Raw genomic sequence first — 461,373 nt, 5'->3', positions numbered from 1 at the left:
TGGTAGCGATCGTATAAGGATCACGCGCAATCTCTGTGTGGTAATCAAAATAAACCTTATACTGATAGGCTAGTCCACTGAGGTTTCCCATGACATCCGCATACCAGACACCACAGTTATTGCGAACATGGTCGCTAGATTCTCTCTGACCACGAACCATTGGGACAATCTTCCAGACCTTGCTGTCATTGGCTACAGAATCATAGATGAGAAGGTCTACTTTATTGGCAGTAGGCGCCCAAAGTTTAAAGCGGTAATCATCATCTTGCTGGCGATATCCCAACCAACCCTGATAGCCCCATTTGGCATCAAATTCTTGATAGTGCGTCGCCATATCAAAAGCGCGTGGCTTCCGACGGCTGTATTCATGACTGGTCATTGCAGCCTGCAAGGAATAATAAACGGTGTCATCTCCTTGAATCAACCAGACTTCCCGCACTTTCCCTTCTGGTAAAAGCTCAATATGGTATTCATCCGACTGACTAAGCCAGTTTCCTTCCTTGATGATGACATGGCCAATGTGTTGAGGTGTCTCACAGTTATAAACTAGGAGCCCCTCAACTCCAAAATAATCGAGCTTGGAGAAAGAGACTTCCTCTCCCCATACTCCTTCATGCCACTTCCACATATCACGGGCAAAATAATCACCTACGGGATGATGGTAGTGGATTTTCACTTGATACTGATGCATCGTATTGTATTTCCTATTTCCTAATTAACTATGTATGAAGAAACTGGCATTACCCACTCTCAGCAATGATTCTCCATTATTCTTCTGATTTATATTCTGAACGGACCAGAGCATCGTCATTAATTTCATCGATGTTGGCAAAAAATTCTAAGTGATTGTGGAAAACTTCCAGTTCTACCGGTGTATCTCCGCCGTATTCGCCGTCTAAATTAATCTTGAACTCTTCTTTCTGATCCAAAACTTCAATTTTTAATTTAGAGGTTTTGAGGTATTCAATATTTGAATCATTAACGTGTTTCCCACCATTTACAGCTTGCATAATGAGAGACAGCATTTCAAATAATTTAGCTGTTTTGACTAAGATCAAGGTAAAGTTCCCATCATCAAGTTTAGCATCTGGTGCCACACTTTCAAAGCCACCGATTGAATTGGTCAAAGCCACGAAGACAAGAGAAACTGGTCCAACATAGACCCCATTGTCGTGTTCAATCCGTACCTTGCGGGTTTTATTTTTAGGAAATTTTTTCACAGCTTCGGCCACATAAGCAAAGTAGCCATAGCGTGATTTCACTTCACTTGGAACGCTAAAGGTTAATTCGGACAAGGTTCCTGCGGCAGCAATATTGATAAAATATTTACTTCCGTAAGCACGGCCAATATCCATTTGAATAGTTTGGTTCTTCTCAATGATCCGTGCAGCTGCGACTGGGTCTCCCATTGGAATCTTCAGTGCACGAGCATAATCGTTGGTTGTTCCAGTTGGAATAAAAGCCATCTTTGGACGGTGTTCCAAGCTAGCAACCCCATTAACAACCTCATTAATGGTCCCATCTCCTCCTGCAGCAACGATCAAATCAAAACCGGCTTTTGCAGCCCGTTCTGCTTCTAACTGGGCTGATAAGGGTTCAGGAGTGGTCTGATAGGCACTTGTTTCGTAGCCTACATCCTCTAACACATCCAAGACTTCTGCGATGTTCTTTTTAATGATTTCCTGACCAGAAGTCGGATTATATATCACTCGTGCTTTTTTAATCTTATTTTCCATACATGCCTCTATAAACTTTCAAGCCAGGCTTCATCCTGTATTTCAATCGATAATTCCTGCGCTTTGCTTAATTTACTTCCCGCATCGCTACCTGCAACTAATAGGTCTGTTTTCTTGGACACGGAGCCTGTGACTTTAGCCCCTAAGGCTTCTAATTTAGCCTTAGCTTCCGAACGTGTCAGACGTTCCAGTTTACCGGTTAAGACAACTGTTTTACCAGACAATGGTGCATCTGCCGCAACCTTTTGACCTAGGTAATCTAAGTTTACCCCAGCTTCCTTAAGCTCTTCTAAAAGTAGTTGAGAACCTTCTAAAGCAAAGTAACGCTTGAGACTTTCAGCAACCACCATTCCTAAACTGTCTATCGCCGCAATCTTTTCAACCTCTGCATCTGCTATAGCTGGAATGGAATGGAATTCCTGTAGCAAGAGCTGGCTAACCTTACTTCCCACATGACGAATTCCCAGACCAAACAATAGTTTTTCAGCAGAATTCCCCTTTGATGTCTGGATAGCGTCTACTAATTTCTGGGCAGATTTTTCTTTAAATCCATCCAATTGTAAGAGATCATCCACGGTCAGGCGATAAATACCTGCTACATCTTGAACCAGTTCTTTAGCAAACAGTTTTTCAACCACTGCTGGCCCCAAGCCTGTAATGTTCATGGCATCTCGGCTAGCAAAGTGGGCGAGTCCTTCTTTTATTTGAGCCGGACAGCGGGGATTGATACAACGCAAGGCCACTTCATCTTCAAAATGAAGGAGCTCGCTCTGACAACTCGGACAGTGACTTGGAATCTCCAATCGCTCTTCCGATACTCGTTTATCCATGACAACACGCAAGACAGCTGGGATAATGTCCCCGGCCTTATAAACAATGACCGTATCATCCTTGCGAATATCTTTCTCAGCAATGTAATCCACATTATGGAGAGTAGCTCGACTAACCGTCGTCCCTGCCAACTGAACTGGCGTCAAATTAGCCGTTGGTGTCACCACTCCAGTCCGACCGACTGTCCAATCAACTGACAAGAGTTTTGCTTCCTTCTCCTCAGCTGGGAATTTGTATGCCACTGCCCATTTGGGAGCCTTGACGGTAAAACCAAGTTCTTCTTGAACAGCTAGATCATTTACTTTTATCACGACCCCGTCAATATCATAAGGAAGCTGGTCTCGCATGGCTGCCACTTCTTGAATATTGGTCCAAACTTGCTCGATACTAGTCGCTGTCTTGTGATGAGGATTGACGACAAAACCGAGGCGGTTTAATTTGGCTAATACCTTCTCTTGGGTCGCTTGATCAGTAGGACTAGCTTCCTGGTAGAGGAAGGTCGCGAGCTTACGCTCCGCAACAATCTTCGTATCCAACTGTCTAAGAGTACCGGCTGCCGCATTTCGAGGATTCGCAAACTCTGCCTCTCCATTTTCTTGGCGGGACAAATTTACGGCATCAAAAGACGCACGGGGCATATAACATTCTCCGCGAACAGTTAATGTAAGAGGTTCCGGTAAGACTAGAGGAATATCGCGAACTCGCTTAAGGTTTTCGGTGATATTTTCTCCAATGCTCCCATCCCCCCGTGTAGCACCAGTTTCGAGGACACCATCGACATAAGAAAGTGAAATAGATAGGCCATCTATTTTTAACTCACATACATAGGTGACAGATGGAAATTCCTTGCGAACCCGTTGGTCAAAGGTCACCAATTCTTCATAAGAAAAGGCATCCTGCAAGCTATAAAGTGGGTAAGTATGCTGGTATTTTTCAAACCCTTTGAGAATGGTTCCTCCGACTCGATGAGTTGGACTATTGGGTTGAACCAATTCTGGATGGGCTTCTTCTAATTCTACAAGTTCTCGGTATAGACGATCATATTCTTGATCAGATACCGAGGGAGCATCTTTGGTATAATATTCTTCCGCATATTGGTTGAGTAGATTTACTAACTCTTTTATTCTGGTTTCCATACTTCTATTTTACCATAAAAACGCTTTACTGTGGCCTGTTTGACTACTTCCCACTAGAAAAAAAGCATTTTTTTACTACCCGGCCGAAATCCTATTTCAATGAGCAAAAAAAGCCTGAAGCAAGGCTTCAGACTCTTAATTTATTGAGTTAAATCAATATGATTTGAAATTCGTTTGATCAGAATCGCTCCGACAATCAGAGAAGCGAATTCACCCAAACCAGTAGTCAACCAATTCAAGAAGAATGGTGTTTCGTTTATAATATGCAATTCTAAGGCAATCGTGAACATAGAGAGGGCAAAGAAAATTGAAAATAAGAAATGATCCTTGCGAATCCATCCATTAAAGAGCTCTTCCTTTTCAAATCGTTTAAATAGGTAAACCCCAAGTGTTACGAAGACCAAGGTAGATCCACCACCAACGATCAAATCGATAATTCCATAACTCATGAAGTTAGAAATCATACACCCAATGGTAACAGACCAAATGTATTTTCGGTTGTAGAAAGCCATGAAGTTGAGCATTTCAGAAACACGGAATTGGATCTCGTTGCTTCCGATGGCATTCAACGGGGGCGTAATGGTCAAGGCCACATAGAGAGCTGCAACTAGGGCAATCTGTGCCAAGTCACGAACAGTATAGTTTTTCATCGTTTTCTCCTTTAGCGGTTTTCCCGCGTATAATATGCTTGGTGAAAGAAGCTAAGCACCAAGGGTTGATCTTTGCCGATGACCCAAACTAATAGATTTCAAAGCAGCAAATCAACTTTATAAGTATAGCATAAATAAGGAAATTATGATAGACTAATTGTATGAAAAAACTACTTAATCGAATCTTTGATAATGAAATCTTAGCCTACCTGATTTTTGGTGTTGCTACAACGATTGTTTCTGTTGCTACTCGGCTGATTGTTTTCCAACTGACAGACCAGGAACAATTAGCTACCTTGATTGGAAATATTGCAGGAATTCTTTTTGCCTTTGCTACCAATGATACGATTGTCTTTAAACAAGAAAGAAAAGGCTGGTTGAAACGGTTGATTGTTTTCTCTTTTGCTAGAATGGGAACTCTCGTGCTGGACCTCCTGATGACCACCATCTTTGTAACCCAGTATCCGCAAATCATTGGTCAGTTCGTCAATATGAATCGGACGGCAATTAATACCATCGAAACCTTTGCCGCCCAATTTATGATTGTCATTTTGAACTATGTCTTTAGCAAACTGTTTGTCTTCCGAAATAAGAAATAAGCTCCAAATAACCAAGAAAAACCGTCAGAACCTTTATGGTCTCTGACGGTATTTTTTATACTTCCAGACTAGCTTCTTGGGCACTCAAATAAGAGATTTTTCCTTCCACACCAAAATAGTCCTTGACCAAGCCTTTTAATTCGTCCATCGCTTCTTTGGCCCGTTCTGCTTGTTCTTCAGTCACTGCCTCCATCACAAGAATAGCCTGACGCGTTTCTTCTGTCAACATGGTTCTTTGGGCTTCCCGCCAGTTTAAACAACGACAAACAGCACCTTCTTGATCATAATAAATGATCTCTTCCGGCAAAGCCGGAGCGTCTTCCTCAGCTCCTAGCGGGAAGAATGGCTCTCCCCCCTTAGCTTTTCCTAAGGATAAGCCTCCAGCTAACTTTTCCATATCCTCACCACCACAGGGGATAGCATAGGCTAGCGAAACACTATTGTAGAGATCAACCAAAGGATTAATGGGATAAAACTCCCGTCCTTGCGACACACGTTTCAATAAGGCTTCGATTGACGAACGTGCACCTTTTTTGGTCTTAAATTTGGTAAAAGCCTGTCGCCATTCCTGAACGACTGGACTAGCAGTGAACTGATCTTCATCAATATATTCTTTTGATCGTGCGACTCCCTTGTCGAGCAGATCCTTAAAATAAGGATCCTTGCTCTCGTCAACATGATTGTCGATACCTTCTACTGTCATCACCACTACTTTTGCTTGGGGAAACAAATCCCAAAATGCTTGATCTACTGTAAATTTCATTTCTTTACCTCACTATAGTTTCTTTTTTGACCTTTTTTCACTTGCTCCCAATCCGCTGCTACGTTTTCTCTCATTTTAGCAAGCCATTCTTCTAATTGAAGGATTTCTGCCTTTGAAAAACCTTTTAAGGCAGTGTTCTCAGAATAAGCATGCTCAGCAAGGATAAAAGGATAAAGTGCTTGACCCTTTTCCGTCAGGATCCATTTTTTTATCTTTTGATTGGAAGGATCATTTAATTCTCGGATAAATCCTTTATCAGCTAATTTTTTAACAGAGCGGGCTACTGTTGAGCGGTCCACTTTTAATAAATCGGATAACTCCTCTTGAATAATTCCTGGTTGCTCCCCAATCCGTACTAAATATAGGTATTGGCCTCTTGCCAGTTCCAAGTCTCGGAACTCAATATTGGCAATCGAATCTAAGGCTCGGGCTATGATGCCAATCTCTCTTAGAACCTTCATCTGCTCCTCCTTTCCTTTATAAGGAGTCTATCACATTTTTGTTGCAAATGCAACTAAATATACCTAAAACAAAAAGCCGGCTGAAAACCGGCTTGTTCCTATTTTATTCTTTAACATCACTCCTGATTTTTTCTCAAGTTTTTAAGATGGAAACGACGCTTGAATGACGCCTCTTTTTGGTGAAAAGCTACCTTAGAAGACTTGTACTTGGCTACCACATCCCCATCTTTTGTTTCAAATCTCGCTTCAATCGCATATTGAATACTAGCATTTAAGATACAGCCAATAATCAACACCTTAGCTACCAGGATAAACCAGAACATAATGACCGCTAAAAGGACTGACCCGAAGAAACGAGCATCTAGGAAACTCGTGATGTAGTGGTCGACATATTTCCAGAAAATATTCAAGGTCAAATAAAGGACTGCCGTCACAAAGATGGCTCCCGGAAAGACATAGCGAAACTTAGGAATTTTGATATTGGGTAGGGTGTAATAGAGCAAGAGCAAGGTTAAAAAGAGCAGGAAGTAAACCGAAGGTCCTGAAATATTTAAGAGGCGAAGGTAGATACTTTCGTCAAACTTGAAAATTTCATAGACGGAACGAATAATCATACGGCCAAACATGGTCAAAACCAGAGATAGACCGAACAGACCTTGCAGAGCAAAACTAATCAAAATACTGAAGATTCTCGCCCAGATAATCCCCCTCTCCTTCTCCACTCCATAACTTTTATTGAAGGCTCTCTGCAGGTAAGCGATACACTGTGAGGAGACCCATAAAGCCGAAATGATGGAGAAACTCAGCAAACCAGTAGACGGCTTGGTAAGCACTGATGAAATCACTTGCAAGACAATGCGGTACATGGAAGCAGGTAATACTTCACGCAAGGTTAGCAAAATCTGAGTCGGACGAATCTGGAAGTAAGGAAGGATATTGGCTGCAATCAACAATAAAGGGAGAATGGAAATCAATAAATAATAGGCCACTGCTATACTTGTGATGTCCGATTCAGAGGCCATATAAAAGCGCAAGAACCCCTTAATAAACGGTCGTTGGCCTAGCCATTTTAGAAACTTTTTCATATCTATCCTCCCCTAAACAAAGTCATAAAAAGAGAAAAGAGCGAAACCGTTATTTATCTTCAGCTCCATTCTTTCCTCTCTACTTGTTTTAATAGGTTCCTTCTTCGCCTTGACTGGTCAAAATAACCGGTCCATCTTTAGTAATAACAAACTGATGTTCGTACTGACAAGAAAGTCCACCGTCAAGGGTTTTGTGGGCCCAACCTGTCTTCATATCGGTATCGATTTCCCAAGTTCCGGTATTAATCATTGGTTCAATGGTGAGTACCATCCCTTCACGTAAGCGCAAGCCACGTCCTGCACGTCCGTAATGAGGCACCATTGGTTCTTCATGCATAGTTGGTCCTACACCGTGACCGACCAAATCGCGTACTACACCATAGCCTTTGCTTTCAGCATATTCTTGAATCGCTGCTCCAATATCACCCAGACGATTTCCGACAACCGCTTGTTCAATCCCCTTATAGAGACATTCCTTGGTGACATCCATGAGATCTTTGACCTCTTGGGAAACATTACCAACTGCATAGGCCCAACAAGAATCAGCCAAACCACCAGAGTAGTTTTCTGTATACTTTTTCACCTGTGCAACATTATCAAAGTCTAATTTTGAGACATCAACAACAGACTTGTCTAAGGGTTCAGACAAGACCATATCCACCTTTAAGAGGTCACCGTCTTTTAAGACATAGTGACGAGGAAAGGCGTGAGCCACTTCATCATTGATCCCACAACAAGTCGCATAGGGATAGTCCATCAAGCTTCCTTCTACACCGATCTGAAGGGGCAAGACGTTGGCTTCTTTACAGCGACGTCGAACATACTCTTCGACTTCCCACAGATCGAGACCTGGTTTGATCAAATCCCGAAGGCCAATATGGATACTAGCAAGAAAGTCTCCTGCACGGTCCATGGCTTCGATTTCACGCTGTGATTTCAATGTAATCATCTATTTCCTACTTCCATTCTAATTAATTTTCAAAGTGACGGTGGCCTTCGTAACTAACTGCAGATTCAAGTACAAATCAAAATCTATAATAGCCGATCGTCTAGTCTGGCGAACAATACGCGTTTCAATCCGCAAGGTATCGTCCACTTGAACAGCTTGGAGGTAATAGACCAAGAGCTGTTCGATAATTAAATTTTTTCCAGAATTCATCATGAGCTGGCGAGTGACTGTTGTTAGAACTTCAGTGAGAACGCCATTCGAGAGAACACCACTCTTTTCTAACATACTCGGTTCAACCGTCAATTCAAAATGATTGGCTTGAAGAACTACTTTTTGACTGATTTGTTCACTAAAGGTTGGCAAGCCCGACAATTGCTCCTTGCTCATCCGGTCCATGACCGCACGACGAGTAATAACCCCTAATAGGGTCTGATTGCTGCGAATAACAGGGATCATCTCAAAATCTTCTGCAATCATGCGTTGACTGACATTGGCGATACTAGAGGATAGGTTTGTCGTAAAAACGCTACGGGACATGACCTTGTCCAGAGTTGTCTGGGGTGTCTTGTCTCCGGCATCTCGCATGGTCACCACTCCAACAACCATCTGGTGCTGATTGACGACAGGAAAACGACTAAACCGGCTTTTTCTTACCAAGTCCAAATAATCTCGTACGGTATCTGTTTCCCGTAAAAAACCATATTCATGCATAGGCGAATAGACTTGTTCGACCGTTAGAATATCTGTTTTAATTTGCATGTTGGCGAGAGCACGGTTGATCATGGTCGCCACGGTATAGGTATCATGCTTGGTACGTAAGATAGGAGTTTGACCACTGCGACCCAGTTCCAAAATAGAAGGATCGACGTCAAAGCCACCGGTTACAAGAACAGCATTGTCGTGTTGGAGGGCCAGACGCTGGATATTGGTCCGGTCTCCCACAATGAGGAGTCCACCTTCAGAGACATAATCTAAAATATGCTCTTCTGTCATGGCCCCGATATAAAACTTGTTGAACTCTCGTTCTAGCCCTTCTTTTCCTGCCAAGACTTCCGAACCGGTAATTTCTACAATCTCTCGGAAAGTCAGATGTTCTAGGACTGCCTTTTTGGACTTGACACGAACTGTCCCACTACGAGGTCTCGTTTCAACAATTCCACGATTTTCAGCTTCTTTAATGGCCCGATAGGCGGTCCCATCACTCACCTGCAAATAATTCGAGATACTTCTCACACTGACACGTTTGCCAATGGGTAGTTTCTCCAAATAATCTAAAATCGCTTGGTGTTTACTCATTGAGATCTCCTCTATCTATGCAGAACTCGTAATAATCCCGCATCTTTCGGGTATAGCGGTCACTTCCCTTGAATTGCCGTTTCAAACTATAACCGGCATGTAAAGCCACCTGTTGACTGGCTATATTTTCAACATGGGTAATGATTCGGACTTGTTTGAGATGAAATTCCTGGAAGGACAAGAAGGTAATCTCTTTGACAACCTCTGTCATGAAGCCTTGACCCCAATAGTCCTTGTGTAAGAAATAACCAAGTTCAGCTTCTTTCTTAATTTCATCCAACTTTTCAAACTTAATCGATCCAATCACACGGTCTGTTCCCTTGTCACAAATCGCCCATATTCCCAAAGGATTCTTTAGAAAATAATTGGCCAAGACATACTGGCATTCCTCTAGGGACGTTTGTGCTGGGAAAATAAAAGGCAAATTCTCTGGATTGGAGGATATGGCATAAAAGTCAGCCGCATCACTATATAGAAAGGGCCTCAAGAAGAGGCGCTCTGTTTCAAAACATGAAAATGCTGCTAGTTGCGTCCAAATGTTCATAAAAATCGTTCGTTATGCTTCATCAATCAGCTCGATGTCAGCTCCCAATTGTTGCAATTTTTCAATAATATGCGAATAGCCGCGAAGGATAAACTCAATATTGGTAATCTCCGTTCTACCCTGAGCCATCAAACCGGCAATCACCAAGGCAGCCCCTGCACGCAAGTCTGTCGCCTTAACTGGAGCTCCTGTTAATTGGTTTGGTCCTTGGTAAACAATGTGATCACCAACTGTTTCAATGGTCGCTCCCATGCGCATCAGTTCAGCCACATGGTTGACCCGCTTTTGATAAATAGTATCTACGATGCTTCCCTTTCCATTAGCTGTCAAGAGCAATGGAGTCAAGGGTTGTTGCAAATCAGTTGCAAATCCAGGGTAAGGAGAGGTTTTAATGTGAACAGCTTTCAGATTTTCTTGCTTTTCAACAAACACACTATCCTCAGAAATGGTCATCCGAACACCCATTTCTTCCAGCTTAGCGATAAAGCTTTCCAAGTGTTCATAAAGGACATTGTTGATTTGAATCCCTTCTCCAACAGCTGCAGCAAGGGCGATATAGGTCCCTGCTTCGATGCGATCTGGAATCACTTGGTGACGTGTCCCGTGGAGAAAGTCTACTCCTTCAATCGTAATGATATCTGTACCTGCGCCACGAATGTGAGCCCCCATATTATTGAGGAGGGTCACGACGTCAATAATCTCAGGTTCACGAGCAGCGTTTTCAATAACAGTACGACCTTCCGCTTTAACAGCCGCTAGAATGGTATTAATAGTTGCTCCAACGCTAACCGTATCCATATAGATAGCTGCGCCATGGAGACGCTCCCCATTTGTGGAAAGGTTCATACTCGAACCATCCATGGTCATCTTAGCGCCCATCGCCTCAAAGGCTTTCAAATGCAGATCAATGGGACGTGGACCTAAATCACATCCCCCTGGTAAACCTACAGTTGCCTGGCCATAACGTCCCAAAAGACTTCCGTAGAAATAGTAAGAAGCGCGAAGACTGTTGATCTTTCCAAATGGCATTGGCATATCTTGTACACCACGCGGATCGATAATAAGAGTCTCCCCATCTCGCTCCACCTTTGCCCCCATGAGGTTCATAATGTCAATCAAGCTAGCCACATCTGAAATATCTGGAACACCATCAAGGGTCACAATTTCGTCTGCTAAAATAGTTGCTGGAATGAGGGCCACCACACTATTTTTTGCACCACTAATGGTCACCTCACCTTTTAATGAGCGACCACCATTAATTATAATTTTTTTCATGTAAATTTGTATAAGCTCTTTCAATCATTCGGTAAAAAATTACCGCATCTATTATATCATAAAAACGCTTCATTTTCCACTACTTCTTATCTTTTGATCGGTCTATCCAATCCTTAGAAAACATCAACTATATGTTTTACTATTTTTTTATAATTTTGCTTGCAAGCCTAATTTATTTATGTGTTCTCTTGTTGTTTTTTTAAAAAGGCAGCCCTTTTCGGACCGCCTTTTCTGACTTTATTTCACTTCATTTCCTAGTTCGTATTTACTGCCTTTTAGAGCTCGGCTCAAGGACCATTTCCAAGGTTTCCCCTCAATGGTTACTTGATGCTTTTCTATATCGACACTTACTTCTTCCACACCTTTTACTGCGGATAATTTTTCAGTGACAGCATTGGCACAACCTTGGCATTTCATTCCACTAATTTCGTATGTTTTTGACATAATTATTTTCCTTTCTTTTACTCGAGGAGGTAACTTTTCTCCTAGTTCTTACAATTTTTTTCTCTTTAATCTTAGAGCATTCAGTACAACCGATACTGAACTAAAACTCATGGCTAGACCTGCTAACATCGGGTTTAAGAGCGGGCCACCAAAGAGATAGAGAAGGCCCATCGCCACCGGAATGGCTAAAACATTGTAGATAAAGGCCCAGAACAAGTTTTCCTTGATGGTCTTAATCGTGTAACGACTAATTTCCAAAGCCCGGACGACATCCATCAATTGCGGTTTCATGACGACGATATCGGCACTTTCCATGGCGATATCTGTCCCAGATCCCATGGCAATCCCGATATCCGCAGTTGCAAGAGCTGGTGCATCGTTGATTCCATCTCCCACCATGATCACAGACTTGCCTTCTGCTTGCAAATCTTGGATCACCCGTGATTTTTCTTGAGGAAGCACTTGACTGATGATCTGCTGGATTCCAGCCTTCTTGGCAATCGCTCGAGCAGTCCGTTCATTATCCCCAGTCAGCATGATGACCTCCTTGCCCATTTTTTCTAGGCTAGCAACCATTTCTAAACTATCTTCCTTAATCCGGTCTGCTACCCCAAATAGGGCCAAGAGTTGTCCATCTTCAGCTAAGAAAATCGGGGTTTGTCCATCCTGAGTTAAGTCCTCCAAGTCAGCCTTGGCAAGATGAATATCGATTCCTTCCTCATCCATGAGCGTTTGATTCCCAGCCAGATAAACCTTCCCACCATAGTTAGCAGTGAGGCCCCTTCCTGTTAGACTAGAGAAGTTTTTCATCTCTAATAAGTCTATATGCTCTTCTTTCGCAGCATCCAAAATAGCTTGTCCCAATGGATGCTCGGACTTGGCTTCCAGAGAAGCTAGGAGTTGTAAGGCATGGTTCTTCTGACCATAGGTATAAGAAGAAGACAGCTGAGGTTTACCTTGAGTGATGGTCCCCGTTTTATCGAAGACCAAGACTTGCGCTTGGTGAGCTAACTCAAGGACATCCCCTCTCTTATAGAGGATCCCATGCTCTGCCCCTAATCCTGTCCCCACCATGATGGCTGTCGGAGTCGCCAAGCCTAGAGCACATGGACAGGCAATGACCAAGACACTAATTGTTACCGTCATAGCAAAGGTGAAGGTCTCACCCATGATGAAGTACCAAAAGAGACCTGATAAGAGGGCAATCCCCATGACTACTGGGACAAAGACCCCTGCCACTTGATCCGCAATCTTGGCAATCGGTGCTTTGGTTTGTTGGGCATCTTCCACCAGCTGAATGATTTGTGCTAGTAAGGTATCCCGACCAACTTTCTCAGCCCGATAAACCAAACTACCTTGTCCATTAATGGAACCTGCGTAAACTGGACTGCCTTCAGTTTTTTGGATGGGGATAGATTCACCCGTCAGCATGCTTTCATCAATGGCTGATTGTCCGGAAACCACTTGACCATCAACGGCTATTTTTTCACCTGGTTTGACCAGGATCTGATCTCCAATGACCAAGTCTTCTACAGGTAGTTTCACTTCCTTTCCATCACGTAGGACCGTTGCCTCTTTAGCCGCCAGATGCATGAGCTTTTTAATGGCTTGAGAAGTACGCCCTTTTGATAGCATTTCAAAATATTTACCCAGAGTAATTAGGGTCAGGATCACGGCTACAGATTCAAAATAAAGCTGGTGCACGTGATGGTGGTGACCAAGCAATATGTGATAAGTCCCATAAAGGCTATAAAGAAAGGCTGCACTAGTCGCTAGAGCTACCAAAGCATCCATATTGGGATGGCCTTTTAGAAGGGTTCGGAAGCCATTTCGATAAAAGGCTCGTCCAAAGATCATCACGGGAATGGTCAAGAACAAAAGAACAAGAGTATAAGCCACAGGTGCTCGACCAGGTGAAACAAATGCAGGTGCTGGTAGGCCAATCATGGGGCCCATTGCTAGATAAAAGAGAGGCAGGGTGAAGATGGAAGACCAAAAGAGGCGTTTTCGGATCAATTGTAGCTTGTCACCTTCTCGCTCTTCTTGGCTCTTAGCTGTATCTGGATTGTATACTACTGCCTCATAACCGGCGTCCGCTACTGCTTTTGAAATAGCCTCTGGACTCAAAGGTTCCCCCTGATATTCAACCGTCATTTTTTCAGTGGTTAGGTTCACTGTCGCTTTTTCAACACCCTCAAGATGGTTAACAGCTTTCTCCACATTAATCACACAGGATGCACAGGTCATCCCATTGATGACAAAAGTTTCTTCTTTCATTTATCTTCCTCCACATGACTGGCACAGTGACACTGGCCAGGTTGGCAATCACATTGAACCCGCTCCACGCTCACTTTCGAAGCCAGGAGGTCTTGCAACCCCTTCATTTGCTCCTCGGTCATAGGGGTTTGCTGGATTAATCGCTCCAATATGTGACCATGCTTGGTCAAGCAGATCTTACTAAAAACTTCATTGACAGCTGTAAAATTTGCCTCTTCTTCATTGAGGATGGCCTGATACAAATAGGTTCGACCTTCTCTTCGACTTGTCAAATAGCCTTTATCAGCCAATCGTCCTAAGAGGGTTTTCACCGTCGAAGCTGACCAGTCCTGCTTGGTGGAGAGAATCTTGGTTATTTCTGTAGAAGTCGCTTCCCCCTTAGTCCAGAGAACTCTCATGACTTCCCATTCCGCACTTGAAATCTTTGCCATTCTTTTACCTTTCTAGCTCTCATCAAGAACAATTAATTTACATTTGTAGTTACATTATACACCTTCCATTTTGTTTGTCAATCATTTTGTTTACATTTGTAGATTAATTTCATAAAAAGAGAGTGGGACAGAAATCGGTAATTCGTTAGAATTCGATTTCGCCGTCCCACCTCCGCACAGTTGAGTAGGGTTGTAAAAGCTGATGAAATCAGCGTAGTAGAGCCCACTTAACCACTGCGTCTTGCTCGACAATCCAAAGATAATTGAGAGGCTAGGACTTTTGTCCCAGCCTCCTTTCTATATCCTTAGTTAACTGCTTCTTTCAAGGCTTCTACCTTGTCCAAACGTTCCCATGGTAGATCGATATCCGTCCGTCCCATATGTCCATAAGCCGCTGTTTGACGGTAGATTGGACGTTTGAGATCCAACATTTGAATAATCCCTGCAGGACGAAGGTCAAAGATTTGACGCGCTGCTGCTTCTAATTTGCTTTCAGCAACTGTTCCTGTACCGAAAGTATCGATACGAACAGACACAGGGTGAGCCACCCCAATCGCATAAGCCAATTGCACTTCTGCTTTCTTAGCAAGACCTGCAGCAACAATGTTTTTAGCGATATAGCGAGCTGCATAAGAAGCTGAACGGTCCACCTTAGTTGCGTCCTTACCAGAGAAGGCACCACCACCGTGACGTGAGTACCCACCATAGGTATCCACGATGATCTTCCGACCCGTCAAACCTGAGTCTCCTTGAGGTCCTCCGATAACGAAACGACCAGTTGGATTGATGAAGAATTTTGTTTCATCATCCAGATAAGAAGCTGGAATCACTTCCTTGATGACCTTGTTAATCACATCTTGGTGGATTTGTTCATTGCTCACTTCTGGATCGTGTTGAGTTGAAATAACGACTGTATCCACGCGCACTGGTCGGTCATTTTCATCATATTCAACAGTAACTTGAGATTTAGCATCTGGACGAAGATAGCTAATCTCACCAGACTTACGAAGCTCTGCCAAACGACGAACCAACTTGTGGCTGAGTGAGATAGGTAATGGCATGAGTTCTTCTGTTTCATCCACTGCAAAACCAAACATGAGACCTTGGTCTCCTGCTCCGATCAAATCAAGTGGATCTTGATCTGCATTCCCACGAACTTCCAAGGCTTCATTAACCCCTTGGGCAATATCAGGAGATTGTTCCACCAAAGATGGGTGTACTCCTACCGTCTCAGCAGAGAATCCATATTCTGTATTGGTGTACCCAATCTCTGCAATCGTATCACGAACCACACGGTTAATATCCACATAAGCAGTCGTTGAAATCTCACCGAAGACATGCACTGAACCAGTATAAACAGCTGTTTCAGCAGCAACGTGTGCTTCTGGATCTTGCTCTAAAATAGCATCTAAAATAGCATCTGAAATTTGGTCTGCAATCTTATCTGGATGCCCCTCAGATACCGATTCAGACGTGAATAATTTACGTTCTGACATAAAAATGTCCCCCCTTAAAAAATAATCGTTATAGAGTTACAAAGAACTGGTAGATGCTTTCTACCACCTTATCGGGACCATATAACTAAACTATTATATCACGATTTTGCACCAATATTCCTATTTTTATAAAAAGAAAAAGATATAGTTTGAAACTATATCTCTTGTAGTTAAACCGCTATCCATCCCTAGTCCTTACAGTAGCAAGGTCCCTATTAAGACAAGGATAGTGGAAATGATAGATGGAATTCGAAATAGAAACCAATCCGGATCACCAGCTAAAAACATAGAGATGAAAAAGAAAGCTACAGAGACAAATAGAATCTCCTTACTGGCGAATATCCTTCCAATGCCAAGCAGGACTGTGGCAATAATATAAGAAATCAGATGTAATCCCAAAAAGAATAGGAAGGCAATTGCCCATCCTCCTACCATCAGAGCACTGCCTATAAACAGTCCAAGATAGCCGATGTTTAGGAGAAATACAAAAGTTAGAAGCCCTGTATTAGGAGCAGGTTTTTCTACACCTGGTGCCATCATAGGTGGCTGAACTGGTTTTTCTGGACCTTGTTCCATCGTTGGTGACTGAACAACCCCCTCAGGTATATTATTATGCTCTTGGTTTGATTGATACTTTGGATCTTGATCTGTCATCTTTATCCATCCTCTTTTACAAGCTTAAGTTATTTGGCGTTTCTTACTCCTATTATACCGCATTTGATGATTCATTTCATCGGCTATGATGAGTGATAAATTTTATCTATCAGCTTGATAAATTATCCATATTATTCAAATGATTTTTTTCGTGTTACAATGACTGTATTATTTTCTAATCAGTAAGGTAGCATTTCTTTTTTCCTTGCTCATTAGAGAGGAGGAAATCATTTTTGGATTGGTCAATTGTTGAACAATATTTTCCACTCTACCAGCAGGCCTTTTTCTTGACCTTTCACATTGCTGTATGGGGGATTTTAGGTTCATTTCTTTTAGGACTGATTGTCAGTATCATCCGACATTATCGTCTACCGATTTTAAGTCAACTAGCTGGTTGTTACATCGAACTTTCTCGAAATACACCGCTCTTGATTCAGCTCTTCTTCCTCTACTTTGGCTTACCAAGGATAGGTATCGTCCTTTCTTCAGAAGTCTGTGCAACCATTGGTCTCATCTTTTTAGGGGGTTCCTATATGGCTGAGTCCTTCCGAAGCGGTCTAGAAGCTGTCAGTCAAACTCAGCATGAAATCGGTCTCTCCATTGGGCTAACACCTAGACAGGTCTTTCGCTATGTGATCCTACCACAAGCGACCGCAGTGGCTCTGCCTTCCTTTAGTGCCAATGTCATTTTCCTGATTAAAGAGACCTCTGTATTCTCTGTTGTCGCTTTAGCTGACCTCATGTATGTCGCAAAAGATTTGATCGGACTCTATTACGAGACAGATATCGCCCTGACCATGTTGGTCATTGCCTATCTGCTTCTCTTACTACCGATTTCACTTCTCTTTAGTTGGATAGAAAGGAGATTACGCCATGCAGGATTCGGGAATCCAAGTACTCTTTCAGGGAAATAATCTCCTTCGGATACTCCAAGGCTTGGGCGTGACCATTGGGATTTCCATTATCTCTGTCTTCCTATCCATGATCCTTGGAACCCTACTTGGAATCGTCATGACTTCTCATTCAAAAGTCATTCGTCTGCTCACTCGCTTTTATCTGGAATTCATTCGGATCATGCCCCAGTTGGTCTTGCTCTTTATCGTATATTTCGGTTTGGCCCGCAATTTCAACATAAACATTTCTGGTGAAAGTTCAGCCATTATCGTCTTTACCCTTTGGGGAACGGCTGAGATGGGGGATTTGGTTCGAGGGGCCATCACTTCTCTTCCAAAACACCAGTTTGAAAGTGGACAAGCCTTAGGATTAAGCAAGGTTCAACTATACCGCTACATTATCATCCCACAGGTTCTCAGACGATTGCTTCCACAAGCTATTAACCTGATTACCCGTATGATTAAGACAACCTCCTTAGTGGTCCTCATCGGGGTTGTAGAAGTTACCAAGGTCGGCCAACAAATCATCGATAGCAACCGCCTGACCATCCCAACCGCTTCTTTTTGGATTTATGGAACCATTTTAGTCTTGTACTTTATTGTCTGCTTCCCTATTTCCAAATTAGCAGGACAGTTAGAAAACCACTGGAGGAATTAATATGTCTGAAACCATTTTAGAAATCAAGGACCTAAAAAAATCCTTTGGAGACACTCCTATCCTCCAAGGGCTTTCCCTCAAGGTTCAAAAAGGGGAGGTCGTGGTGGTCTTGGGGCCTTCTGGTTGTGGTAAAAGTACCCTCCTTCGTTGTATCAATGGCTTAGAAACTATCCAAGCTGGCGATATCCTCTTGGATGGTCAATCCATAACCAAAAACCAAAAAGACTTCCATCTGGTCCGCCAAAAGATTGGGATGGTCTTCCAAAGTTATGAACTCTTCCCCCATTTAGACGTTCTCCAAAACTTGATTCTTGGTCCTACAAAAGCTCAAGGACGAGCTAAAGAGGAAGTCATCAAGGAAGCAGAAGAGTTACTGGAACGGGTCGGTCTCTTGGAGAAGAAACATAGCTACGCAAGGCAATTGTCTGGTGGACAGAAGCAACGGGTAGCCATCGTCCGCTCCCTCCTCATGCATCCAGAAATTATCCTCTTCGATGAAGTGACAGCCTCTCTAGACCCTGAGATGGTCCGGGAAGTCCTAGAACTCATCAACGACCTGGCCCAAGAAGGACGGACCATGATTCTGGTGACCCACGAGTTACAGTTCGCACAAGCCATTGCCGATCGGATCATTTTCTTGGATCAGGGCAAAATTGCCGAAGAAGGAAGTGCTCACTCCTTCTTTACCAACCCACAAACCCAACGAGCACAAGAATTTTTAAATGTATTTGACTTTAGCCAATTTGGCTCATATCTATAAAGGAGATTTTTATGAAATTCATTAAACCAATTTTAGTTCTTTTTACCTTCGCTCTCGCTTTGATCTTTATCACTGCTTGCGGCTCTAGCAAGTCATCAACTTCTTCTACCGGCTCTAAAGCACGTACCATTGAAGAAATCAAGAAAAGTGGCGAGCTTCGTATCGCAGTCTTTGGAGACAAAAAACCTTTTGGTTATGTTGATAATGATGGATCCTACCAAGGTTACGATATCGAACTAGGAAACCAATTAGCTAAAGACCTTGGTGTCAAACCGAAATATGTATCAGTGGATGCGGCTAACCGTGCGGAATACTTGATCTCCAATAAAGTGGATATCACATTAGCTAACTTTACCGTTACTGATGAGCGGAAGAAACAAGTAGACTTCGCCCTTCCTTACATGAAGGTTTCACTCGGTGTGGTATCTCCTAAGGATAAAGTCATCACTGATGTGAAACAATTGGAAGGAAAGACCTTGATCGTAACCAAGGGAACTACTGCTGAAACTTACTTCGAAAAGAACCATCCAGAAGTGAAACTTCAAAAATATGACCAATACAGCGATGCCTATCAAGCTCTCCTAGATGGACGTGGCGATGCCTTCTCAACAGACAACACAGAAGTCCTTGCTTGGGCTCTTGAAAACAAAGGATACGAAGTTGGAATTACATCACTTGGTGATCCAGATACGATCGCACCAGCGGTTCAAAAAGGAAACAAAGAACTCCTCGATTTCATTAACGATGACATTCAAAAGCTTGGAAAAGAAAACTTCTTCCACAAAGCTTATGAAAAAACTCTTCACCCAACCTACGGCGATGCTGCAAAAGCAGATGACCTCGTTGTTGAAGGTGGCGAAGTGAAATAACAAATAAAGACTCTATCGCAATGATAGAGCCTTTTTTTCTTGTCAAAAACTATTTTCCCTAGTATCCTTTGGTCGTTTCACCCAAAAGAAAGTACCTAGTAGGACATCGATGGCTAAACAGACAGAGAGGAGCTGTAGTGGCCACAGCAAGCCATAAACAGCTGATAGACCGTAGAAAATACATGCTGATGCCCAAAGTAGTCGAGAATCTATCGCCAAAGCGAACTGGGTTGAGACAAAGCCGATGGTGAATAGGATCAAATGGATACTCGTTGCATAAAAAATCATGAAGGCAAAAGGGCCGGTCAAGATGAGTCCGACGAAGCCCAAGCCATAATAAGTAAGACCGAGCCATTTTGGAAGAGCAAAGAGATAGGAATTAGGAGACGATGCATTTTCTTCCTTGCTTAATTCACCGTTAACAGGCTCTCTGGATGTCTCAAGTGACTGCTTGCTATTGTTGTCTTGCTCAACTGTCACATCCACTGTAGGCCTTTCTTGCCCAGCCACTAAGCCCTTTGTTACTACTCTTTCACTTCTATCACTCGATTGGTTCCCAAATAACATAACAAGAGGAGCGATGACTAATTTTTCTTTCATCAAGACGAATACATTAGGATAGCCATATCGTTTTGGGTAAGAAAGTAAATCGGATAATAAGGAAGAAGATTCCTTATTTCCGGAGCTCACTTCATCCGAACCTCTTTGACTTTCTAACCGCTCAGCTACCTCTTCTTCATCTCCACTTGCAACACCTTCTTGGTCCGAAAGGGCGCTTGACCGAGCCCCAAAGAGCTTCTGCAAACTTTCCTTCTGTTTATAAATCAGGTAAACGGAAATGACAGAATGGTAAAAAGGAATGGGTGCAGTCGTCTTTAAAACGAGCAGGTCTAGCATGACAGAAGGGAGATAGTAACAACCATAAAGGCAACTGAGCACAAATAGGACCTTCTGATTCTTAATGATGAGGAAACTAGACAACAAGATGATAAGCAGGACTTCTTGATCCACACCTTCAAATAATCTCCAGTAAAAGTCAGATTTTGAATGATCCAATATATTCCACAAGCGTAGGACAACAGGAATCCGATCTACCAATTGTAAGACACTGATCCCCAAGGAAACCAATGGAACGATTGGATACCAGGTTCCTTCCTGACCAACCAAAGAATGAAGACGAGGCCACTCCACCTTATTAATCATGATCAAGACAATCGCTAAGGTTGGAAGTTGAGAAAGTCTCATCACCACCTCAGTACCAAACAAAGCAATAGGAACCTCTTGTGGCCAAAAGATGCTGAGAACTAGGAAGAGAGCATATATAAGAAGCCCTTCCTGCTTCCCCTGGTCTTTCCAGATTTTTACTGTGAGAAAGACTTGAATAAGTAGCCATAAAAGAATCTGAAGGATTGACAACCAGATGATAGAGGGATTCTCTCCATTTCCAGGCTCTCCGGATAAGATCATAAATACTTGAAAAAGAGCTCCAAGAACCTGGACTAGTAAGAGAATGAGGTAGCAAATTTTACGGTTCATCAAAATCTCCTTCCTCTAGACGAATCAGTGAAGCGTGAACTCAAAAACGAGCTTTCTTTTTAATTGTAGCTAGTGAGACAACAAGCCATTCTTAAATAAAGTCTGCCTCTGCAATAGCTTCTTTGACCACTTCCAATGGAAGATGGACTAGCTCTACTTCTTTTTCACGGTAGAGATACTCGGCATACTCATCGATGCGGTATTGATGGATATAAACAACCCGCTTGCAACCAACTTGAAGTAGCTGCTTGGTACAATTGAGGCAAGGGAAATGGGTCACATAGGCTGTGAAACCTTTGGGAATCCCTCGTTCCGCTCCCTGTAAAATCGCATTGACCTCTGCATGGAGGGTCCGAACACAGTGTCCCTCCACCATGAGGCAGTCATGATCCAAGCAATGCTCCGTACCAGAGACAGAGCCATTGTAACCCGTCGCAACCACCTTATGATCCTTGACCAATACAGCACCCACCTTGGCCCGCTTACAAGTTGCTCGATTTGATATTAACAAAGCCTGTGCTGCAAAATACTCATCCCAGGCTAATCGTTTATGTCCCACAGTCTTGTCCTCCTTCATGAACATTCTAAATTTTTTTCATTATAGCACGAAATCAGCAAGAAAAAAAGGGAGTGGGAAAGAACTCTGAAAATTTATAAGAGGTCGTTTTCCCACCCCCGCACAGTTGATTAGGCTATCTTTGGAGCTTATTAGGCGAACAAAGAAGCCAATCAACCACTGCGACATACAGTCATTTCTCTCAAACATTAAAAAGCTGGACAGTTTTTGCCCAGCCTCTTATAAAAAATTATTTACCAAGTTTTGCTTTAGCTGCATCTGCAAGAGCTGTGAAAGCCGCTGCATCGTTAACAGCCAAGTCAGCAAGCATTTTACGGTTAACTTCGATCTCAGCCAATTTCAAACCATGCATCAATTGTGAGTATGAAAGTCCGTTCATACGAGCTGCCGCATTGATACGTGTGATCCACAATTTGCGGAAGTCACGTTTCTTTTGACGACGGTCACGGTATGCATAGTAGTAAGAGTTCATTACTTGTTCTTTTGCAGTACGGAACAAGATGTGTTTAGCTCCATAGTAACCTTTAGCTAATTTAAGAATACGTTTACGACGTTTGCGTGATACAACGCCACCTTTAACACGTGCCATTTATATTTCCTCCAATATTTCCTAGAATTCTTTACTTACAAATACGCGATTATTTCAAGCGAGTAAGCATTGCTTTGATACGTTTGAAATCTCCTGCATGCACCATAGATGCTTTACGAAGATGACGACGTTGTTTCTTAGTTTTTCCGTGGAAACGGTGAGAAGTGTAAGCACGGAAACGTTTAAGTCCACCAGAACCTGTACGTTTGAAACGTTTAGCTGATGCGCGGTGTGTTTTTTGTTTTGGCATGATATTTTCTCCTTTTTTTAACTTTCTGACAGATTATTTCTTGTCAGTTGCTGGTGCCAACTGCATGAACATTTGACGACCATCCATTTTAGCACGTTGTTCGATGATAGCAATATCTTGAGTTGCTTCAGCGAAGTCGGCTAAAACTTTTGCCCCAATCTCTTTATGGGTGATCATACGACCCTTAAAGCGAATGGAAACCTTCACTTTGTTCCCTTTTTCAAGGAACTTGCGAGCATTGCGAAGTTTTGTATCGAAATCACCCTTGTCAATAACTGGGCTCAAACGAACTTCTTTCACGGTCACAACGCTTTGTTTTTTGCGTTGTTCTTTTTGTTTCTTCTGGTACTCAAATTTGAACTTACCGTAGTCCATAATTTTCGCAACAGGAGGTTTAGCTTGAGGTTGAATGAGAACCAAGTCCACATTAGCGTCGTCCGCAAGTGCTTGCGCTTCACCAAGTGGTTTGATACCCAATTGTTCGCCCTCAAGACCGATTAAGCGAACTTCACGTACACGAATTTCATCATTGATGAATAAGTCTTGCTTTGCTATGGTTTTCACCTCTTTTTTTATTTTAGAGAAAAACAAGAGCGGACTTGCTAACGCAAACCCGCACTACATGATTATATTTCATTTCTGAAACTTGATCCGTAGGGGCCAGACAACGTTAGTTGCAAGGCGAGAAGTTCTCACTTCTGCTTTTCTCAACTTTTATATGATATCAAGTTTATGATGGATTGTCAAGGATTTTTTTTGCTTTTTCTTCAATAAATGCAACCACTTGATCAATCCCGACACCAGTCGTATCAAAATGAATGGCATCTGCTGCTGGTTTTAATGGCGAAACCTCTCGGTGACTGTCTTTATAGTCCCGCTCAGCAATTTCTTTTTTCAATACTTCTAAATCTGTTTCAATGCCCTTGCTCAAATTTTCCTTATAGCGGCGTTCTGCACGTTCTTCTACAGAAGCCACTAGGAAAATCTTCAATTCTGCATTTGGTAAGACAACCGTCCCAATATCGCGACCGTCCATGACGATTCCCCCTTGAGCAGCAATCTGTTGTTGCTGGGCAACCAAGCGCTCACGCACAGGAGCCAAGGCAGATACCCAAGAGACATTGTTGGTCACTTCATTGTCACGAATTGGATGAGTCACATCGACATCAGCTACGAAGACTAATTGTTGCCCGTCTTCAGAGCGCCCAAAGCTCACAGGATATTGGTTCAGCAAATCAACCAACTGGTCAACATCTGCTTCAGTCAGATCATGACGAAGAGCTAAATAGGTCGCTGCACGATACATGGCACCTGTATCGAGATAAGTGTAGCCTAAATTTTTAGCAATAATCTTAGCAACAGTTGATTTCCCACTGGATGCAGGACCATCAATTGCGATTTGAATTTGTTTCATAGTCTATCCTTTATCGAATTTTGACCACATCACCTGGATTCGCATACCAGGAACCAGTAGACATGTGAGATGGATTCAATTGCTCCAATTGGGCGATCGAAATTCCAGCACGTGCCGCAATCGCTGCCTCTCCTTCACCAGCAAGAACTGTGATAGTCTCTTCTCCTGACTCGTCATCACTTGAAGCTTCTGAACTTTTGGCTACAGGAGCTGCACTACTAGATGAAACGACTGTTGTTTCACCATTGTAGAAACCGCTCATTTGTTTCTTCTTATCGCTTCCACCTGTAGAAAGGTAAACTAAGAAGCAGACCATCGCTACAATAATAATAAAGAAAATAATCGCCAAGATGGTCAACAAGCGATCAGCTTTTATCCCATTTAATTTGTTTGTTCGTTTCAATGTTTCTTCTCCATCATCATAAATCTCTTCTTCCCATGGTTCTTTTGCCATGACTTCCTCCTTGTATTTTCCACTAAAAATCATTACAATATAGATATGAAAATAACCTTAATACCTGAACGTTGTATCGCATGTGGCCTTTGCCAAACATATTCGGACATTTTCGACTATCACGATAATGGTATCGTTAAGTTCGCCTCTGAGGATAAACGATTGGAAAAGGAATTTCCTACCGATGCTGCTATCCAAGAAGCGGTTAAAAATTGTCCAACCCGAGCTCTTATCAAAGATTAAGAGCTTTTTTCATTATCTGCATAGTAGAGTTGATAATAGTCCACATGGATAAAGTTATCTGTCAACTCAATCTCACCTTTGAAATAATCATTCAAGGCTAAGGCATTGATAAAGTATTTTTTGGGCCACTTACGCATACAGAAGGTCCGACTTCTTGATCCATCGTTGAAAATCAACTTGATGGAATTCTTTGTGACTTCCACTTTTTCAATCGATGAAATCGGAACTTTTATAGGAGTCAATGGATTCGCCGTGATAATCCGTAAAATCCCATCATCGTAGATCGTAAAATAGCGATGAACTCCTACAGCCAGCAAGGCCATAAAGAGGAAGAATGAAAAGAGTACCACCGTCGGGATACTGGAACTCTCATACATCAGAGCTAGTCCAATAAAGACAGGTATAACCGATAAAGACCAATAGGTAATTAGCATGGATAAATCAGGCTGCCAATGGTATCGGATTTTCCCAAAAATCTTAATCATATGCGGAACCCCCTTCTACTAGTTTAGCATAAAATCAACAAAAATAGAACAGGAAAGCCTGTTCTATTTTTAATAATTTTAGCAATCAAATCACTGAATGACAGATTGATGAAAGCTGGTCTCTTTCCATTAATTTTTCGCCGATGGTACCTCGAAGAAATCTTGGGAAAGGTAGCCTTTACCACTTATCAGATCATACTCAACCATTTTGAGATCCTCAGCGATTTCCAACGCTTCTCCTTCTAAGGCTTTTTTGTCAACACTTGCTTTCTTCAATACTTCCGTCAAGAGAGCATAGTATGGAGAGACCTTAGAGTTGGTCTGTTCAAAGACCATAGCAGAGAAATCACTCGAGTTGACTAAAGGATAGTCTAATTTAGGAGCATCGAAATTACTCCAAATAAAGTAGTCTGTTTGGTATTGCCCTTCTGGATAGTTCTTAAAGGCAGATTCTGGATACAAACCAGGCAAATGATCCCCATAGAAGACAACTGTAATCTTTTTATCGATTTTGGATAGCTTTTCTAGGAAATCTTGGGTGGCATTGTCAGTATGATATAACATTCTGATGTATGCAGATAATTGCTTATTTGCATTATCAGAAAATCCTGGATAAGATGCATTCATATCAATTGGATTAGGTTCATTCCATGGTGTATGATTTTGCATCGTCATTACTGAAAAGAATTGACTATCTTTATTCATATTTTTTAGTACTAATTGGTAAGTGGACTCATCACTATAATTCCCACCAATATTGTAACCCTCTTTTCCTTTATTACCATAATGAATAAATTTAGCAAAGTCAAGGTTTCCATAAATAATATTACGCGAATAATTACTAGGACTAGCTATATGTATGACAATCCGATTATTAGAATTGAAAGAATTACTTATTGAAGGAAAGTAATTCATGACTGGAGCAACTTGTGTATATAATATAGAAATGGAAGGAGATAAGTTATACATAGGTAAACCAGTTAAGGTTTGAAACTCCATATTAGCAGTTCCACCTCCATAGCCATCCGATTTCATTAAACCACTTGTCGTACGTTTTTTTATTTCTTGGATTTTAGGAATTGGATTAGATGATACTTTCACATCCTCAATACGCGAAGGATCAGAAAAACTTTCACTTAATACATAAATGACTGTTTGTTCGTTTATATTCTCTTTTCTGGTTAGATTTATATCACCCGCAACTTTTTTATATTTTTCTTCAATTTTTTGAATAGAACTTTTACTATAGTCTTTTGGTTTTATCATAACTTCTGATGTTAAATGAGAAAACCAAACATATGATAATGATTTAATTTGAGCATTCGTTGTATTTCCAAACCAAGAAATATCATGTTGATTGTTTAAAATACCAATTACAGGTATACTGTCATCAACCTTACCATCTCTTCTCTGTTTAAAAACACTATAAATACCAATGAAGAAGGAAAAGATAGAAATTATTACAATTCCTCTTAGATAATAATTTTCCAATACTCTCCCATAAAGTAATATTTTTCTACAAGACAAGTACAAACCCAAAAATACTGCAACTATTAAAAACACATAAAAATACGATTGAGGCCCAAGCGAATCGAACATAATACCTGGATGCATCAACCAACTTAAATCACTTGGCAAAATAGGCTCTTGCCTATATTGAAACTTAAAATAGCTAGCTATTGATATACCAATGATTAAAAATACACTTAATAGAGTACTTAATAAAAACTCATTAAATAAACAATAAATAAGTAAAAATAATGCAAAAAATACAAGTACTTGAAAGGCGGTTGCACCAGGAAATAAATTTCTACCTAAAATAGTAACATCTGTTCTAATACTATTTTGAATCGTATAATTAAAGGTGATAGCAAAAAAAGAACTACAGACTAAGGCAGCACCGAATTTAGGTCTATTTCTGTATAATTCATCAATACCAATAATACTACAAAAAACAAAAGGAAAAAGTATGATAATTAAAAGAATAATAAATTTATCTAATTCCATTAAATATGAAAACTGGTTTTTAATCAGACCGTCTGTAAATAAATCTCTTAAATAACCAGTTTCCGGTAATATTTTATAAATTTTTGAATCAGTTAGACAAAAACCTATTAACATGAAGCTGTGGAATAATATTGAGTAATATTCCTTGTACTCAGAAATTTTAATAAGCCTATTCTCAAAAATAGGGCAATAAATTGAGATTACATAATGATAAATAAATGCAATTAAAAATATAGAGAAAAGAAATAGGAGAAAATTAACTTGAAAAAAGTCATTCGCTTTAAAAGAAAAAATATTATATTTTAAAACATTTACATTTCTACTACATTCAATAATATACGACCCTAATAAGTATAATAAGTATATAATAGCACTCTTAATAAAAAAGTATCTTGACCAAATTTTCGAAAGGACAACGGATATAAAACTAATACTTATAAAAAAGAGTAAGGGAGCATAATGAGAATACGAAAAATATAAAATTGAATGAGTGGAATTGAAAGGTAGAAAATAATTAAAATTGACAATTAACAATAAAATAAAGCTCACTAAGAATAAGCATAATTTAATGTATTGGTTTTTAATAAAGTTAAGCATCTTATTTTCTAAATATTCTCCTAACTAACTTTTTTATTCTGGAAATAAAATCTTTATTTTCTACCGTCGCATCAGTTATACAATATACATTTGAAATCAAATGTTCATTTAAAACCGACATAGGAAAATCAGTTAAATTATTGATTTGACTCTTTATGTAATTAGTCTGTTCAGAATTAACTTGAAATACCTTAACTTTTATAAATGGTACTTGTTGATTAAGAATTTCTTCGGGTCTATAATAAGAAAAATCAGGGTGAATTAGATTACCTGCATCTTCATTTATAGTATTAAAAACCACACCGTATTTAAATCCAGATTTAGTTAGAATACCAGTAAATCTTGTCTCGTAACGATCAATCACACTTCTTATATTTTCATAATCCCTAATACTTGTCCAAAACTTTTGAAAAACTTTTGACGACACAACTTGACGGGAATAAGAAACAAAATAACTCTGAAGATGTTCCTTAAAATACTTTGTTTTTCTAAAATTAGTCATTCCCCAAAAATCAATATCTACTTGTTTTTCAAATTTTTCAAAATACTCTTTTAAATCCCACAAGGGACCAATACATGTATCGTTCATCAAGGTAACCGAATCATAATCTACCAAGGAATTAAATCCTATATAATTCATACCATCTCGCCAGGCAGCAAAATCATACCCAATATTCTCTCGTTGAACAACTTCATTAATGCCAATTTTTCGTAGGGATTTTAAATGTTCAGTTGATAAGCAACTATTCGATATCAATAGAATACGCGAAAAAAGTGGGGAAAGTTTTTCCAATTGATATAAAACATGACTACTTAAATCATCAGACTTATTGTAGTGAACATAAAGTAGAATTCTATTCATCTACATCGTCTCCCATTTCCCATTCCTTTGCAATAATCCGGTAGCAGAATCTTTCGCTGACAAATCATCATCTAAAATATCTGTTCGATTTAATAAAATTATAGGTGAATTATCTCCCTTTGCAAATGCAAGCATTGTATTCGAACTATCTCTTACTGAAACTTGAAGTTTTAATTTGATATCATTCAAGCTTGATAAACTACAAGAATAGCGGAAACTCTTCCTCCCTTTTCCATCAGTTAATAAATCTAAAGAATTATCATTATATACCCAAAGACCGCGATCAATTTCAGTTAGCGAGAAAGCTATGTAAGTTTTTATGTCCTGATTAACATCATATGACACCTCAAACTCAATGGGATCTTCAGGACTTGACATTTTATTCGAAAGCAATTTTATATTTAAATTGCTTACAGCTACATCCTCAATTGTAACATCATCATTTGAAACTTTTTGATTTGCTGCATTATCATAACTATATTGATTTGCAACATCATCAGGATTTCCAACTACTTTAACTAACCCATTTTCAATTAAAACAGCCTTATTACAATATTTTTTTACAGCATTCATATCATGGGTAACAAGAATTGTCGTCTTACCTGATTTTTTGCGTTCCATAAAGTAATCATTACACTTACGTTGAAAAGCCTCGTCTCCAACCGCTAGAACCTCATCCAAAATCAAGATATCCCCTTGAGCCTTAATGGCAACCGAAAAGGCTAAACGAACCTGCATCCCTGATGAGTAGTTCTTGAGTTTCTGGTTCATGAATTCATGCAACTCGGCAAAGTCTACAATGTCATCATACATGGCATCAATCTCAGTTGTTGAGAAGCCCAGCATGGCTCCATTCATATAGACATTTTCCCGACCTGTCAGTTCTGGATTAAAGCCCACTCCAAGCTCAATAAAGGACACCAGTTTCCCATCGATAGTGACTGTGCCTTTTTCTGGCACATAAATTTCAGAAATAATTTTTAATAGAGTAGATTTTCCAGAACCATTTCGTCCTACAATACCATAGAAATCTCCTTTTTCAACTTCAAAAGAAATGTCACGTAAAACTTCTTGTTTTTTGTAACCCTTAATCCCCCTAAATCGGTTTACTAAAGTTGTTCGTAAACTTTGAGTTGATTCAGTTGGTAACTTAAAGTATTTGCTGACATGGTCAACTTTAACTGCAATATTACTTGACATTATAAAATCTCCGCAAATCGTTTAGAATTTCTGTTAAATACAATAACTCCAATAATAAATACAACTATTGGAATACAATATGGAATACATGCAATTAACTTATTATCAAATAACTCCCAACCTCGAGGGTTGACTGGATCAATAATATAGTGACGCATATCTTGCAAAATTTGTGCAATTGGGTTCATCATCAATAGTTTTGCAACATCAGTATGATTTCGTTGTAATAAATATGTAATTGAATAAATAATTGGACTCGCATACATTCCAGCCTGTAGCACTACTTCCCAAACTGGACCTATATCACGGTATTTAACAAATAGAGCCGATAGGATAAAAGCAAAGCCTAAGGAAAGAAACAAAATCTCAATAAATAAAGGAATGATAACAAGAGTATGAATCCCAAATGAGACATTATTAATCAAGGCGAAAGTGAACACAACTAATAAATTAATCGAGAAGTTGATAGCTGCTCCTAGTACCGATGAAACAACAATAGTCTGTTTTGGAAAATTCAACTTTCTCAACAAATCGCCTCTTGAAACAATAGACAACATCCCCATATTTGTCGCTTCTGTAAAAAAGCTCCAAAAAATCATCGACAAAAGCAATCCAACTGCGTAGTGCGGAGTTCCATCATCAAATCTTAAGAATCGAACAAATACCACATACATGATACTAAACATCATCAAGGGTTTCAGAATTGACCAAAGGTAGCCAATAGCTGAGCCTTGATAGCGTAATTTAAAGTCTGTTTTGATTAATTCTCGTAATAAAATTCGATTTTTCTGACTAAAAACATCAAACATTATTTTCCACCTCTAAATGCAAACTTTGTTAAAATCAAGGTCGTGAACACACACGTGTGAAAAGCCCTGTTCTTGCGATAACCATACTGACGAATCCGTCTCAGACGTTCTTTCAGTGGAACGTCCATAATGGTCACAAAGTTTTCAATAATTTCTTTATTTTGGGGGCTGACTGGCAGTTCCAATAAATTTTTTGCTTGTTCTTGACTGGATTCAATGAGCTTCCAATACTTAGCAAACAGAATATGAGGGCGAACCCAATTTTTAAACCGTTTCCTAAGGGTTCGAGCACCCAGAACATTGCTACTGTGCTGCCGGTACAATTCTGTCGGCTGATCGATATAGATGAGCTTTCCAAAAGCAGTTGCCAGCAAGGCTAAATACCAATCATGCATGAGAAGCGCATGTTTTTCTTGGCCTGTCCATAAGTCAGCCAACGCGTGGTTAATCATGGCTACACCACCAGTTACCGTATTTTCCGTCAGCTCTTGAATCAGTTCTGTATTGGCATGATCAGACTGGGTGCGAATCATACTCTCATGTTGCACGTTCAAGTTTTCATAGACCACTTTTAAATCTGTGTAGACCAGCAAAGGGACTTCTTGAGGGTGCTTGGACGCTTCTGCTACTTGAAGAGCAATTTTTTCAGGAAGCCAGACATCATCTTGATCACTGAAGCAATAAAGATCAGCTTTTTCATATTTCAAGAGGGCATGGAAGCTCTTGATGACACCCAGATTTACGATGGCTCCTTGATTGACAAAGCAGATACGCTCATCCTGGGCCACCAATTCTTGAATAATCTTTACCGTATCGTCAGTTGACCCATCATCTCGGATCAAGAGTTGCCAGTCTTGATAAGTCTGGTCTTGAATACTTTTGACCTGCTCTTTTAGATACTGTTCACCATTATAGGTGGACAACAAGATATTTACTTTCATGATAAGAATAATTCCTCGTACTCACCTACAATTTTTTCCCAGGTAAAGTTTTGCTTCATATTGGTTTTAGCTAATTGACCCCATTCAGATACATCTTCTAAAGAATCAACCTGGTTGATTAAATGCGCCAAATTCCCAGCTTCTTTGGTCCAATATTGAGCTGTGTCCTTGGCAACTGTTTGGTTAAAGGAGACTCCTAAAACTAAATTCAGATCCGTGTGAGCAAGAGCCTCTAAGAGACCCGGATTGGTTCCGCCCACTTCATGACCATGGATATAAGCAAAGGCTTCTTTACGGATATACTTCAAGAGGTCTTGGTCATAAACCGTTCCTACAAACTTAACGCGAGGATCCTGATCGAATCCTGTTCGAGCACGGAGTTCTTCATAATAGGGATTGCCTTCATGATTACAAATGATCACCAAATCCCGCTTGCTGGAAGAGGTCATAAATTCACGAATGGCAGTCTCATAATTATTTTCTGGCACAAAGCGGCCCAAGATCAAGTAATAGTTCTTCTCCTGTGTCTGCCATTTCTGATAGAATTCTCGGACCTTATTATCCTGACTGGTCAGGCTGGTCGGAGACAAGTCCGTCCCATAGGCAATATAGGTCGTCTTGGACCAAGGATAGGCTTCCTTGATATAGGACTCAATACCTGGGTTGTCTGAAATTACCAAGTCAGCGTGGCGTGTCATGATTTTTTCAGAATACTTGAGATAGGCTTGAATCGGTTTAGCCCACTTGGCCCGCTTCCACTCCAGTCCATCTGGATTGATATAGAATCGTCCACCCATCTTATGGATCTTACGCGCAAAAGGCGCCACAAAAGCTCCAATTGTATTGCCTAAAACATAAAAAATCGGCTGTTCAATTCCTTGTTTCTTAACGACCTTCAAGGCATAGTTGATGGCCATCATATCGTAGGCGATGACACGCGCAGGCCCAATTTTCGGGGCTTTAATCGTAAAACAATCGATACCCTTGTAGTCAAAATGATGATAGGCTTGATCATTAGAAAGGCAAGCAACATGGTACTGGATTTCCGAAGACACTTGATGGGAGACCAATTGGTCCACAAAAGTCTCAAAACCGCCATATTGAGCCGGAAGACCACGACTTCCGATAATAAAAACGTGTTGCATAATATTCCCTTTCTAATAATTTACAGTCTGTTCAATTATACCATTTTAAGGAAAGCTTGTATAACCATTTGTAGTGACGGTATTTGTCTGCAATCATTCTATAACTTTTTTAATACAAATAATTTTTTAATAAAATTTTTAAATACATCAATTTTAGATGATTTTACACCCTTAATATTTAAAAATTTATCTTTTTCCTTTACATTAATCTCTACATCCTCATTTACATGTTTCAATATACACTTATAAGCAGTTTCTAAATTATATATTGCTGTTATTTTTTCTTTATTTTGTACCATTTCATTTTTCTTCATAGAAAAATTTGTCAATAAATTTAAGATATGTCTTGATAAATCAGGTATATCACCCAAGCAGTACATTTCTCCTTGTATAAAGAGGTCTTTAACAGATCTATATCCCTTGTTATTCGATACAATTGTTGGAATGCTATTTATTAGTGCTTCAATATATACCATTCCAAACGTTTCTATTTTTGATGTAAATACACATATATCTTTATCTGTTAAAAATTCCCAAGGTTTTTCAAGAAAACCTATGAAATGAACATTTTGAATGCCATTATTTTTTACATAATCTTTACATCTTTTTGCATATTCTTCATCTTCTGCACCAATAAATATCAATGGAATATTTGAAATATTTAAATTGTGATAAGCTTTGATTAATTCCAACTGATTTTTATTCTCAGTTATTCTTCCAATCTGAATAATCCTATGAGAATTAGAGGTTTTTAAATTTGTACCACTTATTTCAGAGTATGGTATAAAACTTAAAATATTCTTATCAGTTAATAATTGTGATAATTCCTTTTGCAAAGAACCAGACACAGCAAAAATTTGATCAGAATAATATTCAATAAATTCAAGTTTTTCTTTATAATAACCAAATTCTCCCTCAGGGAATTCATGAATTAACCAAAAATGACGAATATTTTCTTCAGCTGCAGCTAAAGCTCCTTGGAAGACATTAGCTGTGTTACTAATAACTAAATCAACTTTATTCTGATTCAAAATCTCTCGAATTCTTTTAATATTATCCTCGTAACTTTTTACTCGCTGATAATGTGTCCCAGGTAATCCACCTGGAGATTCTTCCCACCACCACTTAACTGCTGGAATACCAATAGCTTGAATTCCAGCTTTCTTCATCTGCTCCAAATATTTTTTTTGAACTGGTACACGATAATCAGGGAAAACGTTTAAGACTCGAAAGCCTTTACTAACTAAAAACTTCATTAAATTAAAAATTGAAATTTCGGCGCCATTATCCATTGTTCCAGTAGGTGAAATAAATAAAATTGTTTTAGTCATCGCAACTCCTAAAATACCCAATAAAATGGAATTAATAAGTAAAGAGAAATCAGATAATTGCATAATAAGGTAACTACAGTAATAGTTAGCAACTTATGCTGTTTCATTTTAAGGTTACCTAAATTTGCAATTATGGGCAAAAATAAGATGAGAAATGGAGTGAAATATCTCCCCTGGCTTCCAACAGAAATATTCGCCCCTTTTCCTAACACTATAGGTGTCCATTGTAGATACATGACCGTTACAGTGGCAAGCACTTGTATTGGAAACAATAATGAAGAGACCGTTGCAAAATCGTTAGTGAAGAAGTATTCTTCGCTTGATAAAAATATAAGAAATAATATGCAAATATTTACAAAAATAAGCCATAATGGAAGCTGAATAGTGAAATTCCCAAAATAACCAAACATACCTATTGTCAAAATAGTATTTAGGTCACCGTTCATATGTTGTTTTAATAATGTATTCGACAACACTCGAATGTAGTGGATTACTCCACCGTTATCTCTCATTAAATAATATAGAACAGCGAAGATTGCAAGTAATAGAACTAAATAAAACACATACTTAAATTTTGAAATAGTCTGTTTAATCACTCTTAAGGGCGTATTTAAAAAACTAAAGACACCTTCAAAATTTAATGGTATAAACGGAATAAGACATAGTAATAAAAAGTTATTTGGTTTAGTAGCTAAAAGCAATGACGATATAGGTACTAATAAAAATCCATCTTTATTTGAAAAAGTCTTTTTGTATGCTAGATTCGTTATAAAACCGATTGCTAGCATGATTTCTAAATAATTCATTACATCATAAGATAAAGAAGATGCTTGTTGAACCATTATTGGTTGTAACGAAATAAAGAATAGAGCTAGTTTACCATATTTAAAATATTTAATTAAACAAAAAACACCTATAATATAAGCTAAGGCATTAAAAATTCTGCCCATATAGATTATCATGCCTACTGTTGGCTTTATCAAACTTCCCAATGTCATACCAACCAACTGAGGAAGGAAGGAAAGAGATTTAAGGTTTAGAGTGACTTGATACGGTTCTTTTTCCATATCAAGTTTGTTATTAAGAACCTTTTCATAGTCAGTAGGGTTTACATGAGCATCACTCGAAATCTCGTTCATCCATTTAAAGGACTGTAGAGTTGGTTTGTGGACAGTTTCCCAAGTCATACGCGCGTGGTTTGTTTCGTCTGGCACACGATTAATTGGAAATACTAACATAAATGAAAAAATAAAAATCGTTGCTAAGATGAAAAATAAATTTTCAACTTTTATTTGTTTATTTTTGTTCAAAATAAGTCACCATATCATCTTTCTTGCTTAAGGTACAGTTTTCAAGAACAGCCCGATAAGCAGCATCTGCAATTTTCTGTCTTAATTCTGGAGATAAAACCAAGTCTTCAAGCTTGTCGAACCACTGTTCATCAGTAGCCAACAATCCTGTTTCACCATCAACAACCGTATCTGAGAAAGCTCCTATCTTGCTTGCTACTGTTGGTACCTTCACCAAGGAAGCTTCAATCCACTTAATCTCTGACTTCGCACGGTTAAAGATAGAATCTACAAGCGGTGCTAGGTTAATATCAACCTCACTAATCAAGGCAGGCAATTTATCCCAGTCCACATAATCGTGAGTTACAATTTGATTTTCAAAGGGCTTCATATCCTGAGGGATATCGAGAATCCCGACAATATGTAATTGGACATTGCTATATTTTGTAAGCAGTTGCTTAATAGCTGGTTTAATCAATTCAAAATTCTCATTATGACTAATTGAACCAGAGAAATAACCAATCTTAACAATATTAGATGTTTGAGAGTAATCTTTGATATATTGACTACTAATAGCGATTAATTCATCAGAAGCCAAGTTACGATTAAGTAAAACCTTACTTTGGTACTTATACAACTCCTCCTGCAACTGGTTAGTTGAAGTAATGGCACCATCACAGTTTTCTAGCATATAGCCATAATTTCGAACACCTGCATCATAGTTTCCTTTTTCAACCGAATTCAACCCTTGCGTATAACTCAATTGATCTGTATAAACCGTATCAAAGACTAAATCATCAATATCAAAGAAGACAGGTTTTCCATATTCCTTAGCCAAATGACAGAGACGCAAAAGTTCAGGTGATATTGGGGAACGGTAGATAATGATGTGACTAGCATTTTGAGCCACCGATAATTGGAAATCAGATAGGTTAACAACTTTGACTGCAAAGCCATGTTTGCGTAATTGTTCTGCCTTGTTCAAGACACGATAACGGGTACATTGCGGAATAATATTTTCAACCCCATCAATCAATAGAATATATTGATCACGTGGAACAATCTTAAATTTATTTACAATATCTTCCAAGATTGCCACAGGGTAATCCGTTTTTTCTGCAACAAAGTCCAACAAGTCAGGGACTTCTGAATCACGATCCAGACCTTGCCACAAGAACTGGTCTTCATCATAATTTTTCAGAGCTGTGTATTTCACCAAAGGGCTACCTGCTTTGAGCATCTTAAGTGGGTGAATATACATGGCAGAATCTTCGTATTCTTGCACGACCGCATCGAAACGATAACCCAAATCAGCAAAATGCTTGGTAAAACGTGTCTCATGTCGACCAATCGCCTTATCACGAGAATCTGTATCCGTCAAATGCGTCCAGTACTCATAAAAGGCATCATCATTTAGCATAAGCTTTTCAATAACTAAGAAATAAGATTGAAGATGTTTAGGAATATAACCATAAGGATTCTCCTTAGTAACATCTTCTTGTTCTTCGCCAAAGGAAATCCCCCAGAAATCTAGTTGCTTATCAGCCATTTCCTTGAATACTTGAGACAAATCTCTCATCGGACCAATATTGGTATCATTCACCAAGAGGAGTTGGTCGTAATCCTTAAGCTTGTCCTTACCAAAGGCAAAAATTCCTTCTCTAAAGGCTGCAGTGTCGTATCCTTTATTGTCACGAGTTAAAACTCGACCATAAGTATCGAGAGTATTGATGTCATCTTCATGAAGGTGGCCATTCACAACAATAATAACATCATCTACTAATGGAGACAGGGCTTGCAAGAAACGTAATTTATATTCTTGAAGACGAGCTTCAGACTCAAAAATAACATAAACCAGCACTTTTTTACCATTATATGATAAGGCAGAGCGTTGACTATTTCTAAGACGGCGTAACTGACGAACCTTAAGTGGTGTCATACGACGACGTAGCTGCACAACTTTGACTTTTAAAGCTCTCAAATAACCTTTAATAGCTTTGGGATTCTTAGCAATTACTCCTACTGTCTTGATTGGAGTAATAAGGGCGTTCCCCAAACGATATGACAGCGAACTTCGGATAAGCTCAATTTCTTCTTGAGCGTCTTTCAGTTGTTTAGACTGCGTATATTTTCTTCGTTCAAGTTGATCACGTTCTTTTTTCAAGCGGTTAACATAGTCTGTTACTTCATCGTGATGTTTAATCAAGCTATCCAACCGCTCTTCCAAAACCATGAGGTTATCACAAACTGCTTTGTATATTTCATGAGGAATCTTATCAAGATATTTCTCTAGAATGTCAAGATAGATTTCATAATGGTAGCGAACGGAGTCACGTCCAGAAATTGATCCTGTTTCAAAGACACGATAATTAAGCTTAGTATTTGGCTTATAAATTGCTTTAGCACCGTTATTAATAATCAAGTTCAATAAGAAGTCATAATCTTCAAGCTTTTTTCGATTTAACTTCTCATCATAACAAGCTTTTCCAATAATACTTCTACGAATCAAAGAACAGTTATCAATAAAACTAGCATTTAGAAATGCAATTAGGTCAAATTCACGGCTTTTGAGGTAGAACTCTTCTTTTTCTGGGTTAAAAAGATCACAGTAAACGATGTCAGCATTTGTTTCCACCAACTTACTGTACAACTGTTCCACATAATCTTCATCAAGGTAATTATCACTATCTACAAATAGCAAGTAATCACTTCGAATAAGCTCGAGTCCTAAATTTCGATTCTTTACTACCCCAAGATTTTCATGAGTTTCAAATCTTGTCTCAAAAGGTGATTCCTTCAAAACCTCTTGGATAATTTGGTTAGAACTGTCTGTCGAACCATCATCAAGAACAATTAATTCAATGTTTCGATAGGTTTGGTTAAAAATGCTTCGCAAACATTGTTCAATATAATTTTCATGGTTGTAACATGTTACAACTACTGATATTAAATCATTCATTTTTCCATCCAGTTTGTTTAATAAAATTTCAATTAGTATCTGATAATTACTAATATTACTAAGCTTCAAAGATTATTAGTTAGATTAATCTTTGAAAGTGCATACTACTTTAATTATACTATAGTTTATTCAAAAAAGAAAAAGTCCTCTTAATATTGAGTAAAAAAAGCAGATCGATTCTGCTTTATATTGATTTTCTGTGTCATTCATTTATAAAATAGTTATTCTTTGTTTTAGTTCTTATATAAATTAACAAAAATATAAAAGTCGACAATAGTGAAATAATAAATGAAAGTTTAGCTAACAAAGTATAGGAATAAGTCACTCTTAAGATATGAGTTCCCGGTGGGACTTCTACAGCAGTCGAAGACCATTCACTTAACGAACTCAATACTTTTTGACCATCTAAATATACTTTTTGACCTTTATAATAATAAACTGGAAGGTAAGCTATTTCTGTTTTGTTTTGACTATTAGTAAACTGGAAGGTAGCAGTACTAGCTGAATAAATACTCTGTTCACTATTAACCAACTGTTTACCTAGATAGATTTCGTGTTGAACAACTCTCCACCTTGGATCCTCTGGCATAATATTTGTTTTAGTTCCTTCACTTATTTCATTTGTATAATCCGGAACAAACACAGAATGTGTTAATTTATAATAATCATTCCTCTTTGATAATTCTCTAAAAGCAACTTTAACTGGCTCTTCAGCAAGAAAGTTACATGTCTTCATCACACTAAAAGTATTCATAAATATGGCTAGAATAATAAACGAAACACAAATATATTTCTTTAATTTTAAAAGAACAACAGCTAATAAATAAGATAAAAATACTGTTGTAAAGCCATTTAAACGCCACGGAAATTGTATTACTTTGAGCAAGGCTAAAGGGAATTTCTCCCAATTCACTAAACAAGTAGTAACTAAAAGTAAACATAAGCTAATTACAAAAAGTATACGCCACATTTTTTCTATATATCGAAATCTAATACAGATAACCACTACAGAAATAAAAAGAACAAGCCCAACTTGCTTATCTAATTGATTGGCTAAGTTAACCATAATCAACTGTTTAAAATTAAACAGTTGATTATTTAATGGAAAAGTAACTGGGGAAGACAACTTCGTAAATAGAATTTGTTCAATCAGAGGAACTATTTGAAATAATGACATCAAAGTACAAGATAATACTGAATTTATAAGAGCAATTATTCGCTTTTTTCTCTCATCAGCACAAATCAAAAAAATGAAAAGGAAAATTGTAAGTAAAAAGGTAGCTATAAAAACAGATAATAAATGAGAGTAAACAAGCAAAGTCATACCAATAGATAGCATCGGCCATTTTTTATAATCACCTTTAAAAACTTGGTATGCTCCTGCAAATATCAGGGGTAAAAACGCCATAGCTAAAATTTCACCTGTGGCAAACCTAATTAGAATATTATAACTACGATATGTACTAAATGTATATATAATTGCAAATAAGTAACCGACAATTTTTGAATTTGAAACACTAGTTGCTGAGTAAAAAGAAATAGATAATGTTATAAATGTTATGATAAACAGATAAATGTACCACGAAAACCATATACTATGAACAAAACTAAAAATTATATAAAAAGGATAGTAGATTAAAAATGGGTAAAAGAAATTAATCCCCTGACCACTATTGTAGAATGTTTTAAAATTAATTGGACTATCAAAAATATTTGACAAGCCTAGCATTCTATCCAAGTGAAAATGTAAATCATCACCATATAAACTTCCTTTTGAAAACAAAAAAGGAAAAATAAAAACAAGTGAAAACACTATCATGATCAAATAAGGTTTGACTCTATTAACGATATTATTTTTCATCTATTTTTATTTCTCCATCAATTATTCGTCTTTTGACTCTTCACATATTGTCTCATTAGCAACTTGGCGATCCAATTAGGCCAGAAGAGTTGGTACATGTATAGGTCTTCTTTACTACGAGTATTGTCAGCGATGGTTTTTGATGTTTCAGACTCTTCATGGATACGGTGGCACATAAGTTTGTCAGATACATAAGCAAAACGACCATTATACTCACTAATCTTATACCATGCGTACCAATCTAAACTCACCCTCATTGCTTCATCAAAATAAAAATTCTTCAAATTTTCTCGATTATAAGTAACTGCTGGACAACAAATCGGATTTCCAAAGGCCATCACACGGTTACGCCAGAAATGACTTGCTGGAAAAAGATTCATGGTTTTTAACATTAATGACTTAATCTTCAGATTTGTATTTGCAGGAATTCTATGGCCATCTTTTTCTTCAAAATAATCAGAATACCCAATTAGTACATCCGTATGCTTTTCCATCTTAGCCAAAACTTTCTCAGCATACTCTGGCTCATAATAATCGTCTTGATGGGCAATGGTAGCAAACTTTGTCTCTACAAAAGACATAGCATTGTTCCAATCCTTGCCAATTCCTCCACCTTGCTTCGTATAAAAAGGAATATCATAACGCTGACAAAGTTCCTGTATCGAATTCAGTGGTGTTGAACTGTAACAGATAATCTGTGATTGGAGGGTTTGTTTCTTCAAGGATTGAATACAGGCTTCTAAGTATTCGCTTTCTCCATATGCACAAATCACCCAGGTGTGATTATCTTTCATTCTTCTCCTCTTTCATTTCTATATGGCTTTTTAAAATAGACAACTCTTGAACCAAATGTTTCATCTTCTCTTTCTGTTTCGATAAGGTCATAGTTTGTAAAAAAGAAATAACTAAAAGGAAAAATATAGCTAGCGATAGTAAAAAATTCGATGTCAATTCAAACCCAAGTAATCTAGCAAAATAATCAGGAATGACATCGAAAATGGAAATAATAATCATGAAAAAACTGATTACAATCCACATGAATGCCTGTTCAAATAGGATATTATTTTTGTTGATATTTCTGATGACTAGATAAAGGAAAAAGATTGAAGCTACCAACATAACAATAGATAATACTGACATTATTCACTCTCCCTCATAAAGGCTGCGATTAAAATGGATGAACATACTTCAAGCATGTAACGAATAGACTTGATAGGGGTGATCGAGGATACGCCACCTGTCCGTTCAAACATATTAGCAGGTTTTTCCACAACTTTATATTTACGTTTCAAAATATGAACAATTGTTTCAGGTTCTGGATACTTGATTGGGTAACGTCTAGCAAATTGTTTGATCACAACTTTGTCAGCTAATCGATATCCCGAAGTTGTATCTAAGACCCTTTGACCTGTTGTCCACTTAATCAAGTTAGAAATAACTCCTATACCAAAGCGTCTCATAAAAGTTGTCTGAAATTCTGATTTAACATCACCAACAAAACGAGATCCAATAACTAAGTCTGCTTCGTTTTTTCTAATTGGTTCTAGCAAATCTGACAGGGATTCGATATCATGCTGACCATCACCATCAAACTGAACAGCAACATCGTAATCATGCGCCAGTGCATATTTATATCCTGTTTGAACCGCACCACCGATTCCAAGATTCATCACGAGATGAACAGCATTAAAATGGTTCTCTTCAAGAATTTGTTTTGTCATATCTGTTGATCCATCATTGATAACCACATAGTCCAAATCAAAATCAACCTTCTTGCGGTAATTCAAGATGCTCGTTACCGTATCGAAAATACTTTCCTCCTCATTGTAGGCAGGAATTATCATTAATACTTTCATGTATTCTAATTCTTTCTGTTTTTAACGTCTATCTTTTTTTTTTTTTGAGCTGTTTTTTTCGGTATTTCATAAATGCCGGTATCAACGAGTTAATAATCTTATATCTCAACATTGGAAAAGGTTTCATAATTATATTAAATGTCCTAAAACAAATAAAGTATAATTCCCAACCTGTTTCCATAGGAGTTTCAGACCAAGGTGTCTTTTCAAAATAATAAAGATATTGCTTTCTTAGTTTATGGGTATTTCCCTTTCTCCAAGGACGTTCTTCTCCCAGATAATGAACAATAACTGGCTCTTTAATAGATTCTTTCAACTCTTTTTTACTAATAAACTCAGCAGGTAAAGAAAGTTTTTTTAACACCTTATAAGGGTAAAAGAAGTAAATATTGAAGAAATTATATTTTGGAGAAAAAACATAAATGTCATCCTTTAAAGATCCATTAATTGCATCTTGATCGTTAGCAAAAAGATTACCATCATGTTTTTTATAATATTCTAGAACTTTTTCTCCGAGTTTACGCTCTCTCCACTTCTCCAAATTAATAAGTAGGACCCCAGCGTTACAATACATTTGTTTTTCCAAACCTAAAAATTCTCTTCGTCCTGCGTCAACTGTAGATTCAGGCCCCATTCCGATTGAACGGTTACCCATATCTAATTTCCAAAGAGATTCCAAACTCTCCAATACCAAAGTATCACCATCTAAATACAAAATTCTATCGATATCTTCTGGTAAAAGCTTGTCTACTAAAAGGCGTGCTAACACAATTGGGGACCAACCATTTGTATCAAAATCAAAATCTATCAGACTCCTCAGATTAGGTAGAGTAATAAAATGAACTGAACGACCATAAAGATTAGTGAATTCTTGTAGTTTTGATTTATTAGCCTCAGATATATCGATATTTAGTAAATAAATATTAATCTCATCCATTGATTTATTATTCTCAAAAATTGAACACATACATGTTGCAACTTGAGGAACAAAAGCGTTATTTAACGTAAATAGAATATTCATTAACTTCTCTTTCTTTTATCGTTATTGTTTACCCAAATATAAATTATTATGCTAGTGCTAAAAAAGATAATCATTGAAATAAAAAATGACAATGATGCACCCAAAATACCTTCTCCCTTTACAAATGGTATTGTGATAAATTTGGCCACAATAAAGGTAGCAATGTATGCAATGACAAGATAGGCCTGCTTTCTAAAAATTGTCATAACGATATCAATAACAAGTGCCAACACATTAAGAATACCTCCCGCCAGAAGAATTGCAAAAGGCACTTTATATTCTACCAGGGATGTTCCGTAGACTATACCTAGTATCTCTGTACCTATTAGATAACCTAGACCAATAATGATTACCCCTAAAGCTGTCATAACAACAAACAAGAGACGAATTTGCTTAAAAAACAACTCATATTTCTGTTCATACCAATAAATCGATAATTGCGTCGTCAAAGGTCTTAAAATAAAAAATAAAAGGGATAAAACAAAGACAGGCATAAACAACACATTAAAGTCTCGCTGAATACCATTGGAAAAATGTCCCTGGGTTAAAAGCAAATCAATATCAATCTTAGCTTCATTATAGACGTAGGTAATTAAAAAACCATTTAGAAATAAAGGAAATGCTTCTCTTAAAATAGAAAATATACTACTCAAATCTTTTGCTAATGAAGGGGAAAAACTTGTATTGAAATTCCTAATTGAAATTCTATAATCTAAGATAACTGTAAGTAATAAATTTATCAAACAGATAACGATACTAGAAATCATTAATGATTTCGTCAGTAACAAACTAAATCCAAAGACTATTATACAAATCCAACTTCGATAAAATTGGACTTTCCCTGCAAGATCAGAACGATTTTTTTGCTGAAAGTATCCTTGGAAAACGTCAGAATAAGCATCTATTGCACGATATAATACCAACAGTAATATTATTGCAGATTTATAAAAATCATACCCCTGAATAAATACATATCCAACAGAAGCTATTATCATCATTATTATTGTTACAATCCGCGTATTATGATAAGACCTAAATGAATATTTTTCCTGAATATCAGTAGATTGCATATTACGTATCTGGAAATATCCTAAAACAAAAAATTGTTGCCCCAAAGCATATGCAATACTAAAAATATCTGAATTATGTGAATCAAGTAATCTTGAAGCAAAAAGTAACAGTATAACTGAAATTAACGACGAAGAAGCTGTTCCAAATAAGTTCCAAACATAATTTTGTTTTGTAGAAACATTTAATGAGTCTTGATTTGAAATATTAATTTTTTTAAGTCTACTACTTTTAACCGAAACTTTATCCTTTGAAATCATAATTTCTCCTACAAATTACTTTCTCTTCATTATATAATACTATTTTTAAAGAGAGAAGGCTTATAGTTATATCGAAAAAAATACTTTGATACTACATTGTTAATAAAGAATATACATAGATTTTTTTCAATTAGCATTTTATTTACTACTTTTAATTGTTAGATTGTTAAATAAAGTTTGTATATATTTTAGAACATTTAATAATAAGTATGTTATTAATATGGATTGACATAACAAAAAGAAAACAATCAAAGGAAATTTTGGTAAGATGCTTGCAAAATCTCCCCATTTCTCAACTATTTTAGGATACCAATATAAATCTCCTATCACAGATAGTAAATAAATAGGAAGAGTGTTCTTAGAGATAAATAAAACAACTTTTTGTAGCCACTCATTTTTAATATCAACTCGTAGTTGAATAACTGAATAAAAGATTAATGAAGACAATAGAAATACTGGAAGAACACCGTATTCTATTCCAAAACTAGATTCTGATATTACTGATAATCCCAAAACACTTAATACATCGAGAATTAAAATGACTAAAAAAAGTTCTTTTATGGTCGACCTCTTCTTAAAAGAAGCAATAAAAGCACCAACAAGATAATATGTAATAGGCCAGAGTCCTTTCCAATAATCAGGAATTAGGTGCGATACAATCATAAAAATTTGCTTATTGTTATTAAACAATGAAAGAGTAGCTGGGATAATAGTTAATAATACTAGAACACCTAATGCAATAGCTTGATTTCTACGATTATTAAATGATTTAAAACCTGCATTTAAAAATGGAATCATTATATATAACCCAATATACATATTTACATACCATGCATAGTGGCTAAAGGAAAATATATTTACTAGTAACTTACCAAGATAATCTATATTAAAAACTCTAACGTCGAAAAAAGTATAGATAGAAGCGGCAAGACAGTAAATTCCAATTACTGGTAGTAATTTTATAAAGTAAGTTTTACTATAAGTCTTATCTTTCATTAAATAACCTGTAGTCATAATAAATATGGGAACACAGGTCATAAAAATCATCCAAATAAAAGATGATAAAAATATACTTTTATAAGTATAGGAACGACCATAATAATTGGTATGAAGAAAAAAATGCACAGATACTACAAATACTATTGCAATACATTTTAGTATATCTATATTTAGTTTTCGCTCTTTCATAAATCCCCTTATTGTATTACCGAATGAAAAGATGGTTTCGCACCATCTTTCCATTTTAATTATTTCACTTCTTGTTTATAAAATTCTTTTAAGGCATCTTGCCAAGTTGGAATGACAAATCCTGTTGCTTTCGCTTTTGCCAAGCTCATCGTTGAGTTAAGTGGGCGTTTCGCCTTAGCTGGGAATTGGCTGGAATCCACTGGCTTCACTTCTACATCCGTATCTTTGAGGATTTCAACTGCAAAGTCATACCAAGTTGTATCTTCTGCTGCATCGTTTGACAAGTGATAGTAACCATATTCCTTACGATTTTCAGCCAAGTAGGTCATGAACTCTGCAAGGGTCCGTGTCCAGGTTGGACGACCATGTTGGTCATTAACGACTGTAAGTGTTTTGTGAGTCTTGGCAAGGTTTTGCATAGTGAAGACAAAGTTTTTACCGTAGTTCCCGAAAACCCAAGCTGTACGGATGATATAGAAGTTAGACACATACTTTTCAACCAACTCTTCTCCCATACGCTTGGTACGACCGTACTCTGTCTGTGGATCCGGTTGATCGTCTACTTCCCATTCTTGTCCAACTGGCTTATTTCCATCAAAAACGTAGTCCGTTGAGATATAGACCAAGGTTGCCCCGTGCTTTTCAGACGCTTTTGCTACATTCTCTGTACCAGTCACGTTGATGGCATAGTCCAACTCTTTTCCTTCATCTTCAGCAGCATCGACAGCTGTATAGGCAGCACAGTGGTAGACTAGGGTTGGCTTCACTTCTGCGAATACCTCGTCTACTTTTTCTGCATTTGTGATATCCATTTCAGCCACATCAACGGCTACATATTCTTCATTTCGTTCATCCAACAAATGGCGAAGCTCTGTACCAAGTTGCCCATTTGCTCCTGTAATTAAAATCATGGTAAATTCCTTTCAATTGCTTTATCCCTATCATTATAGCAAAAAAAGCAGAAGTTTTCTGCTTTTTACTTGCTTTTCTCTTTGATGACATAGACTGGTCGATTCTTAGTTTCTAAAAAGATTTTACCAATATATTTACCCAAAATTCCAATGGTTAGCAATTGGAATCCTCCAAGAAAGAGAATCACAGTCATGAGGGATGGCCATCCAGAAGTTGGATCTCCAAATACTAGAGTTCGAATTACGATCAAGACCATCATTATAAAAGCTAAAATCCATGACAAAAGTCCACCGATAAAGGCAATATTTAAAGGTGCGTCTGAAAAATTAACAATCCCCTCAATAGAATATTTGAAGAGAGACCAAAAATTCCAAGAGGTTTCTCCGGCCACTCGCTCGACATTTTTATACTCTAAATACTCAGTCTCAAATCCAACCCAAGCAAAAATCCCCTTAGAAAATCGATTATACTCAGATAATTCGAGAATCGCATCGACCATCGGACGACGCATCAAACGAAAATCACGCGCTCCGTCAACCATTTCCACTTGGCTGATCTTATTGATCAATTTATAAAACATCCGTGCAAAGAAAGAACGAATCGGTGGTTCCCCATCACGGGTCACCCGACGGGTTCCGACACAGTCCAGATTTGACTGCTGATCCAATTTCTGCTTCATTTCAATCAATAACTCTGGCGGATCTTGTAGGTCCACATCCATAACGGTCACATAATCTCCTGTAGCATATTGAAGGCCAGCATATAAAGCAGCTTCCTTTCCAAAGTTACGTGAAAAAGATAGATAATGGGCACAAGGATTCAAGAGATTGAGTTCACGTAAAACATCTAAGGTTTTATCAGAAGACCCATCATTAATAAAAATATATTCAAATTCTTCTCCCATGGAGATCCGAACTCGTTCCATCTCTTCATAAAATAATGGAATCGATTCTTCTTCGTTAAAACATGGGACTACAACTGATATGGTCATTTAACTCTCTCCTTGATTTCTTCACCTTCTATTGTAACAAAAAACTAGAATAAACCCTAGTTTTTTATTATTTCAATCCTATTATGATTATGTTCTCAATTGATAAAACATGATTAAAACATAGTAGATAGAAGGGAGCAATGATAAATATAGAATTTGTCTTGCAGATTTTTCATCTAATTGACTCTTACCATTTGAAAAAGGAATCAGTAAAATTAGAAAAGAAATACCGTCCTTGAACACAATTAATTGCATCAGCCCCCACTTCTGTGACCTGCAAATAAAAATTAATAATAAAATTCCTAAAAATACCAATTTAGAGAAAAGATTATAAATCATGCGATATGATTTTTCAATCACAATACTATCTTTTTCTTGAATTCTAAAACTAGTAAACATACAAAATATGGAAAAGAATGAAATTGTAATTGGAACATGCATCATTTTTAAAAGATCGGAATAACCTAACTGAAATTCAAAATATGGAAAATTTATAATGCTTTCAAAAAAAGTTTTCATCGCTTTTAACGGATGAGCAAATATAAAACTCAACTGTCTGCCTTGATCAATATTCTTTGCCCCATAGTAAATTATATTCCCGTTTATATTTTTGATATTCAAATACCATAAAACTGTCAATAAGGCACAGTAAATTAAACTTCCACTTAACAAATAAATCTGGGATTTTGATAACCTAACCCTTTTAACACTAATGTAAATTAACGGTAAGTAAAGCGCTAGGATAGCTAATGCCGGCATTTTAGACATGACAACTAGAATGGAGCACAAGATTAAAGAAACAAATTCGCTCTTTTTAATTTCACTGTTAAGAGCTAATTTTTGATATAAGCTTATAATTTATGAAACAAATAGGAATATAAGGCCATAAGTAAGCGTACCAGCAGATATAGCTGTAAAGGATAAAATTACAGTTGGGATGGACCAGATGATTAAAAGAGTCGCCTTCCCAAATGGTATTTTTCGAATCGCTAATAAGAATAACCAAAAAACTGATAAAAATCCAACTAACCTTAAGAGTAAAAATGTATTGATAGTACTTAGGTTAAGTAACTTCGAAGTCCAAGCAGTTATAATATACGGGAAATATACTAAATGAGAATACACTGCTGCCGTAGATCCACCCTTAGTGAGTACTTTTTCTTTGCTATCTGTTAGATTATTAAATTCACTCTTCCAATCTATACTTATTATCTTTTGACTCTCCTGCGCTAATGACTTAGAAATGATTGTCATTGATAAATGAATAAAGTCTTGTTCGCTTTGAGTAATATATCCCTCACTTTTGGAACTCAAATTATTCGAATAGGTAAGAACTCGAGCATAATGAACTTGTTCGTCATACCATGACATTGGATAACGTACAAATATAGATAGCAAACCAATCAAGATGATGAGGTATAGTTGAATCAAGTATATTGACTTGTACCTACTCTTTTCAATCTTTATAAATCCTATTATTCATACTTTTCCTTCCCTACTAGAACCATGTCTCCATACAAAATACAATCAGAATAATTGTGACTAACAATATCCATTTGGATGCTTACTCTGCCATCTCCAAGCATCTTGGCACATCCGATGAATATCAAATTGGGCACTCCATCCTAGTTCTTTGCGTGCTTTGGATGGATTTGCATAACAGGTTGCGATATCCCCTGGTCGTCGATCAATAATCTTGAATGGAATTGTTTTTCCTACAACCTTCTCCATATTTTGAATAATTTCTAATACAGAGTAGCCCCGACCCGTACCCAGATTATAAATATTTAACCCAGAGTCGTTGGAAAGTTTTTTCAAAGCAGCAACGTGGCCTTTTGCCAGGTCAACTACGTGAATATAATCGCGTACACCAGTTCCATCAGGTGTTGGATAATCGTTCCCAAATACATTAACAGACTCTAACTTTCCTACTGCTACTTGTGTTACATATGGTAATAGGTTATTAGGAATACCATTTGGATTTTCACCAATATTCCCGCTTTCATGAGCCCCAATTGGATTAAAATAACGTAACAATACAATATTCCATGTAGAATCCGCTTTGTAAATATCCTGAAGGATTTCTTCAGTCATAAGTTTTGTTCTACCATATGGATTTGTAACAGATAATGGAAAATCTTCCAAGATAGGAACTGTATGTGGATCTCCATAAACAGTTGCTGATGAACTAAAGATGATATTTTTACATTGAACTTCTTTCATGACCTGAAGTAAAGTCAATGTTCCACTAATATTATTTTCATAATAAGTGAGTGGGATTTGTACTGATTCTCCAACCGCTTTTAATGCAGCAAAATGGATCACACCAGTCGGTTTTTCTTTTAGAAAAATTTCTAGAAGTTTTGATTTATTTCGAATATCTTCATGATAAAAAGTTATCGATTTTCCAATGATTTTTTCTACTTCTTGTATACTTTTCTCATTACTATTTACTAAATTGTCTATAATCACAACTTCATGACCTGCATTGACCAATTCAATAATAGTGTGGGAACCAATAAAACCCGCTCCACCAGTTACTAATATTTTATGCTGCATGTAATCTATCTCCCGACTGAATCAACTTTTTTTCATTATCCCACAATTAAAAAAAAATTTCAAAATTTTTCCTATAATAATTTTCTTCTTTTCACACAAAAAAGCAAGTTTTAATCCGGTTTTTACCGGTAAAAACTTGCTTTAGCTTTTGTAGAATTTTATCCTACTTCCGATACATCTTCACTTGTAGGTAGAGGTCGTTATAGACACCCAACCACTTCTTCCCAAGTTGTTCATAGACTTCTAAGTTCTTTAGCGTGTCATCACTTGGGTAGAAGGCCTGGTCCTCTTGGACCTCTTTTGGTAGCATCTTCTTAGCTTCTTTGTTCGGTGTGGAATAACTGACATAGAGAGCATTCTTATATGCATTCTCTGGGCGAAGCATGAAGTTGATAAAGGCATAAGCTGCTTCTTTATTCTTCACGGTCTTTGGAATGACAATATTATCAAACCAAAGGTTGCTGGCTTCTGATGGGACGACGTAACGAAGGGCCTCATTGGCATCCAGCATTTGACGAGCTTCACCGGAGAAGGTCACCCCAATAGCCGCATTGTTCTGGATCATGTAGCCTTTCATTTCATCAGCTACAAGGGCCTTGATATTAGGCATCAAGGTATAAAGCTTATCGACAGACTCTTGCAATTGCTGAGGATCCTTGGAGTTGAGGCTGTAGCCTAAGCTATTGAGTCCAATCCCCATGACCTCACGCGCCCCATCGTACATCATAATGTCATTCTTGTACTCTGGTCTCCATAGATCAGCCCAGTGTTCTGGAGCCTTGTCGACCATCTTGGTGTTGTATATGATACCAAGGGTCCCCCAGAAGTAAGGAACTGAGTACTGATTGTCCGGATCAAAATCCAGGTTCAAGAAGCGTGGGTCGATATTGTCTAAGCCTTTCAGTTTAGACTTATCTAATTTTTCAAGCAAGTTTTCGTCCATCATCTTGGCGATCATGTATTCACTTGGAATCGCTATATCGTAAGCCGTCCCCCCTTGCTTGATCTTGGTGTACATGGCTTCATTGGAATCAAAGGTATTGTATTGGACTTGAATGCCTGTCTCCTTGGTAAATTCCTTGAGCAATTCTGGATCGATATAGTCTCCCCAGTTGTAGATGACCAGCTTGTCACTGTCTTTTGGATTGGTCTTGGCTTCAAGACGGGCACTTAGTCCCGCTAACACGAGGATGACCACGACAATCCCTAGCAAGAATGAATAGAGTTTTTTCATACTGTCTCCTCCTTCTCTCTAGTGATGAAGTAATAGCCGACCACCAGTAAGATACTGAAGAGGAAGACCAAGGCAGAAAGGGCATTGATATTCAACGAAATCCCTTGACGAGCCCGTGAGTAGATCTCAACAGACAAGGTTGTAAACCCATTTCCTGTAACAAAGAAGGTCACCGCAAAGTCATCCAAGGAATAGGTAAAGGCCATAAAGTAACCAGCGATGATGGCAGGTGTCAAATAAGGAAGCATGATTTCCTTCAACATCTGCACCTGAGTAGCTCCTAGGTCATAGGCCGCATTGACCATATCACGGTTCATTTCCTTTAAGCGCGGCAAGACCATCAAGACCACGATTGGAATAGAAAAGGCCACGTGACTCATCAAGACAGAAGCAAAGCCCAGCTGGAATTTGATGGTCGTAAAGAGGATCAGGAAGCTAGCCCCGATCATCACGTCAGGTGCCACCATAAGGATGTTATTGATGGACAAAAATGGTCCCTCAAACTTCTTCTTAGACTGATAAATGTAGATCGCTCCAAAGGTCCCAATTATAGTCGCAATCAAGGCTGACAAGAAGGCTAAGAGGAAGGTCTGTGAGAGGATCAACATGAGACGCGTATCCTCAAAGAGACTCTGGAAATGCTCCAAGGTAAAGCCTGTAAAAGCATTCATATCCCCGCCAGCATTAAAGGCATAGGCAATCAAGTAGAAGATTGGCAGATAAAGGAGAAGGAAAATCAATCCTAAATAGATACGTGAAATCTTTTTCATCGTTCACTCCTTTCTCTCGTTACCCACATGACTAAGAGCATAGCAAGGATCAAGACTACCCCAATGGTGGATCCCATTCCCCAGTTTTGCGTCGTAAGGAAGTGCTGCTCGATGGCAGTCCCCAGGGTAATAACTCGGTTTCCACCAATCAAACGCGTCAACATGAAGAGACTCAAACTTGGAATAAAGACTGACTGGACACCGGAGCGAACCCCGTTCATAGACAGTGGAAAGACAACCCGACGGAAGGTATCCCACTTGTTAGCTCCTAGGTCATAGCTGGCATTGATGAGGTTTGGATCCAAATCATCCAAGACATTGAAGATAGGAAGGATCATAAAAGGCAACTCAATGTAACTAGCAACAAAGATGAAAGAAAAGTCCGTAAAAAGGATCTGTTGCGGACCGATTCCGATGAAGCTCAAGAATTGGTTAATAGATCCCCCTTGACCAAAGATCCCGATAAAGGCATAAGCCTTGAGCAAGAGGTTGACCCAGGTCGGAAGGACAATCAGCATGAGCCAGAGTTGGCGGTGCTTAAGCTGGGTCAAAAAATAAGCTGTCGGGTAAGAAATCAAGAGCGTCACAAAGGTGACGATTCCAGCATAGAGAATGGAGTTAAAACTCATCTTGAGGTAGGTCCAATTCTGCGCTGTAAAAAAGGTTTGGTAGTTCTCTAAGGAACCCTGTCCCTGGACATTGACAAAGGATTGCCAAATAATCAAAACTACAGGAGCCAAGACAAAGAGGAGGATCCAGAGAAAGTAGGGAACCACAAAGAGGTTAGAGGTTGTTTTCTTCATATCTTTCCTCCTCGATGGCATTGATCAATCCAGCTTCTTGCTCTTCCACTTCGACGTACTCTTCGATCCGAGCATCAAACTCTTCTTCCGTTTCATTGAGACGCATGACGTGGATATCTTCTGGCTCAAAGTCCAGACCGATTTCCTCTCCTACAATAGCCTTACGGGTTGAGTGAATCATCCACTCATTACCCAATTCATCATAGGCGATGATCTCATAGTGAACCCCACGGAACAGTTGGGTATCTACTTTCACCTGGAGCTTGCCTTCTTCAGGCAGTGTAATCTGCAAGTCTTCGGGACGAATCACGACTTCGACCGATTCGTTTGGTCTCATCCCTCCATCGACTGACTCAAAACGTTTACCATTAAACTCTACTAAGTAGTCTTCAATCATGATCCCTGGAAGGATGTTGGACTCACCGATAAAGGTCGCAACAAAATGGTTAATGGGCTCATCGTAGATATCGACTGGCGTCCCTGACTGGACAATTTCTCCTTCGTTCATGACAAAGATCCAGTCACTCATCGCTAGCGCTTCTTCCTGGTCGTGGGTTACAAAAACAAAGGTAATACCCAAGCGTTGTTGCAATTCACGGAGCTCATACTGCATGTCAGTCCGTAACTTCAAGTCAAGGGCAGACAAGGGCTCATCCAAGAGGACTACTCGCGGTTCATTGATAATAGCCCGTGCAATGGCTACCCGCTGGCGTTGACCACCAGAAAGTTTCTGGATGGACCGTTTCTCAAAGCCTCCCAATTGCACCATCTTGAGGACTTCTGTTACTCGTCTCTCGATTTCAGACTTGTCAACTTTCTTCAAACGGAGAGGGAAAGCAACATTCTCAAACACATTCATATGTGGGAAAAGGGCGTAGGATTGGAAGACGGTATGGACGTCCCGTTTGTTGGTTGGTACATCATTGATCCGAACTCCATCCAAGAGGACATCCCCTGTCGAAGCATCTAGCAAACCGGCAATGATGTTCAAAATCGTCGATTTACCAGAACCTGAAGCACCGAGGAGGGTATAGAATTTCCCTTCTTCCAACTCAAAGTTGATGTCTTTGAGAACCACTGTATCACTGTCTTCAAATACTTTTGAGACATTTCTAAACTCAATAATTGGTTTTTTCAATTCACATAAATTCCTTCTTTTTCATGCGTTTCCTTCTGAGACCAACCAACTAGTCTCATAGGCTGACGAGCGAACCCGTCAGACCACCAACACCTCTCGGGGACTTATAAGACTGCCCCACCTATTTTCGGTATCGATAGGCACTCACCCCCCTTCTAAAGTAGGACGGGTCTACCCTAGAGTAGCCCCTATTCCATCTCGAACCGTTAATCTTTCCCAATAATACGGACTTCGCGCTCCAAGGTCACCCCAGCTGATTTTTCAACTGTCGCAATGACATGGGCAATCAAGTCTTCATAATCTTTGGCAGTACCATGATCGACATTGATCATAAAGCCGGCATGCTTTTCAGAAACCTCCACACCACCAATTCGATGCCCTTTCAATCCTGCTTCACTGATCAATTGACCCGCAAAGTGCCCGACTGGTCGTTTAAAGACCGAACCACAAGACGGATACTCAAGTGGTTGCTTAAGCTCACGCAAATGAGTCAGGCGAGCCATTTCTTGATCGATCTGATCATAATTGCCAGGTGCTAAGGCAAACTTAGCCGAAATCACCACGTCACCAGTCTCTTGGATCTTGGAATGGCGATAGCCAAAAGCTAATTCTTCTACTGTTAAGGTTTTAATTTCTCCTTCTGGCGTCAAGACCTTACACGATTGGAGAATATGGGCAATCTCACCACCATAGGCGCCAGCATTCATATAGACTGCTCCACCGATGCTACCTGGAATCCCACAAGCAAATTCAAAGCCTGTTAAGCTATGGTATCGGGCTACATGAGTCACATCGATGAGCTTAGCTCCTGCCTCTGCTTCAATCACATAGCCATTGACACGGATGTCATGGAAATGATCAAACATGATCACAAAACCTTCAATCCCACCGTCACGGACGATAATATTGGAAGAATTCCCCAAGACCATCCAAGGAATTTCCTGAGCATTAGCAAAGGTGACAATTCGTTTTAATTCATATTGATTGCGAGGGAAGGCTAAATAATCTGCCGCTCCTCCAACCTTGGTATAGGTATATTGTTTAAGTGGCTCATTGAACAAAATTTCAATACCAGCCAACTCCTCTTTGATTTGCTTTAGGATTTCCATCTCACAACTCTCTTCTATACGTTATCTTATCCATTATAACAAAAACCAGCTCACTTTTCGACTCAGAAGTAAAAAAACAGAAGCAGTCAAAGGACCGATTCTGTTTTAATTTTTTTAAACAATTGTTAATTTATTAGCCAATCTTACGTGCAATGCCACGTGATTTTTGAGTAGACAAGGCTGAGCTAATCGCTCCCCATGCTCCAATACCCGTAAATACAGCCAGCAAGAGGAAGTTAATGAAATATTCTTGTGGAGCATCCCCATTTAAGACTGTCGCGTTAACCGCATCAAAAGAATCAGCGAAGCTCAATTCATATTCACTCATAAGATGTAGAGTATAGTCAAATTGGTGAACTAATACAATGGTCAACAACATCAGAACTGTTGAGATCACAGCACCTTTTTTGCTAAATTTCTTTCCTAAGATCTCATAACCTTTGACAACGCAGACACCCAGAACCAGGCCAGCGATATAGGATACATAGCCCATACGAGCGATAAATAGTGCTACTGCCCCTCCAATAATGGCCCCAATAAAAGCTCCTACTGTTCCAATAAGAACATTTTCTTTCTGACTATTATACGAATCGGTTTCGATCTTTAGTTGAGTACTTAACTCTTTAAAGCATTCTTCGTTCATCAAGAAGAGGGAGTCATCGATTTGGTAGAGACCAACCGGTCCTTTTTCACCAGAGTAGCCACAAACAGTGTAGAATCCATTGGTTTGTAGGAATTGCAATATTTCTGTTAAGGCTTGACGAATGTTTTCAATTGTTTTTGCTTTAGTCATTCCAGCTTTAGCAGTGAAAGTTGTGACATATTGGTTGAGGCTAATGCTCTTCAAAACAGAAGAGTCTTTCACCATTTGATGCAATTGAGCAGCTGCTTCTTCTGCATCATCACGCGACACAGAAAGCGCAATGGTAAAAACATTTTTTGTGTCTGTTTCTCTCAGTAAGAAGAAATAGCCAGAGTTTTCCCCATAAATAGATGATGTTTCAGGATCATACTGGAATCCAAGTTCCGTAGCAAGTTGATGACGTTCAAAGTCTTTCATTAGAATTACAATCTCCTTTACAATTCTATCTATCTTTCGAATAATTGTTTATTATCCTAAAATAATTTGATAGACAAATGATTTATAGAACTATTTTATCATAGATAAATAAAATTAGATAGACTAATTTAGCCTATCTAATCATTTTTTTATTAAATCAAGATTCGCTGTTCTCTACCTTCACACCAGTTGTGTCAATATTTAAAGAAAAGACCTGACCATTTAAGCCCTTAGATTTTAAGTCTTTGGCAAAGGCTTCTGCATGTTCAACAGGGAGCAAGGTCATAATAGTTGGACCTGCACCAGAAAGGTAAGTGGCATAAGCATCGTGTTGATGTGCAACTTCTTTCACCTGAGGGAACTCTGCAACCAACTGTTGGCGGTAGCGTTCATGGAAGCGATCTGCTTCAATAGCTTTTCCTGCGACTCTCAAGTCTCCCTTAGCAAGGGCAGCAATGGCCACGTTTGCGATTGAACTAGCTGCAACAGCCTCCTTATAAGTCCACTCACTTGGAAGGACATTTCGGCTATCACTGGTCTTGAGTTCGTAATTCGGAACAAAGGCTACCAAAGCACATTCAGGGAAGGGAAGGACCAAATGATTGGTCTGCTGATCCACATAGCTCGCTACGACCAGATTTCCAAAAATGGCTGGCGCTACGTTATCTGGATGGCCTTCGATTTTTGTCGCAATTTCTAGTTTATCTTCATCACTTAGGGATAATTTGCCCAGTTGATTGGCCAACTCAATCCCCGCTACGATAACAGAGCTGGATGACCCCAAACCACGCGCCAAAGGCACTTCACTGGTCATCTTGAGACGATGAGGAGGCATATCTGGCGCAACTTGGAGAGCAGTTTGAAGCAAGAGATTCTCTTCATTGCTTGGTATCTCCTCCCCCAAGTCATGTTCAATCCACCAGTTTTCTTGCGCTTCTAGCACATCAATGGTCAAATAGCGAGTCACGGCAATCCCAACAGAATCAAATCCTGGACCGACATTGGCACTGGTCGCTGGTACTGTAATTCTCATCTTATTCTCCCAATACTTTAAAGGTATTCAACAAGGTGAAGTCAGCTTCGGCATCAATTTTCTCAATGATATGGTGCAATTGTGTTTGATTCAATTGGTGAGTGATAATCACAACACGAGCCACAGAATCTTTGGCACCTGCTTGGAGAACCTGCTTAAAGGAAACATCTTCTTGGTTGAAAATTTGTGCCAACTTGAGCAATTGTCCCTTCATATCTGGAGTTTGAATAGAGAAGTAATAATCACTCTTCACATCTTCTGGTTTAGCCAACTGCACAGGACGGCTGTATTCGTTAAAGGCTTTTCCAATTGTTCCCTCATTGAGGCGACGAACAATGCGAATAATGTCAGCGACTACACTAGTGGCTGTTGGTTTTTGACCTGCTCCAGGACCATAGTACATGGATTCCCCGATTCCAATAGACTCCACATAAACGGCATTCATGACACCATTCACGCCAGCTAGTGGGTGTGCTTTTGGTAAGAAGGTTGGAGTTACTTCTGCTGAGAGACCTGAAGGAGTTTCTTCGATAGATCCCACCAATTTGATTACATAGCCTAAACTTTGAGCCACAGCAACATCCTCAGGAGTAATGTTGCGGATCCCCTTATGACCTACTTGGTCAAATTGGACGTTCATCCCAAAAGCAAATTGGCTCAAAATCACCATTTTGTAGGCTGCATCAATCCCATCTACGTCATTGGTTGGGTCACTTTCCGCATAGCCCAACTCTTGAGCCTTAGCTAAAGCATCTTCATAAGACCAGCCCTCTTCGACCATCTTGGTCATCATAAAGTTGGAGGTTCCATTGACCACACCGAGGACACGAGTCACCTTATCTGCAGCGAGAGAGTTAACCAAGGTCCGAAGAATTGGAATTCCACCAGCTACTGCTGCTTCATAATAGAGGGCAATGCCATGCTCCTTGGCAATCGCAATCAACTCAGCTCCATGAACTGCAAGCAAATCTTTATTAGCTGTTACGACATGTTTTCCAGCTTGAAGAGCACGTGTAATAAAGGTCTTAGCTGGCTCAATTCGACCCATCAATTCAACAACGATGGCAATGTCTTTGTCTTCAATGATCTCATCAACATTGGTCACAAAGTTATAGTCATGACCAGCAGCTAATAAGCGGGCTTTCTCTTCTTCATCTTTGACAAGAACTTTAGCTACTTCAATTTCAGACTGAGCAGCTTGGAAGATCTTATCACCATTTTCTTTTAATAGAAACGGCACACCACTTGCTACCGTCCCAAATCCTAGTAAGGCAATTTTTACAGACATGTTGGTCTCCTTAAAATCTAATATAGTCTATTATATCAAAAACTAGCCCCTTCTGACTAGTTCTATGGTTCTCTTCCACTAGAAGAATACTTCATTTTCAGATTTAAACCTCCACATCAACTCACTAGCAAACCATGCCTTCAAAAGTCAAGGAGATTTCCCAAAATTTTACTCTATTTGTTACTTTGTCTTGAAGAGATTTCCTGCCCCTATGATATAATGATAATGAATTAGAAAGGGGTCTCTATGAATCACCGAAAAAGACGTGTCCCAAAGAAAATACGATTGCTACTAATTTTAAATGCTTTTCTGCTATCCTGCATCTTTATTTTAGGCTTTCTCCTATTAAAACGAGCTACTAGTACTCCCGTTGCTGACAAGCAAGAAACAAATACAAGTCAGACTGTGAATCAGCAAGGCTCCACCACTAAATGGGTAAAACAAGATCAACCTGTAAAAATTCCAATTCTCATGTACCACGCTGTTCACACGATGGCTCCCTCTGAAGAAGCCAATGCCAATCTCATCGTGGCACCAGAAACTTTTGAGAGTCATCTCAAAGCTCTTAAAGAAGCCGGTTACTATACCTTGACGCCTGAAGAAGCTTATCGGGCACTTACTAAAAATGAACTGCCTGAAGGGAGAAAAGTCGTTTGGTTAACCTTTGATGATGGAATTGCAGACTTCTATACCATTGTCTATCCTCTCCTAAAAAAATACCAAATGACCGCAACCAACAATATCATTACTTCCTTTTCTGACGAAGAAAGACCCAGTGTTTTAACCTTCGATCAGATCAAAGAAATGAAAGCGCAAGGTATGACCTTTGAAAGTCATACGGTATCTCACCCAGACTTGGCTCAATCAGATATCTCTCGTCAGGAATCTGAACTCGCAAATTCCAAACAAGTACTAGATAAGAAACTCCATCAAACCACTACCACCATTGTCTACCCTGCTGGTCGCTACTCTGATGTCACCATGGAACTAGCAAAAAACAATGGCTACAAAATGGGCTTAACGACCAATAATGGACTAGCCAGTCTAGACGATGGCCTCTACTCACTAAAACGCCTGCGGATCTTACCGACTACGACAGCAGAAAACCTACTTGCCGAAATGCAACCTTATCCATAAACATACAAAAAGCACGAGTCCGAATGACTCGTGCTTTCTTTCTCCATAATAGAGGCTTTTATTTCGATTTGATGTAGTTCACACCATCTGCTTTTGGTGCAACCGACTTACCAAAGAAGGCTGCTAGTACGATGATGGTCAACACATACGGAGCAATACGGAGGTATACTCCAGGAATATGGGCAAGGAAAGGAATCTGCGTAGATACAACCGCCAAGGCTTGTGAAAGTCCAAAGAATAGACTGGATAGCATGGCACCGATTGGGCTCCATTTACCAAAGATCATAGCAGCTAGGGCGATAAATCCAGGTCCCACAATGGTAGTGGCAGAGAAATTGACAGAAGCAGATTGTGCATACAAGGCACCCCCAACTCCTCCTAAAAATCCAGAGATGAGCACACCATAGTAACGCATGAGGTAAACATTGATACCGAGAGTATCCGCAGCTTGTGGGTGTTCACCAACTGAGCGAAGGCGAAGACCGAATTTTGTTTTAAACATGATAAACCATGCTACAAATGAAAATCCAATCGCTACATATCCCATTAAGCTTGTATTCTTGAAAAAGATATCACCAATGACAGGAATATCAGACAAGAAAGGAAAATCAAATTTACCAAATGACAAATCGATATTGTTGGTTTGACCTTTTCCATAGATGGCTTTTACCAAGAAGACGGCTAAGGCAGGAGCCAACAAGTTCAATACTGTACCACTCACCACGTGGTCAGCACGGAAGTTAATAGTCGCTACCGCATGGATGGCAGAGAAAATAAGGCCAACCAAACCACCTGCAAGGAGAGATAACCAGATTGTCATGCCACCAAGAGAGCTAGCAAAAGTCAAGTTAAACACAACCCCTGTGAAAGCTCCCATAACCATGATACCTTCCAAACCGACATTAACGACACCAGCATGTTCGGAGTAGGCTCCTCCGATACTAGTGAAAATGAGGGGAGCAGCATAGACCAGCATATTCGATACAAGAATCGTTAGTATAGCAACAATATTCATCCTTACTCTACTCCTTTCATTTGTTTTTTAGGCTTGATGTATTTTTCGATAATATAGTGAGCACTTACAAAGAAGATGATCGAAGCTGTCACAATATTGACAAGTTCTGGTGGAATTGTCGCTGTAGTCATACCTGGCGCACCTGTTTGCAAGGTTCCAAGCAAGAACGCTGCAAAGATAATCCCAACAGGAGAATTGCTAGCAAGTAGAGCAACTGCCATCCCATTAAATCCAACAGCCAAGGAACCAGCTTGAACATAAACGTTCTGGAAGGTACCAATCCCTTCTACAGCTCCTCCAATCCCACAAAGGGCACCTGAAATCACCATGGAAAGGATGATGGTACGTTTAGCTGACATCCCTGCATAGTCTGAAGCATTGGGATTGAGACCAACGGAACGGATTTCAAAGCCAAGTGTTGTTTTCTTGATAATGAACCAAATCACTGCAACAGCAATCAAGGCAATGAAGATCCCGATATTCATCCGTGACTTAGTCAATTCTGTCAAGAACCCTAGGCGGTAACTTGCATTTGCTCCTACTGTAATACTGGATTCAGAATCGACCATGAACTTTTTAGGGAAGTTCCGGATGATTTCATTTCCAGCAAACAGTACGATGTAGTTCATCATAATGGTAACGATCACTTCACTCGTTCCCAAAAATGCTCGCAGAAGTCCTGGAATTAAACCAATGAGACCACCGGCAATTGCAGCCACAAGGACCGTCAAAGGAATCATTAGGATACGCGGAATATCTGGGAAGGACAAAGCAAACCATACTGCCGCGATCCAACCAGCCAAGGCTTGTCCTGGTAAGCCGACATTGAAAAATCCAGCTCGACTGGCTACCGCAAATCCGAGAGCAATCAAAATCAGCGGCCCCATAGTACGGAATATTTCACCCACATTTTTAATGGAACCAAAAGCTGTCTTGAAGAGTTCTTCATAACCCCAAAGAGCATCATAACCAAAGATCCACATGATAATGGCTCCGAGGACGATTCCTAGGATTACAGAAATAAAAGGAATAGCAATTTGTCTTGTATTTTTATTCATTTGAAGCCTCCTTGATTTCTCCACCAGCCATAAGAATACCAAGCTCTTGTTTGTTGGTCTCAGATGGCTTCACAATACCTTGGATTTTTCCATCATGAATAACAGCAATCCGGTCAGATAGATTTAGAATTTCATCTAATTCGAAGCTGACAACGAGGACGGCTTTCCCTTTATCACGTTCACCAATCAAACGTTTATGGATGTACTCAATCGCACCAACGTCCAAACCACGTGTCGGTTGGCTAACGATCAACAAATCTGGATTCCGATCAACTTCACGAGCAATAATGGCCTTTTGTTGATTTCCTCCTGATAGAGCACTTGCTGGCACAATCTCGTTGGCTGCACGAACGTCAAACTCTTCCATCAACTTGCGGGCATAGGAATTAATTTGATTGTAATTCAAGACTCCATTCTTGCTAAGTGGTTCTTTGTAGTAAGTTTGAAGTGCGATGTTTTCAGAAAGCATCATTTCAAGCACAAGACCATCACGATGACGATCTTCAGGCACGTGGCTGACATTCATTTCAGTAATCTTACGTGGGGAAAGGCCAACAACTTCTTGTCCCTTAATTTTGATACTACCTGATTTGACTTTACGGAGTCCGGTAATAGCCTGGATCAATTCACTCTGACCATTGCCATCAATCCCTGCAATCCCGACAATTTCGCCTGCGCGAACATCAAGAGATAGCTCTTTGACCGCAGGAACACCACGGTTTTCATTCACGACTAAGTCAGAAATTGCAAGAACCACTTCTTTAGGCTGTGCTTCTTCTTTTTCTGTTACGAAAGAAACTGAGCGCCCAACCATCATTTCTGCCAAATCTTTATTGGTAGCACCTTCGATACCAACGGTTTGAATGGATTTCCCACGACGAATAACTGTGACACGGTCTGCAACGGCACGAATTTCATCTAGTTTGTGAGTGATAAGGATGATAGATTTCCCTTCTTTAACAAGGGTTTTCATAATTTCCATCAACTCCAAAATTTCAGCAGGAGTTAACACTGCAGTAGGCTCGTCGAAAATCAGAATATCAGCTCCGCGATAGAGTGTCTTCAAGATTTCTACACGTTGTTGAGCCCCAACAGAAATATCTTCAACCTTTGCTGTAGGGTCCACAGCCAAGCCGTAGCGTTCTGACAATTCAAGGATATCTGCATTAGCTTTTTTCAAATCTAATACGCCTTTATTAGTGACTTCGCTACCAAGAATGATATTTTCTGCAACAGTGAAAGCTTCCACCAACATGAAGTGCTGGTGAACCATCCCGATCCCTAGAGAAGCAGCCTTTGAAGGAGAATCTAGTTTTTCAGACTTCCCATTGACCACAATTTCTCCGCTCGTTGGTTCCAAAAGACCAGCCAACATATTCATCAGGGTTGATTTCCCAGCTCCATTTTCACCAAGAAGTGCATGAATTTCACCTTTACGCAATTCGAGGTTGATTTTGTCGTTTGCGACAAATTCACCAAAGATTTTGGTAATTTCACGCATCTCAATGACGTTTTCGTGTGCCATTCGAATATTCCTTTCTAGAAAACTATATTTTATTTCAGTAGGACCTGCTAAACGAGTTAGTAAGTTCTATTGAGACAAAATGTCTCAACACCTCATAAAAAAGCGACCCAAGAAGGATGGATCGCTTCTGGAAGGTTTTATTTCTCAGGTGCTTTTACACTACCATCGATAATTTGTTTTTTAGAATCTTCTACTGCTTTTTTAGCATCTTCAGAAAGATTAGAAGTTGTCAAATCAACACCACCATCTTTCAAACCAAATGTGATCACTTTTCCACCTGGGAATTTGCCATCAGCAGTTTGAGTTGCGATTTCTTGAACAGTTTTACCAACTTGTTTCAAAGTTGAAGCCAATACGAAGTTAGATTCTTTACCATCTTTTGAAGTGTATTTACCTTCGTCAACTTGGTCACGGTCTACACCAATAACCCAAACTTTTTCGTCATCATTTTTCTTCTCGTTCAAGTCTTTTGCTTCCTTGAAGACACCAGCTCCTGTACCACCAGCAGCTTGGTAAATGACGTCAGCTCCTGCAGCGTATTGGGTCGCTGCAATAGTTCTACCTTTTTCAGGGTTGTTGAAGTCTTCAGCATATTGGACATCTACTGAAATGTCTTTGTTTACAGACTTCACGCCTGCTTCAAATCCTTTTTCAAAACGAGTGATAACTTCACCACGTGCTCCACCGATGAAACCAACTTTGTTAGTCTTGGTAGTTTTGGCAGCAGCAACCCCTGCAAGGTATGCAGCTTCATTATCCGCAAAAACAGCAGATGCCACGTTCTTCTTATCACCAACAACAGAGTCAATGATAACGTAGTTGATATCAGCATTTTCATCTGCAGCAGCTGTAACAGCTGGAGCAAGTTTGTAACCAACACCGTAAACTAATTTGTAGCCGTTTGTAGCAGCTTGGCTAAAGTTATTCGCAAAATCTGCTTCACTTGTAGATTGGAAATAAGTGAATCCGTTATCTTTAGAAAGACCGTTTTCTTTACCCCAAGCTTGTAGACCTTCCCATGCAGATTGGTTGAATGATTTATCATCAACACCACCTGTGTCAGTAACGATAGCAGCTTTTAAATCAGTTTTTGCATCTGAAGAATCTTTGCGAGACGCACGATTTCCACATGCAGCAAGTCCGATTGCAGCGACAGTTACTAGACCTAGGCCTAACCATTGTTTCTTGTTCATTTCTGAACCTCCTAAATAAGATATGCAACTAAGTTGCGGATTAATGAAAGGGTCAATAGACCGCCTTTACAGATGTTACTAGGTAAGATCTGTAAAGGAATATGGAAGCAATTCCTTGACCGTCATCACGACCGTCGATTTATCTTTGGCTACCAGAGTAACCGGTAGGTCTGGCTCGAAAAATTCAGCCATCACCTGGCGACAAGCACCACAGGGTGAAACTGGTTTTTCCGTCTGACCATAAATAATTAATTCCTTAAATGAACGCTCTCCTTCTGAAACAGCCTTAAAGATGGCTGTCCGCTCGCCACAATTGGTCAAGCCGAAGCTCGCATTTTCAATATTGACGCCTGTATAAATCTTCCCCTCATCTGTCACAAGAACAGCTCCAATTGGAAAATGAGAATAAGGTACATAAGCATTCTCACTTGTTTTTACAGCTAGGTCAATCAACTCAGTAGTCGCCATGGGCTATTTCTCCCTTCATGATGGCTACTCCAGAGGAAGTGCCGATTCGGTTAGCACCCGCTTGGATCATGGCTTGTGCATCCTCATAGCTACGAGTACCTCCAGATGCTTTCACTCCCATATCCGGTCCAACAACCTGGCGCATGAGGGCAACATCCTCAACAGTTGCTCCTCCAGTAGAGAAACCAGTTGAAGTTTTGACAAAGTCTGCTCCTGCCAATTTGGCAATCTGGCAAGCCACTACTTTTTCAGTTTCAGTTAACAAGCAGGTTTCGATTATCACTTTTACCAAGCGATCACCACTTGCATCTACAACAGCCTGAATGTCCTCTTCTACTAATGTCAGATTTTTTGATTTCAAGGCACCGATATTGATGACCATATCGATCTCATCGGCTCCATTTTGGATGGCATTTTGAGTTTCAAATGCTTTAACAGCTGGTGTATTTGCGCCAAGAGGGAAACCAATCACTGTACACACTTTTACATCTGAATCCCGAAGTCCTTCTGCAGCGAAGTTGACCCAGGTCGGTTGGACACAAACACTTGCAAAATCATATTCTTTCGCTTCTTCGATCAAAGCCTCGATTTGTTCTTGTTGTGCATCAGGTTTTAATAATGTGTGGTCAATATATTTGTTTAATTTCATTAATAAATCTCCCCCAAATGAATTACGAAACAATTTCAATAATTTCTGAAACGCTTACAACCTTGTCTAGTATTTTAACATTTTTTTGGAATTCTGCAATGGTTTTTTGACTAATTTCTAAATTTGTATAAATAGTTGCAACAAGGTCGCCTTTTTGAACAGGATCCCCAACTTTCTTAGCAAAAACAATCCCTGTTTCATAATCTAAATCATCTGATTTGACTGCTCTGCCAGCCCCAAGACGCATAGCGAAGAGTCCGTGTTCCATCGCAGGCAAGGCTGCAATATAGCCATCCTCTTCTGCATAGACAGGCACTTGTTCTTTTACCTGAACTGGACGATAGAGATCGTCTAAATCTCCACCTTGAGCAAGGACCATTTCTTCAAACTTCTTCAGAGCTTTGCCGGCTGTCAGATGCTGCTTGATTTCTTCCAAGCTGGCCGTCACCCCACCAAGTTCCAGCATAATTTGAGCCAATTCACAAATGAAGTGAGTCACATCTTCTCTGCCTTTGCCTTGAAGAATATCTAAGGCTTCAAGAATTTCGAGACGGTTCCCGATGCTGGTTCCTAAAGGCTGGCTCATATCTGTCAAGACAGCAATGGTCTTACGACCAACAGCATTACCAAGATCTACCATGGTACGAGCCAGTTCACGCGCCTCTTCAATGGTCTTCATAAAGGCCCCTTCTCCAACGGTGACATCGAGAAGGATGGCATCCGCTCCAGCCGCAATCTTCTTACTCATGACAGAGCTAGCAATCAATGGAATTGTATCAACCGTCGCTGTTACATCCCGAAGTGCATAGAGAAGCTTATCCGCCATGACCAATTGGTCCGACTGTCCAATGACAGAAAGGCCAATCTCTTGTACTTGTTTAATGAACTCTTCCTGGGTCCGCTCAATTTGGAATCCTTTAATGGATTCTAGCTTATCGATGGTCCCCCCTGTATGTCCAAGACCACGACCGCTCATCTTGGCAACTGGGACGCCAAAACTAGCCACTAGAGGTGCCAGTACAATTGTTACTTTGTCCCCTACACCACCTGTTGAGTGTTTGTCCACCTTGATGCCTTTAATAGCGGAAAGGTCGAATTGCTCCCCTGTCTCCACCATCTTCATGGTCAAATCTGAAATTTCTCGGGTCGTCATCCCCTTGAAATAAACCGCCATAGCAAAGGCAGCCATTTGATAATCAGGTACTGTTCCAGCCACATAGCCTTCGATCAACCAATGAATCTCATCTTTACTCAACTCAATGCCATCACGTTTTTTCTGAATGATATCTACAGCTCTCATGTGACTTTTTCACTCCTTAAAATATAATAACCTTTGTCTTTTTTGAGGATTTCACAATTCCCAAAGACTTCCTCCATTTTGGCCTTCGCACTTGGAGCTCCCTGTTTTTTCTGGATGACAATGGTTAAGTCTCCACCAGGATTCAAATGGTCAAAACTCCCAGAAAGCACTTCATGAACTACCTTTTTCCCAGCTCGAATGGGAGGGTTACTGATAATATGATCAAAACTTCCCTCAACCTGATCATAAACATTGGATTGGAAGATCTTTGCTTCAACTTGATTTAAATCTGCGTTTTTCTGAGCTAGATCTAAAGCCCGTGTATTGACGTCTACCATAGTCGCATGGACCCCTTGGGCCTTGACCAAAGAAAGCCCAAGTGGCCCATAGCCACAACCGACGTCTAAAATCGACTCCCCTTGCTGAAAAGACAGACAAGACAAGAGGACCTGGCTCCCAAAGTCGATCATTTTCTTACTGAAAACGCCCGCATCCGTCAAAAATTTCATCTGCTCTCCTAGAAGGACCACATCTAACTCGTGGATATCATGTTGAGCATCTGGATGTTCATCATAGTACATTTTACTCATATTAGCATTATAGCATAATTTAACCTATTTTTAAATCGTTTACAGAAGATCTTAAAACTGATATACTAAAGGTCACTATGGAGGAAAGGCTTGTAATGGAAAAAGAATTTCTACACTTCGAAAAAATCAATCGACAAACTTGGCAAAATCTCCACCGGAAATCAACCCCTCCTCTGTCTGAAGAGGAATTGAATTCGATCAAGAGTTTTAATGACCTCATTAGTTTACAAGATGTGACAGACATTTATTTACCGCTGACACACTTAATTCAAATCTACAAAAAAGCGAAAGAAGATTTAGCATTTTCTAAAGGTATCTTCCTCCAACAGGAAAGTAAAAAACAGCCCTTCATTATCGGGATTTCAGGGTCAGTAGCTGTCGGCAAATCAACGACGAGTCGTCTCCTTCAAATCCTTCTTTCTCGGACCTTTTCTGGTTCCACTGTTGAATTGGTCACTACAGATGGCTTCTTGTATCCCAACGCTACCTTGATTGAACAAAACATCCTCAATCGCAAGGGTTTCCCTGAAAGTTATGATATGGAGCTCCTTTTGGATTTCCTCAACCAACTCAAAAATGGTCAAAGCTATCAAATCCCTGTCTATTCTCACGAGATTTATGATATCGTCCCTGACCAGAAGCAAACCATCCAAGCTGCGGACTTTATTATCATTGAAGGGATCAACGTCTTTCAGAATCCTCAAAATGATCGGCTTTATATGACTGACTTCTTTGACTTTTCCATCTATGTGGATGCTGAGGTTGCCAATATTGAGTCCTGGTATATCGATCGCTTTAAAAAGTTGTTAGACCGTGCGAAAGATGACCCAAGCAACTACTACCACCGCTTTACCAAGCAGCCTGAAGAAGAAGTCCTCGCCTTCGCTCATCAGGTATGGGAGTCGATCAATCTCTTAAATCTAAAAGACTATATCGAGCCCACCCGGAACCGAGCTGAACTGATCCTACACAAATCTGCCAACCATGAGATCGACGAAATCTATCTCAAGAGATAAGAGTTTTAAGACAAAATGATCTTTCAAAAATAGCGATTCGAAGAAAAATTAGTTTGGGCTTGTCAAAAGAAAAGTTTTCAGATATAATAAGAGAGTTAGATTATCATTGGAGGTGAAAAAATTGGCAAACATTAAATCAGCTATCAAACGCGCTGAATTGAACGTTAAACAAAACGAAAAAAACTCAGCTCAAAAATCAGCTATGCGTACTGCAATCAAAGCTTTTGAAGCAAACCCATCTGAAGAACTTTACCGCGCTGCTAGCTCAGCTATCGATAAAGCAGAAACTAAAGGTTTGATCCACAAAAACAAAGCTAGCCGTGATAAAGCACGTCTTGCAGCAAAACTTGGCTAATCAAGCATTGCATACAAAATGAGCTCCTCGGAGCTTTTTTTGTTGCTTCCAAATGAGGAGAAGATATGAAAATTATGATTATCGGCTATTCAGGGTCTGGTAAGTCAACTTTGGCGGAAAACCTAGCTCACTACTACTCCATTACTAAACTCCACATGGACACTCTTCAATTTCAACCGGGTTGGATAGACAGTGACCGGGATTGGATGGAGCAAGAAATGAAACAGTTTCTCAGCGAGCATAAAGACTGGGTCATTGACGGCAATTACTCTTGGTGTTGCTATGAGGAGAGAATGGAGCAAGCAGACCAGATTATCTTTCTCAACTTCTCTCGTTGGAACTGCCTCTATAGAGGGTGGAAACGATACCGCCGTTATAAAGGTCGGGTCCGTGAGAGTATGGCAGCAGGCTGCCCTGAACGCTTTGACTGGGAATTCATCCGTTGGATTCTCTGGGATGGACGAACAAAAACTGCCAGAGAGAGGTATCAAAACATCCACTCCACCTACCCCGAAAAATTCATCTCTCTCAAGAATCAAAAGGAACTGGACCGTTTTCTAGATAACGTAAAAAATGATCTACTGGAATCGAAGTAAACACTCGATCTAGTAGATCATTTTTCTTATTTTCTTTTCTTTTGAGGAAACAAGGGAAGACCTAAGGAAGCCATCTTCTCCGCCGGCACCTTCATGCCATCCTTAATCCACTTGGCTAGGACAGAGACAATAGCTGAGCTGAGGAAGGAATTCAGATAACTAGCTGGGCCTTGTGAGGATTTTTGACTTTTACTCCTCTTTTCCAGAAATTCATAAACGGCCTTGGTGAGCAGTTTCTCAAAATTATAATCGACGGCCAAGCTGATAATGCGGGCTTCCTTCTTGGCCTCTTTAAAGAGATAGATCCAAATCTGGTACAAATCGGTCTTAAAATTATAGCCTTCTAAAGACTTGGTAATCTTCGAAACAGTTGATTGGAAGATGGATTCGAGCAATTCTTCTTTTGACTCATAATTTCGGTAAAAAGCTGCGCGAGAAACTCCTGCTCTCTCCACCAATTCTGAAATGGTAATCTTTTTCAAGTCCTTTTTATCCAACAACTGAAGCAAGGAAATCTCCAAGGATTCGCGTGTGATGGCATTGCTTTCTTGGTTAGACCGTTTTAAATTTTCTAAGGATTTTTCGGATATCTTTCTTTCTGCCATAACACTTACTTTCTATCTGTATCATCTGAATGTATCTGCTTTCAGAGAATGCAACTTCATGATATAATTGTAAAAAAAGACTAACTACTTGTCAATGTACAATTTTTTACATTTTGAGGTAATAAAAATGAAATGGAAAATTATTGCAGATTCTGGCTGTGATTATCGTACTTATGAAAGTGCTGCACCAGATACTAGCTTTGTTTCAGTTCCCCTTACCATCCAGATTGGTGAGACCATCTATACAGACGACGCCAAGCTTGATACAGATAAAATGATGGAAGATATGTATGCGACTACTACTGCTTCCAAATCAGCTTGTCCTAGTCCTGATGACTATATGAAGGCCTTCGAGGGTGCTGATAATATCATCGTTGTTACCATCACTGGTACTTTGTCTGGAAGCTACAATAGTGCTCAGGTCGCAAAAAAACTTTATCTAGAAGACCATCCTGCAAGCAATATCCATGTGATCGATAGTTTATCAGCTGGTGGTGAAGTGGACCTCCTCGTCCGCAAACTCCATCAACTCATCGCTCAAGACCTTGACTTTGATCAAGTGGTCGAAGTCATCACTAAATACCAAGAAAAAACCAAACTGATTTTTGTACTGGCTAAGGTCGATAATTTGGTTAAAAATGGTCGACTTAATAAAATTATCGGAACGGTTGTCGGCCTCTTAAACATCCGTATGGTCGGCCAAGCCAGCGATACCGGAACCCTTGAACTCCTTCATAAAGCCCGTGGCCAAAAGAAAGCTATTTCCACTACTTTTGAAGAAATGCTCAAAGCCGGCTATAAAGGTGGACACATCACCATCGCTCACCGCCGCAACGATAAATTCGTAGAACAACTCTCTGCCTTGGTCCATGAAAAATTCGCCAATGCGGATATCGAAGTTCTTCCGACCTCTGGCCTCTGTAGCTTCTATGCTGAAGAAGGTGGCCTCTTAATCGGCTATGAAATTTAACAACAAACTATAAAAGAGGCTGGGACAAAAGTCCTAGCCTCTCAATTATCTTTAGATTATCGAGCAAGACGCAGTGGTTGAGTGGGCTCTACTACGCTGATTTCATCAGCTTTTACAGCCCTACTCAACTGTGCGGAGGTGGGACGACGAAATCGAATTCTAACGAATTACCGATTTCTGTCCCACTCTCTTTTACCATAGAGATTCCCTCCGGTCAGGACCAGAGGGATTTTTTTTTATTCACCAATCTCTTGGTTAAATTTATAAAAAGTACGTTTATAGATAGAAACAGTTGCAAGAGCTCCTATAGCTGCAATGAGAAAATAAATCACACTAGCAATCAAGGTGGTGAAGGCCACAGCGGATAAATAGAAAGCAAAACCTATCAGAATCAGCATAACGATAATAAAGATAAAGATCAATAATCCTCTCAGGGCAGCATTTCCTCTATTACGGTTCATCAGATCCGTTACAGTCGACCAGTTGGTCGTTAAGAGCTTGTAGTCACGTCTAAAAGCGATCACACTCAAACTCAAACTGGTCAAAAACCAAATCAAAAGCATGGCTAGAAGGGAGAAGGGATGGACCCCAAAGTAGCAAGATACCCCTACTAAGAGCACGATCGGCAAAGCAGACTGGACCGAAAAGAGGATCCAAAATTTCTTCAAACAATAGCGTTTAAAGTCAATCGGAAGGGCACGAAGATATGCGAAATTTTCCCGCTCCAATGAGATCCCAATACTGGTCAAGCTTTCCACAGAGTTGAAGATTCCAATCATAAAAGCAATCAGCGATAAAGGAAGCAGGTATTGGGGCGTGAGGTAGTTTTCAATTTGGAGGGAAGCTCGCGATGCTCCTAAAAACAAGCCAAATGTGAACAGATAAGGGAAAATTGCCATCATGAAGATAACCTGCGTCAGCAAGGTACCATCACTCAGAAGCCGTTTATGGTAGGAAACGGTAAAGCGATGAAAGGCCTTCTGATCTCCTAGCTTCATCTGACTGACCCGCTCCTTGACCGCATGGCTAGAAGAAACCTCAAGGGCAGCATCATAGAAATGAGGCAAGACCTGACTTTTTACCAGCCAAAGGAGGACTGCTAGAACCAATACCCAAGCCAACATCCCAAGTAGAGCTCCTGAATCCAAAGGATTCAAGATAAAGGTATGGAAGACCTCTATCGGAGGAAAAATGCTGGGTTGAGTGACCAGATCACCAGCTACCGAGTGCTCTGACTGGAGCTTATTGATATAGAGATAGGCTCCAATGGAAATGAGACTACTCAATCCAATGATGAGGTTAGACACCAAACTCGTGTGTTTCTTAAAGACAGCTGATTTGGTAATCAGATGGGATAAGAATAAGGTGCCTAAAAAGAGGATGGAGAGGAGAATCATGGCGCAAAGAAGGCCAAGAAGGAGCCCCACCAAAACATTTCCCCCTGCTTGAATAGGAAGAATGATGAAATAACTCAGCATTGGAAGCAGGGCCATCAGGAGCACTAAGATGACCGAAATACTCTTTCCTGCAATTACTTCTGCATCCGAAAAGGCATAGGGACGGTAAAATTGTAAATCCTTGCTTTCGTAAAAGACATTGTAAAAACTCATCAAGCCTTGGGATATAGCCAAGAGCGAAAAGAGCGTAATCATGTTGACAAAGGGACCAGGGCTAGAGACAAAATCATTGGCACTAGAAAGTATCCCGAAAAGGAAGAGATAAAGGAGACCGATAAATATATAGGTACGAATAGACTGGGCGGAAACATTGACCTTCCTAGTCGGATCCTTTTCCTGCTTCTTACGAAATTTCGCTAATTGGGCAGGCTGAGTCGCATAGATAATGTTGACATCGACTAGGCGACGAACCATTTTAAGACGCATCTGGACTCACCTCTTCTCTTCGACCAGCCAGTCCAAGATAAATGGACTCTAGGCTTTGTTCTGGGTGTTGTCCCTTTAATTCCTCGATAGTTCCATAAAAGATGAGGTTCCCCTTCTTCAGGATGGCAATCTTATCACAGAGCTGTTCTGCTACTTCGAGGACATGGGTAGAGAAGATGACAGTGTTGCCCTTGTCAGCATGCTCCCGCATCATCTGCTTCAGATCGTAAGAGGCTTGGGGATCCAAACCAGTCATGGGCTCATCTAGAACCCAGATGTCTGGATCAGATAGAAGAGCCCCGATGACAAAGACCTTCTGGCGCATCCCATGAGAGAAAGACTCAATGACCTCATAACGATGACTAGCAAAGTCAAACAGATGTAGCAAATGCTCCAAGCGGTCATCACATTCCTGCTGGCTCATATCATAAGAAGTAGCGACCAACTCCCAAAATTCATTGGCCGTCAATCGAAGGAAGAGATCTGGCGAATCGGCTACGTAGCCAATTTTCTTCTTTATTTCTAAGCGATTGCTATAGAGCTCCTTCCCATCTACTAGGATTCTACCAGTCGTCGGGGTGATGACACTGACCAGGCTCTTAATGGTCGTTGATTTTCCGGCTCCATTATGGCCGATCAAACCGACAATTTGCCCATCTTCAATGGTTAAGTTCAAATGGTTCAATGCCAGTTGACCATCGTAATCCTTGGTGACTCCTTGAAATTCAATCATAGATTCTCCTTCTCCTATTCCATTTCCCTAATGAAAGAAAGTGGTTACTTATTTTGCCTATATTTTAGTCCTCTTTTCCTCATTTGTCAATGGAAAACTTAAGTATTAAAGCAATTCCTCAAAACGGTAGAGAAGGCCAAATAGATAGTTAGGGATGGTCTCCAGGAGATCCTCCCTATAGACCCGCTCCCCTCGTTGATGGAGCTCCTTGCCCCAAGGTCCTAAATTGACCGCCGGCACTTGGATCTGGGCAATTTTTTCCAGATCCAACTCGTAGACTTGAGAAGGGGTCGCCAAACTATCCAAGACGACCTGATAGCTTGCTAGGTCTCTCTCCAAGGCACAATAACTGGTGTCACAAATGCCCATGAAGTATTCCTCCACCTTTAGGCTCAGGCCGCGTTTTCCTAAATAGTGGCGGTAATCATCCACCAGGGTGCCAATTTTGAGACTGGTGTTTGGTAAAGAACGACAGTTCATGGATGGGTAATAGGGTGGTGCAAAGCCAATGACAACCAATGGAGTCTTCTCCGCTAGGAAGTCTAAGTAAGCTTGGATCTGCTGGATGGCAATGGCCTGATAGCTGACTCCAGCTAAGAAAGCTTGGTAGGCCCTTTGCTCACATTGCTCTTGGAAGCTTGAAAAGCCTTCCTTCTTTTGGCAACGATCCAGCAATTCTTGATAGCTGATCACCCATGGCTGAGCTATCACATGTTCTTGTCCTGCTTGGTCCTGGAGGGACAGGTATTTGACATAAAACTCATCAACCGCTTCCTGGCTCAACTCCTTGATGCGTTGCAGCAATTCTTGTGGAGTCTTTTTCAGATGCAGCACACTGAAATAGCCAGCAGCATAGAGGACCGTCGATACATCATACTGGTCCTTCAAATCTCGCAGATAAGACCAAGAAGGAAGAGGAGACTGCTCTCCCAGCGCTTGGTCGGATAGGTCCGGATGGAGATCCAATTTCGAAGCGACTGCTATTAGGAGAGAGAGGGCGTTGATTCCTTTAAGAGGCTCCTTCATATGGGATAAGACCCCCTGGGCCACGACGACTGGCATGAGCTTGCCGACCGTACCGATGTGAAGGACCTTCTCCTGGTCACTAGTGGCTTCAAAGGGTTCTGAATCCACTGCTAAAACATAGTCCAAGTCAAACTCATCTTTTAACTGACAGAGCAAACCTAATGCTCCTCTCATCCCACGTGAATAGGACTCCTCATCTCCCACAGATAGGTAGAGGAGGTTGACCTGACCCCCTTCTGGATCGGAGGCGTAGGCTTCTAAGACACACAGTTGGAGCGCTAAAGCCGCCTTCATGTCACAAGAACCTCGTCCAAATTGCCATTGGCCAGAATCTAGGTCCTCCTGCATTTCTGATCGAAAATCAATGCCCTTCAAGGCTTGAACCAGTGCCTCGGAATCCAAAGCTATAGGGGCTAGGGGACCGTAATCTTCTAGATCTACCGTATCGTGGTGGTGAAAAAGGATCACTGTCTTTTTCTTGCCCTTATCGACCAAGGCCCAATTGACACTGCGATGAAGATGGTCATTGGGAAGAGGGTAGCGACCAAAGTGCTGGGGGTGACTCTTGAAATATGGAATAGACCCAATTCGTTGGTCTAGATAGTCTTCTATCTCCCTTTCTGTCTCGGTATTAGTAAAGCTCGGTATGGACATTGCCTCTTGAAAAATGGTGGCAATTTGTTCTTGGAAATGTTCTATGGATCTCAATGAAAGCCTCCTTTTAGTAATAATAGATATCTCTCCTAGAATGAGTCTATAAGACCTGAATTCTGGGACTTTCAACCAGCATTCAAACAGGATAACAACTAAACTGACAGCAGAGAACATCCTACAGACATTCCCTCCTGTCAATCAAATGATGGAGACACTTTTTCGACTGATAACCCCTTCTTAGACAGATTGAGCCAACTTGAACAAAATCGAAAAAATAGTTCCTATTCATGAGGGCAAATTCCCCATTTTTCTCATGCTAGAGCTCGTTTCCAGCCCATTTATCCTTAATACAATAAAGAGAGCGTTTTCGAGAGTGCAAACCTTTGCCCTATCCTGTCATTTTTGGTAAAATAAGGCATTATTCACGAAAGATGAGAACAAAATGGAAAATCAAACTTTAATGCAATATTTTGAATGGTACTTACCCTCAGATGGCCAACACTGGTACCGCTTAGCTGCAGATGCTCCTCACCTGGCAGATTTGGGCATTCGTAAAATCTGGATGCCACCTGCTTTTAAAGCGACATCTGCCAATGATGTCGGCTATGGTGTCTATGACCTCTTTGACCTTGGAGAGTTTGACCAAAAAGGGACTGTCCGCACCAAATATGGTTTCAAAGACGACTACTTGCAAGCCATCCAGGCCTTAAAAGAAGCTGGAATCCAGCCGATGGCTGATGTGGTGCTCAACCATAAGGCAGCAGCCGATGGCCTTGAAAAGTTTGAAGTGGTCGAAGTGGACCCTAACGATCGGACCATCGTCTTGACAGAGCCTTTTACTATCAAGGGCTGGACTAAATTTACCTTTGATGGTCGAAATGGAGCCTACAATGACTTCCACTGGCACTGGTACCACTTCACCGGTACCGACTACGATGCTTCCCGCAATAAGAGTGGGATTTACCAGATCCAAGGGGACAACAAAGGCTGGGCTCAGGATGATCTGGTCGACAGCGAAAACGGCAACTACGATTACCTCATGTATGCCGATATCGACTTCAAACACCCAGAAGTGGTCGAAAACCTCAACCAATGGGCTGAATGGTTTATTGAAACAACTGGGGTAGAAGGCTTCCGTCTCGATGCAGTTAAACACATCGACTCCTTCTTTATGAAGAACTTCATCCAGCAAATCACGAACAAATATGGAGACGATTTCTACGTATTTGGTGAGTTTTGGAACGGGGATGAACAAAGCAACAATGACTACCTAGCTAGCATTGACTATCAGTTCGACCTAGTCGACGTTGCCCTCCACCAAAATCTCTTTAGAGCTAGCCAAGAAGGGGAAAATTTTGATTTAACCACTATTTTCAATGGTACGCTCGCAAGCAATCATCCAGAAAGTGCTGTAACCTTTGTCGATAATCACGATACCCAGAGAGGACAAGCCTTAGAGTCCACTGTTGGTGAATGGTTCAAGCCTGCTGCTTACGCCCTCATTCTCCTCCGCGAGGCCGGACTTCCATGTGTCTTTTATGGAGACTATTACGGCATTTCAGGTGAGTTTGCCCAGCAGGATTTCAAAGCGGAGCTGGATCAACTCCTTCGTATCCGCAAAGACTTAGCCTACGGTGAACAAAGAGACTACTTTGACGATCCTAACTGCATTGGTTGGACTCGCTCTGGAACGGAAGAGTCTGCTCCTATCGCCTGCGTCATTTCAAATGCGGCTGCATCTGCCAAACGCATGGAAATCGGCCAAGCATATGCAGGACAGACCTACTACGATGCCCTAGGAAATTACCAAGAACCCGTTCAAATCCAAGAAGACGGCTGGGCTGATTTCCCAGTCTCAGAACGCTCCGTCAGCGTATGGATTTTAGCAGACTAACTAGAAAATTTAATTGACTGAAGAGGCTAGGACAAAAGTTCTAGCCTTTCAATTGTCTTTGGATTGTCGAGCAAGACGCAGTGGTTGAGTGGGCTCTACTACGCTGATTTCATCAGCTTTTACAGCCCTACTCAACTGTGCGGAGGTGGGACGACGAAATTGAATTCTAACGAATTACCGATTTCTGTCCCACTCTCTTTCTTATATTTTATGGTAAACCACAGGTTCATTCTAACACCTTAGGAAAGCGCTGTCAATTCCTTATCTTATTCTGTTAACAAATTCATAAAAAGAAAAAACTCGCCCACTTCCATCACCGGAAATGAACGAGTTTGATTCGCTAAGAAGCCAAGGGCTCCTTTTATCTTAGCTTAATTCCGCAACAATCGCTTTGAGTTGTTCTTTGGTGTGAACACCAGCGACTTGTTTCACCACTTGGCCATCTTTTTTGAACAAGAGTGTTGGGATAGACATGATGCCAAAGTTACGAGCAGTGTTTGGATTTTCATCCACATCTATCTTAAAGATTTTCAAGTCATCTTCATGGATCTCTTCTGCCAACTGTTCCAAGATTGGTGCCTGCATCCGGCAAGGACCACACCAAGTTGCCCAAAAGTCCACCAAGACCAAGCCTTGGCTAGTTTCTTGTTCAAATGTTGCATCTGTTAGTACGTGTACCATAGTTCCTCCTTTGATCAGTGCTTTCCACTAATCTCTCATTGATAGTTCTATTCTACACCAAAATTCTAGTTTTTAGAAATATTTGCTACGTTCTCAGCCTTGGACATCTTCTTTCTTTTTCTTCCAGAAAAGAAGGCTAGACAAGAGGAGGGTACCTAACCCATAGTATCCTATCCATTCCTCTTCAGTGCCTGTTTGAGGAAGCTGACCTGCTTTTTCTTGCGCTGGAACTACTGCTTTACCCGTCTCATAGACAAATGTTTGTCCATAAGCAACAGATAGAGATTCTGGTTTTACAGTTTCTTTCTCAGCCGTTTTGACGAGAGGACGAAGATTTGTACTAGCAGGACGCTCTGATCTACCATAACTTTCAGGCTTTGGAAGGACTGGCAGATGGTATTCTTCGATGGAATGAACTGCTGGTTCTACCAATTTAGCTCCTTGAATCTCAGGAAGGGCAGCATAAGCTGTATCAGCTGCATTAGGAAGATAAGTAGCTACTTGCGAACGCGTTCCTTCTACAATCGGAATGGTCGCACGGATCGAATCTGTCTTGAAGGTGACTTCATAAGGATTTTCAACAGTTAAGTCTGATGGATCATAGGTATTGAAGACTAGGGCTAGCTTATGGCCCTTTTTAACTGTATAGAGGTTTGGTTGGAGATGGACCGTATAGTCGTGGAATTCTCCAACTTTTGGCTCGATACTATTTCTTGAGCTGGCTGAATCATAGCCAGACTCAGGGTTGGCCAGGTTGATCCATCCTTTGGCAATGACCTTGTATTTGGTCTTAATGGTCTCAAACTCTGCTACAGAGAGATTAGAAAGGTTACTTCCCATCCAGAAGCCATCTGCTTTTTTATCCGCCTTGACGCCACCATTGCCGACCACATCAAATTCCTCATCAGAGACGTCGACTAAAAGGGCATTGATCTGAAAGTTTTTGCCTTTCCCCTTAGCCAGGGCTGCCTTGAAGTGCACAGGGATATGCCCTTTGATGGTAGTATCTTCTGTCACTTCTGACACGAAGGTCATGTTGGCTTTTGAAGAACCTTGGCTCACAGTTTCGTTGCGTTTAGCAATCTCTATGCCAGCTCCTGCGTAATCGCTTGAAATCGTCTCTTCCAAGCGTTTCGACTGGGCATTGAGGAAGAGGCGTTGCGAAGTCTTCCAGTTATCATAAGTGGTCCACTTGCTTGGGTCATAGTTGTTTTGAGCTAGAACCGCTGGCAAGTTTTCGACCTGGTTGTCCACGCCATAGAGGTAATGGGTCAACCAGGTATTGAGCAGGTCATAGAAATCTTGGCCATTGGCCTGGATACCATAACCACGAGACATGGCTGCTGGATAGACATGGTCTCCCTGGTGGAGATAGAGCTTGACATCTTGGCCTGCCTTCTTGAGGGCATCGTACATGAGTTCAAAATGCTTGGTTTTAACGTTGTCATCATTCAAGCCATGAACCAAGAGGGCACTGGTCTTGAATTTTTCAGGATGAAGGGTATAATCCCGCTCCTTCCAGACATCGCTGTAATTGCGTTCATGCGCATTTTGATCCTTGTTGAGCTGGTTGATATAGTTGGCATAATTTTGCCAAATACCAGCCCAATCGTTTTGATCCAGCATCCGCGTGCTAACGTAGAGGGAGAGCCATGAAAGGTCACTATAAGGTGCATTGCCAAACTGGGTTCCTTGACTATTGAAATAATCATACCAAGAGGCGATTCCTGCTGCCGGAACGATAGTCTTTAGGCCTTCTACGCCTGTCGCTGCCACACCAAAGGTCGTGGTTCCAGCCCAGGATAGACCGGTCATAGCAACATTTCCTGTAGCCCAGTCTGCCTTGATTTCGACATTGCTGGTCTTATCGGTGTAGGCCTTGCGTTTGCCATTGACCCACTCGATAATATTCTTAAAGGCATTGATTTCGAGATCAGATCCTGTAGTGTTAAATCCTTCTGATCCCTTGGTACCAAGTCCTGCACTGGAGATAAAAGCATAGCCTCTGACCAAGAAATAGTCGTACCAGTTGAGATTTTCGTAGTCATAGATATACTCGTAGGGACTGTAGTAATACCAATCCGAAGCCTTGGCCTTCTTAGCCGCTTCTACTGTTGACGAGTTTCCAACTGCCTGACGTTTAGCCGGTTGCTTCCGCAATTTCTTCATATCATAGGAGCCATCTGTCGGTAAGCCCAAACTTTCAAGGGTCACATAGTTCTCATCCAAGGTTCCTGCTACATAAGGACGTGCTTCCAGAATGGTCGCCGCCTTAAAGTCTCCCCTGGCAACTGCCTTAGGCAACTGGACAATGGCCTTGACTAGGTCAGGCTTGCCATCCGCATCTGTATCGTAATCGGTCTCCACATAGACTGGGAAGCGGACGATTTCGCTATCCTCATAGTGATAGTCTTCATCTGATTTTTCCCCAGTTGTATAAGGGAAGATGGGTTGAGCCCGCCCATTTAAAAAGAGAGGAGCTTTCTTCTCAGAGCGATAGGCATCATAGAGTTTCTTAGCAATGCTATACATATTGGTCAGCTCTTCTTGACTGACCTTGCGGTTCAAGTCCTCTTGAGTACTGATCATTCCTAGACTCTTAGCAAAGCGTTCCCGATCCGCAGCCGATTGACCGACCTGTTTGGAATCCGTCGCAGCCCACTGAAGCAATTCATCAACAGCATTTTGAACCGTTAATTCCTTATCCTTGAGCTCACTATTTGCCAGGCTACCTGTATAAGAAGTTAAGGCTTGTCCTGTAGCTGGTGTTGATGTTCCCGTCGAAGCCGCTGGACTAGCTGGGACACCTGCCCCCTGAGGTGCCTGTGGGTGGTTTGTTTTCTCAGTTACCGTCACGGTCTTTTCTTGTTCGACTGGCTTGTCAGCCTTCTCCGTCTCTGCCGGAGCAATTGGACTCGGTCCTGCAGGTTCAGAAGTCTCTACTTCCTTCTTAGGATCCACACTTGGAGCGGATGCAGACTGGTCTGCTTGAGATTGGGAAGCCGCTCCTTCAGAAGCTACAGGCTCCGGAGCCACCTGAGTCACCACTTCTTTCGTTGGAGCAAGCTCTGCTAGGTTCTCATCTGCTGCTACCACTTGATTTAAGACAAATGGAGCTAGCAGAAGGCTTGAAGCCACCATGGACACCACTGTTTTCTTTTTCATAAAAGAGACCTCACTATTTTGTAATCAATACAACTATTATACTATGTAAGCGCTTTTATAGCAAATTCTAAACAAGAAAAAAATCGAGGCAAATTTGCCTCGATCAAAAGATGTTTATTTCACATGATCTTTTAATTCTTCTTGAGCTTTTTGGTTAGACTCTGCTTGCTCTTTCTTCCATTTTTCAAGAGCTTTGTTGTAGTCTTCGGTTGTTACAGCCTTGTCTTGAAGTTCCATACCTTTATAGACAACGTTGTCTTTTCCTTTACCACCAGTCCAGCCAAATGGTGCTGAGAATGGTACAACACGAGTCAAGAATGGACGACCAGTCTTAGAAGTGGTTGGGATGACCAAAGCACTATCTGTCAACCAAGCTTGAGCTGCCGCATATTTCTCATAACGTTTGTTAAGGTCTTGTGTTTCAGCTCCTGCTTCTGTTACCATCTTCTCAAAGTCGTACAAGCCAACTTTCTTAGCTGCCTCATTGTTTTCGCTTGGGTCAAATCCAAGGAAGGTACGAGTATTTTCACCAGAAGATGCTTTCAAGATATCAAGGTAAGTTGATGGGTCTTGATAGTCAGGGCTCCATCCAACGTTATCTGAGATATCCCAGTCTTCGTCTTCTGCTTTAGCAGCAAAGAGGGTTACGTTCAAGAGATCTTCTTTTGATACCATATGGATATCGACAACAACGTTTTCTTTTCCAAGCGTACTTTCAACTGATTGTTTGAAAGATTGAGCACGTTGAACCTTAGATTGAGTCGTTTGGTCTACTGGCATATCCAAGTGGATTGGGAATTTCACGCCATCTGCTTCAAGTGCAGATTTCGCTTTCGCAAACTCTTCTTTGGCTTGTTTTTCGTTGTAAAGACCATTCTGACCATCGTCAAGATTTGCATCTTTCCACTCGTCTCCATAAGTCACCAACTCAGATTTAACCATCTCACCGAAGGTCTTGCCATCTGCTTGAACGAATGTAGGTGGGATGTACAAGTTACGGATCAGTTTGCTTGCTCCATCTTTACCATTCGCTTGGGCAGCATAGGCTTCACGGTCAAAGGCAAAGCTGATTGATTGACGGAAGTCTTTGTTCAAAAGAGCTTTCTTAGTAGATGATTTTTCTTCATCTGTTGTTTTTGCAGTGTACTTGTAAGACTGACGGTCGATATTCACACCGATAACGAAGGTGCTGGCATCTTGAGGTGTGTAGATGATTTCATCTTTAAACTTCTTAGCTTGGTCTGTAAATCCAGGTCCAGTTGGGAACAATTTAGCAAGGCTAAGAGCATTGTCCTCAAATGAGTTTGCCAATTTACTTTGGTCTTGACCATCATAGTACTCGAGCTTAACATCTGTGATGTGAACATTGTCCTTATCCCAGTAGTTTTCATTCTTGCTCATCTCAATAGATGATTTAGAAGTGAAGCTCTTCAAGATGTATGGACCATTGTAAAGAAGTGAGCTAGTGTCACTTGCTTGGGCAAATTTATCCCCTTTTGATTCTACGAATTTCTCGTTGATTGGGAAAGTGATCCCAAGAGTCAACTTAGAATTCCAGAAAGGCTCTGCCTGGTTCAAAGTGATTTGAAGGGTATGATCATCAACTGCTTTAATGCCTACATTTTTGAAGTCTGAAGTCTTACCTTCAACATATTCATTCAAACCCTTGATAGAGTTTTGAATGATGTAGAGCATTTCAGACTTGTGGTCAGCGGCATACTTGATCCCTGCAACGAAGTCATCTGCTGTCACGTCCGCATACTCTTCCCCTTCTGAATCATACCATTTAGCATCATCACGAAGTTTGTAAGTATAAGTCAAGCCATCTTCTGAAACTGTCCAATCTTTAGCAAGTGAAGGAATCAAATTTCCATACTTGTCGTTTTCAAACAAACCATCGATCAAGTTTCCTGTGATTTCGTGGGTTGCAGCTTTACCAGATGTGATGTAGTTCAAGTTTTCAGGTTCTGTCTCATAGACGTAAGAGAATTTTTGACCTGACTCACTTGATTTTGAGCTTGAGCTTGATGATTTAGAACCACCAGAACATGCTGCAAGAATACCTGCTGAAAGAAGAGCTACTCCTGCAAGAGCAATGACATTTCTTTTTTTCATAGTTTACTCCTAATAAATTTTTAAGGTTGTCTTAAGATTATACCACAAAGATTTTCAGAAGAGAAGTAATTTTCTGAAAATTTATTAAATTTTGTAATTTTTCTTATTCCTTAGCATTTATTAAAGTGTGAACCATAGTCTACAAAGTCCTTAACATCGCTGGTTTTGCCCTCATGAAGGTCCCGAACAATTTTTGACCCTACGATGACACCATCCGATACCTGATTAAAGCGTTGGATGTCTTCTTGGGTGGAGACCCCAAATCCTGTCAGAACTGGAATAGTGGCCAAGTCTCTCAAGGTTGCCAAGTGCTGATCCAAGTCATCCCGGTAGTTGCCCATCTTCCCAGTAACTCCATTGATGGCTACCGCATAGATAAAGCCTTCTGCTTCTTGGATCAAGGCCTTTTGGCGTTCGATACCAGTAGTCAAGCTGACCAGGGGTACAAGGGCAATATCACTTCCTTGCAAGTAAGGTGCTATCATATCCGCATGCTCATTTGGCAGATCTGGAATGATCAAGCCTTTGACGGAGGTAGAAGCCAATTCTTTTATAAAGGCTTCAATCCCATATTGGTAGACTGGATTGATATAGGTCATGATGACCAGAGAAATCTTAGTCTCTTGTTCTTGGAGTTTTTTTACAATAGCGGTTAAGGTGACTCCCTTGGCCAAACTACGTTGCCCAGCCATCTCGATGACTGGCCCATCCGCTACAGGGTCCGACCAGGGAATTCCCACTTCAATAGCCGATGCTCCACTTTCTTCTAAGAGCTGGATAGTGTCAAAGAGCCCATCAAGTCCCTTCTCATGATCGCCTGCCATAATGTAAGGGACGAAAATTCCACGCTTGCTGTCTTTAATAGCTTGTAAATGCTGAGTTAGTGTTTTGGTCATCTCTACTTCCCTTCTGCTTCAAACCGTTCTTTCACCTGCATGACATCCTTGTCTCCACGACCAGATAGGCAGATGATGAGATTTTGGTCCGGAGTCATTTTTGCTGCGACTTTTTGCGCTAGAGCGATAGCATGACTGGACTCCAATGCTGGAATGATCCCCTCCAAACGAGAGAGTAACTTAAATCCTTCGAGGGCTTCTTCATCCGTGATGGAATCATAGCTTGCCCGGCCAATTTCATTGAAATAGCAATGCTCTGGCCCCACACCAGGATAATCCAATCCAGCAGAGATAGAGAAAGCCTCCATGATCTGTCCATGGGCATCTTGAAGCACTTCCATCAAGGCTCCGTGAAGGATTCCTGGACAACCTTTGGCAAAGGTCGCTGCGTGTTTGTCCGTATCCAAACCAAGACCAGAGGCTTCTGCTCCGTACATGGCTACAGATTCGTCTTCTACGAAGGGGTAGAACATGCCAATAGCATTGGAGCCCCCACCGATACAGGCTAGGACCGCATCAGGAAGTTTTCCACCTGAGACTTCAGCAAACTGACGTTTGGCTTCCTTACCAATCACGGATTGAAAATCTCGGACAATCTCTGGGAAGGGAGCTGGTCCAAGGGCAGATCCCATGATGTAGTGAGTATCATCAATCCCAGCTACCCATGCACGAAGGGCTGCATTGACCGCATCTTTCAGCACGCGCGATCCGTCTGTCACACTATGGACTTTTGCTCCCAAGAGCTCCATTCGAAAGACATTGAGAGCTTGGCGTTTGACATCTTCTTCCCCCATGTAGATGGTACACTCCATCTCAAAGAGTGCCGCTGCCGTCGCTGTCGCAACCCCGTGTTGACCAGCCCCTGTCTCCGCGATGATCTTCTTCTTGCCCATCCGTTTAGCCAGCAAGACCTGACCAAGGGCATTGTTAATCTTGTGGGCCCCTGTATGGTTGAGGTCTTCCCGTTTCAGGTAGATTTGTGCCCCACCGATGTGCTTGGAGAGGCTTTTGGCGTGGTATAGTGGAGTCTCCCGTCCTACATAATTCTTGAGCAAGTCAACCAATTCCGCCTGAAAGCTTGGATCTGCTTTGGCTTCTCTGTACGCCTTATCCAGTTCGATCACGGCTGTCATCAGGGTTTCTGGGACAAACTGGCCCCCAAATTTTCCATAAAACCCTTTTTCATCCGGTAGTTGATAGTTCATGCTTTCGCTCCTTCTATAAATGCTTTTATCTTTTCTATATCTTTGCGTCCGTCTGTTTCGACTCCTGAAGAGACATCCAGGGCATAGGGCTGAAAGGTCTCTCGAGCTTGGCGGACATTGTCCACTGTCAAGCCCCCTGCAATAAAGAAGTCCTGCCGGATCTTCTGATCTTTCAGCAAGTCCCAATCAAAGGTTTGCCCACTCCCAGCTACTGGAGCATCAAAGAGCAGATAATCTGCCTGGCTTGACACTTGGGCTTCCTCATCTCTGATCTGGATCGCGCGAATGACGGGAACTGAAATCTTTGGTATCAGAGCTTCATCAAACATTCCATGAATCTGAACGATATCTAAGGGAACCTGAGCAATGGCTTGCTCCAAGTCCTCTAGACTTGGTGAGACAAAGACTCCGACAATTTTGGTCGGACCAGTCACCAGTCTCGCCAATTCATGGGCTTGCTCCAGACTGACTTGTCGCTTGCTCTTAGCGAATACAAAGCCGATATAGTCTGCTCCTGCTAGAACAGCCGTCTCCACGGCTTCCGCTGTAGACAGGCCGCATATTTTAACCTTTGTCAATTTGTAACTCCTTGACCTTTTCTGCAACATCCCCTGCTGTCATGAGGGCAGTCCCCACCAAGATCCCATTAAAGTAGGGAGCGACTAGAGCCGCATCTGCCCCATTAAAAATAGCGGACTCCGATATATAAACTGGCTGGTCTTTGAAATGCGTGGACAATTCAAGACTGGTATTCAGATCCGTTTCAAAAGTGACCAGGTTCCGGTTGTTGACCCCGATGATGTCCGCTCCGATTCGATGGGCGATTTCGAGCTCAGCTAAGTTATGGGTCTCTACAAGCACTTCCAAACCAAGCCCCGTCGCAAAGTCATAGAGTTCCTTGAGCCGGGCTTCGGGCAGGGCTGCGACAATCAAGAGAATAACCGTCGCTCCGGCATTGCGAGAGCGGACAATTTGCTTCTCATCAATGATAAAATCCTTGGCCAAGGTTGGAATCGTCACCTGGGAAGAAATCTCACGAAGGTAGTCTAGATCCCCCTTGAAGAAGACTTGGTCCGTCAGGACTGAGATCATAGCTGCCCCATTTTCTTCATAGGTCTTGGCTTGGGCGACAATATCCACATCCAAGTTAATATCCCCCATACTAGGGCTGGCTTTCTTCACCTCAGCTATGATCTGCAAGTGCTCTTGATGGCTCTTGAGAAAATCGTAGAGACGGTAGGTCTGACGAAGAGGCTGGAGGTCATCCATGACCATTTGCGCCACTTCTTTTTCTTTTTGTTCTAGGATCGTTGGTAGAAAGGCTTTACTCATACTTGAACCTCTTGTAAGTGTTGCAATTTAGCAAGGGCAGAACCATCCGCTATCAATTGACGCGCAAGCTCCACACCTTCTTTGATGCTTGCGACTTTTCCATTGGCATAGAAACCAAGACCAGCATTGAGAACTGTCGTTTCCAGATAAGGGCTGACTTCATTCTTCAAGACACTGAGGAGAATTTCTGCATTTTCCTTGGCATCACCACCAGTTATTTCAGACAGCTCTACCTTGTCCATCCCCAGATCTTCATAGGTAAAGGTATGCTGGCTGATCTTGCCATCTTCTAAGAGAGTATAGGTATTGGTTCCATACAGAGCTGCTTCATCCATATTGTCAGGACCTGTGATGACGACGGCACGTTTGCGTCCCAGTTGCTGGATGGCACGCGCGACAATCTCTTGCAATTCGACACGGTAGAGCCCCATGAGTTGGGTTTCAAGATCCAGTGGATTAGCTAGCGGACCAACCAAGTTCATAATGGTTGGAATCCCCATAGCCTGACGAGCAGGACCAATAAAGCGCATAGCCGGATGCATAGTCTGCGCAAAGATAAAGGCCAAGCCAACCTCGTCCAAGGCTTTAGAGAGGGTCTCTGGCGAGGCAGCCACGTTGATGCCCAGCGCTTCAAGGACATCTGCAGAGCCTGACTTAGAAGAAACAGAGCGATTGCCGGCCTTGGCCATGCGGATCCCTCCCGCAGCCAAAACGAAGCAAACAGTCGTCGAAATGTTAAAGCTATAGGATTGGTCACCACCAGTCCCACAGTTACACATGGCATCTGAGAAGGTCTCTGGCAATACCGTCGCATGGGCCTTTAAGGCGCGTACAATTCCAGTAATTTCGTCTGCTGTTTCTCCCTTGGTTTTGAGTCCCATCAAAAAGGCAGCGATTTGACTTTCTGATAGTTGGTTCTGCAAGATTTGATCAAAGACTTCTTGGACTTGCTCTTGCGTCAAGTCTTGGCGATTAGAGATTTGTAAGAATAGTTCTTTCATAAGGGTTTCCTCTTGTCTTTTCTACACGTTTCAATAGAAATTTTAGCTGCTTGGAACTGCTGGTCTAGTCTAGGACCAGCTTCACAAAATTTTCAATCATTTTTAGACCATCTGGACTGCCGATACTCTCAGGATGATACTGAAGTCCGTAGATGGGCAGGCTCTTGTGTTGGATGGCCATGATTTCTTGGTCGTCCGTGGTAATGGCCGTTACCTCAAATTCTTCTGGCATTTGGTCAACGACGATAGAATGGTAACGCATGATGGGCACATCATTCTCAATGTCCTGGAAAATGGGAGATGGCGTTTCAAAGGTAATCTGGCTTTGTTTGCCATGCATGACATCCTTAGCCAGGCGCAACTTGCCGCCAAAGGTCTCCGCCAGGGCTTGATGACCTAGGCAAATCCCCAACATCGGCTTCTTACCTGCAAAGTCCTTGATCATGGCTTCCATTTTCCCAGCATCTGCTGGCCAGCCTGGCCCCGGGGAGAAGACGAGGGCATCTGCCACTTCCGCCTGCTCATACAAACGCTCATCATCATTTCGTAAGACCTCAACCTCTGTAAAAGTTCCCAGGTATTGGGCCAAATTATAGGTAAAGGAATCGTAATTATCCACTAATAAAATCATTGAACATCTCCTATTCTTGTCATCGATTTTGCCTTGTTAATCGTTTCGTAAAATTCATTCTCCGGAACACTGTCGTAGACAATCCCTGCTCCTGCTTGGACGTAGGCCTTTTGATTCTTGAGGATCATGGTCCGGATGGCAATGGCAAAATCCATATCTCCTGTCGCAGAGAGGTAACCAATAGCTCCCGCATAGACCCCACGTTTTTCCTGTTCCAACTCATAGATCCGACGCATGGCCCGAATCTTAGGAGCCCCAGAGACTGTCCCAGCTGGTAGTGTCGCTTTCAAGGCATCGAGAGCTGTTAGGTGTGGCAGGAGTTGCCCCTTGACCACACTGGTCAGGTGCATAACATATCGGAAATACTCCACTTCCATATACTTGGTCACTTCGACCGTCCCGTTTTGGGCGATTTTCCCGATATCATTGCGGCCCAGATCCACCAGCATGCGGTGCTCGGCTGTTTCCTTGATATCGTGAAGGAGTTCATGAGCCAGGGCTTGGTCCTCTTCCTCTGTCGCTCCACGAGGTCGGGTTCCAGCGATTGGATTGGTGGTCACTTCTCCCTTCTTCACCGATACCAGGCTTTCAGGACTGGCCCCAATAATCTGGTAGTCGCCAAAGTCATAGAAATAGAGATAGTTGGATGGGTTGGTCACGCGCAAATTCCGGTAATAATCCAAGGGATCACCCTCAAAGTCTGCTGAGAAGCGTTGACTGAGGACACATTGGAACATATCGCCTTCACGGATCAGTTTCTTGGCCTTATCCACCATTTCCATAAAGACTTCCTTCTCGATATGATTGGTGAAGTGCAGGGCCTGCAAGGCCTGAGGGGTAAACTCGTTGGGTGCTTGGGTTTGCAGATCGGTCACCACTTGCCCCAGTGATTGGCGGACCGCGTCATTGCTCCGACCAGAGTAGATATTGTCTTCCACCACATAGACTTTTTCCTTCTTGTGGTCAAAAATCAAATAGGACTCGTAGATGAAGAAATGCATATCTGGCGTCCCGATCGTATCCTGAGGAATGGATCCAATCTCCTCATAGACTCCGATCATATCGTAGCCTGCAAAACCGATGGCCCCACCAGCGAAAGGAAGATCAGACGTCAGCCCCTTGACCGTTACCTGGTGGAGGTAGTCAAAGGGATCTTGCTCCAGCACCTTGCCATTCTCATACAGGATGCCATCCTGATAGGTCACCTCAAACACTGGATTGTAGGCCACGATAGAAAAGCGGGCATTCTCCTTTTCACGCGGGATCGACTCAAGGATGACCTTATGGTCACCTTGGACACGCATGTATGCTAGAATGGGGGTTAAGGTATCAGCTGGTAAAATTTTTTTCATAGGAATTCCTTTCTTTTCCTAGGGACGAAGCGATGCAAGTCCTGATCCAAGCACATCCAATACTCCTCGAAGTTAGCAAGCTGACCAACTTCAACAGAATACAAAAAACCTCACAGAGTAACACTCTGTGAGGGCATTAAATCGAGTTTAACACGGTACCACCTCAGTTAATGGTCAAAAGGGTAGAAAGCGACCATTATCTCTATCTCCTCTAACAAGGAGCTGCACGATAAGGGGTGCCTACCGAGAAGAATATGTGTTATCTTCTCCTACTCTAAACAATCAGCCCAATGTTCACTAATCCCGACTACCTGCTCACAATACCCGCAGGCTCCCTGAAAATCTTAGACTAGTTACTTTCTGATTTATTACATATTTTACTACATTTTTTTGGCTTGTCAAGAATTTTTTGACAGTTTATCCTAAAAAATCTACCCAGTCAACTTGACCAGGCAGATTTAATCTTTTTTTAACCTTGAAAACGAAGCTTATTTGACCAAGTCGCTCTTGAGATAGGCATCGACCATACGCTCTGTCGCTACCACAGAATCCACGTGGGTCCGCTCATAGGAGTGGCTAGACTCGATCCCTGCTCCGAGAAGACCATGCTTGACTTCTGCACCTGCGCTCATAGCTGCAGAGGCATCCGAGCCATAGAAAGGATAGATGTCCAGTTTGTAAGGGATGTTTTGCTCCTTGGCCAAGGCCACCAAGTGCTGGCGGAAACCATAGTGGTAAGGACCAGAAGCATCTTTGACACAGATAGAAACCGTATACTCGTCTGTCTGCTGGTCATCTCCCATAGCCCCCATATCGACTGCCAAATATTCGACCGCTTGAGCTGGAATGCTGGAGTTAGCCCCATGTCCCACTTCTTCAAAGACAGAAAAGGCAAAGTGAGTCGTCACTGGAAGGGTCACGCCTTCTTCCTTGTAGACGCGTAGGAGATTGAGCAAGATGGCAGCGCTGACCTTGTCATCCAAGTGACGAGACTTGATAAAGCCCGTATCTGTGACGATAGTCCGAGCATCAAAGCTGATAAAGTCTCCCACCTCAATCCCTAAGTCACGCGTTTCTTTTTCAGAGGTCACTTTTTCATCCAAGCGCACTTCCATATTGTCCTGGGTCCGCTCTACAGTTCCCGCATCCTTGTAGACGTGGCAAGAGGTTTGGTGGACAAGGATAGTACCCGAATGTGTCTTTCCTGTATTGGCAACATGGACCGTACAGTTTTCCCCTTCGATCATGTTCCAAGGGAAGCCCCCGATGCGATCCAGTTTGAGACGGCCATCTGGTTTCACTGCACGGACAATCGCTCCCAAAGTATCCACGTGGGCCGTGATGTAGCGGTGTTGCTCGTCATTCTCACCCTTGAGGACGACTGTTACGCCTCCTTTAGCTGTCCGAACAGGGCTGTAACCTAGGTCTGTTAAAGTCTTGACTAGGTAGGTCGCCACTTCTTCGGTAAAGCCTGTCGGTGATGCGATGGCTGTAAGTTCTTTTAGATATTCAACTGTTTGATTCATGAATTTCTCCTTCAATAATCTGCTAGTACGATTATAGCACGACTGCCCCTAAAAGACTAGTTCAGATAGAAAGCAAAAAAAGCTGGGACAAAAGTCCTAGCCTCTCAATTGTCTTTGGATTATCGAGCAAGACGCAGTGGTTGAGTGGGCTCTACTACGCTGATTTCATCAGCTTTTACAGCCCTACTCAACTGTGCGGAGGTGGGACGACGAAATCGAACTCTAACGAATTACCGATTTCTGTCCCACTCTCTCTTTCTTTATTTCTTTTCAGATCCAATCTACAGCTGAGGAAACTGAGTCCCCACAGAGAAGACAGGGGCCTTAGCTACTCAAACCTCCAACAAACTTATAAGCAGTTACCAAAGCATTTGTCATGGTATCACGGGTTGCTTTGAAGGCCTCAATAAAGGCTGCACGGTGCTCTTCTGGGAAAAGCGTTGTATCATCTCCAAATTGAGTAAGAGTTTCATTCACAGAAGCCAACTCTTCATCCATCTTCTTGATACCAGGTTCCAAGGTCTTGAAGTAAGATTCTTGTTCAGATTTTGGCAACTTTTCACCCAATTCATTGGCATGCTTCTTGTAATTTTCAGCTAGTTTTGCATAAAGTCCCTTGATATCCCCGATTGTTTTCGCATTTTCAATTTCCTGATCTGTTACCAAAACAACTTCTGGAGCTGTTGCTTGAGCGCCAGAGCCTGAAGTAGACTGACTAGAAGAGCTGCTTGTATCATCTGTCAATTCAAATTTCTTTGATGAAGATGATTTCTTCTTAGATGAGGAAGACTTCTTAGAAGAAGATTTCTCCACCTTGCTTGAAGACTTCTCTGAAGAAGCCTTTGGTTTTGCAGTTTGATTTCCCGAACATGCGACCAAGGTCAAGACCGAGAGAAGGGTAATACCGCTTGCGACTAATTTTTTCATGGTTGACTCCTATTCATAATTCATTTATAGAATTATATCTAAAATTATTTCGATTGTCAAAGCATTATAATATCTTAGCTCCTTCTGCTGACGGTACATTTTTAAGATGAGATAGACCTTCTACCCATTATAGACCTTTCTTAAATTGTCGAACTTTTATCATTTAGGACAAAAGTCTTGCAATATTACTTAACTTTAATTATAATCATTCTAAATAAGGAATCAGGAGACAAGTATGAGTGAAACTAAACATGGCGTTGATGCTTCATTTAACGACCGCTTAAATATCTTACGGGCTGGAGTGCTCGGTGCCAATGATGGCATTATCTCAATCGCTGGAGTTGTTATCGGGGTTGCCAGCGCGACCAGCAATCTCTGGATTATCTTCCTATCTGGCCTCTCTGCCATTCTGGCCGGTGCCTTCTCTATGGCGGGTGGTGAATACGTGTCTGTATCGACCCAAAAGGATACAGAAGAAGCCGCTGTGAGTCGGGAGCAAGCCCTTCTGGACCGCGATCCAAAAGCTGCACGCGACTCCCTCTATGCAGCCTATATTCAAAATGGGGAATGCGAAACAGCTGCTCAAATCATGACCGAGAGGGCCTTTCTCAAACACCCTCTCAAAGCCTTGGTGGAAGAAAAGTATGGACTGGAGTTTGAAGAGTTTACTAATCCTTGGCATGCGGCCATCTCAAGCTTTGTTGCCTTTGTCCTTGGATCCCTTCCTCCTATGCTGTCGATCATCCTCTTGCCAAAAGAAATCCGGATCCCAGCAACGGTGATTATCGTCGCCCTTTCCCTTCTCTTTACTGGCTACACCAGTGCCAAGCTAGGAAAAGCACCAACCAAGCAAGCCATGATCCGTAACTTGGTCATCGGACTACTGACTATGGGTGTTACCTATCTCTTTGGACAATTGTTTAGTATTTAAAAAAGCTGAGACTTCTGTCTCAGTTTTTTTTACGCTTCCAATAGGGCTTGGGCTTGTTTTTCCAATCCTGTGATTGCTTCGTCTGTCAAGAACAATTCACCTGTTTCCCAGGCTTCTGGGTTAACGGTTGTTCCTGTGAAATCTCCCACTACTTGGGTACGAACGAATGGTAGGAGGGCTTGGTAAGCCGCAAACATTGGCTCGTGTCCTGCATTAGCGACTGAAGAGACTGTTACAATCTTGTCTTGGAGGGCAGATGGACCACGAGTTTCTGACAGGTCAAGGGCACGGCTGAGCCAGTCAATCAAGTTTTTCACTACACCTGGAATGGCAAAGTTATAGACTGGTGAGAAGATCCAGATAGCATCCGCAGCAAGGACTGCATCACGTGCTGCTTGCACTGCTGGTAAGGTTGGCGTTTCCAAATCTTGATTCATCATTGGGATGTCTTTGTAGTCCAAGTAAGTCACTGTTGCTTTTCCTTCTAGGATGCTTTCTGCTTTCTTAGCCATTTGGTGGTTAAAAGATCCTTGACGAAGAGATCCGACGATAAATAGAATGTTTTTCATAGTTGTTTCCTCTTTCTGTTGTAAGTTTATTTATTACAAAAACTATTATACACGGCCTAGATGTAATGTCAAGAATTACATCTTGAAATATCACTAATTTTTACTATTTTTGTTTTTCCTTTCAAAAACCCTAATTTATCAAGCTTTCTAACCTTTTCTGACTCGGGTTACAATCCCATCCGGGTCTGTAAACTCGAGCTCGCCTGAGGTCAGCCAGGTGACTGGTGCCTCCTGCTCTTTTGCTCGCTCTGCGATGGCAACCAAGTCTTCTTTCTGTTTTACGTGGACGACGTAATAGGCAAGGCCAGGAAGCTGAGCTTCACGTTTGGCTAAGTGCTTTCCACCCCACTCATTGACAGCCAGGTGATGGTGGTAGTCCCCAGAAGCGATCCAGCTGGCTGATGGGACGGTGAACTTATCTGACAGGTCTAGCACTTTCTGATAAAAGGCTGACGCTGCTCGGCTATCTCTCACGGAGAGATGAACATGCCCCATGCGGGTATCAGACGCTATCTGGAAAGGCTCCACCTTGCGGCCCATCTCATAGATCTCTTGGGCAGACAGTTCCTCTGTCACCCCAATGATACGCCCATCTTCACGGATATCCCACTCCGCCACTGGCTTATCCCGGTAGAGCTCAATACCGTTGCCCTCTGGATCTTCAAGATAGAGGGCTTCGCTGTAGCCATGGTCGGCAGCCCCGACAAAGGGAACCTTCAGCTCAGCCATATGCTTGAAGACATCCGCTAGGTCCTCCCGACTAGGTAGGAGAATGGCCATGTGGTAGAGACCGTAGCTAGCCTTAACAGACTCAGTCCGATCCGTTTGGATCAGGTGGACCAAGGGCTTGCCTCCAGCCCCAAGAAGGACTTCCTCCTCAGTCTGAGACAAAATCTCCAAACCCAGAATTTGGGTATAAAAAGCGGTCTGGCGAGCCAGATCCTTCACATTGAGCACTGCTTCTGCCAGGCAAATCTTGCTATTGTATGCGTAAGTCATAGTTCTCTCCTTTTCGGTTATGCTTTGTTGTAACACTTTACATTACATCATTATACACTCTTTTATAAAAGAATCAAGAAAAATAACTCGACGAAAACCCTCCTTAGAAAACTAAGGAGGGGTGTGAGTTTAATAGTTGGACAAAATAATTATCTTACTTTAGAACATTTCCGCTACCCTTATCAAAATTCAGGAAACTATTTTTGAAATCTTACTTTCTATTACCAATTGCTTTCTTAAGAGCATTTTGAAGTTCTTCATCAACCGCATAGACATATAGCCCGTTAACTCCACGGGTCAGCAAAACATTTAACTCATTTCGCAATAATGTTTCTCCGTAATTAATCATTTTACCTGATTCAAGTTTTCTGTTTTGCACAGCACTTTTATTTTTACTTTCACTTATATCAAAAATGATTTTCCCGTCTCTATATTTGACAGATGGGCCAATGATAACTCCCACATAATTTAGATCAAATCCCTGAACGGTAAACGTTGAGCCAATTTCATGAATCGTTTGAGACTGCTCTATCCAGGATAAATGTTTAGATTCTTTTTCTTTTGCAAGTTGTCTGTTCCACGGACAAGACCAGTCTCCGATACGAACACACCAATAGTCCGAATCCTTTGGTTTTGATTGACTACTATATTCCCAATCATAGGTTGCTGTTAAGCGTGAAATCCCTAAACTTTGATTATCATTTTTTTCCATGATTGCACTTTGAAGTTCCTCAGGAGAGTCAAAAACTCTAATATCATAATCATTATCTCTTGGAACCTCATTCACAACTCCAACATCAATCAGATTTCTTATCCACTCAACTGTTTCCTTTGTAGCATGGATACGCATTTGGTTATGTAGCGTAATGAGATTTCCTTTTAAATTGGCTTCGTGTTCCAATTTCAAGAAAGAATCATCTGTCCATATTTGGGATTTGTTCATGATCTGATTTTCATCATAAACAAGTACTACTACTTTTGATTTAGAAAGTAAATCATTTAGATGATTTCCACCTAGATAAGCTTGATTTTTTGCAGTCAATAATAAATGACCTTCATCAACCACTACAATTCCAGCATCAGTTTTTTCTTTCTTCAGAGCATTCAAAAATTGAGTCGGTTTCATCACAACATTAATATTTGATCCACTCTTCCATTCCAATTTTTTCTCAATTTCTTGGTAAACACTGAGTTGATCATCATGATTCACAACCAAATTGATATCATTGTTTTCACGGATCATCTGAATATCTTCAGAATTCAACAAATCATCGATGAGAGAACTCATCAATACCGTTTTCCCTGCACCAGCATCACCCTTTACTAAAATTAGAACTCCTGTTTCATTTTTACTGATGACGGATGTAATTTTGAGCAATATTTCATTTTTGGCCTTTACTTGTTCATCCGTTAACTTGTGAAATGGAGAGGATTTAAATATCGCTGAATTTCTAATAAAGCTTTCAGCTGGGAATAAATAGTGGTTTTTTCTATTTAGGCTTCTCCAAATCTTTGAAAAAATCTCGTCCAATTCCTCAGAAGTATAGTATTGATTTTGAGGATTCCCTCTTCTATTCTGAACACGTTCAACCTGTTCAACACTTGAAAGATAGAGCATTAATCTATTCTCAATATCCAATGTCAATGATTTATTAAAATGGTTATGCCCAATGACAAACATTTTAGAAGTTTTAGATTGTTCAAATTGTCGCCAATCTTCTCGGTTCTTCTTTATATCATCTGATAAGTGTTGATTTGTTCTTCGAATAATATCTGTTGTTTCTCCAACATACACACTATACTTATTTTTATTCTCATCATTTACGATATATACAGTTGGGTAATCAAAAATGAGCTTAGAATATTTGGGTTCAACAGAATCTTTTATCTGATTAAATGTTCGACTTGAATAGTCTATTTCCAATACTACGGGCGGTTGAATTTTACTCATTTTTTCTCCAAGTCCGTATATTTTTTATTGCTACCTTTACTTAATTCTACAGGATATTTTTTTGAATTTATGTCAATTTTCTCTTTTATAATTTCTTCTACATCTAGATTCAAATTATCTGCCAACATTAAAGAATACATAAAAACATCCGCAAGTTCTTCTTTAATTTCTTGTAACGACTTTTCAACTACTTCCTCTGATTGTTTCCATTGAAAAAGTTCTAATAATTCGCTTGCTTCTAATGAAATCGAAATGGCCAGATCTTTTTCATTATGAAACTTTCTCCAGTCGCGTTCATCTCTAAATTGATTAATTAAATCGATTAATTCTTTCATCCGTCTATCCTTTTCCTGTACATAATCTCCTATTATTATAGCATGTTTGGGAAAGAAATTAACGCTTTCAAAGCATTTTGTTGGTTTTTCGCGCAATAAAACGAACCTGGTCTGGTTCGTTTTTTCTTAATCTAGTTGAATCCCTTTTTCTGCTAGATTGTCCAGGCATTCTTTAAGGTAAGTAGCCTGGTGTTCGGGATAGATTGGGCTGCTCAAGCCTTCTTCTTCCAGCTCTGGGTAGGCTGGGCAGGTCTTGCCTCGGTAGGTCGGCTCCCACCACTCTGGGCTCACCTTGTAGCCACGGGCCGTCATCTCCTCCATGATCAGGCGGTGATAGACATAGAGGCGATAGGGCGAGTAGTCAAAGACATAGTTGACCGTCGCGTGCTTCTTGCCCCAGCCATTGCCTCGAAGGGCGCAGCATTCCCGGTGTTGGCCTAGGAGCTGGGGACGAGGGAGTTTGCTAATCAAGTCTTGGTGCCACAGTCTCATCTATTGACCTCCTAATAGCGTCGAGTCTTGCAAGTAGCGATTTGGGTAGCGCTTAAGGAGCCTTTGGCTCCCCTTGATGAGATCCTCTTGGCTAGCTTGCCCATGTTGGTACTTCTCAAGTAGCAGCATAAAGTCCGCCTTTTCCTCAGGAGTCGCCTGCTTTTTGAAATAGCCCCAGATATGCTGGAAGGCATTGGAGACCTGGCCACGATTTTCCGGCAAGGCTAGCGCTTGTTGGATCAGGTCCTCGACATGGCTGACCTCCACCTGGTCTTGCTTGAGGTATTCCCGGATCTCCTTGTAAATGTTGCTGGAATGACTCAGCACCAGGTATTTATTTTTTGCCCATAGGACTTGGCAGTGATGTTTTTGATCCACTCGTGTCTCCTTTTGATCTTCTCTATGAATAGTCCTCCCATTATACCATGGAAATGAGTTAAGTCATAAAAAAAGCGGACCTACAAGGCCCGTTTTTTCTCTCCGTTATATCTATCAAAGGGAGGCTTTTAACTGTTCTATCTGCTCTTCACTTAAATCGGTGTACTGTTGGATTTCCTCAGTGCTAAAGCCATTGGCCAAGAGCCCTTGGGCGATACGAAGAGCAGCCTCTTCTCTTCCTTGTTCTAACCCCTGAATTCTTCCTTGTTCTAAACCTTGTTCTAATGCAATCTTGCCAGCTTCTTCCTTGGTTTCTTTGAGCAAGGTTTCCATACACATATTCCAGTTTTCTCTGAGGCGGATGCGTTCATCTATCATGTCTTTTTCCTCCTTGGTCCAATTGGATGGGATTAAGAGTGACTCTGCTTGTTCGATCACCTGATCAGGTTGATGGCTAAAAGGATGATTCCCGAAGAATTCTAGCCACTGTTGCAATGGATCACTCACTTGCGTTCCTCTACTTTCATTATACTTGTCCAATTCTAAAAAGGCAAGTCGCAATAGATTATGACGTTCATTCCCCTTGCTATTAGCGAGAAGGGGACCCCCATGGATGGCATGACGCACTTCATAAACATTGACAGGAGAAGCCTCATCAGGGAAAATACTCTTCTCCAAAATCGCAATCCCATAGACTGGAACCAGATCCTCGTACATCTGATGAGTTTGGCCTTTCTTCCGTTTTTTTCGGACATTTTCAATCAACTGGTTGGCCAGATAATAATAAAAACGATTGACAAAGTACTCCTGCTTCATGACTTGAATCTCAATAATGACTTCTAGGCCCGAATCTAATTTTGCTCGCACATCTACAGAAGTTTCAAATGGGTAATCTCCTAAAAAGCCTTGTTCATGAATTTGATTGCCTTCTAAGATTTCTACCGAGCGGATGGGTAAATCCAAGACCTCTTGGATAAATTTTGCAGTGACATCTGGAATACTAAAAATTTTCTTTGCAATCAGATCCAGAGTGGGTGAAATATGGGGATGACGTTTACGCATTTTTTCCTCCTTTAACATTCTTAATAAGGGAGAACCAACTCCTCCCTCACTTATATCATTCGTAAAAAGATTCACTCCCACGAAAAAAAGTCTGAGACCAGCTCAGACATTAAATATAGACAGACCATTTTTCATAAAACAATCATCGATTTTACAAAAAATGTATTAGTTTAAAAGTGATTCAAATAGAGACTGAAACTTTCTGCCGTGAGAAAAGTGAGAGTGGGACAGAAATCGGTAATTCGTTAGAATTCGATTTCGTCGTCCCACCTCCGCACAGTTGAGTAGGGCTGTAAAAGCTGATGAAATCAGCGTGGTAGAGCCCACTCAACCACTGCGTCTTGCTCGATAATCCAAAGACAATTGAGAGGCTAGGACTTTTGTCCCAGCATCACACGGGAGTTTTGAAACTTTAGGTTCAAAACTAAGGCATGGAACTTCTTCGAAGTTCGCTGACGTCCGATCTCACCTAAGGAAAGTTTCAAAGACAACATTATCCATAAGTAAAAAGTCTGAGACCAGCTCAGACTTTTTTGTGTTAATCAATTTCAAGGCCACCGGTGTAGAGGCGGTAATAAGTTCCGCGTTCTGCCATCAAGGAAGCGTGGTTGCCTCGCTCGATGATGCGTCCCTTGTCCATGACCATGATCACATCCGAGTTGACGATGGTTGAAAGACGGTGGGCGATGACAAAGACGGTCCGTCCTGCCATCAGGCGATCCATCCCCTCTTGGACCATCTTCTCTGTCCGTGAGTCGATTGAGGAAGTTGCTTCATCAAGGATCAAGACTGGCGCATTAGCCAAGGCTGCACGCGCAATAGCGATCAGCTGACGTTGACCGTTAGAGAGACCAGCTCCATCATCATTCAAGACAGTATCGTAGCCTTGGTCCAAATGTTTGACGAAGGAATCCACATTGGCAATGCAGGCTGCTTCCAGGATTTCCTCCCGGGTCGCATCTGATCGACCATAGGCGATATTTTCTGCGATAGTTCCAGTAAAAAGGTGGGTATCCTGCAAGACAATCCCTAGCGAACGACGGAGCGAATCTTTCTCGATCAGCTTCACATCGATCCCATCATAGGTGATAGATCCTGATTGGATATCGTAGAAACGATTGATCAAGTTGGTAATGGTAGTCTTCCCTGCTCCTGTAGCGCCGACAAAGGCAACCTTTTGCCCCTTGTCCGCGTAGAGGTTGATATCGTAAAGGATTTGGTTCTTCTCATTGTAGGAGAAGTCTACATTTGTAAAGACGACATTTCCGACCAGTTTGACCAGTTCGTAGTCGCCGTTTTCCCGAGGGTGTTTCCAAGCCCAGAGATTGGTCTTCTTATCAGTGATGACCATGCGACCATCGACCTCTTCATAGTTGACCAAGGTGACTTTCCCTTCATCCACTTCGACTTCTTCATCCAAGAGATCAAAGATCCGATCTCCCCCAGCAAGAGCCATGAGGACAAAGTTCAACTGTTGCGATACTTGGGTGATTGGTCCGTTGAAGGAACGGTTGAGCTGGAGGAAGGCCATGAGCCCACCAATGGTGAGGCCACTGATACCATTCAAGGCAAAGATCCCTCCGACCAGTGAGGTCAAGACGAAGGAGACATTTCCCAGGTTCCCCAAGATAGGCATCAAGACATTGGCATAGCGGTTAGCCTGGTAGGAAGATTCAAAGAGTTGGTCATTGATCCGCTCAAAGGCTTCAATACTTTCTTTTTCATGAACGAAGGCCTTGACCACCTTTTGACCAGACATCATCTCTTCGATAAAGCCGTTTTCAATCCCTAAGTTCTTTTGCTGATCGGCGAAATAGCGACCAGATTTGCCAGAGATATCTTTGATGACATAGGCCATGACTCCGACCATCAAAAGAACGAGAAGGAAAAGAAGAGGGCTGATCATGATCATGCTGACTGCTACCCCGACAATGGTGATGGCAGACTGCAAAAGCTGCGGGATAGACTGCTCGATCGCTTGACGAAGAGCATCGATGTCATTGGTATAGATCGACATGATGTCCCCGTGCTGGTGGGTATCGAAGTACTTGACAGGTAGCTTCTGCATACGAGCAAAAAGCTGGTTCCGTAGCGAGCGAAGCGTATCCTGAGAGACTGTCGCCATAATGAGGGAGAAACCATAGTTGGCTAGAACCCCCAAGATGCCGACTACTGCCAGCATCATCAAGAAGCTGAGGAGAGGACCAAAGTCCCTGCTTCCACTATCCAACATGGGTTGGATGTATTGGTCCACCAAGGCCCGGATAGAGGAGGTAATATAGACCGTAGAAAGGGAGGCTGCCACAATAAGGACAGCTGCTAAAATGAGAACGAACTTATATTGTTTCCACATATAGTCTAGCAAGCGTACGAGAGAGCCCCAGCTGGCTTTTTTCTTATTCTTCATCTGCTTGTCCTCCTTTCCCTTGGGTTTGCATGTCATAGACTTCACGGTAGATGGCATTGGTCTCGAGCAGTTCTTGATGAGTACCGATGGCATCAATCTTCCCATCATTCATGACCACGATCCGGTCTGCATCTTGGATAGAAGAGATCCGTTGACCAATGATGATCTTGGTCGTGTCCTTGAGACTAGACGCTAGACCTTGACGGATCAGGCTATCCATCTTGGTATCGACAGCTGAAGTCGAATCATCCAAGATCAAGATTTTTGGATTCATCAAGAGCGCGCGGGCGATACAGAGACGTTGGCGCTGACCACCTGAGACATTGGCTCCACCACGTTCGATCATGGTATCATAGCCATCCTTAAAGATCTGGATAAATTCATCTGCTTGAGCGATCTTACAAGCTTCCACGATTTCTTCGTCCGTCGCGTCCTTATTTCCCCAGCGCATGTTTTCCTTGATGGTACCAGAGAAGAGGACATTGGTCTGAAGCACCATAGCAACTTGCTTGCGCAAATGGTCTAGATCATAGTTTCGCACATCCTGACCAGCTACCTTGACACTACCAGACTCTACATCATAGAGACGAGGAATGAGCTGGACCAGACTAGACTTACCAGAACCAGTCCCCCCAAGGATTCCGATCACTTCACCAGAGCGAATGCTGAGGTTGATATCGGACAAGACATGGGCCTTGTCGCCATTTTCGTCTGTGTAGGCGAAGTTCACATGGTCGAAGGTAATAGATCCATCTGCTACTTCTGTCAGACCATTTTCAGGAGAGACGATGGTTGACTCTGTCCCAAGCACTTCATTGATCCGCTCCACTGATGCCATAGAGATTGAGAGCATGACGAAGATCATCATAAACATCATGAGAGACATAAGGATGGTCATGACGTAGGCAAACATAGAGGTCAGCTCACCTGTCGTAAAGCTGCCAGCAACGATGAGTTGTGCCCCGATCCAAGAGATTAAGATAAAGGATGCATACAAGGATAACATCATGGCTGGACTACTCAAGATCACGATGCGAATGGCCTTCATGAACATGTTGTAGATCAAGCGAGAAGCCTTCTTAAACTTAACCGTCTCTTCTTCTTCCTTAACATAGGACTTGACCACGCGCATGTTGGTAATATTTTCCTGGATGCTGTTGTTCAAGTTATCATAGGCGTCAAAGACCTTGGTAAAGAGTGGATAGACAATCTTAGTGATCACACCCAAGACCAAACCCAAGAAAAGGGTAATCCCTACAAAGATCATGGCCATCTGCGGATTGATCAAATAGCTAGCAACAATGGCAAAGATCAAGTTGAGCGGAGCACGGACACAGATCCGGATGACCATCTGATAGGAGTTCTGCACATTGGTCACATCCGTCATCATGCGGGTTACTAGACCACCTGAGGAGAAGCTATCGATGTTTTCAAAGGAGAAGGTTTGGATCTTTTTAAAGATCGCCTTCCGTAGATTCTTAGCAAATCCGGCTGATGCAAAAGCCCCGTAGCGAGCCGACTGCATCCCACAGAAAAGAGAGAGAAAGGCGAAGACCAACATGAGGAGACCATAGGTCAGAACCGTGGTCATATCCCCCTTTTGGACCCCCTTGTCCAGAAGCGTCGCCATGATAAAGGGAATAGAAATCTCAAACATGACCTCAAACACCATATAGAGTGAGGCCAGAATAGAGGGTTTCTTATATTCCTTGATTTCAGCAATCAATGACTGAAGCATAGATACCTCCTAAAATACTAGTTAGTACAGTTTTCGTCAGCAAGACGTCCATTCCCAAACAAAGAGAAAATCATTTGAAGAGATCGGCCATCTCTGCATGCGAAAGCTATAGAAAGAGAAAGCGCCCTGACAGCGTTACTGTAGGGACGACTTTCATTATTCATAACAGTTATTATAGCTTAACAATGGATAAAAATCAAACTTTTAGTCAGTCCTTACCAAATAGACTGACATTCTTCTGGATACAAGTTTCTACTCTTCACTGGTACTGAGAGACACCAAGCTTAAGAAGCGATCAAAGTAGGTCTTGTTCTTCTTCAAGTTTTTCTTCAGGCTTTGCGCTTCTGCTACTTCATCCGTGATGATCCCATCAATCGGCCGTTGAAGGTAGGCCGTTAACTTTTGCTCATCATTGATGGTCCAGACATAGAGCTCTTTTTTCATCTCATGGGCCTGGGTTACTAAATCCTCCTGATAAGAAAAGTCTTCGATCGCAAAGAAATCGACTGAGGCATTTTCAAATTGACCAAACTGAATCGGAATGACATAGCCGGTCTTAATCTCCGGGGCTTTCTTCTCCACCTTTTCCATCACCGACAGATCCAAGGACATGGTTGGATAGTCCTTTTCAACTCCCAACTCCTTCATCTTTTGGACGAAGAGGTCCACGTAATTCTCTGGTTCTGCACCGTGAGGCTTGAGCTCGACCAAGAGGGGCATTTTCAGCTCCTTGGCCCGGGTGACAAACTCCTCAAAGGAGGGGATATGACTGGTATGACCATCCTGTTGGATCTTCAATCCCTGTACCTCAGCCAGGGTCATATCTTTGACATCCTTGTCCACTCCAGCCAAGCGTTTGAGATTGTAATCATGCATGACGACGAATTGATGATCCTTGGTCAAGAGGATATCCATCTCTACATAGGAAGCCTTCTCCTTGGCAGCTGCCTCGAGTGCTTCGAGGGAATTTTCTACACCCTTGGCCACATAGCCACGATGGGCTACGATTTTTACTTGGTCATTGACCTCTAAGGTCGCTAAGTCATATGCGGCCATCCCTGATTGAGTCAAGAGGAAAAGAAAGGTCAGAACAAAGAGTCCCTTCATCTTCCGAGAGCCTCGAGTCTTGATGACCGAACGACTTGGAGCTTCCCAACCATTGTCCAGGATGATTCCCAAGGTTCCCAGTTTAGACATGACAGAAAAGAGGAAAATATAGAGGCGGATCAAGACCAAAAAGATAGTCTGCACCCAGATATGCTGACCCGTTTTGTCCAGCTGACTAGACGCAAAGACCAGGCCAAGGATCAAGAGAATACCCGTAACAGAAAGGATAAACTCAAAGGAGAAGATCCGCAGGATAAGGCGGATCCCACCCTTCTTGGTCACCTCCCAACTCTTGCGCATGGCAGCCCCAAAAGGCAACTCTTCAATCACGATATTGGGTACCGTATAGATGAGACGCAGATTGAGATAGATCAGAAGAACTTGAACTATGAAGAGGCCGATGGTCCCAGCGGTCGTCTTGCTAAACTCCCCTGTGATAAAGTTCGGAATATAGAGACCGTCCGTCAGTATTGAGCCAATGAAGAGACCCGCAACAGGCAGAGTCAGAACCATATAAAAGAGAAAATGCAACAGCTTCCAACCGCTAAAATCCTTTAAGCGACCAAAAGACTGGCGAAAGACCTTTTTAAAAGACAGGTGCTGATCCGTACGAGACAGATAGATCAGGGCGATCATGGTCCGCATCTCCAGCATAAAGAGAAAGGCGAAGACGATGGCAAAGAGAATCAAAGCCACTAGACTCAATGGATTGGTCAAGGTCGTGAGGATATTGTTCTTGTCAATGTTGGACTCACCCGATAAGAGGAGGGCCAGTTGAAAGACCCAACTCAAGGCCGCAGCTCCTATACCAACCACAAACTGCAAAAGTATCCCCACAGAGATAAAGGACCATTTATTGCGCCAGATTAAGTAAAAGGCCCCCTTCAGGTCCTGCCAATAACTCCGTTTCATGCTGTCTCTCTTTCCTTTCTTTTATTCCCCTAGAATAGCGGAAAAGCCTCTCCCTGTCAATGATTCTACAAGAAAAAGGCTGGGACAAAAGTCCTGGCCTCTCAATTGTCTTTAGATTGTCGAGCAAGACGCAGTGGTTGAGTGGGCTCTACTACGCTGATTTCATCAGCTTTTACAGCCCTACTCAACTATGAGGAGGTGGGACGACGAAATCAAATTCTAACGAATTACCAATTTCTGTCCCACTCTCTTTTCTATTTATTCAGCTAAGAGCACTTCTTTGATGGTTTGTTTTTGGAGTTTTCTGTTGGATAGATAAAAGAGGCTTTCGTAAACCACAACAAAACCGATCAAAGTCCAGAAGCACACATTCCCATCAAAGTGATGCTCAATCTTTCCAGGAACCGTATCTTTGATCACACCGATCAAGATTTCCATGATGCCATATTGATAAGCCGTCCCAAGAACAAATCCTAAATAAGCCCAAAAACGATAGGGAGCGAGAATATGACCTTGGCATTCACGATTGGTGTAGCCAAAAGCCTTCATAAGAGCCAAGGTTTCGCGGCTTTCTGAGACCACAATCCCCAATGACAAAAAGAGAATCGAGAAAGAAAGGATCAAGCCAATCATAATCATCATGGTTTGGATGATGTCATCTGTATAATCTCTTAAGCCAAAGGACAATTGAACCATGGCCGCAAAACACATAGATCCAAAGACTACAAAAAACAGGATAGATTTTCTCCCCCAAATCAGTGATGAGGACAGCTCTTTTAGGAAGGCCTTCTCTTTCTTAGGAGCCCTCTTTCTCCTTTTGACCTTGATAGGACTTGGAGATTTTTTCAATAAGCGAAGAGCAGGTGTTTGTAGTTGTCTTCTAGCATAAGCAATCGCGAGAAGCATAAAGAAGGTCGTTGGCAGGATCACCAAAGCAAGCAAGAGCTGCCAGTGAAAGTGAATGGTAATTTCTGGCAAAATCCCCTTCTCATTACGGAAGTCGTAAAAATGTCCCATCATGAGAAATGAAGTGAAATAGCCAAGAAGCGCTCCAGCTCCAAAACTGAGTCCAAAGGCCCAAAATCGTTTCGCCAACTGACCATTGCTATAGCCCAAAGCCTTTAAAATCCCTAATTGTTCCTTGTGGTCATCGACAAATTGTTTGATATAAAAACACATGAGAAGGACCGACGTCAAGGACAAGACGACTCCACTGACCATTGCTACCATCCAAGAAAGCGAAACTTGGGCATCATAGTAGGTCTGAATCATTGGATTGGTTTTAGAAATCTCCAACTGCTCGATATCCAGATAAAAATTCAAGAAGAGATTGGCCACAAAGACCGCACAAGCCCCAATGATACTGACGACAACTAATTTTCGAATATCTTTTACTGAAAACACGGCTTACCATCCAATCTCATAGGCAGTCTGAGGTTGATCATTGGTCACAACTTCTGTAATCTTGCCACTATTGACACGAATGATAGTTCTAGCCATATCCGCAATATTTTGGTTGTGTGTCACCATAATCAAGGTAAAGCCCAGCTTTTCCTTCAATTTCCAGATATAGTCGAGAATCTTGCGCCCTGTTTCTTCATCGAGGGCTCCCGTCGGCTCATCTAAGAAAAGAATCTCGGGCTTTTTGACCAAGGCTCGGGCAATGGAGACTCTCTGCTGTTCCCCACCCGACAATTCACTCGGATACTTGTCTAGCTTATCGCCAAGTCCCAAATCTTCTATGATCTGCAAAAAGTCATGATTGTTTGCCAGGTCTGCCCCCATCTTTACATTCTGTTTGACCGTTAGATTCGGTAATAAATAATACTGCTGGAAAATAAAGGCAATCTTCTCACGTCTAAAAGTTGTCAATTGAGCATCCGTGAGTTGAGATAAATCTTGTCCTTGAATGAGGATATGCCCTTCGTCTACCTTTTCTAATCCTGATAACACATTTAAGAGAGTTGACTTGCCCGATCCAGAAGGACCAAGGATAACCACATCATCCTGGTCTTGAATCCGCAAATCAATCCCCTTTAAAACCTTGGTTTGGCCGTAACTTTTGTGCACATTTTCTAGTTGAATCATTTCTTTCCTACCATTTCTTTGATGAGAGATTGACAAACCTCTGTCAGTAATCCAATCACTTCTTCCATGCTGAACTGATAAATGCCAGAAGCAACCATCGAGGCCATCCCGTGTGAGTAGATAAATAGATGCTGGTACAAGCGACTAGCCTCCTCTACAGTCAAAGGATAGCCTGCAACAATCGAATCCAGAACCAATTGGTAACTATGATCCTTCATGGGAAGAAAATCTTGAAAGCGACGAATCGGATCTTTGCTAGGATTTTGGAAAAGCAAATGAAAGAGTTGGGGCTCTTTTGAGGCGAAAAGGATATAAGCAACCCCGACAGATCGGAAAGGCTTTTCATCTTCTAAGGCCTTGCGAATATACTCCACCACGACCATCTCCGCAGCACCAATAACCTCTGCTTGTAACTCGGACATATTAGCAAATTGCCCAAAAATGACTCTCGGTGTGGCTCCCAGTTTCTCCGCTAATGCTCGAGCTGTCAAACTAGCCATACCCTCTTCTCTCACCAATTGTAAAGCTGTCCCAATGATAGCCTCTTTACTAAATTTAACCTTTGGTGGCATAAGACTCCTTTCACGCAACATTTGTTGCGCAACACTTGTTGCATAAAGAATACCATAAAAAAGAAAGACTTGTCAAGAAAAATCTGAAAACTACAAAACAAAAAACCAGTCCACCGATAAGAGTGGAATCTGGTTTACTAACAAGATTCTAAGGCAAATCATTTCCCGTCGCCAAGTAGATTTGGTACCATTCCTTGCGGGTCAAATTCACCTCTGCTGCTTTCCCTGCTTCAAGGACATGCTGGGGCTTGGTCGTTCCGATGACAGCCTGCATCTTACCCGGATAGCGAAGGACCCAAGCAAGGGCGATAGCTGTCGGTGTAACTTGATATTTCTTCGCCAAGTCAGTAAGGACATGATTGAGATCCGCAAATTCTTCTTTGCCGACAAAATTCCCCTTGAAATAGCCATGCTGGAGGACAGACCAAGCTTGAATCACCGTATCAGTTAAGCGACAATACTCAAAGACACTGCCATCTCGCACGGCTGCTTTTGGGCCTTCCATGTTGACATGAAAACCAGCTTCAAAGCTCGGTGTAAAGGCTGCACTCAACTGGAGCTGGTTGACCTTGAGAGGTTGTTTGACAGCCGTCTTAAGCAATTCCATCATCATGGGATTTTGATTGGACACCCCAAAATGACGGACCTTGCCCGCTTGCTCCAACTGATCAAAAGCTTCCGCCACCTCTTCAGGCTCCATGAGGGCATCCGGTTGGTGAAGGAGGAGGCTATCCAAGCGCTCGATCTGCAGACGCTCGAGGATGCCATCAACGGAATCCAAAATATAATCTTTGGAAAAATCAAAATAGGTAAAGCCGTCTTTGCGAATCCCACACTTGGACTGGATCCACATCTGGTCCCGAAGATCTGGACGACGCTTGAGGACCTTTCCAAGCAAGACCTCACACTGACCATCGCCATAGATATCCGCCAGATCAAAAGTGTTGATCCCGATCGACAAGGCCGCCTCCACCAAGGCCTCCACCTCATCTTCACTCATCTGACTGATCCGCATCATCCCAAGGACAATCGTGGACAGACGCTCATTTTCAGCAAACTCAATATAGTTCATGTCCGCCTCCTTTTCATTCTTCTTTCATTATAATGTAAAGAAGATCAAACAGCAATGATTTCACAAAGAAAACACCTTCAGCATTTACTGAAGGTGTCTTTTTTAACGATAGCTCAAAGCTTTTTTGACTGTTTTGACCAAGCCTAAGTCATCGGTTTGTAAGATCAGGCTAGAATAGATTTTTCCAATAATCATAGTGCCGAGGAGCGTGAAGGCCAAGGCGATTCCGAATGAACCCCATGATTCAAGTCCACTTGCATAGCCATTGATCGTACGGAATGGCATGAAGAAGGTTGAAATGAATGGAACGTAAGATCCAATCTTCAATAGTGGGACATCTCCTGCGCTACCCAAGGTAGTCACTCCAAAGAATCCAACCATCACCAACATCATCAGAGGAGAGAGGGCCTTCCCTGTATCTTCAGGACGAGCAACTGTTGAGCCTAAGAAAGCTGAGAGAACCACGTACATGAAGATTCCGAGAATGATAAAGAAGAAGGTATTCAAGGAAATGGATTGTCCAATATGTTGAGTAATAGGAGAGTCTGGTGATAAAATATCTTTCACAAGCGGAATGGAATCTCTAAAGATCCAAACGCCTCCCAAACCTACTGCATAGATACCAATATGGGTAAAAATCACCCCGAATAGACCAATCATACGAGCATAGAAATAGTGAGTTGCGCGAATGCTTGAGAAGACCACTTCCATAATCTTGGTCCCTTTTTCACTGGCTACCTCTTGAGCAGTGATACTTGAATAAAAGATCAGAATCATGTAGAGAAGAAAACCGATTCCTCCAGCTACCATGGTCTGCACCATTTTCAGGCCTTCTTTCTTCTCATCAATTTTTTCAGTCAATGAGACCTGTTGAGAAAGGGCTGTTAACTGCTCTTGGCTTAAGTCTGCCTTAGAAACATTGAGCATTTGTTGGACCTGACTCAATTTTGCCATGACGATTGATTTGAACTCTGGCTTCATGGCATCCTCGCTCTGGTAGCGAGCCTCTAGCTGGCCATTCTTTTCTTCAACTGTGAGGATACCTTTGATCTCTTCCTCTTTCATAGCCTTTTTAGCTGCTGCTTCATCCTTATAGTCAAAGGTCAAGCCATCGGTGTCTTTCAATCCTTCCTTGACAGGAGCTTGATCTGTAATCAAGGCGACGTTGCTTTTAGCAGAGGTAGAAGAGCCAACGAAATAGTTTATTCCGATCGTCAATCCAATGAAGAGAAAGGGAGAAAGGACCATCAGGAAAAAGCTCCATGATTTCACTTGGCGTAAATAAGTTTCTTTGATAACAATCAGCATCTGTTTCATACTTCTACTCCTGATTCTAATTTAAAGATTTCATCAATGGTTGGGGCTTGTTGGTCAAAGGTTGCTAGATAGCGACCCTTGGTCAACTGGTCAAAGAGGTCTGGACCTGCTGTCTCATCATCCAATACCAACTTCCATAGACCTTGCTTGGTCATAGTCACTTTAGTCACATGAGGCAAGTCTTCCAACTCCTCTTTACTGAAGTCATTGGATACGAAGAGACGAGTCTTGCCAAAGCTATTACGAACTTCTTGTACGGGACCTGAAAGAATCACAGATCCATCACGGATCATGACCAACTCATCACAGAGTTCTTCCACATTGGTCATGACATGGTCAGAGAAGATAATGGTCGCACCGCGTTCTTTTTCTTCAAAGATGACCTGCTTGAGGACTTCTGTATTGACAGGATCCAGTCCACTAAAAGGCTCATCTAGGATGATCAATTTTGGCTCATGAATCATGGTAATGATCAATTGCACCTTTTGCTGATTCCCTTTTGAGAGGCTCTTGATCTTATCGGTTAATTTCCCTTTTACTTGGAGTTTTTCCATCCAGATTGGAAGTTTCTCCTTTACCTCAGCTGTTGACATGCCTTTGAGATTGGCAAGGTAACGGACTTGCTCATAGATGGTCAACTTAGGCATGAGGCTCCGCTCTTCTGGCAGGTAACCAATTTCCTTATAGGTTTCTTGACTGATTGCTTTGCCATCCAATTGGATATCGCCACTGTATTCTAGGAAGCGGAGGATACTATGGAAGATGGTGGTCTTCCCTGCTCCGTTCTTCCCGATCAAACCTAAGATGGATCCTTTTTTCGCAGTCAAGTCAATGCCGAACAAGACTTGCTTTTTGCCAAAACTCTTTTCTAAATTTCTGATTTCTAACATAGAAAACTCCTCTACTCTTTATAGTAACGTTTGGTAATCTTGTACTGAGAGACCAAGATATAGATATAAATCAGTGATACAACTACTAATGCTAACAAGATATCTGCCTGGAATGTAATGCCCACTAAGAATATCGCCATTAAGGAAATCGGTAAGACATAATTGCTTAACTTAAAGACAATGTCGAAGTTCTCCTCATAGCAAATTTGTTTCTCTGCCTCATCCATCATGCTCATCATTAATTCACGGACTTCTGCCCCACTAGCATTGCGTGGGATTGCTTTTCCATAAATCTGTTTGAAGGTTTTTCTAAACTGATGTTCCAGTCCAAAAGTAAGAAGGAGCAAAGCAAGGAAAATAAGCGGGATGGTGTATTTCCCAAAAACACCTGTTAGTTTTTCTTCATAGACTAGTTTTTGGCAAGAAAAGAAAATCACTAATAGATAGGGAACAATCATGATGCCTTTGAAAATCGCGGCCAAGTCATAAAGCCTTCTCGTTTGACTTTCATAATGGTAGGCTTCGTCCTCATCTTCTGTCTCCTCCATCATTTGATAAGACTGGCGGGACGACAAGAGATAAGTAGACGCAATTCCGAAGCTCACCAGATATAAAATGATTGACCCTATATAGAGCATATCTCGATCAAATAGCTTTTGGATTTCAATAGGATGATCTGAACCAAAATAACCTGTCAAAAAGCCAATGATTATTCCTAAAAGGATCAAGGCCATGTTTCTCCAAAAACGAAAACGGGCTGACCTTTCTTTATACTTCTTTTTCACTTTTATTCTTCTCCCTCTACTAGACTAAAAACATTCTCCACCGGTTCCTTGAAAATTTGGGCGATGGTGATGGCAATGATAACCGAAGGGGTGTATTCCCCCCGCTCCAAGAGACTGATGGACTGGCGCGAGACCCCTGCTAGCTTGGCTAGCTCGGATTGGTTGAGTCCATCACGCGCCCTCAGCTCTTTCAGTCGATTTTTTAAGATCATGGCTTTCGCCCCCTTATAGTTGAATACCTTGAATATCTTCGATGCGAACTAATTTTGTCTCTCTTTGTTGTTTATTATTCACACGAGTCAGTTTGACCCAATCTTCGTCGATATCCAAAATTTCATACTCGAATCCAACACCACTCACTGTAACAGTGGCCGTTTGGCCTTTTAATTCTTCTAAAATTCTAGACATGTCTTGATTTCCTTTCACTTGTTTTTCTAATCGTCTAATGCGTTTGTTCAACCTTTTAATCTTCTTTTCTGAGCTCGCATAAACCATAATCAGAAAAGGGATAAAAAGAATCCATATGGCTCCCATAAGAAACCTCCCCTTCTTTCAACTAAAATCATTGTAACACTTCTTTTTCTTTTTGACAAGTATATTTGTCAAAAAAATAAAAATATTTGTCAAAAATAGAAGAATGCTTGACATAGATATTTTGAGTACTTAAAGGAATTTCTCTATTTTAATAGGGTTTCAAGGCCTATAACTTGCAAATCCTGTAAGAAAAAAACAGTTGAGAAATTCTCAACTGTTTCATCTTTTTACGATTTAACGCACTTCTGCGTCTACTTTTTCTTCAAGTGATGCTTGGATTTTTTCCATGTAGCGTGCGACTTCTTCGTCGGTCAAGCTATCTTCTGGATATTGGAAGGTCAAGCTATAAGCCATGGACTTCATTCCGATACCCAGTTTTTCACCTGAGAAGACGTCAAAGAGTTTGATATCTGTCAAACGTTTCACGCCTGCAGCTTGGATGGCATCGACCACTTCTTGGTGAGTCACTTCTTCTTTAAGGAGAAGGGCGATATCACGGCTGACTGCTGGGAACTTCGTAATTTCCACAAATGGAGCGGCTGGTTGAAGAGCTGCTTCGATAGCTGAAAGGTTAAGCTCAGCTACATAAGTCTCAGGAATGTCGTAAGCCTTTGCCGTCACAGGGTGTACTTGACCGAGGAAACCAAGAACTTGGTCACCGAGAGAGATCAAGGCTGTACGTCCTGGATGGAGGCTAGCGATTTCAGAGGTTGCTGTATAAGTCACTTCAAGACCCAAGCGAGCAAAAAGAGCTTCCAAGATTCCCTTAGCGTAGAAGAAATCAACTGGTGTTGCTGCAGTTTGGAAGTCTTTTTCAGCGACTAAACCTGTCAAAGCAAAGGCAAAGCTGTTGATTTCATTTGGCAAGTCTTCTTTTGGATTACCCGTTTGCTCGAAGACTTTTCCGATCTCGTAAAGAGCCAAGTCTTTATTCTTACGCGCTACGTTGTAGGCAACTGTATCCAAAATACCTGAAACCATATTTTGACGGAGGACAGAACGATCCACAGTCATTGGCCACATGAGCTCCGTTAAGTTGCTTGGTGCAGTCGTAAATTCAACGGCTTTTTCAGGAGTTGTCAGAGCGTAGGTGATGATTTCTGTCAATCCCGCTCCTTCAGCAATAGTCCGAACTCGACGACGGAGTTTTTGTGTCGCAGTCAATTCACCTGCTGTCCCATCGTCTTTTGGAAGACTAGTTGGCAAGCGGTCATAGCCATAGATACGAGCGATTTCTTCAAAGAGGTCAGCTTCAATGGTGATATCCCAACGACGACGTGGAACGCTAACTGTGAAGGCTTCTGCATTCCCAGAAAGGCCAAATCCTAGACGACGGAAGACATCCTCTACATCCGCGTAGGAAAGCTCAGTACCAAGGACACGGTTAACGTCTGCAAGAGTAGAAGAAACTTCTACATCAGAAGTGTCCAACTGTCCTGCTGAAACAATGCCCTTCCGCACTGTCGCACCAGCCAATTCAGCAATCATGCTTGCTGCCGCATCAAGGGCTTCATTGACTGTTGCCACGTTGATTCCTTTTTCAAAGCGAGAAGATGATTCAGAACGAAGGTTGAGGCGACCACTTGTCTTACGGATAGATTTGCCATTGAAGACAGCAGCTTCAAGGACGACACGAGTAGACTTTTCAGAGATTTCTGTAGCCTCTCCACCCATGACACCTGCAAGGGCAACTGGTTTGTCAGCAACAGTGATTACGAGGTCATTTGTTTCCAACTCACGCTCTTCGCCATCCAAGGTCACCAATTTTTCACCCGCACGCGCTTCACGCACACGGATATCAGTCCCTTCAAAGGTATCCAAGTCAAAGGCATGCATAGGCTGACCAAAATAAAGAAGGATATAGTTGGTCACGTCAACGACATTGTTGATCGGACGAATACCTTCGTTCATGAGGAGGTTTTGCAACCATTGTGGACTTGGTGCGATGGTTACATTGTCCAAGATACGAGCCGCATAATAAGGAGCCTTGTCTGTGTCAATGCTGACAGAAAGAGCATCTGCTGCAACTTGGTCTGTTTCTGTTAAACTGAATTCCTTAAAGTTGACTGCCTTGTCATAGATAGCAGCTACTTCGTGTGCTACCCCACGCATAGAGAGGGCATCTGCACGGTTAGGCGTGATGGAAAGTTCGATGATCTCATCATCCAAGTCTAGGTAAGAGAAGACTTCGTCTCCAGGAACAGCATCTTGAGGCAAGATTTGGATCCCATCTGCAAATTCTTTTGGTACAACAGAGTCAGAAATTCCTAATTCACCAAGTGAACAGATCATTCCGAGAGATTCCAAACCACGGATTTTCCCTTTTTTAATTTTGTAGTTGTCCGCGATACGAGCACCTGGAAGAGCCACCATGACCTTGATGCCTGCACGCACATTTGGTGCCCCACAGACGATCTGACGGGCTTCTTCTTCACCCACATTGACTTGGCAGACATGCAAGTGTGTTTCTGGCACATCTTCACAAGACAGGACTTCTCCGACGACAATTTTTGAGAGACCAGCAGCAGGTGATTCCACACCTTCTACTTCGATCCCTGTGGTTGACATTTTTTCAGCCAACTCTTGTGATGCCACATCAATGTCCACCAATTCTTTTAACCATTTATAACTAACTAACATATGTAAGATACCAAGGGCCAAGCAGAAATCTAGTTATCTTTCCTAGATCTCCATCCACCCTCGTTTTGATCCTTTCATTTTGTGTTTTCCAGCTCGAGGCTAGCTTAGGAAGGTCTAATAACCTCCCCTTCTCTAGAATAGAAGTTTCTTGTTCCTTCTAGGTCAATTTCTTTCTCAACAACCAGTCTGTATCCACGGTATCTCCGGTAACATACTGGTGTTCACTAAATCGTTCAAATCCAAAGCGATAGTAAAAATCTTGCGCCTTAAAGTTGCGTTCCCAGACACCTAGCCAGGCCCACTCAAAGCCCCGGCTCTTGGCTTGATCCAGCGCAAAGATAAACATTTCCTTGCCAAAACCAGCCCCATGCCATTCCTTTTTGACATAGATCCGTTGGATCTCAAAGGACTTGTCCATCTCTACTGGCTCGGTCTGCGCCTGACCCCAGTTGATCTTGAGAAAACCACAGATTTCTTGATCTTCATTGAGGACAAAATAGGTTTCAGATTCTGGATCTCGCAGATCCTTCTCAATTTGCTCCAAAGAGAGCACTGTAGAGAAGTAATCTTCCAAATCTTTCTCAACAATATAGGGACCAAAGGTCTCCCGGTAGGTTTCCACCTCTAGGTCACGTAAGGTCTGTACCTGGTCGATTTTTACTCTAACTAACATGATTATTTAAACTGTTCTGAGAAGCGAACATCTCCTTGATAGAAGCCACGGATATCATTGATTCCATAACGAAGCATGGCTACACGCTCCTGACCAAGTCCGAAGGCGAATCCTGAATAGACTGTTGAATCAATGCCACTCATCTCAAGCACGCGTGGGTGAACCATACCGGCCCCCATGATTTCGATCCAACCGGTCTTCTTACATACATTACATCCCGCTCCACCACATTTGAAGCAAGAGACATCGACCTCAACAGAAGGCTCAGTAAATGGGAAGTAAGAAGGACGCAGACGGATTTGGCGTTCTGCACCAAACATCTTTTGCACGATCAACTGAAGCGTTCCTTGAAGGTCTGCCATAGAAATGTTCTTCCCAACAACCAAGCCTTCGATCTGATGGAACTGGTGACTGTGGGTCGCATCATCTGTATCCCGACGGAAAACACGCCCTGGAGAGATCATCTTCAAAGGCCCCTTGCTAAAGTCATGCGCATCCATGGCACGCGCTTGAACTGGCGAAGTATGGGTCCGAAGCAAGATTTCTTCTGTGATGTAGAAGGTGTCCTGCATATCACGAGCTGGGTGATCCTTTGGCAAGTTCATGCGTTCAAAGTTGTAGTAGTCTTTTTCGACTTCAAAGCCATCTACGACTTGGTAGCCCATCCCGATAAAGATATCTTCGATTTCTTCACTGGTTTGGGTCAAGACATGACGGTGACCACTTGCAACTGGACGTCCAGGAAGGGTCACGTCGATACTTTCACTAGCTAATTTAGCTTGGACTTTCTTTTCTTCCAAAAGCTTGGCTGTTTCTTCAAAGGCAGCCGTCAAGACATCACGCGCTTCATTGACGTGTTTACCGATAACCGGACGCATTTCAGCAGAGACATCTTTCATCCCTTTAAGGATTTCAGTAAGGGAACCTTTTTTCCCAAGGACAGAGACCCGTAGTTCTTGCAATTCTTTTTCATTTTCAGCAGAGATCTGCTTCAAAGCTGCCAGCGTTTCTTCCCGAAGCGCTTTTAATTGTTCTTCAATCGTTGACATATTTCCTCCATCATGGTCTTCACTCAGACATAGAAAAAACCACGCGCCACACCCATATTCGGAGCGTTGACACGCGGTACCATCCGTTTTTTATCTGAAACTCAGACCTTAATTTCTAAATCCTTGCGCAAGTGAATTCACTCAGCTTTCATGCAAAGAGCTTTCAGTCACGGCTCTTCTCCCTGTTGCACTTCCCTTGAGGTACTAGTCTTGCAGATTTCTATTCAATTACATTCTAGTTTATCAGATTTTTAGTTAAAAAACAAGTTAGATGAGACTAATTTCAATAGACAAAGGAATAAGACGCAAGGCATTATCTATTGGCCTTGTCTGTTTCATCTGCTTTCCTTTTTAGTAGAAGAGTTGCTGCTTGGTTAAAACCATCACACCAGTTATACCATTTTGCTTCATACTCATCTTGAGGTAAGATACGATGTTTTAAATCCAAAACAGAGGATATCTTTCTTTCCTCACAAGCTTGTGCATAGAGATGATAAATTTCATCACCACCATCTTTATCAAACTCAGCAGAAATCGTATCCCGACCTGCCAATAAAGCCTGATAAGCCCTGTGATGCCCGTCTGTAATCAAGAAGCAATTTCCAAACGCAAGAATACTAATTGGATCAACATTGATGATTTCCGCCGATTGATCAAGCATCTGGATATCATGTAACTTCTTTTCTGATAAATATAGTTGGGTCGGATGAAGATCTGTTATTTTGATTTTCAATTCTTTCTCCTCTACCAAGAGTAAAATAAGCTGGTCCTGGGCACTGGTGAACATTTTTAAAGGTCAGGATTTAAAGACCTGCCAAAGCCAAATTCCTCTGCCATTCTTCTCATTCAAATTGTTTTTATTCGATGACTTGTCCAGCTTCTTTCAAGACAGATTCTGGAATGGTAATGCCTAACTCTTCTGCCACTTTTTTGTTGATGACAGATTTACCATCTGTAAAGATTTCGACTGGTGTATCCGCTGGTTTTTGACCTTTCAAGATTTTCGCAGCCATTTTACCAGTTGCCACTCCAAGATCATGTTGGTCGACAACGACTGAACCTAAACCACCAGCTTCGACCATGGCTGTCGCACTTGGGAAGATTGGTTTTTTAGCTGTTTTGTTTGCTTCGACTACCGTTGAGAAGGCTGAAGCGATGGTGTTGTCAATTGGAACCCAGATGGCATCTACTTTACCAGTCATGACAGAAACCGTTGAAGCAATTTCATTTGTAGAAGGGACTGAATAAGGAACTACTTTGTAGCCTGCTTTTTCAGCCAATTTTGTAAATTCTTCTACTTGAGTTTTAGAATTATCTTCACTGGTTGAGTAAAGGACACCGATTGTTTTCACATTTGGAGTCAACTCTTTGATTAACTTCAACTGTTGTTCCGTTGGGTTGTGGTCAGATACTCCTGTGATATTGCCACCTGGTTTTTTCAAATCTTTGACCAAGTTAGCGCCGACTGGGTCTGTGATAGCACCCATGATGATTGGTTTGTCCTTGGTTGCACTAGCCAAACCTTGGGCAGATGGAGTTGCGATTCCGATCAAGACGTCGTTGTTGTTTTGGACCAATTGTTTGCTCATGGTTGCAACCTTGTTTTGGTCTCCTTCTGCATTGAGGAATTCGATCTCAATCTTGTCCTTGTCATAGCCTTCTTCAGCCAAGCCATCTTGAATCCCCTTGTAGATTTCGTCTAGCGATGGGTGGCTGACCAACTGTAAGACACCGACTTTTACCTTTTTAGTTCCATCTGCTTTATTGGCATCATTTTTATTGTTTAACATTGGATAGACTACTGCTACCAAAATAATAGCTAGCAAAGCACCGATCATTCCCAATATACGTTTGTTTTTCATATTTTTTACCTCAATTATTTATTTTTTTCGTTTTTTCGCTTCTTTGTTAAAGACTGAGTCGCCATCGTTTCTTCATCTTCTTTTCTCCCTTCTTTTTGAAACAAAAAACACGCCCACACATAGCTATAGCTATGTGAGGACGTGTCATCGCGGTGCCACCTCACTTATGGGAAAATGGATAAACTCCTCCCATATCTCTGTCTTGTCTAGCAACAAGTTGCACGATAAGGTGTGCCGACCGAATTTTTATTGTTTCAAATTCATCTCATCATTAGTCCAATTTCATAAATGTCCACTACCCACTTCCACCAACCGTGAGCTCTCTAATAAATTTTCATTTATTACTTTTCTAATTGAATCCATTGTAAATGTTTCCGTAAGCCTTGTCAATACTTTTTTATGTTTTTTTTGAAAACGTTCGGCATTTCCTGAAATTCTTTTCCTAGTGAGGTTGTTTTTGCAAAATGTTTGTCCTTCTTCTTCCTAGGTTTTCAGGCACTTTTTTGATATAATTTACTAGAACTAGTCTAGAATGTTGAGGAAACCCATGTCTTTTGATGGATTTTTTTTACACCATATGGTGAATGAATTACAAAGCGAACTCTTAAATGGTCGCATCCAAAAAATTAACCAACCCTTTGAACAAGAGTTGGTTTTACAAATTCGTAGCAACCGCAAGAATCAAAAACTCTTGCTTTCTTCTCACTCTGTTTTTGGACGGATCCAACGGACCCAGACCAACTTCGAGAATCCTGCCTTCCCCAATACCTTTATCATGGTCATGCGCAAGTATCTCCAAGGGGCAGTCATTGAGCAGATCCAGCAACTGGAGAATGACCGCATTTTAGAAATCGCCGTCTCTAATAAAAATGAAATTGGAGATGATATCTCTGTGACTTTGATTATTGAAATCATGGGCAAGCACAGCAATATCATTCTTCTGGACAAGGCGACAGGAAAAATTATCGAAGCAATCAAACATGTGGGCTTCTCTCAAAATAGCTACCGGACTATTTTGCCAGGCTCGACCTATCTAGCTCCTCCAAAAACCGATGCGGTCAACCCTTTTACAATCAAGGACGAAGCATTATTCGCCTTTCTCCACCGGGAAGAGTTGACACCTAAAAACCTTCAAACTCATTTCCAGGGTCTTGGTCGAGATACTGCTCAAGAATTGGCCAGTCGATTAGAAACTGGAGAAAAACTAAAAACCTTCCGAGCATTCTTTGAAGCTCCAACAGATCCTCGTCTAACGACAAAATCCTTCGCTGCTCTCGCTTTTGCTGATAGCCAGGAGGAAACCTTTGAGACCTTATCGGATCTCCTCGACCACTATTACTTAGACAAGGCCGAGCGCGACCGGGTCCAACAACAAGCTGGAGAACTCATCCGCAAGGTGGACAATGACCTAGAAAAGAACCGGAAAAAATTGGCCAAACAAGAAGCCGAACTGGCAGCGACAGAAAATGCCGAAGAGTTCCGTCAAAAAGGCGAACTGCTTACTACTTTTCTCCATCAAGTCCCAAATGATCAAGACCAAGTCACCTTAGACAACTACTATACCAACCAGCCCATTACCATTGCCTTGGATAAGGCCTTAACCCCCAGTCAAAATGCGCAACGCTACTTCAAGCGCTACCAGAAGCTAAAAGAAGCCGTCAAACATTTGACCTCTCTTATCCAAGAAACCAAGGAAACCATCTCCTACCTGGAAACAGTCGAAACTGCTCTGGCCCAAGCCAGCCTCTCTGAAGTAGCCGAGATTCGCGAAGAGCTGATCCAAACAGGCTTTATCAAACGACGCAACCGAGAAAAGATCCACAAACGGAAAAAACCTGAGAAGTACTTAGCATCAGACGGCAAGACCATTATTCTGGTCGGCCGGAATAATCTTCAAAACGAAGAATTGACCTTCAAAATGGCTAAAAAGGACGAACTCTGGTTCCACGCTAAGGATATTCCAGGTAGTCACGTGGTCATTACAGGTAACCTCAACCCTTCAGATGAGGTCAAAACCGATGCAGCTGAGCTGGCAGCCTATTTCTCTAAGGGACGCCTGTCCAATCTGGTCCAAGTCGACATGATTGAAACCAAGAAACTCAACAAACCAACCGGAGGAAAACCTGGCTTTGTAACCTATACCGGTCAGAAAACCCTACGGGTCACCCCTGAAGAAGAAAAAATCAAATCCATGCGTATCAGCGAGTAGACAACGTAAAAGGACTGAGAATCATCTCAGCCCTTTTGTTTTATTCTGATTTGTGAATATCCTCTTTGACCTGGTCAACATTGAACTTGGCAAAGAGATACTGGCGGTCCTGGACGGGGAAGCGTTGGTCCAATTGATCAATGGCTCCAACTTCGACGATGCCCTCTTTGATGACAAAATCCATGACATGCCCCCCGAAGGTATGGTCATCTGAGATAAAGTGAAGGTGATAGCCTGCTACACTGACCCCATGAAACATCTCTGGCGTCCAAAAACCAACAATGGTTCCTGTAACATTTTCTCGTGTAAATTCTGGCTGATGGGTCGCCACATCTGCAAATTTGGTTTCCGAGGTCGATTTGGGAATCATGCGCACATGCATTTTTGCAAAATCACCATGAATCTTAATCGAACGAAACAGATTTTCGCCATCGTAATAAGATTCAATGCGAGCCTCTAATTCCTCATCTGTCATTTCAAAGCGTTGCCGAAAAATCACTTCGGCCTGATGGGGAACAATGGCCGCATAAGGGACGGTCGCATCTGGAGATACTTCCACAATCTCTGGTTCCTCTCCTGAACCCTTAGCTTGATAAGCCTTACCATCTAAGACGATCAATTCGCCATCGATTGAGTCCAAGGTCCCAATTCCTAAATCTCCGTGCTCTAGTAATTCTTTAATGGTAAAGGATCCCCCATAGAGACCTGCCATCAAAGCCCCCAAGGTATTGTATTGAAACAATTTCACCGGTTCCATTTTTTCTCCCTCATTCATCTTGTCTTCTTTTTAGCCCTTCCAGTATACCATATTCTTAAGGACAATAACAGAAAGACTGATTAAAAAAGAGCGGGCCAGAACAATGATACACACTTGTTCGGATTCCCGCTCCCTCAAGAGCCAAACTCTTATTCTTCTAGCAGACTCTCATAGAAAGCTTGCATTTGCCCATCATCTGGCACTAACTGCAAATAGCCTTCTGCCACTTCCCGGGCTTTTGCAATATCACCCAACTCTCTCAAGAGATAGCTATAGCTTTCTAAGAACTCTGGATTTTCTTTCAAATCTGGGTAGAGCTCTTCATAGATTGCATCTGCTTTTTCAACCTCTTCGAGTGCTACCAAGGCACGAGCGATATTCCAGCGGGTGACCACATTCTCCACTTCCACTTCCTGCCATTCAAGGACGTCTTCATAGCGTTCCTGTTCCAAATAAAGGGTTGTTAGGCGAAGGGCGATATCTTCGAGGTCCTCAGCCACTTCTTTTGCTTCTAACAGATAGTTTTCTGCCTTTTCTGGCTGATGTAACTCGTAGGCCAACTGGGAAGCTAGAAGGAGGAGGTAGGCATCAAAAGGATTCTTTTGAATCCCTTGCTCTGCTATCGCTAGCGCTGTTTCTCGGTCATTCTCAGCTTGTAGAGCCAAGGCATAGCCGTATTCATACCCTTCAAAGTCTGGTGACAATGTATCGATCTGCTTGAAGTAGATCAGAGCCCGTTGATACTCTTCTCGGTCATAGAGAAGGGTTGCCAATTCATAGGCAATCTGGTCATCAAACTCGATTTCCAAGGCCTTTTCTAAAAACTCAATGGCAGCCTCAAACCGACCTAGATTCGCATAGGCATAGCCGATCCGCTGATAAGTGGAAATGCCTGTTTCTTCTAAAATGAGACGGTTGTCTAACTGAGCATACTCTTGAATGGCTTCTTGGTAATTTTCGAGTTCCAGATCAATCTCTGCCAAGCCAAGCTGAATGATCGGATCATCTGAAAGAGTCGCTGCTTCCATCAGCTTTTCCCGAGCCACATCTGCAAGCCCCTCACTTTGGTAGAGGTCCGCCTTGACTAGGAGACTGGCTAAATACCATTCCGAACTTTCAGGGATTTCTTCCAAATAAGCAAAGGCTTCTTCCATTAGACCATCCTCGGCTACAATGGTCGCTAGACTCAGATAGACCTCTGGATAATCATCTCTTAGATGCAAGTAGGTTTGCTTGGCTTCAGGATAAAAACCAATACTTTCAAAATACTGGCCCAATTCTAACAAGGTTGCTGGATCGTCTTCTAGCAAAGCCTTTTCCAAATAAGCCGGCAAGCGATCTAACTCTTGTTTCTCAATTGCTTCTAGAATTTTTTGACTATTCTCCACGTTGAATTTCCTCAATTTCGTCCTTTTCGTACAAGCCACTGACATCTTTGTACCACTCAAATAGAGCACTGATGACTACTTTAGCTGAAGCGTAAACTGGGATTCCCAAGAAGACTCCCCAGATTCCAAACATAGAGCCAGAAGTAATCAATACAAACAGAATCGTAATTGGGTGGATATTGAGCTGACTACCCAAGACAAGTGGGGAAACGAAACGTCCCTCGATGGTTTGCTCAACAATAAAGACAATGACGACTTTAACAAACATCTCTGGTCCTGCCACCAAGCCCAAGACTAAGGCTGGGAGCATAGCCAAGAAACTACCCAAGTATGGAATCAAGTTCAGAAAACCAGCGGTTACACCAAGTGTCACTCCGTAACGAAGTCCAATGATCTTAAACAATAGAATGAACATCAAAGCTACGATGATGGCAACAGTGATCTGACCTCTGACATAATTGGCCAATTGTGTATTGACATCAGACAGCACCTTGCCTGCTGATTCACGAATCTTGGTTGGTAAGAAGCGAATGATCTGCCCTTTCAGGTTCTTTCCATCTCTCAAGAGATAGAAGACGATGAACGGCATGATAATTAAAGCGATAATGACCTGAGAGGCAACAGCAATCAGATTGCTGACCCAGTTGACTGCACGGGCAGAAAAGGAACTCGCCCAGCTAGTAATATTCTCTGACAACTGGCTGGTCCATTCATCCAGTTGAGGCTTGATTTCTGGCGACACTTTGTTGTCTAAGAAATCATCAATGGTCATATTGGCCTTTTCCAAGTAATCTGGCAGATTCTTCATAAAACTGAGAACCTGACGCTGAATGGCTGGAATAGCGACGGCCAAGCCCCATAAAATGAGAAGGGCAATCAAGATGAAGACGATGGAAATCGCAATAATCCGCTTAACCCGGTGCCTTTCCAAAAAGTCAACAATTGGATTTAACAAATAATAGAGGAGCCCAGAAATAATGACGGGTAGCATGACCGCTGCTCCAAACTCTAACAGCGGTGTAAAAATAAAACTAATCTTGCTCAGAACTAAAATATTTAATCCCATTAGCAAGGCTACTAGGAAAACAGTAATGGCCTTATTATCAACAAACCATTTAAAAAACCAGGATAAACTAAAATCTTTTTCTTTATGTTCCACAGGAATCTCCTTCGTTTTCAATCTGTTTTTATTTTAGCATTTTTAGTTCATAATTTCACGGTATAGCCAAAGGTGAGGTACATTTTGTTCCTGAACTCCTCAATCCTTCACCTAATCGTTTTCCATCCCCTTCTTTTCTGATATAATGGAGCTATCAACTAAGTCGAGGTGCATGTGATGCAAGATATTTATTTCGGAACCTATACCAAACGCGACTCCAAAGGAATTTACAAAGCTTCCTTCGATGAAAGAACTGGTCAGCTTAGCGACTTGCAACTAGTTGCGCAAGAGCCAAATCCAACCTATCTCGCTTTTTCAAAAGCTGGTTTCTTATACAGTGTGGGAGCCGAAGAGGGTCTTGGTGGTATTGCGAGCTTTAGCCCTGACCACCAGTTGATTAATCACGTCGTCGATGAAGGAGCCCCCCTCTGTTATGTCTCTGTTGATGAAGCGCGTGGGTTGGTCTATGGAGCTAACTATCACAAGGGACAAGTCCTCTCTTATCGCATCCATGAGGACGGGCATTTGACCTTGGTCGATCAAGCAACTCATCAGGGTTCTGGACCTCACGAAAACCAAGCCAGTCCCCATGTTCACTATGCAGATCTTACTCCAGATAAGTTGCTCATCACTTGTGATTTGGGAACTGATCAAGTCGTGGTCTACCAAGTCGATGATTTTGGAAAACTGACAGAAGCTCAAACCTACCAAACTGCTCCAGGTGCTGGTCCGCGTCACATCATTTTCCATTCTCATTACAAGACGGCTTACCTGATTAATGAATTAAACGCCACCATCGATGTCCTTTTCTATGATGGACTTGGCTACTTTGAACATTTCCAAACCATCTCCACCCTACCAGAAGATTATGAAGGTCAAAAATGGGCTGCTGCTATTCGCCTCTCCGAGGATGGGAAATTCCTCTATGCCTCTAATCGGGCCCATAACTCCATTGCAGTCTATGAAATATTGGCAGATGGTAGCCTAGTGCTTCTTGAAATCGTTCCAACCAATGGACTCAATCCACGCGATTTCATTCTTAGTCCTGATCAAGAATACCTCATTGCAGTCCATCAAGATTCAGACAATGCCACTGTTTTTAAACGCGACAAGGCGAGTGGTAGATTGACTGAATTGAGCCATGATTTCTACGTACCAGAGGCAGTTTGCGCCCTCTTCAACTAAGAATCAAAACGCTTGCTAGTTTGGTTGAAAAATGATTAAATAGTGATAATAATAAATAGTTTATAGGAGAAACCTCATGAACCCAATGGATTTGTTTAACCAAGTCAAAGAAATGATCGAAAAGAAAGATTTCGATGCTGCTAAAAAATTCATCGATGACAACAAGGATAACCTTGGTGACTACTTAGAACAAGCGAAAGCACTTGTTGCTGGAAACGATCTCGTCAGCGGTGCTGTAGATAAAATCAAAGGCTTGTTCTAATAAAACGATTCCTCAACTAGATAGTTGAGGATTTTTTTTTGGCTCGATAACAAAAAAATCCTTGAGAAAACTCAAGGATCTTTTGTATCTAGTTAACTAGATTATTTCTTAAGGTTGTAGAATGATTTCAATCCACGGTATTCAGCTACTTCACCAAGTTGGTCTTCGATACGAAGCAATTGGTTGTATTTAGCGATACGGTCAGTACGTGAAAGTGAACCAGTCTTGATTTGTCCTGCGTTTGTTGCAACTGCGATGTCAGCGATTGTTGAATCTTCAGTTTCACCTGAACGGTGTGATACAACAGCAGTGTAACCAGCTTCTTTAGCCATTTCGATAGCTTCGAAAGTTTCAGTAAGAGTACCGATTTGGTTAACTTTGATAAGGATTGAGTTAGCAGCACCTTCTTGAATACCACGTGCAAGGTAGTCAGTGTTAGTTACGAAGAAGTCGTCACCAACCAATTGTACTTTCTTACCAAGACGTTCAGTAAGAGCTTTCCAACCTTCCCAGTCGTTTTCATCCATACCATCTTCGATAGTGATGATTGGGTATTTGTTAACCAATTCTTCAAGGTAGTCGATTTGTTCTGCAGATGTACGAACAGCAGCGCCTTCACCTTCGAATTTAGTGTAGTCGTAGACTTTACGTTCTTTATCGTAGAATTCTGATGATGCACAGTCAAATCCGATGAATACGTCTTTACCTGGTACATATCCAGCAGCTTCGATCGCAGCAAGGATAGTTTCAACACCATCTTCAGTTCCTTCGAAACGAGGAGCGAATCCACCTTCGTCACCTACGGCAGTTTCAAGACCACGAGATTTAAGGATTTTCTTAAGAGCGTGGAAGATTTCAGCACCGTAACGAAGAGCTTCTTTAAATGTAGGTGCACCAACTGGCAAGATCATAAACTCTTGGAAAGCGATTGGAGCATCTGAGTGAGAACCACCGTTGATGATGTTCATCATTGGAGTTGGAAGAACTTTAGTGTTGAATCCACCAAGGTAGCTGTAAAGTGGGATTTCAAGGTAGTCAGCAGCAGCACGAGCTACAGCGATAGACACACCAAGGATTGCGTTTGCTCCCAATTTACCTTTGTTAGGAGTACCGTCAAGAGCGATCATTGCACGGTCAATAGCTTGTTGATCACGTACATCGTAACCGATGATAGCTTCAGCAATGATGTTGTTTACATTGTCAACAGCTTTTTGAGTTCCAAGACCACCGTAACGAGATTTGTCACCATCGCGAAGTTCAACTGCTTCGTGTTCACCAGTAGAAGCTCCAGATGGAACCATACCACGTCCGAAAGCACCTGATTCAGTATAAACTTCTACTTCAAGTGTTGGGTTACCGCGTGAGTCTAGGACTTCGCGAGCGTAAACATCAGTAATAATTGACATTTCTTACTCTCCTTTGAGTTTAAATTTTTTACACCTCTATGATACCTTAAAAATACGCGTTTTTCAAGAAAAAATGTTATCTTTGTGCAGATTTTCCTTAACTTTATCAAGAAATCGCTTTCTTTTTGTTTGGATCAGCCTTTATTCGTTTGGCATTTTCAACCTAAAGTATGATATACTATTCTTATGACTGATCTATCTAAAGAAATTATGGAAAAGGCTAACGGTGGCCTAAAATTAAATCCTGATGAACAGCGTCGCTTTCTAGGTACGTTTGAAGAGCGAGTTCTAGGATATGCCGATTTAAAAACAAGCAATAGTCCTCAGCTTCAGAAGGGCTTTTTGAAGGTGCTGAAAATCTTGAATGAACAAGCTAACCCACTCTTTGTAAAGATTTCTCCAAATGTTGATTCTAGCGTCCAGTTGAGCTATCTAAAACAAGCAAAAGAGTTTGGTTGCCAGGCTACTATTGTTTCGGAGGAACACGACTCCTCTCCTTTTGGGCTCGTGATTCATACAGATGCACCAGTTACCACTACTGACAAGGACCTCCGTTCTTCTTTTGCGGATCTCTGGGAGGAAGAAAAGAAACCGTCCAAACCTTCTCTTTGGAAGAAATGGTTTGGTTGATCAGAGCTGTCCCTTAGACATTTTATTAGTATTTAACATTAGATAGAATAAAGCGGTTTAACCGCTTTTTTCTATGCTTAATAGATTACCGATATTTCTAGCTGTAAAGAGAAGATTTTCCCTCGCATCCTTCAGAAGTTGCTCTAAACTATCGGGATATTTCGTAATAGAAAAGGCACCGACTATATTTTCAAATGGGAGACTTGGTAAATCATCTGAAAGACTACCACAAATGGCTATTACTGGGATTCCTTTTGGAGTTCGTCTCGCAACCCCTATCGGAGCTTTTCCGGATAGACTCTGATGATCCAGTCGCCCTTCACCGACAATGACCAAGTCTGCATTAGCTACTTTGGAATCAAAGTCAATCAAATCTAAACAGCTATCAATCCCTGATACCAGTCTTGCTTGCGCGAAGGCACAAAGACCCGCAGCAAGACCTCCACCAGCTCCCATCCCTGCTTGAGTCAAAATACTCGGATAATGCTTTTCGTAAAAGCTGTTAATAGCTTGATCCACTTGTTCAAACATATTGGGACTGAGCCCCTTTTGTTTTCCAAAAATATAGGTCGCACCATCTAGTCCACATAAGGGATTGGATACATCTGCTAAGATCTGTATCTGGACATCATCTGGGATCTTGAACGCTTTCTCTTTACAGATGGAATCCCAATCTAAAAGACTTTGTCCACAGGCCTTTAATTCTCTTCCTTCTCGATCATAGAATTGGTAGCCTAGTCCTATTGCAAGTCCCAGGCCACCATCATTGGTCGCTGTTCCTCCAACCCCGATATAAATCTCCTTTTTTCCCTGTTTGATTAAATAACAAATCAGTTCACCAATTCCTCGGGTTTCTAGGTCAAGTGGACGGCGTTGATCAACTGGAATCTTTCCTAAACCGATCAAGTCGGCTACTTCAAAGAGAGCCAGAGAATCCTTCTCCATATACCGCATTTCTACCGGCTCTCCAAATGGACCTGTGACAAGGGTAAAAGTTTCCTTCAATCCCAATGAGTAGCTGATGGCATCCACTGTCCCTTCCCCACCATCTCCAACAGGACAGGTGAGCGGTTCTACATCGAGGAGAGACTGACGCAAGCCTTCTGCAATAATTTCCGCTACATCTTTCACAGGTAAGCTTTCTTTGAATGAATCTGGAGCAATTAAAACTTTCATGGACTCATCTCCTTTTTCTATCCTTCCATTCCCATCACAGCTTCATTTCCATAAAAAAACATCCAGGAATATTCTCCTGGATGTTTTAGATTAGAATCGGATGGATTCTCTTGTTTTTTCAAATGAGGTAACAAATCTCTCTGTTACTCCTGGTTCAACTGTTTCCAATGCTTCTGAAATGACTTTGAATGAAGCAGGATAGTCATACTCTTTTTCAAAGATGTACAAGGCTTCATCAAACGCTGCTTGGACATGATCGTCGAATGAACGATAGCGATTTGAGTATTGAAGCAACTGCTCTGTTAGAGTAGCATATTGTACTAATTTGTAAGTTTCTTCCTCTAACTCTGTCATATCGTTGGTCAAAATATCCAGGAGACGGTTGGCGTTTTCGATATTGACACGACGACCTTCTAACTCAGCCAAGAGAGCTTCTGTGTTATCACTTGCAGTGAAGAAGATAGTTAGGAAGGATTGAGGAATTCCAGGTAAGTTACGCTTATCCATGTAACGCTTAATGGCATGTAAACGGTTGGCGTAGATATTTACCTTTTGACGAGCATTGGTGTCGTCTTTCTCAATCTTAGACAAGGTTTCGCTCAAAGCAATTTGATCATCTTCAATCTCTTTCAGACGTTCTTCAATCGCTTCTAACTCTTCTTGAAGGATAGAGTAGGCTTTTTGAGTTTCAGATGTATCCTTCAAGGCATCTTCTACAACGAGCTCTTGAGCTGTTAATTCAGCTTCTAACTCCTTCAAATGATTTTCCTTAAGTTCTTTACTTTCAAATGTTTTGCTGAGACGTTCAACTTCTTCTGCTAAACGCTTGTTATTTTCCTTCGCATGGGCAAGGTAACCTGGTAAGGCTTTGACCAATTTTTCAACAACTTTGTGCGATTCAATTTCACGAGTGAAAATATCATACAAGGCGTTGATTTCTTCTTGAATCTGCTCATTTTCATAGAGCGCATTATCTAATTCAAGAGCAGCAACATTTTGTAGGTTGGCTTTCAAAGCTGCATGCAACTGTTGGAAACGTGCTTCCAAATCGGTCTCTGTAAAATGATAACCAGATTCCAAAAGTTTGCGATGACCAGCTTCCAAATCTTCCAATTGATCAGGAAGAGTTGTTTGGACATCCTTCACAATTGCAGGAACTTTTTCAACAATATGCGTCAAGGCAACAATATGGTTTTCAGCTGTATCCAAAATTTCTGCAGCTTCAACAGGGTCACCTGATGAATTCAAGGTTACAAATTTTGAAAACTCAACTTGAATATTTTCAGCTTGCTTCTCGATTTCGGGAAGTGCTGGGCCGTATGCGTCTGGATCAGAAGCTACTTGTTTTTGCAAGTTTTCAAACATATCCAAGGCATGAACAACCCGACCGCTATTCTTTTCTTCTTTTTCTTTTAATTCAGATAAAGCTTGACGGATGGCCTTGATATCTTCATCAATCAATTGAACCTGACTCTCAATATTTCCAATTGCTTGCTTGGCTTTTAAAAAGCGGAAAGAATTGTTGTAGCCTTCTGCTTCAAAGAGGTTGTTCTCGATATCAGCAAAAGAATTGAGGGATAGGTCCACCCATTTTTGATTCCATTCACGAAATGCAACTTGACTTTGACCAATCAAATGCATACTCTTCACTTCTTCTACTTCATCATTTACCGGAAGGTTATACAACTGTTCTTTTCGTTCTTCCAGAGATGCCAGTAAGGCTTCGTTACGCTTTCTCAATAAGACTGCCACTACATATCCTAAAACCAAGAGGACCCCAATGACAATAATGAGAATAATTAGTCCACTAGACATATAAAAACTCCTTCATTAAATTACTTGAAAGTAATCGTAGTTATTATATCATAAATATTCGAATAATTGGCAAATATCGCAGAATTTTATACATCAAGTGTACTATATTCGGCATTTTCTTCGATAAATTCACGACGAGGTTCTACTCGATCCCCCATAAGCATATCAAAGATTTTATCTGCTTCTGCTGCATCATCAACTGTCACACGCGCCATGAGGCGGTGTTCTGGGTTCATCGTTGTTTCCCAGAGCTGATGATCATCCATCTCACCCAAACCTTTGTATCGTTGAATCGTTGGTTTGGAACGACCTTCAGAATAACGTTCAAGAGCCTCAGCCAATTCAGCTTCTTGGTTGGCTCCTGGCTGGATGTATTCTTTGATCTCACTACCAACTTTTACACCATAGATTGGTGGTTGGGCGATGTAAACATAGCCTGCCTCCAAAACTGGTTTCATATAGCGATAGATCAAGGTTAAGAGGAGGGTTCGAATATGAGCTCCATCGACATCGGCATCTGTCATGATGACTAATTTTTGATAACGGGCTTTCGATACGTCAAATTCTGCACCAAAACCGGTTCCCATAGCTGTGAAAAGACTACGAATTTCTTCATTGGCTAAAATCTTATCCATGCTGGCTTTTTCCACGTTGAGGATTTTCCCACGAATAGGGAGAATCGCTTGGAACTCGCGGTTTCGACCTGATTTAGCAGATCCTCCGGCAGAGTCCCCTTCGACGATGAAAAGTTCTGTCTCAGCTGGATTGTTAGATGAACAGTCTGCTAATTTACCAGGAAGGTTTGAGATTTCTAAACCAGATTTCTTACGGGTGACTTCACGGGCGCGCTTAGCAGCAACACGTGCTTTTGCAGCCAAAATTCCCTTTTCAACAATTTTCTTAGCAATCTGTGGATTTTCCAACAAGAAATCAGAGAAGGCATCGCTGAACAAGCGGTTGGTGATCTTGACCACTTCAGAGTTTCCAAGTTTGGTCTTAGTTTGTCCCTCAAACTGTGGATTTGGGTGTTTAACAGAAATCACTGCTGTCAACCCTTCCCGGACATCTTCCCCTGTTAGATTTTCTTCATTGTCCTTGAGAAGTTTATTCTTACGCGCATAGTCGTTGATAACACGGGTCAAAGCTGTACGGAAACCTTGTTCATGAGTCCCCCCTTCATGGGTATGGATGTTATTGGCAAAACTCATGACGGTTTCGTGATAACCAGTCGTGTACTGCATGGCTACTTCAACCGTGATATCATCCAATTCTCCATCGGTATAAATCGGAGTTTCAAATATGACATCCTTGTTTTCGTTGATGTATTCTACATAACTAGCAATCCCACCCTCATAGTGGTAATCTTTCGTTTGCTCCTGCCCTTCACGCTTGTCCGTGATCGAGATCCGTAAGCCACGGTTCAAGAAGGCTAATTCTTGAATCCGTTTGTTCAACTTGTCAAAGTCAAATTCAGTGGTTTCTGTGAAAATCTCTGGGTCTGGAGTAAAATGAACGGTTGTACCAGTTCGATCAGTTTTACCGATCACTTCAAGATCTGCAACGACTTGCCCACGTTTGTATTCTTGGTAATGAATTTGGCCATTCTTATGGACATGAACATCCAACTGAGTCGACAAGGCATTTACGACGGATGATCCAACTCCATGGAGTCCACCTGAAACCTTGTACCCACCACCGCCAAATTTTCCTCCCGCATGGAGAACGGTAAAGACAGTTTCAACCGCTGGACGACCCGTTTTTTCTTGAATGTCAACCGGAATCCCCCGTCCATCATCGACGACTGTAATCGAATTGTCCGCTTCGATAAAGACTTCGATATGGCTAGCAAATCCTGCAAGGGCCTCATCGATTGAGTTATCGACGATTTCCCAAACCAAATGGTGAAGACCTTCTTTAGAAGTGGATCCGATATACATCCCCGGACGCATCCGAACTGCTTCTAAACCTTCTAAAACCTGAATCTGACTGGCATCATATTCTTGACCAGTCGTTTCTTGCTTCAATTCTTCTGTCATTCTTTCCCTTTTCTAATTAAAAATATAGGCACTTAATTGATCCATTGAGTCGAACAAATAGGTCGCCATGCCAGCTCTCTGACCAGCTTCGATATCGATTGGGCGATCTCCAATCACCAAGCCAGACTCAATCGCATACTTGTCTTTTAGATACAACATGGACGTAGGATCTGGTTTACGTGGAAAACCATCATCAGCTGTCACAACTTCTGTAAAGTAATGACGAATCCCTGTTTTTTCTAAGATGGTCTCTACATGATGGTCACGGTGAGAAACCAAAAAATGACGGGCTCCGACTGCTGTCAGACGATGCAATAACTCCTCAGTCCCCTCGAATAAGCAGGGGATTTCAAGAGCTTCTTTCTCTCGCTGTTTATACTCTCCCAAAAAGTCTGGAAGGTCTGAGGCAAACTGCTGAACAGCATAATCCGTGGAAACCTTTAAAGCTGCATAAACGGAATCATGATCAGCCTCCCTTTGGAAATACTGTAAGGTCGCTACAAAAGCTTTTGTAGAGGTCTCATAATTGTCCAATAAAGTCCCACCAAGATCCCATATAAAATCATGATAATCCATAGCTTCAATTATACCATATTTTTCAAAAAATTGCTTGTAAAGTCAATGTTTTAAAGGTTTTTTTACAGTCATCTCCCACCTGTTTTACTTTCATTCAAAAAGCATTTATATTTTGATAAAACTAGCCTATAAAAAAATGAAGACAGGAATTTTCCTACCTTCATTTTTCTTCTCAACAACTATGGGGCCGATGTTCCAAAAACATCTTGATAGAGCATCCCTTCTCTCAATGCCGTGGCATCTCCACCAAAATGGTTGACCAGGGCATAGGAAAAAGCAAGTGCTGTTGCAGGACCCCGACTGGTCAAGATGTGACCATCCTGAACCACTGCTTCCTTCACATAATGCTCTGTTCCAATTTCTTTTTCGAAGCCATCATAGCAGGTATAGCGTTTTTCATCAAGTAGTCCAGCTCGATCCAACACAATCGGAGCTGCACAAATAGCTGCTAGACTTTTTCCTTGTTCATGGGCTTCTTTTAAAGACAGGATCAAGCCTTCATGGTCGCGTAGATTTGCTGCTCCCGGCATCCCTCCTGGAAGGACAATGCCATCAAAATGATCCAACGAACCGGACCAGACCTCATCTACCTTCACTGTGATACCATGGGACCCTGTAACTACTTGATCAAATCCAACCATCTGACACTCGATTGCTGCTCTTCGCAAGACATCGACAACGGTCAAAGCTTCGATTTCCTCGAAACCACTTGCTAACATCACTGCTACTTTTGTCATATCAAATTATTCCTTTCTCATGTAGTCGACTCAATTGTTTCTGTCTCAAGAGTCGACTTTCTTTTTTCCGTTCTTCACTCACCCTATTTTGATGGCTCATGGATAACAATAAGCCAATCCCAATAAGGTTACTCACAATAGCTGATCCTCCTTGTGAGATAAAAGGCAAGGGAATTCCAGTGAGAGGCAAGATCCCAGTTACAGCCCCAATATTCTCAAATATGTGGAAGACCAACATCATGATGAAACCAGTTGAGATATAGGTGTAAAATTGATTATTGGATTTCAGGGTAATTCGCAACATCTTATAAACTAGAAACATGTATAAGAGAAGGAGGCACAGTCCTCCTACAAATCCAAAATCTTCCGCGATGACCGTAAAAATCATATCACTCTCCCTGACCGGGATTAACAGATTGGATACATTAAAACCTTGCCCCAATAGACCACCGCTTGCAATGGCCAGCTGTCCCTGAGCCTGTTGGAAGGTCATGGTTTGTGCATAATCAAAAGGATTCAACCAGGCTAAAATGCGGTTCATCTGATAGGTGGGCATCCCCAGAGTTTGATGGAGAAAGGCCCGCCCACCGTCGGATAGAAAGACGGCCAAAAAGAGAGCAATTCCACCTGCGAGGGTCAAAAAGACTGGTAATATGATTTTCCAAGAGACCCCTGAAATAAGGACTACTCCTGAGAAGATAGCCATAAATACCAAGGAGGTTCCAAAATCATGTTGAAAGGCTAGAAGCCCTAGGACCGGTATGGTATAGGCAGCAATTTGGAGAATGAGAAAAAAGTCTTTTTTTAGCGTCCGATTTTCTTCCCTATTGTTTCGTAAAAAATGAACAATCGCACGAGAGACCATCAAAATATAAGAAATTTTCATAAATTCTGATGGCTGAAAGAGGCTGATCCCCTTGTAGGCCACCCAGTTTTTAGAACCGGTCGAAGCAACCAGGTTTGGGTTGTAAAAATAAAGGGGCAAGACCATTAAGACCAAGCCAAAGACATACAAATAGGGCGTTACTTTCCATAAAAATTCTGTATTAAAGAGCATAACGACAAAACTAATCATACATCCTAAAACAATCCAGGCAACCTGTTGGCCTAAAATAGACCAAACCAAGTCAGGATAATCATTCGAAACTGCAATGTAGACTGCCACCACACCAAATGCTAATAATAACAAAACAGTGGTGATCAAGGAGAAATCTCCTCTAAGTTTGAAAGACTGACGTCTCTTCATTTCATCTCCCTTTCATTTAAATTTCTAAAACATGTTGAAGTAGCAAACTAGAAATGGATACAGCTAGCCAGGCCACAAGGCCGATGAGGAGAGGAGCCACCCCCTGCTTACGGAAGGCCTGAATAGATACTTGACTTCCAATGCCAACCAAGGCCATGGCCATCAAATATTGTGACAACCATTTACAGAAGGGAATCCAAGAACTTGGAAACCAGCCAAAGGACGTCACTAAAGAAGCCAAAAGGAAGTAAAAAATAAACCAAGGAACAATTTTACTCAATTTCACTTGCTTCCCTTCTCGATCCTGTTTCGACCGTCCTAGAAGTTTTAGTCCCAACATCCCAAAACAGATTGGAATTATCATCAAAGCTCGGGTCAACTTCACAACCGTAGCCACTTCACCCGCTGCTTTACTATAGGAAAATGCGGCCGCTACAACAGATGAGGTATCATTAATGGCCGTTCCTGCCCAAAAACCAAATTGCCGATCCGTCATAGCAAGGAGGTGACCAAAGAAAGGAAAAAGGAAAACCGCTAGGATATTAAAGAAAAAGATGGTCGACATGGACAGAGCAATGTCATTTTCATCAGCTTCTAGAACAGGAGAGGCTGCCGCGATTGCAGAACCTCCACAAATAGCTGTCCCCATTCCAACCAAGGCTGTTAAGATCTTCGGAGCTTTTAAGAGGTAGCCCATTGCAAAAGCAGAGAAAAAGGCAATACTGATGGTCGGTAGACTAATGACCAAAGAAGATAGTCCCAATTGGGTCACCTTTTGAAAAGACATGGTAAAGCCCATCAAGATAATGGAATATTGCAAGAGTTTTTTCCCTGAATAGGCTAGTCCCGGCCTGCTATTTTGAGGCAAGAGTTGACTAGCATTCAAGAGAATCCCACATAGGATAGCAAAGAGACTAGAGCCAAGGATAGGTACTGCTTTTCCTAACACCATAGATAGTCCTGCTGTGAGAGCGGCTAGCAAGACACCGGGAACATACTGAGTTCCATTGGGTTTTTGATTCATGTTAACTCCTAAATTGTTCAACAACTTCTTTTACTTCTCCTGTCTTAGCAATGACAAGAGGAGCTATTTTCTCTAAACTAGCTTGAATCTGCGAACCATATTGACGATTTAATAAGCGTTGATCTAATAAAATGACCAGAGATTCTTGCTCGCTCGAACGACTCGAGCGTCCAAGAGCCTGCTTCAAGCGTAAGATAGCTAGTGGCAAACTATAATCATAGAAAGGATTTTTCCCTTCTAGACGCAAGGTTTCGTGCAGTTTTTGCACGAAGAAATCACTTGGATTATCAAAAGGAATGCGAGGAATGACTTGAATGATTTTTGCTTGCTGGGCAAAATCGACCCCTTCCCAAAAACTACCGGATCCTAAAAGGACGGAAGCTTCCCCTCTATCAAATCGGCGTTTAATAGTTGCTGCTTCACCATTCTTATACTGAGCCAGATGACCCACTGTCATCAGCTGAGAAGTTGCTAAAAGCAAGTCCTTGGAAGTGAACAAGGCAAAGAGAGGCAAGCCAGTACCTGCTAGATCATCCAAATAACTTGCTAAAGAGCCAGCTAATTCCTCTTGCGTCAAATTGGTCAAATCAGGAAATTCTCGATCGATGAAGATGGTTTGCCCTTGATGATAGGACAGTTCTTTCCCAATGAATTGGTAATTCTCAATTCCTAAAATCGAGGCTAGATTGACCTTTTTACTAATGGATAAGGTAGCTGAGACCAAGAGAAGTCTGGTAGTTGTTGGAATAAAGTCTTGAAGGGAAACCAAGCCCTCTCTTCCAGACTGCAAGCGAATTATCGGATGCTGATTCTCTTGTGTACGATCAATCCAAAAAATTTGAAAACGAGGATCAAAGACCGTTTTTAATGCAGCCAAGACTGGACTATCTAGTTCAGATAAATCCTGGCGAATTTTTTTCACCTGTTCCGGTGTTAGTTCGACCTTTCTGCTACCCGATTCAAGATGTTTGAGTAGAGCATTCAATTCAAATTGGAGACTTTCAAGGATCCGTCGTTTCAACAAGGATTTTTCTATTTCAATCTCCCGTTGCAGATCTAGCATGAAATCCGATAAGGATAAGGAAGCCCTTGAAAACTGCTCCAATGAAAAATAAAGTTTTTGTGCTTCATCCACCACTAGAGTCCGATTTTCTACTAGAGAAGGATCATCCTCTAATCGAGTCAATAAATAGGCATGATTGGTGAGCAAGACTCGACTCATTTTGGCTTTTTCTTGACCGAGACGCCAAAAATCTTCTGTGTAAAATAAAGATTTTTTTGATAGCTTCCCATCATGACGGATTCGTTGAACAAAATTCCCGTAACGATGGAGCTGCCCTACTTCGTTTAGATCACCCGTCCTTGTTTGGGTCAGCCAGACTAGCAATTGCATTTTGAACCGATTCCAGAGGCGATTTTCCTCTGGTTCATGCAAGATTCGAAAGAACTCATCCAGTTTTAGATAATTTTGAGGACTCTTTAGGCTATGAAAAGATGTCTGAAAAACGTCCTCAATCGTCTTAGCTTCCTGTTGCATGATTTGGTCTTGTAAGACCTTGGTTGGAACACTGACAACAATCTGGTCCCTTGTATGCGCTAGTAAGGGAAGGAGGTAGCCATAGGTTTTTCCAATCCCAGTAGGTCCCTCGATAAAGGTTGCTACTTCTCTTGAAGACTGAAGACTTTCTTCAATTGACTGGGCAAACTCTTGCTGCAAGGGACGGGGTTCCATGCCCATTAACTGGATATTAATATCAAACTGATCAGAAAAATTCTTGGCATCTCTTTTGATCAGAGGCTTACGAAGAAAAATCCCATGGTGAGATGTCAAGTCCTCTTTATGAAAAGCTCCCGCATCCTCGAATGCATCCTCTATCAAGAGTCTCGACTCGTAAATCAGATTATCAGAAAATGATAGCAAGGTTTCCACCAATTCCCTCGGTAAGGAAGCAATCGTTTCACGAAGCTTAAGAAATAGCTGGGCGGTTGCTTGCGCATCAGAAATAGCTGAGTGAGCATGGTCTAGAGGAATCGCAAATTCTTCACACAGGCTACTTAAATTATATCTTTCTAGGGTTGGGAAAAAGACTTGGGCCAATTCAACCGTATCGATCCGGGGGGTTATGAGCTCAAAGCCTTCCCAAAACAATGATTCTGCCAAGAGATTGGCATCAAATTTGACATTATGAGCCACAAAGACAGCATCTTCAATCAGTTCGTATGCTTGTCTGGCCACCTGTGAAAAGTCAGGGGCCTTCCTGAGTTGCTGATTGGTAATCCCAGTCAGTTGGCGAATATGTTCGTCTAGTTCCTCATGGGGGTTGACATAAGTCTCATAGGTCTCTACAATCTGCCCATCTTGAATGATGACAATCCCGATTTGAATAATTTTTGCATTGCTGCTTGCACTGGTCGCTTCCAGGTCCACGACAGCATATTTTCTTTTAACATTCGTTGTCATAGCACTTAAAATTATATCATTTTCCGACTCGCTTTGCTTGGTATTTTATGACATTGAAAGGGCCAAATCCAGCCAAGGGACGATTCTTCGGTTTCTAGAGGCGTTTTAGTCAGCTATTTTACAATATTTTTGATAGACTAATAGAGAAAGGAGCTCTTATGAAAATCCACCGCATTGTCAATCCCATCGCTTATGAAAACACCTACTTGCTTGAAAACGAGGACTATCTTCTGGTCGTTGATCCCGGGAGTGCTTGGGATCAAATTCGCAGCCGCATCGATCAACTCGCAAAACCAATTGCTGCTATTCTCCTCACCCATACCCACTACGACCATATCATGAGTTTAGAGAAGGTGCGGGAAACTTATGGCCATCCACCTGTTTATGTAGATGCTCATGAAGCAGCTTGGCTTCAAAGTCCTGTGGACAATCTTTCTGGTTTAGACCGCCATTCTGATTTAATGGATGTAGTCTGCCAGCCAGCCGAAGAGCATTTTGACTACCGAACAGATTATCAATTAAAAAACTTCCATTTTTATGTCCTTCACACACCTGGACATTCCATCGGAGGGGTCTCCTTGGTCTTTCCTGATGACCACCTTGTCTTGACAGGAGATGCCCTTTTCCGAGAAACTATTGGACGGACTGATTTGCCGACAGGAAGTGGACCCCAACTCCTTGAAAGTATTGAGACACAATTGCTCACTCTTCCATCCTCTTATGCAGTATACCCAGGACATGGGAATGATACCACTATAGGTCATGAAAAAATGTTTAATCCCTTCTTTCGAAATCGATAAAAAAGGAAGTTCAGATGAACTTCCTTTTTTGTATATTCTTAAATCTTCAAGAAACGTCTCATTGAAATAGAAGAGCCAATCGCTCCAATTAAAATACCGAGACCAAACAGTCCTCCGACCATAATCGGAACAAGAAGGTTTGGACTATATAAGAACAATTTCTGATCTTGTAGAGTATTGTACATAGACTTGTAGACAATATTATAGACATAATAAAGCAAGAGAGCTGGTGGAATTGCACCAATCAAGCCAATCCAGGCACCTTCCAAAAGGAATGGCGCACGAATATAGCCACTCTTAGCACCAACCAGACGCATAATCTTGATTTCTCGACTTCGTGAAATAATGGTAATCCGAATCGTATTAGAAATCAAGAAGACCGCGATAAAGATTAGTAAACCAGCACCAATCAAGCCCCAAATACGGATGAAGTTTCCGAGAGCAAAGAGGCGTTGAGTATCAACTCCCCCATCTTTTACTTCAGATACCCCTTCGATCTTCTTAGCGGCTTTAGAAACTTCTTTTACGTACTTAGGAGCAGTTGTCTCTACAAAATAGGCATCATAGAGTGGATTGGCATCCCCGTCAAAAATTTTCCAGTTGTTACCAGCAGTCTTGATCAAGTTTTCATATTGTTCTTCCTTGCTAGAGAACTCAACTTTATCAACATTCTTCATGGCTGTCAACGCATTATAGACTTTCTTGTAGTCCTCATTATCAACCATCTGGCCTTCTTTTTCGATCTGCTGGCTTTGATCTTGGATATCCTTGCGCATATAGACAACAATCCGTACACTATTTTGAATATCATCTGATAGCTTGATCGTATTCGCAATAACTGAGGCAAAAATCGCTACAAGTCCAAGTGTAATCATCACCGAACTAACCGCAGCAATGGTCATCCAGCCATTCCGTTTTAAACTTTTAAATGATTCAATGAGATGGCGGAAAAATCTTCTAATCATCGTATCCGTACTCTCCTTCCGCTTCATCCCGTACAACACGGCCATTTTCAATGGCGATAACACGGTGACGAAGTGTATTTACAATTTGGCTATTATGAGTCGCCATCAAAACAGTGGTACCTTGCAAATTAATTCGCTCTAAGAGGTTCATAATTTCCCAAGAGTTATCTGGGTCCAAGTTCCCTGTTGGTTCGTCCGCAATCAATACTTTAGGATTGTTGACGATGGCACGCGCGATAGCGATCCGTTGTTGCTCACCACCTGAAAGCTCATTTGGGAATGAACGAACCTTGTGTTTCAAACCAACAAGGTCTAAAACTTCCATTACGCGTTTTTTAATGTTGCGACGACGCTCTCCGATTACTTCCATTGCGTAGGCAATATTTTCATAAACGGTCTTTTTAGGAAGCAGTTTGTAGTCTTGGAAGACTACCCCAACGTTCCGACGCAACATCGGAATATCGCGTTTTTTGATTTTATCTAAATCAAAACCAGCAACTTTCAAGCTACCTTTATCATGCTTCACCTCACGGTAAAGCAAGCGAATAAAGGTTGATTTACCTGCACCAGAAGGCCCTACAATATAGGCAAATTCTCCTGGTTCAATATGAACGGTTACTCCTCGAAGAGCTGTCGTTCCGTTGTCATACTTTTTGACAACATCTTTCATTTCAATCATTGACATGTATTGAAAATTCCTTTCCACATTTTATATAGAAGGAGGACTTTAATTGAGACGCCATTTTAAATAGGCATCAATAAAGCCATCAATATCTCCGTCCATTACTTTATCAACTTGGGCTACTTCATAGCTTGTACGGTGATCCTTCACCATGGTATATGGTGTAAAGACGTAGGAGCGAATCTGACTTCCCCAGGTGATTTCTTTTTTATCACCTTTTAAGGAATCCACTTCAGCTGCCTTCTTTTCTTGCTCCAATTGATAAAGTTTCGCCTGCAACATTTTCATTGCACGATCACGGTTTCCGTACTGAGTCCGGTCAACCGTCGAAGCAACTACAATCCCTGTTGGGATGTGAGTCAAACGAACACCTGTAGAAACCTTGTTGACGTTTTGTCCACCAGCTCCACCCGAACGGAAGGTATCCATCTTGATATCATCATCTCGGACTTCCACTTCAATGGTATCATCCAATTCTGGCATCACTTCAACTGACGTGAAGGATGTATGGCGACGTTTAGCTGAGTCGAATGGCGAGATCCGTACCAAACGGTGAACGCCCATTTCAGATTTCAACAAGCCATAGGCATGTGGTCCTTCGAAAGACAAGGTAACGGATTTAATCCCAGCCTCGTCTCCTGCCTGGTAGTCCAAGACTTCCACCTTGAAGCCATGAGCATTTCCGAAGCGGGTATACATCCGAAGAAGCATATCTCCCCAGTCCTGAGCCTCAGTACCACCAGATCCCGGATGGATTTCCAAGATTGCATTATTATTATCATAGGGTTCTGATAAGAGAAGCGTCATTTCATAACTGGTCATCATCTTATCCAACTCTGTCAACTTATCTTCTAGCTCTTCGTGAACGGATTCATCTTCTGAGAGAAACTCAAGAAGGATTTCGGATTCATCAAACAAGTCTGTCATTTGATGGAAATTCTCATAGGTTTGTTTCAACTCATTTAATTCCTGGGATGTTTTTTGCGCCGCAATATTATCATCCCAAAAATCAGGTTCTGTCATTTTGTTTTCCAAAATGGCAATTTCTTCTTCCAGACCCTCTAAGTCAAAGAGACCCCCTGAAAGAAGCTAATTTTTCACGATTCGCGTCAATTTTCTGACGGATTTCTGAAATATCCATAAGTACCTCTTTCTAAGTATCAGTCTATTATACCACAAACCCCGTCATTTGCACATAGTAAGAGATAGTAAGAATGGTTTACCTTACAAAAATCGCATAGAACCAGACCGTTGTCACCTCCCTTGTTACATAATTGTTAGATTTGTTACATGTTGGTTACCTTTCTCTTTCTCATCAACTTATGATACACTAGTGATATGACACGTATTGGTTTTATGAGTGACCTGCACCTGGATTCCAATCAGTTTGGCGAGGCCGAACGCATGCAACTCCTGCAGGTCCTACAAGAAGAACAGATTGATCACCTTCATCTAGCTGGAGACATCTCTAATGACTTTAAACAGATAAGCCTTCCCTTCATTCAGGACCTCCAAAGACAGCTTCCTGTCTCCTTTAACCTGGGCAATCACGATATGCTATTTCTTTCAGAAGAAGAAATCAAACAGTACGATTTTCAGGTCCAGACCTTTGGGGATAACCATTTAGTATCTCTTGCTGGATGGTACGATTATAGCTTTGTTCCTGAAAAGAGCAAGGAGGCCCATCTACGTACCAAGAATACTTTCTGGTTTGATCGAAGATTGGAACGTCCTTTAGATGACCCAAGGATCACGCAAGAAGTCCTCTTCCGATTGGATCAGGTCCTCGCTTCTTTAGATGGTAGAATCATCGTCGCTCTTCACTTTGTCCCCCACAAGGACTTCCTCGTTAGCCACCCCTACTTTCAGAAATTTAACGCCTTCTTAGGTAGTCAAGCTTTTCACGATCTCTTTGTAAAGCACGAGATAGCGGATGTCGTCTTCGGACACTCGCATCATCGCCATCCTTCCAGAGCCATCGATAACATCCATTATCACATGCGGCCTCTTGGCTATATTCGAGAATGGCAACTGACAGAAGACTTTTTCAAGGCCTATCCACAGTACAAGATCCCTCACATGTATCGTCTTCATAAACGCTACAACGCTGTGAAAGACTTACCTGAATTTCATCAATACAAAAGACAGCAGTTAGCAAGCGAATTTCGTCAGGCTTTAACCATCCTTGACTGCTAAAAAGAAAAAGATTTCGACCCCATAGGGAATCGAAATCTTTTTTTCGTTAAAATGGCTTAAGCTTCAGTTTCAAGGAGATTCTTTGCAACAAGCGCTGCCAAGACACCACCAACGATTGGGGCAAGGATAAAGATCCAAATTTGTTGGAGGGCTGCACCACCTACAAAGAGTGCAGGAGCCAAGCTACGAGCTGGGTTTACAGAAAGACCTGTAATGTTCAAACCAACAAGAATGATCAAGGTCAAGCTCAAACCGATGACAAGACCAGCGATTTTCCCGTTTCCTTTAGAAGCTGATGTCACTGTCATGATGACCAAGATAAAGATAAAGGATGCAATCACTTCAAACAAGAAACCGCCAAATGGAGTTACTCCTTTAGCCAAGGCATTTTCACCAAGACTAGCTGTTGACATACCGGAATTGGACAAAAGGAAAAAGACAGAAGCAGTCGCAAGGAAAGCTCCCACTACTTGCGCTACAATGTAGTTAACCAAGTCTTTAGATGACAAGCGTTTGTTGACAAACATAGCAATCGAAACAGCAGGATTCAAGTGAGCACCAGAAACAGTCCCGATAGAGTATGCAGCTGCAACAATGGACAAACCAAATGCCAAGGCAATTCCTAAATGCCCAAGACCTTCAGTCCCATTTCCAAAAACAACGGCGCCAGTCCCGATAAAAACAAGCATAAATGTGCCGATTACTTCAGCAAAAAACTTTTTCATAATATAAGTTTCCTTTCTTCAAACTGTTGTCTAGTTTATCAAAAATCTAGTCTTGCCTCAAGAAATATGCCCAGACATTTCTGTACACAAAAAAGCCATCCGAAGATGACTTTTGATACGCGTTTAAATAGCGTTTTTATCTTTTTCAAGTGCTCGTTGGATTGCTTTGACAATCTCAACAAGGACTACAATCATAAGCGCTCCTACAGCGACCACCATCCATTGAGTCAAACTCAAATGTGACACGTGGAAGAGATTATTAAATCCAGGAACCAAAATTGTCACCACAAAGAGAACAAAGGCAACTGGGATAGACCAGTTAAAGGTCTTGTTGGTAAAGAGTCCCACTTTAAAGATCGATTGGTAAACCGACTTAACGTTAAAGGCATGGAGCAATTGGATCAAACCGAGAGTTGCAAAAGCCATGGTAAGGGCATCCGCATGGATTTCAGTATGACTTTGGTGCTCTGGGAAGAGAAGAGCCCAACCATAAACACCTAAAACTAGCATCGTTTGGAAGATCCCTTGATAAATGATAGCTCCGAAGACACCGCCATCAAAGAAGTTAGACTTACGGCCACGAGGCTTGTGGGTCATGACACCTGGTTCAGCTGGTTCCACACCAAGGGCGATGGCTGGTAGCGTATCTGTTACCAGGTTAATCCATAGCAAATGCACTGGTTGAAGCACATCCCAACCTAACAATGTTGCAAAGAAGATGGTGAAAACTTCAGCCATATTGGCAGACAAGAGGTATTGGATTGATTTTTGGATATTTGAGAAGACCTTACGTCCTTCTTCTACCGCTACGATAATGGTTGCAAAGTTATCATCAGCAAGGACCATATCAGAAGCTCCCTTAGAAACTTCTGTACCTGTAATCCCCATACCGATACCGATGTCAGCTGTCTTAAGTGAAGGCGCATCGTTAACCCCGTCACCTGTCATAGCAACAACCTTACCTTCTTTTTGCCATGCTTTCACGATACGAACCTTGTGCTCAGGTGATACACGAGCGTAAACAGAGTATTGCTTGAAGACCTTTTGGAATTCTTCATCAGAGAGTTCATTCAACTCAGCTCCTGTAAAGACGTGGTCTTCTGTATCATTTGGATCGATGATTCCAAGACGTTTGGCAATGGCTTCAGCTGTATCTTGGTGGTCACCAGTGATCATAATCGGACGGATACCTGCTTCTTTAGCGACACGTACAGCTTCTGCAGCTTCTGGACGCTCAGGGTCAATCATGCCGACCAAACCAGAGAAGATGAGGTCAGACTCAACAATTTCAGATTCCAAGGTTGGGATTTCGTTGCTTGTCTTATAAGCCATCATCAAGACACGAAGGGCTTGTTTGGCCAAGTCTTTGTTGGTTGCAAGAATAGCTTTCTTGTCTTCTTCTGTGATGGAACGAACTTCCCCATTAACTTCAATACGCGTCACACGTTTGAGCAATTGGTCAGGCGCACCCTTAACAGCGATAAAGTAAGAACCGTCCGCTTCCTTATGGATGGTTGACATAAGCTTACGGTCTGAATCAAATGGCAATTCAGCCACACGTGGCTCATCCTTCAAGGCTTCACGGACATCAAAGTTGTGGTCCAAACCAAACTGAACAAGAGCTGTCTCAGTTGGGTCCCCAATCAATTTACCAGATGGGTCCACCTTGGTATCGTTGGCAAAGTTCATGATGCGAAGAGTATTGTTGTTTGCAGCAATCTCAGCTGCAGAGCTTTGCAATTGACCATTGGTATAAACTTTTTCAACCGTCATTTGGTTCATGGTCAAAGTACCTGTTTTATCAGATGCGATGATTTCTGTTGAACCAAGCGTTTCAACCGCTGGCAATTTGCGGACAATCGAATTACGTTTGGCAAGGGTTGTTGTTCCCAAAGAGAGAACGATGGTTACAATGGCAGGAAGACCTTCTGGAATCGCCGCAACCGCAAGGGCTACCGCAACCATCAAGCCTTCCAACGGATGTTCACCACGAACGAATACACCAACCAAGAAAGTGATAATCGCAATCACAACGATTAAGTAAGTCAAGGCTTTAGATAATTGTTCCAAGCTTTGCTTCAATGGTGTTTCTGTCTCATCGGCATTAGCCAACATATCCGCAATCTTACCAACTTCAGTATACATACCAGTGTTAGTCACGACGCCAATACCACGACCGTAAGTTACGTTTGAGTTTTGGTAACCCATATTGACACGATCACCGATACCAGCATCTGCTTCAACAAGTCCTGTCACATCTTTTTCAACTGGGACAGATTCCCCTGTAAGGGCTGCTTCTTCGATTTTAAGAGAAGCTGCTTCAAACAAGCGCATATCAGCTGGAACGACATCTCCTGCTTCAAGTAAGACGATGTCCCCAGGTACTAGTTCTTTCGAGTCAATCTCAATGACATGACCATCACGACGAACACGGGCCATGGGGCTAGACATATTTTTCAGAGCTTCAATGGCTGCTTCTGCTTGCCCTTCTTGGTAAACCCCAAAGGCAGCATTCAAGACAACAACGGCCAAGATGATAATAGCATCCGTTAGACCGTCCATTCCTTCTGTAATCACAGAAAGTGCTGCTGCCGCAAGCAAGATGATAATCATCAAATCCTTAAATTGATCAAGGAATTTAGCTAGTAGGCTACGTTTCTCACCCTCTTCCAACTCATTACGACCATAAGTCGCTAAGCGTTCTTGAGCTTGAGCAGTTGACAAACCTTCGATCGATGAGTCCAAGTTCTTTAGGACTTCTTCTGAGGTTTGTGTGTAAAACAAGTCTTTATTTTGTTCTTTTGACAAAACAGTCTCCTCCTTTTTGGCCTCTTTTTACAAAAAAAGAGACCTGTTTTTTAAAAAAACAAGTCTCGCTGTTTAATATAGTGCCGGAAATAATTCGTAATGACGACACTATCGCGGTTAACCGCCAGCTACTCCCTTGAGTGGTTTCATTATACCACAACTCATGAAAAAATCAAGAAAAACTACTGATAAACTAGTCTTCCCATGTTAATTCTAAGCGATAGGTCGCAAACTGTTGACTTTCATCCGCCGTCAATAACTGATAGGACAAACCAAGCTTATTTTGCTCCAATGTATATTCCTTGGTATCAATCACAAATTGCTGCATACCTAGGGGAGTCGGAATGAGCGCATGGCCTTTCTCTGAAGCCATAAATTTCATGATAGATTTTGGTGTTGAGAAGCGAGTCATGGTCAATTCTTGATCATGAAATTTCAAAGCTATTTTTTCTCCTTCTTCGTTGACGTAAAGCAGATAGTGATAGCCACCCTTTTCCTTCCATTCCCCTTCGTAATATTGATCCATCACTTCGAGTTGATCATCAAATTGAATCTGATTTTGTATTCTAATTTTCAAAAGTTCCCATCCTTTCCCTCTTTCCTTTATTTTACCAAAAACTTCTTTCTTTTTCCTATTGCAACCATCTCTCGATACCAATTTAGGCCGTTTTCTGCTATAATAGAGGCATGAATGAAAAAGTATTTCGGGATCCCGTGCACAACTATATCCACGTGGATCACCCAGTCATTTACAAGCTCATTAATACAAAAGAATTTCAACGACTACGTCGCATCAAACAGTTGGGAACCTCTGGGTTTACCTTTCATGGGGGCGAGCATAGTCGTTTTTCGCACTGTCTAGGAGCCTACGAAATTGCTCGTCGTATCTTATCTATCTTTGATGAGAAATACACCGACCAATGGGACTCGAGTGAATCCCTCCTTACCATGGTTGCCGCCTTGCTCCATGACATTGGACATGGGGCCTATTCACATACCTTTGAAGGACTATTTGATACAGATCATGAAAAAATGACCCAGGAAATCATTACCTGTCCTGAAACGGAAATCTACCAGATTTTAATTCAAGTAGCTCCAGATTTCCCTCAAAAGGTAGCCAGTGTTATCGACCACACCTACCCTAATAAACAAGTGGTGCAGTTAATTTCTAGTCAGATTGATGTCGATCGCATGGATTACCTTCTTCGAGACGCCTACTTTACTGGAGCTTCCTACGGAAACTTTGATTTAACTCGTATATTGCGTGTTATTCGTCCAGTAGAAAATGGGATTGCCTTTCAGGTCAATGGGATGCATGCGGTTGAAGATTATGTTGTTTCTCGTTACCAAATGTATATGCAGGTCTACTTTCACCCAGCCACTAGAGCAATGGAAGTCCTATTGCAAAACCTACTCAAGCGAGCACGTCATCTCTATGCTACGCACAAGGAGTTCTTTCACGCGACTTCACCTCGCTTGATTCCATTCTTTGAACACCAAGTGAACCTTGCCGATTACTTGGCTTTGGACGACGGCGTCATGAATACCTATTTTCAATCTTGGATGGAGAGTCCTGATTCTGTTCTCTCTGATTTGGCCCAGCGTTTTATCAATCGCAAGGTTTTCAAATCCATTCTCTTTCAAGATAAGGATGAAAAACAATTAGCTGCTCTCAAACAACTGATTCAAGAGGTTGGTTTTGATCCGATCTATTATACAGCTATCCATCGAAACTTTGACCTTCCTTACGACGTTTACCGACCAGATTCAGAAAAACCTCGTACTCAAATTGAGATCATCCAAAAGGATGGTAAATTAGCTGAGCTATCCTTACTCTCTCCTATCGTTGCTTCCTTAGCTGGTAGTAGACAAGGGGATAACCGCTTCTATTTCCCGAAAGAAATGTTGCTTGAAAATAGCTTGTTTACACCTCAACTACAATTATTCCAGTCCTATATTATTAACGATACCTTCACAGGAGAGAAACATGAACATTAAACTTGTTGCCTTGGATATCGATGGAACCCTTTTAACGTCTGACAGCCAAGTAACCCCCGAAGTTTTCCAGGCTATCCAAGATGCCAAAGCTCAAGGGGTTCATGTTGTCTTAGCAACTGGTCGTCCTCGTTCTGGTGTCCTTCGATTGTTGGAGGAACTTCATTTGGATCAAGCAGGTGACCTCGTCATCACCTTCAATGGGGGACTGATTCAAGACGCCCACACTGGTGAAACTCTCTATGAAGAACACCTCTCCTACAACGATTATTTGGATATTGAAGCGCTAGCTCGTAAGTTGGCTGTTCCTATGCACGCTAGTACCAAGTCTGGCATTTATACAGCTAATCGTAACATTGGTACCTATACCGTCCATGAAGCCAAATTGGTCCACTCGGATCTTTTCTATCGGACTCCTGAAGAAATGGAGCACCATACGGTTCTCAAGTGTATGTATGTCGATGAACCAGACATCTTAGAAACGGTCCTCTCCGCTATTCCGGATAATTTTTACGATCGATTTACGATTGTGTGTTCCGCACCTTTTTACCTTGAGATATTGCCCAAGACAGTAAATAAAGGTCAAGCCCTCTTACAATTAGCGTCCAAGTTAAACCTAAGTCCAGACCAAGTAATGGCAGTCGGAGATCAAGAAAACGACCAGGCTATGCTAGAGGTTGCTGGTCTCCCTGTAGCAATGGACAATGCCAGTCCTGAATTAAAAAAGATCGCTAAAGTCGTCACGCGCTCCAACGATGAGTCGGGTGTCGCTTACGCCCTTAGAAAGTGGGTACTCCATTAATGTATAGTTATAAAATCGGTATTACAGCCGAAGAACATGATGAATTCGTTAAAAATAGCCCCCAGACCAATTTGCTTCAAAGCTCAGATTGGGCAAATATCAAAGATAACTGGGGCAATGAACGCCTTGGGATTTACCAAGATCAAAAACTAGTTGCAGTTGCAAGTATTTTAATCCAACCACTCCCACTTGGTTTTACTATGCTCTATATCCCACGTGGACCTATAATGGATTACCAAAATAGCCAATTAGTGTCCTTTATGCTCCAATCCATCAAAACATATGCTAAAAGTAAGCGAGCTGTTTTCGCCAAATTTGATCCCTCTCTTTTCCTTAGAAAAGGGTTAATTGGCCAAGAGGCAAAGGATCAAGAGGCTACTTTAGCGATTATCCAATCTTTAAAAGAATGTGGAGTGGAATGGATTGGTCGGACGGAAGACATGGGAGAAACCATTCAACCACGTTTCCAGGCCAATATCTACAAGGAATACTTCACAGAGGACCAACTGTCTAAATCCACCAAGCAAGCCATTCGAACCGCCCGAAATAAAGGAGTCGAAGTTATCTTTGGAGGCACAGAACTCTTAGATGAATTTGCAGCTCTGATGAAAAAAACAGAGGCTCGTAAAGGTATCCATCTTCGTGGAAAGGACTATTATGAGAAACTGCTAACAACCTATGCAGGACAATCTTACATCACTCTATCAAGAATTAACTTGGCTCAACGCCTTGCTTCACTCAAAGAGCAACTTGAAAAAAATCAAGCAGAAGCTAGTCGTTTTAACGAAAAAACAAAACCAGGCAAGATTGACAACAACCGTCAAGAAAAAGAACGTTTGGAAGAAGAAATCCAATTTCTCCATCAAGAGCTAAAAGGCGGCCAAGAAATCGTTTCTCTTTCTGGAACCTTGACTCTTGAATTTGGAGGCACTTCAGAGAATGTCTATGCAGGGATGGATGAGAACTTCCGCCGTTATCAACCAGCCATTTTGACCTGGTATGAAACAGCCCAGCATGCCTTTGACCGTGGAGCTGATTGGCAAAATATGGGAGGAGTTGAGAACCATTTAGATGGAGGACTCTACCACTTCAAGTCAAAATTTAATCCAATGATCGAAGAATTTGTTGGCGAATTCAACCTCCCAACAAGTATTCTTTATCCCCTTGTTAACAAGGCCTATCAATTACGAAAAAAACTAAGAAATAAACAGTAAGGTGACCTATGACATTCAATATTATTAGTAGGGAAGAATTTTACCAACACTCTCTCACTACTTCCAATCACTCTTTTTTACAGAGTATTGAAATGGCTGATTTGCTTCAAAAAAGAGGCGCAACTATTCAATATATTGGATGGGAAGAGCAAGGAACATTAGCTATCTCTGCCATTTTATATAGTCTACCCATGACGGGAGGCTTGCATTACGAAATCAATAGTGGACCAATCGTGACGGATGCTCGCTACCTACCAGATTTTTATAAAGCATTACAGGATTATGTAAAAGAAAATGGTGGTATCGAATTTCTTTTAAAACCCTATGACCACTATCAAGTTTTCGATAGCAATGGAAACCCGACCGAAGAAGAGCAAAAACAACTTCTCCATTCATTACTGGATCTTGGCTATCAATTTGATGGCTTACAAGTAGGCTATCCGGGAGGAGAACCTGTTTGGCATTATCTGAAGGACCTAACTGATTATGATGCGAAATCTCTCCTAAAATCCTTCAATAAGAACTGTAGCCGGAATATCACGACTGCCCTCAACTATGATATTTCCATTCGAAATATTAGGAGAGAGGAAATCCCTCAGTTTAAACAAATTATTGAGGAAACTGGAAAACGTCAAGGCTTTGAAGACAAGAGTTTGAACTACTACTACGATCTCTATGATACCTTTGGAGATAAGGCAGAATTTCTCATTGCTGAAATCAATACAGCTGATGCACTCGCTTATTTAGACCAGAAGATTTCCTTGCTCAATCCTTCATCCAAACAATATGAGCAACAGCTGCAAAAATTAGAGAAACAAAAGACAATTGTCCGGGAAACCTTGGCTGACGAAACAGTTGAAACAGTGCCCTTGGCCTGTGCCCTGATCATCTATAATCCATCAGAAGTGACCTATTTGTTTGGCGGTTCGTATACCAAATACCAGAAATTCTCTGCAGCCTTCTTGATTCAATACCATGCCATGAAGCGTGCCCTAGAAAAAGGAATCACCTTATACAATTTCCTAGGTATTCAAGGGGTCTTCGACGGCTCAGACGGCGTTCTTCGTTTCAAACAGAACTTTAATGGTTACGTAGTCCGTAAGATGGGAACCTTCCGTTATTACCCAAATCCTCTGAAATTCAAAGCCTTGTCCTTGATCAAACGAATCTTAGGACGCTCATAAAAAAACAAAGAGGTTGGGACAAAAGTCCTAGCCTCTCAATTGTCTTTGGATTGTCGAGCAAGACGCAGTGGTTGAGTGGGTTATATACGCTGATTTCATCAGCTTTTACAGCCCTACTCAACTGTGAGGAAGTGGGACAACGAAATCGAATTCTAACGAATTACCGATTTCTGTCCCACTCTCTTTTAATACAAGAAAAAGACGAGAAATCTCTCGTCTTATTCTTGTTCGATTAGTTTACGAAGTTCAACAATGCCAAGAAGCTTTCTGGATCAAGTGATGCACCACCAACAAGAGCTCCATCAACGTCTGGACAAGCCATGTATTCAGCAACGTTTTCAGGTTTCACTGAACCACCGTATTGAACACGTACTTTGTCAGCTACTTCTTGACCGAAGTCAGCAGCTACAACGTCACGAACAACTTTACACATTTTTTGTGCGTCGTCTTGTGAAGCTGATTTACCAGTACCGATCGCCCAGATTGGCTCGTAAGCGATAACTGATGCAGCAACTTGCTCAGGAGTCAATCCAGCAAGAGCAGCAGATACTTGAGCACCTACGAATTCAGCCGCTTTACCTGCTTCGTAAGTTTCAAGACTTTCACCACAACAGATGATTGGAAGCAAACCATTAGCAAAGATAGCTTTTGCTTTTTTGTTGATGTCTTCGTCTGTTTCGTGGAAGTAGTCACGACGTTCTGAGTGACCGATTACCACGTAGTCCGTACCGATTTCTTTCAAAACTTGTGGGCTAGTTTCACCAGTGAAGGCACCAGCGTTTTCAAAGTAACAGTTTTGAGCAGCAACTTTAAGGTTTGAACCTTTAGCAGCAGCAAGAACAGTTGTCAAGTCAAGTGCAGGAGCTGCAATCCCAGCTTCAACAAGATCAGATGAAGGAAGTTTTGATGCTACTGCTTCAACAAATGCTTTTGCTTCTTCTGGGTTTTTATTCATTTTCCAGTTACCAGCAATAAATGGTTTACGTGACATTTCACATACCTCGTTTTTCTAATTTTATACTAACTATTTTACCATAATTTTCGTGATAATGAAAGGTTGCACAAACTCTTTTACTTCTTAAAACAATAAAAACCCCGTCTTCACGGGGTTTTCTGTCTGTCTATATAATTGTTAATCTGGGAACTAGATCGAATTAAGCTTCGATTTCAGTAACCATACCTGAACCAACAGTACGTCCACCTTCACGGATAGAGAATGTAGTACCTTGTTCAACGGCGATTGGGTGGATCAACTCAACGTCGATAGTCACGTTATCACCAGGCATTACCATTTCAGTACCTGCTGGAAGTTCGATAGATCCAGTTACGTCAGTTGTACGGAAGTAGAACTGTGGACGGTAGTTGTTGAAGAATGGAGTATGACGTCCACCTTCTTCTTTAGAAAGGATGTAAACTTCACCTTTAAATTTAGTGTGTGGGTTGATTGAACCTGGTTTAGCGATAACTTGTCCACGTTCGATTTCATCACGTTGGATACCACGAAGAAGCACACCAACGTTGTCCCCTGCAAGACCTTCGTCAAGTTGTTTACGGAACATTTCAACACCAGTAACAACCGCTTTTTGGATTTCTTCTTTAATACCAACGATTTCGATTTCGTCGTTGACTTTAACGATACCACGGTCGATACGTCCTGATGCTACAGTACCACGTCCAGTGATTGAGAATACGTCTTCGACTGGAAGAAGCAATGGCTTGTCAGTATCGCGTTCTGGTTCTGGGATGTACTCATCAACAGTGTTCATCAAGTCCATGATGATGTCTTCGTATTTAGAATCACCTTCAAGAGCTTTAAGAGCTGAACCTTGGATAACTGGAAGGTCATCACCTGGGAAATCGTATTCTGAAAGAAGGTCACGGATTTCCATTTCAACCAATTCAAGCAATTCTTCATCGTCAACCAAGTCAACTTTGTTCATGAAGACGATCAAGTGTTTAACACCAACCTGACGTGAAAGAAGGATGTGCTCACGAGTTTGTGGCATTGGTCCGTCAGTTGAAGCTACTACAAGGATAGCTCCGTCCATTTGAGCGGCACCAGTGATCATGTTTTTAACGTAGTCCGCGTGTCCTGGAGCGTCGATGTGAGCGTAGTGACGTTTTTCAGTTTCGTACTCAACGTGCGCAGTGTTGATAGTGATACCGCGTTCGCGTTCTTCTGGAGCAGCATCGATAGACGCATAGTCTTTAGGTTGGTTAACTGATGAAGGCAAGCGACGTGCCAAAACAGTTGTGATAGCTGCAGTTAGGGTAGTTTTACCGTGGTCAACGTGTCCGATAGTACCAATGTTAACGTGTGGTTTACTACGATCGTATTTTTCTTTTGCCATTTGAGTAAAAGCCTCCAATAAAATATATTTTATAGATAGACAGTAGGCAATACAGTCTAACTTTCCTTACTATTTTATCAAATTTCGTCTAAATTGCAAGTGTTTTACTAGCTTTTTTTCTTATTTCTTTTTTCTTAAAGGAATTTATCCAAATGAAAGTTTGTGAAATCTCCTTTCCACTTCTTTTTTGAAATAAACAGCTAGATATTTCATTTTTTGTGACCTATTTTACGTGTTTTTTCACAATCATTTTCACTATATTCCAGTAAAAAACCAATCCCTTTAATCGAGATTGGTTTTAAGGGTTCACGATTAACCAGAATTACGCAATCCTGTCGCGACACCATTGATCGTGATATGAATCAACTTGTCCTGATCAGTAGGCAATTCGCCACGTCTCTGGCGTTTAATTAATTCTAATTGAATATAGTTCAGAACATTAAAGTATGGCATACGATAATCTAAACTATCTTTTAGATAAGGGTTCTCAGCTAAGAGTTCATCATGACCTTCAATCTGTAAAATAACATCCTTAGTCAATTGCCACTCGTCCAGGATAATATTGAAGATGTCACGAACCTCCTCTTCCTCACACAGCTTGGCGTATTCAAAAGCAATGTTCATATTGGCTTTTGAGAGCACCATGTCTACGTTTGAAAGAAGAGACTTGAAAAATGGCCATTTTTGGTACATATAACGCAAGGTTTCAATGTTTTCAGGGTCTGCATCAATAAATTCTTTAAAGCTAGACCCTACACCGTACCAACCAGGGAACATCACCCGGCTCTGTGACCATGAAAAGACCCAAGGAATGGCACGCAAGCCACCGATTTCTTTGATAGTCTTTCGGGCTGCTGGACGGGAACCAATATTGAAACTAGAAATAGCCTTAATCGGACTGGATTCGAAGAAGTAATCATAGAAATGCTCATTGCCAAACACCAGTTCACGATAAATATCGTAGCTACGATTGACAATCTGGTCCATTATCTCATTGTACTGATCGGACATGCTCTTTTCACTCTTCTGCTTAGCAATCATCCGGTTAATCGTTGCAGATACCAACATTTCCAAGTTGTAATAAGCTGCATCCTTGTTCCCATATTTATTGCCAATGACCTCACCTTGCTCCGTCAAACGAATGCGGTCATTAATGGATCTCAATGGTTGCGAGGTGATGGCTTCATAGGTTGGACCGCCCCCACGACCAACTGTTCCACCACGGCCATGGAAGAAGGTAATCTTCACACCAAACTCGTCACCAATCGCTGTTAATTGTTGCTGGGCCTTATAAAGAGTCCAACAAGAAGATAGATAACCACCATCTTTGTTACTATCTGAATAACCAAGCATAATTTCTTGGTAGTTATTCTTAGAAGCAATCCAGCGTTTAGCAATTGGCAGTGATAGATACTTTCTCATTGTATCTTCAGATTGATCCAAGTCTTCGATGGTCTCAAAGAGGGGAACAATTTGCACACGTGCGCTTTCCTTGTCAATTAGTCCCACTTCTTTCAACATGATAGCCAACTCAAGCATATCCGATACACTGGTTGCGTGAGAAATAATGGTTTGGCGAATGACATCTTCTCCTAAGCGGTCTTTTAATTCACGCGCTGTTTGGAAAATAGCTAATTCTTTTTCAAGCAATTCTGATTTTTCTGCATGGGTAGCAGATAAAATCCGAGGATCTTCTAACAACTCTTGTAAAAGCAACTCGCACTTTTCGTCTTCTGACAAATCACTATAATGGTCATTGATTCCAGCTTCTTTGAGAAGTTCCGCAACACAGGCTTCATGGACACTCGAATCTTGACGCATATCGATCGAAGCCAAGAAGAATCCAAAGACTTCTACTGCTTCTAATAACTCTGCAAACTCACCTGAGATTAAAGCCTCTGCCTTATTTTCAATCAATGATTCTTGAATAAGGGTCAAATCCTGTTTAAATTCTTCAACTGTCTCGTAATAAGGAGGACGATCTTCTGCCAACTCTTGGATAGCACCACTGATTCGGGTACCGATATAATCAGAAACCACTCCTTGTTGATGGGTGTGAGCACCAAGAAGACGTTCGACCGGATGACGGTCATCTACTGTTGAGCCAACGATAGACCATTCCTTAATATTCAATAAGGTTTGGACCAACTTGGATTGAATATAATGGAAGGCCCGACGGTAAGGCTCCTTCTCTCTAAAGACAGATGTATCACTGGAACGGGCAGCCATCTCTTCAACCGCTTGACTGGTTTTTGAAAGATTGGTAGAGAGGGAGAAGTTCCGATAAAGACTAGAGATTTTCTGAATATAATAGTTGAGAATGACTTCACTTTGAATCGTTGCTGATCGCTTCAAGGTCTCTGCGGTTACAAAAGGATTCCCATCCCGGTCTCCACCGATCCACATTCCCATCGTAATCGGTTTGGGCTGTTGCAACTCAATCCCTTGCTCCTTGGCAAGACGTTTGTATTCCAACATTAAGTTGGGAACAGCCTGAAGGAAGGAACTATTATAGTATTCCATGACGTTGGTAATCTCATTAGTTACCTTGAGTTTCTTTTCACGGATCATATCGGTTTGCATCATAATTTCGATATTACGCCGCAAATTATTGTACCATTTGGTCTCGTTCATCAAGCCAGCTTTTACGTCCCGGTGTTGGCGCAAAAGACTGTGAATGTGAGTGGTTAAATCCAACATGGTTTTCCGTTGCACTTGGGTCGGATGAGCGGTCAATACCGGTACCACATTGAGGTGTTCCAAGATTTCCTGTGCATTTTCAGTCTCAGCTACCTGGAGAATGGTGGACGACAGCTTTCCAAGATAGTCTTGTCCCACATTATTTTGATGATTGATTTCAAAAGCCAAATCGACGTCTTCAGAGATATTAATCAACAAGGGAAGAATGGCAAAGTAGCGAGAAATCACAGTCATCTCTTCATTTGATAGCTCTTTGACAATTTGATCCAATTTTAAATAATCTTTTGAAACAGATAGTTTTTTCAATTCAAGAATCTTATCAAAGGTTTCTGGACTCACCAAATTTTTAGCAATATCTTCTAAAATAGTGGTTAAAATCTCAGCTTCTTCTTTGATAATCTCTTTGTTGGTATAGCTCTCTAGTTTTTGTAAAGTCATGATAATTCCTTTCTTTACTCACTCCGATTTAGTAATAGCTCTGAATTTTCTGAGGCTTCTCGTAAGAAGGGGCCTCTTGAGTAGCTAGGGCGCGCTTTTCACTCGCATCAATATTTAAGACAAGGGCAATCGCAATGGATAAGACCCACAAACTATTTCCCCCTTGTGAAAGGAAGGGGAAGGTCACCCCTGTCGAAGGAATCAGCCCAGAAATCCCACCAATGTTGATGAAGGTTTGGGTCAGGAGCATCCCGCCTATACCAATCGCCATCATCGAATTAAAAGGATCTCTTGCCCGAATCCCGACAAGAATAATACGCAAAATTAAGAAGAACAACAAGGCTAGGATGAGACTAGCTCCCACAAAACCAAGTTCTTCAATAACGATTGAAAAGACAAAGTCTGTATGAGCTTCTGGCAAGTACCCTTGCTTTTCAATCGAATTTCCAAGGCCAAGGCCAAACCAGCCCCCATTACTCATGGCATAATAAGAATTGGCTAGTTGGTGTCCCGAATCTGATAAATCATTAAAGGGGTTGTAAAAAGCACTGAAACGTTTCGCTACATAGCCAAAGACAGGAATTTTAGAGAAACGCTCTACCCCAATTAGCTGAATGGAATAAAGAAGAACGGTTGAGCCTCCCACTAGGATGGCTAATAGGCTTGAAAACCAGCGGTAAGCTATCCCACTTGCACTAATCATAATTAAGGTTGTCAGTGCAAGAATGGTCGCATTTCCTAAGTCTGGCATGATGACCACAATAGCAATCAGGAAGAGCACCATCCAACGCCAATCCGACAAATCTCGAGGAAGCCATTGATTGTGGGTTAACGCTTGGTAATCATATCGTTGAATTTCTTCTTGCTTTTTAGAGAAGACCAAGGCCAAGTACCAGACGATGATAATCTTCAAATACTCAGCTGGCTGAATAGAGAAACCTCCAAAACTCAACCATCCATGCGCACCATTCACCGTATCTGTGATGAAACGCGATAGCAAAAGAAGGATCGTCTCAGCTATAATGAAAATTCCGATGAAGCCCTTTTTCTTAAGGACATTTAATTTCACCTTATAGGTAATCAGAATAGTGATCAAACTTAGAACAAAAAAGATCCCCTGGCTTCTGATCATCCCGAAAGGACTAAGCCCTTTTTGGATGGCTAAGGCACTCGTTGTCGAGTAGACTACTATCAATCCCAATACTGACAAAAGGAGGTAAGGGATCAGGATCGAATAGTTTAAAAAATGACGTTTTTCTAATTTCATGTAACACCCATACTTCTAATTTTCAAATTTCATTATATCACCTTTCAATAGTAAAAAAAAGGAAAGACCAAATAAGATTCGGTTTTCACTTTCAAAAGATGATCAAACAAACCAGTCTGACTCTTATTTCTACTCCAACTATTGTGAGGAAGCAAAGAAAATCGATCCTCTGATTCACTATCATATCATCTTGTTTTTCCTGTTTCCAGGCCCTTTGTTTTGCCTTTTTCCGTCTTTTACGGTAAAATGATTCTGTATGAGAAAAAGGATTAAACCAATTGTCCTCTTTGTCTTTTTCGCAAGTATCTTTTCCTTTTTGGTAATTTCTAAAACAGTAGCAGATATCCAAAGAAATCAACTTGCTAAAAACAAGACCCTACAAGAGGCAAAGAACACCAATCAAACAAAAATCCCATCTTCCTCTTCTTCTGACTTAGTTGAAGAATTAGATCAAGAATTTTTGAATCGACCAATTATCGATATCTCTGGTTGGCAATTGCCAAGCGAGATTGATTATGATCTCTTAGCACAAAATGTTTCCGGAGTCATTGTTCGAGTTCATAGTGGAGCTCAAGCTAAAAAAGAAAATGCCGCGACTTATTTAAATGGAATAGACAAATCATACGAAACTCATATTAAAGAGTTTCAAAAACGAAATATTCCAGTTGCGGTATATGCTTACGTAGCTGCCAAGGACAAAAAAGAAATGGAAAAGGAAGCAGAAGAGTTCTATCAGGCATCCAAAAAATACAAACCAACCTATTATTGGCTGGATGTAGAAGAAAAAACGATGGGTGATATGAACGCTGGCGTGGAGGCCTTCCGTGCCAAGCTAGAATCATTGGGAGCCAAAAATATCGGAATCTATATCGGGACCTATTTCATGGAAGAACATAGTATCTCCACTGATAAATTTACCGCCCTCTGGATTCCAACTTATGGTCATGATGACGGCTACTACAATGCAGCACCATCTACTGATGACGAGTATGATCTTCATCAGTACACCTCTCAGGGACAATTGAATGGTTTCACCCACTACTTGGACTTGAACCAGATTGCTCCTACACAAAATCGAGAAAAAATCTACCGAAAACTATTTACTGTAGAAAAGAATTAAAAGAGGCAACTGCCTCTTTTTCTCTTGAACGGAAACTCAAATAGTATGATATAATGTTAGGAAATTAAGAGAAAGAGAAGAGTGAGATGGCAAAAAAACAAAAAGTAAAAAAAACATTGGTTGAACAAATACTGCAGAAAGCAAAAATCGACCATACAGGATTGCAAATCAATGCTCTTGAGGGAATCATCCCAGAAGGGATTACGACTGATCAAATCTATAAGACACTGGCTCTAACAGGTGATAAAACTGGTCCCGTCATTGGGATTGTTCCCATCTCTGCCCACTTATCCGAAAAAAAATTGGCTAAACTATCTGGCAATAAAAAAGTTAGTATGATTCCACAAAAAGACTTAGAAAAGACGACGGGCTATGTTCATGGGGCCAATAATCCTGTTGGTATCCGACAAAAACACAACTACCCTATTTTTATTGACCAGTCTGCCCTGGAACTCGATCAGATGATTGTCTCTGCAGGTGAAGTTGGTCATAGCATTCAAATCAAGGCGCAAGATTTAGCTGATTTTGTCAAGGCTAGTTTCGAAGACTTAGTCGAGTAAAGGATAAAACCAATATGAAATTATATTTTGTCCGTCACGGACGTACTGAGTGGAATGAAGAGGGACGTATCCAAGGGGCAAATGGTGACTCTCCGCTTTTAGAATCTTCCATCCAACAGTTAAAAGCCTTGGGCCAGCATTTATCTCAAACATACTTTGAAGCAGCTTATTCAAGTGACTTGCCTAGAGCTGTCCATACTGCTCAAATCATTCTCGAGCAAAATCAACATCCTATCTCCCTCCAAGAGACTCCTGCTCTACGGGAATGGCGGCTTGGTAGGTTAGAAGGTAGAAAAATTGTGGAGTTGAAGGCTCTCTATCCGGAGGAAATGAAGGCCTTTCGTCATAATTTAGCTGAGTTTCACCACGATATTTTCGGAGCAGAATCCGTTGAAGAAACCACCCAACGGACCGAAAATTTTATCAAAAGTTTAAAAGACAAGTCTGGCGAGGCCATTCTAATCGTTGGCCATGGCGCTAATTTAACAGCTTCTATTCGGACTCTTCTAGGCTATAAACCAGAGGAACTCCGTAAAAATGGCGGACTCAATAATGCTAGTGTGACGATTCTAACAACAGATGATTTTGAGCACTATCACTTAGATACTTGGAATGATACTTCTTATTTAAAAGACTAAAAAACACTGATCTTGTGATCAGTGTTTTCTTTTAGCTTATTTCATAGTTGGGAAGAGCAATACGTCACGGATAGTAGTCGTATCAGTAAGGAGCATGCAGAGACGGTCGATACCGATTCCCAATCCTCCTGTTGGTGGCATACCATATTCAAGAGCTTCTACATAATCGTAGTCAATTCCAGTTGCTTCGTCGTCTCCCAATTCTTTGGCGCGTGCCTGCGCTTCGAAACGTTCCAATTGGTCGATTGGATCGTTCAATTCTGTAAAGGCATTAGCATATTCCTTTGTCATGATGAAGAGCTCGAAACGATCTGTGAAACGAGGATCTTCGTCATTCTTCTTAGCCAATGGTGATACAGCTACAGGGTGTCCATAGACAAAGGTTGGTTGTGTCAAGGTTTCTTCCACATATTCTTCGAAGAAGGCATTGATAATATGCCCCACTTCAGTGTAGTGTTTTTCAACTGGCACATGTTTTTCTTTAGCAAGGGCTACTGCTTCTTCAAAGCTCATTTCCTGCCAGAAGTCAACACCAGCAATTTCCTTGATCGCATCCACCATGTGGACACGTTTGAATGGTTCATTGATCTTGATTTCAGTTCCCTGATAGTCAACTGGACCATCCCCATGAATGGCTTTCGCAGCATGTTGGATAATCCCTTCCGTCAAGTCCATAATATCTTGGTAGTCAGCGTAAGCTTGGTAGACTTCGATGGAAGTAAATTCTGGGTTGTGGGTAGCATCCATTCCTTCATTACGGAAGATACGTCCGATTTCATAGACGCGTTCCATCCCACCAACGATCAAGCGTTTCAAGTGAAGCTCGGTCGCAATCCGAAGTACCATGTCAATGTTTTGAGCATTATGGTGAGTGATAAACGGACGCGCAGATGCTCCACCAGCTTCATTGTGAAGAACAGGGGTTTCTACTTCAAGGAAGCCTTGACCATCCAAGTAACGACGGATTTCTGAAATGATTTTCGAACGGGTTACAAAGCGGTTAAAGCTTTCACGGTTCGAAATCAAATCCAAGTAGCGTTTGCGGTAGATGGTTTCCACATCAGACAAGCCATGGAATTTTTCAGGCAAGGGACGAAGGGCTTTAGACAAGTGTGTGATGTGAGTAGCTTTGATGGAAAGCTCACCCATATCGGTCCGCATTACTTCTCCTTCTACCCCAAGGAAATCTCCAAGGTCAGCCTTTTTGAAAATTTCATAATTTTCTTCACCGACCGCATCTTTACGAACGTAAATTTGGATTTGACCTTCACGGTCTTGAAGGTGGGCAAAGCCAACCTTCCCTTTCCCACGTTTGGTCACGAGACGGCCTGCAATAATGGCCGTTTCGTTCAAGTCATGAAGTTGTTCTTTATCTAATTCTGAATATTTTTCTTTCAATTGACCAGAATCTGCAGTTCGTTCGAATCGCTTTCCAAATGGGTCGATTCCTTGTTCACGAAGGGCCGCCATCTTTTCGCGACGGACAATCTGCTGGTCATTTAATTCTTCCATATGTTCAGTAGTCATTTGGAACCTCCTAAGTTATTCTCCCCTATTTTATCATATTTGACGGGGAAATACACTATTCTTGAGCAGGAAAAATGAAAAAAGGAATGGAAGGAAAGGGTTCCTTCTCCCTTTTCCATCACATTCCATTCATTCATAATCAAATTTTACTTCATCCGAGTCAACTATATAGGTCATTCATCCTTATTCATAGCGAAGAGCTTCAATCGGATCGAGTTTTGATGCCTTGCTTGCTGGTAAGATACCGAAGACAATTCCAACGCAAGCTGAAAAGATGATACTTCCGATAGCCACTGACATGGAGACGACTGGTGGTCCTTCTAGAGCACCTGCGGCAGCTGTGGCGATGAGGGCATTGACACCATAAGCCAATCCCAGACCGAGAATTCCTCCCATCATGGTCAAGACCATGGATTCGATGAGGAATTGAATCAAGATTTTTCCACGAGTAGCTCCAAGAGCTTTTCTCAGACCGATTTCACGTGTCCGCTCGGTCACAGAAACCAACATGATATTCATGACCCCAATCCCACCAACGAGAAGGGAAATTCCTGCAATCGCACCAATGACTGTTGTCATAATACTGAGCATTTGATTGGTCTGCTCCAAGATACTATCCATGTTAAAGATTTGGAACTCTCCTTGGCGAACTCCCGACAACTCGGTTAACTTTTTCGCCGCTTCGATCCCAGTTGGTTTAATTTGTTTGACATCCGGGATATGCACCACAATAGTAGAAATTTCTTCTGTTCCAAATTCTGAAGCTACTTGGGTATTGGCCATCAAGGCACTTCCTCCAGAAGAAACCCCGTATAATGCAGATCCAGCATTTGGATCCTTGAAGATCCCTACCACCCGATAGTTGTTGTCTCCGACAGCAACCACTTGGTTGAGGGCACTTTCCGTTCCAAACAAGGTCGAAGCTAAGCCTTCATCCAACATGATGACCCGTGAGAAACTCTGATAATCTGAAGGATTTAGTTTTCTTCCTGAAACCAATTCAAATTTTCTTACTGAGAAATAAGTATCATTGACTCCCATGATATTGACCCCTTCAGATTTTTTCTTCTGATAGGAGATAGTGGCATTGGCTGTATTACCAACATAGTAGCCATCAATACCAGGAATTTTGGTCAATTCCTTGACCCATTCTTCTTTAACAACGGGTGGTGTTTCAAGGATTGGATTGTCAACGTCCTCGCTACTTTCCTCTCCATAGCCAGCTGGCGGTGACATTCCTTGGTCTCCTTCACTAGCAACACCGCCTTCGCCACCACCTTCTGCGCCTCCTTCTTCTGAGACAGGTTCTGGCCCAAGATTAAAACCAGTCATGTAGCCACTCTTTCGGGCGGAATAGGAAATCTGAACATATTGTTGATCCTTGGTAAAGGTCTTAGTCACTCCCGCTTTCATCCCATCTCCGAGAGCCATGATGACAACGACTGAGGCAACCCCGATGATAATCCCTACCATGGTTAAGAACGATCTCATTTTATGTCCCATAATGGAACTAATAGCGAATTTCCAGTTCTGCATCAGGCCCTCCTTTCGTTGCGGCTATCCGAAGAAATCACTCCATCTCGAATGACAATCTGACGTTTGGCATAGGCAGCAATCTCCGTTTCGTGGGTCACCATGATGATAGTTTTCCCTTCTTGATTGAGGGCTGTCAAAAGCTCCATAATCTGATCGCCGGTCTTGGAGTCGAGAGCTCCTGTTGGTTCATCCGCTAAGATAATAGAAGGATGATTGACCAAAGCACGCGCGATGGCCACCCGTTGTTTTTGCCCTCCGGACAGTTCCGAAGGAAGGTGGTGCATCCGCGTATCTAGCTCAACTTTCTTTAAAAATTGTTCAGCTAATTCCTTTCGTTTAGAAGGATTCACTCCTGCATAAATCAAGGGAAGCTCGACATTTTGAAAAGCATTGAGTTTCGATAGAAGAAAGAATTGTTGGAAGACAAAGCCTATTTGCTCATTGCGAACCTGGGCTAATTTCTTCTCACTAAGATTTCCTACTTCTTCCCCCTCTAGCCTATACTCACCGCTGGTCGGACGATCCAGAAGACCAATGATGTTCATTAGGGTAGATTTCCCAGACCCGGAAGGTCCCATGATAGCTAGAAATTCCCCTTCTTCCACATCTAAATGGATATCCTTTAATACCTGTAGGGTTTGATCGCCATTTTGATAACTTTTATTGATGTTTTTCAGCTCAATCAATTTTGTCATATTTTCCGACCTCTTTCCCATCTTCCAAATCGCCAGAAGGGTTGGTGATGACTTGAGCATCCTTGTTCAAACCAGATAAGATTTCTTGATTTTCTGCATCTGCATTTCCTAAGGTAACATTGACTTTTTTAGCCTTGCCAGCTTCAATCGTCCAAACATAGCTTTGATCGCCGTCTGATAAGACACTTGTCACAGGAACCAAAGGATGGATGGTTGAACTTTTTACTTCAATATTGACAGAGAAACCTTGTTTCAAATCACCAATCTCACTGGTAATCTCTACCGTAAACGGATATTTAGCTCCCCCTGTTCCTTGTCCAGAACCTGCGGCATTTGCACCAGCCTGACCAGCTTCTGTCGGATAATTGGCAACGTAGCTAATCTTTCCAGTCCATTTTTTCCCAGGATAGACCTTAGAGGTTAAGGTCACTTCCTGACCAACTGAAATGTTGGCTAGATTGTACTCAGACAACTCACCTTTTACTTGAAGGTTACCGTTGCTGACAATATGAACAAGGGTTTGGTTGGTTCCGGTTGTTGATTTGGAGACATCTTTATTGACTTCTACAACCGTTCCATCTGTACTACTTTTTACGGTTGTAGCATCCAACAAAGCTTTAGCTTTTTCCATATTGGCTACAGCATCCGCACGGGCATCGCGCAAATCACCCACTTGTGTGTCCAAAGAACGTTGGGCTTGAGAGGCTGATTTGCTATCTGCTTCCTCATCCCCTGTTGTATCAATGGTCACTCCATTGGTCATGAGATCGTTCAATTGACGATCTGCCTTATTGACCGCACGTACTGCCGCGTCATAGGCAGTTTGCGCTTCTGTACTACTATATTGAACAATAGCTTGGCCGGCGGTTACTTGATCCCCGACATTCACTAGGATGGATTGCAAATCTCCTTTGGTTCCGTCAAAATAAATATATTGTTCTTGATTGGCTGTGACCTTACCTGTCAATAAAACAGAGGAAGCAATCGAACCTTCTTTCACGGTTTGTACCATAGGTGTCATATTGACCATTTCTTCAGGGCCACTACCTGATTTTCCAAAAGCAAGCCAGCTCCCCATTCCTACAACTGCTATAGCAGCACCAGTCGCTGTAATAATTTGCCATTTTTTAAATTTCTTCATTTCTTTCCTCCAATATTCGAAAGCGTTTCAAAGTATAAGTTTAGTATATCATATTTCCTCATTTTTCAATTCAGAATCATCTGTTTTGCACGTTTTTTTTGCTATCTTGTTTTCTCCTCCTATTCAACGATGGCAATTTCTTGATTTTTGTAACCTTTGTTGTTACAATGAAAGTGTAAATCAACAAAGGAGTACTAACCATGAAAGAATTTGATATTATCTCCATTGGTGGAGGTAGCGGAGGGATTGCTACCATGAACCGAGCTGGAGAACATGGAGCCCGAGCTGCTGTTATTGAAGAAAAGCAACTAGGTGGGACCTGTGTCAACAAAGGATGTGTCCCTAAAAAAATTATGTGGTATGGCGCCCAAATTGCTGAAGCCATTCGTGATTACGGTCCAGATTATGGGTTTACTTCTGAACAGACCAATTTTGATTTTGCGACCTTAAGAAAAAATCGCGAAGCTTATATTGATCGGGCTCGTTCTTCTTATGATGGCAGTTTTAAACGAAATGGTGTGGAGTATATCCAAGGTCGCGCTCGCTTTGTCGACGCCCATACAGTCGAAGTCAACGGGGAAACCATCAAGGCTAAACACATTGTGATCGCTACAGGGGCTCATGCTTACATCCCAGATCTACCTGGAGCAGACCTAGGAGAAACCTCTGACGATGTCTTTGCTTGGGAAGAACTACCAAAATCAGTTGCCATTATTGGCGCTGGCTACATTGCGGTAGAACTAGCCGGTGTGCTACATGCCCTTGGTGTTAAGACAGACCTCTTCGTTCGAGGTGATCGTCCTTTAAGAAAGTTTGATTCTTACATTGTCGATGGCTTAATGGAGGAGATGGATAAACAAGGATTGCCTCTCCATCCTCACAAGGTTCCTGTCCGACTCACAAAGGAAGAAAATGGTCAAATCCGAGTCTATTTCGAAGACCAAACATCTTTTGTTGCTGATCATGTCATCTGGGCGACTGGGCGCAAACCAAACATCCAAGACCTTAATCTAGAAGCTGCGGGTGTCACCTTAAATGAAAAAGGATTCATTGCAGTGGATGAATACCAGAATACAGTTGTTCCTGGCATCTATGCTCTTGGAGATGTCACGGGCGAAAAAGAATTAACTCCTGTCGCTATCAAGGCAGGGCGTACCCTATCCGAACGTCTCTTTAATGGAAAAACCGATGCTAAAATGGACTACGCAACCATTCCGACCGTTATCTTTTCCCATCCCGCTATTGGTACAGTCGGTCTCACTCAAGAAGAAGCCGAAAAACAATATGGAAAAGACGTCATCAAGGTCTATACTTCAAGTTTCGCCTCTATGTATTCAGCTGTGACCCAGCATCGTCAGTTGGCTAAATTTAAACTCATCACTGCAGGACCGGAAGAAACCGTTGTCGGTCTCCATGGACTTGGGTATGGGGTAGATGAAATGATCCAAGGATTTGCTGTTGCTATCAAGATGGGAGCCACAAAAGCTGATTTCGATGCGACAGTCGCTATTCATCCAACTGGATCCGAAGAATTCGTTACCATGCGCTAATATCAGAAAAGGTTTGTTCGACAAACCTTTTTCTTCTGTTTTTATTTTAATGGATCATCATTGGAGCTACCATAGTCTAATCTTTCATTTTAACTTTCTTTCCTTACATTTTTGTAAGATAACAAGGTTTGACAAGATATCTTTCAGATTCACTAATAGATTTCAACATCCATATAAAAGAGCCTGAAGATACGCTTCAGGCTCTGTTTTTTTAAGGCAAGATAGCAATGGCACGAACAGGTGAACCAGTTGCCTTGTCCCAGTGAGGGAAGGCAATTGAAATCAAGGCACCTACTGCTGGCACTTGATCCAAGTGGTTCAAGACTTCTACTTGGTAGATATTTTGTTCCAAAAGGTAGTATTCATTGACCAAGCCATGCTCTGCTGCTGGAATACCAGCATCTGTGTCAAAGGTTTCATGACCCACAGCCTTGACATGACGTTCATGAATCAAGAATTCCAAAGCTTCACGGCTCCATCCTGGACTTTGTTGAACCCCATTTTCATCGAGGTTACGCATAGCATCTTGATCTGGCCAACGTTTTGACCAATCACTACGGAAGGCAACAAAAGCACCCTCAGCAATTTGTCCATGCTCTGCCTCAAAGTCTAAGATATCTTGTTTGCTCAAGATAAAGTTTGGATTCGCGGCAACTTCTTTAGACCTGTCGATAACATAGAGTGGCAAGAGGAGATCTTTGAGGTCAATCTCATCCAACCAACGACCACCTTCTACAAAGTGAATCGGTGCATCAATATGTGTTCCGTATTGACCAACCACTGTAAATTTTTGAACATGGAAACCATCTTTTAATGTGAAAAGGTCTTCTTGTTGCAAAGCAGGAAGGGCTGGGAAGTGTGGACTTTCTGCATTGATTTGGTGACTCAAGTCCACCCATTTTTTAGCTTGCAATTCTTTATAAATACTTAGTAAATCTGACATATGGATTCCTTTCCTATAAGTGCTACATGAGATAAACGAATAAGGTTATTATAACAGTCTATCCCATCATCCACAATGATTTACGTTAATCTTGTTTTCTTGAATGGGATATAGTTTCAAGCTATAATTATTGAAAACAGCAAAAAAGAGGCTGGGACAAAAGTCCTAGCCTCTCAAATGTCTTTGGATTATCGAGCAAGACGCAGTGGTTGAGTGGGCTCTACCACGCTGATTTCATCAGCTTTTACAGCCCTACTCAACTATGCGGAGGTGGGACGACGAAATCGAATTCTAATGAATTACTGATTTCTGTCCCACTCTCTTTCTTACTCAGCCTATTACTGTTTAAATGCATCTAGCAGAACTTGGAATTCTTCATTGGTGAGCGTGATCCCCTTGCCCATCTTCGTATGGTCTGGGCTCCAAGTTCGGATATCATACTTGGCAGGTGCTCCATTAAAGCTAACCCGGTTTAACTCCTTGGTCCATCCTTTTTCATTTTCAGATAAGACCAAGAGTTGTTCTTCAATTTCAAAACTAAAATCTGCCATTTCATACTCCTTTCAATGTCTTTCACCTTAATAATTCGTAAAAAATTTTACAAAATGAATGAAATTTTCTATAATATATTGTATCAACTTATGGAGAATTATGCTATGAAAAGATTTCTTGAGCTTCTCAAGGACCGAGCCAATGAATTTTTCAACGATAAAACCTCTCAACCAGCTCCTTTAGAGGATGGTAAAACGATTCAAATTATTGAACTGGCCCTTCGAAAAAAACAAGGAGTCCATGTCATCTTCCAAAATAAGAGTTTTACAGGCGATATCGTGAAATATGATCAGGAACGAAAACAACTCATTGTCAAGAATTTTAAAAAGAGTATGTCAACTATCATTCGAATTTCAGACATTCAAAAGATTAGTCTCGTTCCACATACGATTCGAATCGCACAACAAAAAACACCGTAAACTTCCAAGCTTGGGAAGCATGCGGTGTTTTTTTACGTTTTAGGCACGAACTGTTTGGCTAGTTCCATCTTCTTTATAGAGGTTGATCAAGCCCTCTTTGAGTGCACGGATCATATCACCTGGTTCAACTGGTGTTGGCATATGAATGGTCAATAACTCCATCGGATTTGGAGCCCGATCAATTTTATTGCCCTTGGCATCATGCAAATCTTCAATGACTGTTTCAAAATGACGGAACCCAGGTCCGTAAAACTCTACTTGGTCTCCTTCATTGATGACATTCCGTTGTCGAATGGTCGCAATTTGCTTGTCCGCATCATAGGCTACCACTTCTCCGACAAACTTGTACTCTGGAATCTTCCGACGAGCCCCAAACAGTTGCTCGTTTTCAGACGGTGTTCCGTAATAGAATCCTGTAGCCAACTCACGTTGGGCAACCTTCCACATTTCATCAATCAAGTCTTGCTTAATCGCTTCAAACTTTTCAGGACTTTCCAAATAAGCATCAACAGCTGCCTTGTAGCAGTTCGTTACAGTAGAGACATAGTGAATGGACTTCATCCGACCTTCAATCTTGAGGCTGTCCACTCCATTTTCAATCATATCAGGGATATGGTCAATCATCGACATATCCACAGCTGACATCGAGAATTCTTCAGGGATTTCCCCTTTGAGACTCTTACGTTCTTGGCCAAATGGCATATCGTAGAGATCGTACTTCCAACGACAAGATTGGGAACATCCTCCACGGTTGGCATCACGCATACTCATATGATTGGACAAGGTACAACGGCCAGAGTAGGAGATACACATTGCTCCGTGAACAAAGGCTTCAATTTCAACATCCGTCCGCTTACGAATTTTCGCTAGTTCTTCCATCGAAACTTCGCGAGCCAAAACGACCCGTGTCAAGCCCAAGTCTTTCCAAAACTCTAGAGTTTCATAGTTGGTGGCACTAGCTTGGGTAGAGAGGTGAATTTCCAAGCCAGGAGCTTCTGTCGCTGCGATGGTAATCAAGGCAGGGTCTGAAACAATGACCGCTGCGATTCCGATATCCCGTAAGCGACGGAACCATTCACCAGCTCCAACTTCATTTCCTTCATGCATGACCATATTGGCTGCAACATAGACCTTGGCACCATACTTAGCCGCAAATTGGACACCTTCTTCCATTTGCTCAAAGGTGAAGTTTCCTGCACGGCTACGAAGACCATAGGCCTGACCACCGATGAAGACTGCATCCGCACCATAGCGCACAGCAACCTTTAGTTTCTCAAGTGTTCCCGCAGGTGATAGAACCTCAGGACGTTTCAATTGTTTTGTCATCATATCTCCTAGTATATTACAAGTATATTAGTTAGATTATCAATCTTGTCTATTTTATAGCAAATCCAGTCGAAAGGCAATGGTTTGGGAATTGTTTTGACAATTCTCATTCTTTACCATCACCAAAAAGGAAGGCCCGCACTCTTGGCAGGCTTTTCTCCTTTATTTAACCATGTCTGGATCGTAATCATAAAATCCAGTGTCAAGGAAACGATTCTTAGGATGCAATTGGTGAATCTGCTCATCCAATAAGAAGGCTTGATCAGATGTGAAAGTCCCAGCTTCTAGAAGCTCACGTGCTTTCACAAAACACTTGGCAATTTCCACAAAGTTTTGACCAGGTGTATAAATCCCCTCTAACTTCCAGTGAGTAAAACCATGCTCGACTAACTCAGAGAGTTTGGTCATCAAATCCAGGTCATTATTGGCAAAAATATGAGTTCCATGCTTGTCCTCAAAGATAGAATAGTGGCTTTCTGGATCTCCTGGTTCTGCCAAAAAGAGATCACGCTCTCTCGTCTTTTCATCATCGATATGAGTAAAATTATAATAATTTTGTAGAAGAGGACGTTTAGAATGGTGAATCACACTGGCCCCATAAACCAATACTTCAGCAGGAATCTCTAAAATTTCTGGCATCTTGAAAAGCTCTGCAGATGGGATTTCTCGAGCAAGAACAGCTTCAGAAACACCAGCCTTCTGTCCCCAAAAATTGATCTGACGGCTACTTGTCACCATGGTAGAAGCATCATAAATGGTTTTAAAGTTATAGCCATCCCGCTTCAATACATAAAAGACGCCTGCATCTCCCACCGTGATATAATCGACGTTAATCGAAGCAAGGAAATCTAAAAATGGTTTGATACGATCCATCATGTCTTGGTGCATCAAGGCATTGACAGCCACTGTCATTTCCTTACCTGCGGCATGGACCAGTTCAGAAATTCGACTTAATTCGTCATACGAGAAAGTATGAGGAAGTCGTAATCCAAATTCCTTTTCTCCGACATAAATACGGTCCACACCTACTTCCAGAAGGGCTTGAACCTGTTCAATACTTTCAGCTGTAGCTGTAATAATTATCTTTTTCATGAAAACTATTATACCAAAAAAGTCATTTTGCTCTCTAAATTTCTTAATTTTGTAAAAATTGTAACAGTTTTGTAACATTTCTATGCATGAAAACGTGTTAAAATAATAGAGTACTGTTAGGAGAGAGAAATATGCTCGCAAGAAAACTTAGAGTTGTTGAAGAATACGACTATGTCGAAGTCCCTCTTCAACAAGAGAATACAACAACTAATTATGATTTTAACCTTGATACTGAACCAGCTCCGCAATTAAGTGAGCTACTATTTTTCCTTAATATTGCTGTGTTTTGTGTCTTAACTGTTTTATTTAGTTTCGTCTTTTTATCAATGAAGATGAATACCTTCTTTGCTTTTGCCTCAGCAATTGCTTGTAGTTTGGGAAGTATCCAAGCTTTCCGCATTTTCCAGTTAAAACGGAAACAGGACTAAGATTACATTTTTAGCCTCCTTCGGGAGGCTTTTTGGCATTTCCCATCCTCGTTTTTCATTGTATAAGAGAAATCCCTCACCAATGGTGAGAGATTTTTGAATGTGGACTAACCATTGTGTCACATAAAACAGCTAGACGATTTTCAAAAAATGACTTTTACTTTTTTAGCCATTTGAGAAGATTAATAACTTTCCGCTGTGAGAAAAGTGCCTGAAACTAAGTTGTTTCAGGCACTCGGGAGTTTTGAGACCTTAGGCTCAAAACTAAGTCATGGAACTTCTTCGAAGTTCGCTGACGTCCGTACTCACCTAAGAAAAGTTTTTCAGAAGACTTTATCTTCAATCTGAATCCCTCACCATTGGTGAGGGATTATTTTATTCTTCTTCTACAGCTGTTTCTTTGATCTCTTCTTCCACTTCTGGAAGAGCTGTTTCTTCTTCTAATTCAAGGACAATCTCTTCACTTTCTTTTTCCTGTTTAGGCTGGAAAGGACTTGCTTGATTGCCGGTCTTTTGCTGGATTTTTTCCTTAATCGTTTGGATAGCATCTTGTGAAAATTCTACCACATCCTGCGTCTTATCTTTCACTGTCTCGATAACAGTGTCTTTGTTGATCTCGCCACTTTCAACTTTTTCTTTGGTTTGCTGAATAGCGTCTGACGCTTGCTTGGATAACTCCATTGCAGATTGTTTCACAGAATCATGAACTTCTTGTGGATTCTCTTGGTATTCTTTTACAAAACCTTTGACTTTCCCAGTCAACTCTTTCCCTTTTTCTGTTGTTAGGAAGTAGGCAACAGATGCGCCAGTGATCGTTCCAATTAACAATGATGATAAACGTCCCATAAGGTACCTCTTTTCTTATTTAAATAATTTCATAGCCATGCGAGCTGCTTTTAATCCGACAGATGTTTTAACGGTCTTTCCACCAACTACGACAGCTTTTTTGCTAATCTGACGCGCTTGATCATTCAGATCTGATACAGATACAGACAAATCTGCCACTGCAGTGAAGAGTGGATCAATGGTTGCAACTTTTTGATTCAAATCTTCTGTCAAAACATTCACTTTTGCTAACAACTCATTGGTTTGGTGTAGAGTTACATTCACATCTGATGTCAAGGTCTTAATCGTTACCTGAGTCTCATCTACAACTTTTCCAATCTTTGAAAACAAGATAATCAAGTAGATGACCAAAACTACTAAAGCTAACCCTAAAAGCCCATAGGCAATTTCAATAAACATTTCTTTTCTCCTTAATCTATTTCCGTTCTATAAAATGGTGCATTCTTTTTTCGTTGATAGATCATGATGCTGATTCCAAGTAGGATGAGGATGAGGGAAAGCCATTGTGAAACTCGAATTCCCAAAAACATCAAGCTATCTGTCCGCATTCCTTCAATAATCATTCGACCAAAGCCATACCAGATCAGATAGAAAGCAGTAATTTCGCCCTTTCTCAAAAGTTTCGGACGACGACGCAAGTAGAGAATCAGCACAAAACCAAGCAAGTTCCAACAAGATTCATATAAGAAGGTCGGTTGACGGTAATGTCCATCAATAAACATCTGATTCCGAATGAAAGAAGGTAAATAATCTAAATTCTTAACAATGGCTCCGTAGGCTTCTTGGTTAACAAAATTACCCCAACGGCCAATACTTTGAGCTATCATGACACTCGGTGCAGCGATATCTAAAAAATCAACCGGATCAATCAAACGACTGCGTGAAAATAGGTAGAGGACTAGAGCCCCTGCCAGGAGTCCACCATAGATAGCGATCCCACCGTTCCATACGGCAAAAATCTCTCCTGGGTGTTCCCTGTAATAAGACCATTGAAAGATAACATAGTAAAGACGGGCCCCTATGATCGCTACTGGAAAAGCAATCAGAATGAAATCAATAATATCGTCTGACTCTATCCCTTTACGAGGGGCTTCTTTCATGGACAGGATGACTGCCAAAAGGAGACCGAGGACGATACAAATCGCATACCAGCGAATGCTAAAGGGACCAAGTTGAATGGCTACTGGATTCATACTTTCACCTCATTCTGATCAATCAACTGGGTCAATCGATCTTCAAAGGTTTTAGTAGCATCATATCCCATTTCTTTGGCGCGGTAGTTCATCGCGGCTGCTTCAATGACAACGGAAATATTGCGACCTGTCTTAACAGGGATGCGAATTCTTGGAATAGTCACTCCACAGAACTCAATTTCTTCTGCATTATTGCCAAGACGATCGTAGGTTTGTTCCTTAGTGTAGTTTTCCAAGTAGACAGCGATTTGAACCTGTGAAGAATCCTTCACAGCACTGGCACCATAGAGACTCATAACATCAATGATCCCTACTCCCCGAATCTCTAGCAGATGGCGTAGAATTTCAGCAGGCTCACCCCACAAGGTCATCTCATCACGGGCGAAGACATCTACCCGGTCGTCTGCTACCAAACGATGGCCTCGTTTGACTAGCTCTAACCCAGTCTCACTCTTCCCGATTCCGCTATCTCCTTGGATCAGAACCCCCATACCATAGATATCCATCAAGACACCATGGACACTGGTTCTTTCCGCAAGGAGAGAATCTAGGTAGCTTGATAGTTCACCAGACAATCGACTAGTGGGAACGCGACTGCTGAGAATAGCGATTTGCTTTTCCTCAGCGGCGAGAAGCATTTCTTCGGGAACCTCTAGATCCCGCGCGATGATGAGTACCGGTGTTTCCGGCTGGAACATCTTTCTCAAAACTTGGTGACGATTGTGGGAGGTCATTTTGATGAGGTAAGACCACTCTTTCATCCCAACCAATTGAATTCGTTCTGGAGTATAGTAATCAAAATATCCTGTCATTTCAAGTCCAGGACGTGAAATATCTGCCGTTGTGATTTCTTTTTCAAATAGGCTTTCATTGCCGTACACAACCTTCAAACGAAGCTTATCAATTAAATCTCGGACTGTTATTGCCATAGGCTTCTCCCTTTTTGTTTTCTCTTACTATTATAGCAAATTATCCCAGGTAAGACTTGCTCAAGCATCTTTTTTTGGTATCGAAACTGATGCTATTATTCTCACACTTATTCCAGTACTCTTTGATGTTTCTCTTTATCCTTGTTATCCCATTTTTCCATCGTCCTCTTTTTTAGTTAAAAAAACAAAGATGGAGAAAGGCCAAGCCCTTCTCCACATTCTTATTCGATTCATGAAAATTCTTTAAAAGAATGGATCATCGTCTTTGATTACTTGTGCATCCTTCCGTTTACGAGGTCCGAGGCCATACTTTTCTCTTTCAAGGTCTTCTTTATACGGCAAGGAGAAGGCACACAGGCAATAAATAGCCAAGCCTACAAGCCCATAAGCATGAAAGATACTAAAGAGCACAAAGAGAAAACGCAATAGGTTTGCATCGAGCCCAAATCGATCCGCTAGTCCAGCAAATACTCCGAAAACGATTCTGCCTCGACGTAATTTATAAAAAGTTGGATTCAAGGGCCTACCTCCTATTATTTTAGAACAGTATATCCCGAAATCAAGTCACTGTCATCCGACTCAAGGCCGATTTCCTGGATCAATTGTCCCTTGATACTTAAGTAGTCCTCGACACCGCCCACAGCGGTACTTTTGCAGATCAATCTGCCGCTTTCTCCTGAATTCTTGCCCACAGCTCGTACAAATATAAATCTTATAGTTTCCCTTATCAACTGAAGGGGCATACCGCAAGCCGTCTACCTTTTTGAGCAAGGCCTTGAAATCTTGATCCTGATGGCGATAGCCCTTTTTCATATAGTAGAGATGGTAGTGACACAACTCATGGCGGACAATCTTTCGAAAAATTTCCCAGCCAAATCTTTCTAGGATTCTGGGATTGAAATCCAGATGGCCATCTTTTGGAAAAAAACGACCGCCAGTCGAACGCAAGCGAGGATTCCAGATGGCTTGGTGAAGAAATGGGCGACCAAAATCTTCCAGCGACACTTCTTGAACGTATTTAGTCAGATTCATGTGGTGCCAAGAGGGAAAGATTTACCTTTTCCCGTTCTAAATCAATCTTGTAGACCCAAACGGTCACTAGATCACCAACTGAAACAACTTGACTTGGATGCTTGATAAATTGCTGACTCATCTGTGAAATGTGGATCAAACCATCTTCATGAATCCCAATATCGACAAAGGCTCCAAAGTCAACAACATTGCGGACAACTCCTTCTAGTTTTTGACCAATCTTCAAGTCTTTCAAATCAAGAACATCCTGACGAAGGACAGGAGCATCAAAAGAATCACGTAAATCGCGACCTGGTTTGAGAAGATCTGCGACAATATCTTTCAAGGTTTCAGGGCCAATTTCAAGTTCCTGGGCCATAGAAACCGTGTCAATTTGTTTCAATTTAGCTTGGGCCTCTTCATCCATTTCCCGAATCCCTAGTAAGGTAAAGAGCTTCTTCACTGCAGGGTAACTTTCTGGATGGACCCCTGTCCGATCGAGGAAATTCTCACTTTCTGGAATCCGTAAGAAACCAGCTGCTTGTTCAAAAGCCTTGGCTCCCAGACGAGGAACCTTTTTAATCTGTGCCCGAGAAGTGATCAACCCTTCTTCTTCCCTGTACTTCACGATGTTCTCAGAAATGGTTTTATTGAGACCAGCCACGTGGGACAAGAGGGCTGGACTAGCAGTGTTAATATTAACTCCGACTTGGTTTACCACGGTATCAACTACAAAATCAAGGCTTTCAGATAATTTCTTCTGGCTGACATCATGCTGGTACTGGCCGACTCCGATAGATTTTGGATCAATCTTAACCAACTCAGCCAGTGGATCCTGCAAACGACGGGCAATGGAGATGGCTGAACGCTTTTCAACTGTCAGTTCTGGAAACTCATGGCGAGCCAATTCACTAGCTGAATAGACAGATGCCCCGCTCTCGTTCACAATGACATAGCTGACATTTGGAACTTCCTTGAGAACTTCCGCAACAAAGGCTTCGCTCTCTCGACTAGCCGTCCCGTTCCCGATCGCAATGATTTCCACGCCGTATTGACGAATCAGCCGTTTCAGTTCTTCTTTGGCTGCTTCAATTTGTGCTGGTTTAGCCGGCGCAACAGGGTAAATCACCTGGGTGGTCAACATCTTTCCTGTCTGATCGACAACAGCTAATTTAGCTCCTGTCCGAAAAGCTGGGTCAAATCCCAAAACCACGCGCCCCTTGAGGGGAGCAATCAGCAAGAGGTGTCGAAGATTTTCAGAGAAAAGCTGAATGGCTCCATCTTCTGCCACTTCTGTCAGTTCTGTCCGAATTCGACGCTCCATAGCTGGTAGCATTTTCTTTTTCAGGGCTTGGTTAATGACTTCTTCAATATAGCTATTCTTCGATTTAAATCGGGCTTCAAAGTGACGAATCAAACGGTCTACAGGATGCTCAAATCCAACTTTTAATACCCCTAATTTCTCTCCACGGTTTAAGGCCAGGGTTCGGTAGCCCTGCATGTTTGCAATCTTCTCAGAAAAATCATAATAGATTTGGAAGACTTGCTTCTCGTCTTTGCTTTCATCCTTGAGACTAGAGGTGATCAAGGAGTGTTTGCGAATCTCCTGGTAGGTAAGGTTGCGCAATTGTGGATCTTCTGCAATGGCTTCGACCAAGATATCGATAGCACCAGAGATTGCATCCTTTACAGTTGGAAATCCTTCAGATAGGAATTCTTCTGCTACTGTTTCCAAGTTCTTTTGATCTTGCAGAATCATCCGAGCAAGTGGGAAAAGTCCTGCCTCACGCGCAATGGTTGCCTTGGTCCGGCGTTTTTCCTTATAGGGAAGATACAATTCTTCCACATCCGCCAATTTTTCAGCTTGCTCAATCGCTTCTTTTAAGGCTGGGGTCAGTTTCCCAAGCTCTTCAATCTTAGCGAGAATAGTTTCTTTCCGATCGGCTAAGGCTGTTAAAGACTTGTCCATGTCGATAATAGCTTTGATGGCTACTTCATCTAAATTACCCGTAGCATCTTTCCGATACCGAGCGATAAAGGGGATGGTGGATCCCTCTGCTGTTAAGGTCAAAACAGTATCAATTTGTTTGAGACTGACACCCAATTCTTGGGCTATTTTTTCATATTTTTCCATAGCTTCTATTATACCATAGAAGGCCTTCTATACTGCTTTTTCATCTTACTTTTGGACTTGATTTTCCCCTCTTTTTTGAGAATTTGATATAATGAGAAAAAAAGAAAAGGAGACCTATCATGGCGATTAAATTTTCAAAAACAGACGATTTAGACAAACTCTTTGAGGAATTTGCTGTCTTCCCAGATCCCCCTCAAGTCACTTTACCAGATGACAAGAAGAATGAAACTGCAGGGGAAAACGTGCAGAAGGATTCTAACAAATGAGTTTCTTCCAACAGTTGCCAACCAGTGTCCTTCAGGCTGGAGCGATTTTTCTTTCGATTATGATTGAAGCCCTTCCCTTTGTTTTAATTGGAAGTATCATTTCAGGGGCGATTGATGTCTACATCACCCCTGAAAAAGTCTACCGAGCCCTTCCCAAAAATAAATGGGGGAGAATTCTGTTTGGGACCTTGATTGGCTTTATTTTCCCTTCCTGTGAGTGTGGTATCGTCCCCATCATCAATCGCTTTTTAGAGAAGAAGGTGCCTAGCTATACAGCTGTGCCCTTTCTAGTGACAGCCCCGGTTATTAACCCCATTGTCCTCTTTGCCACTTATTCTGCCTTTGGCAATTCTATTCAAATGGCTCTCTTACGAGCGATCGGCTCTATCCTGGTAGCGACTGTTCTGGGGATTTTCCTAGGATTTTTCCAAACAGCTTCTATTCAACGGGCCAACCGCAAGGAAGTCCATCTTCATGACTTTTCAAAACTATCTGCCGGCCAACGCTTCTTCCAAGTATTTGTGCAGGCCATTGACGAGTTTTTCGATACTGGACGCTATCTGGTCTTCGGTTGTTTATTTGCCAGTGTGGTTCAGGTTTATGTGCCAACTCGCGTGCTTACTTCTATTTCAGCGACGCCACTCCTAGCCATTCTCCTCCTTATGCTTCTCTCCTTCCTCCTCTCCTTGTGTAGTGAGGCGGACGCCTTTATCGGATCCTCCCTTCTCTCGAGTTTTGGCTTAGCTCCCGTTTTAGCCTTTCTGGTTATCGGACCTATGTTAGACGTCAAGAACCTCTTGATGATGAAGAATTATCTGACCAATCGCTTTATTGTCCAATTCATTAGCATCGTCAGTCTCGTTGTCTTGGTTTATGCTTGGTTTGTGGGGGTGGTTCTATGATTCGATTTCTCATTTTAGCAGGCTATTTCGAAATTACTATGTATTTGCAGCTTTCTGGTAAGCTCAACCAATACATTAATATGCATTATTCCTATTTAGCCTATATCTCTATGATTCTTTCCTTCCTCTTGGCTGTCGTCCAGCTCTATATTTGGATGAAGAATCTGCCCGTTCATAGTCACCTTGCCAGTAAAAAAGCCAAGGTCATGAGTATTCTTCTGCTCCTGATTCCCTTGATTGTAGGGATCGGCTTCCCGACTGTGACCTTGGATTCCCAAACGGTTTCAGCCAAGGGCTATCATTTTCCCATCGCGGCTGGCTCTTCCAAAGATATTCAAAATGATGAGGGGACAACCAACCAATACCTCAAGCCAGATACTAGCAGTTATTTTACCAAATCTGCTTATGAATCCGAGATGAGGGCTGCATCCAAGAAGTACCTCAAGCAAGATCATATCCAGATCACGACAGAAAACTATATGGAAGTCATGGAAGTGATCTACGACTATCCAGATGAATTTGCTGGAAAAACCTTTACCTTAACCGGCTTCATTTATACGGATCCCCAGGATCCGGGCAGTCAGTTCCTTTTCCGTTTTGGAATTATCCACTGTATCGCCGACTCAGGAGTCTATGGTTTGTTAACCAAAGGAGCCTCCCAAACCTATGACGATAATACCTGGGTCCAGGCTACTGGAACTCTCAAGATCCAATACCATAAACAACTTGGCCAAACCCTTCCTATCCTAGAAATAAAAGAAGCCCACTCAGTAGAAAAACCTACGAATCCTTATGTCTATCGGGTCTTTTAAAGGCTGTTAAACATCTCTCGGTTGTGACCTTTCGGTCCAACCTTTTTTTATAGCGTCATACATTTAACCTGCAAAATGAAAGTCCGAATACTTTTACTTTCAAAGGGAAATTATCTGAATTTTATGGTAAAATATGGTTTATCAAGTTAGAAAATAGGTATGATCATGTCATCTAAAGTTATTGTAACAATTTTCGGTGCTAGTGGAGATTTGGCTAAACGCAAGCTCTACCCTTCACTTTTTAGACTTTACAAATCAGGTAATCTATCTGATCATTTTGCTGTTATTGGAACTGCTCGTAGACCATGGAGTAAAGAGTACTTCGAATCTGTTGTTGTCGAATCTATTTTGGACTTGGCTGATAGCGCAGAAGAAGCTCAAACATTTGCCAGTCATTTTTACTATCAAAGCCACGATGTTAATGACACTGAGCACTATATCGAATTACGCAAGCTTCAGGCTGAGTTAAATGAAAAATATCAAGCTGAACACAACAAGCTTTTCTTCCTCTCAATGGCACCTCAGTTCTTTGGTACCATCGCCAAACATCTCAAGTCAGAGCAAATTGTTGACGGTAAAGGCTTTGAACGTTTGATTGTTGAGAAGCCTTTTGGTACAGATTATGAGACTGCAAGCAAACTAAACGAAGAACTCCTTGCTACTTTTAACGAAGACCAAATCTATCGTATTGACCACTATCTCGGTAAGGAAATGATTCAGAGCATTTTTGCCATTCGCTTTGCCAACATGATTTTTGAAAATGTTTGGAATCGTGAGCACATCGATAACGTACAGATTACCTTTGCAGAGCGTCTAGGTGTTGAAGAACGTGGTGGCTACTATGATGAATCTGGTGCCCTTCGTGATATGGTTCAAAACCATACCCTCCAACTTCTGTCACTCCTTGCTATGGATAAGCCTGCAAGCTTTACCAAGGATGACATTCGTGCGGAGAAAATCAAGGTATTTAAGAACCTCTACCACCCTACAGATGAGGAACTCAAAGAACAATTCATCCGTGGCCAATATCGTTCTGGTAAAGTTGATGGCATGAAATATATTTCATACCGTAGCGAACCAAATGTCAACCCAGAATCAATGACAGAAACCTTTGCTTCAGGTGCATTCTTTGTAGATACTGATCGCTTCCGTGGTGTACCATTCTTCTTCCGTACAGGTAAACGCCTAACTGAAAAAGGAACACACGTGAACATTGTCTTCAAACAAATGGATTCCATTTTCGGTGAACCACTAGCACCGAATGTGCTTACCATCTATATCCAGCCAACTGAAGGATTCTCTCTCAGTCTTAACGGTAAAAAGGTAGGGGAAGAGTTTAGCCTTGCGCCAAATTCGCTTGACTATCGAACAGATGCGACTGCTACAGGTGCTTCACCAGACCCATATGAAAAACTCATCTATGATGTTTTGAACAATAATTCAACCAACTTTAGCCACTGGGATGAAGTGAGTGCATCATGGAAATTGATTGACCGTATTGAGAAGCTTTGGGCTGAAAACGGTGCTCCACTTTATGACTACAAGGCTGGTACTATGGGACCTCAAGCTAGCTTTGATTTACTTAAAAAATACGGAGCTGAGTGGACCTGGCAACCAGATACAAAGCTCTAACCAAAGAAGCGACGTCCTCCATTACGTCTACGACAAAATCGGACAGATTGAAAAAACGTTTGAGTAAGCCCATATCTGTTGGAGGATGTTCATCTGTCAACTCACCAAAACGATTATCTTAAGAGGGTATTATGAAAAAGTTATTAGTATGGGGATATGCTCTGCAAAGTATGGATAAAGCAGGAAAAATGGGGTTGCCACGAGTAAGTAGTGGAGTCCTAGGGATATCAGAGGAATTCAACCCTAAAAAAACGCATCCTGATTTTGACTTTCCATGGAGTTGGTTCGTAAAGGGGCAAGAAATTCCTCCGATGCCTGAAAAGGTTTATGTCTGCTTAAAGAAAGCAAGAGGTGTTACTTTTGATTTTCTTCCATATAATGATTTCTTTATCATGTCAGCGCGCTTTTTGGAATTTATAAAAAAATATGGGTTTGATCATGATTTTGGTATGAGCAAGGCAATTATTGTCAATACAAAAGGTGGGCTATTGACAAATGAAGTCTATTATTTGGTAAGAATAGTTGATTGGGAAATTGAGGATGAAATTGTTTACCCAGATTTAGCATTAGATGAAGATGATTTTTCACTGGAGGCATATACTAATTCAGATAAGGATATTTTGCTGTCTACCAATTATAATTATTCAGGAACGCTTTTGGTCTCAGAAAATTTAAAAGAAAAAATATTGGAAATGTTCTCCTTACCTTTTCTTTATACTTTGAAGGAATGGAAGGAGCAAAATGATTATGAATTTATTGGATTTGATGAATTATAGCAAAAAGGAAATTTAAATGTCAAAATTACTTTTTACTTCTTCTAAAACACCACATAGTATTGGTTATATTGGAGGAGGAGCTGAACATATTCCGTTAGAATTATGGCCTAAAGTTCCAAATTCTGATGCCTATCAAACGCATCTATTTACTCTTTATTCTGACTTTTTACCTGAAAATGTATTCCCTCGTAGAAATTATTATATCTCTGTTTTTATTTCTATAGAGGAACATGTACTGGGAGGAGTAAAAGACTCTATTTCATCTAAATATACTGTTAATAGTCAGGATGATTTGATTTTACTAAATGATGGTTTTAGTTGCGCTATCCTTTATGAAAGGGAACAAGCTATCAACAAGCAAGATTTAGGAAATATTTCTTTGGAAAGAAAATTTTTTGAAAGGCTTGATGAAGTAGATAAAGAAGCTGATACAAAATACAATGAAGATGAACATTTATTCTTTGAAGACAATGGGATGGGCTTGGATGTATCCAAGATTTTTGGTAATCCTTATTTTGAACAAGATATAATATATCCTTCTCCTATGTTTAGTTTTTGCTTGCAATTATTAGAAGAAGATATAGATAAAAAGTTACATATTTTTCAGAATGGTATTGGTTATTTTTATTATGACCAAAATATTAAGAAAAAACTTCTATCTGGAAGTCAAGCAGGTATTTTCTTTATTCAAAACACTTAATAATTAACATAAAACCTTCAGTTTCAACTTAGCAAGCCGTAGCCTGCAAAACCTCCAATCCCGACGTGGGGTGTGAGCGGTACGCACGCACGCGGCTTTTTTTGGTTTATTAGACGGCCTCTGTAATGAAATAAATTTTAAATTAAATTTTCAATAACTGAGAAAGGACGATTAAAATGCTTGATTCAGATACAAAAAATATGATTTCTGTATGGATAGGAACATCAAATAAGACGTTAGATGAATTTAATAAATACACTGAAGGAATGGAAGATTCAGATTCTCAATGTCCAGCATTTGCAGATTTTGGGGTTTCATTTATTGATTCAGACTTTTTTGTAGCTTTTCGTACCAAAAACGGAGAGATTGTTCCAATTGAAATTTTAGCTGAAGAAATTGGTACGCATTCGAAAAAAGCCACAGAAGAAATTATAAGAGCATCTAAAGAAAAAGGTGTGAATGAAGGGAATTCTTTGTATTATTATGCAAACGCTACTTTTAAACCCGATGTTCCAGAAAAACTTTATAATGACTTAAAATTTATAGGAACGTTTAAAGATCCTAGAATAAAATATCGCTAGTGATTGTGAAACATTAGTCAGGATAAAGGCCGTCTGAAAAAGAACGAGCGCGTTTACAAGAATGCCCATCAGACGTTCAGATTGCAAAACTAATACTTTGATGAAGAGACCGGACTGCATTACAACTTCTTCAGGTACTATGAGCCTGATGCGGGTCGGTTTGTGGATCAGGATCCGATTGGGTTGTTGGGTGGGGAAAATCTTTATTCGTTTGCTCCGAATATGCAGGCTTGGGTGGATTGGTTAGGTTTGCGATTTGCCAAACCTCACATCATTAAAATTAATGGTCGAAATCCTATTAATTCCAGTTATGCTGGTACTACGTATCATTTAAGTGGGAAACTAGGAGGAAAATATCCTCATGGTGTGCCATTTAATATGTTTGGATTACCTGATTTTAGTCGTTACTATGTGAAAAACTTTAATATTGGTAAACCCGTTAGTGATTATAAAGATTTTAAGAAAGCAAATATATTGGCTTTTGGAAAAAATAATCCTTTTGGTGCAGAAGCTCCTCCAGGTTTTATTTGGCATCATGATACAGGAGGGGTGATGAGACTGCTTCCTGAAGACATACATAACTCTGTGAAACATACAGGCAGTGCGGCCCAACATCAAACACGGAAGAGAAAAAGAAAAGGGAAGTGTTAAATAACTTAACCAAGTTAGTAATAAGCAATAGGAGTGATTTAAAAGTGAATATTAAATTTAAAAAATTTGGTTTGAGCCCAGATGACATACAGCAGATGAAAAATTATGGAATTTTGCCAGATAAGAGGACTTTACAAAGTCTAAGTAAAGCATATAATTCAATCAACCCTAGCATCGAAGATATTATTGAATTTCAAGATAAATTAGGTTTTAAAGTTGATACAGATTATGTTGATTTTTTACTTAGAAATAATGGAGGGGTTCCATCAAAGGTTAGAATAAAAGGTAATAAGATAGTTATTGATCATTTTTTGTCTTTTAAGTCTGATTATAAACTTAATTCGATTATTGATATATATTCCGATTTTCAGCAATATGGATTACCAATTGCAAACACTCCTTCTGGAGATAGTATTATTTTGTCCTCAGATGGGAAAGTTCGTTTTTTTAATCATAATATTGATTCTATTGATGAAGAAGTCGGTATGATTGCAAATAATTTTTTAGAATTGCTTGAGAAATTATATTAGTAAACTGTGGCTAGCTGAAACCTTACCTTCAATCATTGCATAGAGTATGAACAGTATGCACGCGGTTTCTGTTTTTCAGACGACCTCTACCTAAAAGAACTGGTGCGCTACGACTACGACGACTACGGCCGCACTACCGTAGAACGTGATTCCCTCGAACGCGAAAGCCGCCAGTAAACCCACTACTTCCACTGCGACCAAATCGGCATCCCGAGAGAGAAGACCGATAAAGACGGCAACCTGGTTTGGTTCGGCAACTACACCGGCTGGGGTCGTCTGAAAGAGGAAACCAAGGTAACGGATAGCGCATACCAACCCTTCCGCCTGCAAAACCAATATGCCGACCATGAAACGGGACTGCATTACAACTTCTTCAGGTATTATGATCCTGATGCTGGTCGGTTTGTGAATCAGGATCCAATTGTGTTGTGGAGTGGGGATAACCTTTATCGGTTTGCACTGAATACACAAAAGTGGATTGATTCATTGGGATTATCAAAATGTGATCCTTGCGGTAAAGATCAAGATAAGCTTCCAGGTGGCACAACGGTTAAAGATTTTGAAGCTTCTCTTGTTAAATTACCTCCAGGAGAAAGGGTTGCAAAAATAAAAAGCATGGCGGAGCAAGTAGCTAGTTCTCGTAGTTGGACAAGAGCAAAAAATATTGAAAGATTAAATCCAAAGAGGACAATATATACTGATGGTACAAACTTTTATTCTTTAGATACACAACATGGAAGGTTTGAAAAACTAAATAAGAAAGGTAAAAACATGGGTGAAGTTGATATGTGTTTAAATGAAAAAGGTAAACAAGATTCTAGTGGTGGACACGATATAAGGATTAAATGATGCAGAAATTAGTAAATTATCATAGTAATTTGGCGCATGGTACCGTTTTTAGATTTCCAGGTTCATATCCACATGAAAAATATGTTGATCTGATGTTAGTTGAATTTCCAGATAGTAATAGAAAATTCGGTCTTGTTGTATCTACTGGTCATAAAGCAGGATTGATTTTGATTAAACTTCCAAAGGAAGCTGAATCAAATCACTTTGCTGGAATAGATAGACAATGGGTAATAGATAACTGGAATAAATGGATATATGAGACTTGTAATATTGATGATGTCTATGTAATTCAAAACTACCCAATTCCTGTTATTGATTACAGCAAGCCGTAGCCTACATGAAACCTCCAATTCCAACATAGCATGGGTGCGGTAATCATGCTGTTTCTGCTTTTCAGACGACCTCAATCCTTTTTCGAAGTCGTCTGGAATATTGGTTCTTTAACAATCTCATTAACAGTTAACATAGAGGCCGTCTGAAAACCCACTACTTCCACTGCGATCAAATCGGCATCCCGAGAGAGATGACCGACAAGGACGGTAATTTTGCTGTGGTTCGGCGATTATTACGGTTGGAGCAAACTAAAGAGCGAAACCAAGGTAACTGATGGCGCATACAAGCACTTCCGCCTGCAAAACCAGTATGCCGACCGTGATACGGGGCTACATTACAACTTCTTCAGGTATTACGAGCCTGATGTGGGTTGGTTTGTGAATCAGGAAAAGATTATGCTATGGATAAAGCAACAGGACGGTGTAAAGGACAGGATGATCCACAAGGAACAGGACATGGAAAGTACCCTTATATAAATCTTAGACGGCCAGATGGAAAACAAGTGCGTATTGATATTATAGGAAAATAGATATGTTAAATTTAACTAATTTACAAACAAAAGGATATGATGAACTTATTGAAATTGATGGAGAGGTTGTTTATCAAGTATTTGCTATTAAGAAAAATAATGGAACTTATAGCACATATTACTATACAGTACCAAAAAATAAATTGGATCAGGCTGAAGATTATGAGATAGAAGAATTTAATGAATTTAATGAACTTGAATTAGCTATAAAACATATTCAATCAAAAGGAGCTAATCTATCAAGATTTAATATATTTAAAGGTAACAAGCCTCTTTAAGACCTTTTTTAGACCATAGGTTAGATCGAGCCCCAACAAAATATCAAGGTCGTCTAAAATCAATTCTCAGACGGCCTCAATCCTTTTTCGAGGTCGTCTGAATAATCTCATTATCGTTCACTCTCACTCTATATCTTACCTACGAATACGGCCTGATATAGTCGCAATGAAAGATGGAAAAATTTATTTTATTGAGGTAAAAAATAATATAGACGATTAACGAAAGGTCAAAAGAGATCAGAGCTATTCAATTTGAAAAAACCGCACAATGCTGGGGAGATGTCCGAAGGCTGCATATATGGTTTCAACAAAAAATTAGGATAAGCAAACGGATGTGGGTTCCTCCAAAGGTGTTGCTCGCTTTATGACTTTAGTATTCAAAGATTGATTTTAAGAAGGATAATTATGAAAAGTAAAGAATTTATTCAAGGTCTTATTGAATATTTAAAAAATAATTTAAATATTCCTGATGCTAATTTTCTAAAAGATAGGATTAAATTTAAAAAAGGAAAATATGTCTATGGTGAAATATCCTTTAGCAATTCTCGTACTTTTGAGGGGGTCATACTTCACCTATATGCATACAATTCTGAAATGGGAAATTTTTTCTCCCAAAATGTTCCTCCTTATGATAAATCGTCAAATCCATATGATTCAGTATTTGTACAACCATCTATCTCTCAGGCGCATTTTTTTAAAGCTCCCCCTATTACCTCATTTCCTTATGGAGATGCCATTAAATTACCTGAATCTGAGAATGATGCAAAAAACATCTATCCAGATGTATTAATGCATTTGCAGCAAAATCATATTCCAATCATTATGGCCTTCCATTCCGGTAGCAAAGAAGTTTTAAAATATTTATCACTTTATCCAGAGGCTTTTCGTTTTAAAGCGTTAACCGCTATTTATATTATAAATAAGAATGAATTACCACTAAATGATCCTTTAATACAGAATATTTTATTGTTTGATAAAAAAGTATTAGAAAATGATAATGGATTGTATAGCAAGGATGATTTGATCTTCCTGGAAAATTCTTTTGACCAAAAATTAAAACAACAAATTATGCAATAATTAGTCCTGGTAACAAGTCGTAGCCCACACAAAACCTATAGTCCTGACGTAGTGTGTGTGCAGTACGCACGCGGTTTCTGTTTTTCAGACGGTCTTCATCTTATTTTGTTAAAAATGTGCACACGAAAGGGTTTTTATATCATACTGCTGCCTTTGAAATAGAATATAAGGCGTATATAAAACCATGTGGGAGAATGATTTAAGAAACTAAACGGCAGCAATTTATCTCTAGGAAACAGGTAACAATATTTCGTAGAATTATTGGTAAATGTTCCTAATTTTATTAATGTAAATATATTGGAAAGGGTTAATATGAACTACTTGATTAAGCCATATGAATCAATTGGTGATTTTGTATTTGGTACTTCTCTTAAGGAAGTACAAGAAAAATATGGAAAACCAGCAAGAATGGTTGAAGATAATATTATGAATAATAAGGTGGAATATAGGAATGCTTGTGAGTTAGTTTATGAAAACGATAAACTGGTTTATGGATATTGCTTAAAAGATTCTAATCCCATATTAGGAGATATTGATATATTTAAAAATTCAATTGAAGACCTTAAAGCCATCGATTCAGAATTTATTGAAGGAAAAAAATATATTCTTTTTAAGAACCTCGGAATTTGCATAGGAGGTATGACAGGGAAAAAAATTCCTGAAGGCAAGTTATTAATTGCATTCGATAAAAATCACTTTGATTTTTTTGAATGTTTTATCGAGGTGTAATCGAACTGTAGCCAATGAAACTTCCAATTACGATGTAAAGTAAGTCGTAGCCTGCACAAAACCTTCAGTCCTGACGTAGGATGTGTGCGGTACCCACAAATACTGTTTTGTATTTCAGACAACCTTATATATTGCGCTCCATGAAATAATCTGATTTTGCATCATTATAGTAATAATACGGCGCAAATAATACCGAGAGATTTACATAGTGGCATTAGGCATACTGGTCCTGCAAGTGTGATACGCGATAAACGACCTAATAAGAAATGTTGATTATTTGACAAATTATAACTGAAAGGAATAATGAAAATGAAAATTAAGAGTTTAGTTGAGAAAATGGGTGGAGTTCAAAGGTTTACATTTGAACCACTGATTCCTACATCTAGAAAATCAATGTCAAAATTTTTAGATATTACTAAAGAAGAATTTTCAGATTATTTGGATTATCTTGAATTATTTGGTGGAGAGACAGGATTTATAAAAGAGTTTAAGTTAACCCCATATAGTGATTTGCCTGAATATTGTTATCCTGATGACGATATTCCTGTAGGTGGTAATATCGAATGGAGTGGTGGGGATTTAGGTTTTTTTTATGGTGAAAATATAAACTACCAAAAAAACTCCCAAATTAGTGAAAGGCTTGAAAAATACAAAAATAGAATACCAGATAATTTTCTACCAATATCAAGTAATGAATTTGGTGATTTGATTTGTCTATGTACTCAAGGAGACAGAATTGGGCAAATTTTCTATTGGGATCATGAAAATGAATGGGATGAAGAAGATTATTTTGATGATTTTGGAGAAACTATGCCTGAAGAAGTAAAGATGCAAAATATGTATTTAGTCGGAGAAGACTTGTATGACTGTTTTAATCGTATGGTCTTAGAAGAAGAATAATTGTTTGAAATATTATGTGCCTAAATATATATGTAATATGTAAACTGAATTATATATTTCTAACTTTGATTAGCAAATCGTAGCCCGTACGAAACCTCCAATCCCGATGTAGAGTATTGACGTAGAGCATTGTGGTACGCACGAAAGAGATTTCTCCTATCTAAACCACATCAGCGAAGACGGCGAAAGCCGACAACAAACCCACTACTTCCACTGCGACCAAATCGGCATCCCTAGGGAGATGACCGATAAAGGCGGCAACCTCCTGTGGTTCGGCAGATACACCGGCTGGGGTCGTCTGAAAGAGGAAACCAAGGTAACGGATAGCGCATACCAGCCCTTCCGCCTGCAAAACCAGTACGCCGACCGTGAGACAGGGCTGCATTACAACTTCTTCAGGTACTACGACAGTAGAATCGGACGTTTTAACAATCAAGATCCCATAAGATTAGTAGGCGGGGAGAATTTTTATGCTTTTGCGCCTAATGCTCAGGTGTGGGTTGATCCTCTAGGTTTGAATAAATGCTGTGAAAATAGCAAAGTTAAAACAGAACCAAACACAGCATTTTTTTGGTCAGGTAGAACAGATAGTATTGGTGGACAACATATTGCTGCCGATATTGCCAAATCTAAAGGAGGAACAACATTAGAAATGTTAATTGAAGCTAGAAAAATTATCATGCCTACGTGGGATCAAAATAACCAAACAAGCATTAAAGCATGGGAAGATATTTCATCAGAGTATGCAACATGCGCTTCTGGTACTGTAACAGGCGTTATTGGCAAAGATCTGCGACCAGGAAATATATGGAAAAAAGGTAATTACTATGGATGATTTCGTAATTGAAAAAATTTCAAGAGGTATGTTAATTGTTTCTTTAAATGGACATGAAATTTCATTTGAAGGAGAAATGTTCTTTCCAAATAATGAGTTTCACTTTTCCCTATATGCGAAAACAGCAAAATTTACTAAGACCAACCAAATTTTAAGCAAGGAAGAGTTAGATAATATTTTAGAACATTTAAAGAAAGAATTTAATTTAAAAAATAGAGTATTAGACATAATTTTCTAAATTTAATTATCAACTGTAAAGTAGCCCAAGCAAGCCGTAGACCACATGAAACTTCCAATTACGATGTAAAGTAAGTCGTAGCCTGCACAAAACCTTCAGTCCTGATGTAGGGGGTGTGTAGTACGCATGCGGTTTTTGTTTCCAGCCGATCTTAATATCTTTTTTGAGGTCGTCTTAACTATTTGTTCATTAAAATCTCATTACCATTAGTAATGGCATTCTATCTAGAGGTCGTTTTCCTGATAGCTGAGAAACTAATTGACATAGACAAATACAGGAAAGAATATATATTATGTTGAAAATATCAAATAATTCGTTAAATGGGATTGTATTGGGTCAAAAAAATGTGGTGGAAAATCTGAGCAAAAAATCAAAGATTCACGAAAGTAGAAAGGATTTAAATAATGGGCTTGCCAAAACAAGCAATTGATTCAATTGTTAAATTATCAGCTAAAGAAAGATTGGATTATTCTATTAAAACTATATCTGGTATTGAAACTTTATACCTACTAAATGGAAAGGATGACTGGATATGTTTGCAAGATGATGAAGGAAAAGAATATCTAATGATTTTTCCAGAATCTGAGTTTGCGGAGTTAGCTCTCCAATGGAATCCTCAAGCATTGAGAATAGATGAAATGGAACTAGAGAACTTCTTAGAAGATACCGTTCCTTTATTGTCTGAAAGTAATATTAAATTAGCTATTTTTCCTATAGATGAAAAAACAGAAACTATTATTTTGGATCCAATTGAATTTGCTAAGATGATCAATGATTATTTTTATGAGTGGTATGGGGAAGAATTTGATTTACCTTATTTGTCGATGGTTTTACAACAAAAAGCAATAAATGCAATTCTTAATTTGTCCAGTCAAGAACGTTGTGAGCATACTTTAAAAAGAATAGCTGACTCTGGAGTTCTATATGTTTTAGCAGACGAAGAAGGAGATTGGATATTATGGGGAGATGAGAAAAATTCATCTTTAGCCATATGGCCTGAATTAGAATTCGCAAGAATTATGGCAAATTCTGAAGATAAGAATTCTGATATTTATGAAATTGAGATAGAAGAATTTTTAGAGGATGGAATACCATGGTTGATAGAAAATAATATAGGTGTAGCTATCTTTCCGATTCCTGACAATCCTGAAACTATTGATATGAAGGCTATTCAGTTTGCTGCCTCAGTCAATAAAATCTTAGATGAAAGTTATGATGAGGCCTTAGATTTGCCTTATCTTTAAACGAACAGTCAGTTCAAGATCTAACCAAACCGTAAGGTCGCCTGAAAAAGGACGAGCTGGTTTACAAGCATGTGCATCAACCCTTCCGCCTGCAAAACCAGTATTGCGACCGTGAAACGGGGCTGCACTACAACTTCTTTAGATACTACGAGCCTGATGCGGGACGGTTTGTGAATCAGGATCCGATTCGGCTGGTGGAGGGGGGATAATCTGTATGCATTTGCACCAAATGCTCAAGATTGGCTTTATCTATTAGGTCTTTGCTCTAATTCGAAATTACCTAATGCAGATAAGGCTATCATTGACCCCAAAAAATCACGGGATATGCCTTAAATACAGAACACACTATAGGTGGAAAAAGCAAAGGTTTTTCAATCTGCATTAGGATTTAATCAATCAAATGTAGGTGAGTTGATTAAAAAAAATCAACAAGGTGTTTGTGAAAACCCAGCAACTCCAGGTAAATGTGATGAACATGGGCAATGCTATACTGTTGATATTCCAATGACTGGTCCAATTAGACAGACCGCCACAGTTAGAACTGGTTGGATAATCGATAGCGGACAATCAATTCCACGATTGGCAACTACATATGTTTTATAGTTAATTATTAAGGAGTTTATAGTGAAATATTCACTTTTAGAAGTAGTCAAATTGCAACAAGATCTTCCTGGTTTTAATTTACAAAAGGGAGACATCGGTGCTATTGTAGAAGTTTATTCAAATCCTTATGAAGCATATGAGGTTGAATTCTGCGATACTAAAGGAAAAACAATCGCACTACTAACTTTAAAGCCAGAACAATTAATGCCATTTCTTGATACATAATATTATTCTTATGAATCTTATAAGCAAGCCGTAGCCTACATGAAACCTTCAATTCCGCCGTAGCATGGGAGCGGTAATCATGCTGTTTCTGCCTTTCAGACAACCTCAATTCTTTTTCGAGGTCGTCTGAAATATTTGTTCTTTAACAATCTCATTACCATTAGCAATGGCATTCTATCTAGAGGTCATTTTTCCTGATGGCTGAGAAGCTAATTGACATAGACAAATACAGGAAAGGATATGTATTATGTTGAAAATATTAAATAATTCGTTAAATGGGATTGTATTGGGTCAAAAAAAGGCTGATTTTGATGATGTTACTTTAAATGACCCTAATTATTCATTAGAGTTTGATAGAAAGCATAAGATACAATCTGATTCTCAATTAATTACTGTATCATCCTCTGGGAAATGCAATGAATTCAGTTTAGATGGAAAAATTATTAACTTCTTCAATTTAGAAAAATTTTTAGAAGAAGAGGATCCTCTAATAGAAATTTCTGATGAAGAAAATTATTTTTATATTTTTCCACAATATAATTTACTTTTGTATGTTGACCCTAAGGATAAATTATTTTTGCAGGTATTAATTTACGATGAAATCATAAGAAACTTTTATGAAAATACAGGTCAAAAGTACTCAGACTTTCAAAAAAGTAAACTTAAGAACCCAACTTTAAATCATGATAAATTAATATTTATTCCTTATAAGATCGTAGGCGATTTTGAATTAAATTGTTCTCTATCAGATGTTATAAAAAAATATGACATATCAAACTATGTTATCCCGAAGGTAAAAAATATTATAGAGATAAACAATTTTGTACTAAGGTTTGATAATGAAAAGTTAACTGAGGTTACAATTTTCAATGATAAGAAAGTAGAGCTTTCAATATACTATAATGAAATAGATATATCATCAAAAAAAGGGCTTACTGAGTTATTAAGTCGATATGATGTTATCGAGAGAACGAAATCTAAATATCTTTTCAAAGAATTAGGTCTAGTTGTAGAAAAAGATCTGTCCGAATTTCGTTTTTTTGAACAATCATTATTAAAATTTTGGGTAAATTTGCATAGACCTATTACTAGCTGGTAATCACAAGCCATAAGCTAATTGTAGCTCTAATGGTACTTCCAACTCCGATGTAAGCGCACGTACGCGGTTTCCCCTATCGAAACCACATCAACGAAGACGAAGAATGTGCCCCCCCTACTTTCACTGTGACTAAATCTGCACCCCAAGAGAAATGACAGATAAGGATGGCAATTTGCTGTGGTTCGGCGATTATTACGGTTGGGGCAAACTAAAGAGCGAAACTAACACATCCGGAACTGCTCACCAACCCTTCCGATTGCAAAACCAGTATTGCAACCGTGAAACGGTGTTGCACTACAACTTCTTCAGGTATTATAAGCCTGAGGCAGGGCGGTTTGTGAATCAGGATCCGATTGGGTTGATAGGTGGGGAGAATTTATATGCTTTTGAACTGAATACGAAGGCGTAGGTGGACCCATTAGGCCTTGATTCAAAAGCAACTTCAAAAATGTAACCATATAGATTTTCGGATGTTAGTGTTAAAGGACCTCATGCTGATATTTTTGTAGGAAATAAAAAGTAACAGAAGCCCTTTTAACCTTAGATGATAACGGAGAAATTGTATGGAAATGTTTTTGTGATATGAAAAGTGCTACTTCCAAAAAATTGAAAATTGCTGATGACATAATTTCTGAACTGAAAGACAACTCACAAAATATGTAATCAGCAAAAGATCAGCTTAAAAAGGCTCTGACTGATTTTGAAGGTGATTTAAATGACCCAAAAAGTAGCACTAGAAGAAAGGATATAGCTAAAAGAGGAATTAAAAAATTTAGGAAAATGTTAATGAGGTTATTATGGATATCACATCTTTCTTAAAAACAGGCAGATTTGAAGATTTGTCTGTGGGTATGTCATATAGTAGTTTTCAAAAGCGGAAACAATTCAAACATTCGTCTAAATGGTTATACGATGACGATAATATAGAAAGTGGTTTTTCTATTTTTTGGAAGGGATTAGAAATTGGTTTTAGGGATGAAGTTATTTATTTGCTATCAATAGATCCTTATTTCAAAGGTGTAACTATTGCTAAAAAATATAAAATTAATAGGAAATTAACTATTGAAAAATTTGTACAATATTTGTTTTTTGCCGATATTAAATGGAAATTTGTATCAAGGGAGGAGTGGGAACATGAGTGTGAGATAAAAACAGAAGGAGGAGTTTCTATTATTTTCACATTTGAATTAGATGGTTTAAGAATCTCTAAATTTTCAGTCTCATAAAAATAAACGTAATTAGGTCGAGCCTTCCCCACAAGGTCCCCTTTTTTCAAATACAGAAAACTCTAAAATCTAAATCTTTCAAATATTTAGACGTTTTATATTGCTCATTAATTTATGCAAAACTAACAACAGGCGTAGGTTGGGTCTAGCAAGCAGTAGCCTGCACAAAACCTTCAGTCCTTACGTAAGGTGTGTGCGGTACGCACGCACACGGTTTCGCCTATCAAAACCACATCAACGAAGGCGGAGAAAACCGACAACAAACCCACTACTTCCACTGCGACCAAATCGGCATACCGAGGGATATGACAGATAAGGATGGCAATTTGCTGTGGTTCGGCGATTATTACGGTTGGGGCAAACTAAAGAGCGAAACTAACACATCCGGAACTGCTCACCAACCCTTCCGATTGCAAAACCAGTATTGCAACCGTGAAACGGTGTTGCACTACAACTTCTTCAGGTATTATGAGCCTGTTGCGGGTCGGTTTGTGAATCAGGATCCGATTGGGTTAATGGGCGGGGAGAATTTGTATCAGTTTGCTGTAAATGCTCAAAGTTGGATTGATCCGTTGGGACTTTCTCGTAACAGGTTAGCTACAGTAGGTAAAACGCCATCAAAAGTGAGTACCACTGGTAGGGCTGTAATGCAGCGCATGTTAAGTGCTAAGGAGCTACGTGGTATGTCGGCTGAGCAGATTAGTAATTTAAGACGTGTAAGCGATATTCCTAGCTCTGCCCAATTTTGGGATACTCCAACTAAATCATGGCAGCCTGTTAGGTCTGCTCATATGGAGCATGCAGGCGAAGATGCTGTGGATTATTGGAATAGAAGAGGAAAATTTTTTGGTAAAAAATCGCCTGAAGTCAGATCGTGGATGAGAGATCCAAATAAGTATCGGCTTGAAAAAGGTGCCGGTAAAGGGGGAAATTGCTCCCGCGGCGCAAAAAACCGAAGTAGATATGATATGGATAAACCAATCGGGTCTAGGCAGAAATCTGATTATGGCCATTGATATTATAGAATCTACACTTAACATTGTTTAATTTAATTGAGGAGTTGTATGCTATGAATTTAGATGCAGTTAATCCAGAATTGGAATCAAAAATTAATGATTTAGTTTGCGAAGCTTATAGTAAATCTTTTTCGGAACAAGAAAAATTATTAAAAGAAGCATTTGAGCTAATACCTAAGCCAGTAACTCAATGGGCGCATCCAACTACAATGGTTACGATTGCCTTATTTGAGTTATATTATAAACATCAAAAATATGAACAGGCTGAGGAATGGCTGACTATTGCTTTGAGTGTTGCCGATTTAGGAACAACTAATGCAGGAACATATCTATTAGGCGGTATTTTTTATTATGATATTGAAAAATATGATGATGCTTATAAATATTTCGATATAGCTTATAACGATGCTGGATATAATCCATTCAGTATCGAGGACAAAAAATATTGGAAGTTTTATAAGCAGCGTAAAGAAGAACTAAATCCTAAGAAAAAAAACAAAAATTAAGATTCGATATTTTCAGACGACCTCTACCAAATCGCCTCCCCCGACTTCGGCACACGGTTGCTGTTTGCCGAAGTCGCTTCCGGTTGCGGCATTTACCAACTGGTCGCCCAACTAGACCGCAACAGTCGCCATATCCGCCTCTGCTACGACGACAACGGCAAAGTGCTCAAGAGCAGCAACAACCTCGGCGAAGAATGGACGTTCGACTACCGCAAAGACCATACCGTCGTTACCGACGTATTGGGGCGGACGGAAGTATACGGTTTCGACGAAAACTGCGAACTCGTATACCACAGCGACAGCGAACGCGACCCCCTCGGACGCGAAAGACGCCAACAAACCCACTACTTCCACTGCGACCAAATCGGCATCCCGCGTGAGATGACCGATAAGGACGGCAATCTCTTGTGGTTCGACAACTACACCGGCTGGGGTCGTATGAAAGAGGAAACCAAGGTAACGGATAGTGCATACCAGCCCTTCCGATTGCAAAACCAGTATTGCGACCGTGAAACGGTGTTGCACTACAACTTCTTCAGGTACTATGAGCCGGATACGGGTCGGTTTGTGAATCAGGATCCGATTGGGCTTTTAGGCGGAGACAATCTGTATCTCCAGTAGGAACACTATACCCTATGAGAGCCTTACCTCCTGGTTCTAATCGAAAGCCTTATACCATATATAGGTTACTGAAACCAATTGATAATGTAGCTGCAAGTAAAATTATGTCGTTGTTCGGAGAAATTGGATTAGGGACACAGTATGAATTACCAAAATCTGTTAAATCATATATAGAATCTGGCATCTGGAAGAGGTAAAAATAGGAAAATGTTAAAAATTAATGAATTGAATTCATATCTTAAAAGTAAAGGAGTACCAGAAGATAGTTACTCAATCAATGAAGTAAATGATGAATCATTATGTATTGTTGAAGAAAATAAAAAATGGCATATATTCTATTCTGAAAGAGGATTGAGAACCGAAGAATATTGTTACCAAGATGAACATTTGGCAATTCTATATTTTATAAATCGGTTATCAAAAATGTTAAATTTTTCTTTCGAATGAAAAAAAGCAAACCGTAGCCTGTATGAAACTTTTAATTATGGTATGGGGTATGTGCGTAACATACACGCGGCTTCTACTTTTTAAGCGACATCTAAATCTTCTTTGAAGACGTCTGATCTATCGATTTTTTAACAATTTCATTACCGGTTGATGTAGAGTTCGTCTGAAAACATACTTTCAGGCGAACTCTACCAAATTTCTCTCTTGTTGGTTACACCACAAGCTACAGCTACAACGCCCAATGGCTGCCCGAAACCATTACCGACACTTTCAATAGAATAGCTACGAACCCTTGGCGCAGGTCCGCAACTGGAACAACGAAGACAGCGAAAGCGAACAGGACGTTTTGTAAGTCAAGACGTGATAGGTTTGGTAGGAGGAGAAAATTTCTATCAATTTTCCCCAATACACAAAGTTGGATTGATCCTTTAGGGTTAAATGCAAAACTAAGTGAAATGGCGCAATCTGTCCATAACAAAGTGTTGACGGTGTTGGTGGTGTATATGATTAACGAAAGGATGAGTTATGAATATAGAATTACATATTGAAAAAGTACAATCTCTTTTAGATCAAATGGATCCACAAAAGAGATGTAAGTTTGCGGCTTGGTGCTGTAATGCACTGATCATTGAGAAAAAAATAATTGAAAATATGACTAAAATAACTAATTCAAATGTGAACTACCAACTCTGTGATGCTATCATAAAAGCTAGTTGGTATGATTTCTCCCAAATAAATATTGGAATCTCTCAAAAAGCTATAGAAGAAATAAATTGGGATGATGATGATCCATTAAATGATATGGTAGAAACACAAGGAACTATAGAATTATTAGCTTCGATTCGAAATATGTTACTAGGTATACAACAAAAATCATCTGATAGTTATTACTTTGCTGCAAGTGCTGAAAACGTAATTAACTGGAAAGATGCTTTAGCGAATTTCCCGTACTCCGAAGATGGCAAAATAGAGGACGAAAATTTAAAACGTGAATATGAAATTCAATTGTTATTTTTAGATGATTTAAGAAATAGTATAATTACCTTACAGGATATTAAGAAATATAGATAAATGGATGCAAGCCTGAGTAGACTATTTAGAACGATAGGAGTTGAGTTGATGGAGTCTGAGGAATTAACTTCTAAAATTTTGCTGGAAAGTGTTTTAGAATGTACAAATTTTGTAGTAAATGAGGTGCCAAACTTATACAGTGCATTAATAGAGAGATTAAAGCAAGACGATGAAGTATTCTTTATGAATTTTGTTGAAGATGAGGATGGTCAGGATGATTATTATGGATATGTCTATAATAAAACAAATGGAAAAATCTACGAATATGCGTTCCATGATGACAAATTAGTGAAAAATAGGAAGTTGTCTTTTATTGAAAAGAAAATTGGAGAGTTAACAACGAAAGATATTCTTGAATTACCTATAATAGATCTACTGTAATCTAGATATACCTATGATTGGTCTCGTATTTTTATGTAAGCAAGTAGTAGAAAGCCTTAGCCTGTATGAGACTTCCATCCTTGACGTAGATTTGTGTGTAGAATTTGCGCGCGGTTTCCGCTATTTAGATGACCTCATAACCTTCTTTGAGATCGTCTAAAAGAGGAAACCAAGGTAACGGATAGCGCTCACTAATCCTTCCGCCTGCAAAACCAGTATGCCGACCGCGAGACAGGGCTGCATTACAACTTCTTCAGGTATTACGAGCCTAATGCGGGTAGATTTGTGAATCAGGATCCGATTGGGTTAGAAGGTGGAGATAATATTTATTCTCCCCTAACATACAAAGCTGGATAGATCCATTAGGACTATTATCATGGAATACTGCTAGAAAACAATTTTGGAAAGCAGAAGCAAAAAAAGAAAGGGACCGTATAGCTAAAGAAAAAGCTAAAAATCCTGGTTCAAGTCCAAAATGTAAATATTCTGAACGTAATTTAAAAAGGATGGAGAAAGGTAAAGCACCACGAATAAAAGTTAGAATTCGAACAAGAAGAGGAATTGAAGAACGCAATGTGTCATTAGAACTACATCACACTTACTTACCACAAAGATTAGGTTCAAATAAAGCTCATGAAGCTTGGAACTTATCTATTGCAACACCATGGGCTCATGCCGCAATGGACCCATTCCGACACACAGGTAGTGTATTATTAAAAATTTTGAAAGGAACCCGCACATGGTAACAGGATTAGAAATCAAAAATTTAATTCAATCTCATGAATACAAAAGGTTATTAGATAAGGCTGAACATGAATATGGAATTAAAATTTATGACAATGACGAAAGTATTTCACAAGAATGTAATTCTATTGCTAATGAAATTAATAAATCAGGATTAACACCTGAGTTAATATTAGATTTTATTATTGAAAACGATAAATTAGTTTTTAATTTCTCAAAATTAAAAATATCAAAATTGTCAGAAGATTACTGTGACTTTGAGGAAGATGAAGAAGATAGTGATGATATTATGTTAATTGGTCAGGCTAAGACTTTCCTCATTGTAAACTCTATAGAAATTTTACTATTGAGAAAATCAGAAAAAGATTTAATAAATTTTTTGAAAGCAATTAAGATTCCTTCTTATAAAAAATATGCAAAAGAGTTATTTGAATTTTACTAAGAGAGCCTAAAGATATATTAAAACTTTTACTACTCTATCTGTATTTTGATATCTTTTTATATCTCTGACAAGCATAAACGGTGTTAAGCCCCAACAGTCTAGTTAAGGTCGTCTGAAAACCCATACCGATGCCGAAGGCCATATCACTTCCTACGAATACGGCCAAGACGGTCTGCCGACCCAACGCACCAACGCCTTGGGCCATACTTTCGGCTACCACTACGACAAAGCCCGCCGCTTAGTCGGTCTCACCAATGAAAACGGTGCGCGCTACTGCTTTGCCTTTGAATATATAAAAGAACCAAACGGCAGCATTAATCACCGTTTATTTAGACCTAATAAATAACTACTGGAAGTAAATTTATGAACAAATTAATTAGTATTTATATTAATAATGGAGTCAGCCTATTTGAACAAGGAGAAAATACTGTAATTATACCCATAGAATTATCTAATGATATTATAGATATTTTAGATAATTTAAATTATTTTATTTTAGGAGGAGATATATATATAAAAAATATTAATAAATTTGAACATACTTATGATAATTGGTATTACGAAGGAAATATTCAAAGTGATAGCATTATAGAAACAAGAAAATATTTAGATAATTTTAAAAACAATCAAAATCTATATGTATCATTCGTTTTCAAATAAAACAATCAGCAAGCATGGATAGATTGAAATTAAAATGTAAATGGGGAGTCCTTCTCGACGGCACCATCCTGCATTTCAACTATGATGACTGCTACCCGTCTAATCCGTAAAAGCAATGCCGAAAGTCGTTACCACAGCTATTACTACGACTGCTTCGGCAACCTGATCCACCCAGAACTGGCCGACGGTGAAATGCAGAACTACTTCTACGACCTGCACGACCAACTGGTTAAGGCGGAAATCTTCAAAAAAGACGGCACGAAAGAGACTTGGGCCTACACCTACGACGCCTTGGGTAGAAGGATAGGCAAAGGCCGTCTGAAAAACGAAGAAGCTTCAGACGACCTCGAATGCAACAACTGTCTTGCCTAGAAAAAATAGTAGTGCCTCCTTTGGTTCAAGTGGTAGATCTTCAGATTCTTCATCATTAAATTCATCAGGAGGTTCATTATGAAAATTAAACTAATTATCCCATTTCTTATGAGTATAATATCATCTGGTTGTTCGTTAACCAATAATGAAATTGATATTAATGACATTTGGAATTTTAAAATTACTATTACTGGAGCTCAAGAAAATAGACAGGCTCATTTGACAGGTTTACTTGGCAATAGTGCAATGGGAATATCAAGTATGGAAACTACTATTTACAATGATATGAATTAAATGTTGTTTTATTTCAGAAACTAGCAGGATCAAAATATTCTGGGAAATTAGACAAAAGAATTATTATTGGCAAAAATATTAGCAAAGTTACTTTTGGCTCTGCAAGGGAAATCATATGGCATGACTAACTAGCCTAGATGGAATCAAACTCCAATACTACCTGTAAAATATAAAAGGGTTATTTGAAATACATTTTTAGATAACCCCATCCCCCCAACAGGAGCACCCCATAGTCGTCAATATAATTGCCCGTAAAAGTAGCGACTTCAAGGTCGGGATAATTCAAATTCTATCAATAAAAATGAGAAAAGACTCGCACAAAAACATTTAGGACTAAAATCAAAAAATCAATTTGAAACTTCAGTTTGTAAATGATCTGGTGTAAAACAAGGTAGAATTATGCCAAGTAAATGCCAAATAGATGTTTGGTAAGGAGCTATAAGAATAACTGGGCATGGTCCATCAAGAGCTAGAAAACTAAGAAAACAAGCTCAGCGATATTTGAGATCTTTAGGATATAACATTTTAGGAGGTACTAAAATGTTAGGTGAATTAAAAATTATAGATGAATTTGCGGATAAATTTGATTTTCGAATATTTGGCCCAGCTCTTTTAGAGAAAGAAGTTAGTTGGCCTGTAGATTATAATGGAAACCCTATGCTGTTCTTTATAGGTCTTCCTGCAAATTTATTAAATAAAAAACTAGATATTAACTTGTATTGCAATATTTTTATCACTTACAATCATGAAGATGACCAACATATATATGATTTGAGCGATAAAAATCCAGAGCCAAATAAAAGTTCTTGTGTAATTTTAAGTGATATTCGTTCTTCAAAAGTAAAAAAAATAAGCTGTATCGAACCTAGTAAAAAACTTTTAATCAGTGAGTCTAATGATGAGGTACCATACTGGCTACAAGATCCTATTCAGAAATCAAATATGTCATTTCAATTTCAAATATATGCAGGAGAGATAGATAATATGTTCCAGCAAGATTTTGGAGATGAGTTTTATTATTTTTTCTGTAATGAAAATTGTTCAGAAGGTAATGTCTTTGTTCAAATTACCTAATGAAATATTTAGAGAAAGCAGCACCTAAGTCTATAAAAGCAGCATTATAGCATTTGTTTGATGGTGTTCAAGTAAAATTCAAGATAATCTAACCAATATATGGAGGCCTTAAAACTATGAATATAGACTTTAATAAAATTGCTGAATTTTGTGTTACAAAAAATCAGAAAAAGAAGATTGCTATTCTTCAAAAGAAATTTTCTTTTAATAATTCCAAGAGTAGAGAAGCGCTTACCGACTTAATTAGTAGTTTATTTGTCAATAAGATATATGAACCTTTCAAAATCATTATTCCTGCTATTTTGCAAGTGAAATTTGAAGAGGATTTTGAAATATGGGGAGATGTAGAATATATACTTGGTCTTTTGAATGAGTCTCCTATTATTTCTAGTAATCAGAAAAAGCAATCTTTTGAATTACTAAAGTCTGTAACCGAGTATAAAAGCCAAAAAGGTGCTCAAGAAGGATTAAATAATTATTTTGCACGACACCTATCACTATATTTTGTTGAAGAAGGAATAGAAAATGTGAAGGAATCAATTGAAGATGATGACCTTGAACTTGAATACTTTATGAGGTTAGGACTATTATCTGCTGCTTCTGTTGTTAAAATCATCTGCAACTCTACTAATGATTTATTAGCAAAACAAATGAACGAGATTATTTTGAAACAAATTCAAGCATTACATGAAGAAAAATTGTTGAAATATAGTTAAAAACCAGCAAGCCGTAGCCCGCACAAAATCTTCAGTCTTGACGTAGGGTACGTGAGGTACGCACGTACGCGGCTCGCCTATCGAACCCCCACCAACTAAGACGGTGAAAGTAGACAATAGACCCCCCGCTACTTCCACTGCGACCAAATCGGTATCCCAAGAGAGATGACTGATAAGGACAGCAACCTCTTGTGGTTCGGCGAATACACCTCATGGAAAAATCAATATTAATATAAAAGTTATCTAAGACAATGGAGGTAAATATGCCCTTCCTAAAAATTACCTATAGAGATTACCCTAAAGAAGGATTGTTCAAAAATCTTTATCGAGAAAACATCTATAAAATAGAGGAATTTAAAGAGGAATTTAAGTATTACGAATATACCCCAATAGAGAAAATTATTATTGATGAACATAATTTAGTACCATTCATCTTTTTTTCATCAGAAGGAATAAATTATTTAATGCCTAAAATTATTGATAGCATCAGTAATGGCATTAGAAATGATGATATTCCAGTAAATATAGAAGAATTTATTATAAATATACCTATCGCAGAAAACATCACTCATGCTTTAAATCTCTTAAAAAAAGATGAGCTTATAATTCTAAAAAAGTATTTAGAAAAAATATTATTTGGGGACTCATCAAATTTGATACAGCAAATAGGTGAACATTATTTATTCAGAAGTATTGATTATCTCGAACAGTTAATAAATAATTCCTAAATCTACTTATTATTTTGTTAATCGAATACATAAGCTTAGGTTTCTAAAATCGGCAATGGATAACATTGAGTTAAATACAAATTTAACTAGATATGGAATCTATATAGGCTTGTCAAGAAGAGGATGGGAAAAATCATCTGCTCGTGCTTATGCAACCAAACTTGCTTCAAATTTAAGAGCTTCAGCAATAAATTTTGCTAGAAAAAACAACTTATAAGTTTAATACAAGAAAGGAATTAAAAATGACTAAAGCTATTCAAGAAAAAGTTATTTTGAACGAGATTAAGGAGATTAGCCTTAATCGAATAGGAGGAAATATTCCTAAATATTTTGATGATAAACAAGATTGTATTTCAGAAATGATGTTTTATGGATGTTTTGAACATCCATTAAAAACTAATTTTATATTATCTATTTTCTTGCCTAAAAATCATGATATTATGCTTGATAATAATATCTATCCTAATTGTTCAATAAAAGTTTTTACTCATCCAAAATCTGAGGAAAGTAAAATTACTTCATTTACAAATATGGACTTAAATAGGATTTATTTTGAACCGTATAGGAAAGTAAATAGTGATGATTTATCAGGTTTAGTAACAGTAGGAGGAGAATTGCAACTAATTCAAGAAGAAGATTATTTTTATAAAAATCTAGAAGAAGATGGATATTTGTACTTGATGAGTATAGACGAAGATTATTACCCAGATAATCTTCTTAATGGTAATTACCCGTTTGATTATGGAAAATTATATATATATATTATAAAGAAAAAGATAAGAAAGGTAATATTGATGTAATAGCTGGATTTTGGCAATATTCTTAATTGATCAATAATATAGTTTTTATCAGTAACAAGCAGTAGTCATTATATAACTTTCAATCCTGACGTAGGGCATGTGTGGTACGCACGAAGGCGGTTTCGCCTGTCTAAACCACATCAGCGAAGACTACGAAAACCGCCAACAAACCCACTACTTCCACTGCGACCAAATCGGCATCCCGAGAGAGATGACCGATAAAGACGGCAATTTGTTGTAGTTCGGCAACTACACCGGCTGCGAAAATCACTATAAATGTAAAAGTTATCTAACATATTGGTAATCAAAAAGGTAAAGGTGTAGGAAATGACAGTGTCAGACATGATTTTTGAAATTGCCGTATAGAATATTGGAAATATAGAGCCAGAAAAGAGTTAAGACGTAGAGACCTAAAAGCAGGTAAGTCTTATTAGTTTAATAAGGAGTATTTATGTTAAACAAATTTGTTTTAGAGCAGTTAATTGCTTTCTTTCAAAAAAATCCAGTCGCTCAAGGAAAGCCAACAACTGATGATGAGGTCCTCAATGTAGAGAAATCACTTAATGTTAAGTTAGATGAGGATTTTAAAGAATTTACAATGAGATTTGGTGGGTGTGTCGTTAGGGATGCTCAAATATATGGAATACATAATTCCGAATTTCTTGGGGAAGATACAATTATTGATTTAAATAAAGAATTTTCCGATTATCTAAAAGATGGCAAAAGTAATTTAATAATTGGCACTGATGGCTGGGGAAATCCTATTTATATTTCCCCATCTAAAACGGTAATGATTTACAATCAAGACACTGATGAATTGCTAACTTTAGCAGCTAATTTTTCAGATTATTTAGAGAAAATTCTTAAAAAGCAAATTTAGCAAACAGTTTAAACTCGAACCATTTTAGACGGCCTCGAAGAGGAAACTCACTTCGTTTGGGACGGCAGTCATTTACTACAAGAAGTCCAATTGGACGGCAGATATACTATATCTACATCTATCCCGACAGCTACGACCCCTTGGCGCAGGTACGCAATTGGACCAACGAAGACGGCGAAAGCCGCCAACAAACCCACTACTTCCACTGCGACCAAATCGGCATCCCAAGAGAGATGACCCATAAAGACGGTAACCTCTTATGGTTCGGTAGCTACACCGGCTGGGGTCGTCTAAAAGAGGAAACCAAGGTAACGGATAGCGCATACCAATCCTTCCGCCTGCAAAACCAGTATTGCGACCTTGAAACTGGGCTGCACTACAGCTTCTTCAGGTATTACGAGCCTGATGCGGGTCGGTTTGTTACTCATGATCCGATTGGATTGTTGGGTGGAGAGAATTTGTATGCTTTTGCGCCTAATGTACGAATTTGGGTAGACTTTCTAGGATTAGCAAAAGGAGCTGCGAATCCCGTTGTTAAACAGCAATTGAAGTTTGGAAAAGAGCTCATAAAAATTATTCGCTTACATTAGGTGGTGGATATGACTTTGAAAGTAGTTTTAGAGGAAGATGTAAGGGAAATAAACAATTAAATAACTATGTGAGAGTTCTTAATAGTGAAGGCCCTGATTCTCGCAAAGGAAAATGGGAAGGTATACTTGATTTTTATAAACCATAAACCTAGAATTTCCTAAAATCTAAAGTGTAATAAGGAGAAATTCAACATGAATGCTGATTTTGAGAAAAAATTTTTTAAAGAGTTAAGAGCTATTTTAAAAAAAAATGATTTTTTAAAATTGAATACCTCGAATTATTTCTATAATAATAGTCATATTCAATGTATGTTTAATATTCAAAAAAGTAAATACTCTAAGCAATATTACTTTAATCTTTATGCAAAAAAAACTTCTCCTAATATTTCGCCAAAAGAAATTTCTTGGGGAGCGGATCTTATTTTAAGATTAGAGAATCTGTTTCCTAAGCACTCATTTTTAATTAAAGGTATAAATTTTGATGAAAATAAAGAAAAACAAAATTATTTTGATTTTCTTGATTTATTAGATACCTATTTTTTAATCGAAATAAAAAAACTAACAAATATAGAAATATTCGAAAACTACATAAAAATGCAACAGCAAGCGTAGGTTGGGTCTAGACCCAACAAAACGGCCAACTCATCGCCCAGCACCAATGGAAGGTGCCATCCAAAGAAGAGAACGCCCGAAACGGATTGGCGCGATGCGCAGTACGACATGCTGCACCTCAAAGTTTAGGTTTTCTTGGCGGATAAACACAAATATATTAATGACTTAGAAAGGTTAATCAGACAATGAATCAGGAGCAATTTATAAAAAAGATTAATATAGTTTTAGTCGAAATTGATAAAATGATTAATAATTGCGATGAATATAGTTATACAAATAAACAGCAGTTGATTTCTATAAAAAATGAACTATACGACATGATGAATTATCTAAATTCAGAAAGTATTTTTCAACAAAAAAAAGGAAAAGAATTTTTATTGTCTCGGATAGTAATTGATTCTTGGCCATTTAATAATGAAGTTGGTAAACTCCTTGTAGAATTAGAAGAAGATTTCAATTCTTTGACAAGAAAAAATATAAAAATGTCTAAGTTAAAAATTTTTAATGAAACTCCTTTAGACTTTCAAGAAAAATTTTTGTTTGACAATTGGGAAGTCAGTTACCTTGATTTGATGGAAGTAAATCAAGGTTCTCCCTTAGTTGGAAGTCTATCCATTAACGGTCAAGTTATTATTAAAGAACAGGGGTTTGGAGGGCCTTTGTTGTATTTCAATAGAAAAATATATATTCCAGTTTTCATTAGACGATTTTGCGTTGTTGGATTTAGGCTTGCAATATTAAATTTAGATGATTTATCAATTGAGTATATTGGAGGTATCGAAGACTTGGTTTATCTGAAAGAGATAAAAGATAATAGAATTTATTTCTATACAGATATATATAAAAGCACAGAAAAGAATTTAACTTTATATGAACAAATATAACTCAAGGCTATGCTGTAAACATCATAGCCAAAGAACTTCCATATTAATTAAATTTAAAGAATTTATTCAAAAGTATTGGATAAGTATTTTAATTTCTTGGTTTTTCATTTGGTTATGGATGGCCTATTATGGGGATAACACGATAGTTAAGTTGGTCGTGTTTCCAACTACAAAACCAGTATTTCGACCGTGAAACAGGAGATAAATGCGGCATTGACAATAGAGATGAATTTAATCAATGGAAGCGTGAGTTCTGGTACGACCAAGCTTTAAAAGAATTATCAAGAAGAGGTATTAAATGATTAGCCAAGAAACAATGAATTTACTTGTTAAATATTTTCAAGATTACCCTGAGCTTAAAGGGATACCCGCTAGTAGTGAGGAAATTAAACATGCTGAAAATATTTTAGGAATAAAATTTCACGATGATTACATTGAATTTATTAAAAAATTCGGCGGCGCAAGCGCTGGTTTGGATATCCATGCTTTCCATAATTCAACATTAATTGGAAAAGAAACAGTTATCGAATTAACTCAGGGATTTCAAAAACTTTTAGAATTACATGAACAACCAATAAGTAAACTTTATGCAATATCAGATGATGGTTCAGGCAATCCCATTTTAATGGATCAACAGGGTCATATTTTTATTTATTATCATGATTCATCGGAAATGGAGATTTTATATGAATCACTTGATAGCTTATTTAAAGAAACATTATTGGGTGAATAGCAAGCCGTAGCCCGTATGAAAGTTCCAATACGGATCACGTAGTAATTGTGCATAGAAACTGATTGATAACAAAAATTTATAAAAGGAAAATTAAAATGAGTATTTTAAGTAATTATATAATTCAAGATTTAATCCAGAATGTATCTAAAGGAGTTACAGAGACATTTAAATTTGTATTAGAAAGATATAATTCTAATGAAGTTTTTGCCTATACATTATATATTGATGACTATTGTTCATATCTGGGTTGGGCTGCTAACACTATTTCTCACTACAAAATAGAAAAAGTAAACTACCCAAAAGAAGATCAGCCTTTTATTAAATGGTATTACCCTCAATTTGCAATAGGACTTGGAGAGGTTCCTGAGAAAATAGATAGTGTATTCAATAATGAGATTCAAAATATTCTTAATGATGCAAATACATTAATATCAGAAGGTAATTTTGAGCAATATCAGGCGGAAGTATATGATTCAATTATAGAAGGATTTAAAAAAGCGATAGAAAATATAGATAAGAAAAAAACAAAGAATGTCATATTTTTTGTTTCTATTGTAGATAGTGATAATGCCGAAATTATGGAAAATTATTCTGCTGAACAACTAAATTCATATGATAAATTCCTTACGTTCAAAAATAGATTTCAAAGCAAGCCGTAGCCCGTATGAAAGCTCCAATACCGACGTAAAGTCTTCGCGGTACACACGCAGTTTCTGTTCTCCAGACGACCTCGAAGAGGAAATCGGATTCGTTTGGGACGGCAGCCACCTCTTGCAGGAATTTCAACCGGACGGCAGGTATACTTATATCTACACCGATCCCGACAGCTACGAACCCTTGGCACAAGTACACAACCACACCAATGCCGAAGGCAAAAACCACCAACAAACCCACTACTTCTACTGCGACCAAATCGGCATCCTACGTGAGATGACCGATAAGGACGGCAATCTGTTGTGGTACGGCGAATACACCGCCTGGGAGCGTCTGAAAGAGGAAACCAAGGTAACGGATAGTGCTTACCAACCCTTCCGCTTGCAAAACCAGTATGCCGTCCGTGAGACGGGGCTGCATTACAACTTCTTCAGGTATTACGATCCTGATGCGGGTCGGTTTGTGAATCAGGATCCGATCAAATTAAAGGGTGGGAATAATCTTTATCAATTTGCGCTGAACGTGCAGGGATGGGTTGATATTTTTGGTTTATATAATGCTCAGAAATGTTCATCAATTGCAGCTAGAATAGAAAATCTTAAATACGAAATATACTTAAAACGTATTCCCGCACTTGAGAGTAATCCAAATTATTTACCGTGGCGAATTGGTCCAGGAGAAGCTCTTAGAGATACTGTCCGAGGTCATATAAATCTACTGAATGCTGCGTATAGTAAACTAGCTAAAGCCGAAAAAGAGTGAGTAGATAATGGTTGCGACAAACCACCTCCTCCTTCTTCTCCCGTAACAAAATACACTAATTGCTCCACTGAAGACAAAACATCTACTAATAATGATACTTTAACAGCAATCGCCCTTGTTGGCACTGTTGTGCTAGTTAGTGTTTGTATATATTCAACGGCGGGAGTATGTGGTGCTTTTGTGGTAGGAGGAAGTCTTGTAGGAGCAATGTGAAGTTTAATATTGATATAGGAGCATGATAATTATGCGCAATAGTGATTTTTATATACAAAATATGATTGAATCTTCTTTAGAACAAGAAGATTTCAGTCAAATAATTATACTACTAGATTCGCTACCATCTAAAAGAATACGTAGAACATTGTATTTATTATCAGAAATATTCCCAAATAAAATAGAAATTACTGAGAATGAATTTAAATTTATTAAATATATATTATCCAATAATAAATTTATAGTAGTTCAAAGCATCTCTGATTTTCTGAGAGCGATATCTATACTTAACTTTAATGACCTACAAAAACAGGAAATTGCTGATTTGATTTTTCAAAATCTAAATATTTTAAGCAAAAATTGTGATTTTGAGTTAAATGTACTAATAACAAAATTAATAGAACCCAATAAATTTTTTATGCTAATTGAGAAAATTAAAAATAATTTAGATGATTATTCAAGAAAATATTTATTAGATTTTATTTTTTATGAGAAAGAATATCTTGAAAATAGCTTTAATGAAGATGAAATAAATGATTTCATAGAATTTTTGAGCTACCCTAAATAAAATAGCAAGCCGTAGCCTGCATGAATTTTCAAAAACACAGGTATGGTACGGCGAATACACCGCCTGGAGGCGTCTGAAAAAAGATGAGTGGGTTTATAAGAACGCACATTCCAAGAGGTCCTTATAAAAAATTCATCTCAGGGATAACTATAACATCCATCTAATACAGAAAATCGCCTTATATTCTCCTTGTTATTGAGGATATTGATACCTTTAAAACTGGAGTTATTAACCTCTTTAATGACTTACTTGATCCTGATAAAAAGTACCTGATTTATCGTGATTTTATCAAAACATATCGCAATATGACTCCGATTGAAAAAATTGAATTTTTCAAAAAGAAGACCGTCGAGGAAATCGGAGCTAAAAAATAAGTTGTGGTATATATTTAGTGATGAGGTAACGCTATGTGAAAAACACTTTTTAGTTGGATGCTTCCATTTTCTGTATTACGCTTTCTTGACCTCTCAGTACGTCAGTCAACTAAAGCACTACGACCTCTATTGAAACAACTTAGTTCTGTCATCAAACAGAACTTTTTTTCTTGATTAGAATATATATCTAGTATATAATCAATCTATAACGTATAGATCGGAGATATATCATGGCTATAACTTTATCGAAACAATACAATTTTAAACTGAATGAAGCCACTATGGAACAAGCTCGAAAAATTATCAAGGAAAAGGGCATGACAATGACAGATGCTATTTCCTTATTTGTGGAGCAAATAGTCCTGGAGCAAGATTTGCCTATTAAGACGGCCGAAGATCTACATAGAGAACAGTTAATTGAAGAATTACAAGCCCAATCTGAGCGTGCTTTGAGAGAATACGAGGCAGGCGAAGGAACTTCCCTAGACGATATGAGGGTACGTTATGGCTTATAAAGTGATTGCTTCAAAAGAGGTCGAGGAAGCTATCGACAATATACACGACTATATAGCTACGGTACTTCTATCCCCTCAATCCGCCAAAAATACTGTGGCTAAAATCTTAGACAGCTTAAAAAGTTTAGAGATTTTTCCTGAAGCAGGCTTTGACGCTGATGAGAAAATTGGAGTAAAGATTAACAGCAAGTATCCCTCACGAGGAAAAATTATAGACCAATATGTTTTGCTTTACTTCATTGACCAAAACCGAAACACTGTTTTTTTATCTCACCTATTCCACACTAAAAGTGACTACGTCACTTTGTTACAAAAAGACAATAAAAAAAGGCCAAATACTTGAGACAACTTTCTTAAGTTTATAAGCTCCGAAACCTTAATTTTTGGTACCTTTTTGCTACCGTCTTGGTTTAACAATACGGTAAATATATAATATTTTACAGCTATATCCCCTTTAGAAACGTTGATTTAATAAAGATTTAAACACTATAGACTATATCTTTGTAAAATAATATAGTACCTAAGGTTCAGAGAACTTGGGCCGAGTCTAAAGGTATTACTGTTATAAATATGAAAGATGCTCACGCAGAAGAATCTTTAATCAAGTCAGGAAAAGGAATTACAGAAATTGAGGACTCACGTCCTATATGTCTTGATTGTAAAGATTTGATGAATGAAAAAGGTGTTAAAAGTTAAACTCCTAGTTCTAGTAAGAAAAGTAGAAAAAGACGTAACATAGGAAGGTGCTAATATGGAAAAATATGAAGAAAATGTAAAAAAGGAATTGGAAAATTTAACAAATACACAAAGATTACTTTTTGGAGCATGTTGCATCGATAGAATTTTACATTTCATAGCAGGTTTTGATTATTTTTTAGAAGAGAATCATATTAAAAGAATAACTAAGGAGCCATATCTTTCTTTATGTACTGATTGGCTAGATAGTATCTTTTTATATGTTAATATAAATAAAGATATTTCTTCTGATGAAATTGAAAAAACTCTGAATACATTAAATAAAATCATCCCCGATACAGAGGAGTTTCCAGATAACGTAGTTATCTTTACACAAAATTCTATGATAGGGTTATCATATCTATACGAGTTTATAAATAAAAATGAACTAATTTTTATTACGAATTGTAGTGATAAGGTAATTGAAACCATTGATGTTATGTATTACGAAACAGATTATGAACGGCTTGATATACATTATGAAGAAGATTACAAAATACAATTTAATTGTATTGAAATGATTAAAGCAGGGAAAGACATAACTGAATTACGTAAATATAATCAATTAACTAGAGTGAATAACAAGCCATAGCTCGCATGAAGCCTTCAATCTCGAAGTAGGATGTGTGCAGTACGCACATTTTCAGACGACTTCAAACCTTCATCAAGATCGTTTGAGAGATTTGTTTTTTGACAATCTCATTAATAATAAAAACACAGAAACTTCTGGATATAATTTACGAAATCGGCAGTCTGCAAGTTTTGCATATGGGGCAAGTCAAGCTGCTGATATTAAAGAAATGAAAATGTCTGGTTGGGTTACTCCTGCTTCGTTAGCTAAGAAAATTAATAAATTAAATGGTAAATATATTATGAAATCTATTTTAAGTTCAATTTTATCTCTAATAGGATCCTCCTCTTCTAAATTACCTTATGTTTCACATTACTCGTATGATTTTCAACATGGCTGGTTAAATATAATTGTATCAGAATATGATAGTCAAAAAACTTGTGGAAACATAGGTATAAGTAATAATGAGTTACAATATAAGCTTTTTTGTGGGAAAGAAAATGGAAAAGGAATGATTCCGTTAAGTAAAATAAAATTCAAATATGAGAAAGATATTTTTTCTGCTCAAAGTATTATAAGTGGAAAAATATTTTTTTCAGTTAAATGTACACAAGATCAATACAGATATATAGAAAAGTATCTTAAGAAATAAAACGGCAAAAAGACAATTAAATTCTGTACAAATATAGAATTTGTAATAATCTGAAGCAATCCGTAGTCAGTATGAAACCTCCAAGACATAAAGTGTGTGCGTTACGCGCGAACCCTTGGCACAGGTACACAACTGGGCCAACATGGTAATAAATACTCTTTAAAGAATACACATAAGAAGGATAAATTATGTATTTAGATCAAGTAAATTATGAATTAAACAAAAAAATCAATGATTTTGTATGTAACTCAAATGATGCAACTACGCCGGAGGAACGCATTGATATTCTGAATCAAGCATGGGAACTTTTACCCAAACCAGTAACTCAATTTGTTGAACCTACTTCTGCAATCGCCTGTGGTATTTCAGAAAATTATAAAAAATTAGGTGATTATCAAAGAGCCCTTGAGTGGATGTTAATTGCACTTGAGGCACGAAAAGATGAACCTGCAGCAGGTGTGTTTATATGGACAGGAATCGTTTATTACGAATTGGGTGATATGGAAAATGCCTATAAATATTTTGACCTAACTTATAATGAGCTACGTTACACACCTTTCTCTATGGAAGACAAAAAATATTGGCAATTTTATAAGCAACTTAAAGAAGAATTAAATCCTAAGAAAAAAACCAAAAAGTAAGATTCGATATTTTCAGACGAACTTTTTTGTACCGTACTTTACCGCTGCTACGCCTACGACCCGGATGTAGTATAACTAGAGGGAAATATACTATGAAATATCATATTGAAGATTTAAGAGACCAATTACATAACCATAACTGGATTGTTTTGAAAGAATCAGAAGGAAATGATTTAGATATATCAGAATATTGGACTATTCGTCATAGATACCAACCAAACAAAACTTGTACTCTAGCTTTTGAAGGAATGGATGACTTGGAAGTTTTACCAATCGAAAAAAGTTATGCATGTTTTTTATTTGAAGAGCCAGCTATATTATTATACTTTTCTAAGAGCATTAAGTTATGGAAGAGAGATTTAAATACATTCATTTTAAATCTGAATTCTTTTATAATTTGCTAATTTTAAATCCTTCAAACTATATAAAGCTAATCAAAATCCAAATAACTGTAAATGTTTCTAGCAAGCGTAGGTTGGTTCAAGACCCAACAAAATATCAAGGTCGTCTGAAAAAGATGAGCGAGTTTACAAGAATGCGCACCAGCCGTTTAGATTGCAAAACATCCTTGTCCGCACTGGCAGGTAGCAACTGCCAAAATGGATGGAAATCTGAGTCAAAAAAGAAATAATGGGAATGGTACATTTTCTTGGGAGTACTACAAAGATAATGTGCCCGAACAACATAGGAAATAGTATCATGACAACTTTAGAAAATAAGATCTTTACTTTAAAACAGAATCATTTAATGAAAAAAATGAAAGAAATTCATTTTTTAAATAATTTAATTTCAGATTCTGAAAAAATTATTCCATATCCACTCTCATGTGAAATATTAAATCGTACTTTTGCCCCCTATAGAAATATAGAATTATCAAAAGAGAATTTTAGTTTATCGATAAAAAATGAAATATTATATTTTTTTGCACCAGAGGAAAATGACATTGCTTATGTATACTTTTATGGAGGAATAAATGATTCGGCTAAAATACCAATAGAAGTATTCCCCTTGTTTATTATCAAAATAAAAAATATTAGCAATTGGCTAGAATTAATAAACAAACCTAATTTTTATTGTTTAAAATTCTTTAGTCATAAAATAGACAAAGTAATCGATATATCTCTACTCGACAATGAGGAAGATGTGTTATCTATTTCTATTGGAGTGAACGCTTAACTATTTTAAAAATAAATAAACTATTCCAGCAGAAGCAATCCTTTGCTTTGTATAACTTAAAGGAGTTTACCATGAAAGAATTATTAGAAAAACTTGAAAATAATAGTTTTATTTATAAGGTCAGAATGGATCTTGAATTCGATGTAAAGGACTATCAAGAATTATTAAAAATTTTAAATGAAATAAAGCATTATACTCATAATCATAATCTAATTGAAAAAAGACTAGCATCTATTTTATATGAAATACCGAAATTAACACATATTTGGTATCTTAATTTAAAAGACGATCCTAATAAAAATGAATCTTCTATTGTTAATCAACTTGAAGATGCATGGATAGAGTTAGATTCAATAATTGGAGAGGAAATTCTTGGTCAAGGACAATAAACTCCTGTTAACAACCATAGAAACTCTAAATTTAGCAAAAGATAACCGTTTTGGGAAACCAAAGCATGCATGTGCAACATCTAACCCTTTGCTAGCTATATTAAGAATTACTGCAACAAGTGGATAAATAAGAGAAATCAGATGGAAAAATATTTCTTAGAAATTATCAATTTATTAATTGATAATAATACTGAACAAATTTATAGAAAAATTATGCTTTCTATATTAGATATTATTATAGAGAATCCAATTTTATGTATAAGTATCTATAAACCTTATGTTGATAGAGCAGAAAATTATTGGAGATATTATGATGAAACTGTTGATAACTTAGAAAAATACCGAAAGGAAGTTATTGAGATTGCACTATTAAAAAAATGGTCAACTTTAAATAAAAAAGATAAAAAAAATATAGAATTAAATTATATTTATCGTTTGATTCTTACTCCATTTAAATCAGAAGAATTAGATAGAAATTGTGATAATCTATATTGGTTTATTGAGTGTATAAACCATTATGGTATAAGCTCTTATAAGGCAATAAATTATTTCAAAAGATACTTTTAATACTCCTATCTTTGCTAGAAGGCAGTAAAAATAACGAGGAGATGGTTTTATTAGTTTAGTAAGAATCCTGATAATGTCTGAAGAGGCCTTCGTCTATGATATTACTGGCCTCCTAAAAGGGCTGGGAGCCTTTAGATAGCCCACCGGATTGGTCCACCTCTTGCAGGAAATCCAACCGGACGGCAGATATACCTATATCTACACCAATCTGTATTCCTACAATCCTTTAGCACAGGTTCGCGATTGGACAACCGAAGACGGAGAAGGCGTACAACAAGCCTACTACTTTCACTGCGACCAAATCGGCATCCCGAGAGAAATGACTGACAAGGACGGTAATTTGCTGTGGTTCGGCAACTACACCGGCTAGGGTCGTCTGAAAGAGGAAACCAAGGTAACGGATAGCGCATACCAGCCCTTCCGCCTGCAAACCCAATATGCCGACCGTGAGACGGGGTTGCATTACAACTTCTTCAGGCATTATGAGCCAGAATGTGGCAGATTCATCAATCAGGATCCAATTGGACTAGGCGGAGGAGATAATTTATATGGATCAACACCCAATGCACAGGGATGGATTGATCCTTATGGATTATTTTGGGGATTAGTGATTCGCATTGGTGGAGCTATTATTTTAGGAATAGGTAAACTGATTGCAAAAGGGAGAAAGGCTATTAAGCAGTGCATTGGAAAATGCGGTGAAAAAGCCAAAAAAACACTAAAAAAGGTAAGGGACCAATTAAAAATATTGATGAGGTAATGGAAAATCCTAATATTTTAAAAGTGCATACTCCAGAAACATTTTTAAAAGAAATTGGAGGCACTCCAAAAGGATGGAATACATAATGGAATACTTAAAACTATTAACAAAGTTAGCAAAAACTGAAAAATCATATCAGTATGATGAAATAATTAAATTACTTAAACATCCTGTTGAATTTGAAGAAATTCCTTTGATTACTAGAACTGGAAGAGAAAAACCATTTTTGAAAATACTATCCCCAAAACAGTTGAATTTGTTCTTTTTAAATACTGCAATATTTTACATTAATAATATAAATTTAATGGCAAAAGATATTCTGAAAGATAACGATTTATCAATATGTGTAACATACCCAGACATAAGTTCTGAATTACATAATCTATATAGTTTTTATATACCTAACATATGCATTTATAAGTCGAAATATGAAAATACATTTAAAAATTATCCAGATTTAAATTTAGAAAATTTCCCATGGTTACAGGAATATTCATCTGATTTTAATTATAAAGAAATTTTTAACATTGTTTACTCTAAATTTGATGACGGTTTTGGCCATGAAATTTTTAGGATATTTTTATTAAAAAAGAAGGATATTTAAAACAAGCGTAAATAGAATTAGCCTTCTCCTAACGCATACATTAAGGTCGTCTGAAATATTTATTCCGTAACAATCTAAGCCAAAACCGCCTATGAATACGGCCAGGACGGTCATGCTCAAAAAATACAAGAACGTAAAAATAGATTAAACAATCTAAAAAAAGAGTATAAAGAATATTGTGTCACGAGTAATAAATAAAATCTAGATATTAAATTTATCAACTTACAGCTATAGGTATTGTTAATGAAAAAAGAATTGTTATGTATTTTAAAAAAATATGAAACGCATCCTGATTTTTTGGGTGACACTATTGAAGATATAAATCAAGTAGGAGGTATGGATGATACAGTTTTACATATTGCAGCTAGAAATAATTCTTTAAATGATGCTCTTGTATTTCTTCAAAATGGGGCATTGATCGATCTTAAAGGGGACTTAGGATATACTCCCCTACATTATGCAGGCATGTTTGGAAATATAGAAATGGTGAAATTACTCCTTGATTATGGATCTGATAAAAATATACAAAATGAATTTGGAGAAAATGCCGTTAGAATTGCAATCAACTCATCCAGCGAAAATAAAGAGAAGATAGTAAAACTATTAAATGATTTTTAAAAACGTAAATAAAAAATAGATAATAAATCAATCAAATGGTGCCATACCTTAAAATGTAGAAAGTAAGACATGATAAAAAACAATCTAATTTTATTAATTAAAAATCAAATGTCAGATAAACAAAAAATGAAAATGCCTTACATTTAAATAGAGTTTTACTAAGCTCAATAGAACACCCTAGTATAGATAATGATTGTTTCATAGAATTATTTAGCTATTATTCTAATATATCCCAAGGTGAAGTAAGTGAACTATTTAATTTACTGCAATCTTTAACCAAAGATGAAATCAATATCATTTATGATTTTTTAGAATATATTTCAAAGTTTGTCAAAGACTTAGGAGTATATTGTGAATTTGAAAAATTTCTTACGGAGGTAAAATATATACAAGAACGAAATTATCTAGAGGAAAAAATTAGGACTACTTTTCCAGTTTTCAAAGTTGATAAAAACAATATCATAAGTTTTGATGATAGTGATAACTTTTATATATTTTCTATAATGCAACTATCTACTAAAACTTGGATTGAGATAACATACGATGATTTTCTCTCAATACTTGAATCACTAGAGTGGCAAGCTTATACTAATAAGGCTATATTATATTTTACTCCTTGCTGTTTAAAATATATTATTTCTAATTTATCTAAATTTTATTTATATGGTTACGTTGTTGAATTTTTATATATTGCCCTAAGAAACCAAAGTACGATATTTAACACTACTCAAATCAACTTAATCATTGATTTTTTAAAATTAATCCAAAATTTTAACCAGGAAATTAGTGTTGAAACACAAAAAAAAATAACAAGTACTATTCAACTTTATATATAATTTCCCGGTCGTAAAGGGGGCGGTGGGTGGCGACCGGCCGGTCAATCCGATACATGGTTTGAAATTTTTGGAGGGTGAAACCGACTTTGCTTTTGAAGGCATTTTGCCATTAAATTCAAAAGCAGTGAAAAGAATGAAAAAATATTAACGATATGGTATTGAAGGAAATATCTTTCTATCAAGCAAAAAATTTATGGAGTATACTTTTATGTTCAAATTAAAATTATTGACCGAGGATTTTTTTAATATATGTATTAAGCGTAAAGTAGAAATTAAAAAGTTAGATAAACTTCCTAAGCTGGATAATAACTATTTGTTATTTATTGCTAAGTATCAGGAAGTAGAAATAATACCTGATTTTTCTCTTTTTAATTATGAAGAGGCTTTAAATGAAAATAGATACTTAGAGTGTCATTATCCCGAAATATCAAGGTGTTTTTGGAGTATTGGACAAGCAGGACAGGGAGATGGATGGTTTCTAAATAAAATAGATAATACCATTTTTCATTATAATCATGATACTGGAGAATATACCAAATCTGGATTTACAAATTTAGGGATAGGTTTCTCACAATTTATCCAGTTGGCTTTCTTATACCGAGATTTAGAACACCTATTAGATGAAGGAGAGACACTAACGGATAACATAAAAACTGAGTTTATAAATTCAGTAAATAGTATAAGTAATAATTTATTTAATGTTTATCCATTTAAGTATTTTTAATTGAAATATTCAATAAATTTATTAAACAAACCGTAGCCTGCACAAAGCCTTCAGTTCTGACGTAGGGTGTGTGCGGTATGCACGCACACGGGTTCTGCTTTTCAGACGACCCTATCCCCACAGTTCAGAAAAAGATACAGATAACGTAGAAATGAATCAGCCAATCGGCTATGACAGAGATACAGGAGCAATTCTTACAAAAGTCAAAATTATTGTAATGAACGGCACCAATAAAATTATTGCAGGAGACCCATCATGATAAGTACTGATTATTTTTGGTTTAGAGAGTGCCCCATATGCGATAGGCAGGGGAGATTAATTATAAAAAAAAATATTGACTCTAATAAATTATTTCTCTGTTGCGATGAATGTATGAGTTGCTGGGAAAATGAGGATGACTTAATTCAACAAAGAAAGAAATTTATGGAATATTCTATTAAGTCAAAGATAGCGAATGCTTCAGAAGACGATATTAGTAATTTTCATTGGGAAAAATATAAACTACACAAGTGTTCTGATACATTCATTTAATTTTATTAACTGTAGTTGGATCGAGGTCCAAAAAAACCGCAAGGTCTTCTGAAAGAGGAAACCAAGGTAACCGATAGCGCATACCAATCCTTCCGCTTACAGAACCTGTATTATGATAGAGAAACAGGACTCCACTATAACTATTACCGCTATTACGATTCAGACACAGGACGTTTTGTAAGCCAAGACGTGATAGGTTTGGTAGGAGGAGAAAATTTCTATCAATTTTCCCCCAATACACAAAGTTGGATTGATTCTTTAGGACTTAAAGAACTTTATTATCTTGTTGCAAGAAAAGATGGTTTTTACCCTGTAATGGAATGGGGTGAACGTAAGCCTGTGGGTAAGGTATGGTTGAAAAAAGGAGATATTTGGAAAATTGGGAAACAAAAAATATTGTAAAAGGTGTTCAGCGTCGGTATTCTCAAAAATGGTTAGATAGAAATAATTTAAAATATATAAGAGTTATGAAGGGACCTATGAAAGCTATGCAACGTTGGGAAAGGTTGAAAATTATTAAATATATTAAGAAAAGGGGTAAATTACCAGTGGAAAATAAATGTAGGCATTAGTTTTATTTTTTTAAGATAAGGAGATGGATATGCAAATACGAACTACGAGTGACTCTCCAAAATGGAGTAAAGTTAGTATATTGGATAGTGAAATAGAGAATGGCTTACAGCCTATTCTGAAAAAATATACTGAATTTCCTTTTGATTTAGTATTATGTTTCAGGTGTTTAGAAAAAGATAGTGGCTGGAAATCTAAGTCTCGATATTCAAAAGAAGATAATTATAATGCCCTTGTATTTGACATTGTTGTTTATGAAGAAGATTTTATACCCATTAAAAAAGATATAGATGCACAAAGAAAGATATTAGGTAAGGAGTTTTATCGATATTTTTTTGAAACCATGAAGAAAAAAGAAAGGCAATTTGCTATACTTAAAAAAATTAACCCTAATTTCTTATATGATGTTGAGAAATGGTTATTGGAAAATAAATGGATAGATACTATTAGTGAATCATAGTATTGAGATCTTTGATAAAGTATTTTAGGCGACTAAGATATTTAAGGTCGTCTGAAACATTTTTTTATAACTTGATAAATTCTCCGCGACACAGAAAATATATTGCATAGGTTGGATGAGCGGATTTACAAGAATGCGAATCAGCCGTTCAGACTTCAAAACCAGTACTTTGATGAAGAGACCGGCTTGCATTACAACTTCTTCAGGTATTATGAGACTGATGCGGCTCGGTTTATCAACCAAGACCCGATTGGGTTGTGGAGCGGGGCTAATTTTTATTGGTTTGCACCTAATGTTCAAGGATCGGTTGACCCTTTGGGGTTAGCAAAAAAATAGATGGGCTTACTATTCACTACATGGCAATATTTGATAAAGCTGGAAAAAGGAAGAATGTAACTGACTTCAAATTCAAATAAGAGGATTATATGAATAAATTTATTTATAAAAAAGATCAAAATTATACTGACCACTGGGAATTTTGCAATCAAAATAAATATCCATTTATTACAATTAATAATATTGATAATGGTTTTAGTGAGCTATTTTTTGACATAACTAATATAAGTAATAAATTAGAAGATATTTCTAATTCTATAAAAGAAATATCTTCTTGCTATAATAAATTTTTTTTAATTCCCAGCTACATATTAGAAAGATATGAATCTCAATATTATTACTTTGAATTCCCCGTTATAAATACCCATGCAGAACTTATTGCGAACCAGTTATTTGATTATTTACTTGAAAACATAAGTTAAAGCTTACTGTTACGAAAGAAGATCAACCATTTTACTAAGCCAAAGCGAGCGAATTAGATTAAGATCTAATAAACAAGTCATAGCTCGTATAGAGAGATTCTCCTAAAGCACACAGTTAGCTTCATAAAACAAATCGCCGCACTTAACGACCTGACGCAGACCTAGATAGGTAAGAACTCAGTAGCATCAGCTTAGGCCGTCAACCGCAGCTATGCCTACGAAGAAGCCGCTAACCAGATATCGCCTATCGTAAAGATGGTCGTTTAGAATAATCAAAAACAATCCTGCAAGAACTCTTGCAGGATTTTCTTTTATATCAAACCTTCTAACAAGCCGCGCATAAAGTTTTCAGAATTGAATTCACCGATGTCATCGATTTTTTCACCAAAACCGATTAATTTCACTGGAATATCCAATTCTTCTCGAATGGCAAGAACCACTCCTCCTCGAGCTGTTCCATCAATCTTAGTAAGGACGATTCCAGTAATCGGCGTGATCTTAGAGAATTCCTTGGCTTGGACCAGGGCATTTTGTCCTGTAGACGCATCCAAGGCCAAGAAGGTTTCATGAGGGGCTGTAGGATCCACGCGCTTGATAATGCGACCGATTTTTTCTAATTCAGCCATCAGATTGTCTTTATTCTGAAGGCGACCAGCCGTATCAATCATCAAAACATCGACTTGCTCTGCCACTGCTCGTTCCATCCCATCAAAGACCACACTTGCAGGATCTGATTTTTCAGGACCTGTGACAACGGGCACATCCACACGGCGTCCCCATTCAGCCAATTGAGCAACAGCTCCTGCCCGGAAGGTATCTGCTGCGACTAGCATCACTTTTTTCCCTTCCTTCTTGTACTTATGAGCTAGTTTTCCGATAGAAGTGGTTTTCCCAACGCCATTCACTCCGACGAAGAGCATGACGGTCAAGCCGTCCTTAAAGTTGATTTGCTCATTGTATTGGCCATCTTTTTCATAGAGATCCACCAATTTTTCAATGATCACGCGACGCAAGGCATCCGGTTTTTTGGCATTTTCCAAGCGTGCTTCATAGCGGAGCTCTTCGGTCAGATTCGAAGCGACTTGGACTCCGACGTCACTCATGATCAAGAGTTCTTCTAAGTCTTCAAAGAATTCTTCATCGACAGAACGGAAGTTAGCAAAGAATGCATTTAGGGCAGCACCAAAGCCAGTCCGAGTTTTCTTCAAGCTTCGATTGTATTTTTCTTGAACCGTTTCTGTTGGTTGAGCAAGCTCTGGCTCACTTGTCGTTTCTTCTACTAGAGGCTCTTCTTCAATCTCTTCTGAAATTTCAGGTTCGCTAGTTGTTTCTTCTACTGGAGCATCTTCTTCAAACTCTCCTGTTTCTTCCTCTGAACTTTCAGTAGTTGCTTCTTCAATTACTTCCTCGGGTTCTTTGGAAAGATTTGAAGTCTCATCTTCTGTTTCATTCTTTGCAAGAACTTCTTCTTCAAGGACTTCTTGGACAAGATCTGATGAAGAATTCAGAGGCTCTTCTTCAAGATTCTCTTCTTGTAACGTTTCTACTTCTAAAGTCTGTTCTTCAGGAACAGGAGTAGGTTCGGTTACTTCCTCAGGAGGGGTATCCTGCTCTAGTGGAGAAGACACCTCTTCCTCGATAGCTGTTTCCTGATTTACAGGCTCTTCTGTGGGAACTTCTTCTTCAAAAGATTCTGTCAACTCTTGCGATGATCGCGCTGATTCGGTAGCCATTCGCTCTTTTAATTCAGCATAGTAGGCTTCCATTGCCGAGATCTTAGCTTCATCACTTTGTGAAGCCTTTTGTGATACCGGCTCAGCTGGCGAACTTGCTTCTTTCTCGCTTCCCCCAATCTCTTCTGTAAGTTCTTGGGCTTTTGGTTTTGTTTCTTCTTTTCTTCCAAATAGTCGGTCAAATAATCCCATTATTGACCCTCCTTCAATACATATTCTTCAATCGCTCTTCCGACTGCATCTTCATCATTGGTGTAGTCTGAGACTAGTGTGGCAATCTCTTTCACCTTATCCACCGCATTAGCCATGGCGATTCCTAGTCCTGCCCATCTTAACATGCTGGCATCGTTGGCTTCATCTCCACACGCCATGACTTGGCTAGCATCGATTCCTAAATACTCCACCAAAGCTTCCAAGCCTCGATCCTTTTGAACGCCTTTGGGGCACCATTCCAAGAGCATGTCTCTGGATTTAAAAATCTCAAAACGCTCCCTTAATTCAGGAGAAATCTTTGGAATAGCGCCATCCAAATAGTCCTGTTGAAAGGCCGTTACACACTTATTGTAGGAAATCTGACTGGACAAATCTTCAATAGAAACGGGAATAAAGTTCAAGTAAGGATTATAGAGAGGGTAAAGAGATTCTTGATCAGATACAAGTGTATAAACAACCCCTTCGCTGATGGCATCTAGTGGCAAACCAAGGGCCTCTGTCTCCTCATAAATGCGGACGACATCATCACGAGAGAAAAGTGTCTTCGCAATGATCTCCCCTGTATTCTTTTGTACCAAGCCTCCATTAAACGTAATGGTGTATTCATCTGACAAGCCGGCAGTCCCAATCTCTTGAAGCAGAAAATCCATAGCCTTGAGGGGACGACCCGTCGTCAAAACTACCTTGACCCCTTTTTCTTGAGCTGCACGAATGGCAGCTAAGTTCCGAGGGGAGATTTTCTTCTCTGAGTTTAAGAGAGTACCGTCCAAGTCTAGTGCGATAACCTTAATCTGACTCATAATTCTTCCTCCATGAAGCGAAGGATAGATCCTGTCGAATGGTGAGCTAATACTTTTTCAGCCAATTCCAAAATCTCTGGACGGGCATTTTCTGGCGCAATTGGATGGCCAACAACCTGCATCATATGAAGATCATTGAGGTTATCCCCAAAAGCTAGGACTTGATCTCGACTAATGCCTAGCTGATCCATTAGTGCTTGGATGGCGACTCCCTTGTCCACATAATCCAAGACAATATCAATGCACTCATAACCAGTGGTCATAGCCTTAACACCCTCAACATTTTGGGTAACCCAGGCTTCCCCTTCCGCTAATACTTCTTGGTCAAAATTGGTGGTCATCTTAAAGACAAGATCATCAATTTCTGAAAAATCTGACACCATTTGAATATTTTCATTGTAGTTTTGCGAAGCAGCTAGATAGTCTGGATCAACGGTCTTTAAAACATAGCTCCCGAGTTTTCCCGTTAACAAGCACTTATTTTTATCGAAATAAGGACTTTCTTGTAACTTGGCAAACAGAGCTTGGTAAAAATCAGGACTCATGGTCGCTTCATAGACATCTTCACCATGAAACTCAACAACACTGCCGTTTTCAGCTATAAAAATAATCTGATCCTGAATCTCTTTAAAGATTGTCTTCAAAGAGAGGAGAGCCCGACCACTTGCTGCCGCAAAGTAGATCCCTTTTTCTTGAAACTTCTTTAATACCTTTAGGAATAAAGCTTGATCAAATTCATGATTTTCATCCAAAAAAGTCCCATCCATGTCTGTTGCGACTAATTTAATTTCCATTATCCATTCCTTCTATATCTTTCAGCTTCACAGATACAATCTTAGAGACTCCAGATTCTTGCATGGTCACTCCATAGATGGAATCTGCTGCCGCCATGGTTCCCTTACGGTGGGTGACCACAATAAACTGACTTTCCTTATCAAAACGATTGAGGTAATCCCCAAAACGTTTAACATTGGCCTCGTCTAGAGCCGCTTCTACCTCATCCAAGATGACAAATGGAATAGTCTTGACACGAATGATTGAGAAGAGCAGTGCCAATGCTGACAAAGCTTTCTCCCCACCACTCATCAAATTCAAGGATTGAATTTTCTTACCTGGCGGTTGAACAGAAATCTCGACCCCAGCTGACAAGAGATCCCCATCCGTCAAGATGAGATCTGCTGATCCTCCCCCAAACATCTGTTTAAAGGTTATTCGGAAGGATTCACGAATCGCTTCAAACGTAGACTTAAAGCGTTCTTTCACCTCATCATTCATGTCATTAATGGTTTCAAGAAGAAGATTCTTCGCTGCCAAGACATCTTCTCGTTGACCGGAAAGGAAATCAAACCGAGTCTTGACCTCATCGTATTGTTCGATAGCATCAATATTGACAGGTCCTAAGGCTTTAATCGCTTTCTCCAAGTCTTTTAAGACTTGCTCAGACTGGGCTAGATTTTCTAGTTCGTTGGCCTGATTAGATGCCTCTTCAAAACTCATCTTGAATTCATCGGTCAGTGCCAACATGAGTTTATTCAATTTGTCTGCCAATCGATCGCGATTGGATTCTGCTTTGGCCTGTAGGCGAATCCACTCCTCATTTTGACGACGGGCTTGTTCCATATGACCCGCTACATCTTCAGACTGGCCTTCCAAATCCTCTAATTCAAATTGCTTACGAATCACAGCTTGCTCCAGAGCGGTTTTCTCTTGAAGGGTTGCTTGCAGTTGTTTTTCAAGGACAGAAACATCGATTTGCTCATGTCGATCTTCTCCCTGCTCAATCGCATATTGGAGAGCTTGGATTTCCCGTTCAGTAGAAGCCAACTCTTGCTTCAAGCGTTCGGCATCTGTTTGGTCATAAGTCAATCGACTCTTCAACTCTGTTTTCTGTAATTGGAGCTTGGCAATAGCTGCCCGTAAGCTTTCTACCTTCTCAACAATGACATCTTTATTGAGCTTGACTTCTTCAATCTCAGCAGTGACTTGCTCTTTTTCCGCCTCAATTTCTTTCAGTAGCGCTTGCAAGTGATCCCGTTTTTGGAGGAGCTCCTGGTCGCTACCTTCATCCAGCTCTGTACGGATAAGTTCTAACAGTTCTTGGGCATCCAAGAGTTGCTGGTGAGCTTGCTCAAAAGCCAATTGAAGGCGTTGCTCTTCTAGTCGCGCCCCTTCTCCTTGGCTTTTCAAAGATTCTAGTGTTGCTTGTGATTGGGTCACTTGGTCCTGTTGCTCTTGAACCTGCCCTTCTACTTCTCGCAAGTTCTTCTGAAGAGAGGCCAATTCTTGGTGCAAGCGATCCAGTTCTGGCTTAATGAAAATCGAATTATTGCTTCGATTTGCACCACCTGCATAGGAACCACCTGTGCGCAGTTCAGTTCCATCCAGCGTCACGATACGAACTTGGTAGGCAACCTTGCGAGCAGCAGACTTGGCGTGCTCAATCGTATCAAAAATAGCTGTGACACCCAAAAGGTTTTGAAAAATCGACTTGAGGGAAGGATCATAGTCCACCAAACTGCTAGCCATCCCTAGGAACCCTGGACAGGCTTCAATCAGTTCTTGATTCTTTCCTGCAAGGTAGCGTGGTTTAATGGTTGTCAAAGGAAGGAAGGTTGCCCGACCCGAGCGATTCTTCTTCAGATGTTCGATTGCCCGTGTTGCTGCTCCTTCGTCTTCTACGATAATATGCTGACTGCTGGCTCCCAGAGCAATCTCTAAGGCAGTCTGATACTCTGGTGAGAAGGAAAGTTTTTCACTGACAGCTCCCACAATCCCGCCTAAGCGAGTCGCTTCTTGCAAGACACTCTTCACGCCCGCATAAAAATTACTATGATTTTTTTGAATCGCCTCTAAACTGTTAATGCGAGCCTGTTTTTCCTTGCTTTGATCCAGTAAATCAAACATCTTGGCTTGCGCTTCTTGATAAGCCTGGCGAGCTTCCTCAAATCGTTTCGCTTCTGACTGATAGGTCTCAAGCAAGTGTTTCAGATGCTCTTGAGCGAGTTGATAAGACTCTTTAGCAACTTGCTCTTTTTCCTGCAATTCTGTCACCATTTGGATTTGATTTTGGTAATCTTCCTTTTTACTTTGTGACAATTGAGCTGAAACTTCCAACTGATTTTCAATGGTTGTTAATTCATTTGACCGCTCTGCTTCATCCTGCATCAAGGCCACGTATTTTTCACGTAGATACTCGATCACCTGATCTGGATCTTCTGAGAAACTTGCCAACTCTTTCTCCAGACTTTCGATAGCTTCTTGGCTCTTTTGGAGTTCTTCTTGAATACTCTTTGTATGGGCTTGTTTTTCTTCCAATTGATTCCGAAGAACTTGTAGGCGTTCTTCCAGACCATTGACCCGCTCTTGATTTTCCTGACGGCTCCGAGCGACCTGTTGTGACTCCAAGCGTGCCAACTCGATTTGTTTCTCCAAATCACTTAAGAGGCGAGTCAATTCTAAGAGGCTAGCTTGATCATCCGATAATTGATGTTGAAGAGCCTGACGACTCTGTTTCAATCGGAGGCTTTCCGCTTCATATTCTTCTCTTTTCTGGTAATAAGCCTTTAATTGTTCCTGAATGGAGGCTTCTTCTTGGACTGCTCGATCATATTCTTTTTTATTGACTTCAATTTGTGCGATTAAAACATCCAAATAAAGGACTTGGCGTTGTTGATCCAATTCTAAGAAACGTTTTGCAACGAGAGCTTGCTTTTCAAGAGGTTTGATTTGCCCCTCTAACTCAAAAATAATGTCTTCCAAACGGTCCAGATTATCCTGGGTTTGGACCAACTTAGATTCCGTTTCCTTGCGACGCGTCTTAAATTTAAGAACTCCCGCGGCTTCTTCAAAAATAGCTCGTCTCTCTTCTGGTTTGGAGTTGAAGATTTCCTCGACCTTCCCTTGGGAAATAATGGAGAAAGAATCTCGCCCAAGCCCAGTATCCATAAAGAGGTCATGGACATCTCTCAAACGGACTTTCTTGCCATCAATCTTGTACTCACTGTCACCCGAGCGGTAGATATGTCGTTCTACTCGAATTTCCTTAGCAGCATGTTTGATAAAGCCATCCCGGTTATCCAGCACTACCGTTACACAGGCGTAATTTAAAGGTTTACGAGTTTCAGTCCCTGCAAAAATCACGTCCGGCATCTTGCCTCCACGTAGGCTCTTGACACTCGATTCCCCTAAAGCCCACCGTAGACTTTCTGTAATGTTTGATTTTCCAGATCCATTAGGGCCAACAACTGCGGTAACCCCTTGGTCGAAGATAACCCGGGTCTTATCTGCAAAAGACTTAAATCCTTGAATCTCAATTTCCTTTAAATACATGAGGGATCCACCTTATTTTCCACTGCTATTTTTGCTGCTTCTTGCTCTGCAGCCTTTTTAGACCGGCCACGTCCTTGGCCGATGAGTTTCCCATTGACAGACACTTGAACTTCAAATTCTTTAGCGTGAGCCGGACCTGACTCACTCGTCACCTCATAGGTAATCAGTACATCACCGTGGATCTGAAGGATTTCTTGCAAGCGTGTCTTATAGTCAATCACTTGTTCAAATTGACCTGCCTCGACTTTAGGAATCATGACTTGCTGAATAAAATTCCGAACAGTCTCCACTCCCTTATCCAAGAGCAAGGCCCCTAAAAAAGCTTCAAACAAATCTCCTAAGATGGTATCTCGGTTACGTCCTCCAGATTTTTCCTCTCCCTTGCCAAGTTTGATGAATTGATCGAAACCACAATCACGAGAAAAACCTGCCAGGCTTTCCTCACGAACAATCATGGAACGCATTTTTGACAAATCACCCTCTGGCTTGTTTGGGTAGAGGGCAAATAAATATTCGGAAATCACCAACTGGAGAACAGCGTCTCCTAAAAATTCCAAACGTTCATTATGTGAAATTTTTAAGAGGCGATGCTCATTCGCATATGAGGTATGTGTAAAAGCTGTTTCCAACAATTCTGTGTCGTCAAAAGTCAGCCGAAATTTCTCAGCAAGAAGGTTATATAAGGCTTGCATCACGTTACTACTTTCTTTCTTCATTTATGCATCTGGATCGAATCTTATGACTCATTTCGTCTAAAAGATACACCCCTCTATTATACCAAAAACATTTTACGCTTACCATTAAATGCTGATTGTTTGCTATCAGTTGTAAAAACAATGTTTTAAAGAAATTATAGTTCCTATCAATTTCTATCAATTAAAAAAAGACGTATTCATTGCCCGCATAATTGAGAGAACGAGCCTTCAAGGGCTTTTTTTCGTTATAATAGACATTCTTAATAAATTGCCGTTATAACAGAAAATAAAAAAGGTTGTATAAAGAACCTTTTTATTTTTTTATCTATCCAAGTTTGAACTTTACTTACTGTTTCTATACTTAAATCTTCAAAAAGTATATTTTATAACTTGTTTAAAAAATTATTTTATTTTTAACTTTTCCGCAAAATCATATAATTTTTCAGCTGTAAGTAGGGCCATTTTATCCATACTAGTTTTTCCTTTTCTAAGGTCAGCTACTGTAGACCAAGGAAGGTCTGCACCTTTAGCGATTGCGGTTGTACTTATTTCGCTGTTTAATAACTTTTCTATTTGTTCTCTCATTTAACCACTCTCTTTACTTCCTTTTGCCATTTAAAATCATAAGAAATACAAAAAATACGATTGTGAAAATTGGTAAATATTTCATTTTTTTTCTCGATATGATATAATCATGGTAGGTCTAAGGGGCTTTCGCCCCAACCTACCTGAGCCTTACTTGAACCGCTTTGTTTTACTTGTCTTGCGTTCTTTTGGCTCTTTTTTTATTGCCATGATAACACTTGCGATCCCTGTTAATAAGGTTCCGGTTGCTACCATTAGTTCAGCAATCTCCGATATTTTCATATCTTCCTCCTTTCTGATTATATTATATCACGGTTTGCCGTGATTGTCGATCTTTATTTGTAATTTTTTTATTTTTTTATAATTAAAAAGAGTGCGTATCGCACTCCTTTCTCTTGTTTTCACGATAGGATTTATGGCCTATCCTTTCCTTGTATTATTCTTCTTTATCCGGAATCACTTTGAACAAATAATAGCTTATAAAAATAGTTAATCCCACTAGACCTAATTTCACAAACCAGAGTGGAGCCAGGTAAATGGAAATCCCCATCAAAAGATAAATTTGTAGAATAATTCTTTTTTTCCGCTTCTTAGAGATCGCCTTTGTTTCCCGATAATCTGCTACATAAGTTTGGTACAACTTGGTCCCATGTAACCATTTTTCAAATCGTTGAGAACTTTTGGCAAAACAAGCCATGGCTAATAAAAGAAACGGGGTTGTAGGTAAAATAGGTAAAGGAATCCCAATAATCCCTAATCCTAAGGAAATAAACCCCACCGTCATATACACATATTTCAAACTAATTGCTCCTATCCTTCCATTCATTTCCAGCCTATAATACTGAACTGAAAGAGAGTGGGACAAAAATCGGTAATTGGTTAGAACTCGATTTCGTCGTCCCACCTCCGCACAGTTGAGTAGGGCTGTAAAAGCTGATGAAATCAGCGTAGTAGAGCCCACTCAACCACTGCGTCTTACTCGACAATCCAAAGACAATTGAGAAGCTGGGACTTTTGTCCCAGCCTCTTTTAATCATCTAGATATCTACTAATGGAGTCGCTGTATCTGGAGATGTATCCAACACTTCAAAATCATGACCCACTGCCAAATCTGCTCGAGCCAATTGATTGACCATGGTCATATGGGCCAATTCCTTGATATTGTTTTCCTTGGATAAGTGGCCCAGATAAATTTTCTTAGTCTTATTGCCTAGGGTCCGAATCATGGCATCCGCACCATCTTCATTAGAGAGGTGACCCAAATCGGATAAGATCCGCTGCTTTAATCGCCAAGCATAAGAGCCAGCTCGTAGGATTTCCACATCGTGGTTGGACTCGATCAAATAGCCATCTGCATTTTCAACAATCCCTGCCATCCGATCACTGACATAACCTGTATCCGTCAGCATGACAAAACTCTTCCCATCCTTCATGAAACGATAGAACTGGGGAGCCGCAGCATCATGACTGACACCAAAACTTTCCACATCCAAATCCCCGAAGGTTACGGTCTTGCCCATTTCAAAAAGATGTTTCTGGGAGTCATCGACCTTCCCAAGGTACTTGCTTCCCTCCATGGCCTTCCATGTAGCTTCATTGGCGTATAGGTCCATCCCGTATTTACGAGCTAGTACACCAACACCATGAATGTGATCCGAATGTTCATGTGTAATCAAAATAGCATCAAGATCTTCGGGTTTGCGATCAATTTCTGCAAGCAAACCTGTAATCTTCTTCCCGGACAAGCCTGCATCTACTAGAATTTTTTTCTTAGGTGTCTCTAGGTAAAATGAATTACCACTCGAGCCCGAAGCTAAAATACTATACTTAAACCCTTTTTCATCCATTTGTCTTCTTATTCACCTTCATTATCCCATCCATCATCCAGGATAGCATCTTTATCATATGGTAGAACAATCGTGAAAGTAGAACCTTTTCCATATTCACTCTTGGCCCAAATAAATCCTTTGTGCTGCTTGATAATTTCCTTCGCAATGGCAAGTCCTAAACCAGTCCCACCCTGGGCGCGACTACGTGCCTTATCCACGCGATAAAAGCGATCAAAAATTCGTGGCAGGTCCTTTTTAGGAATCCCTAAGCCCTCATCCGAAATCGAAATAATCAACTGGGCATCTGTTGTTTTCATCCCCACACGAATTTCCCCACCATCTGGGGAATATTTGATAGCATTATTTAAGATATTGTCTAAGACCTGTGTCATCTTGTCTGTATCAATTTCAACCCAGACAGGAGAAATAGGATAATCACGAACAATATCATATTTCTTCTCGCCAGCCTGGTTCTTCATCTTATCAAAGCGATTCAAAATGAAAGTGATAAAGGCTGTAAAGTTGGTCAATTCAACATCCAATTGACTGGTTTCATTATCGATCCGCGAAAGACTTAATAGATCCGTCACCATCCGCATCATCCGGTTGGTCTCTGTCAAAGATACTTTGACAAATTCCGGTGCAACTGGCTCCGTAATGGCTCCGTCATCCAAGGCTTCCAAGTAAGATTTAACACTGGTCAGTGGTGTTCGGAGTTCATGACTAACGTTGGATACGAATAAACGACGTTCCCGCTCTTCCTTGTCCTGTTCGGTTGTGTCATGCAAGACGGCAACCAGACCAGAAATAAAACCAGACTCTCTCCGGATCAAAGCGAAGCGAACCCGTAAAGAGATGTACTCCCCATTTTCATCCTGCGAATCGATAGTCAATTCTGGAACATTGGTAATCAAGTCACGCAGTTCATACTCTTCACTAATGCCAAGCAGATCTAGAATACTGATGTTCATGACCTCTTCGACCACGACATTAAGCTGTTTGGCAGCCATTTCATTAACCAAAATAATCTGCCCCCGACGATTGGTTGCTAAGACCCCATCTGTCATATAGGAAAGAATACTGGTCAAGCGCTTGGTTTCTTGTTCCAGATTTTCATGCGTCAAACGAATCACTTCAGACAAATCATTGATACTGTTGGAAATCTCTGTTAATTCAGGACCCCCTTGTAAATCAATGATATCGGAATATTCTCCAGCAATCAAACTCTTAATCTTATCATTCAACAAGCGTAGCTTCATGTTATCCCGACGATTTTCCAGGATCAACAAGGCGACAACAATAATAAATCCAAGAGTAATTAGGACAAAGATAAAATTATAAGAGGTTATGACTTCTTTGATGTAATTAATCATTGTTTCTCATATAGTAACCGACACCACGGCGCGTTAAAATATACTCCGGACGGCCTGGAATATCTTCGATTTTTTCACGCAAACGTCGAATCGTTACGTCCACTGTCCGAACATCACCAAAATAATCGTAGCCCCAGACTGTTTCCAGCAAATGCTCACGGGTCATGACTTGGCCTACATGGGTCGCCAAGTGATAGAGCAACTCAAATTCGCGATGGGTCAACTCGAGCTCTTTGCCTTTTTTCTGAGCAAGGAAGGCATCCGGAATGATTTTCAAATCACCAATCACAATCTCTGAATCTGATGTAGACTCTGTCTGTGATTCTACCGTTAGTTCTGTCCGACGCAACAAAGCTTTTACGCGAGCTTGAAGCTCACGATTTGAGAATGGCTTAGTCACATAGTCATCCGCACCAATTTCAAGACCGATGACCTTATCAAATTCTGTATCTTTTGCAGATAAGACAATAATCGGTACATTACTGGTCTTTCGAATGGTACGCGCTACTTCCAAACCATCAATTTCAGGAAGCATGAGGTCCAAAATCAAAATATCTGGGCTCTCAGCTTCGAAAACAGCCAGTGCTTCTTTTCCATCGAAGGCAGTCAAGACTTCATAGCCTTCTTTGGCCATATTGAATTTTATAATATCCGAAATCGGCTTTTCATCATCTACAACAAGAATTTTCTTCATACATGTACCTACTTCTATTTTTTCTTTGCTTCTTCAAATCTCTGTCCTTTCATTATAGCAAATTTCTTTGAAAAATGGGAGTTATACTTTGATTTGTAAAGAAAGAGAAAGAAAAAGGTTGTGCAATAGAAAAAATGATAATCACAATATAGAAGTCACTATAATAGCGCTTGAATAATTATTTTCAATCCACAAAAAATTCTTCAACACGTGATTTGTTGGCGATATCAGCAAAAATTGCTGTTACAAACACACTCATCATGTTTAAATATTAAAACGGTATCTTCTTTCAGAGGAGATACCGTTCTTCCTTTTTTGAATAAGGAATCTAAAATTTCTGACTTTCTCTATATGTTCAATTGATAGATTTCTTCAGAAAAAGGCTGTAAAATTTTTGATATAATATGTAGGATGGACTGATGGATATTTAAAAGATAATGTTCAAAAGAATTACAAATGAGAATTAAAAATATGTCAAATTGGACATAAGTCTCTCTACCATCATCCATGCAGAAACAAGATTATATGAAATAAAAGGAGTAACCAATGACCAGAAACTATTCAACACGTGAATTCCGCGAGAAACTATATGATGACCTTCATGTTCGATTAAGAGATACAGTGATTTTGATGTGTTCGATTTTTATTGCCTCTATAGGTCTAAATATGAATTCAACAGCTGTCATTATTGGAGCCATGCTGATTTCCCCTCTTATGACACCGATTATTGGACTGGGGTTTGGTTTAGCTATTTTTGATACGCGTTTAATCAAGCAATCTCTAGGGGTTTTATTTACTCAAGTATTGGTCAGTTTGCTTGTCTCGACTCTATATTTCTGGATTTCTCCCTTATCTTATGCAAGTAGCGAATTGATTGCACGAACCTCTCCAACCATTTGGGATGTTCTCATTGCTATTGCTGGTGGGATAGCAGGCTTTATTGGTTCAAGAAAAAAAGAAGCAAACAATATCGTGCCAGGAGTAGCCATTGCAACTGCTCTAATGCCACCTATCTGTACTGCAGGTTATGGTTTAGCTAATGGAAATGTACGGTTCTTATTTGGAGCTCTCTATCTTTTCTTGATCAACTGTGTCTTTATCATGCTAATCAACATTGTTGGAACAAGAATTTTGATGAGAAAATCTCCCTTAAGTTCATTTAATGAGCTAAACATTAAAATGAAAATTGGGTTGATATCCTTGATTGTATTATTGGTCCTTCCAGCCTGCTATTCAGCAGTCACTCTGACGATGGATCAAGCGCGAAAAGAAGGGATCAAACAGTTTGTAGGAAAAGAGTTCGCTAATCATACGGTCATTAATCAAGTCTACAAGTCAAGGAATAATGAATTGGTCTTGACAGTTGTTGGAGATCCGATTTCAGAAGAAGAATTAGAAACCATTCGCCAAAAACAAGCCTCTTACGGTATTGAATCTGTTCAATTGAAAGTCAATCAAGTCCATAATTCGACAAAATTAGATAGTGAGGCGACCAAGGAATTTTACGAAAACATTGACAAGTATATCGATCAAAAACTCTCTGAAAAAGATTCACAAAACGATCTCGTAAAAGAAAATGAGGCAGACAAGGATTGAGGATAATCAACTCATCTAACTCATGGAAGCAAATCTTGGGAGGATATCCTATATCCAAAAGTTAATGGATAGAAAGGATTATTGATGAGGATACTATTTGTGGTGGTTTGACCAATCACTACTAGCTCAGGTTAAACAAAATATAAAAATGCGGTGGGACAGAAATCGATAGACAAAGTCTCGATTTCGTAGTCCCAGCCCCGCGAGGATGATTAGGAGCTTTTTGGAGTCTAAAAGACGAACAAAAAGTTCAATCAGCTACCTCGTCAAACTTTGATTGCTAATAAAAAGTGAGGTCGGGATCTTTTGTCCCAACCTCTTTTTTAGGTAGCTGGAATTTTTATCCCAGGTTTTATCGTTTTATTTCTCAACACGAGATTTGTTGGCGATATCAGCTAGGATAGTTGCTACAAACTCATCTACTGACACAGTGTTTGTTTCTTTTTGTCCATAGCGACGAACGTTGACAGTTCCATCTTCCATTTCCTTGTCACCAACGATCAATTGGTAAGGAATCTTGCTAGTTTGTGATGCACGGATCTTGAATTGCATTTTTTCATTACGTTCATCCACATCAGCACGGACACCACGGTCACGGAGTTTCTTAGCTACTTCCCAAGCGTAGTCCACGTGTTTTTCGTTAGATACTGGGATGAGGGTTACTTGATGTGGTGCAAGCCATGTTGGGAAGGCACCCTTGTAGTTTTCAATCAAGATAGCTGTGAAGCGTTCCATTGTTGAGATAACCCCACGGTGGATCATAACTGGGCGATGTTCTTCACCATCAGCTCCGATGTATTTAAGGTCGAAGCGTTCTGGAAGCAAGAAGTCAAGCTGGATAGTGGAGAGGGTTTCTTCTTTTCCAAGGGCAGTCTTCACCTGGATATCCAATTTTGGTCCGTAGAAGGCAGCTTCACCTTCAGCTTCAAAGTAGTCAACGCCCATTTCATCAAGGGCAGCACGAAGCATGGTTTGGGCATTTTCCCACATTTCATCGTTATCAAAGTACTTGTGAGTATCTTGAGGGTCACGAAGAGAGAGGCGGAAACGGTATTCATTCAAGTTGAAGTCTTCATAAACATCGATAATCAACTGAAGAGCACGTTGGAATTCTTCTTGGATTTGTTCTGGAGTCACAAAGAGGTGACCGTCGTTGAGAGACATTTCACGCACCCGTTGAAGACCAGTCAAAGCACCTGATTTCTCATAGCGGTGCATCATTCCGATTTCAGCGATACGGATTGGCAATTCACGGTATGAGTGAACATGGTGTTTGAAGACTTGAATGTGGTGTGGGCAGTTCATTGGACGAAGGACAAATTCTTCACCGTCTCCCATATCCATAGTTGGGAACATATCTTCTTGGTAATGATCCCAGTGACCAGAAGTCTTGTAAAGTTCTACAGAAGCAAGTGGTGGAGTGTAAACGTGTTGGTAGCCAGAAGCCAACTCCTTGTCGACGATGTAGCGTTCCAATTCACGACGGATAGTAGCACCGTTTGGCAACCAGAATGGCAAACCTTGTCCAACCTCTTGAGAAATCATGAAGAGGTCAAGCTCTTTACCAAGTTTACGGTGGTCACGTTCTTTAGCTTCTTCACGCATTTGAAGGTAGTTCTTCAAGTCTTTCTTGTCAAACCAAGCTGTACCGTAGATCCGTTGCATCATAGCATTGTCGCTATTTCCACGCCAGTAAGCACCTGCTACATTGAGAAGGTGGAAGATTTGGATACGGCCTGTTGATGGGACGTGTGGGCCACGGCAAAGGTCTACGTATTCACCTTGACGGTAGATGGTCAACCCACCTTCGTCTTCTGAGTGCTCTTCAATCAATTCCAATTTGTATGGGTCGTTCTTGAAGATTTCACGCGCCTCGTCTTTAGTCACTTCTTCACGGATAGATGGGAAGTTTTCCTTAACGATTTTTTGCATTTCTTCTTCGATGCGAGGAAGGTCTTCGTTAGAGATTTGACCAGCTTCATTGTCAGTATCGTAGTAGAAACCATCTTCGATAGCTGGACCGACACCCAAGTGGATATCTGGGAAGAGGCGACGAGCTGCTTGGGCAAACAAGTGAGCCGCTGAGTGACGCAAGATTGGAAGGGCGTCTTCGTGATCAGGTGTCACAATTTCGATGCTCCCGTCTTCGGTGATAGCACGAGTGGTATCAATCAATTTGCCGTTGAATTTACCAGCAAGAGCTTTTTTAGCTAGGGAATTGCTGATGGATTGGGCAATGTCAAAAGTAGTCACGCCAGATTCGAATTCACGAACAGCGCCATCTGGGAAAGTAATCTTAATCATAATCTTCTCCTTATAAATTTTTAAATATCTTATGTTATAGTGAAACTCTTTTTTATTTCTTCATCAAAAAAACAAAAAAGCGACCTCCTCGAAAGGACGTCGCAACGTGGTTCCACCTTCATTTATGTTCCTCAAAAAAGAGGAACACCTCTGATTGGCTCTAACGTGGCCACCGTTTTATGTTTGCATAAAAAGTTCACCGAGTAGTCCCAAACCTATCCTCTACGCGATTTCCAGCCCCACGCGCTCTCTATCAGATTTCCTAGATTTGATATGTCTCTGACTAGTATTATAGCACGATTGAAATATTTTGCAAGAGGAAAAAGCCTCTCATCCGTAAGAGGTCCTTCTTTTGATCCTCTTACTGATTTGATTTACTCTAATCCAATAACTTGGTGATATTACGAATCTTTTTCACCTGTTTAAAGGAACCCTTCATGATTCTCACAGACCCATTCACAGGCATAGCGATGACCTTTTGTGGAATTTTCACAATGGACTTGGTCACCCGTTTGGTACGGCTTTCCTCAGGATGACGTTCATTGTAAAAATCTTTCGAAATAATGGCATCCAGATAGAACTCATAGACCCTGCGACCAAAGTTTGTAGAAGAAATTTCATACAGCTTCTCCTCCCACTTAGCCTCATCCTTTTCTGGTGTGGCTAAGGTCGCTTCTAAAATAGCTGCTGCCAAATCTTCTTCCTGGTCATACAAGATTCCGAACATCCGATCATTGATCACATTATCTAAATAAGGATTACTCTGAGCAATTAGGGGTGTCCCACTAGCGATACTCTCTAAATAGGTCAAACCTTGCGTCTCACTAGTCGAAGCCGAAATAAAGAAATCCGCTGCTTTATAGTAAAGAGCTGTTTCATTTGGTGGAATCATCCCTGTGAAGACCACCGCATCTGATACACCAAGTTTGGCCGCTTGTTTTTTTAAATCATCCAGATAAGGCCCATCTCCAGCCACAATCAATTTAATATGCGCATTTTCTTCTAACACTTTAGGCAAGGCCGCAATAACGGCTTGGATATTTTTCTCGTAAGAAACCCGTGACAAGCTCAAGAGCATGATTTCACCCTCTTGAATGCCTAATTTTTCACGAAGGGCTTGCGTCTCCACTTGTGTGATTTCAGGTCGTTCAAACTTCGCCAGCTCAATTCCTGTCGGAATAATCCGTTTTTCAGCCTTGACCTTATATTTCAGCAAGAGGTCATAGACAATCTCACTCGGGCAGATGACCCCATCCAAGTCATTCATATAACCACGAACAATGTACTTAACCATACTTGGTCGGATAACCATCCCCTTGGCAATATAACGCACATAATCTTCATACTGGGTATGATAGGTATGAATTACTGGAATCCGAAGCTCCTTAGCAATCCAAACCCCGAGTAGCCCTAAAGAAAACTCCGTCTGTGTATGGATCATATCCAGTTTGTATTGTTTGGCAATGGCCAAAGCCTTGGTAAAGCCGCGATAAGCAATCCGCCGATCCTTAAAGGCAAAGAAGGGAATACTTGGAATACGGATAATTTGCCAGTCCTCATAGCGGTTGACATCCTTATCCGTCGTCGTAAAGATAAAAACAGTATGTCCCAACTTCTCCAATTCTGTTTTAAGGGTTCGAATACTGGTCGCAACCCCCGATACCTGCGGAAAATAAGTATCTGTAAATAATCCAATACGCATATTACATCTCCAATACTTGCTGATAGGCTTTCACTAGTTGATCCGCTACCAAATCAATTGAGCGACTTTGAGCTACTCGATCCCCTGCATCGCGCTTGTCCACTTGACCAGACAAGACTTTTTCAAGAGAGTCCACAAACTCATCCACTGAATGACACAATTCTGCCGACTCTTGGTCCACCCAACCATGATAAACTGGAATATCCCGGAGAACGACATGCTGGTGACCCGCTAAGGCCTCTAGGACAACAATTCCTTCCGTTTCCTCGTAAGACGGGAAGAAGAAGGCATCCGCACCTGTCATAGCACCTTGGAACACAGCTCCCTTAAAATAGCCAGGGAATTCAACATTGCTCGGATGATCTTTCTCGACCAGACGACGAATAGCCCGAGGGATTAACCATTTATTAATCGATCCCAACCAAATAAAGCGGACATCTGGCATCCGACGAGCCACTTCTACAAAGTCTTCAATCCCTTTTCGTCTAAAGTAGAGACCCGCACATAAAACGACCTTCTCTCCTTCTTGGATATTAAAGTGCTTCCGAAAAACCTCTTCTTTTTTGGGATCTTTTTTATATTTAGACAAATCAATCCCATTAGAAACAGCGACAATTGGAGTTTTGACCCCGTAGGACTGAATCAGTTGTTTCGAATACTCTGAAGGGGTGATAATAAAATCGGCTTTTTTATACATATGAGCCAAATATTTGCCAAATAAGGGAGCAAACAAATTGGACCCAATAAATGAATTTTGGAAATCTTCCCGTGTGGAATGTCCATGCATAATGACCTTTTTCCCTCGACGTTTGGCAGCATGCAATAGCAACAAACTCCGAGGACCATAGGTATTAATATGAACGACATCGTAGTCTCCTAAAACATCTGTGGTGTAGGGGATTCCAGCCAAATCCAAGGCATGCATCTGGTGTTGGAGAGCTCGACCGATCCCCGATTTTTGTAAAACGGATTTTCCTTCTAGATACAGTAAAACTTTCATACCCTCTATTATACCTAATTTAGCAGACCCCTTCAAGTTTTACCGGAGATTCATGCAGAGACAAGAAAAAAGGAAGCCTTGGCTTCCTTTTGTTTTTACTTCTTCGTAGTCCCACGATGATTGATGGTATGGGCAAGAAGAACTTCTCTTTCTTCCAATTCTTCCTTATGCATAATTTTTGTCAGCATCCGCATACTGATAGCCCCCAAATCATAAAGTGGTTGGCCAACAGTTGAAAGATTTGGACGAGTGTAGCGTGTAATTTGTGAATCATCACTGGTAATCAACTCAAAATCTTCCGGTACGTTCACACCTTGATCAGCTAGACCATTAAGCAAACCTGCTGCCAATTCATCCCCAGTTACAAAGGCTGCTGTTGCTTTAGATGCAATGATGCGTTCAGCCAAGTTATAGCCTTCTTCATAGCGGTACTTAGACTCAAAGACCAAGCCTTCACTGTAAGACAATTTTTTTGCTTTCAAAGCATCTTTGTAGCCAGCCAAGCGAATCTTACCGTTGATATCATCTACTAATGGTCCACTTACAAAAGCAATCTTTTTATTTCGTTTAGCCAATAGTGTAACCGCGTCTACTGTCGCTTGCTTGTAATCGATATTGACACTTGGCAATTGATGTTCGACATCAACTGTCCCAGCAAGGACCACCGGTGTCCGAGAACGAGAGAATTCTGAACGAATCTTTTCTGTCAAGTGATAACCCATGAAGATAATCCCATCGACCTGTTTTGAGAAAAGAGTATTGACAACAGAAACTTCTTTATCATCGTCTTCATCGCTGTTGGCAAGGACGATGTTGTACTTGTACATTTCAGCAATGTCATCGATCCCCTTTGCCAGAGTAGAGAAATAACTATTGGTAATATTTGGAATCACAACACCTACCGTTGTGGTTTTCTTACTCGCAAGTCCACGAGCTACTGCATTCGGACGATAGTCCAAACGTTCAATGACTTCCAATACTTTTTTACGAGTATTTTCCTTAACGTTCTTATTTCCGTTCACGACACGGCTAACAGTCGCCATTGAGACACCCGCCTCTCGGGCAACGTCGTAAATGGTTACAGTATCGTCTGTATTCATATTACTTCCTTTCTTTATTGAAAATTTCGTTTTCAGTCTTCTATAACAACTATTTTATCACTTATTGTAAACACTTTCAAGCATTTTAACATCTTTTTGCAAACTCTTGATTTTTTAGGGAAAATCTGACAAAATATTATCAATAGAAAGAAGGTAGCTTATGTCTAAATTAGATCAAATTGTAGCATTTCTTGAAACCGAAAAAACAGATGTGGCTGTTGTATCCGATCCTGTCACCATCAATTACCTAACTGGATTTTACAGTGATCCTCACGAGCGTCAGCTCTTCTTGTTCGTTTATCCAGACCATGAACCACTTCTTTTTGTCCCTGCTCTTGAGGTAGAACGGGCGACTGCAGTTGTGGATTTCCAAGTGGTAGGGTACGTGGATTCTGAAAATCCTTGGGAAAAAATCAAAGGGGCTAGCGCTAATCCAGAAGCCAAAAAGGTCGCTTTGGAATTTGATAATTTGATTTTGACCAAGTATCATGGGCTTCGTTCAGTCTTTGAACAAGCAACATTTACCAATCTCAGCCCTCGGATTAACCGCATGCGCTTGATTAAATCTGCTGATGAGATCCAAAAGATGTTAGTTGCTGGTCAATATGCGGATAAGGCTGTCAATATGGGATTCGACGCCATCTCACTGGATAAAACAGAAACTGATATCGTCGCAGAAATCGACTTTGGCATCAAACGCTTGGGCTATGAAATGAGCTTTGAAACTATGGTCTTGACTGGTAATAATGCAGCCAACCCACACGGCATTCCTGGAAGCAACAAAATTGAAAAGGATGCTCTTCTTCTCTTCGACTTGGGCTGTATGGTGAATGGCTATGCTTCAGATATGACGCGAACAGTCGCTGTTGGAAAACCAGATGATTTCAAAAAAGAAATCTACCACTTGACTTTAGAAGCTCAACAGGCTGCCCTAGATATGATCAAACCAGGTGTAACAGCACATGACGTAGACCGTGCTGCCCGGAGCGTCATTGAAAAAGCAGGATACGGCGAATACTTCAACCACCGCCTCGGACACGGTATCGGAATGGATGTGCATGAATTCCCTTCTATCATGGAAGGAAATGACATGGTCATCGAAGAAGGAATGTGCTTCTCTGTCGAACCAGGCATCTACATCCCTGGAAAAGTCGGAGTTCGGATTGAAGACTGTGGCTATGTCACAAAAGATGGCTTTGGCCTCTTTACCGAAACCAGCAAAGACTTGCTTTATTTTGATTAAGATAGGAAATAAGGAAATTATTTAATTATTGTTTGGCGTGGTAAAGGCTTGCTCGTTCCCCATGCTCTTATGATTGGAGGAGTTTTGGCGAATATGATTTATTCCTTCCTGCATCTTAATGTAAATAAGAGTACAGATAGTATCATCTTAGGATGTATGTTGGGAATTCTTACTGCAGCAGTCAATTATTTGCTAACAAAAAAAAATTGTTTCCGATCAGGTTCGGTATATGATTGATGAGGAAACAGGGCGACGCATTGCTTTGCGCGATCGTTCTTCCTTTATGTTCATTCCTAATCGTTACTGGACATGGATTTATGTAATTGGATTTATTCTAGTTAGTGTCTTATTTATTAAAAAATAAAAATTAGATAAACTTTAAATCATTTCATTCAACAAAAAAAAAGCCTTTCAGTATATACTGAAAGGCTTTTTTACATCAAGTTTCTTACAGACTCAAATCAAGAAACGGTTGCTAGTTCCATTTGTTTCTTGGTTTGCTCCACCACTTCTTTGAGGCTGGTCTGAGACATTTCCTTTTCCATAGCTAACTGAATCTCTTCCAGCTTCCCATCTAGGACACCATGGATGCTATTTCCAATCGGACAAGCTGGATTTGGGTGCTCGTGGAAACCAAATAATTGACCAGTCTTCCCAAGGCACTCAACCGCCTGGTAGATATCTAACAAACTAATGGCTTCCAATTCTTTGGCCATCTCGGCCCCACCTGTTCCACGCGCTACATGGATCAAGCCTGCCTTTTTTAATTGAGACAAGGTTTTCCGAATAATGACCGGGTTCACCCCAACACTGCCAGCAATCATATCACTGGTCACCTTGGTGCAATCTCCTTTTAAAGCAATCATGACTAATACATGGGTTCCAATGGTGAAACGACTTGAAATTTGCATGGATACTCCTCTCTTCCATCTAGATAGGGATGTCTTAAACTGGATCTAAGGCCATCAGTAACTAGATACATTTACTCTTCCGACGTTAAAGTTCTTTCTTTTAGTCTATTATACCCTTATTTGTTGTAATGTCAACTGTTACACTAGTTGAAAAAATCTCTCAACCATGCGTCTACTTCTACATTGTGTCCCTCTCGCTGGGCTATTTCATGTAGAAGCTCATGATTATGGGTATGGTGGATCCCATTGACTAAACTTTCATAGTAAACTTGGAAGTAAGGGAGTTTCAGATCCTTAGCGAGTTGGAGTTCTTTCTCAATGTCATAGGACACCCGCCGAAAGGCAACATCTTTCAAACCCGATTCATCAAACTCTAGAATAGCATACATGGCCCGGAGATCCTTTCGAAGATTGGCTTGCAAAAAGAAGGGTTGACCGATGGAACCCGGGTTCAAGATGAGCTCTCCACCACTTCCATATCGGAAAAATTGTTGGTGGATATGACCATAGACTGCTAGATCACAAGGGGGATTGGTTACGAGGCGATCAAAATCTTTCTGGTCTCCTATATGGATCAATTCGCGTCCCCAGTTTTTGTCTGGCAGATGATGGGTGATGCCCACTCTTAAGCCGGAAATTTCCCGATGCACTTGCATGGGCAGACTTTGCATGGCCTCTATTTCTTCTGGACGAATTTCTTCTAAGATATACTGACAATGGCGCATCAAATAACGGTGACTAGCCCTTGATGGATCCAGCATCCCCTTCATCGCTCGCCACAAGCTATCTTCCCAATTTCCTAAAATCTGTACGGTGATAGGCAATTCTTCAAGTAGGTTCAAAAGATGTCGTCTACCAGTCCCCGGCATAAGGACATCCCCTAATAACCAGTATTCTTCTACACCTGCCCGCTTGGCATCTTCAAGCACAGCCTCTAAAGCAGTTGTATTCCCATGTATATCCGAAAGCAAAGCAATTTTTGTCATGTCTCTTCTCCTTCTCTCATTATACCAAAGCTCTAAAAAACTTCCACCCTAGGGTAGAAGTTTCTTTTTTTATTCAACAGATTTCAAAGCCTCCAGCATGTCTACCTTACGAAGATGATGATTAACCAAGATTCCTAAGCTAGCTAGGATCAGAATGACGCCAGCGATAGGATAAAGATAGACACCAAGGGCTACCCGCGGATAGAAGAGAATGGCATCTGGGGCGATCATGGCAATCAAGAAGCGATGGAGATAAAAACCTCCTAGCAAACCCAATCCTATCCCTACAAGAGACAAGAGGATGGTTTCTCGATAAATATAAAGGGTGACTTCTTGATGATGAAAACCTAATACCTTAATGGTGGATAACTCACGGATTCGTTCTGCCACATTGATATTGGTCAAATTATACAAAATAACCATCGCTAGCAAAATAGATACCAGAACTAAAATCATCATGGTCTTATTCAATGATTGTGCCACAGAACTGAAGAGAGAAATCAAGGAAGTATTTTGCGTAACAGCAAGCACCGCCCCTTCTTCCATCATGTCCCGACTGACCTTCTGGACGAACTGCTGAGAAGAAGACTGTAATCGGACCAAATAGGCATTCATATTAGCGCTTTTTCCATAGGTTTTCTGATAGGTCGCTTGATTCATATAGACAAAATGGCCTACATAATTTTCGGTAATCGCAGCCACTCTAATCTTATGGCCATCTATCCACAAATCATCCCCAACTCCCACCTTGGCCAGCTGCGCTAATTTACTGGTAATCACCGCCCCATTGGATAGGTCGATTCTTCCCTCTTCTGAGCGAAGACTGATAAAGGGTTCCAAGCTGTCTTTAGAGGACACCATCAAGGTCATGCTTTGTTTTCCACGTCCTGATGGATAAGAAGCCTCCACTTGTTTTGTAAAAATGGCTTCTGTCTCTTTAATATCTGCTTGCTTCAAGCGCTTCTTCAAGGATTCTTCCTCTTCGTCTGTCAGACTGGATTTGGTCGAGAGAATCATATCATACTTGAGGATTTCCCCAAACTGACGTTGGGGCACACCACCGACTGAGGATTGAATACCAAGACCCGCAAAGAGAAGAGCAACCGAACCAGCAACACCAAATATGGTCATCACCATCCGCTGTTTGTAGCGAAAAATATTTCTAGCAGTCACCTTTTGGGTGAAACTCAAACGTTTCCACAAAAACGGAAGGCGTTCGAGCAAAATACTGGATCCGGAAACTGGCGGTTTTGGAAGAAGGAGGTGACTGGCTTCTTCCTTCAACTCTCTCTTAGCGACTAGATAAGCTGGAAAGACGCTAGAAAGAAGGGAGAGCCCCAAGGCTAATAAGCTATAGGACCCATAAAAATACTGTTGACTAGTACCCACGACCATCCCCTGAGTGATAATTTGTGAAATGGTTCCTGATAAAACATAATGACCGAGAAGAGTTCCGATGCCTGTCCCAACAGTTCCAGCAACCAAGCCATACAAGAGAAACTTTGCTAAGATATCTTTCGTTCGATAGCCCAAGGCTTTGAACAAGCCCGCATGGCTCCGTTCTTCATCAACAAAACGAGTCATGGTCGTGAACGTGACCATGGCAGCGACTGCGTAGAGTACCACAGGAAATAGATTGCCTACGGCGGAGATACTGGCACTGGCATTACTATACATGAGGTAACCCTGGCCACCTGGAATGGTTTTTCGATCATAGACATGATAGTTTGGTTGCTCTAGATTTTTCAGATCTTCCTTGGCCTTTTCCAGGTCCTTCTGTTTAGTTGCTAGTTCCGATTCACCTGTCTGAATGTTGACCAATTGATAATCTAGTTGCTTTTGAGCTTCTGCCAACTCGAGTCGTCTTGCTTCTAATTCTTCCTTGGGCAAGAGTGTAGATAGTTGATTCAGATTATTGGATTGCTCCGTCAATTGTGTCTGTGCTTGACCTGCCTTTTCGCGTGCGTCTGCTAACTGTTTATTTGCAGCATCAAGTTCTTCTCGCCCTTTTTGGATCTTTTGTTTCCCATCAGCCTGTAGCTTTCGATAGCGCTCCTGACCATTTCCAGCTAAGAGTTTTTTCAGGTCCTTTTGATGGGAGGCCAGACGATCTTGATAGCTGGTTGAGAATGGATTGAACCCCCTCAAATCATCAAACCGAATCCGAGCAAGGCTATAAACAGGACTAGTAAAGGCTTCTTTTGAGAGGACGCCATAGGCATCCAAGGAACCACTCCCACTCCTAGCTTGTCCCAAGTCTTTTTCGGACCACATCTCAGCAGACTTTACAAAGCCAACAATTCGATAGTTTTTTGTCTTTAAAACAGATGGACTTCCAGCTTTTTCATGTATCCTTAGCTGATCCCCAATCTGGTAACGATCTTTCCAAAACGCTGCTAGAGCGACCTCATCTTCCTTCTGCGGAAGCCGTCCTGAAGCCAGCTGAAAGCGTGAGATGGTTTCTGGAATGGAAAACAGTCGAACAGCTTCGTCCTTTCCGTCAAGCGTCACATCTGTCAGGTAGGAAAACTCCAAGCTGGCCCCCGTCAATCCTTGTAGCTCTTCTTGGTCAGTCTTATCCAAACCAAGATCTCCCATGACAGCTAGGTCCAACATTTCTTGTTTGTCTATAAAGCGCTGGGCAGTCCGATGCATATTTGGAGTCGTTACTTTTAAACCGACCAGGGCTAAGCTACCCAGCATCATCAGCGTTAAAATGGACAAAAAGCGCCCTTTGGAACTGGTAAAGGAATGACATAGATCTTTCCAATATACTTTTCGCTTCATGAACAACCTCCCTAATACTCTAGGCTATCAATATCTAGTGGAGTGTTATGGATGGTCACCGATTTTACTTGGGCATCATGCATCTGAATGACACGATCGGCTATTGGCGCTAAAGAAGCATTATGGGTGACGATAATCACTGTTGCCCCTTTTTTACGAGACATGTCCTGAAGAATCTTTAAAACCTGTTTACCGGTTTGGTAGTCTAAAGCCCCTGTTGGTTCATCACAAAGGAGAATCTTAGGGTTCTTCGCCACTGCGCGCGCAATGGCTACCCGTTGTTGTTCCCCACCAGATAGCTGGGCTGGGAAGTTGTTCAAACGCTCACCCAATCCAACCTCTCTCAAGACTTGTTCAGGGTCTAAGGCATCAGAAACAATTTCAGAAGCCAGCTCAACATTTTCCTTGGCTGTCAAATTAGGGATGAGATTATAAAACTGGAAGACAAAGCCAACATCATTTCTGCGATAATCCGTTCGTTGGTGCGAGGAGAAGCTTGAGATGGCTTTCCCATCCACTAGTACCTCCCCTTCATCATTGCTATCCATACCTCCCAAAATATTGAGGACTGTTGATTTTCCTGCGCCTGATGCCCCCAAAATGATGACCAATTCGCCTTTCTCAATTTCAAAAGTAACATCTTTATTGGCAATGATGTCAGTTTCTCCTGACGGATAGCGCTTGTAACTATGTTTCATCTCAATATAAGCCATATCTTATCTCCCACTTAAACACAAGTTCCTATCTTTATTATAGTCCTTTTTTACCGGAAGACCAAGTACAATCAATCCCTTAAAACGACTAAAAAACAAGAAATTTGTGAGGGATGCATTTCCTCTATTTTATGAATAAAGCCATCCAACAAACTAATACTTTTCTATGCAAAAATAGACAAGGAAAAAGCTTGATCTTATCTAGTTCCTGATATAGAAATCTCCAAGCATCATCTGCCCTCCTCTCCTTAGTTTGTGATATAATAACAAATAAGTATGAATTGTAATGATCGTTTAAATAACTGATATTTCAAGTTTTTCTTTCATTTTTATATAATAGCCCCTTTGAAAGTAGATCTGGGAAAAAATTTTATAATCCTTCCAAAATGGCTTTTATAGTATAAGAATAAGACCTGATTTCAAGCCATTTAGACTTATAGAATGATACTAAAATTTTATTCTGTTGATGAATAAATTTGATTTCTGTATAATATGATGATTAGTGAACAATCATTTATACCAAATACATGATAAAGGAGGAACTATGACCCGAAAAAAGAGAAAAACGAATTCTAAAAATGCTATCCGAAGCGCCCTATCACGCCTGCTTCTTGAACAATCACTTGAAAGCCTTACAATTAGCCAACTAACAAAGGAAGCCGGCATTAATCGAGGTACCTTTTACCTTCATTATGTAGACAAACAAGATATGTTCAACCAGCTTAAATCTGAACTCTTAGGCGAGTTGGGAGAACTTTTCGCTACAAGCACCGTCAATCGAGCAAATTTTCTTGCCTCACTTCAATATATTCAAGATAATTATGACTTTATCTATGCCTTGATGCAGATGGATTACCAAGAATTTCATTTTCTAATGAAAAATTTCACCCTGCAACTTCTTGACGATACTCCACACGCCAAAGACCACTTGGTTAATAAATTCCAAGTTCCTTATAAGTATGCTGTTGAGATTTTTGCAGCTACGATTGAAGCCGTAATCACAAAATGGTTGTCAACTGGTGCAAAAGAAGAGCCGATCGAAATCGCGACAGTCGTGTTAAGTGTGACTGACTTTACCACTTGGAACCAACCCATAACAGAATAAGAAAATGAGAAAACGAAAGTTTTCTTTTTTTATGGATAAGAGCAACTAGCTGGAACCTCAACGCACTCACAAGATTATTTGCCCAACTATCAGAAAACGTTTTCCTTTTCTTTCCTTTTTAGCTATAATATTTAGTATGCAATAAAATAGAAATGAGGACCGTTTATGAAAAAGAAGAAACTTCTTTTGCCGATCTTATTGCTTGCTCCTGCCTTCCTAGCTTCTCAGGTAGTTGCAGATGAGCAAACAGCTCCAGAAACTAACCTTGAAGTAGCTGCTGCTTCCACAAATGCTACAGATGCTGCTAGTCCTGCTTCAACAGAAGCTAATACAGCTACTTCAGAAGGCGCTACAGAGAGCTCAGCTGACTTGCCTGAAGCAAATATCCTTCATACCAACGATGTCCATGGTCGGATCGTCGAAGAAAAGGGTGTGATTGGTGATGCTAAATTAGCCGCAGTCATCGATGAAGAACGTGCGAAAAATCCATCTACTTTGGTCGTAGATGCTGGAGATGCCTTCCAAGGACTACCGATTTCAAATAGTTCAAAAGGGGAAGAACGAGCTAAAATTTTGAACGAAATTGGCTACGATGCTATGGCAGTCGGAAACCATGAGTTCGATTTTGGTTTGGATGAGGCTAAGAAATACAAAGAAATCTTGAACTTCCCACTTCTCAGCTCCAACACCTACATCAACGGTGCTCGCTTATTTGAGGCTTCCACCATCGTCGATAAAGATAAGAATGTCGTTGGGGATGAGTTTGTCGTCATCGGGGTGACAACGCCTGAAACAGCCACTAAAACTCACCCTAAGAATGTCCAAGGTGTAACCTTTACAGATCCTATTTCAGAAGTAAACAAGGTCATCGATGAAATTGAGGCACGCGCGACTGCTGAAGGCAAGACTTATAAAAACTATGTTGTCCTTGCTCACTTGGGAGTAGATACTACTACACCAATCGAATGGCGAGGATCTACCTTAGCTGAAGAACTTTCTAAAAACTCAAAACTGAAAGGAAAACGCGTCACCGTTATTGATGGGCATTCCCATACTGTTCAATCAACCACTTACGGAGACAATGTCACCTATAACCAAACCGGTAGCTACCTGAACAATATCGGTAAAATCACCTACCAAGCCAACCAATTGCTTGGTAACCCTCAACAAATTTCAGCTGCTTCAACAAAAAATGTCGTGCCAAATGCCAAAGTAGCTGCCATGGTCCAAAAAATCAAGGAACAGTACGATGCTGAGAATGCAAAAATCGTTCGTGACAATAGTCCGGTAGAACTAAACGGTCAACGGGAAAATGTCCGTGTCCGTGAAACTAACCTAGGAAATGTCGTGGCAGATGCCCTCTATGAATATGGACAAACTGGTTTTAGCCATAAGACAGACCTTGCTGTAACCAACGGTGGCGGCTTACGCGAAACCATCGCCAAAGACAAGCCAATCACCAAAGGAAGCGTCATTGCTGTTCTTCCATTTGGGAATACCATCTCTCAAATTAAAGTAACTGGTCAGAATATTGCTGATATGTTTGCTAAATCTCTTGGATCCATTTTACAAGAAAAAGATGGCAAAACGGTTCTTGACGAAAACGGTCAACCCCTTCTTGAACCAAGCGGTGGCTTCCTCCAAGTCTCTGGAGCAAAAGTTTATTACGATACAACCCTACCAGCTGAAAAACGCGTCCTCTATATCGAAATTAAAAACCCAGAAACTGGTCAATATGAACCGCTCAACCTTGCTAAAGATTATTACTTGACTACTAATGACTTCTTAGCAGCAGGTGGGGATGGCTACACCATGTTAGGTGGAGCTCGTGAGGAAGGTCCTTCCATGGACGTTGCCTTTGCAGATTACCTTGCTAAGTCAGATCTCACAGCCTATGCAACCATCAATCCAAATTCTCGTACCATTTCTATTTCTGCTAGCAAAGATACAGATGGAGATGGTGTGGCAGATATTGAGGAAATCAAACAAGGAACAGATCCTGCTAATCCAAAGTCCTACCCAGGAAGCAATAACCAACCAGTTATCCCATCTACCGGTAAAATGGATCAAACATATATTCCAGCTCTAGTTGGTACGAATTCTCCTAATCAACTAGCTAGCCAAACAAAGAATACTTTTACATCTGCTAAGGACGATACACAGATCAAAGCCAACAACCATCACCTGTCCTTCACCTCAGCAAAAACATTTAAACCAGCAGCTACAAGCCTACCAGAAACAGGAACAGCCGACTCTCCTGCTATCTATATGCTCGCTCTGTTGACATCCATCCTAGCCTTCTTTGGTCTTAAGAAAAAAGAAGAAAACGAATAGTCACTGTAAAAAATAGTCTGGAACAACATTGTTCTCAGCCACAAAAAAGCTAGAGATTTCCAATTATGGACCTCTAGCTTTTTAATTTTGAGTAGTTTTCTTATTGTATTTGAGGAGATTATTGGCCATGAGTACTAATCCCATGTCATTTTTTACCTGACGCTTGGATTTCTTTTACTTTTAAGAGCTGATACCTCTCATTCACATAGAGCCCCTTTTATAGAGCCAAGTCAGCTTGTTCTGCCTTATAAACCATATTTTCCTGTCTAAAACCTGTTGTGCTATGCCTATGTTTGAGGTGATCAAACTGGTATACCCAACTCTCTGGATGGGTGTAGGTATCAGTTGTTTCATCGTAAGTCCAATTATCCAAATTCCTATCAGATTCTTTGTATTTTTCTTCTGTTCCTTGTCAAAAAGACTATATTTAATCAAATGCTCAATACCCATCCTATCCAAGGTAAGAAGAATCTCCACGCTACCGTATCCCGCATCGGCGACAGCTCTTTTTAACTCATGTGGATAGGTTTCTAAAAAAGGCAACAGCGTTCTGGTATCTGTTGGATTTTGATAGATGTCATCGTGAAGGACGAACTGATTTTCAGTAGCGATTTGTAGGTTGTAAGCAGGTTTGAGTCCTACGCTTAAATAAGCTTCAATTTCCCTCGTTCAGCTTCAGATAAGTGCTTGTAGGATTGATTTGTAGTAGGATAATTAGCAGACATGTTCATCTTCCTTTATACTGTTTTTCGCAACTCTAGTATATCAGATGAACATGTCTTTTGTGTTGCACTTCATTTTACAACAGGGCATGTGGTCTGTTTTCAGAAAAGGTAATTTTCTAGACAAGTAGTTGTTGAATAAATAAGACAGGTTCTATTCATTAACCTATCAACCAACTCTTTAGTTTGTAAGTTGGCATCTTGTATACTGAAAAAGAAACAATACTAATCAATTCAACTTACTTGACAAAAGCGTTGCTTAGTGGTTTAATATACCCCGTAAGGGTATATCGGAGGTGCCTATGTTTCACTTATTTACAAAAATTGATAGTATTTCTACCAGCGAATTAGAAGCTAAACTCAAGGAACCAATTCAGCTACTGGATGTGCGGACGCCTACGGAATTCCGTAGAGGCCATATCAAAAACGCCAAGAATGTTCCTCTAACCGAAATCGGAGCTTACACACCTGCGACAAATGAAACACTTTATGTCATTTGTCATTCCGGTGTTCGAAGCAAGATCGCTGCTAAAAAGCTCAAGAAAAAAGGCTATGATGTTATCAACGTCCGAGGTGGTATGAGCGCTTGGCCTGGTGATGTTGAATAAATAAAAATCAAAAAGAGCAATTGGTCTTATTTCAAGAAAACCAACTGCTCTTTTAATCATTTGTTCACTATTTAAGAGAAACGTATGTTTTTTATTACTTGCGTTTAATCAAGTATTTAACCGCCTTTTCCAATCTTTCCTTCTGTGCTTGAGGATCCTCTAAAGGGTCGTTAATACAAGTTGTTAAATTCTCCGTTATCATCAGTTCAATAATACGATCAACACTGGACCGCACTGCTGTTAATTGAGTAATGATATCAATACAATCACGCTCTTCCTCCATCATTTTTTGAATACCTCGCAATTGACCTTCTGAGCGTTTGAGGCGTGTAATGTACTTTGATCTTGTCATATCTTTATCCTAAAACGATTTTTCTACATTATATCTCTAATACAGTCCTTTGTCAAAAGGAGCACTTATCTTAAAGACAAAGACTTCTAGTTCTCCACTCTGACTCTCGTAACAATACCGTCTTTATCTGTAACGGAGAATTCAGAAGAGGAAATCCATTGAAGTTGCCCTTGCCTATCCTGAGCTTGCGTAAGCAAATTGACCAAAAACTCTTTATTCTCAACTTCAACCAAATAGTAGGCAAGACCTACCATTCCATTCTCACGAGGAGCTAAGTTTTTACCACCCCATTCATTTACTGCTAGATGATGGTGATAATTCCCTGATGCTATCCAACTGACATGTGGAATCGTGAATTTATCCTCAAGACCTAGAGACTCTTGATAAAATGCACATGCCTCTCTGCTATTTTTAACAGATAGGTAAACATGGCCCATGCGAGTGCCTTCTGCGATCACAAAAGGATCAAGTTCTTTGCCTAATTCATAGATATCTTGCGCAGACAGCTCTTCTGTGATCCCAGTAATTCGACCATCCTCACGAATATCCCACTCGTTCACAGGCTTGTCTCTGTTGAGTTCAATGCCATTGCCCTCTAAATCTTCTAGATAGACAGCTTCACTATAGCCATGATCAGCTCCGCCAACTAGTGGAACCTTTAGGTCTAACAAGCATTTAAAAATATTTGCCAGATCTTATCAACTTGGATAGGATGGGTATTGAGCATTTGATTAAATATAATCTTTTTGACAAGGAACAGAAGAAAAAATACAAAGAATCTGATAGGAATTTGAATAATTAGACTTACGATGAAACAACAGATACCTACACCCATCCAGAGAGTTGGGTATAGCAGTTTGATCCCCTCAAACACTACCATACCTCAACAGATTTTAGACAGGAAATTAGGGTTTATAAGGCAGAACAAGCTGACTTGGCTTCACAAAAGGGGCTCTATGTGAATGAGAGGTATCAGCTCCTAAAAGTAAAAGAAAGCCAAGCGCTTTTATCTGTCGAAGGCAGTCACATCTTTGCCCAACGCAAGGTTGATGTGGAACCTGTCTTTGGGCAGACAAAGGCTTGTTTGGGTTACAAGAGATGTAATCTAAGAGGCAAATGACAGGTTAAAATTGACATGGGATTGGTTCTCATGGCCAATAACCTCCTCAAATACAATAAGAGAATGGCTCAAAATTAAAAAGCTAGAGTTCCACAATTGGAAATCTCTAGCTTTTTTGTGACTGAGAACAATGTTGTCCCAGACTATTTTTTATTTCCTGACTACCAAATCCATCTCTTACTGTTTCTTTAAAAGGTTTAGATTCGGATTTTTATGAGCAAAGAGCACGACCTCAATAAAGGTTCCCACTTGGAAGGCAAAGAGCAAGCCTACCAAAATATTGACCCGATGGTCTGTTTCATAGAATGGGGAATTCCATAAGAAGTGATTGGTCACCGTGGAAACTACACACCAGAGACCAAAGAGCTTTTCCTTTTGCTTGGTGCACTGAGACAGGATGAGAAAGGCTCCAACAGATACAACAGCTGTGTAGACTGCATGAGATGCTAAACCACCAGAAATGCGGTTCACTGCCTCTGTTACTGCTGAGAGGTCTCCAGTTCGCGTTTGACGCGCCACATAACCTAGATCTTCAATGATTTGGAAACCAAGACCAGATCCAAAGCCGGCAATTAAAATCGATTTCAAATCCTTACGACCCAAAATCAAGAGGATCCAGAAGGCCACCAGAGCTTTGAAAAATTCTTCAGAAAAAGGTGCTGTCAAAGCATCTGTCCATTTATTAAAGGTACTAACATCCTGAATGAGATGACTATTGAAATGGTCAATGAGGCTGTTCCCTGAAAAACTGAGCCAGCCAGCAACAAAAGCACCTCCAAACATGGTTGCCCACAAAACAAGAAGAGGAACCTCAAATCTTCTTGCAAGTCGCTTAATAAAGAGATAAAGAGGGACGACAATCACCGCTAAAACGAGCAGATTTAATACCAAATCTCTTCCTGCTACTTGGCTAAACTCTTGTTGGGAGAGAGAGCCTAGCTCAAACTCCATCCCAATCCCTGCTAAGACCAGAAATAGGAAGAGCAATATTCGTTGAAACTTATTCATCCTTCTTACCTCCCTTTGCTTTCTTTGATTTGATGAAGAAAATTCCTACTCCTATCACTGTCACAAGGGCTAAGCCAATCGTAATGACGAAGTCATAATCAAATGGTACCAAATTGATTTCTTCTTCTTGGTTTGCATCTTCTTCATCTGTTAAATCGTCAATAGCACCTTGTCCATATTGAGCAATCACCTTTTCTTCTGCTTCTTGACGAATTTCTTGCAGACGATCGAAGGTCTTTTGAGCTCGAGTCATGCTCGTTTCTGTCGCTTTTAGGCTCGCCTGCTCTGGCTGTGAAGCGAGGGCGATTTGTTCTTGATCACTGATTTCTTGCTCAGCCATCCATTGAGATTCTAGGCGTTCCATTTCAGTACGGATGGCCCCATCTCCGAACAAATCAGGATATTTGGCAACTAAGTCATTAATGCGAGACATGGTCCAATACCAAGATTGGGGATTATAGGCTGTTCCTAATTCTTGATAGGCTTGGTAGGTATTGGTGATATTGCCATAATAAGGCAGGTAAGGAGCATTTCGTGGGCTTCCCATCGCTAACCACATGGTTCCCCCACCTGCACTATCAGGAACATTATCCTTTAATTGGAAAATATGGGCTTCCATAACATTCGGGTTCGAAATCGGGTATTTATAGACTTCATCAAACTTCCCTTTTTCTGGAATCCCTTTTCCATCTAACTCCATTTGATCTTGTGGTTTGAAGTCTGTTCCTTCCAACCGATTGCGTTGGAGATTCATCGCATCTCGTAGCGTCAATTTCCGATCCGTTGTATGCATCAAGTCAAAATACTCGTCATCGTAGTTCACATCTGCATCTGGATCCAGTGACTTAATACCAGACCAAACACGAGAACGATCTGCCTCATGCAAAGGAGGATTATAGGATTGGGAAACATGGAATTGGCCATCGATTTCTTTATAGGTTCCTGCATCACGGGCGACTTTTTCAACATCCTTAGAGGCAATAGTCCGTTCCTTATCTGAAAAATCGACATGTCCTAAGAAGAAGGTATTTGGAAAGACTGCATAGCGATCTTCTGGGAAGAGAATGGCTACATATTGGTGACCAGAAAGGATCTCCATGTACCAGATACCTTCCTTGTCCGCGATCGTCACAATATTTCCTTCTGCTGCCCCTTTTTCTTCCACAATTTTAGCAATGAGCTCAACTCCTTCACGAGCCGTTTTGACACTTGGAAGAACGACAGTGGTGAGGGCAGATTCAGCCAAGCCGTCCTCTACATAAGGATCGACCTTTTTAATATTGTCATTTGCTGAAGCTGAGACGGTCGCCGAGATGGACACACCATGCTCATTAAAACCAGCTTCATCAAATACACCCTGTTCTGGTGTAACATCTGGGACAGCTGTATATTTATAACTTACTTCTGGGAGCTCATACTTAAAGCCATTGGTGGCATCTTCAAAGACCTCCCCTTTCTTGTTATAAGTTCGTTCTCTGACCACAAAGTTCTTATTGTGGTTTGGTTCTAAGTCCTCCGTACGTCCGTACAAAGCATTCCCATCTGCTGTTAACTTTTTACCGATGATAAAACCTGTACAGGCCTCTACCGGTTGGGCAAAGAGGAAGAGAGCAGTGATCAAACCCAAGGCTGATCGAGCATAACGTTTCTTCATATTGAACTCCTTTAACTAGATATTAACCGTATAACCTCTTTTAGTATACCTTTTGAACCAAACTTTAGCAAGCGCTTACAACGACTGTAATCAAATAGTAATCTATCTGAAAATTATTTGATCTTCAAATTATCAAACAACCTTCTCTATCTAAGTGTACACTAAAAAGCTCGGAACTTCTTCCAAGCTTTTTCTGAATACTATCTACCTTTTTAGGAAAGAATCAGGCTCGCGACAAGGGGACTTATAAAGACGTAGAAAACGCCAGTTATCCCAATTGCTAAGCCTCCCATAGCTCCGGCTACTTGACCATACTGAAAGGCTGTACCAGTCCCTACCGCATGACCTGTACCCCCAAGAGCCAAACCAATGGCAACAGGATCCTCTACTTTTAGGCATTTAAGAATCGTTGGTCCTAGCACACTGGTTAGGATACCTGTCGCTACAACGACAACTAGGGTAATGGTAGTAATTCCCTGCATTTTTTCAGCAATCCCCACTGCCATGGCTGTTGTCACAGACTTAGGAAAGAGGGAAATAGCTAGAAAGTACTTCATCCCAAAAAGCTTAGCCAAGACAGCTGTAAAAAGCGTGTTGACTACTACTGCTAGAAAACTACTAAGAAGAATACTCTTGGCATGGTGTTTCATCAGATGGAAACTCTTATACAAGGGGATTCCCAGGACAACCGTTGAAGGCACAATCAAATTACTGAGGTAGGTCCCGCCAATATTATAGGCCTTATAGGAAATCCCTGTCAGCTTTAGAAATCCAATGATTAAGACCGTAGCAACTAAGAGGGGGGTCGTGATCGGATGGGGAAAGCGACGAAAAATCATCATCCCAATCAGATAGGCAAAGACTGATAAAGAAATCCCAAAGAGAGGATTTGACCACAAACTTTCCATTATTTCTTCCCTCCTTCATAATCCCCCTCATACCTTGTCTTGATTAAGCCAACAACAAGCGCAATGAGGGTTACATTGATGATGATAGCCCCTAAAATAATCAATACGATGGGCAATAAATAGGGCTGGATGACATCAAACTTATCCATAATCCCAACCGCTGGAGGTAAAAATAAAATCGTCATATTGGCTAAGAGAAAAGATCCGACCAGATTCACATGGCGGATACGAAGCCATTTCAACTGCAAGCAAAGAAATAGAATCAGTAGACCAATAATACTACCTGGAATTGGCAAATGAAAGAGGGTCGATATCCCTTCCCCAATCAAAGAGATGGTAAAGATAATCATCAGTTGAACATAGAGTTTCACGCGCTTCTCCTCAAAATTCTTGAAAGATACACTAACAGTCTACTCCTTTTCTGTAAAAAATCAAGTATTTTCAGAATGTTTTCAGATATAAAAGACAAGGACGACTGCAAGGGTGTCCTTGTCTAGAGAGCTATTTATATTTTCTTGGCTAGCATGGTCGCAAAGCGTAAGGCAATTCGATTGCCATTTTCATCACGTCGGTGCAGATGCCCTGGATTTTCATTGTATTTAACGAGTTCCCAATCCTTGTAGTAGTCTGCTAGCTCGCCTTCCTTAAAGGTAAAGGAAAAAGGAACCTGGCAAGGATAGTCCTCTGTATCCATGGCACAAACGATCAAGTTATAGCCTCCCGGATTGGTCTGGTCTTGCATATTTCGAATAATCGCTGGAATGCGATCCGCTTGCAAGAACATGAGGACAACCGTTGAGACAATCAAATCATAACTTTGTTTTAGGTTCGCTGAGTTGATATCATAGAGTCCCACAGTCATTTCCAAATCTTCTTGTTCTACAATACTTTGGAGGATCTCTAGGGCTAATTCATTTTGATCGACTGCTGTCACTTCAAAGCCATGCTGGGCCAAAAAGAGAGCATTTCGTCCTTGTCCACACCCCAAATCCAAGGCCTTGCCTGGAGAAAGGGACTCCATGGCTTCTAGCACTTCCGAATGGACGGGATTGCTATTATATTTTTTGGGGAAATAATCTTTGGGCTCACAGTAGAATTCCAAAAACCATTCCACATCATCTGTAAGGGCCTCTACACGATGCCAAGCTTGCGGCTGTGCCATCGGGTTATCCGCACCTGCCTCAAAAACATGGCTAGCTACTTCTTCCCCATCTTCCGTCAGCTCAACAAACTTGAGTTTTCCTTTTAGGACTGTAATCTTTCCCCAAGTACCTACTTTGGTATTGTGTTTTCTTTGGACTGCTTCAGGCATGGTATCCTTGGTCCACAAAGGCATCCGTTTATAGGCAATTAATTTTTCAGGCATCCGTTTCTTCTCCTTCTTTCTATCTATCCCTATCATACAAAAATTGCATGCAAATAACAATAAAAAGAGTGGAATTACAAGCTCCTTTTCTGAAGACTTCTATTCCACTCTCTTAGAATCCAGTTGAGGCAGGATGCTGATTTAACAGTCTCTGTCTACTTATTCTTCATTTTCATTCTTTTTTGATTTTTTAAAGTAGAAACCTGCCAAGCCAAATCCTGCAATAGCCAAAACTCCTAAGACGGCAGATAAACTGCTGTTTGAATCACTTGCCTTGCTAGATGATTGACTAGAAGCTGTTTCTTCCTTCTTATCAGTTTCTTTCGATGCATCTTTTTCAGCTTGAGCTGCTGCTACCAGATTGGCCTTGTTATAGCCGTCATATACAAAGTCTGCTTCCAAACCTTTTTCTGTACGAATCTTATCTTCCATCTCGCTTTCAACTTGCTTGATTTGTTTGAAGATGGTTTCCGCACGTTTAAGTGAGTCACTTGTTACTTCGTCTGCAGTAGCTTTCGCTTGGTCATCAGTAAGTCCACTGTATTTTTGATCCAAAGCTGCTTGTTCTTTGATCCATCCTTTTTCCAATTCTTTCCACTTCTCTTGGATGCTGTTGCCAAAGAGGTCTGGGTATTTCATGACCATTTGGTCAATATGCCAAACAGCCCAATACCAAGAAGTTGGATCGTATTTGGCAGAACGAACTTTGAATGGTGCATAGGTATCGTTGACAATACCATAGAATGGCACATAAGGCGTGTTCCGGCTTTGAGCGAGACCTAACCAAACGACACCACCAAATGGAGTTGGCAAGTCCTTCTTAATTTGGTATACGTGGGCGTTAATGACGTTTTCATTTCCCAAAGCATATTTGTATTTATTGGTATCGACTTCTTTACCTGGTTCCACCAAGTCATCTGGTGTGTATTGTTTGAGGTGTTCGAACCGGTTCCGTTGTTCAGCGAAAACATCTTCTAGACTATACTTTTTAGAAGGATCCGTTGGTTTGCGCAAAAGGTCAAAGTGCTTATCATCATATTTGATGTCCGCTTTCGGATCCATCAAGGTAATCCCTGCATAGGTCCGTGAGCGGTTGCGTTCGGTATATTCATCTGGACCATAAGAGTCTGCAATATGGAAGTTACCATCTTTATCAGTCTTGTAGTGGTCTGCCTTTTTAGCAACTGCTTCCACATCTTTCGAAGCAATGACATTGTCCTTGTCCTTGAAATCCACATGTCCTAGATAGTAGGTATTGGCAAAGATGGCATAGCGGTCTTGAGGGAATTTAATGGCTACATATTGGTGACCAGAGAGGATTTCCATGTACCAGAGTTCATTCTTATCTGCTACGACAATGATGTTTCCTTCGGCAGATCCTTTTTCATCAAGTACCTTGGCAACCAACTCAATTCCTTCACGAGCTGTTTTGACACGTGGAAGAACCAAGTCCACCATAGCAGCTTCAGCCAAGCCATTTTTCACCAGTGGGTCTGCTTTCAAAATCTTATCGTGTGGGGTTGCAGATACGGTAGAAGTCATGGAAACGCCTGCTTCGTTAAAGCCGTGTGCTCCGAAGTTCCCGTTGGAACCATCTCCATGGGCTGCATCATAAGTTGCGGTATATTTCATTTCATGACTCAAGTGGGGATAAGCAAAGCCGTTGGATTCGTCCTCCAACATATCTCCATCCTTATAGTCTTTGGCAGGTACCACCTCGTAAGTTTTATTGTGGCGACCACCATCGGGAGCATAAGGATAGTCTTCAGTCCGCCCAAAGAGCATGGAACCATCTGTCGTGAGTTCCTTCCCAACAATGAAGGCTGAGCAGGCCTGCGCAACTTGAACTGGAATCAAGGCAAAGGCCATCAAAGCAATCATCAGTTTGACCAGTAGTTTTCTCATAGTCGATCTCCTTTATGACTACAAAAGAGGCTAGAAAATCATTTTCAAGCCGACGAAAAACAACTATACCAACGCTACCTTCAGTATACTCTTATCCAGAAAATAATGCAAGCGGTTTCAAGAAAGGGAATTTAAAAATAGGAACAGTTTTCAGCCCTTGCTTCAGCTGTTCCTATTTCTTACTTTAACGCGTATTGTATTGCTTCATGACACGAGCAATGTCACGATTTTGCTCCCGCCGTTTGATGGATTCACGTTTGTCATAATCGTGCTTCCCTTTGGCTAAGCCCAGCAAGAGCTTGGCGTAGCCATCCTTAAGGTAAACCTTAAGGGGAACTAGAGTCATCCCTGTTCCTTTAGTCTCCTGCTCCAACTTTTGAATTTGCTTCTTATGCAGCAAGAGTTTGCGACGACGCTCTGGGTCTTGGTTCCAGATATTGCCTTCCTCATAGGGAGCAATATGAACATTGCTGAGCCAGACTTCCCCATTTTTGACTTGGGCAAATCCATCCTTGAGGTTGATACGAGCTGCTCGAACACTCTTGATTTCTGTACCAGTCAGGACCATTCCTGCTTCAATGGTTTCAACAATTGTATAATCGTGGCTTGCTTTCTTATTTTGTGCGACGACCTTTCCCTCGCCCTTTGCCATGCTTAGCTCCTTTCTTAGCTACTTCCTTGTAAAAAGGTTTCTTACTCTTTTTCTTCTTGTCTTTTGAAGAATGCTTGCACTTGTTCTCTCTAAAGCCCCCTTGCTTTCGTTCTTCTTTCTTAGAAGAAGGGCGCTTAGAGTGTCCATTTCGATCTTTACGATCCGATGCTGTAGTGACTTTTTCAATCAAATCCAGCTCACTTGGGATATAAGAAAAATCAATCTCGCCAGTCATCTTATCCGCTCTTTCGACCCTGATTCGGATCTCCTGACCGACACGGAAGGTCACGCCTGATTTTTCCCCACGCAAGGTCAAATCGCGCTCGTTAAAATGATAAAAACCAGGTAAGGTGGTGATGTGGATCAAACCTTCTACGGTATTTGGCAATTCAACAAAGAGACCAAACTTGACGACACTGGACACCAAAGCATCGTACTCTTCGCCAACATAGTCCTCCATGTACTCTGCCTTCTTCATGGCTTCTACTTCCCGTTCAGCATCAATGGCGCGACGTTCCCGACTAGAGGATTGGCTAGCAATATCTGGAATGACCTGTTCAAAATGACTAGCTACTTCAGAATCTTTTCCATACTCTCGCACCATGCGGTGGACTAATAAGTCTGGATACCGGCGAATCGGACTGGTGAAGTGAGTATAGAACTCAGCTGCTAGCCCATAGTGGCCGTGGTTGTGCTCGGAATAACGCGCTTGCTGCATGGAACGAAGCAACATCATAGACAAGACATCAGCATAGGGTTCCCCTTCTACCTTCTTCATGATGTCCTGCAAGGTTTCCTGACTCATGGAACTAGCTGTCCCATAAATTGGAAGGCCAAAACTAGAGGCATAATCGATAAACTTTTGCACCTTCTCTGCTTTGGGTTCTTCGTGAATCCGGTAAATAAAGGGAAGTTTTCGTTTGGCAAAATGCTCTGCTACTGTCTCATTGGCGATCAGCATAAAGGATTCAATCATCCGTTCTGCAACCCCACGTTGGCGCAAGACGATGTCTACTGGTTTTCCTTGAGGATTGACCAGGATTTTTGCTTCACTGGTATCAAAGTTCAGGGCGCCTCGTTTTTCCCGCATTCCTTCTAAGATCTGATGAAGAGCAACCATGGCTTCGATACTTGGCACAATAGCTTGGTATTCCTCACGCTTCTCCTGGTCCCCAGCAATGATCTCATTGACATCGCTATAGGTCATACGGAAAGTCGTTTTAATGACCGTTTGGGTGATCTGGTAACGAAGGACCCGACCACGCTGGTCGATCTCCATAATAGCTGACTGGGTCAAGCGATCCACTTGAGGGTTTAAGGAACAAATCCCGTTTGATAGACGCTCAGGTAACATGGGCACGACCCGATCGGTCACATAGACAGAGGTCGCCCGGTTGAGGGCTTCCTTGTCCAAGGCAGAACCTTCGGTTACATAATAAGAGACATCGGCTATGTGAACGCCAAGCTCAAAATTCCCACCTTCCAAGCGCTTGATGTGAACCGCATCATCCAAGTCCTTGGCATCGGCACCATCAATGGTAAAGATGATTTCATCTCGAAGATCCAAACGTCCCTCCATATCCTTCTCACTAGGCTGGTCTGGGATGCTTTCTGCTTCTTTGAGGACTGCTTCTGGAAATTCTGAGACGATATCCATAGACTCTAAAACTTCCAAGACATCGATCCCAGGATCTGTCACATGCCCAACCACATCTTGTACTGAGGCAACAAAGTAATTATGCTTCCGACTTGGATACTGTTCAATAGCTACCTTGAGAACTTCCGTTCCCTCTAATTGTAGGGCAGGTTTTTTCACGTAGATGCGTTGGCTAATCTTTTGATTCTTTGAAAGGATGTAGCCTGCATATTTGGGTTTTTCCTCATCCAAAACGATTTGGCCGACGACTGTTTGGAGGCTGTGCTCCAAGACATCAATGATTTTCCCCTCTGCCGCAGTCCCCTTTTGCCGATCGGCGACCTTGGTGATTACAACCTCAACTGTATCCCCATCAATGGCATGGTTGACATCATTTCGTCCAATAAAAAGGTCCTCTTCTTCCCCCTCTAGGCTAACAAAGCCAAAGCCACTCTTATGAGCATGGAAAATCCCTTTCACAGTAATGACGCCTTTTGGCTTGGCATCAAGGAGACTTAAAAAACCATTTTCTTCAAAGGTTAGTTGACGACGTCGCTCCATCAGCGAAATGGTCTTAATCAGTTCACGAAAACCTTTGGCGTCTGTACTCCCTATGGCTTGAGCCAACTGATCAACCTGAGCTTTTCCCTCCTGTTTTAAATAATCAATAATTTTACTTTTCATATCTTGTGCTGGTCACCCAGCCTCCTTTATTTTCTTTCTTTCAGAGAGATTTCTTTACAAGTGACAAACTCCCTATCAAACGACCCATAGATGAAAAAATAGGCAAAGACAATGTCTAAGCCTATCTTATTTACTGGATAATACCATTAGAATCATCGCAATCAGTAACCAAAGGAAAATCATGACTCCTGTTAAACGTTGCATGACTGCTTCGAATCCACGAGCTTTTGAACGTTCGAATAAGTCATTTGAGCTTGCATCGAATACGTTGCTAGATTGATTTTTAGTTGGTTGCATGAAGATAGCAATAACAATTAATACAGATAGTACCAATAAAATAGTAATCAACGGTTTAGTCATAATTAAAAAACTCCTTAAAATCTTATCTATTTTACCATAAAAATCATTTTGTTTCAAGATGTAATGTCACTTTTCTCTCTTTGGGACAATACTTCAAAACTTCAATTTTTTCAGGGTGTGTCTTCATATTTTTACTTGTCAAATAATTCTGACTACCACAGCTCGTGCAGGTTAGTTGTACTTTAATGCGCACTGATTTCTCTCACTTTCAAATACTTTCTAAAGATGAATAAAAGGAAGGCCAAATCTATAAAGGCTAGGATAGCAGTCCCATAGAATACCCAATGGTAATTGACATGCATGGCAATACTAGAGCCCATCAGGGGACCAAGAACTCCCCCAACATAAAAGAAGAGCTGATTGTAACTAAAAATCCGAGAAATTCCTTCCTTGGGAGTCATGCGGTTTAAGAGAGCCGTCACTCCGGGCATTAAGGCTCCTGTTCCAATTCCAAATAGGAAGCGAAGAAGGCCTAATTGAAAAGGGGTCTGAGCAAGGGCACAGAAGATATAGAGGATGCCACTATAGAGAAGAGCTAAAAGTAAGAGGCGATGGTTGCCAATTTTATCTCCGAGCTTTCCCATCCATCCCGATGTCAGGATACTGGAAATCCCCATCGCTGATACGATCAGTCCAGATACAAAAATAACATTGTCGCTCTGGCCAAGTTCTCTCACATAGAGTGGAAGAATGGGAGAAATGGACTGACCGATCATCTGAATGGTCATACTGGTCAAAAAGAGGCCCAGTAAAATGCCCTTATGCTGGATAGAAGTCAGTAATTCCCAGCTTGAAAGGTGCTTCTCCTTCGATATTTGTTGGTAGTCTTCCTCAATGCCCCACCAAGTTAAGGCAGAGACGAGAAAGAGGAAAAAACCAACGAGGAGAAAGACATTCCGCATACCAAATTGCTCTGCGATCAATCCCCCCAACAAGGGGCCCATCAAAGTACCGGCGACGGTTCCCGTCGATAAGGTTCCTAGAGCATATCCAGATTGATTCTTTGGTACCTGACTGGCAATGAGAGCCGTGCTATTAGGCACAAAGCCTGAGAAGACACCATTTAATAAGCGTAGGAGCAGCAACCAAAAGACGGAAGGGACAAAAGCAATTCCTCCCATGGTCAAGGTCATAGCAATAGAGGCTCTCAACATCATGGGTTTCCGACCATAACGGTCCGCCAAACTCCCCCAGATTGGGGCCATTAGAGCGGAAGTCAAAGAGGAGGAGGCGACTGCAATCCCAGCATAAAAAGGAACTGCCGGACCTTTCACCCCCAACTCCTCCACAAATAGAGCCATAAAGGGAACCACTAACGAAAGACTAGCACCTACGAAAAAGCAGCCAATCCAGGCAATAAAAAGATTTTTACGCCAATTGATTTCCAGTGAAATAGGATCATCTTCTTTCTATTTGTTCTAAAGCCCGATCGATTTCCTGATAGAGGTGATCACGCTGGCTATTGTTATCGATCACGAGATCGACAAGAGTTTTTTTCTCATCTAGAGGCATCTGGGCTGCTAAACGATCGCGCGCCTGGACCTCTGTTAAGGCATTGCGCTCCATCAAACGTTCTAACTGAGTATCTTCCGTCACATATACCAGCCAGACTTGGTCAAACCAGTCCAGATATCCCTGCTCGATTAACAAGGGGATATCCATGAAAAAGATGTCTTCTGTTGCAGCTAGTCGGTCCCTTTCTCGCGCCAGAGCTTTGCGGATGATCTCCCCTTGTACTTGGTTGGACCAGGCAATCTCTTTCTGGCTTGAAAAGATTCGTTGAGCCAGAGCAGGACGATTCAAGTCCCCAGTATCTAGGAGGATGTCCCTTCCAAAATGATCTACCAAAGCTTGATAGAGTTCTCCACCTGGTGCCTGCAAGTCATGGACCACTCGATCAGCATCAATGACAGGATAGCCTTTTTCTTTCAAATAAGAGGTAACAGTGGACTTTCCTGAAGCAATCCCTCCTGTTAATCCGATGATTCTTGCCATCTAGTTCTCCTTTTGGCAGTGAGGGCAAAAATGGGTTCCACGTCCCCCCAGCTGAATTTTTTCAATCGGTGTTCCGCAGCGCAAACAAGGTTGACCTGTTTTCCCATAGACCTGGTGTTCTTCCTGCATGGTGCCATCCTCGCCAAAAGCATTGCTGTAGGAGCGAATGGTGGAGCCCCCCTTTTCAACAGCCTGAGCAAGTACAGCAATCGTTTCTTTGCGGATGGCTTTGGCTTCTGTAGCAGTCAAGCTTTGCCCCAAGCGGGCTGGATGAACCTTGGCTCGATAAAGGACCTCATCTACATAAATATTGCCCAGACCAGCCACTAATTTTTGGTCCAAAAGGGCTGACTTAATGGGTTTCTTTGATTTTTTAAGAGCTGCTTGGAAGGCTGGGGCTTTAAAATCCGCTTCTGTCGGCTCAGGACCAATTTTTTTCGCCAAAAAATAGCTATCAACAAGCTCAGGCACTAGGACTTCCATGGTCCCAAACTTGCGAACATCTTCATAGACCAGGGTGCTGCCATCCGTAAAACAAAAGAAGACATGGGCGTGCTTGCGAGGAGGGACCTCGTCTGGATAAAAGAAATACTTACCTTCCATCCGCAAATGCGAGATGAGAACCAGATCCGTCAGATAAAACAAGAGGTATTTCCCACGACGCCCCAGGGCCCGAATTTCTTGACCTGGGAGATCTTGACGAAAAGCATCCAGATCCGTCTGAATCATCTTTGGATACTTTACTTCCACTGACTGGATGGTCTTCCCAAGAATTAATTTCTCAAGACCTCGTCGAACGGTCTCTACTTCTGGTAATTCAGGCATAGTACTCCTTTCAAAAACAAGAAGCAGGCCATCTGCCCACCTCTTCTTAATATTCTTTTTCGTTGTATCCGAAATCAGCAAGATCCAATTTCTTATCCCGCCAATTTTTCTTGACTTTGACCCAGGTTTCTAGGAAGACCTTGTCCCCTAGCATGAGCTCAATATCCTTACGCGCAAGGGTTCCGATCTTCTTGAGCATGGCACCGCCTTTTCCGATGACAATGCCTTTTTGGCTATCGCGCTCGACCATGATGGTTGCTCGGATATGGACCTTATCTGTCTCTTCATCCCGCTTCATAGAATCCACCACTACGGCAACAGAGTGGGGAATTTCTTCTCGCGTCAAGTGCAAGACCTTCTCGCGGATCATTTCAGAGACCAAGAAGCGCTCTGGGTGATCCGTAATTTGATCAGCAGGGAAATATTGGAAACCTTCTTCTAAGTTTTCGCTCAAAATATCAATCAAACGCGAAACATTGTTTCCTTGAAGGGCTGAAATCGGCACGATTTCCTTGAACTCCATCTGACTACGGAAGTCATCGATTTGCGCCAAGAGTTGATCTGGGTGAACCTTGTCAATTTTATTCACCACCAAAATCACAGGCACCTTAGCAGCCTTGAGGCGTTCGATGATCATGTCATCACCTTTCCCACGTGGCTCGTCTGCTGGCACCATAAAGAGAACGGTATCCACTTCTCGAAGGGTGCTATAGGCCGACTCTACCATGAAGTCTCCAAGCGCTGTCTTGGGTTTGTGAATCCCTGGGGTATCGATAAAGACGATCTGTTCCTTATCGGTCGTGTAGATTCCCATAATCTTGTTGCGCGTTGTCTGCGCTTTATCACTCATGATGGCAATTTTTTGCCCCATGACGTGGTTCAAAAAAGTTGACTTCCCGACATTGGGACGTCCTAAAATGGCTACAAAGCCTGATTTAAATGTCATAGTTTCCTTTCATGAGGGAAGTCTCCCTCTTATCCAAATACTAGAGCCCACAACTTGGGCACAAATATAATAAGACCTGTCACCAAGGCAAAGCCCGAAATAACGAGAACCGCTCCTGCCGCCATATCTTTGGCATTCTTTGCCAGCATGGAGAAATGGTAATCGCTCGCCAAATCCACTACATTTTCAAGAGCAGAATTCATGATTTCAAAGGCAATGACCAAAGAAACACTTAAGAGTAGAAAGAGCCACTCTGTTGCTGAAATGCCAAAAAGGAAGCCTGCAACAATCGCTAAGATAGCTGAAAGTGCATGCTTACGCATATTTCGTTCCTCTTTAAAGGCTGTGAAAATCCCTGTTAAAGCAAATTCAAGACTGGCAATCAGTTCTCGATTTTTCCATTTTCGTTTATTGTCTTGTGAGTCCATAGGCTGTCAAAATCTCTTCCTGTAAGCCAAACATTTCCTTCTCTTCTTCCGGAGTATAGTGATCATAACCGTTGATATGAAGGAAGCCATGCACTGCTAAAAAGCCCATCTCGCGCTCAAAGCTATGACCATACTCAGCCGCTTGCTCACGCGCCTTGTCTACAGAAATAAAGAGCTCTCCAATATAGGTATCAAACTCTGCCATCATTTCTGCCAATTCTGGATGGTCTTCTAAATCTTCTTCTGAAAAAGCAATATCCATCTCTGGTTTGTATTCCAGACTGATCACATCCGTTGGGCGATCCGTATCCCGGTATTCCAAGTTCAATTCATGGCTACGTTCGTTGGTTACAAAGGTCACTGCCATTTCCTTGTCTTCTTTGCCCAATTTTTTTGCAGCAAATTCTAAAATTTCCTGGGTTTGTTTGATCATTTCTTCAGAGACTTGACCGGTCTCATCAACCATTTCAATATACATCTTGGATCACCTCACTATCATTTCAATTATAGCATAAAAATAGCGTATATACTAGAATACACGCTACTTTTACTATTTGAAGAATGCCCTTTTATTCAACCGTCTGTTGGATAGCTTGCATCTGGGCATAAATGCCACCATGGGCAATCAAGTCTGCATGTTGGCCCCGTTCGACAATGCGTCCTTCTGATAGAACCAAGATCTGATCCGCATCTTGAATGGTCGATAAGCGGTGGGCAATGATAAAGGTCGTCCGGCCCTTTTGCAGGACTGCCATAGCCTTCTGAATAATCTCCTCTGTCTCCGTATCAATGTGAGAGGTCGCTTCATCCAGAATCAAAATTTTCGGATTCATGTAAAGGGTCCGCGCAAAGGAAATCAATTGACGCTCCCCACTTGAGAAGGCAGATCCCTTTTCAACCACTGGATGGTCAATTCCCTTTTCTAATCTCTGGATCATAGGCAGGGCACCGACCTGTTTTAGAGCATCCAAGACGCGATCAAGGTCGATATCTGTTTGACTCATGGCCACATTGCTAGCAATGGTCCCTGAGAACAGATAGGGATCCTGTAAGACAATTCCCATATGGGAGCGAAGACTCTCTCTAGAGAAATGGCGAATATTCTGGCCGTCGATCCGGATTTCCCCCTCCTGCGGATCATAGAAACGATAGAGCAAGTTCATAATGGAGGATTTACCCGAACCGGTATGGCCAACCAAGGCAAGGGTTTGACCCGGATGAGCTTGGATGGAAATGTCCTTCAGAACTGGCTTGCCTTCTTCATAGGCAAAAGTGACCTGATCAAACTCCACAGCCGCCCGATCTATTTGGATCTCTTCGGTTGCATCTGCCTCTTCCTTTTCATCTAGGAAAGTCAAGACCCGCTCCCCTGTTTCCAGAGAGCGCCGGATATCTGGAAGACGGCGGATCAAATTGGCCATGAGATCAAAAAGCTGAATAACATAATTGAGATTGATAAATAAGAAACCTGCAGTCATCCCCAAATCTCCCCCAAGATAGGATAGGCCTGCAATAGTTAAAATTCCTGCAATGACGATGTATTTCAAGAATTCTGTCAGGCTCCAAGAGGCAATGGAGTCTGCTAGAACCAAACGATCATAGGCCACAGTCATCTTGTCTGTCGTCTGATCAAACTCATCAATCACGCGCTCTTCTTGTCCGTAAAGTTGGATCATACTCGCTCCATGAAGCAGTTCATTAACCTGGGTATTGATCTCACTTCTGGAATCAAAGAAGTCCTTCATGGGCTTGTCCGTCATACGCTTATACAAGGCCTGAATCCCGTAAAAGATAGGGAACATCAAACATAAGAGGAGACCCATCATGGGATTGATAGTAAAGAGAACTCCCATGATAAAGAAGAAACGCATCAAATGAATCACCAAATACATGCAGGAATTGTAAAATTGAGTCCGTAAGGTCTCTGTATCATTAACAATTCGTGTAGCAATTTTCCCTGCTGGCTTGTCATCAAAGTAGGAAATCGGTAGTTGTTGCATCACAAGGAAGGCTTGATCGCGTAGCTGTGCAGTTACCTTATTGCCTCCATGGATCAAAACCCGATTGCCTATATAACTGACAATCTGACCCACAGCCAAAACAATCAGATAGAGGACACCCATAGGATAGAGTGCTCCTAACTCTCCTCCCTGACTCAAGGCTGTCAAGGGACCATCAATCATTTTTTGCAGAATAAACGGCGATAGATCTGACAAAATCGTTGCCAGCAAAAGACAGATGAAACCTAGCCCAAAAATACCAGGAAAAAGGGATAGTTTTTGTAAGAGTCGTTTTAAAATACCCATCTTATTCTCCTTCCTGTCTTTGTTGCCGTTGGTATTGTTCGTAATACCAACCCTCTTGAGCTAGTAAATCACTAGCTGTTCCTTCTTCTACAATCCGTCCTTGATCTAACACAAGGATCCAATCTGCCTGATGGACAGCTGAGAGACGGTGAGAGACTATCAAGGTTGTCTTTCCTTGTCGCTCTCTTTGAATGGTCTCAATAATGGCCTGTTCCGTCTTGGCATCCACTGCGGATAAAGAATCATCCAAGAGGAGCAACTGGGCATCACGTAAAAAGGCGCGTGCCAAGGAAATCCGCTGCTTCTGTCCTCCCGATACAGATACTCCCTTTTCTCCGATCAAAGTGTCCAGACCATCCGACATCCGTTCCAAATCATCTGCGAAGGCTGCCTGAGCGATAGCATCCATGATTTCCTCTTGACTAGCTCCCTTCTTACCAAGGGAAATATTTTCTAAAATAGACTTCGAAAATAAGATGTGTTCCTGAGAGACGTAACCGATTTTTTCCTCAATAGAGCGTCTCACATAGTGTGTAACGGACTCCCCATTAATGGTAAACGTCCCTTGCCCAAGTGGGTATTGACGTAAAAATTGACGGACCAAACTTGTCTTTCCTGCTCCTGTTCGACCCACAATCCCAATGGTTTGCCCTTTATTGAACTGCAAAGAAATCTGCGAAAGACTCTCCTTCTCCGCCATCGGATAGGTAAAAGAATAGTTTTCGAAAACTACCTCATTCAGTTCCTCTAGCCAATCATCTCCATCTCTTTCCAAGTCATCATCCTCTTCGACCAATTCTGACAACTTTTTGTGGGATGTCTTGGCTGTTTGATAGACAAGGATGAAGTCTGCTAGCATCCACATCGGCTCAATCAAGGCCACTAGATACAATTCTAGACCTAGCAGTTGACCCAAGCTAATCTGTCCAGTCTTCAAGAAGTGACCCCCACAGACCAAAAGCAGGACGGTTGAAACCCCGATAAAGCAGAGGGCAAAAGGACCAAAGGCATTTTGAATAGAGGCGATCTTATCCCCCGTCTTGGCCAAACTTTCTGTCCGCTCTTGAAATTGTCGCACCTGACGCTCCTTGCGACTATAGGCCCGCATGACCCGAATCCCTTCGATGGATTCTAGGACCTCATCATTCAAGTTAGCCACGGCATCACGGTTTTCATCCACATAGATCTCTTCCTTTTTCCCCAGGAGATAGGTTGATAAAACCAGAAAACTCATAGGAATAAAGGAAATTAAACTCAACTGCCAGGAAATCAAGAACATGGCTGGAATGATAAAAAGGAACAAGCCTCCCCCGTAAAGGACAATCAGCATCCCATAGCCGACCATCCCCATCATCCCGTCTACATCCGTGGTAAAACGAGTCAGGAGATCCCCTGAGCGAAACTTTTCATAAAATGGCCGTCTCATAACTACGAGCTTACGAAAAGCTTGCCCCTGTAGCCTAGCCTTGTAATGGACCGAAGCTTGAAACAACTTCAGATGCCAGTAGTAAGCAGAAATGTAATTTAAAAAAGTAGCTCCCAACAAGAGAGCAATATCTCTCGTAAAACTTGCCTGAGTCAAGGTCTGCTTGCTCAGCTGGTCGACTAGTCGTTGAATGACCTGTGTCGGTATTAAAATTGTATAATCATAAATCACTAGGACCACAGCAATGCTGAGATACAGCCACTTATGCTCCCAGATGTACTTCCATAAAGCTCCTATCATCTTCTCCCCTTTCAATTTGGCACAGAAAAAACCCAAGTAGGAGCTGAGTACGTGCTCAGTCCACACTTGGGCCTTCTGATGCCTGTCACCAATTCAGTTAAGGCAGGCAAAAATGCATACAAAAAACCCAAGACAGACTCCTCCATCTTGGGTTTCATTCAATTTTTTACATAGAACTCAACTGAGATTGGAGAAGTTGTGTATTCAATTGTGTCATCAAGAATGTTACTTTGTTCATGATGGTTTTCTCCTTTCTCTTTGTTGTTCTAACTTTACCACGGATTTCTGTGCTTGTCAACGTTTTTTTGAAAATTGTTGAAAAAAGATCCATAAATAGGCACTCAATTAGAAATTAAAGCACAAAAAAGAAGCCTAGATCCTCTCTAAGCTTCTCTCTTCTTATATGCTAGTTGCCGGGATTGAACCGGCGACCTCATCCTTACCATGGATGCGCTCTACCGACTGAGCTAAACCAGCAGTACCTATCTACTATATCATGGAGATAGGCCTTTTGTCAATATCCTGACTCATTTTTCTGCCAAATATTCTTCCTTCGTGAGGACATAATGAACTCGCGTCACCATTCGCCCTTCTTCATGCAGGTCTAGCATCGCGTAGGGCTCCTCGTGAGAATATTTCATACCTGATTTGGCCATCACCCGTCCAGAAGCTGGGTTGTTCTGATCATGAACAGCAATGAGCTTGTTCATCCCTAACTGTTCAAAAGCCAAGGCAATGACTGCCTTGGTAGCCTCTGTCGCAAGACCTTGGTTCCAATAGTCTTTATTCAGAACATAGCCGATACTCCCCTTCTTCAGAGAAAGATCCAAATCCAGTAAATCAATCGTCCCGATAAATTTTCCATTTTCTTTGAGCTCGATCCCCCATCTGCCAAGTGGGCTCGCTAGGTAAAAGAGGGCAATATTATTACGCGTCTCTTCTAGACTATGATTGGTTGGAAAGGTATAGCGCGTAACTGTTTCATCAGAAGCATACTCAAACATAGCCGGTGCGTCTTCAAGAGTGACCGGACGCAAGTGCAAACGCTCTGTCTCCACTTCACGATAAGCCGCTAACTTCACATATAAATTTTCCATTTGACACTCCTTCTTTAGGGATTAGTTTAGCAAATAACATAAAGGAAGGCAAGCTCAAATTTTTCTTGCTTTTTAACCCATTTTTCTATACAATAAAATCAATCAAAACAATCAGATGAGGGGTGAAAAGGTCATTGAGTTAGGAGAGGAATCTCACACCAATGGCCTTTTTACACCCATATCTAAGTAAGGAGAAATAATCATGTTAATCGGTATCCCAAAAGAAATTAAAAACAATGAAAATCGTGTTGGTTTGACACCTGCAGGTGTACAAAGCTTGGTGAAGAAAGGCCATCAAGTTTTGGTAGAAACAAATGCTGGACTTGGTTCTGGCTTTGCCGATGAAGATTACGCCAAACAAGGAGCTACTATCGTTGCAACTGCTGCAGAAGCTTGGGCAGCTGAATTGGTGGTCAAAGTCAAGGAACCCCTCGCTGAAGAGTATGGCTTCCTTCGTGAAGACCTCTTGCTCTTCACCTACTTGCACATGGCTGCTGCCCCTGAATTAGCAGATGCCATGGTGACTGCCAAGACAACTGGGGTGGCTTACGAAACGGTACGAGACCTTGAAGGACAATTGCCTCTTTTGGTACCAATGAGTGAGGTTGCTGGACGAATGGCCGTTCAAATCGGGGCTCACTTCCTCACTAAACAAGAAGGTGGATCTGGCGTCCTCCTAGGTGGGGTACCTGGTGTTCCTAAAGGGAAAGTTACCATCATCGGTGGTGGAGTCGTTGGAACCCACGCAGCTCGGATCGCACTTGGACTCGGTGCCCAAGTGACTATCTTGGATATCAGTGCTAAACGTTTGGCTGTTCTGGAAGATGTCTTTGGTCATCAAATCCAAACCCTTATGTCCAATCCATTTAACATTGAAGCCAGTGTCCGTGATGCCGATGTTGTTATCGGGGCTGTCTTGATCCCTGGAGCTAAAGCTCCTAAATTAGTGACAGACGATATGGTCAAACAAATGCGTCCCGGTTCTGTCATCGTGGACGTAGCTGTGGACCAAGGTGGGGTTATTGAAACAGCAGACCGTGTCACTACTCATACGGAGCCTGTTTACGAAAAACATGGTGTGCTCCACTATGCCGTTGCCAATATCCCAGGCGCTGTCGCTCGCACCTCTACTATCGCCCTTACCAATGTGACCCTTCCTTATGTAGAAGCTTTAGCTGATAAAGGCTTTCATAAGGCTATTGCACTTGATGAAGGATTACGCCAAGGAGTTACTACTTACCAAGGTCACATCACTAGCCAACCCGTTGCAGAAGGTCTAGAACGCGACTTCACTCCAATCGACGAATTGGTTTAATTTCTAACATTTAAAAGGCAAAGATCATACGATCTTTGCCTTTTCTTTTATTCTGCTTCTTCTTCCACATCCAGTTTTTCTTTGAGGACTGGATTCTGAATGGGCTCATAGGCCCGGATAATTTCGGCAACTACCGGATGGCGAACGACATCCTTGGCAGAGAAATGCACAAAGTCAATTTGAGAAATATTTTTTAATTTCTCCTGAGCATCAATCAAACCGGATTTGACATTTCGAGGGAGGTCAATCTGGCTGGTATCTCCATTGACAATCATCTTAGAGTTAAAACCAAGACGGGTCAAAAACATCTTCATCTGCATGATAGTTGTATTTTGCGCTTCATCGAGAATGACGAAAGCATCGTCCAAGGTCCGCCCCCGCATATAAGCCAAGGGAGCAATCTCAATAATTTCTCGCTCCATCATCCTAGTGGTTTGGTCTTTCCCTAAAATCTGGTAAAGAGCATCGTAGACTGGTCGTAGATAAGGGTCTACTTTTTCCTTGAGATCTCCTGGAAGGAAACCAAGGCTCTCTCCTGCTTCTACAGCTGGACGGGTCAAAATGATTCGCTTGACTTGACCACGCTTGAGGGCAGTCACAGCCAAGGTCACCGCTAAGAAGGTTTTCCCTGTCCCGGCTGGTCCAATCCCGAAGGTCACATCATGGTGCTTGACACTATCGACATAAATCTTTTGCCCCAGCGTTTTGACCCGAATGGGCTTGCCGTAGCTATCCTTGATGATTTCTTCTTCATACAAGGCGACGAACTTATCCAACTCATCATTACGAACCATTTGAATAGCTGTTACGACATCCGGCGTCCCGATGGTCATACCACGATTCACCAAGATCAGCAAAGCCTCAATGACTTGTCTAGCTTTCTCACAATCTTCTTCTTGCCCAATGACCTGGACAATTTCTGTTCGTGCATGGATGATCACATCCAACTCTTGCTCCATCAAACGCAAATGACGCTCATTGGATCCAAACAGATGGAAGAGATCATCTGGATGACTTAATTGAATATCAATTGAATGTTCTTTCAAATAAAGAACCTCTCTATTTCTGTAAGTTTTCTCTATTATAACAAAGTGACCGAGAATTGACCATCCCCGGCTCACCACTATCTCCTGTTACTAATGACTGAGGTATTCTTCCCAGATTGCATCAAAATCTCCTAGATTAAAGGAGAAACTGGCATGTTCTTCCAGAAAGCGGCTAACCTCATCAAAATCATCTGTATGTTTTGGAAAGGCAGACTCATGAAAAGCTAGATCAGCTAGCAAGGCTTTCGGAGCATTGCTTTTGGGATTGCGCTCTGTCATCAGCCAAGTGTAAAATGATTTTCGCATAAGGCTCCTCTTAGATTAGTTCCGTTCCAAACTGGTCTTGCTTGATTTTTTTCGCTTTCATCAAGCCACCCAGAGCCTTTTTGAACTGCCCCTTGGAAATTCCAAAGGTTGCCTTAATCTCTTCTGGGGAGGACTTGTCATTCAAGGTCATAAAGCCACCATTCCCCTCCAAGTAGGCCAAAATCATCTGCGCATCGTTTTCAAGCATTTCAAACGAGCGTGGTTTCAAGGACAAATTCAAGGTCCGATCCACCTCTCGGAAACCGATGACCCGAGCATCTAAGACTTGTCCCAAACGGGGTTCGGCATAGCGCTCACTTGGATGGATAAAGCCCAGCATATTATTCTCAGGCAGGTAAACAAAGGTCCCTGAAAGTTTTAAGCGATAGACGATGGCCGGCCAGTTCTGGTTTTGCATATTGTTGTAGGCTGGACGAGCAATTCGTTGGAAGTCTTCTTGGTAGGCCAAGACACCCCAGATCCGATCTTTTTTATCAACTTCTAGGCGAACAAAGAGTTTATCGCCTTTTTTCGGCCACAGATCCTTGATTTCTGGCAAAATATCCAGAGAGACGACAATCTCCTTATCGGGTAGACCCGTATCGACAAATACACCCAGGTCCTTGCGAACTTCAGTCACTGTCCCCCAGCCAAATTGGTCCTGACGGGCTGTGACTTCTAGGGTGGTCAGACGCAAACGTTGCTTCATATCCGTATAGGCAAAGCCCTTGACGGATTCTCCAAGTGCATGCTCTCCTTCAGACTTGTCCAAAGCATAAGTCTGCCCATCCTTCTGGACAAAGTAAAAACGATCATTCTCATCCGTTACAAGGCCCACGATATCATGTGCGAGGTTGGTATTCATTTTTTCCTTCTTTCTGGCTAAAGCTCATCAATAGCCCCTTAATGGAAATAAAACTCAGCCAGCAGTGCCAACTGAGTTCATTTCCTCTGTAAACTGCTGGAAATGATTAAACTTCAAGCAATTCTTTTTCTTTGTGTGCTGTCATTTCATCAACATGTTTCACAGCATCATCGGTTACTTTTTGGATCTCTTTCTCAAGATTCTTCAATTCATCTTCAGTGATTTCTTTAGCTTTTTCTTGCTTCTTGGCTTCATCCATCGCATCACGGCGGATGTTACGGATCGCTACTTTAGCATTTTCACCGACTTTTTTCACTTCTTTGGCCAAGTCACGACGAGTTTCTTCTGTCAAAGCTGGGATAACCAAGCGGATAACCGAACCATCGTTGGCTGGAGTAATGCCAAGATCAGAAGCATTCAAAGCGTGCTCGATATCTTTCAATGAAGACTTGTCAAAAGGTGTGATCAACATCACACGAGCTTCTGGAATGGTGATCGATGCGATTTGATTCAATGGAGTATCAACTCCGTAATATTGAACATAGATCCGATCCAAGAGACTTGCATTCGCACGGCCTGCACGGATACTTCCAAATTCACGTCCCAAACTTTGGTGAGACTGAGTCATTCTTTCTTTAGCTTTTTCTACGATTGGATTTGCCATTTTATTCCTCTAACTTCCTTATTTTTCTACATTATTAGAAACGGTAGTACCGATATTTTCTCCAAAGACAACGCGTTTGATGTTCCCTGGCTCATTCATGTTGAAAACGACTAAGTCAATATCATTGTCCATTGAGATGGTCGATGCTGTCGAATCCATGATACGAAGGCCTTTATTGATGACATCACGGTGAGTTAATTCTTCAAACTTCACAGCTGTCTTGTCTTTCTTTGGATCAGCATTATAAACGCCGTCAACACCATTCTTAGCCATCAAGATTGCGTCTGCTTCAATTTCGGCGGCACGAAGAGCAGCCGTTGTATCCGTTGAGAAGTATGGAGAACCAATGCCTGCACCAAAGATAACAATACGCTCTTTTTCCAAGTGACGAAGGGCACGGCCACGGATATAAGGCTCAGCGACTTGTTGCATGGCAATCGCTGTTTGGACACGAGTATCTACTCCAACCTGTTGAAGAGAATCCGCCATCACCAAGGCATTCATAACTGTTCCAAGCATTCCAGTGTAGTCTGCTTGAACGCGATCCATACCTGCTTCCGCCGCAGGTTCTCCACGCCAGAGATTTCCTCCACCGATAACGAGAGCAATTTCAATTCCAAGGTCATGAACTTCTTTAATTTCAAGGGCCATCTTTTGAACCGTTTTGATATCAATTCCGACACCCCGTTCACCGGCTAACGCTTCACCTGATAACTTAATTAAAATACGTTTATACTTAGGTTCTACCATTTTGTCACTCCTTTTATGATCTGTATTATTTTACCACAAAAAGCGTTATTTATATAGTGATATCTATCAAAAAAATTTTAAACCTTCCAACTTCAATTCCCTGCCAGAAGTTAGATATATTTTTAGAATTAAGTGAAAGAATTGTCAAAAAAGCTACCCGAAGGTAGCTTTGATTTCTAATTAAAGTGAGTTAACATCCACTTTGATACCAGGACCTTGAGTTGTAGTCAAAGTCAAGCTAGTTACGTAAGTACCTTTAGCTGTAGCTGGTTTTGCTTTTTGGATAACATCGTTGAAAGCTTTGAAGTTTTCAACCAATTTGTCAGCGTCAAATGACACTTTACCGATGATCGCTTGTACGATACCTGCACGGTCTGCACGGTAAGTGATTTTACCACCTTTAGACTCTTCAACTGCTTTAGCAACATCCATTGTTACAGTACCAGTTTTAGGGTTTGGCATCAAGTTACGTGGTCCAAGGACACGTCCAAGACGTCCAACAAGAGCCATCATGTCAGGTGTAGCGATAACAACGTCGAAGTCCAACCAACCATCGTTGATTTTCGCAACAAGGTCATCTTCACCAACGAAGTCTGCACCAGCAGCTTTTGCTTCTTCAGCTTTTGCACCACGTGCAAATACAAGAACGCGAGCAGTTTTACCAGTTCCGTTTGGCAATACCATTGCACCACGGATTTGTTGGTCAGCTTTTTTCACGTCGATGTTCAAGTTGTAAGCAACTTCTACAGTTGCGTCAAATTTTGCAAAGTTAGTTTCTTTTGCAAGAGCTACAGCTTCTTCTACGCTGTATGCTTTTGTGCTGTCGATTTTTTCAAGTGCAGCACGAAGTTGTTTGCTTTTTTTAGCCATTTTATCTTTCTCCTTGTAATGTGGTCATATCGATTTTCATCTCCCACGTCACTCGTCTCATGATCAAGTGTATTGCGGGCAAATAGGATTGCTACAATTAGTCAGTAACAGTGAATCCCATAGAACGAGCAGTACCTTCGATCATACGCATTGCAGACTCAATGTTTGCAGCGTTCAAATCTGGCATCTTAGTTTCAGCAATTTCTTGTACTTGCGCACGAGTAACTGTTGCAACTTTCGTTTTGTTAGGTGTACCTGATCCTTTTTCAACACCTGCAGCTTTTTTCAAAAGAACAGCAGCTGGTGGTGTTTTTGTAACGAAATCAAATGATTTATCTTCATAAACAGTGATCACAACTGGGATAATCATACCAGCTTGGTCAGCTGTACGAGCGTTAAACTCTTTAGTGAATCCCATGATGTTGATACCTGCTTGACCAAGTGCTGGTCCAACCGGTGGAGCTGGAGTAGCTTTACCAGCAGGGATTTGCAATTTTACAAGTTTTTCGACTTTTTTAGCCATTTCTTAAATCCTCCTTTGTGGTTTTGGCGGTAATTACAGATTTTTACCTCCCACAAGTATGCTCTGCGCATACCTTTCTATTATACACTATTTTCTTCCGAATGCAAGAAAAAATTTCATTTCCATCACACTTTTTTTACTTTTGTGATAAAATGGAGGTATGTTAATAAAAGTTGCTTCCCTTGTATTTATTTTTTTGACCCTGATTCTCAGTGGGATTATTATTCGAGTCTTTAAACTGCGTCGATATGGTTGGAATTTTGCCGATCTGGCTTTTCCTCTGTTCGCGCTTGAATACTATTTGATTTCAGATGCGGCTTACTATCATAATTTGTTGCCGCAATTGTTATTAGCTTTGTCCCTCTTAGCTATCGGCTTGACTATCTATTTCTTGAAAAAGAGACGTAGCTTTTACTATCCGAAATTTTTCAAGTACTTTTGGCGCGCAGGCTTTCTCATTACCTTCTTCCTTTACCTCATTATGACGATTAGCCTCTTTATCTGATTTTAATAATAAAACAACGGTATTAACTAGATCCAAGATGATTTAGTTAATACCGTTTTTTTTATTTGTTTCTGGACTTATGCAGATGGGTCACCAAGGTATAGACAAGACGATTCATCACCCATAAGACTCCTTCCATGACTAGTCCTAGGACAAGAGTCAAGATCCAGCCAGTCAGATGAAGGTGGCTGAGATTAAAAATGGAAGAAAATACAAAGACCGACAGAGAAAATCCAGTTACATTAAGAAGGATGATGCCCAATTTTACATGATTGAAGGGAAGGCTGAGTTGGTATACTTTTGTAAAGCCAATCAAAGCTAGCAGGTAAATTGAGATGGTCGAAATATCTTCCTGACTTAATCCAAGGAAAGGACCCAGAACCACAAGAAAAAGGACCGATATGAGATTGGTCAAGGCAGCTGGAAGAGCTTGCTCTATCACGGTTTCAATAAAGTCTCCTTCTATCCGGGCACGATTCTTCTCCAAGGCCAGTAAGAAACCGGGGATTCCAATGGTGAATCCACTGATCAAGGACATCTGAGAAGCCTGAATGGGATATGTGAAATGAAAGAGAATGGCCAAAATAGCCAATAATATTGAAAAGATATTCTTAACCAAAAAGAGACTAGCCGAACGCTGAATATTGTTGACCACTCGGCGACCTTCATCTACAATCGAAGGCATGTGGGAGAAGTCTGAATCTAAAAGCACAACCTGAGCTACCTTTTTGGTCGCATCGTGACCCGTATTCATGGCAATACTACAATCTGCCTTTTTCATAGCGAGAATGTCATTGACCCCATCCCCTGTCATCCCAACCTTATGACCATCCGCCTGCAGGCTCTCTACGAGGATTTGTTTTTGTTCTGGACTAACTCGTCCAAACACTGTGTAGGTCCGTGCTGCATCTACTACCTCCTCATATGTCTTGAGCTGACTGGCGTCTACCACTTGATCTGCATCAGGAATACCTGCTTTCTGAGCAACGGCAGCAACTGTCACAGGATGATCCCCTGAGATAACCTTGATGGTCACCCCTTGTTTTTGGAAATAGGCGAAAGTTTCAGGGGCAGTCGACCGTACGGGATTCTCCAAGACCAAAGCTAGGAGGGGAAGGACTGGAGCTTCTAATACTTCCGTCAATTGCTCCCCCTGGTAATGCCCCAAAATAAGGACACGAGCCCCTCGTTCAATCTCTCGCTGCCAGACTTCTTGGTAAGCATCGAGATCATCTCGAAGCAAAACATCCGGTGCCCCTAATAGGTAAATACCTTGTTGGAATTGAAGGCCCCCAAATTTCTTCTTGGATGAAAAAGGAAGCCGGTCTTGAACGGTCCAAACTTCACTTATTTGGACTGAGTGATACTGCCGAATGGCCGTGATGGTATCATTCCGATCTTCACTTGCTTGGAGATAGTGACTTAATATTTCTTTGCCTTCTTTTTCATCTAGTGCCAAGGGGAGCAGTTCACTCACCTGCATCCTGTGTTCGGTAATGGTTCCCGTCTTGTCTAGACAAAGGACGTCGATACGAGATAGGGTTTCAATCCCCTTCATACTGTTGAGTAGGACCTTTTGAAGGGCTAAACGGGTTGCTCCAAGCACCAAGGCCAGGGTCATTAAGAGGTAGAGCCCTTCTGGAATCATCCCAATGATGGCACCGACCATGGAGGTAATGCTAACTTTGAGGGAGTCTTGATTTCCTAGATAGCTCTGCAAGAACAGAAGCAAGCCAATCGGGATGAGAATCATTCCAATCATTCGGACAAGACCATCCACAGCATGAACCATTTCGGATTCTTCGTGTCCCTTGACTTTCTTAGCAGATAGACTCAGCTGATTAATATAAGACGCATCTCCTACTTGTTCCAAGACGGCAACTGCTTGACCTGAGATAACAAAACTTCCTGACATGAGTTTCTGATTCTCACCTTTAGGGATTTCATCTGCTTCACCTGTTAATTGAGACTCATCGACCATGATCGAGCCATCCAGAACCTTGGCATCCGCATAGATCTGATCCCCTGCTTGGAACAAGACGACATCCCCCTCTACCACCTGGTCGACAGGAAGATCCAGCCGTTCTCCTTCACGAATCACTCGAGCTTTCTCCACTTGAAGGAGGCGCATCTTATTCAAAATCCGCCGAGACCGCAATTCTTGAACAATCCCAATCAAGGAGTTAACGACCACAATGGGAACAAATAACATATTGTTCCAAGACCGTACTAGTATCAATAAGATAGCTAGAATACCAAAAACCAGGTTAAAATAGGTAAAGACATTTGAATAAATAATCTCTCTGGTTGACTTTTCAGCCGTAATGGTTACTCGATTTTGTTTGCCTTCTCTAATTCTGCTTTGGACTTGCTCATTCGTTAGCCCGCTATATCGCTTCTCTTCCATATTTTCTTCTTTCTTTTTTCTGTATCTAGTTTAGCAAAAAGAATGTCTTCTGGCTTGAGACTAGAGACCGAAGATTGTGTAGACCTATTCGTGAAGTTCAAGAGGCAAGCCATCGGGATCAAAGAAGAAGGCCATTTTGCGCCCATCAAAATCATCCACCCGTAGCTCTGTATGAGGGATTCCTAATTGGTCAAACTCTGCTAGACAGGCTTGAACATCTTCCACTTTAAAAGCCAGATGACGGAGTCCGGTATGTTCTGGATGAGGGAGAAAGGGTCTCTTGGGGGCATCTGGTTTGATAAATATTTCCAAGGTCAGGTTTCCCTTTCGAATATTAAAGAGAATATCCTGCTTTTCTGGTCGATGGTGTTCGTCTAAAGGTTCAAAGCCTAACTTGTCTACATAGAATTCTCTGGTTTTATCATAATCGTGGCCAATAATGGCAATGTGGTGAATGGTATCGAGATGCATCTGCTGTCCTTTTCTTTTTTATCGTAAACAAAACCTGCCCCTTGTACAGGCAGGTTTTTGCTATTGTCAAATATCTCATTCCTTCTTCATTTAAAGAAAGATTAATTGGTCTGTAAGACCTTTCTTGGCTTGGTTCCTTCAGCTGGCCCAATGACACCTGCCGCTTCCAAGTCTTCCATGAGGCGAGTGGCTCGGTTAAAACCAACTGATAAGCGACGCTGGATCATCGAAGCACTGGCTTTTTGAGTTTCAATCACGAGCGCCTTTGCCTCTTCAAAGAGAGGATCGCCTTCGTCTGAGCTACCCATACCTCCATCAAAATCTGACTCAGATACTTCACCTGGATCGAAGGCATCATCATAATCCGCTTCAGCTTGTTCTTTGACAAAGTTGACAATCCGCTCCACATCGTCATCTGAGATAAAGGAGCCTTGCAGACGGATTGGATGATTTTCATCGATCGGTTTAAAGAGCATGTCTCCACGACCAAGCAGTTTCTCCGCTCCATTTTCATCCAAGATGGTCCGTGAGTCGGTCCCGGATGATACCGCAAAAGCGACACGAGAAGGCACATTGGCCTTGATCAAACCTGAGATAACGTCAACCGATGGCCGTTGGGTTGCCAAGATCATGTGGATCCCTGCTGCACGCGCCTTCTGTCCCAGACGAATAATGGCATCTTCCACTTCTTTACTTGCGACCATCATCAAGTCTGCCAACTCATCGACAATGACCACGATCAAAGGAAGGGGCACTTGCTTCATCTCAGACTGAGCATTGTACTCAGCCACCTTGGCATTAAAGCCAGCAATATTTCGAGCGCCTACTTTCGAGAAGAGCTCGTAGCGATTTTCCATCTCATCAACGACCTTCTGCAGGGCCCGACTGGCCTTGCGTGGGTTGGTCACCACTGGAATCAACAGGTGAGGAATATCATTGTAGACAGAAAGCTCCACCATCTTTGGATCGACCATCATAAACTTGACTTCGTCCGGACGAGCCTTCATCAAGATACTCGAAATGATCCCATTGACCGCTACTGACTTACCAGATCCGGTAGACCCCGCTACCAAGAGATGGGGCATTCGAGCCAAATCAAAAGTCCGAGCTGAACCATCTACAGCCTTCCCAAGAGGAATCTCAAGGAGTTTAGCTGGGTCTGTTTTGGACTGCTCCCACAATTCACGGAAGGAGACCGTCGCAATCTCTGAGTTGGGCACCTCAATCCCGACCAGAGACTTCCCTGGAATCGGCGCTTCAATCCGCACATCCTTGGCTGCTAGGGCCAAGGCCAAATCATCTGCTAGGTTGGAGATGCGGTTGACCCGCACACCGACAGCCGGCTTGACTTCATATTTGGTGACAGAGGGGCCGATTTCCGCCCGTTCCACTGTCGCCTTGATGTTAAAGCTTGCAAAGGTCTCTTCCAAAATGCGGATATTCTGACGAACGATGTTTTTCTCTTTGGATTGATTTTTGGGCTTGTCAGGTGCGAAGAGATCAATGGTTGGAAGTTTGTATTGAAGGAGTTCCTTAGGCGTGAAGTCTACAGTGACTTCTTCATCCATATCCTCCTCTTCTGCGACTTCCTCCATCTCCTCTGGGGAGTCGTCCGACCATTCTTCCGAATAGCTTTCCTCTTCATTTGGTAGATAAATTTGAGGGTAGGCCTCCTCTGCAGGTGCTTCTACTTCGATTACAGGTTCTATGACCTCACCTGTCTCAAGATCTACAGGATAGCCTTCTGTACTCATGGGACTAGCTTCTGCAAGTTGCTCGATGCGGGCAGCCTCCTCTGCTTCTGCTTGAAGGGTCTTCTTCTCTTCACGCTCGACAAAGCGCTCTTGGCGACGAATTTCTCGTTTTTCCATAAAGGAGTGAAAAGATGCGACAGCCTGCTCATACAAGTCATAAACCGAATAAGAACTCATCAAGAGAAGTCCTAACACAATTAAGAGTCCTCCAATGAAATAAGTCCCGATGTTTGAGAGCAAGAAGGCAATTGGCGTGTACAAGATAGCACCCAGTAAACCACCTCCTGCAAAAGAAGAGACGCGAAGGTGCACGAGGTCCCCTAAGATACGTGAGAAGGTTGGCCCGAAAGAAGAGCCTTCAAGTTTCAAGAGGGAGACAAAGTAAGCTTGATAGATAAGTAACAAGCCTGCAAAAAGACTTAAAAAGCCAGACAAGGTTCCCTCATGCTTCTCAATCCATTTGAAAAAGAAGAGGTAGACAATAACAGCCGTCATCGCTACGTAAGCCAGACTACCTACCAAGAGACGGATAAGGTTGTAGGTCACTAAGCCTAAGGCCCCTAATCGTAAAAAGGCGAAAATGAAGACGAGAGTTAAGACAATCGTCATGATCATTCGGCGAATTGCTTTTTTTCTTTCTATTTCTGCTTTAGACAGTCGTCTTGTCGACCGTGTTTTTTTTGATTGATTATTGTTTGCCATAACCTTTATTATACCACATTTCTAGACTAGTTCTCTAGTAAAATCCTTTTCTCTCATCTGCGACATAAACAACAAAAAACAGTACCTCACAGGTACTGTTACTTATAGATTTTTCTTTGGGTGGCGGTCGATGATGGCTTGATGCTCTTTCAACGCTTGTTTTCCTTTTTCCGTCAACTGATAGCCCCGAACTGTGAACTCTTGTGCCAACTCTTCTTCGGTAAAGTGATTCGCTAAAGCTTGGTTCAAATCGGCTGCTTTCATTTTGGACAAGCCCGCGACTCCCTTCTTTTTAAGAATGGCTTTTTTCATGGTCGCATTGATATGGTCCAGCGAATCAAAAGCGGATTCGATAACAGCATACCCCTTATCTACCAAAACCTTCAAATGTTCCGGCGCATGAATCCCATAAGTGTATTCGAAGTACTTAGGAAACCAAGTCTCCGTCGTAAATGTTCCAAAATGGATCCGCCACAAGAGAATGATATCCCCCGCAAGCAAGCCATCTTGGAGCAACTCCATGTTTCGTTTAGAAACAGGCTTTGGATCCAACAACCAAGCTTCCAAGTCTCTCTCAAGCGAAATATAAGGTTTCACCTCGTGATCTGCATAAAATTTTTCTAGTATATCTGAAATAGTTGTCATCTGTTTCTCCATTTTAATCCTATCTCTCTTTACCTATTTATACCTTCATTTGGAAAAATTCTGTTTTGATTGGAGGATTTATAGATAATTCCCCTCATCCTTCAAGTATTGTTGCGCCTTTCGAACGATATAGAGCGACTCATCTTCTGAAACCAACTTGCGAAAGAGCTCTTCCGCTCTAGACTTATCGCCTTTAAAAGTAGCATTCAAGGCTTGGTAGTAGATCATTTCCAACTGCTGGTACTTGAAGTCATTGCTTAAACCTTCAAAATAATCATTGCTTTGGTGGGCAATGGTTAAATCATAAAGGGCAAGACAGACCTTTTTAGTTTTCTCAGCTAGTGTAGGGTCTGTAATGGTCAATTCATTTAATCGAGCCTCCAGCTCTTCCCTGGATAAATCAGGATCTGTCAGGACGATCGAACGAATAAGATAACTCTCAAAAAAGTTCTTATATTTCTGTGGTAGTTCCTTCTGGCTGAGTGCTTCTCTAGCTTCCTTTATGACAATATCAAAATCTCCCATCATAAAAGAATAGGCAACCGATGTCAGCTTCATATCGATCTGTAAAATGGGCTTTTTCACATTCTTGTTCAACTGAAGGTATTGCTGCCAAAAAGCTAAATCTAAGTCTACATGAAGCAAGGTGTTGCACTTGTTGGTGTAGCTTTTCTTGAGCAAGTGGAGAAATAAAAACAAGCCTGCAAGGACCAATAAGAGGCCAGCAGTCTGAAGAAGAGTATCTCTGACCACGAACCCAATGCAAATAATCAGAAGCATTGCCAACAAGCCAGCAGATCTAATATAGAGTCTATAGTTTTTACGTAGAGTTTTATAATCCATCTTGTAGCCTCCTATCCATGATTTGTTTTATTTTAGGAATTCGTTCATTTTCCAACAAAACGACTTACCTCTCATCATACCTTATTTTTCATAGGCCCGCAAGCTGAATATCGCCTCATCCAAAGGATAGATTTGAATCAAATGGAAAATTAAGGTACAATAGAGGATAGACTAATGTGTTGAAAGGATTAATATGAAAAAATTAATTGCCCTACTTGTATTTTCCGGTTTAGCTTTGACAGGATGTGCCTCTAATCAATCAGATACAAAGACATCCTCTAGCTCGGCTTCAGAAACTAAGCAATCAACTACTTCTAGCGTAGATGCTAGTGAACAAAAGAAATTAGATCAGCTTCGTAAGGATATCCAAGATGCGATGACCAATGAAAATGCAGTCTTTCCTCAGCTCTCAAACGAAGTTGCTGAAGATGAAGCTGTCGTGAAAATCACGACCAACAAAGGGGACATTACCGTTAAGCTCTTTCCGAAATACGCACCTTTAGCCGTTGAGAATTTCTTAACCCACGCTAAGGAAGGTTATTATGACGGCCTCCTCTTCCACCGCGTGATTAATAACTTTATGATCCAAACAGGAGATCCTAAAGGAGATGGTACAGGTGGTGAGTCCATTTGGAAAGGAAAAGATACCTCTAAAGATTCGGGAGCAGGCTTTGAAAACGAATACTCCCCTTACCTCTACAATCTTCGTGGTGCTCTAGCCATGGCCAATTCCGGTCCAAATACAAATGGTAGCCAATTCTATATTAACCAAAATAAAGAAGACTGGTCTAGCAAGCTTCCAACTGAGCGCTTCCCTGCTAAAATCATCGAAGCCTATAAGAATGGTGGAAACCCTACCCTTGATGGTGGGAACTACACTGTCTTTGGACAAGTCATCGACGGCATGGATGTTGTCGACAAAATCGCCGAAGTTGAAACGGACGACAAAGACAAACCAAAAGAAGATGTCAAAATTGAAAAAATGGAAATCGTAAAAGACTACGATTTCAAGAAGTAAGCAAAAGAGAACCGCACGGTTCTCTTTTTGTGTTTACGTCAATTCATTAAAGTCCCAGATTTGGTCCATCCAGCCTTCATAGAAATCTGGCTCGTGGCAAACCATGAGGATCGATCCCTTGTACTCTTTCAGGGCTCGCTTCAACTCTTCTTTGGCATCCACATCCAAGTGGTTGGTCGGCTCGTCTAGTACCAAGACATTGTTTTCACGGTTCATCAAGAGACAGAAGCGTACCTTGGCTTGCTCCCCACCGGATAGCACCTGAATTTGGCTCTCGATATGCTTGGTCGTCAAGCCACAGCGGGCAAGGGCTGCACGAACCTCTGCTTGATTGAGAGCTGGAAATGCATTCCAGACTGCTTCTAGCGGTGTCTGACGATTGCCTCCTTCAACCTCTTGCTCGAAATAGCCAAGCTCAAGATAATCCCCGCGCTCGACTTCACCAGCAATTGGAGGGATAATTCCTAAAAGACTCTTCAAAAGAGTGGTTTTCCCGATCCCATTAGCTCCGATAATGGCTACCTTTTGATTGCGCTCGAAGGTCAAGTTTAAAGGCTTGGTCAAGGGACGTTCATAGCCAATTTGGAGATCCTTGGCCTGGAAGATAAAGCGTCCAGGTGTGCGGGCATTTTTAAATTCAAAGGAAGGTTTTTGTTTCTCGCTTTGCAACTCAATGAGTTCCATCTTATCCAGCTTCTTCTGACGAGACATGGCCATATTCCGCGTTGCCACACGCGCCTTATTACGGGCCACGAAATCTTTGAGGTCAGCAATCTCTTTTTGTTGGCGCTCATAAGCCGCTTCCAATTGCGATTTCTTCATTTCATAGACTTCGAGGAATTGGTAATAGTCCCCAGAATAGCGGGTCAACTGTTGATTTTCCACATGGTAGACGATGTTGATCACATCGTTCAAGAAAGGAATATCGTGGGAAATAAGGACAAAGGCATTTTCATAGTTCTGCAAATAGCGTTTGAGCCAATCGATGTGCTCTGCATCCAAGTAGTTGGTTGGCTCGTCCAAGAGAAGGATATCTGGTTTTTCAAGGAGCAATTTAGCCAAAAGGACCTTGGTCCGCTGCCCACCTGACAGGGCCGTCACATCCGTCTCCATACCAAAGTCCATGACCCCAAGAGCACGCGCCACTTCATCTATCTTGGCATCCAAGGTATAGAAATCCCGGCTCTCTAACCGATCCTGGAGCTCTCCGACTTCTTCCATGAGAGCATCCATATCCGCTCCATCTTCAGCCATTTCCATATAGAGGTCATTGATGCGAGCCTCTGCTTTAAAGAGCTCGTCGAAAACTGTCCGCAAGACATCGCGCACCGTTTGCCCTTCTTTTAGGACAGCATGCTGGTCAAGATAGCCAGCGGTCACATACTTAGACCACTCGACCTTCCCTTCGTCGGGTTGCATCTTGCCCGTCACGATGCTCATGAAGGTGGATTTTCCTTCACCATTGGCCCCTACCAATCCGATATGCTCTCCCTTTAACAAGCGGAAGGACACATCCTCAAAAATAGCCCGGTCTCCAAAGCCGTGGCTTAAATTTTTCACCTCTAAAATACTCATGATTGACTCTCTTTCATTGATTTCACTCGTATGATTATATCATCTTCAAGACAGAATTAAAAGGGAGTCCAACTCCCTTTTTTCTTACAAACCTAAGTCCGCATATGGTTTCCGGTAGCCCACTTGAACAACTTTTCCGTCCTTCACTAAAAGAGGGCGTTTGATCAGCATACCATCACTAGCTAAAAGGTCTGCCGCTTCTTCTACCGAAAGCTGATCCACCTTGTCTTTCAAGCCCAATTCCCGATACTTCATCCCACTGGTGTTAAAGAATGATTTGATTGGTAGTGAAGACTCCTTGATCCAGATTTGTAGTTGCTCACTGGTCGGTGTGTCCACCACGATATCTTGGCAATCAAACTCACAGCCTAAGCTCGTTAACTCCGATTTCGCCTTGCGGCAGGTTGAACATTTTGGGTATTCAATAAATGATAACATCTTTTCTCCTTATTCTTTCCAAGTTATGGCCTCATGATGCAACAGCCAACGCTTGCGATCTAGTCCAGCCGCATAGCCTGTCAACTTTTTCTCCGTCCCCAGCACCCGGTGACACGGGATGAGGAGGAGCAAGGGATTCCGACCTACTGCTTGACCGATGGCTTGAGCCGATCTGCAAGACAAGGCATGGGCAATCTCTCCATAAGTCCGACTCTCCCCATAGGGAATCTGAGCTAGATAGGCCCAAACCCTTTGTTGAAAGTCTGTCCCTTGAGGAGACAGGGGAAAGGGCATGGAAGGATTTTCCCCTAAAAAGTACTGATCCAGCCATTCAAAGACAGCTTCATGAAGTGGCTGACAAGCTGCTTCGATATGCTCAAGCCCCTGCTCACAATTGGCTTGGTCACAAAACCAGATCCCTACTAGGCTGTCTTCATCCACCACAATAGATAGAGGTCCCAAGGGACTCTGATAGAGTTGCCGATAAAAACTAGTCATTTTGAGACTGTTCTGCACGGTAGTCCCAACGATCATCTTCGCTAATCACTTGGAAGAGGCTGGTTTCTGCCTTTCGTTTGATCTTCTGATAAGCGAGACGAACCCCATCAATTGGTACCTTCCCACAGTAATGGAAGCCTAACTTCTCTAAAAGGTGTTGCATGACCTTGTTGTCAGGATGGGTATCACAGCGGAAATCTGGGCCCTTTTCTCCTTCGATCAAACCTTGAAGGAAGGTTTGGGCTACTCCTCGACCTGCGGCTTCTTTGGCAACAGCGACCCGGTGGAAACTGATATAGAGATAATTATCATGTTCCCATTTTCCTTCATAAATGTCATTATAAGCAGCTTCATTTCCCTTATAGAGAGCGGCATAGGCTACGACTTCTTGATTCTCTACAGCTACATAACCACGGCTTTCTAGGATATCCTCAAAAATGATTTCTTGATTGGGATAACCATCCTGCCATTGGTCCACGCCAGCTGCAGCTAAGCTATCCTTGCCATCTTGGATGATTTCCATAATCCGATTGATTTCATTGGGATAGGCCATTCTAATTTCCATCAGACTCTCCTTTTTCTTCCTCTTGGTGGTAACGGGCATAAAGTTCACTCTTTTGTAGCCCAAATTGTTTGGCAACCTGTTTAATCGCCTGGTTCTTTTTCATACCAGATTGGACCAGGAAATCAATCTCTTGGATCAGATCCACTTCTTCTAGATCTGGCTCCTGCTCACTGGCCCCCTCCACGATCAGGAGGCACTCTCCTTTAAGGGGATTTCCCTCTAGATAGTCCACTAACTCTGTGATGGTCCCTCGCGTGTACTCTTCATAGATCTTGGTCAGTTCTCGGACCAGGACAACCGGACGGTCTCCATAGACTGCCAGCATATTTTCAAGGGTCGCTCGTACCCGGTGCGGGGACTCATAAAAGATCTGGGTCTCAGGATAGGCTAGCTTTTCCTGGAAAAAGGCCTTTTGCTGCCCTTCCTTGCGTGGAAGAAAACCATAAAAGATATGGGGCTGGGGTGCCAAGCCACTGGCAATTAGGCCGGTAATGCCGGCGCTCGGGCCAGGAACTGCCACAACAGGGATTTCTCGTTCAATAGCCGCCTTGACCAGGTCATGACCTGGATCCGAAATACTAGGCAGTCCTGCATCCGATACCTGGGCCAGGTCCTTTCCAGACTCTAAATGAGCAAGCAAATCAGGGATTTTCTCCATAGCATTGTGCTCGTGAAAGCTGGTTTGCGGTGTCGCAATCTCAAAATGCTTGAGCAAGAGTCCTGTATTGCGTGTATCTTCCGCCGCTATCAGATCCACCTCTTTTAGAGTTTGGATCATGCGGTAGCTCATGTCATCCCGATTGCCAATTGGAGTTGGCACTAAAAAGAGAGTCCCTGTCGCTTTATCCCCTTTAAAACTTCGTTGAATCTGCATGTTTACTCCCTAAATAACAATTCATCACAGAAAATACACTCTTCATCATTTTCACGACGTTGACCATAGGAGTCTGTACAAACATGAAATCCATCATTGTAAATTCTTTGTAAATTTTCGCGACCATTGCGATGGAATTTAGGGGAGCTGGTTTTCTCCACTTCTCCTAAGCGCTCTCTCAATTTATCATTTTCAAGACGCAGAGCAGTATTTTCCTCGACAATGAGCTTGAGATTTTTCTTTATGGCTTCAACCTCTGCTAATGTAACCAGCAATTCCTGGGAGAAGCCATCCAAAGCATCAAATAATTCTTTTTTATTCATCTCTTTACCTTCTATTTTTCAACTGTAGGACCATATACTCGAGAGCATTTTGAAAACTCACATTCCGTTCCCACATCTGTTTGGCCAAGACCAGTTTTTCTAGATAGTCTCTTCCTAAGGACTGACTGATGGAGCGTGCAAAGAGCAATTCCAGCAAGCGAAAGGCTTGGGCCTGCTTTTCTTTATCATCCGTCTCTTGAACCAAGCGAGAGACCAGTAAGTAGATATGCGGATCTGCTTTTAGACAAGCTGCAACGAAACGCTCACACTCCCTCGCCAAATCGAAAAAGGAGGTATTCTGAGCGAGAATTTGAGCCTCTTGGAAACCTTGACTAAAGTTGGCTAACAGATCTGCTTGTTGAAGCAAGAGACCTTCCTGAAGGAGATACTCTTTTAGGAAATCTTGGTTTTTTGGAAAATGGACCTGCTGCGCCCGACTTTTTATGGTCGGGAGAACCAGCTGCTCATCTGCTGTCAGCAGAAAAATATGAACATCACTCTGAGGTTCTTCAATCACCTTGAGGAGGGAATTGGCCGCATTGACATGCATCCGGTCTGCATCGCAAATGATAAAGACTTGCTTAGATCCTTCGTAGCCTGACTGAGAAAAATGCTGGATCAAATCCCGGATCCGATCCGTTTTGATGATTTGATTGACCGGTCGGATAACCGTTACATCTGAGAATTCATCCTCTTTAATCAAGCGACAAGCCCGACAAGTCCCACAGGGCCAAACACCCTTCTTATCCGTACAAAAGAGACTTTGGGACAAGAGCTGGGCCATCTCAAAACTGCCAAAATCTCCTGTAAAGAGATAGGCGTGGCTCAAGCGGTCTTGTTCTAAAATAGCTTGGAAGCGATCCACTAACTGAGGTTGAAGTTTTTGCACTTGTTCTAACTTCATTCACTGATCTCCAAGACTTCTTTCAATAATAGCCAAGTATCCTCGACCACCTGGTCAAAAGGTTGACTGGCATCAATTTTCACCACACGTTGCGGTTCTTTTTCGAGGATGGCCAGATAGCCTTGACGGACTTTCTGGTGGAGACTGAGTCCTTCTAGATCCAAGCGATTGACTTCACGGCTAGCACTCTTAGCAATTCGCGCCAACCCTTCTTCTACATCAATGTCAAAATAGAAGGTCCGATTTGGCTTGAGACCATCGGTCGCAAATTGGTTCAACCATTCAATAACCGCTACTGCTAATCCACGCCCAAAGCCTTGGTATGCTACCGAACTGTCGATAAAACGATCCATGATAACTAGCTTCCCTGCTTTCAAAGCTGGAAGGACACGTTCTGCCAAGTGTTGGCGACGACTGGCGATATAAAGAAGCAATTCTGTCTTGGGATCCATTTCCGTATGGGATGGATCTAGAATGACCTCGCGTATTTTTTCTGCTATTTCGACACCCCCTGGCTCCCGCGTGGTAATATAGGCAATCCCTGCCTTTTCCAAGCGTGGTAGCAAGGCTTCTAAAACGGAGGATTTCCCTGCACCTTCTGGGCCTTCAATTGAAATTAATGTTCCCTGTTTCATTCTCTTATCTTAACTTTCTATACTCATTTCTCTAGCATGCATCACTTCTTTTTATTTTACCAAAAATAGGGGTAAAAATCCTGTCCGAATTCGTGAAAATTGATGAAAATTATTTCCTATTTTTCATTTTTTTTGGTAAAATGTATGGTGAAAAATGAATAGGAGAACGAGCATGTTTAAGGCAAAAAATATTCTGGCCATTATTTTGGGGGCTGGCATTTTTTCTTTTGGAATCTTCTTTTTAGTCATTCCATTTCACTTTTATGAGGGAGGAGCTACAGGGATTACCCTGATTACCTACTACCTCTTTAAAATTCCCGTTTCGGTCATGAACTTGGCCATCAATATTCCCCTCTTTTTCCTAGCCTGGAAATTACTGGGGCTCCGATCCCTCTATCTCAGTTTGATTGGAACTTTTTCGGTCTCTATTTGGATGGCCATCTTCGAGCTGATCCCTGGAAGTCATCATCTTCAAACTGCAGTCTTTACGGCTCTTGATGGAGATATCCTTCTGGCCTGTATCGGATCAGGGGTTATCCTTGGAACTGGACTGGGGATTATCTTCAACGCTGGAGGAACAACAGGTGGAACCGATATTGTCGCGCGTATCTTTAACAAGTACACGACGCTTTCCATGGGACGCCTCATGTTGATTGTGGATGCCATCGTCTTGACAACTGTTTTGATCGTCTTTAAGGACTTCCGAATTGCAGCCTACACCCTCCTCTTTATCCTGATTGACACCGTCGTCATTGATATCGTCGGTGAAGGAGGTTTTGCAGGAAAAGGATTCCTCGTGGTTACATCTAAACCGGATGAAATTGCCAAACAAATCACGACTGATTTGGGCCGAGGAGTCACCTTCGTAAACGGCATGGGCTATTATAGCCAACAAGAAATGAAGATTGTCTACTGCGTGGTCTCACGGAATGAAATGAAACAAATGAAAGATATCATCAATAAGATCGATCCATTTGCCTTCATTACCATTACAGAAGCCCACGAAATCCTAGGAGAAGGATTTACCTTGGATACCAACAAGCAACCCATTGCTCGCTAAAACAAAGAGCCTGAGAATATCTCAGGCTCTTTCTTTATTTAAAAGGCTTTTGCAGATGTGCGACTAATTTCATCCACACAAATACCATTTTCTTCAAATTTCTTCTTGATAACTTCCGTATCGGTAATGCCATCAATCTGAACTTCGATAACGACATGATCATCTTTGGTTGGGATATTGACTGTATTGGCGATATTGTATCCTTCTTCTACAATCAAATGAATGATTTGTTCTAGAACACCAACCTTATCTTCTGTCACAAAGCGAACACGAACTCCTTCTTCTCCATAACCGGATACTTCGAGGAAGGCACGGAAAATATCACGGTCTGTGATGACACCGGATACTTGGTCATTGTCTACAACCGGAAGAATTCCCACCTTGTTCTTATACATGAGATAGGTCGCATCTTCGAGGCTGGCAAATTTAGAGACAGTAATGACATCACGAAGCATGACATCTTTGACCTTGGTCTTGTTCAACAGATAGTTCATCTCAAAAATAGACAAGCTTGTTGCTTTAGATGGACTTGCTTCTGCAATCGTGCCCTCTGTCACCAAGCCGACCAATTTGTCATTTTCAATGACTGGCAAGCGGTGCAAGCCTTGTTCCCGCATCAAATCTGCCGCATGAGCAATTGTTGTATCTGGACTAATATACACTACTTTACGGGTCATAAAATCTTTAACAGCCATAATCATTCTCCTATGCTTTTCTTAGTTTTATTATACTTGATTTTTAGAATGATTTCAAACGCTTTCAGCAGTTTTCTCTTGTTTTCAAAATTCAGAATTGCCTAATAATCCTTGTATTCTTCCCTATGAGAACCAAATTTTCTAATTGTAGCCAAACCATTTTTAAAAAAGAGCCCAAAGGCTCTTTTTTATCTCTTATCCACCAAGGTAGGCCTTGCGGACTTCTTCAGAGGCTAAGAGTTCTTTTCCTGTTCCGGAAAGAACGACTTTCCCTGTTTCGAGAACATAACCTCGGTCTGCGATGGCAAGGGCCTTGTTGGCATTTTGCTCAATCAAGAGAACAGTTGTCCCTTGTTTTTGGATATCTTGGATGATATCAAAGATTTCTTGGATAAAGATTGGAGCCAATCCCATAGAAGGTTCATCCAGAAGCAAGAGTTTTGGCGTCGACATGAGGGCACGACCCATTGCAAGCATTTGTTGTTCTCCACCAGATAGGGTGGCTGCATCTTGGTTCTTCCGTTCTTCCAAACGTGGGAAACGAGAAAAGACTTTCTTCAAGTTAGCTTGATTTTCTTCTCGATCTTTCTTCAAGAAAGCTCCCATTTCCAAGTTTTCCATAACGGTTAAGCCTGGAAAGACGTGACGGCCTTCTGGAACTTGGGAGAGTCCTGCTGATACAATCTTTTGAGCCGGAACCTTTTGAATCTCCTGACCCAAAAACTCAATTTTCCCAGCACTTGGACGCACCAAACCTGAAATGGTACGAAGAATAGATGTTTTCCCAGCACCGTTAGCACCGATAAGAGAAACAACTTCCCCTTCATTTACCTCGAAACTGACATCACGGACAGCCTGGATCATGCCATAGTGTACAGAAAGATTTTCAACTTTTAACATAGACATTAGGCTTCACCTCCTAGATAGGCTTCGATTACACGTTTGTTATTCTTGATTTCATCTGGCGTACCATGGGCAATCAAGCGGCCATATTCCAATACATAAATCCGTTCTGTTACTTCCATAACCAAGCTCATATCATGCTCGATCAACATAATCGTAATATTAAATTCTTTTTGAATGCGACGGATCAATTGGGTCAATTCTGCTGTTTCTTGAGGGTTCATCCCTGCAGCAGGTTCATCCAAGAAGAGGATTTTTGGCTCTGTAGCAAGGGCACGAACGATCTCCAAGTGACGTTGTTGTCCGTAAGCCAAGTTTTTAGCCAAAGTATCTGCTTCTTTTTCCAAACCGAAAATGGCTAACAATTCAAGGGCTTTTGCTTTCAAAGCTTCTTCATTCTTGTAATAGCTTGGCAAGCGGAAAAGACTCGCAAAGACATGTGGTTTGTGGTGGTTGGCAAAGGCAATCAAGACATTGTCCAAAACGCTCAAATCTTTAAAGAGACGAATATTTTGGAAAGTCCGTCCCAGACCACCTGCAGCGATTTTATAAGGTGCTTTACCATTTAATAGGTGACCATCTAAGGTAATGGTCCCTTCACTTGGTTCATATACTCCTGTTAGGAGGTTGAAGAGGGTTGTTTTACCGGCACCGTTGGGCCCGATCAACCCAACCAATTCCCCTTCATTGAGTTCCATGGTCACATCCCCAACGGCTGTCAAACCACCAAAGTTTTTTGTTAAATTTTTTACTTCAAGAAGTGCCATTAGTTAGCCTCCTTTTTTGAGAGTAGTTTTTTCAAGCTGAATTCCCATGTTCCAAGAAGACCACCTGGACGGAAGATCATCACGAGAATCAAAGCCAAGGAGTAAATGATCATACGAACGCTTGAGAAGTCTTGAAGCACCATGTTCAAGATCCCCAAGACGATGGCCGCCACAACTGTTCCTGACATCGATCCCAAACCACCGAAAACGACAATGATTAAGACATTAATGGTATTAGTAAAGGAATAATCTTTCGGAACGACAGATCCAATGAAACCGGCTTGGAGAGATCCTGCAATCGCTGCTGTAATCGCACCGAAAACAAAGGCAATAACTTTAACTTTGGTCGTATTGATCCCAACAGATTCTGCTGCAATTTCATCTTCACGAACAGAAAGGGTGGAACGCCCAATTGGACTGCGTAAGAAGTTGATGGTAAAGATGGTTGTAATCACGACAAAAAGGTAAACCAATTGCCAGGTTGTAAAGGCTGGCAAACCAAGGATCCCAGCGGCACCATTTGTCAGAGTACCCCCATTGACGATCAAAATCCGGATGATTTCAGAAACCCCCAGTGTCGCAATCGCGAGGTAGTCCCCTTTCAAACGAAGGGTTGGAACCCCAACGATCAAGGCAACGAGACCTGCGATCAAAGCACCTAAAACCATCGCACCAAAGAAAGCCCCGTAGGTTGGTGATTTGGAACCGAGAATGGCTGCAGAATAGGCACCAATCGCCATAAATCCAGCATGTCCGAGTGAGAATTGACCTGAAAAACCAACGATGAGGTTCAAACCAACAGCAAGGATGATATTAATCCCAATTTGTTCCAAAATTTGGATATAAAAGAGGTTGAGCACACCCGCTGCTACTAAGACTTGGATCAAGGCAAAACCTGCGACCAAAAGACCAAGCCAGACTAAATTCACTTTTAAATTTTGTTTCATGGCTTACACCTTCTCTTTCACATTTTTACCGAGGATACCTGCTGGACGGATGAGCAAGATCACAATCAAGATAGCATACACAATGGCATCACGGAAGTCTGAAAGACCGATCGCTGTAGCGAAGGTTTCCAACAAACCGATGACAAATCCACCTAGGGCAGCACCTGGAATGATTCCGATTCCTCCAAGAACGGCTGCGACAAAGGCTTTGATTCCTGGTGTCATCCCCATCAAAGGCTCGATCGAGTTGTAATACAAACCGATCAAAACCCCACCAGCACCTGCCAAAGCTGATCCCAAGGCAAAGGTAAAGCTGATGGTCCGGTTTACGTTAATCCCCATCAATTGAGCGGCATCGCTGTCGACAGAAACGGCACGCATGGCTTTCCCCATCTTTGTCTTTTGGATAATAAATTGAAGAGCGACCATCAAGAAAATAGACACTCCCAAGATCATCAACTGAATGTTAGAGATCGAAATAGGACCAAAGTTGTAACGAACAGTTTCAATGACTTGCGGGAAGGAACGGGTATTGGCCCCTACAAAGAAGACCATCCCATATTCAAGCAAGAAGGAAACCCCGATGGCTGTGATCAAGGCTGCAATCCGAGTCGAATGACGAAGCGGACGATAAGCCAGATATTCAATCACAACCCCTAAAATAGCTGTCCCGACCATAGCTAGAAGCAAGGCTACAAAGAAGTTAACTTTCAATGAGTTCAATAAGAAATACCCCATAAAGGCACCTACCATGTAGATATCCCCATGGGCAAAGTTGATCAATTTGATAATTCCATACACCATAGTATAACCAAGGGCCAAGAGTGCATAGACACTTCCCAAGATTAGACCGTTCACTAATTGCTGGAGCATTTGAACCATCCTTTCTAATAATAAAGAGCGAGGCCAGGAATTTTCATTCTCCCAGCCTCTTGTACAAACAACAAATGATAATTAAGGTTTAACCGACTCAACTGACTCAACTTTACCATCTTTTAAGCCAATCATAAGTGCAGATTTAACCGGATTATGGTCTTTGTCAATAGACATTGTACCAGTAACACCTTCCAAGTCTTTCAACTTCGCAAGGTTGTCTTTCAATTCGACAGAGTTCTTCGCACCTTTAGATGCTTCTGCAACCATGTAAACTGAATCATACGCCAAAGCTGCAAACATTGAAGGTTCTTCGTTGTATTTTGCTTTATAAGCTTCTACGAATTTTTTGGCTTTATCAGTCATTTCACCTTCAGTAGAGAATCCAGCTACGTAGTAGATGTCTGTAGCTGCAGCAGGTGTTGCTTGTTCAACGAATTTAGCATCGCTAAATCCATCACCACCAATGATTGGTTGTTTGATTCCCATACCACGTGCTTGGTTTACGATTTTACCAGTTTCAGTGTAGTACCCTGGAAGGACAATCGCATCGAAGTCTTTGTCTTTGATTTTTGTAAGAGCAGCTTGGAAGTCTGTATCCTTAGATTGGAAAGTTTCTGTTGCTACGATTTCACCTTTATAAGATTTCTTAAAGGCTTCAGCAATCCCTTTAGCATAGTCAGATGAATTATCGTAGTAAAGAACAACTTTCTTCGCTTTCAAGTTATCCGTTGTATATTTAGCAATGATTTGTCCTTGGAAGCTATCGATGAAGGTTGCACGGAAAAGGTAATCTTGACCTTTTGTCAAATTATCTTGTGTTGCTGATGGTGTTACCAATGGAACACCTGCTTTACCAGCATTCGCAACAGCTGCGGCAGTGGCACCTGAAGTAGCAGGCCCTACAAGAGCGTTCACTTTTGATTGAGTGACAAGGTTTGTAGTGATTGTAGCTGCTTCAGCTGTTTCAGATTTGTTATCTTTGTCTGTGACAACAATCTTCTTACCATCAGCTCCACCATTAGCATTGATTTCATCAACGGCTAATTGAGCACCTTTTTGTTCAGCACTACCATATGCTGCTACTTCACCAGTTTTTTCAAAGTTAAAACCGATTTTTAGTTCTTTGCCGATTTCGTTACCAGTTGTGTTTGAACCTGAAGTTGAAACTTCACCACAGGCCGCAAGAAGAGCGACACTTGCAATTGTTAAAAATGAAAGAGCAAATTTTTTCTTCATTTGTAATAATCTCCTTAAATAATCTTAAAATAAATACATATTAAGAATATACCGAATTATCTGACAATTGTCAATATAAAAAACGCAATCCTTTAAATGATTGCGTTTTCTACTTGTGTTTCATCCTGTTGACGATGCAAACTTCCTACAAAATCACGATCCAATTCTTGAATATGGCAAATTTGAACCTTCTTTACAAAGCGTTCTTTTTTTAATTGTTGCATAATTTCAAGAACTTGAGGACTATCGACATAGACCTGGACATAGCGCATTTTTTTGGAATGATAGATCACATCCCCAATTTCCTGTAATTTCTTTGCATCTCGATTATAATACAATTTTACAATTAAGCCTGTTCTAGCTTGCTTCTCAAACATACACAATCCCTTTCTGCTTCTGTTACAAGTATAGCAAATTTCAGGTAAAAATACTATCTTTTTCTAGAAAGTAAAGAATGTCCTAAAAAACCTCTCCTGTCAAAGGAGAGGGCTGGATGGTTAAGATTTCTTATCCGAGATTGTTGTTAGCCATGATTTCATCGATGAAACCATAAGCTAAGGTTTCTTCTGCAGTCATCCAATTATCCCGTTCTGCATCAGCGTGGATTTTCTTGATGGTTTGACCTGAATTTTCTGCCAAGATTTTTTCCAATCTGTGACGTGTTTTCAAGAGGTGTTCTGCTGCAATGGCCATATCCGTTTGTTGAGTACCGCCACCAGTACCACCCATTGGTTGGTGGATCATGTACTCAGCATTTGGCAACATGAAGCGTTTGCCTTTGGCACCACTTGATGCAATCACAGTCCCCATTGAAGCTGCCATCCCCATGACGATGGTTTGGACGTCTGATTTGATAAAGTTCATGGTATCGACGATTGCCAAACCTGCAGAGACAGAGCCTCCTGGCGTATTGATATACATATAGATATCTTTGGTATTATCTTGGGCATCCAAGAAGAGCAATTGGGCAATAATCGAATTGGCCATTTGGTCTTCTACCGGTCCTGTCACCATGATAATACGGTCTTTTAAGAGGCGTGAGTAAATGTCGTATGAGCGTTCGCCACGACTAGTTTGTTCAATTACTACTGGAATCATTCATTCATCTCCTTTTATCCATTATAACCGGCACCATCTCACGAGTTTCATCCGGTTGATTCGAGAGGCTAGCTCTCCTTCCATTCTTTATAAAAGCTATTATATCCCATTGGTCAACAAAGGTCAAATTTTTACTTTCCTAAAGATGGATTGGAAATGTGCTTATTTGGTACCAAACAAACGGTCCCCAGCATCACCCAAACCTGGAACGATATAGCCGTTTTCGTTGAGGCGTTCATCCAAGGCTGCAGCAAAGATTTCGACATCCGGATGAGCTGTTTGAAGTGCTTCCACTCCTTCTGGTGCTGCAACTAAGCAGACAAATTTAATATGGCTTGCACCACGTTTCTTTAATGAATCTACCGCTAAGATTGCAGATCCCCCAGTCGCCAACATTGGGTCTACGATAAAGATTTGACGTTGGTCGATATCTTCTGGCAATTTCACCAAGTATTCAACTGGTTTCAAGGTTTCTTCATCACGGTACATTCCGATGTGACCAACTTTAGCAGCGGGTACCAAACTCAAGAGTCCGTCTACCATCCCGATCCCTGCACGAAGGATTGGAACAATCGCTAGTTTTTTACCAGCAATCTGTTTTTGAACTGTCTTTGTGATGGGTGTTTCGATTTCTACATCTTCAAGAGGAAGTTCGCGCAAAACTTCGTATCCCATCAACATAGCAATTTCATCTACTAATTCACGAAAAGCCTTTGTAGAGGTATCAGTCCGACGCAAAATAGACAATTTATGCTGAATCAGTGGATGTTTAATAACTTCAAGTTTTCCCATTGTGGTTCCTTCTTTCTCTATATTCATCTTATTATATCAAAAAGGAAGAAAAAGGCCTACAAATATGCAAACCTTTTCTTTTCTTATTTTAATGACTATCTTATAGCCACTCTTTGTACTTGCCAATATAATAGTGTTTGACCAGGGTGACACTTGCCATATAAAGGAAAAGGATTCCCGCTAGTAATAGGAAGTAAAGACTATTTAGTGGCGCTACTTTCAACAAGGAAGCCAGTGGGCCATATGGTAGGAAGGTCACAAAGAGGGCGCCCAATAGGGTCGTTGCCATGACTGCAAGGGCTGGCCGACTTTGAACAAAAGGCAATTTTGGAGAGCGGAGCATATAGATGACCATAGTTTGGGACCACATGGACTCGATAAACCAGCCGGTTTGAAAGAGCATGATGAAGAGTCCCGCACTGTCTGCTCCATGGACATAGCCATAGCCTGTAATCATAGGTACGATGATAAAGTAGAGAGCGATAAAGGTCAAGATGTCAAAGACAGAGGAAATAGGACCAAACCAGGCCATAAAGCGGGTAATGGATTTTGCTTCCCAAATCCGAGGTTTCTTCAAGAAGTCCTTATCCACTCGGTCAAAAGGCAAGGCGATACAGGAAAGGTCATAAACCAAGTTCAAAACGATGAGATGGATAGGGGCCATTGGAAGGAAAGGAAGGAAAATACTAGCAAAGAGAAGGGAGAAGATATTCCCGAAATTAGAAGAAACGGTCATCTTGATGTACTTGGTCATATTGGCATAAACCTTGCGGCCCTCTACCAAGCCTTTTTCGAGGACCATCAAGTCCTTATCCAGTAGGATAACATCTGCTGTTTCTTTGGCAATATCGACAGCTGTATCAACCGAAATCCCCACATCTGCCACTTTCATAGAAGGAGCATCGTTGATCCCATCTCCCATATAGCCGACCTTGTGGCCATTTGCTTTGAGTTGCAAGATAATGCGTGCTTTTTGATCTGGAGATAATTTTGCAAAAACGGTGGTGGTTTCTACCGCTTGAGCCAAGTCTGAATCAGAGAGACTGTCGATATCGCTACCCAGCAAAATGCGGTCAACATCCAGTCCCACCTTTTCACAAACCGCTTGGGTCACTTTCTCATTATCACCCGTAAGGATTTTAGTAGCAACTCCGTATTCCGCAAGGGTATTGATGGCTGGTGCTGCAGATGGTTTTGGTGGATCCAAGAAGGCTAGATAACCTGTCAAGATCATGTCTGCTTCATCTGCTACTTCAAAGGCATAGCCTTCCTCAAGATTTGATTTGTAACTAACCCCTAGCACGCGCAAACCTTGTTCATTCAGTTGAGCTACTTCTGCCAAGACTTCTTCCCTCACTTGGTCTGTTAGGGGGATAATCTCATCCTTGTATTCCACATAGTTAGAGACTGCTAGCATTTCTTCCAGGGCTCCCTTGGTGACCATGCTCACGACTCCCTGCTCATCTTTGACAATGACACTCATCCGCCGGCGTTCAAAGTCAAAAGGCAATTCATCAATTTTTTGGAAGCTTTGGTCCAAGCCTCTGACAATCTCATGTTTCTTAGCTTCTCTTTCTGTCCGACTGATAATAGCGCGGTCCATCAAGTTTTTGAGGCCGGTTTGGAAGTAAGAGTTGAGGTAGGCCCGACGAAGGACGGACAAATCCAAGTCTCCACGAATGTCGAGTGGGTATTCGAGTACAATCTCATCTTGGGTCAAGGTTCCTGTCTTGTCGGTACAGAGGATATCAATAGCGCCTAGATCTTGAATAGCATTGAGCTTTTTGATGACCACCTTTTCTTTGGCCATGATAATGGAACCCTTGGCCAAGCTAGCGGTGATAATCATTGGGAGCATTTCTGGAGTCAAGCCCACCCCTACACTAAGGGCAAAGACCCCTGCTTCCAGCCAGTCCCCATCTGTCAAACCATTGATAAAGAAGACGATGGGTACCATGACCATCATGAGTCGGATCAACAACCAAGAGATGGTGTTCATTTCTCGTTCAAAAGAGGTTGGTTCATCATAAGTATTGATGGTTTGCTCAATCGCTCCCATCATGGTTTCATCCCCAACGACCAAGACCAAGGCTGTTGCTCGACCTGAGATGACGTTGGTCCCCATGAAAGCTAGACTTTCACTCTCCAAAAGACTGTCCAGATTTTGGCCAGTCGCTTTTTTCAAGCAGACTTTTTCGACAGCATCGCTCTCTCCAGTCAAACCAGACTGTTGAACGAAGAAGTCTCGAGAATCTAACAAGACCACATCCGCTGGGATCATGTCGCCTGCACTCAATTTGATCAAGTCTCCCACAACGATCTCATCAATGGGAATTTCTTCTTCTTTGCCTTCTCGAATCACCGTTGCAGTATTGACAATCATACGAGAAAGGTTGCTAGCAGCCTTGTCACTTCGCAATTCTTGGATAAAGCGAATCCCTCCAGAGAGAAGGACGAGAACGACGATGATGAGAGAGGTCGTTGGATCTTCCTCTCCTGGTTTGGCTAACCAAACATTGGTCACCAGAGAAACAAGGGCAATGAGCAGTAAGATGACCGTGAAGGGATTGATGATGGATTCAACAATCCGTTTCCAGATAGAATTATCTTGCCCCTTTGTGAGGACATTTTCTCCATAGCTATCCCGGTTCTCCTCTACTTGGTCTTCCGTCAAACCAGACCAGCTAGATTGATAGGTTGCTAAGGTTCTTGCTTCTGCATCTTGTAATGCAGCAATGAGTCTTTCTTTTGTTGTTTGCATTGGAATCTCCTTTTAAATCAGGAGCCAAACGCTTATAGAGTCCCGATGACACAAATCAGCGATTGGCTGGCTATGTGCGGTTCGGGATGATCGTCGATTTGTATCATAGTGCTCTCCTTTTCTACTTGATAGGTTGAGAGGCTTCTTAAGCATAAGAAAAGAGCCCTCCCCTTTTACAGGTAGGACTCATTAAACTCGTCGTTTATTTTTTAATGAAAATTCTCAAAAAATAGACCGTCCAAGCTTTAGCTCCGCAAGGCAATGAAATGAGCTTAGTCTTGACCTTTGCGATCAGGACTGTTGACCAACGAGTAGTGTCTCCACTGCTTTGCGGTAGTCATCCGTATCCTTGTGGTAGCCTCACCTACCGTTATTCCCCTTGAGTATACTCCTCCCCTATAGAAAAGTCAACCCTTAAAATCAACCTTTTTTAGGAAAATTTGTTACAATCCGATCGACAATCTCTTGGACTAGGGTTTTCGGAGCTGCCACATTCAAACGGGCATGTTGCTTCCCTTCTACTCCAAAGTCTGTCCCTTTATTGAGGATGACCTTAGCCTGGTCATGAAGTCGATCATGGAGTTCTTCTTCTGACAAACCGTAGGCAGAAAAATCAAGCCAGAGTAGATAAGTTCCTTGCGGTTTCATCACACCAATGTCTGTCTGCTCACGCAAAACTTCTACAGTGTAGTTGATATTTTCTTCCAAGACTTCCTTTAAGTCCTCTAACCAAGCCTTTCCATTCTGATAGGCTACTTCGGTGGCGATAAAGCCAAGGGCAGAAATCTCATGTTGATTGTTTCGCAACTGCCGAGCTTGGAAGGATTTCCTTAGTGCATCATTTTCGATGATGGCATAGGAATTTTTTGTCCCTGCGATGTTGAAGGTTTTGGTCGCACTCGATAAGACAAGGGTGAAATCCTTAAAGCTTGGATCTACCGTATTAAAACATACGTGTCGATTTCCAAATAGCGCCAAGTCTTGGTGAATTTCATCTGAAACAAGTAAGATCCCATATTTTTGACAAAGGCGACCAATCTTTTCTAGGACTTCTCGTTCCCAGACGCGACCGCCTGGGTTATGAGGATTGCACAGGATGTAGAGCTTGACTTGGTGCTCCACAAAGTCTTTTTCCAATTGCTCAAAATCAATTTGGAAGAGTCCATCCACTTCTACTAAGGAATTAGTCACTAATTTGCGTTGATTGAGGCGGACGCTACGGGCAAAGGGTGGATAAACTGGCGTATTGATGAGAACAGCCTCGCCTTCCTTAGTGAAAGCCTGAATAGCCGTTGAAATAGACGGAACCACACCTTCCATAAAGACAATGGCTTCCTTCTCAAACACATATCCATGCTCTGACTTTTCCCACTCCTGAACAGCTCGGTAAAGCTCTTCACTAGGATAAGTGTAGCCGTAGACTAATTGATCTGCGTAATCTCGAATGGCTTGGCGAACCGCAGGCAAGGATTCAAAATCCATATCTGCAATCCAAGCAGGAAGAAGTTCTGGATCTTGCTCTGACTCCTTCCATTTGCTAGTGTGGTGCCCCAAACGATTAGGGACAGTCAAAAATTGTTCTTTTCCCATGATGGACTCCTATCTAGCCAATGCTTGTTCTAAATCCTCAATCAAATCCCGTGCATCTTCAATTCCGATGGAAAGGCGAAGCAAGTCATCCGTTAACCCATAGGAATGACGAACCTCTGCAGGAATATCTGCGTGGGTCTGTGTAGTTGGGTAGGTAATCAAACTCTCCACTCCACCTAAGCTCTCTGCAAAGGTAAAGACTTGCAAGTGGTTCAAAATGGTTGGAATCTTTTCTTGGTGGCTTACTTTAAAGGAAACCATGCCTCCCTTGCCGGTATACAAGACTTCCTTAACAGCTGGATGCCCCTTCAAGAATTCCACTACCTTCTTCGCATTTTCTGTGGAGCGCTCCATACGAAGGGCTAAGGTTTTTAAACCACGGATTAATTGATAGCTGTCAAACGGGGAAAGAACAGCACCTGTCGTGTTCAAATTGTAAAAGAGTTTGTCATACAAGTCTGCATCATTTGTCACGACAACACCAGCCAAAACGTCATTATGACCCGCTAGATATTTGGTCGCTGAGTGAAGGACGATATCTGCTCCTTCTTCAATTGGACGTTGGTAGATAGGGCTATAGAAGGTATTGTCTACAATCACTTTTGCCCCTTTTTCATGAGCGAGTTTAGCTAATTTCTGGATGTCAAACTCCAGCATGAGTGGGTTAGTAGGCGTTTCAATATAGAGAATATCCACCTCTCCCTTCAATCCTTCTACCAATTCTTCTTCAGAATTTGCATAGGTAAAGAAAAAGCGTCCTTCTTGTTCCATTTGGTTGAACCAGCGGAAAGACCCTCCATAAAGATCTCTTACTGCCAAGACCTTACTGCCAACTGGAAAAATACTAAAGGCTAAGACAATGGCAGACATACCTGAGCTCGTCACCAAGGCATGCTCTGCACTCTCAATAGCTGCCAAGGTCTTTTCAGCGTTTACCCGCGTCGGATTCTTGGTACGGATATAGTCAAAACCAGTAGATTGACCAAACTCTGGATGCTGGTAAGTGGTTGAAAAATGAAGCGGAGTAATCAAAGCCCCTGTTGCTGGATCCGACTTGATTCCCGCTTGAGCTAGGATGGTGTTAATATTCTTTTTGTGACTCATACAAACCTCCAATGGACGTAAATTCAATTGTCTCTATTGTATCACTTCTTTAGATGATTCGGTTTTTCCTTTTTCAAGAGCTAGATATAGCTTCAAACTATAATGAAAAAAGAGGTGGGATAGCCCCAACCTCTACTGATTATGAAATATGAAATTTATTTCGAAGACTAGCTGCCTTACTACCAATGAAGCGATCTAAGAAACGAAGACGAAGACCGAGGCCACCGTATACCACGATTCCCACACCACCAATCAGAGCTACATAAATCATGCTTGTCACTCGACCATTTGGTTTGATGACCAAGCCAAGGATAAAGCCTGCAATTAGGACCACCAAGAGCATGATCAAGGTGAGAATGGCTGTCAATAAGCTCCGTTTGAAGACTGTCTTGCGATTGAAATGAGTCACCTGATGAATTTCCTTGTACATAAGAACAATCGGAATCATGAGACCAATCGTAGTAGAAAGAAGAGGACCATAGGCTTTAAAGAGATAAATGAACGGTACTTGGAGAATCAATTTTACCAATACTCCATAACCAAAGTAAAGAATTGCCTTACGATTTTGGAAAAGAGCCTGGATCATTGGAGAGAGAACCGTATACAAACCTAGGATGACCGTTTGTAACATGGCTAGGATAAAGAGTCCCAAAGCAAGGGAATCTGGTTTCCCGTAAAAGACCGTATAGAGAGGCTCAGCAATGGCTACTGCTCCAATCGTCGCCGGAAGCAAGAAGGCTACTAGCATGGTCAAATTATCTTGAACCAGCTTACCTGCAGCCCGGAAATCCCCCTTGACATAGTTCTCTGTAAGGAGAGGGATTCCCACCCCACCGATCGATGTCGCAACTGCAATTAAAATCATGGTAATCTTGTTCGGATTCGCTGAGAAGTAGCTGAACTGAACCAAAAGCTCTGAACGAGTGAAGTTGGTGAACCAAGACATGACATTGCTATAGGTCATCTGGTCGATAATTTGGAAGAGTTGAATGGCTGATCCTGTCACAATGAACGGAATCGCTTCACGAATGGTATCCCACAAGAGAGCCTTGGTATCAATCTGGCTATCAGACTCCGGGCGATGAATAATGTGCTGTAGAAGCCCTGTTTTCCAGAGGTAATAGACGAGGACTAGAAGACTCGCTCCCATCCCAATAAAGGCTGCAAAAGTGGACTGGGTCACAGCTTCAACGTAATCACCTGAGCCAACCTTCATAATGAAGTAGGCTGTCAAGAGCATCCAGATAACCCGAATCACTTGCTCAGCAATTTGACTGATAGCATAAGGTTTCAGATTGTTATGCCCTTGGAAGAAGCCACGAATGACACTCATGGAAGGGAAAATCAAGACTGCCCAAGACAAGCTCTGCATGACAGGGATTAGGTCTTTCCCACCTCCAGACAGATTTGCAAAGACTGGGGAAAGCACATACATGATAATAGCAAAAACCAAGCCCAATAAAGACATGAACTTAAGGAAGCCACGAATCATGGCAAAACTGTGCTCTTCTTGCCCCTTGGTATTGTACTTGGCCACCTGCTTAGCGACTGCTACTGGGACGCCTGCTGTTGAAATCAGCAAAAACCAAGCGTAGATATTGTAGCCCATAGTGAAGAGACCGTTTGCCTCTGCTCCATGTTTACCCATCCAGATATACCAAGGGATGATATAGGCCGCACCTAAGAGACGACTAATGAAATTGCTGGCTGTTAACCAGACTGTTCCTCGAAGCATCTGGGCCTGTTGATTACTTGTTTCGTTACTCATATGTTTCCTCTGCTTTATAGTCTTCTTTCATTATAAACCTTTCCTTTACACTTGTAAAATAAGGTCTTTCAGTTTAAAATAGGATTATGATAAAGATAGAAACTGTACTAAACATTTTAAAAGAGGATCACAACTTTCGTGAGATCCTACAAGACGGAGAATACCACTATTCAGCAAGTGGTGTTTCTTTTAATCAAATTAGCTACGATAGTCGAAAGGTCAACTCCGAGACCCTCTTTTTTGTCAAGGGGGCAAATTTCAAGAAGGAATTTTTGGAGCAAGCGATCGAGCAAGATCTCCAGTGGTATGTCGCTGAGCAAGACTTTGAGGTCAGCATCCCAGCCATTATCGTTACGGATATCAAACAGGCTATGAGCTTGATTGCCATGGAATTCTATGACCACCCTGAGCGCCAGCTAAAACTCTTAGCTTTTACAGGGACCAAGGGAAAAACGACTTCTGCTTACTATGCCTACAAGATTCTTGAACAAGGCCACCGTCCAGCCATGCTATCCACTATGAATACAACCTTGGATGGCAAGACCTTCTTCAAGTCAACCTTGACGACTCCAGAAAGCATTGATCTTTTTGAAATGATGGCCCAGGCAGTTGCCAACGATCGGACCCACCTGATTATGGAGGTTTCTAGCCAAGCTTATTTGGTGAAACGAGTTTACGGTCTGACCTTTGATGTCGGTGTCTTCCTCAATATCAGCCCTGACCATATTGGACCAATTGAACATCCAACCTTTGAAGACTATTTCTACCACAAACGTCTCTTGATGGAAAATAGCCGTGCTGTTGTCGTCAATAGCGATATGGATCATTTTGAGATTCTTGCGGAACAAGTCGCTGAGCAAGACCACGACTTCTACGGTAGTCAATCAAGCAACCAAGTCCAGAACTCAAAAGCCTTTAGCTTTTCTGTCACTGGCAAGCTGGCGGGAGATTATGATACCCAGCTCATTGGCCACTTCAACCAAGAAAATGCTGTAGCTGCAGGTCTTGCCTGCCTTCGCCTAGGAGCGAGTCTCGAGGATATCCAAAAAGGGATTGCTAAGACGCGAGTTCCTGGTCGAATGGAAGTCTTGACTCAGAAAAATGGAGCCAAGGTCTTCATCGACTACGCCCATAATGGAGATAGCTTGAAAAAACTGCTCTCAGTTGTCGAAACCCATCAAACGGGGACCATTTCACTAGTCCTTGGATCAACCGGTAATAAGGGAGAGAGCCGCCGTAAGGACTTTGGCATACTCTTAGAAGACCATCCTGAGATCCAAGTTTTCCTCACAGCGGATGATCCTAACTACGAAGATCCTTTGGCTATCGCTGAAGAGATTAGCAGTTATATCACGCGACCTGTCGAGAAAATCGCAGATCGCGAACAAGCCATTCAAGTAGCTATGGCAACGACCGGCAAGCCTGAAGATGCTGTTATTATCGCTGGAAAAGGAGCTGACTGCTACCAAATCGTCAATGGCGTAAAAGAAGAATATCCAGGTGATGCTGCCATCGCTGAACGTTATCTATAATCAAACAAAACAAGGCTAGGAAAATTCCTAGCCTTTTTTATTGTTTGATAAACATCAGTCTTTCCTTGTCCAAGTCCACTGCTAATTCATATTTGCCTTCATCATTTTTGCGGATATAGCCTAAGACTTCTAAGCTATCAACAAAGATGTCTCTGCGCTTTTGCTGGACTTCTTCTTTTTTGAGGAACTTGAGCAAAAAGCTGGTCATATACTTGAGAGCATACTCGGGATTCACATCGCCCAAAATAGCATAGAGTTTCTCTTGCTCCTCCGTCAAAGGGTATTGGTGTTGCACCTTGTAGAAGTAATTGGAAAGTGTCTGTGCATGTCGTTCGAAGTCAGTCTCCTCTATGAGAATTGCTGCATTAGTCGTGTTGCGGAGTTCTGTTTGGAAGACCTTGGCTTTTAATTCTTGATAAACTGCACTGTCCTCTCGAACAAAGACCTCTTGATCCAGTTCAACTCGATCAGCTGACTCTAAGAAAGGCAAATTGAGAGTGTAGCGTTTATTTTCTCGTAGGATGAAGCCCGCTTTGATAAACTCCTCCATCAGCTTATCCACTGGTTGATCTGGAAATTGGGCCTTGATTTGCCGCAGGATCACATCATCCTGCTGGTCCAGATAGTTGATCAAGTCCTTGAAAAATGGCTGACGTGTCAAACGTGTGGGATTAATGATTGTAATCATAAATAGATCTCGTTTACTGTTTTATCGGTTAGCTCTTATTGTAACATAAAAGTTATCTTAAGCGAAATCAATTCAAAAGAACGAAATCTCCAATTGATCGACAGCCATGTAAGAGGTGAAAATAAGGAAAAAAAAGTACAAGATAAAAAGAACTTAGTCTTTTCAATCCAAGTTTACTGTAGAAGCCCCATAAGTTATTCCAACTCATTTCATTTCTATTATTTTAAAAGAAATAAAATCAGTCAGTAGTTGCTTAATGCGTTCTGGACATTCTTCATTGTCCCTACTGTAGATACTCACTAAGCCATGTAAAAAAATAAAGATTCCACTACGAATATTTAGCGCTTCTGCATCAGATAAGTCTTTCGGTAAAAAGACATCAATAGCTTCTTCCAATAAACGATAACTTTTCATTCTCAATTGCATCAACGGTTGCGAACAATCGCCTGAATCTTCATGCTCTCCACGGTAAAAAATCAATAATTCATAAAAACTTCGTTCTCTAAACCCAAAATCCACATATGTTTGACAGATTTGGAGCAGACGTTCTTTATCAGTCTGCTTGGAATGGCTGATTTCTAAGCAAGTATGATAGAGATGAGTTAACGGTTTTTCCGCTACTGCATATAAAATATCCTCTTTCTTTTTAAAATACTGATAAATAGCTGTATGTGAACATCCTGCAGCTTGAGCAATCTGCCTAATTCCCACCTTCTGGTAAGGTTCTTTTCGGAAAATTTCCTCTGCTACTCTGATAATTCTGGACCTTGTATCCTTTGCCATTACAAACTCCCTTTAAACCCATTCAATGCCTCAAAATCTCGTACTGCATCTTTTACCTCACTACCATGACAAACACTAACAAGTGCCTGCGGATAACTCTTGAGAATTCTTTCACCACTAGCTAAAGCTTGTCTCATATCTGCTGTATATCCTTTCATTGGTGGACGCAACTTTCCACCTCTCGTAGCTGTGAAAAGATCTCCAGCGATTAAAACTTGATCCTCTTCATGGTAATAAACAACATGACCAGGGGAATGCCCAGGAGAAAATAGGGGTTTTAGTCTTGCACTACTTATCAAGTCTTGACCTTCTTGACTTTCAACAGTTATAAAAGTAGCCGGATCAAAAATCACTTTTTCCGTCTCTTTTCTATTAGGAAAAGGTTCTTTGCCTGAAATATAGGGGAATTCCTTCTCACTGATTAAAGTCGGGATGTTCCCAAAGTGCTGTCTAAGATAGGGCAAACCTTTGATATGATCTGGATGTCCATGGGTCAGAAAAATTGCTTCAATTTTTTGTGGGAGTAAAAACTGGGCAGCGTACTTCTCCATTCCTCGCATTCCCGTATCAATCACATAAAAGCGACCAGATGATTCAACTAGCCATATGCTGACAACAAAAATGCCCAATTCGAATTCAAACTTTTTTATATGTGGACTGATTTGTTTTGTACGTGTTAATAAACGATACAAGAAAGACACTTTTTATACCTCCTTTGACTTCCAGAAAAACTAACCAGTGGTTAGTTTTTCTGAAGTATATCATATTTCATCCGGCTACACAAGAAACATCCAGAGGATATTAAAATAAAAAATACAACTTTTACAAGTTGTATTCGAACGTAAAATATATTTTTAAAGAAAAAAAATGATATATCGAGACTTTCCGCTGTGAGAAAAGTCCTTGAAACAATTAGGTTTCAAGGACTCGGTAGTTTTGAGACCTTAGGCTCAAAACTAAGTCATGGAACTTCGGAGAAGTTCGCTGACGTCCGCACTCACCAAAGGAAAGGATTGAAAAATTATTTTTCTTTAGTTTGATGTAACTCTTATAAACTATATCAAAGATTCAGATTGTTGTTTCATGAATCCGAATCATCCAAATACCTTTCTTTAAACTGTAGCTGTGGTGATTGGGCTAACTGACTCGGGTTGGTCCCGGGCTGATCTAAAGGAACAGCTAGACCAAGCTCCTTGTAGTAATCCAGCCAGAACGGACTAATCTCCTCTTCCCCATCTCCAAACTTCATGGGAATGGTTTCAAAGATAGGAAGTAGTTCAGCGATGAATTGGGAACAATAGAAACCATCTCCATCTGGATAAAAGGACGCATTGTAGGGAGCTCCTAAAAGGCTCTCTGCTCGCTTTTTGACTTCTTCGTGATCAATCGCCGTATAGCGATAAAGGTCATAGACTTTTCCAGCTTCAAAGAAATCTTCGGGTGACTGGGAAAGAACACCACCTTCCACCGTAGCATGATAGATCTGTCCGTCCAAAAAGATAGCCACGTGACTGTAGTTACCTGTCGAAGCCTGGATGGCCTGCCCCATTTCCGTATTTTCTCTCACAAAAATCAAATCGCCAGATTCTAACATGGTCTCCTCCTAGCAAAAAAGGAGTCGAAACTCCTTTTTAACGATGGGTTTCCCCATCAATCCTTATGCATTAAAGCTTTCAGTCAATTGAGGAACCACTTGTTTCTTACGTGAAACGGCACCTGGAAGGAAGGCATGGTTGTTTTCAAGTTTGAAGTTGAAGGCTGCTTCAACTTTGTCCATGTTAGCACCAAGAGCCAAAATTTCTGAGTTTGAGTTGACGATATCTGTAATCATCAAGACAAAGTCAGAGTATCCGTTAGCTGCATTTGCTTCTTGGATAGCTGCTTCGATTTCAGCTTGGCGTTCCAAGACTTCTGCAATATCAACTGTGTTCACTTGAGCCACACGAACGTTGTTTCCGTTCAATTCAAAAGTCTTAGCATCAATGTCAATCAACTCTTCTGCTGATTTGCTTGCCAAGTTGGTACTAGCCTTGAGCATGGCAAGACCGTATTCTTCCAAGTTCACACCAGCCAATTCAGCCAATTCAGGTGCAATCACCTTATCAGATGGGTGAGTTGTTGGAGATTTCAAAAGAAGAGTATCTGAAATCAAACCTGAAAGCATCAAACCTGCGATTTCTTTTGGCACTGCTACACCGTGTTCTTTGAACATACGGTACACGATAGAAGATGCTGATCCAACTGGCTCCAAACGCATGTAAAGTGGGCTAGCAGTTTCAAAGTTAGCCACACGGTGGTGGTCCACTACACCGTAAACTTCTACTTCAGCGATATCTGAAACAGATTGTTGGAATTCATTGTGGTCCGTCAAGATGACTTGCTCTGCACCTTCTGCTTTAGCTGATGTGATCACGCGTGGTGCTTCCACACCAAAATAGTCCAATACGAAAGCAGTTTCTTCATTTGGAGTTCCAAGAGCTACTGCTTCTGTATCCAAACCATAAGCTTCTTTTGCAAGATAAGCAAAGGCTACAGATGAACCGATAGCATCTGAGTCCGGATTTTGGTGACCAAAAACGAGAATTTTTGACATGTTTCTACCTCTTCATTTTCATTTGTATATTCACTCTATTTTAGCACGTTTTTCCGTTTAAAGAAAGGGAATAGTTGTTCATTTCATCAGAAAAAGACAGCTGGAAGGACCAACTGTCTCGATTTATTTTATCCTTTAACCCGTTTCAGGTAATCTTGGTAACTTTCCGTTTCCATCAAATCTTTTGCATTTTGAACCCGTTCTTTTGTCGGTGGTTTCACACCCTCCAACTTGTACGGAATACCCAATTCCCGCCATTTGAATTCCCCCATAGTATGGTAGGGCAGAATTTCAAATTTATCAACATTTTTAAGGGTTTTAACAAATTTCCCAAGTTCGATCAGGTCATCATCTCGGTCTGTAAGCCCAGGCACCAAGACGTGGCGAATCCAGACGGGCTTGCCAATATCAGACAAGTACTTGGCACAGGCTAAAATATTTTTGTTTGTCTGACTGGTTACAAATCTGTGCCGTTCATCGTTAATTTCCTTGATATCCAGAAGCACCAAGTCTGTCACTGCCATTAATTTATCAAATTTTTCCAGGTAACGAGGGGTATTGCGGAAAGGCAGAGCACAGGTATCGAGCGTGCAGTGAATGCCCAACTCTTGAGCCTTGGTGAATAGGGCAATCAAAAAGTCTATCTGTAAGAGGGCTTCTCCACCACTGACCGTGATCCCACCTTTTTGACCCCAGAATCCACGATAGCGGAGAGCTTCTTCCAATACATCATCCACTGTTCGTTCTCTAGACATGTTGGTTTCCATAGCCCAAGTATCCGGGTTATGGCAATACTGACACCGCATTTGACAGCCTTGAAGAAAGACAATAAAACGGATCCCTGGTCCATCCACGGCACCGAAGCTTTCCGTAGAGTGTACCATTCCTGTTACTTTTCCATAGTCAACTGTTTCATTTTCCATGTCTTGTCCTTCTCTCTTGAAAACGTTTTATGGTTTTATTATACCATGATTCCTTGTGAATAAAAGGATTTTAATGATTTTTTAGAAAATAAACTGTTTTTCAATTTCAACCCATTGTATTAGTACAGGCCCTTCCAGTCGCTCTTGGCTGCTCCTATTCTCTCTGACAAAAAAAGAAAACGAAGAGCCGTTTTCTTTTTTTAATATCTTAAGAATCTTGATCTCACCAATCGATAATCGCGACAAAATCTTACTGGATCTTGGGAAAGACCAACACGTGGTGACGGTCCGCTCCCAAGTTCACCTAGCAGACGGACGACAATTCCAGTTCACCGAAAGTCAACACAAATTAGACAAGTTTCATTTTGTCGACTATGCAAAAAGAAATCAAAAATAAAGTACTCCGCTGACAGTTGAGAATGGACTCAACTGTTTTTTTACGATATCCGAAAATGAAAAATGTTTTCAGCCCAAAATAATAGCTTATTTATCTCTTATTTCTCTACTATTTCAAGAAATAACACTCTCAAATATGCATCTTACCTAAAAGCTATTGACATTTTCCTGTTTCCCTATTAAATTGGAAATGATAAAAATAAATATGAAGGGGCTGTCTTTAACTGAAAATGTAAGCGGTCTCAAAAACTAGAGGAGAGTTCTATGGACCAAAGATTTTTGGAAAAATCCTGTCGTTATAGTATTCGAAAACTAACGGTTGGCACGGCTTCTGTGTTATTAGGAGCCATTTTTCTCGGCTCACACCAGGTAGGTGCTGATAGTATTGTTGGAAGTCAAAACGAAAGCAACCACCTTGAAGCTGCTCCAGCCATAGAGAGCCCGACTGACGGAACTGGAGAAGCCAAACCAGAAAATCCGTATAGCGCTCCTATTTCTGAAGAAAAAAGCTTGTCTCCAGATACAGAAGTTCAAAGCAAGCATACAGCCACTTCGACTACTTCGATTGAGCCAAATGAAGAAAGGGAAACTATGAAAATTGAGACTCCCGTGGCCAAACAAACAGATTATCATTTAAGCTACAATCAACCTGCTGCTGCTAGCTATGATGGGTGGGAAAAACAAGCTCTCCCAGTCGGAAATGGAGAAATGGGCGCTAAGGTTTTCGGACTCATCGGCGAGGAAAGAATTCAATACAACGAAAAAACTCTTTGGTCTGGTGGACCACAACCGGATAGCACCGACTACAACGGAGGAAACTATCAAGATCGCTACAAAGTCTTAGCAGAAATCCGTAAGGCTCTTGAAGCTGGAGACCGCCAAAAAGCGAAGCAGTTAGCCGAAGAAAATCTAGTGGGACCAAACAACGCTCAATACGGACGCTACTTATCTTTTGGTGATATCTTCATGGTCTTTAACAACCAAAAGAAAGGTTTGGAGAACGTTACCGACTATCACCGTGACTTAGATATTACCGAAGCTATCACAACTACTTCTTATAGCCAGGATGGAACCACCTTTAAACGCGAAACCTTCTCTAGCTATCCGGATGATGTTACTGTGACCCATTTGAGTAAAAAAGGGGATAAGACCCTCGATTTTACCCTTTGGAATAGCTTGACAGAGGATTTACTTGCGAATGGTGACTACTCTTGGGAATATTCGAAGTATAAACAAGGGGCAGTCACGACAGATTCAAATGGTATCTTGCTCAAGGGGACTGTCAAAGACAATGGCCTTCAATTTGCCTCTTATCTTGGAATCAAGACAGATGGACAAGTCACTGCCCAAGATGGCTATTTGACTGTCACTGGAGCCAGCTATGCGACCCTTTTACTCAGTGCCAAGACCAACTTTGCTCAAAATCCAAAAACAAATTATCGCAATGATATTGATGTAGAAGCAACTGTTAAATCGATTGTCGAGTCGGCTAAAGCCAAAGATTATGAAACTCTGAAACATGACCACATCGAGGACTACCAGCGTCTCTTCAATCGTGTCCAACTGAATCTTGGTGGTAATAAGTCTAGCCAAACGACAAAAGAAGCTCTCCAAACCTATGATCCTACAAAAGGGCAAGAACTAGAAGAACTCTTCTTCCAATACGGACGTTACCTACTAATCAGTTCTTCTCGTAACCGGACAGATGCCCTTCCTGCCAACTTGCAGGGAGTCTGGAATGCTGTAGACAATCCACCTTGGAACGCTGATTACCACCTCAATGTCAACCTACAAATGAACTATTGGCCTGCCTACATGAGTAATCTTGCAGAAACGGCTAAGCCAATGATCAATTATATCGATGACATGCGCTACTATGGTCGTATCGCTGCTAAAGAATATGCAGGTATCGAATCCAAAGAAGGCCAAGAAAATGGTTGGTTGGTTCATACTCAGGCAACACCATTTGGCTGGACAACTCCAGGTTGGAATTATTACTGGGGTTGGTCTCCTGCTGCCAATGCTTGGATGATGCAGAATGTCTATGACTACTATAAATTCACCAAGGATGAGACTTATCTCAAAGAAAAGATTTACCCAATGCTCAAGGAAACAGCCAAGTTCTGGAACTCCTTCTTGCACTACGACAAATCTAGTGACCGTTGGGTTTCTTCTCCATCTTATTCGCCAGAGCATGGAACTATCACGATCGGGAATACCTTTGACCAATCACTAATTTGGCAGCTCTTCCACGACTATATGGAAGCTGCCAATCACCTCAATATGGACCAAGATTTGGTGACAGAAGTGAAGGCTAAATTTGACAAGCTCAAACCACTTCATATCAACCAAGAGGGACGTATCAAGGAATGGTACGAGGAAGACAGTCCTCAATTCACCAACGAAGGCATTGAAAACCATCACCGCCACGTTTCCCATCTAGTTGGACTCTTCCCAGGTACTCTATTTGATAAGGATCAGCCTGAATATCTGGAGGCCGCACGCGCAACTTTGAACCATCGTGGAGATGGTGGAACAGGTTGGTCCAAGGCTAATAAAATTAACCTCTGGGCTCGTCTCTTAGACGGAAACCGCGCCCACCGTTTGTTGGCTGAACAGCTCAAGTCCTCAACTCTAGAAAACCTCTGGGATACCCATGCACCTTTCCAAATCGATGGGAACTTTGGTGCCACCAGCGGTATGGCAGAAATGCTCCTTCAATCTCACACAGGCTATATTGCCCCATTACCAGCCCTTCCCGATGCCTGGAAAGACGGGCAAGTCTCAGGGATTGTAGCCCGGGGCAACTTTGAAGTCAGCATGAAATGGAAAGAAAAAAATCTTGAGACATTAGCTTTCCTTTCCCATGCAGGTGGAGAATTAGTGGTCGATTATCCAGACATCGAATCGAGTATTGTCAAGATTAACGGGAAAGAAATCAAACCAACTCTTCTCAAAGACAATCGGATTCAGATTGCCACTCAAAAAGGGGATCAGATCACCTTTGAAAAGTTACCAGAGCGGGTTACTCGTCTATCTGCTGTGAGAAAAGATGCTGTAACAGCTGAACTCGATTTCAATCCGGTTACAGATGCGACCCACTATGTCATCCGTCGAGAAAGTAATGACGAAAGCAGTGATGCTCCTTCTATCAAGGAATTCCTAACCAATGTCACTCATTTCATCGACCGCTCCATCGATTCTCTCCATAGCTATAGCTATTCTGTTAGAGCCATGATTGGGGAGCACTCAAGGCAAGTATCCGAATCTGCGTCAATCCAACCAGTTGTCGAATGGATGGACGACAGAGATCCTCGTGTTCAATACGGTCCTGCCTTCCATAACTGGGAGGATGCTGACCTATTTGCAGGAACTGAAAAATATGCTGACCTAACTGTTGATAGTTATTCTGACAACGATGCCACTGCTAGGATTACTTTTAATGGACGAGGAATTGAAATCTATGGTCTCAAATCATCTGAATTAGGCCTAGCGGAAGTTCAAATCGATGGTAAGAAAGTAGGAGACCTAGATTTCCACACATCGGGAGAGACGGAAAAAAGTGCTCTAATCGGTCGTTTCACAGGACTTCCTGATGGAGAGCACCTCCTGACTCTAACAGTGAAGAAGGAGCATTTAAACCGAGGGAATGAACGCTCAAAAATTTCCTTGGATTACTTTAAAATCTATCCGGGTCAAGGGGCGACTGTTGAAAAGATGGATGACAGAGATTCTCGTATCCACTATGGCTCCTTGTTCAAGGACTGGAATGAATCAGGCTTATATCAAACGACAGAAAAATACGCGACTCTCCAAAACGTGGATTCATCTCAGTATTCAGAGGCCAAGGCAACCATTCCATTCACTGGTACAGGTATTCGTATTTACGGCTTAAAATCTTCTGACTATGGAAAAGCCTTAGTCACCATAGATGGAAAAGAAATGCCAAGTTTGGACTTCTACTCAAGTGCTGACTATGAAAAGAATGTGTTGATTGGCGAGTATACAAACTTAAGCAATGGAAATCATATCCTCACCTTGACAGTGGATCCTAACTCTCCTGATGACAGAAAGATGATTTCCCTGGATTCATTTGACATCCTGAAGCCGTCAACAGTATCCCTGGATACTCCAAGCCTGGCCCCAATAAAAGCAGGCGATCAGACGATTACCCTCACACTTCCGTCTGGGGAGTGGGATGCTATTGCCCTTCATTTCCCTGGGGAAAAAGATCCTGTTTTCCTCAAGAAAACCGATGATTCCCACGTCACCCTATCAGATGGAAATCGAGTGTTAGCGATTAAGAACCAGCAAGTTGAATTGCCGATCCCAGAAACTGCTCATCAAAAACAAACTCAGATCATCTCAGCCTATGCCATCCGAGGAAAGACCATCACTAGTCCGGTCGTCTCTCTCTTACCTGCTATTGTGACAAGTTTGGGAGACCAAGAACCACCTGTAGTGACCCTTCCTAAGTACACAGAGCCAATCGGCACTGCTGGACAGGAGGCAGCTATCCACTCTCTACCTGAATATGTCCTTCGAGTACTGAAAGACCAAGCAAGCCAGGTAGAGGTCATTAGTGGAGAAAATGAGATTGGTAGTGACAGTCATTTAGAGATTCAAAAGGTCCTTGACCAAGGACTCTTTGGCAAAACCTACGATGCTTTCAACCTTCAACTCAAGGATAAAGAAGGGAATCCAGTTCCAGTCAAAGGAAGTGTATTGGTTCGACTTCCACTATCAAAAGAAGTGAAGCAAGTCTATGTCTTGACTCCTAATCGAGAACTCCAAGCAGTAGAATTTACACTACGAGAGGGCATGATTGAATTCCTGGCACAAGAGTTAGGAACCTATGCTATTGTCTATAAGTCGGAACCAGAAGTCGGATCCGTTAATACAGATTCCTATGAGAGCGTTGAGCCTATCGTCTCAGGAAGAAAGGTTCAAAATAGGAAGATGCTTGTTTCAGAGAGCACGAGTCCAAGGAAGGCCGGTGATAGTTTAATGAGTGTTCCCAACTCTAAACAAGACCAGGCTTCGCAAAGACAACTTCCAAAAACGAATACTGGACACAGTTCATACCTACTCTTCTTAGCAGGACTCAGCCTTGTCCTCACAGCTAGCTTCCTAGGGAAAAAGGAACAGGTTTAGCTTGATGTAGCTGACAAGATCAATAAAAAGGATGGAATCTCCATCCTTTTTCGTTTATCCTAAAACCAATTCGTCACTCACCAAGGTTTCACCACTATTCTGATGGAAAAGGCGCATCAAGTCTTCAACTGTCAAGTTTTTCTTTTCTTCTCCTTTAACATCGACCACAATCTTGCCTTGGTAGAGCATGATTAATCGATTGCCATATGCGATAGCATGGTTCATATCGTGTGTAATCATCAAGGTTGTCAAATCATGACTTTCCACGATCTTTTGTGTCAATTCCATGACCATTTCACTGGTCTTTGGATCGAGCGCTGCGGTATGTTCATCCAGAAGCAAGAGTTTTGGTTTGACCAAGGCTGCCATGACCAAGGTCAAAGCTTGCCGCTGTCCCCCTGATAAGTATTGCGTGTCCACTTTGAGGCGATTTTCCAAACCAATATTGAGTTCCTTCAACGCTGCTTTAAATTCTTCGCGATCTTTTTCTTTGACCCCCCAACTAAGGCCCCGTTTTGCTCCACGTTTTTTAGCAATGGCCATGTTTTCTTCAATGGTCAAACGGGAAGCCGTCCCCATCTTAGGATCCTGGAAAACACGGGCGATCTCCTTAGCACGCTTCCGAACACTGGTCTGCTTAATAGATTTTCCTTCTAACAGGATATCTCCTTGGTCCACTTGCAAGCCACCTGCCAGAATGTTCATCAATGTCGATTTCCCTGCTCCATTTCCTCCGATGACGGAAATGAAATCTCCTTCTTCTACTGTCAGGTCCAAGCCTTTGAGAACATGGTTTTCATTGACTGTTCCTGCTTCAAATGTCTTATGTATATCTTCGATTTTTAACAATGTTGCCATTTATCTTCTCCTTTTAGTTGCTGGTTAATTTTAATCCACGAATCTTGAGACGTTTCTGGGCTTCTGGTGCAAACAAGACCAAGGCCAAGAGAATAGCATTAAACAAACGGACTAAGTTTTGATCTAAGTTTGGAATTTCATAGATATTGAGGATAATGAGGCGGTAAACAATTGCCCCCACTCCAATCGAAAGTAAGCGTCCTCCAATGGTCAAATCATGGATCAAGACTTCTGCTAGAATAACGGCGCTAAGTCCTACGACGATGGTCCCTGTACCAGAAGTCACGTCTGAGAAGCCATCTGTCTGAGCGAAGAGAGCCCCACACAATGCAACCAGTCCATTAGAAATCATATAACCGAAAATCTTCATGGTGTCCACATTCACCCCATTGGCCTCACTCATTGGGATATTGTCACCCGTTGAACGAAGAACCAAGCCAATCTGAGTTTTCATTAAGAGGGTCAAAATCAGACAGACCAATAACAAACAAGAAAGACTAACAGCAAAGACAGCAGCCTCATTGGACAAACCCAGCCCCATCACAGACTTGAAGATGGTACTTGAATCTCCAATGGATAAATTAGGAACACCTCCCATGATCTTAATATTGATCGAATAGAGACCAGTCAGTGTCACAATCCCTGTTAAGAGTGCGGGGATCTTCATCTTAGTATGAAGGAGGCCAGAAACTAGACCTGCTAACATCCCTGCAAAAATAGAAAAGAGGGTCGCTAGCCATGGGTTTTGACCTGCTTGAATTTGGGATGCAACGACTGCTGCCCCAAGCGGGAAAGCCCCTTCTGCTGTCATATCCGCTATATCTAAAATGCGGAATGTTAAGAATATACCAATGGCCATAATCGACCACAATAAACCTTCAGATAAACTTGATAATACTAAATCCATCATCCATCTCCTATTTCTTTTCGTTTATACCAGAGAGATCAATTCCTAATTTCTTAGCCATCTCTTTGTTGACATACAATTCTAAATTCTTAGGGGCTTCCACTGCCAGATCGGCTACCTTTTCCCCTTTCAGGATACGAATCGCCATCCGGGCAGATTGACGACCCAACTCGGTGTAGTCTGTCCCATAGGTATAGAGCCCTCCTACTTGAGCCATTTCAATTGAACCTCCAATGACTGGAACTTTGTGTTTTAAAGAAACTTGTTTGATCGTTTCCATCGTAGAGGAAATAATGTTGTCTGTTGGAATAAAGACTAGATCGACCTCAGACATCAAACTGTCCGCTGCTGCTTTCACATTATTACTGTCTAAGATGGTTTTCTCTACGACACGGTAGCCTTTAGCCTCAAGGACTTTCTTGGCCTCATCTTTTTGAACGACGGAGTTGGGCTCACTTTGCGTATAGAGAATTCCGATTGTCTTAGCTGTTGGCAAAACCTTTTGAATCAGATCGACTTGTGTAGTAATCGCATCTGAAGATTGGTCACTCGTTCCTGTCACATTGCCACCAGGACGATCCAAGTTCTTGACCAACTTAGCAGCCAGAGGGTCCGTCACTGCAGAAAAGACTACAGGGGTTCTTTTGCTCGTATTGGCAATACTTTGTGCTGATGGAGTCGCAATGGCAAACACAAGGTCACTTTCCTGTGATAATTGATTTGAAATGTTTTTCAAATTTCTCTGCTCCCCTTGAGCATTTTGATAATCAATTTCAATCTCTTCTCCGTCTACATAACCCTGTTTTGCTAACTCTTCTACAAAGCCTTTTCGAGTTGCATCAAGAGACTTATGGGTAATATACTGCGAAATCCCAATCTTAATCTTTTGATGCTTAGAGGTCTTCAAGTGATGGAGGGTCAAGAGGGAGGTCATCAGTAGACCAACTACCAGAACCGGGGCAATTAACTTCTTTACAACTTTCATGAAACATGTCTCCTTCTCTAAAACATTCAAACAGCATACAAAAAACCGTTTAGATGATTCTAAACGGTTGGTATCATTCCTCACAAACTTAAAAGTATGCCAGCATTGCCGTCCATTTAGATATCATCTATATGGACCACAATCAAAAATCTTAGCCACATAGATACAAACAAATTGCTCGTTTCGTTTGCATCCATGAGTTCATGTCTACAAACACTATCTAAAGTAGCTAAAGTAAAAGTTTTGATTCAACAATGTGGAGTTCGTGTTTTTCATAAAATTCTGCTTTCGTTTTTTTATGTTGACTATCTTACCGAAATTTTTTCAGGCTGTCAAGCCTAAATTCAGAATTTTTTTAATTATCTTATTTTTTCTTCATTACCAAACAAAAAAGTGCCCGATGAGGGCACTAAATGAGCGAATATCTTATTTTTTAAAGGAGTATTCAATTCCATAATCATTTCCATCCACGGAAACTTTCAGCGTTCCATTTTCAATTTTATACTTGAGGTCGTATTGAAGGATATGATTCGAATCTTCATCCTGAATGAATCGGTGATCTTTTTCATCTACCTCACCTTCAAAGGCTACCATTTTAAGAGTGCCTTTTTTCACATCGATTTCAAGTCCCATATCCTCTAAATAGGAATTCTCACTGTTTTCTTGGATATAGTCTAAGGCATCCTCAACAGAGTAAAAATCATTGTCCCCATCATCATAGAGTTCCTTTGCAGCTCCCTTGAAATCAATCTTACTAACCACACTGATGGTCACTTTTTTCCCCTTTACCTCTACGATCATATCAATGTCTTTTATAAATTCACTCGAAATATCTGATGTAGCAGAGAAGGTGCCTGAAAAAGCAGACTTCATTGTCTTTTTCATTTCAGGAGTAGCTGACCATTTTCCTTGAATACTATTTGGATTTTTAGCAAATAAGAAAAATGCAAGTACAGATAAAACTGCAACAGCAACAAGACTACATAAACCAATAATCAGCCCTTTTTTAGACTTCTTACCTGGCATTGGAGCTTGTCCCATATATGGGGAATTAGCCTGGTAATTCAGCTGCCCATTGTTTGGATAGCCTCCCTGCATCTGAGCGTTGTTATAAGATGCGAAGGGCGCTCCTGCTTGAGCCGCCTCCTGAACAGGAGCTTGTGGCTGAGTTCCACCTTGTCCAAAAGCCTGTCCTTGATGCTGATAAGGACTTGTTCCACCTTGGAATTGATTTGGAGTTGGACTTGCACCTCCAAATGGGGCTTGGCCTGTACCTCCAAACTGTGTTTGTTCTGGGGCTGGTGTTGCACCTCCAAATGGCGTTTGCTCTGGAGTTGGCGCTACTCCTCCAAACTGTGTTTGCTCTGATGCTGGTATCGAATCTCCAAATGGTGTTTGTTCTGGCGCTAGCGTTGCTCCTCCAAATGGCGTTTGCTCTGGGGCTGGCGCTGCTCCTCCAAATTTGGCTTGTTCTGGAAACGGTAAGGGACCTCCAAATTGTCCTTGATTGGAAACAGGAGCTGTTCCCTCAAATGGAGATTGAATTGGGTTTACGGGCGTATTCGGTGTCGCTTGTGTTTCAGGACTTCCAAACGCACCAAAAACCTGTTGGATCTCCTCTTGATTGGCTGGTCGACCATGGGCTCTCTCAAACTCTGCTAACCATTCTTCTTGTTTCATTGCTATCTCCTTATAACCACTAATTATTTTATTATAAATTAATTTGGTTAGAGATGCAAACTCAACTAAAATGAGCATAAAAAAATCAGGGAAACTCCCTGATTTGATGTTCTTATTCTTGACCTTTTGTCGCTTGCTCATCTTCATCGACTAGGTCACTGACCTCAACCTTCACCTTGGTGACACGACCATTTTTTACCTTATCGTTTGTAAGGATCAGATGCTTCTTCATACTGTCTACTTCAAAACTCAAGCGTTCCTTGTGACCTGGAATCCGTCCGACACCAGTCAGGTAGTAGCCTGCAATGGTATCCACATCATCACTTTCCAACTTCACATCAAAATACTCATTGAAGTCATTTAGGGTCACAATCCCCTGCACAATATAGAGGTTGGGTTCAATTTCAAATACGTCATTTTCAGCCTTATCGGTCTCATCATCAATTTCACCGACGATTTCCTCAAGAAGGTCCTCCAAGGTTACCAGACCAGCCATTCCTCCATACTCATCAAGCAAAATGGCCATCTGATTTTGTGTATTCCGGAGCTCCTTCAAAAGATCATCCACAAAGATCGTTTCCGGTACAAATAGTGGTTCCTGAAGAATCTTGCGAAGAGCGATGTTATCAAATCCATTCACAAAACCTTCATTAAGCAAACGTTTGGTATGGATCAGACCAATGACATTGTCCTTGTCATCATCATAGACAGGAATACGAGAAAAATTCTGCTTTAAGATACTTTCGATGATTTCTCTGGTATCATCTTGGATATCCACCATAAAGGCATCCGTACGAGGAACCATTAGCTCACGCGCCATCAGCTCATCTAGTGAAAAGACTCCTTGCAACATTTCAATCTCGTCAGCATCCAGACTTGTTTCACTCTTAGCTAGCATATAGGCAATCTCATCCCGTGACATCTCTTCGTCTGCATCATCGAATTGCATAGGGGTCAGACGACTGACCAGATTGGTTGATGCCGATAAGAGCCAGACAAAGGGGCTAACGATTTTTCCTAGTAAAATCACAATTGGAGCCGTTCGAATAGCCAAACTATCTTTCAGATTCATGGCAATACGCTTCGGATATAACTCACCAAATACAATTGAAATATAGGTCAGAAAAGCCAGTGAGAGGAAGCTAGCTATCGCACGTGCTGTCTCCGTATTTCCCATCCAAGAAGCGATTACTTTCCCAAGATCATCAGCTAGGCTTGCCCCAGATAAGATAGTAATCAAGGTGATACCAACCTGAATCGTAGATAAAAAGTGGTTGGGATTTTCCAATACCTTTAAGAGACGAATATATTTCTTATCACCTTCCTCAGCCTTTTGCTCTACGCGAGAACGGTTCAGCGATACCATTGACATCTCCGTTGCAGAGAAAAATGCATTTAATAAGGTCAATACAAATAGTAAAACAAATTGCAGTATTAAATCCTGACTGCCAGGGTCTTCCATGGATATTCTCCTCAATGTATAGTAATAATGCCCATTATATCATATTTTTTAAAATGATGCATAGTCGCAAAAATTTCCCTCCTAAAAGAGGAGGGAAGGCTCAGTTATACTCCATAACGTGTAAAATCATAAAAGAGTACATTCAGTTTTTCTACAAGTTCCAAAAGGGTCAAACTACTTGTACAAATAAATTTTTTCCCTTTGATATTCGGAATCATAAAGTTGGCAACAATGACATCATATTCGGTATGCTCTAGTTCATGAAGATTAAAGTCATGCTTTATGACCTGTGAAAACTCAAAGTTATCCGTACAATAGAATTTTAAGAAATCAATCATGGACTTAGCATGATGGTCATCGTATCGGCTAATGATTAAGACTTTGACAGCTGTCCGTCTCCTTAATAGTTGAGGCAATAGATTTTCCCAATGTGAAAATACGGTATAAATCTGATGCTTGAGGTTTTCAGGATTTTCATGAAAGCCCATCTCTTTGAGATAGTGATACAAACCAGTTTCAACATCCTGATAAAATTTAGGGAAGAGGGTTCGATAATCCTCATTGGTATAACTCTTGGTATCATAGAGAAGAAATTCACCAAAGATTTCACGCCGCTCCAAATAGGCAGTGTTGTGAATATGCATGATCATCTCTTCATAATTCTCAAGTTCTAACCCATAAGATTCACTCAGGTGATCAAGAAATTGAGAGGCTAAAATATAGGATTTTTTTGTAACAGCATCTTCCTCAGTAGCGTCGATTAAATCCTGTGGGGTAAAATAGAAGCGTTTCTGTAGGAAGATAATAAAGAGCTGTTCAATGGTTTCTTCATTAAATTCTACACCCAGCTGCAAACCAAAATAACGAAGCATCTCATTGATTTTTGGGAGCTCTTGATAGAGATAGGCGTATTGTTCAAAATTATTGGCCCCTTCAATTCGATAACCTTGCTTAATCCGGTATAGGTAGACCGTCAGCATAATTTTATAGGAATGGAAGATCGAATAAGTCAGTGGGATTTCTGTCAATTTATAGAAGAAGGTGATGAAATCAATAATGACTTGCTCTCTGATATCTGGAAATGGCCACTCTAAATAATAATACCGCTCTGCAAAATACTGGGAATAGAAAAATCGAATATCGACCTCGTCCCCCACAACATTTAGAGGATTCAAGGTGATTCGAATATTGTACTTTTCCTGAATAATTTGGTTGATATTTCGAATCAAGCGATAAAATGATTGCTGGCTGAGATCATACCGTCTACAAATTAAGTCACTGGAAACAACCTTATGGAAGAACAAGTATTCCAAGAGGGAGAAAGCTGTAGATTCTTTAAAGAAGTGATGATAGACCACCTCAATCCCAATCGAATCGTCATAGCTAATCTTAATACCATTTGTCGAAGATTCAATCAAAAATTCATTAAAGACCGTCCGTAAATTTGAAAGATCCTCCTTTAATGACCGCTCTGTACAATCTAACATTTCAGCGAGTTCCTTCAAATGAAACCAGCGCTTTTCACGAATTAATGTTTCTAGCAAACGCATTTGGCGTCGCTGCTTTTTGGCAAGCAATTCTATCATCTTATAGAAACTCCTTGATTTTGTATCATTACTAATTCATTATAACATATTTTCTTAAAGGAAAGCTAAAACTTTAAGATTCAAGTACTCAGCCTATCCTTTCTAGGTCCATACTCAAAAAGGAATGGTCACCCATTCCCTTCTCGTTTATTCTGTTAGGATTTATTGATGATTCCATACTCTTCTTGCTTGCGCTGTTCCTTTGTCTTTTTATGATTTTCATACAAGGCCACGAGGAATTTCACGATCTCTTTACCGATCGAATAGACCGGAATCGCCACAACCATCCCAATCACACCATAGATGTTACTGGATAAGAGCAAGAGGACCATGATGGTAATGGGATGCACCTTCATCACCCCTCCCACAATCCGAGGGTAGAGGATATTTCCGTCAATCTGTTGGACGATGAGCATGAAGATAACCGCTTTGATCATCATATTGAAATCCGTGAAGGCATAGGTAACCACCATAGGAATCAAGCCAATCGTCGGTCCAATGTAAGGAATGAGGTTAGCCAAGGCTGAGAAAATGGCAAAGACCAAGGCATACTTCAAACCGATAAAACTGTAGCCAATAAAGGCTAAAGTCCCGATGATTAAAGCATCGATAGAAATACCACTAATATAGCGAGAAACTGTTTGGTTGAGACTCACTAAGAGAGAGGTAATATTCCGCCGGTCATTTTTTAGGATTGTCCGCTCTAACATCGGAAGTAACTTCTTCCCATCAATTAAGAAGTAAACCAGGAATATCGGTGTCATCACCAGAATGAAGAGTGTATTGACAATCGTTGACACCACACTACCTAAACTATTGGTCACACTGTTTAAGATATTTTGTAGAATATCCACATAAGATAGGTTTAGTTGCTGAATGGTTGATTGAATATTGATACTCTGAAAGGCTGGATTCTTTGATAACTTCGTTACAAAACTTTGCACTTCCCAATACAAGCCTTGGGTTGAATTAATCAAGCTTGTCAACTGGTTGATCAAAATAGGCAAGATATAAACAATCCCATAAATAATCAATCCAAAAAGGGTTACCAAGGTTAATAGAATGCCCAAAATTCGATTCAGATGAAATTTCTTTTCCAAAAATTCTACGATTGGATTGGTGATATAGTACAAGAAACCAGCAATCAAAAATGGAAGAATAATGGTATTCAGAACGGATACAAAGGGAGAGATCAGGCTTCCCATACTTCCCCAAATATAGAATATAATCGTTAATAATAGGACTTCACAGGTCCAGAAAAATAATTTACTTTTATGAAACATCCCTTTCCTCCTATCTGCTATTTTATCATATTTATGGTAAAATAGAGAATATTTTTATGAAGGTTAAAAAGATGAAAGAAAGCTTAATTGAACTGAAAGACGTCACTCTCAGAAAAGAAGGAAAAAATCTCCTTTCCCGTTTGAATTGGACCGTCAATAAGGGGGAAACCTGGGCCATCCTTGGACTGAATGGTGCTGGCAAATCGACCCTACTCCGTCTCTTAATGGCGGAATATTGGAAAACGGAAGGGGAAGTTTCTGTCCTTGGAACACAATTTGGCCAAGGAGGGATTCCTGAACTCCGCAAGCGAATCGGAGTGGTCAGCTCCTTTATTTCTGAGCGCATCCCTGAATCTCTATCCCCAGAAGAAATCGTCCTCACTGGAAAATACAAGAGTAGCATTCTTTATACAGCTTATGGAGAAAAAGAACTCGAGGAAGCACGATCCATGTTGCGTCGCATCGGTGCTGCTTCTTTGATTGGGCGAAAATACCGGACTCTCTCTCAAGGGGAAAAACAGACGATTCTAATCGCCCGTAGTCTCATGGAAGAGCCCGATCTTCTCATCTTTGACGAAGCCTCCAGTGGGCTTGACTTATTTGCTCGGGAAGCGATCTTTCAGCTGATCCAACAGATCAAGCAGATGGAAAAGGCGCCGACCATTCTCTTTGTCACCCACCATGCAGAGGAAATCACCAAGTCCTTTAGCCATGTCCTTCTCCTCAAGGAGGGACAAAGTTTTGCCCAAGGGCCTAAGGAGGAAATTCTCACTCAAGAAACGCTATCAGCTTTCTATGGAGGAAAGGTCCAGCTGATTCCAATCGGGGAAGAACGCTATTATATCCAGCCAGAGCATTAAAAAGAACCTACTAAGATACAAAACAAAGAGATTGGGACAAGCGTCGCCAATCTCTTTTCTTTTATTAAGGCGGAAACTCACTTTTACCGATTCCGAGCATAATTGATCATGTCATAAGGAAGAGTATTGGCACTTTCTCTTAAGGAATAGTTTTCCAATTCGTTGACATTTTGGCGCATGCGACGCGCATACTTGGCCGAAATCAAGTGCTGCTCCTCATATTCGAAAATCAATTTTCTTTCTAAGTAATAGCCTCTTAGCATCTCGTCAATATTATTAGGCTTGATGCGATTGATAACCCGCTCTACAAAAGCACCACTGGTAATCAACGATGTTTCTCGCAGACGAGATTCTTGAAGGAAGGAAATCAAGGTACTCCGATAAATCCCTTTTAGGTTTTCCAAACTCTCGATAATGATTTCCGTATTGGCCAGATACAAGGCAGCAATCTGGTCATAGTCGATGGCTTCAAGCTTGTAATTCTCTCCGTTTTTCCATGCCCGAATACCGGAACCAAAGGTCACAAGCTCGTGCAACAGCAGGCGGAGCAGGCGGAAGAGCACCAAGAAATAATAGGTCAGGCGCGATGATAGATTGCGGTTGACCTTCTGCTCCATGGCCCGAAGATAACGTTGATAGACATGGTAACTTCTATCTCGAATCTTTCCTTCTTCATAAGCCTGTTCCAAACCATCATTCTCAATACTGAGTATAAGGAGTTTTAGTTGTTCCCAGTCTCTTTGGGTCGCTTTATCCTCCTGACTGAGAATCATATTTTCTATCCGCCCATGATAATTATCAATCGCAGCATAGAGAGGTCCCTTCTGCTTGGTCACCGTCAAGTCTTTCTCCAATAGCATGACGACATCATTCAAGATAGCAATATGCATCAAATGATCATTGGATTCCTCTTTGTCCTCGGATAGTTTTGGTAGGACGAGAAGTCCGATTAAGAAACTACACAAGGTGACCCCTGCTACTAAAAACAAGAGAACTGGATATTCTGCTTCTAGATGCGTCGGTATCAAGAGAATGGTCGCAATTGACACTGTTCCTTTGACCCCTGAAAAGGTCAACAAGAGGGCATCTTTTAGATACTTATCAATGGATTTTTTCAATCGGAAACCCCGATACCAGTAAAATCCATACACCATCAAAAAGCGAATCAGGAACAAGAGCCCCGTCAATAAGAGAACAGTCACAATCAAGAGCAGATTGTTGTAAAAGGGAGTCCTCAAAATTGGCTCAGAAATCATCTCCAGCTCCATCCCCAAGAGGACAAAGACAGACCCATTGAGGACAAAATTGACTGTATTCCATACCGTATGCGTGACCGTATCCACCTTGGCTTCTAGTAGGGTAATTTTCTTAAAACGACTAGCCTTTAGGATCCCAGCCACGACAACCGCAATAATCCCTGATACATGGATCTCTTCTGCGATAAAGAAGGTCAGTAAGGGGAGACTCAATTCTAAAATGAGTTCACTGGCAATATCCGTTGCCCGAACACTGAGCAGTAATTTTTGAAGCCCACGGTTGACAGCAGCTGTCACAATCCCGACCGCAAACCCTCCTAAAATAGAGATGACCAAGTCCCAACTAGCTTGGCCTAAGGAAAAGACTCCAGTGGTCCATGCAGCTAGGGCCACACGAAAGGCCACCAAGCCTGAAGCATCGTTGAGCAAGCCCTCTCCTTTTAGAATATTGGAGATTCGTTTTGGAAAGGTAAAGCGTTCCGAAAGGGAGGCAAAAGCCACCAAATCAGTCGGCCCGAGCGCTGCCCCTACTGCCATACAGGCTGCTAGTGGAATTCCTAACCACAAGAGATGGGCCAACCACCCCAAGCTAAGGGTCGAAATAAAAATAACCGGGAAGATTAAAAAGGCGATAATGCGCCAGTGCTTCAGAATCGAGGTAATGTCTGCTTCTTCTGCTTCTCGAAAGAGCAATGGTCCAATAACCAAGGCCAAAAAGAGCTCGGTATCTAAGTGGTACTCCGAATTGGGTAAGAGAAAGCCAATCCCAATCCCCAATAATATCTGGATCAAAGGGAGGGGTAAAGTCGGAATCAACTTATTGGTCGCATTGGAGACAATCAGGATCAAGGAAAAGACAATGGCGTATACAAGAATCTCCATCCCTTATCCTCCTGATCGTTGGTTACAACAGTCCTCAAAGAGTTGCTTTTGTTCTTGGATCTTTTGATCAATCTTTGTCAGATCCTTGTGCTCAATTTTCTTCTGGCAACGTTCCATTTCAAGAGAAACCAGCTTCTTCTTGATTTTGATCATCTTTTTGCTCATCCGTGCTTCATCTAAAAAACCAACGGCACGTTCATGAGAGGTGGACTCCACAAAATCGTGGCGAAGAGCATCAATTTTATTTTTTAAAAATTCTTTATCCATGACGGTAACTTTCTAATTTTTCGATCATGACCAAAAATGGGGGATGGTTGATCTGGTTCAGGGTCCGGTAAGTAGTGACCGTAAATTCTTGTTGAGGAAGTTGGGAGACAAACTCCAAGACAGCATCTTTTTCTAGGTCCCCACCCTCATGACCATAATAGATCATAATGGCTATTCGCCCTCCCTTGATCAAGCGGTGACAGAGTTTATCAATGGCTTGAATCGTTGTTTTAGGCTGGGTAATAATCGACTTGTCTGCTGAAGGAAGATAGCCTAAGTTGAAGATAGCCGCCTTGACCTGGTTTACATAGTGATCTACTTCTTCATGCCCCTTTAACAGAAGGTGGGCATTGGAAAGACCTGCTTCTTCCAAACGCTTTTGCGTATGGACCAAGGCCTGCTCTTGAATATCAAATGCATAGACTTCTTTGGCTAGTTTTGCCAAGAAAAGTGTATCATGCCCATTACCCATGGTCGCATCAACCACAGTATCTTGATCTGTAATGACCTCCCTAAGAAAATCATGGGCCATCTCTAATGGTCGCAACATGCTACTCCTCCTATTTTCCTACTTTACAACCTTGAACACTTCCACGGCGACGCATCTCAGCTTCAATGGAATTCAGAACTTCCCACTTATTGAGACTCCACATCGGTCCTATCAGCATTTCGCGTGGAGCATCTCCTGTAATCCGGTGGATGACGATCTCCTTGGGAATGATCTCCAGTTGGTCACAGATGACCGACACGTATTCCTCCTGACTCATCAATTGCAATCGCCCTTCATGGTAGTCTCGTTGCATCCGGGTATTGGTCATGAGATGGAGCAGATGCAATTTAATGCCCTGGATATCGTTGTCTGTTACACAACGGCGGACATTCTCCACCATCATCTCATGCGTCTCCCCAGGAAGACCGTTGATTAAGTGTGAAACAATCTCTGCCTTAGGGACCTGTTGGCGAATCCGCTTCACCGTTTCCACATAGAGTTCATAGCTATGGGCTCGGTTGATCAATTCAGATGTCGTTTCATAGGTCGTCTGCAAACCCAGCTCAATAGTCACATGCATGCGCTCTGTCAATTCTGCTAGATAGGCCAACGTTTCATCCGGCAAGCAGTCTGGTCGTGTCCCGATGTTAATCCCTACGACACCCGGTTCATTGATGGCTTGCTCATAGCGCTCCCGAATGACATCGACGGATTCATGCGTATTAGTGAAATTTTGAAAATAGACCAAATACTTTTTGACATCGGGCCATTTGCGGTGCATAAAATCAATTTCTTTGTAAAACTGATCCCGAATAGGGGCATCTGGAGCTACGATGGCGTCCCCAGAGCCAGAAACTGTACAAAAAGTACAGCCCCCACGAGCAACAGTTCCATCACGATTGGGACAGTCAAAGCCCGCATCGATTGGGACTTTGAAGGTCTTTTCTCCAAATAAGGTTCGGTAATAATCATTTAAGGTCGTATAGGATTTCATACCCCTCATTATAGCAAAAAAGCAGAGTGAACTCAAAGTTGAGTCTCCTCTGCTTTCCATTTGTATTTCTTAAGATCCACACAACCGTTGGATTTGCATTCCACCCCTTCTGCCCAGAGAAGCGTGCCTTGCTCTTCCCAATCAGGAGCCAGGCGACCAGTAGAGGTCACGACCCGATGACAGGGATAGGTCACAGCTTTAGTAGAAGTGGCCAAGACCTTGCCGACCTGGCGAGCATGGCGAGGATAGCCAATGAGTTGGGCAATTTGACCATAGGTGGCCACACATCCCAGGGGAATCTGAGCAACGACTTTTAGGACCTTTTCTTCAAATAAATCGTTCATGCTTTACTTCTGCTTACTCTTAAAGCGCCATTCAAAACGCAAACGGTCGTAATAAGGAAAGACCATTTGCAAAAGACCAAATCCCAAAAGCATACTTCCTGTGACGTCTGTCGGGTAATGAACCCCAACATAGACACGAGATACAACGATGGTCGCCATACAAAGGAAGAGGGCAAGCTGAGCTAGGACTTTCCCAACTTGAGAGGTCATCCGTTGCCCTACCACAATGATCAAACTACCGAAGACCAGGGTGGCTGCCAAGGAGTGGCCACTTGGAAAAGAATAGCCCCCTTCTTGGACCAAATGTTGAAGTGCTGGTCGTGGGCGTAAATAGATGTGTTTCAGGATTACCACGAGTAATCCAGTTGTAACCAAACTCCCGGTGAGGAGGATGGCCTCCGTATACCATTTCTTCCAGACAAAGAAGAGGACAATGACGCCAACCCAGGATGCAACAACGGGTGTGTTCATCAGCACTGTTACACGGGTAAAGAAGGCTGTCAAATAGGCTGGTAAATCCCCGCGAATAGCCGATTGAATCGGTTGATCGATTCCGACTAAATTTTCCGGATAAAATTTGACTACATAGCCCAGAATCATAAATAACAAAAGGGCAAAAGAGCCCTTTAAAAAATGAGATTGTTTATTTTTCATAGATTTTAAGTAGGGGCTGTACGACGGTATATACCATCCAGAAGGTTACAGCCCAAATCAGTCCTTCTATTAGATTAAAGGGAACAACCATACTGAGAAGATACTTTTCAACTCCGACCATCTTTGCGATGTCAAAACCAACAAATTTGGCATAGAGAGGGATGGCATAATAGTAATTGACCAGGAGCATGGAAATGGTTAAACCAATGGTCCCAACTAGACTAGCAATTACAAACCGAACCTGGCTTTTCTTCTTATTCCAAATGACTGCAAATGCTAAGACAAAGACTAATACACCAATGATATTAATCGGTAAGCCAACCAAGGTCTCAGCTCCTCGACCATTCAAAACCAACTTGAGAACCGATCGAATCAAAACCACCACAACTGAGCTCTTTAGATCTAATAGAACTAAGGCGAGTAAGATTGGAATCGTACTAAAGTCAACCTTTAAAAAATCAATCCCTATTGATAGTTGATAAAACATCAATAGAAAAGAAAGTGCAGATAAAACAGCCACTAGGGTCAGTTTACGAGTATTTGTCATCACAGGTTCCTCCAATTTTTACTAAAATTAGAAGAAGTTGGAAAGATTCCCTTAACCTTATTCTATTTCAATCGTTTTAAAGAAAACTTAAACAGTTCCTTGGTACTTGATTAAAAAAGCCCTGATGCTACAAGAAAAAAGCGCAAAGACTGATTTCTTATAGAATCAACAAAATTTCCATCAAGTCCATCGTCAAAAAGAACAGGTTTGTTCCTCTCTCGTCTTCTCCCATCCAGACTATACTGTCGGTTGTGGAGTCACACCACATCAGCTTGCGCTCGCGGACTTCTTTTAGAGTATGGAAATGGAGATTTTTCTTTTAGACGAGGCGACAAGCTCTAGGCATAACTTCTAGTTAGGCAAAGCTTGGCAACAAAGTAGAAAAGGAAAAGAGCGTTTCCTAGTAAAAGTCACCGCCGGTCGGGAATTTCACCCTGCCCTGAAGACTCCTTAATCATAACAAAAAACACCTGCTATTGCAAGTGTTTTGTAATATCAAAAGTTACAACGAAACTCCTTTTGCAAAGATCCTCTTCCTACTTCAACTTATCTCCCTCATACTGATGGACCAGCTCTAAGCCTGCAAACTCCTGTTGTCTGAGGGCTTCATAAACAATCATACAAACGGCATTGGAGACATTCAAGCTTCGAACATGCTCATCATTCATCGGAATCCGAATCGCCTTTTCAGCATGAAGCCGCATAAAATCCTCTGGTAAGCCTTTGTCCTCACGACCAAAAATGAAATAATGTTCTGCATCATCATTGTAATCCACATCCGAATAGGTCTGGTCAGCAAATTTTGAAACCAGGTGGACCTTTCCTCCAGCTGCAGCCTCCATAAATTCATCCAAGCTGTCGTAAAAGCGAACATCTAACTTATCCCAATAATCCAGTCCCGCACGTTTCATCTTCCGATCATCGATAGGAAAAGCCATGGGCCGAATGATGTGAAGGGGGGCATTGGTAGCTGCACAAGTACGAGCGATATTCCCTGTGTTTTGGGGAATTTGAGGTTGATAGAGAACTACATGGTTTTTTGATTTGGTTTCTGTATAAGCTAATTCTTCAATATTCATCACGATCTCATTTCTGGCAAAAAAATAGCCACACTGCCCGGAGTCAAGCTCAGCAAACAGCGTGGTTACGACTTCATTAACTTAACTCACAACAGGTTTGAGGTAAATCAATGAGGTTACTGTATCAGTATACCACTTTCATGCCTCCTGTCAACTATTTCGACAAAAAAATTTCACTTTTTTACATTCTCTTTCATGTAGTTTAGAGAATCTGGCTCTTTATGCCCTATTTCCACCATTAAGAGGTGATTTTTTTTTGAAAATAGAGTAAGATAGAATCATACTTTGGAGGAAATATTCATGAAAATTATTGTAGTTGGAGGCGGTAAAGTCGGAACAGCACTCTGTCGTTCCCTCGTCGCAGAAAATCACGATGTCATCTTGATTGAACAAGATGAAGCCGTCGTTAATCATATTACCAAACGCTACGATATCATTGGTATTGTCGGAAATGGTGCCAACTTTAAGATTCTCGAACAAGCAGATGTAGCCGACTGTGACATCTTTGTCGCCCTAACAGAGCAAGACGAAGTCAATATGGTATCTGCCGTCTTAGCCAAAAAAATGGGAGCCAAAGAAACCATTGTCCGGGTCCGCAATCCGGAATACTCAAATTCCTATTTTAAAGAGAAAAATATTCTCGGCTTCTCTCTAGTTGTCAATCCTGAGCTTCTTGCTGCCCGCTACATTGCTAATAGCATTGACTTCCCAAATGCCTTATCTGTTGAGCACTTCGCTGGTGGGCGAGTGGCCTTCATGGAGTTCAAAATCAAGGAGGAAAGCCCGCTCTGCCAGATGACTCTTTCTCATTTCAGAAAGAAATACGGAAACATCATTATCTGTGCTATCGAACGGCAAGGTCAGTTAACGATTCCAGATGGCGACTTCACTTTACAAGCCTTTGATAAGATTTTTATGACTGGAAATCGAGTGGAAATCGTAGACTTCCACAATAGCATTCGACCGCAAGTTGTTAAAAGTCTGCTTCTGATCGGAGCTGGCAAGATTTCCTATTATCTCCTAAATATTTTAGAAAATAGCAAACGGAAGATTGACTTAAAAGTCATTGAAATCGATCAAAAACGGGCAGAATGGTTTAGTCAAGAATTCCCTGATCTCTATGTTATCCAGGGAGATGGGACATCAAAAGATATTCTAATGGAAGAGCGCGCAGGTAACTTTGATGCTGTTGCGACTCTAACAGGGGTCGATGAAGAAAATATTATCGCTTCTATGTTCCTAAATAGCGTAGGTGTTCAAAAGAATATTACCAAGGTCAACCGGACTAGCCTGCTAGAAATTATTGATCGGCAAGATTTTTCAAGTATTGTGACACCCAAAGGCATTGCGGTGGACACCATCATGCATTTCATCCGTGGACGCTACAATGCCCGCTATTCAAATCTTGAAGCCTTGCATCATGTTGCCAACGGTCAAATCGAGACCCTTCAATTCCAGATTCGCGAAGAAAACAAAATGACGGGCAAACCTTTGGCACAACTGAAATTGAAAAAAGGTGTTCTCATCGCAGCCATTATTCGAAACGGGAAAGCTATTTTCCCAACTGGAGATGACCATCTTTTGATAGGGGATCGCATTATCGTTACTACCCTAATCAGCAACATCACTAAAATCTATGATTTGTTAGAGGGGTAAGCCATGAACAAAAGTATGATTCGCTACCTTTTAGCAAAACTCCTTCTGATTGAAGCCATGTTGCTCTGTGTGCCGATTGTGGTTGCACTTCTCAATCTAAAGAACGATTTTGTTGTCAAGGATAGCCCGACTGTCTTTCTCTCCCTATTTGCAACCATTGCCATCCTCCTTGTATTGGGAGGCATTGGTTCCTTTTTCAAACCCAAAGATTTTCACATCTATGCCAAGGAAGGCGTTCTGATTGTGGCTTTGTGTTGGATCCTATGGTCCTTCTTTGGTGCTCTTCCTTTTGTCTTTTCAGGACAAATCCCAAACATCATTGATGCATTTTTCGAAGTTAGCTCTGGTTTTACAACTACAGGGGCAACCATTTTAAATGACGTCTCCGTCCTCAGTCCTTCCCTTCTTTTCTGGCGTAGTTTCACCCACTTGATTGGAGGGATGGGGGTGCTAGTCTTTGCCCTAGCTATTATGGACAATAACAAGAACAGCCACCTCGAAGTGATGAAGGCAGAAGTGCCTGGTCCCGTATTTGGTAAAATTGTATCCAAATTGAAGAACACAGCTCAAATCCTTTATTACCTCTATTTGGCCCTCTTCTTCCTCTTTGTGATGATCTACTTCTGTGCTGGCATGCCTCTTTATGATAGCTTTATCATTGCTATGGGGACTGCTGGTACTGGTGGGTTCACCGTCTTCAATGACGGGATTGCCCACTACCATTCGACGCTCATCACCTATTTGGTCAGCTTTGGTGTCTTGGTATTTGGGGTTAACTTCAATCTCTATTACTATATCATGCTTCGCAAGTTCAAAGCCTTCTTCGGCGATGAGGAACTTCGCACCTACCTGATGATTGTCGGGGTTTCTTCCCTTTTGATTGCCTGCAACATTTTCCATCTCTATCATAATTTTGCGGATAGTTTTGAAATGTCCTTTTTCCAAGTCTCCAATGTCATTACCACGACTGGATTTGGTTTTGGCAATACTGTTGATTGGCCGCTCTTTTCTCAGTTCCTCCTTCTCATGCTCATGGTGGTTGGTGGATCCGCAGGATCAACGGCCGGTGGACTAAAAGTGATTCGCTGCTTAATTCTAGCTCGGATCGGGAAGAATCAAATTCGTTCGACTCTCTCACCCAACCGGGTGATGACCCTACATGTGAATGGCACTGCCTTGGATAAGGACACCCAGCACAAAATCTTAAAATATTTCGTAGTCTATACCTTGATTACCATCGCCCTCATTGCGGTTGTCAGCTTTGACAGCAACAATTTTATGACAGTTGTTAGTGCAGTCTTTAGTTGCTTTAACAATATTGGACCGATGATTGGGACAACGGATACCTTCGCTATCTTTAGCCCCATCTCTAAATTCTTATTATCAATTGCCATGATTGCAGGACGGTTAGAAATCTACCCGATGTTACTGCTCTTTATGCCTCGCACTTGGTCAGATCGCTAAAAAACAAAAAGTTTTGGAGAATTTCCAAAACTTTTTTCTTTGCTCTGAGTGAGACTTCTTATAAAAGTTTGCTCTAACTTAATTTTCGCTTTTCTCTTCTTCTAGGTGGCTCCTCAGACTGAAATGATCTGGAACTGGATCTACTCCAGTCTTGCTCCAGGGATGGCAACGAAGAATCCGGGCAAGCCCCATCAGAATCCCTTTTAAACCATGCCGTTCAATTGCCTGGATCATATAGTTGGAACAGGTAGGACTATAGCGACAGGAAGGTGGAAAGAGGGGAGAAAGAAGGCGTTGATAGAGACGAACAAGACCAATCGCACATTTCTTCATTATTTTTTCGTCTTTGTCACTGCAAGGGTATGCAATTGGCTGATTTCTTTTTTATTGAGACGGCGGTATTCACCAGGACGAAGTCCAGAAACGTCTAGATTTCCAAATTGAGTCCGGGACAATTTATCCACCAAAAGCCCCACGGCTTCAAACATCTTTTTGACTTGGTGATTGCGTCCTTCATGGATGGTCAATTGGACAACTGAGCGATTCTTTTCTGGGTCAACTTTAAGAATCTCATAGGTTGCTGGCTTGGTCTTTTTGCCATCGATGGTCACACCACGAGTCAAGGGACGCAAGTTTTCTTTGTTCGCCAATCCCTTCACGCGCGCAACATAAACCTTATCAATCTCATTACGCGGGTGGATCATTTCATCCGTAAAATCACCATCATTGGTCAAAATCAGGACACCAGAAGTATCCCAGTCCAAACGACCGACAGGATAAATCCGTTCCTTGACTTGCGGTAACAAATCAATAACAGTTGGTCTCCCTTTATCGTCTGATACACTGGAGATGACCCCTCTTGGTTTATTTAAGAGGTAGTATACCTTCTCCTCGTTGTATATTGGTTGACCTTCTACTTCTACCTTGTCTCCAGACTTGATCGTCGTCGCCAATTCACGGACCACTTGGCCATTTACAGTGACAAGGCCTTGCTTAATCAATTCCTCTGCTTTGCGGCGGCTTGCGACACCAGCATGAGCAATATATTTGTTAATTCTCATCAATTTCCTCAGTTCTTTCTGTAAATAATTGGCTTTCTTGACCGATTAACTCAGTCTCTTCAACAATTGGTAGCTCGTCTAGATGGTTTATCCCCATGTAATCCAAAAAGTAATCTGTCGTCACATAGAGATTGGGTCTCCCAATGACTTCTTTCTTCCCATCTTCTCGAATCAACTCAAAAGAAAGTAATTTTGAAATAGCCCCACTAGAGTTCACCCCTCGAATATCATCGACTTCAATCCGAGTAATCGGCTGTTTATAGGCAATGATGGAGAGAGTTTCCAAGGCGGCACGAGAGAGGCTTTGATTCATTGGTGACTTTGAATACTCACGTAACAGCTCTGCATATTGGGACTTGGTCACTAATTTATAGGTTGACGCTGTCTCTAATAAGGCCATACTAGAATCTTGATCCTGCTCATATTTCTGGGCCAATTTTTCTAAACTTTGAATCACCCCTGTGGGAGGAAGGGATAAGAGATCGGCAATCTGTCTCACCGTCAAACCATCTTCTCCTGCAACAAACAAGAGGGCCTCCATCTCTGCAATTTTACTCATTCTTTAATCCTACTAAAATAATATCTCCAAATGGTTCTTCCTGAAGAGCCTCAACTTCTTGTACTTTAATTAATTCCAAAGTCGCCAAAAAGACTGTAATTAGTTCATTCACATCCTTGGCTTCCTCAAAAATATCTTGTAGCAAGATTCTCTTACCAGGTTGACACAACTGACGAACAACATTCATCAAGTCTTCAATTTTATACTCGTCTCGAACAATGGTCGTATGATTTTGTCGAAATTCTTCCTTCTTTTTCGTTAGCAATTTTGAAAAGGCCAAGAAAAGATCTATCGTGGTCTTGTCATGGACCAATTCAGCATCATCATAGACTAATTCCGTTTTGGGTTTTGAAAAGTACTGGGCTCTCTCCTCGTGTTGAAGGGCCATCTTTTCACCCAATAGTTTAAACTTCCGGTACTCTTCGATTTGAGATAGGAGATCCTGCTCCAAATCTTCTTCATCCGTTGCTTGCTCCGCAATTTTTGGAAGGAGACGCCGACTCTTAATTAAGGTCAACTGACTGGCCATCAGCATGTATTCACCAGCAACCTCAAGCCGCATGGCTTGAAGGGTCGTTAGATAGGCCAAGTACTGCTCGATCACCTCAATCAGAGGAACCTCATAAATATCCATTTGGTATTTTGAAACGAGGTGTAAGAGAAGATCCAAGGGACCTTCAAAATCCTTTATTTTAATATCCATTACTTATACTTTTCTAAGGTAACAAGAGTTTTTAAACCGAGCTCGCGGGCGATGCTAAACAGATCCATCCCCTGTTCTCTTTGTTTTAAAATGTATTGTTCCCGTAAGGATTGTGCCGAAAGATTCTCAAACCCTTTTTCCAATAGGAAGGACTCTAATTGACGGAAGCCCCACTGACGCGAGTAGGCCTTGCCCTTGTTATCAAATAAATAAGTCCCCGTCATCAAATCCGTCAACTCTCCTAGAAGAGCATCCGGAATACGCAAGACCCGTTTTTGTCCTTCTTTTCCTACGCGTAAAACCTGAAAATCGAGCTCGATATCAACGATTTTCAACTGAAGAATTTCACTAGGCAACAAGCCCATCTCGACAATCAATAGGGCAATCAAGCGACCTTGGGATAGCTCTGACCCTTCCCACAAGAGGGATAAGTCCAATAGTTCTTGATCGTGGCTTTTCGGCACAGAGACTTTTGGAAGGACTAAGCGATGGTAATCCTCAATAACTTGATGTTGATAAAGATAAAACAAAAATTGGTTGACGGCTGAAAGCTTCCGTTTTTGAACAGCTGGTTTAAAATCTTTAATCGAAGCTTGATAAATTCGAAGATTGGTATCTGAGACATGGTTATGAACAGTATCCACGAACTGATCCAAATCATAAGAATAAGCCGTCTGTGAATTTTCACTTAAGTCTTTTTCTTTGATAAAACTAGCTATGTATTCTTTCATTTTTTCCTCATCTCATATTCATTTGAGAAATTGTGCATGAGGGAGTTGATGGCTTTTAAAATGGATTTTCGAGTGATGATCCCTTCAAAGATTCCATCCTCTGAAACAACCGGTAGAAAGGATTCCTCTACCAACTTATGCAAGACTTCCGTCACAGTATAGTCTTTTCCAAGGCGCTCCCCATCCGTTTTTGTCATATGAACGATGTCCATGGATGAAAAGACTTCATCAGAATAATCATGTTTCATTTGGTAAGAAAGAATATCTGTTAAAGAAATCGTCCCTACGTATTTCATTTGATCGGTCACAACAGGAACACGAGTGTAGCTAATTTGACTCAGCACCAAGATGGCATGATCCACATTGTGGGTATCAATTAAAACAGCCAAATTCCGCGCTGGTGTCAAAAAAGTCTTTTCTTCTTGAAGAATAAATTCTTCAAATTCCTTGGCGATCATCGATCAAACTCCTTTGTAAGAGGTTCATAGACCTCATGCTTCCGATTTAAAAATTCAACTCGATAGGAATCTGCATCAATTTCTACTTTAGCATAAAGGCACTCTTGAATGGGCCCCCGCGGTAAACTGATTGACCCAGGATTTAGAAAAAGGGTACGTCCTTCTTTCCAAGCATCCGGAATATGCAGATGGCCATAGAGGCAGATATCTGCATCTTCTTCCTGGGCCCACAAATCTAACTTTTGAAAACTAAAATTAATTTGGAAAAGATGACCATGGGTTTGAATAATCCGAGTAGGACCCAATTGCGTCACCAGACGTTCGGGGTACTCCCCATAAAAGTCCGTGTTCCCTTTGACAACATGAATGCCTTCCCATACAGGGTCGGTACTTTCTAACTCAGAATCCCCGTTGTGAAAAATGGCATCGACCTTTCCTTTATAGTGGTTTTTGATTTCTTCTACGATCTGACGATCGCCATGAGAATCGCTCATGACGATAATTACTTGTTCTGCCATGCTGGGAATACCTCCACTAATTTCTTCACGGCTAAAGCACGATGCGATTGTTGATTTTTCTCCTCTAGAGTTAGTTGAGCAGATGTCTTACCTGTTTCTCCTACCAGAAAGAGGGGATCATAGCCAAACCCGTTCTCACCTTTTGGTTCAAAATTGATATATCCTGGCCAATCCGCCTCCACAACAAGGCTCTCCTTACCAGGACTGGCAACCACTAAGGTTGTATGAAATTTTGCTGACCGATCCTTCAATTCAAAGACCATCGCCAACTCGTGTAAGAGCTTGGCATTGTTCTCTAAGTCGGTCGCTCCTACACCTGCAAAGCGAGCAGACCAGACACCTGGTAAGCCCCCAAGGATATCGACCATGAGTCCTGAATCATCTGCCAACACCATTTTCCCTGTTAGCTGTGAAATTGTCTCAGCTTTTAGGCGAGCATTTTCTTCGAAAGTCATTCCTGTTTCAGCGACTTCTGGAAGATCTGGATAGTCATTGAGATTCTCAACTTCAAAACCCATTTGTTCAAAGATCTGACGAAACTCTTTTGTTTTTCCTTCATTCCGAGTAGCGATTAGCAAGCGATCCTTAAGACCTTCCTGGCCCAAAAAATCTGCAAGTGGAAGACCATTCTTTGGCAGATAAACAGAGAGCAATTGCTCTCCTTCTACAATGAGAAGAGCTCCTTGACGCTGCACGAGTTCAATTTTGCGACCTAGTGTTTCCTCAACGATTTGAAAGAGGAAGGTCAAAAACTGCAAACTAGAGGCGTAACGAACAACCGTTACATTTAGGGGAAAGCCCAAATCTGTGTCTCCAACTAGTGATTCTACTAAGTCAACAAGCTCAGAAGCTTCTGAAGAGACTTCACTATATTCGTTATAGTCACTCCGATCTCCCCATTCAGCTAGAAACCAATTTAAGGCATCTTTGTATTCATATATCTTTTGGTTCATAATTCTACATGCTCCACATGAACAACTTGATGCAACCAAGTCTTGGCAATCGCTGCAAAACTGGCTGCATTGGCCGTTGTATAAAACTGATGGTGGCAGTCCTCCAGTTGACGACTGCGATTAATCTCAAAGTAGTTGAGCAAGACCGAGATATCCCGGACACACTCAGCACCGCTATCAATTAATTGAACCTCTGCCCCCATGACATTTTGAATAATAGGGCGAAGGAGAGGATAATGGGTACATCCCAAAACCAGTGTATCCACTTTCCCAGCCAAAGGTTTCAAGGTTTCATAGACAACTTTTTTTGTAACACTGGACTGCAACTCATTGGATTCAACCAGAGGGACAAATTTCGGACAAGCTAAACTCTCTACTGCCATTTCTGGTGATAGGCTTTGAATTTTTTTCCGATAAATATCTGAGGCGACCGTCATCGGGGTCCCAATGACTCCAATTCGTTTGCTTTTTGTCGCCTTGATCGCTGCGGAAGCTCCTGGCAAAATCACTCCTAAAACAGGGATATCCAAGGCTTCTTTCACCTCTTCCCATACAACAGCTGTCGCCGTATTACAGGCCAAAACAATCATCTTCACATTTTTCGTTAGGAGAAAACGAACCATCTCCCAAGTATAGTCACGAATTTGATCTGCTGGTCTCGGGCCATAAGGTGCTCTAGCGGAATCACCAATATAGACTACCTCTTCATGGGGAAGTTGCCGCATCAATTCGCGAACAACGGTTAACCCTCCGACACCCGAATCCAAAAAACCAATTGGTCGATTGTCCATCTGCCTTCCTTTCAAAACAAGGGACCAAGAAAAATCTTAAAGTCCCCCTACTTATTTTATTGTGTCATCTGTTTTGCTTTTATTTCTTCTTCGTATTCAAAGATGCTTTTTGTTGATTCAGAATTTGACGGTAAACTTGTTGCACCTTCGCTTCACTTGGACGTTGACCACTAGCTCCCAATAATGTACGAACCGCTTCAACATTCAAACGTGGGTTTGATGCAAATTCTTTTTCAAACTGCTTGCGAAGTAGGTACATACCTGCCAACATTCCACCAAAGAAAGCAAGGATAATCAATAAAATTGTCAAAAATGTAGACATAAGTGTTTTTCTCCTAAATTCAATATTTACACATTTTCTATTATACCAAAAAGGCCCTATTTTTCAAAGTCAAAGCCATACAATGTTGCAAAGTAATCCTCGGGTTTTTCGGCCCGTCGAATGAGACGAGTTTGGCCCGATTCTTCTAATAAAATCTCCGCAGAGCGGAGCTTGGCATTGTACTGATAGCCCATGGAATAACCATGCGCTCCTGTATCATGGATGACCAAGAGATCCCCAATTTCAGAGACAGGAAATTCCCTATTCTTGGCAAACTTGTCATTGTTTTCACACAAACTACCAACAATGTCTACTACTTCTGTCTCTCCATCTGGTCGATCCAGATTGGTAATATGGTGGTAAGCCCCGTACATAGCAGGACGAAGGAGGTTGACAGCCGAAGCATCTACTCCTAGATAGGTCCGATAAGTCCGTTTCTTATGGGTGACATGGGTGACCAATAGGCCATGTGGGGCTAGCATAAAGCGGCCTAATTCCGTATAGATTTTCACTTGATCTAAGCCCACTGGAACTAAAATGTCCTCGTAAGCCCGACGAACACCCTCCCCAATCACAGCAATATCATTTGGTTGGTCTTCTGGTTTGTAGTTCACTCCAACCCCACCAGAGAGGTTGACAAAGTCCAAGGTAACCCCTGTCTTTTCAACCACTTCTACTGCCAACTGGAATAATTGCTTAGCCAATTCTGGATAGTAATCATTGGAGACGGTATTCGAAGCTAAGAGGGCATGGATCCCAAATCGTTTGACTCCTAAATCTTTCAACTCCGTAAATGCTTGGATCAATTGCTCCTTGGTCATGCCAAACTTAGCCTCTTCAGGATGGTCCATGATATCCGTTCCCAGTTCAAACACCCCTCCTGGATTATAGCGGCAAGAGATGACCTCCGGTAGTGTCGCAACAGATTGTAGAAAGGCTACATCTTCGTAAGCATCCAAGTTGATAGTCGCTCCTAGCTGACGGGCAAAGACCATCTCTTCAGCCGGTGTATTGTTGGAAGAAAACATGATTTCTTGGCCTGTAAACCCTAATTTTTGTGCCATCAGCAGCTCCACATAGCTAGCACAGTCCACGCCACAGCCTTCTTCTTTGAGGATTTTTAGGATGGCTGGATTAGGGGTCGCTTTGATAGCGAAATACTCCTTAAAGCCTGGATTCCAAGAAAAGGCTTGATGGAGGGCACGAGCTGTCTGCCGGATCCCAGCTTCATCATATAGGTGAAAGGGAGTTGGATAGGTTTCCGTAATTTGTTTTAATCTTTCTCTACTAATGAATGGACGTTTCATGTGAAGATTCTCTTTTCTATCAATTTTCTTTAGTATATCACAAGTTTTCCAACAAAAAAAGCCGGTTTCCCGGCTCTTTCGATTAATCGTTGCGTCCAAAAATACGCAAGATATTGATGAACAAGTTGATGAAATCAAGATAGAGTTCCAAAGCCAAAGCAACAACCCAACCATTGGTTGGCTGACCATTGGATTGTTCATAGACATAACGAATCTTTTGGTTATCCCAAGCAGTCAAACCTGCAAAGATGATAACACAAAGAATGCTAAGAACATAATCCATACCAGAGCTTTGTAAGAAGATGTTCGCAATCGAAGCAATGATAATTCCAATCAAGGCTCCCATAAATGCTCGGCCCATTCCAGACAAGTCTTTTTTGGTCACACGACCAATGGCTGACATGATAAAGAACATCAAGGCACTAACGACGAAGGCTTTATAAACTGTCGCTTGAGCATAGCGTGCAATGATAAAACTCAAGGTAAACCCATTCAAAGCTGAATAAGTTAAAAAGAGAGGCAAGGCCATGGGATTGTTTTTCACCGATTGTCTAGAAGCGACCAGGACCAAAATCAATTCAACGGCAATGGCAATATAGTAGACCCATGGAGCCTGAGTTAGAATATATATGAAGGTTTCTTGGAAAAGGGTCATCATCAAAGCTGATACAACAGCTGAGATTCCAACTCCAACTCCAACTAGAGAATAAATTTTGCTATAAAAGCTATTAAGACCACTTTGTTCGTGGATAACGGTTTGTTGATTCATCATCAATCATTCCTTTCAAACTTAAATTATTATGATTTTAACATTTTTCGATGGAAAAGTCTCCTCTTTGACCACTTTTTTCTCATTGGTTCTGAGGCTTCTTTTATCGCCCAGTATTTATCGACCATGGTCACGAGGAAAGATTCTTTGTAGCGAGGTGGAGCAAGCGTCAAGCCCCACATATGTTTGAGGATGATGTCCTCTTCTTTTTTATTGAGGCTTGTTATCTTTTTGGCATTTCGGACAGCTATCCGAGGATGTACCCAGGCATGGCTCTTGTTAAATTTGACCTGCCGCCAGTCGTAGTAAAAAAGATCGTGTAAGAGAGCTCCCCTTGCTGTACTTTTGGTATCCCAGCCCATCTTCTTAGAAATGCGGTAGCTGGTGTAGCTAACGTGAATGGAATGCTCCAAACGGTTGGAATGAATATGGTGGGGAATTTCCTTTAATTTTTGAAGTTTGGGATGCTGGATCAAATGTCCGACTTCAGCCATATATTCTTTATCTTGTCGATACATGCGTCTCACCTCCTCTATCTGACTAACGCACTATTCTTCAATCATAGAAAAGATCAAAATCCCTGCAGCAACAGCGACATTCAGACTCTCTGCCTGACCTGGCATGGTGATATGAACCAGCAGATCTGCCTTCTCAGCCATCTGGTCACTAATACCTTGTCCTTCATTCCCCATGACCAGTACAAAAGAAGGGACTTTCTCCACTTGCTTATAGTCAATAGAATCCTGAGACAAGGTGGTCGCATAGATGGGTAGCTGACTTTCTTCAATGGCTGTTAAGAGTTGCTCTTTAGGCAGACGGATAACAGGAAGATGAAAATGACTCCCCTGCATAGAGCGCAAGGTTTTCATATTATACAAATCTGCTGATTGATCGGTTAGAAGCACCCCGTCAAAGCCTGCTGCGTCAGCAGTCCGAATCATGGTTCCGACATTTCCTGGATCTTGAACATCCTCTAACAATAAATACCGTCCTTGAGCCAGCTGAAGATGCTGGATTGGCTGAATCTTAATTTCTGCCACGATTCCTTGAGGGCTTTTGGAATCAGCAATTTCTGCTAAAACTTCAGGACTTACGATGGTCACCTTCGTATCTTTCTTGATCTTATCTACAAACTCTTCCAGAACAAAGACTTGTTCAATCGGAGCCTGATGATTGATAGCTTCTTCATAAAGATGCCAGCCTTCGATCAGGTAAGAGTTATTTCGGTATTTTTTTTGATGAAGTTTTTTAACTTTTTTAATCCCATTATTGGACTTAGAGGTTATAATATTCATAAGACTATTATACCACATTCACAGGAGGAGCTTCTCCGTCCTGAGTAGGAATTCAAGCACAAGGAGAACAAGCATGCAAAAAGTTGAAATGACGGCCCAAGGTCGGGTTCAAGGTGTTGGCTTCCGTTGGGGAGTTTATAGCTTAGCATTAGAAATTGGAGGTATTACAGGCCGGGTCTGGAACAATGATGACGGAACGGTCACTATCCTTGCCTCCTGCGAAGACAATGCCCGCATGGCCAAATTTATCCAAGAAATACGAAAAGGCCCTACTCCTTTTTCAAAGGTTTCTTATCTTGACGTCCATCTGGCAAACTTCGAACCCTACAAAGATTTTAAAATTTCAAATTAAGTCCAGAGAACTATTGTTAATTTGATAAAAAAACAGTAGAATAGAAAGGTATTATTTAAAATTAAAGGATTAAAACTTGTGAAAAAATATAAACGTTATTTACTTGTTGCTCTCAGCTTGTCTGCTCTCCTCCTCTTAACAGGATGTGTCAGCATCGACAAGACAACCAAACAACCAACCGGTTTTGTCTGGAATCTCATTGGAAAACCGATGGGGGAAGCCATCAATTTCTTTGCGACAGATCTTGGCCTCGGCTTTGGTCTAGGGATTATCCTCGTAACAGTGATTGTTCGTGTCATCATCTTCCCTCTAGGTATTTATCAATCTTGGAAGGCAACCTACCAGTCTGAAAAGATGAACTACCTCAAACCGATCTTTGCGCCGATCCAAGAACGCATCAAAAATGCGGAGACTCAAGAAGAGAAATTATTGGCCAACTCTGAATTGATGGATGCTCAAAAAGCAAATGGTGTCAGCCCATTCGGCGGCATTGGATGCCTGCCTTTGTTGATTCAAATGCCTTTCTTCTCTGCCCTATATTTTGCAGCTCAATACACTCCAGGTATTAGCAAGGACTCTTTCCTCGGCATTGGTCTCGGTTCAAAAAGTCTTGCTTTAACCTTAGTTGTTGCTGTTCTTTACTACATTCAAAGCATGCTTTCTCTCCATGGTATCGAAGATGAAAACCAAAGAGAAACCATGAAGAAAACAGCTCTCGTAAGCCCAATTATGATTGCAGTCTTCTCTTTAATGGCACCAGCTGGCGTCACTCTCTACTGGGTAGTCGGTGGTTTCGTACAGATTATTCAACAATTTGTCATCAACTACCTCATCCGTCCAAAATTGCGGAAACAAGTTGCTGAGGAATATAAAAATAACCCTCCAAAAGCTCCAGCATCCAATGGACGTCGCGTTAAAAAAGATATTACACCAACTAATCCAACCAACGCGAATCGTTCCCTTCCAACTAACGGAAACAAAAAACGAAACGCTGGAAAACAACGCAATCGTAACTAATATTAGCAATAAGGCCGAGATATCATCTCGGCTTTTCCATTACTACAAAAAAATGAGAGTGGTTCATTCTCATATAATAATAGATACAAACTATTGTTTTACATAAAACAGTTAGATGATTATCAAAAAATGACTTTTATTTTTTAGTTATTTAAGAAGATGAAAAACTTTCCGCTGTGAGAAAAGTGCCTGAAACTATTGTGTTTCAGGCACTCGGGAGTTTTGAGAGTAAAACAGTTTGGGGAACTGTTTTAGCCTGAGCCTGGAAATTAAAGAGCGAAGGTCTCAAAACTAAGTCATGGAACTTCTTCGAAGTTCGCTGACGTCCGTAGTCACCTAAGGAAAGTTTTTCAGATGACTTTATCTTCAAAAAAAAATGAGAGTGACTCACTCTCATTTTTTATTCTGTTTTTTCAACGTTTAAGATTTTCACTTGGTAGCTTCCTGCTGGAGTTTCAATCGTCACAGTGTCCCCTGTTTTGTTACCAATTAAGGCATGACCGATTGGACTTTCATTTGAGATCTTACCAGCAAAAGCATCCGCTCCAGCTGAACCAACAATAATGTAAACATCTTCTTCGTCTTCGCCAATTTCTTGCACGGTAACTGTTTTTCCGATTGCTACTTCATCAACAGCGACAGCATCGCTGTCGACAATTTCAGCATAACGAATTTTTGTTTCTAGGCTGGAGATTTGCCCTTCAACAAAAGCCTGTTCGTCTTTAGCTGCTTCGTATTCACTGTTTTCTGAAAGGTCTCCGTAAGAACGAGCAATTTTAATCCGCTCTACAACTTCTGGACGACGAACTAATTTCAATTCTTCTAATTCTAGTTCTAACTTTTGCTTTTCAGCTAGGGTCATTGGATAGGTTTTTTCTGCCATATTTCTTTCTCTTTTCTATTATTTTTTCGAACTAAAAAGGTGTGGCATGCCACATCCTCCTTAGTTTGAGCTGCTTTCTGTTAATTTGCTATTCACGTGTTCTTCCACGTTTTTAGTGTGTTCCTCATAAGTTTTTGCAAAATAGACTTCCCCAGTCTCTACATTTGCTACAAAGTAGAGGTAGTCTGTCTTGCTTGGGTTAACGGCTGCTTCAATTGCAGATACCCCTGGACTATCTACTGGACCAGGCATCAAACCAGTATTCTTGTAGATATTATAAGGTGAATCGATATTGGTGTCAATCGTTGCGTCTTCTTTTAGTGTCGTCTTCTTGCCTAATTGGCCTTGTGCGTACAAGATAGCAATATTACTTTGAAGAGGCATATCTTGATTCAAACGGTTATAAAAGACGCTTGCAATATCCTTGCGGTCTTTATCGGTAGCACCTTCTTTTTCAATCAAAGAAGCCAGCGTCAATGCCTCATTGACATCAATATTTTTAGCTTCCATGGTGTCATAGTAGGCTGAAAGATTTTGGTCCATTGCAGCTAACATCTGGTCTACAAGATCTTCCATTTTACTATTTTTTCCATAGCCATAAGTAGCTGGGAAGAGATATCCCTCCAAGCGGTAGCGTACGCCACTTTCTTTGGACGGCAAGGTTGCTAGTAACTTAGGATATTTGGCTACCATCTTTTCAATAAAAGCATCATCTTGGATGACTTTTAAGAATTCTTCTTGCGTATATGGAGTCTTGGCACCAGATTTGGAGCTTGCATCCACAGATACCACTTTCGCGATTTGATCAATCGTGTAACCCTCAGGAATCGTAATTTTTCCTAAAACTGGTGGTTCTGGGGTTTTAGTCCCTTGCTCTTGCAATTTTTGAATAATGGTATCGAGATCCATACTCTTTTGTAGATTGAAATAACCGGATTGGAAGTTCCCATAATTCTTGAACTTGGTGTAATAGTTGAAGAACTGGCCATTCTTAATCAAGCCTTTTTTCTCCAAAATAGTTCCAATTTCACGATTGCTAGAACCAGCAGGTATTTCAACGGTTACAAACTCTGTAGCCTTGGCATCCATGGCATTTAAGTTAGATTGAACATAGGTCACTGCAAAAATTCCAGTTGCAATTATTAAAACTAAAAGAATTCCTAAAACCGTCAAGACAATCCGCTTCGCAATAGTATTCTGTTTTTTCTTTTTTTGAACACGTTGGTCACGATCCTTGCGCGAAACACTAGATACCGGTTTTTCTTTTCTCGAAACAGCTACAGGCTGACTTGAACTTTCTGCTTCTCGAGTTGGCTCTTCGATTGGTAGAGGTGTTTCTTCTTGGTTCTCTTCGGCTACTTCCTGAATTGCAGGGACCTCTGTAACCTCTGGCACTTCTACTCTTTCTACTTCCACTGGAATCTCTACTGTTTCCTGAACCTCAGACTCTTCTGACACAAGCTCTGGAAGCGTTCCTTCCGTCTCGCCTTCTTTTTTTTCTGGAATAGAGATTTCTTGAACAGGTAAGTCATATTCTTTTTCAGCTTGTAAAATCTGCTTATTGGCTTCTTCAAGATCACGGAGAATTCGCTCTTTAAAGCTTAATAATTTTTCATTCTCTTGTTGGTTATCAGTCAAATACTTGACCTCCCTTGTCATAATCCTTAATATTATATCTTAAAAGGGATAGAAAAGCAATAGGAACGAGGCTTGAGCGCCTCAAATCCTATTGATCAGTTACTTGATGGAACCTCCCATACTAAATCGTACCAAACTTCTCCAGCATAGTTAGAGTCCGAGCGTCCTTCGTTTACAAAGCCGTTCCTTTCATAATACTCAATCAAGTAATCATGACAGGTCAAACTAACCCCTTCCCGTCCTTCTTCTAAGGCAAGATTTTTCATGGCTTCAAGCAGGGCTTTCCCGACCCCTAAGCCTTGGACAGACGGGGAAATCGAAAGACTCGTAAGGGTAATATAACCTCCTGGTAGATGGGACTCGTCTTTTACGTCCGCTGTAAAAGAGCGGTCCTCGACATATCTAGTTTGTGTCACTGGGCCTTCTAAATAGCCTAGGAGTTGGCCATCCTTGTCAGCGACTAAAAAGCTATTATTAAACGTTTCAATATGTTTTGCAAGCACCGTCTTATCTATTGCCTCTTCTGGACTAAAATTTTCCAGTTCTATGGCAACGATGGCTTCTAAATCCTTCATAGTTGCACGACGAATGTTCATTTTTCTTCCTTTCTATAGGGATAGGTGCCACATTAGGTGATAGCCCTCCACTCCTTCTTCCTTATCCCCTATCTCTAGTTGAAAATCATTCATTTCAAAATACGGAATCAACTCCTCTTGGCAGGTCACATGAATCCCTAACAAGGATTCTTGAGCTACAAGAGACTTGAGTGTGGCGAGTAGCAAGGTGCCAAACCCTTGTTTTCTAAAGTCTGGAAGAATTTCCAACCACAATAATTTTAAAGAGGGATTTTCGAACTGCTCCTCCATCTGAATCAGGCAACTTCCAATCACTTGCCCTTCAAATTCCAAGACCAGGGTTCTAAATCCATTCAGTTCTTGCTGATCCGCTCTTTGAAAAGAAAAATTTTGGGACGTGATCTGTTCGATCTCATCCCAATCATTTTCTTTAGCAAACCGAATCCTAACGCTTGGTTGCATGGTATCTCCCTATTGAACGTTATTGGTCAAGTTCCCAAGCAAACGTTCAAATGAATATTCATAGGTCTGGATATCTCCTGCTCCCATGAAGACATAAACGGCATTGTCATGATCCAAGAGTGGAGAAACATTTTCAGCTGTAATCACACCGGATTTCTTAATAATTTTCGCTTCTAGATCTTCTACTTTGACATCCCCATGATCCACTTCACGAGCTGATCCATAAATCTGTGCCAAGTACACCGCATCTGCCTGATTCAAGGCATCCGCAAACTCATCCAAGAGGGCAATCGTCCGAGTAAAGGTATGAGGTTGGAAGACCGCTACGATTTCCTTACTTGGGTATTTTTGACGGGCCGCATCCAAAGTGGCAATAATCTCAGTTGGATGGTGGGCAAAGTCATCAATGATGACGGTAGCGTTGACAATCTTTTCTGTAAAGCGACGTTTGACCCCGCCAAATGTTTTTAAGTGTTCCCGAACCAAATCAAGATCGAATCCAGCGATATAAAGCAAACCAACGACCGCTGTTGCATTCATGACATTGTGACGTCCAAAGGATGGGATTTGGAATTGTCCCAAATCTTCTCCACGGAAGTGAACACTAAAGATTGATCCCGTAGTAGAACGCAAGAGATCACTGGCTACAAAATCATTACCTTCTTTTTCAAATCCATAGTAGTAAATCGGAGCCTTGGCTGTGATCCGACGAAGTTCAGGATCTTCACCATAGATGAACAAGGCTTTGGAAATTTGTTTGGCATAATCATTGAAGGCATTAAAGACATCTTCTAAGCCAGTAAAGTAATCAGGATGGTCAAAGTCAATATTGGTGATAATCGAATACTCTGGGTGGTAAGGCATAAAGTGACGTTCGTACTCGTCTGATTCAAAGACAAAGTACTTAGCACCTTTCGAACCACGACCAGTTCCATCCCCAATCAAATAGCTAGTATCTGTGATATTAGACAGAACATGAGACAAAATTCCTGTAGTAGAGGTTTTCCCATGAGCTCCTGCTACTCCCATGCTGACAAAATCACGCATAAATTCACCCAAGAATTCATGGTAGCGTTGATAGGTATAGCCTTGAGCATCTGCATAAGCAATCTCTACGTTGTTCTCAGGTTTAAAGGCATTTCCAGCGATCAAGATTTGATCTCCAGTAAGATTTTCTTCGCTGAATGGTAGGATGGTAATCCCTGCTTGTTCTAGACCTCTTTGAGTAAAGTAATATTTCTCTACATCAGATCCTTGTACAGTGTGTCCCATCTGATGGAGCATGAGAGCCAAGGCACTCATACCAGCTCCTTTTATTCCGATAAAATGAAATGTTTTTGACATAGTTTCTCCTCTCGCTAGTCCAGATTGGTCACATTGAGTTCTTGTTTAATGAGTCTCGTTGGAATGTTTTGTTGATCCTTGTTATAGATTTGACTCTTTTTCAAGAAATCATAATTATTTTTTTGGGGTTTCTCTTCTTGGTGGGATTCTTGAACTGGATGTTCCTCAGCACCTTCTAAAAGGATCAATTGCTCTTGTTTCAGTCTCTCGCCGTATTTGATCAATTCACCTGGGGTTTCTTTTTGAAATGGAGCTGTTGGCTTCCCTTTTGGCATGAAAGAAGGGGTGAATTTCTTACGATTAGACTTAGATGCAATATCCGCCGTCAAATACGGAGCCGTCCGCTTCTTTTTCAAATCCGCACGCGCTGCTTCACGAGCTTCTTCTGCGTAGCGATTCGCCGGGCTCTTTTTATCAACAGGCTCCTTGAAATCAGGAGTCATTGGCTGCCTTCTTGACTTAGGCACTTCAAATGGTTTTTGAAGGGATTTTTGTAGATTTTTTTGATAAGGTTGCTCTGCTACCTTTCCAGTAGCAATCGGCTCCCATTCTAAATAGTTTTTATCTGTATACTCCCCAAGAATATTACTAATGAAGTCCCCATCATCATATAAATTCATATGGGGCATTTGAGTTAGCATCAATTCATCATCTGCTACTTGAGGAAAATGCTTATCCGTCATCCTATTTCTTCCTTTCGACACTCCATTAATTATAAACTATTCATTTTATTTTTCAAGTTATTCTACCGAAATACCCAAAATTTCCCGAATTTCTTCAATAGAAAGGCTGGAGCGCGTTTCGGTGCCATCTAATATGGTAGAAACTAAATGACGTTTGCTAGTCTGGAGCTCTTGAATTTTTTCTTCGATGGTCCCTCGAGTAATCATCCGGTAGACCTCAACATTCTTATCTTGTCCCATTCGATGGGCACGGCCAATGGCTTGATCTTCTACCGCAGGGTTCCACCATAGGTCAACCAAAATAACCGTGTCAGCACCCGTCAAATTCAAGCCAACTCCACCTGCTTTCAAGGAAATGAGAAAGGCATCTCCTTGACCGGAGTTAAAGGCGTTGGTCATATCTTGGCGCTCATTAGCTGGCGTAGATCCTGTGATTTTAAACGAAGTCATCTTCAGAGTATCCAACTCTTTTTCAATGATATCCAACATGCCCCTAAATTGTGAGAAGATCAACACTCGTTGATTTCCATCTTTGATCTGCTCTAGCAATTCTCGAAGGCTATCCAGCTTCCCACTTTCTCCAGTATAGTCCTCTAAAAAGAGGGATGGAGTATCACAAATCTGACGAAGACGCATCAAACCAGATAAGATTTCCATCTTACTGCGATTGAGTTCCTCTTCAGAAGAGCTTAGAATGCGGTCTTGCATTTGCTTCAACTGGGCTAAATAGATCGTTTTTTGATCGTCAGCCAATTCATTCTTATAGGTCATCTCAATCAAATCTGGAAGCTCCTGCAAGACTTCACTTTTTTTCCGTCTCATGATAAAGGGCTTGACGTATTGAGAAATAGTCTCTGGACTCAATTGTTTAAATTCTTTTTTACCCGGAAACAAACCAGGAAGAACAATTTGGAAAATCGACCAGAGTTCCTCTACATGGTTTTCTATTGGCGTTCCCGACAAAGCAAAGGTATGAGGAACATCGAATTTCCGTAAGTATTGAGCAATCTTGGTTTGGGAATTTTTCATGACCTGGGCTTCATCCAAGATTAAATATTGGTACTGATTTTTTTCGTATTGCTCTACGTCCTGGCGGAAGGAAGCGTAACTGGTAATCGCTACCTGAGGATTGCTTGCAATCACCTCGTCGCGACTTGCTTTGAGGCCATAGATGACCTCCACTTCCATTTGTGGAGCAAACTTTTCGAACTCCTCTTTCCAATTATAGATTAGACTAGATGGGGCTAAAATCAAAATCTTAGAATCCGCTGTCGCAACACTTGAGAGAAAGGCAATGGTCTGGAGGGTCTTTCCAAGTCCCATATCATCTGCCAAAATCCCCCCAAAGCCATAGTGATTAAGCATGGATAGCCAGCGGACTCCGACTTCCTGATAATCTCGAAGTTTAGCTGTCACTTGCAACTCACCCAAAGGAAATTGTTCTGGATGAATCAAGTCATGAGCCAAGCGACGAAACTCTTCAGAAAATTGGACATTGTCAGCTGACTCAAATAACTGGGAAAGCTGGAAGGCTGCAATGCGATTGGTTTGTAACTGACCTGTTTTTGTCTTCTTTGCACGAAGATTCAATAAAGTCTGACTAATCCGCTTGGTTTCTTCATCAAAGATTAGAACCTTTCCTGATTGACTGATATAATAGTCATTCTTCTCAATCAAGGCACTCATCACTTGCTCAACCTCAGAGGGATCAATGGAGTCAAATTCAAAACCAATCTCAAGGAGACGACCACTGGTTTGAATGGCAATCTTTGGCTTTTCAACCTGATACAGATCTAACAACTTATCCGAAACTTCGACCTCTCCCAGTTCTTCAAACAAGGGAAGGGTCTGCTGAAAGAAGGGATAGATCTGCTTGGGAAGGAGAGGAGCTCGTTTTGTTTGAAATTGATTGGTAAAGCCAGCTGTCAAGATGGTTTCAAAAACCAAACGTTCCTTATCAAAATTACTGGAATAAGGCAGATCCTTAAGTTCTTTCTCTGAGCGAACGATACGGTCCTCGTAGACAAAAACTAGATCCAGCAGCACTTCTCCTTGCTCCGATAAATCAAAAGCAAAGTGAGGTTGAAAATCGTGAATATAGAAATTACTTGGTGCTTTCACCTCACCAATTTTCCTGAATTGCTCTAAGCTATAGGTTAATTTGGTCTGATCAGACAAATCAAATTGAACATGTCTTTTCTGATCACTGGAGAGGGGTAAACTCTGCACAGCCTCAATCAAAATCTTTTGAAGCGGTGATATTTGATAAAAATGGCCATTTGCCAAAAGAAAGCGACCTTCCACCATTTTATAGGAAGCCACTTGGACCTGTAGTTCGATAAACTCCTTCATTTCCACTACTTGGAAAGAAAACAAGCCGGAATCTTCCTGGAGTTCTTGAAAGAATACTTCCTGATAGGTATCCAGTCCGACTTCAAGGGTAAAGGACGGTAAGTCCATCAATAATTGCACAGCTTCTTCAAAGAAGCTCATTGAAAAGTAAAGATGACGACCCCCATTTGGAAAGAAGAGGGCATCATGCACCGTATCTCCCGATAACAAGCCTTCTAAGAATCGAATTAAGGCACGACTTTCAGGGTCAAAGGCTGCATAGGAAATCGGCTCGTAATAACTTTTTCCAATCGCAAAATGGGACTGTTTTCTGATGGCTTGCAAAAAAGCTACAACATCCCGCACCACATAAGATCTCTCATCCGGTCTGCGATAGATACGAAGGGTCCACAAAAACTGACCGGAATAGTCGTCTACATGACCGGTTGCTGAAAGACCAAAACGGACTTCTTTGCTTTCAATTTTTGGTAGGACTTGATCTAAAAACAAACTTCCAAAAGATACTTTTTCCTTTGTTTCTTGACTTTCTGTTGCATCTTGCTCCAAACCAAGCAAGAGTTCCTTCCCTTCTTCATCATTTTTTAAAAAGGCTTCTCCTGCGGCTAAATGCACACAGTATTTTTTCTTCTGGAAAAACTCACAACTACAAAAAATTGCTTGATCATCTAGACTATAACGGAGGGAGTCATTGTTAATTCTGAAATAGAGGTACTGATTCTTCATTTCCTGTAGGGAAACTTTCCCGTTTTCATAGAGAAGGATTCCTTCTGAACGGATTTTCCCAGGAATTAATTTTGCCATATTTACCACCTTATGTTTATCTCTTTATTATATCATATCCCCTCTAAAATAGAAAAAAAGACAAAGAATTGTAAAGAATTCAATGCCTGATTTTACTATCACCTACTCTGCTTTTTTTCCATTCAAATTAAAGAAGAGGTATTCTTAGAAACTTCCCTTAGGTGAGTACGGACGTCAGCGAACTTCTATGAAGTTCCATGACTTAGTTTTGGACCCAAGGTTCCAAAACTCCCGAGTGCTAGAAACAATCTTGTTTCTAGCACTTTTCTCACGGCGAAAAGTTTCAGATCTACTTGAATGACTCCAAAAATAAAAGTCATTATTTGAAATATAGCTAGCTATTTTATGTTAAAAATAGTTTGTTTACATTCTAAAAGGAACACCAAGTGTGTTCCTTTTATTTTATTCTCTTATAGCCTTCTTTTTTGAAATTTTTGATATGTTCTGAATAGTTGGCCAGTTCTCCAAACGTTTTTTTCTCATCGTTGGCTTTATTTAAGGCTTCAATATCTAAGTCTTGGTAGACGATCTTGGTATGAATCATCAGTCCACCCTCTTTCGTCCGACTCACATCTGTTGTATAGCCCGAAATTCCTTTTTTAGGTTCAACAATTTCTTTTTTAATATATTCGAACTCAGAGTCATCTTCAATATTTACATTAAAATTATCAGCCCAAAACTCTTCAGAGATCATTTGATTGGCTCTATGTCGAATCGTCACTCGAAGAAGAATGTCTTTATCTTTTTTCTCATAGGTTTCTTCTCTTTCAACGCTACAAGCTGTCAGTCCCAGAAATACTATAAATGTGACTACAAGCAGGAGTCCTTGTTTCAAGGTTTTCATAAATACCTACTTCCGTTTCCGAGCAATCAAATGGATTGGGGTTCCTTCAAAGACAAAGGCTTTCCGAATTTGATTTTCCAAGAAACGAAGATAAGAGAAGTGCATGAGCTCTTCTTCATTGACAAAGACCACAAAGGTTGGTGGCTTGGTAGCAACCTGAGTCGCATAGAAGATTTTTAGACGTTTTCCTTTATCTGTCGGTGTCGGATTAATGGCAATGGCATCCATGATGACATCGTTCAAGACAGCTGAAGGAATCCGTGTATTTTGGCTCTCACTGATCTGCTTGATCATATCTGGTAGCTTGTGCAAGCGTTGCTTGGTCAAAGCAGAGACAAAGATAATAGGTGCATAAGATAAGTATTGGAATTGATCTCGAATATCATCTTCCCATTGCTTCATGGTGTGGTTATCCTTTTCAAGGGTATCCCACTTATTGACCACGATGATCATCCCTTTTCCAGCTTCATGGGCAAATCCGGCAATCCGCTTATCGTACTCGCGGATTCCTTCTTCTGCGTTCAAGACCATCAAGACCACATCCGAGCGATCGATAGCCCTCATAGCCCTCATGACAGAATATTTCTCTGTATTTTCATAGACCTTACCAGATTTTCGCATTCCGGCTGTATCAATCATGGTGTACTCTTGGCCTTCTGCATCCGTGAAATGGGTGTCAATCGCATCTCGCGTAGTTCCTGCTACAGGACTGGCAATGACGCGGTCTTCCCCAAGGATGGCATTGATCAGACTAGATTTTCCGACATTTGGGCGACCAATCAAGCTGAACTTGATGACATCTGGATTTTCTGGTTCACGATCCGTCGGAAGGTTTTCAACAATAGCATCCAAGACATCCCCTGTACCAATCCCGTGCACAGATGACACTGGCAAGGGTTCGCCTAGACCAAGAGCGTAGAAATCATAGATGTCAGTTCGCATCTCTGGATTATCCACTTTATTGACCGCTAATATGACTGGTTTGTGGGTCTTGTAGAGCATCCGAGCGACATACTCATCTGCATCGGTAATCCCTTCTTTTCCAGATACGACAAAGACAATGACGTCTGCTTCATCCATGGCAATCTCCGCTTGGTGCTTGATTTGCTCCATGAAAGGTGCGTCCACGTCATCAATCCCGCCAGTATCAATAATACTAAATTGGTGGTTGAGCCACTCAGCCGTTGCATAAATACGGTCCCGAGTAACCCCTTCGACATCCTCGACAATGGAAATCCGCTCACCGGCAATCCGGTTAAAGAGCGTTGATTTCCCGACATTTGGACGTCCTACAATGGCAACAGTAGGTAAAGCCATGGTGTCCTCTTTTCTCTTATTTTTCTAGTTGGTGTTTCTTTAATAATTCTGCCGTAGCAGCTGGTTCTTCCTGTCCAAATTGGGCAGCCAAGCGTTGGCTCCAAGTATCCGTTGCCCGTGCTCCAGCATAGGCAGTCTGTACTCGATCAAAGGCTTCAATCACTTCAGGAGTCTGCTCCTGGTAACTTTCTTCGAAGACAACAGCTTCCAAAGGAAGGCGGGGCTTCACAGGATGGTTCTGATTTGGCACTCCTAAAGCCATCCCAAAGACAGGATAGGTGTAGTCTGGTAAGTTAAATAGTTTCGCCACTTCAGCCGCTTCATACCGAACCAAACCAATAATGACTCCTCCGTAGCCTAGACTTTCAGCAGCCAGCAAGGTATTCTGACCTGCCAAGGCCGCATCTACAGAAGTAATCAATAAATTATCTGGTCCTTCTGGATGGAATTGATCCGTATGCATCCGAACCCCTTTTTCAGCTCGGTTGAGATCTCCTACAAACAGTAAGAAAACAGAGCATTGACGAATTGCCTCCTGAGGGACGAATTGATAGAGCCCCTCTTTCTTTTCCTGGCTTCTCACTAAGATAATGGAATAAGACTGGAAGTTCTTCCAAGAGGAAGCCATCTGTCCTGCTGTTAGGATTGCTTGAAGGTCTTCCTCTTTGATGTCCTCCTCCTTAAAGCGACGGACAGAGGAATGAGATTTCATCAAATCAATTATAGTATTCATCGGCGATTTTCTCCCTCTAGGCGGACTTCTTTAGCAAGGAACTTAATTCGCTCCATGACACGTTTGGCTTGCCAAGTCTCATCTCCATTCCGTGATGTAGCAAAATGACGTTCTAAATCTTCAAAGTTGAAATTCGAAGTAAAGAAGGTTGGAAGAATCTCCTGCATCCGATGTTGCAAAATCACTTGCAAGACTTCATCCCGGACCCAAGGCGACATTTGCTCTGCCCCAATATCATCAAGAATCAAGATTTCAGCCTTCTTGACCTGATCCAACATCTCTTTTACTTGCCCTGTATTAATGGCATTTTTGACATCGATAACAAAGCTTGGGAAATGCAAGAGAGTTGAAGATGCTTGCCGTTTTTCAGACAAGTCATGAGCAAGAGCTGCCATCATATAGCTTTTCCCAACTCCGAAATCTCCGTATAGAAAAATTCCTTTACGGGCTTGAGGATAGGAAGCAACAAAATTGGCCAACTCTTCAAAGGCTCCAAAACGTCCCCGATCATCCAAGTCAACTTTCGCTAAGGAAGCTTCCCTCAAGGTGCTTGGCAAGTTGATCAGCTGCAAGCGTTTATTGATAGCAGCTTGTTTTTGTGCCTCAATCAACTCAGGTGTCTCTTCATAGGAAACATCCGCATAGCCTTCATTCATGACCAATACAGGCTTATACCCTCTTGCAATATAATCTTCATCCCCGAGGACAAAGCGATTTCGTTCACTGATGTATTGGTTAAATTTTGAAATGCTACGACGGATTTCTGCTTCCGACAAGGCTTCCTTTTGAATAAAGCTTGCAATCTCAGGTTCGGCGAGAATTTGAGCTACCAATTCTTCATAATTGAACTGCTGTGATCGATTCATCTGGGACATGGTTTTCCCTACGCTCTCCATTTACTCCCCTCCTTGATTTAATTTATCGAGCAAGGCTCGTTTTTGTTGTTCTAGATTAGCCTGTTCTTCCTGGCTGGTCTGATTGGTATAGTTAGGCTGACTCCACTTAGGAACATTGGTTTTTCCAGTCGCTTGTCCACTCTTAGTTGCTTTCTCTTTTGCTTTTTGTGTATGGGAGTCTTGGCGCTGGCGGATCTTCAGGACAGCCTCTTCAGCCGTTTTAATTCCCTCATACGCAAAATCATTCCCAACTTTTAAGGCATATTTTTCATTGAGATTAGCAGAAGCAACCTTATTAAAGGTCAACAACAAGATCACGTTTATGACTTCATCTAATAGGCCTAACTGGGCCAAGTCAGAAATTACTTGGCGTTCTGATTGGGTCACAACAGCCTTACGCGCTTTTTTTATTCCTGCTAAAAATTGACGACTGGTCTTATTTTTAGCTTCCCGGATAATGGCCCTTTCCTGCGGAGTGAACTCATCCTTACCTTTTTCTTGTGGCTCTTGGGTCAGTTTTTGTCTCATCCGTTTGGTCGAAATGACCAAATTAACCGCTGTCTCCTTGGCCAACAGATAGGTCTCGTACCAAGTCCAATTCTTCTCTTCGGTGATGGCATAAAGAACTAAGAGGTCCTCTTGTTCGTTCTCAAAACGAAGGCCATCCCGTACCATTAATTGTTTAAAGTGCTCTAAACTGAAGGAAGATACTTTCCTCTGAGGGGTCGAAACACCATCAATCCCAAAAATAGAGGCAAAGTTCACCTTCCGTTTCTCTCCCTCTGGTTTTTCAGGAAGCAAGTCACGAACTGCTGCTTCTCCTATTTTTTTCTCCAGCAACTTCTGATAAGCAACATTGGCGAAAAATTGATCTGCTTCTAGCGGAGCCAAAAATCGGAACTGAATTCCTTCATCTGTCTCAAAAACCTCTAGTAAATTCATGGCAATCAAACGGTCTAGACTTTCGAGAAAATGAGCGAAACCTAGATCCAAATGATTTAAAACAACAGCAATCAGCCGTTTTTCTTTCCCCTGATCATAGAGACTCAGCAGAAAAGTATATAATTGACTTGCTTGAACACCTAATATTGGTCCATACAGATGCGTGAAAGAGGCTCCTGTAGGCGCTAAATAATTATTCTTCAAGAAAGAAAATGAAGTATTGGGCTTCATCTATTTTTCCTTTTTCTTCTTCGTTCCTTTGGTAATCTGCTTTAAGAGACTTTCCAATTCACCAACATCCTTGAAACTACGATAGACACTCGCAAATCGAACATAGGTAATTTCGTCCAATTCTGCTAACTCGTCCATGACAAGTGATCCGATATAGTCACTCTGGATCTCATTTTCACTCTGACTACGAATCTTTTGTTCGATTCGCCCCACAATTTCCTCAATTTCGTCACTCGACACGGGACGTTTCTGAGCAGATCGAATAATCCCATTAAATATTTTATCTCTAGAAAACTGTTCCCGGGTGCCATCTTTTTTCACCACAACAAGAGTCCGCTCTTCTACTCGTTCATAAGTGGTGAAGCGATGATGACATTCATCACATTCTCTTCTTCTACGAATCGTTTTTCCATCTTCTGCCTGGCGACTATCTACAACACTAGACTTATTTCCGCCACATTTTGGACACCGCATGGACACCCTCCTTATCGTTTCTTAATACTTTATTCTATCATATTTAGGGCTAAAGTGAAAGCAAGGGAAATAAAGAAAATCCCTAGCCTCCTGGAGGGATAGGGATTTGAATATTATGGTAAATACAAGTCAGCTGACAAACCATAATGGTCGCTGACGAGAGGCTGACTAGAACCATCAAACACAACTTCTAGCCGTTCGATAACCCATTCTTTTGAGGTGAAAATATAATCAATCCGCAAGGGTACTTGATTATCATCCCATCCATCAATTCCAGGACCTACAGTGTAAGTCCCCTTGGTCTGGCGAGCTTCAATAAAGCTATCTTGAAGAGCTAGCGGGCTCGCTAAAATGGCTTCATAACCTTCTTGCCCAGCTGGATTATTAAAGTCCCCAGCTAAAATCAAAGGCTTTTGCAATTGGCTAAAGCGTTCTTCTAAACGCGCCCACTCTTGCTGGAAGCCTTTGTCCCACCAAGAGAGGTGAACACTGGCAACAGCAATGTCTTTCCCATCAACTTGGGTTTCTGCAATGGCAATCCGTCGTGTATGATAATCTGTTGGATCATTCACATCTGAAACCAAGAGTTCGCTTGCCTGGATTGGGGTACGCGATAGAATCGCCACACCTTCATGATAACGGTCATAGCCGATATGGTTATAAGCCCAGGTCCAGTGGTAGCTCAATCCTTCTTCTTCTAATTTTTCAACTAAACAACGAACATAGTGATCCTGATGGATCGGCTCCGAAGAAGGAGTTGGATGGTACAAGTCATTAACAGGAACAACTGGACTTTCGATGGTCTGATTAATTTCTTGGAAACAAATCAAGTCGTATTGCTTTTCAAGAATGTCTTTTAATAAGTCCTCAAATTTTTGTTGGGGATTTTCTTCCATCCAACTATGAGTGTTTAAAGTTAAAAATTTCATGATCCTACTCTCCTAATAGAGAATTCCCTGTATCCAATAGATACAAGGAATAACTCTCATAGATTATAATTCAACCTTAGCAACCACAGCATCTGCTGGAAGTTGACCAGTTTGTGTAAGAGTAACAGATTTAATTGCTGCACCATTTGTGAAGACTACAACTGTTGAAGTTGCACGTCCAGCTTCACGAATAGCATCCAAATCTGCTTCTACCAATAGGTCTCCCGCTGCCACTGTTTGGCCTTCTTCTACCTTCACTGTGAAAGGTTTACCTTCCAAACTTACAGTATCAAGACCGATATGAACGAGGACTTCAAGACCAGATTCTGTTACCAAACCAAGCGCATGTTTGGTAGGGAAGACGCTTGTCACCTTACCAGCTACTGGTGAAACAATCTGACCATTTGCTGGTTCAACTGCAAATCCGTCACCCATCATTTTTTGTGAGAAGACTGGATCTTGAACTTTTTCTAATTCAATGACTTGTCCTTCAGCAACTGAGTGAACTTCTTCCGTCACCCCTTTAAAGGCAACTTCTGCTTGTTGAACCGCTGTCTTTTGACTTGGAAGAGTTTCAGGAATCACTTCACCTGAGTCTAACAAATCTTGGATATCTGATTTCAAGACGTCCGCTTTTGGACCGTAAATCGCTTGGACACCTTGTCCTTTCATGACAAGTCCCATTGCTCCTTCAGCCTTCCATTGTTCTTCTGTTCCGACTTTAGTTTCGTCTTTAACAGTAACACGAAGACGAGTCATACATGCATCTACATCGACGATATTGGCACGACCACCAAGAAGGTTAATGATGTTAACCGCTTGAGAAGCAGCAGCCACTTTACTTGAACCTGAAGTTTCAGACTCTTCTGCACCACCCTCAGCTTGTTCGTAGTTTCCATTACGTCCAGGAGTTGCGTAGTTAAATTTCTGGATCATGAAGTTTGCAATGAAGTACATGATCACTGCAAAAAGTACAGTTACCCAGATGAAATTAATGATATCCATACCAATACCAGCTTTAATGGTCATTGGTGTACGAGTCAAGAACTCAATTGATCCAAATGAATGGACACGGAGATTGACGATATCTGCCATCGCGAAGGCTGCACCTTGTACCACTGCATAAACGAGGTAAAGAGGCATTGCTACGAACATAAACATGTACTCGATTGGTTCTGTAACCCCTGTGAGGAAGGTTGCAAGAGCAGTCGCAATCATCATCCCTTTGTATTTGTGTTTCTTATCAGGGTCTACATTACGGTAAATGGCAAGGGCAACCCCCATCAAGATACCGAATGAACCGATCATTTGTCCCACTTTGAAACGAGCAGGTGTGACAGTATCCAACAAGTGTTGGTAAGTAGCAGGGTCAGAAACTTTTGTATTTCCTAAGTCTGTAATCCAAGCCAACCAAAGTGGATCTTGACCAAATACTTGAGTGCCTTTTGCTGCACCAGTTAACACTTCATAAGTACCACCCAATTGAGTATAGTTGATTGGGATAGTCAACATGTGGTGAAGACCAAATGGAAGCAAGAGACGTTCCAAGGTACCGAAAGCAAATGGTGCTAAGATTGGAGCAGTCTCTTTTGAGTTAGCAATCCAAATACCAAAGTTGTTAATTCCTGTTTGGACTACTGGCCATAAGAATGACAAGATAAGAGCCACAATTGCAGAACGAAGGATAACGACAAATGGAACAAAGCGTTTCCCGTTAAAGAATGATAGGGCATCTGGTAACTTGCGGTAGTTGTAGTATTTGTTAAAGGCTGTTGCCCCTACAAAACCGGCAATAATCCCAACGAAAACTCCCATATTCAAGGCAGGTGATTCTAACACACTCGTGAAGTAATCAGCAACCTTGATAGATCCACCAAGAAGTGTTTTCACCTTCGCTTCTGGATCTTTCAGCATATCTCCTGTTACACCGAACATCACACCAGTGATCCGGTTAATCAGGATAAAGGATAGACCTGCTGCAAAGGCCCCACCCGCACGTTCTTTCGCCCAGCTACCACCGATAGCGAGAGCAAAGAGGATGTGGAGGTTTCCGATAACCCCCCAACCGATCTGTTCAAGAACACCACCGGTAGTTACCAAGAAACCAAGTTCTGGATTAATCATTGCAATGGTTTTACCAAGACTGATCATCAGACCTGCCGCCGGCATAACTGCAATGACCACCATCAACGCTTTACCGAATTTTTGCCAAAATTCAAAGCTTAATAGACTTTTGAATGATTGTTTATTCATCATTCGACCTCCTTATAAAATTGAAATGCCCGCAATACGAGAAAACGTTTGCATATTTCACTTACTATTATACCACTTTTTTTCTTTTTGTAAAGCCCTTACATGTAAATTTTTAATTCACAAACATTATATACAAAGGCCTTGGAAATACTGTAATCCAGGCAAACGTTTGCTTCTTTCACAAGATTTTAAAAAAATTTTTTTAAAAAATTTTTCTTTCTTCCTTTTTGACAAACAAAAAAATCCCTTTGAGATTTCTCATCAAAGGGATTGTTGTTATTCTTGCATTTGGTAGCCGACACCTCGGACAGTTTTGATATAGCTCTTTTGTCCTGGAAGATCTATTTTCCCACGAAGATAGCGAATATAGACATCAACGATATTGGTTTCTGCTGTACTCTCATATTTCCACACCCGCTCTAAGAGTTGCTCCCGACTAAGGACATGTTTGCTTCCCATCAAAGTCGCTAACAGGTCATATTCTCGACGTGTCAGGTCAATCACTTCTTCTCCCCGATACACCATATGATTCTCGACATCAATACGCAAATTTCGATAGGAAGTAGGAGCTTTCATCTGATTACAATGTTGGTCAATAAAATCACGACCTCTAAAAATAGCGATGATTTTCTCAACCAAATCACTGATCACGAATGGTTTGATGACATAAGATACTGCAAATCGTTGGATACTCTCCATATGCTCTGAAATTTTCTCACGACTATCCAAGACAATCAAGACTGCTGCAGGACGAATCTTGCTCAGACGCTGGGCAAACTCTTCCCCACTCATATCTTCTAGTTCGTAATTGAGAAGAATTAAATCATATTCTGTAGCTTGCAGGAGTTTCAAGGCGAGTTCCCCTTGTTCTACCAAATCAACTACATAGCCTGCTTTCTGAAGTTCTAAATCAATAAAGCGCGCTAAATTCTTTTCATTTTCTACTAGTAATATCCGCTTTGTCATAACCTACAATTATTTTTCGTCGTACCAAGAATAGTGGAAGGTACCTTCTTTATCCTTACGTTGGTATGTGTGAGCACCGAAGTAGTCACGTTGTGCCTGGATCAAGTTCGCTGGAAGATCCGCTGAACGGTAGCTATCAAAGTAAGTGATAGCTGCTGAGAAGGTTGGGACTGGCACACCAGCTTGAACAGCAAGAGCTACGATATCACGAACAGATTGTTGATACTTAGCAGTGACATCCAAGAAGTACTCATCCAAAAGAAGGTTAGCAAGGTCTGCATCACGGTTGTATGCATCCGTGATCTTTTGCAAGAAACGAGAACGGATGATACAGCCATCACGCCAGATAGAAGCGATGTCTGCAAATGGCAAGTTCCAGTTGTTTTCTTTAGATGCAACACGCAATTGTGCAAAACCTTGTGCGTATGAAATGATTTTTGAGAAGTAAAGGGCTTGACGGATCTTTTCGATCAACTCAGCCTTATCACCTTCAAATTTGAAAGCAGCTGGTTTTGGAAGCACCTTGCTAGCGTGTACACGTTCTTCTTTGTATGTAGAGATGTAACGGGCAAATACTGACTCCGTAATGAGTGACAATGGCACACCAAGGTCAAGCGCTGATTGGCTAGTCCATTTACCAGTTCCTTTATTTCCTGCAGCATCCAAGATGTAGTCAACGATTGGGCCATCTTGACCTTCGTCGTCTTTGCGTCCAAGGATATCCGCAGTGATTTCGATCAAGTAGCTGTCCAATTCACCCTTGTTCCACTCAGTGAAGATTTCAGCCATGTCTTGAGCAGAAAGGCCAAGCAAGTGTTGCATCAAGTCATAGCTTTCAGCGATCAATTGCATATCCCCATACTCGATACCATTATGGACCATTTTCACATAATGACCAGCTCCATCAGGACCGATGTAAGTCACACATGGTTTACCATCTTCTGGTGCTTTTGCAGAGATTTCTTCAAGAACATCAGCTACCAATTCATAAGCTTCTTTTTGTCCACCAGGCATGATAGAAGGACCTTCAAGGGCACCCTTTTCACCACCAGAAACACCTGTACCGATGAAGTTGATACCAGAGTTCGCCAACTCTTCATTACGACGGATTGTATCTTTGTAGAACGTATTTCCTCCGTCGATCAAGATATCGCCTTTGTCCAAATGTGGAAGAAGGGCTTGGATGGTCGCATCTGTACCAGGTCCTGCTTGAACCATGAGCATGATCCGACGTGGTTTTTCGATTGAGTTTACGAAGCTTTCGATATCATAGCTTGGTACAAAGTTCTTTTCAGGATGGCAAGCAACAACATCTTCTGTTTTTTCTTTACTACGGTTATAGATAGCAACTGTGTATCCACGAGATTCAATATTAAGGGCAAGGTTACGACCCATTACGGCCATACCAACAACACCAAAGTTTGCTTTTGTCATGTGACACTCCTCTTTATAGTTTGCCTATATTCTACCATTTTTTGACATCAAATGAAAGTAGAAAATCATCCCCTGCCCCTTCATGTAGAAAGATAGCTCCTATCTACTTTGAAGCAAAAAATAAAAAGTGCCTGAGTTACAGTCCTCAGACACTTTCTAATAGATTCTAGTCATCGGTTTTAGACATTCATTCATTAGCTTCCATAATTCGCTATTTGTAGACAGACACCGTTTCTAACTTCGACTAGCTCCCCGCTATGCTAGCTAATTTTTGCTCCCCACCCCTACTTTCGCTTTCCTTTAGGAAGGCTCCTATCAAACATTATTCTTCTCCGTCAAATAATCCTTGAAGGCCAGCAAAGGGGCTATTTTCTTCTTTCTTAATCGCTTGAGCGGCTTGGTATTCTTCTTCGGATAGGATTTTCCAATCATTGCCTTCGATAAACCCTTGTCCAGCCTCCTCTTCTGGAGTGAGAACCTTGAGGGGAATATTGAGCAGGATATTATCCGCCACACTCTCACTCAGATCAATCTTCCCACCTTCGATTGGAAGGATCAAGTCTTCCTCTAGGGCCTCGATATCTGCGTCAGACTGTACGTCCTCAGCAAATACTTCTGTTACAGGATAGCTTTCTTGGAGTTCAACAGGTTCCATGCTTCGACTAGATGCCAAAACGATGGTGTAGTTCAACTGGTAATCCAAGACATAAAGACCTGTATCATGAGCTACTCGACCTGTCGCTGTCACATTCTTCAAATCAAGAATTTCTGGATTACGCTTTTGCAATTCTTTTAACAAATCCAACTCTTGAGCAAATGCTAGTCCTTCAGGATTTTTACGGATTTCTTGTGTAAATAAATTCATTCTATATTGTCCTCAAATCTTCTAGATACTACTAGTATATCATGAAGCTGTCCCTTCAACCAAGATGTCTCCTCAAAAATTTGTTATAATCATGAAAAAGATACAGAGACTAGGCAAATTGGTGTTGTACACAATGGTCCCACATCTCTTGAACAAAAGATGGTCACTTGCTAGGGCATTGATCAATGTTAGATAGAGGAGAAGTCATGAAAGAAATCGGAGCAGTTTTTCGGCAAATACGTGAAAGTCGCCACATCTCTTTAGAGGAGGCTACGGGTGGCGAATTTTCGCGCTCTATGCTGTCTCGATTTGAAAGAGGGGAAAATGACCTGACGACGCAACGGTTTTTTCAGGCCCTTCAACAAATCAAAACCAGCCTCAGTGAGTTTTCCCATCTAGCAGGGATCGATCAGCACTCCTTTATTCCCAAATTGTTGAAAGAGCACTATGAAAACATGAGCTTGGAACATGATCAAGCCTTGTACCAAAGCTACCAGCTAGCCTATCAGAAAGATCACAAAAAAGAAGACTTATTAGCCAGTATTATTCTCAAGGCCCAAATGCTTGGCAACTATCCTGAGGTAGAGTTGGCCGCTAGCCAAGAGGAACTAGATTTCCTCTATGACTATCTCTTCTCTGTCATGATCTGGGGAAATTTTGAGTTAAGCCTATTTTCACTGACCTCTCCTCTTTTCTCTAGTCAGCTCTATCGACAATACACAGAGGAATTGGTCCAACGGGAGGACTTCAAGCTTCTCCTAGACTCTTCTCTGCCTGCCCTCAACTCTATTTTTCTCAATGGTTTTTTTCTGGCCATTAGTTCAAAAGAATTTGAAGATGCAACCTATTTTGATCAGCTGATCAAGGACCACTTTTACTCTGAAAACGAAGCCTACCTTCGGACGGTTTATCTCTATGCCAAAGGGGAACTTCTTTATCGAAAGGGAGAAAAAGAAGCTGGTCTAGAAAAGATGGAGCAGGCCATTCAGGTTCTATCCATCCTTGATTGCAAGGTTAGTGCCAACTACTACAAACAGGGTATGCAAGAACTTATCAAGGAATCCTGAAAAGAGAGTGGGACAGAAATCGGTAATTCGTTAGAATTCGATTTCGTCGTCCCACCTCCGCACAGTTGAGTAGGGCTGTAAAAGCTGATGAAATCAGCGTAGTAGAGCCCACTCAACCACTGCGTCTTGCTCGACAATCCAAAGACAATTGAGAGGCTAGGACTTTTGTCCCAGCCTCTTTTTGTTGAAAATATGCAACATTTTGATTTTCTTGTTTTTGAGGTCTACAATAGAACCATCAAGCAAAGAAAGAAGGTTCCTTCCATGATGACCAAACTAAAAAGATACTTCCTTCATTTGTTTCTCAAGCATACCAGCGTCTACCTAAAAGATCAGAAACTTCTTCTCTCTGAAGAGGAGAAATTGGAGGTCTTTAAACAGATTGTTCGATCCATCAAACAAGTCCTAGCAACTGTTCACACGAAGGGGGAAGGTTTATGAAACTCTTAGCTCGTAATAAAATTTTTGCCTTACTCAGTCTTTCTCGCTTTTTGAATACCCTTGGTGCTGCCATCTACAATCTGGTCTTTGTGGTCTTTGCTGCCAGCATGCCGCAACCGAGTCTGGCAGTTGGCATTGCCAATCTCATTGTGTTTATTCCTAGCCTCTTTAGCATTTTTGTTGGGATGAAGGCTGACCATACGAAGAAAAAAGCTAACTGGTTGATCCGCATCGGCTTTCTCCAAGCCATCCTCTTCATCCTTATTGCTCTCATGACCAAGATTCCGGGTTACCTAGCCTTTTCGATTGTTTGCTTCTTAAACATTGTTTCAGATTGTTTGAGTGATTATCGCGGAGGCTTGCAACTCCCCATCATGAAAAAGAACATCTCTAGCGAGGATTTGATGGAGGCCTACTCCTTCAATCAACTACTTAGTATGGTCTGCTCGATTTCTGGACAGGCCCTAGGGGTTTGGCTGCTAGCTATCAGCCATCAACATTTCGCCCTGGTCGCTTCGATCAATGCAGTGACTTTTCTCCTGTCTTCCACTTGTCTCCTGATGAGAAAAAAGCAGCTGACACATGACCCCGTCATTGAGCCCCAAAATAAGAATTCTTTGGTACACGAATGCCAAGAGATGTACCAGAACTCCAAAAGTATTTTTGCAGATGAGGAGATCCACCACTTTGGCAAGTTGCTCTTCTCATTGGTTCTCATAAATGCCCTAGGGGGGTCCATCTCTGGCATCTACAATCTGCAACTGCTTCACTCCACCTTCTTTCAGTTGAACTTTAGCCAATCCCTCTTGATCTTAGAAGCTGTGACTATTTTAAGCATGGTCTGGGCTAGTCTGACACCCCACGATTATTTTTCCAAGCAAACCCTCCACCATATCCTCCTGTGGATAGCAGGTGGGCTGACTATGCTTGGGCTCACAAATATTCTGGTGCACTGGGATTTCCTTTCCCTTCTACTCATCACTTTCCTTGGCTATCTTGTTGCAAAAATCAACCCAAAAGTTTCCAGTCTTTTAATGAGTAAATTACCCGCTGAAAAATTAGCTTCTACCTCTAGCTTTTTGGGACTGATGGTCAGCTTTGCCATGCCACTTGGGACAGCTCTCTTTTCTAGTCTAGCTATCTGGAGCCTTCCCCTAGCTTGGGGGATCTTTGCTATCCTTGGTTTCACTACCCTCCTCTTAACAACTAAATAAAAAACCCACCATTGGGTGGATTGAGCTTAAAGACAAAATTATCTTTTATACAATTCTATTAACTTCTATAAAGATAAATACTTTTTATTCTTTAGAGTTATTCAATCATCTACTGAAACTTTCCGCCGTGAGAAAAGTGCTAGAAACAAGGTTGTTTCTAGCACTCGGGAGTTTTGGAACCTTAGGTCCAAAACTAAGTCATGGAACTTCATAGAAGTTCGCTGACGTCCGTACTCACCCAAGGAAAGGTTCTAAGATGATTGTGTCTTCAATCTGAATCCACTGTTTGGTGGATTTTTTTACATATTTCTTAATCTTTCAACCCGCTCAGCAATGGGTGGGTGGGTATAAAAGAGCTTTTGAAAGCCGGATTCTTTTTTAGGATCGTTGATAAAGAGAGCACTACTTGCACTATCAACTTCTCGTTGCATAGGCACACTGTTATCCAGCTTCAAAAGAGCATTAATCATCCCTTGAGGATTCCGTGTTAATTCAACACTGGAGGCATCCGCTAGGAACTCCCGTTGACGAGAAATGGCTAACTGAACCAAAGTCGCCGCTAATGGCGCTAAAACGATAGCAATCAAGGAAAGGATCAGAATAATAATTTCTAAACCACTGCCCCCTTCGCGATCATCATCCCGTCTACGGCCACCGCCCCACCACATCATACGGCCACCAATACTAGAGAGCATGGTGATGGCACTAGCAAGGGCAACCGCAATCGTGGAGATGCGGATATCGTAATTGCGAATATGGCTGACTTCGTGTCCGATGACTCCCTCCAATTCCTCACGGTTCATCACAGCTAGAAGACCTGTCGTTGCTGCAACAGCAGCATTTTGAGGATTGGATCCTGTCGCAAATGCATTCATCGAAGGATCATCTACAATATAAACTCGAGGCATAGGGATTTGAGCTACCATAGCCATATCTTGGACAATATGGTAGAGTTGAGGGGCTTGCTCTTCGGTCACCTCACGCGCTCCGTTCATCCGCATGACGACCTCGGTTGATTGGAAAATCATGCTAAAGGCATAAATCCCACCAATAATCAAAGCTAGGATGACGCCACCAAGTGAGGAGCCTAACCAGAGGTAGCCAACGGCTGCTCCGATGAGAGCCAAGAGTATGAAAAAAGCAATAAGGAGAATCCAGGTTCTCCTTTTATTGCTTGCAATTTGGTCAAAGAGCATATTAGTCTCCTAATCCGCTAAAGTCCACCTTTGGTACTGCTTTTTCTTCTTCAGGCACTTGAAGGAACTCGGCTTGTTTGAAGCCAAACATTCCAGCAATCACATTTGTTGGGAAAGTTTCCAACTTGACATTGTAGTTGCTTGTGACACTGTTGTACAATTGACGAGCATAAGAAATTTTGTTTTCTGTGTTAGTCAATTCTTCTTGCAATTGCATAAAGTTGGTGTTGGCTTTCAAGTCTGGGTAGTTTTCAGCCACCGCAAAGATACCTGCCACTTGACGTGAAAGAGCATCACTTGCTGCCATGGCTTCTGCAGGTGAAGAAGCTTGCGCTACTTGTTGGCGAAGTTGAGTCACTTTTGCTAGTGTATCTCCTTCGTACTTGGCATAGCCTTTAACGGTTTCGATCAAGTTTGGAATCAAGTCATTCCGACGTTTCAATTGTACATCAATTTGACTCCAAGCTTCACGAGTCTGCATGCGGCTTTTCACCAAACCGTTGTAAACTCCAACAATTAAAAATGCGAGGACCACAAGGACCCCAAGAATAATCCAAATCATTTTATTGAATTCCTTTCATTTCTTTAGTACCAGTATATCAAATTTCCCTTATTTTGTGGTAAAATTATCTTATGAAACCAGAAGAATTTTATGTCCGTTTAGCCGACCTTGGCTTCCCATTAACTAATCGACAAAAAGAGCAATACGAACGCTATTTCGAGCTCCTCGTGGAATGGAATGAGAAAATTAATCTCACTGCCATCACAGAAAAAGACGAAGTCTATCTCAAGCATTTTTATGATTCTATCGCTCCCATTTTACAAGGTTTGATCGAAAATCAACCCATCCGTCTCTTGGATATCGGAGCTGGTGCTGGCTTTCCCAGCCTACCAATGAAGATCCTATTCCCTGAGCTAGATGTGACCATCATTGATTCCCTCAATAAGCGAATCAATTTCCTTCACTTGCTGGCTGAAGAGTTGGGCTTGAGCGGAGTACATTTCTACCATGGACGAGCTGAGGACTTTGCACAAGACAAGGCCTTTCGTGCCCAATTTGATATCGTAACTGCCCGCGCGGTTGCCCGCATGCAGGTTCTCTCTGAACTGACCATCCCTTACCTGAAAGTAGGGGGACGTCTCCTCGCTCTCAAGGCCAGCAATGCTCCAGAAGAATTGGAAGAAGCCAAAAATGCCCTCAATCTGCTATTTAGTAAGGTTGAAGACAATCTACAATATGAATTACCAAATGGGGATCCACGCTATATCACTCTTGTAGAAAAGAAAAAAGAAACCCCCAACAAATACCCAAGAAAAGCAGGTATTCCCAACAAGCGACCATTATAAGATGATACTAAAAAGAAGCTGACAGTTGTCAGCTTCTTTTTGAATAAACTAATTTTTTTAACTCTTGCTCTAGGGTATGGTAGTGATGGCGTTCTAAATGAACTCCCTTGGTCGCCACAACCATACTTGCAAAACGGTTGGCAAAAGTTAAGGCATTCTCCACATCTAGCCCTTTCAAAGATGCCACTATAAAGGCTCCCAGATGACTATCTCCTGCTCCTACAGTATCAACGACTTCTGTCGGAAATCCGGCCACCTCGTAGAACCTACCATCGTATGCGATCGCTCCTTTTTCTCCCAAGGTGACGATGACTAACTGCCCCGTTCTTTGGTAGAGCTTCTTAGCTGCGTCAGCAATCTCTTCACAAGCCGAAAAAGCCTTGGCTTCTGCCTCATTGACATGGAGAATGGGGTGGAGATCATAGATGGCTTCCAAACGCTCCTCGGGAATCAAGAGTCCTCGAGGTCCTGGTGCAAAGATGACTTGACCTTTGATTTTTGACACAGATTGAATCAGTTCCAATCCAGTCGGCTCTTCTACTTCAAGGCCACAGAGATAAATAAAATCGTAGCTTTCCTGCTCCAGAGACTGGAGCCATTCCTTCTGAAAACTATATTCTACTCCATGATCTGATAAAAAGGACCTCTCACCATCCGACTCAATAAAGCAATAACAACAACCATTTGCTCCGGTTACTGAGATTGGAGTCTGGATACCCAGCCTCTCGAGTTCTGCCTTGACAAAGTCCCCGTAGACACCTGTCCCCACTGGCGAGATGAAATCAACATTTTGACCTAAAGCATGAAGCACTGAAGTGACATTAAAGGCACACCCTCCAAGTGACCAAGTCTGCTCATGGATATGGGCGTCTCCTTCACGACTCGGTAGTCGATCCAGATAGACCATAACATCACAAACAGTTGAACCAATCACTAAGGCTTTTGACATGGTTTTCCCCCTCCTATTCTCTATCCTCAACATGGAAAAATAACCAGCACCGGATCGTACTGGTTAGTAAAACTAATCACCCCGATAGATCGGTTGCGGTCCAAATGTTTGGGAAACCGGCATGATTTCAATGCGGTTGACATTGACATGCTTGGGTTGTTGGATGAGCCAAGCCACAGTGTTGGCAATGTCTTCAGGCTGAATGGCATGGGCATCTCGATAGAGAGCTTCTACCCGTTTTTCATCTCCTTTAAAACGAACCTCCGAAAACTCGGTCCCTTCGCAGAGACCAGGCTCAATATTGGTCACCCGAATTCGTTTTCCAGCTAGGTCCGCTCGTAGGTTTAGAGAGAATTGTTTAACGAAGGCCTTGGAAGCACCATAAACATTGGCCCCTGGATAAGGCACCGTCCCTGCAGTTGATCCCATATTGATGACATATCCATCATTTCGTTCCACCATTTGGGGGAGGATTTTCCGGGTCAAATAGGTCAGACCGATAATATTGGTCTGAATCATGGTCAACCAATCTGCAAGCTCTGCTTCATGAGCTGGGGCGAGGCCTAGGGCCAAGCCAGCATTATTGACCAAAACATCCACTCTCTCCCAAGCTTTTGGCAAACTGGCAAGTGCATGATCCACCTGAGAAAAATCCGTCATATCCATTTGAAGGGGATAAAAAGCTTCTCCCAGCTCTTCTTGAAGAGCCTGTAGTTTTTCAATGCGTCTAGCAGCGCCAATCACGCGATGCCCATCGGCAACTAAGCGGTGACAAATGGCTTGGCCAAAGCCAGCAGATGCTCCCGTTACTAAAATTGTTTCTGCCATTTTCTTACCTCCAAGGATTATAGAAGCGACCTTTGTTTACCCAAATCAGGACGATACTCAAGATCACCATGAAGATTGACCCCAAGATAATCAAGCGATCACGAGTGGTCATCTCCTGATAGGTGTACCAGGTCCGTTTTTTATTTTTTCCAAAACGACGCAGTTCCATGGCTGTAGAGATCGTTTCAATCCGCTCCAAAGAACTAAAAATCAAGGGAGAAATCATCTGAAGATTTCCCTTCACCCGTTGGACAAAGTTGGCCTTTTTGGACAACTCCAAGCCTCTTGCTTCTTGCGAGAGCTTGATAATCTGGTATTCCTCCTGCACATCTGGAATATAGCGCAAGGTCAAGCTCACTGAGTAAGCAATCTTGTAGGACACCCCAATCTGGTTGAGACTCGAAGCAAACTGGCTGGGATGGGTGGTCATCAAGAAAATGAGAGCTAAGGGAATGGTACACACATACTTCAAAGCTAGGTTGAAGAGATAAAATAACTCTTGGGCTGTAATACTATATGCCCCTAAACCATCTAGAAGAACTGTCTTTGCTCCATAGATTTCTACCCCATATTGAGGGGCAAAAAGATAGACCATCAAGACATTTAGCAGGGCAAAAGCTAAGGCAAAACTCAGAACAAAGGAGATGTCTTTCAAACGAATGCCTGAGGTTGCAAATAAGGAGAGGGCACCTAGACCAATGACCAACAATAAGCGAGTATCGTAACTCAACATGGCAGCTAATGATACCAACAATAAGAAAAGAAGCTTGCTAGCGCCTGATAGGCGATGCAGAAAACTGGTTCCGGCATGGTAGCCGACTAAGCGATTATTCATGACCTTCCCCCTTCTGATTCATATAAAACTGGGTCAAGGCAAGAGGATCGACACCAAGTCGATTTGCCAAGGCGAAAATAGATGTTTCTTTCAAATTAGCCCGTCTCAAAATTTCTGGTTGGGTCAAGAGCTCTGCCGGTGTCAAATCAGCCAAAACCTGCCCATCCATGACCACGACTGCCCGGTCCGAATAATCCAGCATGAGCTGCATATCATGGGTAATCATGACAATGGTATGGCCTTTTTGATGGAGTTCATCAAGGAAATCCATAATTTCCGTATAGTTTCGTTGGTCCTGACCAGCCGTCGGCTCATCGAGGACCAGAACATCTGGTCCCAAGACAAGGATAGAGGCAATGGTCACCCGCTTTTTCTGGCCATAAGACAGAGCAGAGATCGGCCACTTACGAAATTCGTAGAGACCACAGGTTTTCAAGGCTTGATGGACACGACTTTCGATCTGGTCCTCTGGAACATTTCTCAAGCGAAGACCCAGGGCCACCTCATCAAAAATCATGTTGGTCGAGATCATCTGGTTAGGGTTTTGCAGGACATAGCCCACGCGCTCTGCCCGCTCCTTGACACTATCCCCCTTGATATCCTCTCCCTTTGAGAAATAGGTTCCTTCCGTCTGGATGAAGCCACAAATCGCCTTAGCAAGGGTTGATTTTCCAGCCCCATTTTTACCAACAATAGCCAACCGTTGGCCTTTTGGAATGGTTAGAGAAAGATCTTTTAGAATGGGCTGGCTTTCTCGATAGGCAAAGTTCAAATGACCAAGTTCTAGGATTGTCTCTGCCTCTGCTCCTTTTTCAAAATGAGGAGTTGGGATATCCACTGATAAATCCCCAAGTGGTAATTTTTCTACCTTGTCCAAATGCGGTAGCTTGCTGATATCCTGGCCTAACTGGCGAAGAGTCGTTAAATAGAGGGGTTCACGAATCCCATTTTCAGCCAGCAGTGTGGTCCTCAACAACTCATCTGGGCTCCCATTAAAGAGAACTTGCCCTTGATTGATCAAGATGACCCGATCAATGGGACGGTAGAGTACATCCTCCAAACGGTGTTCGATAATAATGGTTGTCGTCCCCTGCTCTTCATGAATCTGATCAATCAGATCTATGATATCCTGACCCGATTTGGGATCTAGATTAGCCAATGGCTCATCAAAGAGCAGGATCGGACTTTCGTCAATCAGGACACCCGCCAAGCTAACCCGTTGTTTTTGCCCACCAGATAAATCTTGAGGCCGATTGCCCAAGAGCTTGCTCAAATCTAAGCGCTCCGCCCAGGTATGGACCCGGGATTTCATGCTTTCCAGCTCCACCATATCGTTTTCAAGGGCAAAAGCCAAGTCTTCTGCAACACTGAGACCAATAAACTGACCATCTGTATCCTGCAAGACCGTACTGACCAAATGAGATTTCTCATAAATACTGAGATCAAAGGCTTCTTTCCCCTGAATGAGGAATTGCCCACTACTGGTTCCCTTATAGATATTAGGGATAATCCCATTTAAGCACTGGCCAATGGTTGACTTTCCAGAGCCAGATGGCCCGACAATCAGGACCTTTTCCCCCTTATAAATGGTTAAGTTGATATTTTTCAAAGTTGGCTCAGACTGTGCCTTGTATTGGAAGGAAAAATCCTTCAATTCAATCATTGTTTCTTTCATTTAGTTCGCCTTTTCCCATAAGAGCGCAAATTGGATGGCCAAATCCGCGATTCGATCCTTGCTATCTAAATCCTCATGACTAGATAAGGTTCGGATATCCCATTTTTCTTCCGAGAGGTGGTCTGCTGCGTAGAAGAAATGGCAGAGCTCAAAGTCCCGAAAAGCTGCTAAGGCAGCTACTGCAGAACACTCCATATCCACACAGATAGCTCCTGCTTCCATTCGTCGCTTCATCTTGTCGATGGTTTCCCGATAGGGAGCATCTGTCGTCCACACTTTTCCTGACTGATAGGAAACCTTGTGACTATCCAGAAAAGCTTGGAAGAGAGGAAGACTTTCCTTATTTACTTCCACTTCATCACTAGCTGGAAGATAGTGGTAGCTGGTCCCTTCGTCGCGAAGAGCAGCCGTTGGAATGATGATGGAGGTCGCCTCAATATCTTGGTCCAAAACCCCACAGGTCCCAAAGAGCACCAGTTTTTCCATCCCAAATTGAATCAAATCCTCTATAATCCCTACACAGGAAGCAGCCCCAACTGGTGCATTAAAGACAGCAACCTGTTGGTCTCCAATCGTAATCCCATAGACAATGACTTCAAAGTTGGCCATGGAAGTTCTTGTAATGACCTCATGTTCATAATTTTCAAGGAGGCGCGCAAAAGTTACTCTTGAAAAGCAAGAGATGACTACTTTTGGAAATCCTTCAATGGGACCATGTAGGTCTTGTGGGTTGATAATCGCCTGTCGATTGGCATCAAATTCTTCTAACAGCATCTCTGACTTCTCTTTCATTCATTCTACTTCTAGTCCTCTATTATACCACAAAATCGGCCTCTTTCCTTCTAACAAAGGGGAAAGCAAGCTCACTTGTTCGCCTTTTGTAGTAGAAAATGATACCGAATCTCTCCAAAAGTAAAAGAAAATGGGCCGCTCAACCACTGCGTCTACCGTTGACCTCTTTTATGATGAAAATAGATAACTCTTACTAACTCCTACCTCGCTTTTTTATTTCTTGGCTCGGGAAAAGGGAGAGGGACAGAAATCGATTACCATTTAAAACGACGGTTTCGTCGTCCCTCCCCCGCAAAGTTGAGTAGGCCCGTCCAAGCGAGAATTAGAGCGTGGGAGGGGCCACTCAACCACTGCGTCGATCGTTAACCTCTTTCCTGATACAAAAATGAGAACTTCAATGATTCCCTCCTCGCTCTCTCGTTTCTTGGCTCGGGAAAAATTCGTTTACAAAACGAATTTTTTCTGCTATACTTCTTAGAAGCAAAGGTTTTTAATGTCATCCTGTGAGGTGACAAAGACACAGAATATGAATAATCTGAGGGCCCTTGCTATGCAAAAAATTCATGGGCTCTTTTTTGGTGCCCAAAAGTGAGGTTATTATGAAAGAAGAATCAACTGTTGATTTGCTCCTGGATGTCGATCAAAGTCCGGCACCCCTAAAAGGAATCTTATTAAGTTTCCAACACGTTTTCGCCATGTTTGGGGCAACCATCCTGGTACCACTCATCTTGGGCATGCCCGTATCCGTTGCCCTCTTTGCATCAGGGGTTGGGACACTGATCTATATGACTTGTACCGGCTTTAAAGTCCCTGTCTACCTCGGCTCTTCCTTCGCCTTCATCACAGCCATGGCTTTGGCAATGAAGGAAATGGGAGGAAAAGTCGATGCAGCCCAAACAGGGGTTATCCTGACCGGTCTGATCTACGTGCTAGTCGCTGCAGGGGTTAAAGTAGCAGGCACTCGCTGGATTGACAAATTGCTTCCTGCCGTTGTCATTGGACCTATGATTATCGTTATTGGTCTTGGACTTGCAGGATCAGCCGTTAAAAACGCTGGTTTTGTCGAAGGGGGAGATTGGAAAAATGCCCTTGTTGCTGTCGTGACCTTCCTGATTGCCGCCTTCATCAACACCAAAGGAAAAGGTTTCTTCAAAATCATTCCTTTCCTTTTCGCCATTATCGGTGGTTATGTCTTCGCAGTTTGCTTGGGCTTGGTGAACTTTGATCCGGTCCTCAAGGCTAACTGGTTTGAGATTCCTGGTTTCTATCTTCCTTTCAATACGGGTGGGGCCTTCAAACAATACAACTTGTATTTCGGTCCTGAAACCATCGCTATCTTGCCAATCGCTATCGTAACTATTTCAGAACACATCGGTGACCATACGGTGCTTAGTCAAATCTGTGGCCGTCAATTCTTGAAACAACCGGGACTTCATCGTACCCTTCTTGGTGACGGGATTGCTACATCTGTTTCGGCCTTTCTTGGTGGTCCAGCCAATACCACTTACGGTGAAAATACAGGCGTTATTGGGATGACTCGCATCGCTTCTGTTTCCGTTATCCGAAATGCAGCCTTGATTGCTATTTCCTTGAGCTTCCTTGGTAAATTTACTGCTCTCATCTCTACCATTCCAAACTCTGTTCTCGGTGGGATGTCCATCTTGCTCTATGGGGTTATCGCAAGTAATGGTTTGAAAGTCTTGATCAAAGAACGCGTTGACTTCAGCTTGATGCGCAACTTGATTATTGCAAGTGCCATGTTGGTTCTTGGACTTGGTGGAGCAATTCTGAAACTTGGTCCAGTGACCCTATCAGGAACAGCCCTCTCCGCTATGACAGGAATCATCCTTAACTTGATCTTGCCACATGAATCAAACTAAAAGAAAAAGTTCTCAACACTGAGAACTTTTTTTATTAGAGTTGGGCTAATTGCAACAAGCGTTCTTTGGACAATTTTTTAATTTCAATTTGATTAGCATCCAACAATTCAAATTCACTCGAGTCCAAAGCATCCAGTAGGGCTTCTAAATTCACAGCAGCCACCGGCTTATAACTCTCTGGCATATCAGGATTTCCAGTGATTTCCACTAGGTTCACTTTCCAGTCGATGACCTCATCCATATTGACCTTCTCTACAAACTCAGCAGGTACAAAAGGCACACGTGGCAAGACAGTATCCGTATCTTCTGTTAGACTGTAACTGCCAATAATGCCTCCCGTTTCGTTCTGACGGTAGAAACGAACTTGACTAAAGAAGGCGGAGCTGTATTGAACCTTTTTAACCACTTGACTGAACTCCTCTAAAGGTTGAGCGGAGTCTAAAATTTTACGAAGGAGCTCACGATCCAAGATCACAGAATGAGCAAATCCCTGAAGTTGATATTGATGAAGGTCTGGATCTTTTTCTAGATTCTGTAGATTCTTCAGCAAATAGTTCTCATAGTCAAAAGAGAAAATAGAATCTGCGTCATAGCTGGTTCCTAAATTATCGTGAATCTCATTTCCCAACTGGCGAGCTAGGGCACTGAGCCATTCCAAGATGAGTCGCCAATCTTCAAGGGTGGCAAAATCTGCAAGGATGAACTGATAAGCATGCTCTTGATCCAGATAACGAAGGATGATCGGCAAGCAACTCTTGCCATAGCGGATACACATCATGGCTGGAAAATCTTTGAGAGAGCGACCAAGCATGGCTTCCTCAAAACTGTAGGTAAGAACTCCCTCCACCAAATTCAATACATCTTTAGCTGGCATCACTTTTTGATAGCCAAACATACTCTTTTTATTTCGAATTGAAAACACAACTGACATTTGTTTTCTCCTTTTTGTAATCGCTTACCAAATTATAGCACAAATTTTCATGACTTTCCATAGAAAAAAACAGCCAAAAGGCTGCTTTTGAATGTAGACAAATTATTGTGCTACATTAAACAGCTAGATGACTTTCAAAACATGACTTTTATTTTTTAGTCATTAAAGAAGATGAAAAACTTTCCGCTGTGAGAAAAAGTGCTTGAACCAGTGTAGTTCAAGCACTCGGGAGTTTTGAAACCTTAGGTTCAAAACTAAGTCATGGAACTTCGTAGAAGTTCGCTGACGTCCGTACTCACCTAAGGGAAGTTTTTCAAAAGACTTTATCTTCAATCTGAAATAGCCAAAAGGCTGTTTTTAACTTATGCAAGAGTTCCATCAAGCGTCTCACCGATAACGGCCAAACGTTCAGCAACCTCTGCTTGTGACAAGTTGTATTCTTCGACATAACGATTGCGTGGATGAACACGACACTCATGGGAGCAGCCACGGAGGTACTTGTCTTCGTTCTCTTCTGAAGTCAAGATGCGACGGTTACAGAAAGGATTTCCACAGTTGACATAGCGTTCACATGGTGTTCCATCAAACCAGTCTTTTCCAACAACGCTTGGATCGACATGGTTGACATCGACAGCAATCCGCTCGTCAAAGACGTACATCTTCCCATCCCATAGTTCTCCTTGAACTTCTGGGTCTTTTCCGTAGGTTGCAATTCCGCCGTGCAATTGACCGACATCTTTGTAGCCTTCACGCACCATCCAACCTGAGAACTTCTCACAACGGACGCCACCTGTACAGTAAACTACGACACGCTTGTCCATGAATTTTTCCTTGTTATCACGGACCCATTGTGGCAACTCACGGAAATTGCGGATATCTGGACGAATAGCGCCGCGGAAGTGTCCAAGATCGTACTCATAGTCGTTACGAGTATCAAGGACAACTGTATCCTCGTCTAGAAGAGCTTCTTTAAATTCTTTTGGAGACAAGTAAGCACCTGTCGTTTCAAGGGGATTGATATCGTTATCGAAGTTATCATCCTCTAATCCAAGGTGGACAATCTCTTTCTTATATCGTACAAACATCTTCTTGAAAGCTTGCTCTTCTTCCTCATCAATCTTGAACCAGAGGTCTTCCATACCAGGAAGGCTGTGAACATAGTCCATGTATTTTTGCGTCGTTTCGTAATCACCAGAAACGGTTCCGTTGATTCCTTCATCAGCAACTAGGATACGTCCCTTGAGCCCGATTGATTTACAGAAAGCCAAATGATCAGCCGCAAATTGTTCTGCGTTTTCGATGGGAACATATTTATAGTAAAGTAAAACACGAATAGGTTTTGCCATAAGATTCTCTTTTCTAAGATTAAATTATCAGAATTTTTCATTCAACTATACCAGTATACTCTCCCGAGAAAACGAATGCAATTTATTTGACTGAAAAATAAAAGCCTGGGGTTCCAGACTTTTACACGACGAAAATAAGACTCCGACTACCTACTCTTCCTTTTCCAACTGGTCTAGATAGGCTTCATAGCGTTTTTTCTCTACTTTTGCAAGGAGCATCACAAGGGAATTCATCCCCCATACAATCGGAAGATTCAGGAGAAATGTGATAGGAAGCACCAGCAAAAATTTTGAATGAAAGGGATTATTGTGATAGATTGCTTGGTTTAATTGAAAATTTTGAGCCCAGATGAATAAGGAGAGAACACAAGTTACAGTAATAATACCCATTAGATTGAGGTAACTATAGCTGATAAACCGTACACCCAATCGTTGACAACGAACCGAATAATACAATCCTGAAACAATGAGTAAGGTTACGACCATGATTGGACTCAGTCCAGGATTGGTCGTAAACATAGATCCCACACTAAAAACTGCTAAGGCGAGGAATAGAAAACTAGCCGTTTCAGCACCAGCCTTATTGGCCAGTCCTTCTTCTCGTTCATCTATAATTTGTTTGTTCAACAATTGTAATCTCATTTATTCCTCCTCTAACTCTGCCTCGATCTTCTTTTGTTTTTTCCGATTGATAAGAGCAAGTGGTTTCTCTAACAGATAAGTCAAAAGGGCAAAGACTAAAATAGCAAGGACGATTTTGAGCAGATACTTGGGACTGAACATAAAGCTCATCGTTTCGCGCTTCCCAATCACATCCGTTGCGATCACAAATAAGGAAAATAAGACGCCTGCCCCGATGCGGCTGAACCAGCTATCTTTTTCTAACATATCTCGAATGTCGATCCCTGAGCTGATCCTTCTCACAAAGGCATAAACTCCCATGACAATCAAGAGAATAAGTTCGGGAATATAGGCTACTAGCTCTAAGTCCAGAATACTAGCTTTCACAAAGGCTGATAAGGCGATAAAGCAGGTCATTCCTAGAACAAGTTCCCCCGCAATTTTTCCATCAAGCAGCATGGTCCGTTCATCTTTTACAATTGGTTCTTTCTTTTGTTTCATATGTTTCCTCTTTCTATTGTTAAAACTGTTACTCCCAGAACAGTTGATCCAGCGTCTTATCCAAGGTCTTACAAATGGCTAGGCAGAGGCTGAGGGTTGGATTGTACTTCCCTGCCTCGATCAGGCCAATGGTCTGACGTGTCACCCCGATGGCATCTGCAAGATCCCCCTGGGTCATATCATGCTCGACCCGGGCCATTTTTAATTTGAGATTTTTCGTCACATGCTTTTCCTTTCTTGTTTTTATAACTCTATTATACACTATATTTTCTATTTTGCAACATATATTTTACATTTTGTAAAAAATATTTTTGGTAAACAAAAAAAGCCTGGTTTCCCAGACTTTATCTTCTTATTTATGATTAGTCTTTAGACAAACTTCCATCTTTTGTTTGAGTCCGTGCATAAGCAATCAAGAGAAGAGAACCTGCAATAGCTACAACTAAAGCATTGACAGAACCTGCTACAACACCTTGTAGGAAGACCTTGTTTGCACTTTCTTTGTAGATCATCACATCCCCAATCGGAGCAATCAATCCCCAAATAAGCAAGTTGGCAATGACTTGTACGACGTTAAAGACGATCAATTCTTTCTTGGTCACTTCTCCTTTTAGGTTACCGATTTGCTTGCGGAAGATACCAACAAAGAGTCCAAACAAGCCACTAGAAATGATCCAAGTCCACCAGAGGCCATAAGTCATCGCATCTTTAATGGCATGTCCGATAAAGCCCATTAAGAAACCAACAATCGGACCAAAGATCACACTAAAGAGGGCTTGAAGAGCGTATTGCAATTGAATGTTGGTATTTGGAGCTGGCGCTGGAATTGGGATCATCGCAATGACCACAAAGAGGGCCGCTCCAACCCCGATGGCTACAACATCCTTAATTGTAAAAGCTTGTTTTTGTTTCATATTTTATCTCCTATTAATTTTCCATTTTTCTAATTTCGATATGCCAAGAAGCCCCAACTCCTACATTATAGGCCTTGGCAAAGGATCCCTGGTTGATAGCAAGACCAACACGGTAGAGGGAATTGATATAAAGGATTGGCTGTCCAATCCGCACGTCAGCGAAAGACTTGCCGTAGGTTACTTGGTTTTGGTAAACCAGCATGTCATTGTTATAGATGGTCACTTCAAAGCGTTCCCCAAATTCAGGTTCCAAATGATTGAACTCTTCTCGAGTAATCGAAGTCCAGAGAGAACCAAAGCGTACATCCAAGATGTCAACTGCTCCTTTGACAAGATTGTCCTCCATAACAGTTTCCACCACAGGGATTTCTACAATGTGTTCGACACTGAGTTCTGGTCCCACTTCCTCAAAGCTGATATGGCCACTGGCTAACTTAGCTCCTGTATAGGCATAGACATCACGCCCATGGAAGGTATAAGAAAACTCTGTATTGGCCCGGCGGTTCTTCACCTCTGAAATCTCACGGATAGCAACAATCCCTACATGTTTTTTGATGAAAGAGAGGGTTCCATTATCTGGAGTAACAATGTATTGATTCTTCGCCGTTTTAGCTACCACACTCTTTCGTTTGGATCCAACACCTGGATCGACGACCGAAACAAAAGTTGTCCCTTCTGGCCAGTAGTCTATCGTCTGAAAGAGGCGGTAACTTCCTTCAAAGATATTGTAAGGGGTAATGTCATGGGTCAAGTGATGAATCTTAAGGGTGGGTGATTCCTCTAAAGCAACCCCGATCATAGCAGAGACAGCCCCATCCACCAGACCGAAGTCTGACTGAAGAACTAGTAAATTATTGTGCATATTTTTTCTCCATCATGTCATTTTCTATCTAGCTTTTGATAGACCAACTGTCCCAGAAGATAACCTAGTAGAGCTCCAAGAAGAAGGGTCAATAAAAACCAGCTCACCGTCTCCATATTTGACGGTACCATAACGCGTTCAATATAATCCATCGACTTCCCACGGGCTAGTAAAGAAGCACGGTAACTAGCTGGTTGGATCCACATCATGAGAATGGGGCCTGTCGTCGTAAAGGAAAAGAAGAGGAAGGAAAGCGCATTGCCTAACTTCGACTGGTAGTGGCCACGAGCTGCGACCAATTCAGCCAAAAGCCCCCCAACAAGAGCAGGAAGAAAGGCTCCAGCTCCATGACGAGTGAAAAGGAAAAAAGCACCAATCACAAGAGCAACTACTTGAATAGCTCCTGTCCGTTGAATTTTCTCAACATAGACGCGATAGATTCCTCCACCAACTAGGGCAGAGAAGGCTGGAGCATAAAACATATTCCCTCGATGGTCAACCAGACTTCCAAGCAGGACGCCTAAACCAATGGCAAGAAAATACAAGCCTGCAAAGGCTGCAACCTGCTTAAATTGATGTTTCTGTATCATGTTCATATACCTAACCCATCCTTACCGGTGACTAATTTTCTTGGTCAAGAAATCACCGATAAACTGAATAAAGAAGATCAAAAGCAGAATCAAGAAGGTTGCTAGCAAGGTGACATCATTATTAAAGCGTTGGTAACCATAGGAAATAGCCACGTTTCCGAGACCACCGGCTCCAATCGCACCCGCCATGGCTGTTTCACCAACCAAGGAAATAAGAGTAACAGTTGTGACACGAATCAAATCTGGAAGACCTTCACGAAGATAGACACCTACAATATCCCAGAAGGTCGCTCCACTTGCCTGTGCTGCTTCAATCACACCTCGGTCAAGCTCAGATAAAACGACTTGAACTTGGCGGGCAAAGAAAGGAAAGACGGCTAAGGATAGGGGAACTAAGGCTGCTGTAGGACCGATCCCAGTTCCGACAATCATACGAGTGAAGGGATTGATCAAGGCTAGCAAGATGATAAATGGAATGGCACGGAAGATGGAAGTGATTTTATCCAAGATATGGAAAACCAATTTATTCTCGATAATCCCGCCTGGTGCTGTCAAGACTAATAATAAGCCTGCAATGAGTCCCAACAAACCACCAATCACAAAAGAGATAAAGGTCATGTAAAGGGTCAGATAAATCGCTGTTCCCCATCCAGCTTGGCCACTCCAGCCCATCCGGTAAACATTTGGTAGATAGGTTTGAATAAAGTCAATCATGCATTACTCCCTTCTTTTAAGACACGAACAGAAACACCTGCCGCTTGTAAATCCCGTTGGGCAGCAGATAGATTCGCTGCTTCTCCAGTCAGGATAACAACCAACTCTCCAACAGGGGTATGATCCAAAATTTCAATATTCCCGTGTAGAATATTTGCAGACACTTGGTACTGTTTATAAATATCGTTGATAATCGCCGTGTCTGTCACCGAACCAGAATATTTCAAATGGGCCAAAACAGAATCCGCTGGCAATTGCTTAACAATTTGTTGCTGGTTGATTTTCACCATAGCTTCATCGATTCCTGTTGCTGTTGTGATGAAGTCTTGCGTTAATTCATTCTTAGGATTTGAGAAGATATCTAAAACAGAACCTTCTTCAATCAATTCACCATTTTGCATAACAGCAACCCGATTGGCAATGTCTTTGACAATTTGCATTTCGTGGGTAATCAAGACCACTGTCAAGCCCAACTTCTGATTCAGCTCTTGCAGAAGAGCAAGGATTTGTTTGGTCGTTTTTGGATCTAGGGCAGATGTTGATTCGTCAGAAATCAAAATCTTTGGATCGTTGGCGAGCGCACGCGCAATCGCCACCCGTTGTTTTTGACCACCTGACAACTGAGCAGGATAGTTGTCCGCCCGATCTGACAGTCCTACTAGTTCCAACAACTTAGCTACTTTTTCAGCCTTTTGCTCTTTAGACAAATTTGAATGCTTAAGGGCAAAGGCCACATTTTCAGCAGCGGTCATTTGGGCCATTAGATTGAAGTGTTGGAAAATCATACCAATGTCTCGGCGTTTTTGGCGTAAAGCCGCAGCATTCAAGGTCACCTGATCTTGATAGATGACATCACCATCTACGGTGATAGTACCTGCTGACGGTACTTGCAAGAGATTGATGACCCGTACAAGCGTTGATTTCCCTGCACCAGAATATCCAACAATCCCGTAAATATCCCCTTCATTGATATGAATGGTCACATCCTTCACGGCTGCAATTTCACGTTTTTTCTGATGAAAGGTAACATCGATATGGTCCAGTTTGATAATTTCTTTACTCATAACTTGTGATTAACTCCTTAATTAATTCAATATGGGTATAGTAGTCAGCAATTTTCACATTCTCATCCCCACCATGATCTCGACTATTGGCATTTCCGATTCCAAAGGCAGCCATAGGAACTTGCAAGGCCTCAAAGACCGTATGCATGGGACCAGTGCCTGCAGTTGTTGGAAGGACACAGACCCCTTCTGGATAAAAGCGTTTGGCCAGATCAATGACATTGAGAATGGAAGGCGCACTCATATCGCTCCGATAACTCATTTCCCCTAGTGTATAGACGAGATCAATCTTCTCAAAGCCATTTTTATCCAACTGAGCACGAATCAATTCTAAGACTTGTTTGGGTTCCAAGCCAGGCACCAACCGAACTTCCATCTTGGCTCGAGCTTCTGCAGGTAGAATGGTTTTGACTCCTTGACCCTGATAGCCTGTCCCCAAGCCTTCAATGTTCATGGCTGGTTCAAAATAAAATCGTTTCAAGAACTCACTGCGTTCCTCTTTCAAGATAGGCAATTGGAGATTGTAAATCTCAGTCACATCGTTTGCTGTCTTATTGGCATAACGGTCAATCAAGGCCAATTCCCGCTCGTTAGGCTCCTCAATCAAATCATAGAGGCCATCCACCAAGATGCGACCGTCTTTATCTCGAAGACTGGACAAACCATTGAGCAGATACCAAGATGCTGATTCCACCACTCCACCATAGCTGGAATGGATATCCACATCTGCACTTTTGACCACCATGTCAAAGGTAACAATCCCCTTGTTGCCACCGGAGATTTCCAGTTCCCCTTGTTGGTTACGAGTCCCTTGTTCCCAGACTAAGAGATCTGCCCCACGCAAGTGTTTTTTGTGTTTGGCTAGATACTTATCCAGGTCGGTCGAAGCAGATTCTTCTGCTCCTTCGATGATAAAGGTAATGTTGACTGGCAGGTCGCCATTCTCACGGATATATTTGCGAATAGCCGTTAACCGTGCTGTAATATGCCCCTTGTCATCATCTACCCCTCGACCATACATGGTCCCGTAATGGACCGACAGCGTAAAGGGATCACTTGTCCAAGGTTGGTCGCCATCTGCTGGAACAGTATCGTAATGGTTGTAGAAAATGATGGTCTTGGCATCCGGATTGGGTGAAACAAATTTAGCAATGACAAATGGCGCTGTGTAACTGTCATCCACAGTTACCTTAGCTCCTGCAGCTGTGAAAATTTCTCCCAAATAGGTCGCTACTTCCTTTAAGCCAATCTGCTGGGCAAAAATGGAGCGTTTGGAAATGAGGGTCCTCAGGACTTCAAAATAATGTTGAGCCACCTCATCATTTTCAAATTTGCGTATTTGTTCTGTCTCTCTTGGATTGGACATCATTTCCTCCTACTATACACGATAAGAGGTAGAGAAAACCTTCTCCACCTCTCTATTCATCCTATCAATTACCAAATTGGTTGGTCCATACCGTCTGAAGATTCTTCGATGACTTTCTTCACGTTGTCAGTATGGTAGGCTTTAATAATGGCTTCGATTGCTTTTGCTTTATCAGATGATTTCCAATCTTTCTTAGCTGCAATCAAGTTGTACCATTGTTTAGAGTTGCTGTTTGCTTTTTCTACAAAGAGAGCTTTCTTGTAATCAATACCTGCTTCACGAACAAAGGTGTTATTGATGATTGCTGCATCAACTGATGGAAGTGAAGAAGCTGTTTGAGAAGCGTCCAACTCAGAAATTGTCAAGTTCTTTGGATTGTCTTTGATGTTGCTGATGGTAGCCAATTCCCCATCTTTTGTATCCAACTTGATCAAACCAGCTGATTCCAATACATACAAGGCACGGCTTTCGTTTGTTGGGTCGTTTGGTACTGCAATGGTACCTTTTTCAGGAATGTCTTTCACATCTGTGTATTTGTTCTTTCCATCTTTTGTACCAGAGTAAAGACGGATTGGCGCAATATAAGTATCTGCTACAGAAACTAGATCTGCGCTGTTTTCTTTGTTCCAGTTTTCAAGGTAGTTGTAATGTTGGAAAGCGTTGATATCCACATCTCCATCACGAACAGCTTGGTTTGGTTGTGAGTAGTCTGTAAACTGAGTGAATTCCAATTTGATGTTTGCTTTTGCATCATCTAAGTTCTTTTGCACTTCTTTCCAACGAGCTTCTTCTGTATCACTTAAGTTCATCACCCCAACTTTAACAGTTGTCACACCATCTTTATCAGATGATTTAGATGATTTTGAAGAACCACATGCTGCTAAAGCAAATGTTGCAACGGTAGCAAGAGCTGCTACTCCAAAAAGTTTTGTTAATTTCATATTCTTTTCTCCTTATGATGTTTTTAAATAACCTTATTTAATATCAGAAGCTTCTGGAAGGAAAGTTCCACCAAAGTACTTCTTAGACAATTTTTCAAGTGTCCCATCTTCGTACAATTCTTTGATTCGTTTGTTGACGAAGGTTTCCAATTCTTTTTCACCTTTGGCAAGGATTGGGTAAACGTATGGTTGTTGATCACTTGGAAGTTCAATCACTTCCAAATTATCCAACCCTTGGTCCTTGATCAAAGCTTCAACGGTCAAACGTTCAAAAATCTTATAATCTGAACGGCCATCGCTCAAATTAGCAAGAATAGATTGAATCGTTCCATCTGTATATTTGAGCTCTGTTGGATTATCCTTGTGCTCTTCATTGTATGCTTCCAATTGTTTCGCTGTAGAAGTTCCTTGGATGACCTCTGTAGACTTGCCACCGATATCATCCAGTGACTTGATCCCTGAATCTTTGCGAACCACTAAGACCACTGGGTTCTTTGCGTATGGATTTGGGTACAAGTATTTTTCCGCACGTTTTTTATCGTAGCTAAGGTTGCTGACACCGATTTGGTAACGATCGCCGTCTAAGCCAGCAAAGATAGAAGACCATTCTGTCTTATTAAAGTTGACTTCATACATATCTGAACCTTTGAAGATTTCACGCATGACTTCGATTTCATAACCAGTCAATTCTCCGTCCTTATCATAGGTGAAGGGTTTGGTTGTTCCAACTGTTGCGACTTCAATGGTCCGTTTTCCGCTTGATTTACTTGATGACTTGGATGAGCAGGCTACCAAAGTCCCAACTGCTACTAAGCCCACAAGACTCAAACCAACATATTTGATGAATTTATTCAATTTCATTTGTTCTCCTTTTTCACTAAAATTGTTTATTCCTCTTTAAAAAAACAGCTTTTTCCATCATATCAAAATTCCTGACTCTTGGGTATTATATTTTCTTTATGGCAGTGATAAGTTTTACCTATCACGTCTCATTTGGTTGAAAATTTTTTCAGCAAAGCGAGGGCATTTTCTACGTAATATGGAACTGATACTGCAAAAGCAGCATCATCTATGACCATGCTATCATGGTGGAGATCCGGTGCATCCGCTGCACCATTCGATCCGATAAAAGCAAAGACTCCTGGGATTTTCTCTTGATAGAAAGCAAAATCTTCACCCGCTGTCGATGGCTGGGCCTCGACAACTTCTGCAAAAGACTTGGACCAGCGAAAAACTTTTTTAGCCAGGGCCTTATCATTATAGGTAACCGGTGGTGTCTTGCCCCAATCAAATTGGACCATGACTCCGGTACTGTTAGAGATTTGCTCAATCACGCGAATGAAATCCGCCTTGAGGCGTCTCTGGAGATCCGGATTAAAGGTTCGAATGGTTCCTTCAAAGTAACCATACTTGGGAAGAACATTCCAGGTTGAACCAGCTTCGATATGGGTCACCGATAGGACAGCTGTCTCAAATGGCGAAACCGTACGCGAAACCAAGGTCTGCAACTGCTGGACCATACTAGTGATTGCTACAACCGTATCCAAACCGAGATCCGGTCGAGCTGCATGACTGCTCACCCCAGTGACAGTCACCTTGAACTTTTCAACACCCGCCATCATGGCGCCTGGACGCAGGGCCAACTGACCCGCAGGCAATGACGGCATGTTGTGAAATCCAAGGATGGCCTGTACATTCTCTAGGAGCCCGGTCGCTAATACCGCAGATGCTCCTTCAGAAGTCTCCTCAGCCGGCTGAAAAATCAACCGAACCGTTCCCTTTAAGTCTGTTTCCATACCTTTTAGGACTTCTGCAGCCCCTAATAGGCTCACCTGATGGAAATCATGGCCACAGGCATGCATGACACCAGGGTTTTGACTTTGGTAGTCGAGACCCGTGTTTTCCTGAATTGGAAGGGCATCAATATCTGCGCGAAGGGCAATGACTGGTTGACCGCTTCCGATCTCAGCAATCAGACCGGTCTTTAATCCACTGTTTAAAATGCGTACACCTAGCTTTTCCAAATAGGCTTTGAGATAAGCTGTGGTTTGGTATTCTTGTCCAGATAACTCTGGATGCTGATGCACGTAATGCCGAATGGGCACTAGATGTTCATAGGAAAATGATACCATTTCTCGTCCCCTTTCTAGCATAGTTCTATTCTATCACTGCCTCCCCTATTCGTCTAATTCCTATTTTTTTCTCTCAGTTATAGCCAGGAACTATATCGTTATTGTTGTGTCCTCTGCTTTCCTTCCTAAAAATGCCAAACCTCAAGAAAAAAACCTTTGAAGAAATTATCTTCAAAGGTCTATTTCTATTAGAATCCATCCACGTTTGTGTAGATTTTTTGTACGTCTTCGTCGTCTTCAAGAACGCTGTAGAGTTTTTCAAATGTTTCCAAATCTTCACCTGATAACTCAACTTCTGATTGAGGAATCATTTCCAATTCGGTTACTTGGAATTCTTCGATACCAGATTCACGCAAAGCAACGATCGCTTTGTGAAGGTCAGTTGGAGCAGTGTAAACAGTAATTGTTCCTTCTTCTGCTTCAACATCATCTACATCCACATCTGCTTCCAATAAAAGCTCAAAGATGGCATCCGCATCATCACCCGCAAAGACGATGACCCCCTTGTTGTCAAAGAGGTAAGATACAGAACCAGAAGCTCCCATGTTTCCACCGTTTTTACCGAAGGCAGCCCGGACATTCGCAGCTGTACGGTTAACATTTGATGTCAAGGTATCAACGATCAACATGGAACCATTTGGTCCAAATCCTTCGTAACGTCCTTCTGTAAAGGTTTCGTCTGTATTCCCTTTTGCCTTATCGATCGCTTTATCAATTACGTGTTTTGGCACTTGCGCTTGTTTAGCACGGTCGATAACGAATTTCAAAGCAGTATTCAATTCTGGATCTGGCTCACCTTTTTTAGCGGCTACATAGATTTCTACTCCGAATTTCGCATATACTTTTGAGTTAGCGCCATCTTTGGCAGTTTTCTTTGCCACAATATTGGCCCATTTACGTCCCATTGGAGGTTCTCCTTTTAATAGTTTACATTTTAATCTTCATTATTATAACACAGTAACCATGAAAAATCACTAAGAAAAATAGTAGAATTCGTTCTCTTCTATATCTTTTATTTAACAGAAAAGAAGATGTTTACTTGTACATCCTAATCTAACATTTCCTATTGACTGGTTCCTTATGAGCTTTGCCTTTGGAAATAGCGATACTTAACATAGCAATTTATTGTTCGTTCTTCTCGTCAGTGTTAGTTGGGATGTCTTCCTTTTCAACCAAGTTCCAGTCTGAGTATGTCGTTTCACTCTTGATCGTCAGTAATCCTTTATTACTTAAAGTAGATACTGTCATCTTGAATTCTTTAAGGAATTTAGTTTTTTTGTCAATCTTTACGATCAAGTCAGTCTTGTATTTTGAATCAGGGAATTGTGATAAGTTAAACTGGAACTCGTCTCCATAAATGCTTATTAAGTCAGCATCCTTATTTTTCAACTTGAAGACATAAGCGTCATCCGTTTCTTCTAGAGCTAAATCTTCTGTTAGTTCATTCAGCCCCTTTAAGAGCTGGAAATAATCCGGGTTAACAATATATTTACCGTCTTTTCCATAAATCTCCTTATCCCATTCCCCACTTTTATTATAACGGGTATACATTGGAGTCATTTCACCACCCGGCATCAAGAGTTCTTTAAAATTTTCTTCCCCATTCTCCAAGGTCTTAACACTAATGTATGCCATCTCTACTTCTTGCTTTTCAGTCTTATAGATAACTTGCGAAGTCATTTTTTGTTTTTTTTGAATAGTTTCTTCTTTTGTATTTAATGAACCACTTATATCCGTTTTCTGACGAACACTAGTCATTTTTTCGTTAGTGGTCTCGATTTCTTCTAAAAGACTTGTTATATCCTCTGCTTTACGTGAACTTTGACTTGTTTTTTTCTGAGTACTATTTCCTTTATTGTTAATGCTCGAGCAAGCACCTAGGCTGAGGGCAATTATAGCCAAGAGGCAAAGTAAGATTGATTTTTTCGTTCTCATAAAAGAAGATTCCTTTTTCTGTTTTTATATGCTTCTACTTTTATCTTTTTAGTTTAGATAAAAGTTTTCTTTACCATACAATCACTGGAACGCGTCCAAAATTTTGTTCCTTAAGTGCAGGATGGCCTAGTTGATACACCTGATCCGCTTGCTGGGTCAAATTGTCCCAAGGTTCCTTACCGATTCTGGTCACGATTTCTACTGATTTTTTCAAGCCTTTGAGGTGGGCTTGTCCCTTTGCAGAAAACCCTAAGACATGAATGGCATTGGGAAGAGCTTGATCCATCGCCCCTACCAAGATGTAGGTCAAGATGCGGCGGACACGAGCCTTGGTATAGCGCTTGGTTGCGACTTTCTCAACTAAGTCCTCCACAGAGCTAGCACTTCGAACGGCCTCCTTTATCCGGTTGGCCAGTTCCTCATTGACCTGAAAGATCTGTGTCAGATCTGGATGGGTTAGGATTTGATAACGGAGCAGTTGGTCATAATCCTCCCAAGATACCTGTGGAGCCGACTGAAAGAGTTGACTATTGGGCATGAATTTAGCGACAAAGTCCTGATCTTCCTTGTGTAGGCGTAGACTAGTCGCAGAAGCATAGGCCACTTCTTTTTCTTCTGAATGGTAGCCTGCTCCCTGGCGCTGGACGGACTTGAGCGCAATTCCCTTCCCAGCACAAGCCTTGGCATAGGCCAAACCCAGGATATGATTGGGAGTCTCTCCTGTGAACTCCACTCCAGCAAAGGTTTCCCACATTTTTTGGGTCTTTTGTGGATAGGATAAATCGTCAGGAAGGCTTCGCAAGAAAGCTTCCATTTCCGCCTCATTCTCCGAGTAGACTGTCGCAATCGCTTGGTAATCTATGACTTCTTCTGTCCCAAAGGCCAATTGGTCGATTCCTAGACGGGATAAGATTTCTACCGCTCCCTTGGCAAAATGATCCGCCGATTGAACAGCCACGAGAAAGGGGAGCTCGACCACCAGGTCTGCTCCATTTTCCAAAGCCATCTGAGCCCGTGTCCACTTGTCTACAATGGCAGGCTCGCCACGTTGAACAAAATTTCCAGACATGGCGACGATTTTCACCCCTTCTGCCTGTTCCAGCAGGTACTTGTGTCCATTGTGAAAGGGATTAAATTCAGCAATAATACCTGTAACTATCATGCCGTCCTACTTCTGCGCTACGAAGAACCAACGTTTGCTGGTCTTTGTTGGCTCCTTATCTTCAAAGTCTGCGTACAATTTGAAAGATTTAAAGCCAGCCTGCTCCAATAAGATGTCATAGGTTAAAACTTCATAGGTGCGTTCCTCATGAACTTCATCGTGCCGACTAAAGGAGCCATCTTCTTCTTGGACAAAAAAGGTCAGCTCATGGACGATGGAGTGGGGGGCTTCATCCTCATAGGTATCCCAGAGCATTGCAAAATCTTCCGCATTTTCGTGGTAAGAATAGCCTGGGAAGACCTCATCTGTCTGGTAGGTCGAATGGACATCAAAGATAAAGACTCCGTCCTCATTGAGGGCATTATAGACTTCTCTGAAGACATCCCCTACTTCTACCTCGTCCTGCATATAGCAGATAGAATCCGAGTAGCAGGTCACGAAATCATAAGTGCCTGCTTGCGACAGGTCCAGCATATTGCCCACGATAAAATCAATCTTCTGCTTAGCTGAAACAGCTCTTTTTTCAGCAATTTTCAGCATGTCAGCACTCAGGTCTAACCCTGTCACATCAAATCCAGCTTGAGAAAAGCGAACAGACTGAATCCCTGTCCCACAAGCTAATTCCAGTAATTTTTTCTTATCTTTTGTCTTTGGGAGATGGCGGAGTGAAAAATCCGTCCACAAATCATACAGACTGTCATCCATGACCGTATCATAGACCGCCGCAAAGGTTTCATAAGTCGCCATAAATCGAGATACAAAGAGCGTTAAAAGCAAAGAGAAAATAGGAAACTTTCTGCGTATCGTCAGATACAAAGGAAGTTACTCTTTTTCTCACAGCTTTTAGCTCGTGTTCAGTTAGAAACCTAACCAAGCACAAGGCTCCATCCTTTCTTTCCATAGAATTTTCAATTTAACCAACAAAACTCAGTTGCTACCAACTGAGTTTACCTGCTTATGCTAGGGCTGCTGAAAGATCGACAGCACTTGCTTCGTGCCATAGCTTTTCTAGGTTATAGTGGGCACGCATTTCTTCTGAGAAGACATGAACCACTACACCACCTAAGTCAAGGAGGACCCAACCTCCAGCTGAGTCACCCTCGACGTGGCTGGCATTGCCACCAGCTTCAACGACTTTCTCACGAATATTCTCTGCGATCGCTTCCAACTGACGGCTATTCATAGAGCTTGCGATGACAAAGTAATCTGTCACACTGGTTAAGCTTTGAACATCCAAAGCCACAATGTCTTCTGCACGTTTTTCATCGGCAGCTTTAACAACAAGTTCAAGTAATTCTTTTTCTTTCATTTAGTCCTCTTTCCTTAAAAAATTGATTTGTAATCTAAGACATCCGCAAAACGTTCTGCCCAAATATTTTCATAAAATTCATTAAGCGTTTCTGCCGGAATATCCTCTCCATCAAAGGTTGTGACAGCTCCTTCTGGAATGACCAGCTTGTAGCCGTATTCAAACCCCACTTTGACGGATGTATCGACACAATATTCTGTCTGCATGCCACACAGGACCAGTTGTTGAATTCCTTGTTGATCCAAGTATTCTTTTAATCCTGTCTCCTTAAACATGCTATTGTATCGCTTCTGAAATACCTTTTCATTCTCCTGTCTTTTCAACAGAGGAGATAATTGCCAATCTTCCGAGGTTAAAGCCTCTGGCGTTTCAATATGCTGCATGTAGATGATTTCAATCTGCTGTTTTCTAGCCTGATCTTGCAAATAAGCGATCTTCTCTAGGAGCTTTTCTGTCTCAAAACTTGTTTCCACTAAGATATTTTGTACATCAATAATGATAAAAGCTGTTTTCAATCACTGCTCCTCTTTCAAATACTTCACAAATGCGTTATAGGTTTCAAGGGTTTGGGGATAAATGGGCAATCCTTGGTGGGCCAGGTGTTCGACTGTGCGAGCCGTCTCATAGGCCACGGCACGATCCAAGGAGACTTGGGCGATGTCACGTGCTTGCTCTACCCCCGGAAAGGCCCGGTTGTGTTCAATATAATCTGCCACATAGACAATCTTATCTAAGGTTGACATCTGTCCACTCCCCACGGTGTGAATCTCAATACTACGAAGAATGGCTGGATCTGTCAGTCCGAGATCTTCCTGAATCTTATAAATGCCGACCATTCCATGCCAGACGTTATTGCCCCAGTTTTTTAATTCTGGATCAAGACTATAGCGATCAATCAAGTCTAGAAATTCCTGATCCGATAATTTCTTGGCATAGTCATGCAAGAGACCTGCTAGTCCAGCCTGTTCTTCATCTGCTTCATAGCGTTTGGCCAAGTCACGCGCAGCTTTCTCAACCCCTAAACAGTGGGTTAGGCGTTTTTCTGGCAAGATTTGACCCATTTTTTCAAGCAAGACTTCACGAGAAAAGCCGAGATAGTTTTCATAGGTCATTGATACAAACCTTCTTTCTTGATGTAGTCCAAGACTGGCTTTGGCAACATAAAATTCGGCGTCCGACCTTGGGCGATAAACTCTCGCACCATGCTAGAAGAGATGTCCATAAGAGGAACATCGACCCAAATCACAGGATAGGAGGTTCCTGCCTTGTAACGGGGACGTTGAACACCGACAAACTGCACCATCTCCACTAATTCGTCAATCCGATACCATTTTAGCAGGTAGTCCACCATATCCGCTCCAATGATGAAGTAATAGTCTGTATCTGGGTCTCGCTCATTGAGCAACTTCATCGTATCGTAGGTATAAGAGATCCCTTTACGCTCTAGTTCAATCGTCTCGATTTCTAGCCCTTCAATACCCTCAATGGCTAGTTCCAGCATTTTCAAGCGATGGCCTTCATCAATGGTTTCTTTTTTATCCACATGCGGAGGCTCATATTCTGGCATGAGAAGGACCTTGTCCAAACCTAATTGCTGGCGGACTTGGTCAGCAACTACAAGATGGGCATTATGGACGGGATTGAAATTCCCTCCGAGGATTCCCACTTGTTTGCGTTTCTTATCTTTAATCTCTGGCTCTAACTCCACCTTGGTAAAGGGGGTTAATAGTTCAATGGCCATATACTTGCTCTCCTGTGTCTCTTAGATTTCTTTTACTTTGACTGAAATCTTCCGGTTTTCTTTTTTGCTTGATTGCTTGTATAAGATGAGGATGCGTCCAATTTTTTGAACCGTATCCACACCAATTTCTTCTTCCAAGATTTCCGCTACTTCATGGATATTCTCATCCGTATTTTGAAGGAGGGTCACCTTGATCAGTTCGCGCGCATCTAGCGCTTGGCGCACACTGGTTTTGATTTGGTCATTGAGCCCGTTTTTCCCGATTTGGATAATGGGTTTGAGGCTGTGGGCTTGGCTGTTGAGGAAAGCCCGTTGTTTAGATGTTAATGTCATGCTTTTTCAATATTTCTTTTTTGATACTTTTCTGATGTGGTGGCGGTCGTCAGCGACCTCCTAGCGGAGTTCCATGACTTAAATTTGAGCCTAAAGTCTTAAATTTTCCGCGCCTAAGTAGTAAAACATCTACTTAGGCTTTCACCACAACGAAAAGTATCCTTTCTAGGCTCGTTGCACTCGCCCAGTCTATAAAGAAACTATTTCCTTTCAAATTTTTAAATAATAGCTTTGCGGGTGACGACGGCAACGCCTTCTGGTGCCCAGACGGCTACTTTGGCTTCCCCATTGACGCGGATCCAGCCGAGTCCAGAGATGACGAGGTCTGTCTTGTCCTTGATGGTAAACTCATGAGAAACCAAGGGTGGGAACTCTTCTTTTTCTTTGCTATTAGGTGGAGTTAGCAAGCCACCAACATGCTTGTCATAAAAAGCGGTCGCTCCTTCTAGCTTGGTTCGATGAAGCTTGAGTTCGTTATCAAAGAAGGCAGTAAAACCTTGCTTTTCCCCCTTGATAAAGTCAAAGCGTCCCAAGCCACCCAAGAAGAGAGTCTGCTCTGGATTGAGCTGATAAGTCTTGGGTTTGATTTCCTTTTTAGGGCTGACATACTTGAGGTTTTTCGCAGTCAAGTAGTGAGCCATCTGGTGGCGATGAATAATCCCCGGTGTATCGTAGATGTAGGATCCATCGTCCAATGGGATTTCAATCTTGTCCAGTGTCGTTCCTGGGAAGCGAGAGGTCGTGATGATATCCTTGTCACCAGTGATTTCCTGGATAATCGCATTGATGAGGGTCGATTTCCCTACATTGGTTACCCCCACCACATAGACATCACGACCCTTACGGTACTGTTCAATCTTTTCCATCAAATCCTTGATGGCACTCTTGTTTTGGGCAGAGGTGAGGACCACATCGACAGGACGCATGCCTTCTTCGTGGGCCCGCTCCATCAACCAATGCGTCACTTTGCTATCCTTGACAGACTTGGGCAAGATGTCTTTTTTATTTCCGACTAAAAGGACATCATTACCTGCTACAAAGCGCGGTAAGCCAGGAATGACAGAGCCATTAAAGTCAAAAATATCGACTACATTGACCACGAGAGCATCACTATCTCCTACTTCGTGAAGGAGTTTTAGGAAATCATCATCTGTCAGATGCACATCTGTGATTTCATTGTAGTGACGTAGACGGAAACAGCGTTGGCAATAGACTTCGCCTGTTTCCAAGCCCTTTTCAAGAGCTGATTGGGGAGTATAGCCTATCCCCTCTTTGTTTTCTGTCTGAATGGGCGCTCCACAGCCAATACAGAATAATTCTTCCATTCTTAAATTCCTTTTTTGTATACAATCGGACCATATTTTTCGGCCATTTGCTTCATGACACGGCGTTCACGCGCCCGGTTGATCTGGGTCTTGATGGAGTCATGCTCAACCAAAGGCTTGACCAAAATCGAGCGAATGCCTGCACGATGGGCAGCCCGGATATCCGTCATCAGTTGATCCCCGACCATGACCACTTCATTTTTCTCATAGTGGAAACGTTTGAGGGCACGATCAATCCCAAAGGTAAAGGGCTTGAGCGACCAGGCTTCATAGTCAATATCAAATTTTTCTACCGCACGCTTGACCCGTTTGGGACTATTATTGGACACCACGATAACCCGAATCCCGCCATCACGAAGGTCGTGCAACCACTGGCGCATCTCAGGAGTCCCATCCGGATTATTCCAAGCAATCAAGGTATTATCCAAATCCACAAGGACCGCCTTAATGCCTTGTTTTTTCAAGTCTGCAACGGTGAGATCATAGGCTGCTTCCACCGCAAAATCTGGTTTGTAATTTTCGATTGACACGTTTTTCTCCATTTTTTATATTCTCTTCATTGTAGCATAAATAGACGTATTTTGCACTTGCTTCGTTGTCTCCCCTTTGTAAGAGGACCCATTCTATCTCTTTGATATTCCCTAAAATAGACAAAATCGTTACAAAGTTCCAAAAACGTGGTATAGTAGAAGAAAAAAAATACGCGGAAGAGTTATGATAACAAAAGAAAAAAAATTGAGGGAGGTCTCCCCTCTCCTACAAAAAATCATCAATTGGTCCTCCATCATTGGAGCCCTGGCAACCCTTGCTTTCTGTATCTGGGCCTACTTTGCTGGCATTCTCCAATCCAAAGAAACTTTGTCGGCTTTTATTCTCCAAGCAGGTATCTTCGGGCCACCTCTCTTTATCTTTCTTCAGATCCTTCAAACAGTGGTGCCTATTATCCCCGGTGCCTTAACATCTGTCGCTGGTGTCTTTATCTATGGCCACATCATTGGGACCATCTACAACTACATCGGAATTGTCATTGGCTGTGCCATCATCTTCCATCTCGCGAGAATGTACGGGCCTAAATTTGTCCAGTCTATGGTCAGCCAGAAGACTTACGACAAGTATATTAACTGGCTCAACGAAGGCAAGCGGTTTGATCGTTTCTTCATCTTCATGATGATCTGGCCTATCAGTCCAGCAGACTTTCTCTGCATGCTAGCTGGATTAACCAATATGACCTTTAAGCGCTACATGACCATTATTATTCTCTGTAAACCGATTACTCTGGTCATCTACACTTATGGTCTCACCTATATCATCGACTATTTCTGGCAAATGATTTAAAAAAGATGTTGGGAAAACACCCAGCATCTTTTTTTATAGAATTCCTTTTTCTTTTTGAATAATGAAGTCCTTTAGAGTGATCAGGAGGACCGCTAACAGAATCATGCCCATACCCAAGAAGTCAATCATAAAGAAATGCTCCTTCATAATGATAAAGGCAAAGAAAACTGCCGAAATTGGCTCAATAGAGGCTAATAAGCTTCCCTTTACAGCTCCGACCAAAGAGGTCCCTTTAAGAAAGGCTGTGTAGGCAAAAATCGTCCCAATGACCACCAAACCAAAAAGAGCCATCCAGGTATCCAGTCTGTAGTTTCCAGAAGAAGAAAGAAGACCGCTAAAAGGGAGCATCAAGATTCCTGGAATGGCCATCCCAACTCCAATTACCAGCATACTTCCCCATTTTTGAATCAATTTAAGAGGTAAAATGATATAGAGGGCATAGGCAAAGGCTGACACCACTCCCCAAGCCAAACCTTTGGGATTAATGGCCAGATGGTTGACTTGACCGTGTGTTGCAATTAAGAAAGTGCCACCAATCGCTAACAGCATGGAAGCTACTTCCGCAAGAGTAGGAGCTACTCTATCCTTGATACAGGTATAGGATAAAATCCCCACTGGACAGAGATACTGCAAAACGGTGGCAGTCCCAGCATTGGTTTCTGCAATCGCCTCTAAATAGGTCAATTGAGTTAGTAACAATCCTAAAAATGAAAAAACGAGAAGGGGAAGGTAGGAAGATTTATCTTTAGCAAAGGCTAATACCTTCTCTTTATCCGCTACGTAAGATAATATAATAAGGACAATGCCTGAAAAAAGTAGACGAAAATTAGTTAACCCTATAGCTGAAAAACCATGTGCCATCAAATATTGCCCGCTAACACCAGAAAGCCCCCAAGCAATTCCAGCAATCACAGTCATCAAGGTTCCTTTGAAAGATGTAGACATGTTGCCTCCACAAATATTATTTACATCCTAATTGTAACATAAAAACCAGCCCAAATGGACTGGTTTTATTCATAAAATATACTAATTTACGGCTCAACCAAAATCTTGATTTGCGATTTATCTTGCGTTAATTCGATAAAGCCATCTTGAACAATATTTTCCAATTTGATTTTCTTAGTAACTAATTTCTCAGCAGAGAAGTAGCCTTGTTCCATCAATTCCAATACTTTAGGGAAGATGTGGCGATAAGCGATAATCCCTTTAAGAGTCTTTTCTTGAATGGCGAATTCATTTGGATTGATGCTTGCTTCGCGTTCCCAAATAGAAACAACCATACACTCACCAGCCTTATGAACTGCTGCAAGAGCTTGTCCAAGAACAACAGGAACCCCTGTTACTTCATAAGACACATCCGCTCCACCATCCGTCAAGCGATGAATGGCTTCAACGATTGATTCACCTTCTTCTGGACGAACCACAATGGCACCCAGCTCTTCTGCTTTGGCTTGACGTTCCGGAGACAATTCAACCGCATAGATTTTTGAAGCACCAGCTGCACGAAGGGCTTCCACGATCAAAAGACCAATTGGGCCTAAACCAAAGATAACAGCTGTATCGCCTGTTTTCAAAGCAGATTGACGAACTGCATAAACGGCTACAGCAGCAGGTTCTGTAAGCGCTGCTTGCTCATAGCTCAAACTGTCTGGAATCACATGGACTAAATCTCCATCTAGGACACAGTATTTAGCAAACCCACCATCTGCCGCAAGACCGACGAAGTTCAAGTTTGGATCAAGGTTGTAGTCACCAATTAAGTTGTGTTTTGCCAAAATTGGTTCAATCGTCACACGATCCCCAACTTTGACACGAGTCACATCGCTTCCAACCTCAACAATTTCTCCAGCAAACTCGTGACCGAGGGTAACGGGTGCTTTTTGACCAGAATAAACATGCTCTTCTGTTGGAATGAAGATTGGCCCATCCAAGTATTCATGCAAGTCTGTTCCACAGATTCCCGTGAATTTGACCGCAACCTTTACTTGATGAGGTTCTACTTTAGGGACTTCCACTTCCTCGATACGAACGTCCTTCTTGCCATGCCAGCGAGCAGCTTTCATTGTTTCCATATGTTTCTCCTATTTTTCCATGAATTGCAATTCCCTTTCAGGAAACCCGACAACTATATTGTAAGCCTTTTCACAAACTTTGTCAAGAAGAAACAGACGGTTAATATCTTAATTATCAATCCGAGATGACTCTAATTTCCAACCGACAATCCAGCCCAGAACAAGAAGATAATTTTCAAAAGCTCCAATAACATTTACTGGCAAATGATAGTTGAGATAAGCGAATAAATGATTGGTCCCAATCCCAAGCCCACCAATGATCAAGGCCAATAGTACCGTTCGAAGATAGAACCAATCATATTTGAGATTGACAGCAATGAGAATCACAAGAACTGCCACATTCCAAATCCCAATCTCCCGCTGCCAACCGACAGAAACACCATATCCCGAATGACTTCCCATATAGGATGGAAAGAAGAGCTGAAAAATAATGGCTCCAGACATGGCGATGATAACTAGGACAAATAAGGCTCTTAAAAATTTGTTCATGTAACTTCTCCTAATGCTAGTTGATATGTAATGGTCTTTCCTATTCTAACACAATTTTATGGATAGTAAAAACCAACCTCTCGGCTGGTTTTTTTCTCTATTACTCTTCTTTCAACTTCGCCAATTCTTGGGCAAGTAGTTTGAGGGCTACTTGTGGGTTGGCTTGGCCTTTGGTTGCTTTCATGAGGAAGCCTGTGAAGGCCTTGTCCGCATTCCGTTTCCCTGACTTGAAGTCGGCTACGGCTGCTTCATTGTCTGCGAAGACTTGGTGGATGATTGGAATCAAGACTTCAGGGTCTGAAATCTGTACCAATCCAGCTTTTTCGACGTATTCACGCGCACCGCCACCATTTTTCGCCAAATGAACGAAGACTTTCTTGGCAATCTTAGAAGAGATGGTTCCATCTTCAATGATGGCAATCATTTCGACCAAGTTTTCTGGTGTCAATTGGATTTCTTCAAGCGTTTTACCTTCGGCGTTCAAGAATTGTGCGACTTCACCTTGCAGCCAGTTAGACACTTGCTTGGCATCTCCACCAAGGGCTACCGCTGCTTCAAAGAAGTCAGAAGTAACTTTCGTAGCTGTCAATTGGTTGGCATCATAGTCAGACAAGCCAAGCTCTGCCACATAGCGAGCACGACGATCTTTTGGAAACTCTGGCAATTCTGTGCGCATTTCCTCAATCCACTCATCTGAGATTTCATACAATGGAAGGTCTGGTTCTGGGAAGTAACGGTAATCCGCTGCTCCTTCTTTGACACGCATAAGGATAGTGCTCTTGTTGGCTTCATCATAACGGCGTGTTTCTTGACGAATAACACCACCTGAGCGCAAGATTTTCGCTTGGCGTTGCACTTCGTATTCAAGACCTTTACGGACGTTTGAGAATGAGTTCAAGTTTTTCAACTCCGTCTTGGTACCAAATTCCTCTTGACCGTATGGGCGAAGGGAAATGTTGGCATCCACACGCATCGATCCTTCTTCCATCTTGACGTCTGAAATACCAGTATATTGGATGACTTCTTTCAAAGCTGTCAAATAGGCGTAGGCTTCTTCTGGAGAACGCATATCTGCTTCAGATACGATTTCGATCAATGGAACTCCTTGACGGTTGAGGTCTACATAAGAGAAACCGTCTGTTCCGTGCGTGTTCTTACCGGCATCTTCTTCCAAGTGGGCCCGTTCAATCCCGATTTTCTTAGTTGAACCATCTTCCAATTGCACTTCAATCCAACCGTTATAACCGATTGGCTCGTCAAATTGCGAAATTTGGTAAGCCTTTGGATTATCAGGGTAGAAGTAGTTCTTACGATCAAAGTGCATGTGCTGATGGATATCCATATTCAGTGCCAAAGCAGCCTTGATACCAGCGTCCACAACACCCTTGTTCAAGACAGGAAGCACACCTGGGAAAGACCAGTCAATCACATTGGTGTTGGCATTTTGCTCATTCCCAAAGTGGGCAGAGGTTGGTGAGAAAATTTTTGAGTTTGTATTCAATTCAACGTGGACTTCAAGTCCGATGACTGTTTCAAAGTTCATTAATTGTCACCTCCGAAAATAAGGGGTTGTTGCTTGTGGTAATCCGTCGTAGCTTCAAAGGCCGCTGCAGCCTGGTAGATGGTTTCTTCAGAATACTTAGGACCAATCAACTGCAAACCAACTGGAAGACCTTGAGCAAAACCTGCAGGAATCGAAATCCCTGGGAGACCTGCCAAGTTGACTGGAATGGTCAAGAGGTCAGCCAAGTACATGGCAACCGGGTCGTGGTTGAGCGAATCCAAATCAAAGGCTACGCTTGGAGCTGTTGGACCAAGAATGAGGTCGTAATCCGCAAAGACTTTTTCGAAGTCTTGGATAATGAGGGTACGAACTTGACCAGCTTTCTTGTAGTAGGCATCGTAGTAACCAGATGACAAACTAAAGGTACCCAGCATGATCCGGCGTTTGACCTCATCACCAAAGCCTTGACTACGAGTATTCACGTAGATGTCATCCAAGTTTTTAGCATCTTCCGCACGGAAACCATAGCGAATCCCGTCGAAACGTTGCAAGTTTGAAGAAGCTTCAGATGAAGCGATGATGTAGTAAACGGCAACCCCGTATTTAGAATGAGGCAGGCTAACTTCTTCGACAGTTGCTCCCAATTTTTCAAAGTGTTTGGCCGCATTAAGGATGGTTTCTTTGACTTCTGGGTCAATCCCTTCACCGAGGTATTCCTTAGGAAGGGCAATCTTCATGCCTTTAATGTCTTGACCAATCTTAGAAGTAAAGTCTGCTACACGAACAGGCGCAGATGTTGAATCTTTGACATCTTCGCTGGAAATAGCATTGAGCAAGAGGGCATTTTCTTTAACGGTTGGTGAGAAAGTACCAATTTGGTCGAGTGAGCTACCAAAGGCAATGAGACCAAAACGTGAAACTGTTCCATAAGTTGGTTTGAGACCAACAATCCCGTTGAAGGCAGCTGGTTGGCGGATAGAACCACCAGTATCTGAACCAAGGGACAAACGGACTTGACCTGAAGCTACAGCAGCTGCTGAACCACTAGAAGATCCACCAGGCACCTTACTGTGGTCCCATGCATTCTTGGTTGGTCCATAATATGAAGTTTCACCAGATCCACCCATGGCAAATTCATCCATGTTGGTCTTCCCGATGACAATCATATCTTTAGCTTTGGCATTGGCAACAGCTGTCGCATCAAAGATTGGCTCGTAGTTATAGAGCATTTTTGATGCCGCAGTCGTCAAGATACCATCTGTTGAGATATTGTCTTTGACCGCGAGCGGAATCCCTGATAGGAGGTTGTCTGCATCGATTCCTTTTTCATCAATAGCCTTGGCTTGTGCAAGGGCAGCTTCTTCGGCCACCGTTACAAAGGCATTGATTGCTTCTTCACGCGCCTTGATATCATCAAGCGTCGCTTGGGTCAATTCGGTTGCTGAAATTTCCTTAGAGACAAGGAGGTCGTGCAACTCTTCAATGGTTTTATGGTTGAATGACATTAGGCATCTCCTCCATCTTCTAGGATAGCTGGTACCTTGATGTAGTAATTATCTTTTTCAGGTACATTTTTAAACAAACGGTCACGGTCCGTCCCTTTTTCAGCAACATCCGGACGCAATACGGTCTTACGATCCGCCATGGTTGTTGTTGGAGCCACACCGGTTGTGTCCACTTCTTCCAACAATTCCACCATGTCGACAATTTTAGACAAGGTTGTCGCAAACTCAGCTGTCTCTTCTGGAGAGAATTTCAATTTTGAAAGATTGGCAACGTGGGTTACCTCTTCTTGCGTAATTTTCATCTTGCTTCCTTTCGTGAAATGATGATTTCTCAATACCCTCTATTTTACCATATTTTTAGTATTTATGCGGTAGTTTGGCAAGAAAATAGAGTCCGAGGAAGGCTAGGCATTAGGCCATTCTCCTCGAACTCTAATCTTACAATTCTTCTAATTGTTCATTCACCACTTTTGCTCCCAAAACATGTTTGAAATGATTTAAAGCAAACTGGTGGTTTTCAGGAGTGAGCGACGCCACAGCAGGCGCGACCACTTCGATCTGATAGCCCAGATTATAGGCATCTACTGCTGTATGGAGGACACAAATGTCCGTTAAGACTCCCGTCAAAATAACCGTATCTACGCCACGTTCCCGGAGGCGGATATCCAGATCAGTTCCTGAAAAAGCAGAATAATGACGCTTGTCCATCCAAAAGACGCGTGGATCCGCTTTGTGCTCCCGATAAAAATCAGCTAAGGGACCATACAAATCCCGTCCACTAGTCCCAATGATATTATGAGGTGGGAAGAGCTTGCTTTCTGGATGAAAGGGATCGTCTACATCATGAGCATCAATCGCAAAAAAGACATAGGCCCCTTGGTCAAAGGCTAACTGGGTCACCTGGGCAATGCTCTCAGAAATAGCTTGTGCAGGAGCTCCTGCCGTTAGCTTACCTTCATCTGCTACAAAATCAACGGTGTAGTCAATCGAAATTAACGCTTTAGTCATTAGTAATCTCTTTTCTTTATTTCTTCAAAAATATCTGGGATCAAGACTTTGAGGTAGGTTCCCTTCATCCCAAGAGAGCGGCTTTCAATAATACCGGCTGACTCCAGTTTCCGCAGCGCATTGACAATCACAGAGCGGGTAATACCAATCCGATCCGCAATCACGGAAGCAGTTAACTGCCCTTCATTTCCCTTCAATTCACTAAGGATAGCGGAAACTGCCCGCAATTCTGAATAGGACAAGGTATTGACAGCCATATTGACCGCAGTCCGGCGACGAATATTTTTCTCATCTTCCTCTCGTTGGAAGTTCAACATTTGAATCCCAACTACGGTACTAGCAATCTCAACCAAAATCAAATCATCATCCGCAAATTCCTTATCATTGCGCCAAATAATCAAAGACCCCAAACGAATCCCAGATACATGGATGGGAGCAATCGTTGTCAACCCATCAGGAAAATCAGACTTTGTCTCTACTGGAAAGATACTTAAATCGTGATCTACATCTAAATTCGCCTCTGTATCATAGACTAAACTGGCCGCTTTAGCATAATCTTCAGGTAATTTTTTATTGTCAAAAAAAGCCTCAACCCGATCATTATTGGTTTTGTAGCGCATGAAATAACCTAGAAGAGTTCCCTTGCTATTAATAATACAAGCGTTACAATGAATGATGTCAGCCAGTTGACGGGCAATTGCATTATAAGGCATTTCATCTTGCAACTGTTCTTCAGAACGTTTCAAGATAGATGTAATTTTTCTCGTTTTTTCTAATAATTTAGCCATAATAAACCTCGCATATAGTCAGCTAAAGTATATCATATAAGTGGGGGAATTTCAATCAAATTATCTGAAAATTATTTATTTTTTCTACAATTCTATTCAATTCAGAAAAATTAGCCTTATGTAACAAAATATTCGCTGGATTCATTCAAAAAAAAGAAACCGCCTATTAGCGATTTCTCTTACACTTATCGTTTGTATTGTTTTAAGAAACGGGTCATCTTCTCTTGAATTTGAGCCAATTCTTCTACTCGAGGAAGGTAAACAATCCGGAAATGATCTGGCTCTTTCCAGTTAAATCCACGTCCGTGAACCAAGAGAACCTTTTCTTGTTTTAAGAAATTCAAGACAAACTGCTCATCATCATCTACCCGGTACATTTCACGATCAATCTTAGGGAAGATATAGAGACCAGCTTTTGGTTTGACAGCTGAGAGTCCTGGAATATCATTGATAGCCTTGTAGATAAAGTTCCGTTGTTCGTAGATTCGACCGCCTGGAAGCAAGAGTTCGTCCACTGACTGGTAGCCTCCCAAAGAAGTCTGGACCACTTGTTGGGCCAAGACGTTTGAACACAGACGCATATTGGAGAGCATATTCAAACCTTCGATATAGCCCTTCACGTGGTGTTTTGGTCCAGATAAGACCATCCAGCCCACACGGAAGCCCGCTATGCGGTGTGATTTGGACAAACCGTTCATGCTGACACAGAACAAATCTGGCGCGAGACTAGCAATGGCTGTGTGTTTGGCACCATCCATGACCAAGCGATCATAAATTTCATCTGCAAAGATAATCAAGCCATGTTGACGAGCAATTTCGACAATTTCCAACAAAATCTCATCTGGATAGAGAGCTCCGGTTGGGTTATTGGGGTTAATCACGACGATAGCCTTGGTGTTTGAAGTGATTTTCGACTTGATATCATCAATATCAGGATACCACTCAGCCTCTTCATCACAAACATAGTGTACTGCATTTCCACCTGCTAGGCTGACCGCTGCTGTCCAAAGAGGATAGTCTGGCATTGGCACAAGTACTTCATCGCCATTATCCAGCAAGCCTTGCATGGACATCACAATCAACTCACTGACACCATTTCCGATATAGATATCATCAATCTCAACATTCGGAATCTTTTTCAATTGGCTATACTGCATAATGGCCTTACGGGCAGAAAAAATTCCTTTTGAATCCGAATACCCTTCACTATCCCGAGCATTCATAATCAAATCATGAATGACTTCGTCGGGAGCTGTAAACCCAAATTCTGCTGGATTTCCTGTATTTAAGCGAAGGATTTTCTCCCCGTTGGCCCGCATGCGCATCGCTTCTTCTAAGACTGGACCACGAATATCGTAAGCAACGTGCTCTAGCTTGACGGACTTATTGTATTCTTTCATGATTTTTTCCTCACTTTATCAAACTGCTTCCATTATACCACTAGTTAATCTGGAGTACAACTGAGCAACCTCTTTCATTCTCAATGAAATCCTATAGATATCTGATTTGACCTTTACTTTCTATGGTAAAAGGTTTAAAATATAATTATAGGTAACATAAATGGGTTCTTCCATTTCTTTTCACGTTTTCAAGCAGTAAAGGAGGACGGAACATGTCTCAAAAATACGAAAACATCATGGTTGCAGTTGATGGATCTCGCGAAGCTGAACTTGCTTTTGAGAAAGGGGTCAATGTTGCGTTGCGAAACGGATCTAAACTTACCCTTGCTCATGTCGTTGATACACGTGCCTTACAAAGTGTCTCTAGTTTTGATGCTGAGGTGTATGAAGGATTCCAAACAGAAGCTAATGAACTATTAGAAGGGTATATCAAGCGTGCTAAAGAAGCCGGTGTCCAAAACATTGCTTCGGTGATTGAAATGGGGAATCCAAAAGTCCTCTTAGCGACTGATATCCCTGATGCAGAGGGAGTTGATCTCATCATGGTTGGGGCAACTGGTCTAAATGCTTTTGAACGTTTACTAGTTGGGTCTTCCTCTGAATACATTCTCCGCCATGCCAAAGTCGATTTGTTAGTGGTTCGTGAGACAGAAAAGACCTTATAAACTTTATAAAAACCAAAAGGTGTGAAGGAAAACGAATTTCCTCACACCTTTTTATTTTCTTCCGATTCTGCTGTTTTTTCAGAGTAGTGTTTTTGATAAGCTTTGATTTGCCGTTCCAACTCTTTTTGAATGGCTGGCTCAGGTGCATACTTTTCTTCCCAGTCGTTCGGTTTTAAAATTTTATGCGTGACTTCATCAAAGTGAGCCTGACCATCTGGGAAAATCTTCCCCATGTTTGCACGGTGAACAATCTCAAAGACCTCTTCCGGATCGACCCCCATTAGAACAAAACTACCATAAGTCAGATAGAGCGTATCAATCAAGGCATCGACCTGCCCCACCATGGAGATCTCAGCTGGATGCTTGCTACGAACCTTATTGGCTGCCTCATCTAGGGCTTGATGCAAGCTTTCGATTGAACGATCAAAGGTTGCTTCATCCTTGCTCGCTGCCCGAATAAATTCAACCAATTCCTCCTGCTTAAACATGGTTCGGTAAAGAGCCTCTTGATTGTCCCAGGCCTTTGGTTCTTCCTGAGTTTGACCATCCATGAGTTGATGGAAGGCTTTGACCTTATTAAAGTGATCGTCGCGACTAACAAACAGTGACTGATCCGTGATAATGCCAAAATGTTCCAGCGCTTTTTGGATCCCGTCTTTGGTATTACTGGTCGTCGTATGCTGAGCTACTTCTTTGACCCTGCTGGTTCCATTGCCCATCGCAATCGATAAGCCAACACCCGAGAGCATTTCCAAGTCATTATCTGAATCTCCAAAGGCCATCACCTGGTCCATTGAAAATCCAAATTCTTCTCCTACGATCCGAATCCCTTCCAATTTTGAGTTGTCTGGATTGATAACGTCCGCCGCAAAGGGGCTGGAACGCGTAAATTTTAATTCAGGAAAAGCTTGCTCAACTTTTTGAGTGTCTTTAGGACTAGCTAATAAGAGAACCTGATAAACCGGTCCTTGGGCAATTTGTTGCAGTTGCTTTTGATCCTGAGGGACAGCCTTGCTAACCACCTTGTTGAAGCCCTGACTAACTGCCTTCGAAAAGCCTTTTGGTACAAAACGTGCAGACCATAGAGAAATAGGACTCAGACCAAAACTCATAATGCGAGAACCTTCAACTCCATCTTCTGTTCCTAAGGCGATCTCAATGCGATGGTTTTTTGCGTAGTCAATCAAGTCATGCAGATTCTTCTTATCAATTGGAGAAGCAGATAAGACCTTGTCCTTGGTAAAAATATACTGACCATTATAGGTGACCGCAAAATCAAAGTCATAGCGCTCGATAAAAGGACGGACAAAGAAGGGTCCTCGCCCTGTTGCCAAACCAACAAAAATTCCTTGTTCCTTTAAGGCGCGAATGGCTTTTTCAGTTGACTTCAAGACCATTCGACTATCATTGACCAAGGTTCCGTCAATGTCAAAAAAGACCGCTTTTATTTCCATGATGACTGCTTTCTTTCCGTTTTATGATACAATAAATTATAACACACATTCCAAGGAGACACACATGATTAAGAAAATTTTGGCCCTTCATACAGGAGGGACCATCTCCATGCAGGCGGATGACTCTGGAGCTGTCGTGACCAATTCATCCAACCCCATGAACCATATTGATCTGTCACTGGCAGGGGTTGAGCTTACTTCAGAAGATTTTTTAAATTTACCCAGCCCTCATGTAACTCCTCAGCACATGTTACAACTCTATCATAAGATTCAGAAAGAGGCTTCCCAGTATGATGGGATTGTCATTACCCATGGTACCGATACTCTTGAAGAAACAGCCTACTTCTTAGATACCATGGACTTGCCAACTATTTCAGTAGTCTTAACAGGAGCCATGAGAAGCTCCAATGAATTAGGAAGCGACGGCGTCTATAACTATCTGACCGCCATCCGAGTAGCAGCAGATCCCAAATCACAAGACAAGGGTGTCTTGGTCGTGATGAATGATGAAGTCCATGCAGCCAAGTACGTGACCAAAACACATACCACCAATGTCAGCACCTTCCAGACCCCCACACATGGCCCTCTAGGCTTGGTCATGAAAAAAGAAGTTCTTTTCTTCAAAACAGCTGAACCCCGTGTGCGTTTTGATTTGCGAGAAATCAAGGGAGTTGTCCCCATCATTTCAGCCTATGCGGGCATGAAAACAGAACTCCTTGACCTACTAGATGTCCAACAAATGGATGGTTTGATCATTGAAGCCTTTGGAGCTGGAAATCTTCCTAAGGAAGTAGCTGAGAAAATCTTTGAATTTCAAGAGGCTGGCCTTCCTATTGCCTTGGTATCCCGTTGCTTCAATGGAATTGCAGAACCTGTCTATGCTTACGATGGGGGCGGAGTCAACCTTCACGAGCACGGCATCTTCTTTGTCAAAGAGCTCAATGCAGCCAAGGCCCGGCTGAAACTATTGATTGCTCTCAATGCCGGATTAAAAGGTGATGAATTGAGAGACTATATAGAAGGTTAAAATATAGATAGAAGGCACGATGATGGATACATCCGCCTTTTGTATTTAAAAATAGCTCTGATGGACTGAGATAATGATTGACAAGATGAATTTCAACATGGTTCGCATAGCTAGGACCTCTTTTCTATTTTTTACGATTATAGGTCCACAAACTTAAAAAAGACAAAAAGAGAGTGGGACAGAAATCGGTAATTCGTTAGAATTCGATTTCGTCGTCCCACCTCCGCACAGTTGAGTAGGGCTGTAAAAGCTGATGAAATCAGCGTGGTAGAGCCCACTCAACCACTGCGTCTTGCTCGATAATCCAAAGACAATTGAGAGGCTAGGACTTTTGTCCCAGCCTCTTTTTCTTATCACTTCTTAATCCAGGTGTTCTTTCTGCTCCAAATGTAGAGACAGACAGTGCCAATCTGGATGATCTCGCCAATTAGGAGTTGTGACCACCTGAACAGCTACCTTTCGTGCCTCCTCTAAGATTGGATAATCTTCAATGAGGTTGGCCACTTGAAATTCTGGTATACCTGATTGACGCGTTCCAAAGATTTCCCCAGAGCCTCGTAGCTTGAGGTCTTCTTCTGCCAAGACAAACCCATTGGTGGTTTCGGTCATGATTTTCATCCGACGCTTACCAGATTCTGTTTTGGGATTGGCAACTAATACTGCGTAAGACTGCTTATCACCACGCCCTACCCGACCTCTCAACTGGTGCAATTGGCTCAAACCAAAGCGGTCTGCATCCATGATAATCATGACGGTAGCATTGGGAACATTGACGCCTACCTCGATTACAGTTGTAGAAACTAGTAAGTCAATTTCTCCCTGCTTAAAGGCCTGCATAATGGCCTCTTTTTCTTCCCCCTTCATCTTACCATGAAGGAGAGCAATACGGGCTCGGTCTCCAAAATAAGCAATCAATTCTTCCTCTAGAGCAATAGCATTTTTGAGGTCCAAGGCTTCCGACTCTTCAATCAAGGGAGAAATGACGTAGGCTTGGGAGCCTTTTTGAATTTCTTTGACAAGCCAATCCAAGACTAAATTTAACTGTTGATGCTTGACCCAGCGGGTGATAATCTCTTTTCGACCTGCTGGCATTTGGTCGATAATCGAAACATCCATATCTCCAAAAGCAGTGATTGCCAGAGTTCGGGGAATTGGGGTCGCTGTCATCATCAAGACATCCGGATTTTGGCCCTTTTCACGCAGGATCCGTCTTTGGGCTACACCGAAACGGTGCTGCTCATCAATAATGACCAATCCGAGATCATGAAAACGAACCCCCTCCTGAATCAAGGCATGGGTTCCCACAATAAGGTCCACTTGCCCTGTCTGAACAAATTCCAAGCGTTCTCGTCTCTCCGCAGCTTTTAGACTGCCTGTCAAAAGAAGAATTCTAAGACTAGGAAAGAGAGAGGTCAAACTTTGTAAATGTTGCTCGGCTAGGATTTCGGTCGGTACCATCAAGGCCGCTTGCTTGCCAGCTGTTACAGCAGCATACATGACCAGTCCAGCAACGACGGTCTTCCCGCTTCCGACATCTCCTTGCAAGAGACGATTCATGTGGTAAGGAGAGCGCATATCTGCTAGAATTTCGTTCAGACTTCGCTCCTGAGCTTCTGTCAACGTAAAAGGAAGCTTAGCTTGAAGAGCTTTTAGCTTCTTCTTATCCCAATCCAAGACGATTCCCTGTCCGACGGAACGATTTTCTTCCTTCAAGACCTGCAGTTGTAATTGGAAAAAGAGCAATTCTTCAAATTTCACTCGTCTCAAGGCCTGCTTATATTCTTCAAGATCCTTGGGAAAATGCATGGCCCTGACTGCTTGTCTGCGAGAAAGCAAGTGGTACTTGTCCATTAAGATTTGAGGGAGATTTTCTTCCAATAGCTGATCCAAGCCTGCTTCAAAAGCCGTCTTGATAACCTTTACTAAAGCTGACTGGCTCACCCCTTGAGATAAGCGGTAGACCGGTTGAAGGTCATCTTCGACTTGGGCTAACAGTTTCATCCCTGTCAAAGCTCCCTTGGCCTTATCCCATTTACCAAATACAGCCACTGTTTGCCCTAGTTCAATCTTGTCCGCTAGATAGGGCTGGTTAAAGAAACTAACTGCTAGGACCAGCTCCCCTTGTTTAATGGTAAAGCGAAGACGGTTACGCTTGTAACCATAATACTGGACATTGGCTGGGGTGGCAACAATTCCAGAAACAACTGCTTTTTCTCCATCTTCCAGATCTAAAACATTTTTTGATTTAAAATCTTCATACCGAAATGGGAAGTAGAGCAAGAGGTCCTCAACCGTTTCGATTCCCAATTTCTTGTATTTTTCTGCTGATTTCGGTCCAATTCCTTGCAGGACAGAAAGTGGTTGGTGTAAGTTCATTCTTTCCTCCTAGATAAGAAAGGAGGCTGGGACCACCGTCATCAACCTCTTTCATCTCGAACTTTTTATAAAAGGAAGCTGGGAAAAGACAAACAACTTACTTCCCACTGTCTTCCTTTGTTGGACGATAAACTCTTGGTACGCGATCACTCAAGACACAAACAACCTCATAGTTGATCGTGCCTCGATAGACTGCTACATCCGTTGTCGTTATAGCTAGATCACCATCCCTTCCGATCAATACTACCCTAGTCCCAATCAGGTAGGCCTTCGGTAGGCGAATGGTGATTTGGTCCATGGATACGCGACCGACAATCGGGCAGAATTGCCCATCAACAAGGACATGAAAACCTTGCATATCTCTGGTCCAGCCATCTGCATAGCCAATTGGAATGGTCCCAATCCACTCTTCCTCACTAGTCTGATAGGTCGCTCCATAGCCAACTGTCTGCCCCACTTCTAGTGGTTTGATATGGACCAATTCTGTTTCCAGACTCAGAGCAGGACGGATGCTATAGGGAAGCTCTAACTCTCTTCCACTTGGATTGAGCCCATACATGACATCACCCAGTCGGACAGCATTAAAAATGGTATCAGCATGCCATAAAGTTGTTGCTGAATTGCTGGCATGAACGATTTTCGGAGTATAGGGCAAGAGCTCCAACAAGCTCTTAAATCGTTGCAATTGGCCTTGGAAATGCCGGTCATCTTTCTCATCAGCTGTAGCAAAATGAGTAAAGATCCCTTCCACTTCTGCTCCATGGTCTCTTAATAGGATCATGGCTTCCTGCAAGTCTTCTACCGAACGAAAACCAATTCGTCCCATTCCTGAATCCACTTTAATATGAACCTTCAACCCAGTCAAATCAGACTTTTCAGCCAACAATGCTTTCAACCACTCGAGACTAGCTACTGTATAACGAATTTCCTCTTTGATGGCAATCGCAACGTGTTCTACTGGTGCAACGCCCAAAATTAAGATCGGTTTTTCACCTGCTACTTGGCGAGCTTCCAAGGCTTCATCTAGGTTGGAGACACAAAAAGCATCTACTAGTGGCAATAAACGTTCTACCACTGGCTCAACTCCATGGCCGTATGCATTTGCCTTGACAACTGCAAAGGTCAAGGTCTCTTTCGGAATATGGGCTTGTATTTGCTGAACATTATAGGCAATAGCCTCTACATCCACATATGCTCGCGTTGGTCTATGTATACTAGCTTTCATTTCTTTCCTCCAAAATGACACTGGTCGAAACTAAATCGCCTGAGTGACTAATCGATACCCAAATCTTTCCACTAAAAGGAGCTTTTGAAAAATAGGGAGCTCCTTTTTGATTGGTTAGAATTTCCAGATCCTGAAATCCTACTGGACCAATTCCTGTTCCCCAAGCCTTGGAAAAGGCTTCTTTGGCAGACCATCGACCTGCCAGGTATTCCATTTTTCTTTTTCCAGATAATTGGTCGAACCGTTCTCGTTCCGTCTCTGTCAATACCTTGGAAGCAAATCTCGGATGTCTCTGGTAGGCTTGTTCAATGGATTGGATCGATTCGATATCTATCCCATGTCCAACAATCATATCTTTTCCTCTTTAATGATTTTCTATCAGCAACTCTATTTAAGAAAGAAAGGGCTGAGAATATTTTCTCCAGCCCTCTCCTCTTATTCAGCTACATACTGATAAATTTCTCGTACTAAGCTTTCTGTCTTTTCCCAACCCAAGCATGGGTCTGTGATCGATTGACCAAATACTTCTGGTTGATCTTGACGACCATCCTCTAGATAAGATTCAATCATAAATCCACGGACTACATCATGGATAATTGGATTCCAGCTACGATTTGTAAGGGTTTCTCTGACAATGCGAATCTGCTCAGCAAATTTTTTCCCAGAATTATCATGATTGGTATCAACTAGGATAAATGGATGTTGCAAGCCCAAGGCTTGGTAGCGATGCGCAACTTCTAGCAGATCTTCATAGTGGTAATTTGGAATGTTTTTCCCATTCGCGTCTAAGGCTCCACGCAGAATAGCATGTCCGAATGGATTTCCACTTGTCTCCACAGAACGACCATTATAGAAGAAATGGTGCCCATGTTGTGTAGCATAAATTGCATTAAACATGACCGACAGATTTCCAGACGTTGGATTTTTCAATCCAGTTGGGACTGAGATGCCACTTGCAACAAATCGATGGCCTTGATCTTCTACAGAACGTGCCCCAATAGCAACATAAGAAAGGAGATCCTCAACAAATGGGTATGTCTCTGGATACAACAGTTCGTCTGCTGTTGTCAAACCAGTTTCGGTAATCACTCGATGATGCAGGCGACGAACAGCCTTTAAGCCAGCTACAAAACTAGGTTCTGAAGCAGTATCTGGCTGATGCATCAAGCCTTTATAGCCATCTCCATTGGTCCGAGGCTTGGCAGTATAGACCCGCATCACAATGAAGACCCGATCTTTAACTTCTTCCTGAAGGGCTGCAAGGCGACGAGCATATTCCATCACTGCTTCCTCATTATCTGATGAACATGGTCCCATCACAAGCAAAATCCGCTTGTCTTCCCCCTTCAAAATAGAGGCTAATTCACGGTCACGCTCTTCTTTGCGAGCCAAATCTTCACCTTCTATGCGATAAAGAGAGGTTACTGCTGTTTCATCAATGATTGGGCTAGTAGCTGTAAAAGACATAGGCTGATCCTTTCATCCGATTAGAGTTTTTTACCGTGGCAGTTTTTAAATTTCTTACCAGATCCACATGGACAGATGTCATTGCGTTTAATTTGACTCAAATCAAGATCTTCTGGTAAATCAGTTTTTTGAGCGGCAATATTACGAGTCGCTGTCGTTGAAATACTGTGTTCTGTACGTGGACGCTCTTGTTCATGGATTTGAGCTTTCATCATCAAACGAGTCACATCAAATTCGATGGAGCCAATCATATCGTTGAACATACGGAATCCTTCTGATTGGTATTCAACCACAGGATTGTTTTGTGCATAACCACGGAGACCGACAGCATTACGCAATTGATCCAAGGCATCGATGTGATCGGTCCATTTGCTATCCACAACACGAAGGATCAAGACTTTTTGGAATTCTCTGACTGCTTCTTCATCGCGTAATTTCGCTACTTGGTTTTCATAAACCTCTTCAGCACGTTTGTACAAGTAATCAATCACATCTTTATCAGATTTGCCTTCAATATCGCTCTCAGAAATAGTATCTTCAGGGACCAAATTGTATTTGGCAAAGTTCAGAATAGCTTCGATCCGTTCTTCCTTGCTTGAGTGGCTAGCTCCTTCAACGATCCGTTTAATGGTCCGTTTGATCATGGCCTTGATTTCTGGCGCCAAATCACGATCCGCTGTAATGACATCATAGCGTTGAGAGTAGATAATCTCGCGTTGTTCCCGCATAACATCATCATACTGAAGGACTTGCTTACGAGTGTCATAGTTGTTCCCTTCCACTCGTTTTTGAGCTGCTTCAACTTGGCGTGTAAACATGTTAGATCTGATGACAGATTCTTCTTCGCTTAGTTTGAAGCGGTCTAGCAAGGCTTTGATGCGCTCTGAACCGAAACGACGCATCAACTCATCTTCAAGAGAAAGGTAGAATTGAGATTCACCTGGATCCCCTTGACGTCCAGAACGTCCACGCAACTGGTTATCAATACGACGGCTTTCATGACGCTCTGTACCAATCACACAAAGTCCACCGAGTTCACGAACCCCTTCACCGAGCTTGATATCGGTACCACGTCCGGCCATGTTGGTCGCGATGGTAACGGCACCACGTTGACCAGCGTTCATGATGATTTGCGCTTCTTTGTAGTGGTTTTTCGCATTCAAGACTTCGTGAGGAACGCCTGCTTCAACCAAGAGGCGGGATAGGTAGTCACTGGTTTCAACTGCAACGGTACCCACCAAGACTGGTTGTCCTTTTTCATAGCGAGCTTTTACATCTTCTACTACAGCTTTAAACTTCGATTTCAAGCTTGGGTAGAGAAGGTCCGGATGGTCAATACGAGCAATCGGACGATTAGTTGGAATTGGAATAACGCGAATGTTGTAGATTTCACGGAATTCTTCTTCTTCTGTTTTACCAGTACCTGTCATCCCTGAAAGTTTCTTGTACATCCGGAAGAGGTTTTGGTAAGTAATAGAAGCGGATGTTTTGGTTTCTTCTTGGACTGGTACACCTTCTTTAGCCTCAATCGCTTGGTGCAAGCCGTCAGAATAACGACGACCTTCCATGGTACGACCTGTAAATTGGTCGACGATCAAGATTTCTTGATCTTCACTGACTACATAGTCGATATCCAAAATCATGATGTAGTTAGCACGGAGGGCATTGTCGATGTAGTGTGTTAAGGCAACATTTTCAATGTCGTACAAGTTTTCAAGATTAAAGTAACTTTCAGCCTTATCAATTCCAGAATCTGACAAACCAATCGTTTTTGAAGGGACATCAATAATATAGTCTTCTTTTTCCAAAGATTTTACATAGGTATCCGCCATGTGATAGAGTTGACTAGTTTCTGTAGAAGTCTGACCTGAAACAATCAATGGCGTACGGGCTTCATCAATTAAGATGGAGTCTACCTCATCAACCAAGGCATAATTCAAAGGACGTTGTACCATATTTTCGGCACGAACAACCATGTTGTCACGCAAGTAGTCAAAACCTATTTCCGCGTTGGTTGAATAAGTGATGTCACAAGCATAAGCTTCTTGTTTTTCAGACGGTGATTTTGCAGCCAAGTTGATCCCAACTGAAAGACCTAGCCATGAGTACAACTCACCCATCTCAGTCGCATCACGTTCTGTCAGGTATTCATTGACAGTGACAACGTGAACTCCTTGGCCAGATAGGGCATTCAAATATACCGGCATGGTCGCAGTCAAGGTTTTTCCTTCCCCTGTACGCATTTCTGGAACGTCACCATGGTGAAGAACAATACCCCCCATGACCTGTACTTTATAAGGGAACAAGCCCAAGACACGCTTGGCACCTTCGCGAACTACCGCAAAAGCTTCATACAGAAGGTCATCCAATGATTCACCATCTTGGTAGCGTTGCTTGAACTCTTCTGTTTTCGCTTTCAGTTCATCATCTGACAAGGCAGCCATTTGATCTTCGTATGAGAAGACCTTGTCTGCCATCTTTTCCAATCGTCTTAATTCACCTTTATCATTTTCGATAATTGTTTTTAATAAATTAGCCATTAGTTTCCTTACTTTTCAAATTTCTTAAATTTTAAACGTTCTCTTTATTGTAGCATTTTTTAAACATTTTTTCAAGATTAAGGCTGTATCTTACAAGACTTTCGAGTGGTTTTTTCGTGTGAGAAAATCCAAAAAGATGGCTGCTCAAGCAGACATCTGAAAGTGAAGACAAACTGTTCATTGATACAAATCTAATAAATTCTATAAAAATTATACTCGTTAGAATTATTCAATCATCTACTAAAACTTTGTTTTTAATCCGAATCACCTCTATAGTAGACATCTCTTCTTTATGCGATAGTTATTCAGACAAATGGTAAGAATAGCTTGCCACAACCACTTCTTCATGCCAACGAAGCGCATACTTCAATTTCAAACTCATTTGGTTGTGGAGAATATTTTGCCAATGTTTTTTAGGGATGAATTGAGGAACTAAGACTGTGACGGTGTTCCCTTTTTCCTTGGCCTCCTCAGCTACTTTTGAGACAAATTCAACTGTTGGTTGGATAATATCCCGGTAACTTGTCATAACATTTTCAAAGCGAATATGAGGGAAATAATGTTTGAATTCTTCTGCTACCTCTGCATCCTTGACCTTGGTTTCTTCCGTTGAGACGTGCATGGCTATGACATCGTTTCCTAGGCTATTTGCATAACTCATAGCTCCCACACTTACCTGAGTGACATTCCCAACAAGGACAATGACAGTTTTGCCCGCGTAATTTGTCTTTTCGATCTTCCTTCCCAAACGCAATTGAGCCGCAACTTTATCATAGTGATTGCGAATACTTAAGAACATCCAAAGTAAAAGACCGATTATAGGGAAGAAAGGCCAAATCTCACTCAGACGGAACAACAAGAGGATCAAGACAATCCCATAACAGATAGCAGCCCCGAGGATATTAGCCAGCGAATACTTGAGAAATCCTTTTTGATATTGGCGTTTCCAATGAATGACCATCCCTGTTTGAGAAAGGGCAAAAGGAATGAAGACCCCAATGGTATACAGCGGAATCAAGCTTTCTGTTTGTCCATCAAAGATCAAGAGCAAGACGATGGCACCAATCGCCAAGGTCAAAATCCCATTGGAATAGCCCAGACGATCTCCTTTTTCCATATACATGTGTGGCATGTATTTGTTTTTAGCCATGTTAAAGGCCAACATTGGAAAGGCTGAGAAACCAGTATTCGCAGCTACTGCCAGGATCAAGGCTGTTGATAATTGAAAGACGTAAAAGAAGGCTTGACCGACTGGGGAATTCCCTAAGATGGCTTGGGCCATTTGGGCTAGAGTTGTTACCCCTTTTGCCGGAACAACACCCACCCAGTAATTAAGGAAGGTAATCCCTGCAAACATGATCCCCAAAATCAAAGCCATAATGGTCAAAGTAGAGGCAGCATTCTTTGCTTTTGGTTTCTTAAAGAAGGGAACCGAATTGGAGATGGCTTCAACCCCTGTTAGGGAAGCTGATCCACTCGTAAAGGCTCGCAACAAGAGAATAATGCTAACCCCTGAAATAGTTTGGCCAACATGCGCAGTCGCGTTATAGGCCAAATGCCCTGTCAAAATTTGGATTACGCCATAGCCGATTAAGGCAATGGTACTGACGATGAACAGGTAGACCGGAATCATCAAGGATGTGGCCGATTCGCGCAGTCCCCGAAGGTTCATCAGCATCAAAAGCAAGACCAACAAAATGGAAATGTGAAGATTATAAGGATGAAGAGAGGGAATCGCTGACGTGATGGCATCTGCACCGGAAGAAACAGATACCGCTACTGTCAGCATGTAGTCAACCAATAGACTTCCACCAGCTATCAACCCCGCTTTGGGAGACAGGTTCTCCGAAGTCACCATATAGGCTCCTCCCCCTTGAGGGTAGGCATGAATGACCTGACGATAAGAAATCGTTAAACTGGCTAGAAGAACCAGGACCACAATCCCAATTGGAATGGACCACCAAATGGCTCCTGCTGATACGGTCATCAAGACCAGGATAACTTGCTCTGGACCATAGGCAATAGAAGAAAGTGCGTCACTAGAGAGCATAGCCAAGGCCTGCATTTTCCCTAGCAATCCTCCTTCACCTTCTGCACCAGATTTCAACGGACGGCCAATAAACCATTTTTTCAATGTTGAAAACATAAAAAACTCCTTGAAAAAAGATCATGAGGCCGGGAATTCCCTGCCTCTTTTTCATAAAACAGGGGTTATTCTACTCCTTTTTTTCAAGACTGTCAACTTAAATTATGAAATTTTCATAAAGTTTTCATTGTCTTCATTCATTCGAGCTCTCTTAGATCTGCCCGCTTCTTTTCAAATTGATCCAAGCAAAAAACGAGGCTGGGACAAAAATCCTAGCCTCTCAATTATTTTTGGATTGTCGAGCAAGACGCAGTGGTTGAGTGGGCTCTACTACGCTGATTTCATCAGCTTTTACAGCCCTACTCAACTGTGCGGAGGTGGGACGACGAAATCGAATTCTAACGAATTACCGATTTCTGTCCCACTCTCACTTTTTTATTTTGCTTGATTTTCGACATAAAAGGCAATGACATCCGAAGTGTACTGGGCTGTACCAGCGCCAAACTTGTCGATGTTTTCCTTGAATTCTGGATTATAGGCATAGCCTTTGCCGATATGGCCAAAAACCTCTATAGAGCAGTCAAATCCATACGTTCGAATCGCGTCTAAAAGTTTGGCTGCTTCTTCTTGATTTTCCGATGCTGTTACTGGCAAACCAGCCTGGAAGTTTTTCGCCAAGACTTGGAAGACTTGATTAAAGGCTCTTGTCGCCTCCTCTTCTCGACCTTTTTGGCGTTCAAGCGCTTGGTCCATGACTTCTTGACCGTACTTGTTTACCGCCTCTTGATGGTATTTTTTAGTATCTTGGTAGCTAAATCCAGTAAATTTTTCCTCAATGGTCATTTTTCTTTCTCCTTTTTGTTCCTGAATGGTTTTTTGCAAGGTGGAAATCAAGGTATCCAGGCGTTGCCTTTCTTGAGTCAAATAGTCCAACTGTTTGGTCAAATGGGGCAATAAGTTAGATTTTTCTTCGGCTAAGAGTTCTGCTATTTGGTCTAAGGAAAACCCTAGATACTTATAGTAGAGAATCACCTGTAATCGTTCTAAATCTTCTTGACTGTATGTCCGATAGCCATTTTCAGATTTCACAGGGACGAGAAGTCCTATCTTGTCATAGTGGTGCAAGGTCTTGACAGAGACACCTGACAGCTCTGCAGCTTCTTTGATATGGTACATGATTTCCTCCTTACAAAGATAGTATAATCCCTCCCCTTAGGTCAGAGTCAAGACTTAACATAAAAATAGTTTTCAGATAAAAAAGGGTTGAGTTGTCTACAGTTTTTAACTCAAACCCTTTCTTTTTATGGATGACTTACGATCAATTCTAAACCTTGCCCTTCCAAAGTCCAGGATTCAACATCGCTCGGTAAGATAAAGTGGCTTCCTTTTTGAATAGGATAATCCTTCCCATCTACCTGTAGACTGCCTTGCCCTGAGAGAACGCTCAACAAGCTATAATCATGGGTCTTTTCAAATCGAACTTCCCCATTGACTACCCACTTGTGAACACCAAAGAAGTCATTGGCTACTAACAAAGTCGATGACAAGTGATCCACTTTTTCCTCAACTGGTCGGCTATTTGCTGGTGCCCCTAAGTTCAGCACATCAATGGACTGTTCAATGTGCAACTCACGTAAATTTCCTTGATCATCTTTGCGATCAAAGTCGTAAACTCGATATGTCGTGTCGCTTGATTGCTGGGTTTCCAAGATTAAGATACCCGAACCGATGGCATGCATGGTTCCACTTGGCACATAGAAGAAATCTCCCGCTTTCACAGGAACCCGCGCTAACAGATCATCCCATTCTTTGCCTTCGATCATTTGGCGCAATTCTTCCTTAGACTGGGCGTGGTGACCATAGATAATCTCTGCCCCTTCATCAGCGGCAATAATATACCAGCATTCAGTTTTCCCAAGTTCTCCTTCATGCTCCATTCCATAGGCATCATCTGGGTGAACCTGAACACTCAGCCAGTCATTAGCATCTAGAATCTTTGTCAACAAAGGAAAGACCGGTTCTGGTCGATTCCCAAACAATTCGCGATGCTCTGCATATAGTTGGTCTAAGCCCATTCCAGCATAAGGTCCATTCTTAACAACAGAAACACCATGTGGATGGGCCGAAATAGCCCAGTATTCACCAACATGATCGCTCGGAATTTCATAGCCAAACTCATCTCGTAATCTAGTTCCACCCCAAATTTTTTCCTGCATAACTGATTGTAAAAATAGCGGTTGTGACATACCTGCCTCCATATATCCTTGTATTCAATACCTTATTATACCAAATTCCACTTGTTTTTGAAAGCCCTGCCAAGCTCTTTAGCCCCTTTTTAATTTTTTGCACGTTTTTCGCATTTTTACCGGCTTTCCGCTATAATAGGAATATGAACCTCAAAGAATCCATTATCGAATTGGCTCACTCCATTGGTATTTCAAAAATTGGCTTTACCACTGCGGATGATTTTTCCTATTTAGAAAAATCCCTCCGCCTAGCTGTGGAAGAAGGCCGAAATTCTGGTTTTGAGCACAAAAATATTGAAGAACGAATCCAACCACGCTTAAGTTTAGCTTCTGCTAAAACGATTATTTCCATTGCCGTTGCCTATCCCCACAAGTTAAAACAACAACCTCAGAAGACGGCCTATAAACGCGGAAAATTCACCCCCAATAGCTGGGGCCTTGATTATCACTATGTCTTGCAGGATAAATTAGACCGCCTAGCACGAGGGATTGAAGAATTAACCGCCGACTTCGAATACAAGGGTATGGTGGATACCGGTGCCTTAGTGGATACCGCAGTTGCTCAACGAGCTGGGATTGGCTTTATCGGAAAGAACGGCCTCGTCATCTCAAAAGAATACGGTTCTTATATGTTTTTAGGGGAGCTCATCACCAACCTAGAGATTGAGCCCGATCAAGCCGTTGACTATGGTTGCGGAGATTGTAACCGCTGTGTAGAAGCCTGCCCGACTTCTTGTTTAATCGGAGATGGCTCTATGAATGCCCGACGTTGCCTTTCCTTTCAGACCCAAGACAAGGGGATGATGGATCTGGAATTCCGTAAAAAGATTAAAACGGTCATCTACGGTTGTGATATCTGTCAAATCTGTTGCCCCTACAATCGTGGTCTGGACAATCCATTAGCCACTGATATCGATCCTGAACTAGCTCATCCAGAATTAATCCCCTTTATTGAGTTATCCAATGGACAATTCAAGGAAAAATTTGGAATGGTCGCTGGTAGTTGGCGGGGAAAGAATATTCTCCAGCGCAATGCTATCATTGCTTTGGCCAATGCTAATGACCGGTCTGCTATTCCTAAACTGTTAGAAATCATCGAAACCTCGCAAAACCAGATTCATATTGCAACAGCCATTTGGTCACTGGGAGAGCTTATTCGAGAAGTCACACCTGACTTGGTTGATTTGTTAACTTCCCTCAAAAACCCAACTCCAGCTATTATAGAAGAACGTGAACGGTTCTTCCAAAAATTCCAATACCAAAACTCACATAATTAAAAACTGCCTAACAAACTTAGGCAGTTTTTAATCATTTCTTTCTTCTCTCATACAGCCTCTCTCAGAAAATTCCTAATAGAGAAAAACTGACAATTCCCCATAGGAGTGCAACGACAAATCCGACTACGACATCACGGACAAAATGGAGTCCTGCCAGAACACGAACTCCTGCCAATAGCAGAGCCAAGAAGAGACCTATGCTCGATAGAAGAGGATTCACTCCCCAGGCTACTGTCGAAATGATTACCGCCGAAAAGACATGCCGACTTGGCATGGAACTCCCCTTGCCTTCTCTCTCTAAAAGAGGCGGAAATGCGCCAAGCTCATAAGGACGGGGCCAATTGATTGCTTTTCGAATGACACTCAGTAACATAAAGCCAGACGCCGGAACCAACAGATAGCCAAGAACAACCCAAATCTCGGAAGCTTTCAGATAAGCTGCCCAAAGAACATAAAAATAAAGGAGTGGCATCAGCAGGGTGACAAGGCGGTTGACCCACTTTAATAAAGAAAGATAATAGGGATGGGACACCAAAAATGGTCTAACCCGTTCATAGAACAAATATTCTTTATTCATCAACAATTTCTCTTCGATCGATTCCTTAACAAGTAGCAACTGGACCTAGATCAAAATCCCTTCCAGGTGATCTAGCTCATGCTGGCAAATTTGGGCCGCAAAACCTTCTAAGCTTATGAGCTGAGGCTTCCAATTCATGTCGCGGTAGGAGACTTGAATCTTTTCAAAGCGGCTCGTTTTTCGGCTCCCTGCCAAAGAAAGGCACCGCTCTTCTGTCTCATAAACTCCTTCTTTCTTGACTAGAACAGGGTTAAAGAGAACCAAGGGCATCAAACCAAATTGGATAATGATCAATCGCTTGCGTACCCCAATCATATTAGCCGCCATACCAACACAGGAATCCTGGTGAGCTCGTAAGGTATCTTGTAAATCCTGCGCCAAATACAAATCTTCTTTTGTCGCTTCTTCAGACACTTGACTCAAAAAGAAGGGATCCTTCATAATGGCTTTTTCCATCTTTTCTCCTCTCTTGCTTAAAAAAGAGAAGGTCATTCATCCATCTTCCCGACGAAGAACTCCCTCCCCTAGCATTTCATGCTTTTTGTTGTTTCAGCCTTACCTGATTAGTCTTTTTTGCTGACTTGTTTTGCTAAGACAAAGTTACCCAAGGTTGCTGAACCATTTCCAGCTACCGCAGGAGTCACGATGTAGTCACGAACATCTGGAACTGGTAAGTAGCCGTTCAATAATACTGTGAATTTTTCACGAACGCGATCCAACATGTGCTGTTGTGCCATCACTCCTCCACCAAATACAATCACATCTGGGCGGAAGGTTACAGTCGCATTAACAGCAGCTTGAGCAATATAGTAGGCTTGGATATCCCATACAGAGCTATTGAGCTCGATATTTTCCCCACGAATACCAGTACGAGCTTCCAGGCTTGGACCAGCCGCAAGACCTTCTAAACAGCCTCTGTGGAATGGACACACACCGTTAAATTCTTTTTCAACATCCATTGGGTGTTTGGCAACATAGTAATGGCCCATCTCAGGATGTCCTACTCCACCAATGAATTCACCACGCTGGATGACACCTGCACCAATTCCTGTACCGATTGTGTAGTAGACTAAGTTTTCAATCCGTGCACCCGCATTATTACGAGCGACAACTTCACCATATGCTGAGCTATTTACATCCGTTGTAAAGTAAATCGGTACATTTAATGCACGACGGAAAGCACCTACCACATCAATATTCGCCCAATGTGGTTTTGGAGTTGTTGTAATAAAACCATATGTTTTTGAATTTTTATCAATATCAATCGGTCCAAATGAACCAATCGCTAAACCTGCAAGATTTTCAAACTTAGAGAAAAACTCAATACATTTATCAAGGGTTTCAATAGGGGTCGTTGTCGGAAACTGTGTTTTCTCAATGACGTTATAATTTTCGTCACCTACAGCACAAACAAACTTTGTTCCACCTGCTTCAAGACTTCCATATAATTTAGTCATATCAAACCTCTTCTTCAATTCTCTTTTTTTCTATTATATCATAAAGGAAAACGGTGCACTTCTATTCCTTATAGAAAAAACTACTCTTATTTATGTTTAAACATCAGGTGAGCAACTTTTTTATTCCAAACCTCATCTCCAAACAAAATTCAAGGACTGGAGGATACCCTAACCAGTCCTTGAGCAATCATGTATTCGATTATGCTTTTACTTCAATAATCGCATCGCCTTTAGCAACTGCACCAGTAGCTACTGGAGTTACTGAAGTATAGTCGGCTGTGTTTGTGACGATGACCATTGTTGTATCATCAAGACCAGCTGCTGCAATTTTAGCAGAATCAAATGTTCCAAGAACATCGCCAGCTTTGACCTTATCACCTTGCGCAACCTTTTGATCAAACCCTTCACCGTTCATTGAAACTGTGTCGATACCAACGTGGATCAAAACTTCAGCACCATTGGCTGTCTTCAAGCCAAACGCATGTCCAGTTGCAAAAGCAATGGTTACTTCTGCATCTGCAGGAGCATAAACGACACCTTCAGATGGCTTCACTGCAATCCCTTGACCCATAGCACCGCTTGAGAATACAGGGTCATTCACATTTTCTAAAGCAACAGCTTGCCCAACGATTGGAGAGATGATGGTTTCATCTTGAAGAGTTGCAGGAACGGTTCCAGTCACAGCTTCCTCAACAAAACGATCTGTTGTAGCACTTTCAGTTACAGTTTCAGGTTCTTCATCCTCAAAACCAAACATGTAAGTAAGAGCAAAACCAAGAGCAAATGATACTGCTACCATAAGGAAGTATTGTGGGAGTTGACCATTTACATAAAGCACTGTACCTGGAATGATTGTGATTCCACTACCAGTACCAGCAAGACCAAGAAGTGAAGCCAATCCACCACCGATAGCACCTGCAATCAATGAAAGGAAGAATGGTTTACGGAAACGCAAGTTAACCCCAAAAATCGCAGGCTCAGTAATACCTAAGAAGGCAGAAAGAGCAGCTGGGAAAGCAAGAGTTTTCAATTTAGGATTTTTAGTTTTCACACCAACCGCTACAGTAGCAGCTCCTTGAGCAGTCATAGCAGCTGTGATGATAGCATTAAATGGGTTGGCATGGTCAGCAGCAAGCAATTGAATTTCAAGCAAGTTGAAGATGTGGTGAACACCTGATACGACAATAATTTGGTGTACCCCACCAATCAACAACCCACCAAGACCAAATGGTAAGCTAAGAACAGCTTTTGTTCCAAGAAGAATGTAGTTTTCAACAACGTGGAATACTGGTCCAATAAGGAATAAACCAAGAATTGACATTACGAAAAGAGTAACAAATGGTGTCACTAAGAGATCAAGGACATCTGGAACTACTTTACGAACAGCTTTTTCAAACTTAGCTCCAACAACCCCGATAATAAAGGCTGGAAGAACAGATCCTTGCAACCCTACTACTGGAATAAAGCCGAAGAATTTCATAGCAGTCACTTCACCACCGGATGCAACCGCCCAGGCATTTGGAAGCGAACCAGAAACAAGCATCATACCAAGAACGATACCAACTGCTGGATTCCCACCAAAGACACGGAAGGTTGACCAAACGACAAGACCTGGCAAGATGATGAAGGCCGTATCCGTCAAAATTTGAGTATAAGTCGTAACATCTTCTGGAAGAGTCACACCAAGGGCATTCAAGAGTCCACGGACACCCATGAAGAGACCTGTCGCAACAATAACTGGGATGATTGGTACAAAGACATCACCAAATGTACGGATAGCCCGTTGGAACCAATTTCCTTGTTTAGCGGCTTCTGCTTTCATTTCAGCCTTAGTTGAAGTTGGCAATCCAAGAGCAACTACTTCATCATAAATCTTGTTCACAGTACCAGTACCAAAGATGATTTGGTATTGACCTGAGTTAAAGAAAACTCCTTGAACTTTTTCAATATTTTCGACAGCATTTTTGTCGACTTTCGCTTCATCTTTCACCATCACACGAAGACGAGTCGCACAGTGAGCAACACTGTTGACGTTCTCAACTCCACCGATCGCATCGATGACTTTTTTTGCAATTTCTGTATTTGACATTTGCAAAAATCTCCTTATTTTTTATTGTTTTGAAAACGGTTCACCCGTCTCTACGCATTTAATTGTACCACGTATTAAGAATATGTCAACCGTTTTGCAGAAAGTTTTTGGTATTTATTTGCAATTTTTGATAGTTTGAAAGAAGCTCTTTTTATTTTCATTCATCTCAACGCCCATCTAATATAGGTTATAGGCTTCGTCCGGTTTTTAAATTTTCAAAAACTTTCATTCTTTCATTTGTTTTCATAAATCAAATCTAACCTCCACCCCGATATTTTATGATAAACGTTTGACATTTTTTCTCAATTCTTTGGTCAAAGTCTTGCTTTTTTTTATAGAAATCGGTACTATGGAAGTAAGAAAATTTTTGGAGGAGTCAAATGGAATGGACAACAGAACTTCGGTACAAACGGTATGAAGACTGGACCGAAGAAGAAAAGAAACAAATTAAAGAAAACATGGCTAATTCTCCTTGGCATACTCATTACCATGTCGAACCCAAAACTGGCCTTTTAAATGACCCGAATGGTTTCTCCTATTTTAATGGTAAATGGATTCTCTTTTACCAGAACTTTCCATTTGGAGCCGCTCACGGATTGAAGTCTTGGGTACAACTGGAAAGTGATGATTTAGTTCATTTTAAAGAAACTGGTCTTAAAGTCTTACCAGACACACCTTTGGATAGTCACGGAGCCTATTCTGGTTCGGCTATGCAATTCGATGATAAACTTTTCTTATTCTATACAGGAAATGTACGAGACGAGAACTGGATCCGTCATCCCTACCAAATCGGGGCCCTTTTAGACCAGGATGGAAATCTTAAAAAAATCGACCAAATCCTCATTGATCAGCCAGAGGATGCTACCGATCATTTCCGCGATCCACAGATTTTTAAATTCAAAGATCAATACTATGCCATCGTCGGTGGTCAAGACCTTGATAAAAAAGGATTCGTTCGCCTATACAAAGCGGTGAATAACGATTATACCAACTGGGTTGAAGTAGGCGATCTTGATTTCAACAATGATCGTACAGCTTATATGATGGAATGTCCTAACTTGGTCTTCGTCGGCGAGCAACCTGTCCTTCTGTATTGCCCTCAAGGTTTGGACAAAGCAGTCCTCGACTACGACAATATCTACCCAAATATGTATAAGATTGGGGCTTCTTTTGATCCTGAACAAGCTCGTCTCGTTGACGTATCTGAATTACACAACTTGGACTACGGCTTCGAAGCCTATGCAACTCAAGGCTTCAACACTCCTGATGGAAGAGCTTTAACGGTTAGCTGGTTAGGTCTACCAGATGTCGCTTACCCATCCGATCGCTATGACCACCAAGGAGCCTTCTCTTTGGTCAAAGAGCTAACCATTCAGGATGGTAATCTTTATCAATATCCGGTCGAAGCTGCAAAAGAGCTCCGCTCCACCTCTTCCGAGTTTACAAACAAGGAAAAAACCAATAATTGCTACGAGTTAGAATTAGCCTTTGAAGCCAATAGCAAAAGTGAGATTGTTCTCCTAGCCGATAAAGAAGGCAAAGGACTTTCTATTACTTTTGATATTGCAAATGGTCAAGTCATTGTCGACCGTAGCCAAGCTGGCGAACAGTATGCCCAAGAGTTTGGAACTACTCGTACTTGCCCGATCGAAAATCAAGCGACAACAGCTACAATTTTCATCGATAACTCGATTTTTGAAATTTTTATCAACAAAGGAGAAAAAGTATTCTCTGGTCGCGTCTTCCCGCATGCTGATCAAACTGGTATCTTGATCAAATCCGGAACACCTACTGGAACATACTACGAACTAGACTATGGTCGCAAAGCTCACTGATGTCGCCAAATTAGCTGGCGTCAGCCCCACGACAGTTTCACGAGTCATTAACAAAAAGGGCTATTTATCTGAAAAAACTGTCTCAAAAGTTAAAGAGGCCATGAGAGAATTGGGCTACAAGCCCAATTCGATCGCTCGGAGCCTACAAGGAAAATCAGCCAAGTTAATCGGCTTAATCTTCCCAAAAATCAGCCATGTCTTCTATGCAGAATTAATCGATAAACTGGAAGAAGAATTGTTCAAACATGGGTACAAAACCATTATTTGTAATAGCGAGCATGATTCGGAAAAAGAACGTGAATACATCGAAATGCTAGAAGCCAATCAAGTAGATGGGATTATTTCTGGTAGTCATAATCTGGGAATTGAAGATTATAACCGAGTCACAGCTCCTATCATCGCCTTTGACCGGAACCTCTCCCCTGAGATTCCTGTCGTCTCGTCGGATAACTACGCTGGGGGCGTTCTCGCTGCGGAAACCCTTGCCAAGACGGGGGCAAAAAAGATTATCATGCTCACAGGGAATGATAACTCCAATTCCCCTACTGGCCTCCGGCATGCTGGCTTTGCTTCCGTCCTACCAGAAGCACAAATTATCAATGTTTCCAGTGATTATTCACCCATTCGCAAAGAAATGGAAATCAAGTCCATCTTGACCCAGCAAAAACCGGATGCCATCTTTGCGTCTGACGATCTAACGGCTATTTTGGTGATGAAAATCGCTGACGAACTCGGCATTGCCATTCCAGAAGACCTGAAGATCATTGGCTATGACGGGACCTACTTTATCGAAAATTATTTCCCCCGTCTCACCACCATCAAGCAACCCTTACAAGAGATTGCTCGCCTGACAGTCGACCTTCTTCTTCAAAAAATCGAAGGAAAAGACGTAAAAACAACAGGCTATTTTCTCCCTGTTAGTGTTTTACCTGGAAAAAGTGTTTAAAAGAGAGTGGGACAGAAATCGGTAATTCGTTAGAATTCGATTTCGTCGTCCCACCTCCGCACAGTTGAGTAGGGCTGTAAAAGCTGATAAAATCAGCGCAGTAGAGCCCACTCAACCACTGCGTCTTGTTAGACAATCCAAAATCAATTGAGAGGCAAGACTTTTGTACCAGTCTTTTTCCTTATCATGATCAAGCGAAGCTCTATACTCAAAAAGAAACCACCCTCGGAGGTGGTTTCTTTTCTATCTTATTCTGCTTCCGTTACGAATTGACTTAAGACACCATTCACAAACCGAGCAGACTTTTCATCTGAAAATGTTTTAGCTAATTCAATCGCTTCATTCACTGCAACCAACTGAGGGGTATCAAATGAAGTGATTTCAAACACACCCAAACGAAGAATGTTTTTCTCCACTAGAGTCAAGCGTTCGACGGTCCATCCAGTTTTCAAGTGTTGGGCAATCTGTTGATCCAATTCATCCTTTGATTGACGAACACCAGATACCAAATTGAGTAGAAAAGCTGGAATTTCCACTTCCTGGTCTGTTTCCTCTTTGTCATGAGTAAAAGCAAATCGACAGGCTTCTACAACATCCCCTTCATACTCTAAACTCATTAGAGCTTGAAAGGCACGCTCCCGTAGATCACGACGTGATTCAAATAAAATATCAGTCATTGAGGAAATCCTCATTAAACAAATCTTTCAAATCAGGTTTCGCTGCTTTTTCAGTCACGATTCCAACCACATGGATATTGACATCATCCAAGGTCACATCTGCCATATTGTAGACAGCAGTTTTTACTGCTTTTTGGATCGCAACCGCTACTTTAGGGACTGCTACACCATACTCTAGATAGAGGTAAATGTCAACAGAGATTTGACCATCTTCTTGTGTACGAAGGTAAACCCCACGTCCAAGAGCACGTTTTGAAAGGCTATCCGATACACTCTTGTTTTCAAGAGAATGAACACCATCTACTTTTGCAGTCGCAATCGCAATAATTTTTTCTAGCACACGAGGTGCAATGACGATTTCGCCGTATTGTTCAGTTGCCATAGAAGTTCCTTTCTATCAGACCTATTTTAGAGCTGATTAGGCACGAGAAACGTAAGTTCCTTCAGCTGTATTGATAATCAATTTTTGTCCTGCTTCGATGAAGTCTGGAACGTTTACCACAAGACCTGTTTCCATTGTAGCTGGTTTACCAGAACCTGTCACTGTAGCACCTTTAATAGATGGTTGAGTTTCAGCAACTGTCAATTCAACAGTTGTAGGAACAGTCACCCCAATCACTTCACTTCCGTAGAATTGAATTTTCACTTCTGAGTTTTCAAGGATGTAAAGCAATTCGTTCTCAACATTGACAACAGGAATTTCATATTGGTCATATGTTTCAGTATTCATGAAGTAAGCTGTATCATCCATTTTATACAAGTATTGAGCCGGTACAGTTTCAATAATAGCTTGCTCAAATTTTTCTTCTGGACGGTAGCTTGTATCAAAAGTTGAACCAGTACGTACATCACGCAATTTCATACGCATGATGGTGTTTCCTTTACCTGGTTTGTGGTGGCTAGCTTCCAAAACGCGGATCAATTTTCCATCAGCTGTTTCAAAGGTCATACCAGCTTTCAACTTACTTGCTTCAATCATGTTTTCATACCTCTTTTTAAAAATATATTACTCTTTATTTTACAGTTTATATCTCGTTTTGTCAATTTGTAACTTCAAAACCCTTGATTTTACTAGCTTTTTAGCAAATTATGATCTTTTCATTACCAAATAGTTTTTTCCAAAAGTTCCTAAAAAAGTTCACAAAAAAAATACCCCGTAGGGTATCTATTATTTACGAGTTCAGCAGGCAGGGAAATAGTACCTTATCGAGGTGCTATTTTTTAATTAACGCCACGTTAACTTTCGATTGATGAATTTTATTGATTGGTGCTTCTTTCATTTCACGGTATACATCGATGAAATTCTTTCCAACATTGTTTTTGGAGTTAACTGCATTTATTTTTGTATTAAAAACTTTTTTAGTATCGAAAGAATGGTTTAAGAAATCCATAACTAACTCTCCTTTCTCATCCTGTAATCGAGATTCTTATCAATGTCAAAATAGTATTTTCTATCAATCCAAATTGGCCCTTCTCCTTTAGAAATAGCAAGTACATCTACTGGACCTCCTACTGTTTCAAGAGTATTGACAATTTTTCTCTTAAATGAAGTTAATTCAATAAATGTTTTAGCTGTACTCGCCATTTCATTAAGTGGTTGCATTCCAATAAGGTCTATTATAGGATTTATATAATATTTTTGCTGTATAGATGCTATATTTTCAAAAATATTCTCAGTTTCATCACCCAATCCATTTTTCTTCATAACTGATGATACTTGCTCTGCGATATATACATTTAAGTTAGGATCTATACCATTCATAATCGTCTCAACCATCTCTGACTGTGCAAAAGGAATTATATGACAAGTTTGATGATGATTTATCTCGCTTTCATTAATAACTTTCCAAATTAATCGCTTAGAAAAAATTCCATATAATTCAATTTGCCTTATAGATGGAAATATCTCGTCTGTACCATAACCTGCTATAACCAATCCAGTTATATTTGTTGAGTCATATCCAATGAAAATCGCCTTATATAAAGATTTAGCAATAACATCAACCTCATGATCAGCATGAGGAAAGGAATTAAAAAAATCGTCTACAATGCTTTTTATCAACTCTAACTCGGCTTCAAAAAATTCAAAATTACTTTCAGTTTCTACTTTTGAAATTTCTAAACTAAAATTAGTTATAGAATTTAATAAAATATTATTGAAATCATCTAGAGTAATGGTTTCACCATTGGAAGCTCTTAAATCAGCTGTTTCTTTCGCTTCATATGCAATGCTGTCCAAAATACCTCTTGTACTTCTGACAATATAATTTATTAATAAATCCTCAACTTGTACATGTTTAAAAGAAATTAAAAATTCTATTAGCTTTTCAACGTATTGAGCAGTATTATCTAATAAATCTGTACCAATATCCTGCTTAAACTCATTTAGAATTACCTCCCACGGAATCTCCATAAACGAAGCGTTACCATATATCATGATTCCCACGGAATGTTCTTTTGATAACGTGAATAATTTTCGGGCGCTATTAAAAACTTTTGAATTATTCCCATCCGATAAGGTTACAGCACTATCAGAAGCCAATACAACACCATTTTTATTTAATATTCCAATTTCTGCTGTCAAAATATCACCTCAACTTCCTAAATCCGTTCATGCTCCAATGGTACAACAGCTAAATGTATGCAATACCCAAAAAAACATTAAATATTTCCAGTTTTTCCAATTTATGTTTTTCTCCTATTCAAAAAAAAAATTCTAAATTAGATTTGATATCTCACTTATAATTATATCACGAATGTCAAGCACTACATATGGTATAAATTTACATGTTACACTACATTAGATTATATGTTTTTATTTTTTCTTCATCAAAAATACATATATGTTTTAACGAATGGTGAAAAATGGTAGGCAACCGCGCACCTATGGGTGCTCGACCACCTACCACATATTCAATTATAGCACATTTTATCATAAACAGTTCTAATCTCATTTGAATATAAAGAAAAAATACCGAATAGATGAAAAAACCAGCAGAATAGATAAACATTAAAAATAATATTCAAATTGTTGTTATCATAGGCTTATGATTCAAGAAATTATTTTACAAATTAAAATGAATGCACTAAAACTAGACGAACGTCTCAATATTGAAGATCTAGAAGAAAGAATATTGAAACTAGAAAAATCTATCGAATTATTGAATGATCAATTAGATAGATTATATTTGGACTAAGGCCGTTTCTAAATTCTTCCTTCACTATTTACCAACTTTTAAAAGATCCAATACCTTCAGTATTTTATTGAATTGACAGGGTAAAAAACAATTAGTTTTCCCCTATTGCTTTTAAAATGTCAGTATTTGTCACCCTGCAGGTATTTTAAATAACATCTGGTCTATTCCCATTGTATTTAAAATGTTAACAAAGGTTAGCATTTTTGTTTTTTTTCAGTAGGTAAAGCACGCGCATTATTTATTTTTCCTATAAAATCTTCGCTAATCGCTCTTTACCTTTTCTTAGAATTCGGTACATTGTTGGTAATGAACAATCTAACTTTTCCGCCACATCCCAGTTTGTCAAGTCACTAACGTAGTATAAACGTAATGCTGTACGTTCCAAAGCGTATGGGATTTTGTCAATCATTCTAACGCTTTCCAGGCGTTCTTCAATAACCCTGTCTAGTCGTTCTTCCAAGTCTTCTTTCAACTTAATAGTAGAAACTATTTTATTTTCAGCATTATTATTAGAACTTTTTTGAAATGGTGAAACAGAAAGATGATTACGCTTATACATCCCACTATCAAGTGATTCTATTTCTAATTTAAGTGCCTCTATTTCTTTATCTAGCCATTTTATGTTTTCTAGCTTTTCAATTAATTGCTCTATTTCCATCTATACCCTCATCTTCAATATAGTTTCTTGTTGTTCATTTATATAGGCTTTTACCTTAGGATTCCTTAGTATTTTTTTCCTTATTGATAAATCACCAATAGAGTAGTCTTTACTGCCATATCTTCACTACTGCCCAGGGTCGATTCTGAGATCTTCACATCTACCATTTGAACAGTGGCCAAAAAGTCATTTACTTCTTGCTCAAATTCTTCTAACGATTGTTTCCAATGATGAGTAAATAATTTAATTTTCATTTGTTTGCTCCATTTGTTTTAAATTTTAAACTTATTTCTAAAAGGTTACTTGGTGGTAACGTGGTTAATTCTGACCATGTTACCGCCCAAACCCTTGGTATTACTGGAAAGGTAACCCGGTAACGCGGGTAACGAGGTTTTTCTATACTACTAATACTATTTTTTTTCTTTATTTATTATTTTATTCCACTCCCCTTAAACCATGTTACCCATGTTACCATATAGGGTAAAGCCTTGGGAGAGTAGGATTTAACCGGTAACTTAGTAGTATGTTACCACCTAGTTACCACGTTACCTTTTTTAAAGAAAGGGATCATCTTCAAACAGACTTAATTTCTTGACTTCCACTTCCTCATGTGGAATAAAACTATTAAACCGTTTTTTGTTTGCAATGCGGTAAATAGTCATTACTTCCCCATTGATTTTCTTCTTAGTTGATTTAACTCCTATGGTTTGCAAAGCCTTTCCGGCTTTAACTGTATTGTTTCCATATGTTGTTTTATAAATATTTATAAGGCCATTTTCGTTCGATCTTACCACGTATTTAGATAACTGTAATTCATTTATCAAATACATCTGAAAATCATCTAAGTCTTCATTACCGTTATAGACCTCTACATCTTTCCAAATGAACTTCTCCCCTTGGCCTTTGAAATAATCTAGACTGGCCAACAAGAAGCCTATACAGCCCTCTATCTTTGGTTCTTTATCCTGGCCGGTAAATGTTTCCCAATATTTTTCAAAGGCCTGTTCACGTTCCAAATCAGTCTCCCCCTTTGGTCTATCCTTGTATTGAATGAGTACTTTGCGCCCATTCATTTCATCAGATAGCGACACATTCCTATTGGTATCAATACATAGAACGCTGGTTAGATATACCAAGCCTTGGTTACCTCCTACGTTACGCCCTAGATGGGTTTTCTCGGTTGCTATGATCTTTAGCACGCGCTCCATTTTATCCCCTAGAATATCACCCTGTTCAGTTGCTAAGGCCATTTCTCCACCGGAAAACGTAGCCCAGGCGTTGCTGGCTTCAAATCCTCCAGCGGTAAGGCTATCCAGTTCTACATCAATTTTATTAAGCAGACCAGATAAAGCGATATGACGCAAGCCTTTCCCTGTCCTAACTCCGGACTTGGTGACAAAGAAATTGGTCTTACTCTTTAAACCACTAGCAACTTGCACCATATAATAGGTCTGTAACAGTGCATTGTGCAGGCTATCAGGATCATCAATAACATAGTTTAGAAAATCCTTTGCTACTTCTTTGCTTTTTATAGCTTGTTCATAGCCTACAGGGTAGTATTTAAAAAACGATCGTCGGTTACCTATTGTAGTGCGCGTGACGGTGTGGGCTTCCAAATCAATTATAAAATCCTCACCAGCAATTTTATAAAGTTCTAACTTCCTCACTGGCTCAACGTGAAAATGTTTGTCAATTCCTTTTAGAATATCCACCACGTAACCAATATCATTTTTAAATCCGTAAAGCCTAGCAAGGGTTATTTCATCTATTAGTTTTGCTTGCCGGTTGTTTATATCGTAAATACGGTTATCAAATACCACATACCTACCCATTAAATAATCAATTACCATCTTGGCGAAGGTGGGGAATGTGGTCTTATATGTTACCGTAGGTTCGCCATTAGTTTTTATTTTTACACTGCTACAAGAGATAAATTTTTTCTGTTCACCATTCCTATCAGCGATATACATCACTTCACTTTCAGTTATTAAGATCTTTGTTTTATTATGCTCGATATAATTAAAGCTATCTAATTGATATATATTAGAAAGTTGCTTTTTATAATCAGCCTTATGCTTTGACTGGCCATAATCTTCATCAGTCCAATTCAAGGAAACGACTTCTTTCAATTGATCAATTATATTCAAATCACGCGCCCCTCCCTTCTTTGTACTTTTGCATTTTCTTCTTCAGCTTTTTAAGCCTTTTCTGTTCCTTCAGCTGTTCTAAGGTTGGCAAGTGATCCTTGTAATTCTTTTCTTCGTGATAATGCCCCCGGCCTTGCGCTGGATGTACGTTATATCTACCCATTTTCCACCCCCAAAAAAATCAAGATATCATTCACTTTATAGTACGCTTTGCGCGTGTCTTCTAAAGGTGGTTGGTAACGTTTCAAGCCTTTTTCTTCCCAGCGTTTCAGTGTGTTGTCTGTTACGTTAAGTTCATCTTTTAACTGCTTTGCTGTCATAAGGCCTAAAAGTCTTTGTTCTGGTTGGCTTTTAGATTTTAAAAAATTATCAACCAGATCTAAAAGCGCGTGCGATAATTCAAATTCACTTTCTTTACTCAAACTAAACATTTTCATACTCCTTGATTCCGTTAAGTGAAATCTCTCCACGAATTTCATAAAGAATATCAGAAATGTTATTTAGCCCAGTAGTTAAAGTTTTCTCACTCTCGATAATTTCAGCTAAGAAACTTAGCCGATCCATTGCCTTATCAATTTTGTTGATCAATTCTGTTTTGTTCATGTTGTTCTCCGATCTTTCTTTAAATACTTCAGTACTAAATCTTATTCAACTTTTAATAAATACCAAAGAATGGTATAATTTAACCATAAAAATATTTCCTAAAACCCTTACGGCTTGCCTGCTGTCCTGTGTTTTAGTTAATTCCATTTAAGGCTTGTTAGTTGGTGGCTACAGGCCTTTTTTGTTACCCTCACGCGCTTTATGGTGAGTTCATTTATAAATTATATTTCAAACAAAAGTTTAACTCGCTAAACTTTTGCTCTATAAAAAAATCTTTACTTCACAACCAAGAGCCTTGGCTATTCGAGTAAGTGTCAAAATTTTAATGTCCTTTTCTTTTCCAGTTTCCAAAAAAGAAATAATAGAGCGCGACACCTTGGCTTTATCAGCCAGTTCCTCTTGAGAAAGTTTTTGCTTTTTTCGGATCTCTGCAATCTTCTTTCCGTTCAAAAAAATCACCTCCTTTTTTAAGTTTAACAAATTAAACTTTTTATGTTATTTAAAAAGCTATCGCTTACAACTACAGTTTAATACATTAAACATTTTTTGTCAAGCGCATTAAACAAATTGTTGCTATTTTTTTATCTGTACTGTATAATAAATTAAACAGACACAAACGAAAGAAGGAAAAAGTTAATGAAAATAGGCGCTATCGTTAAAGAATATAGGCAAAGAAAAAAGCTAACCATGGAAGAATTTGCTAATAAAATTGGAAAGAGCAAGGGGTATATCTCAATGTTAGAGAAGGGCGAGAACCCTCAAACTCATAAACCGATAGCACCAACTTTTGAAACATTAAAAGAAATTGCTAAGGCCATGGATTTAGATATAAACGCTTTAATTCAGCAATTAGATGAGGGGCAAATTTTTGAAGCCAGGCCAGCTAGATATGACTGGGATAATGAAGAAAGAAATTTGAGAAACTGGGGGACTTTTGACCATGAAGGAAAGTTTTCGCCTTCAGTTTTTGACGAAGAAATTTTTTCCGATATAAAAAATACATTATCAGATATTCAAGAAATTACTTTTACCCCGGGTGATATAGAAGCTTTCTACTCTTCTTGTGTTATTGATGGTACAACTATTAAAGATCGAGAAACTTTAATCAAGTATTTACAAAAAACAGTTGAAGACTATGACGCTTTATTAAACAGTATATCTGATCAAGATAAGCCACCAATGAATAGTGGCCTACTATCAGTCTTAATTAAGACTAGAAACAATTATAAATATTATTTGGAAAAGTTAGAAGCATAAACCACGCACTATTTTCATCCATCAATAATTATAAAATAACATAGAAACAAGGTAAAAAAATGAAACACAATAAACTTTTAAACAGATCATATAGAACATATTTTTTAAAAACGAAGAAACTAACCTTTTTATCTCTTTTAATCTTTATATTTATATTAGGTGGGCTAGCTTATCTGATTGCTGAAACTGAAAATGAAAATTTAAAATTTGCGTTTGAGGCGGTATGCTCTCCTTTCATCATTGCTCTTATCTTACTTGAATTTGAGGATAATTCAGATAAAACAGACGAGTATTATACCAAAATTAAATCAGTACCAAACGAAAAGACGGAAAAATAGCACTCAAAGCCTTATTTTCCCAGATCTATCATTAGTCATAACTTTATATTACTTATACTTTGAATGTTAGATAAATAAGTTCAAAGCCCTCAATAAATTTATAATTTATTTTTTTGTCAATTTGTAGTTCATTTATAATTTGCCTTAAAACACGATTTAAGCGCGTGAAATGCATGGTTTGCTAAAATACTAGAAAAAATAAAAAATTAGGATATTATTTATAACTTTTAGGAGAAAAATTATGAAAAAGAAAAATATTACTACTGCTGTTGTTTAGTATTAGCGGAAGTAGAAAAGACCAAAAAAAGAAAGAAAGAAAATTATCATGAGTAAAAAAAGCAGAACAGAAAAAGCAGAAGAAGAAAAAGCAATCAACGGGGTAGCTATAACCTGTACCACTATATTATTTCTCTTAACGGGGCTAGTGTATGCATTGCCTAATATTGATGATGAAGGAATTAAAAGTTTAATAGAGCATTTAGCTTCACCGTTTGCCCTTGCGCTTATATTCTTTCTAATTGAAAGTGTAAGAGATCAACAAAAACAAGATAAGGACACAGAGGAGTGATAGCTATTGAAGAGCCAAGAAACAAAGACAGAATTTGTTAGGTTAAGAGCTTCTGGAAAGTCTTTTGACTACATAGCTAAAGAACTGAATATTAGTAAGTCAACTTGTAGCAGTTGGGAAAAAGAACTAAAAGACGTTATAGCAGAATTGAAACGGGAACAACTTAACGAGTTATACGACGCTTTCTATATGACTAAAGAAGCCCGCATTAAAAAGCTAGGCGGAATTTTAGACAAAATAGACAGCACGCTAGAACAGGCAGACCTAAAAGCGAAAACCCTAAAAATAGACGTATCACTATAAAGGTTACAGAAGCAGAATTTAAAAAAGTTGAGCGCGTGGCCACTAAAAAAGGGCTTAGCAAAAGTGAAGCTATTTTAAAGGGCATTGATCTTTTAGACGCAGAAAAATAAAAAAAGCCCGTCCCGCAGTCTGGAAAACGTAGGACAAGGCGCACCCCGAAAAGTAGGGTTATAAATATAGTACCATATAGCCTTTACTTTTCCTAGATAAAAGGAAGGTATAACATGAAAACACTAGACATAAAAACCATGACACAAAAAGAATTTGACGACTTAATAGCTGAAATTAAAACTAACAGCCCTAAACATTTTCAACTAATTTCTGATCTTGTAAACGGGAAAATAACCGCTAAAGAAGTCGAACTAGCTTTAAAATAGCACCCCTAAAAGAAGAAAAAAGGGGGGTATTCAACGAGGTGGCGAATTTGTAAACCCTTGATACTATTGACTTTTCAAGGGGTCGAAATTTTCAATACTATTAAAACTATTAAGACTATTAAGACTATTAAGGAGCACACCCCCACTATTTGGAAAGTGGGGGCATGCTATAATAAAACCAGTAAAAAAGAAAAGGCACGCGCAGAAGAAGAAAATGATCCTAATGGTAAATTAAATAAACAAGGTGCTTATACCGCCTCACTGCTAGCCAACAAAAAGCCTTAACTGAAAAAATTTATAATAAACTAATTGAACTAAAATAATTCTTACAAAATAGATATTTTCGCCTATTCTAATTTCAAGGATTATATATAGCAAACCTTAGTACTACTATTTCTTCTTTAGGGTCTCCGAAAACTCCGATTTAAACAAAAAAAGCGCGTGTATTCACCGTCTAATACAAGCCATATGCACGCTTTTTACAATCCGATATATAATCCGTCTGACCTTTTAAAATTGAATACAGGGCAATCTGTGAAGCCCTGGCATGATATAAACCACAAACTAAAACCTTTACGGCTTGCCTGCTGATGAAATAGAAAGGTTTAGATCATGAACATTACAGAATACAAAAAGAAAGACGGTACAATCATGTACCGCACCAGCTTATATCTTGGTATCGATCAGATAACGGGTAAGAAGATTAAAACAACCGTTTCAGCTCGCACCAAGAAAGAGTTAAAAAATAAAATTCAACAAGCACTATTTGAGTTTAAATCTAATGGAGCAACTAGACATAAAAATGTTTCAATAAAGACTTATTCAGAGTTATTGGATAGCTGGTGGGAAACATATCACCATACAGTAAAGCCAAATACTCAAATAATGACTAAAGGTCAGATAGAAAAATATTTGCGTCCCGCATTTGGCAGTTACAAACTCGAAAAGCTAACACCACCTATTATCCAAAAACAAGTCAATAGCTGGGCAAATGAATATAACAAGCTCGGTAAAGGGTTTAAGCGTTATGGGTTGTTACACTCGATAAATAAACGTGTCTTACAGTATGGTGTCACTTTACAGGTTATTCCTAATAACCCTGCCAGGGATATAGTTATCCCTCGAAGAATTGAAAAGGAACAAAAGAAGATCAAATATCTAAACGATATTGAATTAAAAAAATTCCTAGATTATCTTGATTCTTTAGATAACTCATTCAAAAACTATTATGACATGGTTTTATATAAAACATTACTAGCTACTGGGCTACGTATTAGAGAATGCGTCTCTCTTGAATGGTCTGATATTGATCTAGAAAAAGGTTCATTATCTGTAAATAAGACATTGAACTTGAAAGATCAGATCAATAGCCCAAAGTCAAAGTCTAGTTACCGCACTATTGAACTTGATAAAAAAACTGTTTTAATGCTACGGCTATATAAAGCTAGACAATCAGCAAATGGAAGAGAAATAGGTATTACTTATAAAAAGGTATTCTCAAACACTTTTGATGAATATAGAAGTGTTCCAAACTTAGGGAATCGACTTAAAAAGCACCTTGAAAATGCTGGCTGTCCATCACTTAGTTTTCATGCTTTCAGACATACACATGCTAGTATTTTGTTAAATGCAGGACTGGGGTATAAAGAGATTCAAACCCGCCTCGGTCACTCTCAATTATCCATGACAATGGACATATACAGTCACCTATCAAAAACCAACGAAAAAAGAGCTGTTTCACTTTTTGAAACAGCCCTCGAAAAGATCAAAAGTTCCTAAAAAGGGGAATAATTTAAAATAAAAAGCAAGCAAAAACCTTTAGTACCAAGGGTTTAGCTTGCTTTTGTAATATTACTCTTTATTTTATCACAAATGCTCAGATTTCTCAAATCTGTCTCTGCAAATTTCCTTAGATCACAATCAATTCTTTCGGTGCCAAGGTCAAGACTTCACAGCCAGTTTCCGTAATCAGGAGATCATCTTCAATCCGGACACCAGATAAGCCTTCAATGTAGATCCCTGGCTCATCTGTCAAAACCATCCCCGCCTTGATAACTTCTTTTGAAGTTTGACTGAAATAAGGCTCTTCATGGATGTCCAAGCCAATTCCATGGCCAATTCCATGAGTAAAGTACTGACCGTATCCTGCAGCCTCAATAATATCCCGAGGAATTTTATCAAAATCACGGAAACCGAGTCCAGCCTTGGCTTCAGAAATGAGAGCTTGGTTGGCTTTCAAGACCGTTTCGTAAATTTCTCTTTCCTTGTCGCTGACATGACCTGCATAAATGGTCCGGGTCATATCACTGACGTAATGGTTGTAGAGACAGCCAAAGTCCAAGGTCAAGGCATCCCCAGCAGAGATGATGCGATCACTTGGAGTCGCATGGGGCATAGCAGAGCGCTCTCCCGCAGCGGAGATGATATCAAAGGATACACCTGAAGCCCCCAATTCCCGCATTCTGAAATCTAGGAAGGTCGCCGCTTCTAACTCTGTTGTTTGGCCAACCTTGATAAATTCCAGCACATCTAGAAAGGCTTGATCTGAAATACTGCAGGCCTTGCGGATCGTTGCTACTTCTGTCTCATCTTTAATCAAACGAAACTCCATCACAAAATCAGACAAGGCTCTTAGAGCGACTCCTGAGAAAGCGGTCGCTAGACGGGTATGGTAGGCAACTGTGATCTCATCCTCAAAGCCAAGTTCTTGGATCGCTGCGTCTTTGACAATTTTTGCTGCTTCTTCCAATTCATTGCGGGTTTCAACAATCTCAACAAAGGGGAAACAAGTCGCATGGGCATGAATGGTATAGCGCGAATCGGTGAAGAGGACCACGCGCTCTTCTGTCACCAAAACAGTCCCATTTGATCCCCAGAAACCTGTCAAATAGTAGACATTTTTCAAGTTGTTAATGAGGACAGCTTTTAGATCCTGTGCCTTCATTTTAGTTCGTAGATTTGTAATTCGTTGGTTCATTGTAATTTCCCTTTCAAATACTGTCCTGTAAAGCTAGCTGGGTTGCTGGCTACTTCTTCTGGTGTTCCTGTCGCAATAATGGTACCACCACCGACACCACCTTCTGGTCCCAAATCAATGATATGATCCGCTGTCTTAATGACATCCAAGTTGTGCTCAATGACCAAAACGGTATTGCCATCATCTACAAAGCGTTCCAAGACCTTGAGCAGACGAGAGATATCCTCTGTATGTAGACCTGTTGTCGGCTCATCCAAGATATAGAAGGACTTGCCAGTTGAGCGCTTATGAAGTTCTGAAGCCAGCTTCATCCGCTGGGCTTCTCCACCAGAAAGCGTCGTTGCCGGCTGTCCCAGGGTCACATAGCCCAAACCGACATCCTTGATAGTTTGTAATTTGCGATTAATCTTTGGAATATGTTTAAAGAAATCCACCGCATCATTGACGGTCATGTCCAAAATCTGGGAGATATTCTTTTCTTTATAGTGAACTTCTAGGGTTTCACTGTTGTAGCGTCGCCCATGGCAGACTTCACACGGTACATAGACATCCGGTAGGAAATGCATCTCAATCTTGATGATCCCATCCCCCGAACAAGCCTCACACCGACCTCCTTTGACGTTGAAACTAAAGCGGCCTTTTTTATAGCCTCTAATCTTGGCTTCATTGGTTTGGGCAAAGAGATCGCGAATGTCGTCAAATACACCTGTATAGGTAGCCGGATTGGAGCGTGGAGTGCGGCCAATCGGGCTTTGATCAATATCGATCAGTCGATCAATGTGCTCAACTCCTGAAATAGTCTTGTATTTCCCTGGTTTCTCTGAATTGCGATTCAATTTTTGAGCCAGTGTTTTTTTCAAAATACTGTTGACCAAGGTGGACTTGCCTGAGCCAGAAACACCTGTTACAGCAATGAACTTGCCCAGTGGGAAGCGTGCTGTCACCTCTTTTAAGTTGTTTTCAGCGGCCCCTGTCAGTTCGATAAAGCGTCCGTTGCCTACCCGCCGTTCCGTTGGTACGGGGATAGCCCGTTTGCCAGAAAGATACTGACCAGTGATGGATTTGCTATTGCGGGCTACCTGCTTAGGTGTTCCAGCCGCAACAATCTCGCCTCCAAAGACACCGGCTTCTGGACCAACGTCGATCAGGTAATCAGCCTCTCTCATGGTATCCTCATCGTGTTCGACGACAATCAAGGTATTGCCCAAATCACGCATCTTCTTGAGACTGGCAATCAAGCGGTCATTGTCCCGCTGATGAAGACCGATCGAAGGCTCATCTAGGATATAGAGGACACCAGAGAGGTTGGAGCCGATCTGGGTCGCCAAGCGAATCCGCTGACTCTCTCCCCCTGATAGAGTCCCGGCCGAGCGAGACAGGGTCAGATAGCTCAAGCCAACATTGTTCAAGAAGGTCAAACGATCCTTGACTTCTTTGAGAATCGGACGAGCAATGGTCTCCTCATTCTTGGTTAATTTGAGATCAGCTACTACTTTGAGATGGTCCTCAATGGACAAGTCCGAGATCTGCCCGATATGTAGCCCCTTCTCTCCTCCTACTCGGACAGACAAGGCCTGGTCATTCAAGCGATACCCATGGCAGGTGACACAAGTCAATTCATTCATGTAGGACAACATCTGATTGCGAGTGAAATCACTAGACGTTTCATGGTAGCGGCGATTGATATTGGTAACGACCCCTTCAAAAGGAATGTCAATATCGCGAACCCCACCAAATTCATTCTCATAATGGAAATGGAATTCCTTGCCCTCAGAACCATAGAAAACCAAGTGTCGCTCTTCTGGGGACAAGTCTTCAAAGGGCTTGTCCATATCAATCCCAAACTGGATCATGGCCTGCTCCAACATCTGAGGATAGTAATTAGAAGAAATCGGATTCCATGGTGCCAGCGCTCCTTCACGGAGAGTCTTTCTAGCATCTGGAACAACCAAATCCAAGTCCACCTCTAGCTTGATCCCTAATCCATCACAATCTGGACAAGAGCCAAAGGGGGCATTAAATGAAAAGAGACGAGGTTCCAATTCAGGGACGGTAAAGCCACAAACCGGGCAAGCATAATGCTCTGAAAAGAGCAGTTCATTTTCGTCCATGGTATCGATGACCACGTAGCCATCTGCGATCCGAAGGGCCGCTTCGACAGAATCAAAGAGACGGGACCGAATGCCGTCTTTGATGACAATCCGATCTACAACAACCTCAATCGTGTGCTGTTGGCTTTTGGATAACTCTGGGACCTCTGTCACATCAAAGATCTCACCATCCACACGCACCCGGACATAGCCGTCTTTTTGCACCTTTTCGATGATGTTCTTATGTTGGCCTTTTTTCTTACGAACGATGGGCGCTAGAATTTGCAGGCGTTGGCGCTCTGGCAATTCCAAAACTTGGTCTACAATCTGCTCGACCGAAGAAGCCGTAATCGCTCCATGGCCGTTGATACAGTAAGGAGTCCCCACACGAGCATATAGAAGGCGTAAGTAATCGTTAATTTCTGTTGTCGTTCCAACCGTTGACCGCGGATTTTTGCTGGTTGTTTTTTGGTCAATGGAAATGGCTGGACTTAGGCCATCAATCGAGTCCACATCGGGCTTTTCCATATTTCCTAAAAACTGACGAGCATAGGCTGACAGGCTCTCTACATAACGTCTTTGTCCTTCCGCATAGAGAGTATCAAAGGCTAAGCTCGATTTCCCAGAACCTGACAGACCAGTGACCACAACCAGCTTATCTCGAGGGATTTCAACATCAATATTTTTTAAATTATGAGCACGCGCTCCATGAATGACAATTTTATCGAGCATTTCTTCCACTTTTCATCAATTTATTTATCCTTCATTATATCAAATTTTTCAGCATTCTTTTATCCAAAAGCGTGCTTTTTCTGTTATAATGTTAAGGTGTAAAAAAACAAGGGGAGGCACCATGAAACAGGTCTTTTTATCGACAACGACTGAATTTAAAGAAATAGAGACACTGGAACCCGGTAGCTGGATCAACCTTGTCAACCCTTCCCAAAGTGAGTCGATGGAAATCGCCTCTGCTTTTAACATCGATATTGCTGACTTACGGGCACCGCTCGATGCGGAAGAAATGTCTCGTATGACCATCGAAGATGAGTATACCTTGATCATCGTAGACGTTCCCATCAAGGAAGAGCGGAACAATCAGACCTACTATGTCACCATCCCTTTGGGAATCATCCTAACAGAAGAGGCTATCATCACCACTTGCTTGGAAGAGTTGCCTCTCCTAGACACCTTTATCAATCGTCGCTTGCGGAATTTCTATACCTTCATGCGATCCCGCTTCATCTTCCAGATCCTTTATCGCAATGCTGAACTGTACTTGACCGCGCTTCGTACCCTGGATCGTAAGAGTGAACAGATTGAAAGTCAACTGCACAAATCAACGCGTAATGAGGAGCTGATTGAACTGATGGAATTAGAAAAAACCATCGTCTACTTTAAGGCCTCTCTGAAAACCAATGAGCGCGTGATCAAGAAATTGACCAGTGCCACCAGTAACATCAAGAAATACCTGGAAGACGAGGATCTGTTGGAAGATACCTTGATCGAGACCCAACAGGCCATTGAGATGGCGGATATTTATGGAAACATCCTCCACTCCATGACCGATACCTTCGCATCGATCATCTCCAACAACCAGAACAATATCATGAAAACCTTGGCCATGGTGACCATCGTCATGTCCATCCCAACCATGATCTTCTCGGCTTATGGCATGAACTTTAAAAACAATGATCTCCCCCTCAACGGAGAACCTAATGCTTTCTGGCTCATTATCTTTATTGCCTTTGCCATGACCGGATCGCTCGTTGTCTACCTCATCCATAAAAAATGGTTCTAACACCTACTAATAACACTAAGGAGTATTTATGTCTCAATTTGATTTGACCCAATTAAGTAAAAAGAATCAAGAATTCGTTCGCATCGCTAAACACCAATTGATTGAAAACGGCAAAACAGAAGAAGAGGCTACTAGCCTGATTGAAGAAATTCTTCCAGCTATCTTTGAAAACCAACCAAAAGGAGTAACGGCGCGAACTCTCTTTGGAGCGCCAACTGTTTGGGCCAATGCTTTTAGTGATCAGGAACGCTACGAAAAAGAGCATCCAAAAGAGAATGATGCTCCTCATCTTATGATCACAGATTCTTTCCTTCTCGTCTTTGGTCTCTTTGCTGCTATTTCAGCCTTCATGAACCTTTTTGCACCTCAGGGAACCACTTATGGACTTCTCACATTGACTCTTGGTAGCTTGGCTGGTGGGGTTGTGCTCTATTTGATGTATTACTACTTCTACCAGTACTACGAAGTTTCTAAACGTGGAATGAAACGGCCTGCTTTAACCAAGTCACTCCCTATCCTAATGTTGGCGATGATCCTTTGGGTTGTAATTCTCATGGTCACTGCTTTGCTCCCACAATTCCTCAACCCTCGTGTACCAAACTGGTTCATGCTCTTACTCGGTGGAGGAGCTCTTCTTCTCCGCTACTACTTGAAGAAAAAATACAATATTAAGAGCGCCAATACAGCACCTCAACGACGCTAAAAAGAAACGGATGAAGTTTTCATCCGTTTTTGTTTTTACTGTATTTCCCTGTTCAATCTTTTTGAAAAATAGAGGACTAAGTCATCATTGTTTTCACAAGAACTGTAAGGGTCCAAGGGCTGATCCCTAAACCAAACTCCAGATCCGTCTGGGATATAGTCCCGTTTGACATACAGTCTTTGAGCTGGACCATAACCCGAGTGTAAACCAACCCCTAAAGTAACAATCTCTGATAGTAGCCGGACTCTTTTTTCCGCCTCTTCTAAGAGTTGATTCCCAATTCCTCGATTTCTAAATGGCTCAAAAACATTAAAATCAGATAGTTCAGGATAGACTCCCACGAAAGGGCCGTGCTTGGCATAAGGCAATATAGTGATATAACCTGCCACAAATCCATCCGACTCAGCTACTAATACGTCTCTCTTTCCGTTCTCCTGATCCTGAAAATAGCTGGCCAAGATATCCTCTCTACCCGGCCACCCTTGATGGATAAAGGCTTGAGAGATCCCTTCAATATCATACTCCATCATACTTCTGATGATTGTGCTTTCCTTCATGTTGCGCTTCTTGATACCTTTCTCCCCCTCATTATAGCATAATTAGAGCTTGGGAAAGATCAAAGAGGGCCACCCGGACCTGAAAAAAAGACCTGTAAGGGTCTTAATTCGCTTTCTTGTTTTCAAGCTCATGAAAAAGAGGGCCACCCGGACCTCAACTCGCTCTTACATTTCCAGGCTCGTGAAAAAAAGACCCGTAAGGGTCTTACTCGCTCTCTTGTTTTCAAGCTCATGAAAAAGAGGTCCACTGGACCTCTTTTTTAATCTTCGTTTACGAAAGGCATCAAAGCCATTACGCGAGCGCGTTTGATAGCTGTTGTTACTTTACGTTGGTTCTTCGCTGAAGTTCCAGTTACACGACGAGGAAGGATTTTCCCACGTTCTGAAACGAAACGGCTAAGAAGCTCAGTATCTTTGTAATCAACATATTCAATTTTGTTTGCTGCGATGTAATCAACTTTTTTACGGCGTTTGAATCCGCCACGACGTTGTTGAGCCATGTTTATTTCTCCTTTATAGTTTTAATTCGTTAAACCCATTCTTAGAATGGTAGATCGTCATCCGAGATGTCCATTGGATTAGCACCGAATGGATTGTCATCACGTCCAAAGTTTGGTGTTGCGTTCGATGGTTCAGATCCTCCAAAGCTTGGAGCTGCATTTCCTGCAAATCCTCCAGCTGAAGAATAACCTCCACCAGCTTGTCCTTCACGATTCGCGCGGCTTTCCAACAATTGGAAGCTGTCCGCTACGACTTCAGTGACATAAACACGTTGACCTTGCTGATTCTCATAATTACGAGTCTGGATACGACCTGTAATCCCAACTAAGGCACCCTTTTTAGCCCAATTTGCTAAATTTTCAGCTTGTTGACGCCAAATCACACAGTTGATAAAGTCCGCATCTCGTTCACCATTTTGGTTTTTAAAATTACGGTTAACCGCGAGTGAGAATGTCGCAACAGCCTGATTTTGAGGGGTATAACGAAGTTCAGCATCTCGAGTCATACGACCTACAAGTACAACATTGTTAATCATTAGTCACCTTCTTTATTCGTTAGGGCTTACGCGTCAACTTTTACGATCATGTGACGAAGAATGTCACCGTTGATTTTTGAAAGACGGTCGAACTCGTTAAGAGCTGCATCGTCGTTCGCTTCAACGTTTACGATGTGGTAAAGTCCTTCACGGAAATCTTGGATTTCGTATGCAAGACGACGTTTTTCCCAATCTTTTGATTCAACAACAGTTGCACCGTTGTCAGTCAAGATAGAGTCAAAGCGTGCTACCAAAGCGTTTTTAGCTTCTTCTTCAATGTTTGGACGAATAATATAAAGAATTTCGTATTTAGCCATTGATATGTTCCTCCTTTTGGTCTAATGACCCCAAGTTTTTGCAAGGGGTAAGTGAGGTTTGCTCACAAGAAACTATTATACCAGACTTTGGGATAGAAGGCAAGTAAAAATACCTTCTCTACATTCTTTTCGAAAAGTTTTATTTTTCTTCTATTATTTTCTCTCCTTTTTTACAACAAGGAAATCTCTCCCTTTCCTTAAAGAAAACTGATATCAGTTAGCTTTAAGAAAGGGCCGTTATACTACCTTCATCACAAACAAGAAACGAGGAACGCTTATGAATTATTTAGTCATCCCCGCTTATCAACCCGATCAAAAACTTCTCAAACTGGTAAATAAACTGAGAGAAAAATGTAACTTCTCCATTATCGTTGTGGACGATGGTAGTTCTGAGGACTGCCAAGCGATTTTTGAAAAATTAGACGGACTAGCTACAGTCCTTCACCACGAAACCAACCTTGGAAAAGGAGGGGCGCTCAAAACAGCTTACACCTACATTCAAGAGCAAGGGCAATATGGAACAGTCATCACCGCTGATGCTGATGGTCAACATAAGGTTTGGGACGTCTTCCGCGTAGCCAATCAATCACAAGAAAATCCGAACCAATTGGTTCTAGGGGCACGCGCCTTTTCAGGCAAGGTTCCTTTGCGTTCTGCTTTTGGAAATAAATTGACCCGCTTCTTGTTCAAGCAACAAACAGGGGTCGCTGTGACAGATACGCAGACTGGCCTTCGAGCCTTTACAACCAACATGATCCCCTTTATGTTAGATATCGAGGGACAACGGTATGAGTACGAAATGAATGTGCTCCTCGCAGCTAGCAAGGCCTTTCCCATCTTGGAAGTTCCGATTGAAACAGTCTATATCAATGACAATGAAGGGTCCCACTTCCGTCCTATTCGCGACGGTCTCATGATCTACAAGGACATGTTCAAGTTTGCCCTCTCTTCCCTGAGTAGCTTTATCGTGGATTACCTGGTCTATGCCTTCTTCCTTTTCGTGATGTTGGCTGTGCCGATTAGTCTTCGGATCCTCCTTGCAAACGGGATCGCTCGTGTGGCCAGCTCCATCTTTAACTACTCGACCAACAAACGTCTAGTCTTTAAGAACAAAGACAGCCTGGCTCGAACCGGAAGTGGTTACTTGGGACTTGCGATTGGACTCTTTATTCTCGATACCCTCTTGATTCGACTTTTCTATACAAGCTTTGGTCTCCATTTGCTCCTCAGCAAAGTGATCGTCGGACTCTTGCTCTTCGTCGTCTCATGGTTGATTCAGAAAAAAATCATTTTCAAGGAAAGGACTGCACCCACTCATGAAATTCTTTAAAAAATCGTATACCTATGCTGCTTGTTTCGGCATCCTGCTAACAAGCTCCTTCAGCTATTCTATGCTCAAGACCTTTATCTTATCGGATGCTATCCAAACAGTCAAAGCTACGACCACTGATACCAAGGCGGCTGAGGAGGCAGCAGCCTCTGCTACTACTACAGATACCAGTTACTCCGATGACAATATCCAGGTGAGCCTGACAGAAACAACAGTTGAAAACACTCAAGTTTACATTGCAGATATTACGGTTAGCTCTTCTGACTATCTAAAAACTGCTTTTGCTCAAAATACCTACGGGACAAACGTGACGGCTAAGACGTCCGTCACTGCAGCTGAAAATAATGCTATTCTAGCCGTCAATGGAGACTACTACGGTGCTAATAGCACCGGCTATGTCATCCGAAATGGAGTGTCTACCGCGATACGGTTCGCGAAGACTCTAGCAATGGCGACTTAGCGATTTATAAAGATGGTTCCTTCAAGGTTATCTACGAAGATGAAATCACTGCGGATCAGTTGGTCAAAGACGGGGTTGTTAATCTCCTTGCCTTCGGACCTTCCTTGGTTGAAGATGGAGTAATTACTGTCGATACGAACTCAGAGGTGGGACAATCCATGGCGTCTAATCCACGTACTGCCATTGGGATCATCGATGAAAACCACTACATCATTGTCGTCTCGGACGGCCGGACTTCAGAGAGTGAAGGGCTTTCTCTCTACCAATTAGCGGAAGTGATGAAATCGTACGGCGTCAAAACAGCCTACAACCTGGATGGTGGTGGATCTTCTACACTTTACTTCAATGGCCAAGTTATTAACAAACCAACTACAAATGGTACTATCTCAGAAAGGGCGGTGAGTGACATTGTCTACATCGGTTACTAATCCTATCAAACAACGGTTGAAAAAGACCATCCTCTGGTACACTCTGATTACAGCTTTCTTCTTCGTCGGAAGTCGCATCTACGAACACTTTAGTTTTGGCGAAACCTCTGCCTTCATGCACTACCTCTTCTTGATTCCTTTGATCGGCGGCACCCTGCTAGTGGCTCTGCAACTAGTGGTAAAAGGCCTTTCTCGACTCACTCTCAATCTTTGGAACTCAGCAGTTGCCACGGCAACTGCTGGAGTCCTCTACCGAGGCATTGTTAACCTCTCTGGTCGTTCAACAACTCTCGACCAACCCTACTATTATGTCGCAGGGATTTTCCTAGCCCTTGCCCTCATCAGCATCTTCTTTGTCCGAAGT

At 41.2% G+C, this 461,373-nt stretch carries 468 protein-coding genes, 1 tRNA gene, 11 pseudogenes, 3 riboswitches and 2 other annotated features (2 of these 485 only partly in view); of the genes and pseudogenes, 142 read left to right on the top strand and 338 right to left on the bottom strand.

The window, feature by feature from the left end:
- From pulA to H8S88_RS03155, 4 genes are all read right to left on the bottom strand, one after another.
- Nucleotides 1-691: the 5' end (the start) of a type I pullulanase gene (gene pulA / locus H8S88_RS03170; protein ID WP_236127911.1), read on the bottom strand. 1,607 nt of this gene lie to the left of the window's left edge; only the first 691 of its 2,298 coding nucleotides appear in the window; its start codon is at nt 689-691; the stop codon falls past the left edge of the window.
- A 76-nt stretch (nt 692-767) separates the two neighbouring features.
- Entirely contained in the window at nt 768-1,736 is a 969-nt protein-coding gene (locus tag H8S88_RS03165) for a diacylglycerol kinase family lipid kinase (RefSeq protein ID WP_125336048.1), read from the bottom strand.
- 8 nt (nt 1,737-1,744) lie between these two features.
- Nucleotides 1,745-3,703, bottom strand: a complete 1,959-nt coding sequence (gene ligA, locus H8S88_RS03160) for an NAD-dependent DNA ligase LigA (protein WP_125336047.1) — start codon at nt 3,701-3,703, stop codon at nt 1,745-1,747.
- 140 nt (nt 3,704-3,843) lie between these two features.
- Nucleotides 3,844-4,353 carry a QueT transporter family protein gene (locus tag H8S88_RS03155; protein ID WP_048688111.1) on the bottom strand — a complete coding sequence of 170 codons (510 nt, stop codon included), beginning with the start codon at nt 4,351-4,353 and terminating at the stop codon, nt 3,844-3,846.
- A riboswitch (PreQ1 riboswitch) is annotated at nt 4,351-4,486 on the bottom strand. It overlaps the preceding gene by 3 nt.
- A gap of 28 nt (nt 4,487-4,514) precedes the next feature.
- On the opposite strand from H8S88_RS03155, the gene H8S88_RS03150 reads away from it, so the two are divergent.
- Nucleotides 4,515-4,952 (top strand): GtrA family protein, encoded by a 438-nt coding sequence (locus tag H8S88_RS03150; RefSeq protein ID WP_048688108.1) that lies wholly within the window; start codon nt 4,515-4,517, stop codon nt 4,950-4,952.
- A 55-nt stretch (nt 4,953-5,007) separates the two neighbouring features.
- Here H8S88_RS03150 and H8S88_RS03145 read toward each other — a convergent pair whose 3' ends face one another.
- The 12 genes from H8S88_RS03145 to H8S88_RS03090 all read right to left on the bottom strand — a co-directional run bounded on the left by H8S88_RS03145 (nt 5,008) and on the right by H8S88_RS03090 (nt 16,627).
- Nucleotides 5,008-5,715 (bottom strand): B3/B4 domain-containing protein, encoded by a 708-nt coding sequence (locus tag H8S88_RS03145; protein ID WP_125336046.1) that lies wholly within the window; start codon nt 5,713-5,715, stop codon nt 5,008-5,010.
- Nucleotides 5,712-6,176, bottom strand: a complete 465-nt coding sequence (locus tag H8S88_RS03140; protein ID WP_048688103.1) for a MarR family winged helix-turn-helix transcriptional regulator — start codon at nt 6,174-6,176, stop codon at nt 5,712-5,714. The genes H8S88_RS03145 and H8S88_RS03140 overlap by 4 nt, the downstream gene beginning before the upstream one ends.
- Before the next feature lie 116 nt (nt 6,177-6,292).
- On the bottom strand, nt 6,293-7,261 hold the full coding sequence (locus tag H8S88_RS03135) for a YihY/virulence factor BrkB family protein (protein WP_048789125.1): 969 nt from the start codon (nt 7,259-7,261) through the stop codon (nt 6,293-6,295).
- Nucleotides 7,262-7,349: 88 nt separating this feature from the next.
- A complete protein-coding gene (locus H8S88_RS03130) occupies nt 7,350-8,210 on the bottom strand; it encodes a methionyl aminopeptidase (protein ID WP_048789126.1) in 861 nt (286 codons plus the stop codon).
- Nucleotides 8,211-8,228: 18 nt separating this feature from the next.
- Nucleotides 8,229-9,506: a CBS-HotDog domain-containing transcription factor SpxR gene (gene spxR / locus H8S88_RS03125; RefSeq protein WP_006596063.1), complete on the bottom strand. Its 1,278-nt coding sequence runs from the start codon at nt 9,504-9,506 to the stop codon at nt 8,229-8,231.
- Complete coding sequence (locus H8S88_RS03120; RefSeq protein ID WP_236127910.1) at nt 9,499-10,050, bottom strand: GNAT family N-acetyltransferase; 552 nt, start codon at nt 10,048-10,050, stop codon at nt 9,499-9,501. The genes spxR and H8S88_RS03120 overlap by 8 nt, the downstream gene beginning before the upstream one ends.
- 12 nt (nt 10,051-10,062) lie before the next feature.
- Nucleotides 10,063-11,325, bottom strand: coding sequence for a UDP-N-acetylglucosamine 1-carboxyvinyltransferase (locus H8S88_RS03115; RefSeq protein ID WP_236127909.1), 1,263 nt, complete (start codon nt 11,323-11,325; stop codon nt 10,063-10,065).
- A gap of 237 nt (nt 11,326-11,562) precedes the next feature.
- A complete protein-coding gene (gene copZ / locus H8S88_RS03110) occupies nt 11,563-11,769 on the bottom strand; it encodes a copper chaperone CopZ (RefSeq protein ID WP_236127908.1) in 207 nt (68 codons plus the stop codon).
- Between the two features lie 48 nt (nt 11,770-11,817).
- Nucleotides 11,818-14,046, bottom strand: a complete 2,229-nt coding sequence (locus tag H8S88_RS03105; protein WP_048789127.1) for a heavy metal translocating P-type ATPase — start codon at nt 14,044-14,046, stop codon at nt 11,818-11,820.
- Nucleotides 14,043-14,477 carry a CopY/TcrY family copper transport repressor gene (locus H8S88_RS03100; RefSeq protein ID WP_048716931.1) on the bottom strand — a complete coding sequence of 145 codons (435 nt, stop codon included), beginning with the start codon at nt 14,475-14,477 and terminating at the stop codon, nt 14,043-14,045. Before H8S88_RS03100 ends, H8S88_RS03105 begins: the two co-directional genes overlap by 4 nt.
- Before the next feature lie 305 nt (nt 14,478-14,782).
- The gene (gene metK, locus H8S88_RS03095) at nt 14,783-15,973 is read right to left on the bottom strand and encodes a methionine adenosyltransferase (protein WP_048688076.1); all 1,191 of its coding nucleotides are present in this window, start codon (nt 15,971-15,973) and stop codon (nt 14,783-14,785) included.
- Nucleotides 15,974-16,168: 195 nt separating this feature from the next.
- Nucleotides 16,169-16,627, bottom strand: a complete 459-nt coding sequence (locus H8S88_RS03090; protein WP_140814097.1) for a hypothetical protein — start codon at nt 16,625-16,627, stop codon at nt 16,169-16,171.
- A gap of 233 nt (nt 16,628-16,860) precedes the next feature.
- Here H8S88_RS03090 and H8S88_RS03085 point away from each other — a divergent pair, with 233 nt between their 5' ends.
- The 4 genes from H8S88_RS03085 to H8S88_RS03070 are packed head-to-tail and all read left to right on the top strand — an operon-like array spanning nt 16,861 to nt 19,807.
- A complete protein-coding gene (locus H8S88_RS03085; protein WP_048716920.1) occupies nt 16,861-17,541 on the top strand; it encodes an amino acid ABC transporter permease in 681 nt (226 codons plus the stop codon).
- Nucleotides 17,501-18,178, top strand: a complete 678-nt coding sequence (locus tag H8S88_RS03080; RefSeq protein WP_006596050.1) for an amino acid ABC transporter permease — start codon at nt 17,501-17,503, stop codon at nt 18,176-18,178. Before H8S88_RS03085 ends, H8S88_RS03080 begins: the two co-directional genes overlap by 41 nt.
- A 1-nt stretch (nt 18,179) precedes the next feature.
- The gene (locus H8S88_RS03075) at nt 18,180-18,938 is read left to right on the top strand and encodes an amino acid ABC transporter ATP-binding protein (RefSeq protein ID WP_048688064.1); all 759 of its coding nucleotides are present in this window, start codon (nt 18,180-18,182) and stop codon (nt 18,936-18,938) included.
- Between the two features lie 11 nt (nt 18,939-18,949).
- Nucleotides 18,950-19,807: a cysteine ABC transporter substrate-binding protein gene (locus H8S88_RS03070; RefSeq protein WP_125330057.1), complete on the top strand. Its 858-nt coding sequence runs from the start codon at nt 18,950-18,952 to the stop codon at nt 19,805-19,807.
- 42 nt (nt 19,808-19,849) lie between these two features.
- Here H8S88_RS03070 and H8S88_RS03065 read toward each other — a convergent pair whose 3' ends face one another.
- From H8S88_RS03065 to H8S88_RS03035, 7 genes are all read right to left on the bottom strand, one after another.
- Nucleotides 19,850-21,343 (bottom strand): hypothetical protein, encoded by a 1,494-nt coding sequence (locus tag H8S88_RS03065; protein ID WP_236127907.1) that lies wholly within the window; start codon nt 21,341-21,343, stop codon nt 19,850-19,852.
- A gap of 91 nt (nt 21,344-21,434) precedes the next feature.
- The gene (locus H8S88_RS03060) at nt 21,435-21,902 is read right to left on the bottom strand and encodes a deoxycytidylate deaminase (RefSeq protein WP_023023644.1); all 468 of its coding nucleotides are present in this window, start codon (nt 21,900-21,902) and stop codon (nt 21,435-21,437) included.
- 247 nt (nt 21,903-22,149) lie between these two features.
- Nucleotides 22,150-22,509: a 50S ribosomal protein L20 gene (gene rplT / locus H8S88_RS03055; protein WP_000124834.1), complete on the bottom strand. Its 360-nt coding sequence runs from the start codon at nt 22,507-22,509 to the stop codon at nt 22,150-22,152.
- Nucleotides 22,510-22,558: 49 nt separating this feature from the next.
- Nucleotides 22,559-22,759, bottom strand: a complete 201-nt coding sequence (gene rpmI / locus H8S88_RS03050) for a 50S ribosomal protein L35 (RefSeq protein ID WP_003003453.1) — start codon at nt 22,757-22,759, stop codon at nt 22,559-22,561.
- Nucleotides 22,760-22,792: 33 nt separating this feature from the next.
- Nucleotides 22,793-23,323 carry a translation initiation factor IF-3 gene (infC, locus tag H8S88_RS03045; RefSeq protein WP_006597373.1) on the bottom strand — a complete coding sequence of 177 codons (531 nt, stop codon included), beginning with the start codon at nt 23,321-23,323 and terminating at the stop codon, nt 22,793-22,795.
- A 15-nt stretch (nt 23,324-23,338) separates the two neighbouring features.
- Nucleotides 23,339-23,469, bottom strand: a sequence feature (ribosomal protein L20 leader region).
- A gap of 20 nt (nt 23,470-23,489) precedes the next feature.
- Nucleotides 23,490-24,173, bottom strand: coding sequence for a (d)CMP kinase (gene cmk, locus H8S88_RS03040; protein ID WP_156676540.1), 684 nt, complete (start codon nt 24,171-24,173; stop codon nt 23,490-23,492).
- 10 nt (nt 24,174-24,183) lie between these two features.
- Entirely contained in the window at nt 24,184-24,627 is a 444-nt protein-coding gene (locus H8S88_RS03035) for an SAG1386/EF1546 family surface-associated protein (protein WP_156676541.1), read from the bottom strand.
- A gap of 45 nt (nt 24,628-24,672) precedes the next feature.
- Here H8S88_RS03035 and H8S88_RS03030 point away from each other — a divergent pair, with 45 nt between their 5' ends.
- Nucleotides 24,673-24,870: a ferredoxin gene (locus tag H8S88_RS03030; RefSeq protein ID WP_156676542.1), complete on the top strand. Its 198-nt coding sequence runs from the start codon at nt 24,673-24,675 to the stop codon at nt 24,868-24,870.
- Here the strand turns inward: H8S88_RS03030 and H8S88_RS03025 are convergent.
- The 29 genes and pseudogenes from H8S88_RS03025 to H8S88_RS02885 form a co-directional block, all read right to left on the bottom strand.
- Entirely contained in the window at nt 24,867-25,355 is a 489-nt protein-coding gene (locus H8S88_RS03025; RefSeq protein WP_156676543.1) for an EbsA family protein, read from the bottom strand. The two genes, H8S88_RS03030 and H8S88_RS03025, sit on opposite strands and share 4 nt — an antisense overlap.
- Nucleotides 25,356-25,484: 129 nt before the next feature.
- On the bottom strand, nt 25,485-27,959 hold the full coding sequence (locus tag H8S88_RS03020) for an LTA synthase family protein (protein WP_414297952.1): 2,475 nt from the start codon (nt 27,957-27,959) through the stop codon (nt 25,485-25,487).
- A 1-nt stretch (nt 27,960) separates the two neighbouring features.
- Nucleotides 27,961-28,821 carry a rhamnan synthesis F family protein gene (locus H8S88_RS03015; RefSeq protein WP_236127905.1) on the bottom strand — a complete coding sequence of 287 codons (861 nt, stop codon included), beginning with the start codon at nt 28,819-28,821 and terminating at the stop codon, nt 27,961-27,963.
- A complete protein-coding gene (locus H8S88_RS03010) occupies nt 28,822-30,021 on the bottom strand; it encodes an ATP-binding cassette domain-containing protein (protein ID WP_048789134.1) in 1,200 nt (399 codons plus the stop codon).
- Entirely contained in the window at nt 30,021-30,830 is an 810-nt protein-coding gene (locus tag H8S88_RS03005) for an ABC transporter permease (protein WP_048789135.1), read from the bottom strand. The genes H8S88_RS03010 and H8S88_RS03005 overlap by 1 nt, the downstream gene beginning before the upstream one ends.
- A complete protein-coding gene (locus tag H8S88_RS03000) occupies nt 30,830-31,771 on the bottom strand; it encodes a glycosyltransferase family 2 protein (RefSeq protein WP_125336039.1) in 942 nt (313 codons plus the stop codon). Before H8S88_RS03000 ends, H8S88_RS03005 begins: the two co-directional genes overlap by 1 nt.
- Complete coding sequence (gene cps2T, locus H8S88_RS02995) at nt 31,768-32,916, bottom strand: beta 1-4 rhamnosyltransferase Cps2T (RefSeq protein ID WP_048789137.1); 1,149 nt, start codon at nt 32,914-32,916, stop codon at nt 31,768-31,770. Before cps2T ends, H8S88_RS03000 begins: the two co-directional genes overlap by 4 nt.
- Before the next feature lie 98 nt (nt 32,917-33,014).
- Entirely contained in the window at nt 33,015-34,247 is a 1,233-nt protein-coding gene (locus H8S88_RS02990) for a glycosyltransferase family 4 protein (RefSeq protein WP_236127904.1), read from the bottom strand.
- An 8-nt stretch (nt 34,248-34,255) separates the two neighbouring features.
- Nucleotides 34,256-35,557, bottom strand: a complete 1,302-nt coding sequence (locus tag H8S88_RS02985) for a DUF2142 domain-containing protein (protein WP_185761530.1) — start codon at nt 35,555-35,557, stop codon at nt 34,256-34,258.
- Entirely contained in the window at nt 35,544-38,495 is a 2,952-nt protein-coding gene (locus H8S88_RS02980) for a rhamnan synthesis F family protein (RefSeq protein ID WP_125335857.1), read from the bottom strand. The genes H8S88_RS02985 and H8S88_RS02980 overlap by 14 nt, the downstream gene beginning before the upstream one ends.
- Before the next feature lie 202 nt (nt 38,496-38,697).
- Entirely contained in the window at nt 38,698-40,356 is a 1,659-nt protein-coding gene (locus tag H8S88_RS02975) for a hypothetical protein (protein WP_125335860.1), read from the bottom strand.
- A 17-nt stretch (nt 40,357-40,373) separates the two neighbouring features.
- Nucleotides 40,374-41,150 carry a glycosyltransferase family 2 protein gene (locus H8S88_RS02970; RefSeq protein WP_125335863.1) on the bottom strand — a complete coding sequence of 259 codons (777 nt, stop codon included), beginning with the start codon at nt 41,148-41,150 and terminating at the stop codon, nt 40,374-40,376.
- Complete coding sequence (locus H8S88_RS02965) at nt 41,140-41,496, bottom strand: DUF2304 domain-containing protein (RefSeq protein ID WP_048789142.1); 357 nt, start codon at nt 41,494-41,496, stop codon at nt 41,140-41,142. Before H8S88_RS02965 ends, H8S88_RS02970 begins: the two co-directional genes overlap by 11 nt.
- Complete coding sequence (locus H8S88_RS02960; RefSeq protein WP_048789143.1) at nt 41,496-42,212, bottom strand: glycosyltransferase family 2 protein; 717 nt, start codon at nt 42,210-42,212, stop codon at nt 41,496-41,498. Before H8S88_RS02960 ends, H8S88_RS02965 begins: the two co-directional genes overlap by 1 nt.
- Nucleotides 42,213-42,240: 28 nt before the next feature.
- Nucleotides 42,241-43,233 (bottom strand): glycosyltransferase family 8 protein, encoded by a 993-nt coding sequence (locus tag H8S88_RS02955; protein WP_236127903.1) that lies wholly within the window; start codon nt 43,231-43,233, stop codon nt 42,241-42,243.
- Complete coding sequence (locus H8S88_RS02950) at nt 43,233-44,561, bottom strand: lipopolysaccharide biosynthesis protein (protein WP_048789145.1); 1,329 nt, start codon at nt 44,559-44,561, stop codon at nt 43,233-43,235. The genes H8S88_RS02955 and H8S88_RS02950 overlap by 1 nt, the downstream gene beginning before the upstream one ends.
- 138 nt (nt 44,562-44,699) lie before the next feature.
- Nucleotides 44,700-45,749 (bottom strand): acyltransferase, encoded by a 1,050-nt coding sequence (locus H8S88_RS02945; protein ID WP_236127902.1) that lies wholly within the window; start codon nt 45,747-45,749, stop codon nt 44,700-44,702.
- 59 nt (nt 45,750-45,808) lie between these two features.
- Nucleotides 45,809-46,660 (bottom strand): dTDP-4-dehydrorhamnose reductase, encoded by an 852-nt coding sequence (rfbD, locus tag H8S88_RS02940; RefSeq protein ID WP_125335870.1) that lies wholly within the window; start codon nt 46,658-46,660, stop codon nt 45,809-45,811.
- Between the two features lie 65 nt (nt 46,661-46,725).
- Nucleotides 46,726-47,652, bottom strand: a complete 927-nt coding sequence (locus H8S88_RS02935; protein WP_023023673.1) for a glycosyltransferase family 2 protein — start codon at nt 47,650-47,652, stop codon at nt 46,726-46,728.
- Between the two features lie 87 nt (nt 47,653-47,739).
- Nucleotides 47,740-49,050: pseudogene (locus H8S88_RS02930) on the bottom strand (DUF2142 domain-containing protein).
- 144 nt (nt 49,051-49,194) lie between these two features.
- Complete coding sequence (gene galE / locus H8S88_RS02925) at nt 49,195-50,211, bottom strand: UDP-glucose 4-epimerase GalE (protein WP_023023679.1); 1,017 nt, start codon at nt 50,209-50,211, stop codon at nt 49,195-49,197.
- Between the two features lie 163 nt (nt 50,212-50,374).
- Nucleotides 50,375-51,445 (bottom strand): ABC transporter substrate-binding protein, encoded by a 1,071-nt coding sequence (locus H8S88_RS02920; protein ID WP_023023681.1) that lies wholly within the window; start codon nt 51,443-51,445, stop codon nt 50,375-50,377.
- Complete coding sequence (locus H8S88_RS02915; RefSeq protein WP_048687979.1) at nt 51,442-52,215, bottom strand: ABC transporter permease; 774 nt, start codon at nt 52,213-52,215, stop codon at nt 51,442-51,444. Before H8S88_RS02915 ends, H8S88_RS02920 begins: the two co-directional genes overlap by 4 nt.
- Nucleotides 52,212-53,018, bottom strand: a complete 807-nt coding sequence (locus tag H8S88_RS02910) for an ABC transporter permease (protein WP_048687974.1) — start codon at nt 53,016-53,018, stop codon at nt 52,212-52,214. The genes H8S88_RS02915 and H8S88_RS02910 overlap by 4 nt, the downstream gene beginning before the upstream one ends.
- Entirely contained in the window at nt 52,999-54,156 is a 1,158-nt protein-coding gene (locus tag H8S88_RS02905) for an ABC transporter ATP-binding protein (protein ID WP_125335872.1), read from the bottom strand. The genes H8S88_RS02910 and H8S88_RS02905 overlap by 20 nt, the downstream gene beginning before the upstream one ends.
- Before the next feature lie 206 nt (nt 54,157-54,362).
- Nucleotides 54,363-55,265, bottom strand: coding sequence for a UDP-N-acetylmuramate dehydrogenase (gene murB, locus H8S88_RS02900; RefSeq protein WP_125335874.1), 903 nt, complete (start codon nt 55,263-55,265; stop codon nt 54,363-54,365).
- 133 nt (nt 55,266-55,398) lie between these two features.
- Complete coding sequence (locus tag H8S88_RS02895) at nt 55,399-56,325, bottom strand: hypothetical protein (RefSeq protein WP_048687963.1); 927 nt, start codon at nt 56,323-56,325, stop codon at nt 55,399-55,401.
- A gap of 157 nt (nt 56,326-56,482) precedes the next feature.
- Complete coding sequence (gene thrB / locus H8S88_RS02890) at nt 56,483-57,358, bottom strand: homoserine kinase (protein ID WP_048687960.1); 876 nt, start codon at nt 57,356-57,358, stop codon at nt 56,483-56,485.
- A gap of 1 nt (nt 57,359) precedes the next feature.
- Entirely contained in the window at nt 57,360-58,646 is a 1,287-nt protein-coding gene (locus tag H8S88_RS02885; protein ID WP_048687957.1) for a homoserine dehydrogenase, read from the bottom strand.
- 246 nt (nt 58,647-58,892) lie between these two features.
- Here H8S88_RS02885 and H8S88_RS02880 point away from each other — a divergent pair, with 246 nt between their 5' ends.
- Nucleotides 58,893-59,783 carry a polysaccharide deacetylase family protein gene (locus H8S88_RS02880; RefSeq protein ID WP_048687954.1) on the top strand — a complete coding sequence of 297 codons (891 nt, stop codon included), beginning with the start codon at nt 58,893-58,895 and terminating at the stop codon, nt 59,781-59,783.
- A gap of 58 nt (nt 59,784-59,841) precedes the next feature.
- On the opposite strand, the gene H8S88_RS02875 is transcribed toward H8S88_RS02880, so the two are convergent.
- From H8S88_RS02875 to H8S88_RS02840, 8 genes are all read right to left on the bottom strand, one after another.
- Nucleotides 59,842-60,798, bottom strand: coding sequence for an ABC transporter permease (locus H8S88_RS02875; RefSeq protein WP_156676559.1), 957 nt, complete (start codon nt 60,796-60,798; stop codon nt 59,842-59,844).
- 2 nt (nt 60,799-60,800) lie between these two features.
- Nucleotides 60,801-61,856 carry an ABC transporter permease gene (locus H8S88_RS02870; RefSeq protein ID WP_236127901.1) on the bottom strand — a complete coding sequence of 352 codons (1,056 nt, stop codon included), beginning with the start codon at nt 61,854-61,856 and terminating at the stop codon, nt 60,801-60,803.
- Entirely contained in the window at nt 61,849-63,381 is a 1,533-nt protein-coding gene (locus H8S88_RS02865) for an ABC transporter ATP-binding protein (RefSeq protein ID WP_006596012.1), read from the bottom strand. Before H8S88_RS02865 ends, H8S88_RS02870 begins: the two co-directional genes overlap by 8 nt.
- Nucleotides 63,382-63,518: 137 nt before the next feature.
- A complete protein-coding gene (locus H8S88_RS02860) occupies nt 63,519-64,574 on the bottom strand; it encodes a BMP family lipoprotein (protein ID WP_236127900.1) in 1,056 nt (351 codons plus the stop codon).
- Between the two features lie 78 nt (nt 64,575-64,652).
- The gene (locus H8S88_RS02855) at nt 64,653-65,042 is read right to left on the bottom strand and encodes a cytidine deaminase (RefSeq protein ID WP_048687941.1); all 390 of its coding nucleotides are present in this window, start codon (nt 65,040-65,042) and stop codon (nt 64,653-64,655) included.
- On the bottom strand, nt 65,029-65,691 hold the full coding sequence (gene deoC / locus H8S88_RS02850) for a deoxyribose-phosphate aldolase (RefSeq protein ID WP_125329941.1): 663 nt from the start codon (nt 65,689-65,691) through the stop codon (nt 65,029-65,031). Before deoC ends, H8S88_RS02855 begins: the two co-directional genes overlap by 14 nt.
- A gap of 22 nt (nt 65,692-65,713) precedes the next feature.
- Complete coding sequence (locus H8S88_RS02845) at nt 65,714-66,991, bottom strand: pyrimidine-nucleoside phosphorylase (protein WP_125335879.1); 1,278 nt, start codon at nt 66,989-66,991, stop codon at nt 65,714-65,716.
- Nucleotides 66,988-67,581: a class I SAM-dependent methyltransferase gene (locus H8S88_RS02840; protein ID WP_236127899.1), complete on the bottom strand. Its 594-nt coding sequence runs from the start codon at nt 67,579-67,581 to the stop codon at nt 66,988-66,990. Before H8S88_RS02840 ends, H8S88_RS02845 begins: the two co-directional genes overlap by 4 nt.
- A 95-nt stretch (nt 67,582-67,676) precedes the next feature.
- On the opposite strand from H8S88_RS02840, the gene coaA reads away from it, so the two are divergent.
- The 3 genes from coaA to H8S88_RS02825 all read left to right on the top strand — a co-directional run bounded on the left by coaA (nt 67,677) and on the right by H8S88_RS02825 (nt 69,548).
- A complete protein-coding gene (gene coaA / locus H8S88_RS02835; RefSeq protein ID WP_236127898.1) occupies nt 67,677-68,597 on the top strand; it encodes a type I pantothenate kinase in 921 nt (306 codons plus the stop codon).
- A gap of 106 nt (nt 68,598-68,703) precedes the next feature.
- Nucleotides 68,704-68,952, top strand: coding sequence for a 30S ribosomal protein S20 (gene rpsT, locus H8S88_RS02830; RefSeq protein WP_023023719.1), 249 nt, complete (start codon nt 68,704-68,706; stop codon nt 68,950-68,952).
- A gap of 65 nt (nt 68,953-69,017) precedes the next feature.
- Complete coding sequence (locus tag H8S88_RS02825) at nt 69,018-69,548, top strand: DNA topology modulation protein (RefSeq protein WP_236127897.1); 531 nt, start codon at nt 69,018-69,020, stop codon at nt 69,546-69,548.
- A 26-nt stretch (nt 69,549-69,574) separates the two neighbouring features.
- Here the strand turns inward: H8S88_RS02825 and H8S88_RS02820 are convergent, their stop codons facing one another.
- Nucleotides 69,575-70,153, bottom strand: coding sequence for a TetR/AcrR family transcriptional regulator (locus tag H8S88_RS02820; RefSeq protein ID WP_236127896.1), 579 nt, complete (start codon nt 70,151-70,153; stop codon nt 69,575-69,577).
- A 127-nt stretch (nt 70,154-70,280) separates the two neighbouring features.
- On the opposite strand from H8S88_RS02820, the gene H8S88_RS02815 reads away from it, so the two are divergent.
- Nucleotides 70,281-71,123, top strand: coding sequence for a DegV family protein (locus H8S88_RS02815; protein WP_236127895.1), 843 nt, complete (start codon nt 70,281-70,283; stop codon nt 71,121-71,123).
- A 236-nt stretch (nt 71,124-71,359) separates the two neighbouring features.
- Here the strand turns inward: H8S88_RS02815 and H8S88_RS02810 are convergent, their stop codons facing one another.
- The 3 genes from H8S88_RS02810 to H8S88_RS02800 form a co-directional block, all read right to left on the bottom strand.
- The gene (locus tag H8S88_RS02810; RefSeq protein ID WP_236127894.1) at nt 71,360-73,006 is read right to left on the bottom strand and encodes a hypothetical protein; all 1,647 of its coding nucleotides are present in this window, start codon (nt 73,004-73,006) and stop codon (nt 71,360-71,362) included.
- Nucleotides 72,996-73,739, bottom strand: coding sequence for an ABC transporter ATP-binding protein (locus tag H8S88_RS02805; protein ID WP_236127893.1), 744 nt, complete (start codon nt 73,737-73,739; stop codon nt 72,996-72,998). The genes H8S88_RS02810 and H8S88_RS02805 overlap by 11 nt, the downstream gene beginning before the upstream one ends.
- 105 nt (nt 73,740-73,844) lie before the next feature.
- Nucleotides 73,845-75,419, bottom strand: coding sequence for a M20/M25/M40 family metallo-hydrolase (locus H8S88_RS02800; protein ID WP_236127932.1), 1,575 nt, complete (start codon nt 75,417-75,419; stop codon nt 73,845-73,847).
- A 442-nt stretch (nt 75,420-75,861) separates the two neighbouring features.
- On the opposite strand from H8S88_RS02800, the gene H8S88_RS02795 reads away from it, so the two are divergent.
- Entirely contained in the window at nt 75,862-77,313 is a 1,452-nt protein-coding gene (locus H8S88_RS02795; RefSeq protein ID WP_195611503.1) for an alpha-amylase, read from the top strand.
- Between the two features lie 366 nt (nt 77,314-77,679).
- Here H8S88_RS02795 and trxA read toward each other — a convergent pair whose 3' ends face one another.
- The 12 genes from trxA to H8S88_RS02735 all read right to left on the bottom strand — a co-directional run bounded on the left by trxA (nt 77,680) and on the right by H8S88_RS02735 (nt 92,144).
- Nucleotides 77,680-77,994 carry a thioredoxin gene (gene trxA / locus H8S88_RS02790; protein WP_125335896.1) on the bottom strand — a complete coding sequence of 105 codons (315 nt, stop codon included), beginning with the start codon at nt 77,992-77,994 and terminating at the stop codon, nt 77,680-77,682.
- Between the two features lie 93 nt (nt 77,995-78,087).
- Nucleotides 78,088-81,159 carry a CocE/NonD family hydrolase gene (locus H8S88_RS02785; RefSeq protein WP_125335899.1) on the bottom strand — a complete coding sequence of 1,024 codons (3,072 nt, stop codon included), beginning with the start codon at nt 81,157-81,159 and terminating at the stop codon, nt 78,088-78,090.
- A 114-nt stretch (nt 81,160-81,273) separates the two neighbouring features.
- Nucleotides 81,274-83,274 (bottom strand): peptide ABC transporter substrate-binding protein, encoded by a 2,001-nt coding sequence (locus tag H8S88_RS02780; RefSeq protein WP_125335902.1) that lies wholly within the window; start codon nt 83,272-83,274, stop codon nt 81,274-81,276.
- 110 nt (nt 83,275-83,384) lie between these two features.
- On the bottom strand, nt 83,385-84,170 hold the full coding sequence (trpA, locus tag H8S88_RS02775) for a tryptophan synthase subunit alpha (protein ID WP_125335904.1): 786 nt from the start codon (nt 84,168-84,170) through the stop codon (nt 83,385-83,387).
- A 2-nt stretch (nt 84,171-84,172) separates the two neighbouring features.
- Nucleotides 84,173-85,375, bottom strand: a complete 1,203-nt coding sequence (gene trpB, locus H8S88_RS02770; protein WP_236127892.1) for a tryptophan synthase subunit beta — start codon at nt 85,373-85,375, stop codon at nt 84,173-84,175.
- Nucleotides 85,372-85,953, bottom strand: coding sequence for a phosphoribosylanthranilate isomerase (locus tag H8S88_RS02765; protein WP_125335909.1), 582 nt, complete (start codon nt 85,951-85,953; stop codon nt 85,372-85,374). Before H8S88_RS02765 ends, trpB begins: the two co-directional genes overlap by 4 nt.
- On the bottom strand, nt 85,940-86,707 hold the full coding sequence (gene trpC, locus H8S88_RS02760) for an indole-3-glycerol phosphate synthase TrpC (protein ID WP_125335911.1): 768 nt from the start codon (nt 86,705-86,707) through the stop codon (nt 85,940-85,942). Before trpC ends, H8S88_RS02765 begins: the two co-directional genes overlap by 14 nt.
- The gene (gene trpD, locus H8S88_RS02755) at nt 86,704-87,708 is read right to left on the bottom strand and encodes an anthranilate phosphoribosyltransferase (protein ID WP_125335913.1); all 1,005 of its coding nucleotides are present in this window, start codon (nt 87,706-87,708) and stop codon (nt 86,704-86,706) included. Before trpD ends, trpC begins: the two co-directional genes overlap by 4 nt.
- 64 nt (nt 87,709-87,772) lie before the next feature.
- On the bottom strand, nt 87,773-88,339 hold the full coding sequence (locus H8S88_RS02750) for an aminodeoxychorismate/anthranilate synthase component II (RefSeq protein ID WP_125335916.1): 567 nt from the start codon (nt 88,337-88,339) through the stop codon (nt 87,773-87,775).
- A complete protein-coding gene (gene trpE / locus H8S88_RS02745; protein WP_048789171.1) occupies nt 88,336-89,691 on the bottom strand; it encodes an anthranilate synthase component I in 1,356 nt (451 codons plus the stop codon). The genes H8S88_RS02750 and trpE overlap by 4 nt, the downstream gene beginning before the upstream one ends.
- A 488-nt stretch (nt 89,692-90,179) precedes the next feature.
- A complete protein-coding gene (locus H8S88_RS02740) occupies nt 90,180-91,217 on the bottom strand; it encodes a M42 family metallopeptidase (protein ID WP_125335918.1) in 1,038 nt (345 codons plus the stop codon).
- A gap of 324 nt (nt 91,218-91,541) precedes the next feature.
- Complete coding sequence (locus tag H8S88_RS02735; protein ID WP_120701793.1) at nt 91,542-92,144, bottom strand: hypothetical protein; 603 nt, start codon at nt 92,142-92,144, stop codon at nt 91,542-91,544.
- Between the two features lie 235 nt (nt 92,145-92,379).
- Here H8S88_RS02735 and H8S88_RS02730 point away from each other — a divergent pair, with 235 nt between their 5' ends.
- Nucleotides 92,380-93,075, top strand: coding sequence for a VIT1/CCC1 transporter family protein (locus H8S88_RS02730; protein WP_125335920.1), 696 nt, complete (start codon nt 92,380-92,382; stop codon nt 93,073-93,075).
- A gap of 29 nt (nt 93,076-93,104) precedes the next feature.
- Here H8S88_RS02730 and H8S88_RS02725 read toward each other — a convergent pair whose 3' ends face one another.
- The 24 genes from H8S88_RS02725 to trpX all read right to left on the bottom strand — a co-directional run bounded on the left by H8S88_RS02725 (nt 93,105) and on the right by trpX (nt 118,483).
- Nucleotides 93,105-93,644, bottom strand: a complete 540-nt coding sequence (locus H8S88_RS02725; RefSeq protein WP_125335922.1) for an NADPH-dependent FMN reductase — start codon at nt 93,642-93,644, stop codon at nt 93,105-93,107.
- 147 nt (nt 93,645-93,791) lie between these two features.
- On the bottom strand, nt 93,792-94,643 hold the full coding sequence (locus tag H8S88_RS02720; protein ID WP_125335924.1) for a VOC family protein: 852 nt from the start codon (nt 94,641-94,643) through the stop codon (nt 93,792-93,794).
- Nucleotides 94,644-94,854: 211 nt separating this feature from the next.
- Nucleotides 94,855-96,594: a DUF2075 domain-containing protein gene (locus tag H8S88_RS02715; protein WP_125335926.1), complete on the bottom strand. Its 1,740-nt coding sequence runs from the start codon at nt 96,592-96,594 to the stop codon at nt 94,855-94,857.
- Complete coding sequence (locus H8S88_RS02710) at nt 96,591-96,929, bottom strand: nucleotide pyrophosphohydrolase (RefSeq protein WP_061564146.1); 339 nt, start codon at nt 96,927-96,929, stop codon at nt 96,591-96,593. Before H8S88_RS02710 ends, H8S88_RS02715 begins: the two co-directional genes overlap by 4 nt.
- A gap of 126 nt (nt 96,930-97,055) precedes the next feature.
- Entirely contained in the window at nt 97,056-97,421 is a 366-nt protein-coding gene (locus H8S88_RS02705) for a TIGR02328 family protein (RefSeq protein ID WP_125335928.1), read from the bottom strand.
- A complete protein-coding gene (locus tag H8S88_RS02700) occupies nt 97,422-97,799 on the bottom strand; it encodes a YbgA family protein (RefSeq protein WP_125335930.1) in 378 nt (125 codons plus the stop codon).
- A 114-nt stretch (nt 97,800-97,913) separates the two neighbouring features.
- On the bottom strand, nt 97,914-98,861 hold the full coding sequence (locus tag H8S88_RS02695) for an Rpn family recombination-promoting nuclease/putative transposase (protein WP_125335932.1): 948 nt from the start codon (nt 98,859-98,861) through the stop codon (nt 97,914-97,916).
- 538 nt (nt 98,862-99,399) lie between these two features.
- Nucleotides 99,400-101,268, bottom strand: a complete 1,869-nt coding sequence (locus H8S88_RS02690; RefSeq protein ID WP_125335934.1) for an ABC transporter ATP-binding protein — start codon at nt 101,266-101,268, stop codon at nt 99,400-99,402.
- On the bottom strand, nt 101,258-103,006 hold the full coding sequence (locus H8S88_RS02685; RefSeq protein WP_125335936.1) for an ABC transporter ATP-binding protein: 1,749 nt from the start codon (nt 103,004-103,006) through the stop codon (nt 101,258-101,260). Before H8S88_RS02685 ends, H8S88_RS02690 begins: the two co-directional genes overlap by 11 nt.
- Before the next feature lie 252 nt (nt 103,007-103,258).
- The gene (locus H8S88_RS02680) at nt 103,259-105,025 is read right to left on the bottom strand and encodes a glycerophosphoryl diester phosphodiesterase membrane domain-containing protein (RefSeq protein ID WP_236127891.1); all 1,767 of its coding nucleotides are present in this window, start codon (nt 105,023-105,025) and stop codon (nt 103,259-103,261) included.
- A gap of 258 nt (nt 105,026-105,283) precedes the next feature.
- A complete protein-coding gene (locus H8S88_RS02675) occupies nt 105,284-106,429 on the bottom strand; it encodes an FtsX-like permease family protein (protein WP_195610741.1) in 1,146 nt (381 codons plus the stop codon).
- A gap of 3 nt (nt 106,430-106,432) precedes the next feature.
- Nucleotides 106,433-107,113, bottom strand: a complete 681-nt coding sequence (locus H8S88_RS02670) for an ABC transporter ATP-binding protein (protein ID WP_236127890.1) — start codon at nt 107,111-107,113, stop codon at nt 106,433-106,435.
- Nucleotides 107,110-107,685, bottom strand: coding sequence for a TetR/AcrR family transcriptional regulator (locus H8S88_RS02665; protein WP_125335944.1), 576 nt, complete (start codon nt 107,683-107,685; stop codon nt 107,110-107,112). Before H8S88_RS02665 ends, H8S88_RS02670 begins: the two co-directional genes overlap by 4 nt.
- A gap of 148 nt (nt 107,686-107,833) precedes the next feature.
- On the bottom strand, nt 107,834-108,757 hold the full coding sequence (locus tag H8S88_RS02660; protein ID WP_236127889.1) for an aldo/keto reductase: 924 nt from the start codon (nt 108,755-108,757) through the stop codon (nt 107,834-107,836).
- A 102-nt stretch (nt 108,758-108,859) separates the two neighbouring features.
- Complete coding sequence (locus H8S88_RS02655; RefSeq protein ID WP_135782532.1) at nt 108,860-110,074, bottom strand: ABC transporter permease; 1,215 nt, start codon at nt 110,072-110,074, stop codon at nt 108,860-108,862.
- Nucleotides 110,071-110,964 carry an ABC transporter ATP-binding protein gene (locus H8S88_RS02650; RefSeq protein WP_125335951.1) on the bottom strand — a complete coding sequence of 298 codons (894 nt, stop codon included), beginning with the start codon at nt 110,962-110,964 and terminating at the stop codon, nt 110,071-110,073. Before H8S88_RS02650 ends, H8S88_RS02655 begins: the two co-directional genes overlap by 4 nt.
- 11 nt (nt 110,965-110,975) lie before the next feature.
- A complete protein-coding gene (locus tag H8S88_RS02645) occupies nt 110,976-111,698 on the bottom strand; it encodes a DUF3169 family protein (protein ID WP_236127888.1) in 723 nt (240 codons plus the stop codon).
- 53 nt (nt 111,699-111,751) lie between these two features.
- The gene (locus H8S88_RS02640) at nt 111,752-111,961 is read right to left on the bottom strand and encodes a helix-turn-helix transcriptional regulator (protein WP_003002675.1); all 210 of its coding nucleotides are present in this window, start codon (nt 111,959-111,961) and stop codon (nt 111,752-111,754) included.
- Nucleotides 111,962-111,974: 13 nt separating this feature from the next.
- The gene (locus H8S88_RS09895) at nt 111,975-112,283 is read right to left on the bottom strand and encodes a hypothetical protein (RefSeq protein ID WP_061455075.1); all 309 of its coding nucleotides are present in this window, start codon (nt 112,281-112,283) and stop codon (nt 111,975-111,977) included.
- Nucleotides 112,284-112,517: 234 nt separating this feature from the next.
- Entirely contained in the window at nt 112,518-114,923 is a 2,406-nt protein-coding gene (gene pheT, locus H8S88_RS02630; RefSeq protein WP_236127887.1) for a phenylalanine--tRNA ligase subunit beta, read from the bottom strand.
- A 157-nt stretch (nt 114,924-115,080) separates the two neighbouring features.
- Nucleotides 115,081-115,596 (bottom strand): GNAT family N-acetyltransferase, encoded by a 516-nt coding sequence (locus H8S88_RS02625; RefSeq protein WP_125335957.1) that lies wholly within the window; start codon nt 115,594-115,596, stop codon nt 115,081-115,083.
- A gap of 2 nt (nt 115,597-115,598) precedes the next feature.
- The gene (pheS, locus tag H8S88_RS02620; protein WP_125335959.1) at nt 115,599-116,645 is read right to left on the bottom strand and encodes a phenylalanine--tRNA ligase subunit alpha; all 1,047 of its coding nucleotides are present in this window, start codon (nt 116,643-116,645) and stop codon (nt 115,599-115,601) included.
- 313 nt (nt 116,646-116,958) lie between these two features.
- Complete coding sequence (locus H8S88_RS02615; protein WP_125335961.1) at nt 116,959-117,378, bottom strand: chromosome partitioning protein ParB; 420 nt, start codon at nt 117,376-117,378, stop codon at nt 116,959-116,961.
- A 124-nt stretch (nt 117,379-117,502) separates the two neighbouring features.
- Nucleotides 117,503-118,483: a tryptophan ABC transporter substrate-binding protein gene (trpX, locus tag H8S88_RS02610; RefSeq protein WP_443032519.1), complete on the bottom strand. Its 981-nt coding sequence runs from the start codon at nt 118,481-118,483 to the stop codon at nt 117,503-117,505.
- 156 nt (nt 118,484-118,639) lie between these two features.
- Nucleotides 118,640-118,874: a binding site (T-box leader), on the bottom strand.
- 180 nt (nt 118,875-119,054) lie between these two features.
- Between trpX and H8S88_RS02605 the strand changes: the two genes are divergently transcribed.
- Nucleotides 119,055-120,716 (top strand): Rqc2 family fibronectin-binding protein, encoded by a 1,662-nt coding sequence (locus H8S88_RS02605; protein ID WP_125335965.1) that lies wholly within the window; start codon nt 119,055-119,057, stop codon nt 120,714-120,716.
- A gap of 40 nt (nt 120,717-120,756) precedes the next feature.
- Here the strand turns inward: H8S88_RS02605 and budA are convergent, their stop codons facing one another.
- The 3 genes from budA to H8S88_RS02590 form a co-directional block, all read right to left on the bottom strand.
- Nucleotides 120,757-121,473 (bottom strand): acetolactate decarboxylase, encoded by a 717-nt coding sequence (gene budA / locus H8S88_RS02600; protein ID WP_048691055.1) that lies wholly within the window; start codon nt 121,471-121,473, stop codon nt 120,757-120,759.
- 149 nt (nt 121,474-121,622) lie between these two features.
- Complete coding sequence (locus tag H8S88_RS02595) at nt 121,623-122,861, bottom strand: tetratricopeptide repeat protein (protein ID WP_125335967.1); 1,239 nt, start codon at nt 122,859-122,861, stop codon at nt 121,623-121,625.
- Nucleotides 122,851-124,020, bottom strand: coding sequence for an AI-2E family transporter (locus H8S88_RS02590; protein WP_125335969.1), 1,170 nt, complete (start codon nt 124,018-124,020; stop codon nt 122,851-122,853). The genes H8S88_RS02595 and H8S88_RS02590 overlap by 11 nt, the downstream gene beginning before the upstream one ends.
- 174 nt (nt 124,021-124,194) lie before the next feature.
- Here H8S88_RS02590 and H8S88_RS02585 point away from each other — a divergent pair, with 174 nt between their 5' ends.
- Both H8S88_RS02585 and H8S88_RS02580 read left to right on the top strand, forming a co-directional pair.
- Nucleotides 124,195-125,205, top strand: a complete 1,011-nt coding sequence (locus H8S88_RS02585) for a lactonase family protein (protein ID WP_185761533.1) — start codon at nt 124,195-124,197, stop codon at nt 125,203-125,205.
- A gap of 76 nt (nt 125,206-125,281) precedes the next feature.
- Entirely contained in the window at nt 125,282-125,467 is a 186-nt protein-coding gene (locus H8S88_RS02580; protein WP_023023803.1) for a hypothetical protein, read from the top strand.
- A gap of 101 nt (nt 125,468-125,568) precedes the next feature.
- Here the strand turns inward: H8S88_RS02580 and eno are convergent, their stop codons facing one another.
- Nucleotides 125,569-126,873 (bottom strand): surface-displayed alpha-enolase, encoded by a 1,305-nt coding sequence (eno, locus tag H8S88_RS02575; RefSeq protein WP_006597394.1) that lies wholly within the window; start codon nt 126,871-126,873, stop codon nt 125,569-125,571.
- 186 nt (nt 126,874-127,059) lie between these two features.
- Here eno and H8S88_RS02570 point away from each other — a divergent pair, with 186 nt between their 5' ends.
- Nucleotides 127,060-127,503, top strand: coding sequence for a DUF1694 domain-containing protein (locus H8S88_RS02570; protein ID WP_125335973.1), 444 nt, complete (start codon nt 127,060-127,062; stop codon nt 127,501-127,503).
- Nucleotides 127,504-127,560: 57 nt separating this feature from the next.
- Here H8S88_RS02570 and H8S88_RS02565 read toward each other — a convergent pair whose 3' ends face one another.
- From H8S88_RS02565 to H8S88_RS02530, 8 genes are all read right to left on the bottom strand, one after another.
- Nucleotides 127,561-128,679: a glycerate kinase gene (locus H8S88_RS02565; protein WP_125335975.1), complete on the bottom strand. Its 1,119-nt coding sequence runs from the start codon at nt 128,677-128,679 to the stop codon at nt 127,561-127,563.
- Between the two features lie 90 nt (nt 128,680-128,769).
- A complete protein-coding gene (gene ezrA, locus H8S88_RS02560) occupies nt 128,770-130,494 on the bottom strand; it encodes a septation ring formation regulator EzrA (RefSeq protein ID WP_125335977.1) in 1,725 nt (574 codons plus the stop codon).
- A gap of 86 nt (nt 130,495-130,580) precedes the next feature.
- Entirely contained in the window at nt 130,581-132,530 is a 1,950-nt protein-coding gene (gene gyrB / locus H8S88_RS02555; RefSeq protein ID WP_125335979.1) for a DNA topoisomerase (ATP-hydrolyzing) subunit B, read from the bottom strand.
- Between the two features lie 12 nt (nt 132,531-132,542).
- Nucleotides 132,543-133,106, bottom strand: a complete 564-nt coding sequence (locus tag H8S88_RS02550) for an HAD-IA family hydrolase (protein ID WP_006595945.1) — start codon at nt 133,104-133,106, stop codon at nt 132,543-132,545.
- Between the two features lie 179 nt (nt 133,107-133,285).
- Nucleotides 133,286-133,843 carry a DJ-1 family glyoxalase III gene (locus H8S88_RS02545; RefSeq protein WP_048789358.1) on the bottom strand — a complete coding sequence of 186 codons (558 nt, stop codon included), beginning with the start codon at nt 133,841-133,843 and terminating at the stop codon, nt 133,286-133,288.
- Between the two features lies 1 nt (nt 133,844).
- The gene (locus H8S88_RS02540) at nt 133,845-135,089 is read right to left on the bottom strand and encodes an FtsW/RodA/SpoVE family cell cycle protein (protein WP_048789357.1); all 1,245 of its coding nucleotides are present in this window, start codon (nt 135,087-135,089) and stop codon (nt 133,845-133,847) included.
- Between the two features lie 16 nt (nt 135,090-135,105).
- Complete coding sequence (locus H8S88_RS02535; protein ID WP_048789356.1) at nt 135,106-136,113, bottom strand: YeiH family protein; 1,008 nt, start codon at nt 136,111-136,113, stop codon at nt 135,106-135,108.
- 1 nt (nt 136,114) lies between these two features.
- Nucleotides 136,115-138,574, bottom strand: a complete 2,460-nt coding sequence (locus H8S88_RS02530) for a bifunctional DnaQ family exonuclease/ATP-dependent helicase (RefSeq protein ID WP_125335981.1) — start codon at nt 138,572-138,574, stop codon at nt 136,115-136,117.
- 158 nt (nt 138,575-138,732) lie between these two features.
- Here H8S88_RS02530 and H8S88_RS02525 point away from each other — a divergent pair, with 158 nt between their 5' ends.
- The gene (locus tag H8S88_RS02525) at nt 138,733-139,374 is read left to right on the top strand and encodes an MBL fold metallo-hydrolase (protein ID WP_048789354.1); all 642 of its coding nucleotides are present in this window, start codon (nt 138,733-138,735) and stop codon (nt 139,372-139,374) included.
- A gap of 38 nt (nt 139,375-139,412) precedes the next feature.
- On the opposite strand, the gene ftsX is transcribed toward H8S88_RS02525, so the two are convergent.
- From ftsX to prfB, 3 genes are all read right to left on the bottom strand, one after another.
- Nucleotides 139,413-140,339 (bottom strand): permease-like cell division protein FtsX, encoded by a 927-nt coding sequence (gene ftsX / locus H8S88_RS02520; protein ID WP_048789353.1) that lies wholly within the window; start codon nt 140,337-140,339, stop codon nt 139,413-139,415.
- Nucleotides 140,332-141,024, bottom strand: coding sequence for a cell division ATP-binding protein FtsE (gene ftsE / locus H8S88_RS02515; RefSeq protein ID WP_006595938.1), 693 nt, complete (start codon nt 141,022-141,024; stop codon nt 140,332-140,334). The genes ftsX and ftsE overlap by 8 nt, the downstream gene beginning before the upstream one ends.
- Before the next feature lie 42 nt (nt 141,025-141,066).
- A protein-coding gene (prfB, locus tag H8S88_RS02510) for a peptide chain release factor 2 (RefSeq protein WP_125335983.1) occupies nt 141,067-142,162 on the bottom strand; the annotation gives its coding sequence in 2 pieces (ribosomal slippage) (nt 141,067-142,089 and nt 142,091-142,162; 1,095 coding nt in all).
- 197 nt (nt 142,163-142,359) lie between these two features.
- Between prfB and H8S88_RS02505 the strand changes: the two genes are divergently transcribed.
- Nucleotides 142,360-143,217 carry a metallophosphoesterase gene (locus tag H8S88_RS02505; RefSeq protein WP_125335985.1) on the top strand — a complete coding sequence of 286 codons (858 nt, stop codon included), beginning with the start codon at nt 142,360-142,362 and terminating at the stop codon, nt 143,215-143,217.
- 56 nt (nt 143,218-143,273) lie between these two features.
- Here the strand turns inward: H8S88_RS02505 and H8S88_RS02500 are convergent, their stop codons facing one another.
- The 3 genes from H8S88_RS02500 to H8S88_RS02490 form a co-directional block, all read right to left on the bottom strand.
- Nucleotides 143,274-143,942, bottom strand: coding sequence for an MIP/aquaporin family protein (locus H8S88_RS02500; RefSeq protein ID WP_006595935.1), 669 nt, complete (start codon nt 143,940-143,942; stop codon nt 143,274-143,276).
- Between the two features lie 123 nt (nt 143,943-144,065).
- Nucleotides 144,066-146,750, bottom strand: a complete 2,685-nt coding sequence (locus H8S88_RS02495; protein WP_125335987.1) for a cation-translocating P-type ATPase — start codon at nt 146,748-146,750, stop codon at nt 144,066-144,068.
- 193 nt (nt 146,751-146,943) lie between these two features.
- Nucleotides 146,944-147,327: a DUF1934 domain-containing protein gene (locus H8S88_RS02490; protein ID WP_048688699.1), complete on the bottom strand. Its 384-nt coding sequence runs from the start codon at nt 147,325-147,327 to the stop codon at nt 146,944-146,946.
- Nucleotides 147,328-147,437: 110 nt separating this feature from the next.
- Here H8S88_RS02490 and H8S88_RS02485 point away from each other — a divergent pair, with 110 nt between their 5' ends.
- From H8S88_RS02485 to H8S88_RS02470, 4 genes are read left to right on the top strand one after another with little or no spacing between them, the layout of a single operon-like run.
- Entirely contained in the window at nt 147,438-148,748 is a 1,311-nt protein-coding gene (locus H8S88_RS02485; RefSeq protein WP_048688696.1) for an HD domain-containing protein, read from the top strand.
- Nucleotides 148,738-149,547 (top strand): sugar-phosphatase, encoded by an 810-nt coding sequence (gene yidA, locus H8S88_RS02480; protein WP_048688693.1) that lies wholly within the window; start codon nt 148,738-148,740, stop codon nt 149,545-149,547. Before H8S88_RS02485 ends, yidA begins: the two co-directional genes overlap by 11 nt.
- Nucleotides 149,547-150,761 (top strand): aminoacyltransferase, encoded by a 1,215-nt coding sequence (locus H8S88_RS02475; protein WP_048688690.1) that lies wholly within the window; start codon nt 149,547-149,549, stop codon nt 150,759-150,761. Before yidA ends, H8S88_RS02475 begins: the two co-directional genes overlap by 1 nt.
- Before the next feature lie 8 nt (nt 150,762-150,769).
- Complete coding sequence (locus tag H8S88_RS02470; RefSeq protein ID WP_125335989.1) at nt 150,770-151,945, top strand: aminoacyltransferase; 1,176 nt, start codon at nt 150,770-150,772, stop codon at nt 151,943-151,945.
- Nucleotides 151,946-152,177: 232 nt separating this feature from the next.
- Here the strand turns inward: H8S88_RS02470 and tpiA are convergent, their stop codons facing one another.
- The 4 genes from tpiA to ftsW all read right to left on the bottom strand — a co-directional run bounded on the left by tpiA (nt 152,178) and on the right by ftsW (nt 158,701).
- Nucleotides 152,178-152,936 (bottom strand): triose-phosphate isomerase, encoded by a 759-nt coding sequence (tpiA, locus tag H8S88_RS02465; protein ID WP_006595928.1) that lies wholly within the window; start codon nt 152,934-152,936, stop codon nt 152,178-152,180.
- A gap of 163 nt (nt 152,937-153,099) precedes the next feature.
- Nucleotides 153,100-154,296: an elongation factor Tu gene (gene tuf / locus H8S88_RS02460; RefSeq protein ID WP_061564186.1), complete on the bottom strand. Its 1,197-nt coding sequence runs from the start codon at nt 154,294-154,296 to the stop codon at nt 153,100-153,102.
- 312 nt (nt 154,297-154,608) lie between these two features.
- A complete protein-coding gene (gene ppc / locus H8S88_RS02455; protein ID WP_125335991.1) occupies nt 154,609-157,434 on the bottom strand; it encodes a phosphoenolpyruvate carboxylase in 2,826 nt (941 codons plus the stop codon).
- Nucleotides 157,435-157,462: 28 nt separating this feature from the next.
- Nucleotides 157,463-158,701 (bottom strand): cell division peptidoglycan polymerase FtsW, encoded by a 1,239-nt coding sequence (gene ftsW, locus H8S88_RS02450; protein WP_061564188.1) that lies wholly within the window; start codon nt 158,699-158,701, stop codon nt 157,463-157,465.
- Between the two features lie 256 nt (nt 158,702-158,957).
- On the opposite strand from ftsW, the gene H8S88_RS02445 reads away from it, so the two are divergent.
- The 3 genes from H8S88_RS02445 (at nt 158,958) to H8S88_RS02435 (ending at nt 161,019) form a co-directional block, all read left to right on the top strand.
- Nucleotides 158,958-159,821 carry a GH25 family lysozyme gene (locus H8S88_RS02445; protein ID WP_061564189.1) on the top strand — a complete coding sequence of 288 codons (864 nt, stop codon included), beginning with the start codon at nt 158,958-158,960 and terminating at the stop codon, nt 159,819-159,821.
- An 86-nt stretch (nt 159,822-159,907) separates the two neighbouring features.
- On the top strand, nt 159,908-160,381 hold the full coding sequence (locus tag H8S88_RS02440) for an aminoacyl-tRNA deacylase (protein WP_048689458.1): 474 nt from the start codon (nt 159,908-159,910) through the stop codon (nt 160,379-160,381).
- A 14-nt stretch (nt 160,382-160,395) separates the two neighbouring features.
- A complete protein-coding gene (locus tag H8S88_RS02435; protein WP_061564190.1) occupies nt 160,396-161,019 on the top strand; it encodes a histidine phosphatase family protein in 624 nt (207 codons plus the stop codon).
- 36 nt (nt 161,020-161,055) lie between these two features.
- Here the strand turns inward: H8S88_RS02435 and lysS are convergent, their stop codons facing one another.
- The 4 genes from lysS to H8S88_RS02415 all read right to left on the bottom strand — a co-directional run bounded on the left by lysS (nt 161,056) and on the right by H8S88_RS02415 (nt 165,918).
- Nucleotides 161,056-162,546, bottom strand: coding sequence for a lysine--tRNA ligase (lysS, locus tag H8S88_RS02430; protein ID WP_061564191.1), 1,491 nt, complete (start codon nt 162,544-162,546; stop codon nt 161,056-161,058).
- Between the two features lie 183 nt (nt 162,547-162,729).
- On the bottom strand, nt 162,730-164,082 hold the full coding sequence (locus H8S88_RS02425; protein ID WP_236127886.1) for an ABC transporter permease: 1,353 nt from the start codon (nt 164,080-164,082) through the stop codon (nt 162,730-162,732).
- A complete protein-coding gene (locus tag H8S88_RS02420) occupies nt 164,082-164,777 on the bottom strand; it encodes an ABC transporter ATP-binding protein (RefSeq protein WP_006595919.1) in 696 nt (231 codons plus the stop codon). Before H8S88_RS02420 ends, H8S88_RS02425 begins: the two co-directional genes overlap by 1 nt.
- Entirely contained in the window at nt 164,761-165,918 is a 1,158-nt protein-coding gene (locus H8S88_RS02415) for an efflux RND transporter periplasmic adaptor subunit (protein ID WP_125335993.1), read from the bottom strand. The genes H8S88_RS02420 and H8S88_RS02415 overlap by 17 nt, the downstream gene beginning before the upstream one ends.
- Nucleotides 165,919-166,118: 200 nt before the next feature.
- Here H8S88_RS02415 and gorA point away from each other — a divergent pair, with 200 nt between their 5' ends.
- Nucleotides 166,119-167,468: a glutathione-disulfide reductase gene (gene gorA, locus H8S88_RS02410; protein WP_125335995.1), complete on the top strand. Its 1,350-nt coding sequence runs from the start codon at nt 166,119-166,121 to the stop codon at nt 167,466-167,468.
- Between the two features lie 211 nt (nt 167,469-167,679).
- Here the strand turns inward: gorA and H8S88_RS02405 are convergent, their stop codons facing one another.
- The gene (locus H8S88_RS02405; protein ID WP_125335997.1) at nt 167,680-168,411 is read right to left on the bottom strand and encodes a cyclase family protein; all 732 of its coding nucleotides are present in this window, start codon (nt 168,409-168,411) and stop codon (nt 167,680-167,682) included.
- Between the two features lie 338 nt (nt 168,412-168,749).
- On the bottom strand, nt 168,750-168,962 hold the full coding sequence (locus H8S88_RS02400; protein ID WP_006597402.1) for a YdbC family protein: 213 nt from the start codon (nt 168,960-168,962) through the stop codon (nt 168,750-168,752).
- 90 nt (nt 168,963-169,052) lie between these two features.
- Between H8S88_RS02400 and H8S88_RS02395 the strand changes: the two genes are divergently transcribed.
- Nucleotides 169,053-169,382, top strand: a complete 330-nt coding sequence (locus H8S88_RS02395; protein ID WP_040803002.1) for a hypothetical protein — start codon at nt 169,053-169,055, stop codon at nt 169,380-169,382.
- 39 nt (nt 169,383-169,421) lie between these two features.
- Here the strand turns inward: H8S88_RS02395 and H8S88_RS02390 are convergent, their stop codons facing one another.
- Complete coding sequence (locus H8S88_RS02390) at nt 169,422-170,708, bottom strand: peptidase U32 family protein (protein ID WP_125335999.1); 1,287 nt, start codon at nt 170,706-170,708, stop codon at nt 169,422-169,424.
- Between the two features lie 162 nt (nt 170,709-170,870).
- Nucleotides 170,871-171,800, bottom strand: coding sequence for a peptidase U32 family protein (locus H8S88_RS02385; protein ID WP_125336001.1), 930 nt, complete (start codon nt 171,798-171,800; stop codon nt 170,871-170,873).
- 131 nt (nt 171,801-171,931) lie between these two features.
- Between H8S88_RS02385 and H8S88_RS02380 the strand changes: the two genes are divergently transcribed.
- Entirely contained in the window at nt 171,932-172,228 is a 297-nt protein-coding gene (locus H8S88_RS02380; RefSeq protein WP_125336003.1) for a DUF3270 family protein, read from the top strand.
- A gap of 375 nt (nt 172,229-172,603) precedes the next feature.
- Here H8S88_RS02380 and H8S88_RS02375 read toward each other — a convergent pair whose 3' ends face one another.
- The 7 genes from H8S88_RS02375 to H8S88_RS02345 all read right to left on the bottom strand — a co-directional run bounded on the left by H8S88_RS02375 (nt 172,604) and on the right by H8S88_RS02345 (nt 178,341).
- Nucleotides 172,604-173,074, bottom strand: coding sequence for a YtxH domain-containing protein (locus H8S88_RS02375; RefSeq protein ID WP_048789334.1), 471 nt, complete (start codon nt 173,072-173,074; stop codon nt 172,604-172,606).
- A gap of 15 nt (nt 173,075-173,089) precedes the next feature.
- On the bottom strand, nt 173,090-173,473 hold the full coding sequence (locus tag H8S88_RS02370) for a DUF948 domain-containing protein (RefSeq protein WP_006595909.1): 384 nt from the start codon (nt 173,471-173,473) through the stop codon (nt 173,090-173,092).
- Between the two features lie 11 nt (nt 173,474-173,484).
- Complete coding sequence (gene lgt / locus H8S88_RS02365; RefSeq protein WP_048717396.1) at nt 173,485-174,267, bottom strand: prolipoprotein diacylglyceryl transferase; 783 nt, start codon at nt 174,265-174,267, stop codon at nt 173,485-173,487.
- A complete protein-coding gene (gene hprK / locus H8S88_RS02360; protein ID WP_048689500.1) occupies nt 174,264-175,196 on the bottom strand; it encodes an HPr(Ser) kinase/phosphatase in 933 nt (310 codons plus the stop codon). The genes lgt and hprK overlap by 4 nt, the downstream gene beginning before the upstream one ends.
- A gap of 243 nt (nt 175,197-175,439) precedes the next feature.
- Complete coding sequence (locus tag H8S88_RS02355) at nt 175,440-175,715, bottom strand: PspC domain-containing protein (RefSeq protein ID WP_048689503.1); 276 nt, start codon at nt 175,713-175,715, stop codon at nt 175,440-175,442.
- Nucleotides 175,716-175,775: 60 nt separating this feature from the next.
- Entirely contained in the window at nt 175,776-176,228 is a 453-nt protein-coding gene (locus tag H8S88_RS02350) for a SprT family protein (RefSeq protein ID WP_048689506.1), read from the bottom strand.
- Nucleotides 176,215-178,341, bottom strand: a complete 2,127-nt coding sequence (locus tag H8S88_RS02345; protein ID WP_048789333.1) for a Tex family protein — start codon at nt 178,339-178,341, stop codon at nt 176,215-176,217. The genes H8S88_RS02350 and H8S88_RS02345 overlap by 14 nt, the downstream gene beginning before the upstream one ends.
- A gap of 119 nt (nt 178,342-178,460) precedes the next feature.
- Here H8S88_RS02345 and H8S88_RS02340 point away from each other — a divergent pair, with 119 nt between their 5' ends.
- The 73 genes and pseudogenes from H8S88_RS02340 (at nt 178,461) to H8S88_RS01995 (ending at nt 222,605) form a co-directional block, all read left to right on the top strand.
- Complete coding sequence (locus H8S88_RS02340) at nt 178,461-178,607, top strand: SPJ_0845 family protein (protein ID WP_185761534.1); 147 nt, start codon at nt 178,461-178,463, stop codon at nt 178,605-178,607.
- Nucleotides 178,604-179,509, top strand: a complete 906-nt coding sequence (locus tag H8S88_RS02335) for a permease (protein ID WP_023023898.1) — start codon at nt 178,604-178,606, stop codon at nt 179,507-179,509. The genes H8S88_RS02340 and H8S88_RS02335 overlap by 4 nt, the downstream gene beginning before the upstream one ends.
- The gene (locus H8S88_RS02330; RefSeq protein ID WP_048789332.1) at nt 179,506-180,321 is read left to right on the top strand and encodes a TIGR03943 family putative permease subunit; all 816 of its coding nucleotides are present in this window, start codon (nt 179,506-179,508) and stop codon (nt 180,319-180,321) included. Before H8S88_RS02335 ends, H8S88_RS02330 begins: the two co-directional genes overlap by 4 nt.
- Nucleotides 180,322-180,486: 165 nt before the next feature.
- The gene (gene zwf, locus H8S88_RS02325; RefSeq protein ID WP_125336005.1) at nt 180,487-181,953 is read left to right on the top strand and encodes a glucose-6-phosphate dehydrogenase; all 1,467 of its coding nucleotides are present in this window, start codon (nt 180,487-180,489) and stop codon (nt 181,951-181,953) included.
- A gap of 131 nt (nt 181,954-182,084) precedes the next feature.
- A complete protein-coding gene (locus tag H8S88_RS02320) occupies nt 182,085-182,729 on the top strand; it encodes an Imm43 family immunity protein (protein WP_125336007.1) in 645 nt (214 codons plus the stop codon).
- A 16-nt stretch (nt 182,730-182,745) separates the two neighbouring features.
- Nucleotides 182,746-183,429, top strand: coding sequence for a hypothetical protein (locus H8S88_RS02315; RefSeq protein ID WP_125336009.1), 684 nt, complete (start codon nt 182,746-182,748; stop codon nt 183,427-183,429).
- A gap of 176 nt (nt 183,430-183,605) precedes the next feature.
- On the top strand, nt 183,606-184,010 hold the full coding sequence (locus H8S88_RS02310) for an immunity 22 family protein (RefSeq protein WP_236127885.1): 405 nt from the start codon (nt 183,606-183,608) through the stop codon (nt 184,008-184,010).
- A 105-nt stretch (nt 184,011-184,115) separates the two neighbouring features.
- A pseudogene (locus tag H8S88_RS09850) lies at nt 184,116-184,250 on the top strand (RHS repeat-associated core domain-containing protein); the annotation flags it as partial.
- Complete coding sequence (locus tag H8S88_RS09890; RefSeq protein ID WP_185761536.1) at nt 184,233-184,661, top strand: HNH endonuclease; 429 nt, start codon at nt 184,233-184,235, stop codon at nt 184,659-184,661. The pseudogene H8S88_RS09850 and the gene H8S88_RS09890, both read left to right, overlap by 18 nt.
- A 44-nt stretch (nt 184,662-184,705) precedes the next feature.
- On the top strand, nt 184,706-185,191 hold the full coding sequence (locus H8S88_RS02300) for an SMI1/KNR4 family protein (protein WP_125336013.1): 486 nt from the start codon (nt 184,706-184,708) through the stop codon (nt 185,189-185,191).
- A 201-nt stretch (nt 185,192-185,392) separates the two neighbouring features.
- The gene (locus tag H8S88_RS02295) at nt 185,393-186,040 is read left to right on the top strand and encodes an RHS repeat domain-containing protein (RefSeq protein WP_329605522.1); all 648 of its coding nucleotides are present in this window, start codon (nt 185,393-185,395) and stop codon (nt 186,038-186,040) included.
- Nucleotides 186,040-186,372, top strand: a complete 333-nt coding sequence (imm45, locus tag H8S88_RS02290) for an Imm45 family immunity protein (RefSeq protein WP_236127884.1) — start codon at nt 186,040-186,042, stop codon at nt 186,370-186,372. Before H8S88_RS02295 ends, imm45 begins: the two co-directional genes overlap by 1 nt.
- 143 nt (nt 186,373-186,515) lie before the next feature.
- On the top strand, nt 186,516-186,647 hold the full coding sequence (locus tag H8S88_RS09840) for an RHS domain-containing protein (RefSeq protein WP_125336037.1): 132 nt from the start codon (nt 186,516-186,518) through the stop codon (nt 186,645-186,647).
- The gene (locus tag H8S88_RS02280; protein WP_185761535.1) at nt 186,586-186,849 is read left to right on the top strand and encodes an RHS repeat-associated core domain-containing protein; all 264 of its coding nucleotides are present in this window, start codon (nt 186,586-186,588) and stop codon (nt 186,847-186,849) included. The genes H8S88_RS09840 and H8S88_RS02280 overlap by 62 nt, the downstream gene beginning before the upstream one ends.
- A gap of 55 nt (nt 186,850-186,904) precedes the next feature.
- Nucleotides 186,905-187,180, top strand: a complete 276-nt coding sequence (locus tag H8S88_RS02275) for a hypothetical protein (protein WP_070608479.1) — start codon at nt 186,905-186,907, stop codon at nt 187,178-187,180.
- A 405-nt stretch (nt 187,181-187,585) separates the two neighbouring features.
- Nucleotides 187,586-188,257, top strand: coding sequence for a growth inhibitor PemK (locus H8S88_RS02270; protein ID WP_125336019.1), 672 nt, complete (start codon nt 187,586-187,588; stop codon nt 188,255-188,257).
- Between the two features lie 312 nt (nt 188,258-188,569).
- A complete protein-coding gene (locus tag H8S88_RS02265) occupies nt 188,570-188,986 on the top strand; it encodes a CTP synthase (RefSeq protein WP_125336021.1) in 417 nt (138 codons plus the stop codon).
- A 309-nt stretch (nt 188,987-189,295) separates the two neighbouring features.
- Nucleotides 189,296-189,886, top strand: coding sequence for an SMI1/KNR4 family protein (locus tag H8S88_RS02260; RefSeq protein WP_125336023.1), 591 nt, complete (start codon nt 189,296-189,298; stop codon nt 189,884-189,886).
- A 241-nt stretch (nt 189,887-190,127) separates the two neighbouring features.
- Entirely contained in the window at nt 190,128-190,721 is a 594-nt protein-coding gene (locus H8S88_RS02255) for an RHS repeat-associated core domain-containing protein (RefSeq protein WP_236127883.1), read from the top strand.
- Nucleotides 190,714-190,959 (top strand): hypothetical protein, encoded by a 246-nt coding sequence (locus H8S88_RS02250; RefSeq protein ID WP_125336025.1) that lies wholly within the window; start codon nt 190,714-190,716, stop codon nt 190,957-190,959. The genes H8S88_RS02255 and H8S88_RS02250 overlap by 8 nt, the downstream gene beginning before the upstream one ends.
- A gap of 404 nt (nt 190,960-191,363) precedes the next feature.
- The gene (locus H8S88_RS02245; protein WP_125336027.1) at nt 191,364-192,203 is read left to right on the top strand and encodes a DUF2750 domain-containing protein; all 840 of its coding nucleotides are present in this window, start codon (nt 191,364-191,366) and stop codon (nt 192,201-192,203) included.
- A gap of 71 nt (nt 192,204-192,274) precedes the next feature.
- Entirely contained in the window at nt 192,275-192,412 is a 138-nt protein-coding gene (locus H8S88_RS09885) for an RHS repeat-associated core domain-containing protein (protein ID WP_236127882.1), read from the top strand.
- Nucleotides 192,413-192,554: 142 nt separating this feature from the next.
- Entirely contained in the window at nt 192,555-192,806 is a 252-nt protein-coding gene (locus H8S88_RS02235; RefSeq protein ID WP_125336029.1) for a DUF6883 domain-containing protein, read from the top strand.
- Nucleotides 192,807-192,827: 21 nt separating this feature from the next.
- A complete protein-coding gene (locus H8S88_RS02230; RefSeq protein ID WP_045615779.1) occupies nt 192,828-193,031 on the top strand; it encodes a DUF4926 domain-containing protein in 204 nt (67 codons plus the stop codon).
- Between the two features lie 247 nt (nt 193,032-193,278).
- Complete coding sequence (locus H8S88_RS02225; RefSeq protein WP_236127881.1) at nt 193,279-194,130, top strand: hypothetical protein; 852 nt, start codon at nt 193,279-193,281, stop codon at nt 194,128-194,130.
- A 151-nt stretch (nt 194,131-194,281) separates the two neighbouring features.
- Nucleotides 194,282-194,539, top strand: a complete 258-nt coding sequence (locus H8S88_RS02220) for an RHS repeat-associated core domain-containing protein (RefSeq protein ID WP_125336033.1) — start codon at nt 194,282-194,284, stop codon at nt 194,537-194,539.
- A 388-nt stretch (nt 194,540-194,927) separates the two neighbouring features.
- Nucleotides 194,928-195,356: a hypothetical protein gene (locus H8S88_RS02215; RefSeq protein ID WP_236127880.1), complete on the top strand. Its 429-nt coding sequence runs from the start codon at nt 194,928-194,930 to the stop codon at nt 195,354-195,356.
- Nucleotides 195,357-195,661: 305 nt separating this feature from the next.
- A complete protein-coding gene (locus H8S88_RS02210; RefSeq protein WP_221761788.1) occupies nt 195,662-196,372 on the top strand; it encodes an RHS repeat-associated core domain-containing protein in 711 nt (236 codons plus the stop codon).
- A 53-nt stretch (nt 196,373-196,425) separates the two neighbouring features.
- Nucleotides 196,426-196,878 carry a hypothetical protein gene (locus H8S88_RS02205; protein ID WP_125336261.1) on the top strand — a complete coding sequence of 151 codons (453 nt, stop codon included), beginning with the start codon at nt 196,426-196,428 and terminating at the stop codon, nt 196,876-196,878.
- Between the two features lie 381 nt (nt 196,879-197,259).
- Nucleotides 197,260-197,499, top strand: coding sequence for an RHS repeat-associated core domain-containing protein (locus H8S88_RS02200; RefSeq protein WP_221761790.1), 240 nt, complete (start codon nt 197,260-197,262; stop codon nt 197,497-197,499).
- Between the two features lie 14 nt (nt 197,500-197,513).
- Complete coding sequence (locus H8S88_RS09945; protein ID WP_125336262.1) at nt 197,514-197,696, top strand: TNT domain-containing protein; 183 nt, start codon at nt 197,514-197,516, stop codon at nt 197,694-197,696.
- Between the two features lie 10 nt (nt 197,697-197,706).
- Nucleotides 197,707-197,946, top strand: a complete 240-nt coding sequence (locus H8S88_RS02195; RefSeq protein WP_006155758.1) for a hypothetical protein — start codon at nt 197,707-197,709, stop codon at nt 197,944-197,946.
- 525 nt (nt 197,947-198,471) lie between these two features.
- Nucleotides 198,472-199,017 (top strand): cation:proton antiporter, encoded by a 546-nt coding sequence (locus H8S88_RS02190; protein WP_125336263.1) that lies wholly within the window; start codon nt 198,472-198,474, stop codon nt 199,015-199,017.
- On the top strand, nt 199,018-199,398 hold the full coding sequence (locus tag H8S88_RS02185; protein ID WP_236127879.1) for a hypothetical protein: 381 nt from the start codon (nt 199,018-199,020) through the stop codon (nt 199,396-199,398).
- 204 nt (nt 199,399-199,602) lie between these two features.
- On the top strand, nt 199,603-199,755 hold the full coding sequence (locus H8S88_RS02180) for an RHS repeat-associated core domain-containing protein (RefSeq protein WP_329605521.1): 153 nt from the start codon (nt 199,603-199,605) through the stop codon (nt 199,753-199,755).
- Nucleotides 199,756-200,137: 382 nt separating this feature from the next.
- A complete protein-coding gene (locus tag H8S88_RS02175) occupies nt 200,138-200,584 on the top strand; it encodes a hypothetical protein (protein WP_125336264.1) in 447 nt (148 codons plus the stop codon).
- Between the two features lie 363 nt (nt 200,585-200,947).
- The gene (locus H8S88_RS02170) at nt 200,948-201,244 is read left to right on the top strand and encodes an Imm40 family immunity protein (RefSeq protein WP_125336265.1); all 297 of its coding nucleotides are present in this window, start codon (nt 200,948-200,950) and stop codon (nt 201,242-201,244) included.
- Between the two features lie 81 nt (nt 201,245-201,325).
- Nucleotides 201,326-201,616, top strand: a complete 291-nt coding sequence (locus tag H8S88_RS02165; protein WP_221761792.1) for a hypothetical protein — start codon at nt 201,326-201,328, stop codon at nt 201,614-201,616.
- Between the two features lie 78 nt (nt 201,617-201,694).
- Complete coding sequence (locus H8S88_RS02160) at nt 201,695-201,910, top strand: hypothetical protein (RefSeq protein WP_236127878.1); 216 nt, start codon at nt 201,695-201,697, stop codon at nt 201,908-201,910.
- Between the two features lie 540 nt (nt 201,911-202,450).
- Entirely contained in the window at nt 202,451-202,984 is a 534-nt protein-coding gene (locus H8S88_RS02155; RefSeq protein ID WP_125336266.1) for a hypothetical protein, read from the top strand.
- A 116-nt stretch (nt 202,985-203,100) separates the two neighbouring features.
- Nucleotides 203,101-203,700 (top strand): DUF6707 family protein, encoded by a 600-nt coding sequence (locus H8S88_RS02150; protein WP_236127877.1) that lies wholly within the window; start codon nt 203,101-203,103, stop codon nt 203,698-203,700.
- A gap of 141 nt (nt 203,701-203,841) precedes the next feature.
- Nucleotides 203,842-203,931: pseudogene (locus tag H8S88_RS02145) on the top strand (RHS domain-containing protein); the annotation flags it as partial.
- Between the two features lie 32 nt (nt 203,932-203,963).
- Complete coding sequence (locus tag H8S88_RS02140) at nt 203,964-204,428, top strand: hypothetical protein (protein WP_236127876.1); 465 nt, start codon at nt 203,964-203,966, stop codon at nt 204,426-204,428.
- A 242-nt stretch (nt 204,429-204,670) separates the two neighbouring features.
- Nucleotides 204,671-205,228, top strand: a complete 558-nt coding sequence (locus tag H8S88_RS02135; protein WP_236127875.1) for a hypothetical protein — start codon at nt 204,671-204,673, stop codon at nt 205,226-205,228.
- 97 nt (nt 205,229-205,325) lie between these two features.
- Nucleotides 205,326-205,469, top strand: coding sequence for an RHS domain-containing protein (locus tag H8S88_RS09940; RefSeq protein ID WP_221761793.1), 144 nt, complete (start codon nt 205,326-205,328; stop codon nt 205,467-205,469).
- Between the two features lie 210 nt (nt 205,470-205,679).
- Complete coding sequence (locus H8S88_RS02130; RefSeq protein WP_049512641.1) at nt 205,680-206,108, top strand: SMI1/KNR4 family protein; 429 nt, start codon at nt 205,680-205,682, stop codon at nt 206,106-206,108.
- Nucleotides 206,109-206,164: 56 nt separating this feature from the next.
- The gene (locus tag H8S88_RS02125; RefSeq protein ID WP_236127874.1) at nt 206,165-206,698 is read left to right on the top strand and encodes an RHS repeat-associated core domain-containing protein; all 534 of its coding nucleotides are present in this window, start codon (nt 206,165-206,167) and stop codon (nt 206,696-206,698) included.
- Nucleotides 206,699-206,890: 192 nt separating this feature from the next.
- Nucleotides 206,891-207,310: a DUF4304 domain-containing protein gene (locus tag H8S88_RS02120; protein ID WP_125336271.1), complete on the top strand. Its 420-nt coding sequence runs from the start codon at nt 206,891-206,893 to the stop codon at nt 207,308-207,310.
- A gap of 185 nt (nt 207,311-207,495) precedes the next feature.
- Nucleotides 207,496-208,194 carry a hypothetical protein gene (locus H8S88_RS02115; RefSeq protein WP_125336272.1) on the top strand — a complete coding sequence of 233 codons (699 nt, stop codon included), beginning with the start codon at nt 207,496-207,498 and terminating at the stop codon, nt 208,192-208,194.
- 298 nt (nt 208,195-208,492) lie between these two features.
- Nucleotides 208,493-208,927, top strand: a complete 435-nt coding sequence (locus tag H8S88_RS02110) for an SMI1/KNR4 family protein (protein ID WP_125336273.1) — start codon at nt 208,493-208,495, stop codon at nt 208,925-208,927.
- Between the two features lie 95 nt (nt 208,928-209,022).
- Nucleotides 209,023-209,586: a DUF4303 domain-containing protein gene (locus tag H8S88_RS02105; protein ID WP_125336274.1), complete on the top strand. Its 564-nt coding sequence runs from the start codon at nt 209,023-209,025 to the stop codon at nt 209,584-209,586.
- Nucleotides 209,587-209,698: 112 nt separating this feature from the next.
- Nucleotides 209,699-210,343: an RHS repeat-associated core domain-containing protein gene (locus H8S88_RS09880; RefSeq protein ID WP_329605520.1), complete on the top strand. Its 645-nt coding sequence runs from the start codon at nt 209,699-209,701 to the stop codon at nt 210,341-210,343.
- Nucleotides 210,344-210,587: 244 nt separating this feature from the next.
- Nucleotides 210,588-211,124, top strand: coding sequence for a hypothetical protein (locus tag H8S88_RS02090; RefSeq protein WP_236127873.1), 537 nt, complete (start codon nt 210,588-210,590; stop codon nt 211,122-211,124).
- A gap of 604 nt (nt 211,125-211,728) precedes the next feature.
- On the top strand, nt 211,729-212,013 hold the full coding sequence (relB, locus tag H8S88_RS02085; RefSeq protein WP_033629679.1) for a type II toxin-antitoxin system RelB/ParD family antitoxin: 285 nt from the start codon (nt 211,729-211,731) through the stop codon (nt 212,011-212,013).
- Complete coding sequence (locus H8S88_RS02080) at nt 212,003-212,356, top strand: type II toxin-antitoxin system RelE/ParE family toxin (RefSeq protein ID WP_048789316.1); 354 nt, start codon at nt 212,003-212,005, stop codon at nt 212,354-212,356. Before relB ends, H8S88_RS02080 begins: the two co-directional genes overlap by 11 nt.
- Nucleotides 212,357-212,764: 408 nt before the next feature.
- Entirely contained in the window at nt 212,765-213,340 is a 576-nt protein-coding gene (locus H8S88_RS02075) for a DUF416 family protein (RefSeq protein ID WP_048789315.1), read from the top strand.
- A gap of 34 nt (nt 213,341-213,374) precedes the next feature.
- Nucleotides 213,375-213,971 carry a hypothetical protein gene (locus tag H8S88_RS02070; protein WP_236127872.1) on the top strand — a complete coding sequence of 199 codons (597 nt, stop codon included), beginning with the start codon at nt 213,375-213,377 and terminating at the stop codon, nt 213,969-213,971.
- A gap of 188 nt (nt 213,972-214,159) precedes the next feature.
- Nucleotides 214,160-214,612 (top strand): tetratricopeptide repeat protein, encoded by a 453-nt coding sequence (locus tag H8S88_RS02065; RefSeq protein WP_236127871.1) that lies wholly within the window; start codon nt 214,160-214,162, stop codon nt 214,610-214,612.
- A 92-nt stretch (nt 214,613-214,704) separates the two neighbouring features.
- Nucleotides 214,705-215,016 carry a hypothetical protein gene (locus H8S88_RS02060; protein WP_236127870.1) on the top strand — a complete coding sequence of 104 codons (312 nt, stop codon included), beginning with the start codon at nt 214,705-214,707 and terminating at the stop codon, nt 215,014-215,016.
- 295 nt (nt 215,017-215,311) lie between these two features.
- Nucleotides 215,312-215,788 carry a hypothetical protein gene (locus H8S88_RS02055; RefSeq protein ID WP_236127869.1) on the top strand — a complete coding sequence of 159 codons (477 nt, stop codon included), beginning with the start codon at nt 215,312-215,314 and terminating at the stop codon, nt 215,786-215,788.
- A 71-nt stretch (nt 215,789-215,859) separates the two neighbouring features.
- Complete coding sequence (locus tag H8S88_RS02050; RefSeq protein WP_125329055.1) at nt 215,860-216,177, top strand: hypothetical protein; 318 nt, start codon at nt 215,860-215,862, stop codon at nt 216,175-216,177.
- 141 nt (nt 216,178-216,318) lie between these two features.
- Nucleotides 216,319-216,744 carry a hypothetical protein gene (locus H8S88_RS02045; protein ID WP_236127868.1) on the top strand — a complete coding sequence of 142 codons (426 nt, stop codon included), beginning with the start codon at nt 216,319-216,321 and terminating at the stop codon, nt 216,742-216,744.
- Between the two features lie 148 nt (nt 216,745-216,892).
- Nucleotides 216,893-217,114: an RHS domain-containing protein gene (locus H8S88_RS09935; RefSeq protein ID WP_443032517.1), complete on the top strand. Its 222-nt coding sequence runs from the start codon at nt 216,893-216,895 to the stop codon at nt 217,112-217,114.
- A 6-nt stretch (nt 217,115-217,120) separates the two neighbouring features.
- Entirely contained in the window at nt 217,121-217,504 is a 384-nt protein-coding gene (locus tag H8S88_RS02040; protein WP_125336294.1) for an RHS repeat-associated core domain-containing protein, read from the top strand.
- An 85-nt stretch (nt 217,505-217,589) separates the two neighbouring features.
- Entirely contained in the window at nt 217,590-218,108 is a 519-nt protein-coding gene (locus H8S88_RS02035) for an Imm15 family immunity protein (RefSeq protein ID WP_236127867.1), read from the top strand.
- Nucleotides 218,109-218,351: 243 nt separating this feature from the next.
- On the top strand, nt 218,352-218,726 hold the full coding sequence (locus H8S88_RS02030; RefSeq protein WP_236127866.1) for an ankyrin repeat domain-containing protein: 375 nt from the start codon (nt 218,352-218,354) through the stop codon (nt 218,724-218,726).
- Nucleotides 218,727-219,770: 1,044 nt separating this feature from the next.
- The gene (locus tag H8S88_RS02025) at nt 219,771-220,286 is read left to right on the top strand and encodes an SMI1/KNR4 family protein (RefSeq protein ID WP_125334720.1); all 516 of its coding nucleotides are present in this window, start codon (nt 219,771-219,773) and stop codon (nt 220,284-220,286) included.
- Between the two features lie 255 nt (nt 220,287-220,541).
- Nucleotides 220,542-220,817, top strand: a complete 276-nt coding sequence (locus H8S88_RS02020) for a hypothetical protein (RefSeq protein ID WP_125334725.1) — start codon at nt 220,542-220,544, stop codon at nt 220,815-220,817.
- 15 nt (nt 220,818-220,832) lie between these two features.
- On the top strand, nt 220,833-221,219 hold the full coding sequence (locus tag H8S88_RS02015; RefSeq protein ID WP_185761498.1) for an RHS repeat-associated core domain-containing protein: 387 nt from the start codon (nt 220,833-220,835) through the stop codon (nt 221,217-221,219).
- Nucleotides 221,189-221,389: a hypothetical protein gene (locus tag H8S88_RS02010; protein WP_185761499.1), complete on the top strand. Its 201-nt coding sequence runs from the start codon at nt 221,189-221,191 to the stop codon at nt 221,387-221,389. The genes H8S88_RS02015 and H8S88_RS02010 overlap by 31 nt, the downstream gene beginning before the upstream one ends.
- A gap of 29 nt (nt 221,390-221,418) precedes the next feature.
- Nucleotides 221,419-221,847, top strand: a complete 429-nt coding sequence (locus H8S88_RS02005; protein WP_236127865.1) for a hypothetical protein — start codon at nt 221,419-221,421, stop codon at nt 221,845-221,847.
- Between the two features lie 102 nt (nt 221,848-221,949).
- Nucleotides 221,950-222,183, top strand: coding sequence for an RHS repeat-associated core domain-containing protein (locus tag H8S88_RS02000; protein ID WP_236127864.1), 234 nt, complete (start codon nt 221,950-221,952; stop codon nt 222,181-222,183).
- Nucleotides 222,184-222,272: 89 nt separating this feature from the next.
- Nucleotides 222,273-222,605 (top strand): hypothetical protein, encoded by a 333-nt coding sequence (locus H8S88_RS01995; protein ID WP_061863329.1) that lies wholly within the window; start codon nt 222,273-222,275, stop codon nt 222,603-222,605.
- 311 nt (nt 222,606-222,916) lie between these two features.
- Here the strand turns inward: H8S88_RS01995 and ftsY are convergent, their stop codons facing one another.
- The 11 genes from ftsY to yycF all read right to left on the bottom strand — a co-directional run bounded on the left by ftsY (nt 222,917) and on the right by yycF (nt 234,856).
- Nucleotides 222,917-224,530: a signal recognition particle-docking protein FtsY gene (gene ftsY, locus H8S88_RS01990; protein WP_236127863.1), complete on the bottom strand. Its 1,614-nt coding sequence runs from the start codon at nt 224,528-224,530 to the stop codon at nt 222,917-222,919.
- Entirely contained in the window at nt 224,530-225,351 is an 822-nt protein-coding gene (locus H8S88_RS01985) for a Cof-type HAD-IIB family hydrolase (RefSeq protein WP_236127862.1), read from the bottom strand. The genes ftsY and H8S88_RS01985 overlap by 1 nt, the downstream gene beginning before the upstream one ends.
- Nucleotides 225,348-226,145 (bottom strand): HAD family hydrolase, encoded by a 798-nt coding sequence (locus tag H8S88_RS01980; protein ID WP_236127861.1) that lies wholly within the window; start codon nt 226,143-226,145, stop codon nt 225,348-225,350. The genes H8S88_RS01985 and H8S88_RS01980 overlap by 4 nt, the downstream gene beginning before the upstream one ends.
- Nucleotides 226,135-229,680 (bottom strand): chromosome segregation protein SMC, encoded by a 3,546-nt coding sequence (gene smc / locus H8S88_RS01975; protein ID WP_236127860.1) that lies wholly within the window; start codon nt 229,678-229,680, stop codon nt 226,135-226,137. The genes H8S88_RS01980 and smc overlap by 11 nt, the downstream gene beginning before the upstream one ends.
- Nucleotides 229,671-230,372 carry a ribonuclease III gene (gene rnc, locus H8S88_RS01970; RefSeq protein WP_125335169.1) on the bottom strand — a complete coding sequence of 234 codons (702 nt, stop codon included), beginning with the start codon at nt 230,370-230,372 and terminating at the stop codon, nt 229,671-229,673. The genes smc and rnc overlap by 10 nt, the downstream gene beginning before the upstream one ends.
- A 405-nt stretch (nt 230,373-230,777) precedes the next feature.
- Entirely contained in the window at nt 230,778-230,960 is a 183-nt protein-coding gene (locus tag H8S88_RS01965; RefSeq protein ID WP_125334735.1) for a DNA-binding protein, read from the bottom strand.
- A 150-nt stretch (nt 230,961-231,110) separates the two neighbouring features.
- Nucleotides 231,111-231,242: a hypothetical protein gene (locus tag H8S88_RS09830; protein ID WP_260471263.1), complete on the bottom strand. Its 132-nt coding sequence runs from the start codon at nt 231,240-231,242 to the stop codon at nt 231,111-231,113.
- A gap of 154 nt (nt 231,243-231,396) precedes the next feature.
- Complete coding sequence (locus tag H8S88_RS01960; RefSeq protein WP_398578213.1) at nt 231,397-231,786, bottom strand: YbaN family protein; 390 nt, start codon at nt 231,784-231,786, stop codon at nt 231,397-231,399.
- Between the two features lie 211 nt (nt 231,787-231,997).
- Complete coding sequence (locus H8S88_RS01955; protein ID WP_125334741.1) at nt 231,998-232,807, bottom strand: MBL fold metallo-hydrolase; 810 nt, start codon at nt 232,805-232,807, stop codon at nt 231,998-232,000.
- A gap of 8 nt (nt 232,808-232,815) precedes the next feature.
- Complete coding sequence (gene vicK, locus H8S88_RS01950) at nt 232,816-234,162, bottom strand: cell wall metabolism sensor histidine kinase VicK (protein ID WP_125334743.1); 1,347 nt, start codon at nt 234,160-234,162, stop codon at nt 232,816-232,818.
- Nucleotides 234,155-234,856: a response regulator YycF gene (gene yycF / locus H8S88_RS01945; protein ID WP_048789362.1), complete on the bottom strand. Its 702-nt coding sequence runs from the start codon at nt 234,854-234,856 to the stop codon at nt 234,155-234,157. The genes vicK and yycF overlap by 8 nt, the downstream gene beginning before the upstream one ends.
- A gap of 546 nt (nt 234,857-235,402) precedes the next feature.
- On the opposite strand from yycF, the gene H8S88_RS01940 reads away from it, so the two are divergent.
- Nucleotides 235,403-236,452, top strand: coding sequence for a DUF389 domain-containing protein (locus H8S88_RS01940; protein ID WP_125334745.1), 1,050 nt, complete (start codon nt 235,403-235,405; stop codon nt 236,450-236,452).
- A 360-nt stretch (nt 236,453-236,812) separates the two neighbouring features.
- On the opposite strand, the gene thrS is transcribed toward H8S88_RS01940, so the two are convergent.
- From thrS to ccpA, 4 genes are all read right to left on the bottom strand, one after another.
- Nucleotides 236,813-238,756, bottom strand: a complete 1,944-nt coding sequence (thrS, locus tag H8S88_RS01935) for a threonine--tRNA ligase (RefSeq protein WP_125334747.1) — start codon at nt 238,754-238,756, stop codon at nt 236,813-236,815.
- Nucleotides 238,757-239,135: 379 nt separating this feature from the next.
- On the bottom strand, nt 239,136-240,458 hold the full coding sequence (locus H8S88_RS01930) for a glycosyltransferase family 4 protein (RefSeq protein ID WP_125334749.1): 1,323 nt from the start codon (nt 240,456-240,458) through the stop codon (nt 239,136-239,138).
- A 1-nt stretch (nt 240,459) separates the two neighbouring features.
- Nucleotides 240,460-241,458, bottom strand: coding sequence for a glycosyltransferase family 4 protein (locus tag H8S88_RS01925; RefSeq protein ID WP_125334751.1), 999 nt, complete (start codon nt 241,456-241,458; stop codon nt 240,460-240,462).
- A gap of 95 nt (nt 241,459-241,553) precedes the next feature.
- On the bottom strand, nt 241,554-242,558 hold the full coding sequence (ccpA, locus tag H8S88_RS01920) for a catabolite control protein A (RefSeq protein WP_006595886.1): 1,005 nt from the start codon (nt 242,556-242,558) through the stop codon (nt 241,554-241,556).
- Nucleotides 242,559-242,718: 160 nt separating this feature from the next.
- On the opposite strand from ccpA, the gene H8S88_RS01915 reads away from it, so the two are divergent.
- The gene (locus tag H8S88_RS01915) at nt 242,719-243,801 is read left to right on the top strand and encodes a M24 family metallopeptidase (protein ID WP_123160486.1); all 1,083 of its coding nucleotides are present in this window, start codon (nt 242,719-242,721) and stop codon (nt 243,799-243,801) included.
- A 461-nt stretch (nt 243,802-244,262) separates the two neighbouring features.
- On the opposite strand, the gene H8S88_RS01910 is transcribed toward H8S88_RS01915, so the two are convergent.
- From H8S88_RS01910 to H8S88_RS01895, 4 genes are all read right to left on the bottom strand, one after another.
- Nucleotides 244,263-244,712 carry an Rrf2 family transcriptional regulator gene (locus tag H8S88_RS01910; protein WP_048789598.1) on the bottom strand — a complete coding sequence of 150 codons (450 nt, stop codon included), beginning with the start codon at nt 244,710-244,712 and terminating at the stop codon, nt 244,263-244,265.
- A 143-nt stretch (nt 244,713-244,855) separates the two neighbouring features.
- On the bottom strand, nt 244,856-245,698 hold the full coding sequence (locus tag H8S88_RS01905; RefSeq protein ID WP_048789597.1) for a metallophosphoesterase family protein: 843 nt from the start codon (nt 245,696-245,698) through the stop codon (nt 244,856-244,858).
- Nucleotides 245,699-245,767: 69 nt separating this feature from the next.
- On the bottom strand, nt 245,768-248,485 hold the full coding sequence (locus H8S88_RS01900; RefSeq protein ID WP_125334753.1) for an FtsX-like permease family protein: 2,718 nt from the start codon (nt 248,483-248,485) through the stop codon (nt 245,768-245,770).
- A gap of 11 nt (nt 248,486-248,496) precedes the next feature.
- Complete coding sequence (locus tag H8S88_RS01895; RefSeq protein ID WP_048789595.1) at nt 248,497-249,198, bottom strand: ABC transporter ATP-binding protein; 702 nt, start codon at nt 249,196-249,198, stop codon at nt 248,497-248,499.
- Between the two features lie 544 nt (nt 249,199-249,742).
- On the opposite strand from H8S88_RS01895, the gene H8S88_RS01890 reads away from it, so the two are divergent.
- On the top strand, nt 249,743-250,303 hold the full coding sequence (locus tag H8S88_RS01890) for a TetR/AcrR family transcriptional regulator (protein WP_048789594.1): 561 nt from the start codon (nt 249,743-249,745) through the stop codon (nt 250,301-250,303).
- A 165-nt stretch (nt 250,304-250,468) separates the two neighbouring features.
- Nucleotides 250,469-252,637, top strand: coding sequence for a cell surface ecto-5'-nucleotidase Nt5e (gene nt5e / locus H8S88_RS01885; protein ID WP_125334755.1), 2,169 nt, complete (start codon nt 250,469-250,471; stop codon nt 252,635-252,637).
- An 81-nt stretch (nt 252,638-252,718) separates the two neighbouring features.
- On the opposite strand, the pseudogene H8S88_RS09930 reads toward nt5e, so the two are convergent.
- Nucleotides 252,719-253,273, bottom strand: a pseudogene (locus H8S88_RS09930) (transposase); the annotation flags it as partial.
- Nucleotides 253,262-253,368, bottom strand: a pseudogene (locus H8S88_RS01870) (IS30 family transposase); the annotation flags it as partial. The pseudogenes H8S88_RS09930 and H8S88_RS01870, both read right to left, overlap by 12 nt.
- A gap of 293 nt (nt 253,369-253,661) precedes the next feature.
- On the opposite strand from H8S88_RS01870, the gene H8S88_RS01865 reads away from it, so the two are divergent.
- Nucleotides 253,662-253,967, top strand: coding sequence for a rhodanese-like domain-containing protein (locus tag H8S88_RS01865; protein ID WP_048789591.1), 306 nt, complete (start codon nt 253,662-253,664; stop codon nt 253,965-253,967).
- A gap of 94 nt (nt 253,968-254,061) precedes the next feature.
- Here the strand turns inward: H8S88_RS01865 and H8S88_RS01860 are convergent, their stop codons facing one another.
- Both H8S88_RS01860 and H8S88_RS01855 read right to left on the bottom strand, forming a co-directional pair.
- Nucleotides 254,062-254,319: a metal-sensitive transcriptional regulator gene (locus H8S88_RS01860; protein ID WP_048689573.1), complete on the bottom strand. Its 258-nt coding sequence runs from the start codon at nt 254,317-254,319 to the stop codon at nt 254,062-254,064.
- An 86-nt stretch (nt 254,320-254,405) separates the two neighbouring features.
- Nucleotides 254,406-255,011: pseudogene (locus H8S88_RS01855) on the bottom strand (VOC family protein); the annotation flags it as partial.
- Here H8S88_RS01855 and H8S88_RS09925 point away from each other — a divergent pair.
- Nucleotides 255,011-255,517: pseudogene (locus tag H8S88_RS09925) on the top strand (transposase); the annotation flags it as partial. The pseudogenes H8S88_RS01855 and H8S88_RS09925 overlap by 1 nt on opposite strands.
- A gap of 99 nt (nt 255,518-255,616) precedes the next feature.
- Here the strand turns inward: H8S88_RS09925 and H8S88_RS01845 are convergent.
- The 20 genes from H8S88_RS01845 to H8S88_RS01750 form a co-directional block, all read right to left on the bottom strand.
- Complete coding sequence (locus H8S88_RS01845; protein WP_048789589.1) at nt 255,617-256,447, bottom strand: PrsW family glutamic-type intramembrane protease; 831 nt, start codon at nt 256,445-256,447, stop codon at nt 255,617-255,619.
- Entirely contained in the window at nt 256,440-258,101 is a 1,662-nt protein-coding gene (locus H8S88_RS01840) for a C69 family dipeptidase (protein ID WP_048689579.1), read from the bottom strand. Before H8S88_RS01840 ends, H8S88_RS01845 begins: the two co-directional genes overlap by 8 nt.
- A gap of 212 nt (nt 258,102-258,313) precedes the next feature.
- Complete coding sequence (locus H8S88_RS01835) at nt 258,314-259,009, bottom strand: LrgB family protein (RefSeq protein WP_048789588.1); 696 nt, start codon at nt 259,007-259,009, stop codon at nt 258,314-258,316.
- Nucleotides 259,009-259,380, bottom strand: coding sequence for a CidA/LrgA family protein (locus H8S88_RS01830; RefSeq protein WP_048789587.1), 372 nt, complete (start codon nt 259,378-259,380; stop codon nt 259,009-259,011). The genes H8S88_RS01835 and H8S88_RS01830 overlap by 1 nt, the downstream gene beginning before the upstream one ends.
- 134 nt (nt 259,381-259,514) lie before the next feature.
- Nucleotides 259,515-260,375: an SAM-dependent methyltransferase TehB gene (gene tehB / locus H8S88_RS01825; protein WP_048689588.1), complete on the bottom strand. Its 861-nt coding sequence runs from the start codon at nt 260,373-260,375 to the stop codon at nt 259,515-259,517.
- Between the two features lie 159 nt (nt 260,376-260,534).
- A complete protein-coding gene (locus tag H8S88_RS01820; protein WP_125334759.1) occupies nt 260,535-262,280 on the bottom strand; it encodes a C69 family dipeptidase in 1,746 nt (581 codons plus the stop codon).
- Between the two features lie 184 nt (nt 262,281-262,464).
- Nucleotides 262,465-262,932, bottom strand: a complete 468-nt coding sequence (gene smpB / locus H8S88_RS01815) for an SsrA-binding protein SmpB (RefSeq protein WP_048689598.1) — start codon at nt 262,930-262,932, stop codon at nt 262,465-262,467.
- Nucleotides 262,895-265,252 carry a ribonuclease R gene (gene rnr, locus H8S88_RS01810; protein ID WP_236127859.1) on the bottom strand — a complete coding sequence of 786 codons (2,358 nt, stop codon included), beginning with the start codon at nt 265,250-265,252 and terminating at the stop codon, nt 262,895-262,897. The genes smpB and rnr overlap by 38 nt, the downstream gene beginning before the upstream one ends.
- Nucleotides 265,253-265,378: 126 nt before the next feature.
- Nucleotides 265,379-265,612: a preprotein translocase subunit SecG gene (gene secG / locus H8S88_RS01805; RefSeq protein WP_048689602.1), complete on the bottom strand. Its 234-nt coding sequence runs from the start codon at nt 265,610-265,612 to the stop codon at nt 265,379-265,381.
- Between the two features lie 43 nt (nt 265,613-265,655).
- Complete coding sequence (gene rpmG / locus H8S88_RS01800) at nt 265,656-265,805, bottom strand: 50S ribosomal protein L33 (RefSeq protein WP_081453577.1); 150 nt, start codon at nt 265,803-265,805, stop codon at nt 265,656-265,658.
- Entirely contained in the window at nt 265,795-266,994 is a 1,200-nt protein-coding gene (locus H8S88_RS01795; protein WP_293882879.1) for a multidrug efflux MFS transporter, read from the bottom strand. Before H8S88_RS01795 ends, rpmG begins: the two co-directional genes overlap by 11 nt.
- Nucleotides 266,995-267,010: 16 nt before the next feature.
- A complete protein-coding gene (gene coaE / locus H8S88_RS01790) occupies nt 267,011-267,607 on the bottom strand; it encodes a dephospho-CoA kinase (RefSeq protein WP_125334765.1) in 597 nt (198 codons plus the stop codon).
- A complete protein-coding gene (mutM, locus tag H8S88_RS01785; protein WP_048789582.1) occupies nt 267,608-268,432 on the bottom strand; it encodes a DNA-formamidopyrimidine glycosylase in 825 nt (274 codons plus the stop codon).
- A 46-nt stretch (nt 268,433-268,478) separates the two neighbouring features.
- On the bottom strand, nt 268,479-269,378 hold the full coding sequence (gene era / locus H8S88_RS01780; RefSeq protein WP_048789581.1) for a GTPase Era: 900 nt from the start codon (nt 269,376-269,378) through the stop codon (nt 268,479-268,481).
- Nucleotides 269,379-269,407: 29 nt separating this feature from the next.
- Nucleotides 269,408-269,806, bottom strand: a complete 399-nt coding sequence (locus H8S88_RS01775; protein ID WP_048789580.1) for a diacylglycerol kinase family protein — start codon at nt 269,804-269,806, stop codon at nt 269,408-269,410.
- Nucleotides 269,787-270,284, bottom strand: a complete 498-nt coding sequence (ybeY, locus tag H8S88_RS01770; RefSeq protein WP_048689623.1) for an rRNA maturation RNase YbeY — start codon at nt 270,282-270,284, stop codon at nt 269,787-269,789. The genes H8S88_RS01775 and ybeY overlap by 20 nt, the downstream gene beginning before the upstream one ends.
- Before the next feature lie 91 nt (nt 270,285-270,375).
- Nucleotides 270,376-272,112: an ABC transporter ATP-binding protein gene (locus H8S88_RS01765; protein ID WP_125334767.1), complete on the bottom strand. Its 1,737-nt coding sequence runs from the start codon at nt 272,110-272,112 to the stop codon at nt 270,376-270,378.
- 1 nt (nt 272,113) lies between these two features.
- The gene (locus tag H8S88_RS01760) at nt 272,114-273,838 is read right to left on the bottom strand and encodes an ABC transporter ATP-binding protein (protein ID WP_048789578.1); all 1,725 of its coding nucleotides are present in this window, start codon (nt 273,836-273,838) and stop codon (nt 272,114-272,116) included.
- A 404-nt stretch (nt 273,839-274,242) separates the two neighbouring features.
- Nucleotides 274,243-274,315: transfer RNA gene (locus H8S88_RS01755), tRNA-Thr, on the bottom strand.
- A gap of 50 nt (nt 274,316-274,365) precedes the next feature.
- Nucleotides 274,366-274,935, bottom strand: coding sequence for a GNAT family N-acetyltransferase (locus tag H8S88_RS01750; protein ID WP_125334769.1), 570 nt, complete (start codon nt 274,933-274,935; stop codon nt 274,366-274,368).
- Nucleotides 274,936-275,137: 202 nt separating this feature from the next.
- Between H8S88_RS01750 and ald the strand changes: the two genes are divergently transcribed.
- Nucleotides 275,138-276,250, top strand: coding sequence for an alanine dehydrogenase (gene ald, locus H8S88_RS01745; RefSeq protein ID WP_125334771.1), 1,113 nt, complete (start codon nt 275,138-275,140; stop codon nt 276,248-276,250).
- A gap of 47 nt (nt 276,251-276,297) precedes the next feature.
- Here ald and H8S88_RS01740 read toward each other — a convergent pair whose 3' ends face one another.
- The 7 genes from H8S88_RS01740 to rplK all read right to left on the bottom strand — a co-directional run bounded on the left by H8S88_RS01740 (nt 276,298) and on the right by rplK (nt 281,274).
- Nucleotides 276,298-277,296: a PhoH family protein gene (locus H8S88_RS01740; protein WP_185761500.1), complete on the bottom strand. Its 999-nt coding sequence runs from the start codon at nt 277,294-277,296 to the stop codon at nt 276,298-276,300.
- A gap of 90 nt (nt 277,297-277,386) precedes the next feature.
- Entirely contained in the window at nt 277,387-277,602 is a 216-nt protein-coding gene (locus H8S88_RS01735) for a YozE family protein (protein ID WP_048717450.1), read from the bottom strand.
- Between the two features lie 10 nt (nt 277,603-277,612).
- Nucleotides 277,613-278,467, bottom strand: a complete 855-nt coding sequence (gene cvfB, locus H8S88_RS01730; protein ID WP_048717452.1) for an RNA-binding virulence regulatory protein CvfB — start codon at nt 278,465-278,467, stop codon at nt 277,613-277,615.
- 106 nt (nt 278,468-278,573) lie between these two features.
- Complete coding sequence (frr, locus tag H8S88_RS01725) at nt 278,574-279,131, bottom strand: ribosome recycling factor (RefSeq protein WP_048689643.1); 558 nt, start codon at nt 279,129-279,131, stop codon at nt 278,574-278,576.
- A gap of 18 nt (nt 279,132-279,149) precedes the next feature.
- Nucleotides 279,150-279,881, bottom strand: coding sequence for a UMP kinase (pyrH, locus tag H8S88_RS01720; RefSeq protein ID WP_006595852.1), 732 nt, complete (start codon nt 279,879-279,881; stop codon nt 279,150-279,152).
- A gap of 180 nt (nt 279,882-280,061) precedes the next feature.
- Nucleotides 280,062-280,751, bottom strand: a complete 690-nt coding sequence (rplA, locus tag H8S88_RS01715; protein ID WP_006595851.1) for a 50S ribosomal protein L1 — start codon at nt 280,749-280,751, stop codon at nt 280,062-280,064.
- A 97-nt stretch (nt 280,752-280,848) separates the two neighbouring features.
- The gene (gene rplK / locus H8S88_RS01710; protein WP_006595850.1) at nt 280,849-281,274 is read right to left on the bottom strand and encodes a 50S ribosomal protein L11; all 426 of its coding nucleotides are present in this window, start codon (nt 281,272-281,274) and stop codon (nt 280,849-280,851) included.
- Nucleotides 281,275-281,434: 160 nt separating this feature from the next.
- Between rplK and H8S88_RS01705 the strand changes: the two genes are divergently transcribed.
- Nucleotides 281,435-281,779: a DUF3397 family protein gene (locus H8S88_RS01705; protein WP_006595849.1), complete on the top strand. Its 345-nt coding sequence runs from the start codon at nt 281,435-281,437 to the stop codon at nt 281,777-281,779.
- 61 nt (nt 281,780-281,840) lie between these two features.
- On the opposite strand, the gene H8S88_RS01700 is transcribed toward H8S88_RS01705, so the two are convergent.
- The 5 genes from H8S88_RS01700 to H8S88_RS01680 all read right to left on the bottom strand — a co-directional run bounded on the left by H8S88_RS01700 (nt 281,841) and on the right by H8S88_RS01680 (nt 288,601).
- Nucleotides 281,841-284,186, bottom strand: coding sequence for an HAD-IC family P-type ATPase (locus tag H8S88_RS01700; protein ID WP_125334775.1), 2,346 nt, complete (start codon nt 284,184-284,186; stop codon nt 281,841-281,843).
- A gap of 84 nt (nt 284,187-284,270) precedes the next feature.
- Nucleotides 284,271-284,657, bottom strand: coding sequence for an SMU1112c/YaeR family gloxylase I-like metalloprotein (gene gloA2 / locus H8S88_RS01695; RefSeq protein ID WP_048689655.1), 387 nt, complete (start codon nt 284,655-284,657; stop codon nt 284,271-284,273).
- A gap of 101 nt (nt 284,658-284,758) precedes the next feature.
- Nucleotides 284,759-287,113 carry a DNA translocase FtsK gene (locus H8S88_RS01690; RefSeq protein ID WP_048789570.1) on the bottom strand — a complete coding sequence of 785 codons (2,355 nt, stop codon included), beginning with the start codon at nt 287,111-287,113 and terminating at the stop codon, nt 284,759-284,761.
- A 102-nt stretch (nt 287,114-287,215) separates the two neighbouring features.
- A complete protein-coding gene (locus H8S88_RS01685; protein WP_048789606.1) occupies nt 287,216-287,758 on the bottom strand; it encodes a hypothetical protein in 543 nt (180 codons plus the stop codon).
- Between the two features lie 78 nt (nt 287,759-287,836).
- Nucleotides 287,837-288,601 (bottom strand): hypothetical protein, encoded by a 765-nt coding sequence (locus H8S88_RS01680; protein ID WP_048789569.1) that lies wholly within the window; start codon nt 288,599-288,601, stop codon nt 287,837-287,839.
- Nucleotides 288,602-288,794: 193 nt separating this feature from the next.
- On the opposite strand from H8S88_RS01680, the gene H8S88_RS01675 reads away from it, so the two are divergent.
- The gene (locus tag H8S88_RS01675; protein ID WP_048789568.1) at nt 288,795-289,619 is read left to right on the top strand and encodes a peptidylprolyl isomerase; all 825 of its coding nucleotides are present in this window, start codon (nt 288,795-288,797) and stop codon (nt 289,617-289,619) included.
- A gap of 33 nt (nt 289,620-289,652) precedes the next feature.
- Here the strand turns inward: H8S88_RS01675 and H8S88_RS01670 are convergent, their stop codons facing one another.
- From H8S88_RS01670 to tmk, 8 genes are all read right to left on the bottom strand, one after another.
- Nucleotides 289,653-291,194: an ABC-F family ATP-binding cassette domain-containing protein gene (locus H8S88_RS01670; RefSeq protein ID WP_125334777.1), complete on the bottom strand. Its 1,542-nt coding sequence runs from the start codon at nt 291,192-291,194 to the stop codon at nt 289,653-289,655.
- Nucleotides 291,195-291,278: 84 nt separating this feature from the next.
- Nucleotides 291,279-291,632 carry an arsenate reductase family protein gene (locus H8S88_RS01665; protein WP_125334779.1) on the bottom strand — a complete coding sequence of 118 codons (354 nt, stop codon included), beginning with the start codon at nt 291,630-291,632 and terminating at the stop codon, nt 291,279-291,281.
- 9 nt (nt 291,633-291,641) lie between these two features.
- Entirely contained in the window at nt 291,642-292,130 is a 489-nt protein-coding gene (locus H8S88_RS01660) for a methylated-DNA--[protein]-cysteine S-methyltransferase (protein ID WP_125334781.1), read from the bottom strand.
- Nucleotides 292,123-292,695 carry a GNAT family N-acetyltransferase gene (locus tag H8S88_RS01655; RefSeq protein ID WP_125334783.1) on the bottom strand — a complete coding sequence of 191 codons (573 nt, stop codon included), beginning with the start codon at nt 292,693-292,695 and terminating at the stop codon, nt 292,123-292,125. Before H8S88_RS01655 ends, H8S88_RS01660 begins: the two co-directional genes overlap by 8 nt.
- Complete coding sequence (rsmI, locus tag H8S88_RS01650) at nt 292,685-293,569, bottom strand: 16S rRNA (cytidine(1402)-2'-O)-methyltransferase (RefSeq protein ID WP_125334785.1); 885 nt, start codon at nt 293,567-293,569, stop codon at nt 292,685-292,687. The genes H8S88_RS01655 and rsmI overlap by 11 nt, the downstream gene beginning before the upstream one ends.
- Nucleotides 293,570-293,571: 2 nt before the next feature.
- Nucleotides 293,572-293,892, bottom strand: a complete 321-nt coding sequence (gene yabA / locus H8S88_RS01645; RefSeq protein ID WP_023024026.1) for a DNA replication initiation control protein YabA — start codon at nt 293,890-293,892, stop codon at nt 293,572-293,574.
- Nucleotides 293,893-293,896: 4 nt separating this feature from the next.
- Complete coding sequence (locus tag H8S88_RS01640) at nt 293,897-294,796, bottom strand: DNA polymerase III subunit delta' (RefSeq protein ID WP_125334787.1); 900 nt, start codon at nt 294,794-294,796, stop codon at nt 293,897-293,899.
- Nucleotides 294,793-295,431, bottom strand: a complete 639-nt coding sequence (gene tmk, locus H8S88_RS01635; RefSeq protein ID WP_125334789.1) for a dTMP kinase — start codon at nt 295,429-295,431, stop codon at nt 294,793-294,795. Before tmk ends, H8S88_RS01640 begins: the two co-directional genes overlap by 4 nt.
- A gap of 172 nt (nt 295,432-295,603) precedes the next feature.
- Between tmk and H8S88_RS01630 the strand changes: the two genes are divergently transcribed.
- Nucleotides 295,604-296,491 carry a YitT family protein gene (locus tag H8S88_RS01630; protein ID WP_048689693.1) on the top strand — a complete coding sequence of 296 codons (888 nt, stop codon included), beginning with the start codon at nt 295,604-295,606 and terminating at the stop codon, nt 296,489-296,491.
- Nucleotides 296,492-296,529: 38 nt separating this feature from the next.
- Here H8S88_RS01630 and H8S88_RS01625 read toward each other — a convergent pair whose 3' ends face one another.
- From H8S88_RS01625 to H8S88_RS01565, 13 genes are all read right to left on the bottom strand, one after another.
- The gene (locus H8S88_RS01625) at nt 296,530-297,186 is read right to left on the bottom strand and encodes a CBS and ACT domain-containing protein (RefSeq protein ID WP_125334791.1); all 657 of its coding nucleotides are present in this window, start codon (nt 297,184-297,186) and stop codon (nt 296,530-296,532) included.
- 195 nt (nt 297,187-297,381) lie between these two features.
- Nucleotides 297,382-298,092 (bottom strand): ABC transporter ATP-binding protein, encoded by a 711-nt coding sequence (locus H8S88_RS01620; protein WP_125334793.1) that lies wholly within the window; start codon nt 298,090-298,092, stop codon nt 297,382-297,384.
- Complete coding sequence (locus H8S88_RS01615) at nt 298,092-298,856, bottom strand: ABC transporter ATP-binding protein (RefSeq protein WP_048689704.1); 765 nt, start codon at nt 298,854-298,856, stop codon at nt 298,092-298,094. The genes H8S88_RS01620 and H8S88_RS01615 overlap by 1 nt, the downstream gene beginning before the upstream one ends.
- The gene (locus H8S88_RS01610) at nt 298,856-299,803 is read right to left on the bottom strand and encodes a branched-chain amino acid ABC transporter permease (RefSeq protein WP_048689708.1); all 948 of its coding nucleotides are present in this window, start codon (nt 299,801-299,803) and stop codon (nt 298,856-298,858) included. The genes H8S88_RS01615 and H8S88_RS01610 overlap by 1 nt, the downstream gene beginning before the upstream one ends.
- A gap of 3 nt (nt 299,804-299,806) precedes the next feature.
- Nucleotides 299,807-300,676, bottom strand: a complete 870-nt coding sequence (locus H8S88_RS01605; RefSeq protein ID WP_009731472.1) for a branched-chain amino acid ABC transporter permease — start codon at nt 300,674-300,676, stop codon at nt 299,807-299,809.
- 81 nt (nt 300,677-300,757) lie between these two features.
- Complete coding sequence (locus H8S88_RS01600) at nt 300,758-301,915, bottom strand: ABC transporter substrate-binding protein (RefSeq protein ID WP_006595827.1); 1,158 nt, start codon at nt 301,913-301,915, stop codon at nt 300,758-300,760.
- A 92-nt stretch (nt 301,916-302,007) separates the two neighbouring features.
- The gene (locus H8S88_RS01595) at nt 302,008-302,292 is read right to left on the bottom strand and encodes a DUF2129 domain-containing protein (RefSeq protein WP_048689712.1); all 285 of its coding nucleotides are present in this window, start codon (nt 302,290-302,292) and stop codon (nt 302,008-302,010) included.
- A gap of 130 nt (nt 302,293-302,422) precedes the next feature.
- Nucleotides 302,423-303,013, bottom strand: coding sequence for an ATP-dependent Clp protease proteolytic subunit (locus H8S88_RS01590; protein ID WP_023024046.1), 591 nt, complete (start codon nt 303,011-303,013; stop codon nt 302,423-302,425).
- A 162-nt stretch (nt 303,014-303,175) separates the two neighbouring features.
- Nucleotides 303,176-303,805: a uracil phosphoribosyltransferase gene (gene upp / locus H8S88_RS01585; protein WP_048789561.1), complete on the bottom strand. Its 630-nt coding sequence runs from the start codon at nt 303,803-303,805 to the stop codon at nt 303,176-303,178.
- A gap of 100 nt (nt 303,806-303,905) precedes the next feature.
- Nucleotides 303,906-306,566: a magnesium-translocating P-type ATPase gene (gene mgtA / locus H8S88_RS01580; RefSeq protein ID WP_125334795.1), complete on the bottom strand. Its 2,661-nt coding sequence runs from the start codon at nt 306,564-306,566 to the stop codon at nt 303,906-303,908.
- Between the two features lie 224 nt (nt 306,567-306,790).
- A riboswitch (M-box (ykoK) riboswitch) is annotated at nt 306,791-306,945 on the bottom strand.
- A 41-nt stretch (nt 306,946-306,986) separates the two neighbouring features.
- Nucleotides 306,987-308,156 carry a MalY/PatB family protein gene (locus tag H8S88_RS01575; protein WP_125334797.1) on the bottom strand — a complete coding sequence of 390 codons (1,170 nt, stop codon included), beginning with the start codon at nt 308,154-308,156 and terminating at the stop codon, nt 306,987-306,989.
- 9 nt (nt 308,157-308,165) lie between these two features.
- Nucleotides 308,166-309,260, bottom strand: coding sequence for a cystathionine gamma-synthase (locus H8S88_RS01570; protein WP_048789558.1), 1,095 nt, complete (start codon nt 309,258-309,260; stop codon nt 308,166-308,168).
- Between the two features lie 139 nt (nt 309,261-309,399).
- Nucleotides 309,400-311,028 (bottom strand): putative polysaccharide biosynthesis protein, encoded by a 1,629-nt coding sequence (locus H8S88_RS01565; RefSeq protein WP_048789557.1) that lies wholly within the window; start codon nt 311,026-311,028, stop codon nt 309,400-309,402.
- A gap of 86 nt (nt 311,029-311,114) precedes the next feature.
- Between H8S88_RS01565 and H8S88_RS01560 the strand changes: the two genes are divergently transcribed.
- The gene (locus H8S88_RS01560; RefSeq protein WP_048789556.1) at nt 311,115-312,560 is read left to right on the top strand and encodes a UDP-N-acetylmuramoyl-L-alanyl-D-glutamate--L-lysine ligase; all 1,446 of its coding nucleotides are present in this window, start codon (nt 311,115-311,117) and stop codon (nt 312,558-312,560) included.
- Nucleotides 312,561-312,597: 37 nt separating this feature from the next.
- Here the strand turns inward: H8S88_RS01560 and H8S88_RS01555 are convergent, their stop codons facing one another.
- The 6 genes from H8S88_RS01555 to pflA form a co-directional block, all read right to left on the bottom strand.
- The gene (locus H8S88_RS01555; protein ID WP_048789555.1) at nt 312,598-313,248 is read right to left on the bottom strand and encodes a DUF1803 domain-containing protein; all 651 of its coding nucleotides are present in this window, start codon (nt 313,246-313,248) and stop codon (nt 312,598-312,600) included.
- A gap of 204 nt (nt 313,249-313,452) precedes the next feature.
- The gene (locus H8S88_RS01550; RefSeq protein ID WP_048789554.1) at nt 313,453-314,031 is read right to left on the bottom strand and encodes a TetR/AcrR family transcriptional regulator; all 579 of its coding nucleotides are present in this window, start codon (nt 314,029-314,031) and stop codon (nt 313,453-313,455) included.
- A complete protein-coding gene (locus H8S88_RS01545; RefSeq protein WP_048789553.1) occupies nt 314,031-314,732 on the bottom strand; it encodes an MBL fold metallo-hydrolase in 702 nt (233 codons plus the stop codon). Before H8S88_RS01545 ends, H8S88_RS01550 begins: the two co-directional genes overlap by 1 nt.
- A gap of 380 nt (nt 314,733-315,112) precedes the next feature.
- On the bottom strand, nt 315,113-315,625 hold the full coding sequence (locus H8S88_RS01540) for a YiiX/YebB-like N1pC/P60 family cysteine hydrolase (protein WP_048789552.1): 513 nt from the start codon (nt 315,623-315,625) through the stop codon (nt 315,113-315,115).
- Nucleotides 315,626-315,688: 63 nt separating this feature from the next.
- Nucleotides 315,689-316,624: a manganese-dependent inorganic pyrophosphatase gene (locus tag H8S88_RS01535; protein WP_125334799.1), complete on the bottom strand. Its 936-nt coding sequence runs from the start codon at nt 316,622-316,624 to the stop codon at nt 315,689-315,691.
- A 128-nt stretch (nt 316,625-316,752) separates the two neighbouring features.
- A complete protein-coding gene (gene pflA / locus H8S88_RS01530) occupies nt 316,753-317,547 on the bottom strand; it encodes a pyruvate formate-lyase-activating protein (RefSeq protein WP_048689741.1) in 795 nt (264 codons plus the stop codon).
- Nucleotides 317,548-317,761: 214 nt separating this feature from the next.
- Here pflA and H8S88_RS01525 point away from each other — a divergent pair.
- Together H8S88_RS01525 and H8S88_RS01520 are read left to right on the top strand one after the other, a co-directional pair.
- Nucleotides 317,762-317,944: pseudogene (locus tag H8S88_RS01525) on the top strand (UTRA domain-containing protein); the annotation flags it as partial.
- A 263-nt stretch (nt 317,945-318,207) separates the two neighbouring features.
- Complete coding sequence (locus H8S88_RS01520) at nt 318,208-323,097, top strand: glycosyl hydrolase family 95 catalytic domain-containing protein (protein WP_125334801.1); 4,890 nt, start codon at nt 318,208-318,210, stop codon at nt 323,095-323,097.
- A gap of 54 nt (nt 323,098-323,151) precedes the next feature.
- Here H8S88_RS01520 and H8S88_RS01515 read toward each other — a convergent pair whose 3' ends face one another.
- The 7 genes from H8S88_RS01515 to H8S88_RS01485 all read right to left on the bottom strand — a co-directional run bounded on the left by H8S88_RS01515 (nt 323,152) and on the right by H8S88_RS01485 (nt 331,858).
- Nucleotides 323,152-323,955: an ABC transporter ATP-binding protein gene (locus H8S88_RS01515; protein WP_023024060.1), complete on the bottom strand. Its 804-nt coding sequence runs from the start codon at nt 323,953-323,955 to the stop codon at nt 323,152-323,154.
- 13 nt (nt 323,956-323,968) lie between these two features.
- A complete protein-coding gene (locus tag H8S88_RS01510; protein ID WP_023024061.1) occupies nt 323,969-324,862 on the bottom strand; it encodes an ABC transporter permease in 894 nt (297 codons plus the stop codon).
- A gap of 10 nt (nt 324,863-324,872) precedes the next feature.
- Nucleotides 324,873-325,847 carry an ABC transporter substrate-binding protein gene (locus tag H8S88_RS01505; RefSeq protein ID WP_236127857.1) on the bottom strand — a complete coding sequence of 325 codons (975 nt, stop codon included), beginning with the start codon at nt 325,845-325,847 and terminating at the stop codon, nt 324,873-324,875.
- 426 nt (nt 325,848-326,273) lie between these two features.
- A complete protein-coding gene (locus H8S88_RS01500) occupies nt 326,274-327,527 on the bottom strand; it encodes a hypothetical protein (protein ID WP_048789545.1) in 1,254 nt (417 codons plus the stop codon).
- A 112-nt stretch (nt 327,528-327,639) separates the two neighbouring features.
- Entirely contained in the window at nt 327,640-328,989 is a 1,350-nt protein-coding gene (locus H8S88_RS01495) for a hemolysin family protein (RefSeq protein ID WP_023027140.1), read from the bottom strand.
- Between the two features lie 104 nt (nt 328,990-329,093).
- Entirely contained in the window at nt 329,094-330,575 is a 1,482-nt protein-coding gene (locus H8S88_RS01490) for a M protein trans-acting positive regulator PRD domain-containing protein (RefSeq protein WP_236127856.1), read from the bottom strand.
- A gap of 155 nt (nt 330,576-330,730) precedes the next feature.
- Nucleotides 330,731-331,858: an AI-2E family transporter gene (locus H8S88_RS01485; RefSeq protein WP_048715385.1), complete on the bottom strand. Its 1,128-nt coding sequence runs from the start codon at nt 331,856-331,858 to the stop codon at nt 330,731-330,733.
- 56 nt (nt 331,859-331,914) lie between these two features.
- Here H8S88_RS01485 and H8S88_RS01480 point away from each other — a divergent pair, with 56 nt between their 5' ends.
- Nucleotides 331,915-332,718 (top strand): ABC transporter ATP-binding protein, encoded by an 804-nt coding sequence (locus H8S88_RS01480; protein WP_048789542.1) that lies wholly within the window; start codon nt 331,915-331,917, stop codon nt 332,716-332,718.
- Between the two features lie 83 nt (nt 332,719-332,801).
- Here H8S88_RS01480 and H8S88_RS01475 read toward each other — a convergent pair whose 3' ends face one another.
- The 8 genes from H8S88_RS01475 to H8S88_RS01440 form a co-directional block, all read right to left on the bottom strand.
- Nucleotides 332,802-334,856, bottom strand: a complete 2,055-nt coding sequence (locus tag H8S88_RS01475; RefSeq protein ID WP_048688260.1) for a cation:proton antiporter — start codon at nt 334,854-334,856, stop codon at nt 332,802-332,804.
- 3 nt (nt 334,857-334,859) lie between these two features.
- The gene (locus tag H8S88_RS01470) at nt 334,860-335,123 is read right to left on the bottom strand and encodes a hypothetical protein (protein WP_006595800.1); all 264 of its coding nucleotides are present in this window, start codon (nt 335,121-335,123) and stop codon (nt 334,860-334,862) included.
- Nucleotides 335,116-335,673, bottom strand: a complete 558-nt coding sequence (locus tag H8S88_RS01465; RefSeq protein WP_061564239.1) for a class I SAM-dependent methyltransferase — start codon at nt 335,671-335,673, stop codon at nt 335,116-335,118. The genes H8S88_RS01470 and H8S88_RS01465 overlap by 8 nt, the downstream gene beginning before the upstream one ends.
- Before the next feature lie 10 nt (nt 335,674-335,683).
- Nucleotides 335,684-336,616, bottom strand: a complete 933-nt coding sequence (locus H8S88_RS01460) for a TIGR01212 family radical SAM protein (RefSeq protein WP_125335171.1) — start codon at nt 336,614-336,616, stop codon at nt 335,684-335,686.
- A 23-nt stretch (nt 336,617-336,639) separates the two neighbouring features.
- Complete coding sequence (locus tag H8S88_RS01455; protein ID WP_048688271.1) at nt 336,640-336,951, bottom strand: MGMT family protein; 312 nt, start codon at nt 336,949-336,951, stop codon at nt 336,640-336,642.
- Nucleotides 336,952-336,954: 3 nt separating this feature from the next.
- Nucleotides 336,955-337,605: a phosphatase PAP2 family protein gene (locus H8S88_RS01450; protein WP_236127855.1), complete on the bottom strand. Its 651-nt coding sequence runs from the start codon at nt 337,603-337,605 to the stop codon at nt 336,955-336,957.
- Nucleotides 337,595-338,152, bottom strand: coding sequence for an ECF transporter S component (locus H8S88_RS01445; protein ID WP_048688279.1), 558 nt, complete (start codon nt 338,150-338,152; stop codon nt 337,595-337,597). Before H8S88_RS01445 ends, H8S88_RS01450 begins: the two co-directional genes overlap by 11 nt.
- Nucleotides 338,153-338,368: 216 nt before the next feature.
- Nucleotides 338,369-338,603: riboswitch (FMN riboswitch) on the bottom strand.
- Between the two features lie 85 nt (nt 338,604-338,688).
- On the bottom strand, nt 338,689-339,231 hold the full coding sequence (locus H8S88_RS01440) for a tRNA (cytidine(34)-2'-O)-methyltransferase (protein ID WP_236127854.1): 543 nt from the start codon (nt 339,229-339,231) through the stop codon (nt 338,689-338,691).
- Nucleotides 339,232-339,531: 300 nt separating this feature from the next.
- On the opposite strand from H8S88_RS01440, the gene trkA reads away from it, so the two are divergent.
- Together trkA and H8S88_RS01430 are read left to right on the top strand one after the other, a co-directional pair.
- Nucleotides 339,532-340,887, top strand: a complete 1,356-nt coding sequence (gene trkA / locus H8S88_RS01435; RefSeq protein WP_236127853.1) for a Trk system potassium transporter TrkA — start codon at nt 339,532-339,534, stop codon at nt 340,885-340,887.
- A 3-nt stretch (nt 340,888-340,890) separates the two neighbouring features.
- Nucleotides 340,891-342,351 carry a TrkH family potassium uptake protein gene (locus H8S88_RS01430; RefSeq protein WP_236127852.1) on the top strand — a complete coding sequence of 487 codons (1,461 nt, stop codon included), beginning with the start codon at nt 340,891-340,893 and terminating at the stop codon, nt 342,349-342,351.
- Between the two features lie 78 nt (nt 342,352-342,429).
- Here H8S88_RS01430 and yidD read toward each other — a convergent pair whose 3' ends face one another.
- From yidD to H8S88_RS01360, 14 genes are all read right to left on the bottom strand, one after another.
- Complete coding sequence (yidD, locus tag H8S88_RS01425) at nt 342,430-342,684, bottom strand: membrane protein insertion efficiency factor YidD (RefSeq protein WP_048688293.1); 255 nt, start codon at nt 342,682-342,684, stop codon at nt 342,430-342,432.
- Nucleotides 342,684-343,412, bottom strand: coding sequence for a pseudouridine synthase (locus tag H8S88_RS01420; protein WP_023024093.1), 729 nt, complete (start codon nt 343,410-343,412; stop codon nt 342,684-342,686). Before H8S88_RS01420 ends, yidD begins: the two co-directional genes overlap by 1 nt.
- Nucleotides 343,402-343,971, bottom strand: a complete 570-nt coding sequence (gene scpB, locus H8S88_RS01415) for an SMC-Scp complex subunit ScpB (protein ID WP_023024095.1) — start codon at nt 343,969-343,971, stop codon at nt 343,402-343,404. The genes H8S88_RS01420 and scpB overlap by 11 nt, the downstream gene beginning before the upstream one ends.
- Complete coding sequence (locus tag H8S88_RS01410; RefSeq protein ID WP_048688298.1) at nt 343,964-344,674, bottom strand: segregation/condensation protein A; 711 nt, start codon at nt 344,672-344,674, stop codon at nt 343,964-343,966. The genes scpB and H8S88_RS01410 overlap by 8 nt, the downstream gene beginning before the upstream one ends.
- Nucleotides 344,674-345,405 (bottom strand): site-specific tyrosine recombinase XerD, encoded by a 732-nt coding sequence (gene xerD / locus H8S88_RS01405; RefSeq protein WP_048688302.1) that lies wholly within the window; start codon nt 345,403-345,405, stop codon nt 344,674-344,676. Before xerD ends, H8S88_RS01410 begins: the two co-directional genes overlap by 1 nt.
- Nucleotides 345,402-345,863: a cyclic-di-AMP-binding protein CbpB gene (cbpB, locus tag H8S88_RS01400; protein WP_125334807.1), complete on the bottom strand. Its 462-nt coding sequence runs from the start codon at nt 345,861-345,863 to the stop codon at nt 345,402-345,404. The genes xerD and cbpB overlap by 4 nt, the downstream gene beginning before the upstream one ends.
- Nucleotides 345,860-346,381 carry a metallophosphoesterase gene (locus H8S88_RS01395; RefSeq protein WP_125334809.1) on the bottom strand — a complete coding sequence of 174 codons (522 nt, stop codon included), beginning with the start codon at nt 346,379-346,381 and terminating at the stop codon, nt 345,860-345,862. Before H8S88_RS01395 ends, cbpB begins: the two co-directional genes overlap by 4 nt.
- Nucleotides 346,366-347,334: a nucleoside-triphosphate diphosphatase gene (locus H8S88_RS01390; RefSeq protein WP_125334811.1), complete on the bottom strand. Its 969-nt coding sequence runs from the start codon at nt 347,332-347,334 to the stop codon at nt 346,366-346,368. The genes H8S88_RS01395 and H8S88_RS01390 overlap by 16 nt, the downstream gene beginning before the upstream one ends.
- Nucleotides 347,331-348,125: a glutamate racemase gene (racE, locus tag H8S88_RS01385; RefSeq protein ID WP_236127851.1), complete on the bottom strand. Its 795-nt coding sequence runs from the start codon at nt 348,123-348,125 to the stop codon at nt 347,331-347,333. The genes H8S88_RS01390 and racE overlap by 4 nt, the downstream gene beginning before the upstream one ends.
- 79 nt (nt 348,126-348,204) lie before the next feature.
- On the bottom strand, nt 348,205-348,447 hold the full coding sequence (locus H8S88_RS01380; RefSeq protein WP_006595782.1) for a YneF family protein: 243 nt from the start codon (nt 348,445-348,447) through the stop codon (nt 348,205-348,207).
- A 56-nt stretch (nt 348,448-348,503) separates the two neighbouring features.
- Nucleotides 348,504-349,754 (bottom strand): diaminopimelate decarboxylase, encoded by a 1,251-nt coding sequence (locus H8S88_RS01375; RefSeq protein ID WP_236127850.1) that lies wholly within the window; start codon nt 349,752-349,754, stop codon nt 348,504-348,506.
- Between the two features lie 82 nt (nt 349,755-349,836).
- On the bottom strand, nt 349,837-350,523 hold the full coding sequence (locus tag H8S88_RS01370; RefSeq protein WP_006595780.1) for a Bax inhibitor-1/YccA family protein: 687 nt from the start codon (nt 350,521-350,523) through the stop codon (nt 349,837-349,839).
- 29 nt (nt 350,524-350,552) lie between these two features.
- Complete coding sequence (locus tag H8S88_RS01365; protein ID WP_048715413.1) at nt 350,553-351,041, bottom strand: HDIG domain-containing metalloprotein; 489 nt, start codon at nt 351,039-351,041, stop codon at nt 350,553-350,555.
- Between the two features lie 30 nt (nt 351,042-351,071).
- Nucleotides 351,072-351,818, bottom strand: a complete 747-nt coding sequence (locus tag H8S88_RS01360) for a TrmH family RNA methyltransferase (protein ID WP_125334817.1) — start codon at nt 351,816-351,818, stop codon at nt 351,072-351,074.
- A 73-nt stretch (nt 351,819-351,891) separates the two neighbouring features.
- Here H8S88_RS01360 and H8S88_RS01355 point away from each other — a divergent pair, with 73 nt between their 5' ends.
- Complete coding sequence (locus H8S88_RS01355; protein ID WP_125334819.1) at nt 351,892-352,170, top strand: acylphosphatase; 279 nt, start codon at nt 351,892-351,894, stop codon at nt 352,168-352,170.
- Nucleotides 352,171-352,248: 78 nt separating this feature from the next.
- On the top strand, nt 352,249-353,187 hold the full coding sequence (gene yidC, locus H8S88_RS01350) for a membrane protein insertase YidC (protein ID WP_129270192.1): 939 nt from the start codon (nt 352,249-352,251) through the stop codon (nt 353,185-353,187).
- Nucleotides 353,188-353,587: 400 nt separating this feature from the next.
- Here yidC and greA read toward each other — a convergent pair whose 3' ends face one another.
- The 18 genes from greA to H8S88_RS01260 form a co-directional block, all read right to left on the bottom strand.
- The gene (gene greA / locus H8S88_RS01345; RefSeq protein ID WP_048688326.1) at nt 353,588-354,070 is read right to left on the bottom strand and encodes a transcription elongation factor GreA; all 483 of its coding nucleotides are present in this window, start codon (nt 354,068-354,070) and stop codon (nt 353,588-353,590) included.
- A 60-nt stretch (nt 354,071-354,130) separates the two neighbouring features.
- Complete coding sequence (gene mltG / locus H8S88_RS01340) at nt 354,131-355,741, bottom strand: endolytic transglycosylase MltG (RefSeq protein WP_443032518.1); 1,611 nt, start codon at nt 355,739-355,741, stop codon at nt 354,131-354,133.
- Between the two features lie 62 nt (nt 355,742-355,803).
- Nucleotides 355,804-356,304, bottom strand: a complete 501-nt coding sequence (locus tag H8S88_RS01335; RefSeq protein WP_048789528.1) for a GNAT family N-acetyltransferase — start codon at nt 356,302-356,304, stop codon at nt 355,804-355,806.
- Between the two features lie 12 nt (nt 356,305-356,316).
- Nucleotides 356,317-356,745 carry a GNAT family N-acetyltransferase gene (locus H8S88_RS01330; protein ID WP_048789527.1) on the bottom strand — a complete coding sequence of 143 codons (429 nt, stop codon included), beginning with the start codon at nt 356,743-356,745 and terminating at the stop codon, nt 356,317-356,319.
- Between the two features lie 9 nt (nt 356,746-356,754).
- Entirely contained in the window at nt 356,755-358,089 is a 1,335-nt protein-coding gene (gene murC / locus H8S88_RS01325) for a UDP-N-acetylmuramate--L-alanine ligase (protein WP_236127849.1), read from the bottom strand.
- Nucleotides 358,090-358,103: 14 nt separating this feature from the next.
- Complete coding sequence (locus tag H8S88_RS01320) at nt 358,104-358,772, bottom strand: cystathionine gamma-synthase (RefSeq protein ID WP_236127848.1); 669 nt, start codon at nt 358,770-358,772, stop codon at nt 358,104-358,106.
- A gap of 57 nt (nt 358,773-358,829) precedes the next feature.
- On the bottom strand, nt 358,830-361,925 hold the full coding sequence (locus tag H8S88_RS01315) for a DEAD/DEAH box helicase (RefSeq protein WP_236127847.1): 3,096 nt from the start codon (nt 361,923-361,925) through the stop codon (nt 358,830-358,832).
- A 397-nt stretch (nt 361,926-362,322) separates the two neighbouring features.
- Nucleotides 362,323-362,769: a hypothetical protein gene (locus H8S88_RS01310; protein WP_236127846.1), complete on the bottom strand. Its 447-nt coding sequence runs from the start codon at nt 362,767-362,769 to the stop codon at nt 362,323-362,325.
- A gap of 6 nt (nt 362,770-362,775) precedes the next feature.
- Nucleotides 362,776-364,086, bottom strand: coding sequence for a ribosome biogenesis GTPase Der (der, locus tag H8S88_RS01305; RefSeq protein WP_006595767.1), 1,311 nt, complete (start codon nt 364,084-364,086; stop codon nt 362,776-362,778).
- 16 nt (nt 364,087-364,102) lie between these two features.
- On the bottom strand, nt 364,103-364,819 hold the full coding sequence (locus H8S88_RS01300; protein ID WP_236127845.1) for an NADPH-dependent oxidoreductase: 717 nt from the start codon (nt 364,817-364,819) through the stop codon (nt 364,103-364,105).
- Nucleotides 364,816-365,715 carry a primosomal protein DnaI gene (dnaI, locus tag H8S88_RS01295; RefSeq protein WP_236127844.1) on the bottom strand — a complete coding sequence of 300 codons (900 nt, stop codon included), beginning with the start codon at nt 365,713-365,715 and terminating at the stop codon, nt 364,816-364,818. Before dnaI ends, H8S88_RS01300 begins: the two co-directional genes overlap by 4 nt.
- Complete coding sequence (locus tag H8S88_RS01290) at nt 365,716-366,888, bottom strand: DnaD domain protein (RefSeq protein WP_236127843.1); 1,173 nt, start codon at nt 366,886-366,888, stop codon at nt 365,716-365,718.
- Complete coding sequence (nrdR, locus tag H8S88_RS01285; RefSeq protein WP_006595763.1) at nt 366,889-367,362, bottom strand: transcriptional regulator NrdR; 474 nt, start codon at nt 367,360-367,362, stop codon at nt 366,889-366,891.
- Nucleotides 367,363-367,475: 113 nt separating this feature from the next.
- Nucleotides 367,476-368,291, bottom strand: coding sequence for an endonuclease/exonuclease/phosphatase family protein (locus tag H8S88_RS01280; protein ID WP_129822394.1), 816 nt, complete (start codon nt 368,289-368,291; stop codon nt 367,476-367,478).
- Nucleotides 368,292-368,354: 63 nt separating this feature from the next.
- Nucleotides 368,355-370,544 (bottom strand): PTS transporter subunit IIBC, encoded by a 2,190-nt coding sequence (locus tag H8S88_RS01275; RefSeq protein ID WP_154854190.1) that lies wholly within the window; start codon nt 370,542-370,544, stop codon nt 368,355-368,357.
- Nucleotides 370,545-370,820: 276 nt separating this feature from the next.
- Nucleotides 370,821-371,510, bottom strand: coding sequence for a response regulator transcription factor (locus H8S88_RS01270; protein ID WP_129822395.1), 690 nt, complete (start codon nt 371,508-371,510; stop codon nt 370,821-370,823).
- 9 nt (nt 371,511-371,519) lie between these two features.
- Nucleotides 371,520-372,944 carry an NADP-dependent phosphogluconate dehydrogenase gene (gndA, locus tag H8S88_RS01265; protein ID WP_006151777.1) on the bottom strand — a complete coding sequence of 475 codons (1,425 nt, stop codon included), beginning with the start codon at nt 372,942-372,944 and terminating at the stop codon, nt 371,520-371,522.
- 322 nt (nt 372,945-373,266) lie between these two features.
- Complete coding sequence (locus H8S88_RS01260) at nt 373,267-373,809, bottom strand: YceD family protein (protein WP_236127842.1); 543 nt, start codon at nt 373,807-373,809, stop codon at nt 373,267-373,269.
- A 206-nt stretch (nt 373,810-374,015) separates the two neighbouring features.
- Between H8S88_RS01260 and H8S88_RS01255 the strand changes: the two genes are divergently transcribed.
- The 3 genes from H8S88_RS01255 to H8S88_RS01245 all read left to right on the top strand — a co-directional run bounded on the left by H8S88_RS01255 (nt 374,016) and on the right by H8S88_RS01245 (nt 376,531).
- On the top strand, nt 374,016-374,876 hold the full coding sequence (locus H8S88_RS01255) for a helix-turn-helix domain-containing protein (protein ID WP_061564258.1): 861 nt from the start codon (nt 374,016-374,018) through the stop codon (nt 374,874-374,876).
- A 264-nt stretch (nt 374,877-375,140) separates the two neighbouring features.
- A complete protein-coding gene (locus tag H8S88_RS01250; protein ID WP_185759929.1) occupies nt 375,141-375,317 on the top strand; it encodes a hypothetical protein in 177 nt (58 codons plus the stop codon).
- Nucleotides 375,314-376,531, top strand: a complete 1,218-nt coding sequence (locus tag H8S88_RS01245) for a transporter (RefSeq protein WP_048789514.1) — start codon at nt 375,314-375,316, stop codon at nt 376,529-376,531. Before H8S88_RS01250 ends, H8S88_RS01245 begins: the two co-directional genes overlap by 4 nt.
- Before the next feature lie 299 nt (nt 376,532-376,830).
- Here H8S88_RS01245 and htpX read toward each other — a convergent pair whose 3' ends face one another.
- Both htpX and H8S88_RS01235 read right to left on the bottom strand, forming a co-directional pair.
- A complete protein-coding gene (gene htpX / locus H8S88_RS01240; protein WP_048716550.1) occupies nt 376,831-377,727 on the bottom strand; it encodes a zinc metalloprotease HtpX in 897 nt (298 codons plus the stop codon).
- A 1-nt stretch (nt 377,728) separates the two neighbouring features.
- Nucleotides 377,729-378,289, bottom strand: coding sequence for a LemA family protein (locus tag H8S88_RS01235; RefSeq protein ID WP_048789513.1), 561 nt, complete (start codon nt 378,287-378,289; stop codon nt 377,729-377,731).
- A 71-nt stretch (nt 378,290-378,360) separates the two neighbouring features.
- On the opposite strand from H8S88_RS01235, the gene rsmG reads away from it, so the two are divergent.
- Entirely contained in the window at nt 378,361-379,074 is a 714-nt protein-coding gene (rsmG, locus tag H8S88_RS01230; protein ID WP_048789512.1) for a 16S rRNA (guanine(527)-N(7))-methyltransferase RsmG, read from the top strand.
- A gap of 28 nt (nt 379,075-379,102) precedes the next feature.
- Here the strand turns inward: rsmG and H8S88_RS01225 are convergent, their stop codons facing one another.
- The 6 genes and pseudogenes from H8S88_RS01225 to H8S88_RS01205 all read right to left on the bottom strand — a co-directional run bounded on the left by H8S88_RS01225 (nt 379,103) and on the right by H8S88_RS01205 (nt 384,135).
- Nucleotides 379,103-380,023: a carbohydrate kinase family protein gene (locus tag H8S88_RS01225; protein ID WP_048789511.1), complete on the bottom strand. Its 921-nt coding sequence runs from the start codon at nt 380,021-380,023 to the stop codon at nt 379,103-379,105.
- 72 nt (nt 380,024-380,095) lie between these two features.
- Entirely contained in the window at nt 380,096-380,851 is a 756-nt protein-coding gene (locus tag H8S88_RS01220) for an SDR family oxidoreductase (RefSeq protein WP_048789510.1), read from the bottom strand.
- Between the two features lie 4 nt (nt 380,852-380,855).
- Nucleotides 380,856-381,686 (bottom strand): energy-coupling factor transporter transmembrane component T family protein, encoded by an 831-nt coding sequence (locus tag H8S88_RS01215; RefSeq protein ID WP_048789509.1) that lies wholly within the window; start codon nt 381,684-381,686, stop codon nt 380,856-380,858.
- Nucleotides 381,679-382,482: pseudogene (locus H8S88_RS09920) on the bottom strand (energy-coupling factor ABC transporter ATP-binding protein); the annotation flags it as partial. The pseudogene H8S88_RS09920 and the gene H8S88_RS01215, both read right to left, overlap by 8 nt.
- A 27-nt stretch (nt 382,483-382,509) precedes the next feature.
- Nucleotides 382,510-383,361, bottom strand: a pseudogene (locus H8S88_RS09915) (DUF3744 domain-containing protein); the annotation flags it as partial.
- On the bottom strand, nt 383,362-384,135 hold the full coding sequence (locus H8S88_RS01205; protein WP_125335173.1) for a nucleoside phosphorylase: 774 nt from the start codon (nt 384,133-384,135) through the stop codon (nt 383,362-383,364). It abuts the pseudogene before it with no gap.
- A gap of 617 nt (nt 384,136-384,752) precedes the next feature.
- Here H8S88_RS01205 and H8S88_RS01200 point away from each other — a divergent pair.
- Entirely contained in the window at nt 384,753-386,033 is a 1,281-nt protein-coding gene (locus tag H8S88_RS01200) for a uracil-xanthine permease family protein (RefSeq protein ID WP_009731544.1), read from the top strand.
- Nucleotides 386,034-386,067: 34 nt separating this feature from the next.
- Here the strand turns inward: H8S88_RS01200 and H8S88_RS01195 are convergent, their stop codons facing one another.
- The 25 genes from H8S88_RS01195 to H8S88_RS01075 all read right to left on the bottom strand — a co-directional run bounded on the left by H8S88_RS01195 (nt 386,068) and on the right by H8S88_RS01075 (nt 406,350).
- The gene (locus tag H8S88_RS01195) at nt 386,068-386,964 is read right to left on the bottom strand and encodes a DUF4299 family protein (protein WP_048789840.1); all 897 of its coding nucleotides are present in this window, start codon (nt 386,962-386,964) and stop codon (nt 386,068-386,070) included.
- 362 nt (nt 386,965-387,326) lie between these two features.
- Nucleotides 387,327-388,310 carry an oxygen-dependent tRNA uridine(34) hydroxylase TrhO gene (gene trhO / locus H8S88_RS01190; protein ID WP_048789839.1) on the bottom strand — a complete coding sequence of 328 codons (984 nt, stop codon included), beginning with the start codon at nt 388,308-388,310 and terminating at the stop codon, nt 387,327-387,329.
- A gap of 150 nt (nt 388,311-388,460) precedes the next feature.
- Nucleotides 388,461-388,952, bottom strand: coding sequence for a DUF6773 family protein (locus tag H8S88_RS01185; RefSeq protein WP_048789838.1), 492 nt, complete (start codon nt 388,950-388,952; stop codon nt 388,461-388,463).
- On the bottom strand, nt 388,953-389,432 hold the full coding sequence (locus H8S88_RS01180; protein WP_048789837.1) for a DUF6773 family protein: 480 nt from the start codon (nt 389,430-389,432) through the stop codon (nt 388,953-388,955). It abuts the gene before it with no gap.
- A gap of 28 nt (nt 389,433-389,460) precedes the next feature.
- Nucleotides 389,461-389,655: a helix-turn-helix transcriptional regulator gene (locus H8S88_RS01175; protein ID WP_048691669.1), complete on the bottom strand. Its 195-nt coding sequence runs from the start codon at nt 389,653-389,655 to the stop codon at nt 389,461-389,463.
- A 139-nt stretch (nt 389,656-389,794) separates the two neighbouring features.
- A complete protein-coding gene (locus H8S88_RS01170) occupies nt 389,795-390,346 on the bottom strand; it encodes an ECF-type riboflavin transporter substrate-binding protein (protein WP_048691672.1) in 552 nt (183 codons plus the stop codon).
- A 13-nt stretch (nt 390,347-390,359) separates the two neighbouring features.
- On the bottom strand, nt 390,360-391,208 hold the full coding sequence (locus H8S88_RS01165) for an SAM hydrolase/SAM-dependent halogenase family protein (protein WP_048789835.1): 849 nt from the start codon (nt 391,206-391,208) through the stop codon (nt 390,360-390,362).
- Nucleotides 391,209-391,225: 17 nt separating this feature from the next.
- Nucleotides 391,226-391,804: an MptD family putative ECF transporter S component gene (locus H8S88_RS01160; RefSeq protein WP_048789834.1), complete on the bottom strand. Its 579-nt coding sequence runs from the start codon at nt 391,802-391,804 to the stop codon at nt 391,226-391,228.
- A 15-nt stretch (nt 391,805-391,819) separates the two neighbouring features.
- Nucleotides 391,820-392,512, bottom strand: coding sequence for a methionine ABC transporter permease (locus tag H8S88_RS01155; RefSeq protein WP_006595735.1), 693 nt, complete (start codon nt 392,510-392,512; stop codon nt 391,820-391,822).
- Complete coding sequence (locus tag H8S88_RS01150) at nt 392,509-393,576, bottom strand: methionine ABC transporter ATP-binding protein (protein WP_048789833.1); 1,068 nt, start codon at nt 393,574-393,576, stop codon at nt 392,509-392,511. Before H8S88_RS01150 ends, H8S88_RS01155 begins: the two co-directional genes overlap by 4 nt.
- On the bottom strand, nt 393,569-394,942 hold the full coding sequence (locus H8S88_RS01145) for a M20/M25/M40 family metallo-hydrolase (protein WP_236127841.1): 1,374 nt from the start codon (nt 394,940-394,942) through the stop codon (nt 393,569-393,571). The genes H8S88_RS01150 and H8S88_RS01145 overlap by 8 nt, the downstream gene beginning before the upstream one ends.
- A gap of 68 nt (nt 394,943-395,010) precedes the next feature.
- The gene (locus H8S88_RS01140; RefSeq protein WP_125334841.1) at nt 395,011-395,883 is read right to left on the bottom strand and encodes a MetQ/NlpA family ABC transporter substrate-binding protein; all 873 of its coding nucleotides are present in this window, start codon (nt 395,881-395,883) and stop codon (nt 395,011-395,013) included.
- Between the two features lie 33 nt (nt 395,884-395,916).
- Nucleotides 395,917-396,744, bottom strand: a complete 828-nt coding sequence (locus H8S88_RS01135) for an amino acid ABC transporter substrate-binding protein (protein ID WP_125334843.1) — start codon at nt 396,742-396,744, stop codon at nt 395,917-395,919.
- A 128-nt stretch (nt 396,745-396,872) separates the two neighbouring features.
- On the bottom strand, nt 396,873-398,015 hold the full coding sequence (locus tag H8S88_RS01130; RefSeq protein WP_125334845.1) for an amidohydrolase: 1,143 nt from the start codon (nt 398,013-398,015) through the stop codon (nt 396,873-396,875).
- Nucleotides 398,016-398,203: 188 nt separating this feature from the next.
- Nucleotides 398,204-398,920, bottom strand: a complete 717-nt coding sequence (locus tag H8S88_RS01125) for a YebC/PmpR family DNA-binding transcriptional regulator (protein ID WP_006146163.1) — start codon at nt 398,918-398,920, stop codon at nt 398,204-398,206.
- Between the two features lie 217 nt (nt 398,921-399,137).
- Nucleotides 399,138-399,950 carry a hypothetical protein gene (locus tag H8S88_RS01120; protein ID WP_236127840.1) on the bottom strand — a complete coding sequence of 271 codons (813 nt, stop codon included), beginning with the start codon at nt 399,948-399,950 and terminating at the stop codon, nt 399,138-399,140.
- A 70-nt stretch (nt 399,951-400,020) separates the two neighbouring features.
- Nucleotides 400,021-401,112 carry a nucleotidyltransferase gene (locus tag H8S88_RS01115; protein ID WP_236127839.1) on the bottom strand — a complete coding sequence of 364 codons (1,092 nt, stop codon included), beginning with the start codon at nt 401,110-401,112 and terminating at the stop codon, nt 400,021-400,023.
- Nucleotides 401,113-401,118: 6 nt separating this feature from the next.
- The gene (locus H8S88_RS01110; RefSeq protein WP_125334847.1) at nt 401,119-401,859 is read right to left on the bottom strand and encodes a class I SAM-dependent DNA methyltransferase; all 741 of its coding nucleotides are present in this window, start codon (nt 401,857-401,859) and stop codon (nt 401,119-401,121) included.
- A 208-nt stretch (nt 401,860-402,067) separates the two neighbouring features.
- Entirely contained in the window at nt 402,068-402,421 is a 354-nt protein-coding gene (rsfS, locus tag H8S88_RS01105) for a ribosome silencing factor (protein WP_003014310.1), read from the bottom strand.
- Nucleotides 402,422-402,435: 14 nt separating this feature from the next.
- Nucleotides 402,436-402,936: a cysteine hydrolase family protein gene (locus tag H8S88_RS01100; RefSeq protein WP_048789826.1), complete on the bottom strand. Its 501-nt coding sequence runs from the start codon at nt 402,934-402,936 to the stop codon at nt 402,436-402,438.
- On the bottom strand, nt 402,937-403,533 hold the full coding sequence (yqeK, locus tag H8S88_RS01095) for a bis(5'-nucleosyl)-tetraphosphatase (symmetrical) YqeK (RefSeq protein ID WP_048789825.1): 597 nt from the start codon (nt 403,531-403,533) through the stop codon (nt 402,937-402,939).
- Nucleotides 403,530-404,162, bottom strand: a complete 633-nt coding sequence (locus tag H8S88_RS01090) for a nicotinate-nucleotide adenylyltransferase (protein ID WP_125334849.1) — start codon at nt 404,160-404,162, stop codon at nt 403,530-403,532. Before H8S88_RS01090 ends, yqeK begins: the two co-directional genes overlap by 4 nt.
- Nucleotides 404,163-404,183: 21 nt before the next feature.
- Complete coding sequence (gene yhbY, locus H8S88_RS01085; RefSeq protein WP_006595720.1) at nt 404,184-404,495, bottom strand: ribosome assembly RNA-binding protein YhbY; 312 nt, start codon at nt 404,493-404,495, stop codon at nt 404,184-404,186.
- 218 nt (nt 404,496-404,713) lie between these two features.
- Nucleotides 404,714-405,820 (bottom strand): ribosome biogenesis GTPase YqeH, encoded by a 1,107-nt coding sequence (gene yqeH / locus H8S88_RS01080; protein ID WP_048789823.1) that lies wholly within the window; start codon nt 405,818-405,820, stop codon nt 404,714-404,716.
- Between the two features lie 2 nt (nt 405,821-405,822).
- Nucleotides 405,823-406,350 carry a YqeG family HAD IIIA-type phosphatase gene (locus H8S88_RS01075; RefSeq protein WP_045759146.1) on the bottom strand — a complete coding sequence of 176 codons (528 nt, stop codon included), beginning with the start codon at nt 406,348-406,350 and terminating at the stop codon, nt 405,823-405,825.
- Nucleotides 406,351-406,534: 184 nt separating this feature from the next.
- On the opposite strand from H8S88_RS01075, the gene H8S88_RS01070 reads away from it, so the two are divergent.
- The gene (locus H8S88_RS01070; RefSeq protein ID WP_048789822.1) at nt 406,535-407,155 is read left to right on the top strand and encodes a TVP38/TMEM64 family protein; all 621 of its coding nucleotides are present in this window, start codon (nt 406,535-406,537) and stop codon (nt 407,153-407,155) included.
- A gap of 33 nt (nt 407,156-407,188) precedes the next feature.
- On the opposite strand, the gene H8S88_RS01065 is transcribed toward H8S88_RS01070, so the two are convergent.
- The 9 genes from H8S88_RS01065 to H8S88_RS01025 all read right to left on the bottom strand — a co-directional run bounded on the left by H8S88_RS01065 (nt 407,189) and on the right by H8S88_RS01025 (nt 415,921).
- Nucleotides 407,189-408,100 carry a DMT family transporter gene (locus H8S88_RS01065; RefSeq protein WP_236127838.1) on the bottom strand — a complete coding sequence of 304 codons (912 nt, stop codon included), beginning with the start codon at nt 408,098-408,100 and terminating at the stop codon, nt 407,189-407,191.
- Nucleotides 408,101-408,186: 86 nt separating this feature from the next.
- Nucleotides 408,187-409,227 carry a 2,3-butanediol dehydrogenase gene (locus tag H8S88_RS01060; protein ID WP_048789820.1) on the bottom strand — a complete coding sequence of 347 codons (1,041 nt, stop codon included), beginning with the start codon at nt 409,225-409,227 and terminating at the stop codon, nt 408,187-408,189.
- Nucleotides 409,228-409,335: 108 nt separating this feature from the next.
- Nucleotides 409,336-409,716 carry a hypothetical protein gene (locus H8S88_RS01055; protein WP_048789819.1) on the bottom strand — a complete coding sequence of 127 codons (381 nt, stop codon included), beginning with the start codon at nt 409,714-409,716 and terminating at the stop codon, nt 409,336-409,338.
- Nucleotides 409,717-409,816: 100 nt separating this feature from the next.
- The gene (gene gatB / locus H8S88_RS01050; RefSeq protein ID WP_048789818.1) at nt 409,817-411,259 is read right to left on the bottom strand and encodes an Asp-tRNA(Asn)/Glu-tRNA(Gln) amidotransferase subunit GatB; all 1,443 of its coding nucleotides are present in this window, start codon (nt 411,257-411,259) and stop codon (nt 409,817-409,819) included.
- A complete protein-coding gene (gatA, locus tag H8S88_RS01045; RefSeq protein ID WP_236127837.1) occupies nt 411,259-412,725 on the bottom strand; it encodes an Asp-tRNA(Asn)/Glu-tRNA(Gln) amidotransferase subunit GatA in 1,467 nt (488 codons plus the stop codon). The genes gatB and gatA overlap by 1 nt, the downstream gene beginning before the upstream one ends.
- Entirely contained in the window at nt 412,725-413,027 is a 303-nt protein-coding gene (gene gatC, locus H8S88_RS01040) for an Asp-tRNA(Asn)/Glu-tRNA(Gln) amidotransferase subunit GatC (RefSeq protein ID WP_002884769.1), read from the bottom strand. Before gatC ends, gatA begins: the two co-directional genes overlap by 1 nt.
- Before the next feature lie 136 nt (nt 413,028-413,163).
- Nucleotides 413,164-413,733 carry a cysteine hydrolase family protein gene (locus H8S88_RS01035; protein WP_048789815.1) on the bottom strand — a complete coding sequence of 190 codons (570 nt, stop codon included), beginning with the start codon at nt 413,731-413,733 and terminating at the stop codon, nt 413,164-413,166.
- Nucleotides 413,733-414,521, bottom strand: coding sequence for a GTP-sensing pleiotropic transcriptional regulator CodY (codY, locus tag H8S88_RS01030; protein WP_048691732.1), 789 nt, complete (start codon nt 414,519-414,521; stop codon nt 413,733-413,735). The genes H8S88_RS01035 and codY overlap by 1 nt, the downstream gene beginning before the upstream one ends.
- Nucleotides 414,522-414,706: 185 nt before the next feature.
- A complete protein-coding gene (locus H8S88_RS01025; protein WP_023024219.1) occupies nt 414,707-415,921 on the bottom strand; it encodes a pyridoxal phosphate-dependent aminotransferase in 1,215 nt (404 codons plus the stop codon).
- 212 nt (nt 415,922-416,133) lie between these two features.
- Here H8S88_RS01025 and H8S88_RS01020 point away from each other — a divergent pair, with 212 nt between their 5' ends.
- Entirely contained in the window at nt 416,134-416,586 is a 453-nt protein-coding gene (locus tag H8S88_RS01020) for a universal stress protein (protein ID WP_048789814.1), read from the top strand.
- 41 nt (nt 416,587-416,627) lie between these two features.
- Here the strand turns inward: H8S88_RS01020 and H8S88_RS01015 are convergent, their stop codons facing one another.
- The gene (locus H8S88_RS01015; protein WP_125334851.1) at nt 416,628-418,040 is read right to left on the bottom strand and encodes a Cof-type HAD-IIB family hydrolase; all 1,413 of its coding nucleotides are present in this window, start codon (nt 418,038-418,040) and stop codon (nt 416,628-416,630) included.
- A gap of 64 nt (nt 418,041-418,104) precedes the next feature.
- Here H8S88_RS01015 and H8S88_RS01010 point away from each other — a divergent pair, with 64 nt between their 5' ends.
- The gene (locus H8S88_RS01010) at nt 418,105-419,067 is read left to right on the top strand and encodes an asparaginase (RefSeq protein ID WP_236127836.1); all 963 of its coding nucleotides are present in this window, start codon (nt 418,105-418,107) and stop codon (nt 419,065-419,067) included.
- 360 nt (nt 419,068-419,427) lie between these two features.
- Here the strand turns inward: H8S88_RS01010 and recG are convergent, their stop codons facing one another.
- The 8 genes from recG to manA form a co-directional block, all read right to left on the bottom strand.
- A complete protein-coding gene (gene recG / locus H8S88_RS01005; RefSeq protein WP_061564293.1) occupies nt 419,428-421,443 on the bottom strand; it encodes an ATP-dependent DNA helicase RecG in 2,016 nt (671 codons plus the stop codon).
- A 97-nt stretch (nt 421,444-421,540) separates the two neighbouring features.
- Nucleotides 421,541-422,668, bottom strand: coding sequence for an alanine racemase (gene alr, locus H8S88_RS01000; protein WP_061564294.1), 1,128 nt, complete (start codon nt 422,666-422,668; stop codon nt 421,541-421,543).
- Nucleotides 422,658-423,020, bottom strand: coding sequence for a holo-ACP synthase (gene acpS / locus H8S88_RS00995; RefSeq protein WP_006595699.1), 363 nt, complete (start codon nt 423,018-423,020; stop codon nt 422,658-422,660). Before acpS ends, alr begins: the two co-directional genes overlap by 11 nt.
- An 83-nt stretch (nt 423,021-423,103) precedes the next feature.
- A complete protein-coding gene (locus H8S88_RS00990; protein ID WP_236127835.1) occupies nt 423,104-424,135 on the bottom strand; it encodes a 3-deoxy-7-phosphoheptulonate synthase in 1,032 nt (343 codons plus the stop codon).
- Nucleotides 424,136-424,155: 20 nt separating this feature from the next.
- Nucleotides 424,156-426,675, bottom strand: coding sequence for a preprotein translocase subunit SecA (gene secA / locus H8S88_RS00985; RefSeq protein WP_048691105.1), 2,520 nt, complete (start codon nt 426,673-426,675; stop codon nt 424,156-424,158).
- 301 nt (nt 426,676-426,976) lie between these two features.
- Nucleotides 426,977-428,821 carry an APC family permease gene (locus H8S88_RS00980; protein ID WP_236127834.1) on the bottom strand — a complete coding sequence of 615 codons (1,845 nt, stop codon included), beginning with the start codon at nt 428,819-428,821 and terminating at the stop codon, nt 426,977-426,979.
- A gap of 375 nt (nt 428,822-429,196) precedes the next feature.
- Nucleotides 429,197-429,937, bottom strand: coding sequence for a MerR family transcriptional regulator (locus H8S88_RS00975; RefSeq protein WP_048789806.1), 741 nt, complete (start codon nt 429,935-429,937; stop codon nt 429,197-429,199).
- 125 nt (nt 429,938-430,062) lie between these two features.
- The gene (gene manA, locus H8S88_RS00970; protein WP_048789805.1) at nt 430,063-431,007 is read right to left on the bottom strand and encodes a mannose-6-phosphate isomerase, class I; all 945 of its coding nucleotides are present in this window, start codon (nt 431,005-431,007) and stop codon (nt 430,063-430,065) included.
- A gap of 143 nt (nt 431,008-431,150) precedes the next feature.
- Here manA and queG point away from each other — a divergent pair, with 143 nt between their 5' ends.
- Nucleotides 431,151-432,284, top strand: coding sequence for a tRNA epoxyqueuosine(34) reductase QueG (gene queG / locus H8S88_RS00965; protein WP_048789804.1), 1,134 nt, complete (start codon nt 431,151-431,153; stop codon nt 432,282-432,284).
- A gap of 61 nt (nt 432,285-432,345) precedes the next feature.
- Here queG and H8S88_RS00960 read toward each other — a convergent pair whose 3' ends face one another.
- The 4 genes from H8S88_RS00960 to H8S88_RS00945 form a co-directional block, all read right to left on the bottom strand.
- Entirely contained in the window at nt 432,346-432,861 is a 516-nt protein-coding gene (locus H8S88_RS00960; RefSeq protein ID WP_140814279.1) for a phosphatase PAP2 family protein, read from the bottom strand.
- A gap of 45 nt (nt 432,862-432,906) precedes the next feature.
- Complete coding sequence (locus H8S88_RS00955; RefSeq protein WP_236127833.1) at nt 432,907-433,317, bottom strand: peptide deformylase; 411 nt, start codon at nt 433,315-433,317, stop codon at nt 432,907-432,909.
- 107 nt (nt 433,318-433,424) lie between these two features.
- A complete protein-coding gene (gene scrK / locus H8S88_RS00950; RefSeq protein ID WP_236127832.1) occupies nt 433,425-434,318 on the bottom strand; it encodes a fructokinase ScrK in 894 nt (297 codons plus the stop codon).
- Between the two features lie 199 nt (nt 434,319-434,517).
- Nucleotides 434,518-436,407, bottom strand: coding sequence for a sucrose-specific PTS transporter subunit IIBC (locus H8S88_RS00945; protein WP_236127831.1), 1,890 nt, complete (start codon nt 436,405-436,407; stop codon nt 434,518-434,520).
- 380 nt (nt 436,408-436,787) lie between these two features.
- Between H8S88_RS00945 and H8S88_RS00940 the strand changes: the two genes are divergently transcribed.
- Entirely contained in the window at nt 436,788-438,242 is a 1,455-nt protein-coding gene (locus H8S88_RS00940; protein ID WP_125329147.1) for a sucrose-6-phosphate hydrolase, read from the top strand.
- Nucleotides 438,223-439,188: a LacI family DNA-binding transcriptional regulator gene (locus H8S88_RS00935; protein ID WP_048691131.1), complete on the top strand. Its 966-nt coding sequence runs from the start codon at nt 438,223-438,225 to the stop codon at nt 439,186-439,188. The genes H8S88_RS00940 and H8S88_RS00935 overlap by 20 nt, the downstream gene beginning before the upstream one ends.
- A 248-nt stretch (nt 439,189-439,436) precedes the next feature.
- On the opposite strand, the gene nusB is transcribed toward H8S88_RS00935, so the two are convergent.
- The 11 genes from nusB to H8S88_RS00880 form a co-directional block, all read right to left on the bottom strand.
- Nucleotides 439,437-439,865 carry a transcription antitermination factor NusB gene (gene nusB, locus H8S88_RS00930; protein WP_048716428.1) on the bottom strand — a complete coding sequence of 143 codons (429 nt, stop codon included), beginning with the start codon at nt 439,863-439,865 and terminating at the stop codon, nt 439,437-439,439.
- The gene (locus H8S88_RS00925; RefSeq protein WP_006595687.1) at nt 439,858-440,247 is read right to left on the bottom strand and encodes an Asp23/Gls24 family envelope stress response protein; all 390 of its coding nucleotides are present in this window, start codon (nt 440,245-440,247) and stop codon (nt 439,858-439,860) included. The genes nusB and H8S88_RS00925 overlap by 8 nt, the downstream gene beginning before the upstream one ends.
- A 36-nt stretch (nt 440,248-440,283) precedes the next feature.
- On the bottom strand, nt 440,284-440,844 hold the full coding sequence (gene efp / locus H8S88_RS00920; protein WP_006595686.1) for an elongation factor P: 561 nt from the start codon (nt 440,842-440,844) through the stop codon (nt 440,284-440,286).
- Between the two features lie 235 nt (nt 440,845-441,079).
- Nucleotides 441,080-441,256, bottom strand: a complete 177-nt coding sequence (locus H8S88_RS00915) for a hypothetical protein (RefSeq protein WP_236127830.1) — start codon at nt 441,254-441,256, stop codon at nt 441,080-441,082.
- A gap of 2 nt (nt 441,257-441,258) precedes the next feature.
- Nucleotides 441,259-442,449 (bottom strand): hypothetical protein, encoded by a 1,191-nt coding sequence (locus H8S88_RS00910; protein WP_236127829.1) that lies wholly within the window; start codon nt 442,447-442,449, stop codon nt 441,259-441,261.
- 860 nt (nt 442,450-443,309) lie between these two features.
- Nucleotides 443,310-443,720 (bottom strand): DUF1492 domain-containing protein, encoded by a 411-nt coding sequence (locus H8S88_RS00905; RefSeq protein WP_236127828.1) that lies wholly within the window; start codon nt 443,718-443,720, stop codon nt 443,310-443,312.
- An 80-nt stretch (nt 443,721-443,800) separates the two neighbouring features.
- Nucleotides 443,801-443,974: a hypothetical protein gene (locus tag H8S88_RS00900; protein ID WP_236127827.1), complete on the bottom strand. Its 174-nt coding sequence runs from the start codon at nt 443,972-443,974 to the stop codon at nt 443,801-443,803.
- A 300-nt stretch (nt 443,975-444,274) separates the two neighbouring features.
- Complete coding sequence (locus H8S88_RS00895) at nt 444,275-445,867, bottom strand: phage resistance protein (protein ID WP_236127826.1); 1,593 nt, start codon at nt 445,865-445,867, stop codon at nt 444,275-444,277.
- A gap of 155 nt (nt 445,868-446,022) precedes the next feature.
- Nucleotides 446,023-446,298 (bottom strand): MerR family transcriptional regulator, encoded by a 276-nt coding sequence (locus H8S88_RS00890; protein ID WP_236127825.1) that lies wholly within the window; start codon nt 446,296-446,298, stop codon nt 446,023-446,025.
- Nucleotides 446,291-446,470: a hypothetical protein gene (locus tag H8S88_RS00885; protein ID WP_236127824.1), complete on the bottom strand. Its 180-nt coding sequence runs from the start codon at nt 446,468-446,470 to the stop codon at nt 446,291-446,293. The genes H8S88_RS00890 and H8S88_RS00885 overlap by 8 nt, the downstream gene beginning before the upstream one ends.
- Nucleotides 446,471-446,731: 261 nt before the next feature.
- Complete coding sequence (locus H8S88_RS00880; RefSeq protein ID WP_236127823.1) at nt 446,732-446,929, bottom strand: helix-turn-helix domain-containing protein; 198 nt, start codon at nt 446,927-446,929, stop codon at nt 446,732-446,734.
- Between the two features lie 177 nt (nt 446,930-447,106).
- Here H8S88_RS00880 and H8S88_RS00875 point away from each other — a divergent pair, with 177 nt between their 5' ends.
- The 6 genes from H8S88_RS00875 to H8S88_RS00850 all read left to right on the top strand — a co-directional run bounded on the left by H8S88_RS00875 (nt 447,107) and on the right by H8S88_RS00850 (nt 451,092).
- Nucleotides 447,107-447,727, top strand: a complete 621-nt coding sequence (locus H8S88_RS00875; protein WP_236127822.1) for a helix-turn-helix domain-containing protein — start codon at nt 447,107-447,109, stop codon at nt 447,725-447,727.
- A 59-nt stretch (nt 447,728-447,786) separates the two neighbouring features.
- Complete coding sequence (locus H8S88_RS00870) at nt 447,787-448,065, top strand: hypothetical protein (protein ID WP_236127821.1); 279 nt, start codon at nt 447,787-447,789, stop codon at nt 448,063-448,065.
- A 325-nt stretch (nt 448,066-448,390) separates the two neighbouring features.
- Nucleotides 448,391-448,633 carry a hypothetical protein gene (locus H8S88_RS00865; protein WP_236127820.1) on the top strand — a complete coding sequence of 81 codons (243 nt, stop codon included), beginning with the start codon at nt 448,391-448,393 and terminating at the stop codon, nt 448,631-448,633.
- Nucleotides 448,634-448,639: 6 nt separating this feature from the next.
- Nucleotides 448,640-448,936, top strand: coding sequence for a helix-turn-helix domain-containing protein (locus tag H8S88_RS00860; RefSeq protein WP_236127819.1), 297 nt, complete (start codon nt 448,640-448,642; stop codon nt 448,934-448,936).
- Nucleotides 448,937-449,160: 224 nt separating this feature from the next.
- The gene (locus tag H8S88_RS00855) at nt 449,161-449,313 is read left to right on the top strand and encodes a hypothetical protein (protein WP_236127818.1); all 153 of its coding nucleotides are present in this window, start codon (nt 449,161-449,163) and stop codon (nt 449,311-449,313) included.
- A 612-nt stretch (nt 449,314-449,925) separates the two neighbouring features.
- Complete coding sequence (locus H8S88_RS00850) at nt 449,926-451,092, top strand: tyrosine-type recombinase/integrase (protein ID WP_236127817.1); 1,167 nt, start codon at nt 449,926-449,928, stop codon at nt 451,090-451,092.
- A 130-nt stretch (nt 451,093-451,222) separates the two neighbouring features.
- Here H8S88_RS00850 and H8S88_RS00845 read toward each other — a convergent pair whose 3' ends face one another.
- Together H8S88_RS00845 and uvrA are read right to left on the bottom strand one after the other, a co-directional pair.
- Entirely contained in the window at nt 451,223-452,290 is a 1,068-nt protein-coding gene (locus H8S88_RS00845; protein WP_236127816.1) for a M24 family metallopeptidase, read from the bottom strand.
- Entirely contained in the window at nt 452,287-455,112 is a 2,826-nt protein-coding gene (gene uvrA / locus H8S88_RS00840) for an excinuclease ABC subunit UvrA (RefSeq protein ID WP_236127815.1), read from the bottom strand. The genes H8S88_RS00845 and uvrA overlap by 4 nt, the downstream gene beginning before the upstream one ends.
- Before the next feature lie 121 nt (nt 455,113-455,233).
- Here uvrA and H8S88_RS00835 point away from each other — a divergent pair, with 121 nt between their 5' ends.
- Nucleotides 455,234-456,178: a magnesium transporter CorA family protein gene (locus H8S88_RS00835; protein ID WP_006597173.1), complete on the top strand. Its 945-nt coding sequence runs from the start codon at nt 455,234-455,236 to the stop codon at nt 456,176-456,178.
- A 28-nt stretch (nt 456,179-456,206) separates the two neighbouring features.
- The gene (locus tag H8S88_RS00830; protein WP_129270089.1) at nt 456,207-456,881 is read left to right on the top strand and encodes a DUF1129 family protein; all 675 of its coding nucleotides are present in this window, start codon (nt 456,207-456,209) and stop codon (nt 456,879-456,881) included.
- Between the two features lie 35 nt (nt 456,882-456,916).
- Here the strand turns inward: H8S88_RS00830 and H8S88_RS00825 are convergent, their stop codons facing one another.
- The 4 genes from H8S88_RS00825 to rpsF form a co-directional block, all read right to left on the bottom strand.
- Entirely contained in the window at nt 456,917-457,438 is a 522-nt protein-coding gene (locus tag H8S88_RS00825) for a GNAT family N-acetyltransferase (RefSeq protein ID WP_129822441.1), read from the bottom strand.
- Nucleotides 457,439-457,698: 260 nt separating this feature from the next.
- Nucleotides 457,699-457,938 (bottom strand): 30S ribosomal protein S18, encoded by a 240-nt coding sequence (gene rpsR, locus H8S88_RS00820; RefSeq protein ID WP_000068664.1) that lies wholly within the window; start codon nt 457,936-457,938, stop codon nt 457,699-457,701.
- 41 nt (nt 457,939-457,979) lie between these two features.
- Complete coding sequence (locus H8S88_RS00815; RefSeq protein ID WP_129270085.1) at nt 457,980-458,474, bottom strand: single-stranded DNA-binding protein; 495 nt, start codon at nt 458,472-458,474, stop codon at nt 457,980-457,982.
- A gap of 26 nt (nt 458,475-458,500) precedes the next feature.
- A complete protein-coding gene (gene rpsF / locus H8S88_RS00810) occupies nt 458,501-458,791 on the bottom strand; it encodes a 30S ribosomal protein S6 (protein WP_006595679.1) in 291 nt (96 codons plus the stop codon).
- Between the two features lie 277 nt (nt 458,792-459,068).
- Between rpsF and H8S88_RS00805 the strand changes: the two genes are divergently transcribed.
- The 3 genes and pseudogenes from H8S88_RS00805 to H8S88_RS00795 form a co-directional block, all read left to right on the top strand.
- A complete protein-coding gene (locus H8S88_RS00805) occupies nt 459,069-460,121 on the top strand; it encodes a bifunctional glycosyltransferase family 2/GtrA family protein (protein WP_048789793.1) in 1,053 nt (350 codons plus the stop codon).
- Nucleotides 460,108-461,009: pseudogene (locus H8S88_RS00800) on the top strand (phosphodiester glycosidase family protein). Before H8S88_RS00805 ends, H8S88_RS00800 begins: the two are co-directional and overlap by 14 nt.
- Nucleotides 460,990-461,373: the 5' portion of a hypothetical protein gene (locus tag H8S88_RS00795; protein WP_082162676.1), read on the top strand. 33 nt of this gene lie beyond the right edge of the window; the window shows 384 of its 417 coding nt (coding positions 1-384); the start codon lies at nt 460,990-460,992; its stop codon lies off the right edge, out of view. The pseudogene H8S88_RS00800 and the gene H8S88_RS00795 overlap by 20 nt, the downstream one beginning before the upstream one ends.

This window comes from Streptococcus sp. GS001 (genome assembly GCF_021595565.1).
In the GTDB taxonomy this organism is placed as follows: Bacteria; Bacillota; Bacilli; order Lactobacillales; family Streptococcaceae; genus Streptococcus; species Streptococcus xiaochunlingii.
Note: the sequence above shows the minus strand (reverse complement) of the source record. Positions and strands in the feature narration are given on the sequence as shown.

Coding starts and splice junctions, on each gene's coding strand:
- lysS (WP_061564191.1), bottom strand. CDS start 162,546: ATGACTACTGAACATATGGAAGAATTAAATGACCAGCAGATTGTCCGT.
- H8S88_RS00825 (WP_129822441.1), bottom strand. CDS start 457,438: ATGAAGGAAAGCACAATCATCAGAAGTATGATGGAGTATGATATTGAA.
- H8S88_RS01120 (WP_236127840.1), bottom strand. CDS start 399,950: ATGAGAACGAAAAAATCAATCTTACTTTGCCTCTTGGCTATAATTGCC.
- H8S88_RS01130 (WP_125334845.1), bottom strand. CDS start 398,015: ATGGTATCATTTTCCTATGAACATCTAGTGCCCATTCGGCATTACGTG.
- H8S88_RS01470 (WP_006595800.1), bottom strand. CDS start 335,123: ATGGATAAAGAATTTTTAAAAAATAAAATTGATGCTCTTCGCCACGAT.
- H8S88_RS02475 (WP_048688690.1), top strand. CDS start 149,547: ATGTATAGTTATAAAATCGGTATTACAGCCGAAGAACATGATGAATTC.
- ccpA (WP_006595886.1), bottom strand. CDS start 242,558: ATGAATACAGACGATACTGTAACCATTTACGACGTTGCCCGAGAGGCG.
- H8S88_RS01380 (WP_006595782.1), bottom strand. CDS start 348,447: ATGTCTACATTTTTGACAATTTTATTGATTATCCTTGCTTTCTTTGGT.
- rnr (WP_236127859.1), bottom strand. CDS start 265,252: ATGAAAAGTAAAATTATTGATTATTTAAAACAGGAGGGAAAAGCTCAG.
- H8S88_RS01250 (WP_185759929.1), top strand. CDS start 375,141: ATGATGACCAAACTAAAAAGATACTTCCTTCATTTGTTTCTCAAGCAT.
- ftsX (WP_048789353.1), bottom strand. CDS start 140,339: ATGATTAGAAGATTTTTCCGCCATCTCATTGAATCATTTAAAAGTTTA.
- rnc (WP_125335169.1), bottom strand. CDS start 230,372: ATGCAAGCCTTATATAACCTTCTTGCTGAGAAATTTCGGCTGACTTTT.
- cvfB (WP_048717452.1), bottom strand. CDS start 278,467: ATGAATACCAACCTCGCACATGATATCGTGGGCCTTGTAACGGATGAG.
- H8S88_RS09895 (WP_061455075.1), bottom strand. CDS start 112,283: ATGGGAGCCATATGGATTCTTTTTATCCCTTTTCTGATTATGGTTTAT.
- H8S88_RS03130 (WP_048789126.1), bottom strand. CDS start 8,210: ATGATTACATTGAAATCACAGCGTGAAATCGAAGCCATGGACCGTGCA.
- H8S88_RS02150 (WP_236127877.1), top strand. CDS start 203,101: ATGAATATAGACTTTAATAAAATTGCTGAATTTTGTGTTACAAAAAAT.
- imm45 (WP_236127884.1), top strand. CDS start 186,040: ATGCAGAAATTAGTAAATTATCATAGTAATTTGGCGCATGGTACCGTT.
- H8S88_RS02500 (WP_006595935.1), bottom strand. CDS start 143,942: ATGAAAAAGTTTTTTGCTGAAGTAATCGGCACATTTATGCTTGTTTTT.
- H8S88_RS02185 (WP_236127879.1), top strand. CDS start 199,018: ATGGATGCAAGCCTGAGTAGACTATTTAGAACGATAGGAGTTGAGTTG.
- codY (WP_048691732.1), bottom strand. CDS start 414,521: ATGGCTAAATTATTAGAAAAAACGAGAAAAATTACATCTATCTTGAAA.
- H8S88_RS02960 (WP_048789143.1), bottom strand. CDS start 42,212: ATGAAAGTATTAATGATAATTCCTGCCTACAATGAGGAGGAAAGTATT.
- H8S88_RS01465 (WP_061564239.1), bottom strand. CDS start 335,673: ATGTTGCGACCATTAGAGATGGCCCATGATTTTCTTAGGGAGGTCATT.
- H8S88_RS02395 (WP_040803002.1), top strand. CDS start 169,053: ATGGAGAATTATGCTATGAAAAGATTTCTTGAGCTTCTCAAGGACCGA.
- gndA (WP_006151777.1), bottom strand. CDS start 372,944: ATGACAAAAGCAAACTTTGGTGTTGTTGGTATGGCCGTAATGGGTCGT.
- H8S88_RS02370 (WP_006595909.1), bottom strand. CDS start 173,473: ATGTTTATTGAAATTGCCTATGGGCTTTTAGGGTTAGCTTTAGTAGTT.
- yidA (WP_048688693.1), top strand. CDS start 148,738: ATGAACATTAAACTTGTTGCCTTGGATATCGATGGAACCCTTTTAACG.
- lgt (WP_048717396.1), bottom strand. CDS start 174,267: ATGAATCCAGTAGCCATTCAACTTGGTCCCTTTAGCATTCGCTGGTAT.
- H8S88_RS03070 (WP_125330057.1), top strand. CDS start 18,950: ATGAAATTCATTAAACCAATTTTAGTTCTTTTTACCTTCGCTCTCGCT.
- H8S88_RS02840 (WP_236127899.1), bottom strand. CDS start 67,581: ATGAGTAAAATGTACTATGATGAACATCCAGATGCTCAACATGATATC.
- trpB (WP_236127892.1), bottom strand. CDS start 85,375: ATGAACTATCAACTACCGGATGAAAAAGGGTTTTATGGAAAATTTGGG.
- H8S88_RS01925 (WP_125334751.1), bottom strand. CDS start 241,458: ATGAAAGTTTTACTGTATCTAGAAGGAAAATCCGTTTTACAAAAATCG.
- H8S88_RS01665 (WP_125334779.1), bottom strand. CDS start 291,632: ATGTTATCATTTATTGAATACCCAAAATGTTCAACCTGCCGCAAGGCG.
- H8S88_RS02955 (WP_236127903.1), bottom strand. CDS start 43,233: ATGAATATTCTATTTACGTTAAATAACGCTTTTGTTCCTCAAGTTGCA.
- H8S88_RS01275 (WP_154854190.1), bottom strand. CDS start 370,544: ATGAATAAACAATCATTCAAAAGTCTATTAAGCTTTGAATTTTGGCAA.
- H8S88_RS02170 (WP_125336265.1), top strand. CDS start 200,948: ATGAACAAATTAATTAGTATTTATATTAATAATGGAGTCAGCCTATTT.
- yqeH (WP_048789823.1), bottom strand. CDS start 405,820: ATGGAAGAATTATTCTGTATTGGCTGTGGAGCGCCCATTCAGACAGAA.
- rpsF (WP_006595679.1), bottom strand. CDS start 458,791: ATGGCTAAATACGAAATTCTTTATATTATTCGTCCAAACATTGAAGAA.
- H8S88_RS02160 (WP_236127878.1), top strand. CDS start 201,695: ATGAAAATTAAACTAATTATCCCATTTCTTATGAGTATAATATCATCT.
- H8S88_RS02935 (WP_023023673.1), bottom strand. CDS start 47,652: ATGACCATATCAGTTGTAGTCCCATGTTTTAACGAAGAAGAATCGATT.
- gatB (WP_048789818.1), bottom strand. CDS start 411,259: ATGAACTTTGAAACAGTCATCGGACTTGAAGTCCACGTTGAATTGAAT.
- H8S88_RS02795 (WP_195611503.1), top strand. CDS start 75,862: ATGGAAAATCAAACTTTAATGCAATATTTTGAATGGTACTTACCCTCA.
- H8S88_RS00960 (WP_140814279.1), bottom strand. CDS start 432,861: ATGAATAAAGAATATTTGTTCTATGAACGGGTTAGACCATTTTTGGTG.
- H8S88_RS02425 (WP_236127886.1), bottom strand. CDS start 164,082: ATGCAGAACTGGAAATTCGCTATTAGTTCCATTATGGGACATAAAATG.
- zwf (WP_125336005.1), top strand. CDS start 180,487: ATGTCATCTAAAGTTATTGTAACAATTTTCGGTGCTAGTGGAGATTTG.
- gyrB (WP_125335979.1), bottom strand. CDS start 132,530: ATGACAGAAGAATTGAAGCAAGAAACGACTGGTCAAGAATATGATGCC.
- H8S88_RS02735 (WP_120701793.1), bottom strand. CDS start 92,144: ATGAAAAAATTAGTCGCAAGCGGTATTACCCTTCTCTCGGTCTTGACC.
- H8S88_RS01600 (WP_006595827.1), bottom strand. CDS start 301,915: ATGAAGAAAAAATTTGCTCTTTCATTTTTAACAATTGCAAGTGTCGCT.
- H8S88_RS02645 (WP_236127888.1), bottom strand. CDS start 111,698: ATGGCCTTGATCCTTTTAGGAATAATCATTGGCTTTTTGACAGGTTAT.
- H8S88_RS03150 (WP_048688108.1), top strand. CDS start 4,515: ATGAAAAAACTACTTAATCGAATCTTTGATAATGAAATCTTAGCCTAC.
- H8S88_RS01290 (WP_236127843.1), bottom strand. CDS start 366,888: ATGAAGCCCAATACTTCATTTTCTTTCTTGAAGAATAATTATTTAGCG.
- H8S88_RS02255 (WP_236127883.1), top strand. CDS start 190,128: ATGACCGATAAAGGCGGCAACCTCCTGTGGTTCGGCAGATACACCGGC.
- H8S88_RS02545 (WP_048789358.1), bottom strand. CDS start 133,843: ATGACAAAAGTAGCAGTGATGTTAGCAAGTGGTTTCGAGGAAATCGAA.
- H8S88_RS02695 (WP_125335932.1), bottom strand. CDS start 98,861: ATGCGTAAACGTCATCCCCATATTTCACCCACTCTGGATCTGATTGCA.
- H8S88_RS01915 (WP_123160486.1), top strand. CDS start 242,719: ATGTCTAAATTAGATCAAATTGTAGCATTTCTTGAAACCGAAAAAACA.
- rplT (WP_000124834.1), bottom strand. CDS start 22,509: ATGGCACGTGTTAAAGGTGGCGTTGTATCACGCAAACGTCGTAAACGT.
- H8S88_RS01195 (WP_048789840.1), bottom strand. CDS start 386,964: ATGTCAGTTGTGTTTTCAATTCGAAATAAAAAGAGTATGTTTGGCTAT.
- era (WP_048789581.1), bottom strand. CDS start 269,378: ATGACATTTAAATCAGGCTTTGTAGCCATTTTAGGACGTCCCAATGTC.
- rsfS (WP_003014310.1), bottom strand. CDS start 402,421: ATGAAAGAAAAAGAATTACTTGAACTTGTTGTTAAAGCTGCCGATGAA.
- H8S88_RS02950 (WP_048789145.1), bottom strand. CDS start 44,561: ATGATTTCAAAGGATAAAGTTTCGGTTAAAAGTAGTAGACTTAAAAAA.
- H8S88_RS01330 (WP_048789527.1), bottom strand. CDS start 356,745: ATGCAACCAAGCGTTAGGATTCGGTTTGCTAAAGAAAATGATTGGGAT.
- H8S88_RS02740 (WP_125335918.1), bottom strand. CDS start 91,217: ATGAATCAAACAGTTGAATATCTAAAAGAACTTACAGCCATCGCATCA.
- H8S88_RS01440 (WP_236127854.1), bottom strand. CDS start 339,231: ATGAATATTGAAGAATTAGCTTATACAGAAACCAAATCAAAAAACCAT.
- H8S88_RS02530 (WP_125335981.1), bottom strand. CDS start 138,574: ATGACAACGAATGTTAAAAGAAAATATGCTGTCGTGGACCTGGAAGCG.
- H8S88_RS02005 (WP_236127865.1), top strand. CDS start 221,419: ATGCAAATACGAACTACGAGTGACTCTCCAAAATGGAGTAAAGTTAGT.
- budA (WP_048691055.1), bottom strand. CDS start 121,473: ATGGAACCGGTGAAATTGTTTCAATACAATACCTTGGGGGCTTTGATG.
- H8S88_RS09940 (WP_221761793.1), top strand. CDS start 205,326: ATGTGTGGTACGCACGAAGGCGGTTTCGCCTGTCTAAACCACATCAGC.
- H8S88_RS02870 (WP_236127901.1), bottom strand. CDS start 61,856: ATGAATAAAAATACAAGACAAATTGCTATTCCTTTTATTTCTGTAATC.
- ftsY (WP_236127863.1), bottom strand. CDS start 224,530: ATGGGATTATTTGACCGACTATTTGGAAGAAAAGAAGAAACAAAACCA.
- H8S88_RS01450 (WP_236127855.1), bottom strand. CDS start 337,605: ATGAAAAATAAACAATCTCATTTTTTAAAGGGCTCTTTTGCCCTTTTG.
- H8S88_RS01760 (WP_048789578.1), bottom strand. CDS start 273,838: ATGATAGGAGCTTTATGGAAGTACATCTGGGAGCATAAGTGGCTGTAT.
- H8S88_RS00940 (WP_125329147.1), top strand. CDS start 436,788: ATGGAATGGACAACAGAACTTCGGTACAAACGGTATGAAGACTGGACC.
- H8S88_RS00875 (WP_236127822.1), top strand. CDS start 447,107: ATGAAAATAGGCGCTATCGTTAAAGAATATAGGCAAAGAAAAAAGCTA.
- rplK (WP_006595850.1), bottom strand. CDS start 281,274: ATGGCTAAAAAAGTCGAAAAACTTGTAAAATTGCAAATCCCTGCTGGT.
- H8S88_RS00870 (WP_236127821.1), top strand. CDS start 447,787: ATGAAACACAATAAACTTTTAAACAGATCATATAGAACATATTTTTTA.
- H8S88_RS02855 (WP_048687941.1), bottom strand. CDS start 65,042: ATGGCGACTACTGAGTTGATTGACCTAGCTGTAAAAACAAGTGAGAAT.
- H8S88_RS02710 (WP_061564146.1), bottom strand. CDS start 96,929: ATGAAAGAATTAATCGATTTAATTAATCAATTTAGAGATGAACGCGAC.
- H8S88_RS09945 (WP_125336262.1), top strand. CDS start 197,514: ATGAGAGCCTTACCTCCTGGTTCTAATCGAAAGCCTTATACCATATAT.
- H8S88_RS01315 (WP_236127847.1), bottom strand. CDS start 361,925: ATGGCAAAATTAATTCCTGGGAAAATCCGTTCAGAAGGAATCCTTCTC.
- H8S88_RS02815 (WP_236127895.1), top strand. CDS start 70,281: ATGAAATGGAAAATTATTGCAGATTCTGGCTGTGATTATCGTACTTAT.
- H8S88_RS01595 (WP_048689712.1), bottom strand. CDS start 302,292: ATGTTTGAGAAGCAAGCTAGAACAGGCTTAATTGTAAAATTGTATTAT.
- H8S88_RS02895 (WP_048687963.1), bottom strand. CDS start 56,325: ATGAAAGACTTTGAACGTCATCAACTTGCTACGGAACTTGGATTCCAG.
- H8S88_RS02445 (WP_061564189.1), top strand. CDS start 158,958: ATGAGAAAAAGGATTAAACCAATTGTCCTCTTTGTCTTTTTCGCAAGT.
- H8S88_RS03005 (WP_048789135.1), bottom strand. CDS start 30,830: ATGTTTGATGTTTTTAGTCAGAAAAATCGAATTTTATTACGAGAATTA.
- H8S88_RS00830 (WP_129270089.1), top strand. CDS start 456,207: ATGTCTCAATTTGATTTGACCCAATTAAGTAAAAAGAATCAAGAATTC.
- H8S88_RS01060 (WP_048789820.1), bottom strand. CDS start 409,227: ATGGAAACAATGAAAGCTGCTCGCTGGCATGGCAAGAAGGACGTTCGT.
- H8S88_RS02580 (WP_023023803.1), top strand. CDS start 125,282: ATGAACCCAATGGATTTGTTTAACCAAGTCAAAGAAATGATCGAAAAG.
- H8S88_RS02175 (WP_125336264.1), top strand. CDS start 200,138: ATGGTAACAGGATTAGAAATCAAAAATTTAATTCAATCTCATGAATAC.
- H8S88_RS02505 (WP_125335985.1), top strand. CDS start 142,360: ATGACACGTATTGGTTTTATGAGTGACCTGCACCTGGATTCCAATCAG.
- H8S88_RS02045 (WP_236127868.1), top strand. CDS start 216,319: ATGGAAAAATATTTCTTAGAAATTATCAATTTATTAATTGATAATAAT.
- H8S88_RS00925 (WP_006595687.1), bottom strand. CDS start 440,247: ATGGCAACTGAACAATACGGCGAAATCGTCATTGCACCTCGTGTGCTA.
- H8S88_RS01605 (WP_009731472.1), bottom strand. CDS start 300,676: ATGCTCCAGCAATTAGTGAACGGTCTAATCTTGGGAAGTGTCTATGCA.
- H8S88_RS02875 (WP_156676559.1), bottom strand. CDS start 60,798: ATGAATATTGTTGCTATACTAACGATTCTTGTATCGAATATGCTGGTC.
- H8S88_RS00850 (WP_236127817.1), top strand. CDS start 449,926: ATGAACATTACAGAATACAAAAAGAAAGACGGTACAATCATGTACCGC.
- H8S88_RS01065 (WP_236127838.1), bottom strand. CDS start 408,100: ATGTCTACATCTTTCAAAGGAACCTTGATGACTGTGATTGCTGGAATT.
- H8S88_RS01895 (WP_048789595.1), bottom strand. CDS start 249,198: ATGGCTTATATTGAGATGAAACATAGTTACAAGCGCTATCCGTCAGGA.
- H8S88_RS02975 (WP_125335860.1), bottom strand. CDS start 40,356: ATGAAAAATAATATCGTTAATAGAGTCAAACCTTATTTGATCATGATA.
- H8S88_RS01070 (WP_048789822.1), top strand. CDS start 406,535: ATGATAACAAAAGAAAAAAAATTGAGGGAGGTCTCCCCTCTCCTACAA.
- H8S88_RS00865 (WP_236127820.1), top strand. CDS start 448,391: ATGAGTAAAAAAAGCAGAACAGAAAAAGCAGAAGAAGAAAAAGCAATC.
- H8S88_RS01260 (WP_236127842.1), bottom strand. CDS start 373,809: ATGAATTTATTTACACAAGAAATCCGTAAAAATCCTGAAGGACTAGCA.
- H8S88_RS01395 (WP_125334809.1), bottom strand. CDS start 346,381: ATGGCAGAACAAGTAATTATCGTCATGAGCGATTCTCATGGCGATCGT.
- H8S88_RS02075 (WP_048789315.1), top strand. CDS start 212,765: ATGGAAAAATATGAAGAAAATGTAAAAAAGGAATTGGAAAATTTAACA.
- H8S88_RS03020 (WP_414297952.1), bottom strand. CDS start 27,959: ATGCTTAACTTTATTAAAAACCAATACATTAAATTATGCTTATTCTTA.
- cps2T (WP_048789137.1), bottom strand. CDS start 32,916: ATGCAACACGTTTTTATTATCGGAAGTCGTGGTCTTCCGGCTCAATAT.
- H8S88_RS00905 (WP_236127828.1), bottom strand. CDS start 443,720: ATGGAAATAGAGCAATTAATTGAAAAGCTAGAAAACATAAAATGGCTA.
- rplA (WP_006595851.1), bottom strand. CDS start 280,751: ATGGCTAAAAAAAGCAAACAACTTCGTGCTGCACTTGAAAAAATCGAC.
- H8S88_RS02470 (WP_125335989.1), top strand. CDS start 150,770: ATGACATTCAATATTATTAGTAGGGAAGAATTTTACCAACACTCTCTC.
- H8S88_RS02990 (WP_236127904.1), bottom strand. CDS start 34,247: ATGACTAAAACAATTTTATTTATTTCACCTACTGGAACAATGGATAAT.
- H8S88_RS01020 (WP_048789814.1), top strand. CDS start 416,134: ATGTCTCAAAAATACGAAAACATCATGGTTGCAGTTGATGGATCTCGC.
- trpE (WP_048789171.1), bottom strand. CDS start 89,691: ATGAAAAAAATTTTACCAGCTGATACCTTAACCCCCATTCTAGCATAC.
- H8S88_RS01570 (WP_048789558.1), bottom strand. CDS start 309,260: ATGAGTCACAAAAAGAATATTAACACCATCCTAGCTCAAGCGGGAATC.
- H8S88_RS01365 (WP_048715413.1), bottom strand. CDS start 351,041: ATGTATCGACAAGATAAAGAATATATGGCTGAAGTCGGACATTTGATC.
- H8S88_RS03145 (WP_125336046.1), bottom strand. CDS start 5,715: ATGAAATTTACAGTAGATCAAGCATTTTGGGATTTGTTTCCCCAAGCA.
- scpB (WP_023024095.1), bottom strand. CDS start 343,971: ATGAGTAAAATTGCAGAGATGGAGGCCCTCTTGTTTGTTGCAGGAGAA.
- H8S88_RS02805 (WP_236127893.1), bottom strand. CDS start 73,739: ATGATTGAATTTCAAGGAGTCACCAAGGATTACGATGGTCAACTGGCA.
- ybeY (WP_048689623.1), bottom strand. CDS start 270,284: ATGTATATTGAAATGGTTGATGAGACCGGTCAAGTCTCTGAAGAAATG.
- H8S88_RS02655 (WP_135782532.1), bottom strand. CDS start 110,074: ATGAAACAGATGCTGATTGTTATCAAAGAAACTTATTTACGCCAAGTG.
- cbpB (WP_125334807.1), bottom strand. CDS start 345,863: ATGATCGCCAAGGAATTTGAAGAATTTATTCTTCAAGAAGAAAAGACT.
- H8S88_RS01535 (WP_125334799.1), bottom strand. CDS start 316,624: ATGTCAAAAATTCTCGTTTTTGGTCACCAAAATCCGGACTCAGATGCT.
- H8S88_RS02680 (WP_236127891.1), bottom strand. CDS start 105,025: ATGAAACGGAGTTATTGGCAGGACCTGAAGGGGGCCTTTTACTTAATC.
- H8S88_RS01515 (WP_023024060.1), bottom strand. CDS start 323,955: ATGGCAACATTGTTAAAAATCGAAGATATACATAAGACATTTGAAGCA.
- H8S88_RS03155 (WP_048688111.1), bottom strand. CDS start 4,353: ATGAAAAACTATACTGTTCGTGACTTGGCACAGATTGCCCTAGTTGCA.
- H8S88_RS01280 (WP_129822394.1), bottom strand. CDS start 368,291: ATGAAATTTTTAACTTTAAACACTCATAGTTGGATGGAAGAAAATCCC.
- H8S88_RS01500 (WP_048789545.1), bottom strand. CDS start 327,527: ATGAAACAAGAAGAATGGTTAGCAGAGTTTGAGAGAGCCCATGGTCGA.
- H8S88_RS02715 (WP_125335926.1), bottom strand. CDS start 96,594: ATGAGTAAAATTCAACCGCCCGTAGTATTGGAAATAGACTATTCAAGT.
- recG (WP_061564293.1), bottom strand. CDS start 421,443: ATGAACTTACACCAACCACTTTCTGTCCTGCAAGGAATTGGACCGAAA.
- nrdR (WP_006595763.1), bottom strand. CDS start 367,362: ATGCGGTGTCCAAAATGTGGCGGAAATAAGTCTAGTGTTGTAGATAGT.
- tmk (WP_125334789.1), bottom strand. CDS start 295,431: ATGAAACAGGGAACATTAATTTCAATTGAAGGCCCAGAAGGTGCAGGG.
- H8S88_RS01035 (WP_048789815.1), bottom strand. CDS start 413,733: ATGACTAAAGCGTTAATTTCGATTGACTACACCGTTGATTTTGTAGCA.
- H8S88_RS01560 (WP_048789556.1), top strand. CDS start 311,115: ATGATAAAGATAGAAACTGTACTAAACATTTTAAAAGAGGATCACAAC.
- H8S88_RS03135 (WP_048789125.1), bottom strand. CDS start 7,261: ATGAAAAAGTTTCTAAAATGGCTAGGCCAACGACCGTTTATTAAGGGG.
- rsmG (WP_048789512.1), top strand. CDS start 378,361: ATGAAACCAGAAGAATTTTATGTCCGTTTAGCCGACCTTGGCTTCCCA.
- H8S88_RS01015 (WP_125334851.1), bottom strand. CDS start 418,040: ATGGAAATAAAAGCGGTCTTTTTTGACATTGACGGAACCTTGGTCAAT.
- H8S88_RS02020 (WP_125334725.1), top strand. CDS start 220,542: ATGATAAGTACTGATTATTTTTGGTTTAGAGAGTGCCCCATATGCGAT.
- H8S88_RS01200 (WP_009731544.1), top strand. CDS start 384,753: ATGAAAGAAGAATCAACTGTTGATTTGCTCCTGGATGTCGATCAAAGT.
- yidD (WP_048688293.1), bottom strand. CDS start 342,684: ATGAAGAAATGTGCGATTGGTCTTGTTCGTCTCTATCAACGCCTTCTT.
- H8S88_RS02275 (WP_070608479.1), top strand. CDS start 186,905: ATGTTAAATTTAACTAATTTACAAACAAAAGGATATGATGAACTTATT.
- H8S88_RS01010 (WP_236127836.1), top strand. CDS start 418,105: ATGATTAAGAAAATTTTGGCCCTTCATACAGGAGGGACCATCTCCATG.
- H8S88_RS01115 (WP_236127839.1), bottom strand. CDS start 401,112: ATGATAGTTACAGGTATTATTGCTGAATTTAATCCCTTTCACAATGGA.
- H8S88_RS02310 (WP_236127885.1), top strand. CDS start 183,606: ATGCTTGATTCAGATACAAAAAATATGATTTCTGTATGGATAGGAACA.
- H8S88_RS03080 (WP_006596050.1), top strand. CDS start 17,501: ATGCAGGATTCGGGAATCCAAGTACTCTTTCAGGGAAATAATCTCCTT.
- copZ (WP_236127908.1), bottom strand. CDS start 11,769: ATGTCAAAAACATACGAAATTAGTGGAATGAAATGCCAAGGTTGTGCC.
- H8S88_RS02980 (WP_125335857.1), bottom strand. CDS start 38,495: ATGAATGATTTAATATCAGTAGTTGTAACATGTTACAACCATGAAAAT.
- H8S88_RS01245 (WP_048789514.1), top strand. CDS start 375,314: ATGAAACTCTTAGCTCGTAATAAAATTTTTGCCTTACTCAGTCTTTCT.
- H8S88_RS02035 (WP_236127867.1), top strand. CDS start 217,590: ATGGAATACTTAAAACTATTAACAAAGTTAGCAAAAACTGAAAAATCA.
- H8S88_RS02730 (WP_125335920.1), top strand. CDS start 92,380: ATGAGTGAAACTAAACATGGCGTTGATGCTTCATTTAACGACCGCTTA.
- H8S88_RS01055 (WP_048789819.1), bottom strand. CDS start 409,716: ATGAACAAATTTTTAAGAGCCTTATTTGTCCTAGTTATCATCGCCATG.
- H8S88_RS02105 (WP_125336274.1), top strand. CDS start 209,023: ATGAGTATTTTAAGTAATTATATAATTCAAGATTTAATCCAGAATGTA.
- H8S88_RS01270 (WP_129822395.1), bottom strand. CDS start 371,510: ATGACAAAGCGGATATTACTAGTAGAAAATGAAAAGAATTTAGCGCGC.
- H8S88_RS02605 (WP_125335965.1), top strand. CDS start 119,055: ATGTCTTTTGATGGATTTTTTTTACACCATATGGTGAATGAATTACAA.
- trpC (WP_125335911.1), bottom strand. CDS start 86,707: ATGAGTAAAGCCTTTCTACCAACGATCCTAGAACAAAAAGAAAAAGAA.
- thrS (WP_125334747.1), bottom strand. CDS start 238,756: ATGATTAAGATTACTTTCCCAGATGGCGCTGTTCGTGAATTCGAATCT.
- H8S88_RS02670 (WP_236127890.1), bottom strand. CDS start 107,113: ATGATTCAACTAGAAAATGTGCACAAAAGTTACGGCCAAACCAAGGTT.
- trpA (WP_125335904.1), bottom strand. CDS start 84,170: ATGACCAAAACACTAACTCAGCATTTACAAGCTATTAAAGACAGCAAG.
- H8S88_RS03030 (WP_156676542.1), top strand. CDS start 24,673: ATGAAAATAACCTTAATACCTGAACGTTGTATCGCATGTGGCCTTTGC.
- H8S88_RS02780 (WP_125335902.1), bottom strand. CDS start 83,274: ATGAAAAAAAGAAATGTCATTGCTCTTGCAGGAGTAGCTCTTCTTTCA.
- pheT (WP_236127887.1), bottom strand. CDS start 114,923: ATGTTAGTTAGTTATAAATGGTTAAAAGAATTGGTGGACATTGATGTG.
- H8S88_RS00855 (WP_236127818.1), top strand. CDS start 449,161: ATGAAAACACTAGACATAAAAACCATGACACAAAAAGAATTTGACGAC.
- H8S88_RS02215 (WP_236127880.1), top strand. CDS start 194,928: ATGGATATCACATCTTTCTTAAAAACAGGCAGATTTGAAGATTTGTCT.
- H8S88_RS01510 (WP_023024061.1), bottom strand. CDS start 324,862: ATGGATTTAGTATTATCAAGTTTATCTGAAGGTTTATTGTGGTCGATT.
- H8S88_RS02485 (WP_048688696.1), top strand. CDS start 147,438: ATGAATGAAAAAGTATTTCGGGATCCCGTGCACAACTATATCCACGTG.
- H8S88_RS03090 (WP_140814097.1), bottom strand. CDS start 16,627: ATGACAGATCAAGATCCAAAGTATCAATCAAACCAAGAGCATAATAAT.
- rfbD (WP_125335870.1), bottom strand. CDS start 46,660: ATGATTTTAATTACAGGAGCAAATGGGCAACTTGGTACAGAGCTTCGC.
- H8S88_RS02400 (WP_006597402.1), bottom strand. CDS start 168,962: ATGGCAGATTTTAGTTTTGAAATTGAAGAACAACTCTTGGTCTTATCT.
- H8S88_RS01750 (WP_125334769.1), bottom strand. CDS start 274,935: ATGGAAAATTTATATGTGAAGTTAGCGGCTTATCGTGAAGTGGAGACA.
- H8S88_RS01355 (WP_125334819.1), top strand. CDS start 351,892: ATGCAAAAAGTTGAAATGACGGCCCAAGGTCGGGTTCAAGGTGTTGGC.
- H8S88_RS02050 (WP_125329055.1), top strand. CDS start 215,860: ATGAAAGAATTATTAGAAAAACTTGAAAATAATAGTTTTATTTATAAG.
- H8S88_RS02130 (WP_049512641.1), top strand. CDS start 205,680: ATGTTAAACAAATTTGTTTTAGAGCAGTTAATTGCTTTCTTTCAAAAA.
- H8S88_RS02650 (WP_125335951.1), bottom strand. CDS start 110,964: ATGTTAGAAATCAGAAATTTAGAAAAGAGTTTTGGCAAAAAGCAAGTC.
- H8S88_RS02320 (WP_125336007.1), top strand. CDS start 182,085: ATGAAAAAGTTATTAGTATGGGGATATGCTCTGCAAAGTATGGATAAA.
- H8S88_RS01460 (WP_125335171.1), bottom strand. CDS start 336,616: ATGAGGGGTATGAAATCCTATACGACCTTAAATGATTATTACCGAACC.
- H8S88_RS03105 (WP_048789127.1), bottom strand. CDS start 14,046: ATGAAAGAAGAAACTTTTGTCATCAATGGGATGACCTGTGCATCCTGT.
- H8S88_RS01445 (WP_048688279.1), bottom strand. CDS start 338,152: ATGACAAATACTCGTAAACTGACCCTAGTGGCTGTTTTATCTGCACTT.
- H8S88_RS02440 (WP_048689458.1), top strand. CDS start 159,908: ATGGCAAAAAAACAAAAAGTAAAAAAAACATTGGTTGAACAAATACTG.
- H8S88_RS00885 (WP_236127824.1), bottom strand. CDS start 446,470: ATGAACAAAACAGAATTGATCAACAAAATTGATAAGGCAATGGATCGG.
- H8S88_RS02725 (WP_125335922.1), bottom strand. CDS start 93,644: ATGAAAAACATTCTATTTATCGTCGGATCTCTTCGTCAAGGATCTTTT.
- yhbY (WP_006595720.1), bottom strand. CDS start 404,495: ATGACATTAACATCTAAACAACGGGCTTTCCTCAACAGCCAAGCCCAC.
- H8S88_RS01765 (WP_125334767.1), bottom strand. CDS start 272,112: ATGGGTATTTTAAAACGACTCTTACAAAAACTATCCCTTTTTCCTGGT.
- H8S88_RS02060 (WP_236127870.1), top strand. CDS start 214,705: ATGAAATATCATATTGAAGATTTAAGAGACCAATTACATAACCATAAC.
- H8S88_RS01375 (WP_236127850.1), bottom strand. CDS start 349,754: ATGAAACGTCCATTCATTAGTAGAGAAAGATTAAAACAAATTACGGAA.
- H8S88_RS01480 (WP_048789542.1), top strand. CDS start 331,915: ATGAAGGTTAAAAAGATGAAAGAAAGCTTAATTGAACTGAAAGACGTC.
- H8S88_RS02340 (WP_185761534.1), top strand. CDS start 178,461: ATGGCGATTAAATTTTCAAAAACAGACGATTTAGACAAACTCTTTGAG.
- H8S88_RS03120 (WP_236127910.1), bottom strand. CDS start 10,050: ATGAACATTTGGACGCAACTAGCAGCATTTTCATGTTTTGAAACAGAG.
- H8S88_RS01685 (WP_048789606.1), bottom strand. CDS start 287,758: ATGACAACTATTTCAGATATACTAGAAAAATTTTATGCAGATCACGAG.
- gorA (WP_125335995.1), top strand. CDS start 166,119: ATGAAAGAATTTGATATTATCTCCATTGGTGGAGGTAGCGGAGGGATT.
- trhO (WP_048789839.1), bottom strand. CDS start 388,310: ATGGCAAAACCTATTCGTGTTTTACTTTACTATAAATATGTTCCCATC.
- H8S88_RS01160 (WP_048789834.1), bottom strand. CDS start 391,804: ATGAACATGATACAGAAACATCAATTTAAGCAGGTTGCAGCCTTTGCA.
- H8S88_RS01980 (WP_236127861.1), bottom strand. CDS start 226,145: ATGGAAATTAAATTAGTCGCAACAGACATGGATGGGACTTTTTTGGAT.
- H8S88_RS01630 (WP_048689693.1), top strand. CDS start 295,604: ATGTTTAAGGCAAAAAATATTCTGGCCATTATTTTGGGGGCTGGCATT.
- H8S88_RS01150 (WP_048789833.1), bottom strand. CDS start 393,576: ATGAGTAAAGAAATTATCAAACTGGACCATATCGATGTTACCTTTCAT.
- H8S88_RS02065 (WP_236127871.1), top strand. CDS start 214,160: ATGTATTTAGATCAAGTAAATTATGAATTAAACAAAAAAATCAATGAT.
- uvrA (WP_236127815.1), bottom strand. CDS start 455,112: ATGCTCGATAAAATTGTCATTCATGGAGCGCGTGCTCATAATTTAAAA.
- H8S88_RS02415 (WP_125335993.1), bottom strand. CDS start 165,918: ATGAAGAAATTTAAAAAATGGCAAATTATTACAGCGACTGGTGCTGCT.
- H8S88_RS01670 (WP_125334777.1), bottom strand. CDS start 291,194: ATGAGTATTTTAGAGGTGAAAAATTTAAGCCACGGCTTTGGAGACCGG.
- coaE (WP_125334765.1), bottom strand. CDS start 267,607: ATGGCAAGAATCATCGGATTAACAGGAGGGATTGCTTCAGGAAAGTCC.
- H8S88_RS01930 (WP_125334749.1), bottom strand. CDS start 240,458: ATGCGTATTGGATTATTTACAGATACTTATTTTCCGCAGGTATCGGGG.
- H8S88_RS02705 (WP_125335928.1), bottom strand. CDS start 97,421: ATGAGACTGTGGCACCAAGACTTGATTAGCAAACTCCCTCGTCCCCAG.
- H8S88_RS03165 (WP_125336048.1), bottom strand. CDS start 1,736: ATGGAAAATAAGATTAAAAAAGCACGAGTGATATATAATCCGACTTCT.
- H8S88_RS00815 (WP_129270085.1), bottom strand. CDS start 458,474: ATGATTAACAATGTTGTACTTGTAGGTCGTATGACTCGAGATGCTGAA.
- H8S88_RS01090 (WP_125334849.1), bottom strand. CDS start 404,162: ATGGCCATTGAACTATTAACCCCCTTTACCAAGGTGGAGTTAGAGCCA.
- H8S88_RS02345 (WP_048789333.1), bottom strand. CDS start 178,341: ATGGAAAAATATGAAAAAATAGCCCAAGAATTGGGTGTCAGTCTCAAA.
- H8S88_RS02820 (WP_236127896.1), bottom strand. CDS start 70,153: ATGGCAGAAAGAAAGATATCCGAAAAATCCTTAGAAAATTTAAAACGG.
- H8S88_RS02375 (WP_048789334.1), bottom strand. CDS start 173,074: ATGGGACGTTTATCATCATTGTTAATTGGAACGATCACTGGCGCATCT.
- nusB (WP_048716428.1), bottom strand. CDS start 439,865: ATGACTGATATTTTATTTGAATCACGTCGTGATCTACGGGAGCGTGCC.
- H8S88_RS02380 (WP_125336003.1), top strand. CDS start 171,932: ATGCTCGCAAGAAAACTTAGAGTTGTTGAAGAATACGACTATGTCGAA.
- H8S88_RS02030 (WP_236127866.1), top strand. CDS start 218,352: ATGAAAAAAGAATTGTTATGTATTTTAAAAAAATATGAAACGCATCCT.
- H8S88_RS01185 (WP_048789838.1), bottom strand. CDS start 388,952: ATGAGATTACAATTGTTGAACAAACAAATTATAGATGAACGAGAAGAA.
- ezrA (WP_125335977.1), bottom strand. CDS start 130,494: ATGTCTAGTGGACTAATTATTCTCATTATTGTCATTGGGGTCCTCTTG.
- murC (WP_236127849.1), bottom strand. CDS start 358,089: ATGTCAAAAACATTTCATTTTATCGGAATAAAAGGAGCTGGTATGAGT.
- yabA (WP_023024026.1), bottom strand. CDS start 293,892: ATGAATAAAAAAGAATTATTTGATGCTTTGGATGGCTTCTCCCAGGAA.
- H8S88_RS01840 (WP_048689579.1), bottom strand. CDS start 258,101: ATGAAGAAACGTTATGCTCGATCAGCCTTGGGTTTGATCACTGCTCTC.
- H8S88_RS01640 (WP_125334787.1), bottom strand. CDS start 294,796: ATGAAGTTAGAACAAGTGCAAAAACTTCAACCTCAGTTAGTGGATCGC.
- H8S88_RS01620 (WP_125334793.1), bottom strand. CDS start 298,092: ATGTCTATGTTAAAAGTTGAAAATCTTTCTGTACACTATGGCATGATC.
- H8S88_RS01675 (WP_048789568.1), top strand. CDS start 288,795: ATGAAAAAATTAATTGCCCTACTTGTATTTTCCGGTTTAGCTTTGACA.
- H8S88_RS02565 (WP_125335975.1), bottom strand. CDS start 128,679: ATGAAAGTTTTAATTGCTCCAGATTCATTCAAAGAAAGCTTACCTGTG.
- H8S88_RS03000 (WP_125336039.1), bottom strand. CDS start 31,771: ATGAAAGTAAATATCTTGTTGTCCACCTATAATGGTGAACAGTATCTA.
- pyrH (WP_006595852.1), bottom strand. CDS start 279,881: ATGGTAGAACCTAAGTATAAACGTATTTTAATTAAGTTATCAGGTGAA.
- rsmI (WP_125334785.1), bottom strand. CDS start 293,569: ATGCAGATTCAACGAAGTTTTAAAGGGGATAAAGCGACAGGGACTCTC.
- H8S88_RS01110 (WP_125334847.1), bottom strand. CDS start 401,859: ATGGCGACTTATGAAACCTTTGCGGCGGTCTATGATACGGTCATGGAT.
- rpmI (WP_003003453.1), bottom strand. CDS start 22,759: ATGCCAAAACAAAAAACACACCGCGCATCAGCTAAACGTTTCAAACGT.
- cmk (WP_156676540.1), bottom strand. CDS start 24,173: ATGAAACAAATTCAAATCGCAATTGATGGTCCTGCATCCAGTGGGAAA.
- H8S88_RS02335 (WP_023023898.1), top strand. CDS start 178,604: ATGAGTTTCTTCCAACAGTTGCCAACCAGTGTCCTTCAGGCTGGAGCG.
- acpS (WP_006595699.1), bottom strand. CDS start 423,020: ATGATTGTTGGACATGGGATAGATATCGAATCGATCCAATCCATTGAA.
- H8S88_RS03035 (WP_156676541.1), bottom strand. CDS start 24,627: ATGGCAAAAGAACCATGGGAAGAAGAGATTTATGATGATGGAGAAGAA.
- gatC (WP_002884769.1), bottom strand. CDS start 413,027: ATGAAAATTACGCAAGAAGAGGTAACCCACGTTGCCAATCTTTCAAAA.
- pflA (WP_048689741.1), bottom strand. CDS start 317,547: ATGGAAAATGAAACAGTTGACTATGGAAAAGTAACAGGAATGGTACAC.
- H8S88_RS02945 (WP_236127902.1), bottom strand. CDS start 45,749: ATGAAAGAGCGAAAACTAAATATAGATATACTAAAATGTATTGCAATA.
- H8S88_RS03015 (WP_236127905.1), bottom strand. CDS start 28,821: ATGAATAGAATTCTACTTTATGTTCACTACAATAAGTCTGATGATTTA.
- H8S88_RS01155 (WP_006595735.1), bottom strand. CDS start 392,512: ATGATTGACTTTATTCAAACCTATCTACCAAATGTTTACCGGATGGGC.
- H8S88_RS02750 (WP_125335916.1), bottom strand. CDS start 88,339: ATGATTTTATTAGTGGATAATTACGATTCCTTTACCTATAATTTGGCC.
- secG (WP_048689602.1), bottom strand. CDS start 265,612: ATGACTAAACCGTTGATTACTATTTTATTGGTACTATCTGTATTAATT.
- H8S88_RS01505 (WP_236127857.1), bottom strand. CDS start 325,847: ATGAAAGTTGTAAAGAAGTTAATTGCCCCGGTTCTGGTAGTTGGTCTA.
- metK (WP_048688076.1), bottom strand. CDS start 15,973: ATGTCAGAACGTAAATTATTCACGTCTGAATCGGTATCTGAGGGGCAT.
- murB (WP_125335874.1), bottom strand. CDS start 55,265: ATGGAAATCCTAAAGCAAATCAAAGAGGAGTTGGCTGGTATTGAAATT.
- H8S88_RS02845 (WP_125335879.1), bottom strand. CDS start 66,991: ATGAGAGCTGTAGATATCATTCAGAAAAAACGTGATGGCATTGAGTTG.
- H8S88_RS01690 (WP_048789570.1), bottom strand. CDS start 287,113: ATGGCAAACAATAATCAATCAAAAAAAACACGGTCGACAAGACGACTG.
- H8S88_RS02800 (WP_236127932.1), bottom strand. CDS start 75,419: ATGTCCATACCGAGCTTTACTAATACCGAGACAGAAAGGGAGATAGAA.
- H8S88_RS00915 (WP_236127830.1), bottom strand. CDS start 441,256: ATGGATTTCTTAAACCATTCTTTCGATACTAAAAAAGTTTTTAATACA.
- manA (WP_048789805.1), bottom strand. CDS start 431,007: ATGTCACAACCGCTATTTTTACAATCAGTTATGCAGGAAAAAATTTGG.
- H8S88_RS02120 (WP_125336271.1), top strand. CDS start 206,891: ATGAATGCTGATTTTGAGAAAAAATTTTTTAAAGAGTTAAGAGCTATT.
- H8S88_RS01565 (WP_048789557.1), bottom strand. CDS start 311,028: ATGAGTAACGAAACAAGTAATCAACAGGCCCAGATGCTTCGAGGAACA.
- xerD (WP_048688302.1), bottom strand. CDS start 345,405: ATGAAAGAATACATAGCTAGTTTTATCAAAGAAAAAGACTTAAGTGAA.
- H8S88_RS01205 (WP_125335173.1), bottom strand. CDS start 384,135: ATGCTGTTAGAAGAATTTGATGCCAATCGACAGGCGATTATCAACCCA.
- ftsE (WP_006595938.1), bottom strand. CDS start 141,024: ATGTCAATGATTGAAATGAAAGATGTTGTCAAAAAGTATGACAACGGA.
- H8S88_RS02720 (WP_125335924.1), bottom strand. CDS start 94,643: ATGACTTACGCATACAATAGCAAGATTTGCCTGGCAGAAGCAGTGCTC.
- H8S88_RS01310 (WP_236127846.1), bottom strand. CDS start 362,769: ATGAAAACCTTGAAACAAGGACTCCTGCTTGTAGTCACATTTATAGTA.
- H8S88_RS02570 (WP_125335973.1), top strand. CDS start 127,060: ATGACTGATCTATCTAAAGAAATTATGGAAAAGGCTAACGGTGGCCTA.
- H8S88_RS02685 (WP_125335936.1), bottom strand. CDS start 103,006: ATGCTTCAGTCATTGATTGCTGAAATCAAGGAATATAAGAAACCCTCT.
- ald (WP_125334771.1), top strand. CDS start 275,138: ATGTTAATCGGTATCCCAAAAGAAATTAAAAACAATGAAAATCGTGTT.
- H8S88_RS01225 (WP_048789511.1), bottom strand. CDS start 380,023: ATGTCAAAAGCCTTAGTGATTGGTTCAACTGTTTGTGATGTTATGGTC.
- htpX (WP_048716550.1), bottom strand. CDS start 377,727: ATGCTCTTTGACCAAATTGCAAGCAATAAAAGGAGAACCTGGATTCTC.
- H8S88_RS01430 (WP_236127852.1), top strand. CDS start 340,891: ATGAACAAAAGTATGATTCGCTACCTTTTAGCAAAACTCCTTCTGATT.
- H8S88_RS02245 (WP_125336027.1), top strand. CDS start 191,364: ATGGGCTTGCCAAAACAAGCAATTGATTCAATTGTTAAATTATCAGCT.
- H8S88_RS01555 (WP_048789555.1), bottom strand. CDS start 313,248: ATGATTACAATCATTAATCCCACACGTTTGACACGTCAGCCATTTTTC.
- H8S88_RS01775 (WP_048789580.1), bottom strand. CDS start 269,806: ATGGACTCACAAGACAATAAACGAAAATGGAAAAATCGAGAACTGATT.
- H8S88_RS01700 (WP_125334775.1), bottom strand. CDS start 284,186: ATGGAAGAGAAGCGATATAGCGGGCTAACGAATGAGCAAGTCCAAAGC.
- queG (WP_048789804.1), top strand. CDS start 431,151: ATGAACCTCAAAGAATCCATTATCGAATTGGCTCACTCCATTGGTATT.
- H8S88_RS02190 (WP_125336263.1), top strand. CDS start 198,472: ATGAATATAGAATTACATATTGAAAAAGTACAATCTCTTTTAGATCAA.
- ligA (WP_125336047.1), bottom strand. CDS start 3,703: ATGGAAACCAGAATAAAAGAGTTAGTAAATCTACTCAACCAATATGCG.
- H8S88_RS02880 (WP_048687954.1), top strand. CDS start 58,893: ATGAATCACCGAAAAAGACGTGTCCCAAAGAAAATACGATTGCTACTA.
- H8S88_RS01455 (WP_048688271.1), bottom strand. CDS start 336,951: ATGAACGATTTATTTGAAGAAAAGGTCCTAAAAGTCGTTGCTCAGATT.
- coaA (WP_236127898.1), top strand. CDS start 67,677: ATGGAAAAAGAATTTCTACACTTCGAAAAAATCAATCGACAAACTTGG.
- yqeK (WP_048789825.1), bottom strand. CDS start 403,533: ATGACCTATGAAAACTATCTCGGCTTTTCTCGTGAAGTCTTGCTTGAA.
- H8S88_RS01165 (WP_048789835.1), bottom strand. CDS start 391,208: ATGCACAATAATTTACTAGTTCTTCAGTCAGACTTCGGTCTGGTGGAT.
- mutM (WP_048789582.1), bottom strand. CDS start 268,432: ATGCCTGAATTACCAGAAGTAGAGACCGTTCGACGAGGTCTTGAGAAA.
- H8S88_RS02825 (WP_236127897.1), top strand. CDS start 69,018: ATGAAAATTATGATTATCGGCTATTCAGGGTCTGGTAAGTCAACTTTG.
- H8S88_RS02915 (WP_048687979.1), bottom strand. CDS start 52,215: ATGAAAAAGATTTCACGTATCTATTTAGGATTGATTTTCCTTCTCCTT.
- H8S88_RS01170 (WP_048691672.1), bottom strand. CDS start 390,346: ATGAAACAAAAACAAGCTTTTACAATTAAGGATGTTGTAGCCATCGGG.
- H8S88_RS01835 (WP_048789588.1), bottom strand. CDS start 259,009: ATGGAAAGTTTGTGGTCAAATCCTCTCTTTGGGATTTCTTTATCAGTC.
- H8S88_RS00900 (WP_236127827.1), bottom strand. CDS start 443,974: ATGAAAATTAAATTATTTACTCATCATTGGAAACAATCGTTAGAAGAA.
- H8S88_RS01135 (WP_125334843.1), bottom strand. CDS start 396,744: ATGAAATTGAATAAATTCATCAAATATGTTGGTTTGAGTCTTGTGGGC.
- H8S88_RS01655 (WP_125334783.1), bottom strand. CDS start 292,695: ATGGAAATTAGAATGGCCTATCCCAATGAAATCAATCGGATTATGGAA.
- H8S88_RS02420 (WP_006595919.1), bottom strand. CDS start 164,777: ATGACAAAATTGATTGAGCTGAAAAACATCAATAAAAGTTATCAAAAT.
- H8S88_RS02810 (WP_236127894.1), bottom strand. CDS start 73,006: ATGCGTCTTAAAATGGTTCGTCGCCTAGTCGATGTCAACATTATCTAT.
- H8S88_RS02055 (WP_236127869.1), top strand. CDS start 215,312: ATGACAACTTTAGAAAATAAGATCTTTACTTTAAAACAGAATCATTTA.
- H8S88_RS02195 (WP_006155758.1), top strand. CDS start 197,707: ATGTTAAAAATTAATGAATTGAATTCATATCTTAAAAGTAAAGGAGTA.
- H8S88_RS01410 (WP_048688298.1), bottom strand. CDS start 344,674: ATGGATATTAAAATAAAGGATTTTGAAGGTCCCTTGGATCTTCTCTTA.
- H8S88_RS03140 (WP_048688103.1), bottom strand. CDS start 6,176: ATGAAGGTTCTAAGAGAGATTGGCATCATAGCCCGAGCCTTAGATTCG.
- H8S88_RS02330 (WP_048789332.1), top strand. CDS start 179,506: ATGATTCGATTTCTCATTTTAGCAGGCTATTTCGAAATTACTATGTAT.
- H8S88_RS09890 (WP_185761536.1), top strand. CDS start 184,233: ATGCAGGCTTGGGTGGATTGGTTAGGTTTGCGATTTGCCAAACCTCAC.
- H8S88_RS01145 (WP_236127841.1), bottom strand. CDS start 394,942: ATGTCCAATCCAAGAGAGACAGAACAAATACGCAAATTTGAAAATGAT.
- H8S88_RS01320 (WP_236127848.1), bottom strand. CDS start 358,772: ATGACGGATAAGCATTTTCCTCAAGTAGCAGATGATGAATTGATGCTA.
- H8S88_RS01900 (WP_125334753.1), bottom strand. CDS start 248,485: ATGAAGCGAAAAGTATATTGGAAAGATCTATGTCATTCCTTTACCAGT.
- H8S88_RS09830 (WP_260471263.1), bottom strand. CDS start 231,242: ATGAAAATATCGGAGATTGCTGAACTAATGGTAGCAACCGGAACCTTA.
- H8S88_RS00935 (WP_048691131.1), top strand. CDS start 438,223: ATGGTCGCAAAGCTCACTGATGTCGCCAAATTAGCTGGCGTCAGCCCC.
- H8S88_RS01625 (WP_125334791.1), bottom strand. CDS start 297,186: ATGGCTGTTAAAGATTTTATGACCCGTAAAGTAGTGTATATTAGTCCA.
- H8S88_RS01140 (WP_125334841.1), bottom strand. CDS start 395,883: ATGAAATTAACAAAACTTTTTGGAGTAGCAGCTCTTGCTACCGTTGCA.
- H8S88_RS01960 (WP_398578213.1), bottom strand. CDS start 231,786: ATGAATGGAAGGATAGGAGCAATTAGTTTGAAATATGTGTATATGACG.
- der (WP_006595767.1), bottom strand. CDS start 364,086: ATGGCTTTACCTACTGTTGCCATTGTAGGACGTCCAAATGTCGGGAAA.
- H8S88_RS02540 (WP_048789357.1), bottom strand. CDS start 135,089: ATGAAGAGACGTCAGTCTTTCAAACTTAGAGGAGATTTCTCCTTGATC.
- H8S88_RS01905 (WP_048789597.1), bottom strand. CDS start 245,698: ATGACAAAAATTGCTTTGCTTTCGGATATACATGGGAATACAACTGCT.
- relB (WP_033629679.1), top strand. CDS start 211,729: ATGGCTATAACTTTATCGAAACAATACAATTTTAAACTGAATGAAGCC.
- H8S88_RS02225 (WP_236127881.1), top strand. CDS start 193,279: ATGTTGAAAATATTAAATAATTCGTTAAATGGGATTGTATTGGGTCAA.
- pheS (WP_125335959.1), bottom strand. CDS start 116,645: ATGTCAACGATTGAAGAACAATTAAAAGCGCTTCGGGAAGAAACGCTG.
- scrK (WP_236127832.1), bottom strand. CDS start 434,318: ATGACTAAATTATATGGAAGTCTTGAAGCAGGTGGAACAAAGTTTGTT.
- H8S88_RS01995 (WP_061863329.1), top strand. CDS start 222,273: ATGAATAAATTTATTTATAAAAAAGATCAAAATTATACTGACCACTGG.
- H8S88_RS02155 (WP_125336266.1), top strand. CDS start 202,451: ATGTTAGGTGAATTAAAAATTATAGATGAATTTGCGGATAAATTTGAT.
- H8S88_RS01865 (WP_048789591.1), top strand. CDS start 253,662: ATGTTTCACTTATTTACAAAAATTGATAGTATTTCTACCAGCGAATTA.
- H8S88_RS01540 (WP_048789552.1), bottom strand. CDS start 315,625: ATGTTAGAATCTGGCGATTTGATTTTTGTGAGAGAAAATACGGAAATG.
- H8S88_RS01235 (WP_048789513.1), bottom strand. CDS start 378,289: ATGATTTGGATTATTCTTGGGGTCCTTGTGGTCCTCGCATTTTTAATT.
- H8S88_RS02080 (WP_048789316.1), top strand. CDS start 212,003: ATGGCTTATAAAGTGATTGCTTCAAAAGAGGTCGAGGAAGCTATCGAC.
- H8S88_RS02865 (WP_006596012.1), bottom strand. CDS start 63,381: ATGGCACACGAAAACGTCATTGAGATGCGTGAAATTACCAAAATCTTT.
- H8S88_RS01475 (WP_048688260.1), bottom strand. CDS start 334,856: ATGGAGATTCTTGTATACGCCATTGTCTTTTCCTTGATCCTGATTGTC.
- alr (WP_061564294.1), bottom strand. CDS start 422,668: ATGAAAGCTAGTATACATAGACCAACGCGAGCATATGTGGATGTAGAG.
- efp (WP_006595686.1), bottom strand. CDS start 440,844: ATGATTGAAGCAAGTAAGTTGAAAGCTGGTATGACCTTTGAAACAGCT.
- H8S88_RS02390 (WP_125335999.1), bottom strand. CDS start 170,708: ATGACAAAACAATTGAAACGTCCTGAGGTTCTATCACCTGCGGGAACA.
- H8S88_RS01485 (WP_048715385.1), bottom strand. CDS start 331,858: ATGTTTCATAAAAGTAAATTATTTTTCTGGACCTGTGAAGTCCTATTA.
- trkA (WP_236127853.1), top strand. CDS start 339,532: ATGAAAATTATTGTAGTTGGAGGCGGTAAAGTCGGAACAGCACTCTGT.
- H8S88_RS01985 (WP_236127862.1), bottom strand. CDS start 225,351: ATGAGTCAGATTAAGGTTATCGCACTAGACTTGGACGGTACTCTCTTA.
- H8S88_RS01820 (WP_125334759.1), bottom strand. CDS start 262,280: ATGAGAAAACTACTGGTCAAACTGATGATTGCTTTGATGGCCTTTGCC.
- H8S88_RS02550 (WP_006595945.1), bottom strand. CDS start 133,106: ATGGATTATCATGATTTTATATGGGATCTTGGTGGGACTTTATTGGAC.
- H8S88_RS01910 (WP_048789598.1), bottom strand. CDS start 244,712: ATGCAAATTTCAAGTCGTTTCACCATTGGAACCCATGTATTAGTCATG.
- H8S88_RS02260 (WP_125336023.1), top strand. CDS start 189,296: ATGAAAATTAAGAGTTTAGTTGAGAAAATGGGTGGAGTTCAAAGGTTT.
- secA (WP_048691105.1), bottom strand. CDS start 426,675: ATGGCTAATTTATTAAAAACAATTATCGAAAATGATAAAGGTGAATTA.
- H8S88_RS00975 (WP_048789806.1), bottom strand. CDS start 429,937: ATGTACCATATCAAAGAAGCTGCAGAGCTGTCAGGTGTCTCTGTCAAG.
- frr (WP_048689643.1), bottom strand. CDS start 279,131: ATGGCAAATCCAATCGTAGAAAAAGCTAAAGAAAGAATGACTCAGTCT.
- H8S88_RS02525 (WP_048789354.1), top strand. CDS start 138,733: ATGAAAATCCACCGCATTGTCAATCCCATCGCTTATGAAAACACCTAC.
- trpD (WP_125335913.1), bottom strand. CDS start 87,708: ATGAAAGAACTATTCTTACAAATCTCTAATCGCCAAGACTTGACGCAA.
- rpsR (WP_000068664.1), bottom strand. CDS start 457,938: ATGGCTCAACAACGTCGTGGCGGATTCAAACGCCGTAAAAAAGTTGAT.
- H8S88_RS01660 (WP_125334781.1), bottom strand. CDS start 292,130: ATGACTAGTTTTTATCGGCAACTCTATCAGAGTCCCTTGGGACCTCTA.
- H8S88_RS01390 (WP_125334811.1), bottom strand. CDS start 347,334: ATGAACCAAAAGATATATGAATACAAAGATGCCTTAAATTGGTTTCTA.
- H8S88_RS02405 (WP_125335997.1), bottom strand. CDS start 168,411: ATGTCAGATTTACTAAGTATTTATAAAGAATTGCAAGCTAAAAAATGG.
- H8S88_RS02920 (WP_023023681.1), bottom strand. CDS start 51,445: ATGAAAAAACTCTATTCATTCTTGCTAGGGATTGTCGTGGTCATCCTC.
- racE (WP_236127851.1), bottom strand. CDS start 348,125: ATGGACAATCGACCAATTGGTTTTTTGGATTCGGGTGTCGGAGGGTTA.
- H8S88_RS02135 (WP_236127875.1), top strand. CDS start 204,671: ATGACTAAAGCTATTCAAGAAAAAGTTATTTTGAACGAGATTAAGGAG.
- H8S88_RS00805 (WP_048789793.1), top strand. CDS start 459,069: ATGAATTATTTAGTCATCCCCGCTTATCAACCCGATCAAAAACTTCTC.
- H8S88_RS02690 (WP_125335934.1), bottom strand. CDS start 101,268: ATGAAGAATAAGAAAAAAGCCAGCTGGGGCTCTCTCGTACGCTTGCTA.
- upp (WP_048789561.1), bottom strand. CDS start 303,805: ATGGGAAAACTTGAAGTTATTAAACATCCACTGATTCAGCATAAATTG.
- H8S88_RS02660 (WP_236127889.1), bottom strand. CDS start 108,757: ATGAACTATATTGAGTTTGCTGAAAATGAGCGTCTGTCCACGATTGTC.
- H8S88_RS02435 (WP_061564190.1), top strand. CDS start 160,396: ATGAAATTATATTTTGTCCGTCACGGACGTACTGAGTGGAATGAAGAG.
- H8S88_RS01495 (WP_023027140.1), bottom strand. CDS start 328,989: ATGGAAGACCCTGGCAGTCAGGATTTAATACTGCAATTTGTTTTACTA.
- H8S88_RS00945 (WP_236127831.1), bottom strand. CDS start 436,407: ATGTCAAATACAGAAATTGCAAAAAAAGTCATCGATGCGATCGGTGGA.
- eno (WP_006597394.1), bottom strand. CDS start 126,873: ATGTCAATTATTACTGATGTTTACGCTCGCGAAGTCCTAGACTCACGC.
- H8S88_RS02625 (WP_125335957.1), bottom strand. CDS start 115,596: ATGTTAGTTAGAGTAAAAATCGACCAGGTACAGACCTTACGTGACCTA.
- gloA2 (WP_048689655.1), bottom strand. CDS start 284,657: ATGCATCTCGATACCATTCACCACATTGCCATTATTGGCCACGATTAT.
- H8S88_RS01575 (WP_125334797.1), bottom strand. CDS start 308,156: ATGGGAAAAGAACAATTTTTGACTGTCCCTAATCGTTTGGGGCACCAC.
- H8S88_RS01520 (WP_125334801.1), top strand. CDS start 318,208: ATGGACCAAAGATTTTTGGAAAAATCCTGTCGTTATAGTATTCGAAAA.
- H8S88_RS02165 (WP_221761792.1), top strand. CDS start 201,326: ATGATGACTGCTACCCGTCTAATCCGTAAAAGCAATGCCGAAAGTCGT.
- H8S88_RS03010 (WP_048789134.1), bottom strand. CDS start 30,021: ATGTCAAGTAATATTGCAGTTAAAGTTGACCATGTCAGCAAATACTTT.
- H8S88_RS01615 (WP_048689704.1), bottom strand. CDS start 298,856: ATGGCACTTCTTGAAGTAAAAAATTTAACAAAAAACTTTGGTGGTTTG.
- H8S88_RS01360 (WP_125334817.1), bottom strand. CDS start 351,818: ATGAATATTATAACCTCTAAGTCCAATAATGGGATTAAAAAAGTTAAA.
- smpB (WP_048689598.1), bottom strand. CDS start 262,932: ATGGCAAAGGGCGAGGGAAAGGTCGTCGCACAAAATAAGAAAGCAAGC.
- H8S88_RS01215 (WP_048789509.1), bottom strand. CDS start 381,686: ATGAATAATCGCTTAGTCGGCTACCATGCCGGAACCAGTTTTCTGCAT.
- tehB (WP_048689588.1), bottom strand. CDS start 260,375: ATGCCTGAAAAATTAATTGCCTATAAACGGATGCCTTTGTGGACCAAG.
- H8S88_RS01965 (WP_125334735.1), bottom strand. CDS start 230,960: ATGAGAGAACAAATAGAAAAGTTATTAAACAGCGAAATAAGTACAACC.
- H8S88_RS00835 (WP_006597173.1), top strand. CDS start 455,234: ATGAAACAGGTCTTTTTATCGACAACGACTGAATTTAAAGAAATAGAG.
- spxR (WP_006596063.1), bottom strand. CDS start 9,506: ATGAGTAAACACCAAGCGATTTTAGATTATTTGGAGAAACTACCCATT.
- H8S88_RS02535 (WP_048789356.1), bottom strand. CDS start 136,113: ATGAATCAAAAACCCAATGGAACTCAGTATGTTCCCGGTGTCTTGCTA.
- mgtA (WP_125334795.1), bottom strand. CDS start 306,566: ATGCAAACAACAAAAGAAAGACTCATTGCTGCATTACAAGATGCAGAA.
- H8S88_RS03100 (WP_048716931.1), bottom strand. CDS start 14,477: ATGGCAAAGATTTCAAGTGCGGAATGGGAAGTCATGAGAGTTCTCTGG.
- H8S88_RS01180 (WP_048789837.1), bottom strand. CDS start 389,432: ATGAAACAAAAGAAAGAACCAATTGTAAAAGATGAACGGACCATGCTG.
- H8S88_RS01890 (WP_048789594.1), top strand. CDS start 249,743: ATGACCCGAAAAAAGAGAAAAACGAATTCTAAAAATGCTATCCGAAGC.
- H8S88_RS02665 (WP_125335944.1), bottom strand. CDS start 107,685: ATGCCACCAAAGGTTAAATTTAGTAAAGAGGCTATCATTGGGACAGCT.
- H8S88_RS03115 (WP_236127909.1), bottom strand. CDS start 11,325: ATGAAAAAAATTATAATTAATGGTGGTCGCTCATTAAAAGGTGAGGTG.
- H8S88_RS01220 (WP_048789510.1), bottom strand. CDS start 380,851: ATGGCAGAAACAATTTTAGTAACGGGAGCATCTGCTGGCTTTGGCCAA.
- H8S88_RS02200 (WP_221761790.1), top strand. CDS start 197,260: ATGACCGATAAGGACGGCAATCTCTTGTGGTTCGACAACTACACCGGC.
- H8S88_RS01845 (WP_048789589.1), bottom strand. CDS start 256,447: ATGAATAAGTTTCAACGAATATTGCTCTTCCTATTTCTGGTCTTAGCA.
- H8S88_RS01955 (WP_125334741.1), bottom strand. CDS start 232,807: ATGGATGAAAAAGGGTTTAAGTATAGTATTTTAGCTTCGGGCTCGAGT.
- H8S88_RS02140 (WP_236127876.1), top strand. CDS start 203,964: ATGCCCTTCCTAAAAATTACCTATAGAGATTACCCTAAAGAAGGATTG.
- ftsW (WP_061564188.1), bottom strand. CDS start 158,701: ATGAAATTAGAAAAACGTCATTTTTTAAACTATTCGATCCTGATCCCT.
- H8S88_RS02090 (WP_236127873.1), top strand. CDS start 210,588: ATGCGCAATAGTGATTTTTATATACAAAATATGATTGAATCTTCTTTA.
- H8S88_RS02315 (WP_125336009.1), top strand. CDS start 182,746: ATGTCAAAATTACTTTTTACTTCTTCTAAAACACCACATAGTATTGGT.
- H8S88_RS01860 (WP_048689573.1), bottom strand. CDS start 254,319: ATGACAAGATCAAAGTACATTACACGCCTCAAACGCTCAGAAGGTCAA.
- H8S88_RS02965 (WP_048789142.1), bottom strand. CDS start 41,496: ATGTCAGTATTATCTATTGTTATGTTGGTAGCTTCAATCTTTTTCCTT.
- H8S88_RS00845 (WP_236127816.1), bottom strand. CDS start 452,290: ATGAACCAACGAATTACAAATCTACGAACTAAAATGAAGGCACAGGAT.
- H8S88_RS01680 (WP_048789569.1), bottom strand. CDS start 288,601: ATGGATTATAAAACTCTACGTAAAAACTATAGACTCTATATTAGATCT.
- H8S88_RS01590 (WP_023024046.1), bottom strand. CDS start 303,013: ATGATTCCAGTAGTAATTGAACAAACTAGTCGTGGCGAACGCTCATAC.
- greA (WP_048688326.1), bottom strand. CDS start 354,070: ATGGCAGAAAAAACCTATCCAATGACCCTAGCTGAAAAGCAAAAGTTA.
- gatA (WP_236127837.1), bottom strand. CDS start 412,725: ATGTCATTCAACCATAAAACCATTGAAGAGTTGCACGACCTCCTTGTC.
- H8S88_RS01255 (WP_061564258.1), top strand. CDS start 374,016: ATGAAAGAAATCGGAGCAGTTTTTCGGCAAATACGTGAAAGTCGCCAC.
- galE (WP_023023679.1), bottom strand. CDS start 50,211: ATGCAGCATAAAATATTAGTAACTGGTGGAGCGGGTTTTATTGGTTCC.
- H8S88_RS02910 (WP_048687974.1), bottom strand. CDS start 53,018: ATGAAGAAAACAACCTCTAACCTCTTTGTGGTTCCCTACTTTCTCTGG.
- H8S88_RS01420 (WP_023024093.1), bottom strand. CDS start 343,412: ATGAGAATTAACAAATATATTGCTCATGCTGGTGTCGCAAGCCGCCGC.
- H8S88_RS02025 (WP_125334720.1), top strand. CDS start 219,771: ATGTTCAAATTAAAATTATTGACCGAGGATTTTTTTAATATATGTATT.
- H8S88_RS00890 (WP_236127825.1), bottom strand. CDS start 446,298: ATGTTTAGTTTGAGTAAAGAAAGTGAATTTGAATTATCGCACGCGCTT.
- H8S88_RS00980 (WP_236127834.1), bottom strand. CDS start 428,821: ATGTTTTCAACATTGAAAAAATGGTTTATTGGCCGTCCGTTGAAATCT.
- trxA (WP_125335896.1), bottom strand. CDS start 77,994: ATGGTACACGTACTAACAGATGCAACATTTGAACAAGAAACTAGCCAA.
- H8S88_RS01735 (WP_048717450.1), bottom strand. CDS start 277,602: ATGCGAAAATCATTTTACACTTGGCTGATGACAGAGCGCAATCCCAAA.
- H8S88_RS01550 (WP_048789554.1), bottom strand. CDS start 314,031: ATGGCAAAGGATACAAGGTCCAGAATTATCAGAGTAGCAGAGGAAATT.
- vicK (WP_125334743.1), bottom strand. CDS start 234,162: ATGATTAATTACATCAAAGAAGTCATAACCTCTTATAATTTTATCTTT.
- H8S88_RS01335 (WP_048789528.1), bottom strand. CDS start 356,304: ATGAACATTCGTCGTGCAACTATGAAGGATTTAGAAGCCATCGTTGCC.
- H8S88_RS02265 (WP_125336021.1), top strand. CDS start 188,570: ATGAACTACTTGATTAAGCCATATGAATCAATTGGTGATTTTGTATTT.
- H8S88_RS03065 (WP_236127907.1), bottom strand. CDS start 21,343: ATGAACCGTAAAATTTGCTACCTCATTCTCTTACTAGTCCAGGTTCTT.
- H8S88_RS02640 (WP_003002675.1), bottom strand. CDS start 111,961: ATGATCTTAAAAAATCGACTGAAAGAGCTGAGGGCGCGTGATGGACTC.
- H8S88_RS01610 (WP_048689708.1), bottom strand. CDS start 299,803: ATGAAACAAAATTTAAAAGTGAATTTAGTCTGGCTTGGTCTTTTGGTC.
- H8S88_RS01940 (WP_125334745.1), top strand. CDS start 235,403: ATGACCAGAAACTATTCAACACGTGAATTCCGCGAGAAACTATATGAT.
- H8S88_RS02110 (WP_125336273.1), top strand. CDS start 208,493: ATGATTAGCCAAGAAACAATGAATTTACTTGTTAAATATTTTCAAGAT.
- H8S88_RS02115 (WP_125336272.1), top strand. CDS start 207,496: ATGAATCAGGAGCAATTTATAAAAAAGATTAATATAGTTTTAGTCGAA.
- trpX (WP_443032519.1), bottom strand. CDS start 118,483: ATGATCGGTGCTTTGCTAGCTATTATTTTGGTAGCAGTAGTCTATCCA.
- tuf (WP_061564186.1), bottom strand. CDS start 154,296: ATGGCAAAAGAAAAATACGATCGTAGTAAACCACACGTTAACATTGGT.
- H8S88_RS02970 (WP_125335863.1), bottom strand. CDS start 41,150: ATGAAAGATAATCACACCTGGGTGATTTGTGCATATGGAGAAAGCGAA.
- H8S88_RS02250 (WP_125336025.1), top strand. CDS start 190,714: ATGGATGATTTCGTAATTGAAAAAATTTCAAGAGGTATGTTAATTGTT.
- H8S88_RS02220 (WP_125336033.1), top strand. CDS start 194,282: ATGACAGATAAGGATGGCAATTTGCTGTGGTTCGGCGATTATTACGGT.
- H8S88_RS02270 (WP_125336019.1), top strand. CDS start 187,586: ATGAAAAGTAAAGAATTTATTCAAGGTCTTATTGAATATTTAAAAAAT.
- H8S88_RS01300 (WP_236127845.1), bottom strand. CDS start 364,819: ATGAATACTATAATTGATTTGATGAAATCTCATTCCTCTGTCCGTCGC.
- thrB (WP_048687960.1), bottom strand. CDS start 57,358: ATGAGAATTACAGTACCAGCGACCAGTGCCAATGTCGGTCCAGGATTT.
- yycF (WP_048789362.1), bottom strand. CDS start 234,856: ATGAAGAAAATTCTTGTTGTAGATGATGAAAAGCCGATTTCGGATATT.
- H8S88_RS00955 (WP_236127833.1), bottom strand. CDS start 433,317: ATGGAAAAAGCCATTATGAAGGATCCCTTCTTTTTGAGTCAAGTGTCT.
- H8S88_RS02210 (WP_221761788.1), top strand. CDS start 195,662: ATGACAGATAAGGATGGCAATTTGCTGTGGTTCGGCGATTATTACGGT.
- H8S88_RS01125 (WP_006146163.1), bottom strand. CDS start 398,920: ATGGGACGTAAATGGGCCAATATTGTGGCAAAGAAAACTGCCAAAGAT.
- H8S88_RS03025 (WP_156676543.1), bottom strand. CDS start 25,355: ATGATTAAGATTTTTGGGAAAATCCGATACCATTGGCAGCCTGATTTA.
- smc (WP_236127860.1), bottom strand. CDS start 229,680: ATGTATTTAAAGGAAATTGAGATTCAAGGATTTAAGTCTTTTGCAGAT.
- nt5e (WP_125334755.1), top strand. CDS start 250,469: ATGAAAAAGAAGAAACTTCTTTTGCCGATCTTATTGCTTGCTCCTGCC.
- H8S88_RS01025 (WP_023024219.1), bottom strand. CDS start 415,921: ATGAAAGAATACAATAAGTCCGTCAAGCTAGAGCACGTTGCTTACGAT.
- H8S88_RS02205 (WP_125336261.1), top strand. CDS start 196,426: ATGAATTTAGATGCAGTTAATCCAGAATTGGAATCAAAAATTAATGAT.
- deoC (WP_125329941.1), bottom strand. CDS start 65,691: ATGAAATTAAACAAATATATTGACCACACATTATTAAAACCTGATGCA.
- dnaI (WP_236127844.1), bottom strand. CDS start 365,715: ATGGAGAGCGTAGGGAAAACCATGTCCCAGATGAATCGATCACAGCAG.
- H8S88_RS01705 (WP_006595849.1), top strand. CDS start 281,435: ATGTTAATAAAAGTTGCTTCCCTTGTATTTATTTTTTTGACCCTGATT.
- ppc (WP_125335991.1), bottom strand. CDS start 157,434: ATGACTTTACAAAAACTAGAGAGCTATACCAACAAAGAGATTATCAAA.
- H8S88_RS03075 (WP_048688064.1), top strand. CDS start 18,180: ATGTCTGAAACCATTTTAGAAATCAAGGACCTAAAAAAATCCTTTGGA.
- H8S88_RS01370 (WP_006595780.1), bottom strand. CDS start 350,523: ATGAATCAACAAACCGTTATCCACGAACAAAGTGGTCTTAATAGCTTT.
- H8S88_RS02885 (WP_048687957.1), bottom strand. CDS start 58,646: ATGTCTGTAAAAATTGCCTTACTAGGATTTGGGACGGTAGCAAGTGGT.
- hprK (WP_048689500.1), bottom strand. CDS start 175,196: ATGGCAATAACAGTCCGAGATTTAATTGATAAGCTTCGTTTGAAGGTT.
- H8S88_RS02350 (WP_048689506.1), bottom strand. CDS start 176,228: ATGAATCTGACTAAATACGTTCAAGAAGTGTCGCTGGAAGATTTTGGT.
- H8S88_RS01490 (WP_236127856.1), bottom strand. CDS start 330,575: ATGATAGAATTGCTTGCCAAAAAGCAGCGACGCCAAATGCGTTTGCTA.
- H8S88_RS02385 (WP_125336001.1), bottom strand. CDS start 171,800: ATGAAAAAGATAATTATTACAGCTACAGCTGAAAGTATTGAACAGGTT.
- H8S88_RS02785 (WP_125335899.1), bottom strand. CDS start 81,159: ATGAAAAAGAAAACAGTGGTGTCCATGGTGGCTTCAAGCCTTCTGCTA.
- tpiA (WP_006595928.1), bottom strand. CDS start 152,936: ATGTCACGTAAACCATTTATTGCTGGTAACTGGAAAATGAATAAAAAC.
- H8S88_RS02860 (WP_236127900.1), bottom strand. CDS start 64,574: ATGAACAAGAAACAATGGTTAGGCCTAGGTCTAGTAACTGTCGCTGCA.
- H8S88_RS00990 (WP_236127835.1), bottom strand. CDS start 424,135: ATGTCTTTTACAGCTACTAGCCCAATCATTGATGAAACAGCAGTAACC.